Annotated in this window: 397 protein-coding genes, 2 tRNA genes, 1 other RNA gene and 4 pseudogenes (2 of these 404 running past the window's edge); 184 read left to right on the top strand and 220 right to left on the bottom strand. The window is 43.4% G+C overall.

Annotation, left to right across the window (positions count from 1 at the left end; genetic code table 11):
• Positions 1 to 129, bottom strand: the start of a protein-coding gene (gene dnaE, locus AXE82_RS02255) for a DNA polymerase III subunit alpha (RefSeq protein ID WP_062330905.1). It extends 3,441 nt beyond the left edge of the window; only the first 129 of its 3,570 coding nucleotides appear in the window; its start codon is at positions 127 to 129; its stop codon lies off the left edge, out of view.
• A 148-nt stretch (positions 130 to 277) separates the two neighbouring features.
• On the opposite strand from dnaE, the gene AXE82_RS02250 reads away from it, so the two are divergent.
• A tRNA-Arg gene (locus tag AXE82_RS02250) sits at positions 278 to 353 on the top strand.
• 76 nt (positions 354 to 429) lie between these two features.
• Here AXE82_RS02250 and AXE82_RS02245 read toward each other — a convergent pair.
• Positions 430 to 831 carry a hypothetical protein gene (locus AXE82_RS02245; RefSeq protein ID WP_062330902.1) on the bottom strand — a complete coding sequence of 134 codons (402 nt, stop codon included), beginning with the start codon at positions 829 to 831 and terminating at the stop codon, positions 430 to 432.
• 311 nt (positions 832 to 1,142) lie between these two features.
• Here AXE82_RS02245 and pdxA point away from each other — a divergent pair, with 311 nt between their 5' ends.
• Positions 1,143 to 2,195 carry a 4-hydroxythreonine-4-phosphate dehydrogenase PdxA gene (pdxA, locus tag AXE82_RS02240; RefSeq protein ID WP_062330899.1) on the top strand — a complete coding sequence of 351 codons (1,053 nt, stop codon included), beginning with the start codon at positions 1,143 to 1,145 and terminating at the stop codon, positions 2,193 to 2,195.
• Positions 2,196 to 2,282: 87 nt separating this feature from the next.
• Here pdxA and AXE82_RS02235 read toward each other — a convergent pair whose 3' ends face one another.
• Together AXE82_RS02235 and AXE82_RS02230 are read right to left on the bottom strand one after the other, a co-directional pair.
• A complete protein-coding gene (locus AXE82_RS02235; RefSeq protein WP_062330896.1) occupies positions 2,283 to 3,095 on the bottom strand; it encodes a M23 family metallopeptidase in 813 nt (270 codons plus the stop codon).
• A 283-nt stretch (positions 3,096 to 3,378) separates the two neighbouring features.
• On the bottom strand, positions 3,379 to 4,701 hold the full coding sequence (locus AXE82_RS02230) for an MFS transporter (protein WP_062330892.1): 1,323 nt from the start codon (positions 4,699 to 4,701) through the stop codon (positions 3,379 to 3,381).
• A 129-nt stretch (positions 4,702 to 4,830) separates the two neighbouring features.
• Here AXE82_RS02230 and AXE82_RS02225 point away from each other — a divergent pair, with 129 nt between their 5' ends.
• Together AXE82_RS02225 and AXE82_RS02220 are read left to right on the top strand one after the other, a co-directional pair.
• Positions 4,831 to 8,118: a BamA/TamA family outer membrane protein gene (locus AXE82_RS02225; RefSeq protein WP_062330889.1), complete on the top strand. Its 3,288-nt coding sequence runs from the start codon at positions 4,831 to 4,833 to the stop codon at positions 8,116 to 8,118.
• 160 nt (positions 8,119 to 8,278) lie between these two features.
• Complete coding sequence (locus tag AXE82_RS02220; RefSeq protein WP_062330886.1) at positions 8,279 to 13,078, top strand: translocation/assembly module TamB domain-containing protein; 4,800 nt, start codon at positions 8,279 to 8,281, stop codon at positions 13,076 to 13,078.
• Between the two features lie 98 nt (positions 13,079 to 13,176).
• Here AXE82_RS02220 and AXE82_RS02215 read toward each other — a convergent pair whose 3' ends face one another.
• The 4 genes from AXE82_RS02215 to mrdA all read right to left on the bottom strand — a co-directional run bounded on the left by AXE82_RS02215 (position 13,177) and on the right by mrdA (position 18,744).
• Positions 13,177 to 13,800 (bottom strand): TetR family transcriptional regulator, encoded by a 624-nt coding sequence (locus AXE82_RS02215; protein WP_062330883.1) that lies wholly within the window; start codon positions 13,798 to 13,800, stop codon positions 13,177 to 13,179.
• Positions 13,801 to 13,908: 108 nt separating this feature from the next.
• Entirely contained in the window at positions 13,909 to 15,309 is a 1,401-nt protein-coding gene (locus tag AXE82_RS02210; protein ID WP_062330881.1) for a deoxyguanosinetriphosphate triphosphohydrolase, read from the bottom strand.
• A gap of 766 nt (positions 15,310 to 16,075) precedes the next feature.
• Positions 16,076 to 16,699 carry a 16S rRNA (guanine(966)-N(2))-methyltransferase RsmD gene (gene rsmD, locus AXE82_RS02200; protein ID WP_065252173.1) on the bottom strand — a complete coding sequence of 208 codons (624 nt, stop codon included), beginning with the start codon at positions 16,697 to 16,699 and terminating at the stop codon, positions 16,076 to 16,078.
• A gap of 50 nt (positions 16,700 to 16,749) precedes the next feature.
• Positions 16,750 to 18,744, bottom strand: coding sequence for a penicillin-binding protein 2 (gene mrdA / locus AXE82_RS02195; protein WP_062330876.1), 1,995 nt, complete (start codon positions 18,742 to 18,744; stop codon positions 16,750 to 16,752).
• A gap of 479 nt (positions 18,745 to 19,223) precedes the next feature.
• Between mrdA and AXE82_RS02190 the strand changes: the two genes are divergently transcribed.
• The 6 genes from AXE82_RS02190 to adk all read left to right on the top strand — a co-directional run bounded on the left by AXE82_RS02190 (position 19,224) and on the right by adk (position 26,016).
• Entirely contained in the window at positions 19,224 to 20,534 is a 1,311-nt protein-coding gene (locus AXE82_RS02190; protein WP_062330874.1) for a DUF445 domain-containing protein, read from the top strand.
• 66 nt (positions 20,535 to 20,600) lie between these two features.
• The gene (locus AXE82_RS02185; protein WP_062330872.1) at positions 20,601 to 22,685 is read left to right on the top strand and encodes a heme lyase CcmF/NrfE family subunit; all 2,085 of its coding nucleotides are present in this window, start codon (positions 20,601 to 20,603) and stop codon (positions 22,683 to 22,685) included.
• On the top strand, positions 22,672 to 23,247 hold the full coding sequence (locus AXE82_RS02180) for a DsbE family thiol:disulfide interchange protein (protein ID WP_062330870.1): 576 nt from the start codon (positions 22,672 to 22,674) through the stop codon (positions 23,245 to 23,247). The genes AXE82_RS02185 and AXE82_RS02180 overlap by 14 nt, the downstream gene beginning before the upstream one ends.
• Positions 23,248 to 23,288: 41 nt before the next feature.
• Positions 23,289 to 23,819 (top strand): cytochrome c-type biogenesis protein, encoded by a 531-nt coding sequence (locus AXE82_RS02175; protein ID WP_062334705.1) that lies wholly within the window; start codon positions 23,289 to 23,291, stop codon positions 23,817 to 23,819.
• Positions 23,819 to 25,099, top strand: coding sequence for a c-type cytochrome biogenesis protein CcmI (gene ccmI, locus AXE82_RS02170; protein WP_062330867.1), 1,281 nt, complete (start codon positions 23,819 to 23,821; stop codon positions 25,097 to 25,099). Before AXE82_RS02175 ends, ccmI begins: the two co-directional genes overlap by 1 nt.
• Positions 25,100 to 25,359: 260 nt before the next feature.
• Positions 25,360 to 26,016: an adenylate kinase gene (gene adk, locus AXE82_RS02165; protein ID WP_062330863.1), complete on the top strand. Its 657-nt coding sequence runs from the start codon at positions 25,360 to 25,362 to the stop codon at positions 26,014 to 26,016.
• Between the two features lie 166 nt (positions 26,017 to 26,182).
• On the opposite strand, the gene rpsT is transcribed toward adk, so the two are convergent.
• Positions 26,183 to 26,452 carry a 30S ribosomal protein S20 gene (gene rpsT / locus AXE82_RS02160; protein ID WP_036598071.1) on the bottom strand — a complete coding sequence of 90 codons (270 nt, stop codon included), beginning with the start codon at positions 26,450 to 26,452 and terminating at the stop codon, positions 26,183 to 26,185.
• Positions 26,453 to 26,802: 350 nt separating this feature from the next.
• On the opposite strand from rpsT, the gene AXE82_RS02155 reads away from it, so the two are divergent.
• The 4 genes from AXE82_RS02155 to AXE82_RS11860 all read left to right on the top strand — a co-directional run bounded on the left by AXE82_RS02155 (position 26,803) and on the right by AXE82_RS11860 (position 32,153).
• Positions 26,803 to 27,516: an NAD(P)H-binding protein gene (locus tag AXE82_RS02155; RefSeq protein ID WP_062330859.1), complete on the top strand. Its 714-nt coding sequence runs from the start codon at positions 26,803 to 26,805 to the stop codon at positions 27,514 to 27,516.
• A 42-nt stretch (positions 27,517 to 27,558) separates the two neighbouring features.
• Positions 27,559 to 28,077 (top strand): ribonuclease E activity regulator RraA, encoded by a 519-nt coding sequence (rraA, locus tag AXE82_RS02150; RefSeq protein ID WP_062334703.1) that lies wholly within the window; start codon positions 27,559 to 27,561, stop codon positions 28,075 to 28,077.
• 224 nt (positions 28,078 to 28,301) lie between these two features.
• The gene (gene mfd, locus AXE82_RS02145; RefSeq protein ID WP_062330855.1) at positions 28,302 to 31,904 is read left to right on the top strand and encodes a transcription-repair coupling factor; all 3,603 of its coding nucleotides are present in this window, start codon (positions 28,302 to 28,304) and stop codon (positions 31,902 to 31,904) included.
• A 72-nt stretch (positions 31,905 to 31,976) separates the two neighbouring features.
• A complete protein-coding gene (locus AXE82_RS11860; protein ID WP_082741390.1) occupies positions 31,977 to 32,153 on the top strand; it encodes an oxidoreductase-like domain-containing protein in 177 nt (58 codons plus the stop codon).
• A 425-nt stretch (positions 32,154 to 32,578) separates the two neighbouring features.
• Here AXE82_RS11860 and AXE82_RS02140 read toward each other — a convergent pair whose 3' ends face one another.
• Together AXE82_RS02140 and ccoS are read right to left on the bottom strand one after the other, a co-directional pair.
• On the bottom strand, positions 32,579 to 33,508 hold the full coding sequence (locus AXE82_RS02140; RefSeq protein ID WP_062330851.1) for a sulfite exporter TauE/SafE family protein: 930 nt from the start codon (positions 33,506 to 33,508) through the stop codon (positions 32,579 to 32,581).
• A 90-nt stretch (positions 33,509 to 33,598) separates the two neighbouring features.
• Entirely contained in the window at positions 33,599 to 33,829 is a 231-nt protein-coding gene (gene ccoS, locus AXE82_RS02135; protein WP_050325577.1) for a cbb3-type cytochrome oxidase assembly protein CcoS, read from the bottom strand.
• A 281-nt stretch (positions 33,830 to 34,110) separates the two neighbouring features.
• Here ccoS and AXE82_RS02130 point away from each other — a divergent pair, with 281 nt between their 5' ends.
• Positions 34,111 to 34,431: a rhodanese-like domain-containing protein gene (locus AXE82_RS02130; protein ID WP_227713344.1), complete on the top strand. Its 321-nt coding sequence runs from the start codon at positions 34,111 to 34,113 to the stop codon at positions 34,429 to 34,431.
• Between the two features lies 1 nt (position 34,432).
• Here the strand turns inward: AXE82_RS02130 and AXE82_RS02125 are convergent, their stop codons facing one another.
• The 5 genes from AXE82_RS02125 to lipA all read right to left on the bottom strand — a co-directional run bounded on the left by AXE82_RS02125 (position 34,433) and on the right by lipA (position 39,022).
• Entirely contained in the window at positions 34,433 to 35,110 is a 678-nt protein-coding gene (locus AXE82_RS02125) for a YdcF family protein (RefSeq protein WP_062330848.1), read from the bottom strand.
• Positions 35,085 to 36,194 (bottom strand): UDP-N-acetylmuramate dehydrogenase, encoded by a 1,110-nt coding sequence (gene murB, locus AXE82_RS02120; protein WP_062330844.1) that lies wholly within the window; start codon positions 36,192 to 36,194, stop codon positions 35,085 to 35,087. Before murB ends, AXE82_RS02125 begins: the two co-directional genes overlap by 26 nt.
• Before the next feature lie 125 nt (positions 36,195 to 36,319).
• The gene (locus tag AXE82_RS02115; RefSeq protein WP_062330841.1) at positions 36,320 to 36,754 is read right to left on the bottom strand and encodes an RNA-binding S4 domain-containing protein; all 435 of its coding nucleotides are present in this window, start codon (positions 36,752 to 36,754) and stop codon (positions 36,320 to 36,322) included.
• Between the two features lie 196 nt (positions 36,755 to 36,950).
• Positions 36,951 to 37,838: an alpha/beta fold hydrolase gene (locus tag AXE82_RS02110; protein WP_062330837.1), complete on the bottom strand. Its 888-nt coding sequence runs from the start codon at positions 37,836 to 37,838 to the stop codon at positions 36,951 to 36,953.
• A gap of 110 nt (positions 37,839 to 37,948) precedes the next feature.
• Positions 37,949 to 39,022, bottom strand: a complete 1,074-nt coding sequence (gene lipA, locus AXE82_RS02105; RefSeq protein ID WP_082741389.1) for a lipoyl synthase — start codon at positions 39,020 to 39,022, stop codon at positions 37,949 to 37,951.
• A gap of 389 nt (positions 39,023 to 39,411) precedes the next feature.
• On the opposite strand from lipA, the gene acnB reads away from it, so the two are divergent.
• From acnB to AXE82_RS02085, 4 genes are all read left to right on the top strand, one after another.
• Positions 39,412 to 42,012 carry a bifunctional aconitate hydratase 2/2-methylisocitrate dehydratase gene (gene acnB / locus AXE82_RS02100; protein WP_062330833.1) on the top strand — a complete coding sequence of 867 codons (2,601 nt, stop codon included), beginning with the start codon at positions 39,412 to 39,414 and terminating at the stop codon, positions 42,010 to 42,012.
• A gap of 653 nt (positions 42,013 to 42,665) precedes the next feature.
• Complete coding sequence (locus AXE82_RS02095; protein WP_062334697.1) at positions 42,666 to 43,631, top strand: TerC family protein; 966 nt, start codon at positions 42,666 to 42,668, stop codon at positions 43,629 to 43,631.
• A 79-nt stretch (positions 43,632 to 43,710) separates the two neighbouring features.
• Positions 43,711 to 43,953 carry a hypothetical protein gene (locus AXE82_RS02090; protein WP_062330829.1) on the top strand — a complete coding sequence of 81 codons (243 nt, stop codon included), beginning with the start codon at positions 43,711 to 43,713 and terminating at the stop codon, positions 43,951 to 43,953.
• Positions 43,954 to 43,982: 29 nt separating this feature from the next.
• Positions 43,983 to 45,047, top strand: coding sequence for an IS701 family transposase (locus tag AXE82_RS02085; RefSeq protein WP_062330826.1), 1,065 nt, complete (start codon positions 43,983 to 43,985; stop codon positions 45,045 to 45,047).
• A gap of 106 nt (positions 45,048 to 45,153) precedes the next feature.
• On the opposite strand, the gene AXE82_RS02080 is transcribed toward AXE82_RS02085, so the two are convergent.
• Both AXE82_RS02080 and AXE82_RS02075 read right to left on the bottom strand, forming a co-directional pair.
• The gene (locus tag AXE82_RS02080) at positions 45,154 to 45,921 is read right to left on the bottom strand and encodes a TorF family putative porin (protein WP_036602238.1); all 768 of its coding nucleotides are present in this window, start codon (positions 45,919 to 45,921) and stop codon (positions 45,154 to 45,156) included.
• A 443-nt stretch (positions 45,922 to 46,364) separates the two neighbouring features.
• Positions 46,365 to 47,429 (bottom strand): IS701 family transposase, encoded by a 1,065-nt coding sequence (locus AXE82_RS02075; RefSeq protein ID WP_062330824.1) that lies wholly within the window; start codon positions 47,427 to 47,429, stop codon positions 46,365 to 46,367.
• A gap of 91 nt (positions 47,430 to 47,520) precedes the next feature.
• On the opposite strand from AXE82_RS02075, the gene AXE82_RS02070 reads away from it, so the two are divergent.
• Complete coding sequence (locus AXE82_RS02070; protein WP_062330821.1) at positions 47,521 to 47,778, top strand: YqhA family protein; 258 nt, start codon at positions 47,521 to 47,523, stop codon at positions 47,776 to 47,778.
• A gap of 128 nt (positions 47,779 to 47,906) precedes the next feature.
• On the opposite strand, the gene AXE82_RS02065 is transcribed toward AXE82_RS02070, so the two are convergent.
• Entirely contained in the window at positions 47,907 to 49,094 is a 1,188-nt protein-coding gene (locus AXE82_RS02065) for an aspartate aminotransferase family protein (protein WP_062330818.1), read from the bottom strand.
• Between the two features lie 93 nt (positions 49,095 to 49,187).
• Positions 49,188 to 49,400, bottom strand: coding sequence for a DNA gyrase inhibitor YacG (locus tag AXE82_RS02060; RefSeq protein ID WP_062334695.1), 213 nt, complete (start codon positions 49,398 to 49,400; stop codon positions 49,188 to 49,190).
• A 90-nt stretch (positions 49,401 to 49,490) separates the two neighbouring features.
• Here AXE82_RS02060 and AXE82_RS02055 point away from each other — a divergent pair, with 90 nt between their 5' ends.
• Positions 49,491 to 50,129, top strand: coding sequence for a class I SAM-dependent methyltransferase (locus tag AXE82_RS02055; RefSeq protein ID WP_062330816.1), 639 nt, complete (start codon positions 49,491 to 49,493; stop codon positions 50,127 to 50,129).
• On the opposite strand, the gene AXE82_RS02050 is transcribed toward AXE82_RS02055, so the two are convergent.
• Positions 50,126 to 51,070, bottom strand: a complete 945-nt coding sequence (locus tag AXE82_RS02050; RefSeq protein WP_062330813.1) for an RDD family protein — start codon at positions 51,068 to 51,070, stop codon at positions 50,126 to 50,128. The genes AXE82_RS02055 and AXE82_RS02050 overlap by 4 nt on opposite strands.
• Positions 51,071 to 51,371: 301 nt before the next feature.
• Here AXE82_RS02050 and AXE82_RS02045 point away from each other — a divergent pair, with 301 nt between their 5' ends.
• From AXE82_RS02045 to AXE82_RS02030, 4 genes are all read left to right on the top strand, one after another.
• On the top strand, positions 51,372 to 52,295 hold the full coding sequence (locus AXE82_RS02045; RefSeq protein WP_062330810.1) for a DUF3025 domain-containing protein: 924 nt from the start codon (positions 51,372 to 51,374) through the stop codon (positions 52,293 to 52,295).
• Positions 52,296 to 52,457: 162 nt separating this feature from the next.
• Positions 52,458 to 52,742, top strand: a complete 285-nt coding sequence (locus AXE82_RS02040) for a hypothetical protein (protein ID WP_062330807.1) — start codon at positions 52,458 to 52,460, stop codon at positions 52,740 to 52,742.
• Between the two features lie 207 nt (positions 52,743 to 52,949).
• Positions 52,950 to 54,836, top strand: coding sequence for a tRNA uridine-5-carboxymethylaminomethyl(34) synthesis enzyme MnmG (mnmG, locus tag AXE82_RS02035; protein ID WP_062334693.1), 1,887 nt, complete (start codon positions 52,950 to 52,952; stop codon positions 54,834 to 54,836).
• Positions 54,837 to 54,919: 83 nt separating this feature from the next.
• On the top strand, positions 54,920 to 55,876 hold the full coding sequence (locus tag AXE82_RS02030; RefSeq protein ID WP_062334691.1) for an AEC family transporter: 957 nt from the start codon (positions 54,920 to 54,922) through the stop codon (positions 55,874 to 55,876).
• A gap of 36 nt (positions 55,877 to 55,912) precedes the next feature.
• On the opposite strand, the gene AXE82_RS02025 is transcribed toward AXE82_RS02030, so the two are convergent.
• Together AXE82_RS02025 and tnpA (AXE82_RS02020) are read right to left on the bottom strand one after the other, a co-directional pair.
• Positions 55,913 to 58,030 (bottom strand): Lnb N-terminal periplasmic domain-containing protein, encoded by a 2,118-nt coding sequence (locus tag AXE82_RS02025; protein ID WP_082741388.1) that lies wholly within the window; start codon positions 58,028 to 58,030, stop codon positions 55,913 to 55,915.
• A gap of 9 nt (positions 58,031 to 58,039) precedes the next feature.
• Complete coding sequence (tnpA, locus tag AXE82_RS02020; protein WP_062330787.1) at positions 58,040 to 58,450, bottom strand: IS200/IS605 family transposase; 411 nt, start codon at positions 58,448 to 58,450, stop codon at positions 58,040 to 58,042.
• 48 nt (positions 58,451 to 58,498) lie between these two features.
• Between tnpA (AXE82_RS02020) and AXE82_RS02015 the strand changes: the two genes are divergently transcribed.
• Together AXE82_RS02015 and AXE82_RS02010 are read left to right on the top strand one after the other, a co-directional pair.
• The gene (locus AXE82_RS02015; protein ID WP_062330784.1) at positions 58,499 to 59,605 is read left to right on the top strand and encodes an RNA-guided endonuclease InsQ/TnpB family protein; all 1,107 of its coding nucleotides are present in this window, start codon (positions 58,499 to 58,501) and stop codon (positions 59,603 to 59,605) included.
• Between the two features lie 236 nt (positions 59,606 to 59,841).
• Positions 59,842 to 60,132 carry a YeaC family protein gene (locus AXE82_RS02010; protein ID WP_062330781.1) on the top strand — a complete coding sequence of 97 codons (291 nt, stop codon included), beginning with the start codon at positions 59,842 to 59,844 and terminating at the stop codon, positions 60,130 to 60,132.
• A gap of 134 nt (positions 60,133 to 60,266) precedes the next feature.
• Here AXE82_RS02010 and AXE82_RS02005 read toward each other — a convergent pair whose 3' ends face one another.
• Positions 60,267 to 61,580, bottom strand: coding sequence for an acetyl-CoA C-acetyltransferase (locus AXE82_RS02005; protein ID WP_062330778.1), 1,314 nt, complete (start codon positions 61,578 to 61,580; stop codon positions 60,267 to 60,269).
• Between the two features lie 362 nt (positions 61,581 to 61,942).
• On the opposite strand from AXE82_RS02005, the gene AXE82_RS02000 reads away from it, so the two are divergent.
• The 4 genes from AXE82_RS02000 (at position 61,943) to AXE82_RS01985 (ending at position 66,434) form a co-directional block, all read left to right on the top strand.
• Complete coding sequence (locus AXE82_RS02000) at positions 61,943 to 63,325, top strand: 3-oxoacyl-ACP reductase (RefSeq protein WP_062330776.1); 1,383 nt, start codon at positions 61,943 to 61,945, stop codon at positions 63,323 to 63,325.
• Between the two features lie 257 nt (positions 63,326 to 63,582).
• Positions 63,583 to 64,482 carry a MaoC family dehydratase gene (locus AXE82_RS01995; protein ID WP_062330773.1) on the top strand — a complete coding sequence of 300 codons (900 nt, stop codon included), beginning with the start codon at positions 63,583 to 63,585 and terminating at the stop codon, positions 64,480 to 64,482.
• 109 nt (positions 64,483 to 64,591) lie between these two features.
• Positions 64,592 to 65,944 (top strand): serine hydrolase domain-containing protein, encoded by a 1,353-nt coding sequence (locus AXE82_RS01990; protein ID WP_062330771.1) that lies wholly within the window; start codon positions 64,592 to 64,594, stop codon positions 65,942 to 65,944.
• Between the two features lie 70 nt (positions 65,945 to 66,014).
• On the top strand, positions 66,015 to 66,434 hold the full coding sequence (locus AXE82_RS01985; RefSeq protein ID WP_062330768.1) for an HIT family protein: 420 nt from the start codon (positions 66,015 to 66,017) through the stop codon (positions 66,432 to 66,434).
• Positions 66,435 to 66,474: 40 nt separating this feature from the next.
• On the opposite strand, the gene modA is transcribed toward AXE82_RS01985, so the two are convergent.
• Positions 66,475 to 67,416 carry a molybdate ABC transporter substrate-binding protein gene (gene modA, locus AXE82_RS01980; RefSeq protein WP_082741387.1) on the bottom strand — a complete coding sequence of 314 codons (942 nt, stop codon included), beginning with the start codon at positions 67,414 to 67,416 and terminating at the stop codon, positions 66,475 to 66,477.
• Between the two features lie 241 nt (positions 67,417 to 67,657).
• Between modA and AXE82_RS01975 the strand changes: the two genes are divergently transcribed.
• The 23 genes from AXE82_RS01975 (at position 67,658) to AXE82_RS01870 (ending at position 90,646) form a co-directional block, all read left to right on the top strand.
• Positions 67,658 to 67,744, top strand: a tRNA-Leu gene (locus AXE82_RS01975).
• Between the two features lie 333 nt (positions 67,745 to 68,077).
• Positions 68,078 to 69,196, top strand: a complete 1,119-nt coding sequence (locus AXE82_RS01970; protein WP_062330763.1) for a polysaccharide biosynthesis/export family protein — start codon at positions 68,078 to 68,080, stop codon at positions 69,194 to 69,196.
• A gap of 16 nt (positions 69,197 to 69,212) precedes the next feature.
• Positions 69,213 to 69,644 (top strand): low molecular weight protein-tyrosine-phosphatase, encoded by a 432-nt coding sequence (locus AXE82_RS01965; RefSeq protein WP_062330760.1) that lies wholly within the window; start codon positions 69,213 to 69,215, stop codon positions 69,642 to 69,644.
• A 100-nt stretch (positions 69,645 to 69,744) separates the two neighbouring features.
• Positions 69,745 to 71,913 (top strand): polysaccharide biosynthesis tyrosine autokinase, encoded by a 2,169-nt coding sequence (locus AXE82_RS01960; protein WP_062330757.1) that lies wholly within the window; start codon positions 69,745 to 69,747, stop codon positions 71,911 to 71,913.
• Between the two features lie 44 nt (positions 71,914 to 71,957).
• Entirely contained in the window at positions 71,958 to 73,916 is a 1,959-nt protein-coding gene (locus tag AXE82_RS01955) for a polysaccharide biosynthesis protein (RefSeq protein WP_062330755.1), read from the top strand.
• A gap of 22 nt (positions 73,917 to 73,938) precedes the next feature.
• Entirely contained in the window at positions 73,939 to 75,006 is a 1,068-nt protein-coding gene (gene rfbB, locus AXE82_RS01950) for a dTDP-glucose 4,6-dehydratase (RefSeq protein ID WP_062330752.1), read from the top strand.
• Between the two features lie 32 nt (positions 75,007 to 75,038).
• Positions 75,039 to 75,953: a dTDP-4-dehydrorhamnose reductase gene (rfbD, locus tag AXE82_RS01945; protein WP_062330749.1), complete on the top strand. Its 915-nt coding sequence runs from the start codon at positions 75,039 to 75,041 to the stop codon at positions 75,951 to 75,953.
• Positions 75,954 to 75,955: 2 nt separating this feature from the next.
• Positions 75,956 to 76,852, top strand: coding sequence for a glucose-1-phosphate thymidylyltransferase RfbA (gene rfbA, locus AXE82_RS01940; RefSeq protein WP_062330746.1), 897 nt, complete (start codon positions 75,956 to 75,958; stop codon positions 76,850 to 76,852).
• Between the two features lie 8 nt (positions 76,853 to 76,860).
• A complete protein-coding gene (rfbC, locus tag AXE82_RS01935) occupies positions 76,861 to 77,421 on the top strand; it encodes a dTDP-4-dehydrorhamnose 3,5-epimerase (RefSeq protein WP_062330744.1) in 561 nt (186 codons plus the stop codon).
• 49 nt (positions 77,422 to 77,470) lie between these two features.
• Positions 77,471 to 78,760 carry a flippase gene (locus AXE82_RS01930; RefSeq protein WP_062330742.1) on the top strand — a complete coding sequence of 430 codons (1,290 nt, stop codon included), beginning with the start codon at positions 77,471 to 77,473 and terminating at the stop codon, positions 78,758 to 78,760.
• Between the two features lie 7 nt (positions 78,761 to 78,767).
• Positions 78,768 to 79,868, top strand: a complete 1,101-nt coding sequence (gene glf / locus AXE82_RS01925) for a UDP-galactopyranose mutase (protein ID WP_062330739.1) — start codon at positions 78,768 to 78,770, stop codon at positions 79,866 to 79,868.
• Between the two features lie 32 nt (positions 79,869 to 79,900).
• Positions 79,901 to 80,614 (top strand): DUF4422 domain-containing protein, encoded by a 714-nt coding sequence (locus AXE82_RS01920; protein WP_227713347.1) that lies wholly within the window; start codon positions 79,901 to 79,903, stop codon positions 80,612 to 80,614.
• A 106-nt stretch (positions 80,615 to 80,720) separates the two neighbouring features.
• A complete protein-coding gene (locus AXE82_RS01915) occupies positions 80,721 to 81,422 on the top strand; it encodes an IS1 family transposase (protein WP_062330732.1) in 702 nt (233 codons plus the stop codon).
• A 52-nt stretch (positions 81,423 to 81,474) separates the two neighbouring features.
• On the top strand, positions 81,475 to 82,311 hold the full coding sequence (locus AXE82_RS01910) for a hypothetical protein (RefSeq protein WP_062330729.1): 837 nt from the start codon (positions 81,475 to 81,477) through the stop codon (positions 82,309 to 82,311).
• A 3-nt stretch (positions 82,312 to 82,314) separates the two neighbouring features.
• On the top strand, positions 82,315 to 83,412 hold the full coding sequence (locus AXE82_RS01905) for a glycosyltransferase family 4 protein (protein WP_062330724.1): 1,098 nt from the start codon (positions 82,315 to 82,317) through the stop codon (positions 83,410 to 83,412).
• A 226-nt stretch (positions 83,413 to 83,638) separates the two neighbouring features.
• Positions 83,639 to 83,833 (top strand): helix-turn-helix domain-containing protein, encoded by a 195-nt coding sequence (locus AXE82_RS12430; protein WP_082741386.1) that lies wholly within the window; start codon positions 83,639 to 83,641, stop codon positions 83,831 to 83,833.
• A 160-nt stretch (positions 83,834 to 83,993) separates the two neighbouring features.
• On the top strand, positions 83,994 to 84,599 hold the full coding sequence (locus AXE82_RS01900) for an IS630 family transposase (RefSeq protein ID WP_062330719.1): 606 nt from the start codon (positions 83,994 to 83,996) through the stop codon (positions 84,597 to 84,599).
• A 47-nt stretch (positions 84,600 to 84,646) separates the two neighbouring features.
• On the top strand, positions 84,647 to 85,723 hold the full coding sequence (locus AXE82_RS01895) for a glycosyltransferase family 4 protein (protein WP_062330715.1): 1,077 nt from the start codon (positions 84,647 to 84,649) through the stop codon (positions 85,721 to 85,723).
• Positions 85,724 to 85,731: 8 nt separating this feature from the next.
• Positions 85,732 to 86,919 (top strand): hypothetical protein, encoded by a 1,188-nt coding sequence (locus AXE82_RS01890; RefSeq protein WP_062330712.1) that lies wholly within the window; start codon positions 85,732 to 85,734, stop codon positions 86,917 to 86,919.
• Positions 86,920 to 86,959: 40 nt separating this feature from the next.
• Positions 86,960 to 87,757 carry a glycosyltransferase gene (locus tag AXE82_RS01885; protein WP_062330710.1) on the top strand — a complete coding sequence of 266 codons (798 nt, stop codon included), beginning with the start codon at positions 86,960 to 86,962 and terminating at the stop codon, positions 87,755 to 87,757.
• Positions 87,754 to 88,650, top strand: coding sequence for an NAD-dependent epimerase/dehydratase family protein (locus AXE82_RS01880; protein ID WP_062330707.1), 897 nt, complete (start codon positions 87,754 to 87,756; stop codon positions 88,648 to 88,650). Before AXE82_RS01885 ends, AXE82_RS01880 begins: the two co-directional genes overlap by 4 nt.
• Positions 88,651 to 88,659: 9 nt before the next feature.
• A complete protein-coding gene (locus AXE82_RS01875; protein ID WP_062330704.1) occupies positions 88,660 to 89,223 on the top strand; it encodes a sugar transferase in 564 nt (187 codons plus the stop codon).
• On the top strand, positions 89,195 to 90,646 hold the full coding sequence (locus AXE82_RS01870; protein ID WP_062330701.1) for a capsule assembly Wzi family protein: 1,452 nt from the start codon (positions 89,195 to 89,197) through the stop codon (positions 90,644 to 90,646). The genes AXE82_RS01875 and AXE82_RS01870 overlap by 29 nt, the downstream gene beginning before the upstream one ends.
• Positions 90,647 to 90,718: 72 nt before the next feature.
• Here AXE82_RS01870 and AXE82_RS01865 read toward each other — a convergent pair whose 3' ends face one another.
• Positions 90,719 to 91,495: a ferredoxin--NADP reductase gene (locus AXE82_RS01865; RefSeq protein WP_062330698.1), complete on the bottom strand. Its 777-nt coding sequence runs from the start codon at positions 91,493 to 91,495 to the stop codon at positions 90,719 to 90,721.
• A gap of 177 nt (positions 91,496 to 91,672) precedes the next feature.
• On the opposite strand from AXE82_RS01865, the gene tsaA reads away from it, so the two are divergent.
• The 3 genes from tsaA (at position 91,673) to AXE82_RS01850 (ending at position 94,349) form a co-directional block, all read left to right on the top strand.
• On the top strand, positions 91,673 to 92,404 hold the full coding sequence (tsaA, locus tag AXE82_RS01860) for a tRNA (N6-threonylcarbamoyladenosine(37)-N6)-methyltransferase TrmO (RefSeq protein ID WP_062330695.1): 732 nt from the start codon (positions 91,673 to 91,675) through the stop codon (positions 92,402 to 92,404).
• Between the two features lie 188 nt (positions 92,405 to 92,592).
• On the top strand, positions 92,593 to 92,985 hold the full coding sequence (locus AXE82_RS01855) for an MCR_0457 family protein (protein WP_062330693.1): 393 nt from the start codon (positions 92,593 to 92,595) through the stop codon (positions 92,983 to 92,985).
• Between the two features lie 224 nt (positions 92,986 to 93,209).
• Positions 93,210 to 94,349 (top strand): D-alanyl-D-alanine carboxypeptidase family protein, encoded by a 1,140-nt coding sequence (locus tag AXE82_RS01850; protein WP_062334689.1) that lies wholly within the window; start codon positions 93,210 to 93,212, stop codon positions 94,347 to 94,349.
• 352 nt (positions 94,350 to 94,701) lie between these two features.
• On the opposite strand, the gene der is transcribed toward AXE82_RS01850, so the two are convergent.
• The 8 genes from der to rlmN form a co-directional block, all read right to left on the bottom strand.
• Positions 94,702 to 96,105, bottom strand: coding sequence for a ribosome biogenesis GTPase Der (der, locus tag AXE82_RS01845; protein WP_062330690.1), 1,404 nt, complete (start codon positions 96,103 to 96,105; stop codon positions 94,702 to 94,704).
• Positions 96,106 to 96,306: 201 nt separating this feature from the next.
• A complete protein-coding gene (gene bamB, locus AXE82_RS01840; RefSeq protein WP_062330687.1) occupies positions 96,307 to 97,500 on the bottom strand; it encodes an outer membrane protein assembly factor BamB in 1,194 nt (397 codons plus the stop codon).
• 129 nt (positions 97,501 to 97,629) lie between these two features.
• Positions 97,630 to 98,469, bottom strand: a complete 840-nt coding sequence (locus AXE82_RS01835; RefSeq protein WP_062330683.1) for a YfgM family protein — start codon at positions 98,467 to 98,469, stop codon at positions 97,630 to 97,632.
• A gap of 65 nt (positions 98,470 to 98,534) precedes the next feature.
• A complete protein-coding gene (gene hisS, locus AXE82_RS01830; RefSeq protein ID WP_062330680.1) occupies positions 98,535 to 99,833 on the bottom strand; it encodes a histidine--tRNA ligase in 1,299 nt (432 codons plus the stop codon).
• A 47-nt stretch (positions 99,834 to 99,880) separates the two neighbouring features.
• The gene (gene ispG / locus AXE82_RS01825) at positions 99,881 to 100,996 is read right to left on the bottom strand and encodes a flavodoxin-dependent (E)-4-hydroxy-3-methylbut-2-enyl-diphosphate synthase (protein ID WP_062330678.1); all 1,116 of its coding nucleotides are present in this window, start codon (positions 100,994 to 100,996) and stop codon (positions 99,881 to 99,883) included.
• 68 nt (positions 100,997 to 101,064) lie between these two features.
• Positions 101,065 to 101,973 (bottom strand): RodZ domain-containing protein, encoded by a 909-nt coding sequence (locus AXE82_RS01820; RefSeq protein WP_062330675.1) that lies wholly within the window; start codon positions 101,971 to 101,973, stop codon positions 101,065 to 101,067.
• 1 nt (position 101,974) lies between these two features.
• A complete protein-coding gene (gene pilW / locus AXE82_RS01815) occupies positions 101,975 to 102,832 on the bottom strand; it encodes a type IV pilus biogenesis/stability protein PilW (protein WP_197931416.1) in 858 nt (285 codons plus the stop codon).
• 310 nt (positions 102,833 to 103,142) lie between these two features.
• Positions 103,143 to 104,342: a dual-specificity RNA methyltransferase RlmN gene (rlmN, locus tag AXE82_RS01810; RefSeq protein WP_062330669.1), complete on the bottom strand. Its 1,200-nt coding sequence runs from the start codon at positions 104,340 to 104,342 to the stop codon at positions 103,143 to 103,145.
• 613 nt (positions 104,343 to 104,955) lie between these two features.
• Here rlmN and dusB point away from each other — a divergent pair.
• The 3 genes from dusB to AXE82_RS01790 all read left to right on the top strand — a co-directional run bounded on the left by dusB (position 104,956) and on the right by AXE82_RS01790 (position 107,783).
• A complete protein-coding gene (gene dusB, locus AXE82_RS01800; protein WP_062330663.1) occupies positions 104,956 to 105,954 on the top strand; it encodes a tRNA dihydrouridine synthase DusB in 999 nt (332 codons plus the stop codon).
• 172 nt (positions 105,955 to 106,126) lie between these two features.
• Complete coding sequence (locus AXE82_RS01795) at positions 106,127 to 106,765, top strand: peroxiredoxin (protein WP_062330660.1); 639 nt, start codon at positions 106,127 to 106,129, stop codon at positions 106,763 to 106,765.
• A gap of 181 nt (positions 106,766 to 106,946) precedes the next feature.
• A complete protein-coding gene (locus AXE82_RS01790) occupies positions 106,947 to 107,783 on the top strand; it encodes an META domain-containing protein (RefSeq protein ID WP_062330658.1) in 837 nt (278 codons plus the stop codon).
• A gap of 129 nt (positions 107,784 to 107,912) precedes the next feature.
• Here the strand turns inward: AXE82_RS01790 and tnpA (AXE82_RS01785) are convergent, their stop codons facing one another.
• On the bottom strand, positions 107,913 to 108,323 hold the full coding sequence (gene tnpA, locus AXE82_RS01785; protein ID WP_050325405.1) for an IS200/IS605 family transposase: 411 nt from the start codon (positions 108,321 to 108,323) through the stop codon (positions 107,913 to 107,915).
• 48 nt (positions 108,324 to 108,371) lie between these two features.
• Here tnpA (AXE82_RS01785) and AXE82_RS01780 point away from each other — a divergent pair, with 48 nt between their 5' ends.
• Positions 108,372 to 109,478, top strand: coding sequence for an RNA-guided endonuclease InsQ/TnpB family protein (locus tag AXE82_RS01780; RefSeq protein ID WP_062330655.1), 1,107 nt, complete (start codon positions 108,372 to 108,374; stop codon positions 109,476 to 109,478).
• 24 nt (positions 109,479 to 109,502) lie between these two features.
• Here the strand turns inward: AXE82_RS01780 and rlmKL are convergent, their stop codons facing one another.
• From rlmKL to queC, 5 genes are all read right to left on the bottom strand, one after another.
• Positions 109,503 to 111,749, bottom strand: coding sequence for a bifunctional 23S rRNA (guanine(2069)-N(7))-methyltransferase RlmK/23S rRNA (guanine(2445)-N(2))-methyltransferase RlmL (gene rlmKL / locus AXE82_RS01775; RefSeq protein WP_062330652.1), 2,247 nt, complete (start codon positions 111,747 to 111,749; stop codon positions 109,503 to 109,505).
• Positions 111,750 to 111,831: 82 nt separating this feature from the next.
• Complete coding sequence (locus AXE82_RS01770) at positions 111,832 to 112,962, bottom strand: mechanosensitive ion channel family protein (RefSeq protein WP_062330649.1); 1,131 nt, start codon at positions 112,960 to 112,962, stop codon at positions 111,832 to 111,834.
• A 70-nt stretch (positions 112,963 to 113,032) separates the two neighbouring features.
• Positions 113,033 to 113,533, bottom strand: a complete 501-nt coding sequence (locus AXE82_RS01765) for a peroxiredoxin (protein WP_062330647.1) — start codon at positions 113,531 to 113,533, stop codon at positions 113,033 to 113,035.
• Positions 113,534 to 113,692: 159 nt separating this feature from the next.
• Entirely contained in the window at positions 113,693 to 114,007 is a 315-nt protein-coding gene (locus AXE82_RS01760; RefSeq protein WP_062330643.1) for a hypothetical protein, read from the bottom strand.
• 102 nt (positions 114,008 to 114,109) lie between these two features.
• Positions 114,110 to 114,820, bottom strand: a complete 711-nt coding sequence (gene queC / locus AXE82_RS01755; protein ID WP_062330641.1) for a 7-cyano-7-deazaguanine synthase QueC — start codon at positions 114,818 to 114,820, stop codon at positions 114,110 to 114,112.
• A gap of 291 nt (positions 114,821 to 115,111) precedes the next feature.
• Between queC and AXE82_RS01750 the strand changes: the two genes are divergently transcribed.
• Together AXE82_RS01750 and AXE82_RS01745 are read left to right on the top strand one after the other, a co-directional pair.
• Complete coding sequence (locus AXE82_RS01750; RefSeq protein ID WP_062330637.1) at positions 115,112 to 115,987, top strand: DNA/RNA non-specific endonuclease; 876 nt, start codon at positions 115,112 to 115,114, stop codon at positions 115,985 to 115,987.
• 60 nt (positions 115,988 to 116,047) lie between these two features.
• The gene (locus tag AXE82_RS01745) at positions 116,048 to 116,317 is read left to right on the top strand and encodes a hypothetical protein (RefSeq protein WP_062330634.1); all 270 of its coding nucleotides are present in this window, start codon (positions 116,048 to 116,050) and stop codon (positions 116,315 to 116,317) included.
• Between the two features lie 52 nt (positions 116,318 to 116,369).
• Here AXE82_RS01745 and AXE82_RS01740 read toward each other — a convergent pair whose 3' ends face one another.
• The gene (locus tag AXE82_RS01740; RefSeq protein ID WP_062330631.1) at positions 116,370 to 117,149 is read right to left on the bottom strand and encodes a MipA/OmpV family protein; all 780 of its coding nucleotides are present in this window, start codon (positions 117,147 to 117,149) and stop codon (positions 116,370 to 116,372) included.
• Positions 117,150 to 117,409: 260 nt separating this feature from the next.
• Here AXE82_RS01740 and AXE82_RS01735 point away from each other — a divergent pair, with 260 nt between their 5' ends.
• From AXE82_RS01735 to AXE82_RS01725, 3 genes are all read left to right on the top strand, one after another.
• Entirely contained in the window at positions 117,410 to 118,552 is a 1,143-nt protein-coding gene (locus AXE82_RS01735) for a metal ABC transporter solute-binding protein, Zn/Mn family (protein WP_062330628.1), read from the top strand.
• Between the two features lie 216 nt (positions 118,553 to 118,768).
• Positions 118,769 to 119,563 (top strand): metal ABC transporter ATP-binding protein, encoded by a 795-nt coding sequence (locus AXE82_RS01730; protein ID WP_062330625.1) that lies wholly within the window; start codon positions 118,769 to 118,771, stop codon positions 119,561 to 119,563.
• A gap of 63 nt (positions 119,564 to 119,626) precedes the next feature.
• The gene (locus AXE82_RS01725; protein ID WP_062330622.1) at positions 119,627 to 120,505 is read left to right on the top strand and encodes a metal ABC transporter permease; all 879 of its coding nucleotides are present in this window, start codon (positions 119,627 to 119,629) and stop codon (positions 120,503 to 120,505) included.
• Between the two features lie 68 nt (positions 120,506 to 120,573).
• Here the strand turns inward: AXE82_RS01725 and mnmA are convergent, their stop codons facing one another.
• Positions 120,574 to 121,749, bottom strand: coding sequence for a tRNA 2-thiouridine(34) synthase MnmA (gene mnmA / locus AXE82_RS01720; RefSeq protein WP_062330619.1), 1,176 nt, complete (start codon positions 121,747 to 121,749; stop codon positions 120,574 to 120,576).
• Positions 121,750 to 122,020: 271 nt separating this feature from the next.
• Between mnmA and AXE82_RS01715 the strand changes: the two genes are divergently transcribed.
• Positions 122,021 to 123,133 (top strand): metallophosphoesterase, encoded by a 1,113-nt coding sequence (locus tag AXE82_RS01715; RefSeq protein WP_062330616.1) that lies wholly within the window; start codon positions 122,021 to 122,023, stop codon positions 123,131 to 123,133.
• A gap of 71 nt (positions 123,134 to 123,204) precedes the next feature.
• Here the strand turns inward: AXE82_RS01715 and AXE82_RS01710 are convergent, their stop codons facing one another.
• Positions 123,205 to 123,762 (bottom strand): TetR/AcrR family transcriptional regulator, encoded by a 558-nt coding sequence (locus tag AXE82_RS01710; protein ID WP_062330604.1) that lies wholly within the window; start codon positions 123,760 to 123,762, stop codon positions 123,205 to 123,207.
• A 269-nt stretch (positions 123,763 to 124,031) separates the two neighbouring features.
• Here AXE82_RS01710 and AXE82_RS01705 point away from each other — a divergent pair, with 269 nt between their 5' ends.
• Together AXE82_RS01705 and AXE82_RS01700 are read left to right on the top strand one after the other, a co-directional pair.
• Complete coding sequence (locus AXE82_RS01705; RefSeq protein ID WP_062330602.1) at positions 124,032 to 125,138, top strand: RNA-guided endonuclease InsQ/TnpB family protein; 1,107 nt, start codon at positions 124,032 to 124,034, stop codon at positions 125,136 to 125,138.
• A 63-nt stretch (positions 125,139 to 125,201) separates the two neighbouring features.
• Positions 125,202 to 127,250, top strand: a complete 2,049-nt coding sequence (locus AXE82_RS01700; protein WP_062330600.1) for a potassium transporter Kup — start codon at positions 125,202 to 125,204, stop codon at positions 127,248 to 127,250.
• A 65-nt stretch (positions 127,251 to 127,315) separates the two neighbouring features.
• Here AXE82_RS01700 and xseB read toward each other — a convergent pair whose 3' ends face one another.
• Together xseB and xseA are read right to left on the bottom strand one after the other, a co-directional pair.
• A complete protein-coding gene (gene xseB / locus AXE82_RS01695) occupies positions 127,316 to 127,510 on the bottom strand; it encodes an exodeoxyribonuclease VII small subunit (protein ID WP_172460490.1) in 195 nt (64 codons plus the stop codon).
• 23 nt (positions 127,511 to 127,533) lie between these two features.
• Positions 127,534 to 129,111 (bottom strand): exodeoxyribonuclease VII large subunit, encoded by a 1,578-nt coding sequence (gene xseA / locus AXE82_RS01690; RefSeq protein WP_062330596.1) that lies wholly within the window; start codon positions 129,109 to 129,111, stop codon positions 127,534 to 127,536.
• A gap of 273 nt (positions 129,112 to 129,384) precedes the next feature.
• On the opposite strand from xseA, the gene AXE82_RS01685 reads away from it, so the two are divergent.
• The 4 genes and pseudogenes from AXE82_RS01685 to AXE82_RS01670 all read left to right on the top strand — a co-directional run.
• A complete protein-coding gene (locus tag AXE82_RS01685; RefSeq protein WP_197931492.1) occupies positions 129,385 to 130,530 on the top strand; it encodes a sulfate ABC transporter substrate-binding protein in 1,146 nt (381 codons plus the stop codon).
• A gap of 242 nt (positions 130,531 to 130,772) precedes the next feature.
• The gene (cysT, locus tag AXE82_RS01680) at positions 130,773 to 131,666 is read left to right on the top strand and encodes a sulfate ABC transporter permease subunit CysT (protein WP_062334687.1); all 894 of its coding nucleotides are present in this window, start codon (positions 130,773 to 130,775) and stop codon (positions 131,664 to 131,666) included.
• A complete protein-coding gene (cysW, locus tag AXE82_RS01675) occupies positions 131,663 to 132,517 on the top strand; it encodes a sulfate ABC transporter permease subunit CysW (protein ID WP_060995766.1) in 855 nt (284 codons plus the stop codon). Before cysT ends, cysW begins: the two co-directional genes overlap by 4 nt.
• A gap of 42 nt (positions 132,518 to 132,559) precedes the next feature.
• Positions 132,560 to 133,270 (top strand): annotated as a pseudogene (locus AXE82_RS01670) (sulfate/molybdate ABC transporter ATP-binding protein); the annotation flags it as partial.
• 201 nt (positions 133,271 to 133,471) lie between these two features.
• Here the strand turns inward: AXE82_RS01670 and sat are convergent.
• Positions 133,472 to 134,728 carry a sulfate adenylyltransferase gene (gene sat / locus AXE82_RS01665; protein ID WP_062330593.1) on the bottom strand — a complete coding sequence of 419 codons (1,257 nt, stop codon included), beginning with the start codon at positions 134,726 to 134,728 and terminating at the stop codon, positions 133,472 to 133,474.
• A gap of 267 nt (positions 134,729 to 134,995) precedes the next feature.
• Between sat and AXE82_RS01660 the strand changes: the two genes are divergently transcribed.
• The 4 genes from AXE82_RS01660 (at position 134,996) to cysG (ending at position 139,643) form a co-directional block, all read left to right on the top strand.
• A complete protein-coding gene (locus tag AXE82_RS01660; RefSeq protein ID WP_062330591.1) occupies positions 134,996 to 136,705 on the top strand; it encodes a nitrite/sulfite reductase in 1,710 nt (569 codons plus the stop codon).
• Between the two features lie 3 nt (positions 136,706 to 136,708).
• Entirely contained in the window at positions 136,709 to 137,284 is a 576-nt protein-coding gene (locus tag AXE82_RS01655; protein WP_062330590.1) for a DUF934 domain-containing protein, read from the top strand.
• 219 nt (positions 137,285 to 137,503) lie between these two features.
• On the top strand, positions 137,504 to 138,139 hold the full coding sequence (locus tag AXE82_RS01650; RefSeq protein WP_062330588.1) for a phosphoadenosine phosphosulfate reductase domain-containing protein: 636 nt from the start codon (positions 137,504 to 137,506) through the stop codon (positions 138,137 to 138,139).
• Positions 138,140 to 138,242: 103 nt separating this feature from the next.
• A complete protein-coding gene (cysG, locus tag AXE82_RS01645; RefSeq protein WP_062330586.1) occupies positions 138,243 to 139,643 on the top strand; it encodes a siroheme synthase CysG in 1,401 nt (466 codons plus the stop codon).
• 128 nt (positions 139,644 to 139,771) lie between these two features.
• Here cysG and AXE82_RS01640 read toward each other — a convergent pair whose 3' ends face one another.
• A complete protein-coding gene (locus tag AXE82_RS01640; RefSeq protein ID WP_062330584.1) occupies positions 139,772 to 140,878 on the bottom strand; it encodes an RNA-guided endonuclease InsQ/TnpB family protein in 1,107 nt (368 codons plus the stop codon).
• 186 nt (positions 140,879 to 141,064) lie between these two features.
• Positions 141,065 to 141,643 carry a GTP cyclohydrolase I FolE gene (folE, locus tag AXE82_RS01635; protein WP_062334685.1) on the bottom strand — a complete coding sequence of 193 codons (579 nt, stop codon included), beginning with the start codon at positions 141,641 to 141,643 and terminating at the stop codon, positions 141,065 to 141,067.
• A 188-nt stretch (positions 141,644 to 141,831) separates the two neighbouring features.
• Between folE and AXE82_RS01630 the strand changes: the two genes are divergently transcribed.
• On the top strand, positions 141,832 to 142,635 hold the full coding sequence (locus tag AXE82_RS01630) for an enoyl-ACP reductase FabI (RefSeq protein ID WP_062330582.1): 804 nt from the start codon (positions 141,832 to 141,834) through the stop codon (positions 142,633 to 142,635).
• Between the two features lie 186 nt (positions 142,636 to 142,821).
• Entirely contained in the window at positions 142,822 to 143,493 is a 672-nt protein-coding gene (locus AXE82_RS01625; RefSeq protein WP_062330581.1) for a YoaK family protein, read from the top strand.
• A 26-nt stretch (positions 143,494 to 143,519) separates the two neighbouring features.
• Here AXE82_RS01625 and AXE82_RS01620 read toward each other — a convergent pair whose 3' ends face one another.
• On the bottom strand, positions 143,520 to 143,714 hold the full coding sequence (locus AXE82_RS01620) for a hypothetical protein (protein ID WP_062330579.1): 195 nt from the start codon (positions 143,712 to 143,714) through the stop codon (positions 143,520 to 143,522).
• A gap of 392 nt (positions 143,715 to 144,106) precedes the next feature.
• Between AXE82_RS01620 and AXE82_RS01615 the strand changes: the two genes are divergently transcribed.
• The 3 genes from AXE82_RS01615 to recD are packed head-to-tail and all read left to right on the top strand — an operon-like array spanning position 144,107 to position 155,248.
• Positions 144,107 to 148,690, top strand: coding sequence for an exodeoxyribonuclease V subunit gamma (locus tag AXE82_RS01615; protein WP_062330577.1), 4,584 nt, complete (start codon positions 144,107 to 144,109; stop codon positions 148,688 to 148,690).
• Positions 148,691 to 148,715: 25 nt separating this feature from the next.
• Positions 148,716 to 153,257 carry a UvrD-helicase domain-containing protein gene (locus tag AXE82_RS01610; protein ID WP_062330575.1) on the top strand — a complete coding sequence of 1,514 codons (4,542 nt, stop codon included), beginning with the start codon at positions 148,716 to 148,718 and terminating at the stop codon, positions 153,255 to 153,257.
• Positions 153,258 to 153,286: 29 nt separating this feature from the next.
• A complete protein-coding gene (gene recD / locus AXE82_RS01605) occupies positions 153,287 to 155,248 on the top strand; it encodes an exodeoxyribonuclease V subunit alpha (RefSeq protein WP_062330573.1) in 1,962 nt (653 codons plus the stop codon).
• A 102-nt stretch (positions 155,249 to 155,350) separates the two neighbouring features.
• Here the strand turns inward: recD and AXE82_RS01600 are convergent, their stop codons facing one another.
• The 3 genes from AXE82_RS01600 to AXE82_RS01590 form a co-directional block, all read right to left on the bottom strand.
• Complete coding sequence (locus AXE82_RS01600; protein WP_007115322.1) at positions 155,351 to 155,908, bottom strand: hypoxanthine-guanine phosphoribosyltransferase; 558 nt, start codon at positions 155,906 to 155,908, stop codon at positions 155,351 to 155,353.
• Positions 155,909 to 155,988: 80 nt separating this feature from the next.
• Complete coding sequence (locus AXE82_RS01595; protein ID WP_062330571.1) at positions 155,989 to 156,660, bottom strand: hypothetical protein; 672 nt, start codon at positions 156,658 to 156,660, stop codon at positions 155,989 to 155,991.
• A 12-nt stretch (positions 156,661 to 156,672) separates the two neighbouring features.
• Positions 156,673 to 157,860, bottom strand: coding sequence for a cupin domain-containing protein (locus AXE82_RS01590; RefSeq protein ID WP_062330569.1), 1,188 nt, complete (start codon positions 157,858 to 157,860; stop codon positions 156,673 to 156,675).
• Positions 157,861 to 158,119: 259 nt separating this feature from the next.
• On the opposite strand from AXE82_RS01590, the gene AXE82_RS01585 reads away from it, so the two are divergent.
• On the top strand, positions 158,120 to 159,784 hold the full coding sequence (locus tag AXE82_RS01585; RefSeq protein ID WP_062330567.1) for a fatty acid--CoA ligase: 1,665 nt from the start codon (positions 158,120 to 158,122) through the stop codon (positions 159,782 to 159,784).
• A 91-nt stretch (positions 159,785 to 159,875) separates the two neighbouring features.
• Here the strand turns inward: AXE82_RS01585 and AXE82_RS01580 are convergent, their stop codons facing one another.
• Positions 159,876 to 161,321 carry an FAD-dependent oxidoreductase gene (locus AXE82_RS01580; protein WP_062330566.1) on the bottom strand — a complete coding sequence of 482 codons (1,446 nt, stop codon included), beginning with the start codon at positions 161,319 to 161,321 and terminating at the stop codon, positions 159,876 to 159,878.
• A 499-nt stretch (positions 161,322 to 161,820) separates the two neighbouring features.
• Between AXE82_RS01580 and AXE82_RS01575 the strand changes: the two genes are divergently transcribed.
• Both AXE82_RS01575 and thiE read left to right on the top strand, forming a co-directional pair.
• Complete coding sequence (locus AXE82_RS01575; RefSeq protein ID WP_062330565.1) at positions 161,821 to 162,753, top strand: hypothetical protein; 933 nt, start codon at positions 161,821 to 161,823, stop codon at positions 162,751 to 162,753.
• 33 nt (positions 162,754 to 162,786) lie between these two features.
• Entirely contained in the window at positions 162,787 to 163,449 is a 663-nt protein-coding gene (thiE, locus tag AXE82_RS01570; protein ID WP_197931417.1) for a thiamine phosphate synthase, read from the top strand.
• Positions 163,450 to 163,458: 9 nt separating this feature from the next.
• Here the strand turns inward: thiE and AXE82_RS01565 are convergent, their stop codons facing one another.
• From AXE82_RS01565 to AXE82_RS01555, 3 genes are read right to left on the bottom strand one after another with little or no spacing between them, the layout of a single operon-like run.
• Complete coding sequence (locus AXE82_RS01565) at positions 163,459 to 164,370, bottom strand: pseudouridine synthase (RefSeq protein WP_062330564.1); 912 nt, start codon at positions 164,368 to 164,370, stop codon at positions 163,459 to 163,461.
• A 57-nt stretch (positions 164,371 to 164,427) separates the two neighbouring features.
• On the bottom strand, positions 164,428 to 166,017 hold the full coding sequence (locus AXE82_RS01560; RefSeq protein WP_062330563.1) for a hypothetical protein: 1,590 nt from the start codon (positions 166,015 to 166,017) through the stop codon (positions 164,428 to 164,430).
• A 28-nt stretch (positions 166,018 to 166,045) separates the two neighbouring features.
• Complete coding sequence (locus AXE82_RS01555; protein ID WP_062330562.1) at positions 166,046 to 169,036, bottom strand: penicillin-binding protein 2; 2,991 nt, start codon at positions 169,034 to 169,036, stop codon at positions 166,046 to 166,048.
• A 79-nt stretch (positions 169,037 to 169,115) separates the two neighbouring features.
• On the opposite strand from AXE82_RS01555, the gene AXE82_RS01550 reads away from it, so the two are divergent.
• Together AXE82_RS01550 and nadS are read left to right on the top strand one after the other, a co-directional pair.
• On the top strand, positions 169,116 to 169,457 hold the full coding sequence (locus tag AXE82_RS01550) for a type II toxin-antitoxin system RelE/ParE family toxin (RefSeq protein WP_373271468.1): 342 nt from the start codon (positions 169,116 to 169,118) through the stop codon (positions 169,455 to 169,457).
• Positions 169,447 to 169,728 carry a NadS family protein gene (nadS, locus tag AXE82_RS01545; RefSeq protein ID WP_062330561.1) on the top strand — a complete coding sequence of 94 codons (282 nt, stop codon included), beginning with the start codon at positions 169,447 to 169,449 and terminating at the stop codon, positions 169,726 to 169,728. Before AXE82_RS01550 ends, nadS begins: the two co-directional genes overlap by 11 nt.
• Positions 169,729 to 169,779: 51 nt before the next feature.
• Here the strand turns inward: nadS and AXE82_RS01540 are convergent, their stop codons facing one another.
• The 7 genes from AXE82_RS01540 to AXE82_RS01510 form a co-directional block, all read right to left on the bottom strand.
• Entirely contained in the window at positions 169,780 to 170,028 is a 249-nt protein-coding gene (locus tag AXE82_RS01540; RefSeq protein ID WP_062330559.1) for a hypothetical protein, read from the bottom strand.
• Between the two features lie 9 nt (positions 170,029 to 170,037).
• Positions 170,038 to 172,269: an FtsW/RodA/SpoVE family cell cycle protein gene (locus tag AXE82_RS01535; protein ID WP_062330558.1), complete on the bottom strand. Its 2,232-nt coding sequence runs from the start codon at positions 172,267 to 172,269 to the stop codon at positions 170,038 to 170,040.
• 51 nt (positions 172,270 to 172,320) lie between these two features.
• A complete protein-coding gene (locus tag AXE82_RS01530) occupies positions 172,321 to 173,175 on the bottom strand; it encodes an RDD family protein (RefSeq protein ID WP_062330556.1) in 855 nt (284 codons plus the stop codon).
• A gap of 41 nt (positions 173,176 to 173,216) precedes the next feature.
• Positions 173,217 to 175,742, bottom strand: coding sequence for a hypothetical protein (locus tag AXE82_RS01525; protein WP_062330554.1), 2,526 nt, complete (start codon positions 175,740 to 175,742; stop codon positions 173,217 to 173,219).
• A 3-nt stretch (positions 175,743 to 175,745) separates the two neighbouring features.
• The gene (locus AXE82_RS01520) at positions 175,746 to 177,842 is read right to left on the bottom strand and encodes a PP2C family serine/threonine-protein phosphatase (protein ID WP_062330552.1); all 2,097 of its coding nucleotides are present in this window, start codon (positions 177,840 to 177,842) and stop codon (positions 175,746 to 175,748) included.
• Positions 177,843 to 177,907: 65 nt separating this feature from the next.
• Positions 177,908 to 178,690 carry a vWA domain-containing protein gene (locus tag AXE82_RS01515; protein WP_062330550.1) on the bottom strand — a complete coding sequence of 261 codons (783 nt, stop codon included), beginning with the start codon at positions 178,688 to 178,690 and terminating at the stop codon, positions 177,908 to 177,910.
• Between the two features lie 283 nt (positions 178,691 to 178,973).
• A complete protein-coding gene (locus AXE82_RS01510) occupies positions 178,974 to 180,170 on the bottom strand; it encodes an amino acid aminotransferase (RefSeq protein WP_062330548.1) in 1,197 nt (398 codons plus the stop codon).
• A gap of 348 nt (positions 180,171 to 180,518) precedes the next feature.
• Between AXE82_RS01510 and AXE82_RS01505 the strand changes: the two genes are divergently transcribed.
• From AXE82_RS01505 to AXE82_RS11850, 3 genes are all read left to right on the top strand, one after another.
• Positions 180,519 to 181,088 (top strand): hypothetical protein, encoded by a 570-nt coding sequence (locus tag AXE82_RS01505; RefSeq protein WP_062330545.1) that lies wholly within the window; start codon positions 180,519 to 180,521, stop codon positions 181,086 to 181,088.
• A gap of 191 nt (positions 181,089 to 181,279) precedes the next feature.
• Positions 181,280 to 182,536 carry a putative DNA modification/repair radical SAM protein gene (locus tag AXE82_RS01500; protein WP_062330543.1) on the top strand — a complete coding sequence of 419 codons (1,257 nt, stop codon included), beginning with the start codon at positions 181,280 to 181,282 and terminating at the stop codon, positions 182,534 to 182,536.
• Between the two features lie 80 nt (positions 182,537 to 182,616).
• Positions 182,617 to 183,441 (top strand): TIGR03915 family putative DNA repair protein, encoded by an 825-nt coding sequence (locus tag AXE82_RS11850; RefSeq protein WP_065252117.1) that lies wholly within the window; start codon positions 182,617 to 182,619, stop codon positions 183,439 to 183,441.
• An 11-nt stretch (positions 183,442 to 183,452) separates the two neighbouring features.
• Here the strand turns inward: AXE82_RS11850 and AXE82_RS01490 are convergent, their stop codons facing one another.
• Positions 183,453 to 183,800 (bottom strand): DUF3147 family protein, encoded by a 348-nt coding sequence (locus AXE82_RS01490; RefSeq protein ID WP_062330541.1) that lies wholly within the window; start codon positions 183,798 to 183,800, stop codon positions 183,453 to 183,455.
• Positions 183,801 to 183,820: 20 nt separating this feature from the next.
• Positions 183,821 to 184,879, bottom strand: a complete 1,059-nt coding sequence (locus AXE82_RS01485; RefSeq protein ID WP_197931418.1) for an RluA family pseudouridine synthase — start codon at positions 184,877 to 184,879, stop codon at positions 183,821 to 183,823.
• 249 nt (positions 184,880 to 185,128) lie between these two features.
• Between AXE82_RS01485 and AXE82_RS01480 the strand changes: the two genes are divergently transcribed.
• Both AXE82_RS01480 and AXE82_RS01475 read left to right on the top strand, forming a co-directional pair.
• Positions 185,129 to 186,211 (top strand): outer membrane protein assembly factor BamD, encoded by a 1,083-nt coding sequence (locus tag AXE82_RS01480; protein ID WP_062330539.1) that lies wholly within the window; start codon positions 185,129 to 185,131, stop codon positions 186,209 to 186,211.
• 87 nt (positions 186,212 to 186,298) lie between these two features.
• Positions 186,299 to 188,545 (top strand): DNA primase, encoded by a 2,247-nt coding sequence (locus AXE82_RS01475; RefSeq protein ID WP_062330538.1) that lies wholly within the window; start codon positions 186,299 to 186,301, stop codon positions 188,543 to 188,545.
• Positions 188,546 to 188,557: 12 nt separating this feature from the next.
• Here the strand turns inward: AXE82_RS01475 and AXE82_RS01470 are convergent, their stop codons facing one another.
• The 4 genes from AXE82_RS01470 to AXE82_RS01455 are packed head-to-tail and all read right to left on the bottom strand — an operon-like array spanning position 188,558 to position 193,180.
• Positions 188,558 to 189,871: an ABC1 kinase family protein gene (locus tag AXE82_RS01470; RefSeq protein ID WP_062330536.1), complete on the bottom strand. Its 1,314-nt coding sequence runs from the start codon at positions 189,869 to 189,871 to the stop codon at positions 188,558 to 188,560.
• A 13-nt stretch (positions 189,872 to 189,884) separates the two neighbouring features.
• A complete protein-coding gene (locus AXE82_RS01465; RefSeq protein ID WP_062330534.1) occupies positions 189,885 to 190,679 on the bottom strand; it encodes a HesA/MoeB/ThiF family protein in 795 nt (264 codons plus the stop codon).
• Positions 190,680 to 190,734: 55 nt separating this feature from the next.
• Positions 190,735 to 191,589, bottom strand: a complete 855-nt coding sequence (gene prmC, locus AXE82_RS01460) for a peptide chain release factor N(5)-glutamine methyltransferase (protein WP_062330533.1) — start codon at positions 191,587 to 191,589, stop codon at positions 190,735 to 190,737.
• Entirely contained in the window at positions 191,582 to 193,180 is a 1,599-nt protein-coding gene (locus AXE82_RS01455) for an AmpG family muropeptide MFS transporter (protein ID WP_062330530.1), read from the bottom strand. The genes prmC and AXE82_RS01455 overlap by 8 nt, the downstream gene beginning before the upstream one ends.
• Positions 193,181 to 193,696: 516 nt before the next feature.
• Between AXE82_RS01455 and AXE82_RS01450 the strand changes: the two genes are divergently transcribed.
• On the top strand, positions 193,697 to 194,623 hold the full coding sequence (locus AXE82_RS01450; protein ID WP_062330529.1) for a LysR substrate-binding domain-containing protein: 927 nt from the start codon (positions 193,697 to 193,699) through the stop codon (positions 194,621 to 194,623).
• Positions 194,624 to 194,693: 70 nt separating this feature from the next.
• Positions 194,694 to 195,695 carry an LLM class flavin-dependent oxidoreductase gene (locus AXE82_RS01445; protein ID WP_062334678.1) on the top strand — a complete coding sequence of 334 codons (1,002 nt, stop codon included), beginning with the start codon at positions 194,694 to 194,696 and terminating at the stop codon, positions 195,693 to 195,695.
• 57 nt (positions 195,696 to 195,752) lie between these two features.
• Here the strand turns inward: AXE82_RS01445 and kdsB are convergent, their stop codons facing one another.
• From kdsB to ppsR, 10 genes are all read right to left on the bottom strand, one after another.
• Positions 195,753 to 196,547 (bottom strand): 3-deoxy-manno-octulosonate cytidylyltransferase, encoded by a 795-nt coding sequence (gene kdsB / locus AXE82_RS01440; protein ID WP_062330527.1) that lies wholly within the window; start codon positions 196,545 to 196,547, stop codon positions 195,753 to 195,755.
• 21 nt (positions 196,548 to 196,568) lie between these two features.
• Positions 196,569 to 197,672 carry a tetraacyldisaccharide 4'-kinase gene (gene lpxK / locus AXE82_RS01435; protein WP_062330525.1) on the bottom strand — a complete coding sequence of 368 codons (1,104 nt, stop codon included), beginning with the start codon at positions 197,670 to 197,672 and terminating at the stop codon, positions 196,569 to 196,571.
• A complete protein-coding gene (gene msbA, locus AXE82_RS01430) occupies positions 197,672 to 199,435 on the bottom strand; it encodes a lipid A export permease/ATP-binding protein MsbA (RefSeq protein ID WP_062330522.1) in 1,764 nt (587 codons plus the stop codon). The genes lpxK and msbA overlap by 1 nt, the downstream gene beginning before the upstream one ends.
• 63 nt (positions 199,436 to 199,498) lie before the next feature.
• Positions 199,499 to 199,954 carry an ExbD/TolR family protein gene (locus tag AXE82_RS01425; RefSeq protein ID WP_062330521.1) on the bottom strand — a complete coding sequence of 152 codons (456 nt, stop codon included), beginning with the start codon at positions 199,952 to 199,954 and terminating at the stop codon, positions 199,499 to 199,501.
• A gap of 30 nt (positions 199,955 to 199,984) precedes the next feature.
• Positions 199,985 to 200,608: a MotA/TolQ/ExbB proton channel family protein gene (locus AXE82_RS01420; RefSeq protein ID WP_062330519.1), complete on the bottom strand. Its 624-nt coding sequence runs from the start codon at positions 200,606 to 200,608 to the stop codon at positions 199,985 to 199,987.
• A gap of 63 nt (positions 200,609 to 200,671) precedes the next feature.
• On the bottom strand, positions 200,672 to 201,820 hold the full coding sequence (locus tag AXE82_RS01415) for a ParB/RepB/Spo0J family partition protein (RefSeq protein WP_062330517.1): 1,149 nt from the start codon (positions 201,818 to 201,820) through the stop codon (positions 200,672 to 200,674).
• A gap of 178 nt (positions 201,821 to 201,998) precedes the next feature.
• Positions 201,999 to 202,799 (bottom strand): ParA family protein, encoded by an 801-nt coding sequence (locus AXE82_RS01410; RefSeq protein WP_062330515.1) that lies wholly within the window; start codon positions 202,797 to 202,799, stop codon positions 201,999 to 202,001.
• 101 nt (positions 202,800 to 202,900) lie between these two features.
• Positions 202,901 to 203,548: a 16S rRNA (guanine(527)-N(7))-methyltransferase RsmG gene (gene rsmG / locus AXE82_RS01405; RefSeq protein ID WP_062330513.1), complete on the bottom strand. Its 648-nt coding sequence runs from the start codon at positions 203,546 to 203,548 to the stop codon at positions 202,901 to 202,903.
• Positions 203,548 to 205,242 carry a Si-specific NAD(P)(+) transhydrogenase gene (gene sthA / locus AXE82_RS01400; protein WP_227713348.1) on the bottom strand — a complete coding sequence of 565 codons (1,695 nt, stop codon included), beginning with the start codon at positions 205,240 to 205,242 and terminating at the stop codon, positions 203,548 to 203,550. Before sthA ends, rsmG begins: the two co-directional genes overlap by 1 nt.
• A gap of 85 nt (positions 205,243 to 205,327) precedes the next feature.
• Positions 205,328 to 206,212 carry a posphoenolpyruvate synthetase regulatory kinase/phosphorylase PpsR gene (gene ppsR / locus AXE82_RS01395; RefSeq protein ID WP_062330510.1) on the bottom strand — a complete coding sequence of 295 codons (885 nt, stop codon included), beginning with the start codon at positions 206,210 to 206,212 and terminating at the stop codon, positions 205,328 to 205,330.
• A 484-nt stretch (positions 206,213 to 206,696) separates the two neighbouring features.
• Here ppsR and ppsA point away from each other — a divergent pair, with 484 nt between their 5' ends.
• Positions 206,697 to 209,063: a phosphoenolpyruvate synthase gene (gene ppsA / locus AXE82_RS01390; RefSeq protein ID WP_062330507.1), complete on the top strand. Its 2,367-nt coding sequence runs from the start codon at positions 206,697 to 206,699 to the stop codon at positions 209,061 to 209,063.
• 120 nt (positions 209,064 to 209,183) lie between these two features.
• On the opposite strand, the gene AXE82_RS01385 is transcribed toward ppsA, so the two are convergent.
• From AXE82_RS01385 to AXE82_RS01360, 7 genes are all read right to left on the bottom strand, one after another.
• A complete protein-coding gene (locus AXE82_RS01385; RefSeq protein ID WP_082741382.1) occupies positions 209,184 to 211,274 on the bottom strand; it encodes a 2-oxo acid dehydrogenase subunit E2 in 2,091 nt (696 codons plus the stop codon).
• An 84-nt stretch (positions 211,275 to 211,358) separates the two neighbouring features.
• A complete protein-coding gene (gene aceE, locus AXE82_RS01380; RefSeq protein ID WP_062330505.1) occupies positions 211,359 to 214,172 on the bottom strand; it encodes a pyruvate dehydrogenase (acetyl-transferring), homodimeric type in 2,814 nt (937 codons plus the stop codon).
• A gap of 280 nt (positions 214,173 to 214,452) precedes the next feature.
• Positions 214,453 to 215,148 (bottom strand): glutathione S-transferase, encoded by a 696-nt coding sequence (locus AXE82_RS01375; protein WP_062330503.1) that lies wholly within the window; start codon positions 215,146 to 215,148, stop codon positions 214,453 to 214,455.
• Positions 215,149 to 215,320: 172 nt separating this feature from the next.
• Positions 215,321 to 218,134 carry a DNA gyrase subunit A gene (gene gyrA, locus AXE82_RS01370; RefSeq protein WP_062330498.1) on the bottom strand — a complete coding sequence of 938 codons (2,814 nt, stop codon included), beginning with the start codon at positions 218,132 to 218,134 and terminating at the stop codon, positions 215,321 to 215,323.
• Between the two features lie 467 nt (positions 218,135 to 218,601).
• Entirely contained in the window at positions 218,602 to 218,754 is a 153-nt protein-coding gene (locus AXE82_RS12170) for a hypothetical protein (protein WP_156627486.1), read from the bottom strand.
• 7 nt (positions 218,755 to 218,761) lie between these two features.
• Positions 218,762 to 219,691 (bottom strand): CDP-diacylglycerol--serine O-phosphatidyltransferase, encoded by a 930-nt coding sequence (pssA, locus tag AXE82_RS01365; protein WP_197931420.1) that lies wholly within the window; start codon positions 219,689 to 219,691, stop codon positions 218,762 to 218,764.
• 129 nt (positions 219,692 to 219,820) lie between these two features.
• Positions 219,821 to 220,708 (bottom strand): 23S rRNA (adenine(2030)-N(6))-methyltransferase RlmJ, encoded by an 888-nt coding sequence (locus AXE82_RS01360; protein ID WP_062330497.1) that lies wholly within the window; start codon positions 220,706 to 220,708, stop codon positions 219,821 to 219,823.
• A gap of 133 nt (positions 220,709 to 220,841) precedes the next feature.
• Between AXE82_RS01360 and AXE82_RS01355 the strand changes: the two genes are divergently transcribed.
• A complete protein-coding gene (locus AXE82_RS01355) occupies positions 220,842 to 221,459 on the top strand; it encodes a 2OG-Fe(II) oxygenase (RefSeq protein ID WP_062330495.1) in 618 nt (205 codons plus the stop codon).
• Here AXE82_RS01355 and AXE82_RS01350 read toward each other — a convergent pair.
• Positions 221,442 to 221,795: pseudogene (locus tag AXE82_RS01350) on the bottom strand (LysE/ArgO family amino acid transporter); the annotation flags it as partial. The gene AXE82_RS01355 and the pseudogene AXE82_RS01350 sit on opposite strands and share 18 nt — an antisense overlap.
• A gap of 125 nt (positions 221,796 to 221,920) precedes the next feature.
• Between AXE82_RS01350 and dapE the strand changes: the two are divergent.
• Complete coding sequence (dapE, locus tag AXE82_RS01345; protein ID WP_062330493.1) at positions 221,921 to 223,159, top strand: succinyl-diaminopimelate desuccinylase; 1,239 nt, start codon at positions 221,921 to 221,923, stop codon at positions 223,157 to 223,159.
• A 98-nt stretch (positions 223,160 to 223,257) separates the two neighbouring features.
• Here dapE and iscX read toward each other — a convergent pair whose 3' ends face one another.
• The 6 genes from iscX to AXE82_RS12165 form a co-directional block, all read right to left on the bottom strand.
• Positions 223,258 to 223,458 carry a Fe-S cluster assembly protein IscX gene (gene iscX, locus AXE82_RS01340; protein WP_007116656.1) on the bottom strand — a complete coding sequence of 67 codons (201 nt, stop codon included), beginning with the start codon at positions 223,456 to 223,458 and terminating at the stop codon, positions 223,258 to 223,260.
• A gap of 12 nt (positions 223,459 to 223,470) precedes the next feature.
• The gene (locus tag AXE82_RS01335; protein WP_062330491.1) at positions 223,471 to 223,983 is read right to left on the bottom strand and encodes an acyl-CoA thioesterase; all 513 of its coding nucleotides are present in this window, start codon (positions 223,981 to 223,983) and stop codon (positions 223,471 to 223,473) included.
• 88 nt (positions 223,984 to 224,071) lie between these two features.
• Positions 224,072 to 225,460, bottom strand: coding sequence for an NAD(P)(+) transhydrogenase (Re/Si-specific) subunit beta (locus tag AXE82_RS01330; RefSeq protein WP_062334672.1), 1,389 nt, complete (start codon positions 225,458 to 225,460; stop codon positions 224,072 to 224,074).
• Positions 225,461 to 225,471: 11 nt separating this feature from the next.
• Positions 225,472 to 225,834 (bottom strand): proton-translocating transhydrogenase family protein, encoded by a 363-nt coding sequence (locus tag AXE82_RS01325; protein ID WP_062330489.1) that lies wholly within the window; start codon positions 225,832 to 225,834, stop codon positions 225,472 to 225,474.
• 43 nt (positions 225,835 to 225,877) lie between these two features.
• Positions 225,878 to 226,999: a Re/Si-specific NAD(P)(+) transhydrogenase subunit alpha gene (locus tag AXE82_RS01320; protein WP_062330487.1), complete on the bottom strand. Its 1,122-nt coding sequence runs from the start codon at positions 226,997 to 226,999 to the stop codon at positions 225,878 to 225,880.
• Between the two features lie 416 nt (positions 227,000 to 227,415).
• Complete coding sequence (locus tag AXE82_RS12165; protein ID WP_167541432.1) at positions 227,416 to 227,577, bottom strand: hypothetical protein; 162 nt, start codon at positions 227,575 to 227,577, stop codon at positions 227,416 to 227,418.
• Positions 227,578 to 227,614: 37 nt separating this feature from the next.
• Here AXE82_RS12165 and AXE82_RS01310 point away from each other — a divergent pair, with 37 nt between their 5' ends.
• On the top strand, positions 227,615 to 227,908 hold the full coding sequence (locus AXE82_RS01310; protein WP_062330483.1) for a subtilase-type protease inhibitor: 294 nt from the start codon (positions 227,615 to 227,617) through the stop codon (positions 227,906 to 227,908).
• A gap of 160 nt (positions 227,909 to 228,068) precedes the next feature.
• On the top strand, positions 228,069 to 229,760 hold the full coding sequence (locus tag AXE82_RS01305) for a sigma-54-dependent transcriptional regulator (protein ID WP_062330482.1): 1,692 nt from the start codon (positions 228,069 to 228,071) through the stop codon (positions 229,758 to 229,760).
• On the opposite strand, the gene AXE82_RS01300 is transcribed toward AXE82_RS01305, so the two are convergent.
• The 7 genes from AXE82_RS01300 to pheA form a co-directional block, all read right to left on the bottom strand.
• Positions 229,757 to 230,305 (bottom strand): 2-amino-4-hydroxy-6-hydroxymethyldihydropteridine diphosphokinase, encoded by a 549-nt coding sequence (locus AXE82_RS01300; RefSeq protein ID WP_062330480.1) that lies wholly within the window; start codon positions 230,303 to 230,305, stop codon positions 229,757 to 229,759. The two genes, AXE82_RS01305 and AXE82_RS01300, sit on opposite strands and share 4 nt — an antisense overlap.
• Positions 230,306 to 230,518: 213 nt before the next feature.
• Complete coding sequence (gene folB, locus AXE82_RS01295) at positions 230,519 to 230,998, bottom strand: dihydroneopterin aldolase (RefSeq protein WP_227713350.1); 480 nt, start codon at positions 230,996 to 230,998, stop codon at positions 230,519 to 230,521.
• 11 nt (positions 230,999 to 231,009) lie between these two features.
• On the bottom strand, positions 231,010 to 232,008 hold the full coding sequence (gene rarD, locus AXE82_RS01290; RefSeq protein ID WP_082741380.1) for an EamA family transporter RarD: 999 nt from the start codon (positions 232,006 to 232,008) through the stop codon (positions 231,010 to 231,012).
• A gap of 124 nt (positions 232,009 to 232,132) precedes the next feature.
• Complete coding sequence (locus tag AXE82_RS01285; protein WP_062330478.1) at positions 232,133 to 234,367, bottom strand: bifunctional prephenate dehydrogenase/3-phosphoshikimate 1-carboxyvinyltransferase; 2,235 nt, start codon at positions 234,365 to 234,367, stop codon at positions 232,133 to 232,135.
• Positions 234,368 to 235,282 carry a DMT family transporter gene (locus AXE82_RS01280; protein ID WP_062330476.1) on the bottom strand — a complete coding sequence of 305 codons (915 nt, stop codon included), beginning with the start codon at positions 235,280 to 235,282 and terminating at the stop codon, positions 234,368 to 234,370.
• Positions 235,283 to 235,286: 4 nt separating this feature from the next.
• Positions 235,287 to 236,372, bottom strand: coding sequence for a histidinol-phosphate transaminase (gene hisC / locus AXE82_RS01275; protein ID WP_062330474.1), 1,086 nt, complete (start codon positions 236,370 to 236,372; stop codon positions 235,287 to 235,289).
• Between the two features lie 54 nt (positions 236,373 to 236,426).
• The gene (gene pheA / locus AXE82_RS01270) at positions 236,427 to 237,536 is read right to left on the bottom strand and encodes a prephenate dehydratase (RefSeq protein WP_062330473.1); all 1,110 of its coding nucleotides are present in this window, start codon (positions 237,534 to 237,536) and stop codon (positions 236,427 to 236,429) included.
• 447 nt (positions 237,537 to 237,983) lie between these two features.
• On the opposite strand from pheA, the gene AXE82_RS01265 reads away from it, so the two are divergent.
• Positions 237,984 to 238,922 (top strand): transaldolase, encoded by a 939-nt coding sequence (locus AXE82_RS01265; RefSeq protein WP_062330471.1) that lies wholly within the window; start codon positions 237,984 to 237,986, stop codon positions 238,920 to 238,922.
• 115 nt (positions 238,923 to 239,037) lie between these two features.
• Here the strand turns inward: AXE82_RS01265 and AXE82_RS01260 are convergent, their stop codons facing one another.
• Entirely contained in the window at positions 239,038 to 239,574 is a 537-nt protein-coding gene (locus tag AXE82_RS01260; RefSeq protein WP_062330469.1) for an adenine phosphoribosyltransferase, read from the bottom strand.
• 384 nt (positions 239,575 to 239,958) lie between these two features.
• Here AXE82_RS01260 and rubA point away from each other — a divergent pair, with 384 nt between their 5' ends.
• The 3 genes from rubA to AXE82_RS01240 all read left to right on the top strand — a co-directional run bounded on the left by rubA (position 239,959) and on the right by AXE82_RS01240 (position 242,627).
• Positions 239,959 to 240,123 carry a rubredoxin RubA gene (rubA, locus tag AXE82_RS01250; RefSeq protein WP_036589380.1) on the top strand — a complete coding sequence of 55 codons (165 nt, stop codon included), beginning with the start codon at positions 239,959 to 239,961 and terminating at the stop codon, positions 240,121 to 240,123.
• Positions 240,124 to 240,144: 21 nt separating this feature from the next.
• The gene (locus AXE82_RS01245; RefSeq protein ID WP_062330465.1) at positions 240,145 to 241,572 is read left to right on the top strand and encodes an FAD-dependent oxidoreductase; all 1,428 of its coding nucleotides are present in this window, start codon (positions 240,145 to 240,147) and stop codon (positions 241,570 to 241,572) included.
• 95 nt (positions 241,573 to 241,667) lie between these two features.
• A complete protein-coding gene (locus AXE82_RS01240; protein WP_062330463.1) occupies positions 241,668 to 242,627 on the top strand; it encodes an alpha/beta fold hydrolase in 960 nt (319 codons plus the stop codon).
• Between the two features lie 4 nt (positions 242,628 to 242,631).
• Here AXE82_RS01240 and AXE82_RS01235 read toward each other — a convergent pair whose 3' ends face one another.
• The 4 genes from AXE82_RS01235 to AXE82_RS01220 all read right to left on the bottom strand — a co-directional run bounded on the left by AXE82_RS01235 (position 242,632) and on the right by AXE82_RS01220 (position 246,953).
• Positions 242,632 to 244,296 carry an ABC1 kinase family protein gene (locus tag AXE82_RS01235; RefSeq protein WP_062330455.1) on the bottom strand — a complete coding sequence of 555 codons (1,665 nt, stop codon included), beginning with the start codon at positions 244,294 to 244,296 and terminating at the stop codon, positions 242,632 to 242,634.
• A 132-nt stretch (positions 244,297 to 244,428) separates the two neighbouring features.
• Positions 244,429 to 245,067 (bottom strand): ubiquinone biosynthesis accessory factor UbiJ, encoded by a 639-nt coding sequence (locus AXE82_RS01230; RefSeq protein ID WP_062330453.1) that lies wholly within the window; start codon positions 245,065 to 245,067, stop codon positions 244,429 to 244,431.
• 55 nt (positions 245,068 to 245,122) lie between these two features.
• On the bottom strand, positions 245,123 to 246,169 hold the full coding sequence (gene ubiE / locus AXE82_RS01225) for a bifunctional demethylmenaquinone methyltransferase/2-methoxy-6-polyprenyl-1,4-benzoquinol methylase UbiE (RefSeq protein WP_172460491.1): 1,047 nt from the start codon (positions 246,167 to 246,169) through the stop codon (positions 245,123 to 245,125).
• A gap of 85 nt (positions 246,170 to 246,254) precedes the next feature.
• Positions 246,255 to 246,953 (bottom strand): DUF8198 family protein, encoded by a 699-nt coding sequence (locus tag AXE82_RS01220; RefSeq protein ID WP_062330449.1) that lies wholly within the window; start codon positions 246,951 to 246,953, stop codon positions 246,255 to 246,257.
• 232 nt (positions 246,954 to 247,185) lie between these two features.
• Between AXE82_RS01220 and AXE82_RS01215 the strand changes: the two genes are divergently transcribed.
• Together AXE82_RS01215 and AXE82_RS01210 are read left to right on the top strand one after the other, a co-directional pair.
• Positions 247,186 to 248,883: a hypothetical protein gene (locus AXE82_RS01215; RefSeq protein ID WP_062330447.1), complete on the top strand. Its 1,698-nt coding sequence runs from the start codon at positions 247,186 to 247,188 to the stop codon at positions 248,881 to 248,883.
• A gap of 193 nt (positions 248,884 to 249,076) precedes the next feature.
• A complete protein-coding gene (locus AXE82_RS01210; protein WP_062330446.1) occupies positions 249,077 to 250,945 on the top strand; it encodes a SurA N-terminal domain-containing protein in 1,869 nt (622 codons plus the stop codon).
• Between the two features lie 131 nt (positions 250,946 to 251,076).
• On the opposite strand, the gene fdx is transcribed toward AXE82_RS01210, so the two are convergent.
• The 8 genes and pseudogenes from fdx to AXE82_RS01170 form a co-directional block, all read right to left on the bottom strand.
• Positions 251,077 to 251,415: an ISC system 2Fe-2S type ferredoxin gene (gene fdx, locus AXE82_RS01205; RefSeq protein WP_062330444.1), complete on the bottom strand. Its 339-nt coding sequence runs from the start codon at positions 251,413 to 251,415 to the stop codon at positions 251,077 to 251,079.
• A gap of 36 nt (positions 251,416 to 251,451) precedes the next feature.
• Positions 251,452 to 253,404: a Fe-S protein assembly chaperone HscA gene (gene hscA, locus AXE82_RS01200; protein WP_062330442.1), complete on the bottom strand. Its 1,953-nt coding sequence runs from the start codon at positions 253,402 to 253,404 to the stop codon at positions 251,452 to 251,454.
• Positions 253,405 to 253,580: 176 nt separating this feature from the next.
• Positions 253,581 to 254,213 carry a hypothetical protein gene (locus AXE82_RS01195; protein WP_062330440.1) on the bottom strand — a complete coding sequence of 211 codons (633 nt, stop codon included), beginning with the start codon at positions 254,211 to 254,213 and terminating at the stop codon, positions 253,581 to 253,583.
• Between the two features lie 50 nt (positions 254,214 to 254,263).
• Entirely contained in the window at positions 254,264 to 254,584 is a 321-nt protein-coding gene (iscA, locus tag AXE82_RS01190) for an iron-sulfur cluster assembly protein IscA (protein WP_050324431.1), read from the bottom strand.
• Between the two features lie 108 nt (positions 254,585 to 254,692).
• Complete coding sequence (gene iscU / locus AXE82_RS01185; RefSeq protein WP_062330438.1) at positions 254,693 to 255,076, bottom strand: Fe-S cluster assembly scaffold IscU; 384 nt, start codon at positions 255,074 to 255,076, stop codon at positions 254,693 to 254,695.
• Positions 255,077 to 255,173: 97 nt separating this feature from the next.
• Positions 255,174 to 256,391, bottom strand: coding sequence for an IscS subfamily cysteine desulfurase (locus AXE82_RS01180; RefSeq protein ID WP_062330436.1), 1,218 nt, complete (start codon positions 256,389 to 256,391; stop codon positions 255,174 to 255,176).
• Positions 256,392 to 256,570: 179 nt separating this feature from the next.
• Positions 256,571 to 257,002, bottom strand: a pseudogene (locus AXE82_RS01175) (Rrf2 family transcriptional regulator); the annotation flags it as partial.
• A gap of 243 nt (positions 257,003 to 257,245) precedes the next feature.
• Positions 257,246 to 257,908 (bottom strand): hypothetical protein, encoded by a 663-nt coding sequence (locus tag AXE82_RS01170; RefSeq protein ID WP_062330433.1) that lies wholly within the window; start codon positions 257,906 to 257,908, stop codon positions 257,246 to 257,248.
• A 448-nt stretch (positions 257,909 to 258,356) separates the two neighbouring features.
• Between AXE82_RS01170 and AXE82_RS01165 the strand changes: the two genes are divergently transcribed.
• Complete coding sequence (locus tag AXE82_RS01165) at positions 258,357 to 258,629, top strand: HU family DNA-binding protein (RefSeq protein ID WP_007116691.1); 273 nt, start codon at positions 258,357 to 258,359, stop codon at positions 258,627 to 258,629.
• Positions 258,630 to 258,792: 163 nt separating this feature from the next.
• Here the strand turns inward: AXE82_RS01165 and AXE82_RS01160 are convergent, their stop codons facing one another.
• Positions 258,793 to 261,846, bottom strand: coding sequence for a lytic transglycosylase (locus AXE82_RS01160; RefSeq protein WP_062330430.1), 3,054 nt, complete (start codon positions 261,844 to 261,846; stop codon positions 258,793 to 258,795).
• A 214-nt stretch (positions 261,847 to 262,060) separates the two neighbouring features.
• Complete coding sequence (locus AXE82_RS01155; RefSeq protein ID WP_062330429.1) at positions 262,061 to 262,570, bottom strand: hypothetical protein; 510 nt, start codon at positions 262,568 to 262,570, stop codon at positions 262,061 to 262,063.
• 346 nt (positions 262,571 to 262,916) lie between these two features.
• Here AXE82_RS01155 and yajC point away from each other — a divergent pair, with 346 nt between their 5' ends.
• From yajC to AXE82_RS01130, 5 genes are all read left to right on the top strand, one after another.
• On the top strand, positions 262,917 to 263,261 hold the full coding sequence (gene yajC / locus AXE82_RS01150) for a preprotein translocase subunit YajC (RefSeq protein WP_081454568.1): 345 nt from the start codon (positions 262,917 to 262,919) through the stop codon (positions 263,259 to 263,261).
• Positions 263,262 to 263,415: 154 nt separating this feature from the next.
• Entirely contained in the window at positions 263,416 to 265,311 is a 1,896-nt protein-coding gene (secD, locus tag AXE82_RS01145; protein WP_062330427.1) for a protein translocase subunit SecD, read from the top strand.
• Between the two features lie 10 nt (positions 265,312 to 265,321).
• A complete protein-coding gene (secF, locus tag AXE82_RS01140) occupies positions 265,322 to 266,572 on the top strand; it encodes a protein translocase subunit SecF (RefSeq protein WP_172460492.1) in 1,251 nt (416 codons plus the stop codon).
• Positions 266,573 to 266,644: 72 nt separating this feature from the next.
• On the top strand, positions 266,645 to 267,349 hold the full coding sequence (locus AXE82_RS01135; RefSeq protein ID WP_228140536.1) for an AzlC family ABC transporter permease: 705 nt from the start codon (positions 266,645 to 266,647) through the stop codon (positions 267,347 to 267,349).
• 61 nt (positions 267,350 to 267,410) lie between these two features.
• On the top strand, positions 267,411 to 267,782 hold the full coding sequence (locus tag AXE82_RS01130; protein WP_062330423.1) for an AzlD domain-containing protein: 372 nt from the start codon (positions 267,411 to 267,413) through the stop codon (positions 267,780 to 267,782).
• A gap of 49 nt (positions 267,783 to 267,831) precedes the next feature.
• Here the strand turns inward: AXE82_RS01130 and purF are convergent, their stop codons facing one another.
• The 11 genes from purF to AXE82_RS01075 form a co-directional block, all read right to left on the bottom strand.
• Positions 267,832 to 269,367, bottom strand: coding sequence for an amidophosphoribosyltransferase (gene purF, locus AXE82_RS01125; RefSeq protein WP_060995018.1), 1,536 nt, complete (start codon positions 269,365 to 269,367; stop codon positions 267,832 to 267,834).
• A gap of 128 nt (positions 269,368 to 269,495) precedes the next feature.
• Entirely contained in the window at positions 269,496 to 270,029 is a 534-nt protein-coding gene (locus tag AXE82_RS01120; RefSeq protein ID WP_062330422.1) for a CvpA family protein, read from the bottom strand.
• Between the two features lie 24 nt (positions 270,030 to 270,053).
• Complete coding sequence (locus AXE82_RS01115) at positions 270,054 to 271,097, bottom strand: quinone-dependent dihydroorotate dehydrogenase (RefSeq protein ID WP_062330420.1); 1,044 nt, start codon at positions 271,095 to 271,097, stop codon at positions 270,054 to 270,056.
• Positions 271,098 to 271,374: 277 nt separating this feature from the next.
• Positions 271,375 to 271,887, bottom strand: a complete 513-nt coding sequence (locus AXE82_RS01110) for a DUF4870 family protein (RefSeq protein WP_007116703.1) — start codon at positions 271,885 to 271,887, stop codon at positions 271,375 to 271,377.
• A 74-nt stretch (positions 271,888 to 271,961) separates the two neighbouring features.
• The gene (locus AXE82_RS01105; protein ID WP_065252118.1) at positions 271,962 to 272,981 is read right to left on the bottom strand and encodes a PD40 domain-containing protein; all 1,020 of its coding nucleotides are present in this window, start codon (positions 272,979 to 272,981) and stop codon (positions 271,962 to 271,964) included.
• A 61-nt stretch (positions 272,982 to 273,042) separates the two neighbouring features.
• Positions 273,043 to 274,353, bottom strand: coding sequence for a PD40 domain-containing protein (locus tag AXE82_RS01100; protein WP_062330416.1), 1,311 nt, complete (start codon positions 274,351 to 274,353; stop codon positions 273,043 to 273,045).
• A 113-nt stretch (positions 274,354 to 274,466) separates the two neighbouring features.
• Positions 274,467 to 275,432, bottom strand: a complete 966-nt coding sequence (gene tolA, locus AXE82_RS01095; RefSeq protein WP_062330414.1) for a cell envelope integrity protein TolA — start codon at positions 275,430 to 275,432, stop codon at positions 274,467 to 274,469.
• An 84-nt stretch (positions 275,433 to 275,516) separates the two neighbouring features.
• A complete protein-coding gene (tolR, locus tag AXE82_RS01090; RefSeq protein WP_062330412.1) occupies positions 275,517 to 275,984 on the bottom strand; it encodes a protein TolR in 468 nt (155 codons plus the stop codon).
• Positions 275,985 to 276,058: 74 nt separating this feature from the next.
• On the bottom strand, positions 276,059 to 276,787 hold the full coding sequence (tolQ, locus tag AXE82_RS01085) for a protein TolQ (protein WP_062330411.1): 729 nt from the start codon (positions 276,785 to 276,787) through the stop codon (positions 276,059 to 276,061).
• Between the two features lie 316 nt (positions 276,788 to 277,103).
• Complete coding sequence (locus tag AXE82_RS01080) at positions 277,104 to 277,850, bottom strand: hypothetical protein (protein WP_062330409.1); 747 nt, start codon at positions 277,848 to 277,850, stop codon at positions 277,104 to 277,106.
• 137 nt (positions 277,851 to 277,987) lie between these two features.
• Entirely contained in the window at positions 277,988 to 278,347 is a 360-nt protein-coding gene (locus AXE82_RS01075; RefSeq protein ID WP_147285562.1) for a hypothetical protein, read from the bottom strand.
• Between the two features lie 314 nt (positions 278,348 to 278,661).
• On the opposite strand from AXE82_RS01075, the gene AXE82_RS01070 reads away from it, so the two are divergent.
• Positions 278,662 to 279,768: an RNA-guided endonuclease InsQ/TnpB family protein gene (locus AXE82_RS01070; RefSeq protein ID WP_062330406.1), complete on the top strand. Its 1,107-nt coding sequence runs from the start codon at positions 278,662 to 278,664 to the stop codon at positions 279,766 to 279,768.
• 13 nt (positions 279,769 to 279,781) lie between these two features.
• On the opposite strand, the gene AXE82_RS01065 is transcribed toward AXE82_RS01070, so the two are convergent.
• A complete protein-coding gene (locus tag AXE82_RS01065; protein WP_062330404.1) occupies positions 279,782 to 280,882 on the bottom strand; it encodes a DUF805 domain-containing protein in 1,101 nt (366 codons plus the stop codon).
• 259 nt (positions 280,883 to 281,141) lie between these two features.
• Here AXE82_RS01065 and AXE82_RS01060 point away from each other — a divergent pair, with 259 nt between their 5' ends.
• A complete protein-coding gene (locus tag AXE82_RS01060; RefSeq protein WP_062330402.1) occupies positions 281,142 to 282,095 on the top strand; it encodes a LysR family transcriptional regulator in 954 nt (317 codons plus the stop codon).
• A gap of 46 nt (positions 282,096 to 282,141) precedes the next feature.
• On the opposite strand, the gene lipB is transcribed toward AXE82_RS01060, so the two are convergent.
• Both lipB and AXE82_RS01050 read right to left on the bottom strand, forming a co-directional pair.
• Complete coding sequence (gene lipB / locus AXE82_RS01055) at positions 282,142 to 282,822, bottom strand: lipoyl(octanoyl) transferase LipB (RefSeq protein WP_062330400.1); 681 nt, start codon at positions 282,820 to 282,822, stop codon at positions 282,142 to 282,144.
• 44 nt (positions 282,823 to 282,866) lie between these two features.
• Entirely contained in the window at positions 282,867 to 284,210 is a 1,344-nt protein-coding gene (locus tag AXE82_RS01050; protein WP_062330399.1) for a calcium-binding protein, read from the bottom strand.
• Positions 284,211 to 284,510: 300 nt separating this feature from the next.
• On the opposite strand from AXE82_RS01050, the gene AXE82_RS01045 reads away from it, so the two are divergent.
• The 6 genes from AXE82_RS01045 (at position 284,511) to accC (ending at position 292,252) form a co-directional block, all read left to right on the top strand.
• A complete protein-coding gene (locus tag AXE82_RS01045) occupies positions 284,511 to 286,025 on the top strand; it encodes a protein adenylyltransferase SelO (protein WP_062330397.1) in 1,515 nt (504 codons plus the stop codon).
• A 141-nt stretch (positions 286,026 to 286,166) separates the two neighbouring features.
• Positions 286,167 to 288,473, top strand: coding sequence for an NADP-dependent malic enzyme (locus AXE82_RS01040; protein ID WP_062330396.1), 2,307 nt, complete (start codon positions 286,167 to 286,169; stop codon positions 288,471 to 288,473).
• Between the two features lie 83 nt (positions 288,474 to 288,556).
• Entirely contained in the window at positions 288,557 to 289,738 is a 1,182-nt protein-coding gene (locus AXE82_RS01035) for a tRNA nucleotidyltransferase/poly(A) polymerase-related protein (protein ID WP_062330393.1), read from the top strand.
• A 13-nt stretch (positions 289,739 to 289,751) separates the two neighbouring features.
• Positions 289,752 to 290,240: a type II 3-dehydroquinate dehydratase gene (aroQ, locus tag AXE82_RS01030; protein WP_062330392.1), complete on the top strand. Its 489-nt coding sequence runs from the start codon at positions 289,752 to 289,754 to the stop codon at positions 290,238 to 290,240.
• A 168-nt stretch (positions 290,241 to 290,408) separates the two neighbouring features.
• Positions 290,409 to 290,828, top strand: coding sequence for an acetyl-CoA carboxylase biotin carboxyl carrier protein (accB, locus tag AXE82_RS01025; RefSeq protein ID WP_062330390.1), 420 nt, complete (start codon positions 290,409 to 290,411; stop codon positions 290,826 to 290,828).
• 56 nt (positions 290,829 to 290,884) lie between these two features.
• Positions 290,885 to 292,252, top strand: coding sequence for an acetyl-CoA carboxylase biotin carboxylase subunit (gene accC / locus AXE82_RS01020; protein WP_062330388.1), 1,368 nt, complete (start codon positions 290,885 to 290,887; stop codon positions 292,250 to 292,252).
• Between the two features lie 49 nt (positions 292,253 to 292,301).
• On the opposite strand, the gene ruvA is transcribed toward accC, so the two are convergent.
• The 4 genes from ruvA to AXE82_RS01000 all read right to left on the bottom strand — a co-directional run bounded on the left by ruvA (position 292,302) and on the right by AXE82_RS01000 (position 296,066).
• A complete protein-coding gene (ruvA, locus tag AXE82_RS01015) occupies positions 292,302 to 292,922 on the bottom strand; it encodes a Holliday junction branch migration protein RuvA (RefSeq protein ID WP_062330386.1) in 621 nt (206 codons plus the stop codon).
• Positions 292,923 to 293,047: 125 nt separating this feature from the next.
• Positions 293,048 to 294,085, bottom strand: coding sequence for a class II fructose-bisphosphate aldolase (gene fba / locus AXE82_RS01010; RefSeq protein WP_036591011.1), 1,038 nt, complete (start codon positions 294,083 to 294,085; stop codon positions 293,048 to 293,050).
• Between the two features lie 210 nt (positions 294,086 to 294,295).
• Positions 294,296 to 294,700 carry a hypothetical protein gene (locus tag AXE82_RS01005; RefSeq protein ID WP_062330384.1) on the bottom strand — a complete coding sequence of 135 codons (405 nt, stop codon included), beginning with the start codon at positions 294,698 to 294,700 and terminating at the stop codon, positions 294,296 to 294,298.
• A 175-nt stretch (positions 294,701 to 294,875) separates the two neighbouring features.
• Entirely contained in the window at positions 294,876 to 296,066 is a 1,191-nt protein-coding gene (locus AXE82_RS01000; protein WP_062330382.1) for a phosphoglycerate kinase, read from the bottom strand.
• Between the two features lie 278 nt (positions 296,067 to 296,344).
• On the opposite strand from AXE82_RS01000, the gene AXE82_RS00995 reads away from it, so the two are divergent.
• Positions 296,345 to 296,671 carry a TraR/DksA family transcriptional regulator gene (locus AXE82_RS00995; protein ID WP_062334665.1) on the top strand — a complete coding sequence of 109 codons (327 nt, stop codon included), beginning with the start codon at positions 296,345 to 296,347 and terminating at the stop codon, positions 296,669 to 296,671.
• A 123-nt stretch (positions 296,672 to 296,794) separates the two neighbouring features.
• Here the strand turns inward: AXE82_RS00995 and AXE82_RS00990 are convergent, their stop codons facing one another.
• Both AXE82_RS00990 and AXE82_RS00985 read right to left on the bottom strand, forming a co-directional pair.
• A complete protein-coding gene (locus tag AXE82_RS00990; protein WP_062330380.1) occupies positions 296,795 to 297,829 on the bottom strand; it encodes a D-alanyl-D-alanine carboxypeptidase family protein in 1,035 nt (344 codons plus the stop codon).
• A 356-nt stretch (positions 297,830 to 298,185) separates the two neighbouring features.
• On the bottom strand, positions 298,186 to 299,937 hold the full coding sequence (locus AXE82_RS00985) for a glutamine--tRNA ligase/YqeY domain fusion protein (protein ID WP_062330378.1): 1,752 nt from the start codon (positions 299,935 to 299,937) through the stop codon (positions 298,186 to 298,188).
• A 212-nt stretch (positions 299,938 to 300,149) separates the two neighbouring features.
• Here AXE82_RS00985 and AXE82_RS00980 point away from each other — a divergent pair, with 212 nt between their 5' ends.
• Both AXE82_RS00980 and AXE82_RS00975 read left to right on the top strand, forming a co-directional pair.
• Positions 300,150 to 300,659 carry a peptidylprolyl isomerase gene (locus tag AXE82_RS00980; RefSeq protein WP_036593522.1) on the top strand — a complete coding sequence of 170 codons (510 nt, stop codon included), beginning with the start codon at positions 300,150 to 300,152 and terminating at the stop codon, positions 300,657 to 300,659.
• Positions 300,660 to 300,668: 9 nt separating this feature from the next.
• The gene (locus AXE82_RS00975) at positions 300,669 to 301,472 is read left to right on the top strand and encodes a UDP-2,3-diacylglucosamine diphosphatase (protein ID WP_062330376.1); all 804 of its coding nucleotides are present in this window, start codon (positions 300,669 to 300,671) and stop codon (positions 301,470 to 301,472) included.
• A gap of 103 nt (positions 301,473 to 301,575) precedes the next feature.
• Here the strand turns inward: AXE82_RS00975 and tkt are convergent, their stop codons facing one another.
• The 3 genes from tkt to AXE82_RS00960 all read right to left on the bottom strand — a co-directional run bounded on the left by tkt (position 301,576) and on the right by AXE82_RS00960 (position 305,611).
• A complete protein-coding gene (gene tkt, locus AXE82_RS00970) occupies positions 301,576 to 303,573 on the bottom strand; it encodes a transketolase (RefSeq protein ID WP_062330374.1) in 1,998 nt (665 codons plus the stop codon).
• A gap of 190 nt (positions 303,574 to 303,763) precedes the next feature.
• Entirely contained in the window at positions 303,764 to 304,462 is a 699-nt protein-coding gene (gene murU, locus AXE82_RS00965) for an N-acetylmuramate alpha-1-phosphate uridylyltransferase MurU (RefSeq protein WP_062330372.1), read from the bottom strand.
• A gap of 6 nt (positions 304,463 to 304,468) precedes the next feature.
• A complete protein-coding gene (locus AXE82_RS00960; RefSeq protein ID WP_062330370.1) occupies positions 304,469 to 305,611 on the bottom strand; it encodes an aminoglycoside phosphotransferase family protein in 1,143 nt (380 codons plus the stop codon).
• 165 nt (positions 305,612 to 305,776) lie between these two features.
• On the opposite strand from AXE82_RS00960, the gene lptD reads away from it, so the two are divergent.
• Together lptD and AXE82_RS00950 are read left to right on the top strand one after the other, a co-directional pair.
• Positions 305,777 to 308,752: an LPS assembly protein LptD gene (lptD, locus tag AXE82_RS00955; RefSeq protein WP_062330368.1), complete on the top strand. Its 2,976-nt coding sequence runs from the start codon at positions 305,777 to 305,779 to the stop codon at positions 308,750 to 308,752.
• A 243-nt stretch (positions 308,753 to 308,995) separates the two neighbouring features.
• Entirely contained in the window at positions 308,996 to 310,651 is a 1,656-nt protein-coding gene (locus AXE82_RS00950; RefSeq protein WP_062330366.1) for a peptidylprolyl isomerase, read from the top strand.
• A 57-nt stretch (positions 310,652 to 310,708) separates the two neighbouring features.
• Here the strand turns inward: AXE82_RS00950 and pgeF are convergent, their stop codons facing one another.
• The 3 genes from pgeF to AXE82_RS00935 all read right to left on the bottom strand — a co-directional run bounded on the left by pgeF (position 310,709) and on the right by AXE82_RS00935 (position 314,075).
• On the bottom strand, positions 310,709 to 311,608 hold the full coding sequence (gene pgeF, locus AXE82_RS00945; RefSeq protein WP_062330364.1) for a peptidoglycan editing factor PgeF: 900 nt from the start codon (positions 311,606 to 311,608) through the stop codon (positions 310,709 to 310,711).
• A 97-nt stretch (positions 311,609 to 311,705) separates the two neighbouring features.
• Positions 311,706 to 312,887, bottom strand: a complete 1,182-nt coding sequence (prpF, locus tag AXE82_RS00940; protein ID WP_062330362.1) for a 2-methylaconitate cis-trans isomerase PrpF — start codon at positions 312,885 to 312,887, stop codon at positions 311,706 to 311,708.
• A 141-nt stretch (positions 312,888 to 313,028) separates the two neighbouring features.
• Positions 313,029 to 314,075, bottom strand: a complete 1,047-nt coding sequence (locus AXE82_RS00935; RefSeq protein WP_062330359.1) for a hypothetical protein — start codon at positions 314,073 to 314,075, stop codon at positions 313,029 to 313,031.
• A 148-nt stretch (positions 314,076 to 314,223) separates the two neighbouring features.
• Here AXE82_RS00935 and AXE82_RS00930 point away from each other — a divergent pair, with 148 nt between their 5' ends.
• Positions 314,224 to 315,156, top strand: a complete 933-nt coding sequence (locus tag AXE82_RS00930; protein ID WP_062330358.1) for a glycerophosphodiester phosphodiesterase — start codon at positions 314,224 to 314,226, stop codon at positions 315,154 to 315,156.
• 22 nt (positions 315,157 to 315,178) lie between these two features.
• A complete protein-coding gene (locus AXE82_RS00925; protein ID WP_062330356.1) occupies positions 315,179 to 315,634 on the top strand; it encodes a DIP1984 family protein in 456 nt (151 codons plus the stop codon).
• A gap of 213 nt (positions 315,635 to 315,847) precedes the next feature.
• Here AXE82_RS00925 and AXE82_RS00920 read toward each other — a convergent pair whose 3' ends face one another.
• On the bottom strand, positions 315,848 to 316,573 hold the full coding sequence (locus AXE82_RS00920) for a ribonuclease HII (protein ID WP_062330354.1): 726 nt from the start codon (positions 316,571 to 316,573) through the stop codon (positions 315,848 to 315,850).
• A gap of 59 nt (positions 316,574 to 316,632) precedes the next feature.
• Between AXE82_RS00920 and AXE82_RS00915 the strand changes: the two genes are divergently transcribed.
• The 3 genes from AXE82_RS00915 (at position 316,633) to AXE82_RS00905 (ending at position 319,994) form a co-directional block, all read left to right on the top strand.
• Positions 316,633 to 317,061 (top strand): hypothetical protein, encoded by a 429-nt coding sequence (locus AXE82_RS00915; protein WP_062330352.1) that lies wholly within the window; start codon positions 316,633 to 316,635, stop codon positions 317,059 to 317,061.
• A gap of 30 nt (positions 317,062 to 317,091) precedes the next feature.
• On the top strand, positions 317,092 to 318,396 hold the full coding sequence (purD, locus tag AXE82_RS00910; RefSeq protein ID WP_062330351.1) for a phosphoribosylamine--glycine ligase: 1,305 nt from the start codon (positions 317,092 to 317,094) through the stop codon (positions 318,394 to 318,396).
• 173 nt (positions 318,397 to 318,569) lie between these two features.
• The gene (locus AXE82_RS00905; protein WP_062330349.1) at positions 318,570 to 319,994 is read left to right on the top strand and encodes an ABC1 kinase family protein; all 1,425 of its coding nucleotides are present in this window, start codon (positions 318,570 to 318,572) and stop codon (positions 319,992 to 319,994) included.
• A 76-nt stretch (positions 319,995 to 320,070) separates the two neighbouring features.
• Here the strand turns inward: AXE82_RS00905 and lpxB are convergent, their stop codons facing one another.
• Entirely contained in the window at positions 320,071 to 321,459 is a 1,389-nt protein-coding gene (gene lpxB / locus AXE82_RS00900; protein WP_082741378.1) for a lipid-A-disaccharide synthase, read from the bottom strand.
• Positions 321,460 to 321,763: 304 nt separating this feature from the next.
• Here lpxB and AXE82_RS00895 point away from each other — a divergent pair, with 304 nt between their 5' ends.
• Together AXE82_RS00895 and AXE82_RS00890 are read left to right on the top strand one after the other, a co-directional pair.
• A complete protein-coding gene (locus tag AXE82_RS00895; protein ID WP_082741377.1) occupies positions 321,764 to 322,861 on the top strand; it encodes a 3-deoxy-7-phosphoheptulonate synthase in 1,098 nt (365 codons plus the stop codon).
• Positions 322,862 to 322,943: 82 nt separating this feature from the next.
• Positions 322,944 to 323,114, top strand: a complete 171-nt coding sequence (locus AXE82_RS00890) for a hypothetical protein (protein ID WP_007116753.1) — start codon at positions 322,944 to 322,946, stop codon at positions 323,112 to 323,114.
• Positions 323,115 to 323,278: 164 nt separating this feature from the next.
• On the opposite strand, the gene AXE82_RS00885 is transcribed toward AXE82_RS00890, so the two are convergent.
• The gene (locus AXE82_RS00885; protein ID WP_082741376.1) at positions 323,279 to 323,554 is read right to left on the bottom strand and encodes a SlyX family protein; all 276 of its coding nucleotides are present in this window, start codon (positions 323,552 to 323,554) and stop codon (positions 323,279 to 323,281) included.
• 104 nt (positions 323,555 to 323,658) lie between these two features.
• On the opposite strand from AXE82_RS00885, the gene AXE82_RS00880 reads away from it, so the two are divergent.
• Both AXE82_RS00880 and AXE82_RS00875 read left to right on the top strand, forming a co-directional pair.
• Complete coding sequence (locus AXE82_RS00880) at positions 323,659 to 325,614, top strand: ATP-binding cassette domain-containing protein (RefSeq protein WP_062330347.1); 1,956 nt, start codon at positions 323,659 to 323,661, stop codon at positions 325,612 to 325,614.
• A gap of 164 nt (positions 325,615 to 325,778) precedes the next feature.
• Positions 325,779 to 326,719, top strand: a pseudogene (locus AXE82_RS00875) (pirin family protein).
• A gap of 75 nt (positions 326,720 to 326,794) precedes the next feature.
• On the opposite strand, the gene ppnP reads toward AXE82_RS00875, so the two are convergent.
• A complete protein-coding gene (gene ppnP, locus AXE82_RS00870; protein ID WP_062330345.1) occupies positions 326,795 to 327,082 on the bottom strand; it encodes a pyrimidine/purine nucleoside phosphorylase in 288 nt (95 codons plus the stop codon).
• A 252-nt stretch (positions 327,083 to 327,334) separates the two neighbouring features.
• Between ppnP and AXE82_RS00865 the strand changes: the two genes are divergently transcribed.
• Positions 327,335 to 328,678: a lytic murein transglycosylase gene (locus tag AXE82_RS00865; RefSeq protein ID WP_062330343.1), complete on the top strand. Its 1,344-nt coding sequence runs from the start codon at positions 327,335 to 327,337 to the stop codon at positions 328,676 to 328,678.
• A gap of 50 nt (positions 328,679 to 328,728) precedes the next feature.
• Here AXE82_RS00865 and AXE82_RS00860 read toward each other — a convergent pair whose 3' ends face one another.
• Positions 328,729 to 329,661, bottom strand: coding sequence for an NAD(+) kinase (locus AXE82_RS00860; protein ID WP_062330341.1), 933 nt, complete (start codon positions 329,659 to 329,661; stop codon positions 328,729 to 328,731).
• 201 nt (positions 329,662 to 329,862) lie between these two features.
• Here AXE82_RS00860 and AXE82_RS00855 point away from each other — a divergent pair, with 201 nt between their 5' ends.
• Positions 329,863 to 330,582 carry a Bax inhibitor-1/YccA family protein gene (locus AXE82_RS00855; RefSeq protein ID WP_062330339.1) on the top strand — a complete coding sequence of 240 codons (720 nt, stop codon included), beginning with the start codon at positions 329,863 to 329,865 and terminating at the stop codon, positions 330,580 to 330,582.
• Between the two features lie 57 nt (positions 330,583 to 330,639).
• Here AXE82_RS00855 and pdxH read toward each other — a convergent pair whose 3' ends face one another.
• From pdxH to cysS, 5 genes are all read right to left on the bottom strand, one after another.
• Complete coding sequence (gene pdxH, locus AXE82_RS00850; protein ID WP_062330338.1) at positions 330,640 to 331,299, bottom strand: pyridoxamine 5'-phosphate oxidase; 660 nt, start codon at positions 331,297 to 331,299, stop codon at positions 330,640 to 330,642.
• A gap of 25 nt (positions 331,300 to 331,324) precedes the next feature.
• Positions 331,325 to 332,680 carry a phosphoglucosamine mutase gene (gene glmM, locus AXE82_RS00845; protein WP_062330336.1) on the bottom strand — a complete coding sequence of 452 codons (1,356 nt, stop codon included), beginning with the start codon at positions 332,678 to 332,680 and terminating at the stop codon, positions 331,325 to 331,327.
• A gap of 200 nt (positions 332,681 to 332,880) precedes the next feature.
• On the bottom strand, positions 332,881 to 334,347 hold the full coding sequence (guaB, locus tag AXE82_RS00840; RefSeq protein WP_062330334.1) for an IMP dehydrogenase: 1,467 nt from the start codon (positions 334,345 to 334,347) through the stop codon (positions 332,881 to 332,883).
• 219 nt (positions 334,348 to 334,566) lie between these two features.
• The gene (locus tag AXE82_RS00835) at positions 334,567 to 334,992 is read right to left on the bottom strand and encodes a YqaA family protein (RefSeq protein ID WP_062330332.1); all 426 of its coding nucleotides are present in this window, start codon (positions 334,990 to 334,992) and stop codon (positions 334,567 to 334,569) included.
• The gene (cysS, locus tag AXE82_RS00830) at positions 334,993 to 336,441 is read right to left on the bottom strand and encodes a cysteine--tRNA ligase (RefSeq protein ID WP_062330330.1); all 1,449 of its coding nucleotides are present in this window, start codon (positions 336,439 to 336,441) and stop codon (positions 334,993 to 334,995) included.
• A gap of 107 nt (positions 336,442 to 336,548) precedes the next feature.
• Between cysS and AXE82_RS00825 the strand changes: the two genes are divergently transcribed.
• The 4 genes from AXE82_RS00825 to AXE82_RS00810 all read left to right on the top strand — a co-directional run bounded on the left by AXE82_RS00825 (position 336,549) and on the right by AXE82_RS00810 (position 339,414).
• Positions 336,549 to 337,157 carry a cob(I)yrinic acid a,c-diamide adenosyltransferase gene (locus AXE82_RS00825; protein WP_062330328.1) on the top strand — a complete coding sequence of 203 codons (609 nt, stop codon included), beginning with the start codon at positions 336,549 to 336,551 and terminating at the stop codon, positions 337,155 to 337,157.
• Positions 337,158 to 337,214: 57 nt separating this feature from the next.
• On the top strand, positions 337,215 to 337,931 hold the full coding sequence (locus tag AXE82_RS00820; protein ID WP_062330326.1) for an ABC transporter ATP-binding protein: 717 nt from the start codon (positions 337,215 to 337,217) through the stop codon (positions 337,929 to 337,931).
• Positions 337,928 to 338,746, top strand: coding sequence for an ABC transporter permease (locus AXE82_RS00815; protein ID WP_062330323.1), 819 nt, complete (start codon positions 337,928 to 337,930; stop codon positions 338,744 to 338,746). Before AXE82_RS00820 ends, AXE82_RS00815 begins: the two co-directional genes overlap by 4 nt.
• 110 nt (positions 338,747 to 338,856) lie before the next feature.
• Positions 338,857 to 339,414, top strand: a complete 558-nt coding sequence (locus AXE82_RS00810; protein WP_455709005.1) for a LysE family translocator — start codon at positions 338,857 to 338,859, stop codon at positions 339,412 to 339,414.
• Between the two features lie 2 nt (positions 339,415 to 339,416).
• On the opposite strand, the gene AXE82_RS12235 is transcribed toward AXE82_RS00810, so the two are convergent.
• The 3 genes from AXE82_RS12235 to AXE82_RS00795 are packed head-to-tail and all read right to left on the bottom strand — an operon-like array spanning position 339,417 to position 342,299.
• Entirely contained in the window at positions 339,417 to 339,620 is a 204-nt protein-coding gene (locus AXE82_RS12235; RefSeq protein ID WP_062330319.1) for a hypothetical protein, read from the bottom strand.
• A 27-nt stretch (positions 339,621 to 339,647) separates the two neighbouring features.
• Positions 339,648 to 340,946 carry an adenylosuccinate synthase gene (locus AXE82_RS00800; protein ID WP_062330316.1) on the bottom strand — a complete coding sequence of 433 codons (1,299 nt, stop codon included), beginning with the start codon at positions 340,944 to 340,946 and terminating at the stop codon, positions 339,648 to 339,650.
• Between the two features lie 57 nt (positions 340,947 to 341,003).
• Positions 341,004 to 342,299: an ATP phosphoribosyltransferase regulatory subunit gene (locus AXE82_RS00795; RefSeq protein ID WP_062330314.1), complete on the bottom strand. Its 1,296-nt coding sequence runs from the start codon at positions 342,297 to 342,299 to the stop codon at positions 341,004 to 341,006.
• Between the two features lie 303 nt (positions 342,300 to 342,602).
• On the opposite strand from AXE82_RS00795, the gene AXE82_RS00790 reads away from it, so the two are divergent.
• The 3 genes from AXE82_RS00790 (at position 342,603) to corA (ending at position 345,292) form a co-directional block, all read left to right on the top strand.
• Positions 342,603 to 343,196: a glutathione S-transferase N-terminal domain-containing protein gene (locus tag AXE82_RS00790; protein ID WP_062330312.1), complete on the top strand. Its 594-nt coding sequence runs from the start codon at positions 342,603 to 342,605 to the stop codon at positions 343,194 to 343,196.
• 43 nt (positions 343,197 to 343,239) lie between these two features.
• Positions 343,240 to 343,623, top strand: coding sequence for a DUF2237 family protein (locus AXE82_RS00785; RefSeq protein WP_062330310.1), 384 nt, complete (start codon positions 343,240 to 343,242; stop codon positions 343,621 to 343,623).
• Positions 343,624 to 344,131: 508 nt separating this feature from the next.
• On the top strand, positions 344,132 to 345,292 hold the full coding sequence (gene corA / locus AXE82_RS00780; protein ID WP_227713391.1) for a magnesium/cobalt transporter CorA: 1,161 nt from the start codon (positions 344,132 to 344,134) through the stop codon (positions 345,290 to 345,292).
• 106 nt (positions 345,293 to 345,398) lie between these two features.
• Here corA and AXE82_RS00775 read toward each other — a convergent pair whose 3' ends face one another.
• The 8 genes from AXE82_RS00775 to AXE82_RS00740 form a co-directional block, all read right to left on the bottom strand.
• Positions 345,399 to 346,034 (bottom strand): hypothetical protein, encoded by a 636-nt coding sequence (locus tag AXE82_RS00775; protein WP_147285563.1) that lies wholly within the window; start codon positions 346,032 to 346,034, stop codon positions 345,399 to 345,401.
• A 207-nt stretch (positions 346,035 to 346,241) separates the two neighbouring features.
• Complete coding sequence (locus tag AXE82_RS00770) at positions 346,242 to 347,180, bottom strand: electron transfer flavoprotein subunit alpha/FixB family protein (protein WP_062330305.1); 939 nt, start codon at positions 347,178 to 347,180, stop codon at positions 346,242 to 346,244.
• Between the two features lie 83 nt (positions 347,181 to 347,263).
• Complete coding sequence (locus AXE82_RS00765; RefSeq protein ID WP_062330303.1) at positions 347,264 to 348,013, bottom strand: electron transfer flavoprotein subunit beta/FixA family protein; 750 nt, start codon at positions 348,011 to 348,013, stop codon at positions 347,264 to 347,266.
• Positions 348,014 to 348,480: 467 nt separating this feature from the next.
• On the bottom strand, positions 348,481 to 348,693 hold the full coding sequence (locus tag AXE82_RS00760) for a cold-shock protein (protein WP_062330301.1): 213 nt from the start codon (positions 348,691 to 348,693) through the stop codon (positions 348,481 to 348,483).
• Between the two features lie 211 nt (positions 348,694 to 348,904).
• Entirely contained in the window at positions 348,905 to 349,444 is a 540-nt protein-coding gene (locus AXE82_RS00755; RefSeq protein WP_147285564.1) for a hypothetical protein, read from the bottom strand.
• Between the two features lie 148 nt (positions 349,445 to 349,592).
• Positions 349,593 to 350,609, bottom strand: a complete 1,017-nt coding sequence (gene ilvC / locus AXE82_RS00750) for a ketol-acid reductoisomerase (protein ID WP_062330296.1) — start codon at positions 350,607 to 350,609, stop codon at positions 349,593 to 349,595.
• 56 nt (positions 350,610 to 350,665) lie between these two features.
• On the bottom strand, positions 350,666 to 351,157 hold the full coding sequence (gene ilvN, locus AXE82_RS00745) for an acetolactate synthase small subunit (protein WP_007116784.1): 492 nt from the start codon (positions 351,155 to 351,157) through the stop codon (positions 350,666 to 350,668).
• On the bottom strand, positions 351,157 to 352,872 hold the full coding sequence (locus tag AXE82_RS00740) for an acetolactate synthase 3 large subunit (protein ID WP_172460509.1): 1,716 nt from the start codon (positions 352,870 to 352,872) through the stop codon (positions 351,157 to 351,159). The genes ilvN and AXE82_RS00740 overlap by 1 nt, the downstream gene beginning before the upstream one ends.
• Before the next feature lie 754 nt (positions 352,873 to 353,626).
• Between AXE82_RS00740 and AXE82_RS00735 the strand changes: the two genes are divergently transcribed.
• Complete coding sequence (locus tag AXE82_RS00735) at positions 353,627 to 354,103, top strand: DUF4124 domain-containing protein (RefSeq protein WP_007116786.1); 477 nt, start codon at positions 353,627 to 353,629, stop codon at positions 354,101 to 354,103.
• Between the two features lie 128 nt (positions 354,104 to 354,231).
• Here AXE82_RS00735 and AXE82_RS00730 read toward each other — a convergent pair whose 3' ends face one another.
• Entirely contained in the window at positions 354,232 to 355,875 is a 1,644-nt protein-coding gene (locus AXE82_RS00730) for a bifunctional ADP-dependent NAD(P)H-hydrate dehydratase/NAD(P)H-hydrate epimerase (protein WP_062330293.1), read from the bottom strand.
• 70 nt (positions 355,876 to 355,945) lie between these two features.
• Between AXE82_RS00730 and queG the strand changes: the two genes are divergently transcribed.
• Positions 355,946 to 357,073, top strand: coding sequence for a tRNA epoxyqueuosine(34) reductase QueG (gene queG / locus AXE82_RS00725; protein ID WP_062330291.1), 1,128 nt, complete (start codon positions 355,946 to 355,948; stop codon positions 357,071 to 357,073).
• On the opposite strand, the gene AXE82_RS00720 is transcribed toward queG, so the two are convergent.
• A complete protein-coding gene (locus AXE82_RS00720) occupies positions 357,070 to 357,648 on the bottom strand; it encodes a DUF924 family protein (protein ID WP_062330288.1) in 579 nt (192 codons plus the stop codon). The two genes, queG and AXE82_RS00720, sit on opposite strands and share 4 nt — an antisense overlap.
• Positions 357,649 to 357,763: 115 nt before the next feature.
• Between AXE82_RS00720 and AXE82_RS00715 the strand changes: the two genes are divergently transcribed.
• The 3 genes from AXE82_RS00715 to tgt are packed head-to-tail and all read left to right on the top strand — an operon-like array spanning position 357,764 to position 360,619.
• Positions 357,764 to 358,345 (top strand): acyl-CoA thioesterase, encoded by a 582-nt coding sequence (locus AXE82_RS00715; RefSeq protein ID WP_062330286.1) that lies wholly within the window; start codon positions 357,764 to 357,766, stop codon positions 358,343 to 358,345.
• A gap of 7 nt (positions 358,346 to 358,352) precedes the next feature.
• A complete protein-coding gene (gene queA / locus AXE82_RS00710) occupies positions 358,353 to 359,426 on the top strand; it encodes a tRNA preQ1(34) S-adenosylmethionine ribosyltransferase-isomerase QueA (RefSeq protein WP_062330284.1) in 1,074 nt (357 codons plus the stop codon).
• A gap of 56 nt (positions 359,427 to 359,482) precedes the next feature.
• Positions 359,483 to 360,619: a tRNA guanosine(34) transglycosylase Tgt gene (gene tgt, locus AXE82_RS00705; protein WP_062330282.1), complete on the top strand. Its 1,137-nt coding sequence runs from the start codon at positions 359,483 to 359,485 to the stop codon at positions 360,617 to 360,619.
• Positions 360,620 to 360,737: 118 nt separating this feature from the next.
• Here the strand turns inward: tgt and lpxA are convergent, their stop codons facing one another.
• The 14 genes from lpxA to hrpA all read right to left on the bottom strand — a co-directional run bounded on the left by lpxA (position 360,738) and on the right by hrpA (position 379,463).
• Positions 360,738 to 361,514, bottom strand: a complete 777-nt coding sequence (lpxA, locus tag AXE82_RS00700; protein WP_007116793.1) for an acyl-ACP--UDP-N-acetylglucosamine O-acyltransferase — start codon at positions 361,512 to 361,514, stop codon at positions 360,738 to 360,740.
• Positions 361,515 to 361,742: 228 nt separating this feature from the next.
• Positions 361,743 to 362,258, bottom strand: coding sequence for a 3-hydroxyacyl-ACP dehydratase FabZ (gene fabZ / locus AXE82_RS00695; RefSeq protein ID WP_050324347.1), 516 nt, complete (start codon positions 362,256 to 362,258; stop codon positions 361,743 to 361,745).
• Between the two features lie 129 nt (positions 362,259 to 362,387).
• Entirely contained in the window at positions 362,388 to 363,440 is a 1,053-nt protein-coding gene (gene lpxD / locus AXE82_RS00690) for a UDP-3-O-(3-hydroxymyristoyl)glucosamine N-acyltransferase (protein WP_062330280.1), read from the bottom strand.
• A 109-nt stretch (positions 363,441 to 363,549) separates the two neighbouring features.
• A complete protein-coding gene (locus AXE82_RS00685; RefSeq protein WP_197931422.1) occupies positions 363,550 to 364,062 on the bottom strand; it encodes an OmpH/Skp family outer membrane protein in 513 nt (170 codons plus the stop codon).
• 13 nt (positions 364,063 to 364,075) lie between these two features.
• Positions 364,076 to 366,469, bottom strand: coding sequence for an outer membrane protein assembly factor BamA (bamA, locus tag AXE82_RS00680; protein ID WP_062334656.1), 2,394 nt, complete (start codon positions 366,467 to 366,469; stop codon positions 364,076 to 364,078).
• A 344-nt stretch (positions 366,470 to 366,813) separates the two neighbouring features.
• Positions 366,814 to 368,181, bottom strand: a complete 1,368-nt coding sequence (rseP, locus tag AXE82_RS00675) for an RIP metalloprotease RseP (RefSeq protein WP_062330277.1) — start codon at positions 368,179 to 368,181, stop codon at positions 366,814 to 366,816.
• Positions 368,182 to 368,308: 127 nt separating this feature from the next.
• Positions 368,309 to 369,529 (bottom strand): 1-deoxy-D-xylulose-5-phosphate reductoisomerase, encoded by a 1,221-nt coding sequence (gene ispC, locus AXE82_RS00670; RefSeq protein ID WP_062330276.1) that lies wholly within the window; start codon positions 369,527 to 369,529, stop codon positions 368,309 to 368,311.
• 264 nt (positions 369,530 to 369,793) lie between these two features.
• Positions 369,794 to 370,681 (bottom strand): phosphatidate cytidylyltransferase, encoded by an 888-nt coding sequence (locus AXE82_RS00665; protein WP_062330273.1) that lies wholly within the window; start codon positions 370,679 to 370,681, stop codon positions 369,794 to 369,796.
• 19 nt (positions 370,682 to 370,700) lie between these two features.
• The gene (uppS, locus tag AXE82_RS00660; RefSeq protein WP_062330271.1) at positions 370,701 to 371,441 is read right to left on the bottom strand and encodes a polyprenyl diphosphate synthase; all 741 of its coding nucleotides are present in this window, start codon (positions 371,439 to 371,441) and stop codon (positions 370,701 to 370,703) included.
• 44 nt (positions 371,442 to 371,485) lie between these two features.
• The gene (gene frr / locus AXE82_RS00655; RefSeq protein WP_007116803.1) at positions 371,486 to 372,040 is read right to left on the bottom strand and encodes a ribosome recycling factor; all 555 of its coding nucleotides are present in this window, start codon (positions 372,038 to 372,040) and stop codon (positions 371,486 to 371,488) included.
• A gap of 61 nt (positions 372,041 to 372,101) precedes the next feature.
• The gene (gene pyrH / locus AXE82_RS00650; RefSeq protein ID WP_062330269.1) at positions 372,102 to 372,830 is read right to left on the bottom strand and encodes a UMP kinase; all 729 of its coding nucleotides are present in this window, start codon (positions 372,828 to 372,830) and stop codon (positions 372,102 to 372,104) included.
• A 198-nt stretch (positions 372,831 to 373,028) separates the two neighbouring features.
• Positions 373,029 to 373,373 (bottom strand): SMR family transporter, encoded by a 345-nt coding sequence (locus AXE82_RS00645; RefSeq protein WP_062330267.1) that lies wholly within the window; start codon positions 373,371 to 373,373, stop codon positions 373,029 to 373,031.
• Positions 373,374 to 373,387: 14 nt separating this feature from the next.
• Positions 373,388 to 374,875 carry a 30S ribosomal protein S12 methylthiotransferase RimO gene (gene rimO, locus AXE82_RS00640; protein WP_197931423.1) on the bottom strand — a complete coding sequence of 496 codons (1,488 nt, stop codon included), beginning with the start codon at positions 374,873 to 374,875 and terminating at the stop codon, positions 373,388 to 373,390.
• 328 nt (positions 374,876 to 375,203) lie between these two features.
• Positions 375,204 to 379,463 carry an ATP-dependent RNA helicase HrpA gene (gene hrpA / locus AXE82_RS00635; protein WP_062330265.1) on the bottom strand — a complete coding sequence of 1,420 codons (4,260 nt, stop codon included), beginning with the start codon at positions 379,461 to 379,463 and terminating at the stop codon, positions 375,204 to 375,206.
• A gap of 143 nt (positions 379,464 to 379,606) precedes the next feature.
• Between hrpA and AXE82_RS00630 the strand changes: the two genes are divergently transcribed.
• From AXE82_RS00630 to AXE82_RS00615, 4 genes are read left to right on the top strand one after another with little or no spacing between them, the layout of a single operon-like run.
• The gene (locus AXE82_RS00630) at positions 379,607 to 380,446 is read left to right on the top strand and encodes a ParA family protein (RefSeq protein ID WP_065252178.1); all 840 of its coding nucleotides are present in this window, start codon (positions 379,607 to 379,609) and stop codon (positions 380,444 to 380,446) included.
• Positions 380,443 to 380,949, top strand: a complete 507-nt coding sequence (locus AXE82_RS00625) for a hypothetical protein (protein WP_062330261.1) — start codon at positions 380,443 to 380,445, stop codon at positions 380,947 to 380,949. The genes AXE82_RS00630 and AXE82_RS00625 overlap by 4 nt, the downstream gene beginning before the upstream one ends.
• On the top strand, positions 380,946 to 381,641 hold the full coding sequence (locus AXE82_RS00620; RefSeq protein ID WP_062330259.1) for a hypothetical protein: 696 nt from the start codon (positions 380,946 to 380,948) through the stop codon (positions 381,639 to 381,641). The genes AXE82_RS00625 and AXE82_RS00620 overlap by 4 nt, the downstream gene beginning before the upstream one ends.
• A 35-nt stretch (positions 381,642 to 381,676) precedes the next feature.
• Complete coding sequence (locus AXE82_RS00615) at positions 381,677 to 382,345, top strand: alpha/beta hydrolase (protein ID WP_062330257.1); 669 nt, start codon at positions 381,677 to 381,679, stop codon at positions 382,343 to 382,345.
• Positions 382,346 to 382,425: 80 nt separating this feature from the next.
• Here the strand turns inward: AXE82_RS00615 and AXE82_RS00610 are convergent, their stop codons facing one another.
• The 6 genes from AXE82_RS00610 to wrbA all read right to left on the bottom strand — a co-directional run bounded on the left by AXE82_RS00610 (position 382,426) and on the right by wrbA (position 386,201).
• Entirely contained in the window at positions 382,426 to 382,695 is a 270-nt protein-coding gene (locus AXE82_RS00610; RefSeq protein WP_227713352.1) for a hypothetical protein, read from the bottom strand.
• A complete protein-coding gene (gene tnpC / locus AXE82_RS00605; RefSeq protein ID WP_082741375.1) occupies positions 382,673 to 384,418 on the bottom strand; it encodes an IS66 family transposase in 1,746 nt (581 codons plus the stop codon). The genes AXE82_RS00610 and tnpC overlap by 23 nt, the downstream gene beginning before the upstream one ends.
• 84 nt (positions 384,419 to 384,502) lie before the next feature.
• A complete protein-coding gene (gene tnpB, locus AXE82_RS00600; protein ID WP_062330255.1) occupies positions 384,503 to 384,874 on the bottom strand; it encodes an IS66 family insertion sequence element accessory protein TnpB in 372 nt (123 codons plus the stop codon).
• Positions 384,871 to 385,281 (bottom strand): transposase, encoded by a 411-nt coding sequence (locus AXE82_RS00595; RefSeq protein ID WP_065252196.1) that lies wholly within the window; start codon positions 385,279 to 385,281, stop codon positions 384,871 to 384,873. Before AXE82_RS00595 ends, tnpB begins: the two co-directional genes overlap by 4 nt.
• Before the next feature lie 77 nt (positions 385,282 to 385,358).
• Positions 385,359 to 385,565 (bottom strand): hypothetical protein, encoded by a 207-nt coding sequence (locus AXE82_RS00590; RefSeq protein ID WP_174901005.1) that lies wholly within the window; start codon positions 385,563 to 385,565, stop codon positions 385,359 to 385,361.
• Between the two features lie 30 nt (positions 385,566 to 385,595).
• Positions 385,596 to 386,201 (bottom strand): NAD(P)H:quinone oxidoreductase, encoded by a 606-nt coding sequence (gene wrbA / locus AXE82_RS00585; RefSeq protein WP_062330250.1) that lies wholly within the window; start codon positions 386,199 to 386,201, stop codon positions 385,596 to 385,598.
• A 250-nt stretch (positions 386,202 to 386,451) separates the two neighbouring features.
• Here wrbA and AXE82_RS00575 point away from each other — a divergent pair, with 250 nt between their 5' ends.
• Complete coding sequence (locus AXE82_RS00575) at positions 386,452 to 388,470, top strand: YihY/virulence factor BrkB family protein (RefSeq protein WP_062330246.1); 2,019 nt, start codon at positions 386,452 to 386,454, stop codon at positions 388,468 to 388,470.
• 58 nt (positions 388,471 to 388,528) lie between these two features.
• On the opposite strand, the gene AXE82_RS00570 is transcribed toward AXE82_RS00575, so the two are convergent.
• From AXE82_RS00570 to AXE82_RS00560, 3 genes are read right to left on the bottom strand one after another with little or no spacing between them, the layout of a single operon-like run.
• Positions 388,529 to 389,053: a DUF2127 domain-containing protein gene (locus AXE82_RS00570; RefSeq protein ID WP_062330244.1), complete on the bottom strand. Its 525-nt coding sequence runs from the start codon at positions 389,051 to 389,053 to the stop codon at positions 388,529 to 388,531.
• A gap of 43 nt (positions 389,054 to 389,096) precedes the next feature.
• Positions 389,097 to 390,263, bottom strand: coding sequence for a dihydroorotase (locus AXE82_RS00565; protein WP_172460493.1), 1,167 nt, complete (start codon positions 390,261 to 390,263; stop codon positions 389,097 to 389,099).
• A 50-nt stretch (positions 390,264 to 390,313) separates the two neighbouring features.
• Positions 390,314 to 391,297 (bottom strand): aspartate carbamoyltransferase catalytic subunit, encoded by a 984-nt coding sequence (locus AXE82_RS00560; protein ID WP_406946763.1) that lies wholly within the window; start codon positions 391,295 to 391,297, stop codon positions 390,314 to 390,316.
• Positions 391,298 to 391,592: 295 nt separating this feature from the next.
• On the opposite strand from AXE82_RS00560, the gene AXE82_RS00555 reads away from it, so the two are divergent.
• Genes AXE82_RS00555 through AXE82_RS00545 form a run of 3 tightly spaced genes read left to right on the top strand, consistent with a single transcriptional unit; the run spans position 391,593 to position 395,227 of the window.
• Positions 391,593 to 392,567, top strand: a complete 975-nt coding sequence (locus AXE82_RS00555) for a class 1 fructose-bisphosphatase (protein WP_062330239.1) — start codon at positions 391,593 to 391,595, stop codon at positions 392,565 to 392,567.
• 12 nt (positions 392,568 to 392,579) lie between these two features.
• Positions 392,580 to 394,436, top strand: coding sequence for an AIPR family protein (locus AXE82_RS00550; RefSeq protein WP_062330237.1), 1,857 nt, complete (start codon positions 392,580 to 392,582; stop codon positions 394,434 to 394,436).
• Between the two features lie 8 nt (positions 394,437 to 394,444).
• Positions 394,445 to 395,227: a TrmH family RNA methyltransferase gene (locus tag AXE82_RS00545; RefSeq protein ID WP_062330235.1), complete on the top strand. Its 783-nt coding sequence runs from the start codon at positions 394,445 to 394,447 to the stop codon at positions 395,225 to 395,227.
• Between the two features lie 101 nt (positions 395,228 to 395,328).
• On the opposite strand, the gene AXE82_RS12160 is transcribed toward AXE82_RS00545, so the two are convergent.
• Genes AXE82_RS12160 through xthA form a run of 3 tightly spaced genes read right to left on the bottom strand, consistent with a single transcriptional unit; the run spans position 395,329 to position 397,597 of the window.
• Positions 395,329 to 395,493, bottom strand: a complete 165-nt coding sequence (locus AXE82_RS12160; protein WP_167541431.1) for an NF038104 family lipoprotein — start codon at positions 395,491 to 395,493, stop codon at positions 395,329 to 395,331.
• A 31-nt stretch (positions 395,494 to 395,524) separates the two neighbouring features.
• Positions 395,525 to 396,739: a bifunctional glutamate N-acetyltransferase/amino-acid acetyltransferase ArgJ gene (gene argJ / locus AXE82_RS00540; RefSeq protein ID WP_062330232.1), complete on the bottom strand. Its 1,215-nt coding sequence runs from the start codon at positions 396,737 to 396,739 to the stop codon at positions 395,525 to 395,527.
• 45 nt (positions 396,740 to 396,784) lie between these two features.
• Entirely contained in the window at positions 396,785 to 397,597 is an 813-nt protein-coding gene (gene xthA, locus AXE82_RS00535; RefSeq protein WP_062330230.1) for an exodeoxyribonuclease III, read from the bottom strand.
• A 286-nt stretch (positions 397,598 to 397,883) separates the two neighbouring features.
• Here xthA and AXE82_RS00530 point away from each other — a divergent pair, with 286 nt between their 5' ends.
• A complete protein-coding gene (locus AXE82_RS00530; RefSeq protein ID WP_062330228.1) occupies positions 397,884 to 398,639 on the top strand; it encodes an IclR family transcriptional regulator in 756 nt (251 codons plus the stop codon).
• Between the two features lie 100 nt (positions 398,640 to 398,739).
• Here AXE82_RS00530 and AXE82_RS00525 read toward each other — a convergent pair whose 3' ends face one another.
• The 9 genes from AXE82_RS00525 to AXE82_RS00485 all read right to left on the bottom strand — a co-directional run bounded on the left by AXE82_RS00525 (position 398,740) and on the right by AXE82_RS00485 (position 407,024).
• Positions 398,740 to 399,558: a Cof-type HAD-IIB family hydrolase gene (locus tag AXE82_RS00525; protein WP_062330226.1), complete on the bottom strand. Its 819-nt coding sequence runs from the start codon at positions 399,556 to 399,558 to the stop codon at positions 398,740 to 398,742.
• A gap of 123 nt (positions 399,559 to 399,681) precedes the next feature.
• The gene (gene mmsB, locus AXE82_RS00520; protein ID WP_062330224.1) at positions 399,682 to 400,608 is read right to left on the bottom strand and encodes a 3-hydroxyisobutyrate dehydrogenase; all 927 of its coding nucleotides are present in this window, start codon (positions 400,606 to 400,608) and stop codon (positions 399,682 to 399,684) included.
• A gap of 34 nt (positions 400,609 to 400,642) precedes the next feature.
• Positions 400,643 to 401,839 (bottom strand): enoyl-CoA hydratase/isomerase family protein, encoded by a 1,197-nt coding sequence (locus tag AXE82_RS00515; RefSeq protein WP_062330223.1) that lies wholly within the window; start codon positions 401,837 to 401,839, stop codon positions 400,643 to 400,645.
• A 13-nt stretch (positions 401,840 to 401,852) separates the two neighbouring features.
• Positions 401,853 to 402,344: a hypothetical protein gene (locus tag AXE82_RS00510; RefSeq protein ID WP_147285565.1), complete on the bottom strand. Its 492-nt coding sequence runs from the start codon at positions 402,342 to 402,344 to the stop codon at positions 401,853 to 401,855.
• Entirely contained in the window at positions 402,307 to 403,083 is a 777-nt protein-coding gene (locus AXE82_RS00505) for an enoyl-CoA hydratase (protein WP_062330219.1), read from the bottom strand. The genes AXE82_RS00510 and AXE82_RS00505 overlap by 38 nt, the downstream gene beginning before the upstream one ends.
• 29 nt (positions 403,084 to 403,112) lie before the next feature.
• Positions 403,113 to 404,273 carry an acyl-CoA dehydrogenase family protein gene (locus AXE82_RS00500; protein ID WP_062330217.1) on the bottom strand — a complete coding sequence of 387 codons (1,161 nt, stop codon included), beginning with the start codon at positions 404,271 to 404,273 and terminating at the stop codon, positions 403,113 to 403,115.
• Positions 404,274 to 404,362: 89 nt separating this feature from the next.
• Positions 404,363 to 405,856: a CoA-acylating methylmalonate-semialdehyde dehydrogenase gene (locus tag AXE82_RS00495; RefSeq protein WP_062330215.1), complete on the bottom strand. Its 1,494-nt coding sequence runs from the start codon at positions 405,854 to 405,856 to the stop codon at positions 404,363 to 404,365.
• Between the two features lie 105 nt (positions 405,857 to 405,961).
• On the bottom strand, positions 405,962 to 406,570 hold the full coding sequence (locus AXE82_RS00490; RefSeq protein ID WP_062330213.1) for a LuxR C-terminal-related transcriptional regulator: 609 nt from the start codon (positions 406,568 to 406,570) through the stop codon (positions 405,962 to 405,964).
• Positions 406,571 to 406,631: 61 nt separating this feature from the next.
• Positions 406,632 to 407,024, bottom strand: coding sequence for an AMP-binding enzyme (locus tag AXE82_RS00485; protein ID WP_062330210.1), 393 nt, complete (start codon positions 407,022 to 407,024; stop codon positions 406,632 to 406,634).
• A gap of 118 nt (positions 407,025 to 407,142) precedes the next feature.
• On the opposite strand from AXE82_RS00485, the gene ppc reads away from it, so the two are divergent.
• The gene (gene ppc, locus AXE82_RS00480) at positions 407,143 to 409,971 is read left to right on the top strand and encodes a phosphoenolpyruvate carboxylase (protein WP_115304589.1); all 2,829 of its coding nucleotides are present in this window, start codon (positions 407,143 to 407,145) and stop codon (positions 409,969 to 409,971) included.
• Between the two features lie 93 nt (positions 409,972 to 410,064).
• Here the strand turns inward: ppc and AXE82_RS00475 are convergent, their stop codons facing one another.
• Positions 410,065 to 410,247: a hypothetical protein gene (locus AXE82_RS00475; RefSeq protein ID WP_147285566.1), complete on the bottom strand. Its 183-nt coding sequence runs from the start codon at positions 410,245 to 410,247 to the stop codon at positions 410,065 to 410,067.
• A 145-nt stretch (positions 410,248 to 410,392) separates the two neighbouring features.
• Here AXE82_RS00475 and AXE82_RS00470 point away from each other — a divergent pair, with 145 nt between their 5' ends.
• The gene (locus tag AXE82_RS00470) at positions 410,393 to 410,884 is read left to right on the top strand and encodes a hypothetical protein (protein ID WP_062330206.1); all 492 of its coding nucleotides are present in this window, start codon (positions 410,393 to 410,395) and stop codon (positions 410,882 to 410,884) included.
• A gap of 68 nt (positions 410,885 to 410,952) precedes the next feature.
• On the opposite strand, the gene AXE82_RS00465 is transcribed toward AXE82_RS00470, so the two are convergent.
• Positions 410,953 to 411,345 carry a hypothetical protein gene (locus tag AXE82_RS00465; RefSeq protein ID WP_062330204.1) on the bottom strand — a complete coding sequence of 131 codons (393 nt, stop codon included), beginning with the start codon at positions 411,343 to 411,345 and terminating at the stop codon, positions 410,953 to 410,955.
• Between the two features lie 286 nt (positions 411,346 to 411,631).
• Between AXE82_RS00465 and AXE82_RS00460 the strand changes: the two genes are divergently transcribed.
• The 8 genes from AXE82_RS00460 to gspM all read left to right on the top strand — a co-directional run bounded on the left by AXE82_RS00460 (position 411,632) and on the right by gspM (position 418,078).
• Positions 411,632 to 412,330 (top strand): alpha/beta hydrolase, encoded by a 699-nt coding sequence (locus AXE82_RS00460; protein ID WP_062330202.1) that lies wholly within the window; start codon positions 411,632 to 411,634, stop codon positions 412,328 to 412,330.
• A gap of 201 nt (positions 412,331 to 412,531) precedes the next feature.
• A complete protein-coding gene (gene zapE / locus AXE82_RS00455; RefSeq protein ID WP_062330200.1) occupies positions 412,532 to 413,656 on the top strand; it encodes a cell division protein ZapE in 1,125 nt (374 codons plus the stop codon).
• A gap of 45 nt (positions 413,657 to 413,701) precedes the next feature.
• Positions 413,702 to 413,869: a hypothetical protein gene (locus AXE82_RS12155; RefSeq protein ID WP_156627575.1), complete on the top strand. Its 168-nt coding sequence runs from the start codon at positions 413,702 to 413,704 to the stop codon at positions 413,867 to 413,869.
• Between the two features lie 2 nt (positions 413,870 to 413,871).
• Complete coding sequence (locus tag AXE82_RS00450; RefSeq protein ID WP_062330198.1) at positions 413,872 to 414,456, top strand: nitroreductase family protein; 585 nt, start codon at positions 413,872 to 413,874, stop codon at positions 414,454 to 414,456.
• 76 nt (positions 414,457 to 414,532) lie between these two features.
• Positions 414,533 to 415,759: an NAD(P)H-dependent glycerol-3-phosphate dehydrogenase gene (locus AXE82_RS00445; protein ID WP_062330196.1), complete on the top strand. Its 1,227-nt coding sequence runs from the start codon at positions 414,533 to 414,535 to the stop codon at positions 415,757 to 415,759.
• A gap of 33 nt (positions 415,760 to 415,792) precedes the next feature.
• Positions 415,793 to 416,245: a phosphohistidine phosphatase SixA gene (gene sixA / locus AXE82_RS00440; protein WP_062330195.1), complete on the top strand. Its 453-nt coding sequence runs from the start codon at positions 415,793 to 415,795 to the stop codon at positions 416,243 to 416,245.
• 36 nt (positions 416,246 to 416,281) lie between these two features.
• Positions 416,282 to 417,565: a type II secretion system protein GspL gene (gspL, locus tag AXE82_RS00435; protein WP_062330194.1), complete on the top strand. Its 1,284-nt coding sequence runs from the start codon at positions 416,282 to 416,284 to the stop codon at positions 417,563 to 417,565.
• Between the two features lie 21 nt (positions 417,566 to 417,586).
• On the top strand, positions 417,587 to 418,078 hold the full coding sequence (gspM, locus tag AXE82_RS00430; protein WP_062330193.1) for a type II secretion system protein GspM: 492 nt from the start codon (positions 417,587 to 417,589) through the stop codon (positions 418,076 to 418,078).
• Positions 418,079 to 418,160: 82 nt separating this feature from the next.
• Here gspM and AXE82_RS00425 read toward each other — a convergent pair whose 3' ends face one another.
• The gene (locus AXE82_RS00425; protein WP_062330191.1) at positions 418,161 to 418,853 is read right to left on the bottom strand and encodes a DUF2057 family protein; all 693 of its coding nucleotides are present in this window, start codon (positions 418,851 to 418,853) and stop codon (positions 418,161 to 418,163) included.
• A 77-nt stretch (positions 418,854 to 418,930) separates the two neighbouring features.
• On the bottom strand, positions 418,931 to 419,716 hold the full coding sequence (locus AXE82_RS00420) for a DnaA ATPase domain-containing protein (RefSeq protein WP_062330189.1): 786 nt from the start codon (positions 419,714 to 419,716) through the stop codon (positions 418,931 to 418,933).
• A 391-nt stretch (positions 419,717 to 420,107) separates the two neighbouring features.
• On the opposite strand from AXE82_RS00420, the gene AXE82_RS00415 reads away from it, so the two are divergent.
• The gene (locus AXE82_RS00415; protein ID WP_147285567.1) at positions 420,108 to 421,031 is read left to right on the top strand and encodes a hypothetical protein; all 924 of its coding nucleotides are present in this window, start codon (positions 420,108 to 420,110) and stop codon (positions 421,029 to 421,031) included.
• A 20-nt stretch (positions 421,032 to 421,051) separates the two neighbouring features.
• Here the strand turns inward: AXE82_RS00415 and AXE82_RS00410 are convergent, their stop codons facing one another.
• Positions 421,052 to 423,790: a heavy metal translocating P-type ATPase gene (locus AXE82_RS00410; protein WP_062330186.1), complete on the bottom strand. Its 2,739-nt coding sequence runs from the start codon at positions 423,788 to 423,790 to the stop codon at positions 421,052 to 421,054.
• 187 nt (positions 423,791 to 423,977) lie between these two features.
• On the opposite strand from AXE82_RS00410, the gene mrcB reads away from it, so the two are divergent.
• The 5 genes from mrcB (at position 423,978) to purH (ending at position 431,428) form a co-directional block, all read left to right on the top strand.
• A complete protein-coding gene (gene mrcB / locus AXE82_RS00405) occupies positions 423,978 to 426,584 on the top strand; it encodes a penicillin-binding protein 1B (RefSeq protein WP_062334642.1) in 2,607 nt (868 codons plus the stop codon).
• A gap of 208 nt (positions 426,585 to 426,792) precedes the next feature.
• Positions 426,793 to 427,701: a 50S ribosomal protein L11 methyltransferase gene (gene prmA / locus AXE82_RS00400; RefSeq protein ID WP_062330185.1), complete on the top strand. Its 909-nt coding sequence runs from the start codon at positions 426,793 to 426,795 to the stop codon at positions 427,699 to 427,701.
• 233 nt (positions 427,702 to 427,934) lie between these two features.
• Positions 427,935 to 429,113 carry a DUF3426 domain-containing protein gene (locus AXE82_RS00395; RefSeq protein ID WP_062330184.1) on the top strand — a complete coding sequence of 393 codons (1,179 nt, stop codon included), beginning with the start codon at positions 427,935 to 427,937 and terminating at the stop codon, positions 429,111 to 429,113.
• Positions 429,114 to 429,366: 253 nt separating this feature from the next.
• Complete coding sequence (locus AXE82_RS12270) at positions 429,367 to 429,696, top strand: helix-turn-helix domain-containing protein (protein WP_227713353.1); 330 nt, start codon at positions 429,367 to 429,369, stop codon at positions 429,694 to 429,696.
• A gap of 151 nt (positions 429,697 to 429,847) precedes the next feature.
• The gene (gene purH, locus AXE82_RS00385) at positions 429,848 to 431,428 is read left to right on the top strand and encodes a bifunctional phosphoribosylaminoimidazolecarboxamide formyltransferase/IMP cyclohydrolase (protein ID WP_062330181.1); all 1,581 of its coding nucleotides are present in this window, start codon (positions 429,848 to 429,850) and stop codon (positions 431,426 to 431,428) included.
• Between the two features lie 100 nt (positions 431,429 to 431,528).
• Here purH and AXE82_RS00380 read toward each other — a convergent pair whose 3' ends face one another.
• The 4 genes from AXE82_RS00380 to sohB form a co-directional block, all read right to left on the bottom strand.
• Positions 431,529 to 432,617 carry a type I glyceraldehyde-3-phosphate dehydrogenase gene (locus AXE82_RS00380; protein ID WP_082741374.1) on the bottom strand — a complete coding sequence of 363 codons (1,089 nt, stop codon included), beginning with the start codon at positions 432,615 to 432,617 and terminating at the stop codon, positions 431,529 to 431,531.
• Between the two features lie 28 nt (positions 432,618 to 432,645).
• The gene (locus AXE82_RS00375) at positions 432,646 to 434,727 is read right to left on the bottom strand and encodes an AAA family ATPase (RefSeq protein WP_062330179.1); all 2,082 of its coding nucleotides are present in this window, start codon (positions 434,725 to 434,727) and stop codon (positions 432,646 to 432,648) included.
• Positions 434,728 to 434,861: 134 nt separating this feature from the next.
• Positions 434,862 to 435,524 (bottom strand): DUF1543 domain-containing protein, encoded by a 663-nt coding sequence (locus tag AXE82_RS00370; protein ID WP_062330177.1) that lies wholly within the window; start codon positions 435,522 to 435,524, stop codon positions 434,862 to 434,864.
• Between the two features lie 121 nt (positions 435,525 to 435,645).
• Positions 435,646 to 436,635, bottom strand: coding sequence for a protease SohB (gene sohB, locus AXE82_RS00365; protein WP_062330175.1), 990 nt, complete (start codon positions 436,633 to 436,635; stop codon positions 435,646 to 435,648).
• Between the two features lie 250 nt (positions 436,636 to 436,885).
• Here sohB and aspS point away from each other — a divergent pair, with 250 nt between their 5' ends.
• The 6 genes from aspS to AXE82_RS00335 are packed head-to-tail and all read left to right on the top strand — an operon-like array spanning position 436,886 to position 442,802.
• The gene (aspS, locus tag AXE82_RS00360) at positions 436,886 to 438,706 is read left to right on the top strand and encodes an aspartate--tRNA ligase (RefSeq protein ID WP_172460494.1); all 1,821 of its coding nucleotides are present in this window, start codon (positions 436,886 to 436,888) and stop codon (positions 438,704 to 438,706) included.
• Positions 438,707 to 438,728: 22 nt separating this feature from the next.
• On the top strand, positions 438,729 to 439,673 hold the full coding sequence (locus tag AXE82_RS00355; protein WP_062330172.1) for a lysophospholipid acyltransferase family protein: 945 nt from the start codon (positions 438,729 to 438,731) through the stop codon (positions 439,671 to 439,673).
• An 18-nt stretch (positions 439,674 to 439,691) separates the two neighbouring features.
• Positions 439,692 to 440,474: a glycosyltransferase gene (locus AXE82_RS00350; protein ID WP_406946746.1), complete on the top strand. Its 783-nt coding sequence runs from the start codon at positions 439,692 to 439,694 to the stop codon at positions 440,472 to 440,474.
• A complete protein-coding gene (locus AXE82_RS00345) occupies positions 440,471 to 441,262 on the top strand; it encodes a hypothetical protein (RefSeq protein ID WP_062330170.1) in 792 nt (263 codons plus the stop codon). Before AXE82_RS00350 ends, AXE82_RS00345 begins: the two co-directional genes overlap by 4 nt.
• Positions 441,222 to 442,091, top strand: a complete 870-nt coding sequence (locus tag AXE82_RS00340) for a hypothetical protein (protein WP_062330168.1) — start codon at positions 441,222 to 441,224, stop codon at positions 442,089 to 442,091. The genes AXE82_RS00345 and AXE82_RS00340 overlap by 41 nt, the downstream gene beginning before the upstream one ends.
• Before the next feature lie 21 nt (positions 442,092 to 442,112).
• A complete protein-coding gene (locus tag AXE82_RS00335) occupies positions 442,113 to 442,802 on the top strand; it encodes a hypothetical protein (RefSeq protein ID WP_062330165.1) in 690 nt (229 codons plus the stop codon).
• Between the two features lie 67 nt (positions 442,803 to 442,869).
• Here AXE82_RS00335 and AXE82_RS00330 read toward each other — a convergent pair whose 3' ends face one another.
• The 6 genes from AXE82_RS00330 to glnE form a co-directional block, all read right to left on the bottom strand.
• The gene (locus AXE82_RS00330; protein WP_062330163.1) at positions 442,870 to 443,571 is read right to left on the bottom strand and encodes a glycosyltransferase family 25 protein; all 702 of its coding nucleotides are present in this window, start codon (positions 443,569 to 443,571) and stop codon (positions 442,870 to 442,872) included.
• Between the two features lie 19 nt (positions 443,572 to 443,590).
• Positions 443,591 to 444,346, bottom strand: coding sequence for a hypothetical protein (locus AXE82_RS00325; protein ID WP_062330161.1), 756 nt, complete (start codon positions 444,344 to 444,346; stop codon positions 443,591 to 443,593).
• Positions 444,347 to 444,373: 27 nt separating this feature from the next.
• Positions 444,374 to 445,246, bottom strand: coding sequence for a glycosyltransferase (locus AXE82_RS00320; protein WP_062330158.1), 873 nt, complete (start codon positions 445,244 to 445,246; stop codon positions 444,374 to 444,376).
• Between the two features lie 10 nt (positions 445,247 to 445,256).
• Positions 445,257 to 446,084, bottom strand: coding sequence for a hypothetical protein (locus tag AXE82_RS00315; RefSeq protein ID WP_062330156.1), 828 nt, complete (start codon positions 446,082 to 446,084; stop codon positions 445,257 to 445,259).
• A gap of 112 nt (positions 446,085 to 446,196) precedes the next feature.
• Positions 446,197 to 447,141 carry a branched-chain amino acid transaminase gene (locus AXE82_RS00310; RefSeq protein WP_062330154.1) on the bottom strand — a complete coding sequence of 315 codons (945 nt, stop codon included), beginning with the start codon at positions 447,139 to 447,141 and terminating at the stop codon, positions 446,197 to 446,199.
• A gap of 99 nt (positions 447,142 to 447,240) precedes the next feature.
• Positions 447,241 to 450,063, bottom strand: coding sequence for a bifunctional [glutamate--ammonia ligase]-adenylyl-L-tyrosine phosphorylase/[glutamate--ammonia-ligase] adenylyltransferase (gene glnE / locus AXE82_RS00305; protein WP_062330153.1), 2,823 nt, complete (start codon positions 450,061 to 450,063; stop codon positions 447,241 to 447,243).
• Between the two features lie 598 nt (positions 450,064 to 450,661).
• On the opposite strand from glnE, the gene phbB reads away from it, so the two are divergent.
• Positions 450,662 to 451,435 (top strand): acetoacetyl-CoA reductase, encoded by a 774-nt coding sequence (phbB, locus tag AXE82_RS00300; protein ID WP_062330151.1) that lies wholly within the window; start codon positions 450,662 to 450,664, stop codon positions 451,433 to 451,435.
• 120 nt (positions 451,436 to 451,555) lie between these two features.
• Here phbB and rpiA read toward each other — a convergent pair whose 3' ends face one another.
• Positions 451,556 to 452,245: a ribose-5-phosphate isomerase RpiA gene (gene rpiA, locus AXE82_RS00295; RefSeq protein WP_115304590.1), complete on the bottom strand. Its 690-nt coding sequence runs from the start codon at positions 452,243 to 452,245 to the stop codon at positions 451,556 to 451,558.
• A 224-nt stretch (positions 452,246 to 452,469) separates the two neighbouring features.
• On the opposite strand from rpiA, the gene ilvA reads away from it, so the two are divergent.
• The 3 genes from ilvA to AXE82_RS00280 all read left to right on the top strand — a co-directional run bounded on the left by ilvA (position 452,470) and on the right by AXE82_RS00280 (position 456,471).
• Complete coding sequence (ilvA, locus tag AXE82_RS00290) at positions 452,470 to 454,020, top strand: threonine ammonia-lyase, biosynthetic (protein ID WP_062330149.1); 1,551 nt, start codon at positions 452,470 to 452,472, stop codon at positions 454,018 to 454,020.
• Positions 454,021 to 454,233: 213 nt separating this feature from the next.
• A complete protein-coding gene (locus AXE82_RS00285) occupies positions 454,234 to 455,577 on the top strand; it encodes an ABC1 kinase family protein (RefSeq protein ID WP_062330147.1) in 1,344 nt (447 codons plus the stop codon).
• 144 nt (positions 455,578 to 455,721) lie between these two features.
• Entirely contained in the window at positions 455,722 to 456,471 is a 750-nt protein-coding gene (locus AXE82_RS00280) for a YebC/PmpR family DNA-binding transcriptional regulator (protein ID WP_062330144.1), read from the top strand.
• A gap of 47 nt (positions 456,472 to 456,518) precedes the next feature.
• Here the strand turns inward: AXE82_RS00280 and AXE82_RS00275 are convergent, their stop codons facing one another.
• On the bottom strand, positions 456,519 to 457,259 hold the full coding sequence (locus AXE82_RS00275) for a hypothetical protein (protein ID WP_062330142.1): 741 nt from the start codon (positions 457,257 to 457,259) through the stop codon (positions 456,519 to 456,521).
• A gap of 305 nt (positions 457,260 to 457,564) precedes the next feature.
• Between AXE82_RS00275 and ssrA the strand changes: the two genes are divergently transcribed.
• Together ssrA and AXE82_RS00265 are read left to right on the top strand one after the other, a co-directional pair.
• Positions 457,565 to 457,925: a transfer-messenger RNA gene (ssrA, locus tag AXE82_RS00270) on the top strand.
• A gap of 340 nt (positions 457,926 to 458,265) precedes the next feature.
• Entirely contained in the window at positions 458,266 to 458,604 is a 339-nt protein-coding gene (locus tag AXE82_RS00265; RefSeq protein ID WP_062330141.1) for a septal ring lytic transglycosylase RlpA family protein, read from the top strand.
• Between the two features lie 83 nt (positions 458,605 to 458,687).
• Here AXE82_RS00265 and AXE82_RS00260 read toward each other — a convergent pair whose 3' ends face one another.
• From AXE82_RS00260 to AXE82_RS00245, 4 genes are all read right to left on the bottom strand, one after another.
• Positions 458,688 to 459,869, bottom strand: coding sequence for a DEAD/DEAH box helicase (locus AXE82_RS00260; RefSeq protein WP_062330139.1), 1,182 nt, complete (start codon positions 459,867 to 459,869; stop codon positions 458,688 to 458,690).
• Between the two features lie 118 nt (positions 459,870 to 459,987).
• Complete coding sequence (locus tag AXE82_RS00255; protein ID WP_007116878.1) at positions 459,988 to 460,200, bottom strand: cold shock domain-containing protein; 213 nt, start codon at positions 460,198 to 460,200, stop codon at positions 459,988 to 459,990.
• Between the two features lie 272 nt (positions 460,201 to 460,472).
• Positions 460,473 to 461,099 (bottom strand): 4'-phosphopantetheinyl transferase family protein, encoded by a 627-nt coding sequence (locus AXE82_RS00250; protein ID WP_062330137.1) that lies wholly within the window; start codon positions 461,097 to 461,099, stop codon positions 460,473 to 460,475.
• A 52-nt stretch (positions 461,100 to 461,151) separates the two neighbouring features.
• On the bottom strand, positions 461,152 to 461,373 hold the 3' portion of the coding sequence (locus AXE82_RS00245) for a DUF4124 domain-containing protein (protein ID WP_062330135.1). It continues 531 nt past the right edge of the window; only the last 222 of its 753 coding nucleotides appear in the window; the start codon falls outside the window, past its right edge; it ends in the stop codon at positions 461,152 to 461,154.

Here is a 461,373-nt window from a genome sequence, read left to right as displayed (position 1 = left end):
GTTGGATAAATCGCTAATGGCAAGCGCCAGTTGGTTGTCGGCTTTGGCAGCTTTGACCAGCGCTTTGATGCGTACAATCGAGTCAGTGATAGAAAATTCGGTGTGAATACCAAAGTGTACAAATGCCATGGATTGCCTTTATTGCGGTTCGTCTTTAGCCCGCTATTATACTATGAATTGCCAAACTGCGAACCTACAAAATCAGCAATAAAACGCTTAAAAAGTATCAGCGGACGCTAAGCATTTACCATTTAATATGCTAAAATAAGAACCCTTTACGCCTATAGCTTAACTGGATAGAGCAGTTGCCTCCTAAGCGACCGACGTGGGTTCAAGTCCCGCTGGGCGTACCAGTTTTTTTGACCTAAAACCTATAAAAATAAAAAACCCAATAAAAAAATTATTGGGTGTGGCTGCAAAAAGTAAAGCTTAGCTTAAACGTTTGGCATTGGCTGCCACGCGGCTATAGATAGGGTGCATCCCTTTTTCCAGTACATGCAGGGCTTCTTGGTTGACAGCATAAAAGAAGTTTTCCAATGAAATCGGTTGACCCACGCTTAATTTCATACAGTTTGAAAACATTAATTGCCCAATATTTTGCTGGGCAACGAGCGCTTGCCAAGCCATTTGCGTCCAAGATTCAAAAAATGCGATGGGTTTTTCAGTCACCATACGTTCCATTTCTTTCATCTCTTTGGCATTGTTGAGGGGGTTTTGTTTTGCCATCATATAGATGCGGCGCTGCATGACTTGTGGTACGCGAACTGAAAAATCTTCAGATTGCTGGTACATTTTTTCAACTTTTTGGTTAATATGTTCGTAGGTAGCCATAAGGACTCCATTGATAACAACAGTAAAATACAGGATTGACAGTAAAGTGTAGTGCTATTATACACTGATTTAAATTAAGTTAATAATAGCAAAATCACTGGGCATACAATAGTTACTTAATATTACCCAAATAATTAGATTTCATTTAATCAAACCATTGGTAATCGCTAACAATCATCTGTGTAATCAGGGTTTTAGTTAAACTCATGAGCATGAAACTATTTTACCAAGTTAACAATGCGCCACATGTGGTAATGAATTTAAAAAATACTAACTGATAGCTTTATCAGTGTTTATCAAAAGGTATAAAAATGACCGTTCAAAGTCTTCCCTTAGTGATTACCTCGGGCGAACCTGCGGGTATTGGGATGGATATCATACTGATGCTTGCCGACAGACAGCAATTAAACCTGCCCAATCGCGCTGTCATTGTATTGGCGGATATCAACGCGCTACAAGAAAGGTATAGTGAGCTTAAACAAAAGGGCGCGGTAAAATACGGATTATTGATTCAACAGTTAGCGACGCATCAGTTACATGAGTTAAAAGATTTACCGCAAATTGCGCAACCATCAGCGCATGACACTATTTTGGTGGTGGATGTACCGGCAGCACAACCTGTGGTAGCAGGGCAGCTAAATCCCCATAACGCACAAATGGTCATCGCACAGCTGCAACTGGCGCATAAGCTCGCCATCAGCAAACAAGTCGCTGCAATTGTCACGGCGCCACTGCAAAAATCGGTGATTATGACTGTGTTGCCAGATTTTATGGGGCATACCGAATTTTTTATGCAGCAGTCGGGTCTGGATAAAGTGGTGATGATGCTCGCCAATAGCCTGATGAAAGTGGCATTAGTCACCACCCATTTGCCGCTGCGAGCGGTCGCCGATGCGATTTCCCACGAAGAAGTGGCAAAAACCGTCGATATTGTCATTCATGATTGTCAGCAAAAATTTGGTCTGTCTCAGCCAAAAATATTGGTCTGTGGACTCAACCCTCATGCTGGGGAAAGCGGCTATCTCGGCAGAGAAGAAATTGACATCATCAATCCTGTGTTACAGCACTATCGCGATCAAGGTATCGATATTAGTTTGGCGATGCCAGCTGATACTTTGTTTACCCAAAAGCATATCGCCACTGCCGATGCCATTATCGCTATGTATCACGATCAGGGACTGGCACCGCTCAAATCACATGGGTTTGGCGAAACGGTGAATATCACTTTAGGCTTGCCTTATATTCGCACCTCGGTCGATCATGGCACGGCGCTTGATTTGTCAGGCACAGGCAAAGCGAGTACCGATAGCTTGTATCATGCCATTGATTATGCCAATAACATGGCGACCGCGATTGCCCTTTAATCATCCTTAACGATAATTACCCTCACAAAAAAAGCCAATCGTTATAGATTGGCTTTTTTATTGCGATTATTTTAAATAGCTGCTTGATTATTTTAAATAACTGGCAGGATTGACTGGCGTGCCACGATAACGGATTTGGAACTCTACAGCAGGTTGATTCAAATTATTGTCCGTCCCAACGGTACCGATAGTTTGACCTGCTTGCACCGTTTGGCGCTCTTGTACCGCAAAACTTCCCAGATGCGCATAGGCACTAATGTAGTCGCTGTTGTGCTGAATCAGTATCAATTTGCCATATTCTGGCAAATCACTACCGACATACAGCACTGTACCTGGCTGGCTGGCGACAACATTTGCGCCTGCTTGTCCGCCAAACCACATACCCAGCGTACCTGTTTGCTGGTTAAATGGTCGCAATAGATTGCCAGTGGTAGGACGTAACCAACCTTGTGACAAGCTGCTGGTTGGCACGATGACTTGGTTTGGCATCGGTAACGGGGTTGATGAATTATTGGCTTGTCTAGGTGGGTAATAAGTCGGGTTAGACGGGCGGGATGATTGGTTGACCGTCACAGGGCGAATGGTCGTTGGGCGATAAGAAGTGGGACTACTTGCTGAGGTTAAAATCAAGCGTTGCCCTGGATAAATGGTATAGTTGCTATCGAGCCCATTGAGCGCGCCAACCCGACGATAATCTAGTCCATAAGTGGTGGCGATTTTGCTTAAAGTATCGCCGTTTCTAACTATATAATAGTTGGGGACACCCCGTACATACACAGGGCGCTTATCCACGGTCGCGATCTTCTGTGAAGCACAAGCGGTCATCAACACCGCCGTACAGGCTATCGCACTGAGTTTTACCAGTTTGGGCGTGCAGAGTGTTTTATAAGTGGCAAACATAACCGTCATTCCTAGCAAGTGATACAAAAAAAATTACAACAAGTCAGGGTATAGTAACTAACTTTTAACCACTTACAAAGTAACTGGAGTTAACAACAACGTTTCTTTGCCAAACGATAACAAATAGCAACATTTTGGACTCAAATGAAAAAATGGCGCAAAACCCCTTGTTTATCCATTACTTGCCAGCCATCCATTGCCTAGCATTCCTAACGATTTGTACTGACTATTTAACGGGGCGATTAAATAGGGTGATAGGTTGATTGAATAGGGCGATAGGGTGTTATTCATGGGTCATAATGGGCTTGGCAGGGCTATATTTTTTTAGTTTTAAAAATAGCCAAATACCTATGACCAAATTTATCACCCCGACAATCGCAAATAGCATCGGTAGGCTCACGTTAAATAGCGTCAAACAAACAATCGAAAAAATCGCCGAACCTACCATAAATACCGAATTTAAAATATTGTTGGCACCGATAATGCGAGCACGGCTTGTTTCCGGTGAATAAGCTTGCATGTAAGCGTATAAAGGCACAATATAAATACCGCCTGAAAAACCCAATAAAAACAAATCGACAAACACACGCATAGCACCCGGCGTGGCAAAAATCATGCCGATACTATAGTGCGCGTTGTTGGCGAGTGGCGGCAAATGCATCGCTGAGAGCGTGAAATACAAGTCAATCGCAAAAATCGTCAATCCTGCAATCCCAAATGGCAATAGCTTTAAACTCACTTGGTTTTTGGTCAACGTTTTACATAACAGTGAGCCGAGCGCCGTACCGACAGAAAACAGCGTCAATAAAAATATCACCACGCTTTCATCGCCTAGCAAAATAGACTTGCTAAATTCTGGTACTTGGGTCAAAAACGTAGCACCATAAAACCAAAACCAACTATTACCCAAAATGGTAAACCACATAATCGGCAAACGATATAGATTGGCAATGGTTTGCCAGCTAGTACGAAAGATATTCCAGTCGATGGTCAAATCAGGCTGCGGCGCAGTCATGACGGGAATAAACCGAGAAGCCAGGTAGCCCATAATCGCCACAAAAACCGTCACCCCAGATATCCAAAATAGCGGACTGTCAAGCTTCATTAATACGCCAGCTAGCATCATCCCTGTCAAAATAGCCAGTGACGTGCCCATTTGAAATAGCCCATTGGCACCGACTAGCTCATCGGTGGTCATGGCTTGGGGTAGATAAGCATATTTAATAGGACCAAAAAACGCCGAATGGGTGCCCATCAAAAATAACGCAACAAATAATAGCGGATAAATCTCAAACACAAACCCAAATGCGGCAACTACCATGATGACGATTTCAAGGATTTTAATCAGCCTTGTCAGCCAAGATTTTTCATATTTATCAGCGATTTGCCCCGCCAAGGCGGAAAACAAAAAAAACGGCAATACAAACAGCATCGCCGCTAGATTGTTGAGCAAACTAACACGCATCCCCAATTTTTCCGCTGCCATAAAGGTCAGTACCAGAATCAAACCTTGCTTAAATACATTGTCATTAAATGCCCCTAAAAACTGGGTGGCAAACATGGCACTAAACCGTTTGTATTTAAAAAGCGCAAATTGGGTACTCATGAGCAATCCTAGAAATGTCTGATGATGCCTATCTTAACAAATATTTTACAAAGGGTTGCGAAAATGTTTGGTTAGTAAAATGTTTATGCTAAAATCGCCTAGTGCTCGCTCAAGGATTTGATTTTTATCATGAAACCAATAAATTTGCTACCCTATCGTCAGTCAACCGCATTGACCGATAACCCGTTCAGTTTTTTTCATGACATCTGTCCACTATCGTCCAATCCTTGTCCGTCAAATCCATGTCAAAGCCCCACCCATTCTAGCGTATCAAATCATTCGCTGTTTCGCTTGACCCCCATACGTTTGGCAATTACCTTGGTTAGTGTGAGTGTGGTGCCTGCTTGGGGGGCACAAACGCCAGCAATGCCAGCTACTGTTAGTAGTTCAGCTAACAGCTCATTTAATACTTTAGCTAACAGCTCAGCAACGAATAGCACGCTAACCACTAACAGCGTAGCGCAGACCACTGCCAATGACAACAAGGGCACCACGGCAACGCAAAATGCCACACCTGCGGCAGCTGCGCAAGATAGTATCACAACCGATGCCAACACTGCTCAGCCTTATCTGTATCAACTCAATCAGCAGCGCGTTGAAGATAAAATTGGTCAACAACTCGATAATCAGACCTTGGCAGACTTTAATAATTTCAACCAACCTGTGGCGACGTTGAAACAAAACCAACCTAGTGTCGGCTACAGTAAAGCATTAGACCAAACAACGCCGCAGTCGGTTGCCAATCAAGTCAACAATAGCAAGCCTGCAAGCGTGAATACCCAATCACAATCCCAAGCACAAGCACAAGTCACTGAGCAGCTAACAACCGAAAAACAGAATTTCGACGCGATTAATCAAAAAGTGAGCGAGCAAACCAATTTATCTAATCAAAATATCGCTAACCAAAATATTGCTAATCAAAATCCTAGTAATCAAGGCGTCGCTAATGATGCCAGTAATATCAAATCCACCGACACCATCAATCCCAATGATTACTTGCCCGCCTATCAACAGCAAACAGCGGCATTGACCACCCCACAAGCCAACTCAACCGTGACCGCAGAGTCGCAAGGCATCATGGCGCGCTTGAAGAACAAAATCATTGGTCGCGGGGAAGGGCTCAACTATATTGATATCAGCTTTGCCAATGCAGATGCCAAACTTGAGCCTGCGCGCAATATCAAAGCGGCATTGGAAAAAGTGACCGTCGAATCGGTGTCGGATTTTAATGCCAGTGTGAACAAATTACGCCAAATTGCCAAAGATGCAGCAGAGGCGGTGGGTTTTTATGACACTAAAATCGCCTTTAAGCATTTGGGCAAAGACAATATCCAAGTCAGCTTAGAGGTCGGCAAACCCGTCATCGTGCAAAATCGCATCATTGATATCCGTGGTGAAGGCGGAAAAGGCGATAACGCGCTGCCGGTGTATCCTGTGATTGAGAAAGAAATCCCACCCAAAGAAGGGGATGTGTTCAGTCATGGTATCTATAAAGCCGCAAAGGCGACGATTGAAGGCGTCGCGCAGACCAATGGTTACTTCGATGCCAAATGGCTCAACAGTTCAGTAGATATTATTTTGCCGGACAATACCGCCGATGTTGACCTAATTTATGACACAAAAACTCGCTATCATTTTGATGATGTGAAGATATATAACATTGATAAACAAGGCAATTTGACCGATGATCCCGATAAACTGCCTTTAAAACCAAAGCTGCTCAAAGCATTAATGACGTACCAAAAAGGCGATGCCTACTATCAACCCTTTGTCAGCGAATTTACCAACAACTTGACCGCCACCCGTTATTTTAATGGGGTGGATGTGGATGTCATCATGCCATCGGACGAAGCGGCAAGCGATATCGCATTTGAACAATCTGGCTCGGCGACGCTCAGCACTGCGAGCGGCAGCAGTACCACAGCCGACAATATCGCGGACACTTCTAATACAGCCGCCGGTATTTTATCCGCCAATTCAACTGATCAGAGTCTCGCATCTCAAAGCAACTCAACTCAAAGCAACTCATCTGAACTTCAATCTGCAGGTACTGTCGATAGTACAACGCAAAAAACGATCAATCAGGTGCAAGACCCCAATGACATCGCGCCGATTCAATTTGAGGTCGATGACTCGACCGAACAACGTCTCAATGCCATCAGCAGAAAAGCCAAAAACTTATTGACCGCACCCGAAGATATGGAGTTATCACCCGAGGCTGAAAATAAAAGTAAAAATCCGCTGGTGGTCATTGCCAATGCGGTCAGTAAAACGGCAAAAAAACTGGATAAAGACAAAGACTTACCCATCAAACCACGAGAAGACCAAGTCATACCAAAGCTCACGCCACGACAAGTGTATGAAACAAAGCAAATCCCAACCTATGTGGTACTCAATGCCACCAAGCCGCATGAGGCACAGGTGGGTTTGGGTTATGAAACTGACGTAGGCGTGCGCTTGACCGGTAAATATCAAAACAACTTGGTTAACCGAAGTGGTCTGCAGACTGGGGCATCAGTGGCGTTATCTAAAGTCGATCAAGCGGTGGAATTTAATGCCAGCTTGCCCTACAAGCATCCCCTCAACGATAAACTAACAGGCACAGTCGGCTATCAGCACAAAGAAGTTGATGACCTAGTCAATACCTTTGAGGCAGACACTATCTATGCCAGTATCGCCCGCAATATTTATCATGATAGTGGTTGGAATCGCACCTATTCACTGCGCTACCGTGGCGATAAATTGACCGTCGACCCTGAAAAATATAGCACCGATAGTTTGCCTTATCCTTTTAACAACTATGCATCGGATTATACCCAACAAGCCTTGTTAGCGGGTTATGCAATCAATAAAACGGTAGCAGACAATATGCTGACGCCAACGTGGGGTTATAGCCAACGTTATTCGCTTGAAGTCGGTGCTAAAGGGGCACTGAGTGACACCAATATGGCCATTCTACGCGCAGGTGGTACGGGGATGTATACTTTTGGCAAAGATAACAAACAACAAGTGATTGGGCGACTGGATTTGGGCTATCTATATAGCGGTGATTTTTATGATGTGCCTTACCGTTCACGCTTTTTTGCAGGCGGTGATTCTAGTATCCGCGGCTACAACACCGATAGTTTAGCACCGACCTATGGCGGCGAAAATTTCTTAGTCGGCGGTGATGCGTTAGCAGTAGGGTCGGCAGAGTATAACTATGAGTTTAGACCGAGTTTTCGTGGCGCTGTGTTTACCGATTTTGGTAATGCGTATGATACGACTGGCGAATATGATAACACAACGGCGGTCAGTATCGGTACAGGTATCCGCTGGCAATCACCGATAGGCTTGGTACGACTCGATGTGGCAAAAGGTCTGACCGGGGATAACAACGATGTCCGTTTACATTTCTTTATCGGTTCACCGCTATAATAATTTGGCTAAAAAACACTGCGTTATTTTGTGCAAGGTTTTTAGTTAAGATTTTTGGATAAAACTTTGCTAGTATGTAAGGTTTATCCAATATGCCGCCCATATATAGCGCATAGAACCTGTGTTTTTGTAGTGAGCCAACGATTGATTTGCGATATTAATGAAAGATGATAATAACCACGACTCATTGCCCGAAGATGGCACCAAGCCTGACGATAAATCGTTGGTAGATAATGACCTAGACGCTAAACTAGACACTGAAAATCCAAACGGTGAAGATTTAAACGCTAACCATGCGGATACGGCAACCAGTGATGATTTAGACCCAGCAAAACCTGCAAAAGAAGAGGCGGGTTGGCTTCGACACTGGTATCGGCAGGGTTTTGTCACCAAAATTGTGATGGTGTTAGTCGTTATTTTGATTGTAATATTGTTAGGGGCTTATTATGCCGTCGGCACCCCGTGGGGTACACGGTTACTTATCAATGCCATCGTTCAAGAAACAGGTATCAGCCTAAAATATGGTAAAGGCAATCTTCGTGATGGTATCTGGATATATGATCTTAAAATTCCTGATAAACCGCCAAAAAATTATGTCGAAGTCACCGTTGATAAAGCCTATGTAAAAATTGGCTGGCGCGCCCTTATCAATAAACAAGTGCATCTGCGTGAAGCCAACATCAATCGCATGGTCATCATCTACAAAAAGCCGCCAACCAACAAACCCTTTGATTACCCACGTATTGCACTGCCTGTTAACTTAACCTTAGATGACGTAAAAGCAAATTTAGTGCGCTATCAGCAAGTGACCCGCGACCCCATCGATTTTAAACAAGCGCATATCCAAAAGTTTACTTGGTATGATACCCAAATCACGGTTGACGAAGGCAAATTGGCGTATAACAATTTATTAAGCGTCGATAAAGTCAAAGGCAAAATTGACCTACAGCAGGATTATCCGCTGGATGTGACAGGATTGGTTATTGTCAATTCGCTGTCAAAAGTGTATGTCGATGCGCTTGATACCCATGCCACAGGCAGTTTGAAATTTTTGACCGCGGATATAAAAAGTAAATACAATAAATCGGATGTTACTGGGCATGTAACAGCGCAGCCGATGGATAAAAACGCGCCATTTAATGCCAAACTTGAATGGAAAGATGTGTTATTACCCTATGCCACCAGTCAAAACATCCATCTAAAAAATGGACTAGCGACCGCGACAGGGGTGACCAATAATATACAGCTGCGTATCAATGCTGATTTGACTGCCAAAGATATCCCCGATGGGCATTATCAAGGCCGCGGCGTGATTGCCAATCAAAAACTTAGCATCGAATACCTCACCGCTAAAGTCGCGCAAGGCACATTGATGAGTCAAGGCACGATTGATTGGCATGACCGCACCCGTATTGCCCTGATGAATACGGGTAATGGCTTTAAGATTCGTCAGTTGTTGCCAAAAGACATCGCTCCCTATGCACCAGAGACCTTAACAGGCAAACTGGGCATTGTCTATGATGTGGCAACCGATAAATTGCCGATGCAAGTACGGGCAAATCTGCGCCAAGATGATGGTGAAATTATCAATGCCGATATCCGACAAGCCAAAGGCAACCATAAACCTTATACTATCGATGCCAATTGGCAACGGCTGATACGTCACAATTTACCGAGCATTGGCGAGCTTAACAGTCCCAATGGCAAAGCGCAGGTGATTTTTCAGCCGGCAGACGGCAAGCGACCCAGCAGTGTACAAGCGCAAGTCAATGCCAATATACTAAAGCTCAATCAAGCCCCAAGCGGTAATTATCAAGTCAATGTCAACAAAACAGGTCAGATAGTTGACATCACTCAATTGCTGTATCAAGGCGTGGCAGGTAATTTGGCAGGTAATGGTAAAATTAAACTAGCCAGCGGCAATCAGCCGTTAGCTTGGCAAATCAATGCCAAAACCAACCATTTAAATGCCCACAGCATTTTAAATAGCATCCCGCTGCAAGACTTAACAGGCAATGTGGTTGCCAGTGGCACCCTGCAACAGCTCCGTCAAGCCAATCAAGCCTTGTTGAACCGTCATGATGTCACCATCAACCAAATTGACATGACAGGGGATTTATTGGGCGCTAATAACAGCAAAAAACACTTAGCGTTAAAAGGCGCGGGCAAAGTACGTGCCGATGTACTGGGCAATAAGTTATCTTATATCGCCGCCAAATTTGATGGTAGCCTTAATGCGCCAAACGTACCCGCAGGCTCGTTTAAATTTGATATTGCAGGCACACCCAAGCAGCTTAAAATTAATCAATTTAGCCATCAAGGTAGAGAAGGCTATATCAATGCCAACGGTAGCATTGATATGACCAATGGTGCCGGCTGGCATATCAGTGCTGACATGAAAAATTTTGATGCCAGCTATTTTGTGCCAAGTCTGCCAAGCCAAATCACCGGCACCATCAATACCGATGGCTACTGGCGGGCAGGCGCTCAGTATATTCATATCGCCAATATGAACCTCAAAGGCAGACTAAAAAATCAACCTTTGATGGCAACGGGTCAATTGACCGCAAAACTGAATTTGCCAAAAGACCTAAGCACGCTGCGCCAAGTCATTGAAAATGGTGCCAATAGTCAAAAATACGGACAAATCCGCCGTCTTGTTGAAAGTCTGCAAGCCAATAATCTATTGGTACAATGGGGCAGCAATCGCATCACCGCCAATGGCAACCAAAATCAACTAGTGACCAGTGTCGATATCAGCACACTCAATCAGCTAATGCCGCAGCTAAAAGGTATCGTTAAAGGCGGTATTATCTTAACCCAAGGTAACAACCAAGCCCTGCCTAACATCTATGTGGATTTAGTCGGGCGTAACATTTCACTGCCAAACTTTGTGGTACTCGATGCCAAAGTCACCGGTAAATTGGTCAATCTTGCCAAATCACCCAGTCAGTTGCAATTGACTGCAACGGGTATCAACATCGCCAATCAACCGCTGCGCTCTGTGCAACTGTATTTTAACGGTACCCAAGACAATCACACCTTAGATGTCAAAGCAGATAGTACCAAAGGACAAGTGCAAGCGACGCTCAAAGGCCGTATCGATCTTGCCAAAAAACAGTGGTCGGGTCTGCTCGGTAATGGACAAATTGGTACCAAATATGCCAAGCTGCAACAGCTACAACCCGCCCAAATGCTATTGGGCTGGCAAAACCTAAATGTACAAATGGCGGCACACTGCTGGCAAATGGTGGGTCAAAACGGCAGTCTGTGTCTAAAAAACAACCTTGTGGTCAGTAATGGGCAAGGCAATGTCGATGTCAGCGTGCAACAAATTGATAGCCAAATTTTCTCTGTGGTGATGCCGCGTGATATCGCTTGGTCAGGAAAACTCAACGGCACCGCACTCGTTCATTGGCAGAAGAACCAACGACCCAGTATCAATGCCAGCTTCTTTACCGATAACGGCGTATTTGGTACCGCAGCACAAACCCCTGAAGAAAATCCAACGACCATTGCCTATGAGCGTATCAGTGTCATCGCCCGTTCAACCGCAGAAGGGCTAAAACTTCGTGCAGATATCAAAACAGCCAATGGCGCGGGCAATGGTTATTTGGACGCCACCGTCAATCCCTACATACAGTCAAAACCGATTTCAGGCACTGTTGTTTTTCAAGATATTGATTTGGCGGTGTTTAAACCTTTCTTCCCATCGTTTGAACGCTTGACAGGTAACGGTCTAGTGGCAGGTAAAATCAGCGGCTCATTAATGCAGCCCAAATTTGTGGGCGATATTGAGCTACAAGATGCCGGTCTTAGCATCACAGGCGTGCCGATGCGCTTTGATAAGATTAATGTGTTATCGCACGTGGCAGGCAATCAAGCCTCTATTGATGGGTCTTTTGCCAGTGCAGGCGATGGTCAAGGTACCATTACTGGTACAGTTGACTGGACACATGAGCTGCAGGCCAAGCTGAAGTTGCAAGGTAAAGCGCTGCAAGTGAGTCAGCCACCTGAAATTACTGCCATTATTAATCCAATTTTTGATGTGATTGTCAAACCTAGCCAGCGCTACGTGAATATCGTCGGCGTGATTGATGTGCCTCGCGCCACCATTCGCCCCCCTGAGGCCACAGGCAATGTGGTGAGCAAATCCCCAGATGTTAACGTGATTGATAGACGCTTGATGGGTCAGATTGATGACGTACTAAAAGTCACCCAACCTTGGAATATCAACGCGGATGTGGGTGTCGATCTCGGCGAGCGCATAAGTTTCCAAGGTTTTGGGGCACGCTTACCATTGGCGGGTGCACTGCATATTACCCAGCGCGGTCAAGGCACCATGAAAGCAGAAGGCGTGGTGCAAGTATCACGCCGCTCAAAAGTCGAAGTATTTGGGCAAAGCTTGACTCTAAACTTTGCGCAAGTTCGGTTCAATGGTGAAGTGATGAAACCACTGCTAAACGTAGAGGCAGTAAAAGACGTGCAAGGCGTACAAGTGGGTGTCAAAGTCAAAGGCAGCACCAGTGCGCCAAATATTACCGTGTTTAATAATGGCGGACTCAGTGAACAGCAGGCGATGAATGCGTGGGTGACAGGTAGTCTAAATAACAATTCAGGTCAAAATACCAACGAACAAGACTTTAGAAACCGCGTCGACAATACCATTGCCGCAGCAGGGTTAAGTTATGGCTTAAGCGGGACGCGCCAATTTACCAACCAAATTGGTCGGGCGTTTGGGTTGCAGCGTTTAACGTTAGATGCCAATGGCTCGGGCAATGACACCTTGGTCAGTCTAACGGGGTATATCACCCCAGACTTGTTTATACGTTATGGGGTAGGCGTGTTCACCTCGCAGCCTGAGCTCAGTATGCGTTATCAATTAACAAGACGCTTATACATTGAGGCTAAATCTGCCATCAATAACTCTGTCGATTTGATTTATAACTGGCGCTATTAATGGGTTAATAAATAGTAATAAAAAAGGCTGATTTGATGCTCAGCCTTTTTTTGGTTTCACTGTCTGTTGGTTTCACTGTTTTTTAGCTTAAGTTTTGGTTAAGGACACCAATTACGGACGCCATAAAACAGCACTTGCGCCTGTTTGATACAGCGATTGAGATACTCTTGTTTACCTTGTATCTCTGTGGGGTCAAATTTGAGCCATTTATACACCCAAGAAAAATACATATTCACGCCCATATCCGCAATCAGCAGGCGCACTTCTTGATTTAAATGTCCAAAGGCAGGCTGCATGGCCAAATCATCGGTCATGATTTGCGCAAACAAGCTGATTTGCTCATCGAGTGCATGTTGCACAGCTTGGTTACCACCATAGCGCTCAGAGACAATAAAGTGCCAGTGCAATGACGCGTGCTCCACACTTTCCAAAAAGAAACGCACGCTTGAGGCAATTTGCCCTTCATGCGTTCGGGTGCGACCCAGCTGCAAATGATCGCGCAGACTTTGCAGGGTGTGACCGAGTTCTTCATTGACTAAGCAGGTGCCAAGCTCATCGATATCCTGAAAATGGCGATAAAAAGCCGTCGGCACTACGCCCACTTCGCGGCTAATCTGGCGAAGTGAAATCGACGAAAACGCATGCCCCGACCTCGATAACTGAAGCACCGATTGAAAAAAGGCTTGACGGGTTTGGCGTTTTTGCAAGTCACGGCTAGTCATTAGGTATCCAATCAGCGGGTTAAATAAGGAAAAATATTCTAAGCCGAAAACGCCAAATATACAATCGTTGACGATTGACGATTGATGATTGAAGCTCAGCGATGAGGTTTAAATATTCACCGACCAATTGCCCTTTAACGCTTGCGCGAGCCGATAGGCTTCATGATCATTCATGCCAGTCAGCATGTCTAAAATACACAAGATATTTTGATAAACATCATCCCCTAATTGCCGACTAACATTGCTTAAATGGGCATTTAATAGATTAAGCAGGCGTAATTGCTCAAACTGAGAAATACTGTCTGCTGAATCACCCGTCAACGCCAGCGGCATAAACGCATCAAGTAGCGTATGTAAACAGCGGTTTGACATGATTTCAACGCGTACCTTGCTCGGATGTTGAAAAATACGGGTATTGGCTAGGCTTTTGGCTTCACTGATACTACTGCGTACGTTATTGGGGCAGTAGTCAAATAAGCTGCCGGTCAGCTCACCTGCCAATAAGGCGGCTTGATTGGCAACAAAGGCATCAGTGACCTTGTCCACCAATCGCCGCATTGCTCGACCCCGTAGCGCGGCTAATTTTTGGGTGATAGGGGCATTGGTTGTGACTTCAGGCGGTACGCCAAGCCGTTTACCGACGAGTTTGAGCAGCAGTGGTTCAACTTCATGATACGCTAACATACCCAGTAAAATCCCATCTTCCAAATCAATCAGCGCATAACAAATATCATCGGCGGCTTCTAGCAAATAAGCCAATGGATGCCGCGCATAACCTCTTTGGGTCTTGGGTAGTCGCAGCTGCGCCGCCAAATCCTGTAAATACGGCGCTTCACTTTCAAAGCAGCCAAATTTTTTGAGCGTTAAGGGTGAGGGCAGTGCGTCACTGTCGCTGACTGGGTTGCTGACTGGGTTGATAGGGGTGGAAAGATAAGGGTATTTCATAAAAGCGCCCAGCGTCGCCGCTGTCAGGCGCATGCCGCCTGCATCGGGATGATGCTCGTTACGGGTCAGCAGTCGAAAACCTTGAGCATTACCTTCATACGCTAATAAATCTATTTGCTGGCGTGGGGTAAGTCGCTGCAGATATTGGCGCTGTGCAGGCTGAAAAAACCAATCTCGAATCGCCTGCTCACCTGCATGCCCAAATGGGGGGTTACCGATGTCATGCGCCAAACAAGCTGCCTGCACAATGACTCCCATATCCGACATGGTAAAGCCGCTTGGCAAGTCATTACCGAGCTTCTCCGCGCTCATCATTCCCAGCGAGCGACCAATACAAGACACTTCAAGCGAATGGGTTAAGCGGGTATGAATACCCATCTCATGGGTTAACGGATGCACTTGGGTTTTTTGATTCAGTTGGCGAAAAGATTGCGAAAAAACCAGCCTGTCATAGTCCTTATGAAATGCCGTCCTTGACGTCTTGGATTGGGTAAAGTGATTGCCGTGATAGATAGGTTTGGCAGATAACAGCGCTTGCCATTGCTTGTGTGTATTTTTTTTCATTATTGTTTTCAGTCTTACAGAAAAATGGGGTGGATGGGATTAACTAACTAGCTAATTAATTCTAGCTAGATAATTGATTATTAACCAGTTTGGATGAATATTTTTTCAAAAGTTTGATGACACTATACCATTTATCGCAAAAAAATGACCAAATAGGAATTTTTCTGATAAAACAATTGTGTAATTTTTTATTATTGTTATAATTTAGTAACAAATACATTGTAGAATGTAATCACCATAAGATAAATGTAATATTTGATTACCTTTGTAAATTGCTTTTATAGCCCTACCACGCATAGTTTTCGGTCTATGTCGTATATGGATAGTTGCTAAGTAACACGATGAAATTTAATCGGTTAAATTTCAAATTTTTTAGGACATAAGTTATGATCCATCAAGTGAACGATACTAAAGGCACCGATGATAGTGTAGAAATGACGCGCCATCACTCCAAAATCAACATTCATAGTGTTGTACTGGTAATTATGTTAGCGCTCGTGGTGACATTTTTGATGGTGGTGGGGGTCAGCTATCTTTATGAAGCTAACAACTTAAAGGGACAGTCATCAAAATATTTTTGTCCGTCAGCTTCTACCGTACAAGTAAGTATATGCGTTAAGAGCTAATAGTAGATTTGCTATTAGGCGTGATTTGCTATTGTGCGTGAATGGTTATTATATTTGCCGACTGGGTTAATCCAGTCGGTTTTTTAATGCCTAAGTTTAAGGGCTTTGAATCAAAACACCTTGAATTAAAACACTTCGAATTAAAGCGCTTTGAGCTGATAAATGCCGGCAAAAATTTGCCCCATTTTTTTATATTTAAGTGGCTCAAGTGATGCGGTGAACGATGCCAACAACTGTGTATGATCTTGATCGCTTTCGATATACAGTAATGTCTGCGGATGAATTAACTGATGGTTGATTAACCCATGCAAAATTGTCCCCCACAAGGCTAGTTGATAAGGCGGGTCGATAAATACCACATCAAACGGCTCGGTGTTTGCCAGTTGTGGCAAGGCATGTTGTATCGTAGCTTCCATTGTCACAATTTTTGTATCAACAATACCTAACAGGGCTTGGGTGGCTTTAATTTGCCTACATTGCTCATGGTTAGGCTCGATACAAGTTAACTGCTTGGCACCTCGCGACAAGGCTTCAAAGCCGAGCACCCCACTACCAGCACAGCAATCTAGTACCTTGGCATTGACTAAATCGTCGGCAAGCCAGTTAAATACTGTCTCTCGGACACGGTCGGGGGTCGGTCGCAACCCATCGGCATCGATAAACGCTACCAAACGCCGCCGATACTCCCCACCAATGATACGCACATGAGAAACTGGCGGGGATTTGGTCGCTTTATTGGGTCGCTTGCTAATTTTGGACATCATAGTTTGGAAATCATGGTTTGGAAGTCATAGTTTTGACATCGTACATTACGTCAGTCAGCGTCACCCACTGCAGTGAGTTCGGCGGCAGTAGATTTGGATAAGCTGGGTTTTGAGACAATAGGTTTACCTGACAAAATCGCTTCTTGGCGCTGCAGTCGTAGTTGCTGTTTTTCCGCATTGATTTTGGCAAGTTGTTCAGGCGAGGGTGGCGTGATTGGATTGTTATGACGCGTAAGTAACCAATAATCAATCGCTTTTCGAGCAATGGGTGCCACCTTGCTACCCCCACGTCCATTTTCAACTATCACAGCCACCGCTATTTGTGGGTTATCAACAGGTGCAAATGCTATGAACCATCCATGGTCACGGTGACGCTCACTCAGTGCTGCTTCGTTATAACGCTTGCCTTGAGCAATAGATTTAACTTGCGCAGTACCTGTTTTACCCGCCAAACGGTAACGATCAGTATACACCCCTTTCGCGGTACCCGATTTTACGGTTAATTCCATGGCAGTCTGCATTTTGAGCCAATCTTGCTCAGTGCCTCTAAATGGAATTTTACCGTCTGGTTTATTGGCAGGTGAATATTTAACAGCCCCCGTGGTTTTGCTCAATAGATGGGGCGTCAAGTGATTTCCTGCATTTGCTAAAATGGCAGTTGCATTTGCAACTTGTAAAGGGGTCGCCAAAAAATACCCTTGACCGATACTGGCAGAGACAGTGTCGCCTGGTAACCAAGGCTTTTTATAGGTTTTCATCTTCCATGCCGTTGAAGGGTAGACACCGGTTTTTTCTCCCGGTAAATCAATACCTGTTTTTTTACCAAAGTTGAACCGCGTCATCCAGTCATGCATTCTATCAATACCTAACTCATAGGTATTCTTGTAGTAATAGGTGTCAACAGATTGGGTAATCGATTTGGTCAAGTTAACCGTGCCATGACCCGATTTTTTCCAGTCCCTAAATTTGTGCTTATTACCTGGAATACTAAAATACCCAGGGTCATATATGGTACTGTCCCAAGTCACGATACCAGCATCTAACAGACCAAGCCCAGCAAAAGGCTTAATGGTTGAGGCGGGCGGGTATTGACCTTGCAAGGCGCGGTTGTACAGTGGCATGTCGGGGTCTTGTTGCAGCGCCTTGTATTCTCTGCTACTAATCCCAGTGATAAAGGGGTTTGGGTCAAAGCTTGGGTTACTAACAAATGCAAGTATCTCGCCTGTGTTAGGATCCATTGCTACCAAAGCCGCTCTTTTTCCAGCAAGTTCATCACTCACCACCTTTTGCAAGCCATAATCAAGGCTTAGATAAATATCATTGCCGGGAATGGGCGGTTTGGTATCGAGTTTTTTGATGATATCGCCATAAGCATTGGTTTCAATTGATTGATAACCGGGTTTGCCCAGTAGCAGCGGCTCGTAATATTTTTCAATCCCTGTTTTACCAATCAAATCGGTGCCCGCATACAGTTTCTTATCCAGCTTTTTACTATCATTGTCGCTGATACGCCCAACATAGCCAATCACATGGGCAAACAAATCACTGTAGGGATAGGTGCGCGTGAGTTTACTTTGAATCGTCACCCCTTTAAAAAACGGTTTACGTTCACTAAACTGGGCAACTTGCTGTTCAGTCAGTCCGATTTTAATGGTGACAGGTTCGTTTTTACTTTTTTTAAGGGCTTTTGACGCCTCACTGATTTCTTCAGGGGTCAACTGAAAAATCGGGGTGAGTAGTGCCAAGGTATTGTCAGGATTGTCAATTTCATCCGGGCTGATGACAGCGGTAAAAACAGGCTGGTTATCCGCCAAAATCACGCCGTTACGGTCATAAATATAGCCGCGACTGGGCGGCGCAGAAATCAGCTTGATACGATTATTGTCAGACTGGGTAACGTACTGGTCGTGGGTGTAAATTTGTAGATAAGCATAGCGTACAATCAAGCCAACCAAGCCCAAAAAAACAAACACCGATGCCAAAATTATCCGGCGGCGAAAGATAAGATTTTCACGTTGCATATCTGAAGAATGGGGTGGTTTCATAAGCGGGTAACAGCAATTAGAACGGTTTTAAAAAGGGTCACGGTGCGATGAACGTTTAACTTAATGCAAATTTAGGGATATCACCCAGCTATTTGTGCAACTATATTTGTGCAACTATGGGTGGCTTAAGTCTGATGGCTTAAATCAAAATTTAAGAGCGATATACTAGCATAAAACGTGGCAAATAAGCATGTCAAAATCCTGTCAAAATCGCAAATAACTAACGGCTGCTGACAAAAAAATGTATCAAATTATGATAGCAGCATTGACGGCAATATGGATGGCAACATAGGGAATCAAAACCGCTAAAAATATAACTTCTTCAGGCAAAATATATCTTTCTGTGCTAAAATCTAGCAGTTTGAACGCACCCTTATTAACGCACTTATATTATAGACGTTTTTAAGCAAACCTTATAATGTCATCTCGGTTTTATTGTCCTTTGATTTTAGCTTTTTCACCATGTGAGCTTTTTTGATATGTTTGCAGAAATTTGGCACAAGCTTGCAACCCATCCGCAATTTTTCGCCATGCTGACCATTCCATTTGTGACAGCAGTCGTGACTTGGGCGCATGTATGGATGGCGCTCAAGATGCTATTTTATCCCATTCATTTTTGGGGGATTAAGATTCAAGGCTTCCCAGGCGGCGGTATCGGCTGGCAGGGCATTGTGCCACGCAAAGCGGGTAAAATATCTGGGATTATCGTTGACCAAACTTTATCCAAGCTTGGCTCGCTCGATGAGTTTTTCCAAGCCATGCACCCTGAAGAAGTGGCGGATTTTATCAGCCAAACCATGAACCAAAACTTGGATTTGCTGATTGATGAAATCATGAATGAGCGCTCGGCAACGCTGTGGGCGAATTTGCCTTTTGCTGTCAAACGCCGTATCTATGCGTATGGACACGAGCAATTGCCAGCTATCATGAAAAATCTGGTGCTCGACTTGACCTACAATGTCGAAAACTTGGTTGATATGCGCGAGATGATTGTCAACAAGATGGAAAGCGACCGTGCGCTGATGGTGCGGATGTTTTTGAAGGTAGGTCAAAAAGAGATTGATTTTATTTGGCATATCAGTGCGCTGATTGGGTTTGTATTTGGTATTTTGCAGATGGCGATTTTTTGGTTTGTGCCGCAGCATTGGACGGTGCCATTTTTTGCCGCGATTTGGGGGCTGTTGACCAACTGGATTGCCATTTGGATGGTATTTAATCCGATTGAGCCGCATTATTACCGTTTTCCCAAATTTTTTAGTTTTAGTAAATCAGTGCCGTTTATTCGCTTTGAAAAACCGCATATGGGACAATTTAACTGGCAAGGTGGTTTTATGAAACGCCAGCCTGAGGTCTCTGAGGTGTTTGCTGAGATTGTGGTCAAAGATTTGGTCACGCTCAAAAACATCATGCATGAAATGATGTATGGCAGCCGTGCGATGCAAACGCGTGAACTGATTAAAAAACACCTAAACCCAGTTTTGGAATCACAGGTGATTCAAACCAGCTTGAAATTTGGTTTGGGTCGTAAAGAGTTTGGTCAGCTTAAGCACGTGATTATTGATAAGTCGATTGCAGCGACCATGCTGCCGATGAGCAATCCTGAGCTTAACCTTAGCCGCGCAGAAAAAATCTTTGGGCTGTTTCGAGACCGCATTCGTGCATTGACGCCCAATGAATTTCAAAATCTGTTGCGCCCTGCCTTTCGTGAAGATGAATTAACACTGATTATTTTGGGCGGTGCGACAGGGTTTTTGGCGGGCTGGATACATTTGATATTGGTGTTTTATTAGTTTTACCCATTTTTTTGGTGAAAATTCTACAGTGTGATAACCACTACAGCGATAGGAGCAGTGGGTATGTTAATTACTGAATTGGGCTATTTTGCGCTTATTTCAGCCTTGGTGATTGCCATTTTACAGGTTATTTTGCCAGCAGTGGGGGTATTTAAACACCAACCTGCTTGGCAACGACTGGCGGGAAGTCTTGCCATTGCTCAGTTTTTGGCAACCGGTACGTCATTTTTGTGCCTGATGTATGGGTTTTATGCCAATGATTTTACGTTGATTTATGTCGCCAATCAGTCAAATTCTCTGCTACCTTGGTACTATCGCTTATCCGCCACGTGGGGCGGGCATGAAGGCTCACTGTTACTGTGGGTCACCATTTTGGCGGCTTGGGGCGCGGCGGTGGCTGTTTTTAGTCGAAGCTTGCCGCTTGCCATGCGCGCACGCGTGTTGGTGGTGATATCTTTTGTGCAAATGATGATGCTAAGCATGGTGATTTTTGTGTCGTCACCCTTTAATCGCAGCTTACCCAGCATCCCAGTGGATGGCAAAGATTTGAATCCACTACTCCAAGACCCTGGGTTGATTTTTCACCCGCCGATGCTGTATATGGGCTATGTGGGCGCGGTGGTACCGTTTGCTTTTGCCATGGCAGCCTTATGGGCAGGTCGGTTAGATGCGGTGTGGACGCGTTGGTCGCGTCCTTGGACACTAGCGGCTTGGTGCTGTTTGACACTGGGTATCGTGTTTGGCTCCATGTGGGCGTACAACGAGCTTGGCTGGGGCGGCTGGTGGTTCTGGGATCCTGTGGAAAACGCGTCCCTTCTGCCTTGGCTCGGTGGCGTGGCATTATTACACTCATTGGCAGTTACCGAAAAGCGCGGCGTGTTCAAAGCCTGGACGATTATGTTGGCGATTTTCACCTTTGCCTTGAGTTTATTGGGTACGTTTTTGGTGCGCTCAGGGGTCATTACCTCGGTTCACTCATTTGCCGCAGACCCCACCCGCGGTCTGTTTATCCTAGTGATTTTGGGCGTGGTCATCGGTGGCGGTCTGGCGCTGTTTGCGTGGCGCGGTTGGCGTTTGACCCAAGAAAGCCATTATCAGCTCAAATCTCGTGAGACGTTATTGGTCATCAATAACATTATTATATTAGTCGCAACCATCGTGGTGGTGATTGGCACACTTTATCCAATGCTGGCTGATGCGTTAAAACTCGGTCAAGTATCGGTTGGTGCGCCTTACTTTAATGCGTTATTTGTGCCGTTAACTTGGTTATTGTTGTTGTTTTTAGCCATTGGACCGGTCAGCCGCTGGAAAAAAGACACCCGTCCATTTTTGGGTACAGGCTTGGCGATTTTAGCCAGCTGTTTTGTGTTAGCCGGGGTTTTAAGCTATTTCTTGGTCAGTAGCATCGATATCAATATCTTTATGTCAGCGGCACTGTGTCTATGGGTATTGGTATGGATGGTAATTGATATCAAAGACAAAACCCGTAACGCGCGCTCGTTTGGCGCTGGGCTAAAACGTCTGCACATGGGCTATTGGGGAATGCAGCTGGCGCATTTGGGTATTTTACTATCCGTGATGGGCATTGCCATTACCACAAGCTTAAGTATCGAAAAAGACATTGCCATGCAAAAAAACCAATCGGTTGAAGTGCAGGGCTACCAGTTCACGATGGATGAGCTAAAAAAAATTCGCGGCGCAAACTTCGATGCTACCCAAGCGGTCGTCAGTGTTCGTAAAAATAACCAACTAGTTGCGACCCTTTATCCAGAAAAACGCCATTATGTGGTCAGTCAAATGCCCATGACCGAAGCGTCTATCCAGTACAACCCATTAAGAGATATCTATATGGCAATGGGTGAACCGATTTTAGGGGTTAATCAAACGGAAGATGATGCCGATAAATGGGCGGTACGTATCTATATCAAACCTGGTGTACGCTGGGTGTGGTGGGGCGGTTTTGTGCTGGCGCTCGGTGCGATTTTAAGTATGTTTGATAAACGTTATCGTAAACTGCCGAGACTTGCTGATATGAATGATAATAAGTCGGAGAATTTGGCAGCGATTAACACAGCAGCGGCAATCGCGCCTGTGTTGGTAAAAAATGACAGTGATTTAGGTCAGGAGAGTCCTCATGGCAATGCGTAAAAGACAACTTTGGTTTTTAATTCCTTTGGTGCTTTTTTTGATTATCATTGCGCTGTTTTATACGCGGTTGGGCAAAGATACCACCATAGTGACCAACACCTCGCTCAATCGCGCTTTGCCAAGTTTTAGCTTACCGTCTTTGGGTAACCCATCACAAATGATTACCCAAGCACAGCTACCCAAGCAGCCATTTTTACTCAATGTATGGGCGTCTTGGTGTGCGACTTGTAAAGTTGAACACCCGTTTTTACTGCAAATGTCAAAGACAGGCGTACCGATTGTTGGGGTTAATTATAAAGATGAAACCAAAGACGCGCTCGATTATCTCAACACCCATGAAGACCCATTTATCCTCAATGTGCAAGATAAAGAAGGGAGTTTTGGCATTGATTTGGGTCTGACAGGTGTGCCAGAGTCGTTTGTGGTTGATGACAAAGGCAATGTGCGCCAGCATATCTTGGGTGAAATCAACGAAGAGCGCTACAACAAACAAGTATTGCCTTGTATGACTGCGCTGCGTGAACAAGCCGCCGATGCTAAAATCCGTGAGGTGTGCCAATGAATATCACATTTGCAAAAATTCGTCATTTGATAGTCAGGGCGATGGCGATGGTGTTGCTAGTCGCAGGGTTATCCATGTCAGCTTGGGCAAACATTGATACTTACCAATTTGACAACCCGCGCCAAGAAGCCCAGTATCGGGCGCTCATTGAAGAATTTCGTTGTCCAAAATGTCAAAACCAAAACTTGGCAGGTTCCGATGCGCCAATTGCCCAAGATTTAAAACAAAAGACCTATGATATGGTCAAAGACGGTCGTTCCGACGCCGAAATTCGCCAGTATATGAATGAGCGTTATGGTGACTTTATTAGCTACAAACCACCCGTGCGGCCATCCACCTGGATTTTATGGTTTTTTCCGCCTGTGTTGTTGGTGTTTGTGATGCTGGCTTGGTTTATTCGTAACCGTAATTCGTCAAAACGTGCCGCTGCCATCGCCAATCCCATAGAAGAGGGTTATGCGCCACTCTCAGCCGCCGAACAACAGCGATTACAAGACTTGTTAAACGCCAATGATAACGCTGCCAATGCTAAAACTGGTGAAATCAATCAAGCAGTGGCTAAGGAAAATTAATGTCAACGCTAATTATTTTTATCATTGTCGCACTTTTGTTTGCTATCACGCTTGCGGTATTTATTTTGTTGCCTTGGTTGCAAACCCAAGACCATCACGCCATCGCCAATCGCGCTGATAATCAGCTACTAACGCTCAATATTGAAGTATTTAAACAACGGCTGGAGGAGCTTGATGCCGATTTTGCCGAGGGTCAAATCGATGAGGCGACTTATCAAACCCAAAAACTGGCGTTAGAGCGTCAATTACTAGACATCAGTGACAATCAAGATACCAGACATTTTACCCCCAATTGGAAAAGCCGTCTGATAGTTATCATCTGGATTCCGCTATTATCTGTGATGGCTTATGTGATGATTGGCGACCGCACGCCCGTCTATCAATTATGGGATGCACAAAATCGCTTGGGACAAGTCGCGGATGATTTATTGACCGCAAAAATCGATACCCCGCCAGAATGGGCGACCAAAGACAGCGTGGGGCTCATTAGCGCCATGCAGACCAACGTGCATCATCATGCCACCGATCCGCTGCGTTGGTTTCGTCTGTCTGAAGTGTTTGTAGCCTTGCAAGCACCCGAGCAAGCAATTGAAGCCTTGGCAAGGGCGTATCGTCTCAATCCTGATGATGAAAAAATCGCCATCACCTACGCGCAAACGAGATTTTTTACCCAAGGCGGCGTGATGGATGACAAAACCCGTCAAGTGGTTGAGCATATTTTAGCCAAAAGTCCCAAACACCAAGGCGCACAAATGCTGATGGCAATGGGTGAAATGCGAGCGGGCAACTACGCGCAGTCTCGAAAATGGGTAGAATTGCTACGCAGCGAAATCCAAGCACGTCCTGGCGATCATACCCAAGCCTTAAACAGCTTATCTGAACTTGAGCAGACTATCAATCAGCGAGAAGCCCAAGGCAAGCAGGCGATTACAGTCAATGTCAAAGTCACCCCTGAGATATTAGGACGGGTGGAAAAAGGCCAAAGCTTATTTGTTAATGTGCGTAAGATGGCAGGTGGTCCCCCTGTTGCTGCCAAAAAACTGTCAGCAGATAGCTTAACCATCAATGGTATGGCAATTAACATCAGCGATAACGATAGCATCATGCCGACCATGACCTTAAGCTCGGCGATTAGCGCCAATGAGCCCTTGGTGATTACTGCTCGGGTTAGTGCGTCAGGTGACGCCATGCCGCAAAGTGGCGACTTGACGAGTAACCCAGTACCGCTAGAGAAAACGGCTGACTCGACAACGGTACTGATTGATAAAATCGTGCCTTAAATCATAATAAAACTCCCTTGATTGAATAGGGGCTTAATTGAATAGGGGGTGGGTTAAATTTTGCCACATTTTTATTTTTAATACCCCTATCAATTTAAATTATTTTGCAAAAATTGCTTGAGATTTTAGTGGTTAACGAGTATTGTTAACCCAGTATTTCAAAACTGTTAGTTATTTGAACACAGCATTTGTGGGTCTTTTTTGCTATTGCAGTAATGAGATAGGGCGATTTTAATAATTTCGACTTAAGGAATAGGTTTATGAAGCGTATTATTCTTTTAGGGCCACCTGGCGCTGGTAAGGGTACCCAAGCACAAATCATCACCAAGGAATTTAATATTCCACACATCTCAACAGGTGATATGCTACGCGCCGCTATCAAAGAAGGTACTGAGCTTGGCAAACAAGCCAAAAGTATCATGGATGCCGGTGGACTTGTCTCAGATGATTTAATTATCAACCTAGTTAAAGCCCGTATTGCGCAGCCAGATTGCGCCAACGGCTATATTTTTGATGGCTTTCCCCGTACCATTCCACAAGCGCAAGCGTTAGCCGATGCAGGCGTACACATCGATAACGTGGTAGAAATTGCCGTACCTGATGAAGAAATCGTGTCTCGTTTGTCGGGTCGTCGTTCTCATCCTGCTTCAGGTCGCGTGTACCATGTGGTCTATAATCCACCCAAAGTGGCAGGTAAAGATGACGAAACCGGTGAAGACTTGGTTCAGCGTGAGGATGATAAAGAAGATACCATCCGCGATCGTTTAGCCACTTATCATAACCAAACAGAAGCCTTGGTTGGTTTTTATCAAGACTTGGCAAAATCGGGTCAAAACGCGCCACGTTATGCCAAAATTGATGGCACACAAGCGATTGATAAAGTCAGTGAGCAAGTCCTAGCTGAATTAAAAGCATAATTAAATCCCTGAGGAAACGCATCGATGGGCTTTTAGGTAAGCTAAATAAAAAAAGCTGAAATTTCGATTTCAGCTTTTTTTTATAATTAAATCAATTTTATAGCTAAATCGGGCGCATTAAAAAAGCCAATTCAATGTGAATTGGCTTTTTTAATGCAACAAACAATTAAGCAGTTTTAAGGGCTTTAATTGCTTTGTTTAAGCGGCTTTTGTGACGTGCGGCTTTGTTTTTGTGAATCACGCCTTTGTCAGCAATACGGTCAATCACTGGAACTGCTTTTTTGTAAGCTTCAGTCGCTGCTTCGTAGTTTTTATTTTCAACGGCTTTTATCACATGTTTGATGAAAGTACGAACCATAGAACGTTGTGATGCTTTTAATTGACGACGTTTAACGTTTTGGCGAGCGCGTTTGCGAGCTTGTGCAGAATTTGCCACGTAAATCTCCTTGGATTTGCAATATAAATCGATCTGTTAGTAAGTGAGCAGCCATTCGCTTATTACAGACACGGGTAGTTAGGGTTGCTTGAATCCTTGAATCACTAGACACGGAAACACAATTAACGATATCAAGCGGATTTAAAGCCCGCTATTTTAGCAAACTCACGCTACAATAACAACTTATACGGTAGATTATTGAGCGTATTTCGTCTATTGGCGAAAAAACCATCGGGCAATGCCCACCAACGCTGAAAAAAACGTATTTGTAGGTGAAAGTTTTGATTATCTGTGATTAAATAAAATGACAGTAAAAACTCATAAAATATTCATACTGAGGTCATTGTTTTATGCAGCGCACAGCATTAATCATCGGTGCAACCGGCTTGGTAGGCAATTCATTGCTCACTCAACTAGGCAGTTTGTATCAAAAAGTCATTATCATTGCGCGCTCTCAGCCAAAAGGGTTGAGTGATTCGATGCATTTCTACCAGCTTAAAGATTTTAATCAAATGCATGAATTTGTGTCTGCGCTGTCGATTGGTAAAGACACCGATGCTTTTAGCTGTCTGGGTACCACCATTAAGGAAGCGGGTAGTGAAGCCGCCTTTCGGCAAATCGACTTTACCTTTAATGTGGCATTTGCAAAAGCTTGCAAACAAAAAGGCGTAGAGCGGTTTTTTTTGTTATCGGCGATGGGCGCCAATGCTGACAGTCGCTTTTTTTATAACCGTGTCAAAGGTGAGCTTGAAACCGCGATTGGCAATTTAGGTTTTCAAGAATTGGCAATTTTTCGTCCCTCTTTGCTGCTTGGCAAACACGATGATCGTAAACTTGAAACCATCGCGCAGACGGCGTACAAACTCATCAAACCTATCGTACCCAAAAAACTGCCTGTCCGTCCCATAGAAGCCGATAGGGTAGCGATGGCAATGGCGCTGGTGAGCAACAATTGGCACATCAAACATACTTATGAAAAATCTGCTAACCGTGTCGATACCGCCAAAAAAACCCAAGTTATCAGTAACAGTGAAATGCTAGCGATGACGCGGTTTAGAAACTAACCTTCCCAAAAAAAATTGACTTAAGGAGCGATGATGAGCGAAATGACCTTAGAGAATTTTATTACCTGTGATTTATTAGATGATAATCCAGAATGTCAAGTTTGTGCACCCAACATGGAAGGCAAACGCTTTTTTAGTTATGGCGGTAACACAAAATTTGGCGGCGAAGTGGTAACCGTCAAATGCTTTGAAGACAATAGCCGGGTTAAAGAGCTGTTAGCCACGAATGGCAAAGATGAGAAAGGCAATGGCAAAGTTTTGGTGGTAGACGGTGGCGCATCAATGCGCTGCGCTTTGCTAGGTGATATGATTGCACAAAGCGGCGTTGATAATGGCTGGGCTGGCGTGATTGTGTATGGCTGTGTGCGAGATGTGGATGATATGGGCAAAATGCCAATCGGCGTACACGCGCTCGGCGCTATCCCCCGCAAATCCAATCGCAAAGGCGCGGGCGAGACGGATATCGAAATCAGCTTTGGCGGTCTAACCATCAACTCTGGCATGTATGTGTATGCGGATAATAACGGTATCATTCTTAGTCAAAAATCACTAATCGACTAGGGATATTATGATGAAAAATCTGTTTAAAATCGCCGTGATTAGCAGTGGTTTATGAACTTTGCTATATCGACAATACGCCATGTTAAAAGCCTTTAAGGTGTAATACAACATCCGCTAAATTTGGCTGATTTTTTGCTTTAAATCAGCCGCAAAAACCCCCACAATAACGTCATTCTTTTTCGCCTTTTTAACTCAAAAGACTTATAACCAAAAGACCGATAACAATGACGAATGCTACGCACCCACTGTCTCATCTTTCCTTTCGCCTTAACCAATCGTTGTTTGACAATGCTAAGCATGATAAAAAATGGCTGGGCAACCTTCAAGGCATGACCCAAGCCTTATGGCTTGCCAGCCTCACCAGCAGTGATAGCGGCCAGCAAAACCGCCTAAAAGTGGTCGTGACCCGTGACCAAAATCAGCTCAATCAGCTTGAAACAGAGTTGGCATTTAGTGGGGTCGATGCCCATGTGTTTCCTGATTGGGAAACGCTTACCTATGATGAGTTGTCACCGCACCATGATATTGTCTCTGAGCGGATTCATTTGCTTACTCATATGCCAACGGATGGTATTTTACTGATTTCGGTGCAGACCTTAATGCACCGCGTCGCCCCTGCATCATGGTTATTGGGGCAACACTTTGATTTGTCAGTGGGTGACACCTTTGATGTGGCAACCGAACGCCGAAAACTGGCGACTGCGGGCTATCATGCGGTAGATAATGTCTTTGAGCCCGGGGAGTTTGCTGTGCGTGGCAGCGTGATTGATTTGTTTGCTATTGGTCAGCCATTTCCGGTGCGCATTGATTTATTTGATGATGAGATTGAGAGTATCCGTTTTTTTAACCCGCAAACCCAGCGAAGCTTGACACAAGCGGATTTGGACGAGTTAAAAGACAGTGACCCCCATCAATATGTCAAGTTTATCAATAGTCAGAAAAAATCGGCTGAAACCATCGGTAAAATCACCAGCTTTCAGATTTTACCGGCGCGAGAATTTCCCCTGGATGAGGGTAAAGAAACGTTTCGCGCCAATTTTGCCAGCACCTTTGCCCATACCAGTGCTAGACGCTTTGAGCTGTTTAACGATGTGATGAACGGCATTGCACCCGCGGGGGTGGAGTATTATCAGCCGTTATTCTTTGATACGGATACTTGGCAAAATGGCTCGGATTTTTTTAGTTATTTGCCCAAAGATAGCTTGTTTATTGTCGATAATCAAATAGAGACCGCTTACCAAAATTTTTGGCAGCAAATCCAAACTCGCTACAATGACCGCAGGCACGATATCGAAAAACCGATTGTGGCACCGCAAGATTTGTATCTGGCAGCGCATATTTTTAATGAAAAAATTGCCCAATATCCTCGCATTATCACCAGCGAACAGCCAATTGATGAGACCAGAGCAGGGGCAATCAATGCTGTGGTTGACACGCCACCTGATTTAACCGTTGACCATAAACTTGCTGAGCCACTACAAAGACTGATGGCATTTCGCGAGCGGTTTGCTAAACCGATATTATTGGTTGCCGAAACTGCGGGTCGCCGTGAGATTTTATCGGAGCTGTTGCAAAAACGCTTTAATTTACAAAGTGTTTCAGGATTGAGCGATTTTCTTGCAAACATGGATGAGGCGCATAGCACTGCGATTGCCTTGACCATTGCACCGATTGAACGAGGCGCGTTACTCCCCGATAAGTTTGCGATTCTCTCAGAAACCCAGTTATTTGGACGGCAGGTATTACAGACTCGCCGCCGTCGCCAAAGCGATGTGTCTGATGAATTTTTGGTTAAATCGGTCAGTGAGCTTAACATCGGCGACCCTGTGGTGCATATTGATTTTGGCATTGGGCGTTATCAAGGCTTGATTACGCTTGAAATTGATAGACAACTGCAAGAGTTCATCCATCTCACCTATGCAGATGATGCCAGTGTGTATGTGCCTGTGGCAAATCTGCAACTCATCAGCCGTTATGCGGGCGGCGACGCGGCAACCGCACCGCTTCATACCATAGGTAGCGGTAAATGGGATAAAGCCAAAGCCAAGGCACTCAGCCAAATTCATGATGTGGCGGCGGAACTGCTCAACGTGCAAGCCCGCCGTGATGCCAAAGTGGGCATTAACTTTCCAATTGACCAAATCCAGTATGACCTATTTGCCAGTCAATTTGCGTTTGAAGAAACGCCCGACCAAGCCAATGCCATTGAAGCGGTTAAGTTTGATATGAAGCAAAATAAGCCCATGGACAGGCTGGTGTGCGGCGATGTCGGTTTTGGTAAAACCGAAGTGGCAATGCGTGCCGCTTTTATTGCGGTGCAAGCAGGGTATCAAGTGGCAGTGCTAGTACCGACGACGCTGCTTGCTGGGCAACACGAAGACAACTTCTTGGATAGATTTGCTGATTGGCCCATTCGTATTGAAAGCCTGTCTCGCTTTGGCACCAAAAAACAACACGACAAAATTTTAGCAGATTTGGCAAATGGGCAAGTGGATATCGTTATCGGTACCCACCGTATTTTGCAAGAAGATGTCAAGTTTGCCAACTTAGGTCTGATGATTGTTGATGAAGAACACCGTTTTGGCGTGCGCGATAAAGAGCGTATCAAAGCCATGCAATCGGATGTCGATGTACTATCAATGACCGCAACACCCATACCACGTACGCTGAACATGGCGTTATCGGGTATAAGAAACATGTCGATTATCGCCACGCCCCCGGCAAGGCGGTTGGCAATTAAAACCTTTGTCATGCAAAAGTCTGATAACTTACTCAAAGAAGCGATTTTGCGTGAATTATTGCGTGGCGGACAGGTGTTTTTACTGCATAACGATGTGGCAAGCATTGAGCGCATGGCAGAAACCGTGCGAGAGCTTGTGCCCGAATCTCGGGTGGCAGTGGCTCACGGTCAGATGAAAGAACGTGAGCTTGAGCAAATCATGCAATCGTTTTATCACAAAAGACACAATGTATTGGTGTGTACCACCATTATCGAAACGGGCATTGATATCCCCAATGCCAACACCATTATCATCAACCGTGCCGATAAATTCGGGATAGCCCAGCTTCACCAACTTCGTGGGCGTGTTGGTCGCAGTCACCACCAAGCTTACTGTTATCTGCTTGTGCCGTCTATTAAAGGCTTGAGCAGCGATGCCCAAAAGCGCCTTGACGCTATCAGCCGTGCCAACACATTGGGGGCGGGCTTTATGCTTGCCAGTGAAGACCTTGAGATTCGTGGGGCAGGCGAGCTGCTGGGCAAAAACCAAAGTGGCAATATGCAAGCGGTTGGTTTTAATCTGTATATGGATATGCTAAACCGTGCCACCAAAGCCATCAAAGCAGGTAAACAACCTGATTTAAACACCCCATTATCGCTAACCAGTGACATTAATTTGCATTTGTCGGCACTCATTCCTGAAGATTATCTGGGTGATGTGCATCAGCGGCTATTGTTTTATAAAAAAATCGCTAATGCTGAAGACTATGACAGCCTAATTAGCATTCGCAGCGAAATGCTAGACCGTTTTGGCAGTTTGCCGGAGCCGACCAAAAATTTATTTGCCATTCACCAAATCCGCTTATTGGCTGAAGCGCTGGAGATTAGTAAGATTGATGGCAATGAGCGGCAAGTCACCTTTGAGTTTTCACCAAGCACCCCTGTGGAAGCCATTACCATTATTGGGCTTATTCAGTCGAATCCGAAAAAATTTAAAATGAACGGGGCGACAGGGCTAAAAATGATGGATGACAAAGCCCTTGCTACGCCAGAAGGGCGGATTGATGCGGTGAAAAATCTCATAGAGAAATTATCTTTAAAAGCGTGATGATGACCTGATAATAAATAATTATTGGCGCATCATAACCGTATTATAGCGAAAAAGAAGATTTGGAAAATGATGGAAAATCAATTACCTAATGGCGAACGCCTAATTGAAGAACCTACCTATCCCGAAGATTGGGAATGTTGCAACAATGGCTGCGAAGAACTGTGCGTGTATGAAATTTACCGCGTTCAAAAACAAGCCTATGATGAACAGCAACAGCGACTCAAAAACATCCCTAAAACTACTTAGCGACACTGACAAACCTTTACGGTAGCTAGATTGTGCTTCAATAAAAGTAATTTTTTGTAAATTTATATTCCTGTTACAGGAATTTCATGCTACTGTCATCAAACTCACGTTAAATATCATAACGTTATGAAGTTGCATTGATAACGTAAAACAGTAAGTAAACAACTAAAAAATGGCAAAAGCCTTAAAATGAATAAAAAATCCATAATCATTGGATAAAGAAGGATAGGAGTAAACAATGTTAGATATGTTAAATGAAGCGTTTGAATATGAAACCGATATCATCTATCTTGACGAAGGCGATGACGCGGTAGAAATGTAAACTGCAAGTTAAGCGTAAAACGTAAAAATTCGCAACCGATAACCTCTTAATATACCGATTAAGAGGTTTGTTTTTTTGGGCAATATAAATGAATGACTAGTGACTAGTGATTATGACTGGTACTGGTGCTGGCAGGCATCGCCATCTCATGGTGCTTATCGTTCATATTGTGCATGTCGTGATTTATGTTATGGCTCATATTATGGTTCATAGGCATAGTAGTCGGCATGGTAGTCGAAGCTGTCATAGAAGCAGGATTAGAAGCAGAATGATTCATCGTCGCCATATCATGGTGCATACTCTTCTCATTCATGGTATGACTGGCATGACTGTGTGAACTTTGACTATGTGAACCTTGGCTATGATTTTGGTGCATCATCATCGGAATAAAAATCACCGCAAGCCCAGATAACATCATAATGACCCCATTGATTTGGCGAAGGCGAAAATTTTTAATACTCGACTGTAGCATCCCCACAGTTTTTTGCGTGGCAATGAGCATCGGCATCGTGCCCAGTCCAAATACAAACATCAGAGCCGCCCCTGTAGCGATGTTGTTGCCAGCAATCGCCATCATGAGCGCACCATACACCAATCCACACGGCAAAAATCCCCACAGCAGGCCAGCAAACAAGGCTTTACCAAAACTATCAATCGGAAAAACTTTTTTACGTATTGGGGCAAGCGATTGCCAAAAACGCATCCCGAACTTTTCTAACTGATTAAACAGCGGTAACCCAAGCATGGCAAGCCCAATCAACACCAATACCGAACCCAGTACAATTCTTGGCGCACTGTTACTCATAATGGACTGAAAGATTGCCACCCCAATAACACTTGCAATCAAGCCAAGCAAGGCATAACTGATGAGGCGCCCCAAATGATACGTCAAAATCAAGCCATTTTTTTTGCTGTCCGATACATGCTGCATAGACAGCCCAAAAGCTGTCACAATGCCCCCACACATCCCCAGACAGTGCGGTGAGCCAAACAACCCCATGCTAAAGGCTGCCAAAAATAATGCCCAAGTCATAAAATGCTCCAAAAAAGTCTAAAAATTTTTCAAAAAAAGTAAACAAATCAATAGAAAGAAATCAGCAGGAAAACAAATAACACCAACGCGTTATTTTTGCTCGTCAGTAGGGTCTTGTATTTTTGGGGGCTGAGAAGATGAAGGCTTGGCGGGATTTTGCCCCAATTGTTCGCGGCGAAATTGTCTGTCATCCAAAATGACCCGCTGAGATTCATTGTCCAAATCGTCAAATTGGCGTGATTTGATGGCGTAATAAATGGCAAAAATACCCAATACAAATAGCACTAAACTAATAGGAATCAAAAAATACATGCTTTGCATCGCGCATCCCCATTACTTGGCGTAAACAAACGAATTAAGTTTAAAAAACCATTATACGCTTATTTTGGCATAAATAAATGCGGCAAAATGTCGCAGTGTTGCACTAGTAATTAAATAGCAGCAATCAAATAGCCTTTGGTATGCTTACAAAAAAAACACATGGGTTGCAAATCAAAGCAACTCAGTGATTTGAGTGCGAACAATGAATGCTATAATCATAGTGGGTTAAACATTGAGGTTTAACTTGGTTTTAAAACTCAAAATTCTACAAGGAAATTATGATGTTGATGCCTAAAATCTTTAAGCTTTCAAAAAAACAGTTGCTTGCCTTAGGCGCGGCTGTTATGGTTGGTGCGTTATTGATGCCAACAGCAAACGCTGCGACGGTGCTCATTGATGTGCGTACCCCAGAGGAGTATTCTGTGAATCATCCCGCAGGTGCCATTAATATTCCACACAATGAATTGCTTGCCAAAATAACGGCGCAAGGCATTGCCAAATCAGATACCATTAAAGTATATAGCCGTGGCGGCAGTCGTGCCCAACAAGCCAAATCTGCTTTGCAATCAGCTGGCTACACCAATGTAGAGATTCAAAAATAACTTATTTATTGGTCGGTTGGCAGTCGTATTGGGGTTTGACAAGATCGCGAGCGAATGCCAGCAATTCATACAAAGCGCGTCTTGAGTGCTGCAGATTCTGATCAAAATGCTGCCAATCATTTGCCTTTGGTAAAGGGGCGACACTTGGGACAGTAGCCACGCCGTTGATAGCAAACTGCCTTCTTGAGCGGTTCATATGATACGCATCGGTTACTAAAATTACCTGTTTGACATTGACCATTTCTGCGGTAAATTTGGCATTCTGACAGGTGTTAAAGCTGTTTTTTTCTGCCACGACCCACATAATGCCTTTTTTTTGCAGCCATTTTGCCATCCATGGCGCCTCCTTACCACTGACGATGATGGGTAAGCCAGTCTGCTGATACACTTGGCTGGCTTTAATCAATCGACCTTCGGTAAATTGATTAATCACAATCTCATTTTGCTGATTATTGGTTAATCCGCCACCTAACACCACAATCGCCGTTGCAGGATTGACGCTCACTGCTGATTCTGGCAGGCGATAGCAGTCTAACATAAACAATACCATGGTAGAAAACAGCGGGGTGAAAAAACTGAGTGTGATTAAACACCCCACCAATACAACAACGGTCAAAATCCGTTTGATGGTTGAAAAAAATCGCTCAAGATAACTAATGAGCTTGGCGAATGCTACCATCAGATTCAATCCAAACCGGTTCAGCTTCCAATTTTATCCCAAATTTATCCAGTACAGTCTCTTGTATAAATTGCATACTTTTGGCAACATCACCTTGCGTCGCAACGTTTGGCGCATGGTTAGTCAACACTAGGGCTTGTTTCACATGGGTTAAAATCGGCGCAATGCCTTTACCCTTAAGCCCTGATTGGTCAATAAGCCAGCCAGCCGCAACTTTGCAGTAATCAGTCAAATTGCCTTGGGCATCTTTGACAGGATAATGCACCAGATTGGGATAGCTCTGCAGTAACTGGTCAACTTGAGATTTGGCGACGATGGGGTTTTTAAAAAAGCTGCCACAATTTGGCAAGTCATTGGTATCGGGCAGTTTACTTTGACGAATGTCGATGATGGCATTCATGGTATCCACGGGTGTGACTTCATCGCGACCGGCTTGGCTTGCATAGTGCTGTGCAACTTTTGCCACATCCCCATACTGGGTATTGGGTTTGGCGGTTTTACTGAGGGTAAAAATGACGCTAGTAATGAGCCACTGTCCTGCTTGCTGTTTAAACAAGCTGTCACGGTAGCTAAACTCGCAATCAGATTTGCTTAGATGATGCCACGTTAAACTCGGTATATGAAACGCTTTTACACTGTCTATCACATCTTCAGCTTGTACCCCATACGCACCGATGTTTTGCACGGGACTGCCACCCACCCAGCTTGGGATTAACGCCAAATTCTCCAGTCCATACCAGCCTTGATGGACCGTGTCTACCACGAGCGTATGCCAATCCTCGCCAGCCATCACCTCAAGTGTTATCGTTTGGCTATCTTCAGACAGGATAGTTTTACCTTGAAGACTGGGTGACACGACAACCGCGTCCAACACTTCGGGCAAAATGATATTACTACCATTAGATAGCACAATAAACGCTTGTTGATGGGCTGCCAGTTGCTTAAAAGTGGGCTCAATATCAGACAGATGAGTTAAACGAATGAATTGTTTGGCTTGACAGGCTAATGCCATAGTATTGTATGCGCTAATATCTACATAGCTAGCATTCGCCTGCGCAGGGTTTGGTTCAAAAAAATTGGTCATAAAATATCGTTAATAATCGGCAGAGGTGCTCATCGCTAGTGCAATGACTAGTGCAATGATAAAGTGCTTATTATAACGAAATATCACAGAGAAAATCGGGATTTTTATGACCCCATGACAGCCAATTAAAAACCTTCTTCATCACTGCCAAAATGGTTAATATCCCTAAAGCGGCTCAGCTGACGACGCTGTTTTTTATTTGGGCGATGATCGGGGCGGGCAAGATTGGCAAGTTTTTTCTGTTCGCTGAAAAATTCTCGTTGACTGATACTGGCATCGGTCTCCTGATAAAGCACACTGGCGGCAGTGGCATTGCCACGCACTTCAGACAGCGCTAGCACCTTGACCGTCTTTTGGGTGTAATGATTGGCTGACCCTTGACGAATCGTCAATTCATCGCCCACCGCTATTTCTTTACTAACCTTCACGCGATTGCCAAAATGGTGGACCCGTCCCGATTCAATCGCTTCCTTGGCTAGGGTGCGAGTTTTATAAAACCTTGCTGCCCATAGCCATTTATCTAAACGCACTTTAATTTTATCAGTTGTACTCAATGACATTTCCTATAACTTCACTGCATCAATAACTTTAGATTAAATGGTTGTTTTTTAGAATCTTTCAATACACCACATCGATATTTGTAACAAGCAACTGGCGTGTCAAAACGCGGCTAATAGTCTATTCATCATGACAGTTATAATACGCTGCTTAAACACTGAAAAGTCAGACTTATTAGTAAGACTCAGGGGGGTTAAGCTAATGGATATGGTGAGTGAGCCAAGCCAAAATATCGTCATAAACTTGTTGGTGATTAGGCTCTAGCAAGATTTCGTGACGCATCGCTTCATATTGCTGCATGCTCACCGAGGCAAAATTATTTTGTTGCAAACGTTTAACAATACGCGGAATGCCTTTTCCCATCTGCCCAACAGGGTCATCTTTTCCGCTGACAAATAGCAGCGGTAACTGCCTGGGTACTTGTTGATACCAATGCTTATTGGTGCCTGCTTGCATCAACGACATGAGCGCAAAATAGCCATTATTGGTAAACTGAAAGCCGCAAAGCTTGTCATCAAGGTAGGCTTTTACTTGCTTAGGATCTGAATTGAGCCAATTAAACCCTTGTAAATCGGGTTCTTTTCTAAAGGGTAGGTTATTAAATTGTTTTAAAATCTTATCCAATACCGGATTGGTGCGCCGCGTGGAAAAGTGATTCAGGTTTTTGGTCACAGGGACAAACAAGTTTACCAACGGATTAAAATCTGAGGTGCCCATAATTATTGCGCCCGCAAATTGCTCACCATAGCGCTGCAAAATACAGCGAACGATAAATGACCCCATACTGTGACCCAAGATAAAATGGGGGATATCAGGATATTTTTCAGCGATTAACTGTGCATGCGCCATCACATGGTCAATCATCAACTCAGCAGGATTGGGGTTACCCATATAGCCTAAGCAACCATTATCATAGGCTTGCTGTCCATGGCCTAAATGGTCAAACGTCAACACCGCAATATCATGGTTTGCCAAAAATTGCGCAAAAGGTTGGTAGCGCCCTTGGTGTTCTGCCATGCCATGTACGATTAGCAAGGTGGCAACCGGCGTCACTTTAGGCAGATAGAATGTGTAGTTGTTATTCATCGCAAATTTCCTGTGAGTATTATTTTATAATGTAGCATAAAAAAGCCGTCTAATGACGGCTTTAAATCAATGCACCAATTCACAAATCAATGCACATATCAACGCACAAATCAACAGCCTGATTTTTTCATATCCGCTTCTGATAACGGATTGGCACCACGGGTAGGGCGCGGGCAAGGCTCACCATAATATTGACGATCGGCAAAATAGCTTGAGCGCACCATCGGACCTGCCCAAATATTTGCAAAGCCCAATTTTTTACCGTGTGCCGTATAACGGTCGAATTCATCAGGATGCACAAATCTATCAACTGGGGCATGCGATTTGCTTGGCTGCAAATATTGACCGATGGTAATTAAATCAACATCATGCGCCTTTAAATCATTAAGTAAAGCATAAACCTCTTCTTCGGTCTCGCCAAGACCCACCATAAAACCACATTTGGTGACGATATCAGGGCGACGCGCTTTGTAATCTTTTAACAACTGTAATGAATGCTGATAATCCGACCCCGGGCGAAACGCTTTATACAAACGTGGCACGGTTTCGATATTGTGGTTAAACACATCAGGCGCTGTGTCACTCAAGATATCAAGTGCCACTTGTTCACGGCCGCGAAAGTCAGGGACTAAAATCTCAATCAAACAATTAGGGCTTAACTGACGAGATTCTTTAATGACATTGGCAAAATGCTGAGCGCCACCGTCACGCAAATCATCTCGGTCAACCGAGGTAATCACTGCATATTTTAACCCTAAACCGGCAATGGTCTCAGCGGTGTGAATCGGCTCAAGCTCATCGAGCGCATTGGGGCGACCATGCGCCACATCACAAAATGGGCAGCGACGGGTACAAATATCTCCCATAATCATAAAGGTCGCGGTGCCATCACCAAAACATTGGGGTAGGTTAGGGCAAGCCGCTTCTTCACACACCGTATACAGCTTTTGTTCACGCAAGGTTGATTTAATGCGCGCCACTTCACTCGGCGATGACAGCTTGACGCGAATCCAGTCAGGTTTTTTTGGGGTTTCTACCGTTGGAATGATTTTAATCGGAATACGGGCAACTTTATCATGGCCACGTAGTTTTTCACCCACTTCAGGACGTTTTGGCTTGTCGCGAGCGATGGGTCTATCGGTGTGCGGCGTTGAAGGGGCAAAAGTTTGTACAGTGTCGGTCATTGCTATGATTAATCCTTGAATTCACTTAGCATATTTTAGGGGGTTATTATAACAGAAATCTAGGCTGACGAATTTAAACTATTTTGGGATAAGCTTTGTGGTTTAAAGTACACAGCCAAAGTTATTTTGTATCATAGTAAAAAAGCGACAATCGGCCCAAACGCATTTATTAAAAATTATTGGGCTATTTTTTTAAAAAATAATGGCTATGTTAACAAAAACGTATTTTCTCATTAACATTTCATCCCATTTCAAGTATATTAGAAGGGTTAAATTTTTTAGCAAAAGCCATGCTGGCTAGTAGCCATTTCAAAATTCAACTGTGTTGTGAAGAGGGCTCTCAGACGCATGGTTAACACAATAATCTTACATGACTATGAGGACGATTCATGCTAGAGAACTATCGTAAACACGTCGAAAATCGTGCGGCACAGGGTATTGTGCCACAGCCACTTAACGAACAGCAAACGGCTGAGTTGGTTGAACTATTAAAAAATCCACCAGCGGGTGAAGAAGAAACACTTGTAGACTTATTAGAAAACCGTATTCCACCTGGGGTTGACCAAGCAGCGTATGTTAAAGCAGCATTTCTAGCAGCCATCGTTAGAGGCGAAACCACTTCTCCGCTGATTTCAAAACTAAAAGCGATTGAGTTACTGGGTTATATGCAAGGTGGTTACAACGTTGAACCATTAATTCAAGCATTAGACGACAAAGAATTGGCGAAAGCTGCGGGCGATGCGCTGAAAAAAACCTTACTGGTATTTGATGCCTTCAATGATGTCACTGAAAAAGCGGAAGCGGGCAATGAAGTGGCCAAAGAGGTGTTACAATCTTGGGCAAACGCTGAATGGTTCACCAGCCGTCCAGAAGTGCCAAAAAAAGCCACTTACAAAGCCTTCAAAGTCACCGGTGAAACCAACACCGATGATTTGTCACCTGCCCAAGATGCATGGTCACGTCCAGACATCCCCCTACACGCATTAGCGATGCTAAAAAATGCGCGTGAAGGCATTGTGCCAGACCAAGACGGCGTGATTGGTCCGATGAAACAAATCGAAGAGATGAAAAAAGACGGTATTCCACTGGCATATGTGGGTGACGTGGTCGGTACCGGTTCAAGCCGTAAATCAGCGACCAACTCCGTATTGTGGTTAATGGGTGACGACATCAAAGGCGTGCCAAACAAACGTGCCGGCGGCCTGGTATTGGGCGGTAAAATCGCACCGATTTTCTTCAACACCCTGGAAGATGCGGGCTCATTACCTATCGAAGTGGATGTTAGCAAACTTAACATGGGTGATGTATTTGATATCTACCCCTATGACGGCAAAATCACCAAACATGATTCTGACGAAGTGCTTGCGACTTTTGAATTAAAATCACCAACGCTGCTCGATGAAGTGCGTGCCGGTGGTCGTATTCCATTGATCATAGGTCGTGGCTTGACCAACAAAGCCCGTGAATACCTAGGTTTGGGCGCGTCTGACATTTTTGCAAAACCAGAACAACCTGTCGATACTGGTAAAGGCTATACTTTAGCGCAAAAAATGGTTGGTAAAGCTTGTGGCGTAGAAGGTGTTCGTCCGGGTGCCTACTGTGAGCCAAAAATGACCACCGTGGGTTCGCAAGATACCACAGGTCCTATGACCCGTGACGAATTAAAAGACTTGGCTTGTCTAGGCTTCTCTGCAGATTTGGTCATGCAATCATTCTGTCATACCGCAGCCTATCCAAAACCAATCGACATAGAAACTCAGCACACACTGCCTGACTTTATCATGAACCGTGGCGGTGTATCATTACGTCCAGGTGATGGTATTATTCACTCATGGTTAAACCGTATGCTATTGCCTGATACCGTGGGTACAGGTGGCGACTCACATACCCGCTTTCCAATGGGTATTTCGTTCCCAGCAGGTTCAGGTCTCGTGGCGTTTGCTGCAGCAACCGGCGTAATGCCATTAGATATGCCAGAATCAGTTCGTGTGCGTTTTGTCGGTGAAATGCAGCCTGGTATCACCTTGCGTGACTTGGTACATGCGATTCCTTACCAAGCCATTAAAGAAGGTTTATTGACCGTTGAAAAAGCCGGTAAGAAAAACGTATTTAACGGTCGTATCCTAGAAATCGAAGGTTTAGAAAACTTAACCGTTGAACAAGCATTCGAATTATCAGATGCCTCTGCCGAACGTTCAGCCGCAGGTTGTACTATCACCCTGTCTGAAGAATCAGTAAAAGAATATCTAACATCAAACATCACCCTACTCAAATGGATGATTTCTGAAGGTTATGGCGATGCCCGTACCATTGCACGCCGTATCAAAGGTATGGAGGCATGGCTTGCCAACCCAACATTATTACGCGCTGATGCAGACGCAGAATATGCCGCTGACATCACTATCGATATGAGCGCCATCAAAGAACCGATTCTTTGCTGTCCAAACGACCCAGATGACGCCAAGACCTTGTCAGACGTTGCCGGCGACAAGATTGATGAAGTATTCATCGGTTCATGTATGACCAACATCGGTCACTTCCGTGCAGCGGGCGCGTTGCTCAAAGAAGTACCTGCGGGTAGCTTAACCACACGTCTATGGATTGCACCACCCACTAAAATGGATGCACGCCAATTGATGGATGAAGGTCTATACAATGTCTATGCACAAGCGGGCGCACGTACTGAAATGCCGGGTTGTTCACTGTGTATGGGTAACCAAGCGCGTATTGCACCAAAATCAACGGCTGTATCAACTTCGACACGTAACTTCCCGAACCGTTTAGGTCAAGGTGCCAACGTGTACTTGGCTTCTGCTGAGTTGGCGTCGGTGGCTGCGGTACTTGGTAAGCTACCTACCAATGAAGAATACCAACAATATGCTGGTAAGCTCAACAGCATGTCAGCCGATATCTACAAATATTTAAACTTCGACCGTATGAGCGAGTATACTGAAGAAGCAAATAAAATTAACGTAGCACAGCTTACCTAATCATCGTTAGGTTAAGGTAGGCTCGTCTAATTTTAATTAAGTAGGATAGCTTTTAATTAAGTAGGATAGCAATAAAGTAAGACCCTGCAACATAGCAGGGTTTTGCTGTTGTTAGCATTTACATAAAATTTTTTGAACGTTTAGCTAAAAAATATATTGGCAAAATTTGGCTTTAAGTGGCTTACAATAATGACATCTGTGGCGAGGCTTCAGCTTGCAGCAAATTTGAATAAGTCACCCCAACCAAACGTACAGGTAAAAGTTTTGGGGTATGCTCGTATAGCCATTGAATCCAAACAATAAATTCAAAATTTACTGATTGATAAATTCAATTGATAAGTGGTCACTAATCTGCTACATTATCGCTATCAAGGGGAGTAACTTCTCACTTCAGCAGTTTGTGATTTATCGTCATTACGTAAGTAGCCGCTTACCGGTAAATCAGCTATTTTTTAGCCATATATTGAGCTAATTATCAAATAGTAAGCCAGACCTTGACTTAACACAACCACATATTTGGTCGGTGTGAGTCAAGGTTTTTTTTGTGCTTAGCATTTTTCCAAAATCCTTTGACTTATTGCCAGCCATAGTTTGTAAATGCATACTAAGGAGCGATAATGTTACTTGCAGCAGTAAATCAAATGACAGAACCCATGAGCATTGGCAGTCCCATACTGTATACCGTGTTCTTTGCTATCGTAGCGATACTGTTATTGGTTGATTTTTTTACCTTTAAAACCCCAAAAAATGGTGAAGCGGTTTCGATGAAACAAGCGGGTATTTGGAGTGCCATTTGGGTGGGCGTGTCTGTGCTGTTTGCAGGCGGTCTATGGTGGTATCTATTACAAAATTTTGGCAGTGCTATCGCCACTCAAAAAGTAGGGGAGTTTTTTACAGGATATTTACTGGAAAAATCGCTCGCCATTGATAACGTTTTTGTATGGTTGATGATTTTTGCGGCGTTTGCGGTGTCGCCTGCGATGCAACGGAAGATTTTACTGTACGGGGTGATTGGTGCGATTGTCATGCGCACGGTGATGATTTTTGCAGGGGCTTGGCTTGTCGCTGAGTTTAGCTGGATTTTATATATTTTTGGCGCATTTTTGCTGTACACGGGTATAAAAATGTGGCAAAACCACGATGAGCAAGAAGACCCGAAGCAGTCAGGCTTATATAAGTTTTTACAAAAACATCTGAAAATCAGCGATGACATCCATGATGCATCAGGTCAAGAGCGGTTTGTGTTGGTGAAAAATGGCGTTAAGTATTTTACCCCGTTAGCGGTGGTGCTTATCTTGGTTGAATTGTCGGATGTGATTTTTGCGGTGGATTCGATCCCTGCAATTTTTGCGGTCACTACCGACCCATTTATTGTTTTGACGGCAAACTTGCTGGCTATTTTGGGTCTACGGGCGATGTTCTTCTTGTTATCGGGTTTGGCGGATAAATTCCATTTATTGCCTTATGCGCTTAGTGTCATCTTGGTGTTTATTGGCGCAAAAATGCTACTGCTTGATGTTTTCCATGTGCCGATGGCTATCTCGTTAGGCTTTATTGTCGCCGTACTAACAGTGACAGCGATTTTGTCGGTAAAGTTTCCGAATTTGGGTAAAGCATAGCCGCTGGGGCAATTACAAAATCGCCATCCTAAAATTTGAGTGTGATAAAATAAGCCTTTTTGATGAAGGCTTATTTTTTATGATTGAAAAACTGTTTAAAAATAGCCGTTATTTGGTATTTCTAACCATTATGGTAAGTTTAGTATCTTCGGTCACGCTTTATATGGCGTCCTTAAATATTATCTTTCATATACTCTCTGAATTTTTTACCAATCCCACCGTCAAACCATTAGATGGGCAAATTTTGGCAGTCAATCTATTAAAAACATTGGATATTTTACTCACTGAAGTTACGCAGCCCTTTAAAAAAGCGCTATCATAACAAAAAAAGCAGTCAGAGAGAGTAAACAAATGAACAAAGACATGATAGAACTCTACAGCGACTACCTCATCGCAAGTTTTGGGCAAACCACCGCCACAGGGCTTGCCAATCTACTACAAGGGAGCATCTACCATGACAGCATCACCCGCTTTCTAAACAGTGAAACACTCACCGCCAAAGAACAATGGCAACTGATTAAACCCATGCTAAGACAGCATGAAAATGCCACACCCAATGCCATCGGCTATCTCATCTTTGATGACACCATACAGCCCAAACCTCACACAAGCGTCGACGACATCAACTGCTGGCACTACGACCACACCCAAAACAAAAATGTTAAAGGCATTAACCTGCTTAACTGTCTGTATCATCGCAAAGATATCGACATACCCTTAAGCTTTGACATCATCACCAAACCCAATGTCTTTACCGATGACAAAGGCAAGGTTAAACGTAAAAGTGATAAAACCAAAAATCAGCGACTGCTTGATATGTTTGATAGGGCAATCAAAAACCAAGTCAAATTCGACTATGTATTAGCTGATTCTTGGTTTTCAGCCAAAGCGACATTCAAACATATTCGTAAAGCTAACAAGCATTTCATCTTTGCGTTAAAGTCAAATCGCTTGGTGGCTTTAACCGCGGATGATAGAGAAAAAGGTAACTTTGTACGTATTGATGAATCTAATCTACCCGATAATACCCCTGTTCGCGGCTTTTTAAATGACTATCATGATGAAGTCTTGTTATTACGCCGAGTCTTTACAAACAAGGACGGTTCTACAGGGGTGTTATATCTGGTATGCTCAGATTTGCAATGCGACAAGGATAAATTTATCAACGGCTATCAAAAACGATGGCAGGTTGAAGTGTATCATAAGTCGTTAAAGCAAAATGCCAATTTGGGTAAGTCGCCTGCTCATAGCCAAAGGGCTCGGTTTAATCATATGTTTTTAGCCACGTATGCGGTGTTTAAGCTTGAGTGTTTGAAAATCAAAACCAAGTTAAATCACTTTGCTTTGCGTTTAAAGTTACTCGTCTCCGCTAATCAGTCGGCTTTTGCCCAGCTTAAGGCTATTAGCGGTGCGTAACTTCGGGTAATAATAAAAAAACAGCCAGCATATGTGCTGACTGTTTTCTTCGCTAGAGGAGCTGGCAAACCTTTATAAATAAAGGTTCAACACATCCCTAACCACATTAGAACGCCTTGGTTAAGGTAAACACCGCACCCGTTTCTGTACCGCGTTTGTATGGTTGGGCATTGGCATCAATATTGGTGCCAATCGCAGCCAATTCAGCAGTCAAGCCAGAAACAGACTTCACGTTATAGGTGAGGCCCACTTTCCAGTCAACATAGGTGTCATCTTCACTGCCACTGTCGCTAAAGTCGTAGTTATCCACCTTGGTATAGCCAACGCTTGCCACACCACCAAAGCCAGCGGCAAACGGCACATTATAGGTTGCATTTACATACCAGCCATTCTCGTCCAGACCAGCAAAGTCATTGGTATAGTTGACTGCACCCAGCAAGCTGTCACCAGAGGTTAATACATCCTTGAATCCAAGTTTTGCGTAAAGCTCAAGCCAGTTGATATCTGATGCGCTTGGATAACCGTAATACCATAGGCCAACATCCAAAGTGGGTTTGCCTGCAAATGGCAGTTCAGTTGCATAACCAACATATGGGTCTAGCTCAAGATGTGGATCAGCACCACCAAAATTTACATTGGAACCCCAGACACCCGCATAAAGGCCTGATTCATGCGTTAATGCAAAGCCAACTTGCACCGCAGGGTCATTTTGAGTTTGGGTCACACCACGATAACGGTAATCTGAAGTTAAGGCAGCGGTTCCTGCAAAGCTTACACCTGCCTGAGACAGCGCATTCGATTCTTCAGCCATTGCCAAAGTTGAAGCCATCGCCATAACACTTAACGCCACTGCTTTATATGCAAGTTTCATCATTTGATCTCCCCATGATGGATATTTGACTGATTTATGTTTTAAATTGCATCAAAATGTATCTTGCAAAGGTTATGCCAACTCAATAAAATCCAATAAAATCATATATTTTTATTATTAAAGAACTAAAAAGCATTTTCACTTTCCCTATTTATAAGCTTGATGCAGGATTTCGGCTGAAATTTGAACCATTTAAAGGCATATAAATAAAACCATACTATTTTTCGCACAAAAACAATGCTTTTTTAACCCATGAAAACCGTTGGAATGATTGAAACTTATATTGCAGGCCCTCTCCAGATAAAATGTTCAATAAAAATGCAAAAATGCGCCAGATGCAATCGACCCAGATAGGGTTAAGCACCAATACCATTCATCGGGCTGGTATTTTTTACTAGCCAAATGAGCTATTTTCAACCAAGTAGTAAATAAATAATTAACCGAAGTTACGCACCGCTAATAGCCTTAAGCTGGGCAAAAGCCGACTGATTAGCAGAAATTAGTAACTTCGTACGCAAAGCGAAATGATTTAACTTGGTTTTGATTTTCAAACACTCAAGCTTAAACACCGCATACGTGGCTAAAAACATATGATTAAACCGAGCCCTTTGGCTATGAGCAGGCAACTTACCCAAATTGGCATTTTGCTTTAACGACTTATGATACACTTCAACCTGCCATCGTTTTTGATAGCCGTTGATAAATTTATCCTTGTCGCATTGCAAATCTGAGCATACTAGATATAACAGCCCTGTAGAACCGTCCTTGTTTGTAAAGACTCGGCGTAATAACAAGACTTCATCATGATAGTCATTTAAAAAGCCGTGAACAGGGGTATTATCGGGTAGATTAGATTCATCAATACGTACAAAGTTACCTTTTTCTCTATCATCAGGGGTTAAAGCCACCAAGCGATTTGACTTTAACGCAAAGATGAAATGTTTTTTGGCTTTACGGATGTGCTTGAATGTTGCTTTGGCTGAAAACCAAGAATCAGCTAATACATAGTCGAATTTGACTTGGTTTTTGATTGCCCTATCAAACATATCAAGCAGTCGCTGATTTTTGGTTTTATCACTTTTACGTTTAACCTTGCCTTTGTCATCGGTAAAGACATTGGGTTTGGTGATGATGTCAAAGCTTAAGGGTATGTCGATATCTTTGCGATGATACAGACAGTTAAGCAGGTTAATGCCTTTAACATTTTTGTTTTGGGTGTGGTCGTAGTGCCAGCAGTTGATGTCGTCGACGCTTGTGTGAGGTTTGGGCTGTATGGTGTCATCAAAGATGAGATAGCCGATGGCATTGGGTGTGGCATTTTCATGCTGTCTTAGCATGGGTTTAATCAGTTGCCATTGTTCTTTGGCGGTGAGTGTTTCACTGTTTAGAAAGCGGGTGATGCTGTCATGGTAGATGCTCCCTTGTAGTAGATTGGCAAGTCCTGTGGCGGTGGTTTGCCCAAAACTTGCAATGAGGTAGTCGCTGTAGAGTTCTATCATGTCTTTGTTCATTTGTTTACTCTCTCTGACTGCTTTTTTTGTTATGATAGCGCTTTTTTAAAGGGCTGCGTAACTTCAGTTACTCATTGCATTGAGTTTTCAAATGATTGCCATCGCCAATTATCGTTTATTTATTTCCAATAAACCTGCCCAAGAGTCGCGTTTTCTCACCGTGTTAGGCATCAAAGATTTTCATGACTTAAAGATTAACTTGATGCAAGTGTCGATGATTATTTTAGTGATTTTGTTTTTGGAGCAAGCGGTTGAAGGTGGCGCAAATATCAATACTTTTTTATATGGTGCATCTATTGCCATGGTTGTCATTGCGATGGTATGGGCGATTAAAAGCTTGCGACATTAATCGGCAAATCTATGATTGGTTGCCAACTTCTTTGCCGATAGTGGGCTTGCCAATTAAGATGTCATCATACGGTCTTTGGCTGAGCAAGCTTATTTTTCTAAAATCAAAAGACTCACTGATGGGTGAGTCTAATACAGGGCTGATTGGATAAGGTGAATGAGGCGCTCACCGATTTGGGCGGTTTCATCAGCACTCATGTTGAGCGGTGGCAATAACCGAATGGCATTACCGCCTGCCACATTGATGATTAGATGATGATTGTCACGCGCTTTATCGACCAAGCTATCAAATGCAATGCCGCGATCCTGTGGCATCACCACCCCTAGCATCATGCCTTTTCCCCGTACAGTAACCCCTTGGCTACCTAGCTCGCTAGTGATTTGCTCAATCAACGCTGCGCTATTGCTAAGGGTATTTGACATCATATTTTCATCATCAATGACATCAATCACTTCGCTAACCACACGGCAAGCAAGCGGCGTACCACCATACGTTGAGCCGTGTGAGCCATAGCTAAAAATATCATTGGCTTTTGCGCTGGTCATGCAAGCACCCACAGGAAAACCATTCCCCAACCCTTTTGCTGTGGTCAAAATATCAGGTTTGATGGATGAATATTGATAAGCAAAGTATCGCCCTGTCCGACCATTGCCCGTTTGCACTTCATCTAAAATCATTAGTAAGTCATGGTCATCGCAAACTTTGCGAACTTGGGTTAAAAAATCAAAGCCATTGGCAGCGGTATTGACGCCACTTTCACCTTGGATAGGCTCAAGCATCACAGCGCAAACATTGTCGTTATCGGCAATCGCTTGGCTAATCGCTTCAATATCCCCAAAAGGCACACGAATAAAATCATCATCTAAGGTAAAAAATCCAGCTCTAGCCATTGGATTTGCGGTGGCGGATACGGTCAGTAGGGTGCGTCCATGAAACGATTTTTCCATCACAATCACTTTGGCTTGGGTTTGCCCACGATTTGATGCAAACAGTCGCGCCATTTTTAATGCCGCTTCGTTGGCCTCGGCACCGCTATTGGCAAAAAATACTTTATCCATGCCTGCCACTTGGCATAACTTTTCACCCGCGCGCTCTTGCCAATCAATACCAAAAAGATTGCTGGTATGCACAAGCGTTGCTGCTTGATCGGCAATCGCGGCAGTGACACGCGGATGACAGTGCCCCAGTCCACAGACAGCAATCCCTGTTAACGCATCCAAATACGGCGTTGCGTCAGCGGTATAAAGGTAACTACCTTGACCTTTAACAAAGCTAATGGGCTGGCGTTTATAGGTGGGGAGTAAATAAGAGCTCATGGGGATTCCTTTAATCATAGTTAGCGAATCATAGTCAGCGAGTCATAGTTAGCAAATCATCGCTAGCGCAATCACTAACCAATCAAATCTACGTTATTTAAAAGCGTCTAATTCGTCACTAAACGGGGTGTCTTCTGCACCGACTTTATAGTCCTCATTCGCCCATGCCCCTAAGTCAATGAGCTTACAGCGTGCACTGCAAAATGGCTTGGTGGGATTATTTGCCCAAACGGCAGGTTTGCCGCAGCGCGGACAGGGATAAGTTTTGACAGGTGCATTTGATGGGGTGGGCTCGGTTTTAGACATAAACAAAAGGTATTCTGAAAAATGGTGTATCGGATTATTTGCCATAGTATACTATAAATCCTTTTTTTTGGGCGAATCAAGCGACTGTTCATGCTAAGTCATCAATTTACCAGACCGTTTCAACCCGATCGTATCCGTCATCCCAGAGATTTTCAGCCACTTGCCGCAACATTTTGGCAGCAGCCCGCCATTTTTGTTGAAATCGGTGCAGGGAAAGGCAAGCATGCCTTGAGTTTTGCCAGCGATAATGCCAATGCCCATCTCATCGCGATTGAACGTACCGCAGAAAAATATCAAGCCATGCAAAAAATGGCGAATCAAGCGAAGTTGTCTAATTTAACCACTATTCATGCCGATGCCATTGCTTGGGTCACCCATGCTGTGCCCGCGCAAAGCTTGTCAGGGGTGTTTATTCTTTATCCCAATCCAGAGCCGCATAACCCCAACCAACGCTGGCTTAACATGCCGTTTTTTGAGTGGTTGCTGTCTCGGTTAAAACCAAATGGCGAGCTGATGCTTGCCAGTAATATTGAAAGTTATATTGATGAAGCTGAGCATAAAGCACAGACGGTTTGGCAAGTACCGGTGGAGAAAACCCAAGTACCCAATCATAGTGAACGCACGCATTTTGAGGTGAAATACCTAGCGCGTGGCGAGGCGTGTTGGCAATTGACCATAAAAAAACCGCATGGTTATACCACACGGTTTGATGATTTTAATTCACTTTAGTCAGGTTTTAACGCAAGGGGCGTGGTTTGGGTGTCATCGGCACGTACCACATAAGTTTTGGCGATTTTATCATGTAGGCTTAATCGCTCTTTGCTGGTGAGCATCATGACCAAATCAATAACTAACACAACCAAACCAAAGATGGATAAAGAATAAGCCAATGTGGTAAATAACCCACGCATAATGATTAAGTTAAAAAATCCAGGAATGGCATTGGATTGGCGATCCAAAATACGTATGCCCATTATCATCTTACCGATGGTCTGACCACGGCGCATCAATAATAGGACTTGCGCAATGATTAAGCCCCATACCAAAATATTGGTCAACAACAATATATGCTCAGGTAATGCTGACATGAGTTCCATCTGCTGGGCAGACGTCAAGCGGGTTTGTCCTGCTTCTGCCCATTTGAGTAATTTATCAAAATTTGGGCTGTTATACAGGGCGATGAATAGCGGCGACGACGCCAATACCATAAGCAGGGTATCTACTAATTTTGCGGCGATACGACTACCGATGCTGGCAAGGTCTAACTGTTTTTTGGCATGGGCAATGTCTTGCTTGGAGCCAAGTTTTTTGGTCAATGTGACCTTGGTAGGGTTAGGGGATTTGTGCGGGTTATTCGCTGAATACCGATCCCACACATTCTCAGCGTCTTCTGAAGGCGATATAGGATTAGGCGTGTTGTTAATAATATAATCTGCTTCATCAGAAGCGGGCTGCTCACGTTGGTGGGTATCGACTGGCAGGCTTTCATCTATCGTTGGACGGTAAAAAAATTGCCCATCCGTCATTGCATTGACTGTGTTCCAGTTATCCATCCCTTGATGCCACATCAAATCAGTGAGTAACACTTGCCCTGTCGCAAGCATTTGATTGAGTTGTTCAAGGGTATATGGGCCGGCTTGCACACCATTGCGAGCTAGAAAAATATGCATGTAATAACTCTACTTCTACTGGGTGGTAAAATTTGAATGACTGTATCTTATTATATGATGTTTTGCAACATCGTGCTAAAAATCGCTTATTATACAAAAGTTATACAAACATCCCATTCAAAAAATCGCGATATCCTTATGGATTGAAGCCAACAGTGTCTAAATCATTAGCTATGCTTGGCTGGTAATGATTGGCTGGTAATGATTGGCTGGTAATTATCTGTCATGGGCTTAACCAAAAGTGTGCTAATATTTTTGGTTAAGCCTACGATCCTTATTCTTATATTATCAGATTGTCTTTATGTCAGTAACTCATCCCACCAACGCCCTCATTGATTTTAATCAACCTTGGTATCACTATTTGACTTATTTTGCTAATTTTCCGGAGCTTGAGGCAACACATACGCATGCAACACATAGTCATGCCCCTGCTATCAGTATTGTTGAAAATTTGAACGCTTGTTTGGATGGATTTGAGGACGTAAACGCCAGCCGTATAGCCAATTTTGAAAAATTACCGATTCGCTTTGTGGAGCAAGCGTGTCTGCCTGAGGGTGAGGCTTATGAGAGTTTTATTGCCAAGACCGGTAAAATCCCAACCCGTGACAATCACCATGATTTGCTGAATGGTTTAATTTGGCTGAATTTTCCGCAGGCTAAAGCGGTATTGAACGAACTTCATGCCAAAGATATTTTGCGACATGGTATTCATAACGCCAGAACAGCGCTGCGTAATGCGTTAACGGTATTTGATGAAAATGGCGGCATTGTGGTGAGTTCAGATAGGCTATTGCTTGAACAATTACAAGCATTTAAATGGCAGGCGGCTTTAGTCACTCATAGAGCAAATTGGTTGGCTCAACATCGTACCATTGCCTTTTTTCCATTTGGTCATGCCCTGCTTGAAAAATTGCTTAACCCAAGAAAAAATATCACCAGTCATACCTTGCTGATTTTAGTAGATGAGGATTGGTTTGCGCAATCTATCGCCAGTCAGCGAAACCAGCTTGATACGGCAATCGCTAATATGTTTCGAGAGCTAGCGATGCCAGATTTGGCGGGTAATGCAGTTAAGCTATCATCCAAAAGTTTTCAGCCGTTACCTGTGATGGGTATCCCTGGCTATAGTGCTGACAATGTGATACCCGCATTTTATCAAGATGAGGCTGTTTTTAGGCATCCAAGAGCGTTCAGCGCGCCTATTTTTCCATTACATGACGGATAAGTGAACAGACAATTTATAACCGTGGTTGGGGTGATTACCCAGTCTATGAATGTTGCTTGATAAAAGCCGGTTAATCCGTTAGCATTAAAGCAATCTTTAATTCATCCAGCCGCATTTATTGATGAAAATCATAATTACTAATAAAAACATTGGAGCATCGGCATGACCACCAAAGTCGTCAAAATTGATAATAAAGTTCGTATGATTACAGGTAAATTAGCCCCACATCTTGAAATTCAATGGGAACATTATACCTTAGCAGAATTGCAATCATTGCTTGAGAGGGTGGTTCGCTTTGAAATTGAGCACAACTTTCGGCGTCATAAAGATTATAAAGATAGCAAAGGCGCTAACATTCAAGTATTTAATGATGCCAATGAACTTAAAGTCACCAGTTTAAAAGATGAGTTACTAATCATCCGCGATATCCAAATCGATTCACAATAGCTATAAATCCGCGAATCAATCAAAATCCAAGCCGAATGACTTGGATTTTTTTACGTTTTAGATTTTTTCGTCATCTCGTTGTTGATTGTTGAAGCAAAGTATCACGCTAAACGCTCAATGATTGGCATTGATAAAAAAATAATCGATAGCCGTTTAAGCATGGTATAATTGTCAGTTTTTATTGACAAGCGAATCATGGGTGACACGATGAAATACCCTAAAATCTACGACGTAATTGTGATTGGTGGCGGTCATGCTGGTACAGAAGCGGCGCTAGCGGCTGCGCGCATGGGTCAGCAGACGCTGTTATTGACACATAATATCGAAACTTTGGGACAGATGAGCTGTAATCCTGCGATTGGCGGGATTGGCAAGTCGCATTTGGTGCGTGAAGTCGATGCGTTGGGCGGCGCTATGGCGCTTGCCACCGACAAAGCAGGGATTCAGTTTCGTGTGTTAAATAGCCGTAAAGGTGCCGCTGTCCGTGCCACACGCGCACAAGCCGACCGTGTTTTGTATAAAGCGGCGATTCGTTATACCTTAGAGAATCAGCCAAACTTGGATATTTTCCAACAAGCGGCGGATGATATTTTGGTTGAAAACGGCAAAGCGGTAGCCGTGGTTACCCAATCAGGGATTGAATTTGCTTGCGGCGCAGTGGTGTTGACCTCTGGCACTTTTTTAGGTGGTACTATTCATATTGGACTAGAAAACCACAAAGGTGGACGTGCAGGCGATCCGCCTTCTATCCGTTTGGCGGATAGATTGCGTGAACTCAAGCTACCGGTTGGACGTTTAAAAACTGGTACGCCCCCACGCATTGATGCGCGCACAGTGGATTTTAGTGTCATGACCGTGCAGCCAGGGGATACACCACTGCCAGTCATGTCCTATTTGGGTGATGTGTCCATGCATCCGCGCCAAATCAACTGCTATATCACCCATACCAATGAACGCACCCATGACATTATCCGCAGCGGGCTAGATCGCTCACCCATGTATTCAGGCGTGATTGAAGGCATTGGTCCCCGTTATTGCCCATCGATTGAAGATAAAATTCATCGATTTGCTGATAAAGACAGCCATCAGATTTTTATTGAGCCTGAAGGGTTGACCACCCATGAGCTTTATCCCAATGGAATTTCAACCAGTCTGCCATTTGATATTCAGTTGGCTTTAGTGCGCTCGATGAAAGGGCTGGAAAATGCGCACATCTTGCGTCCTGGCTACGCGATTGAATACGATTATTTTGACCCGCAAAATCTTAAACCAAGCCTTGAGACCAAATCGATTGATAACCTATTTTTTGCCGGTCAAATCAACGGAACGACAGGGTATGAAGAAGCCGCTGCGCAAGGTATCTTAGCTGGCTTAAATGCCGCGCGTCGCACCCAAGGACTGGATGCTTGGACACCGCGCCGCGACCAAGCCTATATCGGTGTGTTGGTAGATGATCTTATCACCCATGGCACTAAAGAGCCGTATCGTATGTTTACCAGTCGTGCCGAATACCGCCTACTGCTACGTGAAGACAATGCCGATCAACGCCTAACAGAAATTGGGCGTGACTTAGGACTGGTGGACGATGCGCGCTGGCAAGTGTATAGCGATAAAATGACAGCGATTGAGCAAGAAACCGCACGTTTACGCTCGCTTTGGGCAACGCCCACTAATACGCTGGGTCAATCATTTATCAATAAAACCGGCGAAGTATTGACCAAAGAAAATAACGCGCTGGATTTGTTAAAACGTCCGAACGTGTCATTTGATGATATTAGCGAATTGACCCAATCGCCCGTGTCTGCTGAAGTGGGTGAGCAAATAGAAATTGGTGTCAAATACGCCGGTTATATCGATCGTCAGCAAGTTGAAATCGGTCAGATGAAAAAACTTGAACACACGCTCATTCCAGAGGATTTTACTTATCATGATATCTCTGGGCTTTCCAATGAAATCGTGCAAAAACTTGAAAAAGTGCGCCCAACCACGCTTGCCCAAGCCAGTCGCATTAGCGGCGTCACGCCAGCTGCGGTACAGCTTTTGGCAATGATGATTAAAAAAAGCAAAAAAGCGCGTGAAGTGCTAAGCTCTTAACTTTAGACCATGCTACATAAGTCCCATGGTATTGCTATGTGCCAAACTTGGGACTTTTTTATTTTCTACTCAAAAAAATTATTATGCTAACTGCCTTTCTCTTTGCACTAAAAATTACCTTGCCCAATATCTTGCTGATGTTATTGGGGGTGATGATGCAAAAAAAACAAACCATCAACCAGTCGTTTGTTGAAATCGCCTCTGATATGGTCTTTAACTATTGTCTGCCATGTTTGCTGTTTTTTAGTATTCTAAAAAGTGACATTCATTTTGCGGAGCAGGTCGATTTGATTAAAGCGGGATTGATGGTCACTTTTGGGCTGTTTTTTCTCGGTGAGCTATTTGCCTATTTTTTTGTCAAAGATAGCCGCGATAAAGGTGTGTTTGTGCAAGGTGTCTTTCGCAGTAACATGGCGATTATGGGACTGGCGACTGTGACCAACGCCTATGGTAGCCAAGGCGTGAGTATCGGTGCGGTTTATATGGGTCTTTTAACCATTGTATATAATGTGTTGTCTGTGATTAGCCTAAGCAGAAATGACAACAACAGCCAAGGCGTGGTTAAAAAAGCCATCACCATGACCAAAAAAATCGGGCAAAATCCGTTAATTATCGCATTGGTATCGGCGTTTGCTTATAAGTTATTGCAGCTGCCGATGCCGCCTGAATTTATCATCAAAACAGGCGAGTTATTGGCAGCGGTAGCGTTACCGTTGGCTTTGATTTGTGCAGGCGCGACACTCGATATCAAGTCGATGCTCAATATGACAGGCGTGTCTATGCAGGCTAGCATCGGTCGAATTATTGTAGCGCCTATCATCGCGGTCGTGGTGGGTGTATTGATGCAATTATCACCGATACAAATGGGTGTGATGTTTATTATGGTGACATCGCCTGTTGCTGCTGCCAGTTATGTGATGGCTCGCAGCATGGGCGGCAATGAAATATTAGCGGCCAATATTTTAGGATTTACCACCGTGTTTTCCATGTTTAGTCTAGCCATCGGCATGGCGTTGTTACGCCATTTTGGCTTGGCTTAGCACAAAATTGGTTAGTCGTAGATTATTCAAAATAGATTATTCAAAGTAGTGTAGCCATTTTAGCGCAACTTCATCAACATTATGGATATTGTCGGACTTCGGCAGCCATTCACGGCTAGCGGTAACCCGAATCGCATTGGTTTGATTGATATCATATTGACTACCAATACTGAGTTTGGGCTGCCAATAGCTTTCATTATCGCTATCGCCACTTATCCAAAATGGCAGTGTTAATTCTGATATCGCACGCCAATTTGGACGCAATTCTGCATTGCACCCAATATTGACGCCAAGCCCAGCACGATAACCATGATATAGGCCCTTACCAAACTGCGCTGCAATGGTGCCCAAGCCATAGCAAATATTGGCGGGCATATCGCCTGTGTTTGGGGCGGCGCTACCTAGTGCCACGCTTTTACCAAATTCACCGCTGATATTTGCGACCAAATGATTGTCTGTAGCGCTGTGGTCATCTTTGTTAATAGCCTTGATACCCTCAAAGACTCGCTGTAAGCCAATATTACCACCCCATGAAATACCCTTTTTTGCGCTATTAATCGGATGAAATGAACGCACATCAAATAATCCTAGCTGCTCAAGTTGCACGCTATCTTGCTGGTCGGCGTTGTCATGGATGCTAAGACCCATACTCAATGCCGTCAATTGTGAGCCTATGGGATAGCCATCAATTTTATCCAACGCATCGCGGTACACCATGCGGTAATTTAACGTGATAGCCTGGTTACTATCTAATTTAGGTCGTCCACTGACCCTATCAAACGACTGCTGGCTGACGCCGATATCAAATCGACTTAAAGGATTAGCCAGTACAGGATTGTCGCGGCTGGGCAAAATCTGAGAACTTAACGCTATATTTTGATGGGTATTGTTAAGATTTTTGGGATGATTTGCCGCGTTGCGGGCGTTTAATTGCGCTTGCACAACAGTCGGTGTTGAAGGACTAAAACTGGTAGAGCGAATCAAATTTTCGCGGTTTAACATGCGTACCACTTGGGCAGGGGAAATCATTGGGGAGTCATTCACTAAAAAATTTTTATCGGGAAAAATAGAGTTTAGTAACACCAAAATTTCAGAGGCGCAGTTATCGGATAACAGATAATAGGGCAGGTTTTGGTCTTTAATTTCCCAAGTTCGATAGGCAAGTTGTTTAACCTGTTTATCAGTAAGATTGAGCTGATATTGCCATACATTGCGCCCATCATCTTGCAAATATTCTTTGATACCTTGCTGATAATTGGTCATGGTAAATTCGCCCGCATTGCCACCGATAGTAGATTTGTAAGCAAATTTTAAAAAATGCTCACCGTCGCTGACTTTCGGGGTGAAGTTTAAATAGTATTGATTGCTAAGGTCGGCATTATCAAATCGCAAAAAACTATGGGCAAACGCAGACGGTGGGCTATCTAAATACTCACTGGCAAAAATTAATGAGACGGATTGGGGATTGATTTTTTGTAGCCATGAATCGAGTGCATCGCAATGTTGCTTGGGTATGCTTGAGGTATCGATGGCTAAGTTTTCAATGAGCCACTGTGTACGAGCGGGAAAGCGACATTGGACAGAGTCATTATTTTTTTTGGTAGGGTGAAATAACTGTGTGAGGATTTCATCAAGCTCTGCTTGTGGATTTTTGGCGCCTTGCGCGCTGGCAAAAAATTGTCGTTGGCTCGCTTGTGGGTTAAAACGATTGTTGACCCGACTTTCAAAGGGCTGTTTTCTGGTGACTGTTTCAGGATAATACAACAACCGCAGCCACGCTTTTTGCGCCGCTAAGTTTTGCTCATGGGCTGATGTCAATGCCGTTTGCAGTGCTTGGGTAGCGGCAGTAGGCGTCGGCGTAGATAGGGCGGTATCTGACGAAAATTGCTGAGCTGGCGCAGGCGATACATGTGACACGGGCGCTGCTAACGCATAATGTGGGGCGGATATTAGGCTCAATACAAAGACTGCTTGAGCCAACTGCTTTTGATTAAAAGCTGTTTTCTTTTGATTAAAAACGCGGGTTACAGCGTGTTGATGATAGCTGTATTTGAGAAAGTTCATAGGGGTGCTCTTTTTTTTATCCTCCGTTGCCGTAAAACCACCGACTTCAGGCGGTGGATATAAGGCAACTCCGCAATCATGCTTACGCATGGACGTTGTTTAGTGTGGTGTATTCTGCTGTTCAATGTACTGGCGGATAATCTCAATTGGAGCACCACCACAACTACCTGCAAAATAGCTAGGTGACCACAACGCACCACCCCATAACTGCCCTTTGATGGACGGATATTCTTTTTTACGCAATAACCGACTAGACACGCCTTTCAAGCTATTTACCAAACTAGAAATAGCCACTTTGGGCGGATAAACCACCAATAAATGCACATGGTCGCATTCACCATCAAACTCAACTAATTGTGCCTCAAACTTTGAACAAACTTCCTCAAAGATAACCTGCATATCATCTAAAATCTCTTTGGTGAATACTTTTCTGCGGTATTTAGCCACAAAGACCAAATGCACATGAAGATTGTAAATAACATGCCTACCAATTCTTAAATCGTTTGACATATATTTAGACCAACTATAGAATATAAAAATCTAATTATACTTGAACCCATGAAAACACTCAAGCTACGCATACGAGATAAACACACAGCAAAGCTTAACCGCCTAAGTGGTTTGGTTAATTTCGTATGGAACTATGTCAATGCGTTAAGCTACGAGCATCTTAAGCGTACTGGCAAATTCTTTAGTGCGTATGATTTAAACGAATATACCAAAGGTAGTGGTGAGTTACTAGGCTTGCATAGTCAGACTATTCAGGCAATCAATGAAACCCATGCCAAAGCTAGAAAACAATTCAAAAAAGCTAAGTTATCATGGCGAACCAACAACCCAACATCAAAGCGTAAAAGCTTGGGTTGGCTACCATTTAAACAATCTGCCATTAAGCATATTGCCACGCACCAAACAGGCAAAAAGGGCTTAAAATCCACCTTACAACTATCTTTAGCCAAAGGGCAGAAACTAATCATCGACCTATGGGACAGCTACAACCTTAGCCTATATCAAATTAACACACTAGAAATCGTCCAAGACAGCCGTAACCGTTGGTATGCTTGTATCACCGTCAAAGACTACCCCAAACAATCATGCGGTACAGGTAGCATTGGCGTTGACTTAGGCTTAAAAGACAGTGCTACCACCTCAAACGGTGACAAACTCACTATCAAACAAACGCTCAAATATGCCAAAGCATTAGCCACCGCCCAACGTGCCAAAAACAAACAGCGTGTCAAAGCGATCCATGCCAAAATCAAACATACACGGCAAGACCTAATCCACAAATTCACCACCCAATTAGTCAAAGACAATGCCCTAATCGTGGTAGGTGATGTTAGAACTACCCAATTTAACAGTAAAAAAGGCAAACTAGCCAAATCGGTTTACGATGCAGGTTGGTTTGAACTCAAGCGACAACTGAACTACAAATGCGAGAACGCAGGTTGCCGTTTTGAAATCGTGAATGAGAAATACACTACCCAAACTTGCTCGTGTTGCGGTCAATTTGACCGCAATAGTCCGAAAGGTAGAGCAGGCTTGCGAATAAGAGAATGGACTTGTGCAACGTGTGGCACACGGCATGATAGAGATATTAACGCCAGTCGGAACATTCTTGCGGTCGGGCTTGGCCGTCTGGGAGCAGGAATCCCCGAACGATAGGGAGGGGAGGAAGTCAAAAGGTAAGTTTTCACAAATTTTGATAAGCAAAGCATATAATATCTGTGTGCAAATTAACATTGCCCAATTTGTAATCACATCATTGTAGGCAGCTAGCCGGCTGTAAGACAACTTGCCAAATAGATTTTATCCGCTTAATTTGCTATAATTTTTTAATTATTTAGCAAAATTTTTTTAAACTATTGTGATTTATTCAAGGGTATAAGGACAATTGGGTCATGGATAAACAAGCGATTTTATCAGCGTTAACGCCTGAAATTGTTGAAAAATTTCGTCAGGCGATTTCGCTTGGCAAATGGGAAGATGGTCGAAAGTTGACGAAAGAACAGCGTCAAACTTGTATGCAAGCGGTGATGGTGTGGGAGCATGAATTTTTGGGTGTAGAAGAGCGAACTGGCTATATTCATCGACCCAAAAAAGCGGCAGAAGACTGTGATATCGGTCATGATCATCACTACCCAAATAAACCGCAAGATGAAGATAGTGAAAAACCGATTAAATTTAGTTAGGCGATAAAAAAAGGCGAGTGCATTATCTCGCCTTTTTTACATTATTTTTTTAAGTACTTATTTATCAGTTACTTGAATAGTTAAGTACTTAAGTATAAGTACTTAACTATAATTACTTAGTATTAGCTAGTTGATTATTTTTCTAAAATGGCGACCACACCTTGTCCGCCCGCCGCACAGATAGAAATCAGCGCACGACCTGACCCTTTTTGATCCAAAAGTTTAGCGGTGCTAGCAAGAATGCGACCACCGGTTGCGGCAAACGGATGACCTGCAGCAAGTGATGAGCCATTTACGTTAAGTTTACTGCGGTCAATCGCGCCAAGTGGCTTATCAAGACCTAAGCGTTCTTTACAAAAACTTTCGTCTTCCCACGCAGCAAGCGTAGACAATACCTGTGAGGCAAATGCTTCGTGAATTTCATAATAATCAAAATCTTGCAGCGTTAAGCCTGCACGCGCTAGCATACGTGGCACAGCGTAGGCAGGTGCCATCAATAAGCCTTCTTTAACGCCTTTTTTACCGGTAAAATCAACCGCAGCGGTTTCTTGGTGGGTGAGATAAGCAAGCGGTTTTAATCCATTCGCTGCTGCCCACTCATCTGTGCCTAATAACACACAAGACGCGCCATCGGTCAGCGGCGTTGAGTTGCCAGCCGTCATGGTTGGGTTGGCATTTTTCTTACCAAATACAGGTTTTAATGACGCCAATTTTTCTAAGGAAATATCAGGACGTAGATTATTGTCGCGTGTTAAACCCTTAAATGGGGTGATTAAATCATCAAAAAACCCCTCATCGTACGCACGCGCCAAGTTTTTATGGCTATTAAAGGTCAACTCATCTTGCGCTTCACGGGTGATTGCCCATTCAAGGGCGGTGATGGCTTGGTGCTCACCCATCGATAATTTGGTACGAGGTTCGCCATTTTGCGGTGCATCAATCAAGTCTTTTGGGTTAATGCTTAATAACGCTTGCAAGCGCTCTTTATTGGTTTTGGCATTATTAAGTTTTAACAGCGCTTTACGCAGCCCATCACCAATGCCTAAAGGGGCATCAGAAGTGGTATCCACACCGCCTGCAATCCCCGAATCAATCAGCCCCAAGGCGATTTTATTGCTCACCGCGAAAGCCGCTTGTAGTCCAGTGCCACACGCCTGTGACACATCGTAAGCAGGTGTTTGCGGACTTAACGCCGTGCTTAACACACATTCACGGGTGAGATTGATATCACGGCTTAATTTAATGACCGCGCCCGCCACCACTTCACCCAAGCGTTTATCTTGTAAATTATAGCGTTCCACCAAGCCGTTAAGGGCAGCCGTCAACATTTCAGAGTTGCTGACATTGGCGTATTGGCCATTTGAGCGGGCGAACGGAATACGGTTGCCACCTAAAATAGCGACCTTTTTGCCAGCAGGCTGGTGAGTTGGGTGTTGAAAATTGTCCATAGAAAAGTCCTTTTGAGCAATTAATTAAAAAAATTGGCTAAGCTTAAACCAAATAACTTTTTAAAAATAACGAAATCTTTTAAAAATAACTAAACTTTTTAAGTTTTAGTGATGTTACCATAAAACGCAGACAAAAATATCGCCTAAAAGTATATATATAACGATAATTTATATAAATCAATAAAACCAATAAAATTTTATTTGATATGACTGTTCAATATTGCTTGATTGGTATAAAATTTACACAGTATCTATGTACAGTATCTATGTTTAGCAGCTGTGTTTAATTGAGTGTTTAACTTACTTTTTAATTAAGCCTTATCTAATAGCCCAAGCAAAACTAACTATTCAAAGGAGTCCTTATGTCAGACCATTATTCAGAGTTCGTTCAAAATCCATTGGGACGTAAGATTGCCCAAAATTTGGGTTTACCGATACCAATCAACCTTGAGCGTTATAAAGAAGGTCAAGCACCTATTACCGGCAGTGTCATTTTTGGGGTCAGTGAAAACGCTGTCCTGGCAAATGACATTGCCAAAGTATTAGCGAATGTGCAAGCGGATGTCTATCTAGACGCCAATGAGTCAGCGCGTGATGCTTTACAAAATGCGCAGATTGACGCTGAGCAGTTTGGCGCAAATCAGTATTTTAAAGTGGCTATTTTCGATGCGTCAGGTATCAAAACAACCCATGAGCTGAAACAAGTTTACAACTTCTTTCATCCGATTGCGCGTTCGATTGACCGCTCAGGTCGCGTTATCGTCATTGGCTTGCCACCTGAAAAATGCACCAGTATTGCACAGGCAGCAGCCCAGCGTGCTTTAGAAGGATTTGTCAAATCCGTCGGTAAAGAGTTTAAGCGCGGTATCACAAGCCAGCTTATCTATGTAGACCCAAATGCGGCGCAAAACCTTGAATCTACGCTACGTTTTTTTGCGTCACCACGTTCTGCTTATGTGTCAGGACAAGTGGTGAGAGTGGGTGAAGGCAACCTAGTCACGGTTGATTGGCAAAAACCTTTAAAAGATAAAACACTGGTGGTGACTGGCGCGAGCCGAGGTATTGGCGAAGCCATCGCAAAGGTATTATCGCGTGATGGCGCACATGTCATCTGTGTCGATGTGGCTGCCCAGCAATCGGACTTGCAAAAAGTGGCAGGTGAGATAGGCGGTTCTACCTTAACATTAGATATCACAGCAGACGATGCTGGCGAAAAAATAGCCGCAGCCGCAGCCAAACGTGGCGGCTTAGATGGTATTGTCCACAATGCAGGCATAACGCGTGACAAGACCTTGGCAAAAATGGATGATAGCATGTGGGATGCCGTCATGAACGTCAATCTCAATGCGGAAGAAAAAATTGATGATTATCTGCTCAGTCATGGTAGTTTCAATGAAAACGCCAGAATCGTATGCGTATCATCCATTAGCGGTATTGCAGGCAATTTGGGACAGACCAATTATGCTACGAGCAAAGCTGGCGTGATTGGTGCGGTACAAGCGACTGCGCCTACGTTAAAAAACGGTATTACCATCAACGCGGTCGCCCCAGGATTTATCGAAACCCAAATGACCGCTGCCATACCTTTTGCGATTCGAGAAGCAGGTCGCAGAATGAATTCAATGAGCCAAGGCGGTTTGCCGATTGATGTGGCTGAAACTATCGCTTGGCTGGCTTGCCCTGCATCGGGCGGCGTCAATGGCAATATTGTCCGCGTCTGTGGGCAAAGTGTGTTGGGCGCTTAATTTTGACGTTGTAAAAAAAATCAGTATCGAAAATATCGCTACTGATTTTTTTTCATTATTTTTTCTAAGTCAAACTTAAACTAAGCTTTATGCAAAAAATCAACAATTAGATTGTGACATTCGATTATAATAAACTAAGTTCTCAGATTTTGAGATCTGACGGTAATGAAAAGTAATGGAATATATCCGAACACTATCTAATCAACTAGCCATTTTTTGGCTCAAGCTTAAAAAGTAAAAAAGTAAGGACAGTCTGTATGTCAGACCAAAATTTTAGTCGTTTGCCAAAACCGCACACCACCTATGCCAATATTATCAAAAGTTTTTTACCCATTGGCGACCATGACAAATCAGCCCATGCGGTGCTGCCCAATGCTACTTATAGCGTCAATACGCTTGAAATTGACCATGATAACTTAGCCGATTACCGCAGGATTTGTGGTTTTGAAAATAATAGCTACGTGCCGCCGACGTATTTTGCGGTGCTGTCGCAGTCGTTACAGATGAACATGATGGTCAAAGAGCCATTTCCCTTTGCCATGCTCGGCTTGATTCATGTGCAAAACAGTGTTACCCAATATCGGCGCATTAAAGATAGCGCAATTTTTAAAATGGCGGTGAGCTTTGCTAACCTTCGCGACCATGATCGTGGTAAGCAGTTTGATTTTGTCACTAAAGTTTTTGAAAAAGATGAGCTGGTTTGGGAAGGGACTTCGACGTATTTATCACGCCAAAAACGTCAAAAAACGACCCAAAAATCATCGACGACGCAAGTAGAAGCCAAGCCCACACTTGATAGTAATGATATGCATGAATTTTGGGAAATTCCTGAAGATATTGGGCGTCGCTATGCGTTTATTTCTGGGGATTTTAATCTGATTCATTTGCATCCTTTATCTGCCAAGGCATTTGGTTTTCCAAAAGCCATTGCCCATGGTATGTGGACAAAAGCCAAATGTTTGGGAGCGTTAGGTGATTTGCCAGAGAGCTTTACCTGTGATGTAACGTTTAAATTGCCGATTTTTTTGCCCTCTGAAGTAGAGTTTATCGCAAAATTCGATAACCGTGACGAGCAGGTGGAGTTTGGTGTGTATGATCCCGCTACACCAAAAGCCAATTTGATAGGGAAAATCACCCAAGCACAGGCTAAAAAATAGCGACAGAAAAATTTCAATAAGGGTTCAGTGTTAAGCGGCTATGTTTTAACAGAGTGTTTTTTAGCACAATGGTTTTTAGCAAATAGTTTTTTAGGATGCTATTGAAGCAATGAAAGATTTAATGGATTATCAAGCGCTCAATCAACACTTAGCCCAACTGTTATCACAATTTGATCTTAATCAAAAGGTAGGTGGCTGCAGTCTGGTCATTTTTCATCAAGGTAAACCGGTCACTCAATTGGCTCACGGTATCGCAAATATTGATAAAACTAACCAGCAAATTACCCCTTGGCAGCCATCCACACTGTCGCTGAATTTTTCGACAGGCAAGGGCATACTGGTTACGTTGATTCATATTTTAGTGAGTCAAAATCTTTTAGCGTATGACAAAACCCTGGCTAGTTATTGGCCAGCATTTGCCCAAAATGGCAAAGATAGCGTCACTTTGCGCGATATGCTAACGCACGAATCGGGATTATTTAATATTGTCAGTATTACCGAACATGCCAAAGACATGCTAGATTGGCAACTAATGCTCAGCAATGTCGAGCAAATGGCATCTAGTCCAACTAATACGCATAGTTCAGGTAGTAGTTTAGCTAATAAAGATTTTGTCAATCAATCAACCGAATCCAGCGCGGCTGCCAGTTCGGCTTCCTGTGCCGCTTACAGTGCCTTGGTATCAGGCTGGGTATTGGGTGGGCTGATTGAAAAAGTAACGCAATTACCGCTGCAGCAAGCCCTAGAATATTATTTATTGCAACCGCTTAATTTGGTCGGTCAAGTCTATTTTGGGGTACCCAAAGACAAAGTCGAGCAGGTTGCCGGTCAAATACGTGCCAAAGAGACTCAAGCCAAACCTTTACTCACTCAAGATGCTGACTCAACGCTACAATTTTATCAATCACTGCCTTTTTACCCAGCATGGTTAACATTGTCTCAATCGGACAGTCCTTTGACAACGCAAGCCATTAACGCGCTGTATTTTCAACCTGCTAATATCAATATCGAAGACTATAAATCTGCGCTAGTACCCATCGGTAGCAGACAATTTAATTATTATCACCCTGTCACACTGCAGGCGAAAATTCCTGCCGCAAATGGTGTAGCCAGTGCCATAGCGTTGGCTACAATATATGCAATGCTTGCAAATCGCGGCGTTTGGCAAGGTAAAACGCTAATCAATTCTGCTGTTTTTAAGGCGCTTTCAACCATTCACAATGAGCAATTTGACAAAATCATGCCAGCGGTCATGGCGTGGCGACTCGGTTATCATCGCGTGTTTAGTCTGTTCCATGATGTCTCTCATGCATTTGGACATATGGGGTATAATGGGTCTATGGCTTGGTGTGATCCCAGTCGCGCATTAGCAGTGAGCTTTGTACATAATTATGATGTCACTATGCTGGGTGATGATCGCCAATTTATCTTGAATGAAACCATATTAGATTTTTTTGCTTAGCCTAATTGCTAAGGCTTTTTTCTTAGTCTTGTTTCTTAGCCCCATTTAAACAGTAAAAGGAATGTAATCAATGCCGTATGACACTCAAAATATTTTTGCCAAAATTCTTCGTGGTGAGATTCCTAGCCATAAAGTTTATGAAGATGATAAAACGCTTGCCTTTATGGATATCATGCCGATGGCAGAAGGGCATGTTTTAGTGATTCCAAAATGTGAGGCCGTTGAATTGTCGGATATGCCAGCAGATTACATTGCGGCAGTTTTCAGCACCGCGCAAAAAGTCATGGCAGCGCAGCGCAAGGTATTTAATCGCCAAGGTATTGTGCAGATGCAGTTAAATAATGCAGAGGCAGGACAGTCGGTATTTCATTACCACATTCATTTGATTCCAAGTAGTATCTATCATCTCGGCTTGCATGAAAATCGACAAGGCGATCATGAACGCTTAGCAGCATTGGCTAATCAATTAAAATCAGCCATCACCAATTAATTAACTGCTTGCAAGTAGCAAATGGCTAAAACCCAATCACCTATTTGCAAGCCGGTAAGATGGTTGTCGAGGTACAAATCGGTAAAAACCCTGCATCGGTTAAAACATCTTGTGCTTTTGCTGATTTTAGATAATCCACAAAAATTTGACTGGTTTCAGGGTGATTTAAAATTATTCCATCTTGCAGAATTGGCGGATAACTATCTTTAGGTAGTATCAAATAGTTATTGCTTAGCGTATCCACATTTTGCAGGGCATTGTCATTGGGTTTATTCAATACTTGCGACAGACTTACAAATCCAAAATCTACTTTTCCACTATCGGTTAACGCAAAAGTTTCATCTAGGGTATTGGTATAGACAATCTTGGACTTGATATTATTATAAAGATTTTGGTTCACTAACCAGGCTTCGGCTGCCATGCCATAAGCTAAACTCTTTGGATTGGCTATGGCTAAACTAAAGGGTTTATTGTCTAGCATCAACTGATCGAGCGTGGTTGTAGGGCTAATGTCCATGGGGTATGTATGACTATAAAGCACTAGCTGACCCCTAGTATAAGTGAAAGGCGCTGATTTAACACCTTTCACACTAGCAAGCATTTGCTTTGGGTAAGTCTGATTACCCGATAAATAAATATCAAAGTTTTGAGGGTTGGCATTTACCGTATCATACAGCGCAGCATTGGGCTCAAAGGTAATTTGAATCTTTATATTCGGATAATTGTGGTTAAAATCTGATACCAAAATCGGCAATACCATGCGAAGATTGGAAAAAGCGGCAATACGTAGATTCTCAATCGCTTGAGGTGAAGAGGCGGCAGGCGCATTGGTTGAAATAGCTTTGGCAGGTTCTTTGCTAGATTGATTATTGGCCGCCGTTGAATTTTGATTGCTATTTGATGAATTACAACCCGCTATGAATGCTGTGACAATAAATAGCATTATATTCAAACAGATCGTGGCAGGTTGATTAAAAGTCATAAATTAACAAATTTAACCCGAGTTTTTAGCGATATTATGATTTAGTGGCGGGCAAGAATACTATACAAAGTAATGAGTGAGTGTGTAAAAAACGTATCGATTTTATTGAAAAATTATTTTTTAAGTATTTTTGCTTCGAGACAGAAATAATTGAAAAAGTTGTTGCAAAAAAAAATAAAGTTGTTAAAATACCACTCCACATAGCCGATTACAGATAAACTAAGAAGCTATAGCCATTTATGCCAGTGTGGTGAAATTGGTAGACACGACGGATTCAAAATCCGTTGCCTTTAAAAGCGTGTCGGTTCGAGTCCGACCACTGGTACCAAATTAAAGCTCCTAATTACAGGGGCTTTTTTTTGAACTAAAATTGCTGTATAAAAATTTAACGTATGAATAATTAAGGTATTATTTTTAATTGTTTATCAAGCAAATCTATAATGCTATAATGGATTAACTTTTCCTCAAAATAACTACTAACACTTTTCTGAATAATTAACATTATAAAGTAATAGTTCATGATGGCTATATCGCTTACTTAAATTTACAAAATTTACAAGCGTGTAGCATTAAACTTTTATTACAATTACGCACCATATTGGTTAATACTGTTAGATTTTGCTTTTTATTCTACAAGCCTTTTATCTTACGAGATTGTCACATGTTAGCAAAGCTCATAAAATTATCTCCTATCATCTTTGCACTTTCACTTGCTGGATGTAGCTCTAAGACAGCAATTACTAGTGGTATGAATGTGGGTAAACTGCCAGAAGTCATGACGCCAGATCAACCTGTTTCATTTGTTGCAGATAATGGTATACGATTTAATGTGGCTGAGTTAAGTGTAAACAATATACCCGCTCCTGATATTTTTGCTAAAAGAACGGTCTCTTTTCCTCAATTGACAAGAGGCGGGGGCGTATATAATCGTATTGCTAAGGGAGATGTATTAGGAATTAATCTTCCGGGATATCCTGAAGTTGTCGGTACTAGTTCAGCAGCAGGGAATAGCATTTACGGCAATGGCTTTTTAGTTGATCAAAGCGGTTATATTCAATTTCCAATGATAGGACGAATAAAGGCAGAGGGGCTTACAGTAGCTGAACTCACTAGTCAATTAACTATTCGTTTATCACGTTATCTTAAACATCCAGATCCACAAGTTCGTGTACTTTCCTACCGTGGTAATAAATTTTATGTTGATGGACAGGTAAAATCACCTGGGCAATATGATATTGCGGATCAGCCAGTCAATCTGTATACAGCAATCAGTATGGCAGGTGGTACGAGTGAAAAATCTGATACAAATAATATCCAGCTGATTAGAGATGGAAGAAGCTATAACTTTGGTTTCAAGTCGCTGCAAAATGCTGGGTATTCTCCTAACCAAGTGATAATTCGTAATGGTGATACTATTAAAGTTGGCGATATAACCAATCATAAAGTCACGGTAATGGGTGAGTTTACCAAACCCAGTACCATCCAAATTCCTGAGAATGGGTTAAGTTTAATTAGTGCAATAGGGGAAGCCAATGGTATGGTGCCTACCTCTGCCAATGCCAAAAAGGTATACGTACTAAGAGAAAATAGCCACCAAAACGAGTCAAATATCTATCATATTGATTTAACTTCCATTACAAATTTTTCGGTTGCAAATCGATTTAAAATGCAGCCTGGTGATGTCGTGTATGTAGATCCAACTGGTCTGACACGTTGGAATCGTATTCTTAGTCAAATCCTTCCTTCAGCGGTATTACCTGGAGTTGTAAGACAATTTTAATAGCTAGGTTTTTATTATGTCATTTGAAAAAATTTTAGTGGTATGCGTCGGGAATATCTGCCGCAGCCCTATCGGTGAAGCACTGTTACGGAAACAGCACCCTAATCTAATCGTAAAATCAGCGGGATTAAGCGCATTAGTGGGCGAAGGGGCGGATGAAAAAGCCATTCAAGTGATGGATGAATGGCATATTGATATGCGTAGTCATCGTGCCCAGCAGCTTACCCAAGAATTGATGCAAACCTTTGACTTAGTACTGTGTATGTCCAAAGATCAAGAGAGTTGGATAAAACAAAATTACTCAAGCCAACGGGGCAAAGTATATCGGATTGGTCACTGGATAAACGAAAATGTAGCCGATCCTTATAAACTACCTATTGAGAAATTTTATGAAAGTCGAGCAGTACTCAGTGAAGCCGTAGAAAGTTGGAAGGATAAATTAGCTTAACTTCTAAAGCTGGCAAAGCTTTTGAAATTATAAGAAAGATTTATTTATTCTGTAACAATTAAAATGTATTTTATCGTAGTTTAGCATCAAGTGAGTAAGCATGGATCAGAAAGTAAATGATGATGAAATTGATTTAAGAGCATTAATCGCAACTTTGTTAAATCATTGGAAATTAATTTTATCAATGCTGTTGCTTGGTTTACTAGGCGGTCTTTATTATGCCCAATCGGCAACGCCAATCTATAAAACAAACTCATTGATTCAAGTGGACAAAAAATCCTCAGGTGTTTCTGCGTTAGGTGAGGATGTTGCCGGTCTCCTAAACGCTCAAGATGGTTCTGCGCAAACGGAAGTAGAAATCATCAACTCTCGTATGATTCTTTGGCCTGTCATTAACCAATTGCATTTGGATTTGAATGTCAGTCAGCTTAAAGATAGTTTCTTAGATAAATTACTGATTAAGAAAAATGTCTTAGTTAGTCATACAGACAATGGTGTGGGTAATTTAAAAGTTGGATTGTGGATAGCTGAATTTAATGTTCCTTTGGCCTACCAGAATAAAAATTTTACTTTAACTGCCATAGACAGCCAAAATTTTAAACTGATCTCTCCTGATGGCGCTGAATTTACCGGTAAAGTTGCAACCGCATCGCGTTTTAAAACGAGTGCAGGTAATATTGATATTCAAGTCACCTCATTAGCCCCCGGTTATTCTTATAACTTGAGTAAACTTACACCAGCTAAGGCAATAGATAACCTTAGAGCAAATCTTGCGGTGGCTGAAAAAGGTAAGCAAACGGGCATTTTAGACGCTTCTCTTACAGGCGCTAATCAAGATGAAATCACTAATACCTTAACGCGCATCGTTAAAATGTATGAAACGCAAAATCTTGATAAAAGTAGCGCGGAAACGACCAAAACCCTTGCTTTTATGCAAGAGCAATTGCCTAAATTAAAAGCAAAACTTGCAGAGGCAGAAGCACAATTTAATAATTTTCGTGAACAAAATGCGACAATTGATATTGATAAAGAAGCGGAATTGGCTGTCACACAAAGAGCGACAATTGAAACTAATCTACGTGAGCTTGAGCTAAAACGAGCCGAATTATCCGAGCGCTATACGGATGAATATCCGGTATTAAAACAATTAAATATGCAGATTCAAGAGCTAAAAGATAAAGAAGAAGCGCTTAAACAAAATATTACCCGTATTCCAGAGGTTCAGCGGCAATTTTTAGAATTATCGAGTGATGTTAAGATTAGCAATGAAATTTATTTAAATATGCTCAAAAACTATGAGCAATTACAAATTGTCAAATCTGGACAATTGGGTAATGTACGCATCATAGATTTACCTATTAACACCTATGAACCTATCGCACCAAAAAAAGCGCAAATTGTCCTAATCGCGACACTGTTAGGTTTGATGTTAGGCATCGGGCTAGCCTTCTTAAAATCATTGCTGTTCGCGGGCGTGAAAAATTTGGAAGAATTAGAGAACAATACAGATATTCCGGTGATTGGTGTCATTCCTCATTCGCCTCGATTAACGCGGTTGTTAAAAAGTAAATCAACCAAAATCCCGTTGGTTGAGCAAATCGAACCTGAGGGAATTGTCAGTGAAGGCTTTAAGTCCATTCGCACGCATTTATTGTTTAATGCAACAAAAACCGATGGCAATACGTTGTTGATAACGAGTGCAGGCCCTGGTATTGGTAAGTCATTTATTGCCGCCAACCTTGCCGTGGCAATGGCGATGACAGGCAAACGTGTGCTGTTAATTGACGCGGATGCTAGGTTAGGTCATCTGCAAGATCGATTTAATTTGCCAAATATCAATGGATTGGTTGATTATTTGGTTGATGATACGGTTGATGCGGCTAATAGCAGCTATATGATTCAAACCACCTTATATGAAAATCTGCATTTTATACCTAGGGGCAAAGGCCATAGTCACGCTTCAGAATTGTTCTTAAATGGCAAAATGAAAGCATTGCTAGATTTTTATCGTCAGTTCTATGATTATATTATTATTGACACTTCACCTGTAATGGGTACTTCAGATGCGCTATCGATAGGGCAATTGGTGGATGCAGTCTTATTTGTGGTACGATATGACGTTTCAAACGTAAAACAGGTAAATTATGCGATCGAAAAACTACAACGTGCGAATGTGAAAGTAGAAGGGATTATTTTCAATGATGCTAAGCAGTCTTTAATTGGTGCCTATAATTATCACTATGGTTATGAATACAAATCAAAGAACTAATGATATAAAAATCAAGCATAGCCATATCATCTACTAGGTTTTATATGAGCAATACAACTAACGCTGCTAATGTTAATAAAGCTACTAAGACTACTAAAGTACCTTTAGCTGTTAGCGTATTATCCAATGCGATTGAGCAGCCTCGCTGGCTAAAAGTAGTGAGTCTGTTTGTCATAGATTATATTGCATCTATTATTACTTTGATTTTAGCGATTGCCCTAAGGTATGCAAAATTTGATTTTCATACCAATATTTTGTCAATTATGTTACTTGGCGCTTTACCTGTTATCTTTTTAGCGGCTACTAAGTTTTACTCGCATGTTATTCGAGTTTTTCAAGATGAGAGTATGCGCTGGGCGCTCGTAGTTTTGTTAGGTTATCTATTAATTAGTCAAATACTGATTTTTTTAGGAGTAACGCCTGATATTCCTAGAGCAGCGACCGCTATCCATGTTTTTTTGCTTTATTTATGGATATGGAATAGCCGAATTGTGTTGCAATTTATTATTTCAAGAACATTGCATCCTGAGTTTTATACACAAAAAAAAGAAAATGTATTAATTTATGGTGTGGGTCACATCACGAAAGATTTGATGCATGTGCTTCATCAAACTCACCAATTTAAAATAGTTGGGATTATCGATGTCAATGATAATTTCATTGGTGCTAGGGTATTAGGGGTTAAAGTCTATCCTAAAGATAACCTTGAGTCTTTAATTACAGACTTAGAAGTGAATCATGTGTTTTTTGTATTACCTAGCCATCAGCGTCATATCCAAGAGCGTATTGTCAAGCAATTAGAAAACGTACCAGTTAAAATTAGTGAAATTCCAAGTTTGGAAGAAATCACCAGTGGTCGTATCAAATTATCAGATATTAAACCGGTTGATGTGCTAGATGTGCTACAACGCAATACGGTTAAACCGGACACATCGCTGCTTGCTAAGAACATCAAAGATAAAGTTGTGATGGTGACAGGAGCGGGCGGTTCAATCGGTAGTGAATTATGTCGCCAAATTTTAAAGCAGCAACCAAAAGCCTTGGTATTATTTGAACTGTCGGAGTATGCGCTTTATGCCATACATGGTGAACTACAAAAACTTGCCAAAAATATACAGCAGGAAAGACAACTACCAACTGTGACGCCGCTGTATGTTCATCTAGGCAGTGTTACCAATCAAAAACTTATTGAACTGCTATGCAACCAGTACGACGTTCAAACCATCTACCATGCAGCCGCTTATAAACATGTCCCTATCGTTGAAAGTAACGAATACGAGGGTGTAATCAATAATTTTGTTGGCACGTTTAATACGCTACAAGGCGCAGTCAGTGCAGGTGTGGAGACTTTTGTGGCCATCTCCACTGACAAAGCCGTCCGACCAACCAATGTCATGGGCGCGACCAAACGCATGGCAGAATTGGCATGTCAAGCGATGGCTGCAGATCAATCAACAACCACTATCAGTATGGTAAGATTTGGTAATGTATTAGGGTCATCGGGTTCTGTCGTACCGCTATTTAATAAGCAAATTGCAGCCGGAGGACCTATCACTCTGACGCATCCAGATGTGACAAGATATTTCATGACGATTCCTGAGGCTGCTCAGCTCGTTATCCAAGCAGGTGCGATGGCGCATGGTGGTGAGGTGTTTGTGCTGGATATGGGTGAGCCAGTCAAGATTATGGATTTAGCTAAACGGATGATTACGTTGAGTGGACTTAAAGTCAAAGACCAACATAACCCTAATGGTGATATTGAAATTGTGATTGCGGGTTTACGACCAGGTGAAAAACTGTATGAAGAGCTGATTATTGATGGGGATAATATAGAGAAGACGCAGCATCCTTTAATTATGAAAGCCAAAGAACATTTTTATAGCTTTGATGAAATAACAAACGTAATAAATGAAGTGCAAACCCAAAATAACACTACCAAGAATACTCAGTGGCTTAGGGCGCAGTTCTTTAAATATGTAGAAGGGTATAAGCCTAAGCAATAATAATTTATGATGGATTTAATTTATGACAAATAAAAATATTTTAGTTACGGGTGGTGCTGGGTTTATTGGGTCAGCGGTGATTCGCTATTTAATCAATGAAACCAATAGTAATGTATTAAATATTGATAAATTGACCTATGCAGGCAACTTAGAATCTCTTGAAACTGTCAGTAACAATCCGCGCTATCAATTTTTACATGCTGATATTTGTGATAAATGGGCAATGAAAAAGGCGTTTGATGACTTTGAACCTGATATTGTGATGCATTTAGCAGCTGAATCGCACGTTGACCGCTCGATCGATGGGCCGATGGATTTTATTCAAACTAATATTATCGGGACTTATACTCTTTTAGAAGTTGCCCGAAATTATTGGCAAAATTTAACGGAAGATAAAAAATCGCGTTTCAAGTTCCATCATATCTCCACTGATGAAGTGTATGGCGACTTAGAAGGTACAGACGATTTATTTACGGAAGAAACGTCTTATAGCCCAAGCTCACCTTATTCAGCCAGTAAAGCCAGTTCCGACCATCTTGTACGCGCGTGGTATCGCACTTATGGTTTGCCTGTGGTGGTTACTAATTGCTCGAATAATTACGGCCCTTACCATTTTCCCGAAAAACTGATTCCCTTAGTGATTTTAAATGCCTTAGACGGTAAACCATTACCTGTCTATGGCGATGGTAAACAAATTCGTGATTGGCTGTATGTTGAAGATCATGCCAGAGCCTTGTATTTAGTAGCTAATACTGCTAAAGTTGGTGAAACTTACAATATTGGTGGGCATAATGAAAAACAAAATATTGACGTGGTAAAAACGATTTGTACAATTTTGGATAACATTAAACCTAGAACCGATGGGCAATCCTATGCACAGCAGATCACCTTTGTCAAAGACCGCCCAGGACATGATTTACGATATGCTATTGATGCTTCAAAAATAAATAAGGAACTTGGCTGGCAACCGCAAGAAACCTTTGAATCAGGTATTCAAAAAACGGTTGAGTGGTATTTATCAAACCAAGGCTGGGTTAATCATGTAAAATCTGGTGAGTATCAACACTGGGTCGAAAAACAATACCAATAGTAAGATTAAATTCGATATAAAGGATAGTACAGATGAAAATCTTGCTACTGGGTAAAAATGGTCAGGTGGGTTGGGAATTACAACGAGCTTTACAGCCATTAGGTCAAGTGATTGCATTAGATCGCAATATTAATGAGCAAGGTGATTGTGGCGATGTCAGTAATTTTGAGCAAATCAATCAAACAATTGCCCGCACACAGCCCAATATTGTTATCAATGCGACGGCTTATACCTCTGTCGATAAAGCGGAAAGTGAGCAACTGCAAAATGACTTAATCAATCATTTGGCTGTTAAAAATTTGGCTGAACAATGTAAAGATATTAATGCTTTGCTGGTGCATTATTCAACCGATTATGTATTTGACGGCACAGGTGATGCACCGTGGCAAGAAGATAATAGCACCGCACCAGTCAATAGCTATGGTCAAGCAAAAAGAGACGGCGAAATTGCCCTTGAAAAAACGGGTGTAAAATTTTTAAATTTTCGTACCTCATGGGTTTATGCCAGTCGCGGCAAAAACTTTATCAAAACTATGCTCATGTTAGCAAAATCCAAAGAACAGTTAACAATCATTAATGATCAAGTTGGTACGCCGACATCTGCATCATTAATTGCCGATGTTACCGCTCAAGCGTTACGCTATTATTTGTTGGCAAACGATGCAGAAAAAATACAATTGCTAGGGCATTATCATCTTGTCCCGACAGGTGTTACGACTTGGTATGAATATGCCCAGTTCATTTTTGATTTGACCAAAAAACAGGGTGAAACTTTAATGATAAAAGAGGTCTTACCAACAACTACCGATAATTATCCCACACCCGCAAAACGACCCTTAAACTCTCGACTGAACAACCGAAAAATTCAGACCAATTTTCAACTACACTTACCCGAATGGCAACAAGGCGTTGAACAGACGGTGATAGAACTATTAGAGAAGGCATAAAAATGACACAAAAATCTCGTAAAGGTATTATTTTGGCAGGTGGGTCAGGTACTCGGTTGTACCCGATTACCATGGGTACATCTAAGCAATTGTTGCCCATTTATGATAAACCGATGATTTATTACCCGTTGTCAGTGTTAATGTTGGCGGGTATTAAGGATATCTTAGTCATTTCAACACCCGAAGACTTGCCGAATTTTGAAAAACTGCTTGGAGATGGTAAAGAAATAGGTATCAACCTGTCTTATAAAGTACAACCTTCTCCCGATGGTTTAGCACAAGCCTTTATTTTGGGTGAAGAATTCATCGGTAATGATGATGTTTGTTTAATTTTGGGTGATAATATCTATTATGGTCAAGGTTTTAGTGAAAAATTAAAACGTGCGAGCGAGCAACAAGTAGGTGCAACGGTTTTTGGTTATTACGTTAATGACCCAGAACGCTTTGGCGTGGTGGAGTTTGATAACTCAGGTAAAGCGTTAAGCATTGAAGAAAAACCCGAGAAGCCTAAGTCCAATTATGCAGTCACAGGACTGTACTTCTATGATAACCGAGTAGTTGAGATCGCCAAAAATATCAAACCTTCACACCGTGGTGAGTTAGAAATCACCGATGTTAATAATGTGTATTTGCAACAAGGTGAGCTTAATGTGGAGCTGTTAGGTCGCGGCTTTGCTTGGCTCGATACAGGCACACATGATTCTTTGATTGAAGCGAGCCAGTTTGTACAAACCATCGAACATCGCCAAGGTCTTAAGGTGGCTTGTCTTGAAGAAATCGCCTTTAATAATGGTTGGATTACTGTAGATGAGCTAAAAGAGCGAGGTGAATTTTTCAAAAAAACAGGCTATGGGCAATATTTGCTAAAGCTGTATCAAGAAAAATCTACAAAAAATTAGAGATAGCAATGAATATTATCGAAACCAAAATCCATGGCTTATTAATCATTGAGCCCAAAGTCTTTAGCGATGAACGTGGCTGGTTTATGGAAAGTTTTAATGAGCAAAAATTTGCCGAAGCTTTGACAGAGCGTGGGTTACCCGTGCCAAAATTTGTGCAGGATAATCACTCAATGTCAAAAAAAGGCGTGTTACGTGGGCTGCACTTCCAAATCCCACCCCATGCACAAGGCAAACTTGTACGCGTGGCTCAAGGTAAAGCATGGGATGTTGCCGTTGATATTCGTAAAGACTCACCAACCTATGGACAGTGGGTAGGGATTGAATTAAGTGGTGACAATCATAGACAGTTTTGGATTCCCGAAGGGTTTGCACATGGGTTTGTGGCGTTGGAGGATAATACCCAGTTTTTGTATAAAACCACAGATTATTACGCCAAAGATTGTGAAGGGGCGATTGTGTGGGATGATAAGACCTTAAATATTCAATGGCCAACTGCTGAACTTGATAAAGTTCTTGTTTCAGATAAAGATAAAATTGCTGATAATTTCAAATTGTCGGGAAGATAAATATGGCCTGGCTGAAAAGTAATCATCCAAATTTCATAGCGAATCAGTAATGTCGAAAAAAATATTTAAAAATGCAAGTTATTTGGGCATTGTTCAACTTGTTAACTATGTTTTTCCTTTGATTACTGTTCCTTATGTGTCAAGAATAATAGGACCTGAAGGTTACGGCATTATTAATTATGCTACAACCTTCGTTGGATATTTCTCACTATTGATTGCTTATGGGTTTGATTTGACCGCTACTAGAAAGATTGTCAAGCACCTAGACCAGCCATCGCAAATTAATCAGATAGTATCTGAGACTTTGACAGCTAGAATATTGCTTTTTATTATATCTACCTTTTTGTTTATATTAGCTTTAATTTATTTCAAACCAATTCAAGATGATATTGGGGTTGCAGTTATACTATTTTTTGGATGTATTGCAACCGTGATTTCGCCACAGTTTGTTTTTCAAGCCTTTGAAGAACTGACAATTTTCGCGAAGTTAAATTTTTTCCGTGGGCTTCTCAATGTTATTTTGGTATTTCTACTCGTTAAGGAAGCTAAAGATTATACTATATTGGCTATATTATCGAGTATATTTATGATAGCAATTAATAGTCTATTATGTTGGTTGACTATTCGTAAGTTTGGCATAAGCTATAACCTAGTGAAATTACAACGAGCTATTAAGCTACTTAATGAAGAAAAAATGGTTTTCTTTTCAACCGTTGTGATTAGCTTATATACGACCACCAATGTTATTATTTTAGGTTGGTTTGCTAGTAAAGCAGAAGTCGGTTACTATACAGTTAGTCAAACTTTGTTAGGCATGGCAGTAAGTGTTATATCTGCCCCAATTTCTTTAGCAATTTATCCACATATTGGTAAGTCTTTTGCCATCTCTCGAGAACACGGGATAGAAACGGTAAAGCAAATATTACCTATCGTTTTTTATATTACATTTGGGGTTTCCTTGGTGTTGTTGCTATTTGCTCCTATAGTAATACACTTATTGTACGGTAAGGCATTTGATAATGCGATTACTGTGATGCAAATATTGTCTTTTCAACCTTTGATTATTGGAATGTCTAATGTTTTCGGTATTCAAGTAATGTTAAACATGGGATTAGATAAACTATTCTTTCGTTCTACATTTATCGCTAGCGTTTTAGGGGTGATATTAAGTATTTATATGAGCAAATATTATAGCTATATAGGCACAGCGTGGAATAGTGTCATTGTTGAATGTTTTGTCACGTTATTAATGTATACTGTGTTGAAAAGAAATAACATTCACATATTAGAGTTAAAATATTTTAAGCCCAAAGAAATTAAATCTTTTTTTGCTAAGTAGGTTAAGTATGAAAAAATATCTTATTGTTGGTGCAGGGTTTTCAGGTGCAGTCGTAGCCGAACAATTAAGTAAAAATCCAAATAATCAAATTTTAGTTATAGATGAGAGAAGTCATATCGGTGGCAACTGCTATACTGAGAGAGATACAGAAACCAACGTTATGGTTCATAAATACGGACCCCACATTTTTAATACTGATAATGTGGAAGTGTGGAATTATATACAACAGTTTTGCGAGATGAAGCCTTTTATTAATCGTGTAAAGTCGGTTTATAACGGTCAAGTTTATTCAATGCCAATCAATTTACATACGATTAATCAATTTTTTGGTAAAACGTTATCACCAAACGAAGCAAAAGATTTTATCAATCAAATAGCGGATACGAGTATTGATACGCCAGCCAATTTTGAAGAACAGGCTATGAAGTTTATTGGTAAAGATTTATACGAAGCATTTTTTTATGGTTATACTAAAAAACAATGGGGGTGTGAACCTACGGAACTACCAGCCAGTATTCTAAAAAGACTACCTGTTCGTTTTAATTATGATGATAATTACTATGCAAATCCTTACCAAGGCATTCCTAAAGATGGGTACACGGCTATTTTCGAGCGGATGCTGGATGCACCCAATCTAGAGATTAGGTTAGATACCAAGTTCGATAATACTTGGGATTTGTCAGAATATGACCATGTCTTTTATACTGGTCCAATTGATGCTTTTTTTGATCATAAGCATGGCAAGTTGTCATATAGAACAGTATATTTTGAGAAAGGGGTTGCAGATGGCGATCATCAAGGTAATGCTGTGATTAATTATGCTGACCCTGATATCCCATATACTCGTGTTCATGAACATAAACATTTTACGCCTTGGGAGAGTCATGATAAGACGGTATATTTTAAAGAGTATAGTAAAGAGACAACTGAGGGTGATGTGCCTTATTATCCTAAGCGATTAGCTAAAGATATGGAGAAGTTAGCTCTGTACGAAGCAGAAGTTAAAAAGTTAGAGAAAATCACTTTTTTAGGTAGATTGGCAACGTATCGTTATATGGATATGCATCATGTAATCGCAGATGCACTAAAGGTTGTTAAATACTTGTAACACATTAATTCGTAATATTTTAAGGTTTAATGATGAAAACTGAAATTTATATTGCTACACATAAAAAAACTTGGTTTCCAGCATATGAAGAATATATTCCTATAGAGGTAGGTAGTAATTTTAGAGAGCAAGGGTTAGGGATTCTTAGAGACAATATAGGAACAAATATTTCTGATTTAAATAGAAATTTTTGTGAGTTAACTGCTTTATATTGGTTATGGAAAAATAGCAAGGCTGATGTCGTGGGATTAGTTCATTATAGACGTTATTTTATGAAAAATGATGATATATTGAATTCAAGTAACTTTAAATTCTCCGATCTTAAAAACACCATAGTTTTACCAGAAAGAATAAATTTATATAAACAAACCAAATTTTTGAAGTTCAAAGTTTCAATAGCGTCACATTATGCCTTATGTCATTATAAAGAGGATTGGCTGAAGATTAAGGAAGTTATTACTGAACTTTATCCTGCGTATCTAAGTAGTTTTAATAAGGTAGGTAATAGTAAAGAGGGATTAAGCCCTTACAACATGTTTATTAGTGATAAGAGAATAATAGATGCTTACTGTGAGTGGTTATTTAATATATTATTTGAAGTGAAAAAAAAGGTATCTATAAATGATTATGATGATTACCAAAAGAGAATATTTGGATTTATGTCAGAAAGACTTTTCAATGTATATATAGAAAAACATAAAGGTGACTTTGAAATTATTTATTTACCTGTAAAAATGATGGAATGAGGCTTTTACTTGAAAAAGCAGATATAAAATTTTGGGTACTGGTCTGAAAAGTATGCTGAGGTGAAATAAAAAAGACAGCTTGAGAAAAAGATGCTAATTTGAGGTTATGAAGACACAAATTACAATCAGATGCCCAAGCTGTCTGGGTTTAAGTATAAAGAAAAATGGCTGGAAAATCTATGGCAAGCAGAACTATCAATGCAAAGACTGTCATCGACAATTCATTCATCAAACGGAGCTAAGTTACCAAGGCTGTAAAAGCGATATTGATGACAAGATACGTTTAATGTTAGTACGAGGTTGTAGCATTGCTGATATCGTTGTCATCGAGAAAGTTAGCAAGTACAAAGTATTAAGCGTTTTAGTCAATTCCAATTACGAGATAAGACCTAAACGACGCTATTACCGAAAACTGCAAGTGGATGAGTTTTGGACGTATGTGGGGCGTAAGAAGAATAAGGTATGGCTTGTCTATGCCTATGACCCAGATACCAGTGAGATTGTCGCTTTCATATGGGGTAAACGTAATCTAAAAACCGCTAGAGAGCTAAGAGCCAAGCTTGATGCGTTGGGCATTGACTTTGGCTATATCTGCTGTGATAACTGGGATAGTTTTTTAACCGCCTTTGATTTTGACTTTAAACAAGTAGGTAAACGCCATACGGTTGATATTGAAGGCAACAACAATCGCTTTAGGCAAAGGCTTAGGCGAGTCTTTCGAAAGACAAGCTGTTTTTCGAAAAAGCTAGCAAATCATTTTAAAGCGTTTGATTTATTGTTTCACTATGTCAATTATGGCTGGGTATAGTGAGCATTCTTTTTAGACCACAGCCATATTTTTTAATTAGGGAGGAACTCATATGCTTATTCTGCAAAAGGTATTTAATAGATTAAATTTATATTACAAGAATATACTTAGAGAAAGGCTTAAAGAGAAATTTATGCATACATATATTCATACCTCTATTAATTATAATATAAATGTAACTAATAAAAAAATTCTAGTTATTGGTATTTATCTTACTGATTATGAAAATATGGCTATACATTTATTTGAACAATATTCAAAAGCTAAAAAAAATAATGTTGAACAAAGATGGGTTGCTATTGGTAAAAATGAAATTCCAAATTCTTTGAAACCAGTTACGATATTTCATAGCCAAGAAAAAATTCCTAAATTTAAATTATTGAATAAAATATTAAAAGATATTGATTTTAACGAATATGATTATATTCTGTTTTCTGATGATGATATTGCAATCCATGATAATTTTTTAGATTTATATATAGATATTATTGAAAGTAAAAATTTAAAGATAGCACAGCCAGCAAGAGCATGGCATAGTTATAATGTTCATCCAATAGTTATTCAAGATAAGTTCTCTATGGCTCGTGAAACCAATTTTGTAGAGATTGGTCCGATTTTTTCTTTCCATAAGTCGGTTTTTGCTTACCTATTACCTTTCCCTGATAATGCAGAAATGGGATTAGGATTAGATTTTGTTTGGCCAGTAATTGCACAGAAAAATAATTTTAAAATTGGTATAGTTGATCTTACACCAGTGGACCATAGTTATCGTGCACAAAGTACAACTTATTCATCGTCGAAAAATCTTGAAAAAATGAATGACTTTTTATCATATAATGAAAATAATGCTTTAAAAACAAAAGTGGCATTAAAAAAATATAGGAAATGAATAATGAAAAATATCTGTTTTTTGATTAATAATATGAGTAATTCAGGAGGTACAGAAAGAGTTACTTCAATAATTTCTAATGAGTTAATAAATTATAACTATAATGTTTCTATATTAAGTGTGTCAGATTGTCAAAAACCTTTTTTTAATGTGAATGATTCAATAAAAATTTTTTCATTATATCCAAACAACATACCATTAAGAAAAATTTTTACAAATTCTTTTAAAACTATTTGGCTTTTAAGGAACTTTGTCATATTAAATAAAATTGATACTTTAATAGTTGTAGACAGCATATTTTGTTTATTTACAGTGCCTGCGTTAGCTAAATTAAACATCAAACATATTTGTTGGGAACATTTCAATTTTAAAGTAAATTTTAATACTAAACTTACATATTTAGCACGGAGATGGGCAGCAAGGTATTGTAATTATATAGTAACTTTAACAAAACGTGATAAATACCTATGGGAAGAGGGTTTAAAAGTAGTAAATGCCAAAATAGTACCTATAGCTAATCCAGTTACCTATGAAATTAATGAGAATATGGCTAGTATGTCTCATAAAAGGATTCTAGCAGTAGGTAGGTTAACTTATCAAAAGGGTTTTGATTTATTATTAGATGCTTGGGCAGATTTTTGCAAGAAAGATAGTGAATGGATATTACGAATTATAGGTCAAGGAAAAGAAGAAAGTTCATTAAAGTTAAAGGCGAAAAATTTAAAAATTAGTGATAGGATAGAGTTTATAAAAGCCACTAAAAGTATCGAATATTACTATAAAACAAGTTCATTTTTTTGCATGAGTTCCCGATTTGAAGGTTTACCAATGGTATTATTGGAAGCACAAGCTTATGGTTTACCTATTATAAGCTTTGATTGTGATACTGGTCCAAGTGAGCTTATTGAACATAATATTAATGGTTATCTGGTCCAACCATTAAATACTAAACTTTTAGCAAAAAAACTATATGAGGCGACTCGCCTATCGTCATATAATTATGAACAAATTTCAGATGCTGCAAAAAATAATTCTCAATATTATAAAATTGAATATATCATCAATCTATGGATTGAAATATTAGATGTAGAAAGGTTATAAACTTAAAATAATCCACTACAATACGGATGTTATGATTTGCAAATTAGTATTATTATTAGTAAAACATTTATGCAGATGGCACTATATCTATTTATTTATTATAAGTACTCCGACAAAATAATGTTATGATAATACTAACTAACTTTCATAGCATTAAAATGCTATGAAAATTAGCACCATTGAACTTACAGAAGTTTAAAAACAAGCACTTGAGCAAGGTTACAAAATAGGCGAAACAGCCGTATATCGACAGCGTTGTCATCTCATCCTATTCAAAAGCCAAGGCTACAAAGCCCAAGAAATAGCCGACATATTGGATACCAACATTCAAGTCTATAACTGGGTTAAACGCTACCGTGAGCATGGGATAGACGGATTACAAACCAAACCAAACCAGGGCAAGGCAGAAAAGCCATACTAACCCACGAGCATGAACAAATTGTCAAAGACTGTATCAGCCAAGAACGCCAACGAGTCAAAATTATCATGGATGAACTCACTGAGCAAACAGGCAAACAATTTAGCCAACGTACCCTTGAGCGTTTTTTAAAAGTATTGGCTACACCTACAAACGTATCCGAATGCGATTAAAAGGACAATGCCACCCAGAGATTTATCAACTTAAAAAACAGCAACTTGACGTACTTGAAAGCTTAAGCCAAAACGGCGACATCGACCTATATTACGGTGATGAAACCAAGATTAGTCAAACAGGCTATGTACCGTATGGTTGGCAACATAAGGATGAAAATATCAGTATACCTGTACAACGGGGTAAAGGCATTAACTGTTTTGGTCTGCTCTCAAGAACTATGCAGTTTCATTACCGATTAAGCGAAAATAATATGACCGCCAGTGATATTCTCAGCTTTATCGACGAGCTATCATTGACAATCAGCAAATACACGGTAGTTGTGTTAGATAACGCTAAAGTCCATACTGCTAAAGTCATTCAAAAGCGTCTAAAAATTTGGCAACAGCGTGGCTTGTTTATCTTTTATCTGCCTCCTTATAGCCCACAGCTTAATATCATTGAGCGGTTGTGGAAGGAGGTAAAACAAGGTTGGTTAAGACCTTGTGATTATTTTGATTTCGATTCACTTCGCTATGGGGTAAATCGTGTATTTGCTAATATCGGCTTAACATTAATTTTGAACTTTAGGCCATTTAGGTATTTAATAATTTAATTCTGTCGGATTACTTATAAAAATATAAGAGGATTTAATTCAAAGCTATGATAAAGAATGTTATTTTTTTAATGCCATCATTAAAGACTGGTGGTGGAAATCGAGTTACTCTTGAACTTTCGAACCAACTAGTCACTAAGGGCTACCAAGTTAAAGTCGTTTATCCCAATAATTCTACAGATTTGAATACTTTTACTGTCTCTGATGCGGTTGAATTTGTTAAGATAGGAGATTATTCAAATAGTAGAAAGGACAAACTAGCAAATTTATTTAAAGCTATACAGTTTATTAATGATCATTATAAAGATTTTATTGTAATTGTCAGCGATCCGTTAATATCTTTATTTGCAAGTTCAATAAAGGCAAAGGTAGTTTATAGATATGTACAAGTTGATGATTATCGTATTTTTGATGATCTTTATATTCTTAAAAAAAGATTCATACTTAATATTTATAAAAAATTAACCAAATATTCTTATGGTGCAAAAGTTAGTTATCTCTTTAATTCATTTGATACATATGAGCATTTTTTAGAAGTTTCTAACCGGAAAGATGTGCCATTCAAATTAATACATCCAGCACTAGATCATAACGTTTTTTTTAATAAGGATATTAGAACCAATCAACAGATTAATCTATGTATAGTGGCTAGGAAGCATCCTTGGAAAGGATTTAAAGAGTTTATTGAAACTTATAATCAAGGTAAAATATCTGGTATAGACAATGTTTATGTCATCTCACATGATGATTTGTCTGACTTTGATCTATCGAAAGTTAAGTTGATTAAACCGAAAAGTGATCAAGAAATTGCCCATTATATGAATTTATCACATATATTCATTTCAACCTCTTGGTTTGAAGGATTCGGTTTGCCACCGCTCGAGGCAATGGCATGTGGTTGCGCTTGTATAATTTCAGATAGTGGGGGGGTTAATGAATATGCTAATGATGGGTTTAATTGTCTTATGTATAAACCTAAAAACATGGCACAAATGATTAACCAACTTGATTTATTAATTAATGATCATAAGTTGCGAAATCAGCTGGTAGAAAACGGTCTAAATACTGTAAAAAATTTTGATTGGAAAATATCTGCTGTACAATTAATAAATATAATGGGATAAAGTCAATCATGGTGGAGGTTTTTTCGTTTTCAAAACTTAGTATTTCTAAATTTGGATTAATATGTAGTATATTTTTTATAATATTCACTGTGATTGCTCGTTTTATTCTACCATTTGGAGACGAACCTGACTTTGAATTTAGATTAAACGATCTTATTTATACTCAATATACTGCATTTTCTCCGTATAATTATGTTCATGATACTTTGAATGGTTTTAACTATATTAATACTTGTTCCATTAATGCAAGTCCGACATCGCTCTGGGCTACTATCGATTATACAAATTGTCGTGAAAACCTTTATCAAATACTTAGTAGAATATCCATTACTTTAATTATTTATAGTCCTATTTTACTTCTGATATGCTTTAGAAATTTGAGTTATATTATATGTAATACTTTTTCTATAAAACAACTATCTAAGCAAAGTTTTGAAAATAGATTAGACGCAATTTCGTTAACAATAATTTTTCCTAGCTTTATTTATTTATCAGGGATTTTAGCCAAAGAACAGCTTACATTGGCCTTAGCAGTTTTTCTTATTGCATTTTTAGAGTCATGGATTATTGTTTCTTTTATATTGTTTATTATTGCTGGTATCGATTTAGGCAATGCGACAGTTTATGCTACTTTTGTTAGTATATTTTATTTTTTCAAATTTATTCAAAAGAAGTGGGGAAATCAATATATTATAGCTATGGCTTTATTGTTAGTCATTTTTGCATTCATTATCGGTAGTACTATACTTGATAAGATTCCAAATTTGAACCCTTTAAGTGACAAAATTGAGGCTATGAAGTATAAGAATGAAAATTTATTCATAGATGAATATCCAAAAATTTTTCGCCCAGTTATTACGTTAATCTCGGGGATATTTATGTCATCGAGTGGTATAAAAGTTATTCCTTTATACATCATAATTTTTCCTTCGTTACTTATTGGCTATATTAAACTTAAATCTATAACCAAAAATAGTTTTTTGGAAATCGATAAACTTTACTTGCTAGCAGCAATTACTACAATCTTATTTTTTATTTTTCTCTTTCCTGACTATTCTTATGCAAAATACTATATTTTTTTGTTACCATTATTTTTTGCACCATTTTTAATAGTATTTGATAGAATAAAAATATTATATTTTAATCTGATTCTTGTAATTATTTGGCTTTTAAATTTATTTATTTATACGATTTAATCTAATATCCTTTATCTTAAATAGTTTGAGTATACTTAATATGATTATTGCTTCAATTGTAATTTATAAGCATGAACAAAATGATGTAATGCCTACTATCGAAAGTTTACTTCGAATTAAAGCAATCGATAAAGTTGTGTTAGTAGATAATTCAAGTGATTGTAATTGGGCGAATTTATTAAGTAATTCCCGAATTCATTACTTGGAATCAGGTGGAAATTATGGTTTCGGTTCTGGTCATAATCTAGCAATAAGAAAGTATGGAAGTCAATCACAATATTTTTTAATTTGCAACCCTGATATAAAATTTGAAGAAAGTGAGTTTATTAAATTTTTAAATTTTGTCAAAGAGCAAGATCAAGGGTTATTTATACCTAAGATTGTTTATGAGAATGGTGAAGACCAATATGGAGCTCGATTACTGCCATCTCCACTTGACTTATTTGTAAGACGCTTTTCACCTAAATTAGGGGAATTTTTAGACAAAAAATACTTATTAAAAGACTTTGACATTGATAAGCCAATTTTTGCGCCTTACCTTTCAGGGTGTTTTATGTTGTTTAAATCTCAAGCGTTAATCAATCTAGGAGGTTTCGATGAAAGGTTTTTTATGTATATGGAGGATGTAGACTTATCGCGTCGATGTGCTAAGAAGTTTGGTACCCTTTATTATCCAAATGCCCAAATAACACATAAGCATGAAAAGGCTTCAGCCAAAAACTTTAAATTATTTAAGGAACATATAAAAAGTACAGTACAGTATTATAATAAATGGGGTTGGATTTTCGATAGAGAGAGAATGACACTCAATAAGAGATCTTTGGGACAATTTAAATGAGAATTATATTTACTGGTTTAACTGGTTTTGTAGGAAAAAATCTAAGGCAGCATCTTATTAGTAAATCAAATAAAGTCATACCTTTATCATTGAGAAGTGGCGATTATCAATTAGATAATACCGCAGATGCGATTATTCATCTTGCAGGTAAGGCTCACGATACCAAGAATTCCTCAGATGATAATGAGTATTATCGTGTAAATACCGATTTGACGATTGCTTTATTTGATAAATTTTTACAGTCAGATATCAAAGATTTTATCTTTTTTAGTAGCGTCAAAGCGGCTGCTGACAGCGTTGAAGGTACATTAACCGAAGATAGCAAAGCAAATCCCCAAACTGCTTATGGTAAATCTAAGCTTAAAGCAGAAACCTATTTGCTTTCAAAGCAACTACCGTCCAATAAACGCTTGATAATTATCCGTCCCTGTATGATTCATGGTGAAGGAAATAAAGGAAACCTTAATCTACTATATCAAGTTGTAAAATATAATGTGCCTTGGATATTAGCCGCCTATGAAAATCGCCGTTCTTTCATTAGTATAGACAACTTAAATTATGTGGTTTATGAAATATTAAATCATCCAAAAATCCCTTCAGGAATTTATAACATAGCAGATGATAAACCCATGTCTACCAACGGATTAATCAGCCTTATCGCCGAATCTATTAACAAAAAACCTAGATTGTTAAAGATTCCAAAATTTGCCATCAGCCAAATGGCAAAGATTGGTGACAAAGCTCACCTACCCTTAAACACTGAGCGACTGCAAAAACTTACAGAAAGTTATGTGGTATCCAATCAAAAAATCAAGCAATCGCTTGGTATTGACACATTGCCATTGACCGTCGAACAAGGGCTAACCAAGACGATTAAAAGTTTTGATAAATAGGGCTATACTATGATTCGAGTTTTGGATTTTTTATTTGCATTAATTGGACTCATTGTCACTTTACCGCTATTAATTATCGTATTAGTGATTGGGTATTTTGACACAGGTTCACCGTTGTTTATTCAAGAAAGAGTGGGTAAAAATAAAACACCTTTCAAACTTATAAAATTTCGCACCATGAAAATAGCAACTAAGTCAGTTGCTAGCCATCTAGTAGACAGTTCGGCCATTACACCTTTAGGGAAATTTTTACGTAAAACAAAATTGGATGAGTTGCCACAGCTGATTAACGTGCTTAAAGGAGAAATGAGTTTTGTCGGACCAAGACCTAATCTATTTAATCAACAAGAGCTGATTGCAGAGCGAGACAAACTAGGTATATATGAGGTTCTACCGGGAATCACGGGTTTAGCACAAATCAATAATATTGATATGTCAACGCCTAAATTACTAGCCGAAACAGATAAAGAAATGATCAAGACTTTATCACTAAAAAAATATTTTGGCTATATTATGAAAACAGCTTTGGGTAAAGGAAGTGGGGATGCAGTTAAACAATATAAAATTTCTTAAGCTGCCTTTAGCAATTAGCGTTGCGCTATTGTGTAGCTTTTCTGCACATGCAGATCAATTAGTTCAAATTGATAGTGATCTACGTCAAACACTTGAGGTTTTGAAACTCAATGGTGTGCTAAATGTTGATATATCAACCTGGCCGATTAGTTCAGAAGCCATAGAGACAGCCTTGAGTCAAGCGCAGCCCAAATCAGACAATGACAAACTATTATTGAATCAAGTTAAACAAAAGCTTGAAGCCAACGATGTATCTAAGCTACAAATAGTGAGCAACGTGAATGGTGACGAGCGCGCGGTGTTTAGCGGATTTAATACAGAAGGCAATACGGTGACGCCTTTGGGTGTTAGTTTTTCTCATAGCTATGTAGGTGATAACATTGATTATAAAATTCAAGGCACCTTAAATGTCGATGATGATGAGCCTAGCAAGACATCTAATCTCGATGGCAGCTACATCGGTACCAAATTAGGCAATCATCGCATTGCCTTTGGTAGTATTCCTGTATGGTGGGGCAACGGGGTTGATGGCAGTTTAATTCGCAGTGATGCGGCTAGACCTGTCACGGGCTTTTTAATGCAGCGCGCCAATAATACTCCTATTAATTTTCCTGTGTTATCAAAATTGGGTAATTTTAATTACCAAATTACTGCTGGTCAATTACAAGATTATCAGGCAGTGCCTGATGCAAAGCTCATCGGTATGCGGGCAAGTTTTCAACCGCATGAAGCCTTTCAAATCGGCGCATCTCGTACAATTACGTGGGGTGGAGATGGGCGAGATGAAAGCCTGAAATCATTTGGAAAAGCCTTGACTGGTAAATATGACAATCCCGATAATGCCGAAAATGATATTTCAAACCAAATTGCGGGTATTGATGCACAATTAAACTTAAAGCCTATCGTAAACCTACCAATGAGCTTATATGGTGAGTTTATCGGTGAGGACGAAGCAGGCGGTTTACCAAGTAAACATGCTTATTTGGCAGGGTTAAAAGGTACGATTCCACTGTTTCAACAGCCTTGGCTCTGGCATGCAGAATGGGCGAATACTTATTATGATTTGGATAAAAGTGGTGTTATGTATAATCATCATGTCTTTACAGATGGTTATTATCAAAAGGGCTTGCCGCTAGGTCATCCGATAGGTGGGGATGGTGAAATCATTAGTGTGGGGCTATCAGGTCATATTGATGCTAATAACCAGCTCGGGTTCAAATACGCCAACGCCAAAGTGAATCAGTCTAATCAACTGATTAATTCAGCCTTTGCAACCAAGCAAGATTTGGATATTGTCGAAGCGGATTGGAAACATAAATACAATGACAAAACCTCGGTTAAACTGGGTGTTTGGGGTAAAAAAGACAGCATCAGCGATGATAAAGATGCGGGTGGTAATTTCATGGTAGAGTATACTTTTTAAGGTAATTAATAAAAAAGAGCCAAATGGCTCTTTTTTAATTCAAATTATTGCTCAACTTTTACTATTCGGCTTTTACTGTTCGACAAACGCGCGTTCAACCACATAATCACCTGTGCCGCCCATGCGTGGCGATGGTTTAAGACCAAATTCATCGAGTAGTGCCGCCACGTCTTTATTCATAGATGGACTACCACAAATCATTGCGCGGTCATCGCTTGGATTGATGGGGGGTAAGCCGATATCAGTAAACAGCTTGCCGGACTTCATCAAATCAGTCATACGACCTTCATTGCGAAACGGCTCACGCGTGACCGTGGGGTAATAGATGAGTTTATCTTTAACATATTCACCCAATAACTCATCTTCAAACAAGGCTTTTTCAAACATCTCACGGTAGCCTAGCTCACTCACATAGCGTACGCCATGCACTACGATGACTTTCTCAAAACGCTCATACACTTCTGGGTCACGGGCAAGTGACAAAAATGGTGCCAAGCCTGTACCCGTTGCTAGCATATACAAATGCTTGCCAGGGTTTAGGTCATCAAGCACCAGGGTGCCAGTGGGTTTTTTACTGACCAATAATTTATCGCCCACCTTGATGTGCTGTAAAATAGACGTCAAAGGACCATCTTGCACTTTGATAGAATAAAATTCGAGCTCTTCATCATAGTTGGTGCTGGCAATTGAGTAGGCACGCATCAAAGGTTTTCCATTAACTTCCAGACCAATCATGGCAAATTCACCATTCCTAAAACGTAAACCTGCATTACGGGTAGTTTTTAGGGTAAATAATGTGTCATTCCAATGATGCACATAGGTAACGGTTTCTTCATAAAATTTTGACATAGCGCCCAACCTTATATTGGTCATAAATAAAAATAAAACTGGATAAAGAATAAAAATAGCGGGTTAATATTGACATTCTGGGGCGATATGATAGCAAATTTTTGATGATTTAGTCGAATTTGGGCGTAAAAAAATGGCATAATCATAGTTTAAAATATCATATTTTAACGACCTATTATGTTACCACAACAAATTACCCTGCCGATTATCGGCATTGTGAACTCCCCACTTAAGCAAAAGTTTGGCACACCTCGCCAGCCCAATCTTGTGGATATCAACGCTACTATCAGTATGTTGCCACCCTACAATGTGCTCAGTGCTTTTGAAGGTATTGCCCAATTTAGCCATCTTTGGATTATATGGCAATTTCATCAAAATCGAATCAATACCAATCAGTCAAATTTTCAGACAACGGTCCGTCCACCTAGACTTGGCGGCAACCAAAAAATAGGGGTTTTTGCCAGTCGAAGTATGTATCGACCGGCAAATATTGGATTGTCAGTGGTCAAATTTTCGCATATTGAAAACACTGAGGCGGGTTTGAGGCTGCATATCATCGGCGCTGATATGATAGATGGCACACCAGTCATTGATATCAAACCGTATTTGCCTTATAGCGATAGTATCGATGATGCGATTGCTGGGTATGCCAGCCAAAAACCCGTTATCAAGTCAGTGCATTGGCATCCCGATTTATTGCAGGATTTATCCAATATTGCAGTAAAAACTCAGCTGAATCAAACAGATTGGCAAACCATCGAGCAACTCATTGCCCAAGACCCCAGACCTGCGTATCGACAGCAAGCGCTTAATACCCCATTTGTCATGCGTTATCAGAATGTCGATGTTCATTTTAGCCAGATAGCAGAGAGTGTTTTGCAAATTCAAGCGATTGAACTATTAAACTAGACCGTGTAAACTAGGCCGTAACATGGATGATGCCGAAGTTTTTACATAGCAATATATTGCTAAACTGTTTCAAAAAAATTTACTCGTTCACAAAATACTGACTATATACCGTGATTATTCGCTATATTTTTTTTGATTATTTAGTATGATATGGGCTGTATTTTACTTAGATAACGTTAGGACACCGTATGATTAAACTGGGCAAAATCAGTCAAGCTATGATAGGCATGCTGTTAATGGGCGTCACCGTGAGTGGTATCGCTGAAGATAAAAATAACGATACTATCGCAATCGATATGTCAGAATTGTCGACCACCAAAGAAGAAGTGGCGGTATTACAAGTGTTGTCAGAAATCTGCCCACCCATGCTTAATAAATCGCAACAAACAGGGTTTAACACCGCTTATAATGTCGAGCTAAAAAAATTAATGCCGACCATCAGCGATCCTCGTTTAGCGGTGCAGTACTTATCCTCTCAGCAAGATTACAAGCAAATTTTGAATGAAACTCGCCAATGGACACTCAGTTATCCAAAAGCGGAAAATCTTGAACTGTGCAAAGACCTTGCCAACAGTAAATAATAATTATAAGTCAACCTACGCTATCCGCCCCCTAACTGGTTTAGGGGGTTTTATGTATGATAAATCGTTGATTTTTAGACCGAATACAGTGTTGAATCATGATTTTTTTTGCTAATATAGGCAATTTGTTTTACCAAGCGTCCAAGCAAACAGGTCGCATTTGATTTGAGCCAAGAGTGAGTGAGATGAAAGCAATCGTAATACCGCAATACACCCAACGCCTGATGGTCGGCACTTTTGTCGCCGCCAGTTTTTTTGCCACAACTGTGCAGGCAAATGCCGCCATACAACAGCCTGAACTAGACAATTCTGCTTTTATCCTAATTGATTATGATACGGGTACGGTATTGGCTCAAAAAAATGCCGCTCAGCCGTTCCCACCTGCGTCATTGACCAAAATGATGACCAGTTACATCATTGAGCAGCGGCTGCTATCAGGGGCATTAAAGGAAAACGAACCCGTCCTGATGACTCCTGAAGCTTGGTGTAAAGGCTCAAGTAAAGAGTCTTGTATGTATGTGCCTGTCAATACAACCGCCCCTGTGATTGATATGTTAAAAGGTATTATTATCCAATCGGGTAATGATGCGTCAAAAGCGATGGCACAGCACATTGGCGGTAGCGAAACCACGTTTGCCGATTTGATGAATGAAGAAGCCAAAAAAATTGGCATGACCCATACTCATTTTATGAATGCGACCGGTATGCCACAAGAAGGCCATCAAGCGTCTGCCGAAGATTTGGCGAAACTTGCCCAAGCGATTATCAAGAACAGCAAAAAGTATTATCCCCTCTATAGCCAAAAACAATTTACTTATAACGGCATCACCCAAGGCAACCGCAATGCGTTATTGTTCACCGATCCAACGGTAGACGGTCTAAAGACAGGGCATACCGACGAAGCAGGTTACTGTCTAGTAGCGTCGAGTAAACGCGGTGATATGCGCCTGATTTCAGTGATTATGGGTACTAAAAGCGTGCAAGAGCGCGCAGACCAATCGCGTAACTTACTCAACTGGGGGTTTAGTAATTTTGCCACTAAAATTGCCGCCCCAGCACAAAAAAACTACGGCAGCGTGCCAGTCAACTTCGGTGCTGTCGATAAAGTCAACGTCGTCAGCAAAGGCAATTTACAAGTACTAGTGCCAAAGCTAGATCAAGAAAAAATCAGTACCGTGGTCAATTTGCCAGCCGATGTCAAAGCGCCGTTAGCGCAGGGGCAAGAAGTGGGTAAGCTGGTTGCTATGCTCAATGGTAAACCTGTGGCATCTGTGCCACTGGTCGCTGAAACCCAAGTTCAAGAAGCTGGAATTTTTAAACGTATGTGGCAACACATCGTAGTGTTTTTTAAAGGTTTATTCTAAATTACAAAGAAAAATCACAAAGAAAAAAACCCTTCACATGAAACGAAGGGTTTTTTTTAACTCAAATTTTAACTCAAAATATGGGACAGCTCTTTAATATATTGATCGGGTGTATCGTCTATTACTTCTTTTTTTACAAAATAATCCACCCCCGCTATTTTTAGCAGTTCAATGGTATGCGGATTTAACGCTTTGCTGTCATAAACGCAGATAATGGTGACCCTGCCGTCCTGTTCACGCTCACGAAATTTGCTGACAAAGTCTAATATCGCTTGATAATCAATATTTCGTGAGATAATCTAAAGTCTTCTGTACCATGCACTCATCCCTTAAAACGCCAATTAACATCACCTCAACGTTTTTTGCCGCGCTTTTTGAATTTTTGCACTTCTCGACGCTTACGTTCTTTTTGCGCATCCGTCATGGTATTGGTGCGACCTGCGTAAGGGTTGGCGTTTTGTTTAAACTCGACCCGAATCGGGGTGCCTTCAAGCTTAAATACTTTGCGAAATTCGTTTTCTAGGTAGCGACGATAACTGTTTGGCACTTGGCTGGTCTGATTGCCATGAATCACAATAATCGGTGGATTATGACCGCCCAAATGCGCAAAACGCAGTTTAATGCGTCGTCCGCCTACCATAGGCGGCTGGTGTGCAGTGACCGCATCTTGCAGAATTTGGGTCAAGCGACTGGTGGAAATATCAAACATTGCCGCATCATAGGCACGGTGAATCGATGGATAAAGATTACCAACGCCCGTCCCATGAAGCGCCGAGATTAAATGCACTTTTACATAAGGGATAAAGTTAAAACGTCGATCCATTTCAATTTTGACAAAATTCTTTTGGTCTTGGTCCAGCCCGTCCCATTTATTGATGGCAAGTACCATCGCGCGACCTGCTTCTAAGGCATAGCCTAATAAGTTTAAATCCTGATCGGTAATGCCTTCTTGGGCATCAATGACCACGATGACTACATTGGCATCTTTGATGGCTTGCAAGGTTTTTACCACAGAAAATTTTTCAACTTTTTCATCAATACGTCCACGGCGACGCACGCCCGCAGTATCAATCAACACATAATGTCTGTTGTCACGCTCGTAGGGTATATAGATACTATCGCGCGTGGTACCTGGCATATCAAAAACCACCACGCGTTCTTCACCGAGCAAGCGATTGACAAGGGTAGATTTGCCGACGTTGGGTCTGCCAATAATCGCGATACGTAAGCCATCAGGTGCTTGTTCTTCTTGGTCATCGGTGGGCATATTGGCAGTGACGGCTTCTAATAAATTGCCCACCCCACGTCCGTGACTGGCTGCCATGGGAAATGGCTCACCAAAACCTAACGCATAAAATTCATGAATCGCCGCTTCATGGACGCCATCCATTTTATTGGCGGCTAAAAACACGGGCTTGCCAAGGGTGTGAAGCTGTTTGGCAATGACTTCGTCGGCGCCTGTGATACCTGCGCGCCCATCAACCACAAATACAATGATATCGGCTTCATGGATAGCGGTATGCGATTGGTGCGACATATAATCATCAATGGTGCCGTCACCTTCATCCACTTCACCAATACCACCGGTATCGATGACGATAAAGGATTTTTCTTCAAAGGTTGCATCGCCATATTGACGGTCGCGGGTCAGACCTGCCAAATCAGCAACCAAGGCTTGACGACTGCGGGTCAACTGATTAAATAGGGTGGACTTGCCAACGTTCGGACGGCCAATCAAGGCAACAACTGGTTTCATAAATTTAATTTCCAAAATTTTAAACAAGCAAAATTTTCAACAAGCAAGATTTTAAACAAGCTTGAAAAATTCATTATTTCTATAACTTAACAAACCCAACATCGCGCTGCAATGCTGGGTTGCCATTTAAACTCACACTTTTATCAGTATGGGCTGCTCATCCACTCGCCAAAACTGCCAAATGCGTCAACAGTTTAACAATTAACGATTTACTTGCCAAACACTAAATGCGCCATTTGCGCTTTGGGCAATCAAACGGTTATTGATAAACTGTAATACCGCCACGTCGGATTTGGCTTGTTTTCTGTCAACCAGTGCCCCTGACGCGCGGTCATATACATGCAAATAACCCATAGCATCACCAACCACCACATAGTTGCCGATACTCACCGCGTTACTCAAACCACGATAAGACAAATTATCGGTTTGCCAATTAACCGTGCCGGTCATTTTATCCATCGCCACCAACTCGCCATCAAGCGAAGTGGCGTAAACTTGGCTATCATCTGTGCCGACTGATTTTAGGCTCGCCAACTCCTTGACAAAACTTAGCTGCTGTGAAGCCATATCGGCAGCGACTAACTGACCGCTGTAGGACACCACGTACAACATATTGCCATCTAATACGGGCGTGGCGTCAATATCAGAAATTTTTTCGATATCGCTACTGCCTGTGCTGATGCCAAAACGTTTTGACCAAATGGGTACGCCATTATCGATGTTTAAGGCATGGATACGACCATCGGCTGTCGAAACCAGCACTGTATTGCGATTGAATAAAATCGGCGTGGCACTACCGCGAATGCTTAAATTTGGATTTTGGGTGTTAAAAGTCCAAATAGGCGCGCCAGACTCTAGCGACAGTGCACTAATTTTACCATCATTGCCAAGGGTAATCACACGGTTTTGGCTGATTAAGGCAGGGGATAGGGTTACGGTGTCTAAAGGCGTTTGCCAAATAACTTTGCCAGTCATTCTGTCTAACGCAATGATGACCCCTTTGCTGTCACTAACCACGGCTACGCGAGATTGTTCATCTAGCGCCACCCCTGACATTAGGCCTTGTTTGAGCTTGATACTCCACAGCACTTTGCCTTGCCCATCAAACGCTTGCACGCTACCGTCTGCTAACGCATTCACATAGCCATTGTTGTCATATGCCACGCGAAACGCGGTAGGTTGTTGGCTGATGGTGGTTTTATTGCGCAAACTGCCAAAGCGTTGGCTAACTTTTGTGTTACTGCCTTGACTAAACAGCGGGGAAATCACATTTTGACTGCTAGCGAGTTTCACAAGTGCGGCAGGTTTATGGACATTGTCAGATTTTTTAAACTTATCACAACCTGTCAGGGTCATCGCTACCACCAAGGCGGTTACAAATACGGCAGGTTTCATTAAGTTTGTCGATAATTTTGTTGATAACGGTGTCGATTTTGTTGTTATGGTAGTCATTGTTTATCTCGCAACGTATGGTGAAGTCTAAATGTTGTCATTTAAAAGTTTTGTCAGGTTAAGATTTTGCACCTATTTTATGCTTGAGGCAATAGCAGGCGCAGAGGCGATTGCTGCAGCAGGGGCAGTATTTTCAGCTTGGGTAGGTGCTTGGATAGGTTTAGCGAGTACGCCGCCTGTTAAATCAGGTTGTTTGACGCTTAAGCCTAGGCTTTCCATTTTGATACGCAGCAAGGCACGGTCTTGTGGGTTTGGGTTGTTTTGATTACGTTGTTCAATCAATTGCCAAGCCTTTTGATAATGATTAATGGCGGCTTTTTTATCACCTTGTTGGTTGGCAATGTCCCCCAAAATCTCAAGTTTACTGGCTTCAAAGGCAGCGGGTAAGGGGCTTTGTAAGCGTTTTTGTGCCGCATCGGCTTGATTGTCTGACAATAGCACTTGTGCTTGGCGCAAAATGGCAATGGCTTTTAGCCCATCATCGTTAAGTGTTAACTGAGCCGCTTTTTGTAGCGTTGCCGCCGCCGCTTTTAGATCATTTTGATCGGTTTGTTGTTTGGCTTGCAGCATCAAGGCTTGCCATGTATAAACCGAATTATCATGGTTAGCCAAAAATTCGCCCAAGTCTTTGCCCAAATTGGTTTGCGCCGTAGCCAGTTGCGCTTGTGCTTTAGTATCGGTGGCAGCTTGGGTGGTTAGGGTCTCAATGTTGTTTTGGTCGCTTTGAATTTTGGTAAAATCGTTCGCCGCGGCGCTATCTATATTACCACCATGCTTTTGCCAGTAAGTCCAGCCAAAATAACCCGCTAATACCAATATAATGGCGGATACAATATAGCCACCATATTGTTTAAGCGCGCTTAAGGATTGCTGTTCATCATTCACTAGCTTAGGTTGTACGTCTTTAACCATTACATAAAGCCTTTCAAAAAATTAATGATATAAGTTACCCATCAAATTTGGCTCAATCAGATAGATTAAATAAAATCTGGATTTTCACTAAAGAGCGTGTCACTTGCGACCGTAATTTGGTCACCGGTTGCCATTTTTTTGATGGTAATTTGCTGATTGGCGACTTCATCTTGTGCGATGATCACTGACAATTGCGCACCCGATTTGTCGGCTTTCTTCATTTGCGCTTTTAAACTCGTGGCACTCGCCATTTTTACGCGAAGATTTGAACGTCGCGTACGTAGCTCATGGGCAAATTTGATGGCATCGGTGAAAACATCAGGATGGGCGACCACAAATACATCACAGGCAGGTGTTGTCTCAAATGGATGCACCTTTTGCATGAGTAACAACAAACGCTCAAGTCCCATGGCAAAACCTACTGCCGGTTCGGAAGCGGCTGGTTTATCACTGCCAATGGATTTGATTTGTCCGATAAGCCCATCATAACGACCCCCAGCACATACCGTCGCTTGGCTACCTAGCTGGTCAGTCGTCCATTCAAATACGGTTTTATTGTAATAATCTAAACCGCGTACCAGTTTTGGGTTAATCACAAAATTGATGCCGACCGCTTTAAGATAGTGTTGCAAGGCTTCAAAATGTTGCTGGCTTGCTGCCCCCAAAAAGTCAGCAAGCTTTGGGGCATTCTCTAAAATTTGTTGAGTATTTTTATCTTTACTATCCAAAATACGCAGTGGGTTGGTGGTTAAGCGGCGCTGACTATCTTCATCCAATTGAGATTTTTTATCGGTTAAAAAATCCACCAAGGCTTGGCGATACGCCAACCGTTCGTCTATCTCACCCAAGCTATTAATCTCAAGTTGAACCACGTCTAAAATGCCCAATTTTTGCCACATTTGGTAGGTCATGATAATGAGCTCAGCATCGGCATCCGCTAATTCACTGCCAAAACTCTCAACCCCTAATTGGTGAAACTGACGATAACGGCCTTTTTGCGGTTGCTCATAGCGAAACATAGGACCAATGTACCAAAGTTTTGGATTGTCACCCCGCAATAAGTTATGCTCCACCACGGCACGTACCGCGCCTGCCGTGCCTTCAGGGCGTAGCGTCAATGCCGTGGGTGGGTTGGATTTGTCATAAAAGCTATACATTTCCTTTTCGACAATGTCAGTGGCATCGCCAATCGCCCGGGCAAATAGCTGGGTTTCTTCAACGATTGGAATGCGAATTTGCTCAAAGCCAAATTGATTGAGCACATCGATAAGGCTGCTTTCAAGTTGGCGCCACTCACTCGATGGGCGCGTAGATTCTGTCTCAATATGTAAGATATCATTAAAACCTTTAATGGATTTTAACATGGTCAATTTCCCAAACAATGCAAACTAAAAAATAAACAACACAAAAATTATTTAACCCGTAAAATTTCATTGGCGCGCTGCGCTTCACGCTCAGCCACTTTTTGACGGACCATGGCTTCAATCTCGTCAGCAAGCTTGGTGGTATCAATCAAATGTGATTTTTCCCCATTTTTATATACTAGGCTATTTGGACTGGCACCCACCACGCCGATATCCGATTCTTTGGCTTCCCCTGGACCATTGACTTTACAGCCAATCACCGATACATCCATTGGTTCACGGATATCCTCTAGGCGTTTTTCTAAGTCCATCATCACCCGAATCACATCAAACTCTTGGCGTGAGCAGCTGGGGCAGGCGATAAAATTCACCCCATTACTACGGATACCGAGTGATTTTAAGATATCAAAACCGATTTTAATTTCTTCTTCTGGCTCAGCGGCTAGCGAAATACGCATGGTATCACCAATGCCTTCTAGCAGTAGCCCGCCTAAGGCAATGGCAGACTTAACGGTACCGGTGCGGTACACCCCTGCTTCTGTCACACCTAAATGCAGGGGGTTGTCAACTTGTGCAGAAATCAGCCGATACGCATCCATGGTCAAAAACACATTACTGGCTTTGACTGAGATTTTAAATTGGTCAAAATTATTACGATCTAAAATATCAATATGGCGCATCGCCGACTCAAGCATGGCTTCACCTGTAGGTTCACCATATTTTTTTTGGATATCTTTTTCTAGTGACCCCGCGTTTACGCCAATGCGCATACTGATGCCATGATGTTTGGCAGCGGCAATCACTTCACGCACTTTTTGTTCATTGCCGATATTACCTGGGTTGATACGTAAGCAGTCTGCGCCCGCATCAGCCACCGCCAGCGCAATTTTATAATCAAAATGAACGTCTGCCACCAGAGGCACAGAAACTTGTTTTTTGATTTCGGCAAAGGCTTTTACGCTTTCCATCGTTGGCGTGGAGACGCGCATCAGATCAGCACCGGCATCCACACAGCGATTGATTTGTGCAACTGTCGCTGCCACATCACAAGTATCTGTATTGGTCATACTTTGCACACTAATGGGGGCGTCACCGCCTACTGCGACATTACCGACGTAGATTTTTTTGGTGAGTTTACGTTTGATGGGGTTATGCGCTGACATAGGCGATCCTATTATTTATTATAACTATTATAACGAATGGTTTAGCGTATTTTTAAAGTGATAAGCCGTTAAGGTTTTAACGTAAAATTGGCTTTATCGTTTTGGGCATAATTGCTTAATTTAATCGGTTGTTTGTTCAAATCCAAGCTCACGTTGCTGGCTTTGTCGATAGTGACTTGAAACGGCGCTTGACCTGTCAATTGGTAACTACCGCGTGCTTGATCACCATCTAAAATCGTATTGCCGGTCGCATCGACAATGGTGATTTTGGTGGTGTCTTTCACAAAAATATCAAGCGAAGCTTTGGCGCCAGCTTGTCCTGTCGCTGCTGTAGCACTGGCATTATCAGCACTCACCGCGACACCGGTAATCGCAGATCCGGTGGCAGGTAAGCCACTGGCAGTGACTGTGTTTGTCACAATCGCTGAGCCTGCATTGTTAAGCGACGCACCGCTGACTTGGTCTTGGGTTGGCATACTGGCAACAGCACTAGCAGGCGCTTGTTCAACCGAGTCGTTATGTGCTTTGCTAACTTTATTAAAAATAAAAATCGCCAGCCCCAATACCAATAAAATCCCACCAATGACAAAAGGATTAATGCGCACACTGGGACGCGCTTCACGATTAAGCGTGCCCATCGGCTGCATCGGGGCATTGATGACCGTCTCATATTTTTGTTTGAGGGTAGCGGGGTACTGGGCATCAAAACTTTGCGCGACCAGATTTTTATCCAAACCCAAAAAACGCCCATAGGTCGTGGCAAAACCGCGCGCAAAGGTAGGCTGTGGTAAGGCTTCAAAATCATTGGCTTCAAGCGCCCGAAGATGACTTTTTAAAATGAAGGTTTTGGCAGCCACATCGTCAATCGATAAGCCTTTTTTCTCACGAGCTTGTTTAAAACGCTGACCCAAAAGCTGGGTTGTGTCATGAACAGGGGTAGAGTTTTGTTGATTGTCGGTGTTATTGCTGTTTTCCATCTTATTTCCAAGTTGACGTTGGGGTTAAAAGTCCAGAACGAATCTGCTTTGCTTCATCGCTAAGTGGATAGCGATCCAAAAGCTGCTGCGCTAATTTTTGTGTTTCCAAGGGATTGTTCGCAAGTTTGGCAAGCCTAATCCCTTGCGATAAAGTACGCGGGTCAAGGTTAGATTGACCAATAATTTTAACCAAATCATTATACAGCGCCTGCGCCTCCAAAAATTTGCCATCGGCCAATAAAATATCAATGAGCTCTGTACGGGCGACGATGCTTTGGCGATTGGCATCGAGTGCTTTGATAAATGATTGTATCGCCAGCGGTTTGTTTTTGACCTTTAACGCTGTACGACCTAAATTCTCTAACGCACTGGCACGACCGTCATACCCCAAGGCAGAACCCGCAATTTGAAACTGGGCAATCGCTTCTTGGTTACGACCGAGTTGGGCGAGATAGACGCCATAATTGTTGTTTGCTTGACTAAAGTCAGGATTGAGTGCAATGGCGTTTTTAAAATAAGCTTCGGCTTTTTGCATATTGCGCGGGCTGCCTTCTTGCTGTAATAACACGCCCATCATATCATTGGCTTCTGCTGACTTTGGATAAGACTTTAAGGCACTTTCTAACTGTCGTTTGGCATCGTCTAATTTACCACCACGAATATATTCAGCAGCAATCGCGGTGCGAATCCTGGCGATTTCTTCTGGATTTTTTTCCCAACGACTGGGGTCACTGGCGGTGACTGTCTGCGTGGTGACTTGTTGGGTAGTGGTACAACCGGTTAAGCAAAGGGTGAGGCTTGAAAAGCCAATCATACCTACCGCAAAAACCTTCGATAAAAAATTTGATTTGCTGGGCATTTTATCGTCGTCTATATCGTTGTCGTGTAATTGACAAAAAATAGCAGGTTGACTGTGGTATAAATGAGTTTGACGTGAGTGACATGGTGGCATAACAAACTTACTCATAATCAAATGAACTAAATTGAATAATTAAAAATTTTGACAGTCGATAACCAATTTTAATTGTCGATAAAACCCAATGGCACAAACAAGCCTAGCATTAAAAATGGAAAAATGGCTATTACTATAGCAAAAAAACCGTGATAACACCAACCGATAAGGCTAACTTGCGCCTTTATCACGCCAAACTATTATAATGATAAAAGATTTAATGAGATGCTTTAGATTGTAACGTTTTGGACACTTTTTCTTGCCATTGTTTTGCTCGGCGGGTTTTATCGGTGACTTGTCCAACCAATTGACCACATGCCGCATCAATGTCATCGCCGCGGGTTTGGCGAATGGTACAGACAAAGCCTGCTTGGTTCAAAATATTGCTAAACGCATGGATACGATTGTTGCTAGAGCGTCCGTAAGGCGCATGCGGGAACGGATTAAACGGAATCAAATTAATTTTGCAGGGCAAATCTTTAAGCAGATTGACCAGCTGACGGGCGTGTTCATCAGTGTCATTGACGTCTTTTAACATCACATACTCAATGGTGACGTGCTTTTTATGACGGGGATTTTCGTCATATACATAGGATTTGGCGGCGGCTATCAGCTCTTTGAGGGGATATTTTTTATTGATGGGTACCAGTTCATTACGCAGTTCATCATTGGGTGCATGTAGGCTGATGGCAAGTGCTACATCAATGTCTTTGGCGAGCTCATACATCTTTGGCACGATACCCGATGTTGATAGGGTGACGCGGCGTTTGGACAAGCCAAAACCAAAATCATCGAGCATCAATGACATACTGGCTACCACGGGCTCATAATTTAACAAGGGTTCACCCATGCCCATCATCACCACATTGGTCACCCGATTTTCACGTTCAGTGACAGGCACATTTTCCATATAAGACTGGTTGGCAACCCACAGCTGTCCGATAATTTCGCTCGGGGATAAATCCCGCTCAAAGCCTTGCTTACCGGTGCTACAAAACGAGCAGTCAAGCGCGCAGCCGACTTGCGATGAAATACACAAGGTTTTACGTCCAAACTGTTTATTATCGTCAGCTGGGATAAGTACAGTTTCCACCAGCGAGCCACCTGCTACTTCAAATACCCATTTACGGGTGCCATCTTCGCTAAATTGTTTAAACTTGACCGTTGGGGGCGATACAGTTGCCACTTCATCCAATGTTTGTTGTAGTTTTTTGGATAAATTGGTCATTTGATAAAAATCGGTCACGCCAAACTGATAAATCCACTTCATCACTTGGGTGGCGCGAAACGGTTTTTCACCCAAATCGGCAAAAAACTGACTTAACTCGGCTTTACTCATGCCAAGTAGATTGGTTTTTGCGGTAAGGTCTTGGGGATTGACCATTTCTGGGTTTTGAATGACAGGAATTTGGGTCATAGCGGTCGGATAAGCGTGTGAAATAAACAAGATAGTATACTAAAATTTCAACTATTTGTCATGGTAAAACATAGTGACTTGCCAGCGGATTTATATACAATATTTTTACCTCCCATAATATTGCCCAAATTGGCATGGCTAAATGGTTAAAATATCGACAAATCAAATAGCGACGAATCAAACAGCGATAATAAGAATTATCATAATTAGGCATAAAAATGCCAATAACCACTTCCATTCAAGCGAAACAAAATCAACCGTACGACGAGCCACCCTAGCAGACCAATGGGGCAGCTGATAAACCACTTCGCCATTGACATACCTGCCGCCTCGATACCAAAGCTTAAGCTGTTTTAACATATGTTTATGCTCATATCTATGTCTAAATCTATGTCTAGCAAATTGATGAGTATGACACTATTAAACTTGTATTGGGTTAAGTCTATATGACAAACAAATAAAAAATCGTAAAAATTGATATAAAAACTCACCCGATTGTTTAAAAGAGGGGGAATTGCGGATTTGCACTAAATACGTGATATTTTTCGCCAAAGCATTGACAATAAAAGTTATAATGTTTCCCCATTTTTGAGCCCATCATGCTTTTTTATTTATGTGCAACCATCCATTGCTCACTCCCCTCAATATCGGCGACCAGACCATCGCCAACCGCATCATCGTTGCGCCGATGGCAGGCGTCACTGACAAGCCTTTTCGCATGCTAGCTAAGTCCTTTGGCGCAGGGCATGCCGTGTCGGAGATGATGACGTCTGATGCCACTTTGTTTGCCCATCACAAAACGCTGTATCGTGCCAATTTTGATGGTGAAATCGCGCCTATTTCTGCGCAAATCGCTGGCTCAGACCCAGAAAAAATCGCCGAAGCGGCTCGCTATCAAGTTGCCAATGGGGCGCAAATTGTCGATATCAATATGGGTTGTCCTGCAAAAAAAGTTTGCAAAAAGCTTGCCGGTTCAGCACTACTCAAAGATGAAGACTTGGTCAAGCGACTATTGGATGCCACGGTCAATGCCGTGGATGTGCCAGTCACGCTAAAAACCCGTCTAGGCTATGCCAATGGCGAAGAAAATATTTTACGTGTCGCACAAATGGCAGAAGCGGCAGGTATCGCCATGATTGTGATACATGGACGCACCCGCGAAGATAAATATCTGGGTAGCGCTCGCTATGAGTTAATTAAAGAGGTTAAAAATCTTCTCACCATTCCTGTTATCGTCAATGGGGATATCGACAGCCCGCAAAAAGCCAAACAAGTATATGAACAAACAGGCGCCGATGGCATTATGATTGGGCGGGCAGGGCAAGGGCAGCCTTGGATTTTTCGCGACATTGCGCATTACCTAGAAACTGGTGAAATCTTGCCCAGTCCAACGATGGATGAGTTAAAGGAGATTGTATTAAGCCATTTGCAAGAGATTTATGCGTTTTATGGTGAATACTCGGGGTGTCGTATCGCTCGTAAACATATTGCTTGGTATACCTCAGGCATTGCCAATTCCAATGCGTTTCGCCAAGCCATGTATGAAGAAGATACCACCGCTGGGCAGTTTAACGTGGTCGCGCAGTTTTTAAAGACCGCGGAATTTGATTAAAACCTCCACTATAAAACAGTCAATCGTAGCGCGCTTATGACTTTTTAGAAACAAAGATTCGCAAAAAGTCATTATTGATGAATTTAGAATCTGTTAAAATTTTGCTGAGTCTGTGTGATAGACCGATATCAAACAATAACCATACTATTAATCAAATTATAAGGAGTCAGCGATGGCACAATTACGAATTGACGACACGGCACCAAATTTTGACGCACAAACCACCGAAGGCAACATCAATTTTTACGATTGGCAAGGTGATAACTGGGTGGTTTTATTCTCACATCCGGCAGACTTTACCCCAGTTTGTACCACGGAGTTAGGACGCACGGCATCATTGGGTGATGAATTCAAAAAGCGCCATGTCAAACCGATCGCATTATCAGTCGATAGCGTCGAAGATCACAAAGCTTGGGCAGGCGATATCTCAGAAACCCAAGGCTGCGAGGTGAATTTCCCCATCATTGCAGACGCCGATAAAAAAGTATCGGAAGCTTACGACATGATTCACCCAAACGCGTCAACCACGCACACGGTTCGCAGCGTATTTATTATCGATCCACAGCATAAACTGCGGTTAACTTTCACTTACCCCGCCGCTGTGGGTCGTAACTTCAATGAAATTTTACGGGTGATTGATGCCTTGCAATTGTCAGATAATTATGGCATTGCAACCCCAGTTGAGTGGCAAGACGGGGACGATGTGATTATCCCGCCGAGCGTCAAAAATGAAGAAATCGCGGCGAAATTCCCAAAAGGTCATAAAGAAATCAAGCCTTATCTGCGCACCACGCCACAACCGAATAAATAACCGTGTAGTTTAAGTTTGAAATCAAAAACCTAGTCGCTTGACTGGGTTTTTTTATGCCAACTCTTCCATTTGCCAACTTTTCCATTATTAAAGGTACTAAACTAAATTTACAGATTAAATGCTGAATAACCAAAAATATTTGGCTAAACTTCAATTAGTGGCGTAATAATGGATATAAACAATGATAAACAATCGAGTGGTTAAAGGTGGCTTTAAAACCAGCGCATTGCTCATGCTTGCCCTGACGGGTTGCCAAACGGTGAATACTAACCTATCAGCACCTATTGAAAGAGTGCCGTACGTGCAGCTGCCCATCTTTATCGGCTCTACCCCCACCACTAATTCTTTACAGAGTTATGATTGGCAGCTTAACAATATCAATAGCACAGATCCGATTACGTGGAATGGTTCATACTTGCAAACACAGAATGGCAAAGTCACGCTAAACTTTAACCAAAATCACATAACCTATAATGTAGGCTGTAACCAATTATCAAATCAATATAGCCTAAGCAAAAATACCATGCAACCCATCGGTATAGGTATTAGTACTTTAATGGGTTGTGGTGAATTGCAAGCACCGGAACAATGGCTTGCTAAACAGATGCAAAGCCCAAGTGAACTACAAATAATGGAAACTCAAGTAGATGCAGTATTGTGGCAAACCACGGCTGATGGTAGCTGGCTTCAGTGGGTAGGTAAATTAAAGCCTGAAGTAAAATACGGCAAAGGGGAAACCGTATTTTTGGAGGTCAAGCCCAAATGGCAGTATTGCGATAAGGTAACGGATAGAAAATGCCTAGAAGTGCGTGACATCAATTATGACGCTCAGGGATTAAAGACAGCGGTGGGTCAATGGTATCTTCTCGATGCGCCTATCATGGGTTATCGTCATGACGAAAGCGCACAGCGGGTTTTACGCTTGACTCGCTATCGCACACCGCCCACCGATACCAAAGGCTATGGCAACCTTTATCAGCTTGATAGTGTGATTGAAACCAAGACTCTGGCAAAATAACCGAACTCATCAAAAAAAGCGATGGCTAACACGAGTCATCGCTTTTTTATCCTCTGTTGCCGTAAAACCACCGACTTCAGGCGGTGGATATAAGGCAACTCCGCAATCATGCTTACACACAGATGGTATTTAGTGCGGTGTATTTTGCTGTTCAATGTACTGGCGTATAATTTCAATTGGAGCACCGCCACAACTACCTGCAAAATAACTAGGCGACCACAACGCTTCTCCCCATAACTGCTCTTTAATAGACGGATATTCTTTTTTACGCAATAACCGACTAGACACGCCTTTCAAGCTATTCACCAAACTAGAAATAGCCACTTTGGGCGGATAAACCACCAGTAAATGCACATGGTCACTTTCACCGTCAAACTCTACTAGTTGCGCCTCAAACTTTGAACAAACTTTCTCAAAGATAACCTGCATGTCGTCTAAAATCTCTTTAGTGAATACTTTTTTGCGGTATTTAGCCACAAAGACCAAATGCACATGAAGATTGTAAACAACGTGCCTACCAATTCTTAAATCGTTTGACATATATTTAGACCAACTATAGAATATAAAAATCTAATTATACTTGAACCCATGAAAACACTCAAGCTACGCATACGAGATAAACACACAGACCAATTAAACCGCCTAAGCGGTTCGGTCAATTTCGTGTGGAATTATGTCAATGATTTGAGTTACAAGCACCTACAAAAAACTGGCAAATTCTTTAGTGCTTATGACTTGAACGAATACACCAAAGGTAGTGGTGAGTTACTAGGCTTGCATAGTCAGACTATTCAGGCAATCAATGAAACCCATGCCAAAGCTAGAAAACAATTCAAAAAAGCTAAGTTATCATGGCGAACCAACAACCCAACATCAAAGCGTAAAAGCTTGGGTTGGCTACCATTTAAACAATCTGCCATTAAGCATATTGCCACGCACCAAACAGGCAAAAAGGGCTTAAAATCTACCTTACAACTATCTTTAGCCAAAGGGCAGAAACTAATCATCGACCTATGGGACAGCTACAACCTTAGCCTATATCAAATTAACACTTGTGAGTTAGTCCAAGACAGCCGTAACCGTTGGTATGCTTGTATCACCGTCAAAGACTACCCCAAACAATCATGCGGTACAGGTAGCATTGGCATTGACTTAGGCTTAAAAGACAGTGCTACCACCTCAAAAGGCAATAAATTACAAATCAAACAAACGCTCAAATATGCCAAAGCATTAGCCACCGCCCAACGTGCCAAAAACAAACAGCGTGTCAAGGCAATCCATGCCAAAATCAAAAACACACGCCAAGACCTAATCCACAAATTCACCACCCAATTAGTCAAAGACAATGCCCTAATCGTGGTAGGTGATGTTAGAACTACCCAATTTAACAGTAAAAAAGGCAAACTAGCCAAAAGCGTCTATGATGCAGGTTGGTTTGAAATGAAACGACAACTGACCTATAAATGCGAGAACGCAGGTTGCCGTTTTGAAATCGTGAATGAGAGATACACGACCCAGCGATGTTCGTGTTGCGGTGAAATCACCGCCAATAGTCCGAAAGGTAGAAAATCGCTTGGAATAAGAGAATGGATATGTGCTTCGTGTGGCACACGGCATGATAGAGATATTAACGCCAGTAAGAACATTCTTGCGGTTGGGCTTAACCGTCTTGTAGAAGGAATCCCCTTGCTTTAGCAAGGGGAGGAAGTCAATGGCAAATTATTTGTGGCGAATCGCCCACGACTGGTGAATAGGGCGTTTACTATCAAAATCAAAGCCGATGGTTTGGTTGGTCATTTCTTCAACGTGATAGCGGTTGTTGATTTCATCATCGAGCACAAACTTGGTAAAGTTATTGGAAAAATACAACACGCCTTCAGAGGATAAGCGATTCATGGCACGGTTGATGAGTGGTACGTGGTCGCGCTGCACATCAAAAGTACCTTGAAATTTTTTGGAATTAGAAAAAGTCGGCGGATCGATAAAAATCACATCGTACTGCTCAGTATTGCTTTTAATCCATTCAAAAATATCTTGGGCAATAAACTGGTAGCTTGGCAAATCTGGCAAGCCGTTTAGGGCAAAATTTTTGCGTCCCCAATCCAGATAGTTTTGTGATAAATCCACCGATGTCACCGCTTTTGCACCGCCCAATGCCGCATGCACACTGGCGGTACAAGTATAAGCAAACAGATTAAGCACTGTTTTACCACGTGCGTTTTCTGCAATAATTTTTCGGATGCTGCGATGGTCAAGAAATAGCCCTGTATCCAAATAATCGCTAAAGTTCACCAAAAAATACGCCCGTTGGTTGTTGGCGGTTGGCTCGCTGACCACATGGAACTTACCCGAACTGGCTTTTTTCTCATACTGCTCATTGCCGGATTGGCGGGCGCGGGTTTTGATAAACACTTGCTCACGGTTCACTTGTAAGGCTTCACGCACGCCATGCAGCGCTAGATTAAAGCGTTTTTTGGCGGTCTCTAACGGGATTGACTTGGGGGCAGCATATTCTTGCACATGCACAAATTCGCCATACACATCCACCGCCACTTTAAAATCAGGTAAGTCGGCATCATACACCCGCAGATTGGTCACGGCTTGTTTGTGAGCCAGCTTACGCAGATTGGCAAGATTTTTTTGTAGTCGATTGACAAAATCTTGACCTTCTTCTACAGCGATTTCACGCTTTTCAAAGCGCGTAATCAACGGTGTGTCTTTACTCTTTAACAACTCACCATAACGAAAATAAACGGTGATAGCGCCATTGTGACAGCGCAGGGTTTTTGGCTCGGCAAGGGGTAGTACGTCGGCTTGTTCAACTTTGGCAGCGAGGACACCCAAAGTCACTTTGGCAGGGCTATCTGCAAACAGGGCTTGTAATTTTTTACCCAAGCCTTGATACAAGGGTTTAATCAATTCTTCCTCACCCAGACGCTCACCATACGGTGGGTTGGTGATAAACAGGGGATTGACCCAGCCATTGACTTGTTTTTCTAGTGCCAAATTAAGGGTCGCCAGTGAGCGCTGCTGCAAGGTAATACGGTTGATGATAGGCGTCAAACCTGCGGCGATTAAATTTTTATGCGTGGCTCGAACCGCGCCTGAGTCCATATCAAAAGCAAATACCGCGGGCATCTCACCATTTGCCATGGCATTTAGGCGATGATGAAAACGGGTTTGCGCGTCTTGCACCATAGCCTCCCAAAGGGCAGTATCATGATGTTGCCATGCATAAAACCCAAATTGGCTATCGGCTTTATCCAGTCCTACGGCATAATCTGCGCTCATCAGCAAGGCTTCAATAATCAGCGTGCCTGAGCCGCACATCGGGTCGACAATACTGTCAAATTGGGTGGTGTGAAAATTCACGCTATAGAGTAGGGCAGCAGCCAAGTTTTCTTTGAGTGGCGCTTCAGTCATCGCAGCACGATAACCACGGCGGTGCAAACTGGTACCTGATAAGTCTAAATACAATTCAGCTTGTTTGTCACCCACCGTAGCGACAATGCCAAAATCGGGGTTTTTATCGACATTGGGGCGACGACCGAACTGCTCGTTAAATTGGTCGGCAATCGCATCTTTAACGCGCAGCATGGTGAATTGCTGGTTGGCTTGTACGCGCTTATCTAGGGTTAAACGAATTGCAAAGGTTTGTTCCAAATCAAATAGCTGAGTCCATTTGACAGTTTTGGCAAAGGTATAGAGCTGTTCTGCAATATCGTACTCGGGATTGATGTTCTTTTTGCCCAGTGGTAACAATACCCGCGATGCCACACGAGACCATAGACAAACTTGATAAATCTGCGCTAACGTCAATGTCGCCATCAGCCGACCCGTGCGCTCAATTTGTGTATCTATACCAAAGCTTGCCAGCTCAGTTTGCAGGGGAATCTCTAGCCCATCGGCACAAGTGATGACAATGTGAAAAGTTTGCCCAACGGGCGTTGTATTGCTGTCTGTCATAAATACTGCCAAAAAAAGTCAAAGTTGATTAATGGCGTATTTTAGCATGATTAGCAAAGGACAAATGACAGAATGTCTGAAATTATGGAGAAGTTTTTACCGATGGGGCTGCTTCGCTTGGCATTGCGCTTGGCATTAAAAGCTGCATATGAGGGTAAGGTGTGGCAATGCCGGCATCATCGAGTGCTACTTTGATTTGTTCGCGTAGATTTTCTTTGATAAATGGCATTCGAGACACGTGTGGCGGATTGACCCAAAACCGCACGATAAAAAACACCCCAAAATCGCCAATTTTATCCACTGTCGCTGTGGGCGCAGGACGCTCTAATACCTCTTTGGTGTTGGCTAAAATATCAAGAATGATAGCGCGAGCGCTTTTAATATCAGCTTCTAACGCGATACGCACCTCAATATCAAAACGAATCAGATTTTTGGCAGTTAAATTAATGACTTCGGCTGAGGCAACGGTTGAATTGGGGAAAATCACGGTGATATTATCACGGGTCAAAATTTGGGTAGTACGCAGGGCGATTTGCACCACTTTGCCTTCTTTATCATTAATGCTGACCCAATCACCGACTTGAAACGACTGCTCAATCAAAATGGTGATACCAGCAATAAAGTTGGCAAGTGTGGCTTGTGCCGCAAAACCCACTGCGATACCCGCAATCCCAAGACCTGCGACCACAGACACAATATCAAAACCAAACTGCGACATCACCGAGGCAATCCACAATACGATGATGAGCATGGACAACAAATTATGCAGTAGTTGTTCAATCGACGCGTTTAGCCCATAATTTTTGAGCATTTTTTGCATCAAATAACCAAGGTTGTACCACGCCATATAAAAAATCACTGACCAAATACCGGCTTTGGCAGTGGCTTTGACTGTTTCAGGTTCAAAATTAAGCTGACTCATCACCGCAAGCAAACTTGAAAATAACCACATCAACCGTGCGATGAGCCTTAGCGATTGGCTGTATTTACTGTCTTTGGCGATAAAACGGGCAGAATTGATAAGCAATAAACTTAGCCGATATACCACGCCCAAAATTACCAACAGTACCATAATTTTGATGCCTGTACTGGCAAGTTTGGAGAGATACAGCGGCCAATTAACCGCTTCGTCTTCGAGCGAACCACCGACTGCTTTATAGACGTCATAATACAAGTCGTGATAGATATTTTTAAAAAATTGGTCCACGGACATACAATGAGTGATCTCGAGTCAAAAAATCAAAATAAAATAAGGCGTTTGGGTTAATTTAGGTTGGTTTGGGTTAAAGGGTGGGCAATACGGCAAGTAATTTATCCATATGCCCCTTGGCGCGGACATTGCGCATCTCATAAACCAGCTTGCCTGTGTTGTCGAAAATTAACGTTGAGCGCACCACGCCAAGGCTGACTTTGCCATACAGTTTTTTTTCGGCAATAATGCCAAAATATTGGCAAAGCTGTTCATCGGTATCACTGACAAGCGGGAAAGTAATTTGTTTGTTGGTGATAAATTTTTCATGGCTTTTGACACTGTCTCTTGATACGCCAATCACTTGGTAGCCAAGCTGCTGCAATTGGGTCAAATGCTGGCTAAAATCTTGCGCTTGCACACTACAGCCTGACGAGTTGTCTTTTGGATAAAAATACACAATCAAACCTTTATCTGACTGCTTTGCGTAGTCTTGCAGGTTGATTTGACGCTGGATAAATTGTGGCTGCGCTGTGGTATGACGGCTGGTATCCGCTTCAACCGTCGTGACCAAAAAATTGGGTAGTTGAGTCATGGGCATTTCCCCAGTAAAAATTGAACTAACAATATCAGAAAGCCAGATTGAGTACAAACTTCTTCATGCGACAAAACAAAAAAAGACCAATAAACAACTGGTCTGGTGGCGCGGTTCTATCGATTATGGCCTATCGATTATGGTATTGATTGTAATCGATTAGGGACGGGCTTTATTAAATTTAACGCCGTTGCCACACGCTTTCATACGCGCACTGATGTCTTGAAAAGTTTTGTTTTGGCGAACATCTTTGCCACTTTTTACCCAGGTATCAAGCTCATTTTTTTGCGCTTGGGTGATTTTTGCTTGTTCATCTACCACACAAGTACATACTTTTTTTGCAGAAGCAGCATCAGTGATGTGTTTTTCGGTCATTTGGGTGACGCAAGCATTGACATATTGTGGATTGGCGGCATGTGCGGCAAACGGCAAAACCATGCTAGCAAATAGGGTCACGATGGCTGAATGTTTCATAGTTTATCCTCATAAGAGATAGCAGAACAGCAGGTGTTCAATCGTATAATGGCTAGTTTTACCGTTGATGCAATAAAGCTGGCAGGATTTGATGATGATAGATTACTGATAAATAGTCGGGTCATCTATTTCAGCTTGTAAAAAACCTTGCTGACGTAGATAACAGCTATCGCAGTGTCCGCAGGCGCGTCCTTCGCTATCTGCGCGGTAGCATGACACGGTTAATGCATAATCAACCCCCAGCGATACCCCAAGCTTAATGATTGCTGCTTTACTTAAATGCAACAATGGCGTTGCAATTTGGAGATGATTGCCCATCACACCGGCTTTGGTAGCGAGATTTGCCATTTTTTCAAAGGCTTCAATATATTCAGGACGGCAGTCAGGATAGCCTGAGTAATCCACTGCATTGACGCCAATCACAATGGCATTGGACTGCGTTACCTCTGCCAATGCCAGCGCATACGACAAAAAGATGGTATTACGCGCGGGTACATAGGTGATTGGAATGCTGTCATTATGCTGATTATCGCTAAAATCTGTTTGTTTGGCATCGGGTACCACCAGCGAAGCATCGGTCAACGCCGAGCCACCTAACTGTGCCAAATCAATATCAATAATACGGTGGTTGACTTGGGCAGTCGCGGCAATTTTTTTGGCGGCATTAAGTTCGCTATTGTGGCGCTGACCGTAGTTAAAGCTTACCGCTGTGACGTTGGCATAATTGGCTTTTGCCCAGTAAAGGCAAGTCACGGAATCTAGCCCACCTGAGAGTAAGACGACAGCGTTTTGTGGTGTGGTTGATGTACTCATAAAAATTTACTAACGACAAAAGGTGTATTTTATCAGAACTTAAAGAATTGTTGATGGGAAAATATGGGGCTAAAAGTAGTCAACGCAATATTAGCCGAAAAACATTTCAAAAAACTGCTATCACTACCAGTAAATATTTGCGTATTTCACCCAAATACCTTATAAAATAACCAAAAAGTTTTAAACCGAGCTTTAAACTACGTTATCCGACACTTTAGCCCAGTACCTACCACTGTAATCATTGCAGCATTTTTTATTTTCTTTATTTTTTTTTCATTTTTAAGGTTATTCATGATAGTTCAAACCCATTTGATTAGCCATACTGCCATCTTATCAGCCATAAGCGTTGGCTTGCTGTATCTGGCAGGTTGTAGTGTTACGCCCTCGGCCGCCAAGCCCGATAGCAATACTGTTACTATTCACACTACTATTCCTGCCACCCAAGCGAACCCAGATACCCAAACACTCACCACGCGTCCGCTAGACAAGGCACTACAAAAATGCGCCAGCGAGTTTTTGGATAAAACCCAGCCGACAATGACTGCCAAGCTGTCGCAAAAAACCTACCCACTGTGCTTTAATGGCTTTGCGGTGATGTATTCGGGGGTCACCAAAACCCCGATTTGGGTCGCTGAGCATTTGACGCGACAACGAATAGCGGCTGCCAAAACCTTGGTGAGAGAGGGTAACTTTCATGAAGAAACTCGCCTGCCAACCGAGGTGCGTAGTCTATTGAGCGATTATACCAATACCGGATTTGACAGAGGGCATTTAGCGCCCAATGCGGATATGGCAAACCCGGACTCACAATTTGATAGTTTTAGTTTAGCCAATATTGCCCCACAAACGCCTGACCACAACCGGAAAACTTGGGTAAAAATTGAAACACAAACTCGCAACTTGACCGACCAATACGGCTCAGCTTATGTAGTGACAGGGGTGGCGTTCTTAACACCGGAAGTCAAACGGCTAAAAAATCGCGTGTTGGTACCCTCGCATTTTTTTAAAGCGGTATATTTGCCATCACAACAGCAAGCGCTGGCATTTTTTAGCCCGAATGATGATAGCGGAACCGTTGAAAAAATTAGCCTAAGCACACTTAAAAAACGCACCGGAGTCAATGCGTTTCCCAGTCTACCGAGCAATGTAGCGACTATTGCACCATAATCATAAGAAGTAATTAGCAAATCAACAACTAGCAAATCAGCAACTAAACAGGGGAAAAAGATGAGTGTTTTTAAACCATTTCAAAATGATAGCCAAAGCGTTGGCTTGGGCGAATTTACCCTTGAGAATCAAGGAGAGCAAGTCAATCTCTATGGCAGCGCGACGTTTACGTTGGATAAACAAAGTTTAGCCACGGCAAAACAATTGCAAGATGTGCTGAGCCAAATCATTGCGTATTTAGAAGCCCATCAAGCGCAAACGGTGGAAAAATCTACCACGCAACAGCAGCAAGCGTCGCACGTGGATGAAGTGGATAACCCTTTTTTATGAGTAAAAAAAGCGCAAATCAAACAATTTGCGCTTTTTATGGGTAAGCTATGGATTAAAACTGATAGTTAAAGCCAATTTTAGTTTTACTATCGACACGGTTATCAACCAATGGGCTGTCTTTTTGCTCATCGCTTAAATACTCTAAATGCTGACTGATAAACGCACTCCAGCGTGGCGAAATGGCGTAACTGGCACTGACATTGACATAGGGGGTGATGCTACTATCAGCGTTATAAGCTTTTATCCCTGTTATTCCTGTGCGTAGCGATTCTTGCTCAGAAACACCAAAGTAGTAGTTGTTGTACTTGTCATTGTACCACTGTAGTCCTAGCTCAGGATAAATGGTAACTTTATCATCCATTGCCTTAAATCTGCTCAAGTGCGCCACTTTTGCGCTAGTACCCTCACTGCGACCCAACGCATCAGTTTCCAATTGCGCTTTAAAGCCGCCATACGGGGTAATGCGCATATAGCTGGTGCCCACCATAGCAGACCATTTACGCTCATCGAGTCCTTTTAACGCCGCTGTGCTTGCATCGTCTGGACCAAATGAACGGCTATCGTAGCTTGCGGTCAATCGCCATTCATTTTGTGCATCTTTGTAGGGATAATAGCCCGCTTCACTGCCTTCAATGTAGAGTCGATTGTTGTCATAAAATGCCTGTGGCATGATCGTAACATCATTGTCCTTGTTGTACGCATAATGATTGATTGAGGCGTTTAACCCTAGTTTAAAGCGGGCATCGGTATCCACTGGCATAGAGGCTGCGTGGGCAAATGTTGTGCCCAGCATACTGGCAAGTACCAGACAAGGCGCGAAAAATTGTTTCATAAAAACATCCTGTGAGAGTGGGTCATACAAAAAAGTGTTGACAGGCTAAAGCGTAGAAAATGACAACCGATTCGCCTGTGAACCATACAGCAAGGTGATAAATTTATTATGGCATAAAAAGGTGAGCGCAAATAGTTGAATTTAAAGGTGAGAGAGATGAAATCCAAGCCAGCATAAATCCTTAAGCTATCTTGAGAACACCATTAAAATGTTATAATATAACATTTTAATATTTTCAATACTTGATTGGGCGACCCAGCATGATAAACGCGTTGATTAACAAATATGCTTTTTGTAGCCGACCTTTTTTGCTACTAAGGCTACTAAAAACCCCCACGATTGCAGGGGTGACATTGACGATGAGCCTATTGGGGGGATTAACAGGCTGCCAAAAAACTGACAATCAATCCACCTCAAATCAATCTCCATCCAATAGCGAAGCTACAAACACTATCTCATCAAAAAATAGTGTCTCATCAAACACCGTTATTAATACCCAATTACCCACCGTGTATGCCACCACCAATGTGTGGGGTTCGGTGGCTAAAGCGGTCGGGGGTGATAAGGTCAATGTGATTGTGGGGGTCGATGATTTATCACAAGATCCGCATGATTATCAAGCCACAGCGACCGACAAGCTTAATATCACTAAATCCGCTGTCATGCTGGTCAACGGTGGCGGATATGATGATTGGGGTATAAGCTTGGCTCAGTCGGTAAGTCACAAACCTGTAGTGATTAATGCCGTAGCACTTTCAGGACTGTCGCCTAACACCGACAATGCGGCAGATGAGCCTACCAGTGAACCACACCAGCATAAAGAGGCGGCTCATGACGATGTGTCACATCATCAGGCAGAACATCCCCATCATGCCCACGGTGACTTCAATGAACACGTGTTTTTCTCCCTTGATACAGCAAAAAAAGTGGCTGAAGCGGTCAACAAGCAATTGGCTGCAACCTCGCCTGCCAATCAAGCGATTTATGCAAAAAATACCCAACACTTTATCCGGCAAATTGATGCGCTTAAAGTTAAAGCCAAACAAATCGGACAGCAAAAAGCCATCACTGCCTTTGCTACTGAGCCTGTCACCGGGTATTTGCTAGCCGATATGGGCATCAAAGATGTGACGCCAAAAGCCTATGTCGTGCAATCAGAGACGGACGCGGGGGTATCGGTCAAAGTGCTCAATGACAGCAAAAGCCTGCTGAGTAATAAAAAAGTCGGTTTGTTGGTGGTCAATGCCCAGACCGAAGATGCCACCTCAAAGCAACTCATCACATTGGCGAAGGCATCAACAGTCCCAGTTGTAGCGGTCTATGAAACCCTGCCCGATGGCGTGACAAGCTATACCCAATTTATTGAAAAAACCCTGGATGATTTTGCGGCAGCGATGCGCTAATTTTAACTAGCCTAAAAATAGTAGCCTAAAAATTTTAGGCTGCCTATAAATGCGTTTGGGGAAAAATTTGCGTTAATTGGTATAGTATTGGCTGGTTATCGCTTATAATGCTTAATTTTTAGCCCAGATTTTTTGCAATATGATATTGCCAATCAACCATCCTCGCCTTTAGCATCTTGTCGTTAATCTTGCCGTTAGGATGAAGAAGTAGCCACCATGCCCATGTCAACCACCAAAATAGCCAATAGCGAGCGGCAGTTTGCGCAGGCCATTCATTGCCAATCGTATGTCAAACTGCCACAGTCACAGCAAGTCATTTTGCAAGTCAAAGATGCCAGTATGCACTTTGGGCAACGTCTGCTATGGCAGGATGTCAATTTTTCGATTTTATCGGGTGAATTTGTGGCATTGCTCGGCGCCAACGGTACAGGCAAGACGACATTGCTGCGAAGTTTACTCAAACTTGTGCCACTATCCAGTGGTTCAATCACGCTTGGCAAAGATATTCGAGTGGGCTATGTGCCTCAGCTCAAAGACTTTGCGCCAAAACTACCGATTCGGGGTAGGGACTTGGTGCAGCTAGGGCTAGATGGGGAAAATTATTTGTTTGGTCTATTTAGCCCCAAAAAAACTTTGGGCAGTTTTTGGCAGACAGCAAAACAAAAAAAATATTTGGTGGATAAAGCCATTGCGGAAGTCGGCGGTGAGTCATTTTGTGATGCGCCGCTTACCATGCTGTCCGGTGGTGAGCAGCAGCGCATGCGTATCGCCCAAGCCTTGGTCGCTGAGCCTGATGTTTTGTTGATGGATGAGCCGCTGCTGAGCCTTGATGTGGCAAGCCAGTATGTGGTCAGTGATATTTTAGCCCATCGCAAACAGGCGCATCATACTGCGATTTTGATGATTAGTCACGAACTCGAGCCGATTATACCCTTGGTAGATAAAGTGGTGTATCTTGAAAATGCGACTGCCAAGCTCGGTGGTATCGAATTAATCAATCGATTTCGCTAATTTATTTGCTTCAATCAAACACAAGCCATCACATTCGATGGTTTTTTAACTTTTGGAATTTACATGCTGCTCACGACTTGGCTACATACCATCATCAATTTTGATAACTTTGCTGAGCTGTTGCCCTTGGTATCAACGTCCATCGTGGCCGCGGTATTGTTGGGTGTGATGGCGGGATTTATCGGACCGATGGTACAGGCACGGGATATGGCGTTTGCCGTGCATGGGACAGCAGAGCTGTCGTTTGCAGGGGCGGCGTGTGCTTTATGGTTAGGGTCTTCAGTCACGCTAGGCGCCGTCATTGGGGCGGTGACGGCTGGCATGGTGCTGGGGGTCATGGGGATTGATGGCAAAAACCGCAACTCAGTGGTGGGTATTTTGTTGCCATTCGGGCTTGGGCTGGGGGTGTTGTTTTTATCCTTGTATCAAGGGCGCTCCGCCAATAAATTTGGCTTATTGACCGGGCAGATTGTTGCAATCACGCCCGCTGAATTGCAGTCGATGCTAGTGGTTGCGCTGATTGTGCTATCAATCATCGCCATATTTGGTCAGCGCATGTTATTTGCCGCAGTTGATCCGCAAGTTGCCCAAGCACAGCATTTGAATTTAACATTTTTATCTTTGCTGTTTATGTTTGCGCTGAGTCTTGTGGTGGCGGTGAGTGTGCAGTTTGTCGGTGCCTTGCTGCTATTATCGTTACTCATCACCCCTGCGGCAGCGGCAAGTCAAGTGACGGCTAGACCCATCTATGTCTATTTGTTGTCCATGCTGTTTGCCATCATCGCTGGGGTGGGCGGGATATTACTATCGTTAGGACCTGGACTGCCGATTTCACCTTATATCACTACCATTTCATTTGTGATTTATTTAAGCTGCTGGGGAATTGGCTACCTACGAAAAAAAGCAGGGTGGAACAAACGCTTAGCTACAAACTTTTCTTAATCAACAGGGTATAAAAAAGCGCAAATGGTATCAATTTGCGCTGTTTGTATCTTGACGTGTATTAAACTTTAAACTTCAGCTAAACTAGTAGGGGCATCGATGGTTTGAATCACGCCACCGCCTAAACAGATGTCATCTTGATAAAACACACAAGACTGACCGGGCGTCACCGCGCGCTGTGGCTCGTCAAACACCACTTTTATGGTGTCACCCGTTTCATCAAGGGCAAAAACTGTACAGGCTTGATCGGGCTGACGATAGCGCGTTTTGGCGGTACAGCGATAACCTTGGGCAGTAAACAGTTGCTTGGGCGCATCAACCACCCAGTCAAGCTTATAAGCAGTCAATTGGGTGGATTGTAGCATCGGATGGTCATGGCCTTGGCCGACAATCAGGCGATTATTATCCAAGTCTTTGTGCAACACAAACCAAGGCGCCTCATCTCTATCTTTGACCCCACCAATACCAATACCGCCACGTTGACCGAGTGTGTAATACATTAAACCATCATGGGTGCCGATTTTTTTGCCATCATCGGTATAGATATCGCCTTTTTGAGCGGGCAGATACTGCTGTAAAAAGTCTTTAAAGCGTCGCTCGCCGATAAAGCAAATGCCGGTAGAGTCTTTTTTCTTCGCTGTCGCTAAATCATATTGCTCGGCAATACGGCGTACTTCAGGTTTTTCTAACTCACCCACAGGGAACAAGGTTTTGGCGATTTTATCACCTGCCACCGCGTGCAGAAAATAGCTTTGGTCTTTATTGTTATCAAGTCCGCGCAGCAGCGGCGCTTTGCCAGTTTCATCGCTAAAACCGCGGCGCGCATAGTGACCGGTGGCAATATAATCCGCCCCCAAAGTTAGCGCATAATCCAAAAAGGCTTTAAACTTGACTTCTTTGTTGCATAAAATATCAGGATTTGGGGTGCGACCTGCGCTATATTCCGCCAAAAAATGCTCAAATACGCGATCCCAATATTCCATGGCAAAGTTGGCGGTATGCAGTTTAATGCCGATTTTATCGGCGACCGCTTGCGCGTCGGCAAGGTCAGTCATGGCGGTACAATACTCGGTACCGTCATCTTCTTCCCAGTTTTTCATAAACAAGCCTTCAACGTCAAAGCCCGCTTGTTTGAGCAAAACGGCGGTGACAGAAGAGTCAACACCCCCTGACATCCCCACAATGACGCGGGTTTGGGCAGGCTTGGCAATATCAGATAAATTAACAGCAGTTGAATAAGTCATAATTTTTAAAAGTGCCAAAAGGGTTATTATAGCAAATTTATTGCTTGTTAAAAATCAATAAACCTGCCACAATACCGTTATCGGATGAGCCGATATCGAAAAAACCCAACTTATTCTCGTAAGTTGGGTTTTTTAATGCCTAAATTACCAACTTACAAAACTATGAATTGATTTTTTTAAATTCACTGATTGGCTTTAATAGATAAAGCGACATTGTAAATTCACAAACATTCTCTATATAACCTTTACTTATCAAAAATTTGGGGCTGATATGCGTTGGATATTTCTGACCGTCATTGTATTGTTGTTTGAATTGTTTACTTATGGGGCGGGGCGGGGGCTGCAGTGGTGGGCAGGGTCTTGGTTGTCCGAGCGGTCTTCTCGCTATTTGATGAGTAGTCTATTTGTGATAAGTAATGCGTTATTGGTATTTGGCATCGCACGATTGACGAGCTTTGGGCTCAAGCTGTCTATGACTTGGCTGACTATTTTGTGGTTTGTCATCATGTCGATGGCGGCGGTGGGCATTATCAATCTGGTGTTGATGAAAGTTGCCCCGCAATTTTTTAATGCCGTGAGTTATCAAATTTACGGGCAGCGCATTTTGTTGCCGCTCGTGTTTTTTGGCATGGTGTTAATGGGTATTTATAATGCTTATACACCCACCATTCGTCATATCACCTTGACTGCCAATCAACCACTTGCCAAACCGATTCGAATTGGGCTGGTTTCAGACTTGCACTTGGGTGTGTTGGTCGGTGAGCGGCAAATTAATCGATTAACTGAGATGGTAAAAGCACAGAAGGTGCAACTACTGTTGATGCCTGGCGATATCATGGATGATAATGTTCACTACTATACCTCGCAAAATATGCAGCCTGCGCTGCAGCAACTAGCAAATGCCGTGCCAATGGGCGCGTATGCCACGCTAGGCAATCATGATATGTATGGGCATGAAGGCGAGATTCGCGATGCGATCCAAAAAGCCAATATCACCTTATTGGCAGATGATAAAGTGTTGGTTGATAACCAGCTTTGGTTGGTAGGACGACTGGATAATCATGCCAGTTATCGTAAAGCGACCAAGGACTTAATGCCGTCAACTACCGAGAAGCCGATTATTTTACTTGACCATGAGCCCAATGAGATTGAACAAAACGTACAATTACCGATTGATTTGCAAGTATCTGGACATACCCATAATGGGCAAATATTTCCTGCCAATTTTATTGTCAAATTTATCAATCGTTTGGGTTACGGCTATGAACGTATCAACAATACTGATGTGATTGTAAGCTCGGGCTATGGTTTTTGGGGGGTACCGTTTCGGCTAGGCTCGCAAGCGGAACTTTGGGTAATTGATTTGGTCGGTAAAAAATCCTAAAGAGGACTTTAGCGCTTAAAACTGGCTGTAATGAGCGTATCGAGGTTATTGCAGATTATTGCCATGAGAGACTATTGTATAGACGCTGTCTGCATCATCAGTTGTATATTGCTACGAATATCCTCGAGTGACATTTGCTGGTCTTGCTGCAGGCAGTAACTTAAATTATTTAATATAATCCCTGCATACGTATGCCCTTGAAAGTCTAAGTCGCCTGGGCGTCCATGGCGCTTGGCATGCTCAATATAATTTTGTTTGATTAACGCATACATGTCATCATATAAATGAATGTTGGGGGTTTTGATTTGCCAAAAAGCCAGTATGCGTTGTTTTTGCGCATGAATAAACGCCCAAAATTGTTCCAAACACCTTAATAAATTCTCTTGACTGGCGACACTAAAGCGTTCGGTTAAAAACTTCTCATACACTTGGCGAAAATTACTCACCATCTTCTCTGCCAGCGCATCTTTACTGGCGTAATGACGATAAAAGGTTGAGCGATTGATGGCTGCAGTATCTAAAATATCTTGGACAGTGATGGCGCGGTAAGGTTTCTGCTGCAGTAATGCCAGAAAATCTTGCTCGATATGTTGTTCAGTCTTAATGACCCGTAAATCATTTTGGTTCATCGCTTTTTGGTACCCTTACGCGCTTTATCTTATGCTTTATGTCTTAGCCTTTAAATTTTAGCAATCGCATGGATTGCGCAAAATTTTTACAATAAACAACATTATCTACCTAACTGTACCCTTATGCAACATTTATGTTTTATTTGATGCTTAAAAGCTGTTGAGGATGGTTTTATCCTCCGTTGCCGTAAAACCACCGACTTTAGGCGGTGGATATAAGGCAACTCATACACTATAACGCTTGCATAAATTTTGCTAAAATAATTTGCATGAAAACACTCAAGTTACGCATACGAGATAAACACATAAACCAATTAAATCGCCTAAGCGGTTCGGTGAATTTCGTGTGGAATTATGTCAATGCGTTAAGCTACGAGCATCTTAAGCGTACTGGCAAATTCTTTAGTGCTTATGATTTGAACGACTACACCAAAGGTAGCGGTGAGTTACTAGGCTTGCATAGTCAGACTATTCAGGCAATCAATGAAACCCATGCCAAAGCTAGAAAACAATTCAAAAAAGCTAAATTGTCATGGCGAACCAACAACCCAACATCAAAGCGTAAAAGCTTGGGTTGGCTACCATTTAAACAATCTGCCATTAAGCATATTGCCACGCACCAAACAGGCAAAAAGGGCTTAAAATCCACCTTACAGCTTAGTTTAGCCAAAGGACAAAAACTAGTCATTGACCTATGGGACAGCTACAACCTATCGCTTTACCAAATCAACACACTAGAAATCGTCCAAGACAGCCGTAACCGTTGGTATGCCTGTATCACAGTCAAAGACTATCCCAAACAATCATGCGGAACAGGTAGTGTAGGTATTGACTTAGGACTTAAAGACAGTGCTACCGCCTCAAACGGTGACAAGCTAACCATTAAGCAAACGCTAAAATATGCAAAACAATTAGCTATAGCCCAACGCTCACACAACAAAAAACGTATCAAGGCTATCCATGCCAAAATCAAAAACACAAGGCAAGACCTGATACACAAATTCACCACCCAATTAGTCAAAGACAATGCCCTAATCGTGGTCGGTGATGTGAAAACCACCCAATTTAACAGTAAAAAAGGCAAGCTAGCCAAATCGGTTTACGATGCAGGCTGGTTTGAACTCAAACGACAACTGACCTATAAGTGCGAGAACGCAGGTTGTCGTTTTGAAATCGTGAATGAGAAATACACTACCCAAACTTGCTCGTGTTGCGGTCAATTTGACCGCAATAGTCCGAAAGGTAGAGCAGGCTTGCGAATAAGAGAATGGACTTGTGCGAAGTGTGGCACATGGCATGATAGAGATATCAATGCCAGTAAGAACATTCTTGCGGTCGGGCTTGACCGTCTTGTAGAAGGAATCCCCTCACTTTAGGGAGGGGAGGAAGTCAAAATTCGACTTATAATAATCCATCTTATCAAATTGCGTCGTTAATTTATGAGTAAAGCACATGCTAAAAGCTCGGTTCCTGCACTCACGTTAGGGGCAATCGGGGTCGTTTATGGCGATATTGGTACCAGTGTACTGTATTCAGTCAAAGAAGTTTTTAATTCTGGTCATGTCGCCTTTAACGTTGCCAATATCTATGGGGTGCTGTCATTATTTGTGTGGACGATTACCATCATCGTCAGTCTCAAGTACATCTCGTTGGTGCTACGCGCCGACAATAAAGGGGAAGGCGGTCTGATTGCGATGCTCGCTTTGGCATCAAGCGCGGTGAAACATCGCCCAAAATTGCACGCAGTCATCATGACCATGGGGATATTTGGTACCTGCTTGTTTTATGGCGATGGGGTGATTACCCCATCCATCTCGGTGCTATCGGCAGTAGAAGGTTTGACGGTGGTATCGCCACGGCTGCATAGTGTGGTAATTCCTGCTACGCTGACCATTTTGTTCCTGTTGTTTTTTGTGCAAAAATTTGGTACCAAAGGTATTGGTAAACTGTTTGGACCTGTGATGGTGCTGTGGTTTTTGTTGATTGCTGGCATTGGGGTTTATCATATTCAGCACAATGTTGAAATCTTGCGAGCCATCAATCCCATCTATGCTTATCAGTTTGTGATGAACAATCCGACACTCGCCTTTATCATTTTGGGGGCAGTTGTGTTGTGCGTGACAGGCGGTGAAGCCTTGTATGCCGATATGGGGCATTTTGGCAAAAAACCGATTCGTATCGCTTGGTTTTCCATTGTCATGCCCGCCTTGCTGCTCAATTATTTTGGTCAAGGCGCATTTTTACTCGCCAATCCTGATGGCAAATCCAATCCCTTCTTTTTGATGATTCCAGATGCCATGCGTATGCCGATGGTGGTGATGGCAACTTTAGCGACGGTGATTGCGTCACAAGCGCTGATTTCTGGGGTGTTTAGTATCACCAAACAAGCGGTGCAACTGGGCTTTTTACCGCGTATGCGTATTGTGTATACCAATGTCAAAGAAGTGGGTCAGGTCTATATTCCAGCGATTAACTGGGGCTTGTTTATCGCCATTGCGTTTGCTGTGGTGATGTTCAAATCATCGGGTGCGTTAGCCGCCGCTTATGGTATTGCGGTTTGTACGGATATGCTGATTACCACGATATTGACATTCTTTGTGATTCGCTACGCGTGGAAATACCCTTTGCTACTGTGTATTGCCGCGACCTCATTGTTCTTTGTGGTGGATTTCTTGTTTTGGGCGTCAAATCTGCTCAAACTGTTCAAAGGCGGCTGGTTCCCATTGTTGTTAGGGGGCGTCATGTTTGTGCTCATGATAACTTGGCGAGATGGCCGTAATTTGGTGAGAATTGCCCATACCACAAGACAAATTAACTTAAAAAATTTCTTGGATGACTTGTTTGGCAGTTTTACCAATAAACGCTTACAAATAGCCTTGGAGTCGACGCAAGGCAAATTAGAAAAGCTGACCCAAGATATTGAAAACGCGCCGCTTGAGAATATCCAAGAGCTGCAAAATCAGCAAGCGCTGCTGCAGGAGAAAATCTTAATCAACCAGCGCTGCCAAGTGCTGTTTGAAGATATCAAAAAAATCAAAGGCATTGCCGTATTTATGGTCTCTGAAGTCGATATCGTACCCGTGGCGTTGAAACAAAACTTAAAGCACAATAAATGTTTGCATGAGTACAATATCTTTGTCACCGTTAATACCTTAGAAACCCCTTGGGTGGGTCTCAGCAAACGTAGTGAAGTGACCTATTTGGGACACAATTGCTGGAAGGTGGTGCTCAATTTTGGCTTTAAAAATGACCCTGATGTGCCAGATTCGCTCAAACACATTCAGCAATTTAACTTTGATTTCGATCCTGCCAAGGTAAGTTATTTCTTATCCCATGAGGCTGTGGTGGCATCTGGGAGCATCAAAGGTATGGCATTATGGCGTGAAAAATTGTTTGCCCATATGCACCGTAATGCCGGCACCGCGGCTGAGTTTCTAAAACTTCCTAGCAACAATGTGGTAGAAATGGGTGCCAAAGTAGAAATTTAAATGCCCAACTAAAAAGCCATTATCCCTCGATAGTGGCTTTTTTATTCTGCTTTCTTTATTGAAACTTAGTCTGTTTCAAACGCTTGATTCAGCGAGGCTTCAACGGCATCAATCCGTGCTTGGCATACTTTATAGGCATCAATGGACTGCTCTACAATAGTCATCAGTGCGTCAATATTGGGCTCTTGGCTATTTTGCAAGCGCTGTGCATTTGTTTTTAGCACCTCATAGGCGCTTTTAAAATCAGTTGGCTCGGTCATGGTTATTCCTGTTGATTGATAGGTCAGTTTTTTGGGTGTTTAGCATTGACAGTGGCTTGTAGATAGCCATCTTGTAGCTCAATGGTTATGGTTGAATTGGGTTCAACTTGGGCAATCGAAGTCATCACCGTATTGGATGCTAAATCTTTTGATGCTAAGTCATGTGAGGTTAAGCCCTTTGATACTAAGTCTTTTGATGCAAGATGCGAGGTTCTGATAATTGCATAGCCACGGCTTAATACGGTTGACGGATGCTGCAACAATGTCATCTCACGCAGTTGGTTGGTATGTTGACGAGCGGTGGTGATTTGCTGATAAGCAAGTTGGCGAATCTGTACAAATTGGTTGTCCATGGCAAGTTTAGCGGCAGATAATTGTCGCTGCGCTGCCGATTGTATCTTGGTAAGTTGTTGTTCGCTATCATGGCGTGCCTGCAAGATGCTGGATTTAGCAATTTGCTCGATGGTCAAAAAATGTTGTTTGGCAGCCTGGGTAATAGTGAGCAAATGATTGCGAATGCCTGCGATAACCTTGGATGGGGTATCAAAACTTTGATGTGCCACTTCATCTAGCATGACGCGGTCGCGCTCATGACCAATGCCGACCCATACCGGTATCGGCTGCTCTGCCACCAGCGCGGCAAGTTCGTAATCATTGAGATAGGCCAAATCGCCCACCGCGCCACCACCTCGGATAATCACTATCAAGTCGGGCGTGATGGCTTGATTGGCAAGGGTTTTAATACCATGAATCAAGGCTTGGCGGATATCTTGTGGGGCGTGATTGCCTTGAAAAGTGGCGTGCTCATAATGAAAAATACACGCCCCTGTGCTGGCGAGCCTATCGGCATCCGCACGAAAATCGCCTAGCCCTGCAGCTTTTTCAGGGGCGATGACGAGCACATGCTCAATATCAAACGGCATGGGGAGCGATTGATTGAGATCGAGCAGCCCTTCTTCATGTAGTCTGGTTAAAATCGTTTGGTATTGCTTTGCCAAATCGCCTAATGTGTAAGTGGGGTCGATATCGACGATGTTTAGCGAAAAGCCATATTGGGCATGGAACGTGGCTGAGACTTTGAGCAATACATTCAAGCCTCGCTCAAGGCTCATGCCAGTATTTTTTTCAAACTTTGACAGTACTTTGGCTGCTTGACCACGCCACAGCGTGCCGCGGCAGCTGGCGGTGACTTTGCCATCCATATCTTTATCCGCCAATTCAAAATAGTAGTGACCGCCTTTGGCTGACAGACTACGGATTTCAGCTTTCACCCAAACGGTATGGGCAAACGTTTCACTAATCACCAACTGGACAGCGGATAGATAATCACTTAGTGACAATATGGTATCGCTTAATGCCTGTTGCAGTTGGCTATCGCGATCTTGAATGGCTAATTGTTCGCTAAAGTCATAATCGTTTAAGCTATCAACGCTTAAGTTATCAACACTGCCACGCTTTGCAGTTGCTTTATTGTCAGGCTCACCATCGTCAAGCAGCGCCAAAAATACGTCATCAGCCTGATTTAATGAGGTGGTTTGCAAATCCAGTCGTGCGAGCTGATCTTCAATTGATTTGATAACGGTTTTGGAAGCTTTTGCCATGGAGAATTCTTGATAATTAAAAATAAAATTGTAGGCGAAAATGATAACGCTGACAATGTGACATTTGTGATTTAGGTGTGATGTGAATGGGATTCAGTTTGCTCAATCTTTAATTTTAAATATTACATTATATTTTATGATGTAATATTCAGAAGTGGAATATGGGTGCAGAATAATATTGTTTTTGCTTGACGACGCTTTTTTTGTAAAATAGTATGAATGAATTTAACATTATATATTGATTTTTATACATTGAGATGAGGGGTGACCATGATGACTGTTAATTTTCAAAAAAAAAATAAGGTTCAACACAAAACCGTAGCCGTGCTATCGAGTCTAGCGTTATTAGGCGTGAGCCTAGCGGGTTGTTCACGTGCGCCCACCCAGCAAGACCAACAAGCCGCTTCAGGTCAAGCCGCGACGCAATCAAATGCAGGCGCGAGCGATAAAGGCACTATTAAACTGCTCAATGTTTCCTATGACGTCGCTCGTGACTTTTATAAAAGCTACAACCCCATGTTTATCAAAGACTATGAAACCAAAAATAGCGGCAAAACCATCGATATCCAGCAATCGCATGGCGGTTCTAGCAAACAAGCGCTCGCAGTTGCCAACGGTCTGCAAGCGGACGTGGTCAGTATGAATCAAGGCTCAGATGTGGAGCTGTTGGTAAAAAAAGGCTTGGTGGCACAAGATTGGCAAAGCCAATTTCCAAATAAAGCAGTACCCTATACCAGTGCCATCGTGTTTTTGGTGCGTAAAGACAACCCAAAACAAATCAAAGACTGGTCTGATTTGGCAAAACCAGGCGTACAAATCGTACTTGCCAATCCAAAAACCACGGGTAATGGACGCTATGCCTTCTTAGGCGCGTATGGCTACGGCTTACATAGTTTTAATAAAGATGAAAACAAAACCAAAAACTTTGTCAAAGAGTTGCTCAAAAACGTGCCGGTGTATGAAAATGGTGGGCGTGCGGCGACTACCACGTTCTTACAGCGCCAAATTGGCGATGTGTTAGTCACCTTTGAAAATGAAGCCAATCTCGCGGTTAAACAGTTTGGTAAAGGCGATGTGCAAATTGTCTATCCAAGCTACACTATATCAGCAGAAAACCCCGTGGCGATTGTCAAATCAGTGACCGATAAAAAAGGCACCAGCGACGCAGCGAAAGCGTATCTTGATTATTTATGGAGCGAGCCTGCCCAGCAATTGGCGGCAGATTTATACCTGCGCCCAAGCGATGCGGCGGTACTGGCTAAAAATCAAGATAAATTACCCGCGCTTACTACCTTTAGTCCCAATGCCGAATTTGGTAGCTGGACGGATATCATGACCAAATACTTCAAAGATGGGGGTGTCTTTGATCAACTAGCTAGCCCAACGAGCACCATAGCATCGGCACCTGCAGCAAAATAGTTCGCTGTTTTTACCTAACAAAACCAGAGTTCGGCTCTGGTTTTTTATTCTAGCTAAGAATATTTAAAGCGCATAAATATAGTTTGGAAAATCAAAGTGAGATGGTACTATAGCCGTGCTTAAGATTTTGGGTACAGAGCTTTTTGTATCTTTATTTCTGGATTTTTATTTTTGTATGTTTATTATTTTAAATTCTGACGTAGTCTACCGATTATTAGTAAAGGAAGCCCTGCATGGCCAGTATGAGTGCCAACCATCAAGCCGATTTAACATCAACCAATCAGCCTAAAACACCCTTAAAACGCAATAAAAAGCGCCATATCATGCCGTTTTTTAATTTGAGTTTGGGCATTAGTGTGTTGGCATTGTCGATTATCGTGCTGTTGCCATTTGTGGCGATGGTAATGACAGCCGCCGATATTGGCGTGGCAGGCTTTATCAAAACCATTGCCGAGCCGCGCGTCAAGGCGGCGATTGAACTGTCACTAAAAATGTCATTATTTGCGACATTGACCAATTTGGTGTTTGGTACGCTGATTGCATGGGTACTGGTGCGCTATGAGTTTTGGGGAAAGTCGATTTTAAATGCGCTGGTGGATTTGCCCTTTGCTTTGCCAACGGCAGTAATGGGGATTTCGCTAGCAACCTTGTATGCACCCAATGGTTTAATCGGGCAGTTTTTTGCGCCATTTGGCATTAAAATTGCTTTTACCCCTATTGGTATTTGGTTGGCGCTGATTGTGGTAAGTTTGCCGTTTATTGTGCGTGCGGTGCAACCTGTGCTTGCGGAGCTGTCGCCAGAATATGAAGAGGCTGCATCGGTGCTGGGTGCTGGGAGATTGACAACTTTTAGACGGGTCATCTTGCCGGAGTTGTATCCTGCCTTGCTGATGGGCTCAGGCATGATGTTTGCGCGGGCGACGGGCGAGTATGGCTCGGTGATTTTTATTGCGGGTAATTTACCGATGAAATCTGAGATTTTGCCGTTAATCATTATTGGTAAGCTTGAAAGCTTTGATGTGCAAGGCGCTGCCGCGGTTGCTTTGTTTATGTTGATGATTTCTTTTGTGATTTTATTTGCCATTAATGCCTTGCAGTGGCTATTTACCAAACGTATGGGCGGGGCAAGTGCATGATAGATAGCAGCCAATATCCTTACCAAACCCAAGCCGCAACCCGTGAGCCGACATGGCTACGTTATACCTTAATTGGTATTGCGGTGGCGTTTATGACGCTAATGCTAGTGATTCCGCTGCTATCGGTGTTTTATGAAGCCTTAAAATCTGGCTGGCAGTTGTATGTGGCTGCCTTGACCGATCACGAGGCGTTATCCGCTATCAAGCTTACCTTGATTACGGCGCTGATTGTGGTGCCGATTAATACGGTGATTGGGATTGCATTAGCCTGGCTATTGACCCGATTTGATTTTAAAGGTAAACAATTTCTCACCACGCTGCTAGATTTGCCATTTTCAGTGTCGCCTGTGGTCGCAGGCTTGATGTTTGTGGCACTACTGGGCGCCAACACTTGGCTTGGCGGCTGGCTAGAATACTTTGGTTTTCAGGTGATTTTTGCCATTCCCGGTATCGTGCTTGCCACCATGTTTGTGACTTTTCCATTCGTGGCGCGTGAAGTGATTCCGCTGATGCAGTCGCAGGGTAGCAGTGAAGAGCAAGCGGCATTAACACTGGGCGCGTCAGGCTGGCAAATGTTTTGGCGGGTGACGCTGCCTAATATCAAATGGGCATTGCTATACGGTATTATTTTGACCAATGCGCGTGCGATGGGTGAGTTTGGCGCGGTGAGTGTGGTCTCAGGTCATATTCGCGGTGAAACCAATACCATGCCGCTATTAGTTGAGATTGCTTACAATGAATACAACATGACGGCAGCGTTTGCGTTGTCGAGTTTGTTGGCGTTGTTGGCGCTCGTTACCTTAATCGTGCAGCAGGCGTTGACTAAACGTCAGTCTGCCAATGATGAATAACATTGATGCAATTTAAAAAGTAAAAAAAGTTAAGAGAATACCATGAGTATCGAAATCCGTGATATCACTAAACAGTTTGGTCGCTTTACTGCACTACAACCGATTAATTTAACCGTACCGACGGGCAAACTAACCTCGCTCTTGGGACCTTCAGGCTGTGGTAAGACTACCTTACTGCGTATCATCGCAGGGCTTGAACTTGCCGATACGGGGCGTATTTTGTTTGATGGTGAAGATGTGACCGATGTCCCTGTCCAGCAGCGTCATATCGGCTTTATGTTTCAACATTACGCGTTATTTCGCCATATGACCGTGTTTGATAACGTGGCGTTTGGCTTGACCGTCATGCCAAAAAACAAACGCTTAAGCAACGCGGAAATCAGCAAAAAGGTCAATTATCTGCTGGAGCTGGTGCAACTATCCCAAACCGCAAAAAAATACCCGCATCAACTCTCAGGCGGTCAGCGTCAGCGTATCGCATTGGCGCGTGCGTTGGCGGTAGAGCCAAAGCTATTGTTACTCGATGAGCCATTTGGCGCCCTCGATGCCAAGGTGCGTAAAGAATTACGCGCTTGGCTGCGCTCAATTCATCATGAGCTCGGTGTCACCAGTATTTTAGTGACCCATGACCAAGAAGAAGCGGCAGAATTATCCGATGAAATTGTGGTGATGAACCAAGGTCAAATCGTGCAAGTCGGGGATTATGAGACGCTGGTCAATCATCCCTCGAATCATTTTGTTGCCAATTTTCTGCAAGATTCACACGTCGAATATGTGATTTAGCTTAGTTAAATTTAGCCTTAATTAAATTTAGCTTAGTTAAGCAATGTTAAGCAATAAAAAAAGAAGCCGCGTGCTTCTTTTTTTTTGCTAAATGTTGTATAAAAAAAAGGGTATTATCACATACCCTTTTTATCGATGGATTATCGATTGATAAATGAAACCTCACAATGATTATTTTGCAGAGTGACCGGTTAGCTCAACTTTATGTTTTTGATGCTCTTCTAAGCCTTCATAGTACTTACGAAGTACCGCTAACACTTCTGGACGGCTAAAGTTATCAGGCACGTCTTCCCCTTCAGATAAGGCTTTACGCAATTTGGTACCTGAGACTTTGACATGATGGCTGGCATCGTGTGGGCAAGTTTTGGTCGATGCCATCGAGTCACAAGCGTCACACCAGAATGTCCAGTCAATTTTTAACGGTTGGGTGATTAAATCATTCGGTTTGAGCGTATCAAAAATATGCTGCGCATCAAACGCGCCATAGTAATCACCCACGCCTGCATGGTCACGCCCGACAATCAAATGGCTACAACCATAGTTTTGACGGAATAAGGCATGTAATAACGCTTCACGTGGACCGGCATAGCGCATATCCAGTGGATAGCCTGCTTGGATGACCGTGTCTTTACGGAAGTAATGGTCGATTAATGTACCAATGGCTTCTTGGCGTACGTCTGCAGGAATATCCCCAGGTTTTAATGCGCCAAGCAATGAATGAATGAGTACGCCATCACAGATTTCAATGGCGATTTTGGCAAGGTATTCATGTGAGCGGTGCATCGGGTTACGGGTTTGGAAAGCAGCGACGGTTTTCCAGCCATTTTGAGTAAAGATGTCACGGGTTTGTGCCGGAGTGAGGTAGATATCACCATATTTGCTCGGGAATTCGCCTTCGCTTAACACCACCACATCGCCAGCTAGATTGACATCACCTTGTGCCATTACCATGGCAACGCCGGGATGCTCAAGCTCTGTGGTGCCAAAGACGGTTTGGCATTCGTGCGCTTTATCAATGCGGTATTTTTCGCTTAAGGTCAAAATCCCCATGATTTCACCTTGGTATTCCAGCGCAATGTCATCACCTGGGTTTAGCGTATCGGCAGTGGCAGTATCGGTCGATAGGGTAATAGGAATGGGCCAAAATACGCCCGCATTGTCGCCAGTGGTTAAATGCATATTGTCACATACGCTTTGCCAGTCTGCTTGGTTCATAAAACCATCTAGCGGGGTAAAGCCGCCAATACCGAGCATAATCAAATCACCGGCTTCACGGGAGCTGATTTGGATTTTTGGGAGATTTTTGGCTTTTTGCTGGGCAGCGGTTAGCGCATCGCCTTTAAGTAATTTTTCTTTTAATGTGTCACTACCGTGCGGTGGTACTAGTTGGCTTAGAGAATGGAGAGTTGAAGTGGCGCTTTGGCTCATCGGATTTCCTATATTAGCGGGTCAAAATTAACGTGTCAAAAAAACAGACGGTTCAAAAAAATTAAGGTAGCGTATAATAGAATATTGCACTTCGCAATAATAAATGCAGTAACTCGATATATTTATGTAAAAATGGAATTTACTAAAAACCCCTTGGGCATTTATGATAGGCAGGTTAAAATTTCACCCAGTTGAAATGGCTGCAAAAGCTAAAAGTTTTAAATTTAATTTGTAATTAGAATTTGTATTAGTGACATAGGAATCCGCATGTATAAATACAACGCAATTGACCAACAATTGGTAGACGATCGGGTCGAGCAGTTTCGCGACCAAACCCGACGTTTTTTGGCTGGCGAGCTCAGTGAAGAAGCGTACTTGCCATTACGCCTGATGAACGGTCTATATATTCAGCGTCATGCGCCGATGCTTCGCGTGGCGATTCCTTATGGTCTGCTTGCGACGTATCAACTGCGTAAACTTGCCGACATCAGCGAAAAATACGACCGTGGCTATGGTCATATCACCACCCGTACCAATATGCAATTTAACTGGCCAAAATTAGAAGAAGTACCCGATATTTTGGCAGAATTGGCATCGGTACAAATGCATGCGATTCAAACCTCGGGCAACTGTATCCGCAATACCACCACTGACCAGTTTGCCGGTGTGACGGCTGATGAAATCGCCGATCCGCGCCCGTATTGTGAAATCATTCGTCAATGGTCAACGTTTCACCCAGAATTTACCTATTTACCGCGTAAATTTAAAATTGCGGTCATCGGTACTCGGGAAGACCGTGCCGCGACCCAGCTGCATGATATTGGCCTGCATGTGGTCAAAAATGACGCAGGTGACATCGGCTTTGAAGTGATTGTGGGCGGTGGTCTAGGTCGCACCCCTGTGATTGGTAAAGTGATTCGTCCGTTTTTACCGGAACGCCATTTACTCTCTTATTTAGATGCCATCTTACGTATCTACAACCAATACGGTCGCCGTGACAACAAATACAAAGCGCGTATCAAGATTTTGGTTGAAAGTATGGGCGCCGAAGCGTTTTCACGAATCGTGGAAGAAGATTGGGAAAAATACAATAAAGACGGTGCGTTAACACTGACAGCTGAACAAATTGAACACGCCAAAACCTACTTTCCACCGCCAGCGTATCAAACATTTACCCAACAACAATTACAAGCTAGCCAAGACAAACTGTCTGCCCAGTTTGAAGATAGCGAGTTTGTGCGTTGGTTTAACCAAAATACTCGCGAGCATAAAGTCAAAGGCTATCAGGTGGTGATTATCTCACTCAAACACTTTATGCAAGACACGGGCGATATCACCGCCACCCAAATGCGCGTGGTGGCTGATTTGGCGGATAAATACAGCTTTGGTGAAGTGCGCGGCACCCATCATCAAAACTTGGTGCTCACGGACGTCAAACTTGAAGATGTATATGAGGTCTATCAGGTGCTCAAACAATACGACCTTGCCCGCCCAAATATTGGCTTATTGACGGATATTATCTCATGTCCAGGCTTTGACTATTGCTCATTGGCTAATGCCAGTACCTTAAATATCGTTAACCAAGTCAACCAATATTTCCAAGACGCAGACTTTGTCCATGATATTGGTGAAATTCGCCTAAATATGTCAGGCTGTATGAATGCCTGCGCGCATCACCATGTCGCCGATATCGGTATTTTGGGTGTGGATAAAAAAGGCGAGCATTGGTACCAAATCTCGCTGGGTGGTAGATCGGGTCAAAACGCCAAATTAGGCGATATTTTGGGTAAAGCAGTGCCTGTCGATGCGGTTGCGGCGACGGTGGATGATATCCTGCAAGTCTATCTTAAATATCGCCAAGCGGCGGATACCGATTTTGGTAGTGAAACATTTGCCGAGGTGGTCGATCGTATCGGCATTGAGCCATTTAAAGAGTATGTATATCGTGACAAATCAGAACAGCCGGTGGAGGGATAAGCCATGGCACTCATTAACCAAAGCCAAGTGATTGACAATGTAAAGTCCGTGAGCGTGAGTATTCATGAGCAAAAAATCGAGCATATCGACCCATCCCAGTATGCCTCAGATATCACTGAAATTTTGGTGGACTATCGCCCTGCCCAATTTAGCGAGAAAAATCCGCCAAAACCACAGTTAGAAGCGGATGATTTGGTAGCATTATCCAATCGGTTGGGCGATAAAAAACTGGGTATTATTCTATCAGGTGCCAGTGATTATCAGTTTTTGCACCAGGACTTTGTCAAAGTGATGCCGCTATTGTCCGTGATTGTGATTGATTTTCATGGTTTTCGTGATGGACGCGGTTATAGTTTAGCGCAAAAAATCCAACTACACCCCAGTTATAACCCCGCTATAGTGTTGCGCGCTAGTGGTGATATCTTGCCAGATACCTTGCAGCTGCTTACCGAAGTAGGGTTTAGTGAGTTTGATATTGATGACAGTGATTTTAACCCCGGTTGGTTTGATTATTTTGTCGATATCAAACACCGTTATACAGGGCGCAGTGTGACGCAATTACCGATTTTTGCCAATTAATTGTTGGGTGATGCCAAGATTGAGCGAATTTAAGGGTTTGCTTTTTTAATGTTAGCAAGTTGCTACGGTGTCGTTTCTAACTTCTTGTTTCTGCATTTCAAGTTAATTGGTTAATTCTAAATTTTCATAATAATATCATTAAAAATCATTTTTTAAACATCGCATAATTGATTAGCATAGCGTATCCCAATTTTTCACCATAAAACATTAGGAAATCCAATGAGCAATAAATTAAATATCGACCTAGACAAAGCCAACGCAGAATTGAACGGCAAAACCGCAGAGGAAATCATTGCTTGGGCACTGGCACAAGGTAGTAATCCTATCATCACGACCAACTTTCGCCCTTACGAAGTGGTATTATTAGACATGGTTACCAAACAACGTCCTGATATCAAAGTATTGTTCGTGGATTCTGGCTACAACACGGAAGCCACTTACCGCCACGCCCAAGATTTGATTAAACGTCTAAACTTAAATGTGATTACCTACTTGCCGCAACAAACCGCAGCTTGGCGTGATGTCGAATTCAACGGTATACCTAGCGTCAACAACCCAGCGCACGCAAAATTCACTGAGCAAGTCAAACTTGAGCCATTTGGACGTGCGTTAAAAGAAATTGCCCCTGACGTGTGGATTAATGCGATTCGTAAAGACCAAACAGAATTTCGCCAATCGCTTGACGTGTTGTCAGAAAGCAAAGACGGCGTGTTAAAAGTAGCACCATTGTTTCATTGGTCAGAAGATGACCTAGAAGCTTACTTAAAAGCGCATGATTTGCCAAATGAACATGACTACTTTGACCCAACCAAAGTTGAAGAAAACCGTGAATGTGGTCTACACACACAATTATAATTTTTGCTGGGCAGTATGTATGATAATGTTAAGCTGAACTTCGGTTCGGCTTAATTGTTCTTGTCACTATTGTTCTTGTCGCTATCTAATGTTGAGACTGTCTATGAATACCTTACCGCTGTTTTTTAAATTAGAAAATCGCCCTGTACTCGTGGTTGGCGGTGGGGAAGTGGCACTGCGTAAAGCGGATTTGCTCGATAAAGCTGGGGCAACTATCACCTTTGTTGCGCCCAGCTATGAGCCGAGACTCACCGCGCAATTTGGTGATTCTCGTCATCAATTGATTAATGATGTTTATCAGCAAAAATATTTGGATAAACAAACCATCGTCATTGCTTGTACCGATGATGAAACGGTGAATGCACAGATTTTTCATGACTGTGAAGATCGTTTTATCCCAGTCAATGTCGTTGATAATCCACCGCTATGTACCTTTATCTTTCCTGCCATCGTTGACCGCAATCCGATTACCATTGCGGTATCCAGTGCAGGCAAAGCACCGGTGCTGGCAAGACTACTGCGAGCCAAAATCGAAACAGTCGTGCCACCGCAGTATGGCGAATTGGCAGGATTGGCAGGTAAATTTCGCGATAAAGTAAAAGCTGCATTGCCCAATGTGACGGCTAGACGCAAGTTTTGGGAGCAAGCCTTTGAAGGGCAAGTAGCAGAATCGGTATTTGAGGGTAATGCAAATAGCCTAAGCAAAGCTGAAAGCCAGCTTGAAACCCTACTACAGCAGCACGCCAACAACCAGCCGACAGATAAAGCACAGCTTGGTAAGGTGTACATTGTGGGCGCAGGGGCGGGCGACCCCGACTTGCTAACCTTTAAAGCGCTACGATTGATGCAACAAGCGGATGTGGTGTTTTATGATAATTTGGTTTCAGCGCAGATTCTCGATCTATGCAGGCGTGATGCCACCAAAATCTACGTCGGCAAAAAAGCCAGTGATCATGCGGTGGGGCAAGAAAAAATCAATGAGCTACTGGTCGAGCAGGCGCAGCAAGGACAGCGCGTGTTACGTCTCAAAGGTGGCGACCCGTATGTATTTGGGCGGGGCGGCGAAGAAGCCGAGCAATTGGTTGCAGCTGGGATTGATTTTGAAGTCGTGCCTGGCATCACCGCAGCCACTGCGGCGGCAAGCTGCGCCGGTATTCCATTGACTCACCGTGCGTATGCGCACTCTGTCAAGTTTGTCACCGCCTCTCTTAAGACGGATACCATCAATGAAGACTTTGCCAGCTGGCTTGATGATAACCAAACCGTGGTTTTTTATATGGGATTAAAGCAGCTTGATAAATTGACGAGTGGCTTGATTAACGCAGGAAAAAATCCCAGTACGCCGATTGCGATTGTGTCCAATGCCAGCTTGCCCCATCAGCAAGTTTTGACAGGCACGCTTGAGACCATCGTGGCAAAACAAGCTGAGGCAAACTTGCCCGCCCCAGCGATTTTGATTATGGGTAATGTGGTTAAGCTACATCACAGACTTAATAAACGATAGTAATCTTTAACTCATGGGGTATGGCAGTTAAAAAAGCTTGCATAACCACGCGTTCATCACCAATGGTTACCCGATGAGCTTAGGGTTGAAGAAGACATTAGTCCTGATACGTTGACTTCCTCCCCTCCCTATCGTTCGGGGATTCCTGCTCCCAGACGGCCAAGCCCGACCGCAAGAATGTTCCGACTGGCATTGATATCTCTATCATGCCATGTGCCACACGAAGCACATATCCATTCTCTTATTCCAAGCGATTTTCTACCTTTCGGACTATTGGCGGTGATTTCACCGCAACACGAACATCGCTGGGTCGTGTATCTCTCATTCACGATTTCAAAACGGCAACCTGCGTTCTCGCATTTGTAGGTCAGTTGTCGTTTCAGTTCAAACCAGCCTGCATCGTAAACCGATTTGGCGAGTTTGCCTTTTTTACTATTAAATTGATTACTCTGAATATCACCGACCACGATTAGCGCATTATCTTTAACTAATTGGGTGGTGAATTTGTGTATCAGGTCTTGCCTTGTGTTTTTGATTTTGGCATGGATTGCTTTGACACGTTGTTTGTTTTTAGCTCGTTGAGCAATGGCTAAATCTTTGGCATATTTGAGCGTTTGCTTGATGGTGAGTTTGTCACCGCTTGAGGTAGTGGCACTGTCTTTAAGCCCTAAGTCAATGCCTACGCTACCCGTTCCGCATTGTGTCTTGGGGTAGTCTTTGACGGTAATACAGGCATACCAATGACTGCGTGCGTCTTGCACAATCTCGCATGTGTTGATTTGGTATAGGCTAAGGTTGTAGCTGTCCCATAGGTCGATGATTAGCTTTTGCCCTTTGGCTAAACTAAGCTGTAAGGTGGATTTTAAGCCTTTTTTACCTGTTTGGTGTGTGGCGATGTGTTTGATGGCAGATTGTTTAAACGGTAGCCAGCCTAATGATTTACGTTTTGAATTTGGGTTGTTGGTTCGCCATGATAATTTAGCTTTTTTGAATTGTTTTCTAGCTTTGGCATGGGTTTCATTGATTGCCTGAATAGTCTGACTGTGTAAGCCAAGTAGTTCACCGCTACCTTTGGTGTAGTCGTTTAGGTCGTAGGCTGAAAAGAATTTGCCAGTCTTTTGCAGATGCTTGTAACTCAAGTCATTGACGTAGTTCCATACGAAATTGACCGAACCGCTTAGGCGGTTAAGCTTTGCTGTGTGTTTATCTCGTATGCGTAGCTTGAGTGTTTTCATGCAAATTATTTTAGCAAAATTTATGCAAGCGTTATAGTGTACAAGTTGCCTTATATCCACCGCCTAAAGTCGGTGGTTTTACGGCAACGGAGGATAAATCGGCTGAATATAAAAACCCCAGTAACATCACTGGGGCTTTTTTAACTAGTTAATTTAGGTTGACTGTTTAGGTAGCAAGTCTAGATATTAGGCGCTTGGAATCGCCATTAACAGCGCTTGTCTTGCCTCGGTATTGTGTCTAAATTCGCCCAGTAGTGACATACTGCGGGTATCGGATTTTTGTTTCATCACCCCGCGCATCATCATGCACATATGCGCGGCATCCATCACCACCGCCGCGCCTTTTGCCCCTGTCATATCCATCACCGCTTGTGCGATTTGGCGGGTTAGGTTTTCTTGAATTTGCAAACGTCGGGCGTACATATCCACGATACGTGCCATTTTTGACAGTCCAATCACTTTGCCATCGGGCAGATACGCCACATGAGCAACGCCATAAAAAGGCAACATATGATGCTCGCACATCGAATAAAACTCGATATTTTTTACCATGACCAATTCATTATTGTCAGTTGGAAAAATCGCGTTGTTGGTAATTTCGACCAAATCTTGATGATAGCCTTGGGTTAAAAAACTAAAGGCTTTAGCGGCGCGTTCTGGGGTATTAAGTAGTCCTTCACGTGTTAACTCTTCCCCTGTTGATGCAATGAGGGTGCGGTAGGCATCACTGTTTTGTTGGATAATCTCGTCAAAATTTGCAGGCATAGTCATGATAACATTTAAGTTTAAAAAATAGGCATAGCTTAACGCTTTACCACTATTTGTAAAGCGATTTTTGTCACAAACGCCATGAAAATCACTAAATTTGCTTTGTTTAGGTTTTTTGCTAGAATTAACCCCTAATTTTGAGCTATTATAGTGCATATTCGTTCACTGAAAAATAAGGAAAAACCATGCTATTAACAGGGAAGCGTTTCGTTGTTACCGGTATCGCCAGTAAATTATCGATTGCTTGGGGTATCGCAGAAGCGTTACATCGTGAAGGCGCGAGTTTAATTTTGACCTATCCGAATGAAAAAATGAAAAAACGCGTGGATATGGCAGCCGAAACTTTTGGTGCAGAGAAGGTATTGGCGTGTGATGTGGCGTCAGATAGCGAAATCGAAGTGTGTTTTGCCCAAGTTGCTGCACACTGGCCAGATGGCATTGATGGGGTCGTGCATGCCATTGGTTTTGCCCCTGCCGATCAGCTAGATGGTGATTTTACCCAAGTGACCACCCGTGAGGGCTTTGCCATTGCCCATGATATTAGTAGCTACAGCTTTGTGGCGCTTGCTAAAGCCAGCCGTGAGTTGCTGGCAAAACGCCAAGGCTCGCTGTTAACCTTGACGTATGAAGGCAGTATCCATGTGTTGCCAAACTACAATGTCATGGGTCTAGCCAAAGCCAGTCTGGAAGCGAGTATTCGCTACCTTGCAAGCTCTCTGGGCAGCGATGGTATCCGTGTCAATGGGATTTCTGCAGGTCCAATTCGTACTTTGGCGGCCAGTGGCATCAAATCATTTCGTAAAATGCTCGACACCAACGCCAAAATGTCACCGCTACAGCGCAATGTCAATATTGAAGAAGTCGGCAATGCCGCGATGTTCTTGTTATCGCCTTGGGCATCTGGTATCACCGGCGAGATTTTATTTGTCGATGCTGGGTTTAATACCGTGGCACTCTCTGAACAAGTGATGATGCAGGTAGAAGACTAATTGTTAGGCGAGTAGTGGATAAAAGAGCGACCATGGTTGCTCTTTTTTTTACTTGCTGTTTTTTGCTTACTTTTTTTGCTTGATGTTTCGATAGGGATTGCAAAGCCGTCTGGTTAAGCTTACCATTTTTTGTCAGGCTTAACCTGTTTGGCAAGTCAGCTAAAGACTGATAAATGGCGGTATCTAATGATTAATAAATTACCCAAGTGGATTTTATGGGGTGGCTGCGTGCTGGCGTTTAATGCAGGGTGTATCAATAGCACCGCATTAGTCGGCTTCACCCATTTGTCCGCTTCGCATGTAACGGGCAATGTGACGCTATTTGCCACAGCATTGGCGGAACAGCACTACCAGCAGATGGCGATGGTTTGTATCGTGCTGTTATCGTTTTTATTTGGGGCAGTTATCAGTGGCTTTGTGGTGGGTAGTACGGCATTAAAAGAAGGTAAGCGCTATGGCAACGCTCTGTTAATTGAAGCAAGTTTATTAATCGTCAGTTTGATTTTATTTAGCTACCAGTCGTTTTGGGGGCAGGTGTTTGCCGCCATGGCTTGCGGCTTGCAAAATTCAATGGTCGCGACCTATAGCGGTGCGGTGATTCGTACCACCCATTTGACAGGATTGACCTCAGATATGGGCTCAGCCTTGGGTAATTGGCTGGCTGGCAGACCAATTAATAAAAAGATGTTCGTGTTTCAAGCGATGATATGGTATAGCTTTTGCGGGGGCGGGGTAGTAGGTGCTTTGGGCTATATCCACTACAAATACATGACATTGATGCTACCTATTGTGATTGTGTTATCGTCAGCGCTGGCTTATCAAGTATATTTATTAACCCGTAAAAAAACGGCTAAGTAGCAACTTAGCCGTTTTTTATCTTATTCTTATTCTTCATCTTCGAATTTTTTCGCCTCATGTAACATATCAAGTAGCGATTCATCAGAGCCCTTAGAGGTAGGCGTGCTCGCATTATCTTGGTTAATGTCGGTACGATTGATGCCTTCCATCGCTTCATTGGCAACATCAGATTGGGCATTGTCTAATTGAGATTTGTCGGTAGGGTTAGTGTTGTCAGTCATGGTCGTCTCCTTATTGTTTTCTCTTATACAGTTTTTTTCTTTTATATGTGTTTTCTGTTATACGTTAGACCTAATAAGCTTAATATTATAAGTAAACCAAATGGCTTACAACATTTAAAGATGAAACGTAACCAAAAATATACTCATGAGTGACGTAGGGATAAGTTTATCACTTTGTTAGCTATATATTACTTGCTTTGGATTGCATACTTTGTATTGCATAAAAGCTTAGTGAGTTACAGAGGTTGATAGATTGCAGGCGACATTGGGTGTCGTGACTGTGGCAATTCGGGCGATTTTTTCATTGAGCGGTGATGGTGAGGTGTTTTTTTGCTGTATAATTTTTTGAGCGACCCACTCACTATCTATAAAAATTTTCGAGTATTTACTGCATGCTAACGATTATACAAAGCAATAAAGTCGATAAGCTATTTGACCATTTGTTAAACGCCTACAAAAATCCCAGTTATCAAAGCTCAATTTTTGAGCCATTTCAGGTGATTGTGCCATCTAAAGTCATGGGGGAGTGGTTAAAAAAACAAGTCGCAGATAAGGCAGGCATCAGTACCTTAGTGACTACTGAATTTTGGGGTCGCTATTTTTTGGGACTGATGCAGCGGGTTTTAAGAACCTATGCGCGCATCTCGGAAGACGACGATATATTAGACGTGCCAGAAGTGGCAATGCTGTCCAAAAACGTTATGCAGTGGCAAATCTTTGGCTATTTAAACCAGTACCGACAAGCCATTGTTGAGCAGCCGCAACATCCGCTTTATCCATTTTTATCCCCGTTGGTTGAAGACAAAGAAGCAGATAGCCCAAATGCGACTGGTTTTGCACCTGATACACCCGCCACCATTTACAGTTTAAGCTGGGCGAATAACCAATCGCTACTGTCTAATGACGTGATTAGCCAATCTGCTGAATTGCAAACCCAAGATCAACGCATTTGGCAGCTAGCCAGTGATATGGCAAATATGCTCAATCGCTATATGACCTATCGTCCGCAGTGGCTTACTCATTGGGGGCAAGACAAGCCTGTGGCGGTGAGTGACATGATTGCCAAAAAAGATGCGCTGCATAACCGCTTAAACGGGCGGGATGCGTCCAACGCCATTGACACACCTGACTGGCTTGTTGAGCACTACGAACAGTTAGAAGCCGCTCAGCGATTTTTATGGCGACAGCTGTTTGATGATGACTACCAGTTTCGCGAGCAGCTCCATCAGCAGTTTTGGCAGGCATTAAACCATTCAGAGACCCGTATCCGCAACATCAGTCGTAGCAAATTACCAAAACACGTATTTTTATTTACTTTGCAGCAGTTACCACCGACAGAGTTACTGGACTTACAACGCTTAGGGGTACTTACCGACGTCACGATTTTACACTTTAACCCATCAGAGCAATTTTGGGCAGATATCGTCGATAAAAATTGGCTCATGCAGATGCAAATGGAAGACGATGCCAGCAAGCATGACGCTTGGTATCTAAAAGATTATGGTCATACCTTGTTGTCACGGTTTGGTAAACAGTCGCGTGAAGTGTTTGCCATGCTCGCAAGCTTATCGGGTAATGAATATGAACATGTACTGTGGCAAGATGATTTTGATAACACGCCGCCCAATACGTTACTGGAATTTATCCAACATGACATCTTAATGCTAGAAGAAGTCGCCACCACCGCCAAAATCAATGACATGCTTAAACTGGTGAAAGGTGAGGAAGCAAAGGCAGCAAAAGCAGCGAGTGAAGATAACCGCCAAAACCTCTTGCAGCAAACCCAGCTTTTACAGCAGCAGCTTGCCAATATTCAAAGTAATGGGCTTAAAGATATCGAATCTACGCTCGGTCTATACAAAGCCATCAAAGACAAACTCAAGCAAGAATCCAACAAGCAACTTGAAAACGTGGAAAAATGGCGACCCAAACCCCTTGATACCAGTATTGCCATTCATGTCTGTCATAGCATGGTGCGCCAGCTTGAAGTGCTACGCAGTATGATTATCGGGTGGCTAAATTATAGCGATATGCAAGCCACGCCAGCGCAGATTCCCACCGATCCTTGGGATAGACGAGCGTTGTCAGATATTTTGGTATTATTGCCCGACATCGAAACCCACCAAAACATCATCGAAGCCACGTTCCCCAAACATGTGGGCGGCGATGGCTATCAGTTGCCCGCCAAGGTGACAGGCGTGGTGGCAAAAGATATCAACCTGCTTTGGCAAGCGATTACAGGTTATTACACGCTGCTTAATCGGGCAGGCGCTCGGTTTCAGCGTAGCGAAGTATTTGATTGGTTAATGCTAGCGCCACTATATGAAAGCTTTGGGCTTAATTTGGAGCAGATGACCCGTGCTTGTGAATTGCTGACTCAGGCAGGATTTATTCGCGGGTTTGACGAGCGGCATTTGCAGCAAACCTTAAGTGCCGCCGATGATGATTATCGATACACCTTTGCTTATGCGCTTGAGCGCTTGGTCGCTGGCGTGATGATGCCCAAAGCCACGGTGGTCAGTTTTGGGGAGTATACCAATAGCTTTGGCGTGGTAGAGAAATTTGTACCACTGACAAACTTGACCATGGCAGATGCCGACATCGTCGCTGTGCTGTGTGATATTTATCAAACGTTGGATGACAATCGTCACTTAGGTAATGACGTCAAAACCCTGCCTGACTGGCTAACCCAAATCGAAAAGCTGATTCAGCAAAAATTTAGCCGATTTAATCAAACCAATGCGTGGCGCGCCATTTTTGCCGCACAAAATGACCTAAAAGAAAATATCGAAGCCAATAGCAAATACCTCGCTACGGTAACAAGCAAAACCGCAAAGAATCCCAACCCACCTACCGAGCCAGTGCAGCAAATTGACACCGAGAATTTGCCACTTAAACTCACTTTTGTACTCGAAAATATCGCCCAATCGATTATCAATCAGCAAGTAAGTGCCGAGCCGTCTGGCGTGATTACTTTTGCCCGTATCGGTTCAGTGCGCAGCTTGCCGTATAAGTTGGTGGTGATGCTCAATTTAAATTTATCTGAGTTTCCAAAGCAAGAACAGCAAAACCGTTATAATTTGATGCAGGCAGGGTTGCCGATTCGCGGTGACCGATTTCGAGAAGATGACGATTTAGGCGCGTTTTTGGACGCGCTGCTGTGCGCCAAGCAAGCCTGCTGGATATTTTATAATGGTAAAAGTACCACAGATACCCACGAGCATTTACCTGCCAGTCCCGTACAGGAATTACTCGACTTTTTGCAAAACCGAATGGCAAGTGATGACGCTATTGTTGATCCCAATAACGACCAAAATAGCCTAAGCAATGATTTTCAAAATCCCTCAAATTCCCAGTTAACCAACTTTGAACAATGGGTGAAAGCGTATTTGGTCACCCATCATGCCGCCTTGCCATTTGATAAAAGTTATTTTGAATTGCCGCCAACTGAACATAGCAGCGAGCATAAAGATAAAGGTATTCAAAGTCCTGAGCAAAGTCCCAAGCAAATTAATGACGAGGGGTTATCCGCTGATTTACAACAAACCACAGCCAGACTAAACCAGCAAATCAAGCTGTCAAAAACTGCCCTGTACCCACCTGCCAAAATTTGGCACAATCTTTATACAGCGCTGCAAGATAAAAACGCTACCTCCACTCAGCCAATCGTGCAAGTCTGGGATACAAAGCAGCTAACTAACTGGCTATCGCAGTGGCAACGACTAAAACAGCGTTTGTCCAACCTACCTGAACAGCCGCAGCAGCATTATGTCAACTTGAGCAAAATCGTTGGCAACCTAGCCGACCCTGCCAAAGCCTTTGTCAAAGCACAAAACATTGCTATCCCTGCCCAAGGTGACAATTATAGTGGTGGCAATGATAACGAGTTTGAATCGTTAACCTTGGATGCGTTAGATGGTTGGTTGTTGCGTAAATCTTTGTTAGATGCTTTTTTTGCCCAAGCCTTGTCCGATAAGGGCGATAATACCCATAATACTCACAATATTCATAACAACGAGATGAAACTGGCAGCAAACGCGCAAACATCAGTCGCTCAGCAATCAATCAACATCGCTATCAATGAGTTATTACCAGCCGGGGTGAACCGCTATCAATCGTTGCAGCAAAATCAGCAACAACTCAAAAAAGATTTGCAGGACTTTGTTCATCACTTAAAAACAATTAGCCAACAGCTCGAGGCTACTGAGACAAAGTTGTTAGGGAATTTTTATTCAGACAAATTTGGGGCTTTAAATGTACAAAACACCGATGAAGTCGTCCACTGGGTGGCAACGGCGTTAACCCCCTGTGAAGAGCAGCGAATCGCCATTAGCGCCTTGGCGCTGGATAAACAAGCGGGACTGATGGACAGTAAAGAAAGCTGGGTCATCACTGCCAACCTGCCATTATATAAACCGTATCAATCAATTGAAGATAAGGTTGCAGCAGCTGCCAATCCCAGCTATTGGTTAAATTATTTGCCAACCTCTGGCAAAGAAAAATACCTGTTGCAATTTTGGCTCCATCATTTATGTTGGCAAGTGCTGCGCCGCACCACGGCTCAACAAGCACAGCTGAATGATGGCTTTTCGCTGTGGCAGTTTAGCAATAAAAAAACCGTGTATCTACCTGCCATCCCTTGTGAGCAAGCCTGTGGTTATTTGCAGGATATTGTGATGGTGTATCAACTCATCGATAGTGTTGTAACCATTGTACCGCCCGCTTTTTGCCTGTCATTTTTACAAAAACAACAAAAGCAGCCAGAGGCACCAGCCAGCCAGCATCTAGGTGATTGGCTAAAAGACAGTAGTTTTAATTTTGTGGATGTGAACCAGTTTGATTATCCGATTTGGCAGCATTTAATTGGCGACTATAAACCATCGGTGGTTATTGGGTTTGCACAGACGTTGGGCGCGCTGATTTATGAGCCTATGTTATCTATGGTCAAAGAATTGCACCAACTCATTGAAGCATGACATGCATTTTTATCAAAGAAATCTTATGAAACACGATATTCATACCCCAAGCATAAAAGTAAGTAGTGAAACAAATATCGAGGCAAACATCGAAACAAATACTCAAACAAACATCGACGAAGCACGCATTAAAGAAGATGCTGAACCTTTACTACCTCCTGCGGTCACTTTGCCATTGACGGGGCGTCATTTGATTGAAGCCTCAGCAGGCACAGGCAAAACATGGACGTTGACGGGCGTGATGTTGCGACTAATCGTGCAAGCCGGGCAGCCGTGTGAAAAAATTATCGCCACGACCTTTACGCGAAGTGCCGCCGCCGAAATGCGCCAGCGGATTCGTGAGCGTTTGCAAGATTTTTATCAATTGCTGCAAATGATTAATCATTCTACATTTACACCGTTAAACGACAGCGATTTGGATAGCAGCAAAGCTATCGCCGTGCAAAAATATGCACATTTTATTGCGCAGGTACAAGCGCTTGCGGCACAAAAAAATTTACTGGGTAAGTACCAAGACCCTATCAATAAACACTTAATCGAGTGGGTCGCCAAACAAGTCTTTGGTTTGCCGGTAGATGTAACCCCAGCAGCAAGCGCAAAAGTAAGCACAAAAGCAAGCCCGAAAGCAAGCGTAAGCACCCCAAAGCCAGCCGCTGATGATAGTGAAAACACCCATAAGCCTGCCAAAAACACCGTCAATTTTCGTATCGCACTGCAGCGCACCACATTGGCGCTCAACCAGCTTGATCGCTTATTTGTCAGCACCCTCGATAGTTTGTGTCAAAAGTGGCTAAGAGAATACAGTAGCGAAACGGGGTTTTCTGCAGAGGTGCAAATCAGTAATGATGTTAGCGGCATCATCAAGGGTATGATTCATGACCAACTTAGGGCATTTATGGCGCAGGTCAATGCCAATATGCCTGAATTGTACCCGATGATGTTTGACAATAACGTGTTTTTACCGGTTGCTGATTACTACGAGGCGGTCAATCGTGCACTGAATTTTTATACCGCTGACATCGATACTGTACCATTGACAGCGTTCGATACTACCGCTATCAAGGCACTGATGCAGTCGATTGCAGATGATAATGATAGTGGGTTTGAGGCATATTTTGATAGTGACTTTCGTAAAGCACAAGGGTTTAGTGCTAGCAATAAACTTCATAAACACTTTAACGAAATTAAAAATCTGCAAAATTTACTCAGCACGGGTGACATTACCAATGTCTTTGCTATGTATAAGGTTGGCAATATAGTCAAGGTGCTAGATGGCATTGAAGATTTATACGTCAACGATAAAGGCTTTAATAGCAAAAAAGAACAGCAAAGCGCTACATTCAAATCCTTTGATATCGTAGACAACATTTGGCAGCTTATCCAACAAACGCAAGCCTTGCAAGACTACTTTAAACAAGTAAATTTTTACTTTACCCAGTTTATTAGCCGTTACGTGCGTACTCACCTACCAAAACGACTAGAATCACAGCGGCTAACGACCTTTGCCTTACAATTGGCGCGGTTAAATGATGCGTTATCAGGCAAAAAAGGTCAATCGTTAGCGCGTTATATTCGCCATCAGTATCCTATTGCCTTAATTGACGAATCGCAAGATATCAACACCGAACAAGCTTTACTGATTCAAAGGGTTTATTTACAAGACTTTGAGCCAGAGACAGCAGATAAAGCAGAAAAATCAAATGGAAAAAAATATCACACCCCATCGCAGTTTTTGCTGTTGGTAGGCGATCCCAAACAGGCAATTTATGGCTTTCGTGGCGGGGACGTACAAAATTACACCACGCTAAAAAAACTATTTCCGGAAAAGCCTAAGTCACTGAGCCAAAACCATCGCTCATCGGCAGCACTGATTGATAGCCTCAATCACTGGTATGGCGTTGGCAAGCAAGATATTGACCCAAATCAAGCCGACCAGCTGCCTACTGTCAACCAACAGCCGTATTTTATGGGGCGTGAAATTTATTATCGCAAAATCTCTGCCACGCGCCAAACCGCAGAGCTGGTTGCCGGTAATACAGCGGAAAATGAAGCTACTAGCTTACCTGCGTTCAATCATATTGCTATCGAATATAAAGCGCCCTATAGTCAGCAAGTGGTGGCAGTAGCCGAGAATGGCGCTACCTCAAATGACACCGCATCCCCGAATAACACTGACTCCTCGACTGACATCATCTCATCAAGTGATGAAAGAACGGTGGATTATGCCGATGCGATTGCCGCGCAAATTTTTGATTTATTTGATGATAGCAAGCCATTACGCTACCAAACTCGTGGCTTGACGCTGAGTGATATTTGTGTGTTGGCAGTCAAAAACAGTGAACTTCATACCATCGAGAAACGCTTACATCATCATGACATTGCGACGGTCAGAGGCGGTAATCAAAGTGTCTTTGGCGATAGCATGAGTGTTGATTTGATGACCTTACAAAGCGTGCTGTTGACGCCATTTAGCGAATCAAAATTAAAATCCTTGATGTTGTCTAGTTTTTTTCAGCTGACCCTTGAACAAATCAACCAGTTGTATGATGCGCTTAATCAAACTAACGCCCAAGCGGCGCAAGGACAAGCTCACTCTGATCCTCAAGCTCATCAAGCGTCAACAAACACCAGTTTGGCTGAGATTCAGCAATTGGTATTGACCGCCAGCGAATTGTGGCAGAAACACAGTTTTTTGGTGGCTATAGAGTGGCTGCTCAATCAACCGCTTACTTTACCCAGCCAAATCACACTCAATTTTTGGCAGCGCCTCGCCAAACATCCAAATGGCGAGCGATTGCTCATCGATCTGCGCCAGTTGTTAGATATTATCAGCGATCAGTTCAATGGACAGGTAGGCGAGCATCAACTGTTTGAGTGGTTCTGCGCCCAAGTGCAACAGCAGCCTAAAGAAGATTGGTCAACGCAGCAGCGCTTGCCATCTGATGAAGGGGTGCAACTGATGACGGTTCACGCCTCTAAAGGCTTGGAGTTTCCGATAGTATTTGTGGTTGGGTTTACCGGGGAGAGTAAAGCCAAGTTTTATGGTGCGCCGTTATATCTGTATGGTATACAAACCACCCATCAAGCAGCGCCCCAATTCACTCAAAAATTGACGCAAAACAATGATAACCCGCTATTAAGCCGCCGATTGACCGCGTTGCCCAGCCAAATAGCCGATAACAATCCAATCAATTCAATCAATTATGTCGCTATTGAAGACCAATCTGCCTACGAGGAACGATTGCGATTATTGTACGTTGCCCTTACCCGTGCAAAAGAACAAGTGTATCTTGTGACTGTCGCCAAAAAATCTGCAGTGAAAAATTCTGCTTTGGCGCCTTTTATGGACGATTTGGCAAAATTTGCTGTCAAAGAAACGTTGACTAAAACGACCCATATTATAGATTCAAATAGCCTAAGCAAATACTATGACTCAAAGCTAAAATTTACACCCAAAACAAATAGGCAAAATGAGCAAAACGCTACGGTCGCTAAGATTGATTACGATGAAATCATCAAAGTCATCACCATCGATACCTTTAAGGGATGGGCGAATACCAGTTTTACCGCATTGTCTCGTTATATTGACCATGCCAGCGTTGACACAGTGGTCAATGCCGAAGACAGGCAAGATGATGATATTTTGTCAGCGGCGCAAACTAACGTATTGACTATCGCCAATAACAGGCTATCGGGGGAGCCAAGTAACGAGGTCAACTCAATTAGATTTAACTTTGAAAAAGGCACAAACCCAGGGACTTTTTTACATAGTATCTTAGAAGACATCGCCAATAACTACAATGAAACCCCTGAGTTGGCGGTTCCACAGCAAGATGCCAGAGCAGACAAGTTAAAACGCTGGTCAGTCATGGTGGATCGCACGTTAAGACGCTACCAAATGCCGAGCAATTATTTTTCTACAAAAGAAAGTAGTGCAGGGCAGTATGGCAACTGGCATGATATCAACATCGATGATTTGCAGCCGGATTATATCGCGTTGGTGGATTGGCTAGATGACATCATCCATACGCCGTTAGCCGCTTCGGCAGTCCCGCTGGTCAATATCAAACACAACCAAAAAGTTGCTGAATTAGGGTTTAATTTACGCTTAAACCAGCATTTGTCATTTAGCGACTTAAACGCGTTGTTTCACCAATTTGATATCCCACTACAATTGCAAAGCCAAGAAGTCAACACCATGGTTTGGCAGTATCTTAAAGGGGAGATTGACTTGGTGTATCAGCACGGCACACAGTTTTTTATCGTCGATTATAAAAGCAATTATCTTGGCAATGATTTCGACAGTTATAACCCAGCGGCATTATATGATGCGATGACCACGCATAGTTATTGGTTGCAAGCAAGCATCTACCAAGTAGCGCTGCATCGCTATCTCAAGCTGCGACTACCCAATTATGATATCAATACCCATTTGGGTGCGGTCGAATATGCCTTTTTACGCGGCATGTCACCCAAGCATGCTACCCGTGGCAAGCTAGTAAAACAGTTTGATAGTGCCTTTATCTTGGCACTCGATGATATGTTCGGCTATCCCAATGGCAATTAAAATTAACCATCACGCATAAAGAATTTATTATGAAAACAAATACGACTGAGCCAACCGCTATAATTGAAGAAACTGCCAAATTAACCCAATTAGCCAGTTTTATTCAATACCGCAAGCAGCAAAAATCACAGTTAACTAACACAGAAACCAATAAAAATAGCCTAAGCAAAGAAACTCAAAATAACGATGAAGAAGCAAAAGAAAAACCGAAAATCTTGCAAATTTTTGATGAGCTCAATAACCAACTATCAGAAGGTCATACCGTATACGAGATGACAGTCAACAATGAGGAAGAAAAATCACTCATTGCAGCGTTGACGACCAATAACTGGGCAAGCGTAATAGGCGCGAAGGGGGATGAGTTATACAACCATGACACCAATACACCTATCATTATTCAAAAGCTCACCCAACCAGATGATGAAGTTTCTGCAACAGAAAATAAATACCTGGTCTGGCTACATCGGCAATGGCATGCAGAACAATCGTTAGCCAAGCAGTTGATGAAAATTGCCCATAGAAAAGTGGCGGCGTTTAGTGGTATATCATCATCACAGGACATCGATAATGGTTTGGCGCCCAATGCGATGCAGCAACTCGCCATCGACAAGTCGAGTCAACACGCACTGAGTATTATTATCGGTGGACCTGGCACCGGTAAAACTTTTACCGTGGCTAAACTGGTAACCACGCTGCAAAAGGGGCATGAGCATAAAAGAAAACAGGACCCTAATTTACCGCCTTTATCTATCACCTTGACGGCACCCACAGGGAAGGCGGCGCAGCGTATGCAACAATCTTTGCAAAAAAGTTTGCAGGATGAAGAAATCACTTTGGACAATGCAAAAACCTTACATCGGCTGTTGGGTATTGGTCGTGATGGCATACCACGCTATCACGCCAAAAATCCATTACCCGATGATTTGATTATTGTAGATGAAGCGTCCATGCTAGGGCTTGAGCTTGCCAGTCAGTTGGTTGATGCTATCAAACCCACGGGTCGGCTGATTTTGTTGGGTGATGCCAATCAGCTGGCGGCAGTAGATGCGGGGTCGGTTCTATCAGACTTATGTGCGGTGAAGCGTTTGCAGCCTTATATCACTGAGTTGACGGAGTCAAAACGCTTTGATTCAAATTCAGTTGTCGGTCAGTTTGCGCTCGCCATTCAGCAAAATTTGCCTGCACCTAAAAAAATAAAACTCATCCAGCGATTATTACAACCCATTGATTTACAAGCAATTAAGCCGTCTCAAAGTGAAAATACAACCGACTTGGTTGCTAAAAAACAGCAAACAAAGCAGCAAACAGCCCATATTCCTTTTTACCAAATTGATGCGTCTTCGAGTTTGCCTGCTGTTTTCAACCAATTAGCGAAACCTTACCATCCATTTTTTGCGCTTATGCAGCAATGGTACAGCCAGCCCGTCAATATTTTTGAAGCAGATAATCGAAAAGAATTGTTTGAGGTATTTGATAGTTACCGCATTCTGTGTGCAGGTCATCAAGGACAATTGGGCACCCAATCAATCAACCAAAAGATGAGCCTAGCTTTTACCGAGTTTTCCAAAATTACGCGAACCAAAGCTTACTTTTATCACGGTTTACCGATTATCATCCAAAACAATGATTATCAGTTGGGGTTATTCAATGGCGATATTGCGATTTGTCTGTTGTACCAAGGGCAGTTATACGCGTGTTTTGCAGAAAAAGTGATACCCATTCAGCGATTGAGCCGTGAAAGTTGTGACTATGCATATGCGATGACCATTCATAAGTCACAAGGCTCAGAGTTTCATACGGTCGCCATTTGTATTGATAAAGCGCATACAAGGCTACTAAGCCAAGCGCTGATTTATACAGCGGTGACGCGCAGTAAATCCGCCTTATCCATATATAGCGCTAAAGAAAATTTTGAGTTAGCTGTGACGCAAAAAGCGGTGCGACAAACTGGCTTACAACTACAATTTGATCATCTTAACAACACGCCATAAAAGATAGGTCATAAAAAGAGACATTATAAAAAGATATCTTCTAAAAAAACACGCCATAAAAAAAGGTATCCAACGATACCTTTTTATTTATGACAAGCAGTTTTACACATTTTTTAACGCATAAATCCCTGGCATATGGCGTAGATACCCGTGATAGTCCATACCGCAGCCATACACATAGCGATCCGCCACATCTAGACCGACAAAATCGACTTTAAACTCTTGTACTTTTCGGTCATGGAGTTTATTTAGTAGCACACAGGTGCGGATAGATTTTGGATTTTCTTTTGCCAGCTCGTCCACCACCGCTTTTAGGGTAATGCCTTCATCAAAAATATCATCAATCAATAAAATATCTTCACCCGCCAAATCAATTTCAGGTTTGAATTTCCATTCAAGTTCATTGGTGCCTTGGTTGTTGCGATAGCGGGTAGCATGGATATAGTACATACGATGATAAAAAGTAAACTGGGTAAGTAGTTGACCTGCTGGAATCAACCCACCATTCATCACCACCATCACAATGGGATTTTGACCTGCATAGTGCAGGTTGACACTGGCTGCCAAACGCTCGTAAGCACTACTCACTTCAAAGCTACTGATAAGACATTCAGAATTGCGTAGCGCTTCTTCGATTTGCTGATTGCTAAGTTGATTCATGCTGGACCTATTAATTTAAAAAAATAAGTGGGCTATTGTAACGCAGTTTTAGCCAATTGAATAATAACGGTTAGCAATACCTAATTGTTAAATATTAACGCTTGGTAATGTTTGGTAAAACGTTCAAGCGATTCTTGTGGCATTTGTGGGATTAAACGGCGTAGCGCGATATCAATGACTTTGACGATGATGCCATCGGTCACTGGAATCGCCGCGCGTTTGAGCATATTTAAATTGAGTGTTTTGGTAAAATCAACCAAAAAATGCTGCAAACAGGCTTTGGTTAGCTCGCTAAATAAGCGAATCAAATTTTGCTGCTCTTCAAGCCCTTTACCCGCTTGGACGTTTTGTATGGTAGTCAGTAAACTCTTTGCCAGCTCGTCAGTGAGTGGCACTGAGATACGACGTTCACCCGATTGGGTATTTTTTAACACTTTTTGGTCAAAAAAATCGAAGCTAGGTAACACATCTTCATTTTTTGTAGGGCTTAATAGTGTGTTAATGAGTTTATCGCTAGTTGCTTCAATGGTTGCTGCGGTTTTAATCAAATGCGCTTTTCGTTCTGAATCATCGGGTAGCGATTCGATTAATTTAATCAGTAGCGCATCCATCAGCTCTTTACTGGTCAACTGGGTGATTTTATCGCGATAAACATCATAACGTTCGCTGCTTTTGCTACCAATCAGCTCATACGCCTTATCAATGGTAGCGCTCAATTCTACGGAAGGGGTAAACCCAAAATAATAGCTCATAATATTTTTTCGTTATCCAATGATTTCTTCAGGGTAATCAATCACTACCCAGCCATTTTCTATCCAGTCACAAATTATATCAGTTTCGACATCAGCTGCTTGCAAAATTTGCTCATCGACGGATTCGCCATTGGCGAGCCGAATGAGGAGTGTTTGCGCGTTAGCGGGCATATCATCCGAATCAATAACACAGCCATTGACATAAATTTTTGCTTGAGTTTGTGAATCCGCTTGGGTTTGGGTAAAGATAATGCGGCTAGACATATCTTGCCTGATGACCGCACCCGCTGCCAAGGCGCTTTGTATCTCATCAATATCGGCATACGTGTCAGGGAGCATCAGCTCATATTGCCGTTTGCTTACCGTTTCGCTAATCGCTTGAGTGATTATTTCATCGCCAAGTTCAGAGTTTAGTAGCGCTATCAGCTGCGCTTTGATATCTTGAATGCTGGCTATCGACAGCTCGCCTGCAACTGCGGGGGGTTGGTTGATTTTGAGGGGAATGGCTAAATCATCAAAATGGGTAGCGACATCCGCCAAACTATCGAGCAGCTGTAAAGGAGTAGGGCGCCTAAAGCCAAAGGAAAAAGTCAAACAATCCTCAACGGCGACCCCGTAATGGGAGAGATTGGTCGGCACATATAGCACATCGCCTGGCTCAAGCACCTCATCAAATATCAGCTCGCCCATCTCATTCATCAAACGAATCGGTTGACCTGCTTCAAATTGGGTGGTTTGGTCGCAATATTTGCCCAATTGCCAATGGCGTTTGCCGTACCCTTGCGCCAAAAAGACATCGTAATTGTCATAATGCTTGCCAACGCTGCCACCTGATGGTGCATACGACACCATGATGTCATCACGTTGCCACTGCGCAATAAAATCAAACGCATGCCATAGGTTGCCAAGCGCTGGCGACCATTGTTCCATATTTTGCACCAGCACTGTCCAATGTTTTGGCAGTTTTTGAAAATCTTTGGCGGTAAGAGGGCTGGTTTTAAGTGACCATTGCTGGTTATTTTCACTGATGAGTCGGGCAGTGGCGTCTTCATCTTGGGCAAGACCGATGATATCGTCTGGCTCAAACATGCCCACCAATTGCGGCAAGCCCTGCTTGATTAGCAGTGGTTTTTTTTGCCAGTACTCGCTCAAAAATTGTTCGGGGCTGATATCGCTAGGCAAACAAAAATGCTGGGTCATATTTTTTCGTTCAGTGGGGATATGTAACGCGCATTATAGCAAAGGCAGTCTATCAAAACCCTATAATAAAATTTTTTTCACCAAAGTGTAAAAAAGGCGTAAAAATATGAAACATATTGAACTGGAAAGTTTCATATTTTTGGTTGTATTGGCTGTACCGCTCGTATATAGTCAATATTCACAAGGAAGTAATCACAGCAAAGTTAGGCGAGCAATATTTGATTGACTCGTTGGTTATACCACAACAAAGGAATGTTCTATGACAGCTATTTTAAATCAACACGAAAACTACCTACAAGCCGACCAAGCTTATGGTTTTCCCTTGCTTATCAAAAATTTATTGTCTCGCGCCAAAGTGGTTTCTGGTGACAAAAAAATCCATTACGCCGACAAAACCAGTTACACCTATCATGAGTTTTTCAAACGTGTCAATCGCTTAGCCAATGTCTTAAAAGGCTTAAATCTACAAAAAGGCGATGTGGTTGCAGTCATGGATTGGGATACACACCGTTATTTGGAGTGTTATTTTGCCATCCCGATGTGTGGCTATATCTTGCAAACCGTCAATGTGCGTTTGTCAGAAGACAAAGTGCTATATACCATCAATCATGCCAAACCAAAAGCGCTACTGTTAAATTCAGAATTTTCGCCGATGATCAAAAGCCATACCCAAGATGCGCCATCAATCGAGCATGTGATTTGGTTGGATGATAACAACATGCCAATGCCCCCATACGCCCAAGGCGAATATGAAGCCATGCTCGCACAAGCCAGCGATGAGTACGAGTTTGAAGATTTTGATGAAAATACCATTGCCACAACCTTCTATACCAGCGGTACAACAGGCAATCCCAAAGGCGTATTTTTTAGCCATCGTCAAATCGTCCTGCATACGCTCGTTGTCGCAATTGGCTGTGCGCTGAATGTCGAAGGTCAAGGGGTGCGCTATTCAGATGTCTATATGCCAATGACACCGATGTTTCATGTGCATGCTTGGGGGTTTCCATTTGTCGCAACCATGCTAGGGCTGGAGCAAATCTATCCAGGTCGCTATGTGCCTTCCACCATGGTTGACTTGGTAAAAAAACACAAAGTCACCACCACCCATGGCGTGCCAACGATTTTGCAAATGCTACTGGGTGAAATCAACAAACGCCAAGAAAAATTCAACGGCTTAAAAATGGTCGTCGGTGGCTCTAAACTCAATCAAGGACTTGCCAAAATGGCTGTAGCCAGCGGCATCGAAGTGTCTACGGGTTATGGTATGTCAGAGACTTGTCCGATTATCAGCATTGTCAGCTTTGATGAAACATTCCAACACATGAGCGAAGAACAACAAATTGAGCATCGCTGCTTGTCTGGCTCACCGGTGCCATTGGTCGATTTGCAAATCTGGCATAACGGCAAACGTATGCCAAACGATGGCACATCCACAGGCGAAATCGTGGTGCGTTCACCTTGGTTGACGCAGAGTTACTACAAAAATCAGGACGCAGGCAACGAGCTGTGGGAGGGCGGTTATCTGCACACCCAAGACATCGGTTGGATGGACGCAAAAGGCAATGTCAAAATCACCGACCGGCTAAAAGATGTCATCAAATCGGGGGGCGAATGGATATCTTCGCTTGAAGTAGAAACCATCATGTCATTACACCCAAGCGTTGCCGACATTGCTGTGATTGCGATTCCTGATGCGCGCTGGGGTGAGCGTCCGATGGCATTGATTGTGCTCAAACCCGATCATCAAGACACCAAAGCTGAAGACATCATCGCGATTGCGCAGCAAGCGTATGAGCGCGGTCATTTGCCAAAATATGGTATTCCGCAGGATGTGAAATTCATCGCTGAATTGCCAAAAACCAGCGTGGGTAAAATTGATAAAAAAGTCATCCGCGATCAATACGCCCAAGGGTTATTTGCTTAGACTATTTTTCTCAATGTTGACAGGATAAAAACAGCGTAAAAGTAAAAAAAGGTAGAATTTTTTCTACCTTTTTTATCAAGCCAGCAATCCATCAAACCATTAACCGTTGATTGACCTTTGCCATCGGTAACGGATACTGTCGGGCTTTGGCAATATCGCGTGCCACTATATTGACCTCATTGACATCAATTTTGTGCCAGTTGGGACGCTTGCAAGCAGATTTTTCTATCAAATTGGCGTCAACTAGCGCATCCATGACTTTATCCGCCACATCTAGGGTAGAATTGGCTTTCACATTTTCTGCCACCGCATAACGCAGCTTGGCAAACACCTGCAAATCCGCGACGCGCACAGTAATATCATCACTTGGTACTTGCTGCCCACCATATAGTGCATTATCTCCCGCTTGTGCAGTTCGAAAACTTGGCAAAAATTCACTGACATAATCTATGGCGTTTTGCGTGCGCTGTTTTAGTGCGTTTGGCTCCCAGCCGTTTTCAATATAACTTAGATATTGCGGATTAATAGGCGGTTGGCTGCTTTGTTGTGTGGCTTCGGTCAAACCATCATTAAATAAGGTGATGTTTTCGGTCATGCCATGCAGCTGAAAAAACCCGTCTGGATAAGGGGTAAACTGCGCCATGCCATTGGGGGTGCCACGCTCACCATGAAAAATAATCTCAGGCAAACGCCCCTTATAATCACGCCATTCACTGATATAAGAAGCTTTAAATTCTACCATGCGCTTGATATGCACGCCTGCTTTGTCATCAATAATACCGGTTCTAAACCCGCAAGCATTGACCACAAAATCAGCATAGATATGCTGCAGCTTGCCATGCTCATCGGTAAAAGACACTTGCCAGCCATCGCTATGACGTTTTAAATCATCCACTTGGGCATTTAGATGTACTTGAGCGCGCTGTAGGCGCTGCAATTGTAAAAAAGCACTGGCAGAGAGTCTAAAAATATTCCAGCCGAATTCTTGCACCGCAATGATGGGATATTGCAGTTTTTCCAAATCCATCACTTTAAGAGCCGCCACAACCCACTCATCCGTGGTGGTCGGAATGTCTTTAGCTGCTAATTGAATCAGCTGTTGAATTTGCGGCTTGTCATACACTCGGTAATAATCTTGAACTTTGCCCAACACTTGGTTGCTAGGGTCAGCATCAACCAATGATTGATAGTAAGCCGTTAACATATCAAGACGTGGCAGTAAGTCAGTGGCGGTATTGTTATCGCGTTTTGGCACCGTGATGAGGGTGGGGCGCACATCGATACTCTCTGGATACAACTTGGCAATATCAATACATTGACGCATCAACATGCGGCAATCTTCATCACTGATTTCGCGGTACAGATTGCCACCTGCATGCAGATGACACATGGGCGGGGCGTTGATAAGGCTGGCATTTTTTTCAATCAGATGCACATGGATGCCCGCCATTGCCAGCCGTATAGCAATCGTAGAACCTGCTGAACCACCGCCAATCACTGCTACAGTCGGTGATTGCGTACTTGAATTAACGTACATAATTTTGCCCTTATGCGTTGCCCAAAATGAAGAAATAAATTGTAGCGGAAAATTATCTAGTTACTGTGACATTTATGCAGTCATTGTCGCTTTTGTTGTTAATGAATTTTACCTCATATTATATTTATATTAGCGTGAGTCGCTGATTATTGAAAAGCTCAACCATTTATTAGCCAGCAAAGGCTATATTAAAAACAGATACGTTAAAAAGGGCATGCTTATTTTTTATGATAAATACAGTCGCTGCCAAAACAGTTTAAAGTGGTAACATACACAGCGAAAGCGAGTTAGCCATAAATTATTTAACATAATATACATTATGCGAAATAAAAGCTATAGGCGTCAAAAACGAGATGTATGGCACAGTGATTAATTTAATGATGAAATGACAATTAGCAGCAAAACCATTTGCATTTATCAATCAATAATGAGTAGTATGCTCACTCAATTATTTATTTATCGTTTGTTTGTTTATCATTAAAATCGCCAAGGATTTATCATGATTGGATTTATTGCCCGTCACAGTACGATTTTTATGCCATTGTTTGGTGTGATTGGATTTATATTTCCTGACTTGTCGCATTTTGTCCTTGGGCTGCTGCCGCAGATTTTATTTTTCTTGATGTTTTTTACTTTGTTGGGCATTGACCAAACCCAGCTAATTAGACGCATGACGACCCAATACGTTTGGGGTTTTGCTATATTCCAAAGTGCGCTGATGAGCTTAGGTATGACCTTGATTGCTTATTTGCTAGGTGTCCGCGGTGATTTGTTATTGGCTATCGCGGGTCTGTCAGCCACCGCGCCGCTATTTGGTACGGGCGCTATTGTGAATGCAGTTGGTTTTGATGCACTGCTAGCCATGGCAAAAACCATCACAGCCACGTTGGTCATGCCGGTGAGCTTACTGGTGATATTGTGGTTACTTGGCAGCAAGGACGCCCATTTAGACTTTGTCCTGTATATTAAGCGGTTGTTGATTTACATTATCGCTCCCATGATTTTGGCGGTCGCGGCACGGCAATACATTCCCCGTGATACGCTCAATACTTATTATCCAAAAATTGCCAAGTTTAACATTATTCTACTGATGATGTTTCCGCTTGGATTGATGTCGGGCTTTAGACATACCTTTGACACCAATCCCATGCAGGCGTTAAGCTTGTTTGGTTTGGGCACTGCCTTATCGTTAGTATTTTACTTTTCTGCTTATTTTTTATACCGCCGCTTTGGCTATGAAAATGCCATTATCTCTGCGCTGGCTTGCGGTGGCCGCAATGTGTTATTGGCGTATACCATCACCACGCCGTTTATGGGTGCGATGTTTTTACCGCTGATTGGCGCGTACCAGTTGCCTTCATTTTGCTTGCCATTGTTGGGTAAAAAAATGGTCAAATGGCATACTATCGACAGCCAAGCCAGCCTAAAATAATGCTGATGTTTAATATGATATGGGAAGTCAAACATGATGCATAACCGTGCTGATTATCGGCTATATTTGGTCACAGATCGCAATTGTCTGCAACAGCAAACGCTTGAACAAGCTGTTGAACAAGCGATATTGGGCGGCGTGACATTGGTGCAGCTTCGAGAAAAAGCGATTGCTAGCAAAGAGTTCTATGAGCGCGCGCTGCGTATCAAAGCGATTTGCCACCACTATAACGTGCCATTACTGATTAATGACCGTGTCGATATAGCTCTCGCAGTTGTGGCAGATGGGGTGCATATCGGTCAAAGTGATTTGCCGTGTGGCGTGGTTCGGCAAATTTTAGGCAAAGATAAAATCATTGGGGTTTCCGCGCGCACCGCCCAGCAAGCCATCCAAGCGCAAGCAGACGGCGCAGACTATCTGGGCGTTGGCGCGATGTTTGCCACATCCACCAAACAAGATGCCCAAACAGTTACCATAGCGAGCTTAACGCAAATACGGCAAGCGGTAACGCTTCCGATTGTCGCCATTGGTGGTATCAATCACACCACCCTGCCCGCCTTACAACAAGCACTGCAAGCTGCCGAAACGTCCACTGATGGTGTGATTGACGGCGTGGCAGTCGTTTCTGCAATTTTGGGGCAAAAAGATGTCAAACTCGCCAGTGAACAGCTTAAAAAAATGATAAAAATCAAATAAATCAATCACTTAGATTTTTATCAGCCGTAGCTGACTATCAAAACGCCTTGCTTGCTGGGTAATAGGGTCAATAAACGCGATGGATTTTGCCAACAGTTGCAAAGGCTTCGTAAAATCGCTACTGCTTTGGGGCTTGACAGTATTAACAGTGGGATAAAAATTGTCATGTAACAGCGGCATACCTAAACTTGCCATATGCACCCGCAACTGGTGTTTTTTGCCCGTCACCGGGGTTAATCGGTATAAACTAAACGCCCCGTTATTTTTAATCAATTCAATCATAGTGTGCGCATTGGGCTCACCTGCCACCGTCTTGGTTAAAAAAAACGGCTCGCCACGCTCAAGTCTGGAATGGATGTGAATGGGATAACATAAATCGCTACGAGTCGGTGCTATGGCGTGGTAAGTTTTGTGTATGTGTCTATCGGCAAACAGCGCATGATAGTAAGCGCGGCTACTTGGATTGACCGATAATAACATCACGCCTGCCGTGTCCTTATCCAACCGATGCAAGGGTGAAATATCATTCACGGCTAACTGCTGTAAGTCTGGATGATTTCTTAATTTGGCTAGTAGGGTTTGGCTGACATAGTGACCTGACGGTGTAACGGGTAAAAAATGCGGTTTATCGACCACCAGCAGATGTTCATCCAAATGAAGAATGTTAGGCTCAAATGGAATGATAGGCTCATTTTCAACCTGCCTATAGTACAAGATGGTTTGCCCTGCCAAATAGGGCGAATCGTGTTTGAGCGGCTCACCATGCTCAAGGCTAATTAAACCGCTGTCAAATCGTCGTTGCCAGTTTGCCAAACTAATATGAGAAAAATGCGCTGCCAAATAATCGATAAGCCGCCCACCCATAAACGACTTATCATGGGGTAAATATAACTTACTGGGTTTTATGCCACGCTCTATCATATTAACTCTATCATCTTAAAAAACCACTTTATCGATGTCGTTTTACTTTACGCCTATTTATTGGGTTAACAACAGCTGCACAGTTATCGCATGATTAATGCTTAACACATCATTGGGCAGCAAAACATCATGTCGGTTGATGGGTTGACCGTTTCGGGTAATGTTGATATTGGGGTCAATCTCATCAATCAGCAGCTGTCCTTGAGATTCGACAATCGCAAAATACACGCCACTTGCAGGCTTTAGGTCATTGGCGGCAAATAGACGTAAGGCATGCGCGATTTGCGCCTCACGACTGGCAAACACAATCGGAAACTCGCGTACTTTTTGTTGGCGCTCCCCTAGCCCATCCACAGTTTTTATGGTCAAAACAATCTGCTGTAGATTTTGGTTCAACTGTGGCAGTTTGCTTTGCGCTTGGCGTGGCGCAGTACTAGCAGTACTAAAGGGCGGGCTTGCTACGATATGATGATTTGAGTTTGGCTGTGCCTGAGTCAGGAATTTAACACCCAGTTTAATCTCATTGCTAAATACCTCACCTTTTTGCAAGCGTGCGATATCAGTTGGCTTGGCTGGCACTTTGGCTTTTAACCCAAATTGCGCTTCGTCGGACAAAGTCACCCCAATTGTGGCAAGCTTGGGTTTTAATACTTCATAACCGTAAGATACCAAATCAATGGCATCATGCGGGGTATTAGTGGGTTCATGGGCATGATTAAAACTGCTAAATAACTGCTCCACCATCGCGGTTGTCAGTCCATCATTAGATTTTAAGGTGATTTGAGTGATCACTTGGGATTTATCCACCAATTGTTTCGCCGCTGCCATAATCGCATCGGTCAATAAATCTTGATACGGCTTGGCGGATGTTTGGATGTTTGGCAACACAGTGACCATCGGCTTGGGCGCAGCTGTTGGCGTTTGAATTGGCGCTTGCACCCTCGTAGGTTGTGGCTTATGTGGTGCAGGCTCAGTATTCACCATCGGCGGCTGCATCGGCGCAACTGCGGGTACTGGGTTGGGGTTTGAAGGCGGTATGGCTGATTGCTGGTTCGGCATGGTAACCTGTTGCACAGGCGTTTGATACGCTTGAGCAGGCTGCGGTTGTGGCGAAACAGGTTGGGTTGGATGCTGCGGCGCTACCGGTATCGGGGCTGAAGGCGCTGGTTGCCCGATAGGCTCAGGCAAGGTGATTGGTGCGCGTTCAGGGTAGAATCCCACCTCGGATTTTTCTTCAGCAAAACGTGGAATCAGTCGCCCTAACACACTTCTATATAGACTGGGGTTTTCGTCTTCGTCATCTAGCGCATAGCCGTCAAGCCGTTGAATCAGCAAAATGACCGAATTATCTGCTTGGCTGGCTATGTCGTCGTCATCCGCTGTTTGGGGGGTATGGGTTTTAATCGGCAAAATATGAATATCAGGCATGGTGTATTTGAGCGATTGGGTAAATTGTCGGTAGCTTTCTGCCATTTTCTTATTGGCAGTGATATCAAAACTCGTCGGCACGGAGAGCTGAACACTCACCCGTTGTAAGTCATCAATGGCGGTGGTGTATAGGCTAAAGAAAATTTCCATTTCATCAAACACATCGCTTGGGTGTTTGTCGTCAATGATAAACCGGTGATTGGTAGTGATGTAAGCCATAATTTACTCTTAATGGTTAACTTTTTTATTAATGGGTTTGTGTTTTTTTCACAGCTTGCGTAGTATCAGTGGCTGGACTAGCCACTAAATCCGCCAGCGGTTTGTCGTTGGTAGGATGGCTAATCGCTGAGCTTTGATACATCTGTTTGGCTAATATCATGCCTGCCTGTACCGCTCGGTTAATGCCATCGCGAGGGTCATCGACCAAGCCATTTTTAGTCCAGTTACGTTCAACCAATACCGCTACTGCTTTATCCCATTTGCCATTTTTATCTTTTAGCCCATAGACAAACCATTTATACGGACGAGCATAACACGCCACCGATGGCTGAGCTTTGCCTGCGCGAATGTCCGCATTGTTACACAGATTTGCCACCATACTGGCGGTGACATTCGGGGTATAAAAGCTGCGACCGTTTTGGCGGGTTGGGTAGTTAAAGCCGGGTGTGCCTGTTTTGCCCACTATCACGCCCTGTGTCCAGGCACAGCTACCAATCGCTTGGTTACAAGCAGCAAAAGCTGTGCCATTGCCGCCGCCCAAGCCTGTGCCTGCTAGCAGCGTACCTGATAATAAATTGAGCGCACCACGAGCGTCAGATTGGTTGATGCCCAGTGGCGTGGCGCCGAGTTGGCTGGTAGCTGTGGTCAATGTCTCTTGACTTTGGGCATCGCCTCGCCAGGCTTTAGGGCGCAGTGGAATTTGATTGACACCCCACAAATCCTCAATTAAATGCACGCCACGACGCTGGGTCGCGCCATTATCAGCAATCAGCAGATTGGCAAACATATCCGACACACCCAGTACCGAGGTTTTGGCATTACCTGCGCCAAACACTTGGTTCATGCTGGCATTGAGCATATCGCCCCCTTGACGACACGCCCCGTTCATACGTCCGCCATTGGCTTTGACACAGCTTGCCACTTGGCTTTCGGTAAATTGTAATTGCTTGGTGGTGTAATCTTGCTTGCCATCGGTGAGCAGTACGCCTGAAAAATAGCGGCTTTGTAGCATCGGGTCGCTATTATAGGCTTTACCAAACAATAAATCTTTAAACCCACAATTCACGCCCCCTTTATCGGCACAATTCACACTCCAGCCCATGTCATCACTGGCTTTTTTAAAGGCGGGCATACCTGGGCAAACGCCTTGTCGGTCACGTTGCAATGACATCGCACTGGTGGTACGGTGACAATATAAAAAGTTCGCCACTTTTTCGGTAGAGGAGCTTGCCATCACTTGTTTGAGATATTGCGCTTCAGGGGTTTGCATATTTTTAAACCGTGGATTGGCGCGTACCAGTGCCAATGCTTGTACGGTTTTAACGGTCGAACCTGGGTACACGGTTTGGTATAACGCATGGTTCATGAGGTTTTGCTTGCTCCAGTCTTTTTTCCACAGTATCGGGCAACCTGTGGGCTTAATCGTGGTATCGCCATTATCGACACGGTAGCAGTTGGAGTCAGCGCTAGCAAGGGCAAGCACGCCTTGGGTTTTGACATCAATCACCGCGATACCGATACTGCGTACCAAGGCGTTCTCATACATGCCATCCGCGACGTTTTGCAACGCAGGCGACAGCACGCTATTACAGTCCGCGGCATTGGGATTATTGGTAACACAATCGGCTACTTGCTGGGCGGTGGTCTGTACGGCGGGATCCAGGGTTAACGCCATGTTGTAGCCGATTTTGATATCTGAGCCATCGACATTGATACTATTGATTGGCGGTGCCGTGAGTTTTTGCCACCAGCTGCGTTGATCATTTTTTTGTTGGTAGCTTTGATAAGCGTCCAATAACTGGCGGTCAAAATACCTGGCGTGGATGTTGGACAATTCGCTATACATCAACCCTAGGTTGGTCGGCAAAGCAACCTCGGTTTTGCTGGTGGAGGCAATCCGTTTTGTCGGGTCTTGCGTGGGTTTGTCTTGGAGGGTTTGCAGCACGCCATTGGCTTGGTTCTGAATATCGTTTTTGGTTTTAGTAAAAGCATTGTTGGAGTCAGATGCTGGTGCATTGGGTAAAGTCGCCGCCCCTGTCAATGATTTCGCCAACAAGGATTTGACTGACACCGGAATCAATCTAGGGTTGTTACAAAGCTGGGTTAATGGGTCAACGTCACCTGTGTCAGTCATGGTATTGCTACGATTATCGACGTACAGGTAGCCTGTTTGATTGTCCGCCGTTTTGGCGGTTTTGATATACACACAGCCCGGCAGCCCATACCAAGGGTTGGTTTGGGTGAGCCAATTGGTTGGCATATGGGCGACATTGGGGTCGTTTTGATTGCGGCGATTGGGCTGTTGTTCTCGCCATTGTAGTTGCAACAATCGCTCCGGGCTAGCAAGCGTTTTTAGCGCAAAGGCTAACGCGTCTTCGTTGATATGTTGCTCACAGGCTTGTTGCCAAAGGCTGGCAGTTTGCAGTTGGTATTGGTTGGCTAGACGTTTTTGCTGATACAAGCTGAGCAGACTTTGATTGACGCGGTTGATACTGTCGGTAAAACGGGCTTGGTTTTTTGGCTGAGTTAAATCGCACGTTTTGGCAGGCGTGGCATTGACCGAACTTGATAGATTAGCGTTTGCACTTTGGGTATTAGTATTTTGGCTGTTGGCTTGGTTGACCACATCCGCCATACCCAGGTTATCGACGACAAGTGACACGGCGTTTTCGTTCGCCTCTGCATTGTAGGTGGTATTTGAGGCGGTTAAGGGCGAGAGATACCACGCCACCCAGCCGATAAGACCGACAACAAACACCACCAAAATCACTTGTAAGTTGGTCAAAATGGTTTTGTAAAGCGCTTGAGAAACCCGAAAACTGGCAGGACGGCTGTCATCTTTAATTGTTTTGGCTTTTTTAGACGAGTTGCTAGGCATCGCAGTTTCGCGATCATCTAAGGCATTGATACTATCAGTCGGTGATGGATTGTCCAAATCTATGTTTTGGACAGTTTCTAACTTGCCACTGTTCATAGTTTCTTGACTGTTTTCGTCTTTCGGGGGTTGGTTTTCGGTCATTACCTTAATCCGTGTAAATCAATTATTGAAAATACTTCATTGAAGTATTAAAATACATTAACATATTTTTAGAAAAACCATGTTGCACTTTATTGAAACACCGCTTTTTACCAAGCAAATTAAAGATTTAACAGACGATGATAATTATCGAGATTTGCAAGAGGATTTAATAAAAAATCCCCAGCAAGGCGACCTAGTTCAAGGTACAGGCGGTGTTCGTAAAACTCGTTGGTCGTCATCATCTTCTACTGGTAAAAGCGGTGGTATGCGTATCATTTACTATTATATAGAGGAGTCGGGCAAGTTTTTTATGTTATTGGCTTACCCAAAATCAAAAAAAGTCACACTATCTGCCGCAGAAAAAGCAAATTTGCGTAAATTCACAAACGCTATCAAACAGGTACTACACAATGAGCAATGAATTTTATGATGATTTATCATTATCTCTTTCTCAAGCATTAAGCATTGCCAAAGGCGAAGCCGAGCCAAGCCGTGTTTTTAGTTATGAGTTGCCAGATATTAAGGCAATCCGAGCTAAAACAGGACTAACACAGGCACAATTCGCCGATAAGTTAAATATAAGTTCTCGCACGTTACAAAATTGGGAGCAAGGTACAAGACACCCTACAGGGGCAACGATTACGCTCATGCGGCTTTTGGAAAAAAAGCCAGAACTGATTACGTTAGCTTAATTAAATTTATCAAAATAACTTTCGTCAATTTCAAAGGATGATGTTATTTTTTCAATTACAGCAATCTTGTTTCGTAACATATGTTTTTGGTGCTTCAATTACCCCATCTACTCCACCATCACCGACTTGACCGTTATGGAAAATTTCGACTTCACCGCCACGTGCTTTAGCGACACTTTTAATTAAATCTATGGCAAATTTTTCAAAGGCAGTTGGGTGCGGTTGTTTTAATTTAAGCAATAATTCAACATCAAGATTTTGGTTTTTATTGTGCAATAAATCTTGTTGAGGTATAGCCACAAAGTTCCCCTATTCCCTAATCATCAACTTCGGCTGAAACAGCGCCAAACTGAGCATAATACTATTGAGCCATAAATTACTGGTGCCATAACTTAAAAAAGGCAACGTCACCCCCGTGAGCGGTAAAATTCCCAAATTCCCCGAAATGGTGACAAGTGCCTGAAACACCGTAATCACCACCCACAGCAAAATCACCCACGCCAGCAAAAAATAACCGCCCGATAACAGCCGTGATTTCATCTGCTCACTGGCAAACGCCATCTGCTGACGGGCAATGAGCGCAAGCCAAGCAAAATACACCATCATCAGCCCCACACTGGCCCCGATACCCACCACTGCCATCACCGAGGTAATGGTATAGTCACTTTGCATCTGTAGCGGTACGCCTTGACAGCCCGACAAATGGCTGTTTGTTAAGTGATAACCACACCACGGAATATCGCCAAACCCATAGCCAATCATCGGCACACTATCGCGAAACCAATGCAAAATCGCCATCTGATCGTTGCTCGCCACAAACGGATTGACCCACGCATTGACCCGCTCGGCAGTACGCGCATCAAATCCGCTTAAATTCACCAACACCATCATCAGCAAAAGCAAAATCGCGGTACTCGACAATACGCCCAAAATATAACCCCGCCCGCCCATTTGGAAAATCTTGTTAGATAGCGCCACGCCCACCAAAAAGGTAAACAAAAACAAAAATACCAGCATGGTGCCTTTTTCATTGGCAATACCCAGTGCGATAAATGGTAACACCACCGAAAAAGCAAGCAGCAGGGTCATTTTTTTGGAGCGAAAAAACAGATGATTAATCAAACCGCGTTGGTTAATCGCCAAAAACACGCCCAAAAACACCATCAGCCAAATCTTTGACAATTCAGCGACTTTCGCACTGTCACTGTGAATCAACACTGCCAAGCCCAGATAGCCCACCGCAAAGGCAAGTAGCCACACACGCGCTTTAGTCATCGCCGATTTGACATTGCCCCAGCTGCTGTGTAGTAAGTTATTGGCAATGAGAGTTTTAAGCCCCCAACTAACCAAACTGCTAATCGGGCGAGCCAGGCTAATAAACACAAAACACCAAAACAAATCTTTGAAATGATTGAGAAAAATATAACGCAGTGACAGATAACTACGGGTGCTTAAATCAAATAAAATCATCAAGCCAAAGGTGGCAAAGCCTACAAACAACGGATAAATCCACGCGGATGACAGCATGGTACGGTTGTCGGGGAATTTTTCCATCAACCGACGCATGGGTGAAAAAATCGTTAACACACTTAGTAGCACGCCGACGCAAAACAGCACGACCCCCACCATCATCGGCAATATCACTGTATGGCTAACACCTGCAATAACCAGTCCCCACACAGTGATGGCTATCGGTAACACTTCCAGCCAATGCTTACGCCGCGACAGCCATAGCAAGCCCCACGTTACCCACGACCAAACAAACACCTGAGTGAGCATCCCCAAATGCGTAGGCGTGCCAATTAACGGCAGTAAATTGTTCGCTTGCAGGGCTTTTTGTTGGTTGTTATTGGCGTCATAGATACTGGCGACATCGTTTGCCGATTGATTTAACAGTTTGGCAATGGCAGGCTGATTGCTAAACAGGCGATTGTAGGCAAAACGTCGATTGCCATCGGCAACCGCAAGCAATGACACCGCAAAATTGGCTTGGTCGGCGGGGGATAATTTATCGGTTTTTACCGCCATTAGCTTGTCTAAACTATCGAGTTGCCCGCTAGCATTAAGGTTTAGCCAGTCTTGGCGATTGCTGAGTTTATCGCCCCCCAAATTCACTTCGGTTTCATTTTCAACCAGCTCGGTTTGGCGTTGCTGTTTGCCTTGGGCTTGCCATGCGGCCGCTAAAGCTTGTTGGGTTTTGGCAAAATGTTGCTTTGCCTCACTGATTAATTGTGTGGGCTGACTGGCTTGGGGGCAGGCTTGAGTCATGCCATAGTTGCGGTCATTACGGTTGTCATACAGATTAGTAATGACATTGTCGCCACAATATTTGCTGAGCAGTTGCGGTTTGGCTATGCCTTCGGTATAGCTGGTGAGTTCGAGTTGATAACGCTGCAGTTTGGGCGAATGGGCATAATCTGCCAGTAAAAATGCGCCAATTAACAGGAGCCATACCACCGCCAAAATCATGATTTCGCTCAATGTTTGCGCTTTGGCGTTGGGTTTTTTGCTGGCTTTTGTACGACTCACTATGTTTAGCATGGGGTTTTCCAAATTGATTAACTTTTTTTATTGTTATCCCTGTTTAAAAAATTAATTGGGGTCATACAACACCACCGTGCGCGCGATTAAATCATGCAGCGTTTGTTTACGGGCGGTAAACCACATCAAAAAACCAAATGGCAGCAAAATCAGTTTGAGCGTTTCTCGAATCAGCGCATGGAAAAAATTAAGCCGTTGACCCTGCATACCAAACACCCACATACCCATAATCACCTTGCCCACCGTTGCTTGTCGTCCCAAACAGGTCAATAACGTCATATAAAACAAATAAAATCCATACGCTATCAAGGCAAGCGTTTGATCGCTAAACCCGCGAATGCCAAGCTGCGGTAAAATCTGCGGCAACAATAATTGATAAGCCAATCCCAATAATAAACTCACTAACGCTAAATCAAATAGATACGCCAATGCACGGCGCACAAAACCTGCATACAGCATGGTATAAGCAGGCTTACGAGTCTGCAGCGCGGTCGAAGGCAGTTGACTGACTGCAGGAGCGACATGATGATTTGCGTAGTCAGTGGGTTGTGCGGGTGGATTTGACGCCTGAGCAATATCAGGCTGTGCATAATTAGGCTGTTCATAATTAGGGTTAGGCTGGGCATAGATTGGTTGAGCAGGATGCTGCATGGGTTGACTCGCCTGAACAGATGGCATATCGGTCGGTTGATAATTGCCTGCAGATGGATTTGGCGTATAACTTTGCCAAGTAGAATGTTCGGGCTGGGTCACCTGAGAGGTCTGAGGCGCGTCATAGGCATTATAGGCACTTGGCGGCTGAGTATGATTATCAGATTGTTGCGCAAACTGACGACTGCCACAATTTGGGCACATAACCGCAGTTTTTGGTAATTTTTGACCACATTGTTGGCAGACAATAATCATAGATGTTTACTACCCTATTTTCATATTTTTAATTTGATAAACTAATTTGACGATCCAACCACCCAGTTGTAGGGCGGCAAGCACTCAGCGGGCACGGGATTTGCGCCGCTACTGTTTTGCTGGTCGATAATGGCTAATACTTTCTCGGCGATGGGTACCAATTCTGGATAGGTTTGCGGATAATTTAACATGTTTTGGCAACGTTTTTGTTGATTGTCCGTGGTATAAAACTGCGCCAATAAAGACCCCACTGCGCCTTTGTCATCACCCGCTTGCAGTGCCATTGCCGATGCCAATTCAATCATATAAGTATTGGGGTATTTGCTGCTATCACGCGGCGTTTGTAGCGCATAAAGCAAAAAAGATTTGCTATAAGGATAGTTATTTTTAAATAAATAATAAGCAAAATTGGCGACATATTCGCCTTGATTGGGGTTGTTTTTGACCGCTTGCGCTTGAAGATAAACGGCGGCTTTTGGGTCTTTTTTACGCCAGTAATAGCTTTTTGCCGCTTCATTGAGTTGTTTGGCAAGTGTTTTATTTATCGGCTGCTGTTTAAAATAGCCCATATCCGCGTTACGAAAGGCTTCAAGCGAGTATTGCTTTGTCGCATTGATATCTTGGCTATAGCCCAATTCTTGCAGCTGTTTGAGCGATGGCTCGGCAAACTCACCCACCTTGACTACGTTATCAAAAAACTCAGGGCTAATACCGAGCGTGTCTTGGTATAGCTTGGCTACGCTAGCTTGCGATGAGGAAGAAAAAAAGCCATTGTGCGCTTTAAGCGCTTGCGTCATAGTGGCTTTTGCAGTCGGCAGCGATTTGATGATGGCAGTGTAACTATTTGGGCTTTTGGGTTTTTTTTGTGGATTGTCATCGCTACTTGCCGCTTTGGTATAATCAGACTGATTGCTAGTGGCGGATTGTGATGTTGTGGGTGTTGAGGCGGATTTTAATGTTGATACGCCATAGCCACCGATTGCCACTAGGCCAGCAATTAGGGCAGCAATCATCGCTATCAGCCACCCTTTAGAGGGCTTTTTGACAGCTACCTCACCGGTGGCAGTGGTATGCGGTGGCGTAGTGGGTGTCGCATCTCGAGTATCAGTGTGATGCGCGGGTGCTGTCATCGCATCTGTCATCGTATCTAGCATTGTATCTGGCATCGCCATTGAATGAGTCGCCGCTGTTTGGGTGGCGTCGTCGACTGCATCCCCTGCACCGCCGACATTGATGGGTTGGCTCGCTGTGACTCTGTGACTGCTAGATTGAGTATTGAGCGATTGCTCAAGCCGACGATTGTTTGCCAATGTTTCCTCATCCATCAAACCGGTCAAACCTGCGCTTGGCTGCTGACTGGGGTGATTTGCGGCAGTGGACGCTACAGAAGCACGGGCAGGCGTGGTCTGCCAGACGCTGGTTGTCGCTGCAGCGCTGATTGCAGGTACAGGCGCGACGGGCGTGGTTAACGGGTTATTGGGTACAGTTAAAAACAGACAGCGATGACAGGGTTTACCGACAAAATGAATGTGGCTGGCATCATTGGGATAGTTTTCACACACTTTAAACTGGCGGTGTTGAACCAATCCGCGTAGATGGTTTTCCCACTCGGCGGCGCTTGGGCGATCCGTTGGATGGGTGGATAAAAACGCTTTATCAAACATCGCACGGGTTTGGTCATCCCAACACACATGAATGCTGTTTTTTAGCGGTGCAATCTCTGGCTGTGGCTGCAAGCCGTAAGCATATAGCCGCTCTTTGATAAATTGGTCGGTGTTGCGATGGGCGGCATTTTTTAATCGGTCTGACACAGGGATAAAATAAAATGGATGAATGCCATTGTTTAAAATTTTAAACAGCTCAATCGCCAGTACAAAACGGTCGTGTTTTTCATCCAACAAACCAATGTCTTTATGTTCATGATACTCAGGACTGGTCATTTCAGGAGATATGACAGGACTGGGATAAACGCTGCCATCACTGGCAGTAATACGATAGCTATCACAGTCGATAAACCCAACGATAAAGCCTTTATAATCATCATCCATCCCCGTGCTTGGCTCTGGCATCAGGCGCATATTGGCTTCTTTAAAATCAATAAAAGCATGCCCATGACCATGTAAATCCGCCATCAAGGCGCTAATATTGGCACACAGCTGCACACGATAATTGAGACTCTGCTGATACGCGGTCAGTTTTGCTGCTTCTCTTGGGTACATAAAAGGATTGAGCGATAACGACCTATCAAAATCCAGCTCTGGCATGGCATAGCCAATGAGCTCATCATGCTCGCCGACAATCAGATGTCTCACCCAAGCAAACTGGGTATACCCTACCCCATTAATCACTTCATAAATATGCTCAGGCGGGCGCGCCATCATGGCTTGTAGTTTGGCAAGGCTAGGGTTTTTGGGATCGGTGGGGTTTTTAAAGATTTTTGCCACCAAATTGCCCGTACCTAACAGATTACCGAGACGGTAGACAATGCCCATACCGCCAGAGCCGATCTCATGAGAGATAGGCAAATCAATGGTGATACGCTGATTGTTTGCAATTAAATACGGCATGGACTATCTCTTGAGATGGGCAGATGAGGTGGGTAAAGCGGCTAACTCAGTGCTAGCAGCGGCACTCATATGATTTACTGGCTCAGTAACACCCAAATAGTATAGCTGTATTTGCTGATTGCCGCTAGAATCGCTGACCGTGCTAGCAGGCAAACCCGTACCCGTAACCGATGAGGCGGTAGCTGCGGTATTGGTGGTAGAGCTAGTTAAAATTTCTGCTAACCCTTTATCGAGCGTCAGACTATCCAAGATTTCCGTCTGTTTGCTTAACCCCGCTATTTGGCTCGTCATCGATTTGATAGGCAAGCTAATTTGGCAGTTATAGTAATGCATGGTGGGCTGGATGGTGACCCCTAAACTTATCAAATCATGGGTATCGGTAACTGGCAAGCAGCTTGCTTTAGCGGCAAGTTTGACAGCATGATTGTTAAATTGTGAGTCGGTCAAAGTAGCTCCCAAAGTAGCGTCGGTATGTTGGTTTTGCAAAGCGGTACTCGCAGCGCCACTGGAAACTCTGGCAACCGTTGGGTTTTTATTAGCGACCACCGTGGTAACAGTGGCGGATAATAAGGGCTGATTCACCCTATTTTTGTTTTCGTTTTTATTGTCGTTTTTAGTTTTAGCGCTGCTTGTTTGTTTGGATTTGTGCTCGATGACATTGATAGACTCACCTTGCGGGCTGGCTACTATCACTTTTAGGATGGGATCATCGATGGGATTGCCACTATCGGTAACCGCTGCGACTTTGCTCAAGTCAATGGCATAGGAATCACCCAGTGCGTGCGCGGTCAGTGGGGGCGTTATAGCCGAGGTGGGCGTTGTGCTCGCCACCGATGCCGCAGTATTGGCATTGTTGACAGTTTGCGTCGGCAGCAATCGCTCTTTATTTATCCAGCCTAATATACCTGTACCAATGAGCATCGCGGCGCCAGCCATCATAGCGGTATTACGCCGCTGTCTGGTTGAGTCACTGACGGACTGCGAAGGGGGCAACACCTGCGACGTTGTGGCAGCTGAAGTTGCAGGGTCAGTTACAACATTGGCGTGCGGATTTGGGTTAGGCGCTATGTTATTGATGTTATTAAAGTCTATATCATCAGGCGTGCTGGTGGGATGGGGGTTTTTATGATTGACAGCATCGGCATGCCAAACCGTGGGGTTGTTTGGTGCATTCGCTATAGTGTCATTTTCTAGGGTGTCATTTTGCCCCTCAACCATCGGTTCAAGGTTTTGATAATGCTGTTGATTTTTTAGTAATACCACCAAGGATTTATCATCACCGGTTAATCGATAGGTCGCAGGGTTGCCAAGCGCCTGTTCAATAATCGCGCTGCCCTGCTGTGAGCTTTGACTTTGGGTTAAATTAAATAGCAAGTTGCCAAAAAAAGGGCGGTAAATTTTGGGCGTAACACTTGCGCCTTCAAATACCAAGTCCGCACAGCCATCTGACATCAGTGCAAGGCAATCCACTTGCGATAAATCAATTGCCTCAACCCGTAAGAAGGATTGCCAATTGTCTTGGGTGATAAAATGCGTCTCATTGATGTATTCATTCTTGCTATCATCCCCGTACACTTGCAAGTTGGTGAAATAATCAATGTGAGGATGGCGGACAACAAATTGGCTGGTGATAAGAGGACTATCACCGATTTGCACCAATATGGCTTGATGATTAGCATGGATGAGTAGCCCAGTAAAGGTGGTGTGATAATCTCTTAGGCTCGATTCAGCGGGCAGCTGTGACTGCAGGTCGAGGCGTATTTGTGATAATTGCTCGATAATTTGCTGTTTGACTTGCACCAAATCAACCGCAATACCCCTGTGACTGACACTGCGACTAACACTGAGACCGACACCGAGACTAAGCAGCATTTTTCCAATCGATTGACTAAAAAACGCTGCCCCTGCTTGGCTAAATTTTGCCGAGCCCGCCCCATCACATACCACAGCGACCAAACCGTCTTGGGTTTTTTGCAAATAGATACTGTCTTGATTGGGCAGGTTGCTGTCGATATGGGATTTACCAATACTGGATGCGCCATACACTTGCCAAGATGGTTGGACTGATGATTGCGCGAACAAATCCGTGGTTTGGTTCATCATTATCCCCAATTTTTTTTAGGTTCTTTTATTGTCATGAGCACTGAAGGTGATTGTCTTTACCATCAACTTTGAATGGTCGCCCACGGTGAGATGCTCCCTAATTGCACGGTTTCCCCAGGCGCAGATTGTGACACGGTTTTAAGACTCGCGGACAACCACACAAAAAATTCGACAAATTTAACGGAGTTGAGATGCACGGGCGGGGTTAAAATCGACAGCTGTTTGAGCATCTTAATTTCTTGCACGCCCGCATCAATGGCAATCGGATAAATAATACATTGATTATTTTGCTCGGCTTGGTGACATTGATTGATAGCCGCCTGCCACACATCTTGGCTATCGGTGGGCAGACCATCCGTCATGGCAATAACCCAAGGACGAGTATAATTGATACCGTTGTCGCGTAGATTGATACGCTCTTGCTCAATCAAATTGAGCGCAAGTAACATACCTTGCCCGAGCGGCGTCATGCCATTTTCACGAAATTTAATGGGGAAAAAATCAATCGCATCTGTCCAATCCATCATCAGCTCTGCAGTGTCATTGACCCCGCCCACGATGACAATGGCTAAACGCACACGGTTGCGGGCTGTTTCGTCTTTCATCAAATCATGATAAAACGCTTCAATCCCTTCATTAAGCATATCGATACGGCGTTTGTCGCCATTGCCTGAGCGTATCGCCATTGAGCCTGACAAATCCAACACCAAAACGCACAGGGTACGCTGGGCAACGTTATTGCCGTAGTCGATTTCACGAAACTGGGGGGTGATGGCTTGCGGGATGGATGGCGGCGTAGAATCAGTTGAGGTTTGAAAATTGGGTATGGGGTTGTGGGCGACCATAAAGATATCCTATTTTTATTAAAATTATTGTAATCGGTATCTCAGCAAAAGCCGATACCAAAAGCAAGGTTTTTTGTGGCGATTTAATTAACAACAGTCAAAAATATTTCTACAATCTTACCAAAACGGGCTTAAACATTCCCCCGCCCCGTTAATCATAAGTCATACACCATCACTTATAAATTGTAAGTCATAAAAAACCCCTAACACGCGGTTAAGGGTTTTGATTGTTTAATTATCTTAGTTTTTTAACAGGCTTATTTAATAAGCGCATTTAATACGCTTAGTCTTTTAACACTTCTGCCATGGCATTGGCTACATAGTCGATATTGCTAGCGTTTAGACCGGCAACCGAGATACGACCATTAGCGACCATATAGATACCAAAATCTTTGATAATGCGCGCTACTTGCTCAGGGGTGAGACCGGTATAGCTAAACATACCGTTTTGCTTGGTGATATATTCAAAACTGCGACCGGGTAATTTGGCTTCTAAACTGTCACGCAGTTTTTGGCGCATGTCTTTGATACGATCGCGCATCACATACACTTCTTGTACCCATTCATTGAATAACGCGTCGTCATTCATCACGATATCAACCACGTGACCGCCGTGTGAAGGTGGGCTTGAGTAAATGCGGCGGATATTGAACTGCAATTGACCTTGTACCGCTTTGGCTTGTGCTTCGTCTTTACACACCACAGATAAACCGCCAACGCGTTCACCATACAGTGATAGATTTTTTGAGAATGAGTTACTGACAAAGAACAACAAACCCATGTCCACTGCTTTGCGAATCGCATAGACATCTGCATCCATGTCTTCACCAAAGCCTTGATAAGCAATATCCATAAAGGCAAGCAAGTTTTTCGCTTTCACCACTTCAAGCACTTTATCCCATTGCGCTTGGGTCAAGTCAACGCCCGTTGGATTATGACAACAGGGATGCAGCAACACCACATCATGGGCTTGCAAGGTGTTTAAAAAGGCAATCAGCTCATCGAATTTGATGCCATTGGTCGCTGCATCATAGTAGGGATATTTGCCCACCGCAAAACCAGACCCTTCAAAGATACCAATATGGTTCGCCCATGTTGGGTCAGACACATAGCATTTGGCTTGTGGAAACCAAGCATGAATAAAATCAGCCCCGACTTTGAGCGCGCCTGAACCACCGATGGTCGCTGTGGTTGCTACACGCTTGTCTTTTAATACTTGTGCATCTTTACCAAACAATAGGTTTTGGCAAGCCGCGCGATAACCTGGCAGACCGTCCATTGGCAGATAGGGACGTGGTTTTGGTGGATTAGCGATTTGTGCTTCAGCTTTTTGCACACAGTTGAGGACGGGTAATTTACCGTCATTATCAAAATAGACACCCACACCCAAATTCACTTTGTCGGCACGTGGGTCTTGTTTATGCTTGTCCATCAATCCCAAAATCGGGTCACCTGCATACGGTTCTACATGTGAAAACATGAATAGCTCCTACATTTAATTGATAAGTTTGACTGCTAAAAAATTTACGCTAACGTGGCATTGCCCAAATATTCAATGTCAACGGATAAGGATAAACCTTGTAATCCAATAAAACAACCGTCACGCCTATTTTTTTGCTGGTCTAAGCGCTTTACCTGACAAAGTTTTAAGCCTATCAAAGTGTCGCATTTGATGAGTTAACCTACCCATGTAGTTACATTTTTTCACAGCAGTTATCGCATAAATTGCAAATTTTGCCTGTTATTTACATTTATAACTTATCTTTCTATCAACAATATGCGCATAATAATTTCATCAATTCCGTGTGTATTTTTGAGGAAACACAACATGATGATGACCGCTATAAAAAAATCCCAAATCGTTGCCGCGACAGTTGCGGTGATTGCCATGAGTGCCATGGCAACCCCCAGTCATGCGCACACCGTTAAAGCCGCCGCTAAGAAAACGACAACGGTAACCACGACGCGCGTGGCGCCAAAAACCACAACGATTGTCAATCAACATAGCGATGGCACGAGCGATACGGTGATGGTTCGCCCCAATGAATTTACCATCGTTGACGGTATGCCATTTTACCCGACACAAATTGTCACCACGCCCACCTATCGCACTGTCTCTACCTCTACGCCTGTCGTCACTACCACAGCCCCTGTGATAACAACAGCGCCTATTACCACACTGCCTAGTACGACCGTAGTATCAACATCGAATGTCAATACCACCACCCCAGTGACGGTACAAACAGGCTCAGGCGCGACAGTAACCGTGTCAAAACCTGCCACGGTTGTTTCTACTACTACGACAACCCCCGTATTACTACCGGCCTCAACGCCCGCGGTAGCAACAATGACCACCATGCCTGTCACGACTGCACCGGCTATTATTGTTAATCCGTAATTCGTAATTCGTAATTCATAGACACTAATTCGTTAATCTACCAAAAGCAAGACGTCACACGTTGTCGTCTTGCTTTTTTTTGACCGTATTTCTAGCCGCTGATAAGGTAAAATAGCCATCTTAAGTTTAATTTTGCAACCTATTTTTTATGTTTTTATCTGCTGATATATAAGATATGCAAGGTTTATGCGATGAATTATGAAAGATTGCAAGACAAATTATCCATCTTAGCCGATGCTGCCAAATATGATGTTTCCTGTTCATCAAGTGGCAGCAAACGTGACAATCATAACAAAGGACTCGGCACAGCTAACTCAGGTATTTGCCATAGCTATACCGAAGATGGCCGCTGTGTTTCCTTATTAAAAATATTGTTTACCAATCATTGTATCTACGATTGCGCGTATTGCACCTCAAGGCGCAGTCACGATACGCCGCGCGCAGCATTTACTGTCGAGGAAGTGGTTGATTTGACCATGCAGTTTTATCGGCGCAACTATATTGAAGGCTTGTTTTTAAGCTCAGGGATTTTTAAATCGCCCGACTATACCATGGAGCGATTGGTTCGTGTCGCCAAAACCTTGCGCCTTGCGCACAAATTCAATGGCTATATTCATCTAAAAACCATTCCGGGTGCGTCTGCTGAGTTGATGCAGGAAGCAGGATTGTATGCCGATCGCTTAAGCGTCAATATGGAAATCCCCACCAAATCAGGCTTGGCATTGCTCGCACCTGAAAAAAACCATGACGATATGAAAGCGCCAATGAAAGTGGTGCAAGAACAAATCGTGGTGTTTAAAGATAGTAAAAAACAACACAAACATACCCCAAAATTTACCCCAGCGGGTCAAAGTACCCAGCTGATTGTGGGCGCAGCGCAAGAGACCGATTTACAAATCATCCGTTTATCGAGCCATTTTTATCAAGAATATGACCTAAAACGGGTGTACTATTCAGGGTATGTGCCTATGCTCAGTGACAATCGCTTGCCCGCTATGGGCACCCCTGTGCCGATGGTGCGAGAAAATCGCTTGTACCAAGCGGATTGGCTCATGCGTTTTTATGGATTTGAAGCAGAAGAAATTCTACCCGATGACCATCCGTTCTTGGATTTGGACTGTGACCCCAAATTGGCTTGGGCGATTCGTAATAAGTCACATTTCCCCGTTAATATTCAGACCGCGCCCTACAAAATGATTGTGCGTATTCCTGGTATTGGCACCCGAACCGCCAAAAAAATTGTTCAGGCACGAAAATTTTCGACTTTGACACTCGATCATCTCAAGCAAATGGGCGCTGCCGTAAACCGCGCCAAATACTTTATCGCACTCAAAGGTCGCAATGAGCATTTAAGTCATTTAACGCAGGATAATTTTCGCGATTATGTGCTGGCGCAGACCCAAACCAAATTCAAAGCCGAGCGGCATGGTCAATTGGCGTTGTTTTAGCATTATTGTTTTAAACTTAGTTTTTTAAAATCAATCTTTTAAAATTAAGGTTTTAAAGTCCACTGTGCAAAAGGTCAATTATGGATTTAGTGACGGCTGAGACCCCCATTTTAATCTTTGATGGCAGCTTTGAAGGGTGGCTCACGTGTGTGTTCACCATCTATGAGAACGGTTGGCAGCACACCCCGATTGTGACCATTCAAGCTGAGCATGAAGTGGTGCCCAATTTTTGGCAAGCCACTGTCACCGTCGCAACCGATGAAGCCAAAACCTTACGGGTGAGTGATAAATTAGCGCGCGTCTTTGGCAAATTTGGCAAAAACGGTATGCGACAACTGCTATGGGGCTTTTTGTCAGAATCGCCTACGGTGTATAGTCATCTGTTTGGGGTGGTACGGTTTCAATTGTCTAATCCCAACCTTGATGTGTGGGAGAATTATACCCATGCGGATGTGATGGCAGTGAGCAAGCTTATCAAAATGGTCGGGCGTGAGCGCCACCGTATGCAGGCGTTTGTGCGATTTGAACAAATGCAAATGCCACACACCGACAAATCGGTATATTTTGCGCGTGTTGAGCCAGATTTTAATGTATTACCCATTTTGCATCAGCATTTTAAAGAACGCTATGCCGATCAGACTTGGGCGATTTATGATGTCAAACGCGGGTTTGGTATTTATTACGCTCACGATGATCCCAGCGAACAAGTCCATATCATCTGCGATGTAGATGATGAAGCACTACTGCATCCACAGCAGTTTTATAGCAAGGCAGAACAACAATACCAAACGCTTTGGCAAAAATATTTTACCCACGTGACCATCAAAGAGCGGCTAAATCGCAAGCTACATATTCAGTATTTGCCAAAACGCTATTGGAAATATTTAACGGAAAAAATGGTCTAATTTTGGCTTTTCTACAATAATTGAATACCAAAGTTGCTTAGTAGTCTGGCCAATAACCAAAAGATCATAACCGTCACTACGATACAAATGCCCAAATCCGCCCAAAAACCAACTTTTGGCAGCAAATATGGAAAAATTAAAAACATCGGCAAGGTGGGTATCACATACCAAAATGTGTAATAGGCGTGATTGGCGATTTTTTCGGTGGATTGATGTTCAAGATACAGCCAAACCAAGGTCAAAATCGTCACCAATGGCAACGCGGCTATAAATCCTCCTAGCTTGTCACTGCGTTTTGCAAACTCTGAAACCAATACCACCATTAATGCAGTGATGGCATATTTAAACCAGATATTCATGTGATATATCTACCATGTCTTTATATTGACTGTAAATGTTCAAGTAGCTGTTGCATATCATCGGGTAATGGCGCTTGCACTTTAATAGGCTCGCCTGTTTTTGGATGGATAAAGCCAAGCTCATACGCATGCAGCGCCTGACGCTGGAACTGTTGTACGACATGTTTTTGGTCGTCATCCAAGGTTTTTAACAATATCACATTTTTACGAGCAGCACCATATAGCGGATCTCCGAGCAATGGAAAACCCAAATTTGATAAGTGTACACGGATTTGGTGGGTGCGCCCTGTTTCCAGTCGGACGCTGACCAATGAGACAGCCTCGCTTATCGCTGTGATTTTCTCAAGATGGGTGACAGCGGGTTTGCCACTACCCACCACCGCCATTTTGGTGCGCTGGGTCGGATGGCGACCAATGGGTGCATCAATGGTGCGATGGCGGGCAAGCTCAGCCGCCGACGCCAACACAATCGCTTGATAAAGCCGGTACACGGATTTGTCTTTAAGCTGATTAATTAGATGCAGCTGGCTTTGACTGTCTTTTGCAATCACCATTAAACCCGATGTTTCTTTATCGATTCGATGTACCAATCCTGCTCTAGGTAGCGTGCGGCTGTCAGGATAATGAAAAAGTAGCGCGTTGACTAGCGTACCCGACCCATTGCCTGCGCCAGGATGGACGACCAAACCTACTGGCTTATTGATGACTAGCACCGCCTCATCTTCATACAAGATATCAAGTGGGATATTCTCGGGCAAATCTTGTTGTTGAGCGGTCAAACTCGCTTTAAGCATCAGCACATCGTTGGGCTTAAGGCGATATTTGGGTTTTTGCGCTGCGCCGTTTACGGTTAGTTCGCCTGACTCAAGCCAATTTTTGATTTGCTCACGCGAATAATCGCTAAACACCAAGGCAGCAATTTTATCAATGCGCTCGCCTATTTGCTCAGAGTTGACTGTATAATCTTGGACAATGTGATGACTGCCAGCGTCGTGGGTCTGCAGATCCTGATGGCTTGGGTGTGGTTGTGACAGATTTTCCCATTCTTCTTCGAGTTGATTGGTATTGTTTTGAGTCATAGATTCCGTCATAGATTCAATGTTTGATTCGATTGGATTTGAGTTGATCGGATGTGAGGCGATTGGCGTGGTCATAAACATATCAGACTTAGGGTATAGGGATTTGCAAAATTAATATGCGCGGATAGGTCACAAAGTATAACGTTTCGTGATAGACTTAGTGAAATTTTTAATACAATATTTTGCATTCAGTTTTGAACAATAAGTATTATGATGGGCAAATATTTTTGCAATAGATTTGAGGTTCGTATGCATCATCTTTCCAAAGTTGTGGGTGTCACCGCAATTACTCTAGCTTTGACCACTTTATCTGGCTGTCAAACGCTAAAAAATTCAAAATTGTTGGGTGGCAAAGACGAAGTCGTCGCGACCAAAGCTGAAAAAAGTGAACAAGGCTACTACCAAGCGGCGTCTGACAACATCAAAAAAGGCAATTTTGCCAAAGCGATTAGCCAGTTAAACGATTTGCGGACTTTCTATCCTGTGGGTGATTACAGCGAGCAAGCGTTACTTGACCTGATGTATGCGCAGTACCAACATGGTGACTATTTGGATGCCATTGCCAGTGCCGATCGTTTTATCCAGTCTTACCCGTCCAACCCGCAAGTTGACTACGCGTACTATGTTCGCGGCATCTCAAATATGCAGGCGGCATCAGGCGGCGTGATGAAATACACCAAGCTTAATCCTGCACACCGTGATATGGGCTATTCGCGCATTGCCTTTAATAACTTTCAGCAACTGATTAATCGTTTCCCAAACAGTGCCTATGCCCCAGACGCTGCGCTACGTATGCGTTATATTTATAACCAATTGGCAGAAAGTGAGATGGATGTAGCGCGCTGGTATATTAAACGCAAAGCCTATGTGGCAGCTGCCAACCGTGCTAAATGGGTATTTCAGTACTACCCACAAAGCGAAGCGATTCCAGAGTCTATTGCAACCATCGCCTATAGCTATGACAAACTGGGAATGACCGATACCGCCAATCAATATAAACAACTGCTTCGTATCAACTACCCTGGTCTGATTGATGCGCGTGGCAATGTCAAACTTGATAATACCCGTACCGGTTCAAACTGGTTAAATAAAGCCACATTGGGCGTGCTGGGTCAAAGTTCAAAAAATGCTGCTGTTCAAGGGTTAGCCCAGCAGTCGGGGCAATACTCAGGTAACACCAAGCCACAAGTAATTCAGACCTCAATTCAGCAAGCTGCGGCAATGCGCCTGCCAAGTCCAGCAACCACGGCAAATGATGAAACACCGACAAGACCACGTGACACCACAATTGGCTTGGGTCTGCCACCTGACAATACCAGTCAAGTCAAATAATCTATAAACCCCGTTAACATTAGCTAGGTTTATCCTAGCTATTTTTTTTCAATTGGCTAATTTTTAACTGGAAATGCGCTTTTTACCATGAGTAACAATGCCATCATTGATCAAATCATTGCCAATGCCGATATCGTCAAGATTATTGGCAAGCATGTGGAGCTCAAACGTTCGGGCAATGAATTCAAAGGCTGTTGCCCTTTTCATGGCGAAAAAACGCCCTCATTTTTTGTCAATCCGCAAAAAGGGCTATATAACTGTTTTGGTTGTGGTGTCGCGGGCAATGCGCTCACCTTTTTAAAAGAGTACGAAAATCTCACCGCGGGTGAAGCGCTCAAAGAATTGTCCCGTCAAACGGGGATTGAACTGCCCAAAGAGGCTGTCAACAAATCACATACCTATAAAAAAACACCCGTTGCACCCAAACCTGCTGTATCACAAGCAAGGGCATCGTTGCATCAAAATCTAGCTCAAAGTCCCGCTCAAGCCCTCTTTGACTCAGATGTTGCCGAGCGTCCGTCTATTACCAATACAGAGGCTTTGTGGATAGACGCTTTTGATGATTTTCAAACGTCTGATAACTTAGATGCAAGCTTTATCCCTTTTGGCGAGTATGATGATGCAAGCGTTGGCGGATTTTCACCCTTTGATGACATGGGCAATAACAGCGTGCAGGATAGTTTATCGAGTTTATACGACTTATTGACCCAAATCTGCCAGTTTTATCAGTACCAATTACAGCAAAATAGCTTTGCGCAACATTATTTGCTCAAACGTGGTCTGACGCCGCACACTATCGAAGAATTTGCCTTGGGTTTTGCCCCAAACGGTTGGCAACATCTTGAAGAAGCCTTCCCCCAAGACATTGAAGGTTTAAAAATCTTAGGATTGGTGCGCACTTCGCAAAATGGGCGTGATTTTGATTTGCTGCGCAATCGGGTGATTTTCCCCATTCGCGACCAACAAGGGCGGGTGATCGGCTTTGCCGGTCGCACCATGTCGGATGATGAGCAGCCCAAGTATATCAATTCTTCAGATTCACCTGTATTTCATAAACAAGCCGTGTTGTATGGTCTTTTTGAAGGTCGCAAGGCCAAAGCCAAAGACTGGCTGGTGGTTGAAGGTTATATGGATGTCATAAGCCTTCATCAAGCGGGCGTGTATGGCGCAGTTGCCTCCATGGGAACAGCGCTGGCGCAATCACAAATCGAAAGATTGCTGCAATTTAATCCCATACTTACTTTAAGTTTTGATGGTGATAGTGCAGGACAAAAAGCCGCTTGGCGTGCTATGGAAGTTGGGTTGCCTGCGCTCACTGATGGCAAGGAATTACACTTTTTGACACTGCCAGACAATCATGATCCTGATAGTTATGTCAAAGCGCATGGTTTGTTAGCGATGCAGCAACAAATCGCCCAAGCCGTTCCCCTATCAGCGTATTTGTACTCAAGTCTGACGCGTCAATATCCTACCAATACCCCCGAAAATCGCAGCAAGATTTTGCAGCAGCTCTCTGCGCTGACCCAAAAACTACCAAAAGGCAGTTATGGCTGGTTGCTGCGTGAAGACATCAAAAACAAAATGGGATTGGGGCGAAAAAACCAAGCACGGCAAGCGCAAGATGCCCTGCTCAATTTTGATAGCGAATTGACAGTACAACTACATCTGCAGCTGTGTTTTTTGTTTCAACCAGAGCTGTTAGGCAGTTTGGAAAATAACCGCATTAGCCAATCTGTCATCCGCGATATATATCAGCGCAGCGAAGCGGCTAATGTTTTTAAACCGAAACACCCATCTAGCAAACCAACAGCCCCGATGCGACTGGACGAAAATTCAACTGGCGACGCTGATGTTATCAATGGTGTTATCACAGATGTTATCACGGATGTCATTACAGATGCGATGAATGCGCCCTGCAAAAACTATGATGAAAGCTGCTGTCTGACTTGGCAAGCCATTGCCGATGAAGAATTATTGAATTTGATTACTTGGATTCAAACCATTCAATCAAGATTGCAGGATTTTGATAACCCAAACTGGTCAACTTACGAGCGAATCAATGCCAAAGCACATTTCATACTGGCGGGCTTGACATCAGAGCAGCAAAACAAACTTATAAAACATTGGGCGCGGTTTTTTAAAGAACTTAGTCAGCGCAATATTGATGATATCTCAGACCTGGTGACAGAGCTGGTAGTTCAACTGATGTTAGAAACCCTACAGCGCGAACAAAAAACCCTAAAAGCAGACTTAAAGGCGCTGAGCCTATGCATCAAACACCACCAAGCGATTTTAACTTGGCTTAGAACATGGCTACAGCGCAAAGAGGATTAATTCATCGCGTGTTTATGCCATTTTAATCCGCGCATCATGAAACATATCCATCTCAGGGGCAAGTACTTTCATAAAACGGTCAAAATATAACAGTTGTTTGGTGAGTAGCGCAAAATCTCTTGGGAAGTGAATGCCATGGCGTTTACCGACTTCCACCATTTCAAGCAACATTTGGTTGATTTCATCAGTATGATCTTTTAATCGGTTTGGCATGGTTTGGTCAATGGTTTTTCCCATAAACAAACTATCTTCCGCCAAGATTTTTTTCATCACTGACTCAAGATCTTGGGCAAGGACATCGACATTGACTTGCTCTCGCGCATGGGTCATATCCATTTCAACCATATAATGCGCCATGCCGCGATAGTCTTCTTTAGCAAAACTATCCATCATCCCCATACTGGCTTGCCACGCTTTGGGTTCAAGTTTGCCTACAATCCCAAAATCAATAAAGCCAATACGACCATCGGTCAACAACATCAAATTACCGGCATGCAAATCGGCATGAAAACTATTGCACAGCATCAAGCTAGAAAACCACGTATTTAAAGTATCTGTCATCACCTGTGCGGGGTATTTGCAGTATTGACGCATGGCAGCATCATCAATCATAGACACCCCAAAAAACCGGGTCATGACAAGTACTTTTTTGCTACTGATATCATGATAAACATCGGGCGCGACTACTTTATGATTGTCGGTTTTTTTCAAAAAATCTTGGAAATCATCAATGTTTTTGGCTTCTTGTAAGAAGTCCGTTTCTGCTGCCATGCGCAAACGGATTTCATCAATAATGGGTGAAATACTGGCAAATTTTAGCGATGGTGCGATACTATCAATCAGTTTAGTCAACCCAACCATCATACCTAAATCGGTTTGAATGATGGTATCTACTTCAGGTTTTTGCACTTTTAACACCACATTATCGCCATTTTTTAAAATAGCACTGTGAACTTGGGCGATGGATGCAGACGCTAGCGGTTTGACCTCAATACTTTGAAAAATATCTTCTAATGTCTGCCCGTCTTTTTCCAGCTCCTCTCTTAAGACGCCTTCAATATAGCTATAAGGCATGGGCGTGGTTTGATCTAGACAGCCTTGAAATACTGTCACATATTCGCGGGGAAAGATGGACGGGGTACTGGCAATAAACTGACCGATTTTGATATAGGTAGTACCCAACTCTTCAAAGCTTTGACGCAGCAACGTTGGGGTCATTTTTTCGCCTTGGGCGATACGCAGCCCTGCTTTGCCAGCAACGGTTGCCGTTTTTCCGACCCGCTGAATGACATTTAAGGATTTTTTTAAAAAGTGATTTTTTTGCATGATTGACTCTAGTTTAAATGACGTCTGTGATAGCTGATGGGTGGCTACAAATCTCGCAGTTAGCGTCTTTACGATAGTGAAGTTTTTTAAGATTCATGGTTTTGCCGTTCCATAGCAATAACGTTTGCGCTATAGGATTGATGCCGAGTCCCAAAAAACTCAAAGCCGCTTGGGCTTGAAGGTTGCCGATGATTTGGGTGGTACTGGCAAGCACGCCGCTAGTGGCACAAGTTCGCTCATCATCCCCTGCCCCTTGAAACAAGCAATGATAGCAACCTTGCTGCGGCGCAAATAATGCCAGTTGCCCTGTTTGCGCAATGGCGGAAGCTGATAATAATGACAAATTTGACTTGACAGCGATGGTGTTAATGAGGTCTCGTGTTTTGAAGTTATCGGTGCAGTCGCAAATTAATCTGCTTAGGCTATTTATATTTTCTTGTTCAATCATTTGTTGATAATTATCTGCTGTTAAACGCGTATGTATGGCGATAACCTCACAAAATGCATTGATTTGATTTAATTTAGCCTTAGCTACCAGCGCTTTAGATTGACCGATGTCGTTAGGGGTAAACAACGACTGCCGCTGCAGATTGCTCTCATCAATCGTATCATCGTCAATAATAAGCATCTTGCCAATGCCAGCACGGCACAAGGTCTCTGCAAGTGGGCAACCTAGCCCGCCCATCCCAATAATAATCGCACAGCTATTTTTTAGCCGCGTTTGTGCTTCTATATCCCACCCTTCTAGCAATATTTGGCGGGCATAACGTAGCATTTCTGCATCGGTTAATTCTGTTTGTTTTGACATAGTAGTTGAATTTCACATATTTACTCAGGCTATTTTAGCCGATTAATTTAGTACACTAATTTATTACACCTAGCGTTACTCGCTCATTGTCCCCATAGTCTTTGACGGTTATTACATCGCCAAAGCCATTTGACAAAAACACGCCCCTAACCTGTTCGCCCTGGTTATACCCATGTTCAATCGCTAAGAAGCCCTGAGGCTGTAAAAATTGTGGCGCAGTTTTGACAATATGACAGATGTCCGCCATACCTTTGTTATCCGCGATTAGCGCGCTAATGGGTTCATCGGTTAAGCCTGCCAAGTGGGGATCGTTGGGATCGATATAAGGTGGATTAGATACGATGATATCAAATTTATTGCTTTCATCTGCATTAACTGTCATAAAGGGGTCATACCAACTGCCTTCAAAAAACGCGATATTATTAACCCCTATTCTTTTAGCATTTTGTGTGGCAACGCTTAGCGCCTCAGGCGACTTGTCTACTGCCCTAACCGATGAATTTTTAAATTCGTCCGCCAGCGTGATGGCAATACAACCTGACCCCGTGCCTAAATCTAAAATATTCATTGATTTGCTTAGGCTATTTTTATGGTGATTAAGCACGGCTTCTATCAACCGCTCGGTATCAGGACGCGGTATTAACGTATGCTCATTGACTAAAAACTCATGCTGCCAAAAACTTTGTTTACCCAGCACATAAGCGAATGGTTTACCGGCTATCAACTCCTCTAGTGCTGCAAAATATTGAGTGGCTATCTCTGCAGTTACCATTTCGCTATCATGGGTAATAAGATAAGTCTGCCCTACATGAAGACACTCACCCAGCAACTGTTTGCGGATGTGTTTTTCAACCGTGCTTGGTACAGCCAACAATGATTGAATGCTGTAAGATGATATTGGGTTATTCATGGGTGATGTTATCGCCTCTTGTCGCATCTTGGCTCATCACATGCTTATCTACCATATAAATCAACAACAGCACAGGAATGCCAATCAGTGCAGTAAAAGTGAAAAAAGCAGGATATCCCATGGTTTCTACCATCGCACCTGAGTAGCCTCCTAAAATCTTTGGTGTTAATGTCATCAATGAACTAAGCAGTGCATACTGTACCATGCTAAAGCGAATATTGGTCAATACCGATAAAAAGGCGACGAAAATGGCACTTGCTAAACCTGATGCGAGGTTATCAAACATCACCGCTGAGTACATGTAAAAAAAATCATGTCCCTTGCCCGCCAAAATCACAAACAATAAATTACTGGCTGACGCTAAAATAGCTCCAATCAACATAGCGTTCATGATTTTAAAACGCTCAGCAAGCAAGCCGCCTAGAATACCACCTACAATTGACATCCCCATCCCAAAGGTTTTGACCGCCAAGGCGATATCGGTTTTGCTAAAGCCTAAGTTGACATAAAACAAGTTTGACGTCGTACCTGCCACAATATCTGAAATACGATACAAGCCTATCAATAAAATCAGCCATACGGCTTTTTTCCCATAACGAATGAAAAAATCTTGAATCGGGGCGACCCACATGTCAACCGCGACTTGCTTTTTGATGATTTTGGCTTTTAATAACACCAAAGCGGTACCAATGGCGATAACCACAGCACCAATAAATTTAGTACTCTCATAAACAAAGCCCAAAAATTTTGACTCAGTCTCTGGAAGCACATGACCGATGACAATAAAACTGGCAATCAGCGCAATCACTGAAATTAAAAATAGTAAAAACAGTTGAAAATAATCCGACATCGGGCGTTCATGCTGCTCACGGGTGACGGTGGGTTCTTTAATCAAAAGGGTGGTGACAACCCCTACTAGCATCAAAGATGCCATAATATAATAGGTTTGTTGCCAAGCAGCGTAGTTGTAAGTGGCTTTGGTCGAGCCAAAATATTCTGCCAAGAACAGCGCCCCTGCCCCTGCGACAATCAGACCGATTCGGTAGCCTGCCATAAACATACCAGAGAGTACGGGTTGCAGCGATTTTTCAGCAATTTCAATGCGATAAGCATCAATCACAATGTCTTGTGTCGCCGCTGAAAAACCTAACAACACGGCAAAAAATGCCATGTAATCAAGTACAACATCACTGGTGGGATTAAAACTACCGAGCATAAAAATTGCAAAGGCGACCACCATTTGTGCCACAATTAGCCAACTACGACGTTGTCCTAGCATTTTGGTTAACAACGGAATCGGCACGGCATTGACGAGGGGCGACCAAACAAACTTAAACGAGTACCCGAGCATCGCCCAACTAAACATGGTGATAATTTTGATATCAAATCCTGCTTCTTTGAGCCAAATTGATAAACTAGAAAATATCAATAGATAAGGTAACCCTGAAGAAAAACCCAATAGCAACATCACCCAAGCGCGCTTGTCCATATAGGCTTTGATGGCTTCGCCCCAAGACTTTTTTGTGCCTGTTGAGCTTTCGCTTGGTAGCGCCGCTTGGTCGTTTGCCACAGGTTGTTTTGATATTTCCATGTTACCTCTCACTCATCACGCACGATTTACCACAAAACTTCATTAAAATCTTGCTATTGTAGCGGTTTTCTAGGTCTATACAAACTAAAATTATTATGGATGTCTGAGACGTCGATATCTGAGTGAATGTCTGCAGACTTGTCATATTTCAATTTTTTAAATTTTAAGCCTATTAAATAAGCCTGACTTAAGCAGCTAGGTTTTGAACCTGCGATTTTATGGTAATATGCTATAATTGGCACCCTGCGGTGACTTTCAACCTTTTTGTCAGTTGTTAGCTGTTAACGGCTTTGGGGCAAATTATGCAATACCCGATTGCTATCCGCAAAATAATGCCTATCATGTCACGATAGTTGATAATGAAAGCTTATCTGCAGTCGATAGTAGCATGGCAGGCGCAGTGTCTAATACACGTATGGCAATAATGCCTAGTTTTGTTAATTTTTAAGTTCAATCAAGCGCTTATAGCGAGCATTTTATTTCGTTTTTTATTCGTTTTTTTATTAAGGTCATTTTATGGCAATCAATGTTGTCATCAATCAACGTTATTTACAAATCCAACTCAAACAACTTGAAACCGTTTGGCAGACTGTGATTAATAATTACAATCTGAGCCAAGCTGCCAAAGTATTACATACCAGTCAATCCAGTCTTAGTAAACATATTGCCGCGCTCGAAAGTCAGCTTCGGGCGGAAGTGTTTGTGCGTCAGGGTAAGCGATTGGTGGGTCTCTCCCCTATCGGTGAGCTGCTACTGCCGCATATTGAGAAAATCTTTGTGGAAGTAAGGTCGATTGAAAATTTAACCTTAGATTTTCAAAATCCCCATCAGGGTGAGTTATCGATTGCCACGACGCATACCCAAGCACGTTATGTGTTACCTTGGGTGGTACAGCGCTTTAAACAACAATTTCCCAATGTCCATCTGATTTTACATCAAGCTGACCCTGAGTCGATTGCCAATATGGTGGCACAAGGCCAAGCCGATATTGGCATCGCAACTGAATCGCTGCTTGCGCACGATAATCTACACTGTATTCGCTATTATGATTGGTATCATCATGTGATTGTGCCCGTGGGACATGAGCTTGAGAGTCGCACTGAGATTGATATCCAAACTTTAGCGAAATATCCGATTATCACTTATCACGGCGGTTTTACGGGTCGTGGTGCGATTGATAGAGCCTTTAGCGCGGCACAGCTGACGCCTAATATCGTACTTACTGCTTTGGATGCCGATGTGATTAGTACCTATGTCGGTATTGGTATGGGCGTGGGCACGATTGCTGAAATGGCATTTGAAGGTCAGCATTATCGCAATCTTGTCAAAATTCCAACGAAGATTTTTGGAAAACATGTGACGTGGATAGCCACCCGTGTCGATGGCGATATCCGTAATTTTGGCAAAGCTTTCATTGATATTTGTCAGCAACAATTTGGGTGATTGATTTTTTTGGATTTGCCATTATAAAGGGACTACTATTCTTTTTATGATAACTACAGTGATGACAAAGATGACCAAACAAATCCCTATTTCATTTTTAGACCTTGTTCCTGTACCTGAAGGGAGTGACGCTAAAAATGCGCTGAAGCAAGCGGTGACTGTTGCCCAAACTGCCGAACAAGTAGGTTTTAACCGCTATTGGCTGGCTGAGCACCATAACATGCGCGGCATTGCCAGTACTGCAACCAGTGTGTTGCTAGCTCACATTGGCGCTCACACCTCAACCATACGGATTGGCTCGGGTGGTATCATGTTGCCTAACCATGCGCCGTTAGTGGTCGCAGAACAGTTTGGTACGTTAGCCACTTTGTATGGCGAACGTATCGATCTTGGCGTCGGCCGTGCCCCTGGTACCGATGGGGCAACCTTCCGTGCCTTGCGCCGCACCATGAATGATGCTGAAAACTTCCCGCAAGATGTGCAAGAGCTGATGCATTATTTTGACCCGCTTGATGGTCAGACAGTGACTGCCATGCCGGCTAATGGCTTGAATGTGCCTGTCTGGATTTTAGGGTCGTCCTTATTTGGCGCCAGTCTCGCTGCTGCATTAGGCTTGCCTTATGTATTTGCGTCTCATTTTGCGCCGCAGATGTTATCGCAAGCGGTGACATTGTACCGTGAGAATTTCAAGCCCTCTGCTTACTTGCAACAACCTTATGTGATGGTAGCAAGTAACTTGCTCTTAGCAGAAACCGATGAGGAAGCCGCTTACCAATTCACCTCAGCACAGCAAAGTTTTGTCAATTTGCGCCGTGGTAAACCCTCACAAATGCCAAAACCGATTGAGAATATTGATGCTTTTTGGACATCTGCAGAGAAATACATGGTTGAATCGTCGTTAGCAATTTCGTTTGTCGGCACACCTGACAGTGTCAAACCAAAACTTGACCATTTTCTTGAGACTATCCGCCCTGATGAATTGATTGTCACTTGTAATATTTATGACCAACAAGCCCGCCTCAACTCATTATCTTTGGTGAAAGCGCTTGATTTATTTAGCTTAAATAGCTAATCAAAACCCTAAAAACGCAAACCACAAAAAAGCCCAAGATTAACTTGGGCTTTTTTATTATTTCAATAATTCTGATAACGTCAACTCATTGAGCCGATCCAAATCCTCTTGCGTGTCTACACCGGGCGGCAACAATTCTGAAGCGATATCAATGGCGATACGCATGCCTTGCTCCAAAATACGCAATTGTTCCAATGATTCAAGCTGCTCAAGCTCGCCTTGCTGCCAAACACTAAATTGTTGTAACAAACTTACCCGATAGGCATAAATGCCTAGGTGTCGGTAAGCGTTTTTTGGCGCGCTATTTTCATGACTGATTGGCTGGTCAGTCAACAATGCTGTATGACGATCGCAAGGAATCGGCGCTCGGCTAAAATATAAGGCTTCCTTATGGGCATTTTTGACGACTTTGACCACCGATGGCCGTAAAAACTCTTCGACGCTTTGGATGGGTTCAGCCAAAGTCGCCATCACGCAATCTTTTTTTTGTAGCAGTAGCTCAGTCACTTGTTTGATGAGCCCTGCAGGCACGAGTGGTTCATCGCCTTGCATATTAATCACGATATCTTCAGTTGACCACTGCTGAAGCCTGGCTACTTCAGCAAGTCTATCAGTGCCAGACGCATGATTGGGGTCAGTCATGATGACATTTGCCCCATAGTCTTGACACAGTTTAGCGATGCTATCATCATCTGTTGCCACAAAAATATCATCGGCAATTCCCGCCGATTTCACCGCATTGGCACGATCAATCACCCATAGAATCATCGGTTTGCCATGAATTTCTAACAGCGGTTTGTTGGGTAGTCGGGTACTTTTTAGACGGGCTGGTATGACCAAATGTTTTAACATAGTGTATTTCCTACAAGTTTTTTAATTGTCAGTATTGTCAGCAAGGGTAACCAATTTACCGATTTGTTGGTCGATTAACGCATAAAAGGCGGCTGATAATTCAGCTTCTACCGGTAACACCCATATGGTTGTTGCAATGTCATTTTTCTCATGACCTTGGCCGAACAAAACACGCAATTTGACTGCATCCTTATCGGTGACGATAATCGGTAACTTTGGCAAGTTGGCAAAATCTTGCAAACTATAAGTGTGATGGTCATTCAATGGGATCGGTATGATGTCAAACCCTAATTGGCTTAGGCTATTAAAAAAACGCTGTGGCAATCCAATCCCCGTCATGGCAATCACTTGTTGGGCAGGTAAGCTATTTTGCGAATAGGTTTTAAATAAAGGCGTTTTAAATAAAGGTACTAGCGGTTTTTGTAGCAAACGCATACGAATATCGGGTGATATACTATGACAATTTTTGCTTAGGCTATTTGAAAAATGGGTTAAAGCCTGAGCATCCTGCCAATCACTTTGGTGAAATATGACGGTGGTATTGGGCTGATACAGCCGTTTAATCGGTTCACGCAGAAAGCCTGTAGGCAATAGCTGGCGGTTACCAAAGCCGCGATCGGCATCGACGACAATCCAGTTTTCATCCCTATCCAAGGCAAAATGTTGCAGTCCATCATCCGCCAAAATAAGTTGAATGCTTGGGAATTGCTTAAGCAATAACTCAATTGCTTGACCGCGGTTTGGGCAGACTGCCATTGGCACGCCTGTACGCTGCACAATCAGACATGGCTCATCGCCAACGTCACTGGGCTTTGAATTTGCTGTCACGATACAAGGCATGAGCTTGGCTTGTCCGCCATAGCCACGACTGATGACGCCGACCGTCAGCCCTTTCTGCTGCAGGTAGGTTACCACTTCAATGATTAGCGGCGTCTTACCGCTACCGCCAACCGTGATATTGCCCACTACAATGACGGGCACGTTGGGATAATAAACGGGTTTTAGCCCTAATCGATAAATAGTTTTATTGAGCCAAAAAACCAATCCATACAACCAAGACACGGGCAATAACAACCATAGCCAGAGGGATTTGTTGCGCCACGCCTGTAGTAGTGTCTGTTGCATTAGCTTGACAATATATCCTCTTCAAAATGACGCTCATACAGCTTGGCATACGTACCTTGCGCCGCTAGCAAACTGCCGTGGGTACCGACTTCGATGATTTCACCTTTATCCATGACCACGATTTTATCGGCATTTTGGATGGTCGTTAATCGGTGCGCGATAACGATGGTGGTTCTGCCATGCATGACGCGCTCCAGCGCTTTTTGGATATAAAATTCTGATTCGTTATCTAACGCGCTCGTGGCTTCATCCAAAATCAAGATAGGCGCATCCTTCAGCAGGGCACGTGCAATGGATAAGCGTTGGCGTTGCCCGCCAGATAACTGCAGACCCTGTGAGCCAATCTTTGATTGGTAACCCTGCGGCAACTGCATGATAAAGTCGTGCGCAAAGGCTGATTTTGCGGCATCAATCACTTGCTCCGAGGTTCGGTTAGATAATTCGCCATAGGCAATATTGTTGTGGATAGAGGTATCAAACAGTACCACTTGTTGGTTGACGCTGGCAATCTGACTACGCAGTGAATGTAATGTCAAATCTTCGATAGCGACATCGTCAAGATAAATATTGCCCTTTGTGGGCTCTAGCGCACGCATCAGACAGTTGACTAGGGTAGTTTTACCTGCGCCACTTCGACCAATTAACGCCACGGTTTCGCCGGGATTGACCACCAAATTTACGTTGTTGAGCGCTTGTTCGCCATCTTCAAAAGTGACGCTTAGGTTGTTAAGTACTATTTTACCGGTCAGCGTTTTTTCAACCTTACCTGTGTCTTTTTCTTCAGCTTCATCGAGCATCTCAAATATAGAATCCGCTGCCGCTAAACCTTTTTGCAAGCCTTGATTGATATCGGTCAACGAGCGCACGGGTTTGCTCAGTAGCCCTGCCGCGCTGATATAGGCGATAAACTCGCCTCCTGTGGTATCGCCTAATACATTGGGTCTTAACGCAATCCATACCACCACCGCCATCGCGCACGCCATCAATAATTGAATTAATGGCGTATTGATGCTATTGGTCACAACCACCTTTAGCCCTTGTTTAAGATTGGTTAAAGAGGCGTTATTAAACCGCGTCAGCTCGTTTTGTTGACCGCCATAATTTTTGACCACTTGGTAGCCGGTGATGACTTCATTGGTAATATGACTGACTTCACCCATGGACTTTTGAATACCGCGCGACAGCTTGCGAAAGCGTTTACTGGCTTTACCAACCAACAATAAAATTGGCGGCAATACCACAAACAACGACAGGCTTAGTTTCCAATTACTGTAAAGCAAAAACGCCAACAACCCAATCACGGTCAAACCATCGCGTAATAAGGTTTTGAGCGTATCGGTACCCGCCGCAGTCACCTGCTCGACATCAAAGATTAATTTTGCCGAAATCTGACCGGCATTGTGGTTCAAATAAAATTGGCTGGGTAATCTGAGCAATTTTGAAAACACTTGCATACGCAGCTGATGGACGACATTGCGTGAAATCACTGCGCTAAAGTAATTACCTAAAAATGAGCCAAGTCCTCGCAGTACAAACAACAACACGATTAAAGCTGGAAAAAGATTGATATGCGCTTGATCACGTTCATTAATCGCATCAATAATGAATTTGACCAGCTTGGCAATGCCCACTTCGGTGCCTGCATTTAAGGTAAAGCCAATGACGACTAGCGTCATCGCCCACCAATACGGCTTGAGATAACCTAGCAATCTTCGATAGGTCTGCCAACGTGGGTGATCAGTGGAAGGTTTTGAAACGGTCATGGCATCTCAATATATAAAAGAAGGACTTAACAGCTATTGTATCAGTAAATTGAACAATAAAAATTATTTGGCATTTGGCGCTGGGGCAATATTACTATCGAGCGAAGTGGCGGGTATCACGGTACTGATATTTAAATTCATAAAGCCCATTTTACCCGCTATGTCCATCACTTTAACCACAGATTGGTGACTGGCATCGGCATCGGCGGAGATAACAAATAGCTGCTTTCGGTCTTCACCTGCTTCTTGGCGGATCATCGCCTTCAATTCAGCTTCGCCATTACCAGATAAAGCAATGCCATTGACCAAATAGCTACCATCTTTTTGCACCGCGATTTCAATGCGTTTGCTTTTCTCGGTAATCGGTACGCCCTCTGCTTGCGGCAAAATGATATTGAGTTTACTAAAATGGTTAAAGGTGGTCGACAGCAGTAGAAAAACAATCAAAAACAGCAAGCAATCAATCATTGGAGTCAGATTGATTTCTAAGGGTTCGACCGTGGGTTTACGAAATCGCATGAGTTGACTCTTTTACACAGCTATACACCCTTAACGAGGCGTGATTAGACCATTGTCCAGTAATTCTTGCATCATCAAACCCGCTTCTTGTTCAAACGCGGCATTGATATCAATGATACGGCGCTGAAAAATACGGTACGCCATCACTGCAGGTATCGCAACCAGCATGCCCCCTGCTGTGGTAATCAGCGCTTGCGATACGCCAGCTGCCAGCATGGTCGGATCTTGCATTGCGCCTTCAGTAATGGCTAAGAATGATGAAATAATCCCCAGTACAGTACCTAAAAGCCCCAGCAATGGCGCGATAGCACCGATGGTGCCCAACATGTTGATATGTTTTTCTAATTGGTGAATGGCGATACTGGCGCGGTTTTCCATATGCATGGTCATTGAATCAATCCCATGCTGGCGATTCATGAGTCCAGAAGCGAGGATATCACCCAAAGGCGAATTGAGTTTGACATTCTCAAGCGATTCACGATCAATATCGCCCTGCTCAATCAGCCGCTGCATCAATTGTTCACGCAGATGGGCGGGTATCACTGTACTGGCTTTAAGTTTTATCGCGCGCTCAATGATGATAATCAACATCAAAATCGAACATAGGACAATGGGCCACATCAACCAACCGCCTGCTTTAACTAATTCCCACATCCGTTATACTGCCTTTGCCTGTCAATGACTAATAAATTGAGAAAACTAATCTAATGCGCAAGATTAATGCTCAAGTTGCGACTGGAACTGCACAATCAAAGCTTGTAATTCCTCTTCGTTGTGAAAAAATATCTCAATACTGCCCTTGCCTTTTGAGGAGCCTTTGATTTTTACCACGGCACCGAGTTGTTCAGAGAGATGTTGGTTCAGTCGCAGCCTATCATAATCAATTTCTTGGCTTTGTGTCGGTGCTTTTGGATTTAAAATGTCTTTGACTAAGGCTTCAGTCTGACGAACGGTCAATTGTCCCTGTATAATTTTTTTGGCAATAACCGGCTGCTGTTTGGGTGACAGCGCCAATAATGCCCTGGCATGCCCCATGTCCATCTGCCCTTCATTTAACGCCTGTTTGACATCGTCATGTAATTGGTTCAAACGCAGCAAATTAGAAACCGTTGTTCTCGCCTTACCCACCACATCCGCAATTTGCGAATGGCTCATGCCGAACTCATCATGAAAACGCTGCAATGCGGCAGCCTGTTCCATGACGCTCAAATCTTCCCGTTGGATGTTTTCAATCAAAGCCAAAGCGATTGCCAAGTCGTCTGACATGGGGCGCATGATAGCGGGTATATGGGTTAGACCCGCAATTTGCGCCGCACGCCAGCGACGTTCACCCGCAATAATTTCATGGGTAATCGGGGAATTGGGCAATACTTTGGCTAAAGGTCGAATCACAATAGGCTGCATCACGCCATGCTGCTTGATAGACGTTGCCAGCTCTTGCAAGGCATCTTCGTCCAAATCAATGCGCGGCTGATACTTGCCACGCTGCAAATACGCGACATTGATATGCATCAAATTTAAGCCAGCAATATTATTATTATCGTTATCGTTATTTATGGATGCGTTATGAGTATTTGACGTTACTGTTTTGGCGGGTTTTGGGGTGAATGGTTGGGGGGTTACCGCAACTGTAGGCGATTTTTTGACTACAGCTATAGTGGCGCTAGCTTCGGCTGATTCATCATCCGAGATGTTTTGTCCATCATCGGTTGACTTGGCATTTAGTTTTTCAGCGCTTTTCGCGTCATCGACAGCGGCTCGAACACTCGCATCGATTAGATTACCGGTAATCAATTTTTCTGTTTTGATTGAGCCGAGTAACGCATCAAGTCCTCGATTTGATGCCAATCCACGCTTTTTAACCATGTCGAAATTCCCAATGCCATTAAATAGTTAAAAATGACTGATAAAAAATTAAATCGATGCCGCCATTTTTGAACTGGCTATTTTAGCAGATTCGCCATAGCTTGAAAAATATTTTCATTGCTTTTGCCAGTGCGCACTCGCCAACAAGTTAACAAAAAAAGTGCCTAAACAGCTTAAGTTAGGCAAGTTGGAATTGGCGACTTTGCTTGATAATTTCATTGGCAAGGCGAATATACGCTTGTGAGCCTTTTGAATTCATCTCGTAATCAAGCGCAGGGATGCCGTGCGCAGGGGCTTCTGCCAAACGAATATTACGGGGAATGATGGTATTAAATAAAATCGGACCAAAATGCTCAATCAATTCCATAGAGACGTCATTTGCCAAGGTGTTGCGCGGGTCAAACATGGTTCTTAGCACACCGCGGATGTGCAGTTTTGGGTTTAGCGACTTCAAACGCTCAATGGTTTGCGACAAATCCGCCAATCCTTCCAATGCAAAATATTCACATTGCATCGGAATAATCACCCCTGATGTGGCACACATCGCATTGATGGTAAGTAAACTTAAACTCGGCGCGCAGTCAATCACGATAAAATCATACGGCTTAGTCGCACGGCCGTTTTTGGCAGGCATATCAGCGAGCTGCTGCATGGCTTTTGACAAAATCGCATGATTTTCAGGCTTTTGACTTAAATGCAAATCACTGCCTGACAATTCATTGTTGGCACCGACAATATCAAACCCATTCGGGGTTTTGACAATCCCCTCATGGATTGGCAAATCATCTAATAGCACATCAGCGATGCTGTACTCTAACTCGCGTTTATCCAGCCCTGATGCCGTAGTCGCATTGCCTTGGGCATCCAAATCAATCAGTAAAACTTTTTTGCGGCGATGTGCCAGTGCACTTGCCAAATTAACCGCGGTGGTGGTTTTGCCCACCCCACCTTTTTGATTAGCAATGGCTAAAATATCCATGAACTGTCTCGCAATGTGTTGATAAAAAGGTTGAAAATTGTAGTCAAAAACAGCCAGTTTTTCAAACCCTAATACCGGTAAAACTGGCTAAAATGGGATGTTTATCTTTGCAAATAAATCAAATGGCGTGATTCATGCAATTCTGGTACGGTTAACACTTGGGTGTTAATTTTCCACTCATTTTGAAGCGCTTGAATCTCATCAATAGGTTCAATCCCCTTCATGGCACAAATGATACCATTGTCTGCCAATTTGCTTTGACTATGGGTGACAAAATCCACCAGTGATGCAAACGCCCTTGAGGTAATCACTTGATAACTACCTGCATGCGCTTCAATACGACTGGCAACCGGTGTTAGATTTTTTAACCCCAATTCACTGCCGACCTGTTTGATAAAGCGAATTTTCTTTTGGTTACTGTCGAGCGCTGTCACCGCACGTTGTGGCTGACAAATGGCAACTATCACCGCTGGCAAACCCGCACCCGTCCCAATATCTAGCAAATCACCGGCTGGCAAAAATGGCACAATCGATAAACTATCAAAGATATGTTTGATTAATGCTTGTTGGTCATCTTTGATAGCGGTCAAATTATACGCTTTATTCCAAAATAACAGCTGCTGTAGATAGTACAGTAGCTGTAATTGCTGCTCATCCGATAGCTGCAACTTTAACTCAGAGAGCGCTTGTTGCAACTGCGGTTGTAATTTCACGTACTGGGGTTGTAGCTTTACATTAATCTGCGCCATTAAAACACCCGATTAAGACCATTGAGCGCAGCAACGCGATAGGCTTCTGCCATCGTTGGGTAGTTAAAGGTGGTATTGACAAAATATTCTAGCGTATTGCCACCTTTACTTTCCATCACGGCTTGTCCGATATGAATAATCTCAGAGGCGTGATTGCCGTAACAATGGATACCCAAAATCTCTAAGGTTTCACGATGGAACAGTATTTTTAACACCCCACTACGCTCACCGATGATTTGTGCGCGGGCGAGGTGTTTGAAGAAGGCTTGCCCGACTTCATACGGCACTTTTTCGGCCGTTAATTCTTGTTCGTTTTTACCAATACTTGAAATTTCAGGAATGGTATAAATACCCGTTGGCACACTGCGAACAGGTTGTGCATTTTCATCGCCCACCATATAAGCAGCGGCACAGCGTCCTTGGTCATAAGCTGCCGATGCAAGCGATGGCCAGCCAATCACATCCCCTGCTGCATAAATATTTGGGATATCGGTTTGGTAATGCTCATTGACTTTGAGTTGACCCCGGCTGTTTGCGGTGAGTCCGATGGCGGCAAGGTTGAGACTGTCGGTATTACCTGAGCGACCGTTTGACCATAAAATGGCATCTGATTTGATGCGTTTACCACTTTTTAGATATAAAATCACGCAGTCATCATAAGTTTCTAGCCGTTCGATTTCTTCTTTGTTGCGAATTAACACGCCAAATTGTCTAAAGTCATGCGACAATGCGTCAGAAATCTCATCATCCAAATAGCTAAGCAACTGCTCTTGGGTATTAATCAAATCTACTTTATAGCCAAGACCGGTAAAAATAGACGCATACTCACAGCCAATCACGCCTGCGCCATAAATAATAATGCGCTGTACCACATAATCCATTTGCAGGATTTTATCAGAATCAAACACACGAGGATGGCTAAAATCTAACAAATCAGGACGATAAGGACGGCTACCCACAGTAATAATGGCTTGTTCAAAGGTAATGTCTTGCTCGGTACCATCACTCATATCAACATGAATGGTATGGGTATCTTTAAAACTTGCCCAGCCATTGATTAAGTCAATTTGATTGCGCTCATAAAAACGGGTGTGCGTTTCTACCTGATTACGCACCACTTCGCGCGCTTTGGTTAATACTTTATTGAGTGGGATTTGGTGATAGTCAATGCCTTGGTTTAAGATAGGATCGCGGCGATTACTGATAATATTAAACACCGACTGACGCAATGCTTTACTTGGAATCGTGCCTACGTGTGTACAGTTGCCCCCCACTTGTTTGCGTGGATCAATCACGGCAACTTTTTGCCCAGATTTGGCGATTTTCATCGCTGCTGCTTCACCCGCGGGTCCTGCGCCAATCACAATAGCATCATAATCATAGGTATGGCTAACGGCATCTTGACGCTTGTAACGCTTTAAATTGATACGGGTGTTATCTAGCGGGCTAATTAAATCAAAATGCACCGATGCATCATCAAAATGTTTGACCTTATCATCGTCTTCACTGATACTGACGGTATTGGCTTTTTTATCAGAATCCGAAATTTCAGTTTTGGTTGGTTGTGCCAAAATTTCGATAATATTTTCTTGAGGCTCAATAATTGACTGCGTATTGGAATCACAGATATTTTCGTTGTCATTGTTTGTAGCGGGAATTTGAGTAACTTTGTCATTAATCCGTTTTTTTGGCATATTAGCTCCCATATTTTAAGCCTTGATAATGAATAAAAAAGATAATGAATAAAAAATTTTTAAATTAAATATAAAATACGATAAATTAACCAATTCGGCGTTTTAACCCCGTCATCTGTAAAATACGCGTCGCGATTTCTTCAATCGACATTGTTGATACATCAATATTTGGAATCCCCTGAGAAATATAAATACCTTGAATGGCGCGTAATTCCTGCTGACATTGCTGGTAACTTGCATAGCGGCTACCTGCGCGGCGCTCGTTACGAATTTTTACCAGTCGATCGGCGTCAATCACCAAGCCAAACAGTTTGTCACGGTAAGGCTTTAACGCTTTGGGCAACGAATTTTCATACAAATCATCTTCAGTCAACGGATAATTCGCCGCACGAATACCGAATTGCAACGCTAGGTATAAACAGGTGGGCGTTTTGCCCGAACGTGATACCCCAATCAAAATAATATCTGCCGCATCATAATGGGTGGTACGCGCGCCATCATCATTGTCTAAAGCAAAATGCACCGCATCGATACGCGATTTATAGTTTTCAGAATCGACATCCCCATGGGCATGACCGGTATGCGGTGCAGGTTGTACTTTGATTTCATCAGCAATTTTACTGATTAAGCCTTCATAAATATCCAAGTTAAAGGCATCTGCACCGTTGATTCGCTCACGAATCACAGGGTCAACGATGGTATCAAAGACTAGCGGCTTTACCCCATCACGTTGGTGGGCAAGATTGATTTGATTGACCGCTTCATCGGCGCGATCGAGGGTATCAACATAAGGAATAACCCGGGTCTCAAATGGTACGTTGGGAAATTGGCTTAAAATAGAGCGACCTAGGGTTTCAGAGGTAATCGCGGTACCATCGGAGATAAAAAACACACTTCGCAACGACTGCGAATTTGCAAAATTTAAGGCGTCTTTATTTTGAATCGTGGCTTTGATTTGCTCAATGGTCATGAAAAATTATCCAAAAAAATGACAAGATATGTGCATACTATTTTAAACTGACATTGGTTTAAACTGACATTGGTTTAAACTGACACTGGCTTAAGATGGCAATGAGGGTTAACCTCATTCATTCACTGCGTCTTTCGCAGTGAATATCATCTTATTAATGTCGTTATCAGTGCAGACACTATCGTTTGTCTTACAGGCGTTTGTCTTACAGGTCGAGAGTTTGTTATTATACGTGACTTGTAGGCTTTAATCTAACAAATCGACGCTTAATTAGCCATCAGTTATTGTCATTGATGGCTTATCTACATTTTTTATCCCCTTAAACTCAAAGATATCCAAGCAAAATTTTAGTTAAATTGTTGATGGCTGACAGTTTTTCTAAAATGATAAATTTTTTGCTAGAAAATGATTTTTTAAGATGAATTTTCTACGAAATACCGTTATAATCTTTTCAAAATAATCTTTATTTCACGGAGTTATCACCTTGAACGCACAAGTTATCTCACTCGACAAGTTAGGCAAAAATGACATTGACAAAGTAGGCGGTAAAAACGCTTCATTAGGTGAAATGATTAGTCACCTAACGGATTTAGGGGTAAGCGTACCAGGTGGTTTTGCAACAACGTCTGAAGCTTTTAACAAATTCTTAATCGGTACCGGTCTTCAAGACAAAATCAAAGACGCGCTTCAAGGTCTGGATGTGGATGATGTGGCAGCTTTAACTGCCACGGGCAAAAAAATCCGTGACATGATTATTGAGCAAGAGTTGCCTAAAGATTTGGAGCAAGAAATCCGTGATGCCTTTGCCGAGATGAGCCAAGGCGAGGACATCGCTGTTGCGGTGCGTTCATCAGCGACTGCCGAAGATTTACCAGACGCCTCATTTGCTGGTCAACAAGAAACTTTCCTCAATATCCGCGGTATTGACAATATCTTGATTGCTATTAAAGAAGTCTTTGCTTCTTTATACAATGACCGTGCCATCGCTTACCGCGTTCACAAAGGTTTTGAGCACGCAGGTGTTGCCTTATCAGCTGGGGTACAACGCATGGTACGTTCAGAGACAGGCACCTCAGGTGTGATGTTCACCATTGATACCGAAAGTGGTTTTAATGACGTGGTATTTATTACCGCAAGCTATGGCTTAGGTGAAATGGTCGTGCAAGGTGCGGTGAACCCTGACGAATTTTACATTTCAAAAGCGTTATTAAATGCCGGCAAACCTGCGGTTATTCGCCGCAACCTCGGCAGCAAACAACAAAAAATGGTTTATGCAGACGAGCACTCAGCCGGTAAATCAGTCAAAATAGTCCCAGTAGACAAAGCTGAACGCAACCAATTTTCACTGAGCAATGAAGAGTTGGTTGAACTTGCCAAACAAGCGTTAATCATCGAAAAACATTATGGTCATGCGATGGATATCGAATGGGCAAAAGATGGTGACAGTAACAAATTATTCATTGTGCAAGCGCGTCCAGAGACCGTAAAAAGCCGTGAAAGTCAAAATGTCATGGAGCGTTACATCCTTAAAGAAAAAGGCGATGTCATCTGTGAAGGTCGTTCAATTGGTCAACGTATCGGCGCAGGTACTGTACGCGTGGTCAACTCAATCCATGAAATGGATAAAGTACAACCAGGTGACGTCCTTGTTTCTGATATGACTGACCCAGACTGGGAACCCGTCATGAAACGTGCGGCTGCTATCATCACTAACCGTGGTGGTCGTACCTGTCACGCGGCAATTATCGCGCGTGAATTGGGCGTCCCTGCCATCGTGGGTTGTGGTAACGCCACTGACCTATTGACCGATGGTCAAGCAGTCACTGTATCTTGTGCAGAAGGTGATACCGGTTATATCTACGAAGGTCAATTGGACTTTGAAATCCAAAACAACTCAATTGAGTCCATGCCAGACTTGGCATTTAAAATTATGATGAACGTCGGTAACCCTGACCGCGCCTTTGGATTTGCCCAAATCCCTAATGAAGGGGTGGGTCTGGCGCGGTTAGAATTCATCATCAACCGTATGATTGGTGTGCATCCAAAAGCACTACTTAACATGAACACCCTACCACGCGAAATCGTACAAGCGATTCAAGAGCGCATGGCAGGTTATGCTTCACCGATTGATTTCTACGTTGATAAATTGGTTGAAGGTATTTCAACCCTAGCCGTCGCATTTAAAGATAAGAAAGTTATCGTACGTATGTCTGACTTTAAATCGAATGAATATGCAAACTTAATCGGCGGTAAACTATACGAGCCCTCTGAAGAAAACCCAATGCTCGGTTTCCGTGGTGCAAGCCGTTACGTATCAGAAAACTTCCGTGACTGCTTTGAATTAGAATGTCGTGCATTAAAACGCGTTCGTGATGAAATGGGCTTAACCAACGTTGAAATCATGATTCCATTCGTACGTACGACAGAAGAAGCGCGTAAGGTACTAGAACTGCTTGAGAAAAATGGTCTTAAACGTGGTGAAAACGGTTTACGCGTCATTATGATGTGTGAATTGCCGACCAATGCCTTATTGGCAGAAGAGTTTTTACAATACTTCGATGGTTTCTCAATCGGCTCAAACGATTTAACCCAGTTAACCCTTGGTCTTGACCGTGATTCGGGTATCGTATCTCAATCATTCGATGAACGTGACCCAGCGGTTAAAAAACTACTCAAAATGGCTATCGATGCCTGTAACGCACAAGGCAAGTATATCGGTATCTGTGGACAAGGTCCTTCTGACCATCCAGACCTAGCCATGTGGTTAATGGAACAAGGCATTACTTCTGTTTCACTGAACCCTGATTCTGTGTTAGATACTTGGTTCTTCTTAGCAAAAACCGAAAAATAAACTTGTTGGCATTCATAAAGCCCTTAGTTTTGACTAAGGGCTTTTTTTAGGGTCAAAAAAAACCTAGCATGGATATAACACGCTAGGTTCTTTTGATGCTGCAATTTATAACAACACACGTTATAACAACACGCGGCGTGGATCTGCTAGTAATTTCGCAATATAGCGGGTAAATACCGCAGCGTCCGCACCATTGATCACACGGTGGTCATACGACAATGACAACGGTAGCATTAAACGTGGCTCAAACTCGCCTTTTGTCTCATTCCAACGTGGCTGAATGCTAGATTCACTCACGCCTAAAATCGCAACTTGCGGCCAATTGACCAGCGGGGTAAAGTAAGTACCGCCAAGATTGCCTTGACTTGAAATCGTAAATGACGCGCCGGTTAACTCTTTGGCAGATAGTTTTTTATCACGCGCTTTTTTGGCAAGCTCACCGATTTCAATCGCTAGTTGCTTGATGCCTTTTTGCTCTGCACGTTGAATGACAGGAACTGTCAAACCCTCCTCGGTTGCGACGGCAAAGCCTAAATTCACAGATTTACGGATGATAATTTGGGTATTGTCATCGCTTAAATGGCTGTTAAATTTTGGATGTTGCATCAGCGCGTAAGCGGTTACTTTCATGATGAAAGCCAGAATGGTGAGACTCACGCCTTCTTTTTTCATCTCATCTTTTAGGTCGCCACGCAATTTTTCTACATCGGTAATATCTGCCAAATCAAACTGGGTGACTTGTGGCAAATAGGTATTGTAATTAAGCTGCGGAATTGAGACTTTTTGTAGACGGGTCAAATCTTGGCGCTCAATTTCTCCCCAAATTTCCGTTTTACTCATATCGGGTAAATTAGGTAATCCTGAGCGAGCCGCTGATGGCGCAGAGATATTATTTGCTGCGGCAGGCGTGCTAACTGCTTTTATCATATTCTTGACATAAGCAAACACATCTTCTTTGACAATACGCCCATTAGCGCCCGTGCCAGTCACCTCACTGACATCAACACCCAATTGTCGGGTAAGTTTGCGCACCGCAGGACCTGCATAAACCGCGGCGTTTTTGGCATTAATTTGCGCTTCAGACAGTTTTGACTGTGAATTTGACTGGCTAGCTGTTGTGGTAGCGCTACTAGTTGAAGTCGGTGCAGTATTTTGCGTTTTAGCGACTTCTTCCTGAGCGGTATGGGTGGTCGCTTGCGGCTGTGATGCTGAACTTGATGCGGATTGCACTGACCCCGGCGCTTCAATCACGACAAAGTCTTGACCATTGGTGACGGTATCGCCAGGGTTAACCAGTAATTCAGCCACTTTACCGGCAACTGGCGAGGGGACTTCCACCGAGGCTTTATCAGATTCTACCAACAACAATGGCTGTTCAGCTGTGACCTCATCGCCTACTTTGACCATCCATTCACTAATCTGTGCCGACTCTACCCCAAGATCAGGCAAACCAAAGGTTTGTTTACCAGCGGGTGTGGATGATTGAGGGGCAGATACCGTTTGAGCAGGTGGCTGATTTTGGTTTGCGGCTGAAGTGGCTTGACTGGCGGCTTGTTGTGATGAGTCACTGGCTAATGATGACTGTTGCGTAGCTGATTGGGAGGTCATCACGATAAAATCTTGACCATTGGCGACCGTATCCCCTGCATTGACTAAAAATTTGACAATTTTTCCGCTGACAGGTGCCGGTACTTCGACCGATGCTTTATCGGATTCGACCAATACCAGCGGTTGTTCAGCAGTGACAGTATCGCCTTCTTTGACCAACCACTCACTAATTTCTGCGCTATCTACCCCCAAATCTGGCAATGTATAGGTTGCTTCAGCTGTTGTAGATGTGGGCTGTGATTGATTTGGTGCAGCCATAGACGGCGCGTTAGCCTCTTTAGTTTCTTTAATTTCTCCAGCTTCGTTAGATTGGGCTGCTTGTTGGTCTGTCTGTTGCGCAGATTGCTCTACGGGTGTAGTGTTGGATTGGCTATTGCCTGCACTGTCGATGGTGAGAATCACATCACCTTCTTTGACCTTATCGCCGATTTGAACACTAATCGCTGTGATAGTCCCTGCTGATGTTGCAGGCACTTCCACAGAAGCTTTGTCAGACTCTAATAAGACAATGTTATCGTCCACATTGATGACATCGCCGACTTTGACCATAATTTCGCTGACTTCAGCGCTATCAACGCCTAAGTCGGGAACTTTGATTTCCATGGGTTTATCCTTAAAGTTTTATTTTTACTAAGTTGGCAATCAGCCGCTAATACGTGGCTGATTTTTTCCAATTATTAATTGATATTATTCAGGTTTTTCGTTAAGAATTGGCGCATCGGCTTTATCTTCTGCTTTGCCATCTGCTGAAATCGCTTCATCATCCTCTTCAACCAAGGTTGGTACAGGTTTTGGATGCGCGCCTAAAATCGCTGGTGCATCTGGGGATTGGTCGATTTGTACTTGAGGATACCAAGCAGGTGAAGCATCGGCATCAATACCTAGGCTACTAATGGCATCTTTGACCAAACGCGCATCAACTTCGCCTTCATCTGCCAATAGTTTGAGCGTTGCTACCACAATATGGGCAGCATCCACTTTAAAGAAACTACGTAATTGGCTGCGGCTATCCGAACGACCAAAACCATCGGTACCTAAGGTGGCATACGGTCGACTGTCTGGTAGGTAGGCGCGGATTTGTTCAGAGAAAATGCGCATATAGTCGGTGGCGGCGACTACAATGCCTTCATGCTGCGCAAGTTGTTCAGTAACCCAAGGCGTACGCTGTTCATCTAGTGGGTGTAGACGATTGTACTCATCACATGCCATGCCTTCACGAGTGAGTTCATTAAAGCTTGTGACACTCCACACATTGGCATTGATATTGAATTCTTCAGCTAAAATTTGCGCGGCTTTTTCAACCTCACGTAAAATCACGCCTGAACCTAGCAATTGCACTTGTTTTGAACCATTGTCTTTGAGCAAGTACATGCCTTTTTTGATGCCTTCTTCGACCCCTGTTGGCATAGCTGGTTGCTCGTAGTTTTCATTCATTAAGGTGATATAATAGAAAACCCGTTCGCCTTCACCATACATACGGCGCAGACCATCTTGTACGACCACCGCTAGCTCATAACCATAACATGGGTCATAAGTGACACAGTTTGGCACCGTGTTAAATAAAATCAAATGATGACCATCTTGGTGCTGTAAGCCTTCGCCATTGAGTGTGGTACGACCTGCGGTACCGCCAAGCAAGAAGCCTTGCGCCTGCATATCGCCTGCGGCCCAAACTAAATCACCGACGCGTTGGAAACCAAACATCGAATAATAGATATAAAAAGGAATCATCGGTAACGCATTGGTTGAATAACTGGTCGCTAACGCAATCCAAGCACTCATCGCACCTGCTTCATTAATGCCTTCTTCAAGCATATGACCGTCTTTGGCTTCTCTATAACCCATCAAGGCTTCATGGTCTTCAGGGGTATAATTTTGACCCGATGCCGAGTAGATACCCAATTGGCGGAACATACCTTCAAGGCCAAAAGTACGGGCTTCATCAGGAACAATCGGCACCACACGCTCTTGCAGCGCTTTATTTTTTAGCAGTGCCGATAGCAAGCGTACAAATACCATGGTGGTAGATTGTTCTTTGCCTGCACTACCTTGTAGTAATTTGTCAAAAATCTCCAAGCCTGGGACATCGAGTGGAATATGACCACTACGGCGATTGGGCAAATGTCCGCCCAGTGCTTGACGGCGACCTTTGAGATATTGGATTTCAGCAGAATTTTCATCAGGACGATAAAACGGCAATTCTTCAAGCTGCGCATCGCTAAATGGCAAATCAAAACGGTCACGGAAATATTTTAATGAATCAATTTCGAGTTTTTTGATTTGGTGGGTTTTGTTGACCGCTTGGCTTTGGTTAGATAAGCCATAACCTTTGACGGTTTTAACCAAAATCACCGTCGGCTGACCTTTGGCTTTCATGGCTTCACTAAATGCGGCATACACCTTCACTGGGTCGTGACCACCACGGTCTAAATTTTGGATTTCTTGGTCAGTCCAATCTTTGACCATTTCGGCAAGTTCTGGGTATTTACCAAAGAAATGGTCACGGACAAATTTACCATCACGCGCTTTATACACTTGGTATTCACCATCGAGGGTCTCAAGCATACGGTGTTTGAGCGCGCCTGTATAGTCTTTGTCTAACAGGGTATCCCATTTACCGCCCCAAATAACTTTAATCACCCGCCAACCTGCGCCGCGAAACACAGATTCAAGCTCTTGGATAATTTTACCGTTACCACGTACCGGACCATCTAGACGCTGTAAGTTACAGTTAATTACCCAAATCAGATTTTCTAGATTCTCGCGACCTGCTAGTGAGATAGCACCTAGGCTCTCTGGCTCATCGGTTTCACCATCGCCCAAGAATGCCCAAATTTTGCGACCTTCTTTTGGAATCAAGCCGCGATTTTCAAGATATTGGTGCACATGCGCGTGATAAATTGACATGATTGGGCCTAAACCCATCGACACGGTTGGGAACTGCCAATAGTCAGGCATCAAATAAGGGTGTGGGTAGCTAGATAGCCCCTTGCCGCCTACTTCACGGCGAAAATTCGTCAGCTGCTCTTCAGTCAATCGACCTTCTAAAAATGAGCGAGCATACACCCCTGGTGAACCGTGACCTTGATAATAAATCATATCACCGCCAAAGCTTTCATTCGCTGCGCGCCAAAAATGGTTAAAACCTGTTTCGTATAACGTCGCGCTTGAGGCAAAGGTCGCTAAGTGACCGCCTAAGTCGTCGTCATTTTTGTTGGCACGCATCACCATCGCCACCGCATTGTAACGAATGATAGCGCGAATTTTACGCTCGAGGGTTAAATCACCGGGATACGGGGGTTGATCTTCTACAGGAATAGTGTTGATGTAAGCGGTATCAAGACGGTTAACGCGTAACCCTTCTTGTACCGCCTTATCATAGATGGCTTTTAGTAAAAAAGTGGCACGTTTTTTTCCCGCTGACTTGATTACCGAATCAAAGGCGTCAAGCCATTCTTGGGTTTCTTGACTATCAGGGTCTTTAAAATACTGATATTGCATTTTTCGTTCCTTCTGGCAATGGCATCCATCCATGGAAATAACCTAGAATGGAGCTAGGTTGTAAACGACTCAAAGTATTCAACTATTAGACACAAAACATTGTTATAAATAGCGATAGCAATATTTTACATGAAAAAAATATTTATGTATTTTCGCTAATTTTTAATAGGTATTTAGCTATGAAATAAAGGTGAAAAAGACAACTGTTTTTTCTGACCGCATAGTAAATTTATCGATACAATAAAGCAATAAAAGCGTTAAGTCGCTTGACAGTCAACCATCAACACTTATCAACCGCTTTATGATAAGCTGGGCGAGCTTGGCATTTTTTTAACCAATTGTGAATATTGGCGTATTTTGCCTCTAAACTATGGGTTTCTAGCATGGCGTTTATGCCAAATTCCAGCTGTATATCAGCGCCGCTAAATTGGTTACCAGCAAGCCATTCATTGCTACCCAAATGCTTATCCAACATTTTGAGCTGCTCGGTTAATGAATGATTGAGATAAGATTTGTCTATCCCCGATTTGAGTAATTTTGCCACTTGCTTGATACCTATCGGTGATTTTTCTATCATGGTAGCAAATATTAGTCGGATAATAAGCAAGGGCATCAACGAGCTTTCGGTAAAATGCAGCCAATATCGATACTGCTCATACGCTTCACTGCCATAATCTGGGCGAAATTTTTTATTCAGCACCAGTTGTAAGATTGGCTGTGCATCTTGCTGGTCGCTTAACTGGTCATAGTTATCAATCAAATACTCAATGATATTGGCAGATTCAATCAGCGTTTTTCCATTATCTTGCAGAATAGGTGCCTTACCCATCGGGTGAATTTTTTGCAAAGACTTGGGCGCCAAACCATGATGGCGTTCGTACTTGGTTAACTGATAAGGCAGTTCTAATTCTTCCAATAGCCAAAGAATACGAAACGAACGTGATTTTTCAAGGTGGTGTAGATGCAGTTTTGACATGGGTATACTCGTCTTTTAATGTAATAGGATTTTTGGAACAAGATAATTTTAAATTTTATAAGGCTTTAAACTTGCTGGCTGTTGCGAAATTGTAGAATTGATCGAAAAAAACCAGCTTATTGATTGATAAGCTGGTTTGATAAAGCAAGGTTACAAATAGCAAGGCTACAAATTAGTCATCTAGCTGTTGTGCATCGGCTTCTAGCAAACCATCTTGCTGTAGGGCTTCAGACAACTCGATGTTTTGTAAATCAGCGCTGTCTGGTAAATCAGCGCTGTCTTGCGCGATATTGTCAGCCAATTCTGATGCTACAATATCTTCGTCCAGCTCATCTTCACTACCGCCTTCAACCAAAGCAATAGATACCAATGATTCATCTGGTGAAATACGAATCAGGGTAACCCCTTGTGCATTCCGACCTGTCTGCGCGATTTGTCCAACAGGGGTACGCACCAGCGTGCCGGCATCAGAAATTAGCACAATATCATCAGCATCGGTTACCGCTAATGCCTGCACCAGCTCGCCATTACGCGCCGTGGTTTTGATGGCGATAATACCTTTACCGCCACGACCTTTGACAGGGAAATCAGAGACAGGGGTACGTTTGCCAAAGCCGCGCTCACAAGCACATAAAATCTCGCCTTGCTGTGGGGCAACAACCAACGACACCACACGGCTAACCGCAACGACACTGTCATTGTCTTGGTCATCGTGACTATCGTCTTCAAGCTCGGTGTCGTCGTCTTCAATGCCTTGATTGGCCAGTAGCGTCACCCGCATACCGCGTACCCCTTTTGCGGTACGACCCATCGCACGGATTTTACTTTCATTAAAGCGAATGGCTTTACCTTCATTGGAAAATAACATGATATCTTGCTCGCCATCGGTAATGGCAACGCCAATCAAGTTATCGCCGTCATTGAGTTCGATGGCGCGAAGTCCGTTGGCGCGAAGGTTTTTAAATTGTGACAATTGGACACGTTTTACCATACCCGATGCGGTTGCAAAGAACACATATCTATTGTCATTTTGCTTGTCGTCTTCGGTCACGGGCAAGATGGCGGTGACTTTTTCATCGGCATCGAGTGCAATCAGATTGACCATCGGACGGCCACGCGAACCGCGGCTGGCCATAGGCACTTCAAACACTTGTAACCCAAATACACGGCCACGATCGGTAAAAATCATCACGTTGTTGTGTGTGGATGTGACCACCATATGGTCAATAACATCGTCTGCTTTCATGGCAGTGGCTGACTTGCCTTTGCCACCGCGTTTTTGGGCAATATAGTCGCTAATAGGCTGGGTTTTGGCATAGCCCGTGCGTGAAACAGTCAACACAACGGTTTGTTCAGGAATCAAATCCGCACGGCTAAAGTCACTGCGGCTATCGACGATTTGGGTTTTGCGTGCATCGCCAAAATCATCACGAATTTGGATTAATTCTTCTTTGATTATTTGCATTAATTGCTCAAAGTTATCCAAAATACTTTGTAATTGGGCAATGAGTGCCAAGATTTCTTTGAATTCTTGCTGTAGCTTGTCTTGCTCTAACCCCGTTAATCGGTGCAGCTGCATATCTAAAATAGCATTGACTTGGTCAGGCGATAGACGATAATGTTGGTTGTCATCAATCAGTCCATATGGGGCGTTTAGGTCTTCGCCTTCAATCACATCAGGGCGAATCGAATGACTGCCTGCTGCCTCTAACATAGCAATCACGCCACCTGACTGCCAAGTATGGGTCAGTAAGTTATCGCGGGCTTCTTGGCGGTTTGCCGATGCCTTGATAGTGTCAATAATGCGATCAATATTGGCAAGAGCAATCGTTAGCCCTTCGAGCAAGTGACCACGCGCCTGCGCTTTTTTGAGTTCAAAAATAGTACGGCGAGTCACAACTTCTTGGCGGTGACGCACAAAGGCGGCAATTAAATCACGCAACGTCATGATTTTGGGTTGTCCTTCATCTAAGGCAACCATGTTAATACTAAAACTTGATTCTAAAGGCGTTTGGATAAATAGATTGTTAACGATGACTTCCGCGTTTTCACCACGTCTTAAGTCAATGGCAATACGCATCCCATCTTTATCTGACTCATCGCGAATCTCGCTAATGCCTTCAAGTTTTTTATCGCGTACCAATTCGGCGATTTTTTCAATCAGTTTTGCTTTATTGGTTTGGTAGGGAATCTCGGTAAATACAATTCGCTCACGTTCTTTATTGGCGCCCGTTTCACTCATCGGTTCGATGTGATATTTGCCGCGCAAATGCAAGCGACCTTTACCGGTGCGATAAGCATCGACAATGCCTGAGCGGCCATAAATAATACCGCCTGTTGGGAAATCAGGACCGGTGATATGCTGCATAAGCATTTCACCAGAGATGTGCGGGTCATCGGCATACGCCAAACACGCATTAATCACTTCCGTCAGATTATGTGGCGCCATATTGGTCGCCATACCCACCGCAATGCCTGTGGCACCATTAACGAGTAGATTTGGAATACGGGCTGGCATGACGCTTGGCATTTGCTCCGAGCCATCATAGTTTGGTTCCCAATCCACAGTGTCTTTATCCAAATCACCCAGCATTTGGTGGGTAAGCTTTTGCATGCGCACTTCGGTATAACGCATCGCTGCGGCGGGGTCGTCATCCACTGAACCAAAATTACCTTGACCATCGATGAGCATATAGCGCATTGAGAACGGCTGCGCCAAACGCACAATCGCGTCATACACTGCGGTATCGCCATGTGGGTGGTATTTACCGATAACATCACCGACCACACGCGCCGATTTTTTGTAAGGTTTGTTAAAGTCGTTTGATAATTCATGCATCGCGTATAACACACGGCGATGGACAGGTTTGAGCCCATCACGCACATCAGGTAAAGCACGGGAGACAATTACGCTCATGGCATAGTCGAGATAAGATTGTTTTAATTCATCGACGATGCCAATGGGGCTAACGGAATCGGTGGACATGCACGCTCCTTTTATCAAGCTACTTAAATATGAGCCATCTTATTTATTTTACTTTTCAACGCGATGGCTAACTTAAAAGCACTGCGTTTAAAAGCCATGCGCAATTTTGACCAAAAGTTGCAAAAAACCCCAATCAAAACCTTTAAAAAAGTAACACAGATGACGTTATATTTTAGGATAGTAAAAAGGAATAATTATAGCATAAAACGCATGATTTAGCAGTTAACTCACCGCCAAATGCCGACGCTAATATCAAAATATCATGCTTTGATGGGTGTTATTTTACCCCGTGGTACGCTGCACAAGCTTAACCAGCTATTTTTACAAGCTATAAAATAATCGGATTAAATCTGAGGCTCGATATCAAACTGTCTAATGACAAAGCCTGTTGATAAACAGGCTTTATTAAATGGGTATCAGTTAAGTGCGTGTTGGTTAATTGGCTATAGTTTCAGGCTATCGCAAATTTAGAACTGGCTAAACAATGTCGGTGCCACACCCATACAATACGGCGTGACTAAACCATGATATTGCATAGCAACGGCTTGTGATGGATTGCCCCCGTTAGCGGTCGCAATCGCTGCAATATTTTGCACTTCACTAGCAAATTCTGCCTGCATTTTTTCTCTAAACAGATTTGCGTTTAAGCTTGCTCCAAACCGCAGTTACTGGACCCGATAAGGCGTAAATCACGCTAATCGCGAGCAATCCTGCAGGAATATTATACAGCACGATACCGAGCGCAAACACAATCAAGATGAGTGCCACAAAGGGGACACGCTTTTTATCAAACTCTTTAAAGCTATAGTATTTTAAATTACTCACCATCAAAAAGCCGGCAACCACCACCCAAATGGTTGCCAAGATTTGAAAAGCAGGGCTGGTCACCGGCAATTCAACTTGCCAATCCATATGCACCATCACAAACGTGGTGACTAAAATAGCGGCTAACGGACTTGCTACCCCGACAAAGTATTTTTTATCAACGACACCAATTTGTACATTAAAACGCGCCAGTCTCAGCGCCGCACAGGCAGCATACACAAAGGCGCAAGCGATACCAATACGCCCCAACGGCTCTAACGCATAATGATAAATCAATAACGCAGGCGCAAGTCCAAACGCGATGCAGTCAGCTAGCGAATCTAGCTGCTCGCCAAAGGGACTTTGTGCATTGAACAACCTTGCCGCCCGACCATCTAACCCATCTAGCAATGCCGAGATAAAAATCGCCACACAGGCACGCATATAATGCCCTTCCCCCAACGCGCTTTGGGTAATCGAATAAAATGCCGCAAGCAGCGACAATAGCGTAAATGTATTGGGAATTAAATAAACGCCTTTTTGCGCAATCGTTTTGTCAGCGACACGCGCATTTTCAATGACTTCAAAGGTGAGCCCATCATAGTCATCGGTTTCTGCCAATTCACGGTTACGCTGATGCTCAAGCTGAATTGGATTGATATCCTTAGTGTGCTGTTGCGGCTGTTGTGGCTGTTGTAATGCGTCGATGGGCGTCTTGATAAGGGTTGGTTGGTTATTATTGTCGTTATTCATTGATTATCCTTGCAGGTTGTCTCTTGCAGGTCGTCTGTAACAAATCGTCTGTTGCTAGGTGCATCGAGCTCGGTAAAAAATTGCAAAATTTGGCGGCTTTTGTGACCGCTTAACCCGCCAAGTGTGACATTATTCGCCAACCAACCATTGTACTTTGGTGCGCTGCTCCACACTCATTTGTGGGCTTTCAGGATGCTGCAAAATTGGCTGTAGATATTGCAAAATCTCTTCGGCTTTAGCATCAAATTGCCAAGGTGGGTTAATCACCAACATGCCCGTCCCATTTAAGCCCATCGGCAAATCGGGTGGGAAAATATTTAGCTCAAGTATGAGCTGACGGCGGATTTCGGTACGTTTCATTTTTTTATAAAACAGCTCAACCGCATCGTTATTTTTGATGGGGTACCAAAGCGCCAACACCCCGGTTGACCATTTTTTATGCGCTTTGACCAACAAATCTACCAATGCGCTAAAATCACGGTGTTCCTGTTCAAAGGGGGGATCGATTAAAATCAAACCACGTTTTTCTTGCGGTGGTAGCACCGCCAAAATCCCTTCATAGGCATTGCGATGTTGCACGCCAATGGGCAATTGGTGCAGTTGGTAGTTGAGCGCATCAAACTCGCTGGCTTTCCATTCAAACGCTTCGGCGCGATTGTTAATCTCTGGGTGAGCGTCTTGTTGTTTTTCGATGTGATGGGCAATAAACCAAGGCGAACCTGGATACACATGCTTATCGTAGAATTTTTTGGCGTAGCCAATATCTTGTAGATAGGTTTGCACCGCCTGTGGCGCTTGGCTATTATCTTGTGCCAGTAGTTTGGTAATGCCATGGATGGCTTCGCCCGTTTTTTTGGCTTCATCACTGGCCAGTGAATACAAACCGCGCCCACCATACGCATCCAAAATATAATAAGGTTTTGGCTTGGCGCTCATCATCTCAAGTAATTGGAGTAATAAAACGTGTTTTACCACATCAGCGAAGTTGCCCGCGTGGTAGCTGTGTTGATAATTCATAATAAATTTTTCGTAAACAAATTAGCAGGTATGGTAGCATAGCTATCAAAAATTGGCGAAGTTTTTGCTACAAGTTTTTGCTAAAAATTGCCCAGTTAAATGTTTAAACAATGCTGGAGGAAACACAGCGCACATGCAAGAGTTGAATTTTATCCTGCCCAACTGGTTTGAAAAAATAAATGACGCACAGCTTGATGGTCTGGTTAATGACGGGTTTATCGTGCTAGATGACTGTTTTGACGTCAATTTTTTTCAGGCGTTACAAAAAGAGAGTGGCTTGATGGATTACCAAGCCGCCCATTTGACGCAGGGTGAACGGGTCACTAGCATTCGCGGCGATAGCACCCGCTGGATTGATGAGCACTGTCCGATTGGTATGCAGTATCTACAAGCGATTAATGAGCTCGCGCAATTTTTTAATCAAACCTTATACACCGGCATTCGCCGTAGTGAAGCCCATTATGCCCGCTACCCTGCAGGGTTTGGTTATCAGTGGCATTCAGACAATCCGCAAGGGCGTGATGAACGTGTGTTATCAGCGGTTTTTTATCTCAATGAGGGTTGGTGCGCGCACGATGGCGGTGAAATTGTCGTCATCGATCAGCATGACAGACAGCAACAATTACAGCCCCAAGGTAACAGATTGGTGATTTTTAATAGTAACTTAGTCCATCAAGTCGCAATCACCCATCGTGAACGCTTCTCCATTGCCACTTGGATGCGAAAAGATGGGCTAATTAGCCAGCAATAAACTTGCCGCAATCCCCCACATCACAACCCCGATGAGGATATCAAGAATTTTCCAAGACAGTGGTTTGGCAAATAGCGGCTGCAGCACACGCGCACCATAACCCAAACTAAAAAAGAAAATAAACGAAGATAAAACTGCGCCCAAGGCAAACGCCAGCTTATCGGTAACCTGTGATGCAATCGTCCCAAGCAAAATCACTGTATCTAAATACACATGGGGATTGAGCCAAGTAAACGCCAAGCACATCGCAATCACTTGTTTTAAATTACCAACGTCTTCACCCTGCGCCACGAGCGATTGGTTTGATTGATAAGCCGCAATAAAACTTCGGGCACCATTTGTAGCCAAAATCCTGAGTGATTGCGAACAATGCGACCCGCTAAGGCGCTAATTTATGCTAATATGCAGCGCAAATAAGCGAGCTTTTTGAGAGATTTTTAAGAGATTTTAAGGAAACGACAATGACTGATTATGCCAGTAAAGCGACTGATTTAGACCACCTTCAAGCGCAAACCTTAGCACTAAGCTTACAGCTGATGCGCGAGCCATCAGTGACGCCGACTGACCTTAACTGTCAAAATATACTGGCTGAGCGGCTTAACCACCTCGGCTTTGATTGTGAGTTTTTATACTTTGGTGAAAAAGGCGCAACAGGACGCGAAGCAGAAGTCAAAAATTTATGGGCAATCCGTCAAGGTCGTGGGCAGGCGCAGGCGCCGGTATTATGTTTTGCAGGACATACCGATGTCGTGCCCACGGGCGATGTCAGCCAATGGACTTATCCGCCATTTGAGCCTACTATCAAAGATGGCATACTGTATGGGCGGGGTGCCGCAGACATGAAAACAGCGATTGCGGCATTTACTGTCGCTGTTGAAAATTTTGTCGCCCACCACCCCAATCATCACGGCTCAATTGCTTTCTTAATCACCGCTGATGAAGAAGGTCCTTCAATCAACGGTACAGTCAAAGTGGTTGAAACATTGCAATCGCGCAACCAACCAATCACCTATTGCTTGATTGGCGAACCCTCTAGCACTCACAGCTTGGGCGATATCATCAAAAATGGTCGCCGTGGCTCGCTTGGCGCCGTTGTGACGGTGACCGGCAAACAAGGCCATGTTGCCTACCCGCATTTGGCAGTTAACCCTATTCATTATGCTTTGCCAGCCCTATCCGAGCTTTGCAGTCAAACTTGGGACAATGGCAATGCGTATTTTCCTGCCACCACCCTGCAAATCTCCAACCTTCATGCAGGCACTGGGGCTAACAATGTGATTCCTGCAACGTTAAGCGCTGAGTTTAATTTTCGTTTTTCAACTGAGACCAACGATGAGAAACTTAAAGCAACCACTCATGCGATTTTTGATAAGCATTTTCAAGACGGTGCAGCCAGTTATCACATCGATTGGAAACTATCGGGTAACCCATTTTTGACGCCGCAAGGCAAACTCGTCAGCGCCTGTCAATCCGCGATTAAAGCCGTGACCGGAACAGATACACAGCTTTCAACCACAGGCGGCACCTCAGATGGTCGTTTTATCGCAACCTTGAATGTTGAAAATAAGTCGCCTGAAGTGGTTGAGCTTGGCGTGCGTAATGCCACCATCCACCAGATTGATGAATGTGTAGCAGTCGAAGATTTGGGTAAACTTGCCGCAATTTATGAGCAAATACTACAAAACTTACTGTTAAGCTAAATACTGTTAAGCTAAATACTGCATGCATTTTTTATGGGTAAATTAATTTGGCTGCTGCTCATTAACAATCTAGCATGAAGAAGAATCTAGCATTGAGCTTAATCTAGTTCGTCTAGCCAAGCCATTTGAATCGCTTCTAATTGTTTTTCGGTGGATTTGGTTGGGTCATCGCCAAATTCTTCTAACTGCGTCACATACCGATGCAAATCAGTAAAACGAATATATTGCACGTCTTCATCAGGGTATTTTTCAGAAAGTTGAATGGCTATTTCTAACGTGTCGTTCCATTTAAGGGACATATTTTTCTCCAGTTATTTGATGGGGGTGAGTTTTTTGATTTCGTTAAGATTGTCTTGCCAAGTTTTGATGACAGGATGAGCTTGTTCATCTTGCTGTACAATGACGCGGGTCGGTTGCACTTGACCATCCAACATCAATACAATTTTGGTCAGTGCCACCACATTTAAGTCATTTTTCACCCAAAACTCGTGGCGAAAATACAGGTATTTTTTATCCCAAGCCAATAATTGACTGTGAAGCGCCAATTTATCAAACAAAAAGCTTTCTTTAATGTAGGTTAATTGTTGCGATGCAATCACCCAACCTAGCTTGTCCGTTGGGCGCTGCTGCATCAGCCACTGCTGGATGTTAAGCTCAATAAAGCTTAAATAGCGATAATTAGGCACATGGTGACGAAACCCCATATCATGCGGCAAAATCCGGTAGTGGCGGATGATCGCATCGCTATAGCTTGGTTTGGATGACTTTGCTTTATCGGATTTTAGCATCAAGCATAAGATAAGGTAACGAAGTAATAAATTCATGAATTTTCCTTGTGATATCCGCCTGATTATAGCAAATAAAAAACCCTGACTAAACTGGTTAGTCAGGGTTGATTGAAGTTAGAAAAACTTAGTGACCTGTGCCATTGATATGACGAATCATGTCTTCTACCACTTTTTTGGCATCGCCAAAGATCATCATGGTTTTGTCCATGTAGAACAAGCTATTATCAAGACCTGCGTAGCCGGCACTCATTGAGCGTTTGATGACCATCACGGTTTGCGCTTTGTTTGCTTCAAGAATTGGCATACCAAAGATGGGTGAGTTTGGATCGTCTTTTGCCGCTGGGTTGACCACGTCATTGGCACCGATAATCAGCACAACGTCTGTACCGGCAAAGTCGGAGTTGATTTCATCCATTTCTAGGATGTCTTCATACGGCACATCCGCTTCAGCCAATAGTACGTTCATATGACCTGGCATACGACCTGCCACAGGGTGAATCGCAAAACGCACGTCCACACCTTCTTCTTTTAGCATTTCATAAAGCTCTTTTACCGCATTTTGGGCTCGGCCTTGCGCCATACCATAACCTGGCACAATGACCACACTGCTAGAGTTTTCCATCATAAAGGCGGCATCTTCAGGTGAGCCAGTGCGGTAAGTTTTGGGTCCGCTATCTTCTTCTGTCGCAGCGGCTGAGCTGCTTGACATACCGCCAAACAATACGTTCAGCAGTGAACGGTTCATGGCTTTACACATAATGTAGGACAAAATCGCCCCAGATGAACCGACCAGCGACCCTGCGATAATCAGCATTGAGTTACCTAGGGTAAAACCGATACCGGCTGCCGCCCACCCAGAAAATGAGTTAAGCAAAGATACCACCACAGGCATATCACCGCCGCCAATCGGTGCAATCCACATCCAGCCAAAAATAATAGCCAAAATGGTCATGGCATAAAAAGCTGGCATGGATTGGGTGGTGAAATACATAATACCAAATGCTAACATCGCGATGAACAATAGCGCTTGAACCGGTTTTACCCAAGTGCCTTTTAAAGTTTTTGCCCAGCTTTTTGCCGCCAATTTACCAAAAGCAAACATTGACGCTGAGAAGGTAATTGCACCAATAAAACAGCCCACAAACAACTCAAACCGCGCGATGGTGCTATGCTCGATGCCCGTATGTAATACGCTAGCTAACGCAATAGCAACGGCTGACAAACCGACCAGTGAGTGCATCAAAGCCACGGTTTCTGGCATTTGCGTCATGGCAACGGTGCGTGCTTTCCAGGTACCCACGACCGCGCCCAAAACCATTGCACCCACAATCAAGACGAATACAGGGCTTGGTGCCAAAAAGAAGGTGGTGATAATGGCAAGCGCCATACCCATCATCCCAAAACGGTTACCACGGATGGCGGTTTTTGGGCTTGATAAACCCCGTAAGGTTAAAATAAACAGCACCGCACCAATCAAATAAAACCAATCTGCATGCTGGGCGACCCAATTCATATTCTCATTCATCAAGCATTTCCTTCTTTGTTTGGCTCAGCTTTGGCTTTTTTATCTTTGGATTTAAACATCGCAAGCATACGCTCGGTCACCGCAAAACCACCAAAAATATTGATGCTGGCTAAAAATACCGCAAACGCACCCAAAAGACTTGTCGGGGTAAACATATCGCCATCAATGCTGACGGTCTGCAGCATGGCACCGACGATGACAATACTGGATAACGCATTGGTCACTGCCATGAGCGGGGTATGCAGTGCAGGCGTTACCCCCCACACCACGTAATAACCGACAAAAATAGCCAACACAAAGATACTAAAGATTGCCACAAATGGGGTGGCAGATGTCGCAGACGCTAATAGGGTCAATAGCATAAAACCTCCTAACCTCGATAGGTAAAATTAAATGAAAATTAGGTTAGCGACTGGCTAACAATACTTGACCTTGGCTAGTAACCAGCAAGGCTTTTTGGATTTCATCTTCTGGATTGAGCGCAAACACTTTATTGTCATCCATCAAGGTTGCAAAAAAGTTATATAAATTATTGGCATACAATGCCGATGACTGCGCCGCCAAGGTCGATGGAATATTGGGCACACCCATGATAGTGACACCGTTTGGGGTGATGATATTTTGTCCGACCACTGAGCCTTCAACGTTACCACCGGTTTCTACCGCCATATCCAAAATCACCGAACCTGACTTCATCTTATTGATGGTGGCTTGGTGGATTAGACGCGGTGCGTTACGTCCTGGTACTTGTGCGGTGGTGATAACGATATCCGCTTGAGATACCGCTTTGTCCACAACTGCGGCTTGGTCTTTGATATACTGCTCAGACGGTGTCCAAGCATAGCCGCCTGTGTCTTTGGCTTTGGCTTTTTCTTCTTCGCTCATGGGGACATCGAGCCATTTACCACCGACGGATTCCACTTGATCACGCACGGTAGGACGTAAGTCACTGGCTTCTACAACGGCACCCAAACGACGCGCCGTTGCAATCGCCTGTAGACCGGCAACACCAACCCCCAAAATCACCACGCGAGCCGGTTTAACCGTGCCTGCCGATGTCATAAACATCGGGAAAGGACGACCAAACTGGTTGGCAGCCAAAATCACCGCTTTATAACCTGCCAAGTTGGCTTGGGATGACAGCACGTCCATGTTCTGCGCCCGCGACAAAGTCCGTGGCAATAGCTCCATGGCATATACTTTGGCATGGCGATTGGCATAGTCCTGCAAATTGGCATTGCGATACGGATTCATCATACCGATAACAATCGCTTCATGTTTTAGCTGGTTGATTTTTTCAATCGGTAAGCTATTGACCGTGAGCACCACATCACTTGTTGAGATCGCATCATCAACAATTTGCGCCCCTGCTTGTTCCAACGCATCATTGGTAATAAACGAACCTTTACCTGCATCGCGTTCGACCACAATACTGTGACCCAACTTGATGAACTTTTTAATGGTATCGGGGGTAATCGCAATCCGATTTTCATACAATGCAGTCTCTTTTGGTACACCAATTTGCATACACTCTCCTCAAGCGGTTCGGTTGGATTCTCAATCCACAACTGACAATTAGCTAAGACAGTTATAAATTAAAAAAATGATAATTAAATTACCATAAATATAATTAATTATGCAAAATAATTCTAGGCGGAATAACAAGTAAATTTGACTGGTGCGTATAAAAAAAAGTTATCAATAAAAATTTTTACAAAATTTTCTTTTAATAAGATAGCTTTCTGAAGCTTAGTTTATTTGCGTATTTCGTTTTTTAACGTTGCCATTGTCGATTTCAAATTCATCAAAATCTTGCGCAAGCCAAAAGTTACCTTGATAATTTGCAGCAACTTCTGCCCGAATATGTGACATATTCAAAGTTTTACTACTAGGTTTATAAAAAGGTTGAAAACGCGCGCTAAAATGGGTCAAAATCAGGTTTTTTAATTGTGATAGCTGCGCAAACGGTGCAACGGCTGACGGCTGGCTGCCCGTTTACGTTTTAAAAATTTGGTAAAAGATAGTAGCAATAATAATTTGGCAAGTGGGTTATTATTGGGGATGATTTCACTAAGTTTTGGTATACTCAATACGACTTGTATCACCTCTTATATTACCTACGGAACACAATAAGGAAATGCTATGTTCAAGTTTTTTACCCCATTATGCTTTTCATTAAGTTTATTTGGCTGCCAAGCTGTTAGCCCAGCTCAGCAAAACCACACACCTAAGCCTCAGCCCATCAAGAAACCTGAGATGATGTGCACCATGCAATATGATCCTGTCTGCGTCAAAACTATCAATAATGGCATCGTGCACTATCAAACCTATGGCAACGCTTGTATGGCGAGTAATAGTGGCAATGTGACCAACAATGCTCCGAACAATGCCATAAGTATCACTAAAGGTGCTTGTGGGTCGGAGGCTAGCAAGTGACTGAGTTAGTAAGTGACTGAGCTAGCAAATGACTGGGCTATGATAATTTAGCCCGACATAACGTATGCACTAGCTTGTTTTGCCATAGCTTACTGACGATAAAATGAGCGAAGTGTTATAATCCCGTCTAATTACTTTGTGTTAAAGGTGTTGCATCTGTATGGCATTAGCGCTGATTATTGATGATGAAGTAGATTTGTGTCGCTTGATGCAGATGACACTCAAAAAAATGGGCATTGAATCCAAAGTCGCCTATGACTATGCCACTGGCATCAGCCATCTTCAAACGTATAATTTTGATTTTTGCTTAACCGATCTCAAACTTCCTGATGGGACAGGACTAGATATCGTTAAATTTATCAGTAAAAATTATGCCAAAACCCCCGTGGCAGTGATTACCGCCCACGGTAGTATGGATTTGGCGATTGAAGCGTTAAAAATAGGCGCCTTTGATTTTGTCAACAAGCCACTTGAGCTGTCGCGGCTGCGCCAGTTGGTCGAAAACGCCTTAAAGGTGGCAGAAAATACCAATAAACTCAATTGTAAAGAAATTTATGATCCTTTTAGCAATCGCCTAATCGGACAATCTAACGCCATTGCCCAGCTCAAAACCACCATCCAAAAATTGGCGCGTAGCCAAGCGCCCGTATTTCTGTGGGGAGAATCGGGCACGGGTAAAGAAGTGGTTGCCAAGCTCATTCATGATTTAAGCCCGCGCTGCTCTGCCAATTTTGTGCCTGTTAACTGCGGCGCCATCCCATCAGAGTTGATGGAAAGCGAGTTCTTTGGGCACAAAAAAGGCAGCTTTACGGGGGCTACCGCAGACAAAGAAGGGTTATTCCAACAAGCAAATGGCGGCACGCTATTTTTGGATGAAGTAGCGGATTTGCCGATTTCCATGCAAGTCAAATTATTACGCGCGATACAAGAAAAGAAAATCCGCCCCATTGGGAGCACCCAAGAAATTGCCGTGGATGTGCGTCTTTTATCCGCTACCCATAAAAATTTGGCTAAGCTTGTCGAAACGGGTGAATTTAGGCAAGATTTATATTATCGCATCAACGTGATTGAAGTAAAATTACCAAGTCTCAATGAACGGCGCGATGATATCTTACTGTTAGCCAATCATTTTATCGCTTTGATTGCAGAAGATTGGGCACTATCGCAGCCACCGACATTATCCAATGAAGCCGCGGTTCAATTGGCAAACCATCACTTTGCAGGCAACGTGCGTGAATTAAGGAATATCTTAGAGCGCGCGATTACCCTAGCTGATGATAATGTGATTAAAGCCCATCATTTGAATTTGCCATTATCAGCCGCCAATGTACCGCCTGACACTCATAGAATCCATGAAATCCATGAAATCACAGAAACCTCCAATCAATCCGTCTTATTAACATCGAGTCAACCTAGCGCGCCAAAAGTTGTGCCCTTAGCTGAAGCTAAATCCGCCGTAAGCAGCCCCATCAATACTTCCTATAGCAGCAACTTGTTTGCAAGTGGTTATAAAGTCAAACCCAATATTCAACTTACGCCCACACCGACCCAATCCAACCATGAAGCGTTAACCCATGAAGCGTTAACTTTAGATGCGCGGGTAGTGGGCATCAATGCGCCTAATTTAGCCCAGCCCGCCGCTGAAGAAGGTCAATTGCCTGCCGAAGGATTGGAAGAATATTTGATGAATCAAGAACGCAAAGTCATTATCGCAGCGCTCAACCACAGTGGTTGGAATCGCACCCAAGCCGCTAAACTATTAAATACAACGTTTCGCTCACTCCGCTACCGTATGAAAAAATTGGGCATTGACAGTGGCAGTGATAGTAATAGTGATAGCGATGAGGATTAAAAACTTCGGATAAAGGACAAATCAATATTTTTTGATAAATCCACTATCCCTACTTGGTCATAACAAGCTAGCGGAAACCGCCGGCGGATGCCTAACCACTGGTTTGCTGATTTAGCAAATAGCACAAATCGATTGCCTTTTTCATCGAGCTGATTGTCGATATTGTCAATTTGATGCAAGCATTTTACCGCAATGATATCGATGTCTAACGTAACAGCGGGTTTTTGGTACAGAAGTCTGTCTTGTTGCTGTTCAAACTGCTTGGTGAGTTGTAGCCATTGCCAATAATCCATGGGCTGCTCAAAGTCTAAATAAGCCACTTGGTTAAAATAAACCGGTGTATTGGATGTTTGCTTGTTTAAGTCATCGTGTAAATTGTTATCGATACGGATATCTTCACTAGGATGAATCGCACTGAGGGTCAAAGTGCCAAAGTTTTGCAGCCAGTCTTTGGCTTTTTGTAAATAATAAGGTTGTTTGACATTACTGGCTAACGACAAAACGCAGGCTTCGATGACTATGACATCACGCGGTGGTACACTCATACTCAAATGCTCAAATAAACATATTTTTTGCTTAGGCTAATTAGGGCGTGTCCCTAATTCGGAACAAAGTATTTTTAATGGCCTAAAAATGCCTAAATCTGGCAAAACTGCGTTAAATTGTTTGACAATATTCCAATATTATCTGCACAATTTGCCTTGTTTTGCTGGCGATTTAGTCTATTTTTAGCCTCATTATCCAAATAGGGACACGCCCTAATCTTGCTGAAAACGGGTAATTTTAACCCCGACACTATCGGCTTGTTTGATGGCGGTGGGTTTGTGAATCGTCACTGTGACTTTTTCTGGGGCAAATTCTGCCAAAATCATCTCAGCGACCAATTGCGCTAACCGCTCTAACAGCGCGACTTTATTGGCAATGCTCACTTCAGCCACGCGCTCACTGACACTTTTATAGTTGATGGCATCTTGAATATTATCAGTCTGCGATGCTTGGTATTGACAGCCCACCATTTCAATATCAAAAATCAACGGTTGGGTTATTTGCTGCTCCCACTCATACACGCCAATCACAGCATCAACTTTGAGTCCCTTGACAAATACCATATCCGTTGAATTACCGGTCAGTTTGACTGGCTGATTGTTGGACTTTTCGTTTGCAATCGCGTGCAAGGCATCCGCCGCTGAATATAGTGATTCATGCATGATTTTTTGGGTAGTTTCTGGTGTAGTCATTTTTACTCTCGTTAGGTATTTCGTTGTTTGATTAAATCATAACTAAAAAATACCAACCCTGTCCAAATAAAGGCAAAGGTAATCAATTTATAAATGTTAAAAGGCTCATGATACAAGAATATCGCCAATAAAAAAATCATGGACGGGGTCAAATAATTTAAAAAGCTCAATAAGCTAAAGTTAACCATTTTGGTGGCTTTATTAAACATTAAGAGTGGTATCAAGGTCACAGGCCCTGCAAGCATCAATAAAAAAATTGATGGCGACAGCCAAAAATCTAACTGACTACTAGCAACATCATGCATAGCAAACCAGCCAATAAAGACCGGCACCAATAATGCCGTTTCGATAAACATCGCAGAGAGCGCGTCAAGCGGGGTATGGCGATGCATCAAACCATACACAGAAAAACTACTCGCCAACACTAACGATACCCACGGCAATTTACCCAGCACGACCAGCTGAATCGCCACGCCTATCGCTGCCAAAATCACTGCCATCCATTGCAAAGGCCGCAGTTTTTCTTTGATAACCACTAGCGATAGTAAAATACCCATCAACGGACCAATATAATAGCCTAAACTGGCTTCCAAAATCTGATCATGATTGACCGCCCACACGTACACCAACCAATTAACTGAGATAATCGCCCCCGAAACGGCAGTATAAAGTAACCATTTTGGGTTGGCTTTAATCACTTTCACCCAGTGCCAGTTTTTGGTCACTGTCATGATCAGTAAAATCGTGACAAACGTCCAAATAATTCGATGCCCAATGATTTCAATCGCATCATAATCTTTGAGTAGCTTAAAATACAGGGGGAAAAAACCCCAAATCAAAAAAGCAGCCAGTGCGGTCAACACCCCTTTGGGGGTGGTCACTACGGTTGGTTTTTCATGGTCAGTAATATCAACGGCACGGGTCGGAATGTCACTATTGATGATATCAATGGCGTGATTTTGCGGGGTTTGACTTTTCAGAATTTGATTTTGGGGGATTGGGTTTTTCATTAATACAACGATAAATGTTATTTTTTATAAAAAAGTCAAAACTAAGAAAGTCATAGTCTATCTTAGTTTTCATGTCATCCATGTAAAGACTTGCGACAGTGCTACAAGTTTAGCTCACCTAGGTTTAGTCAGTCACCACTTTAACTTGCAATCCTGCACTATTGACCAGTTCAGCAAAGTTAGGGAAGCTGGTATTGACCGTTTCAGTACCATGAATGGTAATCGTATCGCTTGCGCGCAAACTTGCCACAGTAAAACTCATGGCAATGCGATGGTCATGGTGACATTCAATCTCACCACCGCCAAACACCTGTGCCACATCACCGCGACCTTCAATTTCAATGCCATCATCGAGTACGGTACAGGCAATTCCTAAGGTTTTTAGACCATCTGCCATGACTTGAATACGGTCAGATTCTTTAACGCGCAGTTCAGCTGCGCCATGCAGCACGGTTTTACCCGTGGCACAACTTGCTGCCACAAACAGCACAGGAAATTCATCAATGGCGAGCGGCACCAAGCGCTCAGGAATCTCAATACCTTGCAATTTTGAAGATTTCACCACGATATCGGCAACTGGCTCACCGCCAACAGTGGTTTCATTGGTCAATGTCAAATCAGCGCCCATCAGCTTTAAGATATCAATCACGCCGGTGCGCGTGGGATTGATGCCCACTTTTTTGATGGTCACATTGCCTTGTTGGGCGATGGCGCCTGCCACCATAAAAAATGCCGCAGATGAAATATCAGCAGGCACTGCGATATCACATGCCGTTAATTCGCCGCCCCCTGTCACACTAATTTGATTGCCATTGTGCACTTTTGACACTGTCACAGGATAACCAAATGCCGTCAGCATGCGCTCGGTGTGATCACGCGTCACTTCTGGCTCAATCACCGTGGTGGTACCTTGTGCCCATAGCCCTGCTAGCAGCAAACACGATTTGACCTGCGCTGATGCCATCGGCATTTCATAGCGGATACCTGTTAAAGTTTGATTACCGGTGATGCTAATCGGTGGCGTACCTTTTTCGCCCGTGGTTTGGATTTTGGCACCCATCTCACGCAGAGGTTTGGCGACCCGTTCCATGGGACGTTTGGATAAACTCGGGTCACCCGTCATCACCGAATCAAATTTTTGTGCTGATAAAATACCTGACAACAAGCGCATACTGGTGCCTGAATTACCCATGTATAATGGATCATGCGAGGGTTTTAACCCATGTAATCCAACCCCATGAATCACTACCCTGCCCTGATTAGGACCTTCAATCACTACGCCCATATCACGAAAGGCTTGCAAAGTAGCGAGTGCGTCTTCACCTTCCAAAAATCCTGTCACCGTGGTGGTGCCTTTGGCTAACGAACCAAACATAATTGAACGGTGAGAAATAGACTTATCACCGGCGACGGTGTGACTGCCTTCAAATTGTTGGGCGGGGGCGATAACGTAAGTTTGCTTCATGGCTTGTTTTTCCAAATAAGGCGTTTTATTTAACATATGTCCAAAATGTTGCCTGGCGGCTTGGGCTTGGGTTAATACACCCAGCATCTGCTCAGAATCATTGGTCTCAATAATTGCTTTCAACTGACTTAATTGCTCACTAAATTCATCAATGGCATCGAGTAGTGCGGTTTTATTGGCATAAAAAATATCATGCCACATGGTTGGGTCGCTGGCGGCGATACGGGTAAAATCCCGAAAGCCACCCGCCGCGAAACGAAAAATATCCATATTGTCGTTATGCTTGGCTAGTTGCGCGACTAGATTGTAGGCTAGCAAGTGGGGTAAATGACTGGTACGCGCGAGCACCTTATCATGATAATCCGCTGGCATGGTCACCACTTCTGCACCAGTCTGCGCCCATAGCGCAATCACTTTTTTAACGGCTTGTTTGCTAGTGGTGTCTAGGGGTGTTAAGATAATTTTATGGTTATCAAATAGTTTGGCATTACGCGCATCAATCCCTGATTTTTCTGCCCCTGCAATCGGATGGGCGGGCACAAAACCTTTGGGCATATCATCACCAAATACCGCGCTGGCGTCTGCAATGATATTGCCTTTGGTACTGCCCACATCCATGATAATGGTTTTATCGGTAATAAAGGGTTTGATTTGTTCAAAAATTTTTTTGACCGCCTGCACCGGCGTGGCTATTACCACCAAGTCTGACCCTTGCACCGCAAGGGCAGCATCATCAAATCCTGCATCAAGCAGTCCGTAGTTGATACCTTTGTCAATGGTTGATTGTGAACGGCTAACCGCCACAATTGATTTGGCAAGATTTTTATCACGCATGGCTTGTGCCAAACTTGCGCCGATGAGCCCTAGCCCAATAAAACACACTTTTTCAAACATTTAACTTACCGATTTTTTACAATTTGCTAAAAAGACTGCCAACGCAATCAAAATCCCACCCAACATAGTGGTGATGGTGATTGTTTCGCCCAATAAAACCACACCCAACAATACCGCAATGAGCGGAATAAAATAAATATACAGCGAGGTTTTTACCACGCCCAAATGCTTATTGGCATTGGTCCATAACACAAAACACAAGGCAGAAGCGATACCCCCTAAAAACAGCAAATTTGCCAGATTCATGGGCGTAAACGCGTGAAGGTTGATAAAGGCTTCACCTGTCACCAGCATATACAGCGACGCGGTGATTATGCCATACAAAAACACTTTACGCATGCGTACCATCGGGCTTAGTTCATCTTTAATGGCACTGTTAGCAAACCCAAAGAACGACCACGCCAACCCACTTAATATCGCCAAAATATTACCTAGCATGCCATTGGTTAAACTCATCGGCTGATTCGCCAGTACCAACGCCACGCCAACCAACGCCATCACACACGCAATCAACAGCAACTTGCTAAAGGCATGGGTTTTAATGATAAAACTGGCAATCAGCACCGTAAACAAAGGTGATGCTGTGACTAGCAGCGCTGCATTACTGCTATAGGTATATAGCAATGCGGTATTTTCTAGCAAAAAATACAAGGTAATACCGCACAGCCCCGACAAAAAATACAACACTTCGTTTTTTACACTGCTAAAGGTTTGCAGTCTAGGTGACATGGCAAACAATAACCCATAGGCAAATAACGACCGATACAGCAAAATCTGAATGGGTGACATATCCGCCAGCAACACCTTGGTGCTTGCTAATGTTGTTCCCCAAACGATGACCACAAATAACGCTAAAAAATGCCAAAATACTTCACGATTTTTTTCTAACTTTTTTTCTAACTTTTTTTCTAACATCGGCTTAGCTCAATACCTGCGCCAACGTATCTAAAAAACGGTTAATTTCTTCAGGCAAACCCACACTCACGCGTATCCAGGCTGGCAGACCGTAACCAACCATCGGTCGCACTACCACACCTTGCTCAATCAATGATTGATAGATATCCATGCCATCGCCGACATTGACCATCACAAAGTTGGTGGCCGATTTGACATAAACGACACCTAAGCTATCCAAGCCATCATATAAGGCTTGTTTTTGCTCATGGTTAAACGCCAAATATTGGTTAATAAAATGTTGGTCTTTAATTGCTGCTGTGGCGGCGGCATGCGCCAATGTACTGGTATTAAACGACTGGCGCGTATAATTTAAAATCTCGGCAATGCTTGCGCTGCTTACTGCATAACCAATGCGCAAGGCTGCCAGTCCATAAGCTTTGGAAAAGCTACGTAGCACAATGACATTGTCATACTCTTGGGTCAAATCTACACAGCTGAGCGTTGGCGCAAATTCGATGTAAGCCTCATCAATCACCACCAACACCTCCGATGGCACTTTTTTGATGAATTTAATCAGATCATCTTTGGCAAGCACAGTGCCTGTGGGGTTGTTGGGATTGGTGATAATCACCATTTTACAATTGGCGGTTTGATTGACCGTCTCAAGCATCGCAGGCAAATCATGAGCAAAATTTTTGGCAGCGACTTGTTGGGTTCGCTCACTAATACCCAAAGACGCCAATTCGTAATCCGAAAACGCGTATTGAGAATACACAATCACATCATCGCCATCGGCAAAGCTTGCGGTAATGTTATTGAGTAACTCATTAGAGCCATTCCCCAACACAATTTGTTTTGTTTCACAGCCCAAAAAATCGGCTAACGCTTGTTTAAGCCCTTGCCCGGCGCCATCGGGATAACGCGATAATTCCCCCAGTTTTGACGTGATTGCCAAGGTCACGTGTGGCGAGCAGCCGGTTGGATTTTCATTGCTCGCCAATTTGACGATGTCACCCAAGCCATACTCACGGGTCAGCTCTTCATTGGATTTATCCATTTCATAAGCTTTTAACTGCTCAATACTGTGATTGACCGATTGGATCGTCATATCAAAACCTTTCGTTGATGATGGATACTGATAAAATTTTATTGCCAAAAACGGTTAAATCACCGCTTTTGGATAAGCGCCTAATACCCGTAAATCTTTGACTTGGGGACGAATCTCAGCGAGCGCGGCTTGCATATTGGCATCGTCAATATGACCAAGCATATCAATAAAGAACACATAAGCCCATTTGTTTGGACGCTCTGGGCGGGTTTCGATACTGGTCATCGACACCCCATGTTTAGCTAGTGGCTGCAATATTTGAATCAGCGCGCCCGCCTGATCTTTGGCTGACACTAAAATCGAGGTTTTATCTTGACCTGACGGCGCTACTGCTTCGCGGCCAATGATTAAAAAACGTGTGGTGTTAGATGGGGTATCTTCGATGTTTTCAAATAGTTTGTGCAAATTATATTCGCTTGCTGCCACTTCCCCTGCAATAGCGGCTGAGTGCCACTCATTTTTGATACGCCGCGCCGCTTCACCATTACTAGAGACTGCCACCCGCTCGACATTGGGATAATGGGTATCTAACCATTGGCGGCATTGGGCAAGCGCTTGGCTGTGGGCATAAATTTTTGAAATTGCGCCCACTTTGGTATGCTCACCCACCAAAAACTGATGATGCACCGGTAATTCTACCTCACCAATGATTTTTAAATCGGAGGATAAAAAACCATCAAGGGTATGGTTGACCACCCCTTCTGAGGAATTTTCCACAGGGACGACGCCATACATGGCAGAGCCGGCTTCCACTTCACGAAACACATCAGCAATGGTCGATAGCGGCACTGTGGTAGCGGCTTTACCAAAATGCTTCAGCGCTGCCATGTGGGTAAAGGTACCTGCAGGGCCCAAATACGCAATTTTTTGTGGCGCTTCTAAGTCCAAACACACCGACATAATCTCACGGAACAAACGCGCCATCTTATCCGCTGGTAGTACCCCGCCCATAGATTCGTTGCGCGCCATCACCTTTTTTAGCACCTGTGCTTCTCGCTCTGGGCGATAAAAAATCGGATTGTCTTCTTGCGTCTTTTTGGCTTTGGCTACTTGCACCGCATAGCCTGCTCGCTCGTTGATTAATCGCTGGATTTTTTCATCCACTTCATCGATTTTTTGGCGAAGTCCAACTAATTCATCATTGCTAATCGTTTGTTCATTCATAAAATTACAACTCAACAGTCAACACTGACCTGCGCGATAGGATTGAGGGTCATAAATCACAGGCAGCCTAGCTTGAAATATACTTTGAAATATACCTTGAAATATACCTTGAAATATACAAAGTTACCAAATGGCTTTATAGCAGAAATTGCCTAATACTAGCACAAATCACGCCTGTTAATCGAGTTTCGCTCGGCGCTTTTTCATCACAAATAGTGATATAGACACAATATTTTTGGCATACCCTAAAAAAAATTGGATTTTTCGGCTAGGCGCTTAACAAATACTGGCAAAATAGAAAAAAAACTAGCGATTGTCACAATGTTTGTGATAGCTTTTAAGGTAAGTTAACTAACATTGAATGAAACCATACGATTTTGTCCCTGAACCATTTTGTCCCTGATAGGTTATCAGTGACATGCAGCAATTTGACATTTAGGAAAGTACATGACTAGCAGCTTAAACCAACTAAAAATGATGACAACCATTGTGGCAGATACTGGGGATTTGCAAGCGATTGCCCGCTTAAAACCAGTCGATGCGACCACCAACCCAAGCTTGATTACCAAGGCACTGTCAGCGCCACAAATGCAGCCTATTTTAATTGAGACATTAAAAAAATACACCAATGATATCGACGCGGTGATTGATGAGCTCACCATTTATATCGGCAGCGAAATTTTAAAACTGATTGATGGTCGTGTTTCCACTGAAGTTGACGCAAGGTTGTCTTATGATACCGATGGCACAATTGTCAAAGCGCAGCAATTTATCAAAGCGTATGAAGCCGCTGGGATTGATAAAAAACGCGTACTCATCAAAATCGCTGGCACGTGGGAAGGCATTCAAGCCGCCAAAGCGCTAGAGCAACAAGGTATCCATTGTAATGTGACGCTGCTATTTGGCTTGCACCAAGCCAAAGCCTGTGCCGATGCCGATGTTACCTTGATTTCGCCATTTGTCGGACGGATTTTGGATTGGCAGAAAAAAGACGAAGGACTCGATAGCATCGAAATCAGCCGTGATAAAGGCGTGAGCTCAGTCAAAACTATCTATCATTACTTCAAACAGCATGGCTACACCACCCAAATCATGGGCGCGAGTTTTCGCAGCATTGAGCAAATATTGGCATTGGCGGGTTGTGATTTATTAACGATTGCGCCTGATTTGCTAGACCAACTTGCCACGATGGACGTCAAAGTCGAGCGTCAGCTATTCCCAGACATGAAATTTATTGACCTCAAAAAACAAACCCTCGATGAGACCCAATTTGCTGAGCAACATGCGCTTGATCCTATCAGCCAAGAATTATTATCTGCTGGTATTGAAGGCTTTATCCAAGCTAGAGAAGCGTTAGAGCAAACCTTGAGAGGCTTGGTTAACTAAGCTTTGTTAATTAAAGCTTTATTCATTAAAACTTTGATGAATAAAGCTTGGTTCATTAAATTTTTGTTAGCGGCTAATCATGTCCTTTAATCATGATTAGCCCCATGCCACCCCACTAACCTTTAGCTTGCAACACAGTATAAAGTGGTATAGCAAGCGGTTGATGCAAATCCACCAAATCAAGTAACACAAGTGCGCCTAATACTTGATGTCCTACGGATTCACAAAGTCCCACCGCAGCGCTCAAGGTACCGCCTGTCGCCAATATATCATCCACCAACAACACATTCGCGGGCGTAAGTCCCGCCTGCATTTCTAGCGTATCGGTACCATATTCTAGCGCATAGCTTTTTTTCGCCACAGGCGGTGGCAGCTTGCCTTCTTTGCGTATTAATACCATGCCTTTGCCTGTTCGACCTGCTAACAGGCTGGCAAAGATAAACCCCCGTGCTTCAATGGCGCCAAAACAATCAACCGCCTCAAACACTGGCTGTGGTATCGCTGCCAGTAACGCATCAATTACCACATTGATGTGAGCGCGCAATAATGGCGTGATATCATAAAACTCAATGCCTTGTTTGGGAAAATCAGGTACCACTCTGATGATTTGCCAAAATGGGTGTGGTGAATCAGGGGTGATAGTCGATTGCATAGGATTGACCTAGTTAAGTAGAATTAAGTGTTAAGTAAAATTAAGTATTAAGTAAAAATTAAGTAAAAATTGCTAAAGCATGCCTCATTCTAGCAATTTTTTCCTGCTGAGCCAATCAGCGTCATAGATGGCGTTAAGCCTTTACTTTAGCCATGATTAATAGGCTAGACTTGGGCGAACTGATTTAAAGATTTACGGTATGGGATTGAATGTTGCCTGTCATCAGCTTGCTTGTTTCAGTGCATACTTGTAAACTATCGCAAGTTAAATTTTTAGGTGATTGCGTGAGTTTTGCATGGTTAACATACTGCTCGGCATTGTAATTGCAATTTTTATCCTTATCTTCAATAGCAAAAGTTACCACTAACATAGGGAAAGTTATCAATGAAAAAATATCAATGTATCGTGTGTGGTTGGGTGTATGATGAGGCATTGGGCTGCCCAGAAGAAGGCATCCTCCCCGGTACACGTTGGGAAGATATTCCCGAAGATTGGACTTGCCCTGAATGTGGGGTCAGTAAAGTAGACTTTGAAATGATTGAGCTATAATAAATATAATAGGGTTTCATCATGCAATCAACTAACAATGTCAATAGTGCGAGTGTCGATAGTGCCAGTGACAATAGTATAAGCTTAGACAGTATCAGTTCAAATGGCGCGCCTATTGCGCAACTGCCAAATACAGAGCCACAACCTGTGATCATTATTGGCTCAGGCATGGCGGGCTATACGCTAGCGCGTGAGCTCAGAAAGCTAACGACTAGCTTGCCTATCGTCATGGTGTGTCAAGATAGTGGTGATAGCTACGCTAAACCAACCTTGTCAAATGCCTATGCGCAAAACAAACTTGCCGATTCCATCGCTAATGCAAGCGCGGCAAAAATGGCAGAAACGTTAAACCTAACCCTATTAAATTTTCATCAAGTCACCGATATTAATGCCGATGAACAAGTTATTGTGGTTCGCTCGTTAGTCAATCAAGCTTCTGAAACAACGCTTGCATATCGAGATTTGGTATTGGCGACAGGCGCGCATTCTAGACTGTTACCCAATCTAGCTGTCAATCATCAAACCATTTTTGCCGTTAATCATCTGGATGAGTACAAAAGCTTTCAGCAGCGCCTAAACACCCTAAAATCTCAAAAATCAGCGCCGGTTAAGGTAGCGATTATCGGTGCTGGATTGATTGGTTGTGAATTTGCCAATGATTTGATTGGTCAAAATACAGATAACCAGACCGCTGACATCACAGTGGCAGTGTTTGATAAAGCGGCACGCCCACTATCTCAGCAACTCCCTAGCGAAGCGGGTATCATGCTACAAGACGCTTTGACGCAGTCAGGGGTGGCATTTTATTTAGGCACTGATATCACCAGTATCACGACAAATATTGACACAAGCGATAATGCAACCGTGACCATCTCGTTTGACAAGGATAAGCAATCACAAACCTTTGAGGCGGATATTGTTTTGATAGCGATTGGGTTGGTGGCTAATACTGACCTTGCCGCATCAGCGAACATTGCCATAGCATCGTCACAGCACATCAATCCTACAATAACCCATTTACCAAGAACCGTGCAGCAAGGCATCAAGGTCGATGCCTACCTAGCCACATCGGCAAAGCATATTTATGCCATTGGCGATTGTGCCAACGTGATGGGTAGCTATATGCCCTATGTCATGCCATTGATGAACCAAGCCAAAGCCTTGGCAAAAACCCTGGCTGACCCTAACATGGCGCCGACCAAAGTGGTGTATCCTGCCATGCCAGTGGCTATCAAAACACCTAGTTTACCTTTGGTGGTATTACCCGTATCAGGGCAGTACAGTGACGATCAACTGTATTGGCAAACGACCCTAACCACTGATGGAATGGTCATGACCGCCCATCCAAAAGATGACTCTAATAGCATTTTAGGGTTTGTATTAGCCGGTAAAGAAGCAGCAAAACAGCGCTTAACGTTAACAAAGCAAGTGGCGGATTGGCTGTCTTAGTGGCTGTCTTAGTAGCCATGCTCGTGCAACGGGTCATCTAATGCGGCAAGTTAATTCAACACCCCACTAGCAGATTGATATTTTTGGAATAAATTATGGATTTAGCCAAATTTAATTTTCAACCCTCAGTGATTACGGACTTTATGCAAAGTGCCATCATTGATATCGGTGATGAATTACAACTGTGTGTTGAAGTTGGTGGCAATCCTGATCATCCGCCCTTGCTGCTGATCATGGGCTTAGGCTCGCAGTTGGTGTTTTGGCCCGATAGTTTTGTCAAAGGCTTGATTGATGCAGGCTTTTTTGTGATTCGTTTTGACAATCGTGATATCGGGCTATCCTCAAAAATCGCCCGACCCTTCCCGCGTTTTCCCGTCAACAATGTCAAAATGATGCTGCGTATGCAAGTGGGTTTGACGAACCGTCATTTTCCGGTGGCGTATAACTTATTTGACATGGTCGAAGATACCCGCCGCTTGCTTGATAAGCTTGAGCTAAAAAATGTGTATGTGGTGGGGGCATCTATGGGCGGGATGATTGCGCAAATTTTGGCTGCCAAATACCCAAAACGCGTGTCGACACTGGGTCTCATGTTTACCAGTAACAACAAGCCATTTTTACCACCCACCAAGCCAAAGCAGCTGCAAACCCTACTGTCACATCCCAAAACCACCCAAATTGATGACGTGGTCGCATATGGCGTGTGGTGTATGCAGCGTATCGGCTCACCCAATCATGTAGATGAAGAGGAAGTAGAACGACTCATTCGTTTGCGGTTTGAACGTAGTTATCACCCACGTGGCGCGCTTCAGCAGCTGCAAGCAATATTAGCCACTGGCTCTATTGTTAAATTCGACCAAAAAATCAAACAGCCAACTATTATCATTCATGGGGAAAAAGATGGACTGGTGCCACCGGCGCATGGTCGGGCGATTGCCAAAGCGATTGCGCACAGTGAGTTTCATTTGATAAAGGATATGGGACATGATTTGGCAAAACCCTTTATCCCTACGATCGTCAAACTGCTAACCGATCATTATATGAAGCATGCTTAAGTCGCTAATTTAACAACCGCCACAATACAAACAGCACGGCAATCACATAAAAAATCGGCGCAAGCCAGCTACTCACCTGCCAGACAACATGACTGGCAATCATTTGCGCGATAAACAACGAACCCACAAACCCAAGTATCGCCAGCCAATCCTGCTGACGACTTTTGAGCATATCTGAGCGAATTTGCTGTATTTCACGCAGCTGCTGATCTTGGTGACCGCCCAGATTTGACAGACTTTGCAAACTGTTATCCAGCAATTGTGGCATGTCATTGAGACTCAGTAACAGTTCAGGTAATTGCTTGCGTAGCTCGCCAATTTTTTGCATCGGGTCAAATTGCTGCTTCACCCAGCCTGTCAAAATCGGTTTGGCGAGCGACCAAATATCAAGCTCAGGGTATAAATCTCGTCCTAGACCTTCCACATGCACTAGGGTTTTAAGCAGTAACATTAATTGCGGCGGTATATCCAAATGATAGCGACGCGCAATATCAAGCACCGACATGAGCACGCCTGCAAAATCAATGTCGTTGATTGGCTTACTAATCATCGGTGACACGGTGCGGCGCATATCGCGCATGAGGGCGTACTTATCGGTATTGGGTGGAATCCAGCCTGCCCGCGCAATAATATCCACTAGACCGGTAAAGTTATTGTTCATCACCGATAATAAAAGCCTTGCCACAATCATTTGGTCAGCTTTAGATAGCTCGCCCACGATTGAGCAATCAAGGGCGATGTAGCGAGGATTGGGATTTGGAGTATCGGCTGGCAGCGTTTCAACAAACACATTGCCTGGGTGCATATCGGCATGGAAGAAATTATCCCGAAATACTTGGGTGAAAAAAATCGTTAATCCTTTTGCTGCAAGTGCCGCCCTATCATATCCAAGCGCATCAAATACTTGGGTTTGCGAAATCGGCACCCCAATAATGCGTTCCATAATCATGATGTTTTTGCTGGCTTGATACACTTCAGGCACATACATCATCGATGAACCCAAAAAGTTGTTACGCATTTGGGTGGTATTGGCAGCTTCAAGGGTTAAATCAAGCTCATTGAGCAAGACTTGCCGATAATCTTCAACGATATCGATAATATGTACGGCACGCGCCGCTTCAATCCGTGCTGACGCCCACCCTGCCAAGTCGCGCAATAATTCAAAATCTTCAATAATCTGTTCACGGATGGTTGGGCGAACTACTTTAACCACCACTTCACGCCCATCATGCAGGCGTGCTGTGTGTACTTGGGCGATAGATGCCGCCGCTAACGGTGTGCCATCAAATCTAGCAAATAGCTGATTGATAGTTTGCCCCAAACCGCCTTTTTTTGTCGATTGTTCAATTTGCTCGATAACCGTATCGACACTAAAGGGTTTCACCCTGTCTTGCAGATGCACCAACTGCTCAATAATCTCAGGGGTGACCAAATCACGACGGGTGGAGAGCAGCTGCCCTAATTTTAAAAACAGCGTGCCCATCTCTTCAAGCGCCAGCCTAACCCCATCTGGATTGGGTTTTTGAAAATAGCTGGCAGGGTGCATACGGATAAGTTTGGCAATGGGCTCAAGCTGCGGCGTCTCTTCAATAGGCAGATGCGTATCAACACGATAATGAGCGGCAATGCGCCACAGTTGTAAAAGACGTTTGCGATGATTTAGTAACACGTTGGCAACTCGTTAGAAAGCTTATCAATGGTGGGAATTCTAGCATGATATAAGCAATTTTTTAATGGTTAAAAAAAAGACGGGGATTTAACCCGTCATTTTGATTGTGCAAAAGCAACTTTTGCAATGAATTTACTTTTGCAATAAAGCCGCTTGCTGTTGCTTGATGGCATCGAGTCTGGCTTGTTCACGTTCAATATCCGCCCGCAGTTTTAGTAGCTGTTGTTTTAACTCATTGCCTGTATTGTTATCAGTATCTGCACCGTTTTTCCACTCTCTGATATTGGCAATATCGGCAAACATCTCTTTGGCAGGTACAGCGATTGTGCTTTTTAGGTTGGCTAATAGATTAGACAGTTGACTTGCCATCGGCAGACCAATTAGAGGTTGCAGTTTACCAATGATATCAGGGTCAAACCCGGCGACTAATTGTTTGACTTGCATCAGCACTTTATAATCGCCCTCAATCGGCAGATTGCCTTGTGGCTCGCCCATCAAATTGAGCAAATGCACAGGGTTGTCCACCTTAACAATACAATCAGGTTTGCTTACCACATTGCTACCTTTAGGTTCAAAAACATCAACCGTCACAGGTTCAAAGCGGATATGGTCATCATTAAAAATCGTATCAAATTCAATGGCGGGCTCTGTCATCATTAGGCGCAAAACTTTACCCGATAACGGTTGTAGCCCTGCTTGGGTGATGGGGTCAGTGGCAATCGCTAAATTAACCACTTTTTCAATCCCTGCGAGTAGTAATACAGTAAACATCTGATTCTCTTTTAGTATATAAATTTCAGTGAGCTATTATATTTTTCGCCATCCATTACTTTTTAAACCCACGATGCACCGCCACGATACCGCCTGTTAAGTTGTGATAATCACAATTGACAAAGCCTGCCTCTTCCATCATGCCTTTTAAGGTGCGTTGGTCTGGGTGCATACGGATAGACTCTGCCAAATACTGATAGCTTTCGCTGTCATTCGCCACCAATTTACCCATGAGTGGCAATGCGGTAAACGAATACAAATCATACACTTTACCAAATGGCTCAAACACAGGTTTTGAAAATTCCAAAATCAGCAAGCGCCCGCCTTTTTTGAGCACCCGATACATCGAGCGCAGTGCCGCGTCTTTGTCGGTGACATTGCGTAGCCCAAAGCTGATGGTCACCAAATCAAAACTTTCATCTTCAAATGGTGCCAGCGTCTCAGCATTGGCGAGTACAAAGTCGACGTTACTACAGCCTGCATTGAGCAGACGCTCACGACCGACCTCTAGCATCGCTTCATTGATATCGGATAATACCACATGACCTGTGCGACCCACCTCTTTACTAAAGGCTTTTGCCAAGTCACCTGTGCCCCCTGCGATATCTAGCACCCGTTGACCTGCACGCACGCCCGTTAGGCTTATGGCATAGCGTTTCCACAGACGATGAATACCCAAGGACATTAAATCATTCATGATGTCGTATTTTTTGGCAACAGAGGTAAACACTTCTGCTACTTTTTCTTGTTTTTCAGCTTTTTTGACGGTTTTGTAGCCAAAATGGGTCTCTTCATTGCCATCAGTGGCTTCGGTATGTGGATTGTAGATAGCTGATTTATCAAAACCGCTAGTTGATTGCGCTGATGATTTATTGGGAATAGCGTCATTGGGGATAGCGTCATTTGGGGTAGCGGATGCAGGGCGAGTGAGCTGCTGACCTTGGGGCACAGATTCTGGCAAATCAGCTGTGCCAGTAAATTGACGGTTGATGGTGGTGTCAGCTGTCAGTGACTGTTGTACTTGGCTATTGAGTTTGTCATTGGCTTGGAGGCTGTCTTTAACCAAGCTGTCTTGGATTGAATGATGGTTATTGTCGTTCATGTGGTTTCCTAGTGATATCATCGCCAATCACAAATTGGCAAAGTTAAAAGCGCAAAGGTACTGCAAAATTTTTTCTATTTTATCACTAAACATCAAAAGGATGTTCTTTGCCAGCATGCACATTGGTAATGATTTGCAACTCTTTTTCGCAAAATGGCTCAATAAATGCGCCAATACTTTTAATCGGTTTGATGGCAGCAAAACCTTCGGCGATAAAGTCATATAATGGCTGAAAGCCTTTTTTATACGCTGTGCCTTTGGCAAGTGAAAATGCTTTTTGTAAGATAAATGATTTAAGATATTTGTCTGTGCGATAGCACATTTGTTTGAGATCAGCAATCTGCTGGCGTCTTGCCGACTCTGCATTGACAGACCGATAGGCTTTAATCATGGATGGCTCATCCACGGATAAATGATTTTCTTTTAAATACTGAGCAAGCTGTAAATCAAGCTTAATGGCGTTAATCGCTTCGATGATACCGGCTGCGCCTGTGCTCACGGCATTGGCAGGGATAAATTTTTCTAGTTTTTCAGCCTTTTGCACCATGCGCTCTAGCTGTTCAGCGAGCACGTTGAATTTTTCGCCCCCATACAGTTGGTCAATTAAAAATTCCCCCATGGCTTGGTTGTTGGCGCTGGCAAATAAGGCTTGGTGGGTTTTATGAATACGACCGCGTTGCCAGGCTTGTACTTCACTGAGTTTTTGCGCTAACTGGGTATCGCTGTGGTATGGCAGGGCGCGAAATTGTTTTAAATCTTGTTCTAATTGGCTTAAGCTGCTCATAGGGCCTCGATTTTTTTGCAAAATTTTTAAATTCAAAACAGAGAAACTGCAGTTTATCCATTGTATAAATCCACAGTAAAATGCAGTTTTGTGCCGCATTACCTTAATGTAAATCCAGCAAAAATACAAATCGTAAATTGTTCACCGGTAGGATAACTGCTATCTTTTAAAAACTTTTAAAAAAATGAAGCGGTCATTAGCAAAATTTCGGGTATTTCCCTAAGAAGGTCGTATGCCAACGCAAAATAGCAACAGTTTAAACAATAGCTTAAATAACAACTTGAATAATGACTTGGATAATAACAATACAGCCGCGTCTGCCCCCACTAATAAAACTGCCAAAACCGATAAAGCTCACAAAACGCCACCTGCGGCCCTTGAGGCGCAATTAAGTTTTGACTTGATTACCGAGCAAACCACCTTACGCGAGCAACGGGCTGGCAAAAACTCGCGCGGGCTACTAATCTTGGTCAATGGTATGGAAAATTCGGGCAAAGGCGAAGCGGTTAAAGCGCTAACCGAATGGATGGACGCACGCTATATCAAGGTTCACGCCACCATGGGGCAGCATCCCAGCCGCTACCAACCTATTTGGCAACGTCACACATGGCAACTGCCTAGAAAGGGTGAAATTGCGGTGTATTTTGGCAACTGGTACGCTGACTTGATTCGTTATGTGTTTGACTGTGGCGATGATATAGATGAACAGCGCTTACAGCAAATGATTGAAGACATTGAGGCGTTTGAACAAGATTTGGTCAATAACAACACCGACATCGTCAAATGCTGGTTTTCAGTCGATAACAAAACGCTAAAAAAACGCTTGACCGATGAAGAGCCTGACCCTGAGCAGTTGTATCATTTAGATTGGTTTCGAAAAAAAGACGTGAAACGTTTCAAACGTTTTAGCAGCAAGCTGATGGGCTTACAATCAAGCTGGCACCACATTGATGGACAAGATATCGATGCCTCAAATATCCAATTTGCTAATATCGTACTTGCAGCGCTGCAAACCATGAACCAACTATCTGCAGCCGAGGATGCCCAAGACAACCCCCAAAAAGCCGACAAATCAGCTAACTCTAAAACGGACAAAAATCCTGTTGCAGCCGCCTCATTGCCTTTTAAACCCACCCCTCTGATTGATGAGTTGGTTAACGTCGAATCCCACGCATTAGCAAAAGCAGATTATAAAGAACAACTGCATAGCAAACAACATATACTCGCTGAACTGATTCGTGAGCGAGGTCAGCGCCATATCATCTTTGTCTTTGAAGGCATGGATGCGGCAGGCAAAGGCGGGGCGATACGCCGCATCATTGCCCCACTCGACCCGCGTGAATTTACCATCCACGCTATCTCTGCACCGACCGAAGATGAATTAAAACACGCCTATCTGTGGCGTTTTTGGACGCGACTGCCCCATGATGAAATGGCAGATGTGGATATAGCGTATTTATCGAAAAAATTTAAACGCAATAAATGCATCGCCTTACTCAAACAACGCCTGCATAATAGCTGTGTGACCATTTTTGACCGTAGTTGGTATGGTCGGGTACTCGTTGAGCGTATTGAAGGCTTTGCAAAAGAGGCAGACTGGCAACGTGCTTATGGCGAAATCAATCGTTTTGAAAACGACTTGGTACAGAGCAAGGCCATTTTGGTCAAATTTTGGCTCGCTATCAGTGAAGAAGAAGAACTTAAACGCTTTAGAGCGCGTGAACAGACGCCCAATAAGCAGTTTAAAATTACCGATGACGATTGGCGTAACCGCGCCAAATGGCATGAGTACGTACAAGCCGCGTCCGACATGATTCATTTAACCCACCATAAAAAACGCCCGTGGTATGTGATTGCCACCGATGATAAATATAGCGCAAGACTCAAAATCCTTGACGCTATTATTTCAGAGCTATCTAAGAATTTATAAAGCGTTATCTAAAAATTTATAAATTGTTAACAGTCTGCCTTTTTACTATTTTGCTATATCTTAAAACTGTCTACCCAACTTGATGAAAGATAATGATTTTGCTGGACAGTTCCCCTATAATATCCTGTTTGATTTGATTATTTAGCCTAATTAGTTATCCTTAATAAATCCATCTAAACTGCAAGTGAGCAATATGGAATCTTTACGCAATTTTTTGAAAGGTTGGATGGGCAAAGCCTTGCTCGTTCTTTTTTTACTTCCTTTAGCCATCACAGGGTTTGAGTCAATTGTCCGTAGCGGCGATGACCCCAATGCTGTCGCCAAAGTTGCAGAGTTAAATATCGATAATGCTACCTTGCAAAATATGATTAACAAGCGCCGCGAAACGTTGCTTGAGCAAGTGAATGGCGATGCAAGCCTAATTAATAGCGATAAATTACGTGAGCAAATGCTGCACAATTTGATTGACCGTTATTTGATTATCAACCAAGCCAACCAGCTTGGTTTTACTGTGTCGGACGCCACTATCACCCAAATGTTGATGGCAGAAAAAACCTTTCAAGACGCCAGCGGAAAATTTTCTAACGAGTTGTTTGCTAACTATTTAACCAGTCGCGGTATGACCAAAGAGCAATTATTTGATTCGGTTCGTCAAGACTTGTTGGTAACTGCCTTTAGCCGCGGTATCATTAATACAGGGATTTTTGCGCAAGGGAGTATTGATAAACTTATGTCAATGCTGTCTGAGTCGCGCCCTGTGCAAGTGCTGCGTTTGGACTGGCACAGCTTTGCGCCGCAGGTACAAGTGACGCCGCAAGAGATTGCAAGTTATTATCAAAAAAATCAAGCAACACTTAAATCTAGTGAGATGGTGGATTTAATTTATTTAGAGCTCAATAAAAATGCCCTGCCTGTTGCTGCCCCAACGGCTCAGGAATTGCAGCAACAGTATCAAACCTATTTGAAAAATAGCAACAACCAGACCGAATACGAATTGGCAATGATTTTGATGAATGGTGGTCAAGCACAAGCCACCTTAACCTCATTAAAAAGTAAACTTGATGCCAATCAAGCGGATTTTGCGGCACTTGCCAAACAGTACTCGCAAGATGAAGGCAGTAAAAATGATGGCGGCAATATCGGTCCGATTACCCAATCGATGTTCCCCAATGATTATGACACCATCATGACCCAAATCAAGACCCTAAAAGTCGGTCAAGTCACGAGCCCCATCAAAACCAACTATGGCTATCATTTATTCAAATTGGTAAAAATCAATGGTCAAACTCCACCAACCATTGAAAGCTTGACGCCTGTATTAACCGAACAAATTATGGCGCAAAAGCGTGAAGCCGCCTATCAAGATTTGATTGGTAAAATCAATAATGACGCAGTTGCTGGCGCTACTATCACCGAGCTTGCCAATCGCTATAAATTAACCGCCAAATCGATTAAAAACTACCCTAAAACCAATAACTCCTCTGCACTGAGTCAACCTGCTATTGTAGCGGCAGCATTTGAGCCACTGGCGCTGCAAGAAGGCAGTGTATCAGTCGGCATAGATGTCTCTGATAAAGTGGTATGGCTGCAATCAACCAATCACCGCACTAGCAAACTCATGACACAAGCAGAAGCCGAGCCGGTTATTAAAGCCAAACTTATTGAAGAGAAAGCAAAAAGTTTAGCAGTGGCAGAGGCCAATGCCATCGCTGCCAAAGTCAAACAATCCAATTCAATTGCGGCGGCGGGTGCCCCATTCCAAGATTTGGGGATTGTGACTCGTCAAGACAGCAAACTGAGCGATGACGAGCGTGGTGTGGCATTTAGTCAACCTGCTGTTAACAATCAACTAGCGGTCATGACGCGGCCTACTATGTCGGGTGCGAGCGTGATTGTTGGCGGTGTTATCACTAATGATAACGCCCAAATCACGCCGCAAGTTAAACAACAAACTGCCCAAATCGTGCGCGAAACTATCGGTCAGTCCCAGTTTGAGGATTACTTAGCATACCTAAAATCCATCACTAAAGTCACGGTTAAACCGCAGACTGCTACGCCATAATATGCTATTAATACATATGCGCTGAATAAGTCAGCGCCTTGTTCTAGCAATAACGAGTGTTTAGCAATACGTAGCGCCATCAAAAAAGGCTTACTAATGATGATTAGTAAGCCCTTTTTTATCGGTGGGTATTAATGATTTTCAGAGGCGTGATTGATGGTATATTTTGGAATTTCAATGGTCAAATCTTTATCGTCGATGATGACTTGGCAAGATAGTCTCGAATTTGGCTCTAGCCCCCAAGCGCGATCTAACAAATCAGCTTCGATATCATCCATTTCCTCCAAGCTATTAAACCCTTTTCGCACGATAACATGGCAAGTAGTACAAGCTTTTGACATATCACAAGCATGCTCAATTTTCACGCCTTTTTCTAGCAAGCCACGGCATAGATTATCGCCTTCATTGAGTTCAATCTCTGCGCCAGTGGGGCAAATTTGGTGATGCGGTAATACAGTAATTTTTGGCATAGCAATCTCTTAATTAATAGTCTTATGTATTCAAAATTAATTTGACCAATCCGCGGTTGAAGTGCCTTTCATGGTTTCATTGACCGCTTGGTTCATGATAAGTGCAGCAAAATCATCACTATGAACTTTTAGCTGCGCTCTCGCTGTTTCTAACTGGGCTTGTTCAGCACCATCAATCGCCTGTTGAACATCAGCCATCGAGGTTTGCAGCACTTTTTTCTGCTCATCGGTTAATAAAAAGCCAAATTCTGCAAGCGCGGATGCTAGCGCCAACAATTCTCGTTTTGCTTCTACTTGACTTTCAATCAAGCTACGCTGCAGTCGATCTTGCATGGCAAAATCAAAGCCTGCTTTGAGCAGTTTTTCCTGCTCATCTTCTGACAACCCGTAAGATGGCTTGACTTGAATTTGGCTTGCTTTGCCCGTTGTCAACTCTTTAGCCCAAACTGTTAACTGACCATTGGCATCAATTTGAAAAGTGACTTCGATACGCGCCAACCCTGCTTTCATCGCTGGAATGTCAGTCAGTTTAAACTGTCCTAACGAGCGATTGTCAGCCACCGTATCGCGTTCACCTTGTACCACATGGATAATCATACCATTTTGGTTATCTTGATAGGTTGTAAATACCTGTTTACGGGTCACAGGAATGGGCGTGTTACGCGGAATAATCACTTCGGTGAGACCACCCATGGTCTCAAGCCCCAAAGATAAAGGCGTGACGTCAAGCAGCAACACCGTATTTTGCTGTTGTCCGATTAATTGGTCGGCATATTTGGCTGCGCCTAACGCGACGACTTCATCGGGATTGATGCGTGACAGTGGCGGCTTATTAAACGTTTCTGCTACGATTTGCTGAATCAATGGCATTCGTGTCGAACCACCTACCAATACCACTTCATCAAGCTGGGACGTCTCAAGTCCAGCATCACGTAACACTTGCGCGCACACCGCTAATGTACGGTCAGTGACAGGCTGGATGATTTGGCGAAGATTGCTTTGGGTTAACACAATGTCAAAAGCTTGACCGCTGATTGAAAGCTCCGCAGTCACTTGGTCTGCTTTTGACAACTGCTCTTTAAGCGTGCGAGCCTGTACGTTTAGCAGCTGTTTTTGATGATTATCAATGCTTGATGGATTCAAACCTGTTTGTTGAATCAGCCAATTAGCGATCAATCGGTCAATATCATCGCCACCCAGTGCGCTATTACCGCCAGTTGCGAGCACCTCATACACACCGTGATTGAGCTTTAACACCGATACATCAAACGTGCCCCCGCCCAAATCATAAATAAGATGATACGCTTCGTCTTGTGCTTGGTTCAGCCCATACGCCATCGCAGCAGCCGTCGGCTCGTTTAATAAGCGAATCACATGAATGCCTGCCAATTTAGCCGCATCTTTGGTGGCTTGGCGCTGTGCTTCATCAAAATAAGCCGGCACCGTAATCACCGCCCCTACAATACTATTGTCAGGTAATGCCAATTTTGCTCGGTCATATAGATGTTTTAACAGGATACTTGATATTTCAACAGGATTTTTGGCACCTTGTGGGGTTTGGATACTTGGCATGACGTCGACATCACCGACTAATTCATAGGGATGATTGAACTTAATATCCTTGATGCTTCGACCCATAAACCGTTTGACCGAGCGTACAGTATGATTTGGTGCTTGTTCTGCCATTGCTTCAGCATGACTACCTACCAAAGTTTCTGGATTGCCATTGTCATCTAAGCCAAAATACACCACCGAGGGTAAAAGCTTTTGGCAATCGCTACCTTTTACCTGATTAGCAATTTGACTGTCGTTATTGGCGTTATTTTCACTAGATTGACACTCACTAACTTTATCGCCAATCACTTGTGGCTCGCCTGAACGCACTACCGCTACCAGTGAGCGCGTGGTTCCTAAATCAATTCCTAAAGCAAAACGATGCGCATGGGGCTTGGCACTTTGATTGGGTTCAGCGATTTGTAATAACGACATATATTGGACCAATTAAAAAATAGAAAAAATAATTTGAAAATAAAACCAGCTTAGCTTATATCTTTAGCTTAATTTGTATCTTTATAGAAAGTCAAAACGGATGGTATTATAAATTAAAAACATGATAAACCAAATAAATTAACCAATGTTAGAAAGATTTACCCTTTAATCATGATTTACACATACAGATCGTCATCATTATCAAAATTCTTCTGGGCTAATTCATCGGTGGTTTTTGCCACATCTGCTTGCAGTTTAACCAAAAACTGTAGTTTTTGAATGATATCTATCGCCTGTTTGGTTAAGGCTTCATCATTAGCCTCACCTTCAGCTGAGTTATCAATTTTTTGATAAACTTCGTTAAAGGCAAGTTGATAATTATTTAGCCATTCGGTAAGTTTTTTGCTAAGTTGCGTAATACTTTGGCTATCAGCATCATCTAAATCGATGCGAAATGACATGGCATCGTCTAAAAAGTCCAAATCACGAATCGGCTGGTTAATAGATTGTGAAATGCCTTTGAGTGCCAACAAATGTGACGCGCGAGAATCAGGGTTTTTAAGCGTATTGTAGGCTTCATTAATAATCGCAGACGCTTGCTCAGGCTTTAGTGCGGATAATTTGGCGATTGATTCACGCAAAAAACCATCGGTATTAGCAGGCAGCGAAAGGTGTTGCTCAGCTAAAGACGCATCAAGATTGTTATCAGGATGGAACTTAGATTGAAGTTGGCGAAGGGTCTGCTGAAGCTTGGCGATATCAATTTGATAGTGTTGGGGTACATTCATCAACTCAAAATAATTAACCATTTTCAACTTCCCCTACCAAGCCATTACTATACTGAAAAAAATATTACAAACTAAACGGTGAAAGATTCACCACAGCCACACTCACCTTTTTGGTTTGGATTACTAAACTTAAAGCCTTCATTGAGACCTTCTTTGACAAAATCCATTTTCAAACCATTAAGATAAACTAAGCTTTTTGGATCGACAAAAACACTAACCCCGTTGCTTTCAAAACGTTGGTCATTAGGGTCTGGCTCATCGACAAATTCCAGCACATAAGCTAAGCCAGAACAACCTGCGGTACGGATACCCACACGGATACCTTCGCCATGACCACGGTTTTGTAAAAAATCGCGTACATGTTCAGCTGCATCGTTTGATAATTCAATCACTTTACTACCCCATCTACTAATTTCAATCTTCAAGCGACTCACTTTAAGTAACTGAGCCAAAGTCTTATTGAGGATGAGTCAATAAGACTTTTAGAATCGTACAATCAATCAAGCATTGGCTTTAGATTTATAATCTTCAATCGCTGCTTTAATGGCGTCTTCTGCCAGCACTGAGCAGTGCACTTTAACCGGTGGCAATGCCAGCTCCTCTGCGATATCTTTGTTTTTAATCGCGCTAGCTTGATCTAGGGTTTTGCCTTTAAGCCATTCTGTAACCAATGAGCTTGAAGCAATGGCTGAACCACAGCCATAGGTTTTAAAGCGCGCATCTTCAATGATACCGTTATCACCCACTTGAATTTGCAGGCGCATCACATCGCCACAGGCTGGCGCGCCGACCATACCGGTACCGACATTTTTGGCATCTTTATCTAAGTTTCCCACATTGCGTGGGTTTTCATAATGGTCAAGCACTTTATCACTGTAGGCCATTTCATTTTCCTTTTGGCTGGTTACGTCAAACGTAACTGACTAATCTTTACTTATTAAATTGAATAAATTTTTAATACAAATTAATTTTTAATACAAATTAATGTTCGTTCCATTCCACACTATTTAAATCAACGCCTTCTTGGTACATATCCCAAAGCGGTGATAAAGCACGTAATTTTTCAACCGCGGTTCGCACCTCAGCAATCGCATGGTCAACATCTTCTTCGGTAGTATAGCGACCCAAACTAAAACGAATTGAACTGTGAGCAAGCTCATCTGACAATCCAAGCGCGCGTAATACGTAGGAAGGCTCAAGCGTCGCTGATGTACAAGCAGAACCCGATGACACGGCAAAATCTTTCAATGACATCATCAACGATTCGCCTTCTACAAAGTTAAAGCTGATGTTGACGATATTTGGAATGCTGTGATTCATGTCACCATTAAGATAAATTTCATCAAGCTCTTTTAAGCCATCCCACAGGCGTTGACGCAGTTTTGTCAGTCTGGCTTCATCTTCTGCCATACGTTTGCCCGCAATGGCAAAGGCTTCACCCATCCCCACGATCTGATGCGTTGCCAAAGTACCTGAACGCATGCCACGCTCATGACCACCACCTTGCATTTGTGATTTTAGGCGCACACGTGGTTTACGGCGAACATATAAAGCACCAATACCTTTGGGACCATAAATTTTATGAGCAGAAAAACTCATCAAATCAACTTTTAATTGCGCTAAATCAATCGGGGTTTTACCGGCTGCTTGCGCCGCATCGACATGAAAAATAATACCTTTTTCACGGGTGATTTCACCAATCGCCGCGACATCTGTTAGGGTGCCAAGTTCGTTGTTCACCATCATTAGGCTTACTAAAATAGTATCTTCACGAATAGCGTCTTTGACTTGGTCAACCGTGATCAGACCTGTCTTTGGTTGTGGGTCTAGATAGGTAACTTCAAAACCTTCTGTTTCTAATTCACGGCAGACGTCTAGCACGGCTTTGTGTTCAATTTTACTGGTAATGATGTGTTTGCCTTTACCACTATAAAATTGCGCCGCACCTTTAATCGCCAAATTGTTTGACTCAGTAGCCCCTGAAGTAAAGACAATTTCACGTGAATCGGCGTTGATTAATTCTGCGATTTGCTCACGAGCAGTTTCAACCGCTTCTTCCGCTTGCCAACCAAACCCATGCGAACGCGAGGCAGGATTACCAAACACACCATCAAAGGTCATGTATTTCATCATCTTTTGGGCGACTTGCTCATCAATTGGTGTGGTCGCGGCATAATCTAAATAGACTAATTTATTCATGCTAACAAATTCTCCCCAGAATTCTGTTTTAAGGTTTTGCTGTTATCAGCTAATGAATGATTATTACTAATATTACTAACTTTAGTGGTGCTATGCTTTGCCCGTTGTAATACGGGGGCATCTGTCATTGGGTTTACCGCAGATTGATCCTTATGCTGCATATCTTCAACCATCAAAATTTGACGCTCAGAAATTTCACGGATAATTTGACGATTAATGAGCGTATCTAGTGTCACGGTAGACAAATAGTTTTCAATTTGCTCAGACAATCCATTCCATAAATCATGGGTTAAACACATGGCGCCGTCTTGGCAGTTGCCCTTACCTTCGCAAGCTCTAGCATCCACTGACTCATCAACGGCTGAAATAATGGTCATAATCGAGATTTCATTGATGGGCTTGGCAATATGATAACCGCCTGACGCACCGCGAGTGCTCACGACCAACCCTTTTTTACGCAGCTTTGAAAACAACTGCTCAAGATAAGAAATAGAAATCTCTTGACGTTTTGCGATATCAGACAATGACACAGCCAATTCATGTTTTTGCTCTTGCAATGCCAAATCTAGCAGCGCCGTCACTGCATAGCGTCCTCGGGTTGTCAATCGCATAGTAGCCCCACTTAAGTTAAAAATTCAAATCCGTTCAAGCACAGTAAGCTGTGAAAACACGTTTTATGGTTGGTATGGCTATTATATGAAAATCCGAGTCTTTTAGTCAAGATTAATTCTTACTAAAACACTCGGATTTATTTATTGCTCGGATTTATTTACTCAATCATAAACGATTTTTTATCAATGCAATTTTTTTATCAAAGCAATTTTTTATCAAAGCCATATAGGGGGGAATGGGTGTTATTTTACCGCCCAACCAATCGCACAAATGATGAATAATACAAAAAATGCGATTGCCGCGCGTTTCATCCATTTATTTTTACTGTTTAATTCTAAAATTTGTGCTTCAAGCGCTGTTTTTTGTAGATTTGCGGCGTTGACTTGGATATTGAGTGCCTCGACTTGTTGTTTGTAGTCAGCATCGGTTTTGATAGGTTTTTTGACTTTTGGCTTGTCTTTATCGCCTTTGACTGCTTTTGTGATGACTTGTAATAGCTGATTGATACCAATTTGATGTAAAAAAGCCTTCACCTCTGCCGTCTTTTGTGCTTCGCCGCGAATTTGTAGCTGCTCGATGGCTTTGGGCTGATTGGTAAATAAATTCTGGGCGATTTGCCAAGTAAAGCCGTTGATGGTCACGTCGACCTGCTGAGAAGGCTGTAATTGACTGTCTAACAAAATGCCGTTAACGGTAAAAGTCACATAAAAAGTGACGTTTGGGATATAAGCGTGAATACGAACGACAGTATTGGTAGTGGCTAAAGGATAGACAACCTTACGAAGATCTGCGTCAAAACGTAGCAACAGGGTCAGCAAGGTTTCAATAATCACTAATACCACATTGAGCGCTGTCGTGGCTATATTGCTTGGGGCATTGGTCGAAGTTTGAAAATTATCGTTCATTAAATTTCCACAAAATTAATCAAATATGGGTTTTGTAATTTGTCGATAGTGTAGCTTTAAAAGGGTATTAATAACATTAATTATTGTAAGTCTGGTATAAAACACTGTCAGTCGCTGAGTATTAGTCAAAAAATCATTGCGAGATTGATTTTTAGCCACTTTTACTCACTATAGCTGTATATAGCAAGTTTTAGCGGTTTTTGTTGAAATAAAATGTTATCGTTTGGTGTGCCAACCGCTATATTTTGCAAAAACACGTTAATCAATGCTTAATTGCACAGAAATTATGATTAAACTGCTTGTTAAGCCGCTTGAGTTTACTTATAATCGAAGCATAATTACTTATGCAGCACTTGATACTCAAGGCTTTGAGCCTAATTACTTGTCAAGCGTATGCTTTGTATATATAACGTTTATTTTCATCCCTAAAAATTTGAAGGATATTCTTATGAATAAGTCAGAATTAGTTGATAGCATTGCTAAAAAAAGCGGTCTTTCTAAAGCCCAATCAACTGAAGCATTAAATGCCTTTATCGCAACGATTGGCGAAGCAATGAAAGCTAATGATACCGTGTCACTGGTTGGCTTTGGTACGTTTAGCGTGAAAGAACGCCAAGCACGTACAGGTCGTAACCCACAGACTAAAGAAGAAATCCAAATCCCAGCAAGCAAAGTGCCGAGCTTTAAAGCAGGTAAAAGTTTAAAAGATATGGTTAACTAATTAACCCTATATCTCTTTATAGCTAAAAAAGCGTATTTTTAACTAAATACGCTTTTTTATTGCCTTATTATTTCCTTACTAAGTATAAAAACCGAGTAAAAACTTAAGTAAAAAACCACTATTTTTACATAGTGGTTTTCTTATTTTATAAACTATAGTTAACCTATTTTGGCACTGTAATGGTTTGACCCACTTTTAGCGACGCCGTTGGTGACAAGTTATTTAGACTAGCCAGTTCTTTAGGGCTGATGCCAAAGCGTCCCGCCAAAGAAATTAAGCCTTCGCCTGCCTTAACTTTATAGGTTGTTGTGGTTTCTGGGATTTTGATGTTTTGACCAATCAATAACGACTCATTACCTTTTAAATTATTTAAGGCGGCAAGTTCGCTTTTGGAAACGCCATATTTTGCACTCAAGTTTGTCAGGCTATCACCAGATTTTACCTGGTAGCTTTGCGTATCACCACGGCTATATTTGCTTACTGGTTTTGACGCTGGCTTGTTATCCTCCTCTGATTGGGCATCTTTGGCTGCTTTGGTCTCTTTTTTTGTTTCTTTTTTGCTCTCAGGTTTTCCAGAGTCGCGTTTGACGGTAGGTTCGCGGGTCGCTGTCACGCTAGCCACCGTACCCAATCCTGCTTGAGGAATAACCAGTTTTTGCCCTTGAATTAAATTTGCCGTCGGTTTTAGATAATTGGCTTTGGCTAAAGCTACTACCGTTAAATCAAAGTTATTGGCGACGCTACCTAAGCTATCACCTGGGCGTACCGTGTAGTTAATCGATTTGCCAGCTAGCGCATATTTGACCTTTTCAACTGTGACAGGCACGATGATGACTTGCCCTTTTTGCACACGATAATTGGTGTTAAAACCATTGACATCGGCAATGTCTTTGGGCGATACGGATAATCTATCAGCGATACCCGATAAGGTATCACCCGTCTGAACGGTATAACGACTTGATACCGGTTGCACTTCGGCTCTAGCAGGGGCAGGCTTTTGCGCTGCGGGCTGTGCTACTGGCGGCTTTGGCATTTTGTCTGGAATTAACCACAAGTTTTGGTTGGTACGCACTTGATAAGTGACTGGTAAATTATTAAATTTTGCTAACTCACTGACATTTAGATCAAACTTGTCGGCGATGCCTGTCAAAGTATCCCCCGCTTGCACGATATAGCTATTGGCTTTACGTTTTGGCGCTTCTGCTACTTTGGGTTCGATAGGCTTGGCGTTGTATAAGTAAAGTGTTGAACCGGCTAGCAAGGCGGCATTTGGGTCAATTTGGTTCCATTCAGCGATATCTCGCCAATTCAAACCCATGCGACTGGCGATATTTGCCAAGGTGTCGCCAGCTTTGACTTGATAGGTGCTGCGTGTGCCGCTCGGACGTTTTTTGGCAGCCGGCTTGCTAACCGTGACAGCATTGCTTTCACTGGCGGTATTGGATTTGCTCGTGGTCACTTGCGCCGTGTTTGGGGCTTTGCCATTTAAGCTCGACGCTTGGCTAATTTTGACCTCTTTTGGCAACACCACGGGCGGTTCTTCGTAACTGAGCTTTTTGGTTTCGCCTTTGGCTTCTAGCACAGATTGCTGGGTCTGAATGGCATTGAGCTTGATATTACCATCGGTAGGGTTAATGGCTTGCTCTACTTGTGGTGCGGTTTTTTCAATTTCTTTAGCAATCAAGTTACGCTCTTGATTGGATAAAGGCGGCTCTTGCACCACGGTGTTGTTGGCAGTGACAATCGCTGAAGTCGTTGGTAGTGTATTGCTAGACTGCATTTCAGCGGTCACCATTTTTTGCTCGGTGGCGGTAATCGGCGGTTCTTTGATTACCGTATTACGGCTTTGGATACTTGGCGCACTAGGAATGGGGGCGATATAAGTCGTGGTTTGGTTTTTAACCATATTATTTGCCATCGCCGCCAAGTCGCTGCTAGAGGATGGCAAATTAACTGTTTCTTTTTTGCTATAGGCTTGCTTGGCAGCACTGGGTGAATCACCCTGACGTGTGGTGGTATTTCGGGTTTGGTTGCCAGAGTTTGTGGTCGGTGTGTTATAAGTCGGCAGAGTAGTTTTAGGGGTGACATAACTATTGTTTGCCAAATAACCTTGTTGACTCATATAACCATTACCGCGTAATTGGGTGATTTTGCGGTCAATGGATTGATTGAGATCATTGGGAATCAGAATACGGCTTGGGCCTGACATATCTACCGTACCTGCAATCAACGCAGGATTTAGGGCGCGCAGTTCATCGTAGCTTACGCCTGTCAGGCTGCTAATTTCATGCAAGCTCACGCCAACATTGGCAGGGACACTTCTAAAATGCTGACGGTTCGCAATTGCGGGTAAATGCACATTGTAGGCACTCGGATTTTTGACAATTTGCGCCACAGCCAAAAACCGAGGGACATAGTTCATCGTTTCAGTGGGTAATTTGAGCGACCAATAATCCGTGGGTAACCCACGTGCTGCATTATAATTAATCGCCGATTGGACACGGCCTGGACCGGCATTGTATGCTGCCAATGCCAACTCCCAACTCCCAAATTGGTTATACAAGGCGGTCAAAAAGTCATAAGCGGCACGGGTCGACTCAATCACATCACGACGACCATCAAAGGTACTGGTTTGATTCAACCCATAAATACGACCTGTACTTGGAATAAACTGCCATAACCCTGCAGCCGATGCGTTACTGGTGGCATTGGGATCATAAGAGCTTTCAATGACAGGCAATAATGCCAGTTCGGTTGGAATATTGCGACGTTCAGCTTCGCGCACTGTGTAGTATAAATAGCGGCTAGCACGCGCTGTTAATCGGTTTAGATAGTCTTGACGGCTAATAAACCAACTTTTCTGCGCTTCAATACGCGGATCGTACACGTTGGAGTTCATACGAAAATTGACGCGCAGTCTATCCCACAGATTACCATAGCGCTGAACCAACAAAGCATTATTCTCTACCATGGTCATGTCGGTGGCTTCAAGCAGCCCTTCAAGTTCATCCAAACTATCCATATCCAGTAGGGCTGCATTTTCTTGCGCGCTATGCACCGTGCTTTTGCTGTGACTGGACGATCCAATCATGGGTTTACCCGCTGGACTGGTGGTACTGGTTGGCGCACTGCTACAGGCTGCCAAAATAATAGAGGAAATAGCTAAACTTAACGGTTTGATAGTTTTTTTTGATGAATGGCTTATCGAAAGCAACATGATAATTCCTAGCTCTTTTTTGCAATTTAGATGTAGGACATATACCCATCCCATAGCGTAAAACTATGAACGAATATAAGCTAAAATTTGACATTATAAATAAAAAAACGGCTGTGATTTCAAGCCCGTAAAATTAAATATTGGCTGAAATTATACTAGAATCCATAAAAAAAGTGGCACAAAACTTTTGTACCACCCTTTTAACACCACTAAATTAGTGCTTTTCAATCACAAGTTGACTAATCGCCCTAGACAATAACACCGAGTTACCGCTTTTAGCAAAGGTAATACGTGAAGTTGTTACTAAACGTGTCGTCACGTTATTTTCGACGATGACTTCTGTGGTTATCGCATCTGCTTTGGCATGGTTACCGCTAAATACCACATTGTTTAATTGTATATCATAGCCATATTGCGTTGCTTTTGACCAGTTGTTTTGCAGCAGGTTTAGATAATTGCTCTTATTTAAGGTGGTGGTTTTTCTTTTACGCGACACAGATATCAATGCATCATCTGCTACTAGGTTTGCAACGCGCGAAATACTTTTGGCATTTGCTGCAGCCGCCATCGCAGTACCGTAATTGTCGATATCACGCTGGGTGATTTCAGCGTTTGCCAGCGTTGGGACGGTTAACGAAGTCGCGATGACTAGACCTAGCCATAGTTTTGACTTTACTTGCTTTCGGATTTTATCAATCGGTTGAAAATTTAACGTGATACTCATGAGATTTTCCTTCAATTGGTAACACCCAATTGTTTGACCCTAAAAGAAATAATTTGTTACAACTAAGCATAGCATAACCATTAACTTTATTGTTACGTCATTGTTAATTATCAAGCATAAAATAGTGAATAACCCCGATAAAAATTTTTGAACTTATTATCCAAAACTATCCAAAATCGCTAGATCGCCAAATCAATCATCGTTTTTACAGCGGTGAATTATTTCAGCAAACTAGGGTTAATCATTTATTAATTTGGCTAAATCGGTTATCATTACAGGTTGTTTTTATCACCATTTTATGACTAAATCTCAATTGAAGGGTATTTCAACTATGCTACTTACCGCTATTTTAGCATTTATCCAATCTGCCCATGCGGAAGGTGCGGCGGCAGCGCCTACTGGAACGGGTGCTTCCACCATCATGCAAATGCTATTGCCATTGGCTTTTTTTGCTATTTTTTACTTCATTATTATCCGACCACAAAGCCGTCGTAACAAAGAGCATCGTCAAATGATTGATGCCATTAAGGAAGGCAATGAAGTGGTATTTGCCGGTGGCTTGATGGGGAAAATCAAAAAGCTTCAAGGTGAATATGCGGTTGTTGCATTAAATACTACCCAAGAGGTGATGGTGCAACGTGCCTCAATCATTTCGGTATTGCCTGTGGGCACCATTGATAGTCTTAAATAATTGCTGATGCAGCTCACCTGTCAGGTTGGCGACCTAGCATTCTGTTAAGTTGCCAACTGGCTATTATAATATTGTACTGCCTTGTTGATCGCGGTTAATAGACCTTGTAGAACAACTAGTTACCTAAAAAAATCAAGTTTAAGAAGTCAAGATTATGCACTACCCTGCTTGGAAATACTTTTTAATCGGCATTGTGCTGCTACTAAGCACCCTGTATGCCCTACCAAACCTTTACCCAGACAAGCCCGCCGTTCAAATCACGGGGGCTTCCGCTAGTACCACATTGACCAATGATGTGTTAAAACAAGCGGAAACCATCCTAAATGCCGCCAACATCCCAACCAAGAACAACAGTTTTGATGGTAAATCAGCCTTGTTAAAAATTGGTGATGAGTCGACTGAAACGCAGCTTAAAGCGCAACAAGTGCTAAAAGAAAAGCTTGGCGATAATTACGTGGTGGCACTGAACTTGGCGCAAACCACGCCAGCATGGCTACGTAATATTGGCGGTAAGCCTATTAAATTAGGGTTGGACTTGCGGGGTGGTGTACGGTTTGTACTAGAAGTCGATATGAGCAAAACCGTCTCTCAGCGTTTGGAAAACTTAACTCGAGATATCCGTACAGAGCTACGCAACCAAAAAATTGCCGTGACCAATTTACAAGCAGGGCAAAATAATCTGACTTTAAACTTTGTCGATAATGCCGCGCGTGATCAAGCCATTAATGTGTTACGTAGTCGCTTTGGGACAAATTACGAATTACAACCGCTCATCAATGCGGGGGGTCCAGCGATTAACATGACCTTGACCCAGTCGACGATTTCACAAATATCTCAAGATGCGGTCACCCAAAACTTGACGACTTTACGAAACCGTATTAATGAGCTAGGCGTGGCTGAAGCCGTGGTGCAATCCCAAGGTGCCAACCGTATTGTGGTGGAATTACCCGGGGTACAAGATACCGCAGAAGCCAAACGGGTCATTGGTCGTACTGCCAATCTAGAATTTCGTATGGTGTCTGACCAAAACAATACTTTCCAAGCCAATCCATCTGGGGTATTGCCTGCAGGCACTGAAGCCTATTCATTTGGTGAAGTCGATAGCCCACAAAAAACCTTATTGGAACGTCAAGCTGTGGTGACCGGTCGAAACGTACAGGATGCCCAAGCAGGGATGGATCAAAATGGTCGCCCTCAAGTCAATATCACGCTGGATAACGCAGGCGGTCGTTTGATGCAGAACACCACAGCAAAATCAGTGGGCAAACAAATGGCGGTGCTGTTTATTGAAAATAAGCAGCGTGTCACCTTCCAGCCAGACCCAGTGACGGGTCAAAATAAAGAAGTAAGAACACCTTACGCAGAAAGCCATATTATCAATCAAGCGACCATTCAAGGCGTCTTTGGCTCAACTTTCCAAATCACGGGCTTAGATAGTAATGCAGAAGCCTCAGAGCTGGCTTTGTTACTTCGTGCAGGTGCGCTAGCGGCGCCCATGTATTTTGTTGAAGAACGTACTATTGGTCCATCATTGGGGCAAGATAACATCCAAAAAGGTATGTTCTCTACCCAAGTCGGCTACTTACTCGTGTTCTTATTTATGATTATCTTTTATCGTTTATTCGGCTTAATTGCCAATATCGCGCTGATTTTTAACTTAATGATGATTTTAGCCATCATGTCATTGATTGGTTCTGCCCTGACATTGCCGGGTATCGCAGGTATCGTGTTAACCATCGGGATGGCGGTGGATGCCAACGTGCTGATATTTGAACGCATCCGCGAAGAGCTTGCCAACGGCGCCAGACCTAAATCTGCGATTGTGGCGGGTTTTAACCGCGCATTTACCAGTATTTTTGATGCGCAGCTAACTACCTTGATTGTCGCATTTATTTTATTTGCGATTGGTACAGGTCCGATTAAAGGTTTTGCTGTCACCTTAGCCATTGGTATTGCCAGCTCTATCTTCACCTCAGTGACCGTCACGCGTGCACTGGTACAGTTAGCTTATGGCTACCGCAAAACTGTCAAACGCCTAAGTATTGGTTAAGGAGCGAATAATGAATGATGACAAGTTAGAGGATCTAGACGGTTTAGACGGCTCAGAACCCATTAACCCCGAGCAAAAACTCTCCGAGCTGGGCGTACGTCGTAGCGATGAAATGGTATCAAATACACAGCACCGCAGAACGCCGCGCCGTAATGGTAAAGGGGTGAATAAAAATTTGGTCAAGCAGCCTGCCAACTCCTCCGATACGACAACCCAAAACGCTGGGTTAGCGGTGGCTAACGCTCCCACTGCTGAATTTTCGGCAGAGGGTTTTGGCGGTGAAAAATTCTTTGCCGGTCGGCGTATCATTAATTTTTTGAAAGTATCTAAACCTTTTGCCATATTATCCGCCATCTTAACGATTCTGGGTTTGGTCGCTATTTTAACCAAAGGTTTAAATCTGGGCTTAGACTTTACAGGCGGTGTGTCAGCCACGGTTGTTTATGAAAAACCGGTGCAACAAGCCCAAGTTCAGTCAGCCTTAGCGAGCCATAAAATCAATGACAGTGTGGTGCAATATTTGGGCAGTAACAAAGAAATTTTGGTACGCCTGCCCCCGCAAAAACAAATCGAAGGGTTATCAAACTCTCTTGATGCGGCGTTAGATTTACCCAATAACAATGCCACCATCAAGAACATTGACGTGGTTGGCAGTCAAGTAGGTAATGAGATTTATATCAGCTCCTTGGGGGCAACGGCACTGGCATTACTGTGTATGTTTATTTATGTGATGGTGCGCTTCCAAGCCAAATTAGCCTTAGGCGCGGTGTTGGCGTTATTTCATGATAGTATTATCACCGTGGGTATTTTCGCACTTTTCGGATGGCCGTTTGATTTGACCGTGCTTGCCGCGGTGTTATCACTGATTGGTTACTCGATTAACGATACCATCGTCGTCTTTGACCGTATCCGTGAGAATTTCCGCCGTGTCCGTGGTGCGAGCCCAACGCAAATTGTCAATTTATCGCTCACTGAAACGCTACGTCGTACTATTATGACCATTTCAACGGTGTTGCTAGTGGTGGTCGCGATGCTGCTGCTTGGCGGTGAAAGCTTGCATTGGTTCTCAGTAGCATTGCTCATTGGCTTGATTTTAGGTACTTTCTCATCGGTGTATATCGCCAGTGCGATTCCACTGTGGCTAGGTATGTCGCGCAAAGACTTTATTGTCGAAGTCAAACCAGAATTTGTTGAGGACGAAGTGGTTTTTGAAGACCGCAATGCGCCTATCTATGACAACAAAGTAGTAGATAATCAATAAATGATTTGAGCGGTAAAATACCCTACTTGCTAGGGTATTTTTATGGCTAGAATCTAAACAAGAATAGCAATGATGACAAATGAATTAATGAAAAATGGGTTATGGCAACAGGCGTTTAAAGTAAGTTTTCCTGTGGCAATGGGTTATATCCCTGCGGGGATTGCCTTTGGCGTGTTGTTTGTGGCAGCAAAACTTCCTATATGGGCGGCGATTTTATCTAGTGTGGTGTTATATGCGGGTGCGGCGCAATATGCTTCTATTACGCTGTTAGCGGGTGGGGTTGGAATCTCAACCATCGCCAGCAATACTTTAGCGATAAATTTGCGCCATGCTTTCTATGCCATTCCTTTATTAAAACAATTACCAACCAATCCTATCAGTCGATTTTATTGCTTGTTTGCGTTAACCGATGAAACTTTTTCCGTGTTAACCACCCTTCATGAAAATGAACGCCAAAGACTCATACTACCTGTGAGTTTGCTCAATCAGTGTTATTGGGTTATCGGTACTATATTGGGCATTTTGCTGGGTGAAGGGCTCAATGATTGGGTGCCCCATTTGGATTTTGCGTTAGTGTGCTTATTTGCTATTTTAGCCTACGAGCAGTTTAAAGCAGTCAAGGCTTACTATCCCATCTTCATCGCCATCATTGCGTTCACAGCGGCGTTTTATTTTATATCCGATTGGCTTTTACTATCAGCGATTTGCGTGAGTTTGGGACTCATTATCATCCACTTTTTTATGAGCAATAAATCTGCTCATGAGCAAGCTCTCTGATAGTACAAGCTACCTGACAGCTCAACCGCCAAAAAAATTATCCATTAATCGTTAGAATATTATGAACACACCACCTGATAACGTTTATTTAGTCGCCGCTACTTTTGCCATGGCTTTGGTGACTTTTCTCACCCGCTTGACCCCGATAATTTTGCCAAAGCGTTTATTGGATGCCCCCTTGTTGCTCGCGGTGAATAAAGCATTGCCATTATCCGTGATGACGCTGTTGATTTTAACTTCTTTGCATTGGCAGCATCCTGAGCCTATAAGTATGAGTCTAAGCTTATCACCCTTACTTGTGGCAGAGATATTGGCGCTTTTAGTGGTGTTACTCAGCTATCATTGGAAAAAGCAATTACTGCTAAGTATGCTCGTGGGGATTGCTAGCCTTAATGGATTTTTATGGGGATTGAATCTGATAGGTTTTCAATAGCTATAAAAAAAAGCCCTACTTGGGCTTTTTTTTATGAAGGATAACTTATTTATACCTCGGTTTGCACCCCGACGATATCCACAGGCGTATCAGCCACGTCTTGTATCCCAGATTTTTTCTGTTTGGCTTTATCACTGCGTTTACGCTGTAATTCATCCAAATAATCTTCATCAATACCACCAGCGATGTATTTGCCATCAAATACCGAACAGTCAAATTTTTTGGCATCGCTGTGTTTGTCTTGTACCGCTTCAATCAAATCATCCAAATCTTGGAATATCAAACGATCCGCGCCGATGATTTTACACACTTCTTCCACACTATGACCTGAGGCAATCAGCTCATTGCGCGCTGGCATGTCAATACCATACACATTGGGATATTTGACCGGTGGCGCGGCACTGGCAAAATACACATTATTGGCGCCTGCATCACGTGCCATTTGGATAATCTCGTGGCAAGTCGTGCCACGTACAATTGAATCATCGACCAACAATACGTTTTTATTTCTAAATTCAAAAGGCACCGCGCTTAATTTTTGACGGACCGATTTTTTGCGCTGCTGTTGACCTGGCATAATAAAAGTGCGACCGATATAACGGTTTTTCATAAAGCCTTCACGGTATTTTACGCCTAGATGCTGGGCAAGTTCCATCGCAGAAGTACGTGAGGTATCGGGAATAGGGATAACCACATCAATCCCGTGATCTTCGCCCCATTCTTTGATGATCTTCTGCGCTAACGACTCGCCCATACGCATACGGGCTTTATAAACAGAAATATTATCAATAATCGAATCTGGGCGGGCAAAATAGACATATTCAAAAATACAAGGTCTAAACTCTTTGGCTTCGACACATTGGCGACTAAAGAAGTTATTGTTTTCATCAATAAAAATCGCTTCACCAGGCTTCACATCTCGAACGATATCAAAACCCAATGCGGTTAACGCAACTGACTCAGATGCCACCACATATTCAAAACCGCCATTTTCCGCTAATCGTTGACCAAAAATCAGCGGACGAATACCATTCGGGTCACGAAATGCCAAAATACCATAGCCTGTAATCATAGCGACTACCGCATACGCGCCTTCGATACGTTTGTAGACGGATGTCATCGCTTCAAAAATATCATCGGGGCTTGGATGCTGGATACCGAGTTTTTGCATCTCATGCGCTAGCACATTGAGCAAGACTTCTGAATCAGAATCGGTATTAATATGGCGCATATCTTCCATAAACAGTTCTTTGGCAATCTCTTCTGCGTTGGTCAAATTACCATTATGCGCCAAGGTAATACCATACGGCGAATTGACATAAAAAGGCTGAGCTTCCGCACTGCTAGACGTACCTGCCGTTGGGTAGCGTACATGCCCGATGCCTTGGTGACCGACAAGACGCATCATATGACGGGTCATAAACACATCGCGCACCATGCCATTTTCTTTACGCAAAAACAAACGGCCATCTTGACATGTCACAATACCCGCGGCATCTTGCCCGCGATGCTGCAGCATAGTCAGCGCATCGTATAGCATTTGATTAACTTCACTGTGAGCGGCTATACCGACAACTCCACACATATTTTACCCCTTTGATTTTTCACCGATGGCTCTAAAACCTGATGAAAAGAGACCTGATGAAAAGAGACCTGATGAAAATTGAATGAAACTAACTTTTTTGCCGGCTGACAATTACAATACTTTAGCCGTCAGTCAAACTTACCAATGCTATTGCCCATTTGCCCTATTCCTTCGAAAGCGGTTTTCCCCAGATTGGCAGCAAGCTGTTGGGTGATTTGGGTCGCAAAAGGTGCCATTGGCAGTAGCGCATTGGCAAACTTAGACTGCTGCCAAAAGTCACGTTGACCGACAAAAGGCGCCAATAAACTCAGCACCATCAACACAATGACCAAATTTTTGACCAAGCCAAACCCTGCGCCCGCCAATTTATCTAGAATGCTCAGTCTAAGCCCCTGCAAGGTTTTACTCATCACCCATAATACGATTTGCAGTCCCACGATGACAAATAAGCCAATTGCCAAGAATGCCGCAATGATACTAAGGCCGGTTGAGCCAGTGAATGACACAAAAAACGGTGCTAAAGGTTTTGCCAAATAACTGGCTAGCAGCAGTGCCAATAGCCAACCAAACATGCCCACCAGTGAGCGCATTAAGCCATTATTAAATCCCTGCCACAACCCCATAAACAATACAAACAACACTACCATATCTAACAAAGTCATCGGGTCAAGCTCGTATCATGGGATTTACAAAGTAGACGGCGAATGTTGGCTTAGACGATAACCGTCAAGGGCTTCAACACAGGTTTGAATGAGCTCTGGTCCTTCATAAATCAAACCACTATAGAGCTGAATCAAATCCGCACCTGCTTCAATCTTTTTAACCGCGCGTTGACCATTGTCAATGCCGCCTACGCCGATAAGCGCAACTGAGCTCGGTAAGCGTTCGGCAAACTGCTCAAGAACTTGGGTACTACGGTGGCTCAGTGGTCGACCTGATAGCCCGCCTGCTTCTTGACTGATTTTGTAGTCTTCTACCCCATTACGGCTTAAGGTGGTATTGGTGGTAATCAGCCCATCAATATCAAAACGCACCAATTCTTTGGCAATATAATCAATTTGGTCTTCTTCCAAATCTGGGGCAACTTTCAGTACCAATGGCACATAATACTGATGTTGGCTAGCGAGTTGGCTGTGGCGTGATTTGATGCCATCAAGCAGCGCCGTGAGCGCATCACCACTTTGCAAGTCACGCAGGTTTTTGGTATTGGGAGAGGAGATATTCACTGTAATATAAGACGCGTAAGGATACACTCGCTCTAGACAATAAATATAGTCATCTAGGGCATTTTCAACAGGCGTGCTGGCATTTTTGCCAATGTTAATACCCAAAATGCCTTGATATTTTGCACGCTTAACTTGCTCGATGAGATAATCGACGCCTTTATTATTAAATCCCATGCGATTGATAATGGCATGGGCTTCTTTGATACGAAATAGACGGGGTTTTTCGTTGCCAGGCTGTGGTTTTGGGGTAATCGTACCAATTTCGATGTAGCCAAAACCCAATGCCGCTAACGCATCGATATATTCGCCGTTTTTATCAAGCCCGGCTGCCAAACCAACCGGATTGGTAAAGGTTAACCCCATACATTCTGTCGTCAATTCTTGCTTACCGTACAAAAACCCGAGCATCCCAAATTTTTGCGATTTTTCGAGTAACGATAACGTGATTTCGTGGGCTTTTTCAGGATCGGTGTTAAATAAGAACGGACGAAGAAAGGCATACATAGTTGAATAAGCACTCACATTGCATGGGTGAATCTAATTGACTCTGCCCTTTATACAAGCAGAACTAACCTATTTAGCTTGAGAGATAGCACCCGTTGACGTGCTGTCTAGACTATCTCGTCAAAATCAGAAAAGCTATTATATCAGTGTTGACGCTAAATAAACACCTGCAATTTTCTTTGCTTCACCGCTATATTAACTACCATATCAGCTATCAACCCAGAGTATTTAGAATATAGATTGCAGGATTTAGCTTTTAACGTCCTATAATCAAAGACTAAGGCACAGCTCGACCATTTGACAACGCAATCCAACCACGAATAATGCGATACAGATGCCATAAGACTGTGGCGACGATTATCAGGCCGCCTAAAGCACCGACAATAAAACTACCACCCATCGTATGATTACTATCAACGGCGGCGCCAAAAAATAGCCCGCCAGTCGCAAAAATCACCATGACAAAACCAATCACCCAAAAAAATATACTGTACCAAAACGTTTTGATTTGCCAATCAAAGTGACTATAAAGCCACGTGTTTCTAGCCTCATCGCGCTTTAAGTAATTCATCACAATCGGAATAATCCAAGTCAGTCCCGCAGTAAAATAACTAAACAGCGCCAACGCATAAGTAATGTGGTTATAACTGATTTGGCTTTGGGTCACCGGTAAGTTTTGACTAAGCTGCGTGTATTGCGGTAACGCTGATGGATAACCATTCGCCCCACTACCAAATTGTGGATTGGCTGGGTCAGGTGTGTGAGCATCTGTTGGTTTTTCTAGGTTCATTATAATTTTCCATTAATGATTATTACTTTTTTTATCGGGTCATACACTAGAATTTCAATTGATTGTTATGGACTTTAGGGTGTTACCCAAATCGGCTCTCGAATGGTAAATGGTTGGTGGTTGCTATCGGCAAACTCGATTGTCCAGCTAGCAGGCGACTGCTGTGGTGTCAACGTCTCAAAAGTCGGTACTGGGATGATTTTTATGCGGTTTTTTGCCGAATAAAGTAAATAGTTGCCATCGGGCGAAAAGTTGGCAGGTTCAGCCAATCCTTCATTATTGATAGCGATGCTTTTTTTAGTTGCCATATCTGCAAGCCTGCCTTGGCTATTATCGCTGACATAAGTGATCAAACGCCCCGTAGGACTAATCCGAGCTATGGCATTGGTTTTACCAGGCAAGTTTAAAGGCAAAAATTGTTGTTTTGCAAAATAGTATTGATAAAGTTGCGGTTGTAAAAATTTGGCTTTATCCGACGTAAATATAAAGGATTGACCATCTGGCAACCACACAGGGGCTAAATCAATTGCTGGTTGATGCGTCAGTTGTTGTTTTACATTGCCGCTGCTATCGGTCAAAAAAATCTCTGGATTGCCCATTTGGCTATTTGCTAGTAACAATTGGCGCCCATCAGGGGAGATTGCGCCACTAAAATTATGGGTGCGTCTGCCAGAAACTGCAGAAATCTCAGTGACTTGCAAAGTCGCTCTATCAAGGATAACGACTTGAGGATAACTGTTGCCTGCTTGAACCGTAAAAATCAGGCGGTCGCCTAAGCGACTGGCGGATAAGCTCATTATCGTCCCATTGACCTTATACAAAGTCTTTGGGTCGCTGCCATCGATTTGGGTTTCAATCAGCTGCGCTTGGCGATTTTCCCCAAATCCGGTTAAATAAATAAAAATCAACTTACCTGACAGCTGGCGAGCATCCATGTGCGGCAAATTGGTGGGTACAGCCTCTATGACTTTGGGCAGTGAGGTCGAACCTTGCAGGGTGTTGTTGCTAGATAAGGTTGTTGATGGCGAGCGCATGGTCTGACAGCCTGTCATCGCCAAGCTAATTGCCATGACAATTGCCATGACAATTGCCATAACAGGGGCGCACCATAAACTGGGTAAGGGATAAACATATTTCATGTTATTTGTGGCTAGGCTACGGCAAAACATTATTGGCGTCTGGATTGAGCCAAAGTGGTCCATAAATCAAGCCATTGGGTACGCCATTTTGGGATGGGCTAATACTGATGGATTTGCCATTCGATACAATGGTAATGACATTTTTATTGGAGTAAATATAGTGTTGTCCATTGGGTGAGACACCTGGGGCTTCACTTAACCCAACGTTATTTACAGCAGTTACCGAGCGCGAACCCAGATCCATCACTACGCCTTGATTGGCACCCAACAAATAGGACATTTTTTTACCATCATTGCTGATGCGCCCCATGCTGCTCAGTCCGCCACCCGTCAAGCGCTGCTCACTACCGGTTGCCAGATTGTAGAGATAGATTTGACCTTTATTACCGCCTTTTTTACCACCGGCTCTATCTGAAGTATAGACAAATGACTGCCCATCAGGCGCCCAACTAGGATAAATAGCCCCTACAGGGTCATTGGTCAAGCGACGAGAACTGCCACCTTGCGCCAAATAAATCTGCGGTATGCCGTTTTCAAAACTGCTACTAAATATCACGCGGCCATCTTTACTCACGGACGCACCATAGTTCATGGCTTTAAAATTCGTCAAATTGCTGACTGCCCCGCTGACAATATTGGCAGACATGACCTGCGGATAGCCTAGCGTGTCGGGCTGAACTTGGAAAGTAAAGGTTTGATTGTCAGCAGAGGTATTTAGGGTTTTAATGGTACCGTTAAGCTCATAAATCACTTTTGGGTTAAAGCCGTCCACATCAGAAATGACCAAACGTGACACACGGTTTTTAGGCTTACCTGTTTCCACCACATATGCAATACGCCCAGAAAAATCGCCTTTGATGCCTGTCAATATCTCATAGATACGGTCAGCAACCTTATGCCCTGCCATACGCAAACTTTGCGAGTTATTTTTGCTGGTGACGGTTTGCAGACCCTGCATCACCTCGCCTGTCGCCACATTAATCACTTCAAAATTAATTTCAACATTACCCCGATTGCTGCGCGTATTGCCGACCACCAAATAAGGCACGGCTTTATGCTGCCAGACAGGCAAAGTGACTTCACTACTGCTATGAGGTCGCTCTGGTAAATTACTATCTAAAGTAAATTGCCCCAAATTGGTCAAATCATTGGTGACGATCCCTGAGATACTCTCTGCACCAGCAAATGGTACGATGGCGACTTGCAAGTTAGAGCGTGGTGCCTGCTTGACTAGGGTAAAATCAACATTGTTGGCAGCGTTCACTAGAGGTGGCATCGTAGTGGTAGCCAAGGCAATGACTGCCGCTTTAAAAAAAGTCTTGTTCATAATTAGCCTGCAATATTTATAATTATTAAAAAAGTGGTTTTAAAATAATAGCATTGTTTTAATCGCCAAAAAAGATTTGGCAAGGCTAGACGCTACAACACTACTTAGTTTTACTATTTGGCTTTAAAATTGCCCGTCATGGTTCTTGCGCCATTTGGCGGGGGCGGCAGCGGACTTGATTGGTTGATTGCTTGTTGTAAGCTTGCTTTAAAAGCGGCATCACTACTGCCGCGAATAGTGATATTACTAATTGTACCATCCGCAGCAATGCTAAATGACGCCGTTAATGAATTGCCATTACTATTGGTTGGTACATTCCAGTTTGCATCAATCATCGCCATGACTTGGCTGACATAGCCTGCCGAACTCCCTCCCGATGCACCACCACGTCTGCTAGAACCTTGACCGCTAGATGATTGCGATTGCGCTGCACCTGTAGATTGACCATCTTTACCCAAATCCAGTGACTTGATACTATTGTCACTTTGCCGCTCGCTATTGGCATTGAGATTTTTATTATAGGCGGCATTGTTGGCGCGTATTTCGTTTTTTACCTCATCAATATTGCTTTCGGCAATTTTATAATCTTGCAGATTTCGCTGCTGGGTTTCATTGCGCTGGTTTAATTCATCAATCACGCCTTGTCTTTCAGCTGCTACCTCCCGATCTAACTTTTCAGCAAATAGCGCCTGCTCTTTTTCCCATTGCGCTTGCTTGGCGGCCAAATTATCTTTGACCATTTCAATTTGGTTGGTTGAGGTCGAATGGGGCGTGTTCATTGGCACAGTGGATAGGGTTTGGGAATTTAAAGACGGTGTGGGCGCACCAGCCATCTCGCCAGCCGTGGCTTGGTTTTGCGCCAGCGCATTTTGTTGGTTGGCTTTGATTTGCCCTTGCATTGCCGACAACTGCTCAGGGGTAATCAAAGAGGTTTCCATGGGCGCGGGCGGGGCGTTATGATAAAAGAAAAACAATAACCCAACCACCAACGCATGGGCAATGGCACTGAGCACAATCGCCAAAAACGGGTAATCGGGTGTTTTGACGGGTACATAGACTGAGGTCACTTCAGCATACATCGTCTCAGTATTTCCTTATTCTAGCAAAAATGTTCAACCAAAAATTAAAAGGTCATCGTATTAGAAGGCTGCTTGATTAAAAGGCTAGTTGCTGGCTGGTTTTGGCGGTGCGGTTAACAAGCCAACCTTTTGGATGCCCGCTTGCTGCAAGTTTGCCATCAATTTGATAATATCACCATATTGGTTATTCTGATCGGCATTAATCATCACATTGACATTGGGTTTACCATCGAACTGGTATTGAGGCTGAGATTGTAAATTATTCAAAGTGGCGATTAGTGCCTCTTCGCTCATCGGCTCATCGGTTTTGTCTTGGGTGCTTAAATATAGCTGCCCATCAGATTTTAGTGACACAATCACCGGTAACTGTGTGCCTTGCTGCAGTGATTTGGTTTGCGCTTTTGGCAAATCAATATCCACTCCCGTCGTTAGCATGGGCGCGGTCACCATGAATATGACGAGCAGCACCAACATAACGTCAATATAAGGCACCACATTCATACTCGCATTGAGTTTTTGTGGACGGTTACGGCTGTAAGGGTTTGCTTTCATAGTGTCAAGTTGTTCAATAAAATTTATCTAACATTTATCTAACATTTATTTAGCATTTAGCGTTTAGCATTTATCTAGCGAGAGAGCGGAGGCATCATGGCAGGTGAACTCATCCCCGTCGGTAATTTGGTAGCCGTATCCACAGTTTGTCGCAACAACATGCCTGTCATCTCATCACAAAACAGGCTACGACTTTGATAAACTTTATCGTTTTTTGCGGTAAAATGGTTGAAAGCCAGTGCCGCGGGAATCGCAGCAAACAAACCCAGTGCCGTGGCAATCAAGGCTTCGGCAATACCCGGGGCAACCGCAGCCAGTGTGGCTTGCGAAGAAGTCGATAAGCCCATAAAAGCCGTCATAATCCCCCAGACCGTACCAAGCAGACCGATATATGGCGATACCGAGGCAATACTGGCTAGTAACGACAATCCTTGCTCAAGCTCAAGTTGTTGACGCCCCAAGCCAACGCGAAGTTTGCGCTCCACGCCTTCAATGACGTCGCTACGGGCTTGGGTGTTTTTGAGCAGTTTTAAAAACTCACTAAAGCCAATAAAAAAGATTTGCTCAAGTCCACTTCTATCAGGATTGCCTTGGACGCCTTTGTATAGGGTTGGCAATTCAACCCCTGACCAAAAGGTTTTCTCAAAATAATTATCGGCGCGCGTGGCAATTGCCAAACGACTGCTTAAACGAAAAATAGTGACCCAACACAACAAAGAAGCAAATAGTAAAATGCCCATGATAATTTTGACAAAAATACTGGCATGCGTCACCAAACTGACGAGATCAATCGAGCCTTCCATAAAGTTATGCTTCCCCAACCATCCAAATCATTAAATACAAATCACTTAATATAAACCACTTAATATAAACCACTAAATATTTTGATGCCAGCTTGTCAACAGCCTGCCAGCAATACCCGATTAAAACCAAAAACCAAAAACCAAAAACCAAAAACCAAAAACTAGTGCAATTATAAGGCCGAGCACTAGAATTTGCATAAGCATATTGTAACCAATAACATTGGCTAATCGTATAAAAATTTTGGGACTTTGCTAGTATTGATGATGGCATGGCTGCTATGACTAAAAGCTAAGGCTAAAAAGATACTGATAAAAGTCATGGTGCTGCAATAAACTGCTGTGCTTTGGCATAAGATTGCGCTTCTGATTTGATTAGCGCCAACCATTCATTGGCAATGACAGGATGCGACTGAAAATATGCCATCATCCAATGGGCTAACGGCGTAGGTACGGGTACAAATTGGGTGGAAGGCAAAATGGATTGGGTGCCATTGGTTTCATCACTGTCATACACAAGCTCAACCTGCGGATTTTTTTGAATAATTTCTACCCCGATAATCTGCCAATTGGTAAAAGCATTATCAATCGCATAGGGCAAAGCTTCTGTTTGAGATAATTTTGATGAGAGGTAGATAGGCTCAAATGTTTTGCTAGTATTCACCCAATGCAAACGCAATGCAATATCAGGTTGTTGGTAAAACACCACCAATTTGCCAGCAAACTTTATTTGCCAAGGATTGACTACTTGGCTTAGATGAATGCCAAGCATTTGTGCAAATTGTTCTCGCGTCAGCAATCGATCAAAGCTTGCTAGCAATTGACCATTTAACGGATGCTGCAGTTTGAGTAGGTCGGACAAATACTCATAATGGTAAATAAATTTCATAGGCAAGTGCTGTGAGATAACCCCGTCCGTCACTTGACATCGATGCACTTTCCACTGCGGCATGGTATCGGTGATAAGTGCAAGCAAGTCTATGATGGTATTGTTTTTAGTTTTGGTTTGATTATCGAGCGTTGAATCGATAGTTTGCGTATTAGCATCCGTTTGAGTGACTAGCAAGCGATTTCCTTTTAACTGGTTGGTTTATCACAATTACTTCATTATAAAACTTTTTTCATGCATTTGAGCCAAAAAAAATCATCACATGGTGAAATGTGATGATTCATCTAGAAAACTGTTGTAGCTAATAGTTGTAGTTAATAATAGGCAGCGTTTAGCAATAAACCCACGGCCAAAAAGAACCAAATCATAAAAACGACACTAAGCCACTTACGATGATATCGCCAAGATTCATTATCGATTTTGTTATCGGTTGTCAAATCATCCGCCAAATCATCTATGGATGATTTGCTTGGTAACTTTGCAGACTTGTTAAAAATATCTTTAAATCGTAAGTCTCTGGTTAATTGATTGTCCTCATCTTTTATGGTAAAAAAATTAGATGAGTAATCTGCCAAATAAGTTTGAGGATTAGTCGAACTCGGTAATACCGATTTGACGGTTGCTTGGCGATAATCATGCTCAAGCACGTCAGCAAAAATTAACTGAGACGCCAAACTTTGAGATGCTAAGCTACTCCTTATATTGTCATGTATTTTGTTAATCTTCATGTTAAATACCCCTTCTTGATAGGTAACATTATAGGGATATCTCGGCGTTATTTAATCATAGGTTTGATTGTGGTTTTGTTATACTTAGCTAACTTGTATTAGCAAATGTGCAGATTTGAAACCGTTTGTAAATCGTGCATAGTTAAACTCACTGATAGTTAATTTATTATCCGTTGCCGTAAAACCACCGACTTTAGGCGGTGGATATAAGGCAACTTGTACACTATAACGCTTGCATAAATTTTGCTAAAATAATTTGCATGAAAACACTCAAGCTACGCATACGAGACAAACATACTGATAAACTCAACCGCCTAAGCGGTGCGGTCAATTTCGTATGGAATTATGTCAATGACTTGAGTTACAAACACCTAAAAAAGACTGGTAAATTCTTTAGTGCTTACGACCTAAGCGACTACACCAAAGGTAGCGGTGAACTACTTGGCTTACACAGTCAGACCATCCAAGCCATCAATGAAACCCACGCCAAAGCTCGAAAGCAATTCAAAAAAGCCAAACTAAACTGGCGAACCAACAACCCAAATTCAAAACGTAAATCATTAGGCTGGCTACCCTTTAAACAATCCGCCATCAAACACATTGCTACCCACCAAACAAGTAAAAAAGGCTTAAAATCCACCTTACAGCTTAGTTTAGCCAAAGGACAAAAGCTGGTCATCGACCTATGGGACAGCTACAACCTTAGCCTATATCAAATTAACACCCTTGAGGTCGTCCAAGACAGCCGTAACCGTTGGTATGCCTGTATCACTATCAAAGACTACCCTAAAACACAATGCGGAACAGGCAGTGTAGGCATTGACTTAGGACTTAAAGACAGTGCTACCGCCTCAAACGGTGACAAGCTAACCATTAAGCAAACGCTAAAATATGCAAAACAATTAGCTATAGCCCAACGCTCAAACAACAAAAAACGTATCAAGGCTATCCATGCCAAAATCAAAAACACAAGGCAAGACCTAATACACAAATTCACCACCCAATTAGTTAAAGATAATGCGCTAATCGTGGTCGGTGATATTCAGAGTAATCAATTTAATAGTAAAAAAGGCAAACTAGCCAAATCGGTTTACGATGCAGGTTGGTTTGAACTCAAGCGACAACTGAACTACAAATGCGAGAACGCAGGTTGCCGTTTTGAAATCGTGAATGAGAGATACACGACCCAGCGATGTTCGTGTTGCGGTGAAATCACCGCCAATAGTCCGAAAGGTAGAAAATCGCTTGGAATAAGAGAATGGATATGTGCTTCGTGTGGCACATGGCATGATAGAGATATCAATGCCAGTAAGAACATTCTTGCGGTCGGGCTTGACCGTCTTGTAGAAGGAATCCCCTTGCTTTAGCAAGGGGAGGAAGTCAACTTCTATCGATAAATATTTGTTGTTCAGAGGCTTTAACAAAGTCTTCATAAGAAACCACCCCTTGACTATTCGTGGCATTCGCCGTTGGATTGCTGCCCGTCTGCGCGCGCTCATTTGAACCTTGATTTGGGGTATTAGGATTTTGGGTATTGGGATTTGAGCTATTAGAATTAGCGGTGTCTGTTGGCGTATTGGCAAGCGTGTCTGATACTTGATTGGTGGTTATAGCGGGATTGACGTTCGCTGGCGCGGTGGGTTGTGAGGTGGAAGCCACGCCGTTTCCTAATTGCTCACCGGTAATTACCACCGCTTCTGTTCTTAAATTCTCTGGTTGAGTGGTCGAGGCAGCAACAGCGGAGGCAGTTGCAGGCAATATCTGTGCCGATTGGATAGGATTTGTTGCCGTCACAATGACATTGTTTTGAGCGTCTTTATTATTTTTCATCGCTTGGTAACTTTGATAACTTTGATAACTGGGCACAACAACTTGGGTTAACAAACCGATGAGTGACATGACTAAAAGCGGAATCAATAGCATCAGTACCGTTTTTAATTGGCTAGCAGGTCTAGCAGGTAAGCCATAATAATTGGCGCCTGCCGTCCCTTCGATTGCTAGCAAGTAAAGGTAAACTAAGATATTTACCCCAGGCACTAGCATCAATAGCGCAAGCCACCCTGTTTTGTTAAGATCATTGAAGCGGCGTTTGCTAACGGCAAGCTGTAGATAAAACAAAACCGCCACACCAACACTACTTGCACCAAGCAGACTCATCGGCAACTGCTCACTACTGGCATTCACTATGCCTTGAAAGCCGCCAATCATCACAAATAGTAAAGCGACCAGCATTAATGCTATCAACGCATTGAAGGTGGAATACGCTAAAAACTGAACACGGCTAACGCGACCATGCCAGTCAAAAAACCGACGATTATTAAAGCCTTCATGCAGCTCGGTTAACGTGACAAAAGACGTACCTGCTTCAGTTTCAATTATTTCATCAGCTTGCATTTCATTAACTTGATGCATATTATCGAAACTGGGTTCAATCGGGGGTAAAGACTGGGCTTTTTTTGGCTTGGGTAGACGGATGGCCATAATGAGCAACTTAATCTAGAGGTTTAAACTGTTTTTTTAGCGTAAGGTTTTTAACGTAGTATTGCCCAAATTTTATAGTATATTGGTTAGAATAGCGTGAAATTGGGACATAAATTTGACATTTTTTGTAACATTGATTTAGTGACATTGATTTAACGGTTTGGCTTGATCGCAAATTTGTTGCATAAATCATTTATTGAATGAGTAAACAGTTTTTAACCTCGATAACACAACGCTGTAATGATCATTGAGTATTGATATGGATATTTCCCAACTTACCTATTTTGTGGTAGTGGCAAAAGCCGGCAGTTTTAGCCAAGCTGCCAAAACCTTAGCTATATCACAGCCATCGTTAAGCCGCCATGTGCAGCAACTTGAAAGCGAGCTGGGTGTCGAGCTGCTGGATCGCTATCACCGCCCAATGACTTTAACAGCGGCGGGACATTTTTTTTTGGCACAGATTGAGCCAATATTGTTACAACTTGAGCAAGCCCGTGAGTTGACTCAGCGCTTTGCCCAGCCGCATCGAACCAATCATCTCACGATTGGATTTGTCGCCTCAGTGCTGTACGGTTTGTTGCCTGAAATTATTTCTACAGTCAAACAGCGACATCCCAATTTGGATATCAAGCTGGTCGAAATCAATTCGGAGCAGCAAATGTCAGCGCTAAAGTCGGGGGACATCGATGTAGGGTTTGGAAGATTTCGGCACAGTGACAACTTTGTGCAACAGATATTTTTACGTCATGAACGCTTTGTGGTGGCACTGCCAATGGCGCACCCCTTGGCATCACGCCCGGATGATATCGGCATCGCATTTAAAGAGTTGCTAGAAGATACGCTTATTTTGTATCATCGCACGCCCTTGCCAATCCTGCAAAATCCGCTATTCAATGGCGAAACTGATCAACTCATGTATTTGTTTGCCCGCCACCAATTGTCACCTCATTTGACCACCAAAGTGCGCGATATCCAAATCGCTTTGGGCTTGGTGGCGGCAGGTGAAGGTATCACCTTAGTGCCTGATAGTTTAAAAACCGTCCGTACCGAGCAAATTCATTATCATCGTCTACGCCACGAAGATGCGACCACCCCGATTTTTATGAATGTACTGGCACACCAATCCAATCCGTATATTGATGATTTACTGCAGGCGACTTACCAAGTGTATGAAGCTAAAGGCATTACCTACTCTAATCAATCCTTGAATTAAAGACAGTTATATTAAAGGCTCTTATATTTAAGCCGCTAGTAAAATTTTATTTGCTTAGGCTAAATTGGCGTTCTTGGTTGACACGGTTGATAAATTGTTGGATAAATGCTTGATAATCCACGTCCGCAAAATTTGCTAGACGCAACATGGTCATGCCGGCATAGCCACAAGGGTTAATCATTTGAAACGGGGTCAAATCATTTTGTACATTGATGGCGATGCCATGATAACTAAAGCCGTGTTTTATCTTAAATCCCAATGACGCAATTTTACCAAGTTCTAAATCGTCTTGATTATACACATACACCCCTGGCGCATCCGCACGCGCTTTGGCATAAAAATCTGGCGGCAAATAAGGCGTGATGACATCAATGATGATGTTTTCAGCTTTACTGACCAAATCGCGCACGCCCCACCCCAACGCATTTAAATCAAATAAAAAATACACCACCAACTGCCCATGACCGTGCCAAGTGACTTGACCGCCACGATCGGTGTGGATGATGGGGGTATTATCTCTTTGCAAAATATGTTCAGGTTTGCCCGCTTGACCCAGTGTAAACACATTTTCGTGATCCACAATCCATAACTCATCAGCGCTAAGCTGCGCCTGCTCGCTGCTGGTAGATTTTTTTTGCTCGATACGCGATAACACGCGCGCCAGCATTGCCGCATGGGTGGGTTCATATTGAGCGTTTTGCAAATATTTAATTTCTAATGGTAACATCGCATTTCCTTGCAGTAGCTTTTTGCGTTTATGTGACAAACCGCTTATTTGTCGTTTGTAGCAGTAAGATTGACTTTGCCCAGTTGTAAAAGAGATTTTTCTAGCACTGGCTGATAATCAGTCATATCACGCTGCCCGACTGAGCCAAAATTTGTTAATTGACCGGTTAATTGACGGATTGGCATCAGCGTCGCAGGGTTGGCGCTACCGCTTTTTGCAAAACCGATGGCTAAACTGGCATTATCGCCGCCCAAATAAAAATCTTTGATGGTAAGTTGATCGTCAGTCGGCGTATGGTTGTTCTCGTTGTTATTGGGCGAACTAGTTGCAAAATCCAGCGTTAAGTCCTGCTTTTCTTGAGTGACCAAGCTGAGCTCGTCATAGGCTCTATCCGCAAGATAAAGCGTATCTTTGCCACCGCCCGCATTGATGATGGTATCATGACCAAATCCTTTGGTGAAATAATATAAATCATTGCCCGTGCCACCCACTAGCACATCATCACCGGCATTGCCGATGAGCACATCATCATCAGCACCGCCCAGCAGCCGATCTTGACCGCTATTACCCACTAGCACATCATCCCCCTGACTACCCCATAATAAATCCCCTACGCCCTGCTTCCCAAGCACAGAACCGTCAATATGGTGATTGATAATGATGTCATTAGCTAAGGTGCCAAAATGCTGGTTAGCTTTATTGGCAAGGGATTTAGCTTCATAACTGTTCCAATCCAGTGGCTTGCCAAATGCTTGCTGATAATCTTGCGATATACGCGAAATGGCAAAACGGTTATTCAAGAACACCAAGGTATTGTATTCATCATAGGTATAAAGTGGCGCATGAAACTGCCCACTGGGCAACATGCTCTGATTGAGCACTGCCAATTGAGTTATTTTGTCGTTTTCACTGATTGCTTGGCGCATGATTTCATTAACTTGTGCAAACACATCTTTATCTTGCGGTTTTGCCGCGTTATCGAGCCACAAGGGTTTGACAAACCGTTGATAGCCTAATTCTTTTGCCACCAAAAACTCATAATAAGTTGCCTCACCCTCCGCTTTGGCGCGTGCCATCCCATAGGCTTGTGGCGTATCAAATTGATACAAATTGTCTTTATCACTATTGACTTGTTGGTATTGACCGGTTGCGTGCCCTAGCTCATGGGCGATGTTCAAAAAATTTTTGTAACTTTTAGCAATATGAATAGTATTGCCGTAGGCTTTTGCGCCGACACCAACGGTGGTATCTTGCTCATCAATGAGTAAGTTACCTTGAAATCGATTGAGCAAATTGACCAAGGTAGGCGATTTTTCGATATCTTGGACATTAAACCCCGACTGAACCAAATAGACATTGTTGGGATTGTTCAGATCTAACGCAGGCATAACCTTCCTTTAAGTACATGGCTTTTTAGGTAGTTTTTTAAGCGGATTTTCTAACAAGTAATGCTTGATGACAGCAAAAAGTGACTTTTATAGCGACATTGACTCATGCACAGTTATTGCACAGACGCTATCGTCGGATAAAGGTATAGTAAAATATAAATTTTAAACAACGTCAGCAAGCTTAATCAAATTTTCAGCCGGCTGTTAACGCGCTATTATAGCGCAATTAATGACTTAAAACGCCCTAAACAGGGGACATTTAACCGCCAGATTAGTCATGCCTATAAACATGGAAAAATTATGAAAATCGAAAACTCGTATGCCACGCTTGACCCAAGACTGTATCATAAACAACCTCCCAAACCACTCACCAACCCACAAGCAGGGCATTTTAACCCGCAAGTCGCCCGCCAAATTGGTTGGGTAGATGATGAATTTTTAATACAGCATTGGGTCAAAATCTTGGGCGGTGACATCGTTCCCGACGGCTTTGAACCGTTAGCCATGGCATATGCTGGACACCAATTTGGGCAATGGGCAGGGCAATTAGGCGATGGTCGTGGTCTATTACTCGCGCAGGTAATAGATAAAGACGGAGAGTTGACCGATTTGCATCTGAAAGGGGCAGGATTAACCCCCTACTCGCGCATGGGGGATGGTCGTGCGGTGATTCGAAGCGTAGTGCGAGAGTATTTGGCAGGTCATGCGCTTAATTGCTTGGGCATTCGCTCTAGCAACGCGCTGGGCTTTGTGGTTTCAGATACCCCTGTCAACCGTGAGACACGTGAACGCGGGGCTGCGCTACTACGTACCGCAGATTGTCATGTCCGCTTTGGGCATTTTGAATGGGTGGCAAATTATGCGCCTGATTTATTGCTGTATTTTACCCGTTATGTCATCAAAACCTATTTTAACTCGTGTTTTGACAGTGACACGCCCATTCAAGATTTTTTGCGGCAAGTCGTCGATAAAACCGCCAAAACCATTGCCGACTGGCAGCTGATTGGCTTTGCCCATGGGGTCATGAATACCGACAATTTATCCATCACGGGTGCGACCATCGATTTTGGTCCTTACGGTTTTATGGAGCGCTTTAATCCGATTTGGATCAATAACCATTCTGATTACAACGGGCGTTATGTTTATCAAAACCAGCCATCCATTGGACTTTGGAATTTGTCACGTCTGATTACCTTATTTTTACGCCTTAATGGCGAAAAACTGACCGCCAATCACCCGCCAGAAACCTTGTCGCGCGAGCAGTTAACCGACATTTTAGACAGTTTTGGTGAGATTTTTTATCAGTACTATCAGCAAGGTCTCTGCCAAAAATTTGGCTTAGCCATCAGTGAAGAAAACTGTGACTTCGCTTTGCAGTACTTAGAGATCATGCAGCAAAACAAACTTGACTTTACCAATAGCTTGCGAGCGCTAGTAGCGATCGTTGCTGACGCCAGGCCTAATGATAAATTAAACCTATTACATGAATTTAATTTACTTAATCAGTTGAAAATTTCAATTAACAGCGGTAACGGTCAACCCAATGCCACCTTAGCGGATTGGATTGCTATCTATCATACCAAATTACAGCAGGATTCTTTGCAGTTGGTAATGAGCCACAATCCCGTGTATGTGCTAAGAAACAGCATGGCACAGCAAGCCATTGAATTAGCTGAACAAAATGACATGAGTGAGGTGGATAGACTGTATCAGCTATTGGCTAATCCTTACCAAGTCAGTGCATTAGCCAAGCCAAGTGACAGCGAGCCACCGTCGGCAGATGCGCCTGAAATATGCGTTAGCTGCTCATCTTGAGGTGATAGACAAGGTCGGTAGCGCGATTTTTTAGCTCACTAGTTTTATTTTTTGCCGGTACTCAACTAGTCATCAATCTGTCAATAGTGCTAGAATAGCGAACACTACGATTCGAAAACGACTGTCGCAACGAAGGATATTATGGATAAATTATCGCCGACCAACAATGGCTTATCAGACAAAGAATTATTTGAACAAGCCGCCTTGCATTACCATGCCAATCCACGCCCAGGTAAAATTTCTGTTACCCCCATCAAGGCACTTGCCAACCAACGGGATTTGGCACTTGCCTATTCGCCTGGCGTTGCCATACCTTGTCTAGAAATTGAAAAAGACCCCAAAAAAGCCGCGCTTTATACCGCTCGTAGCAACTTAGTCGGGGTGGTGACCAATGGTACCGCTGTTTTAGGACTCGGCAATATCGGTCCCTTGGCGTCAAAACCTGTGATGGAAGGTAAAGGCGTGCTGTTCAAAAAATTTGCCGGCATTGATGTGTTTGACATTGAAGTGGCACAAAACGATCCGGATAAATTCATCGAAGCAATCGCCTCTTTAGAGCCTACCTTCGGCGGTATCAATCTTGAAGATATTAAAGCCCCTGAATGTTTTTATATCGAAAAAGAATTGCGTAAACGCATGAACATCCCTGTGTTCCATGATGACCAACATGGTACCGCGATTATTGCGTCTGCCGCGTTATTAAACGCGCTAGAAATTACCGGCAAAAAAATCGAAGATATCAAAATTGTGGTATCTGGTGCAGGTGCCGCAGCGATTTCTTGTTTGGATTTGATTTGTGCGTTGGGCGCAAAAAAAGAACACATCTTTGTCGCTGATTCAAAAGGCATCATCACCAGCAACCGAGCAAACCTCGATGAGTCAAAACAGCGTTATGCCCGCGATACTGAAGCCAAAACCCTATCGGATGTGATTGAAGGCGCGGACATGTTCCTAGGTCTATCTGCCGCTGGCATGCTGACCCAAGATATGGTAAAACGCATGGCGCAAGATCCCATTATCTTTGCCCTAGCCAATCCAAACCCAGAAATCCTACCTGAAGATGCCAAAGCGGTGCGTCCCGATGCGATTATCGCCACAGGTCGCTCTGACTATCCAAACCAAGTAAACAACGCACTGTGTTTCCCGTATATCTTCCGTGGCGCGCTTGACGTCGGTGCCACGACCGTCAACGAAGAAATGAAAATTGCCTGCGTGCGAGCTATTGCTGCCATGGCACATGTGGAAGCCACCCCACAAAAAGGTCAAAAAACGGTGGATGAAACCCAACGTTTTGGTCGTGAATACTTAATTCCGGGACCGCTAGAACCAAATTTGATTTTGGAGATTGCACCAGCGGTTGCCAAAGCGGCGATGGATTCTGGCGTTGCCACGCTACCCATCGAAAACATGCGTGCTTATCGCGATAAACTCTCAGAGTTCGTTTATAACTCTGCGTTCTTGATGAAACCTATTTTCACCCGTGCCAAACAAGAACCAAAACGTATCGTTTACTGTGAAGGTGAGGATGAAAACGTATTACGGGCAGTGCAAGTGGTGGTGGATGAAGGCTTGGCAAAACCTATCTTGGTCGGTCGTCCAACCATTATTGCCAACCAAATCCAGCGGTTGGGCTTACGTATGGTGGCAGGTGAAAATTATGAACTAGTCAACATCGAAAGCGACCCACGTTACAAAGACTACTGGCAGTTTTATTATGAGATGAACAAACGCAATGGTGTGACGGTTGAGTTGGCACGTCGTGATGTTCGCCGTAAAACTTCTTTGATTGGCGCGCTAATGGTTGAACGTGGCGATGCTGACGGTATGATTTGTGGTACGTTTGGTTCATACCACTTGCACTTAAACTACGTGCAAAACGTGATCAAAAAACAAGCAGATGCTAAAGATTTTTATGCGTTAAATGCCTTATTGATTCAAGGTCGTAACTTGTTCATTGCTGACACTTACGTGCATGAAGATCCAACTGCTGAACAACTAGCAGAAATGACGGTATTAGCAGCGCAAGAAGTCCGCCGCTTTGGTCTTGAACCGCGTGTGGCATTGCTATCACATTCAAACTTTGGTTCATCTGACTTTGAAAGTGCCAAAAAAATGCGTCAAGTTTATGATTTATTGACCGATATGAATGTTGATTTTGAGTTTGACGGCGAAATGCATGGTGATACCGCGCTTGATGACCGTATCCGCCATGCCTCATTCCCATTTAGCAAATTGACAGGTTCAGCCAACCTACTCATCATGCCAGACTTAGATGCGGCTAACATCGCATTTAACTTGCTAAAAACCGCGACCAATAGTGTCACCGTCGGTCCATTGTTATTGGGAGCGCAACGACCTGTGCATATCTTGACATCTTCTGCGACAGCACGTCGTATCGTCAACATGACTGCCGTAGCAGTAACGCAAGCGCAAGAGTTGGCAAAATAATTTTGTGTTGATTGATAAAACCAGTTTAGTGCTCTAAACTGGTTTTTTTATGGGTTTAATTTAGTTAAAACATCGGGGTGGTCATGCAAGTTTATTTGGTCGGTGGTGCGGTACGCGATTATGTATTGGCGCGCGAGGTCACTGAACACGATTATGTGGTGGTCGGCGCAACGCCTGAGCAGATGCTGGAGCTGGGATTTTCGCAGGTAGGGGCTGATTTTCCGGTTTTTTTACACCCAAAGACCCATGACGAATATGCACTGGCTCGCACGGAACGCAAAAGCGGTAACGGCTATCTTGGTTTTAAGGTACACGCTGACGCCGCTGTCACCTTAGAAGAAGATTTAGCCAGGCGCGATCTCACCATCAATGCCATGGCTATAGAAGTCAACGGCTTGTTTGACTGCAGTTTTAAACAGGGCAAATTTGATGCGCGCGATATCATCGACCCGTATGGTGGTTTAGCAGATATTCAGCAAAAAAAATTACGCCATGTGTCCGCCGCTTTTACAGAAGATCCGGTACGTGTATTGCGCCTTGCCCGTTTTGCCAGTCGTTATGCGCCACTTGGATTTACAGTCGATGAGTCCACCACGAAACTTACCAGCCAAATAAAAGCCGCAGGTGAGCTGAGTCATCTTGTCGCTGAGCGGGTATGGTCAGAGACGTCAAAAGCGTTAACGCAAGCTTGGTCGGATATTTATTTTGACACGCTTTATCAGCTCAATGTCCTTGATGTCATTATGCCAAAACTGTATCAAGCATCCAATGATAATCCTAGCCAATGGCAATTGATGCTACCTGCTCTGCGAATGGCGGGAGAGCAACAAGCGGACAACGTCATGAAGTTTGCTTTGGTTGCAACCTGCTTTAAGTCTGATCAGCCATACCATAACCGAACCTGCGAGTATTTAGAATTTTGCCAAGGTTTAAAGGTACCAAAAAACGCTGAGCGATTGGGGTTATTCATTGTTGAGCATTTTGATGCATTAAAAAATTTCGATCACTTAACTGCAGACCGATTGTTTGAACTGTTAAGATTAAGTAATAGCCTTAAAGACACCTCACTTTTAGGGCAAGCCTTGAAAGTCGTTCATCTTTATCAACAGGTCAAACAAACCGCGCTATTAACCACCATCAAAACACAATTAACTCAAATTTCTGCCAAAAATGTGGCAAGCGAGCTGACCGGCAAACAGATCGGTGAAGCCATTGACAAGTTAAGGTTGCAAAAACTTGAGGAAATTTTAAATCAGCCACGATAAAGGAAGCATCATCATGACAACGACAGCAATAGCAACAAAGATCCAACTAACCCATGTGTTAGTATTAAATGGTCCCAATCTTAATTTGCTTGGCAAGCGAGAACCAGAAATCTACGGATTTCAAACCCTACAACATATTGAAGATGATATAAGACAATTAGCCAGCCAGTATCAAGTCAAACTCACCTGTTTTCAAACAAATCAAGAATCTGCCCTGATTGATAAAATCCATCATCACGGTTTGTTGACCACAAATCCTGACGAGCAGATTGACGCGATTATCATCAATCCCGCTGCCTTTACTCACACATCGGTAGCAATTCGCGATGCCCTACTCGCCGTCAATAAACCTTTTATAGAAGTTCATCTTTCCAATATTCACACCCGTGAGCCATTTCGACAGCATTCTTATTTTAGTGACAAAGCTGAAGCCGTCATCTGTGGTATGGGCGCTTTTGGTTATACCGCGGCGCTTAATTATCTACTTCAAAAATACCGTTAGTAACACAATTTCGCCTAAAATCAATAGCAACATGGCAGCAAATTTTAAGTGTACAAACGTACACAAATATACCCTGCTATATCTATTTATTTTAGAAAAATCTTGTTACAATACGGCAATCTATGAATTCGTTGTCTATGAAGCGTATAATTTTAAGGTAGTTAGGATATGGACATAAGTAAAATCAAGCAACTTATTGACTTAATGGAAGAGCGAACGTTAGCAGAATTAACCGTACAAGATGGCGATAAAAAGGTCTCTATTTCCCGCCATTTACCCCAAGCGAATATTCAACCCGTCACGGCAACGACAGCCACCACGACAACCGCTAATGCTGCCCCTGTAAAATCTGGCATGGTAGAAACATCACCGATGGTTGGGGTCTATTATGTTGCACCGAGTCCTAATGATGCCCCATTTATCAAGGTGGGTCAACAGATACAAGCAGGTGATAGTTTAGGCATTATTGAGGCCATGAAAATCATGAACCCGCTTGAAGCAACCCAAAGCGGTATCATTGCAGAAATCTTGGTACAAAACGGCGATGTGGTGCAATTTGGTCAACCGATTGTCCGTTACGAGTCTTAATTTTTAACTTTTTTGTCTATTTGAAGTTTGTTTATCGATAAAAATTAGGGATAGCAATGATAAAAAAATTACTGATCGCCAATCGTGGTGAAATTGCGCTGCGCATTGTTCGCGCTTGTAAACAGCTTGGCATCCAAACGGTGGGCGTCTACTCAACTGCAGATGACAACTTGATGCACCTTCGATTCGTTGATGAATCCATCTGTATTGGCAAGCCCAATGCCAGTCAAAGCTATCTCAATATCGATACTATCCTAACAGCCGCAGAAATCTCTGGCGCTGATGCTATTCACCCAGGTTATGGATTTTTATCTGAAAATGCCGAATTTGCCGAACGTGTCGAAGAAGCAGGGCTGACCTTCGTAGGCCCTGCACCTGAGCACATTCGCTTAATGGGTAACAAAATATCCGCTATCAACGCCATGAAAAAAGCCGGTGTGCCTACTGTCCCTGGCTCAGTAGGCAGCGTCACTTTGGCTAATGCTGAAGAACAAGCTAAAGCCATTGGTTTTCCTCTGTTAATCAAAGCGGCAGCGGGCGGTGGTGGTCGTGGTATGCGAGTGGTTGAACGCCTTGAGCAGTTATTGTCTCAAGTGCAAGCCGCCAAACAAGAAGCTGAATTGTGGTTTGGCGATGATAGCGTCTATATGGAGCGCTTTTTAAAAAATCCACGCCATGTCGAAGTGCAAGTGTTAGGTGACGGCGAAGGCAATGCCATTCATTTATTTGATCGCGATTGCTCGCTACAACGTCGTCACCAAAAAGTGCTTGAAGAAGCCCCTGCCCCAGAGATTCCTGATGATATTAAAGAGCCCATTTTGCAAGCTTGCGTTCGTGCTTGTGAGCAAATTAATTATCGCGGTGCAGGGACGTTTGAATTTTTATATGAAGACGAGCAATTTTTCTTTATTGAGATGAATACCCGCGTACAGGTTGAACATCCTGTCACCGAGATGATTACCGGCATTGATGTGGTGGTTGAACAACTCAAAATCGCATCTGGCTATGGCTTATCGTACCGTCAAAACGAAATCGAAATTCGCGGTCATGCCATCGAGTGCCGTATCAATGCCGAAGACCCTGTAACTTTCCTGCCGTCACCTGGCACGGTGACCCACTTTTTTATGCCAAATGGTAACGGTGTACGTTTTGACTCGCACCTTTATCCCAACTATGCCATTCCTACCTTTTATGACTCATTGATTGGCAAATTAATCTGTCATGGTCAAACCCGTGAACAAGCGATTGCCAAGCTTCGCCATGCCCTTGACGAGCTGATTATCACCGGCATCAAAACCAATGTGCCATTACATCGCGATGTGATTTTGCAAGACGAGGCTTTTTGTAAACAGGCACAAAACATTCATTATCTGGAAAAAAACTTATTATCCCAGCCAGAGACGCCAAAAACCGAAACAGAATAAAGTTAACGGTTAACAAAAGAGGGTCATTTGAGCCTCTTTTTATGCAATTTTAATTCATCGCCAAATTTTTAAGAGACGCCTTCAGCAGATTTTGGATGGTTAACGGTGAATCAATGGCAGATTTTGCCAGTTTTATCGCAGCTTGGGCTTCTTTATCGCGATAACCTAGTGCAATCAACCCCGCTTCCACTTCGGCAATAATAATGCCTTCATTGCCACTATCGGTCGCTAGTGGTAATGAAGGGGCAAAACCTGACGTATCACCTAAGTGTTTGATTTTGTCTTTTAATTCAACAATCAATCGCTGGGCAGTTTTTTTACCGACCCCTGGGATACGCGTCAATGCCAGCTCATCATTGTTCATCACAAACTGGTGCAACTCCTGCACCGTTACGGTTGACATCATCGCCAAGGCCATCTTTGCCCCCACCCCATTGACTTTAAGCAACAGTCTAAACACTTCCCGATCGCTATGGCTTAAGAACCCAAATAACAACTGAGCATCCTCGCGTACCAAAAAATGTGTCCACAAGGTGACGGACTGATTTAATTGCACTTGGCAAAATGCATTGAGCGGCATCTCAATTTCATACCCAACGCCCGCTGTGGTCATCACCACTACCGTAGGTGCCATTAGATGATGCACTTGCCCTTGAATTAATCCTATCATTGATGACTCACTACAAATAATTTAATCCAATAAAAAAGTGGGCAACCTAAGTCCACCCACTTGAATCTCACACTCTCTTGAATGTCATGCTTTTTAGTCATTTGCTAAAACTTTAGTTCTAGTATTTAGTTATAGAAACTAACCATTTTTTCTAGACTAATTGGGCGAATTTTATCCGCATTACCCGCCGTACCAAATGCAGTATAGCGATCGACACAGACAGCTTTCATGGCATCGATGGTTTTGGCAAAATATTTGCGTGGGTCAAATTCTGCTGGGTTTTCAGCGAGGAATTTGCGAATCGCACCCGTTGATGCCAAACGTAAATCGGTATCGATATTGACTTTACGTACACCATGTTTGATAGCTTCTACGATTTGCTCAACTGGCACACCGTAGGTTTCACCGATATTGCCGCCATTTTCATTAATCACTTTGAGCCATTCTTGTGGCACACTTGAAGAGCCGTGCATCACAAGGTGAGTATTAGGAATGCGGGCATGAATTTCTTTGATACGGGCAATCGATAAGATATCATCGGTAGGTGGTCGGGTAAATTTATACGCCCCGTGGCTAGTACCAACTGCAATCGCTAGTGCATCGACATGGGTATCGTTAACAAATTGCTCAGCTTCATCAGCACTGGTTAACAGCTGTGAATGGTCAAGTTTACCTTCTGCCCCTACGCCATCTTCTTCGCCAGCCATACCCGTTTCAAGGCTACCTAAAACACCAATTTCACCTTCTACTGATACGCCACAAGCGTGAGAGAGTTTTACTACTTCACGCGTCACTGCCACATTATAATCATAGTCTGCAGGGGTTTTACCATCACTCTTTAACGAGCCATCCATCATCACCGATGAAAAACCCAATTGGATTGAACGCTGGCAAACCTCTGGGCTAGTACCATGGTCTTGGTGCATAACCACGGGAATATGTGGCCATTCCTCAATAGCAGACAAAATAAGATGGCGTAAAAATGGAGCACCCGCGTATTTGCGCGCGCCTGCCGATGCTTGCACAATCACAGGTGAGTTGGTTTCATCGGCTGCCATCATAATGGCACGCATTTGCTCTAAGTTATTGACGTTAAATGCAGGAACACCATAGTTGTTTTCTGCTGCATGGTCTAAAAGCTGACGCAAAGAAATCAAAGCCATATTACTTTCTCTTAGTAAAGTTAATAATCAATTGAAAATTTTAGAAAAATTGGGTTTTGCCGTGTTAGACAAGGCTTGAGTATAACAGAAGTGCGCTACAATTTAAATTCAAAAAAAATAACTTTGAAATGATGGATATCATGAAAAAATAGCTAACCCAATAAAAAGCCCCAAAATGCTTTTGGGGCTTTTTTAGGCTGAATGCTAAAATTAGTATTTTTGTTTTTCTGGCACGGTTGTTTGAATATCAGTATTGCTATTTGCTGCATCGTTTTTAACCGCTTCTGCACCTTGTGCTACATTGGCTGCACCAGTCGCTACAGCAGAGGCTACGTTTGCGGTGGCTTGCGCGGCACCATTGGCAACAGCTTCAGTTGCGTTGATTGCTGCGCCTTGGGCAACCGCGGCACCCGTGGTAGCAGCACTTGCTACAGCTTCACCTGCATTTGCTGTTGCACTAGCAGCACTGGCAGTCGCATCTTTAATGTCTTGACCCGCTGCGCTTGCTGCGGCTTCAGGTTGACCGTTAGCTGCGGCTTCTTCGGTTTTTTTACTACATGCAGTAATTGATAAAGTGGCTAATAAAGTTGCCAATACTAAATTACGTTTTAACATATTCATTCCTTAAACACCAAACATATGGGTATACATACTTGTATAATATCTTATCGACAATATATTTTTAGTGCAATTAATTACAATGTTTACTATACAAATATTAACTTAACATTACATTAATTCGGCGATAGTAATTTTATATCGCTGAATTAATGATAATGATTGTTAGCATTTAGGCACGTTGGCTCAGTGCATGTACGGCAGGTAAGGTTTTACCTTCCACAAATTCTAAGAACGCCCCGCCCCCTGTTGATGTGTAGCTTACTTTATCGGCGACCTTGTATTTATCAATCGCAGCGAGCGTATCACCACCACCTGCAATGCTAAAGCCTGCACTTGCTGCGACTGCTTCACTAACGATTTTGGTACCTTCACCAAATTTATCGACTTCAAATACGCCTACGGGACCATTCCATAAGATGGTTTTGGCATTTTTAATCGCATCGGCAAGTTTCGCCGCACTGTTTGCACTAATGTCTAAAATCATTTCATCATCAGCAATGGTATCGACCGATTTGGTTACGGCATCGGCAGATTCTAGCGAGCCCAAAAAATCATCAAAATCAATCTGTGATTTTTTGGCGACGACCACTTCGTCAGGTAGTAATACATGGGTCTCTTGCATAATGCTTTTGGCAGTTTCCACCATGTCGGCTTCATATAGGGATGCACCAACATTGGCACCTTTGGCTGCCAAGAATGTATTGGCAATACCACCACCTACAATGATTTGGTCACAGATTTTTGCCAATGATTTAAGCACATCTAACTTCGTAGAAACTTTCGAGCCACCAACAATCGCAAGCATGGGCTTGGCTGGGTTATCTAAAGCTTTGGCTAATGCATCAAGTTCTGCCGCTAACAATGGACCTGCACAAGCAGTCTTTGCTTTGGCGATAACGCCTTCTGTTGACGCTTCGGCACGGTGAGCCGTACCAAAAGCATCCATCACAAATACATCACATAAAGCGGCGTAGCGTTCAGATAAAGCGGCATCGTTTTTCTTCTCACCCGCATTAAAACGTACATTTTCCAGTAGCACAACTTCACCTGGGGCTACTGTCACATTATTTTGGGCATAATCCGTCACTAATTTGACAGGTTTGCCCAAAGCATCGCCCAAATAATCTGCGACGGGCTGCAACGAATATTTGGCTTCAGGGTTTGATGGGTCTGGGCGACCTAGATGCGAACACACGATAACCGCTGCACCTTTATCTAAAGCCAACTGAATAGTGGGTAAGCTTGCTTTTAAGCGGGCATCATTGGCAATTTTGCCATCTTTTAACGGTACATTTAAATCTTCGCGGATTAAAACTGTTTTGTCAGAAACATCAATATCGTTTAAACGAGCAAATTGCATGGATTAACCTCTAAGTTAATAACAGGATGGTGACCCGTAGGGGTTGATAAAACGTTGTCACATGACAACAAAAATTGAATGAAAAAATAAGCGTAGATTAGCATATTTTGAGTATTTTTAACATTATTGGTGCTATCAACTAACGCCACGCAAGGTGATAACACGGTATTACTACTATATTACTACTTTATTAAGAAGGGTCTTGATGATAAGCTTATAAGAACAAAAACATGAATGCAGCACTGCGTTCAATATTTTATTATCAAATTGGAGGCCGTATGGTTGACCTTGACAAAGCAAAACAACGATTACTTGACCTAAAACAAGAATACCAAACTCGCGTGCATAAAATCCAACATGATATGCAAAATCCTGATACGGATATGACCCAAGATTGGGACGACCAAGCGGTGATTAATGAGCAAAACGATGTACGTAAAAACTTACTAGTCGAAGCCCAGCAAAACCTTGAATTGGTGAATAATGCCTTACTTCGTATCGAAAATGGGACTTACGGTATTTGCACCGTCAGCGGTGAAGAAATCGAGCCCGAGCGTCTGGAAGCGGTACCCTTTGCCACCACCTGTATGAAACACGCTAAATAGCTTGTCAAATACGCCAAATAGCTGGTTTTGGTAGTTTTGTGCCTATAAAAAAAGCAAGAAAAAAAGCAAGGACAGTTATCCTTGCTTTTTTATCAAAAAATTAGTCAGTAAATTGCGACTTGTTTAGGTGAATCGGCGCATGCTTAAGTTAGCAATTATGTTTTCTGCATCGTTCCAGCGGGTTTTTGAATCACTTGCACCGAGTAATACGACAATGGCTGGACGATTACCAACATTGGTTTCAAATAAAACACAGTTGCCTGCTTCACGAATATACCCTGTTTTTGACAAACCAATATTATATAACCCATCACGCACCATGTAATTGGTACTGCGAGCGGCTACGGTTCGAAACCCCGAATTGATATTATATACACCGAACTGACGGCTAGGCGTAGTACTAAACTGGGTGACTAAGTTCATCTTTTGTGCATAACGGGCAAGAATTGCCAAATCACGCGGTGATGCCACATTACGAGAGTCTAGACCTGATGGGTCATAAAAATGGGTTTGCGTCATCCCCAATTCACGCGCTTTTTGGTTCATACGGCTGATGAAATTGTCATAGCCCATAGGGTCAGTACGTGCTAATGCTTTAGCCGCGGGATTTTCTGATTTCATCATCATCATGAGTAGCATTTCAGCACGATTAAGCTGATCGCCAACTTTTAGACGGTCACTACCCGATTGTTTTGGGGTTTTGAAATCTAAGGGACTAATCGTCAATGTTTCGCTCATGTTAGCGCCTGATTCCGCCACCACCACAGCCGTCATCAATTTACTGATTGAGGCAATGGGACGGGCGATATCAGCATTTTTTTCATAAATGGTATTGCCGGTTAACGCATCCACTACCAAAGCACCTTTGGAATTGGCAAAATAGCTGCCCGAAGCCCGTGTGCTATCTTGAGACCATGCAGGATTGTAGCTTTCATCCTCACTGTATGCATTGTTATAGCTATTATAATTACTGCTATTAAAACTTGTTGTCTGTGGCGTGCTGTTATACATGATGGCACGGGCTTTGTCTAAACTACCCTGCCCACCCCAACTAACTTTAGCCTGGCTACCTGTCTGCATATTTAATTCAGCATTACTTTGTACGCCAACCAGTGCAATGACAGCACCTAACAACGTTTTCTTTAACAATGTTTTCATTTTAACACTCTCAATCAAATCATGGTTAACTTGCTGTTGGATAAAGCATACAGTTACCAAAACTACCAATATTTTTACGAAAAATACCTGAACAACGATACTTTAAGCCTAGTAGCCATTAAAATCAAGCCGTTAAAAGTTACAAAATCTAACAAGAATAACGGATTGATTACGCAAGACTGACTTAAATTTACGATGAGTAGTTTAGCACAGTACAAATATGACGCATGTAAAAAAATAACAAAACCGTCTAGCTAATACAATAATAAAACCATAAGTAACAATAGGTTAAGATATCCTTTTACAAAAAAAGCTGACATATTGCTATGCCAGCTGATGAATAGGTTAAAGATGATTTATGGTTTGAAACTATCTTTTAGGGTCACAATACGGTTAAACACCAAATGCTCTGGTGAATAATCTTTACTATCTGCCACAAAAAACCCTTCGCGTTCAAATTGGAAACGCTCGCCTGCATTGACTTGTGATAAAGAAGGCTCGACAATGGCATCTACTTCACGTAGTGAATTGGGATTAATCTCTGCCGCTAAATTATTGATGTCAATTTTGGCAGGGTCTTCTTGGGTAAACAGCTGCTCATACAGACGTACCTTCGCGGGTACACCTAGACTGGCTGAAACCCAATGTATCACACCTTTAACTTTACGACCTTCTGGATTGTTGCCCAACGTTTTTGGGTCAATAGTCGCTGTTAACCCCACCACTTCGCCATTTTCGTCAGTGATGTGCTCCTCAATCTTTAGCACATAACTATTGCGTAAGCGGATTTCTGGGTTTTGCGGTGACAAGCGTTTATAGCCTTCAGGCGGCGTGATTTCAAAATCCCCTTTATCAATATAAATTTCTTTGGTAAAGGGAATATCACGCATACCTTGGCTATCATCATGGCTACTTTTAGGCTGGGTCAACCATAAAACCCCATTGTCGAGTCTAGTTTTTACACTGTCTTTTTTGAGTGTTTCAACATTAGCGACCGCTTCATCAAAATTGGTAATCGTCACTTTTAGTGGGCTTAGTACCGCCATGGCACGATTCACATGCTCTAATGAGTTACGGATACTAAACTCGAGTAAGCCAAAATCCACCACACCATCTGACTTGCTGACGCCTACACGGTCACAAAAGTCGCGTAACCCTTCAGGGGTATAACCACGGCGGCGCATACCGGCAATGGTCGGCATACGCGGATCGTCCCAACCGCTCACCAATTCATCTTCGACCAGTTTTTTGAGTTTGCGTTTACTGGTCAAAATATGGTTTACGTTTAGGCGGGCAAATTCATATTGGTGTGGTTCTTTGTCAAATCCCACTTTATCTACCACCCAATCATAAAACGGACGGTGGTCTTCAAATTCTAGGGTGCAAATCGAATGCGTAATACCTTCGATGGCATCTGACAACGGGTGAGCATAATCGTACATGGGATAAATGCACCAATCATCGCCTGTTTGGTGATGCGCTTGGCGCATAACACGATATAAAATCGGATCGCGCATATTCATATTGGGGCTTGCCATGTCGATTTTGGCACGAAGCACCGCTTCACCGTTGCCATATTTGCCAAGTTTCATATCGTCAAAGCGTTGCAAATTCTCTTCAACACTGGCGTCACGGTATGGTGAATTTTTACCTGCTTGACCAAAATTGCCGCGGTTTTCACGAATATCTTCAGGACTTTGCAAATCAACATAGGCATCGCCTTGTTTGATTAATTTCACCGCCCAATCATACAATTGAGCAAAATAACTAGACGCATAGCGCGCCTCGCCTGCCCAATCAAAACCGAGCCATTTGACATCATCTTTGATATTATCGACAAACTCCTGATCTTCAGCATCAGGATTGGTGTCGTCAAACCGTAGGTTACATAGCCCTGCAAACTCCTTGGCAAGCCCAAAGTTGAGACAAATAGATTTGACATGACCCAAATGCAAGTAGCCATTGGGCTCAGGTGGAAAACGGGTCACAATCTGGCTGTATTTTTGCGAAGCAAGGTCATCGCGTACAATCGCACGGATAAAGTCATTTTTTTCACTATTGGCTGCTATCTCGTCGGTTTTTGTATTTTTGTCGGTCGTTGCCGTCATTTGGTTGCCCCTTACCTATTACAAAAATGGTGAACTAATCTGCCATTCTAGCAGTTTTTTGACATTGAAAAAACTTAAATGAATTTAATTGAAACATTTAATTTTGCCAACTTTGCAAACTAAATACTGACTTTTTTATTGAAAATCGCTAGGATAGCCACAACAATTGCAAGACACGTTTTTTTAACCATAAAAACCATTAGGAGCTCACAATGGATATGCCATACGTAGAATTAGAAACCACCATGGGTAACATCGTTATCGAACTCAATCAAGAAAAAGCCCCCAATACCGTGGCAAACTTCTTAGAATACGTCAAATCAGGTCATTATGATGGCACGATTTTTCACCGCGTCATTGACGGTTTTATGATTCAAGGTGGCGGTATGGACGCCAACATGAAAGAAAAATCTACCAATGCCCCCATCCAAAACGAAGCAGATAATGGCTTAAAAAATGAAGTCGGCACGATTGCGATGGCACGTACTTCTGACCCACATTCAGCGACTGCGCAATTTTTTATCAATGTAAAAGACAATAGCTTCCTAAACTTCTCGGGCAAAAACCCACAAGGCTGGGGTTATGCGGTGTTTGGTAAAGTGACTGAAGGCATGGACATTGTCAATAAAATCAAAGGTGTACCGACTGGTAAATACGGTTTCCACGCTGATGTACCAACCACGCCTGTAGTGATTACCCATGCAAAAGTAATTGAGAAATAATTTTTTTGTATGCAAAGTTTTGTAGATTTGGTCACCGATAAGCCCTCTGCCATTGCACAAGTGCTTATCAGTGACTTACATTTGAGCATGAATGAGCCTGCCACTAATCCTTTAGGGCAGGCTTTTTTAGATTTTTTGGATAAATTGGCTCTATTGCCCAATCTAAAACAGTTTTTTATTCTCGGTGATTGGTTTGAAGCTTGGCTAGGGGATGATGTTGCTGATACAGACACCTTAACAGATGCGCTGCAACCGATTATAGCAAAGCTCAAAACATTATCCAGTAAAAACTGCCAGATTTTTGTCATGCATGGTAATCGGGATTTTCTGCTTGGGCAACAATTTTGCGACAAGTTCGGCGGGCAATTGATTTTTGAGCCGTTTTATTTGACGTTAAATGGCAAAAAAATTCGCCTAGAACATGGCGATGCGCTGTGCACCGATGATAAAAGTTACCAACGCTTTCGCAAAATCATCCAACATCCTATCACTAAAAAAATTTTGCTCGCGCTACCCATCAAAAAACGCCAACAAATCGCACAAGATTTACGCCAAAAAAGTAAAACTGATAATGCCAAAAAATCTCTGCAAATCATGGATGTCAATGAACAAGCCGTGAAACAAGCCTTGCAAAAAGCCGATATACTGATTCATGGGCATACTCATCGCCCTGCTGTTCATCAAATTGGCGATAAACAACGCTTAGTGCTCGGCGATTGGCGATTGAATGACAACAGTGTTAATGCTGTCATTGGCGTTACAATGTCGGGGCAGCTAAACTTGGTCGAATTTTTTTATTCAGTTAATCGTTAAATGGTCTCAAAGAATTTACTATTATTTGTTGCGGTGTTTTCAATTTAATTGAGAAATAAAAAAGGCGAGCATTGCTCACCTTTTAGTAAGTCAACAATTCAATTTAGACAACCGCTTTCACGGCTTGAATGACCGCATCAGTGGTGATGTTAAAGTATGGGAATAAGTCTTTGGCAGGGGCAGACTCACCGAAGGTCGTCATACCCACGACTTTACCATCAAGCCCTACAAACTTGTACCAATAATCGATATGGCTGGCTTCAACCGCCACACGGGCACGCACTTGTGGTGGCAACACGCTGTCACGGTAATTGATTTCTTGTTTGGCAAACACTTCAGCACAGGGCATTGATACGACGCGCACGCCCAAACCTTCGGCAGTCAACTCAGTATAAGCATTCATGGCAAGCTCAATCTCTGAACCTGTGGCGATGATGACGGCACGTAGCTCACCTTGTTCTTTGGCTAGTATATAGCCACCTTTGGCAATATTGGCTACTTGCTCAATATCTCGCGCTTGGTGCGGTAGGTTTTGACGGCTAAAAATCAGCGCGGATGGGGTTGATTTTGCTTTCAAGGCTTCTACCCATGCCACGGCTGACTCGACCGTATCACAGGGTCGCCAAGTATGCAGGTTTGGGGTAGCACGCAGACTTGATAACTGCTCGACAGGTTGGTGAGTAGGTCCATCTTCACCCAGACCGATTGAGTCGTGAGTATAGACATTAATGACGCGTTGTTTCATCAAGGCTGACATACGCACCGCATTGCGCGCATATTCCATAAACATCAAGAAGGTTGCCACATACGGGATAAACCCGCCATATAAGGCAATACCATTGGCAATCGCCGTCATACCAAATTCACGCACACCGTAATGAATGTAATTACCTGCCGCGTCATCTTCGAGCGCTTTGGCATTTTTAAACCAAGTCAGATTTGACCCTGCCAAATCAGCAGAACCACCCAGCAGCTCTGGCAATAATGGCTGTAAAGCATTGATTGAATTTTGGCTGGCTTTACGCGTTGCAATGTTTTCTGGGTTATCTTGACAAGCTTTGATAAATTCCTGGGCTTGTGTCTCAAAATTTGCTGGCAAGTCACCATTCACACGGCGAAGTAATTCACTGGCAAGCTCTGGGTAAGCGTCTTTATAAGCATCAAACTCACTTTCCCATGATTGCTGTAGCGCTTGACCTTTAACTGTGCAATCCCACCCTTCATAAATATCGTCTGGAAGTTCAAACGCTTCGTGATCCCACTTGAGGGCTTGACGGGTGAGCAAGATTTCATCCGCGCCAAGGGGTGCGCCATGTGAGGCCTCCAAGCCTTGCTTGTTAGGTGAACCTGCGCCAATCACGGTTTTACAGATGATGAGTGAAGGTTTATTTTTTTCAGCTATGGCATTTTGGGTCGCTTGGGTAATGGCATCGGTATCGTGACCGTCAACTTTTTGCACTTGCCAGCCATAAGCTTCAAAACGTTTTTGGGTGTCATCTGAAAACCAGCCTTCGACGTCACCATCAATCGAAATACCGTTGTCATCATAGTATACAACCAATTTGCCCAGCTGCAGCGTACCGGCTAATGAGCAAACTTCGTGCGAAATACCTTCCATCAAACAGCCATCACCTAAAAAGCAATAGGTTTGGTGGTCGATAACTTGATGACCGTCTCGGTTAAATTGCGCGGCTAGGGTTTTTTCTGCAATCGCAAAACCTACGGCGTTGGCAATCCCTTGACCCAACGGACCTGTGGTAGTTTCCACACCTGGGGTGTAGCCATATTCAGGGTGACCGGGGGTTTTAGAGTGCAATTGGCGGAAATTTTTGATATCCTCAATACTAACGTCATACCCTGTCAAGTGCAGCAAAGCGTACTGCAGCATTGAGCCATGACCATTTGAAAGCACAAAACGGTCGCGATTTAGCCAATTTGGGTCGGTTGGATTGTGCTTTAAAAACTTACGCCATAACACTTCAGCGATATCTGCCATGCCCATCGGCGCGCCTGGATGTCCAGAATTGGCTTTTTGCACCGCTTCAAAAGCTAGGGTACGGATGGCGTTGGCAAGACGACGTTCAGAAATTGGGATTGTCATTGGCTTTCCTATATTACAGAATTAGTTACAGAATTAATTGCAGAATTAAATTTTGTCGTATGTAACATGCTAAAAATAAAACTGTGACAAATTTTATCACAGTTTTAGGTCATTTTTTTAGCTTTAACCGTTTAGTTTGCTCGGCTTTCAAATAAAAGCAAAATGGCAAAAGAGGCAATTTTCTGCCAAGTCACTTGTTAGCCGACAATGTTTGGTTCAAATTTTCTAAACGCTCAAGCGTGCCGACATCGACCCACGCCTCGCTCAGCAAATCCCCCATTACCAAACCTGCTTGCATGGCTTGTTTAAGTAGTGGCGCAAGCGGCGCAGTCTCCCCTGCCTTGACCGTATCCAATAATCTTGGTGACATCACACTAATCCCTGCAAAGGTATATTTTGGCGTGCCATCTGCCTTGACCTTGCCATTTTCTAAGGCAAAATCGCCAGTTGGGTTATGCGTCGCTTGGTCGGTGAGTAGCAAATAAGCCTGCGAATCGTTTAACTGAAGCTGGCTTAGTTGAGCAAAATCAAAAGGCGTCCACACATCCCCATTGACCAAAATAAATGGCTGGTCTTTTAATTTGCCGGTAGCCAAAGCCATCTTGATACCGCCTGCTGTCTCAAGCGGTTCTTCTGGTTCAATCGACCAATGAATGGTGACACCGTATTGACTGCCATCCCCGATTGCATTTAGCAGTTTATCCGCAAGCCATGACACATTGATGGTGATATCAGTGATACCGGCTTGTTTGAGTGCTTTGATATGCCACACGATAAGCGGTTGCCCGCCGACTTCGACAAGTGGCTTTGGCGTGGTCAAAGTTAAAGGGCGCAGCCGAGTGCCTTTACCCGCGGATAAAATCATGGCTTGGGTGATGGTGGTTGTCATGGGGTTTTATCCTTGGATTTTTTGCTGAAAAGCAGGCGCGGCAGCGGCGGTCATCCAATCAGCAAATTTATCAAAAGTAGGACGCTTATCCCATTGGCTAATCGCTTTTAGACAAGTTAATAAATCATTGAAAACTTTAGGAAGGTTGACCAAATAACGGTCTTTGCCATCTCGCTCAAACAAGCGTACAAAAATTCCCAATACCTTAAGATGACGCTGCATACTCATGATATTAAAATCCACAGTAAACTCTGCCAAGCTTTTGTCAATTTGCGCCAATTGGTGATAATGAGCCAGATGCGTGTTGACCCATGTTTCATCATAATTGATATAGGCATCTCGCAGTAAAGACGCCAAATCATAGGTGTAGGCACCGATGACAGCATCTTGAAAATCAATCACGCCCAACTCATCGCTGTGACTTAATACCATCAAATTACGGCTGTGAAAATCACGGTGCACCACTACTTGAGGCTGCGCGATGACTTGCTGGATAATATCAGACTGCAAATCTTGCCACAGCGTCTCTAAGTCTGGGGTCATCGTCACGCCGATATAGGGTAAAAACCACTCGCTAAACAAGCCCATTTCTCGGCGCAGCAAGGCATCGTCGTAACTTGGGATAACGGCTTTGGCGTCATTGATGTCAATCTTTTGAATCGCCAAAATTGCCTGCATCGCCTGCTGATAATAACGCGCAGTTTTTGCCATCTCGCCTGCATCCGTTAAATCCTTGGCAATGACATCGGCAAAATCCGTGTTTCCCAAATCCTCAAGGACGATAAAACCTTGCTGTTCATCCGTGGCAATCATTTTTGGCACATGCACATGACCTGCCATTAAGTTGCCCACAGCGATAAATTCTGTCACCGATTCTTTTTCTGGCGGCGCATCCATCACGATATAGTGTTGATTATCGACGGTTAAGCGATGATAGCTGCGAAAGCTGGCATCACCAGGTATTTTTTTATGCTGCAATGACTGATTTTGAAAAACTTCATTCAACCAAGTGTGCAGCTGTTGTTCCCGTGACTGTTGTTCACGTGATTGTTGCTTAAGTGATTGTTGTTCAAGTGGCTCGGTATTTGATGGCGAAGCTGCGCTATCGCAAGGGTCTTGGTTAGCAGGTTGTGCGGCAGGATGGTTCATAACGTGGGCTTACTCAATAAAAATAAGTTATGCTACCGAAAATCTGCGTATCTCTCAAGTGGCGTCTAACATGTTTGCAATTTTAAACATCTTTTGCAATAGTATATTGATGACGCTAGTGATATGATGTGAAGGTTTTTATATTGCGTCTTTGGTAAATGTCTAATGAAAAAATCTGTGAAATTGTCGCCTATTTCGTCAACTTCTAATCGTTTAACTTCACATTCGTCTTTGCCAACCCAGCCTACATGCTTGCATCAATCACTACACCAAATTTATCGACACACCAATGTTTTAGCGATGACACTTGGGGCGATGTTTACTACTTTGTATTCAACCTCAGCGCTTGCGGCGGTGTTGCCGACAGCCGCCGTTACGGAATCGACTGATGCAGCGATAGCACAAAGCACAGAAGCTCAAAACATTGAGTCACAAACCACTGAATCACAGAGTATTGAAAAACAAAACCTTGATACCTCAGCTGCAAAGCCCGATACCGACATTAGTAGTATCGCCACCACAGCAGACAGCGTCACTACTGTCGATGTGACGACTAATCAAGGTATCACACCGATTAGCGCGCCTGACATCAAACCAAACTCTGCGCGTACTCGTCCCAACTTTACCCCAAATCAACAACAGCAAGCCAGTCTAGATAAGCTCAAAACCTTTTATCAACTCAAAACCCAGCAAACCACGGACGATACTAGCGCCACGGGTGCTAATTCAAATGCTAATCCAAATTTACTGAGCCCGCTCACGCCTAATAGTCAACCGTCAGGTGCTCAAGCAAACACGCAATCAAAAGCAGGGACCCGAAAAGACGCCATGTGTCATGGCAACTGGGTATATCCCACTTCGACCATCTATCAACAACAGGCATTAGCGGCAGCTGCTACCGACCAACCCAATAGCAGCTTCCCAATTTATGCCTCGGCTGACTATGGCTATTATGACAATGAAAACTACGCCGAATTGTCAGGCGATGTGCAAATCAACCAAGGTCGTCAGCAAATCTCTGCCGATAAAGTGGTCGTTAACGTGCAAGATGGCATTGCGGCAGCTCAAGGTAATGTTTTGTTGGTGGATGCCGCGCAAAGTACCCAATCGACAGACGGTAACCCACGTGTAAGCCTTAAAGATAGCCCAAAAGGGGGGCTGATTACCGTTGCCGATGAACTGGCGTACCAAACGGATAGCAGCAAAGCAACCGCCAAAGATGTGGCGTTTGCCAGCGTACCGCTACAAGCGTATGGTTATGCCAAACGGCTCAATAAAGTCGATGAAAGCCGCGTTGAAATTGACGATGTCATGTTTACCACCTGCGCGCCTGACAATCCGACTTGGCAAATCAATGCCAAAAACATCGATATCAATACCGACACGGGTCGCGGTGAAGCCTATAATGCCACGTTAAAAGTCAAAAACACCCCGGTATTGTACCTGCCGTATTTTAACTTTCCGATTGACGATCGCCGCACCAGTGGTTTTTTGTTACCACGCGGCGGCTTTAGTACAGAAGGGAGTTTTAATGTACAGTTACCTTATTACTTTAATCTAGCGCCAAATTACGATGCCACTGTCACGCCTACCATTTTTACTGACCGCAATCCGATGTTGACAGGTGAATTTCGCTATCTGACAGAAAAATTGGGTTATGGTAGTGTGTTAGGCTCTTATCTACCAAACGACAAACAATATGATGATGAAGACCGTAAGCGCTTTTATTATGATCATCATTGGCAGTCAAAAGATATCCCTAACCTGTCCATTGATGCGCTATACCAGTATGTCTCAGATCCTAAATTCTTAAACGATTTTGAGACCTTGGGTGATGAAACCGTTCAATTAAATTTACCGCGCCGCATTCAAGCCAATTATTACAATGACTATTTGACTGCCCTTGCCAAGATTGAAACCTTTCAAACACTGGATCGAAATTTAACCGATTCAGACAAAATCTTGGATAAAGACAAACCGTATGACCGTCTGCCGCAGTTATCGGTCAAATATCGTGTGCCTTGGGTGACCCAATTTGATTTGACGGGTATCAGCGATTTTGCTTATTTTAAACGCCCAATCAATGATGGTTCTGCGCCTGAGCAAAGCGGTGGCAGACTGTATAACAAACTCACTGCTGCCTATCCAATGACGCGAACTTGGGGATACGTGACGCCATCAGTGAGTTTACAGCACCTTTACACCCAATTTGACCAAGAATCAGCCGATGCCAATGGACTGGATAAAAATAGCAAAAGCCAATCTATTTTTGTACCGCAGTTTAGTATTGACAGTGGCTTAAATTTCTTTAAAACCGGTACCCCGTTTGGTAAATTTGATGAATCCTTGGGCGGCTATCAGTTATTAAGCCCGCGCCTAAAATATGTGTATTCGCCCTATAAAGACCAGACTGATGTACCCAACTTTAATACCCGTTTGGCATCGCTCAATTTTTCGCAATTGTATGAAGATTCATGGTTTTTGGGCTATGACCGCCTGCCCGACAACAATCATCTAACCCCTTCATTAAATTATCGCTATATTGATGGCAATGGTTTGACTCGCTTGGATGCCAGCGTGGGTAAACAAATTTATTTAAGTGATATTCGGGTACATCTTGACGATACCGATGATGGGTTAAAAATTGACAATACCGGTACCGTCTTTGAAGTAAGTACCCAACCGCGTCAAGATTTTTGGGTGGATTTAGATGGCTCGGTTGATGACAACGCTGATTTAAACTATATCAACACCCAGTTTCGTTATGCGCCAACTTTCAATAGTCTTTATAACTTAGGGTATATTAAACGCAATGAGAGTAGATTTGGACAAAAAGCCCTCTCTGCGTTCACAGGCTCTGCTGTTTTGCCTATTCATGATAATTGGCAGTTTTTAGGGGCTGTGCAATACGACAATGAGAAAAATCGTTTTAGTGATGTGTTAGCGGGCTTTACTTATGATAGCTGTTGTTATGGCTTATCGATTTATGCGCGCCGTTATTATGATGAATTAAGTGATAAAGACAGTGCTGACCACGCTATCATGGCAGAAATTAGCTTAAATGGGTTATCCAACAAAGGTGACGGTCGACTGGCTAGCTTGATGCGTAATCGGGTATTGGGTTATGACCCTAAATACTAAACGCCTTTTACGCAAAAAACTGCTTAAAACTTGAGGTTTTTTAGGATTTATTATCATACAGACATACGCCAGCAAATATTATTGTATAAAATGACCCAAACTTAGCAACATCTAAATCTAAGAAACTTGATGTAAGAAACTTGGTCAAAGACCAGCCATTTTATCGAAATTGTTTTGCCACGATTTTTGAGTGATCAAATTTACTTTTTTTATTTTTTAGTTTTTATTTTAAGGATACATGCCATGAACCATGCTGTCATGCATAATTTACCCAATTTTCACCGTAACGCCCTATCTGCTCTCACTAGCGCTTTGATATATGGCGCTCTATTGGTCATGCCAACATTGAACGCGCAAGCCGTGACTGCAACAACAGCAGTCACAGCTAAAACCAACACAACCAGCAGCAAAACGACGGTGGAATCTAGCAAAAAATCTAGTACCAAACCTGCAGCGCAAACCACAAGCAAATCAACCCAAGCTGTGACAGCAAACAAAACCACCAACGCTGCCAAATCAGTCAAAGCTGACACCAAAGCCAGCGGCTCAAAACCTACCACTCAAAAAACAGCAAAAGCTGTCTCCCAACCTGCGCCCGTAACATCAGAGGTCGCCAACTCATCAGCCAAGCCAGCGCCTGTCGTTGCTAATAGCTCGCAAGATCAGGTTATTGATGGCGTGATTGCTATTGTCAACGACACCCCTATTTTACGCAGCCAGTTAGATCGCGCGGTTGCTCAAGCTTCTGCACAGCTTCAAGCGCAAAACAAACCTGTACCACCCGCACAGCAACTTTATCCGCAAGTATTAGATCAGTTAATTACTAAGCAAATCCAGCTTGATATCATCAAACGCCAAGGACTGCAAGCTGAAGAGAATGCAGTGAATGCTGCGTTGACCAATTTGGCGCAACAAAATGGGGTCGCAAGCCTTGCCGAATTCCAGCAAAAACTTGACGCCCAGCGCGTAGGTAGTTACCAAGCATTGCGTCAAAAAGTCAGTGAAGACTTGGCGATACAAACTTTGCAGCAGCAGCAACTTGCCAGCCGCATCAAAATCTCCGATCAAGATGTTGATAACTTCTTAAAATCACCAGAGAGCAACGCTTTAGAAAAATCACAATATCGCACCTTACATATTCGCGTGCCTTTTGAAGTCGATGCCGCAGGTAAAACCAGCGACAAACAAAAAAAACAAGCGCTGACCGTAGCCACCCAAATTGCCAAAAACTTGCAAGCTGAGAATGCCAATATTGAGCAAATCATGACTGACGCGCAAACCAACTATAACGCGCAAATTCAAGGAGGCGATATGGGCTACCACGTCGCGGCAGAGTTACCGACAGAACTGTCAAAAAACATCACCGCCCTTGAAGTCGGGCAAGTCACCAACCCGATTGCCACGGCAGAAGGTTATAATGTGATTAAACTCGTAGATAAACGCGGCGGTCAGCAAAAAATCATCGATCAATGGCATACCCGCCATATTTTAATCAGCCCATCGACTGCCCTACCGGCTGACATGGCAAAACAGCAGATCGATACTATCTATGAAAAATTGCGTCAAGGTGAGGACTTCGCTACTTTAGCAAGCACCTACTCAAAAGACCCAGGAAGCGCCAGTAACGGCGGCGATTTGGGCTGGGTCAGTGAAGGTGATATGGTACCAAGCTTTGAAGCAATGATGAAAAAAACGTCGGTAAATGACTATTCTGTGCCATTCCAAACACAATTTGGCTGGCATATTGTTAAAGTCGATGAAAAACGCCAAAAAGATGTGAGTGATGTCTATCGTAAAAACATGGCGCGCGAAATTCTATACCAACGTATGGCACCGCAAGCGCTAGACGATTGGATGCAGGAATTAAGAGCCCAAGCTTACGTTAAAATCATGCAATAATTTAGCTTGCATAAAAAAGGCAGTATGATTAACATACTGCCTTTTTTTATGATTCAATTAATCCATAAAAATCAGCGTTGCCATTCTACCTGTTGCAGGCAATTGATGCTGAGTTTGCCGACGATACGAATAAAATCGTGCATCACTATGACTATCTAAACCACTTTTATACACCTGATGAATACCATAAGCCTTGAGCTGTAATTCTGCTATTGCAGGCAAATCGGCAAAATAATGACCGAGCTTATCAGCATTTGGCTGAAACAACTGGGTAGCGACAGCCTCAGATACATTTAACACTGATAACACGGCATCTTTGACACGACTGTCCACTTCATAGCTCGATTGTGCGATGCTAGCGCCTATCCAGGCGTGCCAGCCACGAGTGACCTTCTGCATTTCGGCAGTCGCGTTATCCCCCGCTGCAAAATCAAACTGGTGTACCATTTTTTGTACGGTCTTTGCAATGATATTTTTATTAAGACCTTGCCAGCCAGCGTGAATCGCCGCAATCAGCTTGTTATCATCTGCTGCATCGGTGGCTATCATGACGGGTACACAATCTGCCGTCATAATCGCTAAGGCAACGTTTGGTAAACGAGTAATATGCGCATCAGCCGATATCGCTGCTGCGCCAATTTTATCGGTAACCTGATAAACGTCGTTACCATGGATTTGATTAAGCCAATGAACGCTCTTTAATGCAGGATGATAGTGTTGCAAGGATTGCAGCAAATGCGCACGATTTTGATGCACCTGCATGCTATCATCCCCTACATGCAAGCCTAGATTAAATTGACCATACATAGCATTCAAACTAGACTGCCCCACTGCATCATTGCTTAAATTGCTTGAAATGCTTGGCATAAACCCACAACCAGATAGGGTTTGAACCACGGTTACCCCTTGGCTTGGTGCGTGCGTAAGTTCAATCCAGTGTGAGTTGTTATCCGTCATTATTGGGCTCTTAGGTATTGGGGACTTAGGTATTGGGGACTTAGGTATTAGGCTCTTAGGTATTGGGCTATAAGTTGGCTTGTGAATGATTTGTCGATTAAAACGCATCGCCAGGCACATACACCTCACCCACCATCAGACGGCGTGCTGAACGGCTCATAGACACTTTTTTGGCTTGCCATTTGCCATCCACTTGCATAGACTCACCCCCGACCAGTAGCGTGCCTGAGGGGTGACCAAAGCGTACTTCAGACAACGCTTTGCCACCTGCCGCTTGGTTGACTAGCGTACCTTTAATGGTCGCTGCAGTGCCAATCGCAACCGAGGCTGTACCCATCATGGCATGGTGCAGTTGACCCATACTCATCGCGCGTGCAAGCAAATCAATATCGCCTGCCTTGACTGCTTTGCCACTAGAGGCGGTATAATCAGCGGGTGGCGCAACCCAAGCAATTTTTGGGGTATGCTGACGAGTTTGGGCTTCTGTTAACGCTGCAATCAGTCCCATTTTAACGGCGCCATGAGCACGGATTTTTTCAAGCTTCGCCAAAATTTCTTGGTTACTGTTGATGTCTTTTTGCAGCTCAGTACCTGTAAAACCTAAGTCTTTGGCATTTAAAAAAATGGTTGGGATGCCTGCATTGATCATCGTGACGTCAAATTCACCGATTTCAGGTACATTAAGTTTGTCAATCAAGTTGCCCGTCGGGAACATATCGCCATCGCTGTCCACAGGGTCGATAAATTCAATTTTGACTTCGGCTGCTGGGAAAGTTACACCATCTAGTTCAAAATCGCCCGTTTCTTGCACTTGACCATCAGTCATGGGTACATGCGCGATGATGGTTTTGCTGATATTCTGCTGCCAAATTCGGACTTCACAAATGCCATTTTGTGGCACTTTACTGGCATCCACCAACCCATTGGCAATCGCAAATGAACCGACTGCAGCGGTTAAGTTTCCACAGTTACCTGACCAATCAATCATCGCTTTGTCAATGGCGACCTGACCGAATAAATAATTCACATCATGATTGGCAACGTCTGTTTTTGACAAAATCACCACTTTGGAGGTTGATGATGAGCCATTCCCCAAACCGTCAATTTGCTTACCATACGGATCTGGGCTACCAACCACCCGCAGTAAAAAATTATCTCGGGCTTGCCCTGGAGTTTGGCAGCGTTCAGGTAGGTCATCAAGCTTGAAAAAAGTACCTTTTGATGTACCACCGCGCATATAGGTAGCTTTAACAGCGACTTGTGGGGCAAAATGGGCCATGTTCATATCCTTATGGTGGCAGGTAGAGAATTGACGCATCAATTTGTTTTATGGTTAGTCACATTACTACATCAAAACATGCTAAAACAAATTGATGACTGGGTGACATACGTTAAACACGTCATTTAACAGTGGCCAACGTTAATATTGCTCGTTTTTTTCTTCGATGGTTAATTTTACATTGGTGTCGGTTGGGACTTTTTCATGCGATACTGACTTGGTCGATTTGTCTGTGCTGTTGCCAGTGCTAGCCGCTGACTTAGTAGCGGTTGATTTGCTATCAGCATTTGAGGTGGTAGCCTCAGATTTTTTATCCGATATTTTATCTGCGCTATCTGATTGCGTGTTTTTCTTGTCTGATGTGTTGTTGTTCACGTCAGTCTTGGTTTTTTCACTGTTGTTTTTTTCACTGTTGGTTTTTGGTTGTTCTGTGGTTTGTTTTTTGACAGGTTTGGTGGTTGAATTTTGGCTGTTGTTGGCAGCGACACTGGGTTTGCTATTCACGGGTGGCAAAACAGCGATAGCACCTGCCGAAGAACCGGCTAACGGCGTATTAGAGGGCTGGGTCAGCGTTTGCGCTAATGCCGAATTTGCCATAATCTCACCGACTAGCCCAATCACATCGTCGCCTGTGGTGCTATTGACTTGGTAATTGGCGCCACTGGCTGATAGACCAAACCCAACATTGTTTGCCACCAATGTGCTATTTTGTAGTTGATAACCACGCGACGCGATTTGCTCGGCGGCGACGGGCATTTTTAGACGGGTATAAATTTTATCCGCGTTATCGAGCTGCGCTTGAGGCATATTAAACGACACCGTCGCTTGGCATTTACCATTGCTACCCTTCACGCTCTCTAGATTGATTGCGACTTGCGACAAGCCATTTTGCAAGATAGTCATATCAACCATCGTCCCTGCTTGCTGCTGGATGATGTCAGACTGTTTTTTGGCTTGTTGGTCGATGCGATTGACCAGATAACTGTGAATGGCATCGGTTGCCTTGTCATTGTTACAGGCAATATCAGACGTTTCAATTGGCTGTTGCTCACTGCTTGCAGCACTGCCAGTTTGCTCATCTTTTTGCTCATTGCGACTACATCCCACCACGGTTAAGGCAAAACACGCCAATAATAACGGCATACGCATTTTTTTTGACAACGTATTTTGTGGGAAAATCATAGACATAAGGCACCTTTCACGCAGAATTTATTACCATGCCATTATAAAGCAAAGTTTTGCAAATTGGCTAGTTGTTCACTATTATTTATAATAAAATTTAGTTGTAATAATTTTTAGTAGTCATAAAATTTTATTGTCTATTGCGAGCCATAGTATGCGCCAGCCAAATCAAAGGTATTATTTACTCGGTCATCGTGCGGCTCGGGCTGAACGGCTAGAGAACTGTCAAGATGGGTTTGCCTACGTGCAGCAATTGCAAAAACATGGTAAGCAGCTTGATGGGGTAGAATTTGACGTCCAAATGACCGCCGATGGCAAATTTGTGGTGGTACATGACGAAACTTTAAATCGGCTGGCAGGACAACAATCGTGGATTGCCGATAAAACATGGACGGAATTAGACGCCATTGTACAATCGGACTATGGGCGTTTTTCCCAACGTTTTGAACCCGGGTTTTTAAAACATCATGTATTGTTGCTAGACGATTTACCACGCTATCTGCAACACTTTTGCCATATTGAACTGGAAATCAAAACCCATGCCAAAACCCAGCCAGCCTTGTTGGTTAAAAATCTGCTTAGGCTATTATCACAAGAAATATGGCAAGATTTACCCATCACTTTGACCAGTTTTGATACCGATATTTTGTACCAAATTCAAAACCAACAGCAATTTTTAACGTTTCATTTTCCGACAGGCTTGTTACTTGAGCCTAAAACACTTGAGCCTAAAACACTTGAACCCAAAACACTTGAGCCTAAAACACTTAAACCTAAAACACTTGAGCCCAACACCACGCTGGCAGGCCAAATTGCTTTTTTACCGACGCCTGATGCAGCGGGTAAAAATTTAATATTGCAAACCTTTAATCGTGCTTGTGCGTTAGGCTGTCGCCAAGTGGGCATTTATTATGCGCTTATCACCCCAACCCTGTTGGAAATTGCCAAAATTTATGGCTTAACAGTCAGCGCTTGGACAGTAAATGAGGTGGATGTGGCAAAACGCTTGATTGAGATGGGCGTCGATTGTGTGATTACAGATTATCCTACCCAATTTTTAACCCAATTATATGAGTTTAACGTCTAAATTGACCAATCAGGAGATAACCATGAAACTTGCAGAAGCTTTGTTACGACGTGCCGATATGCAAAAAAAGCTCGCCAGTTTGAAATCGCGCATTGCTGAAAATGTCAAAGTCCAAGACGGCGATACCCCAAGTGAAAACCCGAATGAACTGCTGCTACAAGCCAATCAAGTCATGAGCGAGCTGTATGCGTTAATAGACCATATCCATCGCACCAATGCCATCGCTGTCATGCCCGATGGCTCAACCATGCTCAGCACTTTAGTCAAGCGTGATGAACTTACCGAACGCCATCGCCTACTGCAAACCGCGATTGATAATGCTAAGACAGAAGGCGATCGTTATAGCTACCGAGAAATTAAATGGCAAAAAGTGATTGAACCGGTCAAACTACAAAAACAAGCAGATGACATAGCGGTGAAACTCAGAAACTTAAATATCCAATTGCAAGCCGCTAATTGGCAGATTGATTTAGTATAAGGTAGTTTGAAAAAAGCCTACAATTTGCTATGATGGATTTGAACATACAGGGCGACTATCAGACCTTGTTTGGCGCGCTGTCCACCGAGAGGTTGAAAACAAATCGGGCACAGCCTGCAGGTCTGCGAGCAAGACCATCTTTTTACTCGTCATGCTCAGCACACCTTACGAGTTAAACTCGCTCACAAGGCGACTTTAGACCTGCACTCATTACTACCAGATATTGACTGTATGTTCACCTTTTTTGTCTAAAACCCTCTGTTTGATGGGGGCAAAACTTTTGCGGTGCATGGGCAAAATACCGTAATGCTCTATCGCTTGGATATGGGCGGCGGTGGGATAGCCTTTATGCTGCTCAATGCCATAATCAGGATATAACTTTGACAACGCCACCATATCTCGGTCACGCGTCACTTTGGCAATCACACTGGCGCCACTGATACACGCATGTTTGCCGTCCCCTTTCACAATTGCTTGCTCATGCGTAATTTGCTGATAATTGGGCAAGTCAAACAACACGGGCAGTTTATTGCCATCCACCATGACGCTAAAGGTCGCCGTTGGGTATTGCGCTAACATTTGCGCCATCACGCCTGCTACTGCTTGTTTCATCCCTAGTAATGTCGCTTGTAAGATATTGATCTGGTCTATTAAGCTGGCAGAAATTTTGACAACCTTATGCGCACTCGCCGTTTGTTCAATCAAGGAAAATAACGCTTCTCGTTTTTTCTCTGACAGTTTTTTGGAGTCAGTTAGCGCACTTAGGACATGATTGTGGCTAATACCTACACTATCAGCCGTGTGTAAATCAGTGCTTAGGCTATCTTCTTTGATAGATAAAATCTCCTTATCGAAGATGAGCGCACAAACCACCACATCGCCCAATAACGGCCCTCGCCCGACTTCATCTACGCCGATAACAAAATGGTATTTATTCATTTAAAACTCGTTATAATGCTATAATTCAGGTATTTATATTAACATATTGGGATTTAATCATGGCAACATGGTGGGTTAATCAAGGTAGCAAAAAAGGCAAGCCTCAGAATAAGATTGTTTGGTCTCCATTAAGAAATAAAAGGGGTGCTTCACAATGGCACTGGGAAACGATGTGGGATGCAGTTGAAGGTGATAAAATTTATCATTATACAAATAGTTTTATTGTAGGCGAAAGTTTAGTAACCAAAAGCGCAGTCAATAGCAGAAGTCCTTATCCTAACAATGATATGTGGGAATCAGAAGGTAAGCTTTTGGAGGTAGATTATATTGCCTATGAAAACCCTATTCCCAAAACTAAAATTTCCGCAGATAATCGAAGAAAATTTACCGGTAAAAATGGACCATTCAATGCGAATGGCGATGTCCAGCAAGGTTATTTTTTTCCAATTTCTGCCGAGTTAGAAACTATTATTGAGAAATTGAAGTAACCATTAACTTTATAGAGATAGAGGATTTACATGAATATTTTAGTAATTGGCACAGGTGGACGTGAGCACGCATTGGCATGGCAATGCGCCAAAGATAGCAAAGTTAGCACGGTTTTTGTTGCCAATGGCAATGCAGGCACAGCGCTTGAACACAAATTACAAAATGTCGATTTAAGCGTCAAAGACCATGCGGCGGTGATTCAATTTTGCCAAGACAATGACATTGCCTTTGTGCTGGTTGGTCCTGAAGCGCCACTTGTGGCAGGTATGGTCGATGACTTAACAAAAGCAGGTATCAAAGCTTGGGGACCCACGGCGTATTGCGCACAGCTTGAAGGGTCAAAAGCCTTTGCCAAAGATTTTATGATAAAACACCATATCCCTACCGCCAAATACCAAACTTTTAGCGATGCCGAGCAAGCGATTGCTTATGTGAAATCCGAAGGCGCGCCGATTGTCATCAAAGCCGATGGTTTAGCCGCAGGTAAAGGCGTGATTGTGGCGATGAGCGAACAAGAAGCCATTGACGCCATCAATGATATGTTATCGGGCAACAAATTTGGTGATGCGGGCAGCCGTGTGGTGATTGAGCAGTTCTTGCAAGGTGAAGAAGCTAGCTTCATCTGTATGATAGATGGCAACAATATTTTACCGATGGCAACCAGCCAAGATCACAAACGTATTGGCGAAGGTGATACCGGTCTTAATACAGGCGGTATGGGTGCTTACTCACCTGCCCCCGTGGTGACGCAGCAAGTACATGACAAGGTGATTACCCGTGTGATTCAGCCAGTGGTCGATGCCATGAACGCCAATGGCACACCTTATACGGGATTTTTGTACGCAGGATTGATGATTGATGACCACAATGACCCCTATGTGATTGAGTTTAACTGCCGTTTTGGTGACCCAGAAACACAGCCCATTATGATGCGCCTAAAAGGCTCAATGGTAGATTTGATTGAAGCTGGACTTGCAGGCAATCTGCCTAAACAAACCGAGTGGGATGAGCGTCCTGCCTTGGGTGTGGTACTGGCTAGCAAAGGCTATCCAGAAAGCGCGAGCAACGGCGATGTCATCCATGGGTTACCATCACTTGAGTCACAATATGGGCAAACGGATATGGATGTCAAAGTTTTCCACGCAGGCACCAAAGCGTTTGATAATGGTGAAATTATCACCAATGGCGGCCGTGTGATTTGCGTGACGGCGCTCGGTGACGATATTTTGGATGCCCAAGCCAAAGCCTTAGCAGTTTGTGGCGCTATTAGCTTTGATGGTATGCAATATCGCCGTGATATCGGTTGGCGCGCTATTCAATCTAGCGCCGAATAACCAACAACCAATAAGATGGCATTTAGACATCTAGCCACTGTCTTATACCAAGTGGTTACGCTAAGTTTTAATCCGCTTTATTAAAAATCGGTAACAACAATCAAAGCAAATCATGTGTTAAAATGATTTGCTTTTTATTTGGCTTTTTCTTTCAAAAACATTAGGCACCCTGTATGGCAAATCCGCAAAATTACGATAACCAACCGCTTGAACAGCTCAAAACCTCGGCGCTTGACCGTCGGTTATCGATTGCCAAAGCATCGCTCAATATCGGCAGACGATGGGCGACCAACAGTGCCTTTGGATTATTTAAGTCAAAAGAAGAAAAAGCTCTACAAAAACAATCTTTTATGCGTGAGCAAGCCCAATATTTGGTGGATGAGCTGGGTAAACTCAAAGGCTCAGTGGTCAAAATCGGTCAAATGTTAGCCCTGTACGGGGAGCATTTTTTACCCCCTGAAATCACAGAAGCCTTACAGACATTGAACAGTCAGACGACTGCTTTTTCATGGTCAATTATCGAATCAGCGCTACGAACCGAATTGGGTGATACCATCCATGAGTTTGATATCGACCATACTCCAATTGGCACCGCCTCACTTTCGCAAGTACATAGAGCAGTTCATAAAGCCACAGGCGAGCAAGTGGTGTTTAAGGTGCAATATCCCAATATCGCCGATGCCGTAGACAGTGATTTGGATTTGTTTCGCCAACTGCTTAAAGTGACGAATGTTGTCCCGCAAACGCGCCAACTCGATGATTGGTTTGAAGAAATTCGTGACCTGCTGCATCATGAAGTCAACTACCTCCTAGAAGCAGACACCACTGAGTTATTTTTTCAACGTTTTGTTGGGGATAGTCGCTATGTGGTGCCGCGCATCCTCAAAGCTTATAGCACCGATCGGCTGCTATGTATGACCTATGAAGATGGCGTGTCGATTTTGGATGAGCAAGTATTTGCGCTACCCCAAGAAAGACGGAATGCGATTGGGCAGGCGTCGATTGAAATTATGCTACGTGAGATTTTTGAATGGGGGGATATGCAGACCGACCCCAATTTTGGCAACTATCTGATTCGCCTTGCACAAAAGCCTAATACACAGCAGCCTGATACACAGCTTGACCAATTGGTGTTATTGGACTTTGGCGCGATTCGTCAGTTTGATGATAATCTGCTACTCATCGCCCGTAATTTGCTGTTGGCAGGGGTTTTCCACGACCGTGGCAAAATGCGCCAAGCGATTGATCAAGCAGGCGAGCATTTTGAATTCTTTGCTAATCTTAGCGATTCGGTGAAAAATGATATGGTAGAGCTATGTTTACTTGCCAGTGAACCCTTTAGTTTGCCAAGTCGTAATCCGACAATTCCACCCCATGCACTGGATGTACATGGCAATTATATTTGGGCGCAAAGTGATTTACATAACCGTGTCATTAAGCTTGCCAGCCAATCAGCGACCTCAAAATCCTTTAGCGTGCCGCCTAAAGAGCTGATGTTTATTAGCCGTAAATTCATTGGCGCTTATACCTTTATGACGGTGCTTGATGCCAGAACCAAAGCCCATGATTTGATAGCAACCTTCACATCAGAAGATTAGGTGTAAGTTTACCATCAATATCACCGTGCCCAACTTGATAAAACGTCAAATTTTGCCTGAGTTTTGCCTGAGATTTTTACTGCTGTTTCCACGTCAGCCAATTGTCAATCACCGCATTGGCGGGATTGATGTTGCTTTGATCACGCAGCCATTCTGACGTTTGCCGCAAATCTCGCAGCTGCTCGTTATAATTTTTAACCTTTAATGATTGCTGTACCACACGGCAAATATTGTCTGGGTTGGCGTCTTCTTGTAGCAATTCTGGTACGATTTCTCGACCTGCCAGGATATTAGGCAATGCCACATACGGCACTTTGACCAGCCGTTTTGCCAGCCAAAAGGTCATTTTATTGAGTGAATATACCACCACCATCGGTTTACCCAGTAGCATGGCTTCAAGCGTGGCGGTGCCCGATGCGAGCAGCACCAAGTCTGACGCCGCCATCACCCGTTGGCTAAAATCCGCTTGTGTTTCATCACAGCTCACTGTGACATGATGGCGCACCTGCGCTGATTGGGCTTCTAGATATTGCTCTACGATAGTCAGTAGGTGTTGGTTGACCGTTGGCACGATAAAGCATAGCTTATCATCCATAATCAACAGTTTGTGAATGGCTTTGAGCATTTTTGGAAAAATCGCATCGATTTCACTGCGTCTTGAGCCTGGCATCACTGCAATGAGATGGCTCATTTCCATCTCGCCCATTTTGACAAAAAACTGATGGTAGGTGGGATTATCCCAAATCAACTCACGGCGCAGCTCGTCCATGGGCGTTGTAAGCAAATTGTCATCAATGGTTTTGAGGAGTGAATGCCCGACACACACGGCGGGATGATTATGTTTTTGATAGACAGACAACTCAAACGGAAACAAACACAGCACCAAATTGGTCGCGCGTTTGATTTTCTCAATTCGCCCTTCCCGCCATGCCCATATCGATGGGCTGACATATTGCACACAATAAATACCGGCTGATTTTAACCGCTCCCCCAATCGCAAATTAAAATCAGGCGCATCAATGCCGACAAAAATATCGATGGCGTTTTGTTTAAAGGCTGCCAAAATTTCATCGCGTGCTTTAAACAAATCTGGCAAATGCTTAACCACTTCCACCAAGCCCATCACCGACAAACGAGACATCTCAATCACTGAGTTAAGCCCCTGCGCTTGCATCTGTGCACCACCCACGCCCACCCACACAATATCATCACGCAAATTATTCATCTGGCGCATAAAGTCCGCACCCAGCGCATCGCCTGAGACCTCGCCTGCTACGATACCAATGACAATCGGCTGAAACTTGGTTTTAGCAGCGTTTTGTAGCAAATTCTCTTCACTGACGTTAGCAAAGCTCGCTTCGCTGACATTATAAAAGCTCGCTTCGCTTGGGTTAGCAATATCGGCTGCGAGTGTGGCGTTTGCAGCAAGGTCTGAAAGGGTTTGTGCAGGGGCGTTAGCGTACATGGGATTAAACAGCCTTGTTTGGTTATAATTTTAAAAAAATATTTTAGGGGTAAACAGATGAAAAGTAAAACCATCAAAAATTTAAATGACAATCATTTGTTATTTTGTACTAGTATACTGATACAATAGTTGTTATACTGGTGCTATAGGATATTAAGATATCCAAACAGACTTTAAACATTGACAAAAAATTTTATCCACTGCCAAACTAAAAGTAGGCTTTCCTACTGACTCAAGTAATGACATTATAAATTTTTTGGTTTATAGTGATTTTTTAAATTTTTGCCAACAGCCTGTGAGAATTATGACAACTTTTGCCAAAACTGATATCGCTGATGTAGATAACGTGAATATTGAAGCAATTTTACCGCTGGTGACGCCTGCGGAATTGAAAAACGAACTACCATTAAGCCCCAAAGCTATCGAGACGGTGACCAAAGGTCGCGAAACCGTGCGTAATATTTTAGACGGTAAAGACAAACGTTTATTGATGGTGATTGGTCCCTGCTCGATTCATGACGTCAACGCTGCGCATGAATATGCCGATAAACTGTTGGCTTTATCCAAAGAAATTGAAGACAGTATTTATGTGGTGATGCGTGTGTATTTTGAAAAACCTCGTACCACGGTGGGCTGGAAAGGCTTAATCAATGACCCAGACATGAATGATAGCTTTGATATCAATAAGGGCTTGCGTGTTGCGCGCAAACTGCTGCTTGATTTGAATGAAAAAGGCTTACCTTGTGCAACCGAAGCGCTTGACCCAAATACACCGCAGTATATCCAAGATTTAATTAGTTGGTCAGCCATCGGCGCACGTACCACTGAGAGTCAAACTCACCGCGAGATGTCTTCAGGTCTGTCTTGTCCGGTCGGCTTTAAGAACGGTACAGACGGCGGTATGACAGTGGCGGTCAATGCCATGCAAGCGGTGAAATCTGGTCATAGCTTTTTAGGTCTATCTGCCGATGGTCTGGTGTCTATCATTCAATCAAAAGGTAATCCATACGGTCATGTGGTGCTTCGTGGCGGTAATGGCAAACCCAACTATGATGCCACTGCCGTTGCCCAAGCAGAAAATGAACTTGCTAAAGGTAAAGTCTCAGGCAAAATCATGATTGACTCAAGCCATGCCAATTCAAATAAAGACCCTTACCTGCAACCGATGGTCATTCAAAATATCGCTGAGCAAATCAAAAACGGCAATCGCTCGATTATTGGGATGATGGTGGAAAGTCATCTTAAAGGCGGTCGTCAAGATTTGACCGCAGATTTGAGCAAATTGGAATATGGCAAGTCTATTACCGATGGCTGTATCGATTGGGATACCACGGTCAAAGCGATGCATGACTTGCGAGATGCGGTGAAAGATGTATTACCCACTCGCGAGTTGAATGATTAAGCTTTTAGCATTTGAATAAATTTAATTAACCGCTATAATGAATTTGTAGCGGTTTTTTTGTTGATGAAATTAGGGTCTAAACATGAGCGAAAAATTGGAAAAATATGGCGTCAAAATCGTAGAACGTCCTGCCATTAAGCCCACTAAAAAACTTGATTTGTCAGGTATTTATGGTATGCAAATTATCAAATCGGAAACCAAACTAGTTCTACGCACTCATAACAAAACCTTTAAACGCCTAGCAGATATGTAATGGAGTTAATTTTCTTTAGAATATTTGTCATTAAATGATTTTGAAATCACGATTGACCATATTTTGTTGGCTGATGCTATGCGAGATTTAGTTATCGGGGAAGTCACTGAATCCGAGTTTGCCGATATCCTTTATTCTCAATATGCATCGAGCAGTAGACTAGGTTAATAATGCGGCGGTTTATCGCTTAACAAATCAAACGGCTGAATTTGTGAGCCTTGCGTTTGAGTTTCCAATTTTTGATAAAGTAGCTGTAATTGCCGTTGTTGGTCAGCAATCAACTGGCTTTGTTCGGTGACGATATTATCAAGTTTATCCACTGTATCTTCCATAAATGCCACTTGCGTTTGTAAATCAATCAATGCTTGGGTTAATTTTTCCACCATGGTAACCCACCCATTTTCATCGCTTGATTGTTTTTGGTGATCTTTTTCGCTCATTTAGAATGCCTCCTAAGTTTCCCCACAATTTTTTGCCATAAAGTCTGCTACAATAGCCGCATTTTCCTATTATACAAACATTTTTACTAAACTTTGAGAAAGTTATGGCACTGATTCATTTACGAGATATTCATTTGGCATTTGGTATTGCACCGATTTTGGACGGTATTGATTTTAATATCGAACAAGGCGAACGCGTGTGTTTGATTGGGCGCAATGGTGAAGGCAAATCAACTTTGTTTAAGGTCATTAGCGGTCAAGTCAAGGCTGACAGTGGCGAATTCCAAATCAGTGGCAATCTGAAAATTGCCATGCTTGAGCAAGACATTCCAGAAACCTCGGGCAAAGTCAGCGATATCGTTATGGCAGGTGCCGGCGATGTGGCAACATGGCTGACAGCCTACGAGCAAGCCAGTGATAAATGTGCCAGCGGTGACATGAAAGCCTGTGAATTGATGTCAGATTTGCAGCATAAAATTGATGATGCCCATGGGTGGGACTTGACCCGTGAAGTACAGACTATGCTGTCGATGATGAACTTGGATGGCGACGCTGATATTAGGGAATTATCGGGCGGTCGCAAACGCCGTGTGCTGCTTGCGCGTGCGCTGATTACCAAACCTGATGTGCTACTACTTGACGAGCCGACCAACCATTTGGATGTCGAAAGTATCGAATGGCTTGAGCAATTTTTGCAAAACGCGCAAGGATTGACCCTGCTGTTTATCTCGCATGACCGCTCGTTTATTGACAAAATCGCCACCCGCATTGTCGAGCTTGACCGCGGTATATTGCGCAGTTATGACGTCACCAAGCAAGCAGGCAATGTCAATAAAGGCTATGCCCGCTACCAAGAACTTAAAGAACAACAACTGAGTGCCGAAGAAAAAGCCAATGCCAATTTTGATAAAAAACTGGCTGAAGAGGAAGTTTGGATTCGTCAAGGTATCAAAGCGCGCCGTACCCGCAATGAAGGTCGCGTGCGCGCGTTAAAGGCGCTGCGTGAAGAACGTCAATCCCGCCGTGAGCAAATCGGACAAGTTAACATCAGCATGAACGATGGCGACAATAGCGGCAAATTGGTTGCCAATGTCAAACATCTCAATCTAGGTTATGGTGATAAAACCTTGGTAAAGGATTTCACCACCAGCATCATGCGTGGTGACCGCATTGGTATTATCGGTAAAAACGGTGTCGGTAAATCCACGCTCATTCATGCGATTTTGGATATTGCCCAGCCTGATATCACCAAATCTGGCTCAGTAAAATTAGGCACCAATCTACAAATCGCCTTTCTTGACCAACTGCGTGACCAACTTGATTTAGAAGCGACCGTGGTACAAAACGTCGCGGAAGGTTCTGATTTTGTAGAAGTGGCGGGTAAAAAGAAACATATCATCGGCTATTTGCAAGATTTCTTATTTGCCCCAGAACGCGCCAGAACACCGGTCAAAGCCTTGTCAGGCGGTGAGCGTAACCGCGTTTTGTTAGCCAAACAGCTACTAAAACCTGCAAATATCTTGGTACTGGATGAGCCGACCAACGACTTAGATATGGCAACCCTAGAGCTGTTAGAAGAAGCCGTCGATAGCTTTAATGGCACCATCTTACTGATTAGCCATGACCGTACCTTTATGGACAATGTCGTAACATCAACTTGGGTTTTTGATGAAGATAGCGATGGCAATGGCATTGTCAAAGAATATGTCGGTGGCTATCAAGACTATTTGACGCAAAAATCCCGTGAACAAGCGATTAAACCCAAAGCAGACAAATCAGAAAAGACAGCAGCAAAGCCCAAAGAAGTGATTAACACTGATGCACCAAAAGCTGATACGGTGAAGAAAAAACTGAGCTACAAAGAACAGCGCGAATTGGACAGTCTCCCCAATGAAATCGCGCTACTCGAGCAAGAGCAAGCTGAACTTCAAGACAAATTAGCCGATGGTAGCTGGTTTGTGAGTGATATGGCAGCTGCTACCCAAGCCAGTGAACGTCTCAACAAGATTGATGATTTGCTACTGGAAAAAATGGCGCGCTGGTCAGAACTTGATGATTAAAATCATTAAATAATTTATAAAGGCAAGGTTATCAATTAACTTTGCCTTTTTTTATGTTTTATATTAGTTAATGTTTACAATAACCAATATAATGTAATTTATACTTGAAAATAGCCTTTTTACTCCTATAATTATAGCTATCAATAAGGAGAACCATCATGGCGATGCAAAATAGCAATAAAACCTACCGACAAGTTGACAAAATCCATGCAGCCCCACGCCCTCATTGGGTGGGTGATGGTTTTCATGTCAATCCGATGTTCAATCACATGGTGGGTGATAAACGCACCGATCCTTTTTTAATGCTCGACTATGCAGCAAAACAATATTTTGAACCCAACGCTCAAGCGCCGCGCGGTGTCGGACAACATCCGCATAAAGGGTTTGAAACGGTGAGTCCCATCGTGATTCTAGTGGCGGTGGCGGTACTATTAAGACAGGTGATGTGCAATGGATGACGGCGGGCAATGGCGTGATTCATGAAGAATTTCACTCCCCTGAATTTAGCCAAGCAGGCGGTGATTTTAGCATGGTACAGCTTTGGGTCAATCTACCTGCCAAAGATAAAGCCACGCCTGCCAAATACCAACATCTTGCCAATGATGACATGCCTTTGGTCAGTCTACATGATGATGAAGGACTGCATGCAGGACAAGTTAAGGTAATTGCTGGGGAATTTACCCCTACTATCAATGCCAAAGCCCCCCAGCAGGGTGACAATAAGGCACGCGGCATTGGCACGACTTTTACCCCCATTAACTTGTGGGATATCAGTATTGAACCCAATCGCTCAGTAGAAGTCGCGATTTCTCGCACCCACAATTTGTTGTTATTGTCGATGCAAGGCGATGTGATTATCAACGCTGATCACGACCAGCAAGCACACGCCAATCAATTAATCACTTTTGAGATTGAAAGTGGCGAGACGGGCGAGGATTTTGTACGCTTAACGGCAGGCAAAGCGGGGGCGAAAATCTTGCTGATGAGTGGTGAGCCGATTAATGAGCCGGTGGTGGGTTACGGACCCTTTGTGATGAATAGCCAAGCTGAAATCCGACAAGCCATCTTAGATTTTAATGCAGGGAAATTTGGCGGTATTCAATAAATTTTTCGGCCAAAAAAAGCGATATCATGGATTTGATATCGCTTTTTTATTACTGACTTTGTCTTGATTATTTAATTATTTATCTTGGTAAGTGCAAAGATAAGCCGTTTCTTCGTCAATTTTTACCTTGAATTTTTGGTTGGCATCGACGGTAAAGGTTTCATGGGCTTTAAAAGTTTGCCAATCAGTTTGGTTTGGCAATAGTGCCGAGATAGCCCCGCTAATGACGGTCATGGTTTCAAATTGACTCGTGCCAAACTCGTATTCGCCTACTTTCATCACGCCCACGGTCGCAGGTAGGGTGGCTGTTTGAAAACCGATTGATGCCACATTCCCATCAAAATATTGATTGACTTTTAGCATAGTTATTCCTCAAAATTATAGTATAAACCGATTATCATAAACTTTTTTGACCAATTATCAATCCTATTTTCCAAAAAACGCTGGCAAAACTGCCAAAATCTAGCAAATACTTTTACCGCAATTTTTGTAGGATTTTTATATCAATTATTCCTTAACAATTAAAATTTCCTATTTTTGTGCTATATTCAATTTTTTTACCACAGTTGTTATGTTTGTATGCGTTTGGCTTGTATTAATTGAGGTTATTGCTCTATGTATGTTAAATATCCGTCGTCTATCGTCTCTTTATCGCTCTGTTTGTTGCATCGTTTTGCTGGTCAAAAACTGGCATTGCCTGTCAGCTTAGCGGCATTGTTGGCAGCTTGTTCATCAGCACCTATTCATACCCAACCCCAAAAATTACCAGGTACGTTGCCGACTGCCCCTGTGGTGATTACGGCACCCCCGAAAGTCACGCCCGTGCCACCTGTGACTGTTCCAACCAATCAATACAGCAGCTTTTATCAGTGGAAATCGGATTTTATTGAACGCGCCGTGCAAAAAGGTTACCCCCGTGCTGATGTTGAACGCTTGCTGTCTAGTGCCAACTACAGCGAACAAGTGGTATCACTGGATAAAGGACAGCCTGAATTTGCCAAAATGCCTTGGGAATATATTGATGGTGCTGCGTCGAGTGGTCGTGTTAGTGGGGGTCAGCGCAATTTTGCCAGCCAAAGCGCCCTACTTGAGCGCATTGAAAATCAGTATGGTGTGCCGGCCTCTATTGTGACTGCCATTTGGGGCATGGAATCTTCTTACGGTCAAGGCACAGGCAACTCATCACTGGTCAATAGTTTGGCGACATTGGCATATGATGGTCGCCGCCGCAGTTTTGCAGAGGATCAGCTGCTCGCGCTGTTATCGCTGCTTGAGCGTGGTGATATTGATTGGTCGCAACTGCGCGGCTCTTGGGCAGGTGGCATGGGGCATACCCAATTTATTCCCAAAACTTGGTTAGATGAAGCAGTAGATGGCAATGGTGATGGTCATCGTAACCCTTGGCATACCGCTGATGCGTTAGCCTCTACCGCAAGCTATCTTAAAAATGCCGGCTGGCAACGTGGTATGGGCTCGTACTATGAGGTACGATTACCGAATGGTTTTGATTATCGCCAGGTCAGTACCAAAAAAACCATGGCAGACTGGCAAAATTTAGGTGTTCAGTTTATCACCCCAAATGCGCCTATGGATGCGGTGGCAGAATTGTGGCTTCCTGCGGGTAAAGAGGGTCCTGCGATTTTATTAACCAAAAATTTTGATGCCATTAAGGTCTACAATAATTCCTCCAATTATGCCATGGGGGTGAGCTTACTTGCCAAAGCCATTATCGGGCAGCCAGGCTTACAGCAATCTTGGCCGCGCTATGAGCAGCCACTTGCTACTTATGAAGTCCGCCAACTGCAACAGCGTTTGACGGCAATGGGTTATGATACCAAAGGCACAGACGGCGTCGTAGGCACCAATACCAAATTGGCATTTCAGCGCTGGCAAGCCGATCATAACCAAATTCCAGATGGATTTATCTCAAAACGCTCGGCAAGTGGGCTGATTAATTAAGGTATTTTTTCATAAAAAAGCCACCTAAATGATTCAGGTGGCTTTTTTATTTAATTATCCATACTAAATTCTTCCGCGTAGCTATTCCAACCAAGTTTGGTACGACAAGCTTCAAAAAAATCTACCCCAGGTGGGTGTAATAACGTGAGTTTGTTGGGATGCTTGTGAATCACTAAACGCTGGTTTTGGTTAAGCGGCACCGACGGTTTCCCATCGGCGCTCACCATCGGCTGGGTGCGATTATCTTTATGGATACGGATTTTGATTTCGCTGTTGCCGCTGACCACAATCGGGCGGCTTGATAAGGTATGTGGATGCATAGGCACCAGACAAATGGCATCCATACTAGGATGAATAATCGGCCCGCCACCTGATAGCGCATAAGCGGTCGAACCCGTGGGTGTCGATGCAATCAGACCATCACTGTGCTGACGATAGACATTTAGCCCATCAATTTTTAAATGAAAATCTAGCATATGCACTGATTTACCTGCGTGCAGCACAATGTCATTTAGCGCCATATCTTCATAAATCACATGTGCACCTTGACGGATTTCCATCTTTAACAAGAATCGATCTTCAAGCTGATAATGACCTTGTAAAATACTGGTCAATTTTATGTTTAAATCATCAGGATAAATGTCAGTTAAAAACCCTAAACGTCCGCGGTTTACCCCCACCACTGGCACTTTGTGTTTGACCAATACTTGCGCGGCATGTAGCAGCGAGCCATCACCACCGACCACAATGACCAAATCACAAGCACCGCCTAGCAAACTGCGCTCAATCGTAGCAATGTTGCCCAAACGCGCAAAATCCAATGCCGGCAACCGTGCTGTCTGATGGTCAATTAGTAAAGGCAACCCTTGCTCATGAAAAAAGTCACAAATTTGGTAGATACTTTGAATGACACTTGGCTTGTTGGCACGACCCATAATGCCGATACGCCCAAAGGCAGGATTGGGAATAAATGTGGACGTCATAGCAGAAAATTAACTGATAAAGATTGAACTATTTTATCACAGCTTACTAGCTCGCGTTATGCCCAATCAGTATTTTATATTACAAAATTGCTAACCTTCGTTGTGCAGTTAATGTATACAAACTCGTTGCTATTTGCTAATTTAAGGTGATTAACATATAGCTAACTTTTGAAATTTTTTAACTCTTAGGAGCAAACTTGTATGGCAAATCCGATTATATCTCGCGCTGAACTTGCGGTTAGTACGACACCGATGACGGTCAAAGGGGTCATCCGAAAAACCTCTTTTCTGTTAGGTTTGACGACCTTATCGGGTGTTGGATTTTTTGGCTATTGCTTAGCTACTGGCGTCACTTCAGGTTTTGTGAGTGTCGCGGCTTTAGCCAGTATCTTGGTGGCTTTTGTATTGAGTATGGTGATTATCTCAAAACCCCACATAGCTAAGACATTGGCAATTCCCTATGCCATTTTAGAGGGCATCGTGATTGGCGCGATTTCCCTGTTTGCGAGTATTAAGTTTCCCACGGTTGCCCCGACTGCTCTAGTCGCAACTTTTGTGACCGCTGCCGTGATGCTGGCGCTTTATCGCAGTGGCGTGATTAAAGTGACCGAAAAATTTCGTTCTGTGATGATGTCTGCTGTGATTGCTATCATGCTGGTGTATCTGGTACAAATCGGGTTTAGCCTCTTTGGTAGCTCACTGCCGTATTTGTTTAGCGGTGGCGTGGTGGCTATTGGTTTTAGCTTGCTGGTGATTGTGATTGCATCACTGAGCTTGTTATTAGATTTTGACAGTGTTGAGCGAGCCTATGCCGCAGGGGTGGATGAAAGCTATGAATGGGTCTTAAGCGTTGGTATCTTATCAACACTGGTATGGATGTATATTGAATTTGTACGTTTACTGCGTTCACTGCAAAACTAAGTTTTATCAAATAAAAAAACACGGTTTAAAATACCGTGTTTTTTTATGGCTTGTAGTTTAAGGTAATAAACGTTCCATCACCCATTGCTCGCCATCTAGCGAATAGACGATGCGGTCGTGCATACGATTGGCTCTACCCTGCCAAAATTCGATTTTCTCTACCGTCAGCAGATAGCCACCCCAAAATTCTGGTAAAGGGATTGGGTTGCCCTCATACTGCACAGTTAATTGGGCAAATTTGTCTTCCATTACCTCGCGGCTGGCAACCACGCTGCTTTGTGGCTCGCTGACCCAAGCAGCTAATTGACTGTCACGGGGACGGCTATGAAAATACTGCGCGGATTGTTCACGGCTAACTTTTTGCACAGCGCCGGTAAGACGGATTTGTCTTTCTAGGCTCGGCCAAAAAAATAATGCTTCAGCATTGGGGTTGGTCGCCAAATCACAGCCTTTGGCACTGTCGTAATTGGTATAAAACACGAGGCCAATGCCTGCGTTATCCAATTGGATAATTTCACGCATGAGTAAGGTGCGCACACTTGGCTGCCTATCACTTCCACAAGTCGCCAGTGAAAACGCATACGCTTCTCCTTGCTTGGCATCAATCGCTTGCTGCACCCAAGTTTGTAGTAAGCTAAACGGCTGCTTTGGCAAGTGTGATTCGATAAGCTCGCCTTGCTCATACGATAATCGTTGACTGGTAAAATCAATACTCATTTTTTATCCTTATGAAATGTCAACTTTACGCCATCACTTGGCGTACTTTTTCAGCAAGTTCATTGGCTAACATATCACACTCAATCTCATCATCGCTTTCGACCATCACTCGAATTAATGGCTCTGTACCTGATTGACGAATTAGTAAACGACCCCGTCCCGCCAATTTTTCTTCGGCAGCTTTAAACGCATTTGCCAATTCTGGAAAGGTATAGGGATCTTGTTTTTGCGCCAATCTGACATTGACCAATTTTTGTGGTAGCTGGGTATAACCCTTCATCAGCTCTGATAGTGATTGTTTGCGCTGCGCCATCACCGCAAGCACTTGCAAACCTGCCACAATGGCATCGCCCGTACTGGCTTTATCTAACGTTAAAATATGACCCGATGACTCACCGCCCAGTACCCAGCCATTTTTTTCAAGCCCTTGCATGACATAGCGGTCGCCGACTTTGGCGCGCTCAAAGGCAATACCGACTTTGTCAAACGCCAATTGCAGACCCATGTTGGTCATCAAGGTACCTACCACGCCATCGACTTGTTGCTCTGCTTGGGTGGCTAAAATATATAAAATGCCGTCACCATCAACCAACTCGCCTTTTTCATTGACCATGACGATACGGTCGCCATCGCCATCTAAGGCAATACCCACTTGGGCATCATGGTCAAGCACCGCTTGTTGCAAGTTTGCCGGATGGGTAGAGCCGACATTGTCGTTGATATTAATGCCATCGGGTTTATCGCCAATCGCAATTACGGTTGCGCCTAACTCACGTAATACACGGGGTGCGACGCTGTATCCTGACCCATTGGCACAGTCAACGACAATTTTTAGGGCATTTAAATTTAGGTTGTAGGGGAAAGTGCCCTTACAAAACTCGATATAGCGGCCTTTGGCATCTTCCACACGATAACTTTTGCCTAGCGCTTCTGGGGTATCAATAACAACATTGATATCTTTGATTTCATAAATTTTTTCATTGATGGCTTGCTGAATTTCATCTGACAGCTTTTTGCCTTCATTAGAGAAAAATTTGATACCGTTGTCATAAAACGGATTGTGGGATGCCGATATCACCACGCCCGCATCAGCGTGAAAACTTCGGGTCAAATGCGCGATGGCAGGGGTTGGAATGGTGCCTAGCATATGCACATCTACCCCTGCGGCGTTAAATCCTGCTTGCAGACAGGCTTCAATAACATAGCCGGAGAGCCGTGTATCTTTACCAATGACGACATTGGGACGATGATTTTCATTGAGGGTCGCTTGGTTGGCTAGCAGCACTTTACCCGTAGCATAGCCTAATTTGATTAAAAACTGCGGATGTATCGGAAATTCCCCAAACTTACCACGAATACCATCAGTACCAAAATAACTCATTTAATTCTCCTTTGCCGCCCGTCGTTGTTATCACAATATAAAATTTTAGCATAGCAAAATTTCACGCATGTTGCGACATCTGTTTGTTTTTATGGGTGATGGCGCAACACGTTACTTTAGGCTATAAAAACTTTGGGCGATAAATTGGGCGATAAAAAAACTGGGTATTTAACCCAGTTTTAGTGCAATCAACGTATCACTTAGTTTACACGGTAATTAGGGGCTTCTTTGGTGATTTGCACGTCATGTACGTGAGATTCTTTCATACCGGCCGAAGTCACACGCACAAATTGTGGTTTGCTACGCATTTCTTCAATATTGGCACAGCCTGTATAACCCATTGACGAACGTAAGCCACCGGCTAATTGGTTGATGATACCGTTCATTGGACCTTTGTAAGGGACGCGACCTTCGATACCTTCGGGTACCAATTTTTCTACCCCTTCTTTGGCGTCTTGGAAATAACGATCGGATGAGCCGTTTTGTCCTGACATCGCACCTAGCGAACCCATACCGCGGTAGGCTTTGTAGTAGCGACCTTGGAATAGCTCAACCTCCCCTGGCGCTTCTTCGGTACCTGCAAGTAGAGAACCCACCATGATAGAAGAGGCACCCGCTGCTAACGCTTTTGCCATATCGCCTGAAAAACGGATGCCACCATCGGCTATCAGTGGAATGTCATTTTTTAGCGCATCAGCCACGTTGCTAATCGCTGAAATTTGCGGCACGCCAATACCTGCGATAATACGCGTGGTACAGATAGAGCCCGGACCGATACCCACTTTGACAGCATCGGCACCCGCGTCACGCAAAGCGAGTGCCGCATCAGCGGTGGCGATATTACCGCCAATCACTTGGATGTTTGGATGGTTCTTTTTCACCCAAGCCACGCGATCAATGACGCCTTTTGAATGACCATGTGCGGTATCTACAACAATCACGTCCACATCGGCAGCGATGAGCGCTTCAACGCGGGCTTCGGTATCTGCCCCCGTACCCACTGCAGCGCCAACACGTAGGCGACCTTTGCTATCGCGGCAAGCATTTGGGTTGTTTTCAGCTTTGGTGAAGTCATTGACAGTAATCAAGCCTTTTAATTGAAAATTGTCGTCCACAACAATCACTTTTTCGATGCGGTGTTCGTGTAGCAAACGTTTGATATTCTCTGTGGGCTCGCCTTCTTTGACTGTCACCAATTTTTCTTTTGGGGTCATGATATTGCGAACAGGCTGGCTTAGGTTATTTTCAAAACGGATATCACGGTGGGTGACGATACCGACCACTTGGTTACCTTCTACCACAGGCACACCACTGATTTTGTTTTCTTTGGTGATGCGAAGCAATTCGCCCACACTGGTATCGGGCGATACGCTGATAGGATCAACAACCGTACCGGCTTCAAATTTTTTCACCCGGCGTACTTGCATGGCTTGTAAATCAATGTCCATGTTTTTGTGCAAAATACCCATACCGCCAAGCTGGGCAATGGTAATCGCCATTTGTGATTCAGTCACGGTATCCATCGCGGCAGATACGATGGGTAAATTTAGCTCAATACCGCGCGTCAAACGGGTTTTTAAATCTACCATCTTAGGCAAGACTTCAGAATAAGCAGGTAGTAGTAGCACGTCATCAAAGGTAAGTGCTTCATCAACGATTCGTAACATAAAGACCTCGGAGCAGTTAAGCGTAGTTAAATAGTAATTAAAATTTTGTCGTGGTGAAAAATTTGACAGCCAAAAAACCGCAAAAGGCTGAACAGTTCCCTGCCCAGCCTTGTGGTTTAGTCTGTTGTCAGCTTAAATCGCAATTGACACCATCTTTTATTTAAGTTTTAAATTAACCGCCTATTTTAGATAAAAAACATGTCTATTGCAATCATTTTTCTAAATTACACCGAGATAAAGCGCATATAAGCTTACATAGCGGGCGGTCTTGGCAATCGTCACCAACAGCAAAAAGCGCCAAAACCGTTCACCGAACACACCGGCAAACAACGTAATCGGATCACCGATCATGGGTGCCCAGCTAGCAAGCAATGACCAAAACCCATATTTTTGATAGACACGCTTGGCTTTGGCAAGCTTGACAGCCGATACCGGAAACCAAGGCTTGTCATAAAAGCGGTCGATCTGATGCCCAAGCCAAAAATTGACACACGAACCCAATACATTACCAACGCTTGCCACCACCAATAGCAGCCAAGCCTTATAGTGTCCCTTGGCCAATAAGGTGACAAGCACCGCCTCAGATTGCATGGGCAATAGGGTTGCCGAGCCAAAGGCGGCTAACCATAGGAACCAATAAGCCAATTACACGCGGCGCCAAGTCGTGCCATTTTTACCGTCTTCCAGTTCAATGCCTTGCGCTTTTAAGTCGTGACGGATTTGGTCAGCTTTGGCAAAGTCTTTGTCCGCTTTGGCTTGTTTACGCGCATCAATTTGGGCTTGGATGTCCGCATCGCTTAAACCGTCAGCCTCACCAACTCGCGCTTGTAAAAAATCGGTTGGATTAAGCTGTAAAATATTGAGCGGTTGTGCCAAATCTTTTAGCAATGTTGCCAATGCCAGCGCTTGGGCATTGCCTTCGTCGGTTTCAAGATTGACCGCTTTGTTGATTTCACGCGCCAGACTAAATAATACGCTCACTGCCCCTGCACTGTTAAAATCATCGCCCATCGCTTGATTAAAAGGGGTTTCAAATGGGGTTTTATCAATTTTACCTGCTGGTTGAGTCAGGCTTTCTACAGATTTTAAGGCTTGATACAAACGCGTGAGGCTGGTTTGGGCTTCTTTAAGCGCGCTATCTGAGAAATTCACTGGGCTGCGATAATGACTCGATAAAATAAAGAAGCGAATGGTCTCTGGGTGAAACTGTCCCATCACATCGCGAATGGTAAAGAAATTACCTAGTGATTTTGACATTTTCTCACCGTCAACATTGATAAATCCCACGTGCATCCAGTTGTTGGCATAGGTTTTACCGGTTGCGCCTTCAGATTGGGCAATTTCGTTCTCGTGGTGTGGAAACTGCAAATCATGCCCGCCGCCGTGGATATCGAACGTGTCGCCCAAGCAGCAAGTACTCATTGCTGAGCATTCGATATGCCAACCTGGGCGACCCACACCCCAAGGCGACTGCCATTTGGTCTCAGATGGCTCTGTTTGTTTGGCAGATTTCCACAATACAAAGTCAAACGGATTTTTTTTGTCTGTCTCAACATTCACCCGCTCACTGGCACCCGCTTGCATATCGGCTAGGCGACGTTTTGAGAGCTTGCCATACTCAGCAAAATTTTCGACCGCATAATAGACGTCGCCCGTTGCGCCTTGATAGGCTAACTTTTTGCTTTCTAGCGTTTGGATTAAATGCTGCATCTGCGGGATAAAATCCGTGGCTTTTGGCTCACTGTTAGGACGCTCACAGCCCAGATTATCAGCATCTTCGTGCATGGCTTTAATAAAGCGGTCTGTCAACTGATAGATACTTTCGCCATTGTCCTTAGCACGGTTAATAATTTTGTCATCAATATCGGTAATATTACGCACATAGTTGACATCATAGCCCATATGACGTAGCCAGCGCACGACCACGTCAAAGCCGACCATGACCCGCGCATGACCGATGTGGCAATAATCATACACCGTCATCCCACAGACATACATGCCAACTTTGCCTGCTTCTAAGGGCGTGAATGGGCGTTTTTGTCCACTCATCGAGTCATATATGGTAATCGGCATGGGCTGTGTCAGCTGTGTCATGGGATAGTCACCTTTGCAAATTGGGTAAAAAAGACAATCGGTTATCATACCGAAATTTTGTTAAAAGTGCTATGATTTGGCATATTTCACACTTTAAGGTCTCTATAATGGGCAATCGATTATCAAAGATTTACACCCGAACGGGCGATGACGGCACCACTGGCATGGCGGATGGTTCACGCATTTCCAAGTCAGACTTACGCTTTGACGCCATGGGCAAAATTGACTTATTAAACTCACAAATCGGTTTATTGCGGGGCTATCTTAGTCAAGATAATCATACTCAAAATCGCCAAGCCCAACCTAACCATGTCCAACCCAACCATGCCCAATTTGATGCCAAACTAAGCCGCTTGCAGCACCAGCTTTTTAATTTAGGGGGTGAGCTTGCCATGCCCGAATACCGCGGGATTTTGGCAGAGTATGTGATAGAACTTGAAAATCAAATTGATGAGTGGAACAGCCATTTACCACCTCTCAAAGATTTTATCTTGCCTGCAGGCACCATTGTGACCAGCCAAGTGCATATCGCTCGTTGCTATTGCCGAGACGCTGAGCGCCTACTCGTGGCATTAAACTCGCGGGATGATAATGTCTCACCACTCAGTCTACAGTTTATCAATCGTCTGTCCGATTGGCTGTTTGTATTGGCGCGCGTCGTTGCTCGGTTGGATGCCGGTCAAGAAGTGCTTTGGGATAAAAACACCCTGTCATAGCCCTATCACGATACTTTAAAAACGCTATACCTTAAAAATACTATACTTTAAAAAGCGATGCTGCAATTTATCCAACTGTCCTACCAAATCGACAATCGAACACTCGTCAATCATGTTTCAGCTGAAATCCATGACCACGATTTTATTGTCATCACGGGACAGTCTGGCAGTGGCAAATCGTTACTGCTAAAACTGCTAGCAAGCCTCTTACCTATGTCAGCAGGTCACATCACCTTAAACGGCAAAAATTTGACCGATTTGACGCCGGCTATTTGGCGCTCACAGGTTGCCTATATTGCGCAACTAAGTGAGATGATTGAGGGCAGCGTCTTAGATAACTTAGCTCTGCCCTTTAGCTTTGCACTTTATAAAGACAAAAAACTCGATGTATCTTGGCACGAGCAGCAGCTAGTTTACCTTGGCAAATCACCCCAGTTTTTACAGCAAGATAGCCGCAGCTTATCGGGTGGCGAAAAACAGCTTGTCAATTTATTACGCACGCTACAGTTGCACCCGACCATTTTATTACTCGACGAACCTACCGCCTCCCTTGATACCACCACCACCCACCAAGTCGAAACATTGATTAACCACTGGTATCAATCCACCCCCAATGCCAGCGTCGTGTGGATCAGCCATGAACCAACCCAAATTCAGCGCTTATTGGCGATTGGCACTAGCCACTGGACGATGGCTGATGGTCAATTGAGCAATCACAAGTTAACGGTGGATAGCAAAGTACGCGCATCCGTAGCACAAGGCAATCAGCTATGATGATGTTAGCCATCACCATGCCACCTATCTCCTACCTACAAGTGGCGCTGGCAAGCCTGGCATTATTACTGGTGATGGCAATCAGTGTTTGGTTGAAATTGGGTATCGTCAAATCCCTGCTCATTGCAAGTTTTCGCACGGTGGTCCAACTAAGTCTCATTGGACTGGTACTTGCGTGGATTTTTGCCAGAGAGCAATGGTATGAAGTGTTGGCGATTTTGACCTTTATGTCGATTGTCGCCACTATCGCTGCCAAAAATCGGGTTAAAAAGCCTTATCAAGGTTTATTTTGGGATACGGCATTGGCGGTGTTTGTCAGTAGTTGGGTGGTGGCTATATTTGGTGGTTGGTGGGTGCTGTCAGACAACGCTGCTACGTGGTTTCGTCCGCAAGTGATGATACCATTATTGGGGCTGATTTTAGGTAATTCATTGACCGCTGTCTCACTCTCTATGAACCAACTTGTCAGCAGTTTTCATCGCGAACAAAATATGATTAATACCTATTTGGCATTGTCCGCCACGCCTTGGGAAACCGCAAAACCCTACGTCATCGCTGCCATTCAAAATGGTATCACACCGACGATTAACAGCATGATGGTGGTGGGGGTAGTGAGCTTACCGGGTATGATGACAGGACAAATTTTGGCAGGCGCAGACCCGCACCAAGCCGTGCTTTATCAAATTATAACCCTGTTTTTAATTGCCACCAGCAGTACCTTAGGGTGTACAATAGCGACTTTGCTGATTTTTCGGCGGTTTTTTAACCCGCAGTGGCAGTTTGTCATTCCACCTTCTGCCAAGACTTCTCATTAACCGTTGATTGGCTATCTTTCACTTATTTACTATAAATTCTAATGACCCTGCAAAATTTCTTATTTTTTTTAATCAGTACTTGCCTTATCTCAGCAGCGCCTGGCTCTAATATGCTGTTAGCGTTCCAATTTGGTGTCAATTATGGCATCAAAAAAACCCTGTGGACGTTAGCAGGGCTGAGCATGGGTTTATTTATATTATTGACAACGTCACTGTTAGGGCTAGGGCTTATCAGTACCAACGCGCCTTTTTTGCTGACCATTATCAAAGTCGTGGGTGCGCTGTATTTAGCCTATCTTGGCATAAAATCTTGGCGCCAAGCTGACAGCGAATTGCACAGTAACCAGTTACAGGTGATACCGACCCCCGCGCAACTGTTTAAAACAGGGGTTTGGGTGTCGTTGTCGAACCCCAAGGCAATTTTGTTTTTTGCCGCATTTTTCCCCAAATTTATCAATTTTTCCGCGCCTTTACTGCCGCAATACCTCATGCTCACGGTGGGCTTTTTTATGATTGAGATAACGTGGCAGCTGGTTTATACCATGAGTGGCAAAAAACTGTCGGATTGGCTGCAATTGGGCAATCGCTTGATGTGGCTTAATCGCTTATGTGGCTTGATATTTATCATCATTGCGATGGCGCTTATCACTGAGATTTTTTGGCATTAGGTTCAAAAAAAATACTGGCGGGCGATATCAACAATCAATTTGAGCGCTATGAGGGTGAGTAGATACGGCAGGATTTTTTCTAGCCAGTCTAAACGGATTTTATGGCGCAGTCGGGTACCAAGCCATGAGCCCACCAAAAATTGCCAAAAATAGGTAAAGTCTAAGGCATCCCGACCAAACCAAGCGCGCGATAAAAAACCCGACATCACATCGGGTTTTTTGATGAATAAGGGTTAGGCATCGTATGGGTCGCGTAGCACGATGGTTTCGGCACGGTCAGGACCTGTTGAGATAATGTCAACAGGACACTCGATAAGCTGCTCAATGCGTTTGATATAAGCTTTGGCATTTTCAGGTAGCTTGTCATACTCTGTCACACCCACAGTGCTCGTTTTCCAGCCTGGCAAAGTTTCATAGATGGGTTTGACATTCTCGTAGAACTCCGCATCGCTAGCGCCGCAAACTTCACCACTTGGCAACTCATAACCTGTGCAGATATTGAGCTGTTCGAGGTCATCTAACACATCAAGCTTGGTCAAGCAGATACCTGATAATGAGTTTAGTACCACAGCACGGCGTAGAATCGCTGCATCAAACCAACCACAACGACGGGCACGACCCGTGGTAGCACCAAATTCTTGACCCACAGTACCGATGTGCTCACCGATATCATCAAATAGCTCAGTTGGGAAAGGACCTGCCCCCACGCGCGTGGTGTAAGCTTTGGTGATACCCAATACGTAGTCAAAGTACAAGGGTCCAAGACCGGTACCCGTTGCCACGCCACCAGCGGTGGTATTTGAGCTGGTAACAAAGGGATAAGTGCCATGGTCAACGTCAAGCAAGGTACCTTGCGCGCCTTCAAACATTAAGTTTTTGCCTTCTTTGCATAGCTTGTCAAGCTCGCCCGTCACATCAGCCACCAAGTCTTTTAGCGCATCACGCCATTCTTCTGCCAACTTTAAGGTCGCATCAAAATCAACTGCGTCCACCCCATAATATTGGGTCAAGGCAAAGTTATGAAACTCAAGGTTGGTTTTTAGTTTATCGGCGAAGCCAGCCCGCAACAAGTCAGCAAAACGCAATGCACGGCGCGCTACTTTATCTTCGTAGGCAGGGCCGATACCACGACCGGTCGTGCCAATTTTGTTGTTGCCGCGTTTGATTTCACGGGCTTGGTCAAGCGCTACATGCTGTGGCATGATCAGTGGGCAGTTGGGTGAAATACGCAGGCGCTCACGCACAGGCACACCTGCTTCAACCAGTGATTGCATTTCTTTTAATAGCGCGTCTGGGGCTAGCACCACGCCATTACCGATGTAGCAAGTGACACCCTCACGTAGAATACCCGATGGAATCAAATGTAATACGGTTTTTTTACCGCCAACGACTAAAGTGTGACCGGCATTATGACCGCCTTGATAGCGCGCCACAGCACTGGCTTTTTCAGTCAATAAGTCAACGATTTTGCCTTTACCCTCATCGCCCCACTGGCTACCAAGGACAACGACGTTTTTTCCCGTATGTTTCATGATAAGTCACCTTTTATCAGAGTAATTACTAAAAACAAGTTTACAACAGCTTAAAAATTAATTTTCTGCCAAATGCTCTAAGTACCAAACCCCATTCGCTACTTGCAAGCGATGGGTGGTTTGCTCAGGTTCATCGGTCTCATCCAGCGCAATAATCACCCGATGCCCTTCTTGGCGTAGTGAGTCAATCGCTTGTTTGAGCGCTGGCGCATCCGGATGATTGGGTACATGTAAAATAGTTCGTACATGGCTATAAGGCACCACGGTAAAAGGCTGCTCATGTACTTGGATATGATTTTGCCAACGGTTTAGCTCGCAGCTAAACCCAACGCCCGAACGCACGGCATCGGTATTATCAACTTCATGATGAAAATGATTGCTAAAGCGACCACCACGAATCAGCGGCAATGACTCATCTGCCACGTACACATTAAAGACAACACCTGTATGATAGTGATATCCCAATCCTGTGACATCGACACTGACATTGGCATCCCAGCGCTCTTCAAGATAGCTCACCAAATAAGTCAAATCAGACAAGGCTTTGGCAATGATAGCATCGTGTTTGGCTTGAGTTGACAGTCGTTCGCTCAGTTTTTGCAAGTCATTACCTGCCTCGCCAAGCACATAAAAATCGTTGGCAAGCTCGCCAAACTGGCTCATTTTACTGGTCAAAAGTTTCAGCTCGGGTAACGCTTTATTAGCATAGAGCTCAATGAGTTTTTCTTGCAGATGCGTAGGTACACCAGCAAGCTGGCAAAGCTGCTGAAAAATCGCCACATGACCGATATCAATATGTGAGCGTGCAATCACATCTGTGCTATCTAACAAGGTAAATAGCACATCTAATAATTCTACTTCACTGGCTAGTGAGTCGGTACCAAAAATCTCAGCGCCCAACTGTAGCGGGGTACGCGAACCAAATAAGCCCTTTGGCATGGTATAGATTACATGCCCGGCATAACAATAGCGGGAAATTGATTTTGATGGGTTACTAGTGTCTTGATTATTGTGTAGCCGCGCATCAATCCGCGCAATTTGTGGGGTGATATCTGCGCGTACCCCCATGAGCCGACCGGTTAGCTGATCAATGATTTTAAAAGTTTGTAATTTAACATCTTCAGACGCATAGCCGAGCAAGCTTTCGGTATATTCAATCATAGGCGGGCTAATAAATTCATAGCCATGGCTGATTAAAATACGGGTCAATTGATAACGCAGGGTTTCTTGCTTTACCGCTTCGGTTGACAGTAAATCGACAACCCCATCGGGTAATAGCCAAGTATTTTTTGTATTAAGATAAAAAGCAGACTGATTTGCCACATTGGTGGAATTTGATGCTAAATTTGACACAATAAATCCTAAGGATGATTAAATGATATATCACTAGACATGACAACAAGCGGCCATATGAAAACATAGACCATGAATTACCATGTAAAATCATAGAATAATCGATGAGAAAGGCACTTACAAAAATAAAATGCTAAGAATAAAAATAAGGGCACTTTTCCTTTTCATTGTATCATAGCTTCACTGGGCTTAGGCATTTTTTTATTGCCCAATTTTTTATGCTAAACTGCTATAAAATTTTATTGAAATTTATTTATTGAAACTTACAGCCATGCAATCATTATAGGGAAATCCAATTTACCCATGAAACTCTTTGTCTCAACTACTTCCCCTTTTTCCCGTCTCGTGATGGTCGCCTGTTTACGCCAGCAAATTGATGCTAAGCTTATATTTGTCATGCCTTGGGAAAACCCACAAGAATTATTAGCGGTCAACCCTTTTAGCCAAGTACCTGCCCTGCTCACCGATAATCAATTACTCATCACCGAAAGCAGTGTGATTTTGGCGCATCTGATGCCGCAAATTTTCACTGATGAAAAATCTGCCGCTTTAACGAGCCTGAGCCTCGGCATTATCAACCAAACTGTTCGCGCCTTTGCCACCGAGCGCTTTCAGCCATCAAGCGCTACCCCTCATCCATTTATTGAGCGCTCTACCAGTCTATTGTCGAATTTACTGCCCAATGCACCACAGCTCGATGCACAAAGCGATGCGCTCGGCCAAATCTTCTTTGGCATTGCCTTAGGGTATTTAAAATTACGTTTGGCTGGGGTGTTTGACAAGGCAGTCACTGAGGCAAACAAAGTGGCACTCGAGCAATTTTGTCAGCGAGATTTTATGCAAAAAACTCAAAGCACTGCTTTAGAAAAACTACCAACCGCTATCTCTCAACTTTAACCAATCATTCATCTAACCCATTAAAACATTAAAAGAGCTTATTATGTCCTATCATCCAAAAGCTGAATTAAACCAAACCAATGTACTGGGTACCGCACTAGCGAGTTGCTGTTTCGACCCGTTAACAGGTTATTATCGAAATGGTTTTTGTCATACCGGTGCTGGTGACATCGGCCTACACACGGTTTGCGCCAAAATGACCCGAGAATTCTTGGAATTTTCTGTTGCCAAGGGCAATGATTTGGTGACCCCTTTACCCGAATTTGGTTTTCCAGGGCTGCAGCCCAATGATTTTTGGTGCGTGTGCGCCCTGCGCTGGGTGGAAGCATTGGATGCAGGGGTTGCGCCGCCGCTAAAGCTTGCCGCATGCCATGAGAGTCTCTTAGAGTTAGTAGATATAGAGACACTGCAGCAGTATGCTATTTAAGGCGATAGTGAAAAAATGCCCGTTGCTAAGTGCATGGTTAACTAGATTCAACTAGGTTTTAGCGGTCTTGTCACGTATAATTATCTTGAGATTGTCATTTTTCACTGTTATCATTATCCATCTAATTTTAGCCGTATGATTGCATTGTTAATGCATGACTTCTTTTTTTATTCGTTTAAAAATCACTGAGAGTTACAAAATAGCAAGAACACACAGGCGCATTTGCCTACTTTGATGTTTACTTGCTGTTTTGTGGTTGCTACCTTTTAAGTACTTTGATAACGACTGGACACATTTATTCGATCTGATACAACTCTTTCAAATCGTGATAGCGAGGTTTTTGGTTATGACGCCACCCCACCAAAACAAAAATTTATCTGAACGCAGCGACGATTTATTAGAGCACCCCACTCAGACGACCCAGCACGTCACGCTGCCGTTAGCCTCAACACTTAATCCGCCACATGATATGTCGACGGATTCTTTTACCCTTGCCAATGCGGATGTCATGTATGATGAAATCACTGATGAAGAACTCGATTTGCACGGTGATGATAGTTATATCTATGGCGAAAATTATGACGATGACGGCACTGTCGAAGTCTATGCACCGACCGATGTACCACCCCCTGAGTACAACCCTGAAGCTGAAATCACCGAAGATCGCTTTAAAGGGAAAAATGAGATTGCCAACTGCTTCGCCTACTCTCGTAAATCTGGGGAAAAAATCGGCGAGATTGAACTTGATGATGTGCGCCGCGAATTATCCAACAACAACGTATTTGTTTGGGTAGGACTGCATGACCCAAGTATCGAAACCATTCGAGAAGTTCAAGAGGCATTTGACTTGCACGAACTTGCCATTGAAGATGCTTTTGCTGAACATCAACGCGCCAAAGTTGAAAGCTATGGTAATGATAGTGTGTTCGTGGTGGTACGAACCGCCAAATTGACCGAAAACACCATTCGTTATGGCACTACGGCCATCTTTATGGGCAAGCAATATATCATCACTATTCGTCAAGGTGCCTCTCATAGCTACCAAAGTGTGCGAGATTTTTGTCATCGCCGACCAGAAAAATTGCGCCTTGGACCCATCTTTGTGCTGCATGCCATCTTAGACTTTATCGTCGATAACTATTTACCTATCACTGAAAAATTAGGGCGTTATTTGCGCGAGCAAGAACGGGAAATTTTCTCTGAAAACTTTAACAAGCATACACTGCGCAATTTGTATGAATTAAAATCACAGCTCGTACATATGCGTGCTGTCATCTTGCCCGTACAAGATATCTGTAATTTTTTTATCAATCATAAAAAGACTGATTTGATTCCAAGTTTCCCTAGCCAAGCCAAACCGTATTTTCGCGACGTCAATGACCATCTACTGCGTGCGCTCGATGCGGTCAATGGACTCAACGAAATGCTCAGTGTTGCCATGGATACTTACATGGCAGTGGTAAATACGGGTCAGAATGATGTGGTACGAAAACTTGCCGCTTGGGCAGGTATCCTCGCGGTTCCGACCGCGGTCGCAGGGATTTATGGGATGAACTTTGAAAATATGCCTGAACTAAAAATGCATTATGCCTACTATGTCTTATTAGCCGTTATTTTGACCATTTGTTTCACGCTTTACTATCGATTTAAGAAGTCAGGTTGGTTGTAACTTTACCGATAGACTTTAATCATAGACTTTAACCATAAAAGCTTAATAGATAATGCTATTAAGCTTTTTTTATTGCGCTATTAATTTATCAATGACCAATAATTGTCTATACATCTATTAAGTTAAACAGCTCATCAATTTCTGCTTTCAAATGGTACATTTCGGTGTCATTCCATTTTTTGGATAAATGGCTGATGGGCAAAATCACACAGTGTAAATCGCGATAAGTAATGGCGTTAAATGTATTTCTCACAAGAGTTTTATTGGCTTCTCGCTCAAAATATTTAATGACATCCATATTTTGGGTAATGATTAAAACAGGTTTGAGAATACCATATAGCCAATCAAATAAATGGGTGTGTTTATGCTGGGGGCTTAATAGAGTTTTTTTAGGGGTGATAACACTATAAAGATAAGTTTCAATCACAGGATGATTTGAGATTTCATCAATCAAATTTTGCTGAAATATATGGTTGCGATTCCACTGTAAATCATCATTGTAGCTCGCGATGTCATAATGCTCAGCAAACGATTCACGATCAAACCCTATATCATCATGCCAAATACTTGCATCAAACACGTCTAAATTAACTTCTCGAGCCGGATTGTAGCCGACCATCATGATTTTGCAATTAAGGGGGGACCCTGAACAGATAAAGGGACGTACTTTCACATTGTCTAGTTGCTGCTCGCTAAGCAGCTGCTGCATCTCTGTACGGAATTTTTTTAAATCCATTTTCACAATTTATTCCCAGAAAATTTACTATCAATTAAATCCCACAATTTTTATTATATTACCTAGTCGCTATACAACAATCAATATACTTTTAGCGATAATTAAGTCAGTGCTTAGCCAGTAAATAGCAAATAAAAAAACCTCAAAAAGCATGAGGTTTTTTTATATTTATCGCCTATATATTTATCGCTTAGTAGCTGATGATAGCGGCAATTACAATTTGCTAGTTAGTTCTGGCAAGACTGTAAAAATATCACCTTCTAGGAAATAATCAGCCACTTGAGAGATTGGTGCTTCTGGGTCATTGTTGATGGCAACGATAACTTTTGAATCTTTCATACCTGCCAAATGCTGAATGGCACCTGAGATACCTGCGGCAATGTATAGGTTTGGCGCAACAATTTTACCTGTTTGACCCACTTGTAGGTCGTTTGGCACATAACCTGCGTCAACTGCGGCACGTGATGCACCCATCGCAGCGCCTAGTTTATCAGCGAGTGGCTCAATATATTTGGTGAAGTTTTCACCGCTGCCTAATGCACGACCACCCGATACAACAATTTCTGCAGCAGTTAATTCTGGACGATCAGATTTTGCTAACTCTTCACTGACAAATTTTGATTTACCTGCATCTGCATCTTCACCTACGCTTACTTGTTCTATGCTGGCTGCGCCGCCTTCTGCTGGCGCTGCATCAAATGCAGTGGTACGAACTGTGATGACTTTTTTGCTTTCAGTATCTTTAACGGTTGCAATAGCATTGCCTGCGTAGATTGGACGTTCAAATGTCTCTGCATCAATCACAGCGGTCACATCAGTTAGCATATTTACGTCTAACAAAGCGGCAACGCGTGGTAAGAAGTTTTTACCCGTTGTTGTTGCTGGTGCAACGATATGGCTATAATCACCTGCCAGCGATACCACGAGTTTAGCAACGTTTTCAGCCAGCTGGTGTTCAAAAGCAGCGTTATTTGCGCAAAGCACCTTTGAAACACCCGCTACTTTAGCGGCTTGTTCTGCCACGGCTTCACAGCCAAGACCTGCAACTAATACAACGATATCGCCACCGATTTTGCTTGCTGCCGTTACGGTGTTGAGGGTTGCTTTTTTCAGCTCTTTATTATCATGTTCTGCATATACTAAAATTGCCATGAGATTTTCCTTAATATTTGATAATCGCTATCGTTAAATGACGAATTAAATTGAAGGTAGTTAAATGATTAGATAACTAATAATTAGATAACTTTAGCTTCGTTTCTTAATTTATCGACTAACTCGTCAACCGATTTAACTTTAACACCCGCTTTACGTTCTGCAGGTGGCGTCACTTTTACGATTTGAATGTTACTAGCGGTAGAAACACCATAATCTTCTGGTTTTTTCTCTTCTAATGGTTTTTTCTTCGCTTTCATGATGTTAGGCAGTTTGGCATAACGTGGTTCATTTAAACGTAAATCAGTGGTGATGACCGCAGGCAATGATAGCTGAACGGTTTGTAAGCCGCCATCGATTTCACGTGTTACGTTGACACTGCCACCGTCGACTTTTACTTGTGATGCAAAGGTTGCTTGACCCACGTCTAGTAATGCCGCTAACATTTGACCTGTTTGGTTGTTGTCATCATCAATCGCTTGTTTGCCTAGTAAAATGATGTCAGCAGCTTCAGCTTGTGCAATCGCTTTTAAAATTTTTGCGACTTGTAGCGGACGTACAGTGTCGGTAGTTTCAACTAAAATACCACGATCTGCACCCAGTGCCATTGCACCACGGATTTGTTCTTGTGCTTCTTTAGGTCCGATAGATACAACAACAATTTCAGAGACCACGCCCGCTTCTTTTAGGCGTACAGCTTCTTCCACAGCAATCTCATCAAATGGGTTTATAGACATTTTAACATTGGTTAAGTCAACACCAGTGTTGTCCGCTTTTACACGAACTTTTACGTTATAGTCAACTACACGTTTAACAGCAACTAATGCTTTCATACGTTCCTCGTTTGTTATATGAATTAAAAAAGGAGGATAAATCCAAGTATCCCCAGTCATGATAAAATAAACATCCTATTCTTCTTAACTTAAAGCTTGGTGAGCCAACTTGGCAAGCTAAAAAGAATACTTATACTGTGAATACTCACAATACCCATTATCTTCGTTAATAATATATGTTGCGATAACTTACCCAACAAATCAAGAAAATCCTATGAATTTTAAGTCATAAAAAAATGGTTGGAAAACATCAAAAATTCTTGAATTTTTCGAATATATCATAACTAAAATAATTAGGGAAATTTTTTAACTAAATATTCAACATACAATGTCTTGTGCTTGATATAAACATTAAACACAAAACAAACGCGCATAAAAAAAACAACCTATCGTCTGGTTGTTTTTCTTTATTGCAAGCTAATTAAGATAAGCAGTTAATAAACAAACAATTAAGCTTGTAGTTATTATTATTGTGCTTCAATTTGTTCGGCTTGTGGGCCTTTTTGACCTTGGCTCAATACGAAGCTCACACGTTGACCTTCTTTAAGTGTTTTAAAACCTGAACCTTCGATTGCACTGTAATGAGCAAAAACGTCTTGACCGCCATTGTCTTGAGCGATGAAGCCGAAGCCTTTGCTCTCATTGAACCATTTTACAGTACCAGTAGCTTTATCTGACATAAAAAATCCTACATTAAAAATTAACTATGTTATCTATAACGCTTGCAATTACCTAGGTAAATACAGGGTGTTATAAATTGTCATCGCCAAAAGTTTGTTAAGTGTATTTTAGCGAATAATGACAGTATAGCCTAGTTTTAGCGTTTCACCTACTATTTTTTGAATTTTTTACCACAAAGTTACAATTAACAAGGGATTTAAATTGACTTTATTAAGCTACATTAAAGGCGATTACACCGTTCATCAACATGTTGATAAATATCGCAATACTAGTCACAGTAATCACCAGTGAAAATGATAGGCTGTAGTCCATATATTTGATGGGCATACTCATGTCATCGACATCTTTAATATCGCCCGCCTGATCTTTAAGTAGATAAAACCCATAAATCCAACCAAATATGCTATACAAAATATAGGCAAATGGCACGACTTTGGCGATGCTACTAAATCCGCCATAATATACGGCAACCACAGATACCATGAGCCACACAGTTTCTAATATGGAGCTCACATTAAATAACGTCGATTTCGGCAGTTTTCCTAAGTTTTTCTTCAAAACAATGGATTCATACGCAATCAGTAGCGCGACAATTAGCGTACCGACCAGATAAATTGCTTGCCAATTTAACGTATAGCTATCCCCCATCAGGTGATTCAAAGGATTTGCCAATGCAGGCAAAGAACTTATGCCGCTAAAAGTGTGTAACAAAGTTGCAGTGGACAACTGCCAAACAGACGCTATATTCAAAACAAATCTCATAAACTTTATATCGATGCCCATTATTTTATACTAAAAAACCCTGTCTATGTAACTTTACACAGCGCAGGGTTATTGTCATTTTATTGTTTTTACCAATTGGGCATGATGCCATCGGCAAAACTAACGGGGTGAAAAACTAGTTTTTCTCTTTGTCGATGATTTTGCTTGAGGTAATCCAAGGCATCATACCGCGAAGTTTGGCACCTGTTTTTTCGATTTCGTGCTCAGCGGTTTGACGGCGGCGCGCTGTCATTGATGGATAATTTGACATACCTTCAGCGATAAACATTTTTGCATATTCGCCTGATTGAATACGTTTTAGTGCATTACGCATCGCTTCACGTGATTGGTCGTTAATAACTTCTAGACCTGTTACGTATTCACCGTATTCTGCGTTGTTACTGATTGAGTAGTTCATATCAGCAATACCGCCTTGGTACATCAAGTCTACAATCAATTTTAATTCGTGCAGACATTCAAAGTAAGCCATTTCTGGGGCATAACCTGCTTCAACCAAGGTTTCAAAGCCCATTTTGACCAGCTCAACCGCACCACCACACAGTACCGCTTGCTCACCAAATAGGTCAGTTTCAGTTTCGTCTTTAAACGTTGTCTCGATGATACCTGAACGACCGCCGCCGATGCCCATCGCGTAAGATAACGCCACTTGTTTGGCTTGACCAGAGGCATCTTGGTAAACGGCGATTAAGTCAGGAATACCGCCGCCTGTGGCAAATTCGTTACGCACGGTATGACCCGGTGCTTTTGGCGCAATCATGATGACATCTAGGTCTTTGCGTGGTACCACTTGGTTGTAATGGATTGAGAAGCCATGGGCAAATGCAAGCGTGGCGCCTTGTTTGATGTTTGGCTCAATCACGTCATTGTAGAGTTGTTTTTGGAATTCATCAGGGGTCAAAATCATGACTAAGTCAGCTTGCTTGACGGCTTCTTCTACTTCAGCCACTTTTAGACCGGCATTTTCTGCTTTTTTCCAAGATGATGAATCTTTGCGCAGCCCTACGGTGACATCAACACCGCTGTCTTTTAGGTTCAATGCGTGGGCGTGACCTTGTGAGCCATAGCCGATAATCGCAACTTTTTTGCCTTGGATGATTGATAGATCACAATCTTTATCATAAAAAATGTTCATAACTATTTCCTTGTGTAAAAAACAACTACTATTAAAAGATTAAAAGGTTGGTAAATTTAGACGCTGAGGATTTTTTCACCTCGAGCGATACCAATAACACCAGAACGTACCACCTCTAAAATGCGTTCACGTCCCATCAATTCGATAAAGCCGTCCAATTTTGCGGTGTCACCGACAATTTGAATGGTATAGACATTGGGCGTGATATCAACAATACTTGCACGGAAGATATCTGCACAGCGCTTGACTTCTTCGCGGTTGCTACCCGTGGCACGTACTTTGATCAGCATGAGTTCGCGCTCAATATGTACACTATCGGTCAGCGTGGTTACTTTAACGATTTCAATCAGCTTGTGCAACTGTTTGGTCACTTGCTCAATCTTATTTTGATCGGTATCTGTGGTCAAGGTTAAACGCGATAAAGTCGGGTCATCGGTTGGCGCGACGTTCAATGTCTCGATGTTGTAGCCACGTTGTGAAAATAAGCCAACCACACGAGACAGTGACCCTGATTCATTTTCCATTAAGACAGAAATTAAATGTTTCATTAGGTACGCTCCCCTTTGGCTAACCACATATCACGCATTGACTGACCTGCTAATTGCATTGGATAAACATGCTCGTTTTTATCGACGAGTACATCGATAAATACCAATCGATCTTTGAGTGATAAGGCATAAGCAAGTTGTTCATCAAGTTTGGCTGGGTCAGTGATTTGGATACCGACATGACCGTAAGCTTCTGCAAGTTTGACAAAATCTGGTAATGAATCCATATAAGAGTGCGAATGGCGACCTTCATAAATCATGTCTTGCCATTGTTTGACCATACCCAACTGGGCATTGTTAAGATTTAAAATCTTCACGGGTAAGTTATATTGTAGGCAAGTTGAAAGCTCTTGGATATTCATCTGAATTGAGCCTTCACCTGTGATACACACTACATCACGCTCTGGATTAGCAAGTTTGGCTGCCATTGCATAAGGCAACCCTACCCCCATGGTGCCTAAACCACCTGAGTTTAACCATTGACGCGGCTCATCGTATTTATAGTATAGGGCGGCGAACATTTGGTGCTGACCCACATCAGAGGTGATGATAGCTTTACCATGCGTTAACTCGTATAAGCGCTCAACAACGTGCTGTGGTTTCATGCCATTGCTGTCGTCTTTGTCATAGCGTAGACCATGACGTTTACGCCATTCATTGATTTGCGCCCACCAATCATTTAGCGCGGCTTGGTCAAGCTGTGCGTTATTTTCTGTTAATACGGCGAGCATATCGCTTAGCACATTTTTTACATCACCGACGATCGGGATATGTGCGTTGATGGTTTTTGAGATTGATGCAGGGTCGATATCAATATGGATAATTTTAGCGTTTGGACAGAATTTTTGCGTATTGTTGGTCACACGGTCGTCAAAACGCGCACCCACGGCCAAAATTACATCTGAATTGTGCATGGTCATATTGGCTTCATACGTACCATGCATTCCAAGCATACCTAAAAACTGTTCATCCGACCCTGGAAAAGCGCCTAGCCCCATCAAAGTATTGGTTACCGGCAAATTAAGTAAACGGGCTAATGCGGTTAATTCTGCACTTGCGTTTGATGCAATCACGCCACCACCTGAATATAATACAGGGCGTTTGGCTGCAATTAAGGTTTCGATGGCTTTACGAATTTGTCCTGAATGACCGCGAACCGATGGTTGGTAAGAACGCATACTGACCGACTCAGGGAAATGATAAGGGAATTTTTCGTTAGGCGCAGTTTTGTCTTTGGGTACATCAATCACCACAGGGCCTGGGCGACCAGAGCTTGCGATATAAAATGCTTTACGCACGATTTCCGGGATTTCACTGGCATGACGTACTTGAAAACTGTGTTTGACGACAGGACGTGACACACCAATCATATCAGTTTCTTGGAACGCATCATCACCGATGAGGCTTGAAGGCACCTGACCTGATATCACAACCATCGGAATGGAATCCATAAATGCGGTAGCGATGGCGGTAACCGTATTGGTGGCGCCTGGACCTGATGTCGCCAATACCACCCCGGTTTGACCTGTCACACGGGAATAAGCATCTGCCATATGACCCGCTGCTTGTTCATGACGCACGAGGATGTGCTCAATGGTATCTTGTTTGAACAAGGCATCATAAATATGCAACACGGCGCCGCCTGGATAGCCAAAAATGTATTCGACACCTTCGTCAATTAGCGCTTGCACCAGCATTTCTGCACCAGACATCATCACAGGTTCACCTGCTGAGGCTTTGGCGGTTTTTTTGTCAAAATTGGGTGCAGCGTGAGCCGTTTGGTTTTCTCCCGTCATATTGGGAGCTTGGGTAGTTTGAGTCACTGTCATCACCTTTTATGGTCGTCTTCAAAAATGATACTGGGAAGTTGTTTTAGATAAAAATTGCTAAATGATTAGCAAGAATCTTCAACACTGCCATAAGGTAACAGTGAACAAATCAGACGAGGGCAAAAAGCATGATAACCAAAAAAGAAAGCATCACAAAAATTACGTAATGTATAAATTGATGGCTACTTTTTGTCTTTGTTGACCGATAAGTCAGGGTTGTTAGATTCTTTTTTAGATTCATAAACAACAACAACGGTAAAAAATGCTCTCATCCAATTGTAGAGCCTAATCAGCGGATAGCGCCAATTAGCTTAGATTTTACCAATTAGTAACCAACGATAATTGTTACTAACGACCAGTAGAGGACTTATGATGTGAGTTTTTTTAACACTTGTCAATAAAAAAAAGCTACTATAATTTATAACTTTTAGTTATAGGTAAATGAATCGTTTAAGGCTTGATTTTAAGGATTGGTTTTAAGGCTTGATAAACTTTAAAATCTCAGACTGATTGAGCCAGTCGTTTTTAGAAAATAACCTTTAGGAAATTAAACAATTATCTTGTCGAAATTTACTGCTAAAAGCTATCAAGCTGTGATAGGCTATCGCATAATTTTCTCGTTTCTTGCATAGGAAAAACAATGTTAAAGCCACTGTTTTTGTTATCACTCATGTTATCACCATTCATTATGGCGAATTCAAATGCAGCCACTTACTACAAGTGGACTGACAAAAATGGTGTGCCGCATTATAGCCAATATGCCCCGACCAATGGTGTTAATTTGCGACAAGTGCAAGTGATTAATACCCGTGAACTTGGACCTAGTAGTCGTGCACCTGCAACCGCTGGCAATAGCACAGGTGCTGCATCAGGTGTATCACCAACGCTGACAGCCGATCAAAAACGTGCTGCTGAACTTGAAGCACAAAATCAGCAACTCAAAAAGCAGCAAGATGCGGAGCGCTGTAAAGCCTTACAAAATACCCTTGCTAATCTAAACCAAGGCGGGCGCGTCTATGAGATGGATAATAAAGGTGAACGTAAATATTTAGATGGTCGTGAAATTGAGCTACGCCGTCAGCAAGTCGCGCAAACAGTGAGCCAATACTGTAAATAATTTTGCATGCTATATAACTTTAGCGTTCAATCAAAGGTTAAAGGCGTGTAAAGATTAAAGATATATAAAGGTTAAAGGTGAGTGAATTCTCACCTTTTTTTATTGAACCTTGTTAACCTGCCGTGATTTTAATCTTGCGTGATTTGATGGATGATGTCACCGATTGCCGATGCCATGTGATTGGCTTGCAACGCATATTCACCCATTTTTTCTGCTAACGTATCACCCGCTTTGGCATGTATGAGCACGGCGGTTAGCATGGGTGCGGTAATTGCTTGCGCCAATAAGCTCGCCATCAGACCTGCCAAGCAGTCGCCCATGCCAGCGGTTGCCATACCGGCATTACCCAAGCCGCAAATATCAATGCTGTCTCGTTCAAGCACAATCGTTTGTGCCCCTTTGATAAGCCAATTGCCCCCATATTGGTGAGCTAACGCCCGAATCGCGCTGATTTTGTCTCGATCGATGTCGGCATAGGGTTGATTGAGCAAACGACCTGCTTCCGCTGAATGCGGCGTTAGATAAAACCGTTGGTTCGACTGTCCCAATCGTGGTTGAATGGGCGCAGTTAAACCGTCACTCGTGCCTGCCCAATCTGCCAAATGGTATAAACCATCGGCGTCAATGACACATAGCTTCTCTGATTGTATGATCGCCGTAAGATACTGGTTAAATAAATCAAGCGTTGCTTTATCTCTACCCAAACCCATGCCGATGGCAACTACATTCACCGCGTTAATCAGCTCGATGACGCTAGCGATATTATGTAAATCCGCGGTCATGGCATTGGGCAAAGCGGTGATAATAGCTGAATGAAAATCACCATGACAGGCAACAGTGACTTTGCCTGCACCACTGCTCAATGCTGCACTGGCGGCCAATATCGCCGCCCCTGCCATGCCATGCCCATCCTGTAACCGATTGCCACCGATGATAAGTACATGACCATACGTACCTTTATGGCTCACCTGCTGACGTTGTGGCAAGTTAGGTAGCTTCGTGTGTAACAAGATACTTGATTGCTCAACAGGGAGCAAAGGCACATCAATCACAGTGCCAACATAATCTTTACTATCGCCGATATGCAGTCCGACTTTTCGCCCAATTAAACAAAGTGTCTTGTCTGCCTTAATCGCAGTATCATCATATACTTCGCCCGTAGCGGCATTAAGTCCGCTGGGTACATCGATGCTGATGACTTGACAAGCGTGAACTTGCTTGCGGTATTGATTAATCCAATTGATGATTGTCTGATAATCACCGCTAGGCTTGCCATCGAGCCCAATCCCCAATAACCCATCAATCACCACATCATACTGATAGCTTAAACCAAGCTCATGGAGCGGCTGTAAAAATGCTGTCAACGTCAAATATTTTGCCGCATTTGCACAGTTTGACTGGTATAGGTGCTTTGCTGTTTGGCTGTCGACGGTGCTAGGCGCTGCGACTTGTACTACGGTAATTGACCAATGTGGGCAAAGCTTGTTCACATAATGCGCCACCAACCAAGCATCGCCGCCATTATTACCCGCGCCTGCCACTACCAATACCGATTTTTGAGGGTGACTGCTTTTTTGAAGGTAACTGCCTTTTTGATTGCTACTTTCCTGCTTGATGATGTGTGCAAGTTGCCATGCAGCTTGTTGCATTAAGGCAAAACTGTCATTATTGCTAAACCAGTTTTTTTCAATGTCATAAATTTGTTTGGGGCTATATAAGGCAATGGCGTTTTGCATCACAGTATTTTTATCCGTCCGTGCATTACTTTGCATAAGATGTTCCAATGATGTGGTAGGTGTTTATTTTGCTATAATAGCATTTTAATTTTACCTGGTTGTTGGCATGTTGGACACTACAAACGAACTCAATGCTCTCAAGGGCTGGATAAAGGCGCAAGCCAAGGCGTTGGGGTTTGCTGATTGTGGCTTTGTCCATCCCGCCAATCCCATCTTTAGCAAACAGCTTGGCGCGTTGCAAACTTGGCTAGCACAAGGTAAACATGGGGATATGCTGTTTTTTGAAGACAATCATGATAAACGTGCTAACCCTGCCCTGTTAGTTGACAAGACGCAAAGTATCATTAGCGTGCGTTTAGATTATCTGGTCACGCCGCCGCCCAAACGCAGTGTGCCAGACAACGAGCGCCCCAACTCAGCGATTATTGCCCGCTATGCTCGAGGACGTGATTATCATAAAACCATGCGAGGGTTACTAAAAACCCTAGCCAAACTGATTCAAGAAAAACTAACCACCGATTATCCGCAATATGCCAACGACTTTGTATTTCGTCCCTTTAGCGACTCCGCGCCTATATTTGAGCGCGCGTTGGCTGAGCAAGCAGGTTTGGGCTGGACAGGCAAACATACCTTGCTGATTCATCCACAAGCGGGGTCATTTTTTGTGTTGGGGGAATTATTCACCAGCTTGCCGTTGGCAGAGGATAAAAAGCAAATCGAAACCATATCATCGCATTGTGGCAGTTGCCGTGCTTGTATTCATGTGTGCCCTACCCATGCCATCCGCAAAACACCCACCGGGCATTATGATGTCGATGCACGGCTGTGTATTTCGTATTTAACCATTGAATTAGATGGCAAAATCCCTGTAGAACTTCGCCCAAAAATTGGCAATCGCATTTTTGGCTGTGATGATTGTCAGTTGATTTGTCCTTGGAATAAATTTGCCAGATTAGCGACGATTGAGGATTTTAATCCGCGTCACCGTTTAGATGAGGTGTCACTACTTGAGTTATGGGCGTGGGATGCACAGGATTTTTTGACAAAAACTGAAGGCTCGCCGATTCGCCGCACGGGCTACGACAATTTTATGCGCAATGTGGCGGTAGCATTGGGTAATGCACCGTTTAGCCAAGCAATTATTGACAAATTGCAAGAAAAACGCCCCATGCTAAGCGAAAACACACAAGAACATATTGATTGGGCGATCCAGCAACAACTTAATAAAAGTTAAAATGACGAGTTGGGTTGTTGTAAGAAGGCAATTTCGTCCTCACTGGATTGTCTACCCAAAATCGCATTGCGGTGCGGATAGCGCCCAAATCTTTCAATAATGGCTTGATGCTTATATTCAAATGCTAACGTATCGGCACTGGCGTATTTTTTAAACAGTGGCAACGCCTGCTGATGAATGTTTGCCGATTCTGCATGCATAAAAGGCATTAAAGCAAAATTGCGTTCGTCTTGATTTAACTTGTCAAAATCTGGCTGTTTGACGATTTCTTGTGCCAATACTAACGCCATGCCATCTTGGGCAAAAGCCTGTGGAGAATCTCGAAAAATATTGCGCGAAAACTGGTCCAATACAATGATTTCTGCCAATCGCCCTTTTGTACTGGTTCGCCAATCCCCCAACTCGCCTCGTTTGGCTTGCTCAAGTGTGGCTAAAAATTTAGCGGTTACAGTTTTATCAAAATTCTCATCTTTGGCAAACCAAAATGGCTTGGTATTTTGCTGCAACCAAAAATCTAATACCTTTTTAGCGTCCGCTAATAAGGGTTGCGCTGCTAGGGGTGATTGAATGGTCATGTGATTTCCTTTTGTAGGGTAATTATAGTGACTTGTCGGGTAATGATAGTGACAAATTTTGCTAAACAAGCGCGATTTACCTATAATGTGGCACAAATTTAGATTGAGAACAACCATGTATCCTTTTTTACGACTGGGCACCCATGCCATCAAAAGTGCGATTAAACAAAAGCAAGGTCATTCGCTTCAATTAACCGATACCAGCGAAATCACCTTGACCGCTAATATCAACGACATTGACAATTTTTTTGAAATGAACAACGGGCGTATTTTTACGCTGTTTGATTTGGGGCGAAACGATCTTGCCATTCGCTCTGGGCTTGCCAAAAAATTATTCAAGCATCGCTGGGGGCTGGTGGTCGCTGGTAGTACCATCCAATATCGTAAGCGTGTTCGTTTATTTGATAAGGTCACCATCAAAACCCGATTGATAGCTGTTGATGAGCGCTGGTTTTACATCGAGCAAAGCATGTGGGTCAAAGGTCAGCCTACTTGCTCTGCGCTGCTACGCACCGGTATTACCAACATCGTGACTGGCAAGGTTTTGCCGACTGAGCAAGTGCTCAGCGCGCTGGATTATAAAGATATCCATATGCCACCTGATGACTGGGTCAAAGCTTGGTCGGACGCCGATAAAATCCGCCCATTTCCTAAAGCCAATGTCCACCTTGCCAAAGATTCTGCTATCACCGAGTAACCCATAAATGCCTTTAACTTTAGATGATTTTGATTATCAACTGCCCGATGAACTCATTGCCCGCTATCCGTTAGCGGTGCGCTCAGCCTCTCGATTGCTGTATTTGCCTGCCCATGGTCAACCCAAAGACCAACAATTTGTGGATTTGCCAGAGCTATTAAATAGTGGTGACTTGGTGGTGTTTAATGACACCAAGGTCATGAAAGCAAGGCTGTTTGGGCAAAAAGCCAGTGGCGGCGCGGTCGAAGTATTGGTCGAGCGTATTTTGCCCGATGATGTTACTATGAGCCAAAAGCACACAGCGTTGTGTCATGTACGCGCCAGCCGCAGCCCAAAAGAGGGGCAAACGTTGAGCCTTGCCGATGGTAACATCCATGCCACGGTCATGGGGCGTGAGGACAATTTATTTTTGCTAGCGTTTGACCAGCCGATCTTGCCTGTGCTTGAGCACTATGGTGAACTGCCGATTCCGCCCTATTTTGAGCGCCATGCCGATGACAATGACGAAACCCGCTATCAAACGGTATTTCATGACCCAACCAAACTTGCCAGCGTAGCCGCACCGACCGCAAGCCTGCATTTTGATGATAACGTATTGGCTGCCTTCAAGTCCAAAGGCATTAATACCGCCTTTGTCACGTTGCATGTCGGTGCAGGCACATTTGCCCCTGTCAAGACAGAGGATGTTTTGCGCCATAAAATGCACTCAGAATATGCCGAGTTGCCCCAAGCGACTGCCGATTTGATTAACCAAACCAAAGCCCTTGGCGGGCAAGTGATTGCAGTCGGTACCACGGTGACACGGGTATTAGAAACGGCGTTTCAAAAAACCGCCAATTTTGAAAACCCGATGCTATCGGCTTGGTCAGGTGACACCGATATTTTTATTTATCCGTCATTTAGGTTCGGGGTGATTGATAAGCTCATCACCAATTTTCATTTGCCAAAATCCACGCTATTGATGCTGGTGTCAGCGTTTGCAGGCAGTGAGCCTATCAAACAGGCTTATCAGCACGCCATCGAGCAACGCTATCGTTTCTTTAGTTACGGTGATGCGATGTTGTTGGAAAAACTGGTATAATTTCAACCTTTTATGATTTTAACCTTTTAAAAAACTTGTTACAGAAACTTTAGATTATGCAATTTACCTTACATAAAAACGCTGTAGGCGAGAGCCGTGCTCGCCGTGGTACGGTTCATCTCGCTCATGGCGATGTGCAAACCCCTGCCTTTATGCCTGTCGGTACTTATGGCACCGTCAAAGGCATGCTGCCGCGGGATATCCACGAAATCGGTGCCGAAATCATCTTAGGAAATACCTTTCATTTGTGGCTGCGCCCAACGACCGATGTCATTGACAAATTTGGCGGCTTACATGACTTTATCGGTTGGAACAAGCCGATTTTAACCGATTCCGGCGGTTTTCAAGTCTTTAGCCTTGGTGCAATGCGTAAGATCGTCGAGGAAGGTGTCTATTTTCGCTCGCCGATTGATGGCGCAAAGGTGTTTTTATCCCCCGAAATATCGATGCAAATTCAATATTCACTGAACTCAGACATCGTCATGCAGTTTGATGAATGCACGCCCTATCCTGCAACGCCTAGCGAAGCGGATACATCGCTTGACCTATCGCTACGTTGGGGCGAGCGCTGTAAAAATGCGCATGAAAAACTGGGTAACAAGAATGCTTTGTTTGGTATCATCCAAGGCAGTATGTATCGCAACCTTCGCGAAAAATCCCTAGAAGGGTTGCTCGCTATTGGCTTTGATGGTTATGCCATTGGTGGACTGTCAGTCGGTGAGCCAAAAGAAGAAATGATGGCGGTGCTTGATTACTTACCCGATGATATGCCCGCCGACAAGCCCAGATACCTGATGGGCGTGGGTAAGCCTGAAGATATCGTGGAAGCGGTACGCCGCGGTGTTGATATGTTTGATTGCGTGATGCCAACACGTAATGCACGAAACGGTCATTATTTCACCACTTTTGGCGCCGTTAAAATTAAAAATGCGGTGCACCGTTTTGACCAAAGTCCGCTTGATAGTGCGTGTGATTGTTATACTTGTCAGAATTTTAGCCGCGCCTATTTGCATCATTTGTTCAAGTGCAATGAAATGCTATCGGCACAGTTGGGCACCATACACAATTTACGTTACTATCAGCGCTTGATGGCAGATATTCGTCAGTCTATTGAAGATGATAAGTTTGATGCGTTTGTCGATACTTTTTATCAGCAGCAAAACTTACCAAAATCTGATTTGCATTTGACCTAAAAACCACCTAAAAAAAAGAGCCGATTTGGCTCTTTTTTACTTTTCAGATGCTGCTGTTGATACGCTAAAATACGCTAAATAGCAACGCTATCCTTTCTTACAACCTTATCTTACCACGTTATCTGACTAAACCACGTTCACTATGAATCAGGGAATCCAATAGCAATTGTACCAAAGGTTCTTGGGGTAACAGTTGCTCGCTCACCGCGACAATGGCTTCTTCTTTGGTCAATCCTGAACGGAAAATCACCCGATAAGCTTGTCGCAGATAATCAATAGTCTGCTTTGACCAACCTTTGCGGCGCATGCCTTCGATATTAAGACCATGGCTTTTGGCAGGGTTACCCGATACCATGTTAAAAGCCGCAACATCTTTTAAAATCAAGCTTGCGCCACCAATCAAACTATAATCATCAATGCTACAAAATTGGTGAATACCTGAATTACCACCGACAATCACATGGTTACCGATGCGGACATGCCCCGCAATCCCCACATTATTAGCCACAATGTTGTCGCTCCCAATCACGCAATCATGCGCAATATGGGTATTGACCATAAACAGATTACGGCTACCAACGCGTGTGATGCCTTTATCTTGTACCGTGCCGCGATGAATGCTACAGGCTTCGCGAATGCGATTGTCATCACCAATTTCTAGCCACGTCTCCTCGCCTTGGTATTTGAGATCTTGGCAGTCTTCGCCGATGCTAGCGAATTGAAAAATCTGGTTGCGCTCACCGATACGGGTAAACTTGCTAATGACGACATGGGGGTGAAGCACGGTCTGCGCCCCAATTGTGACATGTTCACCAATAATGCAATACGGCCCTATCTTGACCGACGGGTGTATCGTTGCAGTGGCATCAATAATCGCCGTTGGGTGAATCGTCATGAAAAATCCTTATACCAGCCCACTATTCAAGGAGAACTAAAAATACAGGTTTAGCTGAGACCATAGGCAAAGCTAACTATAAACAGCAGGTTAAAATAAAAACGACATTATAGCATTTTTACTAAAGTATGCCATTTTTATCAAGGATTTTGCTTAACTTAAACAGATTTTATCGGTATAGCTTACCCAAACGCGCCTTATTCAAGCCATGTAAAAATGATGTTAAAGTCATGACTGGTGATATTGGGTACGCTGCTCTGCAATGGTGATTTCGGCACTCGCTGCCAACTCATCACCCACGCACGCTGTGCAACTAAATTTATAGATACTGTGACGCTCCATGGTCTTTTCGGCGCGTAAAATGAGCTGATCACCGGGGATGACTTGACGTTTAAAACGTACTTTATCGACCCCAGCGAACAGATAAATATAACCATCTCTAGGTTTGACATTTTTGCTGATAAAACCTAGCACACCCGCTACCTGCGCCATGGCTTCAATCATTAACACGCCTGGCATGATAGGCTCTTCAGGAAAATGACCATTAAAGAAAGGCTCGTTAATGGTGATGTTTTTAACACCGGTAATCCATTCATTGGGTTTTACCGCAGTGACTCTGTCTAATAGCATAAAAGGATAACGGTGAGGCAGATAATCACGTAACACAGCGGCATTGAGAGGTAATGTCACCCCAATCTGTGCAAGGCCAGCGATGTCTTCATCAATCAACTTATCAAAATCCATGGATATATCCTTTATACTTTTAAATCGTCTTTATCAAAAAAATAGATTTGTGAGAAATAGCTATTGTAACGGTTTTAAGATTGAGTTTACAGTTGTTTTCTCAAATTATTTGATGGATAAAGGTAACGATTAACTTTTTGGTTTGCCAAGTTGCTTAAAATTAATATAGGCTCTTTTCCATAAGCTATTGGGCATCACTGGCATGCCTGAAGAATATACCCCCGGTTGGTGAATCGATTTGGTTACCATCGTCATGCCAGTAATCGTGACATCATCACAAATTTTGATATGACCTGCAAAACCTGATGCCCCGCCAATCATGCAGCGTTTACCAATTTCTGTACTGCCAGCAATCCCCACACACGCTGCAATCGCCGTGCCAGCACCAATTTTTACATTATGGGCAATTTGCACCAAATTATCGATAATGACATGATTACCGATAACCGTATCATTCAGCGCGCCGCGATCGATACAGGTATGGCTGCCTACGCTGACATAATCGCCCAGTATCACTCGTCCTAATTGGTGAATTTTTTGCCAACCTGCTTCATCTGTACTGCCTCTAGGGGCAAAGCCAAAGCCGTCATTGCCAATGCTGGCATGGCTGTGCAAGCTGACATGTTTACCCAGTACACAATCATGCCCGATGTACACGTGCGGCGCAATTAAACTACCTTCGCCAATTACGACATTGGGCTGAATATTGACTTGGGCATCAATTTTAACGCCATCAGCAATGACGCAGTTATCACCGATTTGGCTATACGCCCCAATACGCACGTTGTCGCCCAACTGCAGATTGTTACCCAAAATGGCAGTCGGGTGAATCAAACTGTCCGATAAATTAGGGTTGACTGTCTGATGATACGCTTGGGTTGGTTCAAACAATGCGGTCAGTTTGGCATACGCGGCATAAGGTGATTTGACCACGATGGCGACGCTATGGCTTGGGCATTTTTCCTGCAAAGATGCGGGGACTAGCACGGCGCCCGCGCCCGTGGTTTGCAATTTTGATTCAAATAGAGAATTGGCAATAAACGTGATATCGCTGTCGGTGGCATCCTCAAGGGCAGCGATTTTGGAAATTTGTTTCTGCAAATTTTGGTCGGTTTGCGCATCCCCTTGGTCAATGACGTCACTAGCTAAAAAATCCAAAATTTGTGTGAGGGTGAACGCCATTTGATTACTCCAATCGTTTGCTTAAAATTTGCCTTAATTTTACACAGAAAATAAAAAACGCAATAGTCGAATATTGCGTTTTTGCTAAAACCTCTAAGCTTAAAAAATATTATTTTACTTGATCGTTAATCGCTTTGGTAAAATCTGCCGTTACATCCCATTCAGGTTTGACATAACTAACCGTTCTATCACGATTATCAATGAGCACATCAATATTTTTTTGACGCACAATATTTTCTTTAATGGCTTGGATTTTGGGGACAATTCGCTGCATCACTTCTGCCTCATTGGCATCAATGATGGACTGGATTTGACTGGCAACCTGTTCATAATTTTGTAGGTTGGTTTGAATTTGCTTACGCAAATCATCCTTTTGTGCTTGGGTCATCTGAGCGTTTTGCGTGGCATATTGTTTTTGCAAACGCTCAATGGTCGCTTTATAGCTATCAAGCTGCTGCTGCTTTGGTTTGACCGCCGCTTGCACCACGCCAATTTTGGTTTTGGCGATGTTAGTATTGTTAATGGCAACTTGGGAATTCCAAACCGCAACGGTATTGGCAAACACTGGCATTGCCAATACACTTAAAATACTTGCTGTGGCTAACTGAGTGATTATTTTCATATACATAGACCTTTTAGAATGTACGTCCAATTTCGAACTGTACATTGTCGACTTTATCTTTATCTTTATCATTAAGCGGAACGGCATAGCTTAATGAGATTGGACCAATTGGGGTAATCCAAGTGAAGCCTGCACCCGCGCTAAAACGCATGTTATTGTCTTTTTCATTTAATAGCGATACGGTATTGCCATTCACTGTGACTTTTTGGTCATATTTATTGGTGGTGTCAAACACTTGTGCCCCTTCAACAAATAACACCGGACGGATTTGGTCTGCCCAATCGCCTTTAAACGGCATCGGCAGAATTAGTTCAGTACCCACTTGCGCGAGTGCATTACCGCCAATCTCTTCTGGGTAATTATCGACCCCACTATTATTTTTCACTTGGTAATAACGATTACTGGTAGGGCCTAACGTGGCATTCTCATAACCACGCACTGAGCCATAACCCCCTGCGAAGAAATTTTTCCAGAAAGGTAAATCGTTACCATATCCTAACTTGGTATAACCGCGTAGTACGGTATTTTTTAGGAATGGGCGATAGTAGTTGCCTTGATAGACCAGTTTTTGGTAGGTGGCATCACCAAAAGCCAGTTCCAAATTGACGTTATGTGACATACCGTTGGTTGGAAAACGTCCACGGTCAAGCGTGTTCATATTCCAGCCTAAATTTAGGCTAGCCGTATTAAATGGGTCTGATTCGAATGATTCATTGCCATCAGAGTCTGAACCTACTTGCAGATTACCCTCGTCTTTTAAGTACTGATAGTTTGATACCGCTAACAAAGCGCCTGCTTTGATTTTGGTACTATCAAGTGTGAGACCAGCACTTAAACTCTTATTTTCATCAATCGGGTAGCTAAAACCTAAGGTGCCACCATACGAGTCTGTTACATAGTTTGAAATGTTTTTTCTGTCATATTTGGTTTTGCGTGTATAGATACTGGCACTTTGCGATATCCCATCTGGGGTAAAGTACGGGTTGGTATAGCCCAAATTATAACTATCTAACGTCTGAGAACGCGATAACGAAATATTGACTTGATTACCTGTACCCAAAAAGTTAGATTGACTTAAACCTGCTTGGAAAGTGATACCACCACTTTGTGAATAACCAGCCGCAATGGTACTGGTACCTGATGGCTGCTCCTCTACTGCAACATTGATATCTACCTGATCGGGGGTGTTGGGGACAGGTTTGACATCCATGTTGACAGTTTTGAAGAAGCCTGTACGCATCAAACGCGTGCGCGACAAATCGATTTTTTCATTGGCGGCCAATGTACCTTCCATTTGGCGCATTTCTCGGCGCAATACTTCATCTGCGGTTTTATTGTTACCGGTAAAATTGATACGGCGAACATACACAGGACGCACAGGATCAATAAAGAAATCGACATCTACGGTGCGAGTATCTTCATTGATGCGCGGCACTGGGCGGATTTGGGCAAAATAGTAGCCATCGTTACCATACAGTGTGCCAAGATTTTGTAAGGTTGTCGTCATTTGACGTTGTGAATAACGCTCACCTGGCTTAAATGCCACCTGCTTACGAAGCTTGTCGGTGTCATAGTTGGGCGTACCCATAAAGTTGACATTGCCAAATTTATATTGCTCACCTTCAGTAAGATTGATCTCAATAAACACTTTGTCTTTTTCTGGACTTAAATTAATGGTGGCATCATTGATGGTGAATTTGACGAAGCCCGCATTTTGGTACATGGCGGTGACATTTTCTAAACTTGCCGCAAGCTTTTCTTTGGCATAGCGGTCAGATTTACTAATCACATTGACCCATGAGCTTTCTTTGATGCTCATCGCCTGTCTGATTTCTTTGTCGCTAAAATGTTTGTTACCAATCACCTTGATATCGACAACACGCGCCGCTTTACCTTCAACAAAATTAAATTTAAGCGCAACGCGGTTATTGTCTAAAGGCGTTTGGGTCACCGTAACTTCGCTATTATAATAACCTTGCTGATTGTATTGCTGTTTTAGCTCATTTTGAACCTGCTCAACTGTCGCCTGTTTTAATACATTGCCTTCTACGATGCCAATACGTTTTAGGCCTTCGGTCAATGCTTCTTTTGGAATGAGTTTATTACCCTCATAAGTGACACTTGCGATAATTGGGCGCTCTACCACGTCAAATACCAACTTATTGCCTGATTGGGATGCTTTAACGTCTGAGAAATTACCCGTTTCATACAGGGCTTTGATACTAGCTGCGATATTGGCATTGTTTGCTACTTCACCGGTATTGACAGCAAGCACTGGATAGAGGTTATCAGCGGATACCCGTGTCAATCCATTAAATTGAATATCGCTCACGGTAAAATTTGCCGCTTGTGCATACGAGGTAACGAGTGCTAACGGTGCAACCAAAAATAACGCTGAATTTCGCATATAACTTGTTTCCGAATTGACGACTGCCCAAAGATAATGCATGAAACCTGTCACTTTTAGGTATCCAAAATTAGTTAGCCAAAGGTATTTATCTAGGTTTGTATCTAGGTTTGGTAATCTAAGTTTGGTAATCTAAGTTTAGTTCGCTAAAAATGACAAATGCTATCAAAAAGGGTGACTTGATTAAACTTCTAGTAATAGTTTGTCTTTGATGTGTAGCTTGTATTATCAAAGTACAAGAGATCCGTAAATAAATTTTACTGGCATAAGGTAAGCTAAATTTTGCGTAAAGTCTAGCGAAAAAACAAAACTATAAATCAATATTTTAGCCAAATTTGGGTCGATTAAAACAAGCGTGAGATATCGTTACCAATCGCCAACAGCATGAAACCTGCAAGCAAAACTAAACCAATATTCATTCCCATCATTTGTACCTTTTCGGGCATAGGTTTACCAAAAATAGCCTCATAGGCATACATGACAATATGACCGCCATCGAGCACAGGTACGGGTAATAAATTGAGCACAGCAAGGCTTAAACTGATAATCGCCATAAACGACAATACCGCTTCCCAACCGATGCTAAAGCTTTGATTGGCGACTTTGGCAATGGTAATGGGACCTGATAGGTTCTCTACCCCAATGGTGCCCGTCAACATTTTACCCATTGATTTGAGGGTCATGGCACTTAAATCGACAGTTTGATGCACGGATTTTTCCACCGCTTGGATGGGGGTATATTGAATGGTTTTTATATAATCAGGTGGCGGCGTGACCTTAGATGCTGCTGCCGCTGCGCCAATTTGTCCAAATCGATTGCCCATAGTATCTTTTTTTGCTTGTGGCATGACTTGTAAGGTAGTAATTTTGCCTTGGCGCTGTACTTCAAGGGTTAATAACTGCTCGGGGCTTGATTTGACAACTTGTGAAAACGCCAGCCAATCGCTCACCGGTTGACCGTTGACACGGGTGATGGTATCACCGACTTGCAGACCTTGACGCGCGGCAGCGCTATTTGGGACAATTTCACCGATTACCGCCGGAATTTTTGGTTGCCATGGAATCGCGCCTAGACTATCAATGGGGTTGGTTGCTTTACCCGCTTCTACTTTCATAAAGCGCTGTATCGGCACGGCAACATTGGTTTGACCTTGCGCGCCATTCACTGTTAAATTAACTTGCCCCGACTCACCCATGCGATCGGCTAACGCATAGTTAATATCTTGCCAGCTTTGAATGGGTTTATTATCGACCGCAACAATTTCGTCACCGACTTTTAGACTGGTTTGACTGACGGGTGAATTGGGCAAAATACTGCCGACTTTGGTCGCCAATACTTGGGTTGGGGTGATAAATAGCAGCCAATACAAAAAAATCGCAATCAGTAAGTTCATCACTGGACCTGCTGCGACGATGGCGATTTTTTTCCAAGGTTTTTGGTTATTAAAGGCTAAATGACGTTCAGCTGGATTGACTTTGCCTTCTCGCTCATCGAGCATTTTGACATAACCGCCAAGCGGAATTGCAGAGAGAGCATAATTAATCCCAGTTTTTTTACTGGTCCAGCTTAGCAGCTTTGGACCAAACCCAATTGAATAGGTCAATACCTTGACACCGCATAGCCGAGCGACAATGTAATGCCCCCACTCATGTAGCGCAACCAAAGGTCCTAATACCACAATCGCAGCTAAAACGGTCAAGATGAAATTCATGGGTATCCTTTTGACAAAATCACAGGCTAAAAATAATTTAACTATCGTTATCTTGATAAGTTATGTAGTCATTCTTAACGATTATCAACCAGTGTTGCCAACTATTTTTAAACTTTTTTAGCATTGTTTAAGCGTTTAAAGCGGCAATACATTGGTGTGCTTGTTCACGGCTTAGTTTATCGACCGCCAAAATTGCTTGCAATGACCCAATCGGCTGTTTTTCGGCTTGCAATAGCACTTTTTCATTGATATCAGCAATATCGGTTAAACAGATGTCGCCGTTTAAAAACGCTTGAACGGCTATCTCATTACTGGCATTCAAGGCGATACACGCATAGCTGCCTTGTTGCATGGCTTGATAAGCCAACCCTAAGCATTTAAACTTTTCTAAATCCGGTCGGACAAAATTTAAATTACTTAACTTAAAAATATCTAATCGCTGCACCCCACTGCTGATACGATTGGGGTATGCCATGGCATGGGCAATTGGGGTACGCATATCAGGACTGCCCAGCTGCGCTAAAAAACTACCATCATTGTATTCAACCATAGAGTGCACGATGCTTTGCGGATGAATGACCACTTCAATCTCAGAGACGGGCATATCAAATAAAAAACTCGCTTCAATCAGCTCCAAGCCTTTATTCATCATAGTAGCACTATCTACCGATATTTTTTGCCCCATGGACCAGTTGGGGTGTTTGACAGCCTCTGCCACCCTGGCGTGTTTCATATCGTCAAGTGTTTTGTGTAAAAACGGTCCACCTGAGGCCGTTAACCAAAGCTTTTTAATACCATGGTTATCATCATGAATGGCATTGCGCTGTTGTTGCACCGCGGTAGGCAAACATTGAAAAATGGCATTGTGCTCGCTATCAATTGGCAGCAATTTGGCATTTGACTGTTTGACGGCTTTAATCATCAGTTCACCTGCCATCACTAATGCTTCTTTATTGGCAAGCAAAATCGTTTTACCCGCGTTAGCCGCTGCCAGCGTTGATGGCAAGCCTGCAGCACCGACGATAGCCGCAACCACCATGTCCACTTCTGCTAGTGTGGCAAGCTCAACTAAACCTTGCTCACCAATCAAAATCTTGCAGTCCAGATTAGCGTCGCTGAGCATCTGCGCAAATGTTGCTTCCTTTTCTTTGGCAACACAAACATAAGTTGGCTCAAATTGCTGACAAATACTCAACAGTTTATCGAGCCGCGAAAACCCTGTCACCCCGACCACGTTATACAAATCAGGATGCTGACTGACGACCGATAGTGTACTATCGCCGATAGAGCCAGTTGCGCCCATAATAGCAATGTTTTTTTGCGGTATAGTGTGAGTTGAAGATAGCATTACAATGACCTAGTAAGTTGGGGCAGACGGCGGTTAAACCTAACATTTTACGTTTACAGCGGCAAATTGCCACTGTGATAAGCATATTAACACGCGAGAAGATTTTTAAGCAGCAATCAACAAGCAGTTGCGCAAAAAAGATTGGATGAAACACAAGCTTGCATTGATTAGTGAATTAAACAAATTGATATTGGCTAGATTGGAATTGAACAAATTAATATTAAGCAGATGTGAAAATTTTTGAAAAATAAACGCAATGTAGCATTAAATTAAGCCGTAAAATTTCATCGCCCAAAACCCCAACGCAAAAATTGGCACGGCTGAAAGCTGCGAATCAATACGATCAAGAATGCCCCCATGTCCTGGCAACAATGCCCCGGCATCTTTGACGCCTGCATGGCGCTTTAGCATACTTTCAAATAAATCACCGAACACGGACATGATGATAGTGATCAGCGATAAGAGCAAAAACACGCCAATGGCCAGCATCGACCAATCGTTTAACAACCCAAAAGAGACGCCAATCACCACAAGCGTGCCTGTAGCAAGTCCACCTAATAAGCCTTCCACACTTTTATTGGGTGAGACGTGTGGGGACATCTTGCGTCTACCAATTTTTCGTCCGACAAAATAAGCGCCGCTATCGGCGCACCACACCAATACAAACACATATAGCAGCCACCAAGCTGAAATTGACCACAGATAGTACATCGCAGTAATGGCAGATGACAGTACAATCATACCGATGATGTACAAATGCTTACCATACCAAGCTTGCGTATTGTTGGGATAACGGCGAATCCAGCCAATCGCTACCGACCAAATCAGCGCCGCGACCAGCCAAAAAAACACCCAAGAGGCTATGCTGCCAGTTAGCTTTGCCATCACCAATAACACACTGACAATCCCTAACATCACAAGGGTATACATATAATCAATTGGTTTGGCAGGTTTGGTGGGAATTTGGGTGGTAGGCGGTACATAACTGTCGGGATTTTGTTCAAGTGACGGCATGAGCTTTGACCACTCAAAAGCCCCAAAACCTGCACCGACTAACAATAGCGGCAACATCAAAATAGGCTCGCGGGTAGCAAACATCGCAACGCCAACAATCACTAACAAAATAATGGCGGTTCTAATGCGTTCCCACATGACAATTCCTATTGATTAATTAAAAGCCCAAACCTAATAATTGCTCGCTGGTCTTACCAAATCGACGCTCACGACCCATGAAAATATCAATCATTTGGTCTAATTCAGCCGCCTTGAAATCTGGCCAAAGCGTTTCGGTAAAAAATAACTCAGCATACGCACATTGCCACAGTAAAAAATTAGAAATACGGTAATCACCCCCCGTACGGATTAACATATCAACGGCTGGTAAATCCGATAGCGACAGGTGACGTGCAAAATCGTCTTGGGTAATGGCATCAGCAGTAAGCGCGCCTTGTGCCACTTGTTTGGCGACTTGGCGGCAGGCATTGACGATGTCCCATTGACCGCCGTAGCTGATAGCAATCACCAAACTCATTTTAGTAAAATGGGCAGTTTGCTCTTCTGCATCTTGCATAATCGCGCGTAAATGCGGCGTTAAGGTACTCCTGTCACCGATAAAGCGCAAAGAAATTTGATGGCGCAGCATCCGCGGTAATTGGTCATGGACGGTTTGCTCCAGTAGCTTCATCAATAGCGCCACTTCATTGGCTGGGCGCTGCCAATTTTCGCTAGAAAAAGCAAATACCGTCAACGCACGTATACCAATATCCATGCAATGCTCAACCAAAGGGTCTAAATTATCTTTGCCGGCAATATGCCCGCCACCGGTTGGTAGCCCATGTGCTTTGGCATATCGGTTATTGCCATCCATAATGATGGCAATATGTTGTGGCATTGCTGCCTTTGACTCAACCATGACCTACTTCTTATGAATTAGTTCTTTTGTTGGATAAATAACGATTAAACGGCCATTAATTCTGCTTCTTTGCTAGAGAGCATTTTATCAATGCTATCAATGTATTTATCAGTCATTTTTTGGATGTCGTCATTGGCGCGGCGTTCATCGTCTTCTGAGATTTGCTTGTCTTTTACCAAGGCTTTTAAGGCATTATTGGCATCACGGCGGGCATTACGCACAGATACACGGCGCTCTTCGGCTTCATGACGTGCCAACTTTTGCATGTCTTTACGGGTTTCTTCCGTCAATGCGGGTAGCGGTACCCGAATCACTTCTGCGCTCATTGGGTTGAGACCCAAATCTGATTCACGAATTGCTTTGTCGACTGCCTGCACCATGCTACGGTCAAAAGGCTGCACTAACAGGGTACGCGAGTCTTCAACGTTGATGCTCGCCACTTGATTAAGTGGCATCTCAGAACCATAGTAAGACACCATCACACCCTGCAAAATACCAGGATGGGCACGGCCTGTACGTAATTTGCTAAAGGCATTTTCTAAGGCTTCAATCGCCTTTTTCATTTTGTCTTCGCCTTGTTTTTTAATATCGTTAATCATGTTGTATCCTTTTAAAACTCTGTATGTCAAATTTAGAAACTATTTTAGTATATAAACTATTTTAGTGATTGATAACTTTGGTGCCTTCTGACTCGCCCATCACCACATGAAGTAGCGCGTTGGGTTTTGCCATATCAAATACTTGCAGCGGTACGTTATGCTCACGCAGTAACGCAATTGCAGTCAAATCCATCACCCCCAATTTTTGATCTAGCACTTGGTCAAAGGTGAGTTCGTCGTATTTGACGGCATCCTCATGGGTGTTTGGGTCTTTGTTATACACGCCATCGACTTTGGTGGCTTTTAGGATTAAATTGGCTTCAATCTCGATGCCACGTAAACACGCTGCGGTATCTGTGGTGAAAAATGGATTGCCGGTACCTGCGACAAACACGCACACTTCATTGTTCTGTAAATAGCGAATAGCGTTGCGGCTACTGTAGTTTTCAGTCACTTCGCCAATTGGTAAGGCTGACATCAAACGGCATTTGATATTACGGCGCTCCAAGGCGTCACGCATCGCCAAGCCATTCATCACGGTTGCAAGCATACCCATTTGGTCGCCTGTGACACGACCTACCAAGCCTTGTTTTTGTAGCGCAGCGCCACGATACAAGTTGCCACCACCGACCACGATACCCACTTGCACACCCAATCCTACCAAGTGCGCAATCGCAAGACTCATGTTGTCTAACACGCCTGAATCAATCCCCATATCATTTTTGCCTGCCAAGGCCTCGCCAGAGAGTTTGAGCAAAATACGTTGGTAACGGGGAGCTTTATCAGACATGGTTGACCTCTTGTTGGCTGTTGGATAGCAAATAATGCAAATGGCGAAATTTTAACAAAATTAACGGTTTTTAGATAGTGTAAAGATAATTTCAACAGTCATTTTAATTTTTACCCTGCTCTCACCTTGAAAATTCAGTCAGCTTTAGCCATTAAACTGTTAAGGTACTATATTAATGTGTGGATTATTAAAACGTGACTAATGCGTGGCTGAATGAGAAAACAGATTAATAACAATCACCCCCAATACAATTAGACTCATTCCCGCGATGGCGGGTAAATCCAGTTTATTACCCAAAATAAAGTACCCAATGATAGCGGTCAACACAATACCTACCCCTGACCAAATGGCATAAGCAACCCCCAGTGGTATGATTTTGATAACTTGTGAAAGAAGATAATAAGCAATGCCAAAACAAATCATGGTGGTGATAGTGGGCAAGTGTTTGCTAAACCCCTCTGATTTCGCCAAAAAAGTTGAACCAGTCACTTCACTAATAATCGCAATCGCTAAAAGACTATACGCTATCATTGATTGAGACATGACAATCCTTATCCTTATAACAGTTCAGCGGTAAAACTGGCAAAAAGGTCATACTCATTGGCTTCATCAATGGTGACGGTCAAAAATTCACCGACTTTAACCGATGCATCAATATTATCTACATACACGTGGCCGTCAATTTCTGGCGCATCGGCATAGCTACGGCAAATGGCGATATTTTCTTCTTCATCAATCTCATCCACCAGCACTTTTAAGGTTTTACCGACTTTCTCAGCCAGTTTTTCGGCACTGATTTGTTGCTGTAGCGCCATCAGTCGTTCATAGCGTTGTTGTTTGATAGCTTCTGGCACAGGGTTCGGCAAGTCGTTTGCCGCCGCGCCTTCTATTTCTGAATAGGTAAACGCCCCTACCCTGTCTAATCGCGCCTCTTTGAGCCAGTCAAGCAAATATTCAAAATCTTCTTCCGTCTCGCCAGGGAAACCCACCACGAAGGTAGAGCGAATGACAATATCGGGGCAAATCGAGCGCCAAGTTTTGATGCGCTCCAGTACGTTTTCGCTATGCGCGGGGCGCTTCATGGCTTTGAGCACATTGGGGCTGGCATGTTGGAATGGGATATCAAGGTATGGCAGTAGCTTGTCTTCACTCATCAGTTTCACCACAGCATCGACATGCGGGTAAGGATAGATGTAATGCAAACGCACCCAAATGCCCAGTCGATTGAGTGCCTCGCACATATCGTAAAATTTGGATTTGATGGGCATGCCATTCCAAAAACTGGTTTTATATTTAAGATCTACCCCATAGGCTGAGGTATCTTGCGAGATGATTAATAGCTCTTTGACGCCTGCGTTTTTGAGCGCAGCCGCTTCAGTCATGATACTGTCAATCGGGCGACTAACGAGGTCACCACGAAAGCTTGGGATAATACAAAATGTGCAACGGTGGTTACAGCCTTCGGATATTTTGACATACGCATAATGTTTTGGCGTAAGCTTAATGCCCGCATCATTGATTAGGTCAATTTTTGGGTCGTAAGTTTTTGATGGTGCGGGTTTTGGCACATAATGCGACACGGCATTGACGACTTCTTCATAGGCATGTGCGCCAGTCACCGCAAGCACGGCTGGGTGCATGGTTTTGATTTTTTCGGCATCTTTGCCAAGGCAGCCGGTGACAATCACCTTGCCGTTTTTGGTAATCGCCTCACCAATGGCATCAAGCGATTCTTGCACCGCAGATTCGATAAAGCCGCAAGTATTGACCACCACCAAATCTGCGCCATCATAGTCACTGGCGACTTGGTAGCCATCACGGCTAAGCTCGGTGATAATGCGCTCGCTATCCACCAAGGCTTTGGGGCAGCCAAGCGATACAAAACCAATCTTAGGCGCTTTTGTCGCTACTATATCTTGAGCCAGTTGGTGCGCCGTTTGGCTGGCGCTTTGACCTACAGTACGGTTTTCGTTGTGGTTGGCTTGATGATGGGTGGCAGGTTTATTGGTAGACTGGGGATTAAAAACTTGCGGTTGGCTTGGCATGACTTTCACTTTGAAAATAATTTAATCTGACTATTTTACTAGGTTTTGCTGTTTTTACCAAATCAACTTTTTAATTTTTCATCGGCTCAAATTAACTGTATAGGTATAGGTAAAAATTTCAAATGCTAAAAAAATCAATCTATTGTTGATAATCTATTGTTTGTAAAAATCCCTACCAACTGCCGCACTCCCCATCATGACTATTCAATATAAGCCATACCCTGCAAAAAACACTATTGATCATGATTTTAGTTCAAACAAAGTTTAGAAAAACTATTTTAAATCAATATTTTATAAAAAATCCGCCAAATTTTGACGGATTTTTTTGTTAACCATTCAACTCATCCCACAATTTTTCTAGGCGTTTATCCGACACAGGTACGCGGGTTTTCATCGGCTGGGCAAACAGCTGAATCCGAAACTCCTCAACCAACCAACGATACGGCATAATTGTCTCATCATTACCCTTAACAGATAGCCTTTCCATGTGTTTATCAAGTTGATACACGGCATCAAGATCGGCATCCAAATTGTGCTCAAGCCTATCGAGTCGCACCAACAACGCCTGCAGATAACGCGGATATTGCTGCCAATCTTGATAACTCATGCGATACACAAAGTCCGACAAACTCAAATCATCGAGTTGGTCTTCGATATCCTCGATACTTTCTTCAAAAATATCACGGTCTAGTAGTAGCAGTTTTTGGCGAACTTGCTGCCACTGCTCATACACCGATTTTAGCTGGGCTAGTACACTTTGCCCAACGCTCAAGAAATTGGCAAGCACCACGGCTTTGGCTTGGTTAAATTCATCCAACGTCAAAGGCAACTGATTGATGGCAATCACCAACTCTTTATCATGAATCCCTGCCGTGAATTTTTCATGGTCAAACTCTGCAACAAATTTTTCAAAAGTGGCATCAAGCGTAGCATGAATCAGCAAATCTTTGAGTCTATCAAGCTCACCAAGCGGCGCAAAGGCAAGTTTAAAGTTTTTATCAATTTGGCTGGTAAGCTGTCGGGCTTTTGCGCCTAATTCATTGCCGATTAAAGCAAGCAAGCCTTGACGGTGTTTGTTGAGTGCCACACTGACATCGGTAAATTGCTGAATAGACACAGCCTTTTTATCGCTATAGCTCGGCTGTCCATCGGCAACCAGTGCCGAAAACTGCTTGATCATCACGCCTGCACTGTGGCGGTTTTGCATAAAGTTAAAATGCTCGGGAAACTCGCTATGTACGCCTTTGCCACTGGCTACAGCCTGACTTGTGGTGACTTGATGACGCAGTTTTAATGCGTCAATATCTCGCCCTTTTTCAATCAGGCGGTTTTTGTCATCGACCAGCGCAATTTGTGGCTGCAAATAGGTTTCAACCTCACTTGGGTTAAAGTCTTTTGGCTCTACAAATTGATTGTTTGCCCCACGCACGCCGCGCTGGTTTAAGGCTTGGCACAGTTGCTTTAGCAATCCGCCATGGTGGTTTTTTTCTAGCATGTCAAAAATTTGTTTGGCGGTATCGGGCACGGGCACGATTTGACGGCGAATATCTTTGGGCAACGTCTTTAATAGCTGCAAAACCAGCTCATAGCGCCACCCTGCAATACCCCACAGTAATTCAACCGCATCAACCTGTGGTAAGGCAACGAGCGGGACTTTAATGGTCACGCCATCATCGTCGCTGGTCGGGTCAAAAACATACGACAGCGGTAGTTTTAAATTACCCAGTTGCCACGTTTCTGGGAAAGCTTGGGTAGCGGGTGCTTGTTCATTAAGTACATCTTTATCACTAAAAAATAAAAACTGTGGGTCCGTTTTTTCTACTTCTTTTCGCCAATCTTCAAATACTTTGCGACTAGCGATATGCTCAGGCACTCGCTTGGCATAAAAGTCGTATAATTGCTCTTCATCAACTAATAAGTCTCGCCGTCGCAGCTTATCTTCAATCAACGAGACATCAGCGACCTTATCTATATTATGCTGCAAAAATGGCGGCAATTTGCCCTTTTTACCATCGCCTGTGGATGGGGCATTTAAATTGCCCAACACCAAGGCATCTCGCAAAAAGATTTCTCGAGACTCGGCAAGGTTGACCCGCTCATAATTCATCAGTTGTTTGTGTACCACAATCAGACCAAACAAGCTGATTTGGGCGTATGCCTTGACGTGCCCCGTTTTGGCTGACCAATGCGGCTCAAAATAATGGTATTTGAGCAAATCCCCTGCCATCGCCAATATCCACTCTGGCTCGATTTTGGCAGCGGTACGCATAAACACCTGCGAGGTCTCAACCACCTCAAACGCCATCACCCATAGCGGATTTTGCTTAAACAAGGTACTTGCAGGAAAAATCTTGGCTTTGTGCTGACGCGCGGTGACATACTCACCGCGTTTGGCTTTGATTAGCTTGCCGCTTTTGTCGACGTCATTGACTTTTTGGGCAATAAACGACAGCAGACCCGTGAGCAATGCCCGGTGAATAGACACATAACTGGCGGGCTCTTGGTTGATTGTTAATTTTAACCCATCCACCATTTGCAGCAACTGGCTATGGGTTTGTTGCCATTCACGTAAACGCGGCGAGCTTAAAAAATGTTTTTTGGCAAAGCTTTTACGTTGGCTGTTGGTTAGTTTGTCGTTTTCATACGGGCTTTGCGCGATTGGTGTGGCTTCATCCTCTAGCGTTGCATTTTTTTGTTGGTCAAGATCACTGCTTTTAAATCCATCGCTTTTAAATCCACTGCTTTGAAATAAAGCCCCATGAATTGCCTGCCAAAGACTGAGATAAAATAAAAAATCGCTGTCGGCTTGGCGAAATAATGCGTGTTTTTGGTCGGCTTGGGTTTGCTTATCGCTCGGGCGTTCTCGAGGGTCTTGCACTGACAAGCCCGATACAATCACCAATAGCTCTTTTAAACAACCGTATTGCTCACCTGCAATCAGCATACGTGCCAAACGAGGGTCTATGGGCATTTTTGCCATCATTTGACCGACTTTGGTGAGTTGATTGGGATGGCGTTTGGATTGACCTTTGCTATTATTATTAGATGTGCTTAGGCTATTTTCAGTTTTTTTAGTGGCAATCGCACCCAATTCTTCTAATAGTTTACGCCCATCATTGACCAGTCGATTGTCGGGTGGCTGGATAAAGTCAAAGTTTTCTACCTCGCCCAGACCCAAGTTTGCCATTTGCAAAATCACCGACGCCAAATTGGTACGCAGAATTTCAGGCTCGGTAAACTCAGGACGGCTGGTAAAGTCTTCTTCTGAATATAAACGGATACACACGCCCGCCGCGACACGACCACAGCGACCTTTTCGTTGATTGGCGGCAGCTTGGCTAATCGCTTCAATCGGCAGGCGTTGTACCCGCGAGCGATAGTCATAGCGTGACATCCGGGCAAATCCCAAATCAATGACGTAGCGGATATTGGGCACGGTCAAGGCGGTTTCAGCAACGTTGGTGGCGATGATAATGCGACGGCCGCCTGTCGGGTGAAAAATCTGCTGCTGCTCGGCAAAACTTTGACGGGCAAATAACGGCAAAATCTGGGTATGACGGGGGGCGTATTGGTTTAAAATATCTGCCAAATCATGAATTTGCGCTTCTGTCGCCGCAAAAATCAAAATATCCGCTTGGTCAGCATGCCCTTTACTGGCAGCGTCTTGGTAGCACTCTTCCACCGCTGCGGTAATCGCTCGCGGCAAGTTATCTTCGACATCATCAAAGCTGTCATCATCCGAACCTGTGACAATCTCCTCCGTCAACGGACGGTAGCGCACTTCCACGGGATAACTGCGACCTTCAACCACAAACACAGGCGCGGGCGTCGCTTTTTTGGTTTTACTATCAACGCTAGAAAAATACTGGCTAAACCTTGCTGTGTCGAGCGTTGCCGAGGTGATAATCACTTTTAAATCGGGACGTTTTGGCAATAGACGCTTGAGATAACCCATGATAAAGTCGATGTTAAGACTGCGCTCGTGGGCTTCATCAATGATAATGGTATCATAGCGGCTCAAAAACTTGTCATGCGCCATTTCGGCAAGCAAAATACCGTCGGTCATCAGTTTGACAATGGAATCGGATGAGCCTTGCTCAGTAAAACGTACTTTAAAGCTGACTGTCTGTCCAAGCGTTTCCCCTAATTCTTCAGCAATGCGATTTGCCACACTACGCGCCGCTAATCGTCTTGGCTGTGTGTGTCCGATTTGCCCTGTTACCCCTCGCCCGGCAAGCATGGCAATCTTAGGTAATTGGGTGGTTTTGCCTGAGCCTGTCTCCCCTGCCACGATGATGACTTGGTGGTCTTGGATGGCTTTGATGAGTCTATCGGCTTGTTGGCTGACGGGCAAGTCTTCGTTGAGATGTATCGTTGGCAGACTGGCGATACGGCTTTGCACTCTTTCTTGCGAGTGTTTGAGTTGTTTTTGATAGCGGTCAAATCTTGACGTATAGTCTTCGCTTTCTTTGTCTTTGATTTGTTTTAATTGTTGGGCAAGGCGTGACAGATAATAGCTGTCTTTTGCCATGACAGGTAAGTTTTGGGTGTCGGTCTGAACGGTTTTTTCGGCTAAAATTTCGGTCATTTGCTTAGGCTAATTATTTTGTAATTATCAAAGTTTTTTGATAAATGGGGAAAAGTTAGGTAAAATCAAGAGCAATTTTAAACTTATACAAAATTAGGATTTTTTTTATTTTTTAAATACTATTTTATTTTAAGGGGAAAACTTTGAAGGTTTTAAGTTTTGTAAATATGAAAGGTGGTGTTGGAAAATCTACTTTAGCAATTAATCTAGCACATTGTCTAGCTGAAAGAAGAAGCAAAAAAGTTTTAGTAATTGATATGGATCCCCAATTTAATGCTACTCAATGCTTAATGGATGCTGAAGAATACATTAATTATAAAAAACTTGATAAAAGTACAATTTCATCTGTTTTTAATGAGCAACAATATTCATTTAGTTCAGTGGATGGAATACAACCAGCAAATAATGAGCAAAAAGAATGCTTCGAATTTGTTAAAATTAATGATAATTTGTACTTATTACCTGGTGACTTGTCATTATATCAGGTTGAAATGTCCCCTGGTGAAGGAAGAGAATTTAGGCTAGAAAATTTCTTAGAAACAATTGACGACGATTTTGATTTTATAATAATAGACACTCCACCTACTCCTTCAATATGGATGTCTAGCTCTTTGATTGCTTCTGATTATTTTATCATTGTCTCTAAACCAGAGCCTTTATCTGTAACTGGCATGAATTTGTTGAATAGTGTAATTGAATATAGAAAGAAAAATTTTAGGTTGAAAGATTTAAAATGTTTAGGTGTAGCCTTAAATTTAGTAGAAGGTGCTACATTGAATCATCAACAAACTATTGAGGAACTTCAAAAATCAGATTGGAGTGAACTCCTTTTCAAAACTCACATACCGAAAAAAACAAAAATCGCGAAAGACCAAATCAACGGTGGTCATATTTTGTCATTAAATGACACCGATTTAAGTTTAAGATTAGTCAAATTAACTGATGAAATTTTAACTAGAATTCAATCACAGGAAAAATCATGAGCAATGTTACCAAGAAAGATATTAATGAGCTATTTAATTTTATGGAAGAGCTTTCTTGGATTATGTCAAGATATAATTCTATTGATATTAAAAACAGGAAAGATGACTTATATAAGTATTTAATAGAAAAAAATGATTTTAGCACTTCATTTGATAATTTAACACGTTATAAACATGAAAACTCAAACAAAAACTACTTAGTCGGTACACTACCAAAATTTTTTCAAGATAGAGAGATTTTTGAAAAGAATTCAGATTTGTCTGACTTTGGTGATTTCCTAGGTATAAGGCTAAAAAATCCAGACAAAAAATCCAGATATGAAATCATTGGGGCTATGTTGTGTGCAATCAGTGAAATGGATGAAAATTCGCTAGATAAGTTGGTAAATGCAATTGATAAAATTATGCATGATGAGAAAATATTAGCAAAAATAAAAAGTGATAAAACTGAAAAATATGATTGGAACAGTGTTATTCGTTCTCTTTCAGGAAATATAATATGAGTAGAGAAATTGACAAAGATTTTGAGCGATTAAATGATTTTATAAAAAACTATTCAATTTCTACATTAGCTCAAAATGATGTATATGTTTCTAATCTAAAAAAGTCACATAAAATTTACTTCTCTTATGCTCATTTAATTTGGGGTATTAATCATCAAAATATATGTGATAAAAATATTGAAAATAGACTACTAGAGAGTTGTTCTGATATCGGTCAGGTAATACTTCTTTTTTCTCATGGGCTATATAAACCTGCTAATCTGATTTTAAGAAGTTCTATTGAGAATTTCATTAAGGCAATTGGGCTATTTGTTGACACTGATATAGTTAATAAAAAACACGTTTATGAAATTTTTGATATTGCAAAACAGTATCCTAATTGCAGTCATCCTAATTTTTTAATTATGTATAATAATTTGAATACGGAATATAGTAATTTATGTTCTTACACTCATACAGCAAATCAACACCATATGATGCATTTATCCGCTTTTAAAAATATTCCGATATTTGACGAACGATATGCAAATGAATTAATTAAAAATACTATTAAAATTGTCAAAACATACATTACAATTCTTGTTTTTTCATTTCGAGATAATATTTTTAAGATTAATCCAAGCTATAGAGATATAGTGCTAACATCGATTTCTGATAGTGATAGACGTTTACTTTATCAAGGTAATATTTAAACTTATAAAATCAACTAATTGGGAAATAATAAAAAATGCCGCACTTAAAAACCGTTGAAGTCATTCACAATCCCAATAATTTACCCATCGATAGAGCCGTCATCTGGCTACACGGACTGGGCGCAAATGGTCACGACTTTGAGCCAGTCGTCCCTGACTTGGGACTCGATGGTAACCACGGCGTGCGGTTTGTATTTCCCCATGCTCCCGCCATTCCTGTAACCATCAACCAAGGTTATGTGATGCCAGCTTGGTATGATATTTTGGAAATGTCGCTTGAGCGCAAAATCGACACCGCACAGATTGAACAATCCGCGGCTTGGATTGGAGAATTAATCGCGCGTGAAGCCGAGCGCGGCGTGTCACCTGAGCATATAGTGATTGCAGGGTTTTCACAAGGTGGCGCCGTCGCTTATCAAACCGCGTTAACCTATGACAAACCATTAGCCGGACTGTTAGCCCTATCGACTTATTTAGCGACCAAAGACAGCATAGTTTTAAGTGATGCCAATAAAAATCTAAACATTGCCATTCATCATGGCACACAAGACCCTGTTGTCCCAGTACAGCTTGCGCAAGAAGCCAAAGCATGGCTTGAGTCAAAAGGTTATCAGCCGCAGTTTTACAGCTATCCGATTGCGCACCAAGTGTGTATGCCGCAACTCAAAATTATCGGTAAATGGCTAAATGATGTGTTGGCCTAACGATGTTTTAGCATAATTTTTTAGCATAAAAAGAGCGTACGTGACAGGGCGTACGAGACTTAGGTACGCTCTTTTGGCAATTAGCCATTCATCTTTGGCAGTCGTTTTAACAAAATAAATAGCCAGTAATTGACCCATCCTAGCAAAACAAAATCCACCAACCACACAGCCATCAACCCCCAATGCGTTTGATAGCCGTATTTTAGTGCAACCATACCACTGCCCCCCAAATATACAAAAGTGAGCATACTTAGCAGCAATAGCGCATATGGGCTTTTGCCTTTGACGATATAAGGCGTTGATAATAGGTAATCATCCGACCATACCCTATTGCGGAGGCTTCCAAACATGAGGTAGCAAATCATCAATGAACTTATCTTTATGCGTCGGCAGCCGTCTAAGCACATCTGCCAAATACGCATAGGGGTCAAGACCATTAAGCCTAGCTGACTGGACAAGCGACATAACATTCGCCGCCCGCTGACCGCTCTCAAGCGACCCTGCGAACAACCAATTCTTACGCCCGAGCGCCCAAGGACGCATCTGATTCTCTGCCCAATTATTATCAATCGGCAAATTGCCATCATCCAAATAACGTGTCAGAGCCTGCCACCTTTTTAAACAATACTCAATTGCCTTGGTAATATCAGCATTCTTAGTTGTACCTAAGCGTTTCTGTTGTAACCACGCATACAGCCTATCCGCAATTGGCTTTGCCTTCTGTTGCCTGATTTGTCTAACGATTTGGGCATCTCTGGGCATTGGGGTTTGGTTTTTCTCAAACCGCTCATCAATCTCACACTCAACGGCATACAGCGATTGAAACAGTTCTAGTGCCTCAATACTAATAAGACTCTGCCCTGTCACATGAAGCTCATGAAACTTACGTCTGGCATGGGCCATACAACCCACTTCAATCACGCCTCGCCCAAATAATGGCTTGTAGCCGTTATAGCCATCGCAAATAAGCTTACCCTTAAAGCCTTTTAAAAACGCATTGGGATGCTCACTACCTCGACCTTGAGCAAAGTCATACACCACCGCCTTGATTGGGCTGTGCTTTGGGGTCACATACGCCCAAACATAGCCTTGCTTTAACTTGCCTTTAGCATCTTTCATCCCATAGCCATTTAATACTTTGACTGGGGTTTCATCCGCATGCACAATTGGCTGAATAAGCATGAGTTTGATTAATCGATTAACTAAAAACCTAAGCTGCACCCCACAGCGTCCGACCCAATCGGCTAAGGTTGAATCGGATAAATATACCCCACTACGCTGATAAATCAGGCTTTGGCGGTATAAAGGCAGATGGTCAGCGTATTTACTGATTAAGATGTGAGCGAGTAACTCAGGGGTGGCAATGCTTTTGTCGATGATTTGAGGCTCGGTTTTGGCTTGCACCAGTTTCTCACGGTGACACTGAGCATTACGGCAGGTGTATTTGGGATAAACATGACGCTCACGGTAGAACTGCTTTGGCTTAAAGCCAAGTTTGTCTTGAACATCTTGACCCATTTGCGTCATTTGACAGCCACACTCACAGGTAATTGACGGTGGCTCATGAATGATGGTGTGAATGTCGAGGTTGTCAGGGATAACGATGCGTTTTTGTCGTCTAGGCTGAGTTGGCTTTTTGGATTGAATGTCTGTGCTATCGTTCTGTGTGTTAATCGGCTTGCTAGCAGGCAGTTTGGCTCGCTCGTCATCGCTAAGATTGGCTAAGAAGTTGTCATGGGCTTGTTCAAGCAAGGCTAGGTCTTCTAGGGCGGTTTCTTGGTTTAAGTGGGTTTGTTTGGGCGTTAAGCCTTCGCTTTTTTGCCTAAACAGCCGATGAATAAGACGTTGCTGTTTGGCAATGGCGTCAATGAGCTCTTGGTTGATGCGAGCAAGCTTAGCTTCGTATTGCTGCCTTTGAGCGTCCATTTGTTGTTGGTATTGCTGTTTGAGTTGCGCTGCTTGCTGTTGGTAATGTTGTTTTTGTGCGTCAAGCTGCTGTTGAAGCCGAGCGTTTTGGGCTAATAAATCAGCATAGCTTGGCGCAATTGGGTCGGATGGGTGGGCGGTGGTCATGGCATGAGTTTGCCATAACCGTTATCGGTTGTCAGCTAACGGGCGGTGATAGTTGAGATTTAGCGGCTTTATGATAAAGGCAGGTTAGGTCAGAGGGGTGAGTATGTCTTTGCCTAGGTTGTGCCAAGGCAAACCACTAATCAGGGCATTGAATTGTTCATGGCTGATGGTGAGTCCTGTGGTTGGGTTAGGTGCACTGTGATGTCGCATGAGGCGTTCGCCAAGTCCGTGAAATTTGCCATCATCCAGTGCTCGGGTGCATAGCCATATGCCCAGGCCGTCATGGATGAGTATTTTTAGCCGGGTGCCTGCTTTGTTGTAAAATAGGTAGGCACAGTTTGGGCGGATGCCTGGGTGGTGCTGTAGGATGAAGGCGAGTAGTTTATTACTGCCACTTCGCATGTCCATGGCAGCGGTGGATAGCCATATTTGTTGGGGGTTGATAAGGGGGTTCATTGTAGCCCCCGCAGTAGTTCGAGTAGGCTGTGTGTGTCGATTTGGTCGATAGTGAGTTTTATGGGCATTGTGTTGTGGCTGGGAATTTGTAGTTCTATACCTGTCAGGACTGATGACCTAGATGTGATGAAATCGGTGATTTGCTCACGGTTTGGTTTTGGCTGTACACTGACAGGGATGAATGTTGGTGTATTGCGGTAAGCGTCATTGTCAATAAGTGCGGGTATTTGGTCGGTTTGGGCTTGTTTGGCTTTTTGTTCTCGTTTCCAGTTGTGCAATAGGTTCTGGTTGATGCCGTTGTCTCTGGCTATGCTGGCAATAGACCGTCCTGAGCTTATCGCTTCTTGGACTAGAAATTCTTTGAATTCGTCACTGTAGGTCTTGCGTCTGGGTTTGTTGGTTGCCATGTTAATGTCCATTTACTGAAAATCATGGACATTATCTCGCTTTAGTTTACGGTGAAATAGGTGGGATGGTCGGGGGCTTACGATAATAGCGCGGGTATCAACCACAAAGCTTGCCAAGCAATCCCGCCGACCATAGCAGGCTTTGCACTTGCCAACCAATGCGTCAATAGCGGTACTGCTAGCAATCGAAACCCCAGCCAAACCCACCATACTATGGTTAAGCGTCGGTGGATGGGATAAATGGGTTTTGGCGCAGATAGTGAGTGCGGGTCTTTTTTTCTCATAACGCTTGTTTTCTCATAACGCTTGTTTTCTCATAACGCTTGTAATGCCTTGGCAATTTTGGCTAGACGTTGACCTTGGGCGATGGCTAATGTTTTTTCGTCTGCGCTCATGATATGGTCATGCTTTGCGCCACTGACATGGCTTGCACCATACGGGCTTCCACCTTGGCTCGTGGTATTGAGCGCAGGCTCACTGTATGAAATTCCCACAATCACCATGCCATGATGCAGTAGCGGCGTCATCATGCTAGTCAAAGTCGTCTCCTGCCCACCGTGCATGGTGCCCGTACTGGTAAATACAGATGCCGGTTTGTTTTGCAAATCCCCCGCGAGCCAAATTGTGACGCTATTATCCCAAAAATACTTCATCGATGCTGCCATATTGCCAAAATGGGTGGGGCTACCTAATGCCAGTCCTACACAGTTTTTTAAGTCATCCATGCTGGCGTACAGGTCACCCTCATCAGGAATACTTGGCGCAACTTTTTCAGTCTCGCTACTGACCTTGGGTACGGTGCGAATACGTGCGGCGATGCCTGTGCCACTGTCTTCAATACCTTGTGCGACCAGATACGCCAAATCTTTGGTTGAGCCATTTTGGCTGTAGTACAACACTAAAATATAAGGTTGACTCATGGTTTTTCTCACATCAATTTTGATAATTGTTACGTCAAGCTAGTTTGGGTGAATAAATTTTGATGAATGAATTTTGATGGTAGGGTCAAGGCAATCTACCAGCCAGATTGCCAATTGCAAAACACCAAAACTGTTCACAGTAATTCAATAAACATTTTTTTTGAATATGATACCATACTGCCATACAATCACTGCTTTTTTCGCCGATTTGATGGTCAAACTTTGAAATTTTTTATCAATAAGAACTACTATGAATGAACTGATTGCCAAACTAAAAAAATTATCCATTTTTAAATATAAATGGGTGCAGTTTTTGATGTACCTTATCAAAAACTTTATCGATGATAATTGTAGCCAAAAAGCTGCGTTACTGACGTATACCACGCTGCTGTCTATTGTGCCGATTTTAACCCTACTGTTCGTGATTCTCTCCACCATTCCGCAGTTAGCAGAAGCGCGTGAGCAGATTCAAAACTTGATATTTAGCAATATTTTGCCCAGTACCGGATTACAGGTCACCAAGTATCTCAACCAATTTACCAGTAATTCATCGAACTTAACCATCATGGGTGTGGGTATTTTATTTTTTACCACCATTTCCACTTTAATGACGATTGAAGCCACATTTAACCAAATTTGGCGGGTTGAAAAAAAAGAGACCAGCTGGCTCAATCTTGTGCGTTACTGGGTGATTATTACCCTGTTACCTATTGTGCTTGCCATCGTCATGATTATCTCAAGTACCGTGCAAAGTTTGAGCTTTTTAAATCAAAAAATTGGCGGTTATGGGATTGACTGGGCGATTTGGGTACAAATCGGCTCGATTGCGATTGTGCTGATGGGGTTGGTGACCATGTATTGGTTTATCCCGCGCTGCCAAGTGCGTTTTAAACATGCGCTGGTTGCCGGTGTTGTGGTTGGGATTATCTTTGAAATCTTAAAACTCACCTTTGGCGCAATTGTCGATAACTTTACCAGTTATAAAGCGGTGTATGGGGCGTTTGCGATTTTGCCGTTGTTCTTACTCTGGATTTATATTTCTTGGAATATTATTCTGCTTGGGGTGCAAATCAGCTACTGTTTGACCATTTTTGAGACCAAAGAAATCTTTCCCCGTCATGCCTTGTTTAGCTTGATGGATATGTTAAACGTGTTATACCGTGAGCATAAAAAAGGTAATGCCGTCACCGAAGCCGGTTTGCGTGATGTGCTAGGTCGCCAAGAGATGCCAAATTGGTACACTTATATTAGCTTTTTACAAGATAACAATCTCATCACCACCAGTGACAAATATGAATATGTGCTCAAACGCTCGCTCGATGATTATAGTTTTTGGGATTTTTATCAAAATATGCCCTATCCTTTGCCGCATGAAAAGGATTTGCGAAAACTTAAAAATAACGCGCCTTGGACTGTGCAATGGATTAATACCTTAGCGCGTGGTGAAGCCATGCTCAAATATAATTTTGATGTGTCGATGGCAAGTATTTTTGATAGTATCGCACCGCGTCAGACCCCAAATGCCGAAGACATCAAGCCAGATACAGGAAAAAAAGATAAAGGTAAAGGCAACAAACTAGCCGGTCAACGTGAAGGTTCAGGGCTATCAGGCGGTCAAGTCAGTGACGTGGTCAATGAAGATAAACGTATCAAGGAAACTGATGCCGAGCAAGCGACTGGCTTTGATGGTACGCTTGATTTTAAAGGTCAAGGTAGCTTATCGAGTCAACCACGTGATTTTAATGCCCTAAATAACGATGAGTTATCGGATGAATTATCACATGAATCATCAGTTGCTAAGCAAGGTCATGATAATCAAAAACACTTGTCAAATGATGAGAGAGATGATAAACGTCCACTAAAAACGCTTGAAGAAAGTAACAGTGAATATGACAGTCATAGCGAAAACAAAGCGACGCCCTCATCCGCACAACATGGCAATGTGGCAGATGAGCATAAATTTGCGATTGATAATTATTTGAATGCCAATAATTTTGACAATATGCGTTGGGATATCAGTAACCTAGATGACACGAGTTTTAGCAATGAAATTACCACCACCCAAACAGCCAAATCAAAAATCCTAGTAGATGATGACAAACCAAAAGGTGATAATACGGCGGTGATGGCTAAAATTCGTCAGATTGTACCGGCTAGTGTACTCGATAGCCCGTATAATCCTTTCAATTTTATCAAATCAAAAATTGCAACTAATGCAAGCAAAAAATCTCCGCGTATCATTACCGAAAAAGATAAACCAGACAGCTAGCTTGGTGAATAAAAAAGGGCAGATTCTGCCCTTTTTTATCGCTTTTTTTATCGATAGCTTAAGCCTGGGTCATCTTTTTACCCAATAACCCTTTGGCGCGCATATTGCGATAGACAACCACAACAATGACGATATTCACTAGCAGTATCAAAAAGTTAAGCCAATTAAACCGATGGCTAAATAACTCATAAACCTCAAGCGGCAAAAACACGCCGTAGCCCAAAACGCTATACCAATACGCCCATATCTTATCTCGATAAAGACCGTAGGTTTCCACAAAACGCAGCAGCGCATAGCCCACAACTATCCAAAAGGCTTTTTGCCAATTTTGGTTGGCGACCCAAGCATAGTGATTCAGTGCCTCTATTTGGTGGTGCAGTGCCATACCCATGATACGATGCAGCGCCTGTGAAACCACCCGCGCAATCCATTGCAATTTATCATGCCCTACAAAAATAATAGCCGCCACCCCTAGCGCTACCAATCCTTTTACCAGCTCATAGATAGCGACCATGATGATGGCGTTCTTGGCATGATGGCTATTAGGGACTGGCAGGGCTATCTGTTTAAACGCCTTTGGCATGATTCATTACCGTATCCAAACTTAAAACACGCTTCAAACAATCTTAAAAATAGACTTGCTCGACTTTCCCTGTCAATTCGCTATTGATAAATGGCGTATTTTTGCCCTGCGACATCATCGATTCTTTAGTTACCGTCCAAGTCAGCCTGGGGTCAACCAGCACCGCCCCGCCCGTTTGATGGTAGCTTGCTTCAATCCCCGCGATTTTGGCAGGGTTGAGTGCGATTTTTTCTACTAACTGCGTTGGGGTCAAAACACCTTCTTTGACCAATTGACAAGCTAGCCCCATAAAAGTATCAAAATTGCTAATACCGGGTTTACACTCCGCAAATGGCGCTTGTTTAGCGGTTTTTGCCAAGGGCTCATGGTGGCTACAAATCGCATCAATCGTGCCATCTTGCAAGCCTTCTTGCAGTGCTTTTTTATCCGTATTGGAACGCAGGGGCGGCAACACATACGCCAAGGCATTAAAACCAATCAACGCATCATCGGTTAAATGTAACTGGTGCATCGCCACATCACAGGTCACCGGCAAGCCCCTTTGTTTCGCCCAGCGAATCAAATCAATCGAGGATTTGGTGGTCAGCTGACCAAAATGTGCCGATACGCCTGTTTCTTCAACAATCAACAGCTGCTTGGATAACGCCACCGTTTCAGCAATCCAAGGAATCCCTGCCAAGCCATGATAAGATGCGATGTAGCCATCATGGGCGACGCCGTTTTTGGATAAACTGGGTTCATCAGGGTAAAAAAATACTTTGATGTCATAAGTCGCTGCATAATCCAGTGCTTGCAGTAGTACGTCATCATTGGCGAATTTGCGACGAGCATTGCTGACCCCGATGATGCCACCTTGCTTCAGCCCAAGCATATTGGCGGGTTTTTCACCTTCAAGACCTGCGGTCATCGCCCCTAGCACATGCAGATAGATGCCACCATCTTGATAAGCCCGCTCTCGCAAGCCTGCTAGTAACGAGCCATTCTCAAGTACTGGGTTGGTATCAGGTGGTATAACGACATGCAAAAAACCGTTTTTTCGAGCCGCGGCGCCTTCTGATTTTAATGTACCATGCGACTGGTGCCCAGGTTCACGCAAACGCGCACATAAATCCACCAGCGGCGGTAATAGCCATTTGCCATCGCTGTCGATAGGGTTAAGCTGCGTGGTATCAAATTGCCAGTTGGCAGGTAAAAGATTTTGAAGCGTCATGGTTTTGCCTACTTTGGTTTTGCCTACTTTGTCATTTTTTTTGCTAAATTTTAAGATGCGCTGCGTGCGGCACGTTGCCCTTGCATGGCCAGTGCCAACACCGCCATACGTACCGCAATGCCGTTATTGACTTGTTTTAAAATCACTGATTGCTCACCATCGGCAACAGTTGATGAGATTTCAACACCGCGATTCATCGGTCCTGGATGCATCACAAGCGCGTCAGGTTTGGCAAGGGCAAGGCGTTCGGTAGTGATGCCATACGCTTTAAAATACTCGGATGTCGATGGCAACAAAGGCGAGCCAATACGCTCATTTTGAATACGTAGACCAATGATGACATCACAGTCAACTACCGCCGCGTCCAAATCGTTATAGACATTGACACCATAACGCTCAATGCCTTTTGGTAATAATGTCTTGGGCGCCACAACGCGAATTTCTTTAACTCCCAAGGTTTTGAGTGCTGCAATGTCTGAACGGGCAACGCGGCTATGCTTGATATCGCCGATAATCGCTACCGTTAATTCCTCAAACGGTCTTGGCGCTTCACGATAAATCGTGAGCATATCGAGCATCGCTTGGGTCGGATGCGCGTGCCAGCCGTCACCACCGTTGATGATGGCAATGTTTGGGGTGACTTCGGTTGCCATAAAATGCGCAGCCCCACTCGATGAATGACGCACCACAAAGATATCCGCTGTCATCGCTTCAAGGTTCCACAGCGTATCCCGTAAGCTTTCGCCTTTTTGGGTGCTGGATTTGGCAATATCGATACTGATGACACTAGCGCCAAGACGTTTGGCAGCCACATCAAAGGTGGTGCGGGTACGGGTAGAGTTTTCAAAAAACAAATTCATCACCGTACAGCCTTCAAGCTCATCACTATTGCGAATGCTGTTGGGGCGACCGGCATTGTCGGTTAAGTAACCATTGGCTTTTTCGATGATGGCCATCAGCTGCGTTTTGGATAACCCTTCTACGCCGATAAAATGCCGCAAATCACCTGCTGCGGTCAGTTCCGGCTTTGCCATCGCCTGATCAAGCTTGCTCTGTAGCGCTTCGTTGGATAAAGTTTGGGTGTTTAAAATATTCATCAGCCACCTAGATTTGTTGTTATTTGTATAAATTTTGCCTATTTTACCGTAAATCGGCTGGAATAAATACGCCAATATTTTGCGATTATCGCTGATAAGACGGCTCAAAAAGTGCTACAATTTGCGGCAAATTGTCTATATTTTTTTTAATTCATGAGGTCTAAATTCACCTTGCTTAATCGTATATGATTGGCTTAGGTTGTTAATTTATAATTTTATAATAAGGTCTACTATGTCAAATCTTGAAACTTATCTTGCCGCTCAAAACGCCCAACCTGCTGTTGCCGACATCATTACCACCATTACCAAAGTCGGCATTCAAATCAGCGACTTGCTCAAACGCGGCGCGCTCGCGGATATTTTGGGCGAAGCGGGTAACCAAAATGTGCAGGGCGAAGAGCAAAAAAAGCTCGATGTCATTGCCAATGATTTGTTGCTAGACGCTTTGAGCAGCAATCCGCATTGCGCGGGCGTGGCTTCTGAAGAATTAGATAACGCCACCCCTGCCAATCAAGATGGCGATGTGTTGGTACTGTTTGACCCGCTTGATGGCTCATCCAATATCGATATTAATATGGCAGTCGGTACAATTTTCTCGATTTTACCCTACAACAACCAAGGTCACCCTGCGACGGATGAGGACTTTTTGCAAAAAGGAACGGCGCAGTTGGCATCGGGTTATATTTTGTATGGCACCTCAACTGTGATGTCAATCACGCTTGGTAACGGTGTGGCCATGTTTAGCCTTGACCCAGACACCAAAGCGTTTGTGCAAATCAAAGACCAAGTGCAAATCAGCGCAGACACCAAAGAGTATGCGATTAATGCCTCTAACTATCGCTATTGGTTGCCACCGATGCAGCGTTATATTGACGAGTTTACGGCGGGTAAAACTGGCGTGCGTGGTAAAGATTTTAATATGCGCTGGGTGGCGGCGATGGTGGGCGATATTCACCGTATTTTGTGCCGTGGGGGGATTTTTAGCTATCCATTTGACACCAAACACCCTGATAAACCGGGTAAACTGCGTCTGATGTATGAAGCCAATCCGATGAGCTTACTCATTGAGCAAGCGGGTGGTATGAGCACCGATGCAGTCAATCGTATTTTGGATATCGAGCCGACCAGTATCCACCAGCGCGTGCCGGTGGTGCTAGGGGCGAAAAACGAAGTTGAATATGTGAAAAAATTACATGAAGAAGTTTAAAGGATTTAGAAAATGTCAATTTTTAAGGTTTTAGATACCCACATTAGTTCATGTGTTTCAAGCTATCCAACTATCCTAGATAATGCAGCTAATGATAGTATTCTTCGTGGTACTGAATTCATGTTATTTTCTCTTTTAAAAATTTTTGATGAAAATGATATTGATTACATTGAGGAGGGCATTGTAGACTCAGGCTACAGAAAAGAAAAGTTAGATTATGGTATTGACGCTATTTATATAACAGCATCTAACGATATTGTTAATTTACCTGAAGAGCTAGATGATTATAACGAAGATACAAAATTCAATATTCATTTATTTCAATTTAAACGAGGAACGGGAGTTGAGCAAGGTGAATTACTGAAATTTCAAAATGGTATAAAGAAAATCTTTATTGATGAAAATTTTAATGAGCCAGATAATCTATATTTTTTTAATAGGTTAATTATTTTTAACGAAATAAAAAACAAAATTTATACAAATTTTCCAACTGACAATATAGCAGTCATCCCCCACGTTGTTTTTGGTGGTCTAAAAGACAACATTATTGATAACCCTCTACTTTCAGAAGTTCTTGATAATATAACAAGGGATTTGAAAAACAATGGTTATAACAATGTTAAAACCAATGTGCTTGGATGTGAAGAATTAATAAACTACTCCACTCAGAGTCGGAAGATTATTGACACTATTGAATATCAAAAAACTTTGAACTATATAACTGATACCGATAATAAGAATAAATTGAATGGCTATATTTGTATTGTAAAAGGTATGCAAATAGCCGAGCTAGTTAGAAAGCACCAGACATCCCTTTTTGAGGCAAATATTAGGGATTATTATAAACGTAATGATTTGAATGGAAGTATAATTGAAACTAGCGCAAGCGATGAATCTAAATATTTTTGGAGCTTCAATAATGGACTTACTATGACCTGTAGTAAGGTTGAGGAATTACCAAATAATAAATATCGCTTGCATGATTTGCAAATTGTTAATGGCTGTCAAACATCCAATTCAATTTATCATGCTCTTAAAAACAAAGAAAGAGTCAAAGAATTAATCGATAAAAAAGCTAGTTCAGACAAAGGTCTAAATCAAAAAGAGCAGGAGGAGTTAGATTCAAAAATAAAGCTTCAGTTTAATGATGATACTAGTCTATTAGTTAAAATAATTGAAACTAATAATGATGATTTAATTTTCAGAATTACAGAAACTACTAATTCCCAGACTCCAATAAAGGCTTTTTCCCTAAAAGCAAATGACAACATACAAAAATTAATTGAACAGTATTTAGGAAGTTTAGATATTTCTTATGAAAGACGTATTAATGAGTTAAGAAATAAAGGAAAAAAGAACATTTATAATATTCAAAAGTTATTTCAACTTTTTTCATCCCAAATTCTAATGATGCCTTCTCAAGTCCGAACTAGACCGAAACGCTTATTCATTTCTAACTATGACAATGTATTTCCTGCACCTGATGTGAAACAGCTTAATTATTCTCTTTACTATATTCCTTTAATGATTGATATTGCGGTGAATAAAGCAGTTAAGAAATTTATGTCTGATGAAAAAACAGATATATATAAAAAAACTTTAATGACGTACGGTAAATTTCATTTAGGTTGCTTTATCTTGTCTTCTATTTTAAAAAATGAATACTCAGAAAAAGGGATAATTAAAAGTGAAAATTTAATACTAGATGAACTAAAAACTAACTTAGATTTTCATTTTCAAGATGCTTTAGAAAACTTCGAAAAAGTTGTAAAAGCTGGTTATGGTAATAGAAGAGAATCTATTTCGAGTGCTGTAAGGAAAACTGAGTTAGATACCCGTATAAAAAAATTCGTTAAAAATAGGAAGTAATATAAAAAATGAATGTTTTCATATCTTCCAAAGACAACCCAACCATCAAAACTGCTCATGCCCTTCTCACTGGGTCGCGCCAGCGTAAAAAACTGGGCAAAACCGTGATTGAAGGCACGCATTTGCTTGAAGCGTACCTAAACGCTAATCTCACGCCCGAAACCGTGATTGTCAGTGAAAGTGGTTTGCACAATGACGAAATCAATGCCTTATTAAACCGACTTGAAAATGTTAAAACGTTAACGATTAGCGATAATCTGTATAAAGAGATTCGCACGCTGGGCGAGAGCCTGCCCATCATGGCGATGATTGATATGCCGCATTTAGACTTTAATCAGCCCATCACCAGCGATTGCTTAATCATCAATGGTGTCCAAGACAATGGCAATCTAGGCACACTGTTACGCACCGCCTCAGCGGTGGGAATTAAAACCATTGTCTGTACGATGGGCACCGCATCGGCGTGGTCGCCCAAAACCTTGCGAGCGGGCATGGGGGCAAATTTTAGTTTAACGATTTTTGAAGGCATCAGCGTAGATGAGATTTTGATGAAGGTCAAAGTGCCGATGTTTGCCACAAGCTCACATACCGATCATATTATTTATCAAACCGATTTGAGACAACCGTTAGCCTTGATTATGGGGCATGAAGGACAAGGCGTCGATGAGAGGTTACTTAGTCAATCTGCCCCGATTGCCCTACCGCAGCCCAATGGTCAAGAAAGCCTAAACGTGGCGATAGCAGGGTCACTGTGTCTGTATGAAATGTTACGGCAAAGACGCTACGCATGATTGCCATAAATAATTGCCATAAATGCCATCAATGAATGAGTGTGACATAAATGACTAGGCAGCCTGTGTTTAGTCTTTTTTGTCGTCACTATCGCTTGGTATTAGCCGCCTGGTATCACCGCTTTAGCGACGGCTACCGTGCCTTTGACCACCCCTTTGGTGGTCTTATAGGCAACTTTAACAGGGACAGTGACAATTTTATGCACACACCCTTGTAAGATAACAGCGGTGGTCAGCAAAAAAAGCAGGGTGGTTAGTTTTTTCATTCGTTACCTTTAATTGACTTTAAGATTGACTTTAAGAACGATAATCAGCATTGATTTTGACATACTCGTATGATAAATCACAGGTATAAACGGTATCACTCGCCTGTCCGCGACCCAATTCAATGTGAATGGTAATTTCAGGACGCTTCATCACCTCGCTACCACGCGCCTCGGTATAGTCTTGTGCCAAGCCGCCGCGCTCGCAGATACGCACATCATCGAGTGATACCGCCACTTTTGACTGGTCGAGCATCACGCCCGCTTTGCCTACCGCTGCCAAAATACGCCCCCAATTTGGGTCACTGGCAAAAAATGCGGTTTTTACCAGCGGTGAATGCGCCACTTCATAGGCGATTTTGGCACATTCTTCAGAGGTTTCACCGCCTGTCACTTTGACCGTCATAAATTTGGTTGCCCCTTCACCATCGCGTACAATCAATTGAGCGATTCGAATCATCACATTTTTAATTGCCTGATAAATCGCTTGATAATGCGGGTGATTTTCGCTGTCAATCATCTCCCCAACTTGTCCTGTGGCAATCAACGTACAACAGTCATTGGTCGAGGTGTCGCCATCCACCGTGATGCGGTTAAATGACTGATTCACCGTATCGGTCAAGATATTTTGTAGCAACGATTTTTCAATGTTGGCATCGGTCGCCACAAAGCCAAGCATGGTCGCCATATTGGGGCGAATCATGCCCGCGCCTTTTGAGATACCTGTCACCGTGTAAGTTGTACCATCAATTTCCACGATTTCGCTATGTCCTTTTGGGGTGGTATCGGTGGTCATGATGCTATGGGCGGCGCCAAGCCAATTATCGTCGCTTAAATTGGCTAAGGCGCTGTCTAACCCGGCGATGATTTTATCCGCCGGCAAGGTTTCCCCAATCACCCCGGTGGAATAAGGCAATACTTGCTCGGCCGCGACACCGGTTTTTTCTGCCAATGCCACACACGTTGTTTTGGCACGCTGTTTACCGTCTTCACCTGTGGCAGCGTTGGCGTTGCCTGTGTTGACAATCAAATAACGGGGACTGTCTTTGGCGATAAATTCTCGCAGCAACTGCACAGGCGCGGCACAAAATTGGTTTTGCGTGGTGACAACCGCGGTATTTGCGCCCGCTATGATGTCAAAAACCGTTAAGTCTTTGCGCCCTGCATAGCGCACGTGGGCTTCGGTGATGCCAATTTTTATCCCTTTCACTGGGTTTAATTTTACAAGTTCGACATTGCCAACTGGCATGAGAGCGCTCCTTACTGTTGTTTAATTGTTTAATTGTTTAATTGTTTAATCCAAAAAATCTGCCCAAATCGGGGCATGGTCGCTGGGTTTTTCCATGGCACGCAAATCATAGCTGACGCCTGCACCGTTGAGCTTATCCGCCAAATCAGGCGTCATCAAGATATGGTCAATGCGCAGCCCTCGCTTTGGCTCATCGTCAAATCCCTTGCTGCGATAATCAAACCAACTTAGCGCTTGACCGTCGGCATATAACGCCCGATAAGTATCATGCAAATCTGTCGCAAGCAGGGCTTGGTACCACTCTCGCTCCTCTGGCAAAAACGAGCACGTGCCATTTTTTAGCCAACGTTTAACACTATCCTCGCTAATGCCAATATCAAAATCAAGCGGCGCAATATTCATGTCCCCCATCAAAATCATACTGCGATTTTCTGCTTTAAGCTGCAAAATATAAGCCGTTAAATCAGCATAGAATTTGCGCTTCATCGGAAACTTGGTTTCATGCTTGCGATTTTCGCCTTGCGGGAAATAGCCATTAAGCACATCAATATATTTGCCATTAAAATCATAGCGTGCATGGATAAATCGTCGCTGCGCATCGTCGCTGTCGGTTGGAAAGCCTTTTTGTACAAAAATAGGTTTTTGTCGTGATAATAACGCCACACCATAATGAGATTTTTGCCCAAAAAACTCGACATGATAGCCCAATTGCTGCACGCTTTGTAGCGGAAATGCGTCATCATGTACTTTGGTTTCTTGTAGCCCAATGACATCGGGTGCGATGATATCGCGAATGGCTTCAAGCTGGTGTGGACGCGCCCGCAATCCATTGATATTAAAACTGACAAAACGCGGCATGTGTTTTCCCCAAATTGATAAATGTGTCTTGGTATTGATAACTGTGGCTTTGTTAAGCGTTAAATGCCGACTATATTAGCGGATATTGCCCGCAAGCTCAATTTGAAAGCAAATTGGGTCTGCAACCCTGAGGTTATGCATGACGAACCCGCAAATAGCAGGTGAAGTTTAAAAAAATTTTGGTATAATCAAAAAACCTTGCACTTTAATCACTGCCAACTTTGCAAAATATTTTTTTCAATTTTTTCTGGCGACGTGCTGACCCTAGACTTAAAAAGACAATATAATGGCTCGAGTTTCTTCTATTACCCGTGTTTTAAAAATCATCGAAGCCGTGTCTGCGGCACAGCGTCCTTTATCGCCACTGGATTTGTCTGAGATTTTGGATATTCCAAAACCGACCATGCACCGACTGATACAGCAGCTGCAAGAGGAAGGCTTTGTGCGGGTCGATATCAATGGTACTATTGTGCCTGCGTCGCGTACGCGGCACATGGCGATTCATCTATGGCAAAGTCAGCAAGTAGCAATTCAGCGGTTTGCGATTTTGCAAAGACTGGTTGATAAAATCGGTGAAACCTGTGGCATGGCGGTACCTTATTACGTCAACATGGTCTATACCGACCGCGTACCTTGTCCTTCTGCCCTACAAGTGTATATGCCCACTGATTCGCAAGCACCCATTTGGTGTACGGCGGCTGGTAAAATCTACCTAAGTACGCTCACAAAAGATGATAGGGTGACGCTACTAAAAAATTTATCGTTAACCGCTATCACCCCTGCCACGATTACCGATAGGGATGCGCTCAATCAAAGCCTTGAACAGGTAGCTAAGCTGCGCTATGCAATTTCTGATGAAGAATATATTGCCCAAGCGGTCTCAATTGCTGTGGCAATCAATGATACCCAAGGTCGTTATATCGGCTCACTGTACACAACCGCACCTAAAACGCGCAAATCTCTCGAGGACTTGATTGGGTTTGTACCTGATATGCAAAAAGCTGCCGATGATATTCGTGATGCGTTTTTTGGGGAGATTTAAATGTTATCCTTGGAATTTCTGACAAGGTAAAGTTAAAACGCCCAAAGCACTTTTACTCATAAATTGTATATAGCATGGTGGGGCTTAGTTATTTGATGGCTCATCCATGTGGCAACAAACCCAAATGTTGTAAGCCTTGATAGATGCCATCTTCCCACGCAGCTGGACATACATAGTCAGCCGCCGCTTTCACATCGGCATGGGCATTCCCCATCGCCACGCCAAAGCCGACTGTCTGTAACATTTCGATATCATTCACCCCATCGCCGAATGCCATGGCATCTTCAAAATCCAGCCCCAGTTTATTGAGCGCCTGCGCAATACCGCGTGCCTTCGAGCCTGTCGCATCTAGAATATCGATACCGTTTTTATGCCAGCGCATGATTTTTAAAGTCGAGGGAAATTCAAAATTTACCTGCGTGTTGTCAGGATGAAATGCCACGACTTGATAAATAGGTATCGACAAATCAATGTCATCATGACGGGCAGTACGGTAAGCTATTTTAAGTGAATTTAAAGCTTCTGACAGCGCCTCATCTTCCGCTAACGCGATAATTTCCGCATCGGTCATGTAGGCATAGGATAAATTGTTTGATTCGACATAATCGGTAATCAGTTTAATTTGCGCAGGCGTCATCGGATAATGCGCTAACAATTCCCCTTGGTGATGACTGCATTGACCGTTGATGGTGACAAGCACATCGATACCCACGGTCTCAATGAGCTCATACACCGCTTTGGGAAACACCGCACGACCCCGACCGGTGGCGATAGCAACCATAATGCCTTGCTGCTTTAATTGTTTAAGTGCCTCAATCGCGGATTGTGGCACCCTTTCTTGATGCTTGATGTACAACGTGTCATCAATATCAAAAAAGACAATTTTTGGTTTTTTGGGGCGTACTGTTGGCTTAGACATAATAACACTAATGCGATAAATTGGGATTGACGCTAATTCTACCCTATTTTTGGGTTAACTTTTTAAATTAACGAGCAGAAAAAAGCCAGAAAAAAATCCTAGCTTTTTGCTAAATGCCAAAACTTATTGCAAAACGTTCGCATCATAATGCGCCATAATGCTTGAGAAATCTTTATCCCCATGCTGCTCACTATGTTTGGTGTAAAGCGCCGTGGCTTGGTCTGCCATTGGCGTCACCACCTTGGTATCATTGGCCGTTTGTTTGGCAAGGTTCATGTCTTTGAGCATAAGTTTACTCATAAATCCACCCGTGTAACCACGGCTTGATGGCATGGCATCACCAACATCGGGATGCGGATTACACACTTCCAGCGCCCAGTTACGACCGGTGCTGGCTGACAAAATACTGGCTAAGACTTTTGGGTCTAAGCCGTTTTTGGCGCCCAAATTCATGGCTTCTGCTGTCCCTGTCATAATCACGCCAAGCAGCATGTTATTACAGATTTTGGCGACTTGACCTGCACCGACCTCGCCCGCGTGAAAGATATTTTTTCCCATCGCCTCTAAAACGGGTTTGACCTGCTCAAATTGCTCAGCTTGCCCGCCCACGATAAAGCTGAGTGTCCCTGCTGCTGCCCCTGCGGTACCGCCTGATACGGGCGCATCCATAAAACCAATACCTTTCTCCGCCGCGACTTGGGCAACTTCACGCGCATCACTCGCGGCAATGGTGCTACTATCGACCAGCAGGGTATCTTTACCCACCACATCGAGCAAGCCTTGATTACCGTCTTTACCCAGATACACCTCTTTGACATGTTGACCTGCAGGTAACATGGTGATGACCATATCCACCTCTTTGCTTGCGTCCACAGGTGAAATCGCCACGTTTGCCCCTTGTTGGGCAAGGTCGTCTAGTACGGCGGTGTTTAGGTCAAATACGTTTAAGGCAAAGCCATTTTTGATGAGATTTTCTGCCATCGGTTTGCCCATGTTACCAAACCCGATAAAGGCAATTTTTTTAATGGCTGTTTGTTGATGATTTGGCATATACAATCCTTGTATGTTGTGGTGTTTGTAAACTTTATACAGCACGTTTGGCTAATTTTGCTGAGAGTGAATCGCTACCCAACCAAGCCTCAAAGGGATGTTCGCTATTGGGAAAAGCTGATGCAAGATGTGACTGGATATAGCCGGCATCGCATTCATCAAGGGTTTTACTCCATTTTGGCGATTTGTCTTTATCAATCAGTAACGCGCGTACACCCTCACGAAAATCGGGGTAATTGACACAATGTAGCGACGCATTCATCTCCATATATAGCACTTGCTCAAGCGATAATTTGCTGGCACGTTTAAACATCTCAGCCGTTAATGCTGCGCTGACAGGACAACCGTGCTGATAAGTTTCGACCGCTTTGGTAAGCCATTTATCCGTTTCGCCGTTGACTTTGGTGAAGTTGTCATCGCGCAACGCTGCATCTATATCATGCACTGAGCCTTTGTTTACTAGCGCTTGGATGGTATTAAAATGCATCATCAAATGACTGTCTGCTAAGTGCTCAGTATGATGAATTTTGGCTAAGGCTTGGCTTGCGATATCATGTAAATTGTTGTCAGCTTGCCAATTGGCTTGTTTTAGCGCGTCAAGCACTTTGTCGTATTCGCTGCTTGCCACCGCATACTCAGCAAGGCTAGAGAAAATCGCATCGTTGGCGTTACAGTTCGCCCCTGTCAAGCCCAAAAACAGCCCAATTTTGGCAGGCATACGCGCCAAAAACCACGAACCTGTGGCATCAGGGTATAAGCCGATGGTAATTTCTGGCATGGCAAAACGGGTGGTTTCGGTGACGATACGATGGCTACACATCGCCATCAAGCCCATGCCACCGCCCATGACAATACCATTACCCCACAAGACAATCGGTTTTGGGTAAAAGTGCATTTGCCGGTATAGGCTGTATTCGTTTTCGAAGAATTCAACCCCGTACGGATTGGGCTGCTGCATAGGCACTTGGGGCGGCGTGTCAATCATGCTGTCATACAGTTTGCGGATATTGCCCCCTGCACAGAACGCTTTTTCGCCACTACCCTTTAGCAAAATGGCGACGATGCTGTCATCAGTTGCCCACTTGGTGAGCTGATTTGCCATCAGTTTGCACATATCGACACTTAGGGCGTTTAGGGCTTTCGGGTCGTTCAATGTCATCGTGCCGATGTGATGACCGCAGCGTGTGGCTATCGTTTCAAATATTACAGGTTGTTGATTTTCCTCGCTCATTTTTATTTTCCTATTATAGTCCGATATGTACTAAGCATTTATTTGGGTTATTTTCAACAATTTGACAAAACTCAACTAATTGATAAAGTTGCGTTAAAACAGTGGATTTATCAAAAGTTTGAGTTTGGTTAAAACGGTTTAAATCAAATGTTTGGTTTGCATTTTCAAAAAGTACAATCCAAGCCAAAATTAACTTTTTAAAACTAGTGATTTGATTTGGATAAAGCGTATTCACACCTTCAAAATCTAATCCTTGATAAACCACGTCTTTATCATCAACACTAAAGTTAACCCATGCTAAACTATCGGCTAAATATCTAAGTAATTTATCATCAATATAAGTGTAATGATTTTTTATTAATAATTTATTTTCCCATTCTTCATTTAATGGGTGCTCATATGCAAAAACTAAATTGGTAATATCGGTTATGAAGAATAGTTGAATTTCACTCATAAATAGTTTTTGTTTATTTCCACTCTGGCGAGCGTTTTTCAAGAAACGCATTGACGCCTTCTTGTTGGTTGTCGCCATCAAACAGCTTAATAAATAACTCACGTTCCTTTATCCAGTTAAAACTTGGTGGTTGATAACGTGCCGACATAATCAAGGTTTTACTCGACGCAATCGCATCGGGGGATTGCTTCGCCACTTTTTGAGCCAATTCTAAAGCCGTTTCTAACCCTTTGCCACTTTCCACGACTTCTTCCACCAAACCAATTTGCAGCGCCTTATCTGCCTTGATACGCTCACCGCATAAAATCATCCGTTTTGCCCAGCCTTCACCCACCAGCCACGGCAAGTTTTGCGTACCGCCTGCACACGGCAACAAGCCAACCGATAGCTCTGGCAGTGCCATTTGGGCATGGCTCTCAGCAATGCGGATATCACAGGCAAGCGCACACTCAAGACCGCCACCCATCGCATAGCCGTTGATACAGGCAATCGACACGCCACGAAAATTGGACAAGGCTTCAAACGCTTCACCAAACGCCATTGCCATCTCCGCGGCTTGTCCTTTATCCCCACTGGCAAAGCTGTTTAAATCCGCCCCTGCGGAAAAAAACTTTTCGCCATCGCCATGCACCACCAAAGCGGTGACTTGCTTGTTGGCATTTAAGTCGCTAATGAGCTGCTTTAAACTGGCTAAACTTTCTTTTGTCCAAGTGTGGGCAGGCGGATTGTTGAGGGTCAAAATAGCAATATGGTCTTGGATTTTTAGGTTTAAATTGGTGTAATTTGACATGGTAAATCCCTTTTAAAATGCCTTTAAATTCATTGCAATCTTGGTAGCGCACCATCTTCCATCATTTTGCGAGACACAATCATCCGCATCACTTCATTGGTGCCTTCTAGGATTTGATGCACGCGTAAATCGCGCACATGACGCTCTAGCGGATATTCTTGTAGATAGCCATAGCCCCCGTGTAGCTGCAGCGCTTGGTTGGCGATATCAAAACTCAAATCCGTGGCAAGGCGTTTTGCCATCGCACAATACGCCGTGGCAGCGGGCGATTTGCTATCTAAATGATACGCCGCCAATCGCACCATCTGCCGCGCCGCCACCAAATGGGTGAGCATATCGGCAAGTTTAAACTGCACGTTTTGGAATTGGTCAAGGGTTTTGCCAAACTGGCTACGCTCCTGTACATACTGCACGGCGCGGTCAAGGGCAGCTTGAGCCGTACCCACCGCACAAGTGGCGATATTGATACGCCCGCCGTCCAAGCCTTTCATGGCAAAGCTAAAGCCCTGTCCTTCTTCACCGAGTAGATTTTCGGCAGGGACTTTGACATCGGTAAAATGCACCGCCGCGGTCGGTTGGTTTTTCCAGCCCATTTTATGTTCATTTTTGCCGTAGCTGATGCCATCGCTGTTGGCATCGATGATAAAGGCAGACACGCCTTTTGCCCCATTGTCGGAGGTGCGCGCCATCACCACGAGCACATCGGTCGCCCCTGCCCCAGAGATAAACATTTTTTGCCCAGTAATGTGGTAATAGTCGCCTTGTTTGACCGCTTTGGTTTTTAATGAACCGGCATCTGAGCCAGCATTCGGCTCTGTCAAACAGTAGCTACCCAATTTTTCGCCCGCTAATAATTCAGGCAAGTATTTTTCGGCAACCTCGGCTTTGGCAAACTCGCCAATCATCCAAGCGACCATGTTGTGAATGGTCATGAATGCGGCAGTTGACGTATCGCCATACGCCAGTTTTTCAAAGATAATCGCCGCATCAAGGCGCGGCAAGCCCAGTCCACCAAAATCAGGGTTGGTGTAAAGCCCCATAAAGCCCAGTTCACCTGCGGCTTTGAACACCTCTTTGGGAAAATAGCCTGTGGCATCCCATTCGGCAGCGTTGGGGGCAAGCGATTTGGCGGAAAATTGGGCAGCCAAATCGGCAAAGGCTTGTTGGTCTTCGGTAAGGGAAAAATTCATATCGTGACCCTAATTTTAAATTTTGTTGAAAACATTTGGTTAAAAACAAAGGCGTAATGGATACGCCTTTTATGCCATTAAAAATTATATTATTTTAGTGAAATCGTGGTATTAACGCCTTTACTGGCTTCATCATCAAACCAACGCGCGGTGACGGTTTTGGTTTGGGTGTAGAATTGTACCGCTTGTTTGCCATACGGTCCTAAATCACCCAATTTACTGGCGCGAGAACCGGTGAATGAGAACATCGGTAGTGGCACAGGAATGGGTAAATTAATACCGACTTGACCCACATCGATGTCTTGTTGGAATTTATGGGCTGCTGCACCTGACTGGGTAAAGATAGCCGTGCCGTTACCGTTTGGATTGGCATTGATGATGGCAATCGCTTCATCTAGGCTATCGGCGTACATGATATCAAGCACCGGTCCAAAGATTTCTTCCTTATAGCACGTCATATCGGTGGTGACGTTATCTAAAATAGTCGGTCCGACAAAATTACCGTTTTCAAACCCTTCCACCTTGATACCACGACCATCTAGCAGGACTTGTGCGCCTTCATCTGCGCCCGCTTGGATTAAGCGCTCAACACGCGCTTTGGCCGCTTTTGAAATCACAGGTCCTAAATCTTTGTCATCTTTACCGGCTGCCACCACCAATTTTTTGGCACGTTCAACAATGTCACCCACCCAGTTTTTGGCTTCACCGACTAGAATCACCACGGATAACGCCATACAGCGCTGACCTGCTGCCCCAAATGCGGCGCCCGCCAGTTGGTTAAGACATTGTTCTTTATTGGCATCGGGTAAGATGACTGCGTGGTTTTTAGCCCCCATCATACATTGCACGCGTTTGCCTGCTTGGCTTGCACGGTTATAGACGTGGGTGCCGACGGCAGTAGACCCCACAAACGAAATGGCTTTGATATCTGGATGGTCACAAATGGCATCAACGGTATCTTTGCCGCCATGCACCACGTTTAATACGCCTTTTGGAATGCCCGCCTCTAACGCCAATTCTACCAATCGCATGGTGACCATCGGGTTTTGTTCAGACGGTTTTAATACGAAGGTGTTACCGGTGGCGATTGCCATTGGGAACATCCAAAGTGGAATCATGGCGGGGAAGTTAAACGGGGTGATACCCGCACAAACGCCAAGTGGTTGCTGGATATTATACATATCAACGCCGGTGGCGACGTTTTCGATAAACGCGCCTTGCTGCAGGTTGCCAATGCCTGAGGCGTGTTCGACGACTTCAAGACCACGGAACACATCGCCTTTGGCATCGGCTAGGGTTTTGCCTTGTTCTTCGGTGAGCATGGCGGCAAGCTCGTCCATGTTGTCACGAATCAGTTGTTGGTATTTTAAGAAGATACGCGAGCGAGTGTTAATCGGGGTTTTTCGCCAGGTTTTGAATGCTTCTGCCGCCGCCGCGACAGCTTGGTTGATTTCATCGCTGGTAGTTTGGGGTACTTTGGCAATCACTTCTTGGGTAGCTGGGTTGGTCAGTTCAATCCACTCACTAGTGGTTGATTCGACAAATTCGCCGTTGATGAGTTGTTTTACAGTTTGGGTAGTCATCGTAACAATCCTTGTTTTTACCGTGTTGGGTGTATAGCGTTTGATAGCGTTAACGCGTTGCAAAACAGTGTGAATGAGTTAGGGGGTACTGTCAATAATACTTAATTACTTAAGTATTTTTTCTGGCGTAGTTTTGCTAGAGTGGTTTTGCTGGGCGGCTGCCATTGGGTTAATGACAATAATCTTTGAGGCTAGCTCACCTTTGCTGCGGGCGCCCAGTTTTTTCATTAAGTTGGCTTTATGTACCTCAATGGTTCTGGGGGATAAACCAAGTGACTTACCAATCTCTTTACAGGTATAGCCATTGACCATATACTGCGCAATTTGGGCTTCACGTGCGGTGAGCTGCGATTCGGACGATACTTGCGGTTTTTTTTCAAAATGCCAAATTGCCAGTTTGAAGGGGTCATCTGGGGTTAAGGTGCGTCCGTGGGTGGTTGCCCAAAATATCTCCCCTGTTTTGTGACGCATAAAGCGCTCATCGCAGTAATACATATTGGTCTGTAATCCCAAACCTGTTAAGGCTTCTTTGCCAATTTTTTCAAAATCTTCGACACTGGGAAACAATTTTTGCATCGATTGATTGAGTAGCTCATCGTGCGCATAACCGAACAAATTGGCAAAGGCATCGTTGAGTGCTTTGATACGCCGATAACTTAATACCACTATCGGCGTGGGCGCGTGCCTAAAAGCCAGTAAGGCATAATTTTCCATGACCATCATCCCTGATTTTTAAGCCCTGACAACTTATTGCCTGACAACTTATTGATTGCCATTAATAATCCGCCATCGCTTGTCTGACCGCCTCAATCGCGGTTGGGTCATCCAGCGTACTCATGTCGCCTGTTTCTTTGCCTTCCGCCAGTGCCTTGATAGAGCGGCGTAAGATTTTGCCTGAGCGGGTTTTGGGTAAAGCTTTGGGAAAATAAATAGCCGCAGGTTTAGCCAAGGCGCCCAACTGTCTTGCGACTTCACCCACGATTTGCTGCTCAATGCGGAAACGGTTTTCGGTTTCTGCTACTAAGTCATGATTTTTTAGAATGCAAAAGGCAATGGGTAGTTCACCTTTAAGCTCGTCATGGATGCCAACAACCGCTGATTCGGCGACTTCGGGGTGATGACCGATGGCTTCCTCGATTTCCTTGGTACCCAAACGGTGACCTGCCACATTAACGCTGTTTATATTTCGAATTTTTAACGATTAGTATTTCTTATGGTGATAATAGTTTGTGCTAACATAATTGTCCTGTTACACTTTTTAGACTAAAGCAAATAAGGGAAAAGTTATGAGCCAGACCAACGCCAACCCAGCTGAAAATGAAAAAAGCCTTGTATCGCCTCACGTTTTAAGCTTAAACCCTTTAAACTCGCATCCGTCAAATACGGCACTTGTTGAGCTTATCGACAATGATAAAGACTCTCCTTTGCTAGCGGACACCCAGTTACTTAGCCGTGTGCTGATAACGGTCGTTGAGCAGCAAACCTCAGAACCGGTCAAACAAACCATTAATAAGCTGTTAAATGGCGAAGACCCCCAGCAGACTATTCAAGCCATTTTGCCAACGCTCAACCATCAACAGCGCAAGAACCTCATTCGGGCTTGTGGCTTATTTGCGCAAGTATTTAACATCGCCGAAGACATGCACCATGAGCGTCGCCGCCTTGCCCACGAACAAGACGAATCTGCCTCAAAAAGTAGTTTTGCCCATGTGATTGATGAATTAAAAGCCCAAGGGATTGACAGCGATGAGTTGCAAGCACAGCTTGATGATACCTATATCAGTGCGGTATTGACCGCGCATCCGACCGAAGTGCAGCGTCAAACGATTTTATCACTGCGCCGTCAAATCCGTGCCTTACTTGAGCAATACCACACCGCGATTGGCTACCAACGTCATCGTATCGAGCAGCAACTAGAAGCCACGTTATTGTCGCAGTGGCAAACCAATGAAACCCGCCATTTTAAAATTACTGTCAAAGATGAAATCGACAATGGCATTGCCTATTTTGATTTAAGTTTTTTTGAAGCCTTGCCAAATTTATATCGCAAATTAGATTATCAGTTAAAAGAGCGTTTCCCCGATACTGACATGCCAAACTTACTTAATATCGGTGGTTGGATTGGTGGCGACCGTGACGGCAATCCATTCGTGTCAGCCGATACCCTTCGCTATGCGTTCAAACGCCAAGCGGCAACGGTGTTTTACTTTTATCGTGACCAACTGGGCAAGCTATACCAAGAGTTGCCGCTGTCTATCCGCCATGTCAAAGTGAGTGATGCGGTGCTGGCATTGTCCGAGCAATCCAAAGAAGATAATATCTCTAGAGAAGAAGAGCCTTATCGCCGCGCCATCGGGTTTATCTCGTCACGTTTAGTCGCTACCTCGCATACGTTTGATTTATCTTACGGTTGTCGCTTTGGGCTTAGTGAGCCCTACGCTGATTGTGACGAGTTTTTAGATGATTTGTATGTCGTTTATCAGTCATTGGTGGATAATGGCAGTGAGTTACTGGCTAACGAACGACTCACCGATATCATCCGCGCGGTGGAAGTATTTGGTTTTTATTTGATGCCATTGGACTTGCGCCAGTTTTCAGGGATTCATGCCGAAACGGTCCATGATTTGTTCAAACATGCCGATTTAGAAGATTATCTTTCTTTGTCTGAATCCGCACGTCAACGTGTGCTTCTGCGTGAATTGGCAACTGCGCGCCCTTTATACAACCCCTATATCACTTATGAGCCACAAACCCAGCGTGAGCTAGAGATTTTTCAAGCCGCAGCCGATATCAAAAATCGCTTTGGTGACAAAGCGATTACCCAAAGCATTATCTCTAATGCCGAACAAGTAAGTGATTTGTTGGCATTGGCGCTATTATTGAAAGAATCAGGGCTATTATTGGTCAAAGACGGCGTACCCATGAGCCGTATCAACATCGTACCTTTGTTTGAAACCATTGAAGCGCTGCAAAACAGTACCCGCATCATGAGTGAGTTACTGGATAAACCTTGGTATAAATCGGTGCTAGCCAGTCGTGACAATCTGCAAGAGATTATGCTCGGTTATTCAGATAGTAATAAAGATGGCGGTTATGTCACCAGTCAATGGTCGCTATACCAAGCTGAAATTCAGCTGGTGGAAATGGCAGAAAAATATGGCATTCAGCTGCGTCTGTTCCACGGTCGTGGTGGTAGCGTCGGTCGTGGTGGTGGTCCATCATTTGAAGCGATTTTGGCACAACCCGAAGGCTCAGTGGATGGTCAAATCCGCATTACCGAGCAAGGGGAAGTTATTACCGCAAAATATGCCGATGCGGGCAACGCGGAACGCAACCTTGAGACGCTGATTGCCGCAACGCTCAAAGCGAGCCTATTGCCAAGCCATAGCGAAAGCCCTGATAGCGACCTAATGAATCAATTATCGCATGAAGCCTTTAATTGCTACCGCGCGCTTATCACTCAGCCGTATTTTATTGATTATTTCTTGCAGACAAGTTTGGTTAAAGAAATTGCCAGTTTAAATATTGGCTCACGTCCTGCTAGCCGCAAGTCTTTGGCGCGTATTCAAGATTTGCGCGCGATTCCTTGGGTATTTTCTTGGATGCAAAATCGCTTGATGCTGCCAGCGTGGTATGGCTTTGGCACCGCAGTCGAAAAACTGATTGCAGATAACCCAGACAACTTAGCAAAACTGCAACACAACGCCCAACACAGCGCCTTTATGCAAGCCATGTTATCAAATATGGCACAGGTCATGGCAAAAACCGATATCGAAATCGCCCAAGCCTATGTTGAGCTTGCCAGCGATGCCACTGAAGCCAACGCTATTTTTGCACTTATTACTGCAGAATATCACCGCAGCCTTAAAGCCTTGCTGACACTGACTAATAAAGAGACGCTACTGGATGACAACCGTACATTGGCACGCTCACTTGCGCTACGCTTGCCGTATTTGAATGCGTTGAACTGGTTGCAAGTGGCATTATTAAAACAACTTCGCGAAGCGACGACTGATGAAGCGACTAGCGATAATGAAGCGTCTTATACTGCAGTGCTTAACTTGGTTCATTTAACTATCAATGGTATTGCCCAAGGCTTAAGAAATACCGGTTAGTAAGCGTTCAAAACAGCCTTAAATTACTTATTTTAAAAAATCGCTGGTTGTGTACTGGCGATTTTTTTATTGACGTTTTTTGATTGATGATAATTAACCCAAATAAAGCTTATCAAAATCCAACTCTATGCGCATGATTGCCGTTTCCCATGCCAATTCGGTGGGTGGCAATGCGTACAATGTCTGTGCAATTACTTTTAGCGTAAGCCCAATGTCCCATAGGTTATCTTGCAACGTTACACTGATATGGTCAGGATTTACTGTTAACACTAACATAGCACGCCCTTTTGTCATTTTGATTCATTATAACTGGGTTGTGATTAAATAGCTTGATTGTCATTAAAATGCGCTCGTCTAACCGGTGGATTTGATTTTATAAAAAAAACCCTTATCTAATAACCATATAAATAAGGGGATAGCCATGTCAGAAATTCAATTTAATGCCAACTTAAAAAAAGCCGAAAGCGATGCGCCACTCACTGAGCAGCAATTAGAGGCACTGGCACAAAAACGCGCCTATTTGCAAGAGCAGGCTGAAGACATCATTGCTATTGCACAATTACAAAATAACTCTGCGCTCAACTGTTTACACAAAATCAATGTCTTAGGCGGTACCTCAGAAAAAGCTTATAGAGCGGTAAATACCCGTATCATAACCGACCAAGACCCACATGGCGCTTATCATGCGGTGGCAATGGCACAATCAACCTCGGATTTGCCCTTTGATGTGCCTACCCTCGTAGATATTGTCATTGAGCAAGGTGAGCCAGCATTACAACTGCGGTTGTTAAAGCTATTTGATAGTCAACCGATTGCTGCCGAGCCGATTCCAAAAATTCGTGATAGTATCAATCAGCTAGGCGATAAAGCGGTGATTGCGCAGCTCAATCAGCATTTGTTAAATCGCCAATGATACAACAACAATAAAGGTTAGGAACGCTCCTAACCTTTTTTTATTGATAGATAATTTGACTATGACAATTAGGGACATTTAAAGGTGATGGTATATTCATAATCATCATCGCGGGCAAGGGTTTTTTTGCTACCAAACACGCTGCCAATCATGCCTATGGCTTGGTCAGCCGCGCGCCCCATGTTTTCATCCAACACGCCGTTATACTGGTAGCTATCGGTCAACACGATGGGCGATTTTCCGCGGCACTGCTCGGTTGCGATATGTAACGCATTTAACTTGGCGATATTTTTGCTTTTGCCTAACCCAGTGGTTTCTAATGTGTTGTTCGCGCGCTGTAGCACGGGTAAATTAGTTGCTGTACTTTGACAAGCAGATAAGCTCACTGCTGCTAACAGCGCGGCAGTTGTGATTTTTAATGGGGTGATGTTTAATAAAGACGATTTGAGCGATGATTTCATGATCTGCAGGCTGTCCCTTTTCAATAGCGGTGTTAAGTTTTTCATCATGTTAAAGTTCTCATCAATTATCAACAATACAGGCAAACTCACCATGTCAATAATAGAATTTGGTTGATGGCTTGTATTAGTGTGTGGTAAAAATTAAGCTGCCGCAAGTGGTCTTACAAATCATAAAATCCGCGCAACAATTGGCTGCTTTGTTGATTTTCAAACTAGCTATTTTGGGTGAAATTGGTTAGCATGATGGGTGGTTTTTTTAACGTTTTTTGCTTAGATTAGGACGATTATGCGCTCACCTGCCCACTCACAATCAACCCATTCGCAATTAATAGATGCCCCTTGCGGCAAGCTTGAAGTTGACGCGCTTTGGCAAGCTGACTCAACGGGCGCTGCCAACCCAAATGCCGCGTCAGTTGAGCGTGTTGCCATTCTTTGTCACCCAAACCCATTGCAAGAAGGCACGATGATGAATAAAGTGGTGACCACCATGTATCGTTTTGCCCGCGACCAAAACATGCATGTGGTACGCTTTAATTTTCGCGGTGTGGGTCAGTCAACGGGCGAGTATGGCAATGTCACAGGTGAAATCGAAGACGCCTTAACCGTACTTCAATGGATTCATAGCCAAACCGAGGCGCGCAAGCTATGGATTGGCGGATTTTCGTTTGGCGGATTTGTTGCTGCCAAACTTGCTCAGCTTGTCAATGAACAAAGTGCATTTTTGGGCGTGGATGATTTTGACATCACGGATTTGGCATTGATTGCCCCTTCTATTGAAAAAAACGACACCTCAGATTTGCTACTGCCCACCGCGCAAACCTTTATGATTTATGGTGCGAATGATGAAGTGATTGCGCCAAGCTCGCTACAACAATTTGGGGAAAACTTTGGTATTCAAACGCACATCATTGACGATACAGGGCACTTTTTTCATGGTAAATTAGGGGAATTAAAACAGCTGCTTGAAGCGTTAAGTAGCAAATAACGCAGTTTTTATTTTATCCTTAGTTTCTGTTCTATGTTTTTGATGGGTGTTTTTGATTCAAATTTTTGCTGTATTTGACATCGTGCGCTATTTGGCACTTTAATGCCGTCTATTCAATCGCATCTATTTATTGAATACCCCTACGTCAAAGCACGTTGAAATGGAATTTTGACAACTTTTTAATTTACGCTGAGAGACAACATGCCTCACTCAAATTTACGACCCTTACAACGCTATGAGCTTGCGCTAAAATCTGGTGAGTTTAGCGAAGATGCACAGCAGCGCGCTGCGATGACTTATTTGGACAATGTCTATGAACAAATCATGGACAATCGCGCCAAACAACGTGGGCTGTTTAGCTTTTTAAGACGTACTGAGCCGCCCAAAGGGCTATATATGTGGGGCGGCGTGGGTCGTGGTAAGACTTGGATGATGGATATGTTTTTTGAGTCGGTGCCCGCCGACAACAAAATGCGCCAGCACTTTCATCACTTTATGAAACGGGTGCACGCCGAGCTCAACAAGCTACAAGGTCAACCAGACCCGCTACAGAAAGTCGCCGATATCATCCATAATGAAGCGGATGTGATTTGTTTTGATGAATTTTTTGTCTCCAATGTCTCCGATGCGATGATTTTGGGTGATTTGTTTACCATGCTATTTAAAAAAGGCATCACCTTGGTTGCCACATCAAACATCGTGCCAAATGGCTTATATAAAAATGGTATTCACCGTGACCGTTTTTTACCTGCCATTGCCGAAGTTGAAAAAAATTGTACGGTTATGAACATTGACAGTGGCATCGACTACCGTCTGCGCGTATTGCAGCAAGCCGAACTTTACGTGTCTCCGTTGACCAAAGAAAACATCCACTGGCTTGCCAACCGCTTTACCGCGCTAAGCAACAACCAACACATTATACAAGACCCCATTCATATCAATGGTCGTGATATCGCCATCAAAGGTCGCACCGAAAACACCTTGTACATTGATTTTCGGGCATTATGTATGCAGCCGCGCTCAGCCAGCGACTTTATTGAAATTGCTAATGAGTTTAGTACCGTACTTATCGATGATGTGCCCGCGCTTAATGATGTGATTGCCGACCCCACTCGAAGGTTTATCTATCTGGTCGATGAGTTTTATGATCGCCGCGTCAAGCTTTTGGTACGTGCAGAACAGCCAATTTTACAACTGTATGATGGGCAAAAATTGGCGTTTGAAATTGAGCGTACGCGGTCACGGCTGTTAGAGATGCAATCAGAAGAATATCTCAAAGCAGAACATCGTTTGGATGAGATAAAAAAAGAAGATATGACTATTTAAATAATCCAAAGCCTTAAATTGTTATGCAGGTGAGTGGCTTTTACGATGTATATTCCCAAAGATTTTTCCCAAACCGATTTTGAAGCCAAATTTAAACTTAGCCAAAATAAAACTTTGGATAATCAGCAAGGCGTGATTGACGGTTTAACACAACTGCAATCAGCTTCAGCGGATAATATGGCAACGCTAATCAATCACCTTTTTAAGGAATAAAAATGACAAATTCAGCAATTTTAGACTTTATCAAATCACGCCGTTCAATCGGCAATCTTGTCGCCCCTGCGCCCACTCATGCACAAGTCGAACAAGCGATTGAAGTCGCCCTATCTGCCCCCGATCACAAGGATTTAAACCCGTACCGTTTTATCGTACTTGAAAAGCAAGCGCTCAACAACTTAGGCACGGCGTTAAAAAATGCCGCGATAGCACAAGGTGAAACTGACGAGAAAACCCTCAACAAAGCCGAAAACATGCCGCTGCGTGCGCCGATGATTATCGCCTGTGTCACCGACTTTAAATCCCATGATAAAGTCCCCCATTGGGAACAAGTAGCAGCAAGTAGTTGTGCCGTGCAAAATCTCCTGCTTGCCTTGTCGGCACAAGGGTTTGCCACCGTCTGGCGCACCGGGCCACTGGCCAATGCGCCTGAGGTCAAACGGTACTTTAATGTAACCGATGATAACCAAGTCATTGCCTTTGTCTATGTTGGCACAGCCGTGTCGACCATGCCACCGCGTTCTAAGATAGACGTCACACCATTTATTGTTTATGATAATGGCACAAACCAACGGCTAAGCTAGCCGTTTATATATTTTGCTCATGTAAAGGGTGCCCTGTTGTCAGTATTTGCAGGACAAGTGGATTCAAGGATTTTCAATGAAAAAACCCCAGTTAGCAACCAATCTAAGTGAAAATTTAGAAAAGCTGAATGTCAATCGTGAAAAAGCCAGCAAGCTGTTTGCCGACGTCATTGAAAAAGCGGTCAAAAAGTCCAAACCTGACACCACAGCGCTATTAGAGAAAGACTTAGACATAGAGACAGACTTAGACAATCAGCTCGCCAACGAGCCTGCGCCCCTCAAAATTGCCGTGCTGGGCGGTGGTAGTTTTGGTACGGCAATGGCAAATTTATCGTCCAAAAATGGCTGCGAAGTCACGCTTTGGGTACGCGATAAACGCAGCGTCAAATCGATGCAAAAAACCCATATCAACAAAAAATATTTGCCCGACCATAAGCTTGATGAGCGCCTGCAATTTACCCATGATTTGCAAGCAGCCGTCAAAGGCAAAGATTTGATTTTTGTGGCAGTGCCTAGTGCTGCTTTTCGCGAAACCTTACAAAAAATTGCGCCTTTTATCAGCGCTCAAGCCATCGTGTCTTTAACCAAAGGTATGGAAAAAGATACCTTTGCGCTAATGAGTGATGTGATCGCGGATGAATTGCCCAATGTGGCTTTTGGCGTGATGAGCGGTCCCAACCTAGCCAAAGAAATCATGAATAATATGCCGTCTGCTACCGTGATTGCCAGCCAATCTGCAGCGCTACGGCTTGCGGTGCAGACAGCGCTGCACAGTGCATTTTTTCGCGTGTTTGCCAGTGATGATTTAATTGGCGTGGAGCTTGGCGGCGCGCTCAAGAATATTTATGCCATCGCCATGGGCATGGCGGCTGCCTATGACATCGGGGAAAACACCAAAGCCATGATTTTAACCCGCGCATTGGCTGAGATGAGCCGATTTGGTGTCCAAGCGGGGGCTAATCCGCTGACCTTTTTAGGGTTGTCGGGCGTGGGTGATTTGTATGCAACTTGCTCATCGACCTTAAGCCGTAACTACCAGATTGGTAATATGCTAGGGCGTGGCATGAGCCTTGACCAAGCCATCAAAAAGCTGGGGCAAACCGCTGAAGGGATTAATACTATCCAGCAGGTGAATGAAAAAGCCATGAAAGAGGGTATTTATATGCCAATTACCCATGCCTTGCACGATATTATCTATGAAGACAAAGCGCCGCTTGGGGTTGCGTTAAACTTGATGGAAGCAGGATTTAGAAGTGATGTGGAATTTGTCATGCCGCATCAAATGCAGCCAAAGCATAACTGACAAACATAACTTTAAATATTTTTAGGTAAATACATGCAATTAATTTTAGTTCGTCATGGCGATGCAGGCGCTTATACCCTGCCAGACCATGAAAGAAATTTATCAGCACTGGGTCAAGCCCAAGCTTCACAGACCGCACAATGGCTTGCCGAAAACTTTGAGCCCGATCATTTTATCGTCAGTCCTTACAACCGCGCCCAGCAAACCCTTGCCAAAATCCAGCAATTTTTTCCCCATGTGCCTGTGACCACGTATGAGGGCATCACCCCTGATAACGATGCAGACATCGCCGTGGATGCGCTAGGCGAATTGGTTGGCGACTGCATGGTGGTGGTTTGTCATATGAATATCATTGCCAAAATCGCCCATATTCTCACGGATGAACCGCTAGAGGGTTTTGCGCTGGCTGAAGCGCGTGTATATGATATGGGTATATTGGCACCCAGTCTTGCCGCTGAGATCAAACGCTTTGTTCCCACCTGTTAGGTGATTTAATTTGTCAATTTTGTGTAGGACACTTCTGTGATTCATATTTGGTTGCCAACTCAGCATGCTGCCTTACGTTTATGGCAACAAACCACCCAGACTTGGCAAACGGCTGACGATTGGCAAACTCTTGCGACCCTTGCCAATCTGCAAACCACCCAATCAGCCAAGCTACAAGCCTGTCTGTATTTTCCTAGTGTCAGTTTATTAACAATCCAGCCTACCCTTTCAGCAAGCCAGCTCAACGCTTTGGGCGACACCGGCAGGCGCTATTTATTTGAAGATATCAGCATTGGGTCGGTAGAAGATTTACAAGTCAAAATCCAGCCGACCGCTACTAACAGCGAGTTACCCGCGTTATTTGGGCTTCATGCTGCCGATATTCATTCATGGATTAATGCCGCAGCTTTGGCAGGTATTGAGATAGTCGCTTTATTGCCAGATTTTTTATTGCTACCGACCATAGATAATAGAATAGATACTAGAATAGATACTAGTATGAATACTAGGGCTATACCTACCACAAGCGCGGTGTATTACCAAGATGCAGATACCCAGTTATTAAAACTCCATACTTATCACGGCATGGCGGTTAGTTTTTTACCGCTGGTACTCACCAAATTACCCATGCTAGAAACGCTATATTTAACCGGTTTTCACGATGAAACCGTTATCCAGCAATTAGCCAGTATGCCTAATTTATCCGTAGAGTCTTCTGAGTTGTTGCCTACCCCAATCAAAGACCCGGTCAGACATTTTTTTAACTTTGCCACAATCAAAGGTAAAACGACGCTTGCGCCTTATGCCAAAGTCATCGTCCTAGTCAGTGTGTGTGCGCTGCTGACAACCTTTGCGGTCGATGCGCTTCGTTGGTATTATTATAACCAAGCACAAAAACAAGCCGCAACTTTGCTGGCGCAGCAATACGCCCAGTGGTTTCCCAATGAGCCGCTTAATAGCAAACTTACCCTACAACGACAGTTATCTGGCAAATTAACCACCCAGCAATCAGCCACGCCAAACGTACTTCAGACATTATCGTCCATACAGCCGATATTACAGCAATACCAACTGACTGCCAAGCAGCTTAATTTTCAAAATAATCACTTACAACTGCAGCTTTTATCATCAAGCAATGATTCATTAAACAAAGCCGTTAATGACATGGTAAACAAAGGAATAAAAGCAAAACTAGGGTCTGTCGATGCCGCGATGCCCGCTGCGATGTCTTCGAATACTGCCAGTGCGGTTTCCAGTGCCGTGGCGCCAAATTCTGCTGGCAGTGCCCTTGCCATGATAGATATTGAATTGGCAGACTAAACCTACGACCGAGATAAATTTATGAAACCGCACGCCTCACTGAGCCAATCCCTGCAAAAACTAACCACGCCTCTGGGTCATGCCTTTCAAAATTTATCACGTCGTGATCAGATTGCGCTGATGATATTGGCAATTTTCTTGCTTTTTTTTGTGGTCGGTGTCGGTGGTTGGACGCTACACAGCAAAGCCAACCTGGCACAAAAAAAATACGATGACACCATGGCAGATGTGTTTTGGCTACGCAGTCAAGCAGGTAACATTAATCCCAACCAAACCCAACAAGTCAATCAAGCCGATGCTATCAAACAAATACTTAGCCAATCAGGTATTATCAATGCGCAAGTGGTCGAGAATGGCAATACTATCCAAGTTGCTTTTAGTCACGCGCAGGCGAGCGTAATCACCAATATATTTAATCAGTTTCAACAACAAGGTATCCGCATCCAGCAACTACAAATCAACCAGCCAGCCCTCGATAAACTTGAAGTACAGTCTGTCTTATCTATTAACTAATAGTAAAAGTAAGTAATAGTAAGACCATAAAAAACGATGCACTTGGCATCGTTGTTTTGACGCATGGGGGCGCATGGGGTGATTATTTTTGCACCCACTGACGAATTTTATCACGCTCTGCTGGCGTGGCTCTCAACCATAACTGCATAAATTGATCGAGATTATCCGATGAACTGACTGTGGTCACAACCGCTTGATTGCCAGATTGATTACTAGGTTGATTGATAGCGGGAATCGCGCCCCCTGATTGCCCTAAGGCATTGATGGTTTGCTGATTGGCTTCAACCGCTTTTGAGCTACCACCAAACACACCGCCTAACGCATTACCCAAGCCGCTAAAAATGCTTGAACTACTGCTGGATGTGGCTTGCTGACTTGCAATGATTTGCTTGCCTTGTAGCACCGCTAGTGTCGGTTGTTTGACATATTCTTTGGCCGCATTATAGTCTTCTGGTTGACCTAGCATATCCAACACATACGTTTGATTGTCGGCAAGCTCTACTGGAACGCTAATATTGCTTGAACGTAACACATCGTGATTGTCACCGCGCAGCTCGTACAACCGATTGTACTTGGCAGTAATCACATGTTTGCCTGGCTCAAGTTTGTAGGTTTTTTGCGGCTTTGAAGGCAAGCCGTTTTTGACTTCTTGACCATTAATGGCAGTCACCACGGTATTATCAGCAACATTCAAGGTGACTTGGGCAAATGTTTGTGTGGTTGCGAACACGCCCGCAGTCAACACGGCAGCCGTCCATAAGTACTGTTTATTCATAGGATATCCTGTTGTTTTACATCAAACTGTTGATGGATTCTAACCCATTTATCACGCAATTCCTATGACAAACCCGGTCAAAAATCTAAAAAATTTTCATTTTCTGCAATTTCATCAAAATCCGCCAATTCAAAATTGAGCGTTAAATTATCAATAATATTCATCGCATCTTGAATTTTGGCTTTGCTCACTTTGTTTAATGGGGTGCGTTCCATGTTGGAAAATAATGGCTGCAATTCGTTTAACACTGCCAACATCGCGCCGATGCGGTGTGGACCTTCGTTGAGCAAATAGTCAATAATGCGCGGGTCAAAGTGCCAATGACGACGGCGTAATACCGATTCCAAAATTAGCTGTCTATCAAGCCTATCACTGCCAGTTGGCAACTGAAAAGTCGCGGCTCGCGCAAGCCTTGATAGCAAATCTCGCAGCTCAAAATTTAACGACTTTACTGGCAACCGACTGGCAAAAATAATTTTATTACCGTATTCTTGCGATAAATTAATCAGATGAAAAATCGCTTCTTGCCATTCAGGATGACCTTGAATTGCATCCATATCATCAAGCGCAATCACCGTAGTATTCTCTAGCGATGACAACACCATGGCATCCATATTGGCATTTATCAGCTCACGCAGCGACAGATAAATAACAGATTGGTCGATATCACGGAAGGATTCGCAGATAGCGTTTAGTAGATGGGTTTTACCTGTATCGCGCTCGCCGTATAGATATAGCTGCGTCAATAGCCCTACATGCATTTGGCGCACCACATCGATGATGGATACCCAGCCTGGACCACTAAAGTCACTGATACTCGCGGACTGCTTGATATTTAAGTTTAGACTTAATTGTTCCGACATTCATGCACTCGCAATCGGTAAGATATCGCTTTTTGAAAATAAATCATAAACCACTGTACATATAACACACTGTATATATAACACATAGTGCTGCCCAGTTAGCCGCCCAATGCTTAAAAGTTTGAAAGTTTGAAAGTTTAAAAGCAAAAAATTCAAGCGTCTAACTAAATTTTGACTATTATAACCTAAATTTATGAAATAGCTACTCACGCGCCTTTTGCCCCGTGTCGGGTTATTTCAAATTTATTTGCCTTTGTTATTTACCTTTGAAGCCCGTCAAGAAAAAAACAGTCAATACTGTTTTAGCGCTGAATGCGATAATATAACCAAAGATTGTACATGTGTTATCATTTTAGTAGTATATTTGATTATCTTTGTAATGGAGACCCCTATGTCTTTTGTGAATCAATGGCGTGATGCGAATTTTTTTAGACCATTACATATCACTATGAGCACCTTGAGCGCTATGGGGCTAGGTTTGGCACTTACCGCCTGCCAGCCCACCCCTGAGACAAATAACCAAGCCAGCGACACTGCCCCTTCACCGTCTAACGTACCTGAAGTCATCATTGCCCAAACCCCAGCCAGTATCCCACCTGCCACAGTCGGGTTAAAACGCATGGATTTTCCGGTGTATTTGGCAGGTGTGCCAAACCTACTGCATCCAATCATTCCGTCAGTGCCCATCAATCGCAAAGCTGAAAGCGATGCCAGTGATGGTAAAAAATCACCCGTCAGTTACTTTCAAGAAGTTGCGCCCTATGATTTTCAAAGCAGTGTTTACAATATTGTGTTTGAAGAGCTAAAAACCGGGCAAGTACACCGGCTGTTTCCACACGATAATTTTGTGATAAGAGCGGTGCACACGCCATTGGTAGATTTAAGCCCAGATGACAAAACAGCGCAGAAAAAAGCTGCCATCACGCAAACTGCACCAACCCAACCGCAAGCCGCTAAAGAAGCAACCAGCCCATTGGCAGTCAAAGTCGGCAATACCTTACTCTTAGGCTATTTTATCTATGAAGTCAAAGAGATAGCTGATGATGATGACAATAAAACCAATCTCGATCAGCAGCTTACCTTGTATTTAAGCGATTTAAATGGCAAAAATTTATTGAAACTCACGCCCAATAATCAATATTTTAAACATTATAAATGGCTGCCTGAGAGCAAACGTTTTTACTTTTCAACCCAAGCCGATAGCAACGGCGATCGGGTGATTGATGAGAATGATAAATACTTCTATTATTTCATCGATTTTACCAAAAACGCGCAAATAGTCACGGCGTATGATTTTAGTAAGCCAAAAGCATAAACCTTGAGTAAATTGCACTATTAAGCGCGTTTGAGACGTAACGCATTGAGCACCACAAACAGTGAGCTTAATGACATACCAATCGCAGCCAACCAAGGCGGCACATAGCCTAACGCAGCGGGTATCAGTACGATAAAATTATACCCAAGCGCCCATTTGAAGTTTTGGGCAATAATGCGATCGGTCTTGAACGCCACTTCACGTGCTTTTGCCACGGCTTGGATTTGACCATTGAGTACCAAAGAGTCACTGGAGACTTGCGCCAAATCTGCCGCCCCTGCCATGGCGGTTGAGACATTGGCAGCGGCAAGTACCGGCGCATCATTGACCCCATCACCGACCATTTGCACGATGTGTCCTTGCTGCTGCAGCGCTTTTAAATGTTGTACTTTATCATTTGGGGTAAGACCTTTATAAACCGTGTCAATACCAAGCTCGCGCGCTACCTCAAACGCCTGAGCACTAGGGTCACCGGTGAGCATCAGCACCTGCGCGCCTTGGTCTTTGAGATGCCTAATGGTAGCTAAAGCGCCTTCTCGGACTTTATCATGAAAATAAAAATGCGCCAGTGGTTGCCATTTTTTGCTTAGGCTATCTTGTCTTGATAAGGTCACACTGGTGCTGGCTTGGTGTTTGCTCAGATTTGGCAGTAAGCCATCGTCTAATCCTGATTGCACTGCAAAACCATGATGACCTAGACGATAACTTAGCCCATCAATCGTAGCTTGCAGACCGCCCCCCGGAATGTGTACCAAATCGCTGGTAGCGGGCAAGTGCATTTGCCGAGTCATTGTCAATAACGCATGAGCAATGGGGTGACGACTACCCACTTCAAGGCTCGCTGCAATACTTAAAAAATGGTTTTTTGTCTCGTCTTCGTTTTTGGTATCATCTTCAGTAAAATCCACTGACGGATTTTGTTTAACACCATACGGCACATCCAGCGTTTCAATCGCCATCAAATTGGGTTGACCGTACGTCAATGTACCGGTTTTATCAAACGCCACATGGGTGACTTCAGCAAGTGTGGTAATGGTATGCCCGCGCGTCGCCAAAAACCCCAGGCTTGCTAATCGATTGGTAGAAACAGTTAATGCGATGGGGGTGGCCAATGACAAGGCACAGGGACAAGTAGCGACCAATACAGCAACCGTTGCCCAAATGGCATGACTGGGCTCGATAAAATACCATGCCAAAAACACCATACTGGCAATCACCAGTACCCGCGCAACAAACCAGCGCGCCAGTTTGTCTGCTTTTAACGCGATTTGCGGTTTTTCACTGAGCGAGCGATTCACTAGCCTGTCAATCACGCCCATTTGGCTGTCATTGGGTAATGTGGTGATTTGCATCACAAACGGCTGACTGTCATTTTGGCTACCGCCCACAATGCTATCGCCCAAGCGTTTGACGATTAAGTCACTCTCCCCAGTCAATAAGCTTTCGGACACCGTGGCACTATCTGACAGCAAAATACCATCACTGATGATACTGCTACCGGCATCAATGCGGACAATATCACCAACTTTTAGCGACTGCGCCGAAACCATTTGCTCATTATCACCCCTATTGGCAGGGTCTACACTAAGTGACTGATAAAAAAGGTCTTTATATTGATTGGCATAGCGCGTCACTTGTGAGGCATCGATCTTCTCTATCGCTAACGGCGCTTCATGCCCTAGTTTTGCGACCAGCACAGGTTCGACGACCACCAAATCATTGGCTAAATTGGCAGCTTTTAGCCTGGCATTGTGCTCGACAAATTTGCCCGCCAATAGGAAAAATATCAGCATACTAACCGAGTCATAATAGGTCTCGCCTGTGCTAGTCAATGTCGCATATACACTTGCCAAAAAGGTAATGACAATGGCGATACTAATCGGCACATCCATATTGACTTGGCGGGCTTTGATGGCTGACCACGCCGATTGAAAAAATGGCAACCCTGCAATCAAAAACACAGGAATACTAACAAACAGCGATACCCAGCGTAAAAATTGCCGATCGTTGACGTCGATACCCGAATATTCCCCAAAATATAGCCCGACTGCAAACATCATCGCTTGCATGGCACCCAATGCCGCAATACCCAATTGAAACAACATACGGCGATTATCTCGCTTGAGCATCGCTTCATGGGTATCTTGCCGATAAGGTTTGGCATCATAGCCAATGGCTTGCACATTTGCCAAAATTTGGCTAATCGGCAGTTTTTTGTCATCCCATACCACGCGCATCCGTTGATTGGTGAGATTGACTTGGCAACTGTCCATGCCATCAAGGCGATACAACTGGGTTTCAATCAGCCAACTACAGGCAGCACAGCGCAAATTGCTGATTGACAGCTCAGCAACGCTTTGCCCTTGCTGATGGTAAATAAATTGCGATTTGATATCGTCGTGGTCATACGCTTGCAGCTGATATAACGAATCAGGGAGACTGGCGGTACGATTAATTTCACTGCGGTCAAGATAGTATTGCTCAAGCCCCGCCTCGATGATACTTTGCGAAGCAAGCTGACAGCCCATACAGCACATCGCCCGATCTTCACCCAATACATGGGTAAAAAATGGCAGGCTTGGTAGCGGATCGCCACAATGAAAACAATGCCCTTCTGCTGGCAACACCAGCTCCACATCTTGATATGTGGTAGTAAATTTGCTATCCGCCTCATTATGCGTACGGATAGGCACATCGGTCACAACCGACTGCCCAATATCCGATTGTTTTGCCCCAAATTGACTATTGTTTGGCATCATCAAAACCCCTAGGGCAAAAACCCTAACTCACCCAAAAATGACTGTTATTGTACTGCAAAACCGTCTATTAAAGTTCAAAAATCCTGTATAAACGTGGCAAAATAGCACGATGTTGACATTGTATTTTGGCGTATTTTGGGTCATGATAAAGCACTTTTTTATACCCTTGATCGTGACGCATTTTTGTATGAATTCAACCGTTATCTCTGCCGCTAAAAATCGCCAAAACTCGCCTAAATTCCAGCATGACTCAAACCAACAAGGGATGTTTATCCTGAGTTTTATCTTTGTGGTGGCAGTATTGGGCGGCTTGGTGTTGCTTGGGTTATATTTGGTGCGCCAAGATAATGTGATCACCCAAAAATTTGAGGGCAAACGCTGGAATATCCCTGCAAAAGTGTACTCGCAACCACTAACGTTGACGGTGGGTAATCCCCTTAGCGATGATGAATTGGAGAATTGGTTAAATTTACTCACCTATACCCCTGACCAAAACTATGACAATGCCGGCACTTATAGCAAAAAAAATGGCGAATACTATATTCATACCCGCGAATTTAAATTTGCCGCCAACGATACTGAGCCATCGCAAATTATTAAGGTCAGGCTTAAAGACAACCAAATTGAAAAATTACAAAGTACCCTTCCAAATCCATCGGGTGTGGCGCGGGTTGAGCCCATTTTTATTGGCGGTATCTATCCAGACAACAATGAAGACCGCATCGTTTTAACCATCAATGACTATCCGCAGCCATTAATTGATGCGCTGGTGGCAACAGAAGACCGCAGTTTTTATCAGCATCACGGCGTGTCTATCCGCGGGATAGGACGTGCGATTTATAGCAGTTTTATGGGCGGTTCACGCCAAGGCGGCTCCACCATCACCCAGCAACTGGTTAAAAACTTCTATCTCAACTCAGACCGTACTATCAAACGTAAAGCCAATGAAGCGGTGATGGCGATTTTGCTTGAAATGCATTACAGCAAAAGTGAGATTTTGCAAGCCTATATGAATGAGATTAACTTAGGTCAAAATGGCAATCACTCCATTAACGGGTTTGGGCTTGCCTCGCAGTTTTACTTTAACCGCCCGCCAAAAGAGCTTCGACTTGACCAAATGGCGATGCTGGTAGGACTTGCCAAAGGCCCTACCCAGTACAATCCGCTACGCTACCCCGATGCTGCCCTAAAACGCCGTAACGTGGTACTGAGCAATATGCTAATAACCGGTAAAATCAGCCAACAGCAATATGATGAAGCGGTGCAACAGCCACTGAGCGTCTCTTACAATCCTGTGATTGGTAAAACGCGTTTTCCTGATTATCTCGACGTGGTCAAGCGAGAACTCACCCGTACCTATGATGCCAACGATCTCAAAAACGAAGGGTTAAGAATATTTACCAGTTTTGACCCCAATGTTCAAAAAACCGCGACCAATGCGGTCATTCAAAGCATCAATCAGTTAAAAAAAAGTAATCCCAAACAGCTCACTAATTTGCAAGCTGCCCTAGTCAGCGCTAATCCCAACACCGGTGAACTGCTCGCTGTGGTGGGAAGTAGTCGTGATTTTACCGGGTTTAATCGCGCCGTCGATGCCAAGCGCCAAGTTGGCTCTTTACTCAAACCGATTATTTACTTAACCGCATTTGAGCAGGGTCGTTATAATTTATCAAGTAGTGTCGATGACAGCCCGATTGTGCTAAAAATGACCGATGGTAAGACATGGACACCCAGCAATTACGGTGGCGGCAGTCATGGTATTATCCCCCTCACCAGCGCTTTAGCCAATTCCTATAACCAAGCCGCGGTGCGTGTGGGCATGGAAGTCGGTATTCCCAATTTTTTAAATCAATTGTACCGTATGGGTATCAGTAGCCCATTGCCCAATTATCCCTCTACCTTGCTTGGCGCGGTAAATCTATCGCCCATGGATATGTTGGGGATTTATCAAGTGCTGGCAACCGGTGGCTTGCGTCATGAAATTCATACCATTCGCACGATTATTGATGACCAAGGACGAGTGGTTCAGGGCATAGAACAAAAAAATCAGCAAGTCATCAACCCCACGGCTGCCTATCTCACCAATTATGCAATGCAGCAGGTCATCAAGCAAGGTACCGCCAAAGCGGCGCTAGCGCTCGGTGACAACCTCAATCTTGCAGGTAAAACAGGGACTACCAATGATTATCGCGATGCGTGGTTTGCAGGCTATAGTGGCAATGTGGTCAGCGTTGTTTGGGTCGGTTTAGATGACAATAAACCCACAGGTCTAAGTGGCGGTAATGGCGCTTTGCCGATGTGGATCAATTTTATGAAGCAGCAAAAGCTTACCCCGGTTAATCTCATCGCGCCAGGCAATATCGAATGGCTATGGATGGAAAACGGCAAATCACAATTATCCAATGAAAAATGTCCAAATGCCATCTATGTACCTGTTGATACCGACAATCTACCGCAAGATAGTAGTGAATGCGCGGTGCAAATTTATCAACGTGAGCAAGAAGCAAGATTTGCTGCCCAGAAACAACAGGCAATGAGTGAATTTGGACAAAGCCAACAACAGCGGTATGACAATATTGAACGCAGACAGACCGATAAAGATACCATTGTCAATAACCCACCTGCAGCCAATCCATATCAAAGTGAGGGTGGGTATACGCAGACCAACCCCAATACCCCTAATAACCCCAATACCCCTAATAACAGCAGCGACCCGACCCATACCAACCAACCACTCAATGCGGCGCCGCGCTCGCAGTCTTGGTTAGAAAAATCGGTCAAAGAAATGTTTTAAGGACGATAACAAGTAAACCTTCTTATTTGCCCTTACCTCTACGTGGTTTGGCTTGGGTGCGTCAAGCAATAACATGGGCGTTTTCATTGTTGAGTCACATCGCATTTTTGGCTGAATGCGTTTATACTACCGAGTCAGTACGCTCGCCTTTTATTGTTTCATTATTTTATTTTTTCATTATTTTATCTGTTATTTTTAAGGACTGTTTATGCCTTGGCAGCAATTACATATTCGATGCGAAAAATCGCAAGCCGAACTGGCGGAAACCTTGATGCTAGAAGCTGATGCGCTCAGTATCAGTTTAGATGATGCGGGTGACCAACCGTTATTTGAACCATTGCCCGGTGAATCGCCATTGTGGGATGATGTGATTGTGACTGGGCTATTTGATGGCGATTGTAATTTGGAAACTGTGAGTCAAGATATCGCCAATGATGTGGTGGCAACACGCGTGTGGACCAGCCGAGTGGATGACAAAGATTGGGAACGTGAGTGGATGAAGAACTACCATCCCATTGAATGTGCCAATGGACTTTGGATTGTGCCCAAATGGATGTCACCCCCTAACCCCAATGCGATTAACATCATCATGGATCCAGGCTTGGCATTTGGCACAGGTTACCATGCAACCACCCGTCTTTGCATTGATTGGCTGACAGAACAACCTTTGCAAGGTAAAGTGGTGATTGACTATGGGTGCGGCTCAGGTATTTTGGGCATTGCGGCGCTTTTGCTAGGGGCAAAACAGGTGTATGCGGTCGATATTGACCCCCAAGCAGTCTTAGCCACCCATCAAAATGCCGAGCGCAACAAGGTAGCCGATCAGCTTCAGGCATTTTTACCTGAGCAATTTAGTGACTATTGTAAAGAGCAGGCTATTTTGCCCGTGGACTTGATTACCGCAAATATTTTAGCCAAACCACTAATGAGCCTTGCCCCTTATTTTGCGACATTATTGAAATCTCAAGGCAGTATTGTGTTAGCCGGTCTGATTGAAAACCAAGTGGAAGATGTAAAAGCTGCCTATCAGCCTTATTTTGAGATGGATGGCGAATTTACCTTTAGCGCGCAGGAAGATAGACATTGGCATCGCCTCTCGGGTTTTCGCCGCGCGTAGAACAAGTCGCGATTGGTATAAAAAGCATTACAAGGAAGTAAGGTCGTCTTTTGCCCATCGAAGCCTAATAACAGCCTAGTAACAGCCTAACAACATAGCTAGCAGCACAGTGAACATAAATTGTAGAAAATTTGTTGACTTTATTTTTTATTCGTCATTAAATGATTTAACACACGACATTATTAACAATCAAAGACGCAAACTAAAAATGCTAAAAGGGAAGTGATGTTGCGATGAATTCGTACGATGCCAAATGCCCAAACTGCCAACATGCATTTAAAATCAATGATGAACAGTTAGCCGTTAGACATGGGTACGTTCGTTGTTCTCATTGCAAAACCATTTTCTCAGCCGCTGAACAACTAGAACAAAAAATTACTAACAACAATCCACTCTCAAGTCCAAACCATCAGACGCCCTCAGCGTTTATCGACGATAAATCTGAGCGTATTTTATTTGATGATGAGTCAGGTCTTGATGAAGCCGGTAATCCCATTGTCAATGAACCCGTTAAACCCACCTCGCCGTATGCCTTGTCAAAATCTTCAACCACATCAGCCAAAGCTAAATCAACCAGCAAATTAGATGACTTTGAGATTATAGACAATTTTGAGCAACTGCCAAAAACCAGAGATAGCAAGCCTAAAAAGCCAATCATTGACGATAACGATGCCGCTGAAGCGATAGAACTCGCTCAAGATAAAGACGCTTCAGGCGATGAGAATGCTTGGCTGCAAAGTTTGATGGCGCAAGCGGATGACAACGAAGCAGCAGACGACACAGCCGGCGCCAAGCGAGGCATGGATGGGGTGTTTAACACAGATATTTTTGACCAAATTGCGATTGATACGGGTAGCGAGCAACAAGCAGATTTATTAGCCTATCAAAAAAAGATTGATGAGCGCTTGTCGCAACAAGTTTCCTCGCAGCAATCACTCAATGCAAAAATTTTTAATATGAGCATCGTTTGGGGATTAGGCAGTTTACTATTAATCTTTTTGTTAGCTGCGCAATATATTATTTTTAACATTAACACCTTAATCACTTCAAAAACAAACGCGGCCGTGCTCTCAAAAATTTGCCATAAAATCCCTGCCTGTCAATTGCCTATCGCTGATACGGGTCTTATTGATGTGCAGATGCTAGCGCTTGCCCATTCATCCAAACAAGCGGGACAGACTGACGTGGTATTTACTCTGACCAATACCACGGATAATAATATTGTCTATCCGAGTGTTCAGGTTTCACTACGCAGTGGCAACACCATACTCGCGCAGACGCTACTTACCCCTACAGACTATCTAGAAGCGGGTAACAACTATTTGATGCCGCATCAAATAAAACCCGTCAAATTGCGTATTGACTTTCCAAAAACCAAAGTTCAAGCCGCTAATATTGAGCTGATTTATTAAATTTTTTTAGCTTCATTCAATTGAGCTTCTTTTTAGCTTCATTCCAACAGTGATAAAACAAGCCTCCAGCACCCAGTATTTATCGCACAATTTTACATATTGTAAACAACTTAAGCTTGCTATCAGTTTCATAATTGTTTTAGTATAAGTACTAATAACTTTATTATTCGTCTTGATATTTAAGTTTTATTTAACCTATCAACTAAAGAATCATTCAATAAATTTGTCAGCAAATTTAGTTTGAGAATCTGTTATGCCCAATTCTGTTGCTTTACAAAATCGCGCCAAGTATTCCAATATGTCAGATAGCCCATCTAATCCATACACTACCCATACCTCCTCGCAAACTTCACCCAGCGCAAGCCTAGCTCATCACATTGAGCTTGTGGTACGAGAGTACTTCGATAATTTAAAAGAACAACAACCGACCCAGCTTTATGAGCTTATGTTGTCACAATTTGAAAAACCGCTAATTAGTGTCGTCCTTGAACACACCCGCGGCAATCAAACCAAAACCGCCGAGATTTTGGGACTTAATCGCGGTACATTGCGCAAAAAACTCAAAACCCACCAATTATTATAATTGATAAAAATACCCACTTTTTTATGATAAGATATCCCTATATTTTGGGATTTATAGAGTTGGGGTATTAAAGTCAATCAGTCAGTTCGTCATAACTGACTTTTTGTTTTTTCTGCACCCAGTATTTTTTTGTCAACGAGTCGAGTCAATTATGAATCAAGCTTATGCATTGCTCTCTGTTTCTGATAAATCGGGTATTGTGGATTTTGCCAAAGGTCTAATCACCCATGGTTTTCGTCTACTATCAACAGGCGGCACCTACAAACTACTCAAACAACATGACTTAGCAGTGACTGAGGTCGCAGAGTACACAGGTTTTGCAGAGATGATGGATGGTCGGGTAAAAACTTTGCATCCAAAAATTCATGGCGGTATTTTAGGTCGCCGCGGCACAGATGATGCCATTATGCAAGAACATGGCATCGACCGCATTGATATGGTGGTTGTCAATTTATATCCATTCGCTCAAACCGTTGCCAACCCCAATGTCACCAAAGAAGACGCCATCGAAAACATTGATATTGGTGGGCCTACCATGGTGCGTGCCGCGGCAAAAAATCATGACCATGTCAGCATCGTGACAAGCCCCAACGATTATGCAGCAATCTTGGGCGAACTAACAGCAAACGGTCGCATCAGTGATACCACCCGATTTGATTTAGCGGTAAAAGCATTTGAGCATACCGCACATTATGACGGTATGATTGCCAACTTTTTAGGCAATCGCCTGCAAAGCTTTGAATCGGCTGACCAATTCCCGCGTACCTTTAACGTGCAAATGGACAAAGCGCAAGACTTACGCTATGGTGAAAACCCGCATCAACAAGCCGCTTTTTATGTCGAAAAAGCCCAAGTAAATGGTGAAAAAGAAGCCAGTATTGCCACCGCCAAGCAATTACAAGGCAAAGAACTATCTTACAACAACATCGCAGATACCGATGCGGCGTTAGAATGCGTAAAATCGTTTGATATGCCTGCGTGTGTCATTGTTAAACACGCCAATCCTTGTGGTGTGGCCGTGGATGCCGACTTAACTAATGCTTATCAAAAAGCCTTTGCCACTGACCCAGAATCGGCGTTTGGCGGTATCATTGCCTTTAACCGTGAATTAGATATCAAAACAGCAAAAGCGATTGTGGATCAGCAATTTGTTGAAGTCATCATTGCCCCAAGCGTTGCCGATGGTGTACTCGATGTCACATCTGCTAAGAAAAATGTGCGCGTGTTAGTCTGCGGTGAATTACCAAACCCAAGTGAGCGCCAAGCCCAGTTTGATTTCAAACGCGTCACCGGTGGTTTATTGGTGCAAGCGCAAGATTTGGGCTTAGTTACTTTAGATGATTTAAAAGTGGTGACAAAAGTACAGCCGACTCAGCAACAATTCGATGATTTGCTATTTACTTGGCAAGTCGCCAAATATGTGAAATCCAATGCGATTGTGTATGCCAAAGATGGGCGTACCATTGGGGTAGGCGCAGGGCAAATGAGCCGTGTCAACTCAGCCCGTATTGCCGCGATTAAAGCTGAGCACGCTGGTCTATCGCCTGTGGGTGCGGTGATGGCATCAGATGCCTTCTTCCCATTCCGTGATGGTATTGACAATGCCGCAGCAGTGGGGATTAAGGCGATTATCCAGCCAGGTGGCTCAATGCGCGATGACGAAACCATCGCTGCCGCCGATGAGCATGGGATTGCGATGGTGTTTACCGGTATGCGTCATTTTAGGCACTAATTTTTGTTAGCCATAAAAAAGGCGAGACTGACTAGGTTTCGCCTTTTTTAATTGATAATTTTTTTCTTTTTATAGCTTCGTTAGTGTTTATAGCTTAGGTTTATAGTTTCGCTAAGGTTTGGCAAATATCGAGCATCCGATTGGCGTAGCCCCATTCATTGTCATACCAAGCAAACACTTTAAATTGCCGCCCCACACTCATGGTCTGTAAGCTATCAATCACCAATGAATGCGCATCATGGATAAAGTCACTGGACACCAATGGCTCATCACTGTAATCCATGATACCTGCAAACTCTTGGCGACTGGCATGTTTTAATAGCTGATTGATAGCGGTAACATCCGTGGCTTTGTCAAAGGTAAATGTCACATCAATTGCCGCGACATCCATGGTCGGTACGCGGATAGAATACCCATTCACCTTGCCTGCCATATGCGGCATCACCCGATTGACCGCAGCGATACTACTTGATGTGGTTGGGATAATGTTATGCCCAGAAGCCCGTGCACGGCGCAAATCACGGTGGACTTGGTCAAGCACGGTTTGGTCAGCGGTCACCGCATGGATTTCGGTCATCATTGCTGATTCGATACCATAGGCATGATGCAATACATATAGTAAAGGCACGAGCGCTTGGGTGGTACACGACACGCTGGATAAAATCTTTTTATCACGGCTAAGCTCATGGTCATTGACGCCCACTACGATACTGGCATCTACATGATCAAACGGAGCAGCCCCAATCATCACCTGCTTGGCGCCCGCGATAATATGCTGCGACGCCTGTTCATAGCTGCGAAAATGACCCGTGCTCTCAAGCACCATGTCGATACCCAGTTTTTGCCAAGGTAATTTGCTGGCAATGGGCTGCTGTATCAATGCAATTTTTTGCCGAAATTCTCCTTGGCTTAATAGCAAGAAATGCTGTTGTTTTTCCCCCAAATCCACTGTTTTTAATTCAACATGGATATCACTGACCGCCGATAATCGACCGTGGGTACTGTCATATTTGAGTAGATGTAATAGGGTTGCTGGCTCAGCAATATCATTGATGGCGACGATATTTAACGGCTGTAATTGTAAAGGATTTTGACAAAACCGTTCGATATAAGCACGTAGCACGTTGCGCCCAATACGACCAAAGCCATTAATAGCAATGTTAAAAGGTTTGATGGTGGAAGCATTCAATCAGGGATATTCCTTACTAGACAAGTGCTCAATTGCCATGCGGTTTTAAAAACAACAAGGCAAGTTTGACATCATTATAAGAATAGGCGTTTCTTAATTCTTCGACAATCGCGCGAATTTTGATTTTGCCATCGTTATCTTTATCGCGTTTGGCTATTTTTTGATACGCCTTGTCAATCGGCTGTAGCCATTCGTCTTCAGGGCGTAGATGCGCTATGTTGGCGCGGGGGAAATGCTCAGCAATTTTCTCGATATGCCCCATCACGGTTGATTGGGCTAGATTACGGGCTTGCGCAATTTCTGCGATGGTCAAACTTTCATCCAGCAAGGCTTTGGTTTCAAGCACCGTGGGAGTGATGACGCCTGCCGCATCATCCGCCAAAGATTGCAGCTGCTGTACAGCATGGCGACGTTTTTCCATCAGTTTTTGCTGTTGTTTGGCGCGATTTTCATACGCAGCGATTTTTTCTTTATCCAGCGTACCCCGGCATTGAATGATAAATTCACGATGAAGGTCATTGAGCTGTTTTTTACTGTGTGTCAAAAATTCACCTTCTTGCTCTGCACTGATCGCCTGAAATCGCTGATCGGCGCCACGCGCTAAGGGATCAAGCTGTAAGCTTAATTCATTGACGCCCAGTAATTGTAGCCCAGATAGCTGCTTTAACCGTGATAAAGCCACATAGCCCTGCCCTTTTTCAAAGGTTTTCGACAAATCCACTTCTGCCGCATCCAGCGTCATGCCTTGGCTTTTGTGAATGGTAATCGCCCATGCCAGCGTCAAGGGGATGTGATAATAGGCAGCCAGTATTTCGCCGTCTTCATCATCAATACGCCATGAATCATATTCGGCGATGACTTTGCGGCCGTCATTGAGCTCAACCAAGGGGTACAGTAACTCCGATAATTTATCATCAGCTGTGTCTATCGCGGCGGTATCATCCTCATCCCTATCCTCATCAGTGGGGTGAGTTTGTTGTGATTGACCGCCATTGACTTCATCCAGCAAGTCTGCCATATCGGCTTGTTGTTCTTGTTCGATGGCATCGAGCAAGGCAGTTGAATCTGCTGCCAGCGCTTGTTCATCGAGCGGCTCAGATGGGTGATTGTCTGATGGGCTGTTTTTTGATGGACTATCGTCTGTTTGTTTATTTGGTTGTTTATTTAGGGTGGTGGCAACAAAATCAACTACCTTGCCCATGGTACCATTTGACACATTGAGTTCGGCGTTGTTTTTGATAAACATCACTTTTGCGCCAAGTTTGAGCACGAGTTCTGGGGTGTTGCGTACGGATTTTTTTAGCGTCTCGACCAGCTTTTCATCGCCTTCTCCCCAAGCGCGAAAAGTATGCGCCGCTGTGGTAAGTTTGCCAAGTTCCTGCTCATTGATGGCTTGCACGTTGACATTGTGGGTAAACAGTCGGGTACGGTTGTCGGCTAGCACATGCTCAGCCGTAGCAGTCAAAGCAGGCATGATATGGGGGGTAAACTGCTGGCTACGAATCTGATTTAAAATCGCATTCAAATCCAAGCCATAATACGTGTTGCCTGCCACCGCTGTTTTGTCAGTTTTCTGACGGTGCTGCTCGGATAAATAGCAAATTTGAAAATCTGCATCCAGCCAAGCTTGCGCCATAAAGGCAAATTTATCACGGTTGCTCTCATGGGGCTCACCAATCGGTGGCAACTGAAAAAAATCCCCGGCAACCAATAGCTGTATCCCACCAAACGGCAGTGTGTTTTCTTTGATGGCTTGTAGCACTTGGTTAATCAGCTCAAATTGCTGTCGATGCAGCATCGAGATTTCATCAATCACCAATACTTTGGTGCGCTCAATGCGCTCCGCAACCACCGTGCGTTTTTTGATTCGGGCGATGTCTTTGGCAGTTAACTCGTTACTGATGCCGATGCCTGCCCAGCTGTGAATGGTCATGCCGTTCATGTGGGTGGCAGCAATGCCTGTGCTTGCCGTCACCGCGACCGCCACATCCCTTGCGCGCAGATAATGCAAATACTGATTGATGGTATAGGTCTTGCCCGCCCCTGCTGAGCCTGTTAAAAATACATTTTTACCAGTTTTAAGGATATCAAGGGCGGTGGCTTGTTTCATTGGTTATACAAAGCTTTTGTAGATAAAAAGAAGGGGTTAAAAAAAGCGAGTTGAAAATGAGCCTACTATAAAGGCAAAGCCGAGGAAAGGCAATGATTGACAGCGCCAAAATACGCCATCAAACGCTTCACGGGTTAGTCAATCATGGTTTTGATTTGCTTGAGACTTAAATAACCAATATGCAGCGCATCGTCAGGTAACTGATTTTTTTCAGGCTCGGTTAATGGCTGAATGGTTAATGCCACGTCTTTTGGCAGTAAATCAGCCACACAGTGAATATCATCCAAGTCTAGTTGATACTTATCATCTACATGACTGGTTGCCACGCCGCTTTTGGCGGTATCCACATTATCAAATGTATAGTCTTGATAAAATGCCGTTTTTTTAACTTGCGCTGTTGCTTTACCTAGCGTCTCAGCTACCACAAGTGTTTTATAATGGAATTCTTCAAATTGACCCGGTAGATAACCGCCTAAATTGACAAAATAAAGTTGTTTGCCTTGACTATCTAATTTGTTATCTACCCTATCATCTGCAAATATGTTATCTGCAAGCGCGTTATCTTTTGACAATCCATCTTTTGACAAGCTATCTGTCGACAACAAAATTTGATAATCACCCACCCGCTTCACTTCTCGCCATGCGTCTAAGTGCCAGTTGTTTTTGACTTCCGGCCAGTGCTGATTGACACTCTCAATTGTTTCACTTAGGCTATTTGCAATCACAAACATCACATCATGCTGTTCAATGAGTCGTCCTGGGGGACGCGCCCCGATTTTTAACATAAATAGTTTCATAGTTATACGCCCAAATGTTTCAACATTAAAAAGTTAAAAACCTGCCAAGCCTCATAGGTTTTCGTCACGGGTTTTTGTCACAGGTTTTATCACCACAGGTTTTTATTATTTTATCTTACGGTTATTTTTTAACCATCGGCATTTTAGCGCTTTCTAACTTTGCCAAGGCATCTGGTAGTTTATCAATCGCCGTCGCTACCACCGCTTGTGCCGCTTGCGAGATGCCTAGCTTTTGCGCGATGGTCGGTTTTTGGCGAGATTGAATGGCATACAATTCGCTATTTGTCATTTTTTCTAAGATATAACTGTCCGATGTTTGCAGGGCATCGACCAAATTGCGCGTTATCGCATCTTCACCGTACCAATGCTCACCGGTTGCCACTTGTTCAACATCCAAATTTGGACGGTATTTACGCACAAAGTCTTTAAATAGTTTGTGCGTTTCTTCCAGTTCTTGTTGGAATTTTTGCTTATCTTCTTCGGTATTTTCACCAAAAACGGTTACTGTGCGTTTGTATTTACCTGCGGTAAATACTTCGACATCGATGTCATGTTTTTCTAATAAATCATGAAAATTAGGCACTTGTGCCACCACACCAATCGAGCCAACTACCGCAAATGGCGCCGCTAAAATTTTATCAGCCACACACGCCATCATATAGCCACCACTGGCGGCGACTTTATCAATACAGACCGTTAAGTTTAGTCCTGCTTCTTTTATACGTGCCAACTGGGCAGCAGCGAGGCCATACGCGTGTACCATGCCACCTGAGGACTCAAGGCGCACAATGACTTCATCTTCAGGTTTTGCCACCGTCAATAGCGTGCTGATTTCTTCACGCAGTTGCTGTACTTCCGTGGCTTTTATATCCCCATGAAAATCCAGCACAAAACAATTTTTGTTGGCGGGTTTATTTTTAAACAGACCAAATTTTGAGGTTTTTTTGGGATTGTCTTTTTTCGTCAAGTCTGTCAATGCGCGGCTGATGAGTGATGTTAACCCTTTATCATTCACCATTTGCAATTGTAATTGTTGTTTGCGCTGGGCTTTGACTTTATTTAAATGGGTGACTTTCATTTCAAGCGGATGTTTGGCGTTTTGAAATAGCATAATAACTCTCTAATTAAGGGCTCTAATTAAGGAAAAAATTGACACAATGGGTTTTATATAGCGTTTATTTTGCTGTTTTCAATCGCTTATCCACACAATATTCGCGAAATGTCTGTGACAGGCATGGCTAGTAGAGATGCATGATAAACCGTGTTTCATATTGTGAAATTTGAGTAAACAAGGCATAATATTCGTTTATAAAAATTTTTGCTACTTCGTACATTACGAAAAATATTGGGATTGCTTCATTATGATGCGTACACACTATTGCGGGCTTGTCACCGAAAACTTAAACGACCAAACCATCACTATTTGCGGTTGGGTGCATCGTCGCCGTGACCACGGTGGGGTTATTTTCTTGGATATGCGTGACCGTGAAGGCCTACTGCAAGTGGTCATCGACCCAGATACCCCAGAAGCATTTGCTACAGCAGATAGCGCGCGTTCTGAATATGTGCTCAAAATCACTGGTCGTGTGCGTCAGCGTTATGCCGGTACTGAAAATAAAAACATGACCAGCGGTCAAGTGGAGTTATTGGCAAAAGACATCGAAACAATCGCCACTTCTGAGACGCCGCCATTTCCCCTCAATGATGAGTTCACCAACGTTTCTGAAGAACTGCGCCTAAAATATCGCTTTTTAGACATGCGCCGTCCAGAGATGCAAGAGCGTATGAAGTTTCGCGCCAAAGCCACTTCCACCATTCGCCGTTACCTAGATGACCAAGGTTTCTTGGATGTAGAAACCCCCATCTTGACCCGTGCCACCCCAGAAGGCGCGCGTGATTATTTGGTGCCTAGCCGCGTGTCAAACGGTGAGTTTTACGCATTGCCACAGTCACCTCAGCTATTTAAACAGCTATTGATGGTGGCGGGTTTTGACCGTTATTATCAAATTGCTAAGTGTTTTCGTGATGAAGACTTACGTGCTGACCGCCAGCCAGAATTTACCCAAATCGATATCGAAACCTCATTTTTAAGTGATGAAGATATCATGAACATTGCCGAAGGATTAACAAAAGACTTGTTCAAAACCATGATGAACATTGAATTTGATACCTTCCCGCGTATGACCTACGCTGAAGCCATGCGTGATTATGCGTCTGACAAACCAGACTTGCGTATTCCTATGAAGTTAATTGACGTGGCTGATATCATGCAGTCTGTGGAATTTAAAGTATTTTCAGGCCCTGCTAAAGACCCAAAAGGTCGTGTGGTGGCGCTTCGTGTGCCAAACGGTAGTGAAATTACCCGTAAACAAATTGACGAATATACTAAATTTGTCGGCATCTATGGCGCAAAAGGTCTGGCTTATATCAAAGTCAACGATGCGAGCAACATCAACAACGGTGTCGATAAAGAATCAGGTCTACAATCACCGATTATCAAAAACATGACCGATGAGGTATTAGTCGAGCTGATTAAACGTACCGAGGCGCAAACCGGTGATATCATCTTCTTTGGCGCGGATAAAGCCAAAGTTGTCAATGATGCCATGGGTGCGCTGCGTGTCAAATTGGGTCTAGACCTAAATATGCTAACCTGTGAGTGGGCGCCGCTTTGGGTCGTGGATTTCCCGATGTTTGAAGAAACCGACAGTGGTGATGGGCTGGGGGGTAAATGGACGTCGGTGCATCACCCCTTCACCAAGCCAAAAGGCACGGTTGAAGCGATGAAAAACAACCCAGAAACCGCGCTATCTATCGCTTATGACATGGTATTAAATGGTACTGAAATCGGTGGTGGTTCACTGCGCATCAATACCTTAGAGATGCAAAAAGCGGTATTTGAAGCATTGGGTATTTCTGAAGCTGAAGCCGAAGAGAAATTCTCATTCTTACTTAACGCGCTAAAATACGGTGCACCCCCGCACGGTGGTTTGGCATTCGGTCTTGACCGGTTAATTATGCTAATGACAGGCTCACAATCGATTCGAGACGTCATCGCTTTCCCAAAAACCAAAACAGCTGAATGTCCGCTGACTGAAGCCCCTGCACCTGTGGATGGCAAACAACTGCGTGAATTGGGTATCCGTATACGCGAAAAAGACAGTAAAGCGCCACAATCTTAATCAAGCTGACACCTTTAATTAGATGAATGCCTTTACTCTCCTCAAATATGTGCCAATGTGGATGCTATATCTATTGGCACATATCGCAAGCTTTATCATTTCACTTCGTCGTGACAAAAGTATCATGAAAACGGTAGATACTAACTTACGACTTGTCTATCCTGAACTCACCGAAACCCAGCGTGACCAGCTTGCCAAAGCCTGTATTACCAATCAAAGCAAAAATATGGTGGAATCGGCTAAAAGCTGGGCGATGCCACCTGCATGGTCGGTTAAACAAATCCATACCGTGCATCATCAACAAGTTTTGATGCAAGGCTTACAAAATCCCAATGGCATGCTTGCAATTGTACCGCATTTGGGAACATGGGAAATCATGAATGCGTGGCTCAACCAGTTTGGTGCACCCACCATCATGTATAAACCCGTGAAAGGTGAACAAGCCAATCAGTTTGTGCTACAAGGGCGTCAGCGCCTAAACGCAACTTTGGTACCAACCGATGCGACTGGGGTCAAAGCGATTTTTAAAACCTTAAAAGCAGGCGGTTTTAGTATCATATTGCCTGACCATGTCCCTGACCCATCTGGCGGTGAAGTGGTGCCTTTTTTTGGTATTCCGACATTGACCAGTACCCTTGCTAGCAAATTAGCCAGTAAAACCAAATGTAGCTTGGTGGGTTTGACCTGTGTACGCCGTGACGATGGACAAGGCTTTGATATTTATTGTGATGAGTTAACTGACCCCGCCTTGTATGACAAAAACATGGTGACAGCGACAACCGCGATGAACCACGCAATCGAGCGGATGATTGACCGTTTCCCCAGTCAATACATGTGGGGCTATAAGCGCTTTAAAGGTGTGCCAGGATTTCCGGTTATTTATAATGCCAAGCCATCCATCGCATTAGCGGTTCGCCAGCGTTATCCAAAACTTAGCAATCATGATATTATCAATTCACTTACTTAATATGATAATCATTGACTTATGACTTTACCAAATTATACTTCAGCGCCTACTTTGCCCGATGAAAACCGTTACATTATTTGTATGAAATGGGGCACCAAATATGGTGCTGAGTACGTTAATCGCCTGTACAATATGGTAAACAGACATTTGACGTTGCCCTTTCAAATGGTATGTTTGACGGATGATAGCACAGGGATAGATGCCAACGTCAAATGCTACCCAATTCCTGAGCTTAATTTACCCAGTAATATTCCTGAACGTGGCTGGAAAAAACTGACCACCTTTAGCCCTCAATTATATGATTTAAAAGGCACGGCGTTATTTTTGGACATTGATATTGTGATTGTCGATAATATTGATTGCTTTTTTACGTATCAAGCGCAGCACGATGACAGTGTGGTGATTATCCGTGATTGGAAAAAACCGTGGCGCATGGTGGGTAATTCATCGGTGTATCGCTTTAAAGTCGGACAACATACTTATCCGAATCTGTTATCAAATTTTGAGCAAAATTTTGACAAGATTCGTAGCCAAGTACGCCATGAGCAAGCTTATCTATCCAATTATTTGCGTGAACATCATCACCTTGAATATTGGGATGCGTCTTGGTGCGTGAGCTTTAAATACCAATGTGTGCAGCCATTTCCCTTAAGTTTTGTCAAACCGCCTATTCTGCCCAAAAATGCTAAAATAGTCATTTTTCATGGTGAAGTCAATCCACCTGATGCCATCATGGGTAAAAGCGGTAAATGGTATCGTAAGGTATTACCAACCAACTGGATTAGGGATTATTGGCGATGAGTGTTTCCTCAATAAAAAAGCCCACAGGCTGGCAACGCAAAGCAACTTTGTTATTTAAAAGTGAGAAAATCTTAGGTGCAGAGCCGATTTTTGCCTATTTCACGCATTTGTCGTTGGCGACCATGAAAGACACGCTGATCACGCCCGATTTGCAGATTTTTGACAGTGAGATTACGGTTAATGCGAGTGAGCCGAAACGGTTTAAGGATTTGCACAGTCATTTTACAAATTTACAACATGAATTTTTAGGGCAACCTTTACTGTGCTTGTACCATGCGGTATTGGTTGTATTGTTACGCCGAAAGTTTGATAGCGTAAACGTTTTTCAGGCGTTTGAACAGCTTTGGCAGTCGGAACAAGATTTTTTATGGCATAACTTATCCTTGCGATGGTTAGTATCTTCAGCGGATACCTTTGTGGATTTTAGCCCCAATCCTACTCGCCAAGCGATTTTTTTAAATATACCAACTTTAATCAATACCTTAAAAGTGTATGAAACAAAACTGGATTTGCTAACGGATAATAGTTTACCAAATCCCGATAAAGTCCAGGCTTATCAGCAAAAACATTTAGCCTTATATGACGGATTGCGTCATTTTCGACTTGGTACGGACGACACCTTGCACAATATGCGACAACGGTATGAAAAATTTGCTAACGTCGATAAATTTGCCGCTGACTTTTTGCTTACGGTTTTTGACCGTTTGCAAGCGGGTGAAACGGCGTTTGCTCTGATGCGACAGTATCATGAATCTGATTGGTGCGTGGGGGCAACGCGTGGCAAATAATCAATTCAAGCTACCTAATAATATTAATATTGCTATTGTCGATAGCGAATTTGACAATACTTACCTCACCCTACCGCCACAAAAATCGGTAAATATTCTTGCCTCTGGCTCTAGTATTCATTCAGCCAATTTAAATAAAATTAGCCAACAACCGTGTATCTTTGTGAATGGCAGCATTGAATTGATGGAGACATACGATTTTCAACAGCCCGTTGCCTATGTGATAACCGACCCCCGTTTTATTCGCCATAATTTGGCAATTTTGCAAAACCGTTATCATGGGCAATGTCCGCTTTATATCACCCAAACGGTGTTAGAAAAATTGGCAGATACTGACCGCAATTTGATTAAAAAATACGTTCAACATTTACGCCTGATTTATTCGGTGGAACGCCCGATTCGCCAACCCTCAAAGCATTTTTTGGCGAAATTTTTTAGAAAAAATAATAAACGTCTGCTGATGGATTTTGCTAACCATCCGCAGTTTGTGATTGAGGGACACGGCGATACCACGATTGGTGTAAGTTTGGATATTAGTCACGGCTTTGTCGAGGCAGGGACAGTGGCGTTTGTGGCGACGCAGTTAGCGTACCGTTTGGGCTTTAGCGAGATACATTTATATGGGATTGATTTAATCAACGCCCACGAACCCCGTTTTTATGAAAATGTACAAAACTCTGCCCCCAGTAAACTTGCCCCTGCCATTTATAACCGTATTGTGCCGTCGTTTGATTTATTGGCAAGCGTTTATCAACAGCAGGGCGTCATGGTTTATAATCATTCGCCTGTTTCTAAAGATTTGTTTAAAAATTTACCCTTTTTTGATTAACACTATTTTCTGAGTTTTTCTATGTCATTGACTTATCAACAGCTTAACAGCCCCGATAAATTTATTGTAGTGTGTTTTTTTACCCCCAATTATCACGACCATGCCTTACGCTTAAGAGGCACGTTGGATAAATTTCATCTCAATTATTATTTTGAGGAAGTGGCAGACGCAGGGTTTTGGGAAGCCAATACACGACTAAAGCCCATTTTTATTTTACGCTGTCTGCAAAATTTCCCTGATTACGGCATTTTATATTTGGATGCTGATGCAGGCGTGGTAAAACCGCTCAATTATTTTAACGAATTGGCAGAAAAAGACATCGATGTGGCATTTTATTACACTCGTGGTTTGCCGAATATGTCGCATGATTATTTGGCAAGTACGCTGTATTTTAACAACACGCACGCCTCGCACGCCCTTGTTCAGCAATGGATTGCCGAGCAAGTTGGCGGCAAACGCACACAAGTGGATCAAGATAGTCTTGACAGTGCGATGGCAAAGTTTAAAGGCAAAATCAAAATGGAACCACTCAATGCGGGTTACATTAAGATTTTTGATAAAGATTATGACGGTGAGGTGTATATTGAGCAATACCAAGCCAGCCGTGAACAGCCGAAACTGCGCCGGCAACTTATTCGTAAAAGAAACCGTGCAATTGGTATAATCATAATGATTATTTTGGTATTAATTACCTATTATTCAATAAAGTAATCTATCTAAAGGTAATATTTGTCATATATAAAGGTTTTGCCCAACGTTGAATCTCATTACTAAGACGTTAGAGACTGGTTTTTTCTTTCTTGATTTCAGTTCCTCGTTCTTTTCTTAAGTCACTAGATATCAAAGCTTGATTAGCAGTGGTAGCAATTTTTTTGGCTTGAATAACAATAGCTGGTAATATTTGATAGGTAATAATGTTTTTTGGATATTTTTTGACATCAAATAATAAAATATCAATCGCTTCTAGCTGTGATAACCCTCGCACAAATGTCAATAATTGTGTGGCTCCAACTTTTGACAATATATATCCTGCGGCATTAATATGACGAGAGCGTAATTCATACACCCTATGTGTATTAGAATATAGAAACTCACTTGGTTTAGCAAGATATGCTCTGCGACTAGTTTTTTCTAGTTTTACAAAATCCATCTGATGATTTTTTAGCCAGTCAATTTGAGTAAGTAGTTTTTGGCTACTTTCACCTAGTATAATATCATCTTCAAAAATTCCTATATAATCTAAGTTTTCATCAAGACAACGTTGCCATAAGCTGACATGACTTAATAAGCACGCCATCTCACCTGCGGTACAATGCGATGTGTCTGCTATCAACCCTAACTGTTGATAAACGCTGTCCGTATCAATCGGGGTAACTGCTTTAAAAAATGTAAAAGGTATATTTTTCTTGCCAAACTCTTGCTGAGTATGGGCTTGACGTTCAGTGTTGGTGGCGACATTAATGACGTAGTTTTTTAGCATAAGTTACGTTTCCGACAAGCTATTTACCTTTAAGCTTACTGATAAAGTTTTTATACCATACTCGTTTTTTGGGTGGTTTTACCATTTTCTCAGGAGTATTAAAGCTAGTTAAACAATGAAAATTTGTGGTACTAAAAGTTTGATTTATCACTTCATCTACCCGTTTAACAAACAATTCAACATTTTTGGCATTTCGACTTTGAAATAAATGATACACGCTGTCATGAAATACCGTGCCAATCCCATAATAGCCATATGAACCTAGTAACCACACGCCATTTGGGGGTGAGGCTTCATAATAAGTAGGGTATAATGTACGATAGCGAATGCCAATTTCTTCTGCTTTATAAGATAGTTCTTCTGCCACATCAGCTCGATGGGTCGGCATAAATGACGGTTTTCCAAGCTTCGCATAGCAGGGAGGCGTGATAAAAAAGAACGCGGGTGAAGCAAATATGTGGCTGGCTGGGTGCTTGTGGTTCGACACTTGCGCACAACCCACGAAGGTATCATACTCATAGACATATTGTGCAGTTTGTAACACTATATCAGGCGTTAAGGGTATCACATCAGGCTCAATAATACCGATAACTTTTCTCGTCGATTGACTAACCACTTGGGTAAGCCATTCACCATGGGGAATATTTTCTTGAGTGCACTGTACATTTAATCCATAAAATGCCATGAGCTTTTTGTGACTGGCGAGAATGTCTGGGTTAAAGTTATCCCAATGAAAAGAGTGAAGCTCTACATCTGCTAAACTTAAAATTGTCATATCGCTCTTATTTACCCAAACAGAGAATTAAAATTTTTGAAAAATTGATTGTAACCAACTTGAGACCTTTGGTGTACGAGTAATGACATTGCCCTTATAGCGTTTATGCTTTTTTTTCGGAAACTCGCCAAACGGCGTAGTGCGATAGATTTCAATACTATAACCGGCTTGTATCGCCTCTTGATAGTAGGTATCGAAAAGCTCAACCAAATCTTGACGAGGGTGCGGCAAAATCTGCCCATCAAACCAATGCGTTTTGCCCTCGGCTTGTAAGCGCGGTAAGGAATATTTATGGCTAAACTGCGTTCCCATGTCCGAATAATGCAAAATCCGAATATCCTCAATCGCTAAATCTTCACCATCCACACAATTAAAACTGTCTTGATAGAGCTGTATGAGTTGCGGATTGGCTTTAAATTTTGCCATCATTTTGCTATGGCTCTCAGGATCGGTTTGTAGCTGGGCGACAGGCTCAAGATAATCCTTAGCTTTTTGGCAATCCCATACGCAGGTGCACAGTCGCATCAAATCGCCATCGCCTTTAGCCGCAAGAATCGCCTCATCGGATATCGGGTGCTGCCACAATTTAGCGATATCGTCCAACACCACCATATCGGCATCCATATAAATCGCCCGTCCGCTAAAGCCACAATATTCAGGGATTGCCCAACGAAAACCCGAAAACGGGGTCGCCCATTTTTCGGTATGCCAGCCCTCGCCTGTTTGCGGATTGGAATACCATACACTGCTTGGGTCACGGCTTAACTGCATCCAGATAATCTCAACAGGCTCGCTTGTATGTTTGTGCAAGCTATAATCTAGCACCATCATCTGCTCAAGGTCGTTGTTATTAGGGTCACAGCCGATAAAGATTTTGATAGGTTGGTCTAAGTTAGCCATAGTTTATCCTCTATTCTCGCCAATGCTCTTCAACCCACATGGTCGGTAAAATAAAATGCCGCAGATGTGATATCGGTTTTTTGATTTTTTCAGCAGTAAATAATTGCCCTAAATGCTCTTTAGCGTTATCGGCAGAATTTTTGTTGTATTGTCCTGCAATCGCATTTTGCGGATACAAATCCCCCGGGAAAATAATAATGCGTGCATCATGAGGCAGTTTTGGCGGGATAAAATAATTTAGCGGAAATGGCTGACGGCATTTGCGGCGAAAATGCACCACCCACTCTTTGGGGAAAAGCTTAACCCCACCTGGGGCATTGTGAGTGACAAAACGCTGCTCAAAGCGATATTTATCCGCCACCCCTTGTGGATCGGCACGGAATTTTTCTAGCAAACTAACCAAGCTACCGACTTTAAAGCGAAAACACGAGGTTTGACCTAGCTTCTCTAAGGGGTTACTTGGGTTATAAGATAAAACCGTCTGATCGTCATCACCAAAACTAAAAAAGTCGTCAAGGCTACCCACTACGACCACATCAAGATCTAAAAACAATACCGTTCCTGTGACATTGCCAAGCTGTGCATTCCAAAGCCGTGACTTAGGCCATTTACCAAGGGTGTTGGTAGGCATCACAATATCGCTGGGCGGCAAATCCTGACATTCTACTTCAGGACGAATGCCATCGGTATTGTCGGTAAAGCAGACGAAGCGAAACGGCGGGGTAATATTACGGCTTACCATACCATAGAGTTTATTAACGTAATCTGCGCCATATTTGGTGCCCCATTTGATACAAATAATTTGCTTAAGCGGGGTGGTTGCACTCGATGTTGTCATGTCACTTCCAAAGTACCGATAATTTTTCAAAAAATAAGGATAGTCATTTTAACATAACTATCCTTTTATGTTTACTTATCTACTTATTTTCACTTATCTACAATTTTACCGATTATTCATCCACGTAGCTGAGCCAATGCGCGTATTTATCATTTTTGCCTTGCACCACGTCAAAAAATAGACTTTGCAGTTTTTCGGTGATTTCACCACGTGCGCCGCAGCCAATGACATGGTCATCATATTCACGAATTGGGGTAATCTCGGCGGCAGTACCTGTCATAAAGATTTCGTCCGCAATATAAAACTCATCACGGGTGATTCTACGCTCATGCACTTTGATGCCCAAGTCCTTTGCAAACTGTATCACCGTACGACGGGTAATGCCGTCCAATGCCCCACCTGACAAATCTGGGGTATGCAGCTCACCGTCTTTGACCAAAAATAAGTTTTCCCCTGAGCCTTGACAAACATAGCCTTGGGTATCCATCAATACCGCTTCATCATAGCCATGACGGGTGACTTCTTGGTTTGACATGATAGATACTGGGTAATTGCTGACGGCTTTGGCTTTACACATGGTGACGTTTGGATGGTGATGGGTAAAACTTGAGGTTTTTACCCGGATACCTTTTGCCATGCCTTCTTCACCCAGATAAGCGCCCCAAACCCAAGCGGCAACGATGGTGTGAATGCTATTATCTTTGGCAGCGATACCCAATTTTTCAGAACCGACCCAAATCAATGGGCGAAGGTAGGCCGATTCAAGGTTATTTTCACGTACCACGGCTTTTTGTGCTTGTAATACTTCTTCATACGAATAGGGTACAGCAAGCTGGAAAATTTTAGCTGAATTTAGCAGACGCTGGGTATGGTCTTCTAGACGAAAAATCGCCGTGCGTCCATCATGGGTTTTGTAGGCTCGAACCCCCTCAAATACGCCCATCCCGTAGTGCAGTGTATGGGTTAATACGTGGATTTTGGCATCACGCCAGTCTACCATGTTGCCATCCATCCAAATAAAACCATCACGGTCTGCCATGCTGGGAATTGTTGCCATTGATTACTCCTAGTGTTTTGTTTGAAATAAAAAGTGTTTAGTTTGAAATAAAAAGTGTTTTGTTTAAATAATTTGTTTGAAAGAAAATTGATGTTACATCTATTCTGGTCGTTGCCCAATCAAGCGATGCCATTGTTCATCAACAAAATTACGTAGTTCATGCCACTGGGCTTCATCCACCAGTATCGGCTGCTCTGCTAACGCCAAGCGATGCGTCATGCTGCGGATACGAAGATAAGCGTGCGTTAGCTGTTGGCATATTTCGGTTTCGATAATACCTGTTTTGGCAAGTGCTTCAAAGATACGCACATTGTCACTCCAAATGGCCAACGCAGGATAACGATTGGCATACGCCAAGACAGCAAACTGGGCAATAAACTCAATATCAACCAATCCGCCTGCATCTTGTTTAAGATGAAACAAGCCTTGCTGCTTGGTATGCGGTTTGCTGCCCAAATGGTCTTGCATCTTATGCCGCATGGTGGATACTTCGATACGGACACTGTCTTTATCGCGCGGCAGACACAACACTTCTTTACGAATTTGGTCAAATCGCTTCATCACGCGGTTATCTCCGCAAATGGCACGAGCGCGAACCAACGCTTGGTGTTCCCACGCCCAAGCTTTGTGCATTTGGTAAAGTTCAAACGCATGGGTAGATACCACCATCATACCCGCTTGACCCGAAGGACGCAGGCGCATATCAATCTCGTAGACACGACCATCGCGCGTTTGGGTGGTCAAATAATTCATCAGTTTTTGGGCAAGGCGTGCGGCAAACTTCATACCGCTGATGGGTTTTTCACCGAGCGTCATCGCTTCTTCATCAATGTCATGAATAAACACAAGATCAAGATCTGAGCTATAACTCATCTCAAGCCCGCCAAGCTTACCATAACCGATAATCGCAAAGCCATTATGCGCTTCACTCACAGGCTCGCCTTGGGCATTGACAGGATAGCCATGTTTTTTCACCAATTCGCCAAATACCCGTTGCAACGCTTTTTCAAGCACCACTTCAGCGATAAAGGTGAGTGAATCAGAGACTTTCATCAACGGTCTATCCGCCAACACATCACTTGCCGCCACTGCCAGCACTTGGGTTTTTTTGAAAAAACGAAAGGCGTTGAGTAGCCCTTCTTCATCATTAGGCTCTACCCGTAACAACTGCTGACGCAAGATGTCACTAAGTTCTGCCTTATCAGGTAAATGACGGTATTTTTCACGGATAAATGAATCTAGCAAAACAGGATAACTGACCAATTCGCTCGCAATCCAAGGGCTTGCTGCCAACATGGGAATCAATTTGGCGGCTGCCGTTGGGTTTTCGGCAAACATGACCAAATAAATTGACCGACGACTTACCGCCTCTAGTAGTGTCAACATTCTAGGTAACGCCACATTGATTGCATCTTCGCTTAAATCGGAATGTAACAACCCATTGATTAGAATCGGATAGGCGGCATTTAGGCGAGTCTTGGCTTCTTCACTGAGCCCTGTAATGAGCTTGCTTTGCCAAAACTGGTTTAATTTATCTTTATTGTCAGCGCTTAATTTTTGCTCAAGCTCAGATAAATTGTGCTGATGATCCACTTGCAGTTGTTCATCAGACTGTTGGCGATCACTGACCAGCTCGTCAAAAGGTATTTTGACCGTTTGGCGGTATTCATTGAGTTTGGCTAACAATGCCGCCCAATCAGCAAACCCCAATACTTGGGCAAGCTGATGTCGCTGTTTGGCATCTTGGGGTAGTCGCTGGGTTTGTTCATCATTGATGGCTTGGATACCATGCTCCAATCTACGTAAAAAACGATAGGCTTGTGCCAATTGCTCATGAGTCACCGCATCGATAAAGCCATGTTTTTCCAGTTGGCTCATCGCTTGTAGGCAGTTTTTTACTCTGATATCACTGACACGCCCGCCATAAATCAACTGAAACGACTGCACGATAAACTCAATATCACGAATACCCCCCGCACCAAGCTTGACATTGTCGGTATCTTGACGTTGCTCGACTTGGTTTTGAATCAGTGATTTCATCTCACGTAGGGCGGCAAAGGCACTATAATCAACATAATAACGAAACACAAACGGCTTGATAAGGGCTTCTAAGCTATCGCTAAAGGTGACAGGGTTGACGATTCTGGCTTTTAGCCAAGCAAATCGCTCCCATGCCCGTCCATGTTGGGCAAAATATTTTTCCAGTGCCGATAAATGAATTGCCAAATCACTGCCATCGCCCCAAGGACGAAGGCGCATATCAATGCGAAATACAAAACCGTCTTGGGTGTTTTTATCAAGCAGATTGATGATGCCTTGACCCCATTTGGTAAAAAATTTCTTGTTGTCGATGGATTTAGCAGCTTTTGACCCTGGTGGTTTTAACGAGTCAACCACCGTCTCACCTTGCCCCTGATGGACAAAAATCAAATCGATATCGCTTGATAAGTTGAGCTCTTCTGCGCCCATTTTACCCATGGCGATGATGGCTAAATCATCCTTATGTGGTTTATTTTTTTCATCAAAAAAATACGGCTCGCCATAGCGACTGATTAAATCTTGATACACATAGTCTTTGGCAAAGATGAGACAATAATCGGCAAATTTTGATAGCTCCCATGTCAGCTGCTCTAGGCTAATCAGATTTAAGGCATCTTGCCAAATCCAGCGCACCATCAACAAATTGCGTAGATGACGCAGCCCCCGCATCACGCTTGCTTCATCCGCCAATTGGTAATCTTCATCTAGCGTATAATCGCGTATTAAATCTTTGATATGTTGGACATCGAGCGTTTGGGAAAGCGGATAGCTTTTTAAAAAGCTTTGTACAACGTTTGTTTTAGTCTGCCAATACTGATAGCCAAAATTACTAGCTTGCTGTAATACAGCGATTTGTTCCATCGTCGGTAAGAGTTGCGGCATTCTAATTTCCGTGTGGCAAATAAATAAACAGACTAAATAAACAGACCCAGCTCATCGTGGTATATATATAAGTACTAAGCATTCACGTTTGCGTGTTCATACACTCAATCTTGTACAATCAATCTTGTCCAATCAAGTTTGTACAATTAAGCCAAGTTTGTACCATCAAGCGGGAGATTTTGCAATTAGGCTTGATTAACTGCAGTTGATACAGGGTATTTTGCTCAACCTTACATTGCTTAAAGCTTTCCTTATAGCCTAGCACAAACCGCTATTGTTGCAAATTTTTTTAGCACTCAAACCTATAAATACTCGTTTGTGCGTATCAAAATGTTTGTCATAGGAATAAAAACGTAAAAAATATTGGTAGTTATCAAATTTTCATATATGATGAAAAAAACAAGGAAGTAAAAGTCAATAAATTTATGTGAATATTCGGTCTATAGATTTTTTGTGACCCTGATATCAATCACGTGTGACTGATTTTTTAGCCGCATATTAAATTGTAAAAAAACCAACACATTTATCTTATAAACTATTTAAATCATTGAATTTTTTAGTACAACCAACAATCACAACAAACAAGGAGCGTATTGTGATGACAACGGACAACCCAACTGCAAATAAAAAAATTGCCCTCGTAACAGGTGCGCTAGGTGGTATTGGCACGGCTATTTGTCATGCGCTAATCCAAGCTGGCTATCACATCATTGCAACCTACACCCATAAAGCAGATAGCACAGTCAACCGCGGCGAAGCTTGGTTAAAAGAAGAAGGCATGAATGCCAGCGATTTCACCTTTGTTGAAACCAATCTTACCGACCATAAAGCCGCCACCAAAGCCATTCTTGATGCAATTGGAAAAGCAGGTCACATTGATGTGTTGGTAAATAACGCAGGTATCACCCGTGATACGACTTTCAAAAAAATGACTTATGAGCAATGGTCAGAGGTGATTGATACCAACTTAAAATCACTATTCACGGTCACCCAACCTGTTTTTAACAAAATGCTTGAGCAAAAATCTGGGCGTATTGTCAGTATCAGCTCAATTAATGGCTTAAAAGGTCAGTTTGGTCAGACCAACTACTCAGCCACCAAGGCAGGTATTATCGGCTTTAGTAAAGCGCTGGCACAAGAAGGCGCTAAATCTGGGGTGACCGTTAACGTGGTTGCACCGGGTTATACGGGTACTAAAATGGTGATGGCGGTGCCTGAAAAAGTGATGGAAAGCATCAAAGCCGGCATTCCAATGGGTCGTATCGCCCAACCTGAAGAGATTGCTGCTGCCGTGATGTATTTGGTCAGCGATGGCGCTGCTTATATCACCGGTGAGACCATCAATGTAAACGGCGGTCAATACATGCACTAATGAGCTTGCCATTAGCATTTGTGAACTAAATCGGTTATAAATTAAAAAAGACCAGTCATCGTGACTTGGTCTTTTTTGTTGTGTGACAACATTACTAACAACCGTTAACTTACTGGTTACTTACTTGGCTGTCAATTTTTTTACGCCATCTGCCGTTGCCATCAGCAAAATATCAGCGCGCTGTGCGCTAAATAACCCATTACACACCACCCCAACGATATTGTTTAACTTTGCTTCAAACGCTGCTACCTTCTCAATGTCCAAGCCGATATCTAAGCCATAAACATCCAAAATCAAATTGCCATAATCGGTGACAAATCCTTCACGGTAGACTGGCTCACCGCCAAGCTGTACTAACTCGCGCGCTACATATGAGCGCGCTTGCGGCAATACTTCAATCGGTAGTGGAAAGCCAACGCCTAATTGCTGTACCCATTTGCTTTCATCCACCAGGCAAATAAACTGCTTAGATGCGGCGGCAACAATTTTTTCACGGGTTAAAGCGCCGCCACCGCCTTTGACTAGCTGTAAGTGCTGGTTTACTTCATCGGCACCATCAATATACAAATCTAACTCACCTGTGAAGTTTAAATCCATCACCTCAATACCGAGCGCTTTGAGCTTATCTTCGGTGACCTTTGAGCTTGCCACAGCGCCCTTTAGGTTAACTTTTGGCAATAATTCAATGAGGCAGTTGACGGTACTGCCCGTCCCCACGCCCAAAATCATGCCTGATTCGATATATTTTAACGCGTCTGCTGCCACGGCTTGTTTTTGTTGTTGTTGCGTGCTTGCATTCATCGTACTCATAGACCCAGCCTTGTTAGGAATTTATCAAAAAAACAGATAGAAAACTTAATGCTATCAATTACCCAACTTATTTTACCGTAAAAGCACTTGCAAGCTAAACCCTAAAGTCCTAATCTAATCACTTATTTTTTACTTCTCTAACGACTTGCTGTGTTTTAGTTATGAAAGTACATAGAGGGTAAAAATAAATCTTCAAACGTATTTTTCAAACTTAGGTCATTATTATGTTATCAGATTGGGTACGCCTTATCCTTCAAGCGACCGTGTATGATGCTGCTATTCAAACGCCGCTTGAACCCGCCAAAAAACTCAGTGAACGCTTTAACAACGATATTCGTTTTAAACGTGAGGATTTTCAGCCAGTGTTTTCTTTTAAGCTGCGGGGCGCCTACAATCGAATTAGCCAGTTGAGCGAAGTAGACAAAGCCAAAGGCGTGATTTGTGCCTCTGCCGGCAATCACGCGCAAGGCGTCGCCTTCTCGGCTAGCCGCTTGGGACTCAATAACATTATCGTGATGCCGACCACCACCCCCGATATCAAAGTCAGTGCTGTCAAGTCCTTGGGCGGTAATGTGGTGCTATATGGCGATAGTTTTGATGAATCAAACCGCTATGCCATTGAACGCGCCCAAACCGATGGCTTGACCTTTATCCCACCGTATGACGATGAATTGGTTATCGCAGGTCAAGGTACCATCGCCATGGAGCTAGTACAACAATGGCGTAAAATGGAATATGTGTTTGTTGCCGTTGGTGGCGGTGGCTTAATTTCAGGTGTCGCGGCGTTTTTGGGGGAAGTTGCACCGCATGTCAAAGTCGTAGCCGTCGAGCCAGAAGAAGCAGCCTGTTTAAAAATCGCGCTTGATACCGGTGAACGCAAGCGGCTACCGCAAGTGGGGTTGTTCGTCGATGGGGTGGCAGTGGCGCAGCTGGGTGAAATACCGTTTGCCGTCTGCCGTATGCCAAAAAGCGATAACTCAGGTCCCGTGGTCGAGCCTGATGTGGTCACTTGTAGCAATGATGAAGTGTGTGCGGCGATTAAAGACGTGTATGATGAAACCCGCACCATCGTTGAGCCTGCAGGCGCTTTGGCTGTCGCGGGTATGAAAAAATACATCGAAGATCATAATCTGCAAGGCAAAAACTGTGTGGCAATTTTATGTGGTGCCAACATGAATTTTGATCGGTTACGCTATATCGCTGAACGTACCGAAATTGGTGAGAAAAAAGAAGCAATTTTTGGGGTGACCATTCCTGAGCGCACAGGCGCTTTCTTGGATTTTTGCCGCTCGCTCAAAGGCCGCAACATCACCGAATTTAACTACCGCATCAACACCAACCCTAACTACCCTCATCACGCTGCCAATATTTTTGTCGGTATCGCCCTCAAAGAAGGGGAAAAAGAGCGCAAAGCAATCCACCAGTTACTCAATGAAGCCGATGATGCCGCGATTGATTTGACCGATGATGAAGTCGCCAAGACCCATATTCGCTATTTAATCGGCGGACACGCGGGATTAAAAGACGAGCAACTATTTCGCATTGAATTTCCCGAGCGTCCTGGCGCGCTGCTCAACTTCCTTGAAAAATTGGGCTCACAGTTTAATATTTCTTTATTCCACTATCGCAATCATGGGGCGGCTGAAGGGCGTATCTTAGCGGGCATTCAAATGGGTGAGCAAACCGCCGAGCAATTACTTGCCAAACTGCAAGACATTGGCTATGAGTGCGAAAACCTCACCGATAACTTAGGCTATCGCTTATTTTTACAATAATTTTTTAACGGTTTGGATAAAAAAGGTGCCATCGTAGCGCCTTTTTTTGTGCCAAGTTTTTTATGCCAAGCTATGCACAAAATTCGCTAAATTTCAGCACGGTACATAGCAAAAATAGCCATTTTCTGCTAATCTCAATACTTAAAACTTTATAATTTACCTGATAGTTTCACTGATAAATTAATTAAAAAATTCTGCTATAAGACAACCACTATGTCATCAAAAAAACGTTTTTTAAAACTTGCCGGTATGACTGCCAGTATCGCAGGCAAAGCAGCTAAAAATTCTATTAAGTCTTTTGCAGGCTCTGAAGAAGATAAACTCACAGCCCGTAGCGAAATGCTGCAAACCGTAGGGCTGCAAATCGCCGACACCTTAGGCGAAATGAAGGGCGCGGTGATGAAAGTGGGTCAAATCGCCTCGCAGTATAAAGATGTGTTCCCCCCTGAAGTCTCAAAAGCGCTGGAGAAATTACAAAAAGACGCGCCGCCCATGCCGTTTGCCGTCATCAAACAGCAGGTGGAAAAAGAATTGGGGCAACCGATTGAGGCGTTGTTTGCCCAGTTTGAGCAATCACCGTTTGCGGCAGCCTCTATCGGTCAAGTCCATAAAGCGGTGTTGCCAACCGGTGAAGCGGTCGTAGTCAAAGTGCAATACCCCGACGTTGATACCAGCATCGATAGTGACTTAAAACACGTTCGCTTGGCGCTTAAGATAACTGGCGTGCTCAATATGGATAAAACCTTGCAAGATAAAATCTTTGCAGAAATCCGTGACAGCCTGTATGACGAGCTTGACTACAGCAAAGAAGCCCATAATTTGGCAATTTTTGGCAGTTTTCACAGTGAGGATGAGGGGCTGATTATCCCCAAAGTTTTTCATAGCCATTCGACCAAACGTATTTTAACCCTATCACAAGAACTGGGTGAAAAGCTAGAAGTAGCTGCAACTTGGGACAATGACATCAAACAAAAAATCGCCACTCGCTTATTTGATTTTAGTGCCGGTCAATTGTTCAAACTGTATCGTCTGCATTGTGACCCCCATCCCGGTAACTTTGCGTTTCGCCCTGATGGCTCGGTCATTGCCTATGACTTTGGTGGCATCAAATCTTACAGCCATGACGAAGTTGCGTTATTCAAACGCTTTGCCATTCACTGTCTGAGCGGTGATGTGACAGCGCTTGAGCAAGATTTGGTCAGCATTGGCATCAAAAAAAACAATGATGCGCCACTGCCCCCAGACTTTTATAAAGATTGGTTGCAGATTGGTTTGACCCCGTATGGTTTTACCCAGTTGTTTGATTTATCCAAACACGCGCCTTATGACTTTGCCACCAGCCAAACCCATTTTCAAGCGATTGCCAAAGCAAAAGAGTCGCTTAAATACTGGCAAAGCTTTCAACCTGCCCCACTTACCATGATGCTTGATCGAACCATTTCTGGACAGTATTGGAACTTGGTCAATTTAAAGGTAAAAATTGATTTAAGTGAGTTGATACACCGCTATATTGATTTGCCGACATTGCCACGACCTGCTGACTCGCCTCGCCCTTAGGTTTGATTTTAACTTTCAATAACATTTCCTGCGATGACATAGGCGCAACCCCTATCAAAAATCGGGGTTGCTCGTTTATAATAGCGCACGCAAAATTTTGAAAATCAGATTGTTACGTTAGATAGTTAGATAAAGGATACACTCATGGCCGGACATTCCAAGTGGGCAAACATCAAACACCGTAAAGCCAAACAAGATGCGGCAAAAGGTAAAGTCTTTACCAAAATCATTCGTGAGCTGGTCTCCGCTGCCAAACAAGGCGACCCAGACCCAGCAAGTAACCCGCGTTTGCGTGCGGCGGTGGAAAAAGCCAACTCAGTTAATATGACCAAAGACACGGTAAAACGGGCGATTGAACGTGGTGCAGGCGGCGGTGACAATGACAACATGCAAGAAATCACCTATGAAGGCTATGGCTTGGGCGGTGTTGCGGTGATTGTCGAGACCATGACGGATAACCTCAACCGTACCGTTGGCGAAGTGCGTCACGCTTTTAGCAAAAATGGTGGCAATTTGGGTACATCAGGCTCAGTGGCTTATATGTTTAGCAAACGCGGTGAAATTACCTTTGATGATGTGTCGCTAGAAGATACTATCATGGAAGTCGCACTTGAAGCCGGTGCAACCGATATTGAAAATAATGGTGATAGTATCACAGTGGTCACTGAGCCAGAGAATTTCGGTGAGGTGATGGATGCCTTAGAAAAAGCCGGTTTAAAATCCGACAATGCAGAAGTGACTATGTCTCCTTCAACCATGGCGGATGTCACTGATGTCGAAGATGCTAAAAAAATCATGAAAATGATTGATATGCTTGAAGATTTGGACGATGTACAAGAAGTCTATACCAATGTCAACTTTACTGATGATGTCATGGAACAACTCGATGATTAAATGAAATTTTTAAGCATAGAAAAGGCTAAATGTAGATTTAGCCTTTTTTATTTAGCAACTTGTAACAATGTTGTGGTGGGATATAAGGTTAAAAATACGCGATTAAATTCACTACCGTGATGCAAGGCTTCATTTGTGTCAAAAATTAATAAGCCCTTTTCTTGCTGTTCATTGGTATGAATCAACAACCATACTTCATCCAATGCCCTTTTTTTGTGGTACGCTTGGACTTTATGCGCTTTTTTGCTCATCACCTCATCAATATCACCTTGATTGATGTAGGAATCAATCGGTAAATCTTCATTTTCATCTGCCATATCGGTAAAAAACGCACTGGGCAACCAACGCATGGCTTTGGCAATACCGTTTTGTAATTTACTACTGAGCGTAGGATGTGGCAAATCACGGGATGGCTCGATAAATTGCTGCGACACATTGACAATCTTTCGGTTATCAATGTTTTGCCAATCGCCCTTGACACCTAATATCTCACCGTGACAATTAAACTGCGTCGGGGTAAATTTGGTTGACACTTGTAGCAGTGACTGCCAATACCAACGTTTTAGCATTAAATTGTCATTACCGAGTCTATCGCGTAGTCTTGGCAAAGTGGTTAATTCGATGCCAATTGCGTATTCACCTTTGCCACAATAAAAAATACAGGTAAAATCTGGCTCATTACCGTCATCCGTACCTGAGATGGTTTTGGCAGGATGTAAATGTAGCATGGCTAAAAAATGCGCCAAATACACCCATTCACGCTGGCGTTTGAGCTGATTTTGTGACATCCGTATGATGCTTGGCGAATTTTTTTTGTTCCCTGCCATTCATTAATTACCCGATTAGCTTATTCAATTGACTCAGCCTAATTTACCTATTCTAAGTTACCTAGCCTATTGTTTCTCTGACTAAAAATATATCAAAAAAAATTTACTTATTTCAACACCTCAGCTTATCAGTTCAATACGTCAAATGCATGACAATAATTTGGACAGTTTTAAAAGCTGTGTGTGTTTTTAGTAATTTATCTAACTATTATGACGTTTAGCCTTGTATTTTAAGCTATTAACCTTATATAATTCACAGTTCATTTGGGGATGTTCTGGCTTCGACGCTGGTAATGAAACTCAATGATGCATGTCGAGTGAGTATGTCCACTCGTAAATAAAATATACATTTTAAACTAGTCGCAAACGACGAAACTTACGCTCTAGCAGCCTAAGGGCTGCTTGGGACGGCACAGATTGCCATTGGTCTGGTTGCTCTCCTTGAAGCGAACGCACGATGGATAGCTTAAATTGTTGTCTCGCCAATTTGAGCGAAACTTAAGAGGCTCGTGGTTGGCATCCTGACTGTCGGTTCGCCAACCATTAAAGCCATAGACAGAATCTAAACATGTAGAGTCATGGGCGTAGTGCTGGCGGACGCGGGTTCAACTCCCGCCATCTCCACCATATATAAAAAAGAGAATGCAATAACTTGCATTCTCTTTTTTTTGCATTTTTTTTAGCCGATTAGCTACTTAAGAAATCATTTTTACACAAAATCAACAGGTTAGAAAAACTAGCTGATATAGTTACACAATTTATATGTTTAGCAAAACACATCCGATATTAAAGATTTTGTTTACAATAAAATATTTGAAATAACATAACTTTGTAATTAGAATACACACCGCTTAAGTGATATTAAACAATATTACTTTGTTTTTACTATGTAAATCACGGGAAATGCCCCTTGATACCTTTAAGCAGTCAGATTATTGACCGCTTTAATTGATAAAAGGAACATCCGATGAAATATATCATTGCCAGTTTGTTTGTTACTACTTTAGCCACCCAGCAAGCCAATGCTGATGTTGTTTCATGGTATGGTGGCAAGCATCATGGTCGTACCACGGCGTCTGGCGAGAAATTCAATCAAAATGCACTGACTGCCGCCAGCAACGTGCACAAATTAGGTAGCCTACTTAAAGTCACTAACAAAGCCAATGGTAAAAGTGTGGTTGTACGCGTGACTGACACAGGTGGGTTCGGCAAATATGGCCGTACGCTAGATTTGTCAAAAGGTGCTTTTAGCAGAATTGCTAATCCTTCAAATGGTCTTGCTAAAGTCGATATCGTTAGATTATAGCGTTATTTTTATTAATGTATTTTTGCTGTAAAAAAGGGCGCTATTGATTGATAGCGCCCTTAATGTTTTATCAATTAAAAAATTTAATCCTCTAAAAAACGGGTATCATTCGACCATTGCTGCATTTTGATACTTTCATCCAAATATTGCTCGATAGCCGGTAAGTTAAATCCGTCGTTTTCACTGATAAAGCTTATACTCATGCCTTTATTGCCTGCCCTACCGGTGCGACCGATACGATGAACGTAATCATCAGGACTGTCTGGCAAGGTGTAATTGACCACACAAGCCACATCATCCACATGAATACCTCGCCCTGCAACATCAGTCGCCACTAAAATATTGGCATCGCCTTGACGAAATTGTGCCAAATACTTCTCGCGTTTGGCTTGGATAACATCCCCTGACAATATCACTACTTTATATTGACGATTAAGTTTGTCATACAGGCGCTTGACTTGGTCTTTACGATTGGCAAAGACAATCATTTTCTTGGGGGAAATTTTTTCAATAATTTGCTGTAACGCCGCCAGTTTATCCGATTCCATCAGGGTAAAAAACAGTTGCTCGATGGTTTGACTGGTTTTTTGTTCGGGCGCAATTTCTACAAAAATCGGCTGATATAACCAGCGATAAGCTAAATTCATCACATCTTGGTTAAAGGTAGCGGAAAAAAGCAGGGTTTGCCGATGCGTATTGGCGGGCATCATACGAATCAAGCGTTTGATATCAGGTATAAACCCCATATCCAGCATTCTATCTGCTTCATCTAATACCAAAATTTCAAGACGATCGAGATACACATGGTGCTGAAAGCAAAAATCAATCAAACGACCTGGGGTGGCGATGATGATATCGACAAACTTTTGATGCAGCTGCTTTAACTGCGTCTCATAGTCTGTGCCACCGAGCAAACAAACGGTATGCAGTTCGGTAAACTTGGTGAGTTCAAGGCAATCTTGATAAATTTGTTGAGCCAATTCTCGAGTCGGCGCGAGCACCAGCGCACGGGTTTCACCCAAAAAACGATCGCCATCAACCTCAGGGTTTATAGGATTATTCAGCAATTCATTGATGATGGTCAGTAAAAACGTTGCTGTCTTACCTGTACCTGTTTGTGCCTGCCCAATGGCGTCTTGCCCAGCGAGTGTATTGGGCAATATCTGCGCTTGGATAGGGGTCAGCGTTTGATAGCCTAGTTGGTCAATCGCTTGTTTGAGCGCTGGATGAAGGGGTAATTGTGAGAAAGTTTGAAACACAGAGATTTAACCTATTTTGACCAATCAATCATTGGCTATGAGAAACAACAAAAACCAAGTCAATTGAATCAACTTGGTTTGCAAAAAGGTCAAAAATAACACTTCAACCCCTTTTTGGCTCAACTTATTCGACTTTGGTAACTTCTTCAGCTTGAAGACCTTTTTGACCTTCCACCACGATGAATTCAACTTTTTGACCATCTTGAAGTGAACGATAGCCGTCACCTTGAATCGCGCGGAAATGAACAAAAATATCTTCACCGCTGTTACGCTGAATAAATCCAAAACCTTTTGAATCATTAAACCATTTTACAATGCCTTGTTCACGAACTGACATATTATAACTTCCTTTAACACTATTAATGGTAGGTTTTTAAAGTAGTTTTTTAACCAAGGCTAGTTAAGCCTAGGTAAGTTTAGCTACTCGCTACCCACGCCTGCTAAATAATATACTAGTTAAGCTTTTGTAATAGTTTGTTAAAACATTTCTCTACAATGTCGCTTACATAGTAAATTGTTCTTATAGCAATCATAGCATGGGTTTTTTACAAAAAAAAGTAATTTCGTAAGAATTGGTTATTTTTTTAAATAGCGATTTTTTAGCCTTATTTAACGGTTTACAATAATAAAACTGCAAGGTTGGCTACTAAAATTGCCAATTATTTTAGCGTCGGTTTGCACACATTGTATAGGCTTATCTTTATCATTTATCTCATCGGCGCCAATGAGTTGATTGATGACTTCCTCGCCCAATTCATCTAGCACATCATGTTTTAATTCTTTGATTAATTGCTTATCGGCATCTTGGTGAGTTTTGATAGAACATTCTTTAAGTCGCCATAGCAAGTTTCGTAAAACTGCTTGATTGACTGCAGGCTTTTCATTTAACCATTCACATTCATGGGGTGAAAAAAAGCGCGTAACAACCTGATGACTAATTGCGCTGTCTTCGACATCAATGCCGATATTTGTATAGGGCGAAATCAATACTGCGGCATGTTGGCGGCTATGGCTAAAACTGACATACCAAGTGTAACCGTCAGCTGTTATAAAATGATAAGGAAAGTTTGCCTCCATTAACTCGCCTGTCAAATTAAGTGCTTGCTGTAGCTTTTTTAGCAATTGACGACAAGACATTGACCCTGTTTTATGGGTTAATAGGGTAGCCTGTTCACCCAAATTATGATGAATATCAATAGCCACCCAGCTATGGTGTTCGATTCGATAAAACTGCATCGGTTAGAATAGTGCCTTATGGTATAAGCAAATTTAACAATAGCTTAAAGTATCAAAGTATTTTTTTATACCAAGGTTGATTGGCTTGCTTCTTTTGTGCTTCTGCAATCGCTTTACGTTTTTTTTGATACAGTACATTATTACTGATGAGATTAATAGTGCGAGTGTCTTGCGCGATGACTTCCCCTAAGACGTTTTCAACCCTTGCGGTAATGGTATAAGGGTTAGGATCGAGCGTGGTAGTTGCGATAGTATAGCTAGTGTCTTTTATGGT

Origin of the sequence: Moraxella osloensis (assembly GCF_001553955.1) — a bacterium.
Taxonomy (GTDB): domain Bacteria; phylum Pseudomonadota; class Gammaproteobacteria; order Pseudomonadales; family Moraxellaceae; genus Faucicola; species Faucicola osloensis.
The sequence above is the reverse complement of the archived record's forward strand: the minus strand, read 5'-3'. Positions and strand labels throughout refer to the sequence as shown.

Excerpts from the sequence above, each read along its gene's own strand:
- AXE82_RS02245 (WP_062330902.1), bottom strand. The coding sequence starts at position 831 with ATGGCTACCTACGAACATATTAACCAAAAAGTTGAAAAAATGTACCAG.
- pdxA (WP_062330899.1), top strand. The coding sequence starts at position 1,143 with ATGACCGTTCAAAGTCTTCCCTTAGTGATTACCTCGGGCGAACCTGCG.
- AXE82_RS02235 (WP_062330896.1), bottom strand. The coding sequence starts at position 3,095 with ATGTTTGCCACTTATAAAACACTCTGCACGCCCAAACTGGTAAAACTC.
- AXE82_RS02230 (WP_062330892.1), bottom strand. The coding sequence starts at position 4,701 with ATGAGTACCCAATTTGCGCTTTTTAAATACAAACGGTTTAGTGCCATG.
- AXE82_RS02225 (WP_062330889.1), top strand. The coding sequence starts at position 4,831 with ATGAAACCAATAAATTTGCTACCCTATCGTCAGTCAACCGCATTGACC.
- AXE82_RS02220 (WP_062330886.1), top strand. The coding sequence starts at position 8,279 with ATGAAAGATGATAATAACCACGACTCATTGCCCGAAGATGGCACCAAG.
- AXE82_RS02215 (WP_062330883.1), bottom strand. The coding sequence starts at position 13,800 with ATGACTAGCCGTGACTTGCAAAAACGCCAAACCCGTCAAGCCTTTTTT.
- AXE82_RS02210 (WP_062330881.1), bottom strand. The coding sequence starts at position 15,309 with ATGAAAAAAAATACACACAAGCAATGGCAAGCGCTGTTATCTGCCAAA.
- rsmD (WP_065252173.1), bottom strand. The coding sequence starts at position 16,699 with ATGATGTCCAAAATTAGCAAGCGACCCAATAAAGCGACCAAATCCCCG.
- mrdA (WP_062330876.1), bottom strand. The coding sequence starts at position 18,744 with ATGAAACCACCCCATTCTTCAGATATGCAACGTGAAAATCTTATCTTT.
- AXE82_RS02190 (WP_062330874.1), top strand. The coding sequence starts at position 19,224 with ATGTTTGCAGAAATTTGGCACAAGCTTGCAACCCATCCGCAATTTTTC.
- AXE82_RS02185 (WP_062330872.1), top strand. The coding sequence starts at position 20,601 with ATGTTAATTACTGAATTGGGCTATTTTGCGCTTATTTCAGCCTTGGTG.
- AXE82_RS02180 (WP_062330870.1), top strand. The coding sequence starts at position 22,672 with ATGGCAATGCGTAAAAGACAACTTTGGTTTTTAATTCCTTTGGTGCTT.
- AXE82_RS02175 (WP_062334705.1), top strand. The coding sequence starts at position 23,289 with ATGGCGATGGTGTTGCTAGTCGCAGGGTTATCCATGTCAGCTTGGGCA.
- ccmI (WP_062330867.1), top strand. The coding sequence starts at position 23,819 with ATGTCAACGCTAATTATTTTTATCATTGTCGCACTTTTGTTTGCTATC.
- adk (WP_062330863.1), top strand. The coding sequence starts at position 25,360 with ATGAAGCGTATTATTCTTTTAGGGCCACCTGGCGCTGGTAAGGGTACC.
- AXE82_RS02155 (WP_062330859.1), top strand. The coding sequence starts at position 26,803 with ATGCAGCGCACAGCATTAATCATCGGTGCAACCGGCTTGGTAGGCAAT.
- rraA (WP_062334703.1), top strand. The coding sequence starts at position 27,559 with ATGACCTTAGAGAATTTTATTACCTGTGATTTATTAGATGATAATCCA.
- mfd (WP_062330855.1), top strand. The coding sequence starts at position 28,302 with ATGACGAATGCTACGCACCCACTGTCTCATCTTTCCTTTCGCCTTAAC.
- AXE82_RS11860 (WP_082741390.1), top strand. The coding sequence starts at position 31,977 with ATGGAAAATCAATTACCTAATGGCGAACGCCTAATTGAAGAACCTACC.
- AXE82_RS02140 (WP_062330851.1), bottom strand. The coding sequence starts at position 33,508 with ATGACTTGGGCATTATTTTTGGCAGCCTTTAGCATGGGGTTGTTTGGC.
- ccoS (WP_050325577.1), bottom strand. The coding sequence starts at position 33,829 with ATGCAAAGCATGTATTTTTTGATTCCTATTAGTTTAGTGCTATTTGTA.
- AXE82_RS02130 (WP_227713344.1), top strand. The coding sequence starts at position 34,111 with ATGTTGATGCCTAAAATCTTTAAGCTTTCAAAAAAACAGTTGCTTGCC.
- AXE82_RS02125 (WP_062330848.1), bottom strand. The coding sequence starts at position 35,110 with ATGGTAGCATTCGCCAAGCTCATTAGTTATCTTGAGCGATTTTTTTCA.
- murB (WP_062330844.1), bottom strand. The coding sequence starts at position 36,194 with ATGACCAATTTTTTTGAACCAAACCCTGCGCAGGCGAATGCTAGCTAT.
- AXE82_RS02115 (WP_062330841.1), bottom strand. The coding sequence starts at position 36,754 with ATGTCATTGAGTACAACTGATAAAATTAAAGTGCGTTTAGATAAATGG.
- AXE82_RS02110 (WP_062330837.1), bottom strand. The coding sequence starts at position 37,838 with ATGAATAACAACTACACATTCTATCTGCCTAAAGTGACGCCGGTTGCC.
- lipA (WP_082741389.1), bottom strand. The coding sequence starts at position 39,022 with ATGACCGACACTGTACAAACTTTTGCCCCTTCAACGCCGCACACCGAT.
- acnB (WP_062330833.1), top strand. The coding sequence starts at position 39,412 with ATGCTAGAGAACTATCGTAAACACGTCGAAAATCGTGCGGCACAGGGT.
- AXE82_RS02095 (WP_062334697.1), top strand. The coding sequence starts at position 42,666 with ATGAGCATTGGCAGTCCCATACTGTATACCGTGTTCTTTGCTATCGTA.
- AXE82_RS02090 (WP_062330829.1), top strand. The coding sequence starts at position 43,711 with ATGATTGAAAAACTGTTTAAAAATAGCCGTTATTTGGTATTTCTAACC.
- AXE82_RS02085 (WP_062330826.1), top strand. The coding sequence starts at position 43,983 with ATGAACAAAGACATGATAGAACTCTACAGCGACTACCTCATCGCAAGT.
- AXE82_RS02080 (WP_036602238.1), bottom strand. The coding sequence starts at position 45,921 with ATGATGAAACTTGCATATAAAGCAGTGGCGTTAAGTGTTATGGCGATG.
- AXE82_RS02075 (WP_062330824.1), bottom strand. The coding sequence starts at position 47,429 with ATGAACAAAGACATGATAGAACTCTACAGCGACTACCTCATTGCAAGT.
- AXE82_RS02070 (WP_062330821.1), top strand. The coding sequence starts at position 47,521 with ATGATTGCCATCGCCAATTATCGTTTATTTATTTCCAATAAACCTGCC.
- AXE82_RS02065 (WP_062330818.1), bottom strand. The coding sequence starts at position 49,094 with ATGAGCTCTTATTTACTCCCCACCTATAAACGCCAGCCCATTAGCTTT.
- AXE82_RS02060 (WP_062334695.1), bottom strand. The coding sequence starts at position 49,400 with ATGTCTAAAACCGAGCCCACCCCATCAAATGCACCTGTCAAAACTTAT.
- AXE82_RS02055 (WP_062330816.1), top strand. The coding sequence starts at position 49,491 with ATGCTAAGTCATCAATTTACCAGACCGTTTCAACCCGATCGTATCCGT.
- AXE82_RS02050 (WP_062330813.1), bottom strand. The coding sequence starts at position 51,070 with ATGCATATTTTTCTAGCTCGCAATGGTGTGCAAGCCGGCCCATATACC.
- AXE82_RS02045 (WP_062330810.1), top strand. The coding sequence starts at position 51,372 with ATGTCAGTAACTCATCCCACCAACGCCCTCATTGATTTTAATCAACCT.
- AXE82_RS02040 (WP_062330807.1), top strand. The coding sequence starts at position 52,458 with ATGACCACCAAAGTCGTCAAAATTGATAATAAAGTTCGTATGATTACA.
- mnmG (WP_062334693.1), top strand. The coding sequence starts at position 52,950 with ATGAAATACCCTAAAATCTACGACGTAATTGTGATTGGTGGCGGTCAT.
- AXE82_RS02030 (WP_062334691.1), top strand. The coding sequence starts at position 54,920 with ATGCTAACTGCCTTTCTCTTTGCACTAAAAATTACCTTGCCCAATATC.
- AXE82_RS02025 (WP_082741388.1), bottom strand. The coding sequence starts at position 58,030 with ATGCGTAAGCATGATTGCGGAGTTGCCTTATATCCACCGCCTGAAGTC.
- tnpA (WP_062330787.1), bottom strand. The coding sequence starts at position 58,450 with ATGTCAAACGATTTAAGAATTGGTAGGCATGTTATTTACAATCTTCAT.
- AXE82_RS02015 (WP_062330784.1), top strand. The coding sequence starts at position 58,499 with ATGAAAACACTCAAGCTACGCATACGAGATAAACACACAGCAAAGCTT.
- AXE82_RS02010 (WP_062330781.1), top strand. The coding sequence starts at position 59,842 with ATGGATAAACAAGCGATTTTATCAGCGTTAACGCCTGAAATTGTTGAA.
- AXE82_RS02005 (WP_062330778.1), bottom strand. The coding sequence starts at position 61,580 with ATGGACAATTTTCAACACCCAACTCACCAGCCTGCTGGCAAAAAGGTC.
- AXE82_RS02000 (WP_062330776.1), top strand. The coding sequence starts at position 61,943 with ATGTCAGACCATTATTCAGAGTTCGTTCAAAATCCATTGGGACGTAAG.
- AXE82_RS01995 (WP_062330773.1), top strand. The coding sequence starts at position 63,583 with ATGTCAGACCAAAATTTTAGTCGTTTGCCAAAACCGCACACCACCTAT.
- AXE82_RS01990 (WP_062330771.1), top strand. The coding sequence starts at position 64,592 with ATGAAAGATTTAATGGATTATCAAGCGCTCAATCAACACTTAGCCCAA.
- AXE82_RS01985 (WP_062330768.1), top strand. The coding sequence starts at position 66,015 with ATGCCGTATGACACTCAAAATATTTTTGCCAAAATTCTTCGTGGTGAG.
- modA (WP_082741387.1), bottom strand. The coding sequence starts at position 67,416 with ATGACTTTTAATCAACCTGCCACGATCTGTTTGAATATAATGCTATTT.
- AXE82_RS01970 (WP_062330763.1), top strand. The coding sequence starts at position 68,078 with ATGTTAGCAAAGCTCATAAAATTATCTCCTATCATCTTTGCACTTTCA.
- AXE82_RS01965 (WP_062330760.1), top strand. The coding sequence starts at position 69,213 with ATGTCATTTGAAAAAATTTTAGTGGTATGCGTCGGGAATATCTGCCGC.
- AXE82_RS01960 (WP_062330757.1), top strand. The coding sequence starts at position 69,745 with ATGGATCAGAAAGTAAATGATGATGAAATTGATTTAAGAGCATTAATC.
- AXE82_RS01955 (WP_062330755.1), top strand. The coding sequence starts at position 71,958 with ATGAGCAATACAACTAACGCTGCTAATGTTAATAAAGCTACTAAGACT.
- rfbB (WP_062330752.1), top strand. The coding sequence starts at position 73,939 with ATGACAAATAAAAATATTTTAGTTACGGGTGGTGCTGGGTTTATTGGG.
- rfbD (WP_062330749.1), top strand. The coding sequence starts at position 75,039 with ATGAAAATCTTGCTACTGGGTAAAAATGGTCAGGTGGGTTGGGAATTA.
- rfbA (WP_062330746.1), top strand. The coding sequence starts at position 75,956 with ATGACACAAAAATCTCGTAAAGGTATTATTTTGGCAGGTGGGTCAGGT.
- rfbC (WP_062330744.1), top strand. The coding sequence starts at position 76,861 with ATGAATATTATCGAAACCAAAATCCATGGCTTATTAATCATTGAGCCC.
- AXE82_RS01930 (WP_062330742.1), top strand. The coding sequence starts at position 77,471 with ATGTCGAAAAAAATATTTAAAAATGCAAGTTATTTGGGCATTGTTCAA.
- glf (WP_062330739.1), top strand. The coding sequence starts at position 78,768 with ATGAAAAAATATCTTATTGTTGGTGCAGGGTTTTCAGGTGCAGTCGTA.
- AXE82_RS01920 (WP_227713347.1), top strand. The coding sequence starts at position 79,901 with ATGAAAACTGAAATTTATATTGCTACACATAAAAAAACTTGGTTTCCA.
- AXE82_RS01915 (WP_062330732.1), top strand. The coding sequence starts at position 80,721 with ATGAAGACACAAATTACAATCAGATGCCCAAGCTGTCTGGGTTTAAGT.
- AXE82_RS01910 (WP_062330729.1), top strand. The coding sequence starts at position 81,475 with ATGCTTATTCTGCAAAAGGTATTTAATAGATTAAATTTATATTACAAG.
- AXE82_RS01905 (WP_062330724.1), top strand. The coding sequence starts at position 82,315 with ATGAAAAATATCTGTTTTTTGATTAATAATATGAGTAATTCAGGAGGT.
- AXE82_RS01900 (WP_062330719.1), top strand. The coding sequence starts at position 83,994 with ATGCGATTAAAAGGACAATGCCACCCAGAGATTTATCAACTTAAAAAA.
- AXE82_RS01895 (WP_062330715.1), top strand. The coding sequence starts at position 84,647 with ATGATAAAGAATGTTATTTTTTTAATGCCATCATTAAAGACTGGTGGT.
- AXE82_RS01890 (WP_062330712.1), top strand. The coding sequence starts at position 85,732 with ATGGTGGAGGTTTTTTCGTTTTCAAAACTTAGTATTTCTAAATTTGGA.
- AXE82_RS01885 (WP_062330710.1), top strand. The coding sequence starts at position 86,960 with ATGATTATTGCTTCAATTGTAATTTATAAGCATGAACAAAATGATGTA.
- AXE82_RS01880 (WP_062330707.1), top strand. The coding sequence starts at position 87,754 with ATGAGAATTATATTTACTGGTTTAACTGGTTTTGTAGGAAAAAATCTA.
- AXE82_RS01875 (WP_062330704.1), top strand. The coding sequence starts at position 88,660 with ATGATTCGAGTTTTGGATTTTTTATTTGCATTAATTGGACTCATTGTC.
- AXE82_RS01870 (WP_062330701.1), top strand. The coding sequence starts at position 89,195 with ATGCAGTTAAACAATATAAAATTTCTTAAGCTGCCTTTAGCAATTAGC.
- AXE82_RS01865 (WP_062330698.1), bottom strand. The coding sequence starts at position 91,495 with ATGTCAAAATTTTATGAAGAAACCGTTACCTATGTGCATCATTGGAAT.
- tsaA (WP_062330695.1), top strand. The coding sequence starts at position 91,673 with ATGTTACCACAACAAATTACCCTGCCGATTATCGGCATTGTGAACTCC.
- AXE82_RS01855 (WP_062330693.1), top strand. The coding sequence starts at position 92,593 with ATGATTAAACTGGGCAAAATCAGTCAAGCTATGATAGGCATGCTGTTA.
- AXE82_RS01850 (WP_062334689.1), top strand. The coding sequence starts at position 93,210 with ATGGTCGGCACTTTTGTCGCCGCCAGTTTTTTTGCCACAACTGTGCAG.
- der (WP_062330690.1), bottom strand. The coding sequence starts at position 96,105 with ATGAAACCAGTTGTTGCCTTGATTGGCCGTCCGAACGTTGGCAAGTCC.
- bamB (WP_062330687.1), bottom strand. The coding sequence starts at position 97,500 with ATGAAACCTGCCGTATTTGTAACCGCCTTGGTGGTAGCGATGACCCTG.
- AXE82_RS01835 (WP_062330683.1), bottom strand. The coding sequence starts at position 98,469 with ATGGTTAAAGACGTACAACCTAAGCTAGTGAATGATGAACAGCAATCC.
- hisS (WP_062330680.1), bottom strand. The coding sequence starts at position 99,833 with ATGTTAAAATCCATTAAAGGTTTTAATGATATCTTACATATTGAGACA.
- ispG (WP_062330678.1), bottom strand. The coding sequence starts at position 100,996 with ATGTCAGCGCATAACCCCATCAAACGTAAACTCACCAAAAAAATCTAC.
- AXE82_RS01820 (WP_062330675.1), bottom strand. The coding sequence starts at position 101,973 with ATGGAAAACAGCAATAACACCGACAATCAACAAAACTCTACCCCTGTT.
- pilW (WP_197931416.1), bottom strand. The coding sequence starts at position 102,832 with ATGCCCAGCAAATCAAATTTTTTATCGAAGGTTTTTGCGGTAGGTATG.
- rlmN (WP_062330669.1), bottom strand. The coding sequence starts at position 104,342 with ATGACCCAAATTCCTGTCATTCAAAACCCAGAAATGGTCAATCCCCAA.
- dusB (WP_062330663.1), top strand. The coding sequence starts at position 104,956 with ATGTGCAACCATCCATTGCTCACTCCCCTCAATATCGGCGACCAGACC.
- AXE82_RS01795 (WP_062330660.1), top strand. The coding sequence starts at position 106,127 with ATGGCACAATTACGAATTGACGACACGGCACCAAATTTTGACGCACAA.
- AXE82_RS01790 (WP_062330658.1), top strand. The coding sequence starts at position 106,947 with ATGATAAACAATCGAGTGGTTAAAGGTGGCTTTAAAACCAGCGCATTG.
- tnpA (WP_050325405.1), bottom strand. The coding sequence starts at position 108,323 with ATGTCAAACGATTTAAGAATTGGTAGGCACGTTGTTTACAATCTTCAT.
- AXE82_RS01780 (WP_062330655.1), top strand. The coding sequence starts at position 108,372 with ATGAAAACACTCAAGCTACGCATACGAGATAAACACACAGACCAATTA.
- rlmKL (WP_062330652.1), bottom strand. The coding sequence starts at position 111,749 with ATGACAGACAGCAATACAACGCCCGTTGGGCAAACTTTTCACATTGTC.
- AXE82_RS01770 (WP_062330649.1), bottom strand. The coding sequence starts at position 112,962 with ATGTCCGTGGACCAATTTTTTAAAAATATCTATCACGACTTGTATTAT.
- AXE82_RS01765 (WP_062330647.1), bottom strand. The coding sequence starts at position 113,533 with ATGACTCAACTACCCAATTTTTTGGTCACGACGGTTGAAGCGGATACC.
- AXE82_RS01760 (WP_062330643.1), bottom strand. The coding sequence starts at position 114,007 with ATGAAACATTCAGCCATCGTGACCCTATTTGCTAGCATGGTTTTGCCG.
- queC (WP_062330641.1), bottom strand. The coding sequence starts at position 114,820 with ATGAGTACATCAACCACACCACAAAACGCTGTCGTCTTACTCTCAGGT.
- AXE82_RS01750 (WP_062330637.1), top strand. The coding sequence starts at position 115,112 with ATGATAGTTCAAACCCATTTGATTAGCCATACTGCCATCTTATCAGCC.
- AXE82_RS01745 (WP_062330634.1), top strand. The coding sequence starts at position 116,048 with ATGAGTGTTTTTAAACCATTTCAAAATGATAGCCAAAGCGTTGGCTTG.
- AXE82_RS01740 (WP_062330631.1), bottom strand. The coding sequence starts at position 117,149 with ATGAAACAATTTTTCGCGCCTTGTCTGGTACTTGCCAGTATGCTGGGC.
- AXE82_RS01735 (WP_062330628.1), top strand. The coding sequence starts at position 117,410 with ATGATAAACGCGTTGATTAACAAATATGCTTTTTGTAGCCGACCTTTT.
- AXE82_RS01730 (WP_062330625.1), top strand. The coding sequence starts at position 118,769 with ATGCCCATGTCAACCACCAAAATAGCCAATAGCGAGCGGCAGTTTGCG.
- AXE82_RS01725 (WP_062330622.1), top strand. The coding sequence starts at position 119,627 with ATGCTGCTCACGACTTGGCTACATACCATCATCAATTTTGATAACTTT.
- mnmA (WP_062330619.1), bottom strand. The coding sequence starts at position 121,749 with ATGACTTATTCAACTGCTGTTAATTTATCTGATATTGCCAAGCCTGCC.
- AXE82_RS01715 (WP_062330616.1), top strand. The coding sequence starts at position 122,021 with ATGCGTTGGATATTTCTGACCGTCATTGTATTGTTGTTTGAATTGTTT.
- AXE82_RS01710 (WP_062330604.1), bottom strand. The coding sequence starts at position 123,762 with ATGAACCAAAATGATTTACGGGTCATTAAGACTGAACAACATATCGAG.
- AXE82_RS01705 (WP_062330602.1), top strand. The coding sequence starts at position 124,032 with ATGAAAACACTCAAGTTACGCATACGAGATAAACACATAAACCAATTA.
- AXE82_RS01700 (WP_062330600.1), top strand. The coding sequence starts at position 125,202 with ATGAGTAAAGCACATGCTAAAAGCTCGGTTCCTGCACTCACGTTAGGG.
- xseB (WP_172460490.1), bottom strand. The coding sequence starts at position 127,510 with ATGACCGAGCCAACTGATTTTAAAAGCGCCTATGAGGTGCTAAAAACA.
- xseA (WP_062330596.1), bottom strand. The coding sequence starts at position 129,111 with ATGGCAAAAGCTTCCAAAACCGTTATCAAATCAATTGAAGATCAGCTC.
- AXE82_RS01685 (WP_197931492.1), top strand. The coding sequence starts at position 129,385 with ATGACTGTTAATTTTCAAAAAAAAAATAAGGTTCAACACAAAACCGTA.
- cysT (WP_062334687.1), top strand. The coding sequence starts at position 130,773 with ATGAGTGCCAACCATCAAGCCGATTTAACATCAACCAATCAGCCTAAA.
- cysW (WP_060995766.1), top strand. The coding sequence starts at position 131,663 with ATGATAGATAGCAGCCAATATCCTTACCAAACCCAAGCCGCAACCCGT.
- sat (WP_062330593.1), bottom strand. The coding sequence starts at position 134,728 with ATGAGCCAAAGCGCCACTTCAACTCTCCATTCTCTAAGCCAACTAGTA.
- AXE82_RS01660 (WP_062330591.1), top strand. The coding sequence starts at position 134,996 with ATGTATAAATACAACGCAATTGACCAACAATTGGTAGACGATCGGGTC.
- AXE82_RS01655 (WP_062330590.1), top strand. The coding sequence starts at position 136,709 with ATGGCACTCATTAACCAAAGCCAAGTGATTGACAATGTAAAGTCCGTG.
- AXE82_RS01650 (WP_062330588.1), top strand. The coding sequence starts at position 137,504 with ATGAGCAATAAATTAAATATCGACCTAGACAAAGCCAACGCAGAATTG.
- cysG (WP_062330586.1), top strand. The coding sequence starts at position 138,243 with ATGAATACCTTACCGCTGTTTTTTAAATTAGAAAATCGCCCTGTACTC.
- AXE82_RS01640 (WP_062330584.1), bottom strand. The coding sequence starts at position 140,878 with ATGAAAACACTCAAGCTACGCATACGAGATAAACACACAGCAAAGCTT.
- folE (WP_062334685.1), bottom strand. The coding sequence starts at position 141,643 with ATGCCTGCAAATTTTGACGAGATTATCCAACAAAACAGTGATGCCTAC.
- AXE82_RS01630 (WP_062330582.1), top strand. The coding sequence starts at position 141,832 with ATGCTATTAACAGGGAAGCGTTTCGTTGTTACCGGTATCGCCAGTAAA.
- AXE82_RS01625 (WP_062330581.1), top strand. The coding sequence starts at position 142,822 with ATGATTAATAAATTACCCAAGTGGATTTTATGGGGTGGCTGCGTGCTG.
- AXE82_RS01620 (WP_062330579.1), bottom strand. The coding sequence starts at position 143,714 with ATGACTGACAACACTAACCCTACCGACAAATCTCAATTAGACAATGCC.
- AXE82_RS01615 (WP_062330577.1), top strand. The coding sequence starts at position 144,107 with ATGCTAACGATTATACAAAGCAATAAAGTCGATAAGCTATTTGACCAT.
- AXE82_RS01610 (WP_062330575.1), top strand. The coding sequence starts at position 148,716 with ATGAAACACGATATTCATACCCCAAGCATAAAAGTAAGTAGTGAAACA.
- recD (WP_062330573.1), top strand. The coding sequence starts at position 153,287 with ATGAAAACAAATACGACTGAGCCAACCGCTATAATTGAAGAAACTGCC.
- AXE82_RS01600 (WP_007115322.1), bottom strand. The coding sequence starts at position 155,908 with ATGAATCAACTTAGCAATCAGCAAATCGAAGAAGCGCTACGCAATTCT.
- AXE82_RS01595 (WP_062330571.1), bottom strand. The coding sequence starts at position 156,660 with ATGAGCTATTATTTTGGGTTTACCCCTTCCGTAGAATTGAGCGCTACC.
- AXE82_RS01590 (WP_062330569.1), bottom strand. The coding sequence starts at position 157,860 with ATGACCCAGCATTTTTGTTTGCCTAGCGATATCAGCCCCGAACAATTT.
- AXE82_RS01585 (WP_062330567.1), top strand. The coding sequence starts at position 158,120 with ATGACAGCTATTTTAAATCAACACGAAAACTACCTACAAGCCGACCAA.
- AXE82_RS01580 (WP_062330566.1), bottom strand. The coding sequence starts at position 161,321 with ATGTACGTTAATTCAAGTACGCAATCACCGACTGTAGCAGTGATTGGC.
- AXE82_RS01575 (WP_062330565.1), top strand. The coding sequence starts at position 161,821 with ATGATTGGATTTATTGCCCGTCACAGTACGATTTTTATGCCATTGTTT.
- thiE (WP_197931417.1), top strand. The coding sequence starts at position 162,787 with ATGATGCATAACCGTGCTGATTATCGGCTATATTTGGTCACAGATCGC.
- AXE82_RS01565 (WP_062330564.1), bottom strand. The coding sequence starts at position 164,370 with ATGATAGAGCGTGGCATAAAACCCAGTAAGTTATATTTACCCCATGAT.
- AXE82_RS01560 (WP_062330563.1), bottom strand. The coding sequence starts at position 166,017 with ATGGCTTACATCACTACCAATCACCGGTTTATCATTGACGACAAACAC.
- AXE82_RS01555 (WP_062330562.1), bottom strand. The coding sequence starts at position 169,036 with ATGACCGAAAACCAACCCCCGAAAGACGAAAACAGTCAAGAAACTATG.
- AXE82_RS01550 (WP_373271468.1), top strand. The coding sequence starts at position 169,116 with ATGTTGCACTTTATTGAAACACCGCTTTTTACCAAGCAAATTAAAGAT.
- nadS (WP_062330561.1), top strand. The coding sequence starts at position 169,447 with ATGAGCAATGAATTTTATGATGATTTATCATTATCTCTTTCTCAAGCA.
- AXE82_RS01535 (WP_062330558.1), bottom strand. The coding sequence starts at position 172,269 with ATGCTAAACATAGTGAGTCGTACAAAAGCCAGCAAAAAACCCAACGCC.
- AXE82_RS01530 (WP_062330556.1), bottom strand. The coding sequence starts at position 173,175 with ATGATTATTGTCTGCCAACAATGTGGTCAAAAATTACCAAAAACTGCG.
- AXE82_RS01525 (WP_062330554.1), bottom strand. The coding sequence starts at position 175,742 with ATGCCGTATTTAATTGCAAACAATCAGCGTATCACCATTGATTTGCCT.
- AXE82_RS01520 (WP_062330552.1), bottom strand. The coding sequence starts at position 177,842 with ATGAACCAAACCACGGATTTGTTCGCGCAATCATCAGTCCAACCATCT.
- AXE82_RS01515 (WP_062330550.1), bottom strand. The coding sequence starts at position 178,690 with ATGGTCGCCCACAACCCCATACCCAATTTTCAAACCTCAACTGATTCT.
- AXE82_RS01510 (WP_062330548.1), bottom strand. The coding sequence starts at position 180,170 with ATGTTTTCACATGTAGAACCGTATGCAGGTGACCCGATTTTGGGATTG.
- AXE82_RS01505 (WP_062330545.1), top strand. The coding sequence starts at position 180,519 with ATGATGATGACCGCTATAAAAAAATCCCAAATCGTTGCCGCGACAGTT.
- AXE82_RS01500 (WP_062330543.1), top strand. The coding sequence starts at position 181,280 with ATGAATTATGAAAGATTGCAAGACAAATTATCCATCTTAGCCGATGCT.
- AXE82_RS11850 (WP_065252117.1), top strand. The coding sequence starts at position 182,617 with ATGGATTTAGTGACGGCTGAGACCCCCATTTTAATCTTTGATGGCAGC.
- AXE82_RS01490 (WP_062330541.1), bottom strand. The coding sequence starts at position 183,800 with ATGAATATCTGGTTTAAATATGCCATCACTGCATTAATGGTGGTATTG.
- AXE82_RS01485 (WP_197931418.1), bottom strand. The coding sequence starts at position 184,879 with ATGACTCAAAACAATACCAATCAACTCGAAGAAGAATGGGAAAATCTG.
- AXE82_RS01480 (WP_062330539.1), top strand. The coding sequence starts at position 185,129 with ATGCATCATCTTTCCAAAGTTGTGGGTGTCACCGCAATTACTCTAGCT.
- AXE82_RS01475 (WP_062330538.1), top strand. The coding sequence starts at position 186,299 with ATGAGTAACAATGCCATCATTGATCAAATCATTGCCAATGCCGATATC.
- AXE82_RS01470 (WP_062330536.1), bottom strand. The coding sequence starts at position 189,871 with ATGCAAAAAAATCACTTTTTAAAAAAATCCTTAAATGTCATTCAGCGG.
- AXE82_RS01465 (WP_062330534.1), bottom strand. The coding sequence starts at position 190,679 with ATGTCAAAACAAACAGAATTAACCGATGCAGAAATGCTACGTTATGCC.
- prmC (WP_062330533.1), bottom strand. The coding sequence starts at position 191,589 with ATGAATAACCCAATATCATCTTACAGCATTCAATCATTGTTGGCTGTA.
- AXE82_RS01455 (WP_062330530.1), bottom strand. The coding sequence starts at position 193,180 with ATGGAAATATCAAAACAACCTGTGGCAAACGACCAAGCGGCGCTACCA.
- AXE82_RS01450 (WP_062330529.1), top strand. The coding sequence starts at position 193,697 with ATGGCAATCAATGTTGTCATCAATCAACGTTATTTACAAATCCAACTC.
- AXE82_RS01445 (WP_062334678.1), top strand. The coding sequence starts at position 194,694 with ATGACCAAACAAATCCCTATTTCATTTTTAGACCTTGTTCCTGTACCT.
- kdsB (WP_062330527.1), bottom strand. The coding sequence starts at position 196,547 with ATGTTAAAACATTTGGTCATACCAGCCCGTCTAAAAAGTACCCGACTA.
- lpxK (WP_062330525.1), bottom strand. The coding sequence starts at position 197,672 with ATGCAACAGACACTACTACAGGCGTGGCGCAACAAATCCCTCTGGCTA.
- msbA (WP_062330522.1), bottom strand. The coding sequence starts at position 199,435 with ATGACCGTTTCAAAACCTTCCACTGATCACCCACGTTGGCAGACCTAT.
- AXE82_RS01425 (WP_062330521.1), bottom strand. The coding sequence starts at position 199,954 with ATGCGATTTCGTAAACCCACGGTCGAACCCTTAGAAATCAATCTGACT.
- AXE82_RS01420 (WP_062330519.1), bottom strand. The coding sequence starts at position 200,608 with ATGTGGGAATTAGTTAAAGCAGGCGGTTGGTTGATGTGGCCCATTGTC.
- AXE82_RS01415 (WP_062330517.1), bottom strand. The coding sequence starts at position 201,820 with ATGGTTAAAAAGCGTGGATTGGCATCAAATCGAGGACTTGATGCGTTA.
- AXE82_RS01410 (WP_062330515.1), bottom strand. The coding sequence starts at position 202,799 with ATGGATATTTTAGCCATTGCTAATCAAAAAGGTGGGGTGGGCAAAACC.
- rsmG (WP_062330513.1), bottom strand. The coding sequence starts at position 203,548 with ATGGCGCAGATTAATGTAAAGCTACAACCCCAGTACGTGAAATTACAA.
- sthA (WP_227713348.1), bottom strand. The coding sequence starts at position 205,242 with ATGCCAAAAAAACGGATTAATGACAAAGTTACTCAAATTCCCGCTACA.
- ppsR (WP_062330510.1), bottom strand. The coding sequence starts at position 206,212 with ATGACCATTGAGCAAATCAAAGCCACGATTCAAAATAAAGACGCCTTA.
- AXE82_RS01385 (WP_082741382.1), bottom strand. The coding sequence starts at position 211,274 with ATGGAAATCAAAGTTCCCGACTTAGGCGTTGATAGCGCTGAAGTCAGC.
- aceE (WP_062330505.1), bottom strand. The coding sequence starts at position 214,172 with ATGCAATATCAGTATTTTAAAGACCCTGATAGTCAAGAAACCCAAGAA.
- AXE82_RS01375 (WP_062330503.1), bottom strand. The coding sequence starts at position 215,148 with ATGTCAAAACTGCATCTACACCACCTTGAAAAATCACGTTCGTTTCGT.
- gyrA (WP_062330498.1), bottom strand. The coding sequence starts at position 218,134 with ATGTCCACCGATTCCGTTAGCCCCATTGGCATCGTCGATGAATTAAAA.
- AXE82_RS12170 (WP_156627486.1), bottom strand. The coding sequence starts at position 218,754 with ATGCAGGCAGAATTTGCTAGTGAAGTGCAAAATATTGCAGCGATTGCG.
- pssA (WP_197931420.1), bottom strand. The coding sequence starts at position 219,691 with ATGAATAACGACAATAATAACCAACCAACCCTTATCAAGACGCCCATC.
- AXE82_RS01360 (WP_062330497.1), bottom strand. The coding sequence starts at position 220,708 with ATGAATTATCAACACAGCTACCACGCGGGCAACTTCGCTGATGTGGTA.
- AXE82_RS01355 (WP_062330495.1), top strand. The coding sequence starts at position 220,842 with ATGCAAGAGTTGAATTTTATCCTGCCCAACTGGTTTGAAAAAATAAAT.
- dapE (WP_062330493.1), top strand. The coding sequence starts at position 221,921 with ATGACTGATTATGCCAGTAAAGCGACTGATTTAGACCACCTTCAAGCG.
- iscX (WP_007116656.1), bottom strand. The coding sequence starts at position 223,458 with ATGTCCCTTAAATGGAACGACACGTTAGAAATAGCCATTCAACTTTCT.
- AXE82_RS01335 (WP_062330491.1), bottom strand. The coding sequence starts at position 223,983 with ATGAATTTATTACTTCGTTACCTTATCTTATGCTTGATGCTAAAATCC.
- AXE82_RS01330 (WP_062334672.1), bottom strand. The coding sequence starts at position 225,460 with ATGAATTGGGTCGCCCAGCATGCAGATTGGTTTTATTTGATTGGTGCG.
- AXE82_RS01325 (WP_062330489.1), bottom strand. The coding sequence starts at position 225,834 with ATGCTATTGACCCTATTAGCGTCTGCGACATCTGCCACCCCATTTGTG.
- AXE82_RS01320 (WP_062330487.1), bottom strand. The coding sequence starts at position 226,999 with ATGCAAATTGGTGTACCAAAAGAGACTGCATTGTATGAAAATCGGATT.
- AXE82_RS01310 (WP_062330483.1), top strand. The coding sequence starts at position 227,615 with ATGTTCAAGTTTTTTACCCCATTATGCTTTTCATTAAGTTTATTTGGC.
- AXE82_RS01305 (WP_062330482.1), top strand. The coding sequence starts at position 228,069 with ATGGCATTAGCGCTGATTATTGATGATGAAGTAGATTTGTGTCGCTTG.
- AXE82_RS01300 (WP_062330480.1), bottom strand. The coding sequence starts at position 230,305 with ATGAGTGTACCACCGCGTGATGTCATAGTCATCGAAGCCTGCGTTTTG.
- folB (WP_227713350.1), bottom strand. The coding sequence starts at position 230,998 with ATGACTACACCAGAAACTACCCAAAAAATCATGCATGAATCACTATAT.
- rarD (WP_082741380.1), bottom strand. The coding sequence starts at position 232,008 with ATGAAAAACCCAATCCCCCAAAATCAAATTCTGAAAAGTCAAACCCCG.
- AXE82_RS01285 (WP_062330478.1), bottom strand. The coding sequence starts at position 234,367 with ATGTTTGAAAAAGTGTGTTTTATTGGGCTAGGGCTCATCGGCGCAAGT.
- AXE82_RS01280 (WP_062330476.1), bottom strand. The coding sequence starts at position 235,282 with ATGTTAGAAAAAAAGTTAGAAAAAAAGTTAGAAAAAAATCGTGAAGTA.
- hisC (WP_062330474.1), bottom strand. The coding sequence starts at position 236,372 with ATGACGATCCAATCGGTCAATCACAGTATTGAGCAGTTAAAAGCTTAT.
- pheA (WP_062330473.1), bottom strand. The coding sequence starts at position 237,536 with ATGAATGAACAAACGATTAGCAATGATGAATTAGTTGGACTTCGCCAA.
- AXE82_RS01265 (WP_062330471.1), top strand. The coding sequence starts at position 237,984 with ATGACTAGCAGCTTAAACCAACTAAAAATGATGACAACCATTGTGGCA.
- AXE82_RS01260 (WP_062330469.1), bottom strand. The coding sequence starts at position 239,574 with ATGCAATCGACTATCACCCCTGATTCACCACACCCATTTTGGCAAATC.
- rubA (WP_036589380.1), top strand. The coding sequence starts at position 239,959 with ATGAAAAAATATCAATGTATCGTGTGTGGTTGGGTGTATGATGAGGCA.
- AXE82_RS01245 (WP_062330465.1), top strand. The coding sequence starts at position 240,145 with ATGCAATCAACTAACAATGTCAATAGTGCGAGTGTCGATAGTGCCAGT.
- AXE82_RS01240 (WP_062330463.1), top strand. The coding sequence starts at position 241,668 with ATGGATTTAGCCAAATTTAATTTTCAACCCTCAGTGATTACGGACTTT.
- AXE82_RS01230 (WP_062330453.1), bottom strand. The coding sequence starts at position 245,067 with ATGTTTACTGTATTACTACTCGCAGGGATTGAAAAAGTGGTTAATTTA.
- ubiE (WP_172460491.1), bottom strand. The coding sequence starts at position 246,169 with ATGAACGACAATAACCATCATTCAATCCAAGACAGCTTGGTTAAAGAC.
- AXE82_RS01220 (WP_062330449.1), bottom strand. The coding sequence starts at position 246,953 with ATGAGCAGCTTAAGCCAATTAGAACAAGATTTAAAACAATTTCGCGCC.
- AXE82_RS01215 (WP_062330447.1), top strand. The coding sequence starts at position 247,186 with ATGCCAACGCAAAATAGCAACAGTTTAAACAATAGCTTAAATAACAAC.
- AXE82_RS01210 (WP_062330446.1), top strand. The coding sequence starts at position 249,077 with ATGGAATCTTTACGCAATTTTTTGAAAGGTTGGATGGGCAAAGCCTTG.
- fdx (WP_062330444.1), bottom strand. The coding sequence starts at position 251,415 with ATGCCAAAAATTACTGTATTACCGCATCACCAAATTTGCCCCACTGGC.
- hscA (WP_062330442.1), bottom strand. The coding sequence starts at position 253,404 with ATGTCGTTATTACAAATCGCTGAACCCAATCAAAGTGCCAAGCCCCAT.
- AXE82_RS01195 (WP_062330440.1), bottom strand. The coding sequence starts at position 254,213 with ATGGTTAATTATTTTGAGTTGATGAATGTACCCCAACACTATCAAATT.
- iscU (WP_062330438.1), bottom strand. The coding sequence starts at position 255,076 with ATGGCCTACAGTGATAAAGTGCTTGACCATTATGAAAACCCACGCAAT.
- AXE82_RS01180 (WP_062330436.1), bottom strand. The coding sequence starts at position 256,391 with ATGAATAAATTAGTCTATTTAGATTATGCCGCGACCACACCAATTGAT.
- AXE82_RS01170 (WP_062330433.1), bottom strand. The coding sequence starts at position 257,908 with ATGAACGATAATTTTCAAACTTCGACCAATGCCCCAAGCAATATAGCC.
- AXE82_RS01165 (WP_007116691.1), top strand. The coding sequence starts at position 258,357 with ATGAATAAGTCAGAATTAGTTGATAGCATTGCTAAAAAAAGCGGTCTT.
- AXE82_RS01160 (WP_062330430.1), bottom strand. The coding sequence starts at position 261,846 with ATGTTGCTTTCGATAAGCCATTCATCAAAAAAAACTATCAAACCGTTA.
- AXE82_RS01155 (WP_062330429.1), bottom strand. The coding sequence starts at position 262,570 with ATGAGTATCACGTTAAATTTTCAACCGATTGATAAAATCCGAAAGCAA.
- secD (WP_062330427.1), top strand. The coding sequence starts at position 263,416 with ATGCACTACCCTGCTTGGAAATACTTTTTAATCGGCATTGTGCTGCTA.
- secF (WP_172460492.1), top strand. The coding sequence starts at position 265,322 with ATGAATGATGACAAGTTAGAGGATCTAGACGGTTTAGACGGCTCAGAA.
- AXE82_RS01135 (WP_228140536.1), top strand. The coding sequence starts at position 266,645 with ATGACAAATGAATTAATGAAAAATGGGTTATGGCAACAGGCGTTTAAA.
- AXE82_RS01130 (WP_062330423.1), top strand. The coding sequence starts at position 267,411 with ATGAACACACCACCTGATAACGTTTATTTAGTCGCCGCTACTTTTGCC.
- purF (WP_060995018.1), bottom strand. The coding sequence starts at position 269,367 with ATGTGTGGAGTTGTCGGTATAGCCGCTCACAGTGAAGTTAATCAAATG.
- AXE82_RS01120 (WP_062330422.1), bottom strand. The coding sequence starts at position 270,029 with ATGACTTTGTTAGATATGGTAGTGTTGTTTGTATTGTTTATGGGGTTG.
- AXE82_RS01115 (WP_062330420.1), bottom strand. The coding sequence starts at position 271,097 with ATGTATGCCTTTCTTCGTCCGTTCTTATTTAACACCGATCCTGAAAAA.
- AXE82_RS01110 (WP_007116703.1), bottom strand. The coding sequence starts at position 271,887 with ATGAACCTAGAAAAACCAACAGATGCTCACACACCTGACCCAGCCAAT.
- AXE82_RS01105 (WP_065252118.1), bottom strand. The coding sequence starts at position 272,981 with ATGGCAATTGTCATGGCAATTGTCATGGCAATTAGCTTGGCGATGACA.
- AXE82_RS01100 (WP_062330416.1), bottom strand. The coding sequence starts at position 274,353 with ATGAACAAGACTTTTTTTAAAGCGGCAGTCATTGCCTTGGCTACCACT.
- tolA (WP_062330414.1), bottom strand. The coding sequence starts at position 275,432 with ATGTATGCTGAAGTGACCTCAGTCTATGTACCCGTCAAAACACCCGAT.
- tolR (WP_062330412.1), bottom strand. The coding sequence starts at position 275,984 with ATGAAAGCAAACCCTTACAGCCGTAACCGTCCACAAAAACTCAATGCG.
- tolQ (WP_062330411.1), bottom strand. The coding sequence starts at position 276,787 with ATGGAAGGCTCGATTGATCTCGTCAGTTTGGTGACGCATGCCAGTATT.
- AXE82_RS01070 (WP_062330406.1), top strand. The coding sequence starts at position 278,662 with ATGAAAACACTCAAGCTACGCATACGAGACAAACATACTGATAAACTC.
- AXE82_RS01065 (WP_062330404.1), bottom strand. The coding sequence starts at position 280,882 with ATGGCCATCCGTCTACCCAAGCCAAAAAAAGCCCAGTCTTTACCCCCG.
- AXE82_RS01060 (WP_062330402.1), top strand. The coding sequence starts at position 281,142 with ATGGATATTTCCCAACTTACCTATTTTGTGGTAGTGGCAAAAGCCGGC.
- lipB (WP_062330400.1), bottom strand. The coding sequence starts at position 282,822 with ATGTTACCATTAGAAATTAAATATTTGCAAAACGCTCAATATGAACCC.
- AXE82_RS01050 (WP_062330399.1), bottom strand. The coding sequence starts at position 284,210 with ATGCCTGCGTTAGATCTGAACAATCCCAACAATGTCTATTTGGTTCAG.
- AXE82_RS01045 (WP_062330397.1), top strand. The coding sequence starts at position 284,511 with ATGAAAATCGAAAACTCGTATGCCACGCTTGACCCAAGACTGTATCAT.
- AXE82_RS01040 (WP_062330396.1), top strand. The coding sequence starts at position 286,167 with ATGGATAAATTATCGCCGACCAACAATGGCTTATCAGACAAAGAATTA.
- AXE82_RS01035 (WP_062330393.1), top strand. The coding sequence starts at position 288,557 with ATGCAAGTTTATTTGGTCGGTGGTGCGGTACGCGATTATGTATTGGCG.
- aroQ (WP_062330392.1), top strand. The coding sequence starts at position 289,752 with ATGACAACGACAGCAATAGCAACAAAGATCCAACTAACCCATGTGTTA.
- accB (WP_062330390.1), top strand. The coding sequence starts at position 290,409 with ATGGACATAAGTAAAATCAAGCAACTTATTGACTTAATGGAAGAGCGA.
- accC (WP_062330388.1), top strand. The coding sequence starts at position 290,885 with ATGATAAAAAAATTACTGATCGCCAATCGTGGTGAAATTGCGCTGCGC.
- ruvA (WP_062330386.1), bottom strand. The coding sequence starts at position 292,922 with ATGATAGGATTAATTCAAGGGCAAGTGCATCATCTAATGGCACCTACG.
- fba (WP_036591011.1), bottom strand. The coding sequence starts at position 294,085 with ATGGCTTTGATTTCTTTGCGTCAGCTTTTAGACCATGCAGCAGAAAAC.
- AXE82_RS01005 (WP_062330384.1), bottom strand. The coding sequence starts at position 294,700 with ATGTTAAAACGTAATTTAGTATTGGCAACTTTATTAGCCACTTTATCA.
- AXE82_RS01000 (WP_062330382.1), bottom strand. The coding sequence starts at position 296,066 with ATGCAATTTGCTCGTTTAAACGATATTGATGTTTCTGACAAAACAGTT.
- AXE82_RS00995 (WP_062334665.1), top strand. The coding sequence starts at position 296,345 with ATGGTTGACCTTGACAAAGCAAAACAACGATTACTTGACCTAAAACAA.
- AXE82_RS00990 (WP_062330380.1), bottom strand. The coding sequence starts at position 297,829 with ATGAAAACATTGTTAAAGAAAACGTTGTTAGGTGCTGTCATTGCACTG.
- AXE82_RS00985 (WP_062330378.1), bottom strand. The coding sequence starts at position 299,937 with ATGACGGCAACGACCGACAAAAATACAAAAACCGACGAGATAGCAGCC.
- AXE82_RS00980 (WP_036593522.1), top strand. The coding sequence starts at position 300,150 with ATGGATATGCCATACGTAGAATTAGAAACCACCATGGGTAACATCGTT.
- AXE82_RS00975 (WP_062330376.1), top strand. The coding sequence starts at position 300,669 with ATGCAAAGTTTTGTAGATTTGGTCACCGATAAGCCCTCTGCCATTGCA.
- tkt (WP_062330374.1), bottom strand. The coding sequence starts at position 303,573 with ATGACAATCCCAATTTCTGAACGTCGTCTTGCCAACGCCATCCGTACC.
- murU (WP_062330372.1), bottom strand. The coding sequence starts at position 304,462 with ATGACAACCACCATCACCCAAGCCATGATTTTATCCGCGGGTAAAGGC.
- AXE82_RS00960 (WP_062330370.1), bottom strand. The coding sequence starts at position 305,611 with ATGAACCATCCTGCCGCACAACCTGCTAACCAAGACCCTTGCGATAGC.
- lptD (WP_062330368.1), top strand. The coding sequence starts at position 305,777 with ATGAAAAAATCTGTGAAATTGTCGCCTATTTCGTCAACTTCTAATCGT.
- AXE82_RS00950 (WP_062330366.1), top strand. The coding sequence starts at position 308,996 with ATGAACCATGCTGTCATGCATAATTTACCCAATTTTCACCGTAACGCC.
- pgeF (WP_062330364.1), bottom strand. The coding sequence starts at position 311,608 with ATGACGGATAACAACTCACACTGGATTGAACTTACGCACGCACCAAGC.
- prpF (WP_062330362.1), bottom strand. The coding sequence starts at position 312,887 with ATGGCCCATTTTGCCCCACAAGTCGCTGTTAAAGCTACCTATATGCGC.
- AXE82_RS00935 (WP_062330359.1), bottom strand. The coding sequence starts at position 314,075 with ATGTCTATGATTTTCCCACAAAATACGTTGTCAAAAAAAATGCGTATG.
- AXE82_RS00930 (WP_062330358.1), top strand. The coding sequence starts at position 314,224 with ATGCGCCAGCCAAATCAAAGGTATTATTTACTCGGTCATCGTGCGGCT.
- AXE82_RS00925 (WP_062330356.1), top strand. The coding sequence starts at position 315,179 with ATGAAACTTGCAGAAGCTTTGTTACGACGTGCCGATATGCAAAAAAAG.
- AXE82_RS00920 (WP_062330354.1), bottom strand. The coding sequence starts at position 316,573 with ATGAATAAATACCATTTTGTTATCGGCGTAGATGAAGTCGGGCGAGGG.
- AXE82_RS00915 (WP_062330352.1), top strand. The coding sequence starts at position 316,633 with ATGGCAACATGGTGGGTTAATCAAGGTAGCAAAAAAGGCAAGCCTCAG.
- purD (WP_062330351.1), top strand. The coding sequence starts at position 317,092 with ATGAATATTTTAGTAATTGGCACAGGTGGACGTGAGCACGCATTGGCA.
- AXE82_RS00905 (WP_062330349.1), top strand. The coding sequence starts at position 318,570 with ATGGCAAATCCGCAAAATTACGATAACCAACCGCTTGAACAGCTCAAA.
- lpxB (WP_082741378.1), bottom strand. The coding sequence starts at position 321,459 with ATGTACGCTAACGCCCCTGCACAAACCCTTTCAGACCTTGCTGCAAAC.
- AXE82_RS00895 (WP_082741377.1), top strand. The coding sequence starts at position 321,764 with ATGACAACTTTTGCCAAAACTGATATCGCTGATGTAGATAACGTGAAT.
- AXE82_RS00890 (WP_007116753.1), top strand. The coding sequence starts at position 322,944 with ATGAGCGAAAAATTGGAAAAATATGGCGTCAAAATCGTAGAACGTCCT.
- AXE82_RS00885 (WP_082741376.1), bottom strand. The coding sequence starts at position 323,554 with ATGAGCGAAAAAGATCACCAAAAACAATCAAGCGATGAAAATGGGTGG.
- AXE82_RS00880 (WP_062330347.1), top strand. The coding sequence starts at position 323,659 with ATGGCACTGATTCATTTACGAGATATTCATTTGGCATTTGGTATTGCA.
- ppnP (WP_062330345.1), bottom strand. The coding sequence starts at position 327,082 with ATGCTAAAAGTCAATCAATATTTTGATGGGAATGTGGCATCAATCGGT.
- AXE82_RS00865 (WP_062330343.1), top strand. The coding sequence starts at position 327,335 with ATGTATGTTAAATATCCGTCGTCTATCGTCTCTTTATCGCTCTGTTTG.
- AXE82_RS00860 (WP_062330341.1), bottom strand. The coding sequence starts at position 329,661 with ATGACGTCCACATTTATTCCCAATCCTGCCTTTGGGCGTATCGGCATT.
- AXE82_RS00855 (WP_062330339.1), top strand. The coding sequence starts at position 329,863 with ATGGCAAATCCGATTATATCTCGCGCTGAACTTGCGGTTAGTACGACA.
- pdxH (WP_062330338.1), bottom strand. The coding sequence starts at position 331,299 with ATGAGTATTGATTTTACCAGTCAACGATTATCGTATGAGCAAGGCGAG.
- glmM (WP_062330336.1), bottom strand. The coding sequence starts at position 332,680 with ATGAGTTATTTTGGTACTGATGGTATTCGTGGTAAGTTTGGGGAATTT.
- guaB (WP_062330334.1), bottom strand. The coding sequence starts at position 334,347 with ATGTTACGAATCGTTGATGAAGCACTTACCTTTGATGACGTGCTACTA.
- cysS (WP_062330330.1), bottom strand. The coding sequence starts at position 336,441 with ATGACACAGCTGACACAGCCCATGCCGATTACCATATATGACTCGATG.
- AXE82_RS00825 (WP_062330328.1), top strand. The coding sequence starts at position 336,549 with ATGGGCAATCGATTATCAAAGATTTACACCCGAACGGGCGATGACGGC.
- AXE82_RS00820 (WP_062330326.1), top strand. The coding sequence starts at position 337,215 with ATGCTGCAATTTATCCAACTGTCCTACCAAATCGACAATCGAACACTC.
- AXE82_RS00815 (WP_062330323.1), top strand. The coding sequence starts at position 337,928 with ATGATGATGTTAGCCATCACCATGCCACCTATCTCCTACCTACAAGTG.
- AXE82_RS00810 (WP_455709005.1), top strand. The coding sequence starts at position 338,857 with ATGCTGTTAGCGTTCCAATTTGGTGTCAATTATGGCATCAAAAAAACC.
- AXE82_RS12235 (WP_062330319.1), bottom strand. The coding sequence starts at position 339,620 with ATGTCGGGTTTTTTATCGCGCGCTTGGTTTGGTCGGGATGCCTTAGAC.
- AXE82_RS00800 (WP_062330316.1), bottom strand. The coding sequence starts at position 340,946 with ATGAAACATACGGGAAAAAACGTCGTTGTCCTTGGTAGCCAGTGGGGC.
- AXE82_RS00790 (WP_062330312.1), top strand. The coding sequence starts at position 342,603 with ATGAAACTCTTTGTCTCAACTACTTCCCCTTTTTCCCGTCTCGTGATG.
- AXE82_RS00785 (WP_062330310.1), top strand. The coding sequence starts at position 343,240 with ATGTCCTATCATCCAAAAGCTGAATTAAACCAAACCAATGTACTGGGT.
- corA (WP_227713391.1), top strand. The coding sequence starts at position 344,132 with ATGTATGATGAAATCACTGATGAAGAACTCGATTTGCACGGTGATGAT.
- AXE82_RS00770 (WP_062330305.1), bottom strand. The coding sequence starts at position 347,180 with ATGGCAATTTTAGTATATGCAGAACATGATAATAAAGAGCTGAAAAAA.
- AXE82_RS00765 (WP_062330303.1), bottom strand. The coding sequence starts at position 348,013 with ATGAAAGCATTAGTTGCTGTTAAACGTGTAGTTGACTATAACGTAAAA.
- AXE82_RS00760 (WP_062330301.1), bottom strand. The coding sequence starts at position 348,693 with ATGTCAGATAAAGCTACTGGTACTGTAAAATGGTTCAATGAGAGCAAA.
- ilvC (WP_062330296.1), bottom strand. The coding sequence starts at position 350,609 with ATGAACATTTTTTATGATAAAGATTGTGATCTATCAATCATCCAAGGC.
- ilvN (WP_007116784.1), bottom strand. The coding sequence starts at position 351,157 with ATGAAACATTTAATTTCTGTCTTAATGGAAAATGAATCAGGGTCACTG.
- AXE82_RS00740 (WP_172460509.1), bottom strand. The coding sequence starts at position 352,872 with ATGATGTCTGGTGCAGAAATGCTGGTGCAAGCGCTAATTGACGAAGGT.
- AXE82_RS00735 (WP_007116786.1), top strand. The coding sequence starts at position 353,627 with ATGTTAAAGCCACTGTTTTTGTTATCACTCATGTTATCACCATTCATT.
- AXE82_RS00730 (WP_062330293.1), bottom strand. The coding sequence starts at position 355,875 with ATGCAAAGTAATGCACGGACGGATAAAAATACTGTGATGCAAAACGCC.
- queG (WP_062330291.1), top strand. The coding sequence starts at position 355,946 with ATGTTGGACACTACAAACGAACTCAATGCTCTCAAGGGCTGGATAAAG.
- AXE82_RS00720 (WP_062330288.1), bottom strand. The coding sequence starts at position 357,648 with ATGACCATTCAATCACCCCTAGCAGCGCAACCCTTATTAGCGGACGCT.
- AXE82_RS00715 (WP_062330286.1), top strand. The coding sequence starts at position 357,764 with ATGTATCCTTTTTTACGACTGGGCACCCATGCCATCAAAAGTGCGATT.
- queA (WP_062330284.1), top strand. The coding sequence starts at position 358,353 with ATGCCTTTAACTTTAGATGATTTTGATTATCAACTGCCCGATGAACTC.
- tgt (WP_062330282.1), top strand. The coding sequence starts at position 359,483 with ATGCAATTTACCTTACATAAAAACGCTGTAGGCGAGAGCCGTGCTCGC.
- lpxA (WP_007116793.1), bottom strand. The coding sequence starts at position 361,514 with ATGACGATTCACCCAACGGCGATTATTGATGCCACTGCAACGATACAC.
- fabZ (WP_050324347.1), bottom strand. The coding sequence starts at position 362,258 with ATGGATTTTGATAAGTTGATTGATGAAGACATCGCTGGCCTTGCACAG.
- lpxD (WP_062330280.1), bottom strand. The coding sequence starts at position 363,440 with ATGGCGTTCACCCTCACACAAATTTTGGATTTTTTAGCTAGTGACGTC.
- AXE82_RS00685 (WP_197931422.1), bottom strand. The coding sequence starts at position 364,062 with ATGAAAATAATCACTCAGTTAGCCACAGCAAGTATTTTAAGTGTATTG.
- bamA (WP_062334656.1), bottom strand. The coding sequence starts at position 366,469 with ATGCGAAATTCAGCGTTATTTTTGGTTGCACCGTTAGCACTCGTTACC.
- rseP (WP_062330277.1), bottom strand. The coding sequence starts at position 368,181 with ATGAATTTCATCTTGACCGTTTTAGCTGCGATTGTGGTATTAGGACCT.
- ispC (WP_062330276.1), bottom strand. The coding sequence starts at position 369,529 with ATGCTATCTTCAACTCACACTATACCGCAAAAAAACATTGCTATTATG.
- AXE82_RS00665 (WP_062330273.1), bottom strand. The coding sequence starts at position 370,681 with ATGTGGGAACGCATTAGAACCGCCATTATTTTGTTAGTGATTGTTGGC.
- uppS (WP_062330271.1), bottom strand. The coding sequence starts at position 371,441 with ATGGTTGAGTCAAAGGCAGCAATGCCACAACATATTGCCATCATTATG.
- frr (WP_007116803.1), bottom strand. The coding sequence starts at position 372,040 with ATGATTAACGATATTAAAAAACAAGGCGAAGACAAAATGAAAAAGGCG.
- pyrH (WP_062330269.1), bottom strand. The coding sequence starts at position 372,830 with ATGTCTGATAAAGCTCCCCGTTACCAACGTATTTTGCTCAAACTCTCT.
- AXE82_RS00645 (WP_062330267.1), bottom strand. The coding sequence starts at position 373,373 with ATGTCTCAATCAATGATAGCGTATAGTCTTTTAGCGATTGCGATTATT.
- rimO (WP_197931423.1), bottom strand. The coding sequence starts at position 374,875 with ATGCCAAGCCAACCGCAAGTTTTTAATCCCCAGTCTACCAATAAACCT.
- hrpA (WP_062330265.1), bottom strand. The coding sequence starts at position 379,463 with ATGACCGAAATTTTAGCCGAAAAAACCGTTCAGACCGACACCCAAAAC.
- AXE82_RS00625 (WP_062330261.1), top strand. The coding sequence starts at position 380,443 with ATGAGCAATGTTACCAAGAAAGATATTAATGAGCTATTTAATTTTATG.
- AXE82_RS00620 (WP_062330259.1), top strand. The coding sequence starts at position 380,946 with ATGAGTAGAGAAATTGACAAAGATTTTGAGCGATTAAATGATTTTATA.
- AXE82_RS00615 (WP_062330257.1), top strand. The coding sequence starts at position 381,677 with ATGCCGCACTTAAAAACCGTTGAAGTCATTCACAATCCCAATAATTTA.
- AXE82_RS00610 (WP_227713352.1), bottom strand. The coding sequence starts at position 382,695 with ATGTTTGGAAGCCTCCGCAATAGGGTATGGTCGGATGATTACCTATTA.
- tnpC (WP_082741375.1), bottom strand. The coding sequence starts at position 384,418 with ATGACCACCGCCCACCCATCCGACCCAATTGCGCCAAGCTATGCTGAT.
- tnpB (WP_062330255.1), bottom strand. The coding sequence starts at position 384,874 with ATGAACCCCCTTATCAACCCCCAACAAATATGGCTATCCACCGCTGCC.
- AXE82_RS00595 (WP_065252196.1), bottom strand. The coding sequence starts at position 385,281 with ATGGCAACCAACAAACCCAGACGCAAGACCTACAGTGACGAATTCAAA.
- AXE82_RS00590 (WP_174901005.1), bottom strand. The coding sequence starts at position 385,565 with ATGAGAAAAAAAGACCCGCACTCACTATCTGCGCCAAAACCCATTTAT.
- wrbA (WP_062330250.1), bottom strand. The coding sequence starts at position 386,201 with ATGAGTCAACCTTATATTTTAGTGTTGTACTACAGCCAAAATGGCTCA.
- AXE82_RS00575 (WP_062330246.1), top strand. The coding sequence starts at position 386,452 with ATGAATGAACTGATTGCCAAACTAAAAAAATTATCCATTTTTAAATAT.
- AXE82_RS00570 (WP_062330244.1), bottom strand. The coding sequence starts at position 389,053 with ATGCCAAAGGCGTTTAAACAGATAGCCCTGCCAGTCCCTAATAGCCAT.
- AXE82_RS00565 (WP_172460493.1), bottom strand. The coding sequence starts at position 390,263 with ATGACGCTTCAAAATCTTTTACCTGCCAACTGGCAATTTGATACCACG.
- AXE82_RS00560 (WP_406946763.1), bottom strand. The coding sequence starts at position 391,297 with ATGGCAAAGCCGGAACTGACCGCAGCAGGTGATTTGCGGCATTTTATC.
- AXE82_RS00555 (WP_062330239.1), top strand. The coding sequence starts at position 391,593 with ATGTCAAATCTTGAAACTTATCTTGCCGCTCAAAACGCCCAACCTGCT.
- AXE82_RS00550 (WP_062330237.1), top strand. The coding sequence starts at position 392,580 with ATGTCAATTTTTAAGGTTTTAGATACCCACATTAGTTCATGTGTTTCA.
- AXE82_RS00545 (WP_062330235.1), top strand. The coding sequence starts at position 394,445 with ATGAATGTTTTCATATCTTCCAAAGACAACCCAACCATCAAAACTGCT.
- AXE82_RS12160 (WP_167541431.1), bottom strand. The coding sequence starts at position 395,493 with ATGAAAAAACTAACCACCCTGCTTTTTTTGCTGACCACCGCTGTTATC.
- argJ (WP_062330232.1), bottom strand. The coding sequence starts at position 396,739 with ATGCCAGTTGGCAATGTCGAACTTGTAAAATTAAACCCAGTGAAAGGG.
- xthA (WP_062330230.1), bottom strand. The coding sequence starts at position 397,597 with ATGCCGCGTTTTGTCAGTTTTAATATCAATGGATTGCGGGCGCGTCCA.
- AXE82_RS00530 (WP_062330228.1), top strand. The coding sequence starts at position 397,884 with ATGGCTCGAGTTTCTTCTATTACCCGTGTTTTAAAAATCATCGAAGCC.
- AXE82_RS00525 (WP_062330226.1), bottom strand. The coding sequence starts at position 399,558 with ATGTCTAAGCCAACAGTACGCCCCAAAAAACCAAAAATTGTCTTTTTT.
- mmsB (WP_062330224.1), bottom strand. The coding sequence starts at position 400,608 with ATGCCAAATCATCAACAAACAGCCATTAAAAAAATTGCCTTTATCGGG.
- AXE82_RS00515 (WP_062330223.1), bottom strand. The coding sequence starts at position 401,839 with ATGAGCGAGGAAAATCAACAACCTGTAATATTTGAAACGATAGCCACA.
- AXE82_RS00510 (WP_147285565.1), bottom strand. The coding sequence starts at position 402,344 with ATGCGTTTCTTGAAAAACGCTCGCCAGAGTGGAAATAAACAAAAACTA.
- AXE82_RS00505 (WP_062330219.1), bottom strand. The coding sequence starts at position 403,083 with ATGTCAAATTACACCAATTTAAACCTAAAAATCCAAGACCATATTGCT.
- AXE82_RS00500 (WP_062330217.1), bottom strand. The coding sequence starts at position 404,273 with ATGAATTTTTCCCTTACCGAAGACCAACAAGCCTTTGCCGATTTGGCT.
- AXE82_RS00495 (WP_062330215.1), bottom strand. The coding sequence starts at position 405,856 with ATGACTACCCAAACTGTAAAACAACTCATCAACGGCGAATTTGTCGAA.
- AXE82_RS00490 (WP_062330213.1), bottom strand. The coding sequence starts at position 406,570 with ATGGAAAATTATGCCTTACTGGCTTTTAGGCACGCGCCCACGCCGATA.
- ppc (WP_115304589.1), top strand. The coding sequence starts at position 407,143 with ATGAGCCAGACCAACGCCAACCCAGCTGAAAATGAAAAAAGCCTTGTA.
- AXE82_RS00475 (WP_147285566.1), bottom strand. The coding sequence starts at position 410,247 with ATGTTAGTGTTAACAGTAAATCCTGACCATATCAGTGTAACGTTGCAA.
- AXE82_RS00470 (WP_062330206.1), top strand. The coding sequence starts at position 410,393 with ATGTCAGAAATTCAATTTAATGCCAACTTAAAAAAAGCCGAAAGCGAT.
- AXE82_RS00465 (WP_062330204.1), bottom strand. The coding sequence starts at position 411,345 with ATGAAATCATCGCTCAAATCGTCTTTATTAAACATCACCCCATTAAAA.
- AXE82_RS00460 (WP_062330202.1), top strand. The coding sequence starts at position 411,632 with ATGCGCTCACCTGCCCACTCACAATCAACCCATTCGCAATTAATAGAT.
- zapE (WP_062330200.1), top strand. The coding sequence starts at position 412,532 with ATGCCTCACTCAAATTTACGACCCTTACAACGCTATGAGCTTGCGCTA.
- AXE82_RS12155 (WP_156627575.1), top strand. The coding sequence starts at position 413,702 with ATGTATATTCCCAAAGATTTTTCCCAAACCGATTTTGAAGCCAAATTT.
- AXE82_RS00450 (WP_062330198.1), top strand. The coding sequence starts at position 413,872 with ATGACAAATTCAGCAATTTTAGACTTTATCAAATCACGCCGTTCAATC.
- AXE82_RS00445 (WP_062330196.1), top strand. The coding sequence starts at position 414,533 with ATGAAAAAACCCCAGTTAGCAACCAATCTAAGTGAAAATTTAGAAAAG.
- sixA (WP_062330195.1), top strand. The coding sequence starts at position 415,793 with ATGCAATTAATTTTAGTTCGTCATGGCGATGCAGGCGCTTATACCCTG.
- gspM (WP_062330193.1), top strand. The coding sequence starts at position 417,587 with ATGAAACCGCACGCCTCACTGAGCCAATCCCTGCAAAAACTAACCACG.
- AXE82_RS00425 (WP_062330191.1), bottom strand. The coding sequence starts at position 418,853 with ATGAATAAACAGTACTTATGGACGGCTGCCGTGTTGACTGCGGGCGTG.
- AXE82_RS00420 (WP_062330189.1), bottom strand. The coding sequence starts at position 419,716 with ATGTCGGAACAATTAAGTCTAAACTTAAATATCAAGCAGTCCGCGAGT.
- AXE82_RS00415 (WP_147285567.1), top strand. The coding sequence starts at position 420,108 with ATGTCTTTTGTGAATCAATGGCGTGATGCGAATTTTTTTAGACCATTA.
- AXE82_RS00410 (WP_062330186.1), bottom strand. The coding sequence starts at position 423,790 with ATGATGCCAAACAATAGTCAATTTGGGGCAAAACAATCGGATATTGGG.
- mrcB (WP_062334642.1), top strand. The coding sequence starts at position 423,978 with ATGAATTCAACCGTTATCTCTGCCGCTAAAAATCGCCAAAACTCGCCT.
- prmA (WP_062330185.1), top strand. The coding sequence starts at position 426,793 with ATGCCTTGGCAGCAATTACATATTCGATGCGAAAAATCGCAAGCCGAA.
- AXE82_RS00395 (WP_062330184.1), top strand. The coding sequence starts at position 427,935 with ATGAATTCGTACGATGCCAAATGCCCAAACTGCCAACATGCATTTAAA.
- AXE82_RS12270 (WP_227713353.1), top strand. The coding sequence starts at position 429,367 with ATGCCCAATTCTGTTGCTTTACAAAATCGCGCCAAGTATTCCAATATG.
- purH (WP_062330181.1), top strand. The coding sequence starts at position 429,848 with ATGAATCAAGCTTATGCATTGCTCTCTGTTTCTGATAAATCGGGTATT.
- AXE82_RS00375 (WP_062330179.1), bottom strand. The coding sequence starts at position 434,727 with ATGAAACAAGCCACCGCCCTTGATATCCTTAAAACTGGTAAAAATGTA.
- AXE82_RS00370 (WP_062330177.1), bottom strand. The coding sequence starts at position 435,524 with ATGAAACTATTTATGTTAAAAATCGGGGCGCGTCCCCCAGGACGACTC.
- sohB (WP_062330175.1), bottom strand. The coding sequence starts at position 436,635 with ATGCTATTTCAAAACGCCAAACATCCGCTTGAAATGAAAGTCACCCAT.
- aspS (WP_172460494.1), top strand. The coding sequence starts at position 436,886 with ATGATGCGTACACACTATTGCGGGCTTGTCACCGAAAACTTAAACGAC.
- AXE82_RS00355 (WP_062330172.1), top strand. The coding sequence starts at position 438,729 with ATGAATGCCTTTACTCTCCTCAAATATGTGCCAATGTGGATGCTATAT.
- AXE82_RS00350 (WP_406946746.1), top strand. The coding sequence starts at position 439,692 with ATGACTTTACCAAATTATACTTCAGCGCCTACTTTGCCCGATGAAAAC.
- AXE82_RS00345 (WP_062330170.1), top strand. The coding sequence starts at position 440,471 with ATGAGTGTTTCCTCAATAAAAAAGCCCACAGGCTGGCAACGCAAAGCA.
- AXE82_RS00340 (WP_062330168.1), top strand. The coding sequence starts at position 441,222 with ATGAATCTGATTGGTGCGTGGGGGCAACGCGTGGCAAATAATCAATTC.
- AXE82_RS00335 (WP_062330165.1), top strand. The coding sequence starts at position 442,113 with ATGTCATTGACTTATCAACAGCTTAACAGCCCCGATAAATTTATTGTA.
- AXE82_RS00330 (WP_062330163.1), bottom strand. The coding sequence starts at position 443,571 with ATGCTAAAAAACTACGTCATTAATGTCGCCACCAACACTGAACGTCAA.
- AXE82_RS00325 (WP_062330161.1), bottom strand. The coding sequence starts at position 444,346 with ATGACAATTTTAAGTTTAGCAGATGTAGAGCTTCACTCTTTTCATTGG.
- AXE82_RS00320 (WP_062330158.1), bottom strand. The coding sequence starts at position 445,246 with ATGGCTAACTTAGACCAACCTATCAAAATCTTTATCGGCTGTGACCCT.
- AXE82_RS00315 (WP_062330156.1), bottom strand. The coding sequence starts at position 446,084 with ATGACAACATCGAGTGCAACCACCCCGCTTAAGCAAATTATTTGTATC.
- AXE82_RS00310 (WP_062330154.1), bottom strand. The coding sequence starts at position 447,141 with ATGGCAACAATTCCCAGCATGGCAGACCGTGATGGTTTTATTTGGATG.
- glnE (WP_062330153.1), bottom strand. The coding sequence starts at position 450,063 with ATGCCGCAACTCTTACCGACGATGGAACAAATCGCTGTATTACAGCAA.
- phbB (WP_062330151.1), top strand. The coding sequence starts at position 450,662 with ATGACAACGGACAACCCAACTGCAAATAAAAAAATTGCCCTCGTAACA.
- rpiA (WP_115304590.1), bottom strand. The coding sequence starts at position 452,245 with ATGAGTACGATGAATGCAAGCACGCAACAACAACAAAAACAAGCCGTG.
- ilvA (WP_062330149.1), top strand. The coding sequence starts at position 452,470 with ATGTTATCAGATTGGGTACGCCTTATCCTTCAAGCGACCGTGTATGAT.
- AXE82_RS00285 (WP_062330147.1), top strand. The coding sequence starts at position 454,234 with ATGTCATCAAAAAAACGTTTTTTAAAACTTGCCGGTATGACTGCCAGT.
- AXE82_RS00280 (WP_062330144.1), top strand. The coding sequence starts at position 455,722 with ATGGCCGGACATTCCAAGTGGGCAAACATCAAACACCGTAAAGCCAAA.
- AXE82_RS00275 (WP_062330142.1), bottom strand. The coding sequence starts at position 457,259 with ATGTCACAAAATCAGCTCAAACGCCAGCGTGAATGGGTGTATTTGGCG.
- AXE82_RS00265 (WP_062330141.1), top strand. The coding sequence starts at position 458,266 with ATGAAATATATCATTGCCAGTTTGTTTGTTACTACTTTAGCCACCCAG.
- AXE82_RS00255 (WP_007116878.1), bottom strand. The coding sequence starts at position 460,200 with ATGTCAGTTCGTGAACAAGGCATTGTAAAATGGTTTAATGATTCAAAA.
- AXE82_RS00250 (WP_062330137.1), bottom strand. The coding sequence starts at position 461,099 with ATGCAGTTTTATCGAATCGAACACCATAGCTGGGTGGCTATTGATATT.